455 protein-coding genes, 6 pseudogenes, 4 riboswitches and 1 other annotated feature (2 of these 466 cut by a window edge) are annotated in these 461373 nt (G+C 41.6%); of the genes and pseudogenes, 142 read left to right on the top strand and 319 right to left on the bottom strand.

Features of this window, described 5'->3' with window-relative positions:
- From tuaF to CKW02_RS17485, 11 genes are all read right to left on the bottom strand, one after another.
- Positions 1–531, bottom strand: partial view of a teichuronic acid biosynthesis protein TuaF gene (gene tuaF / locus CKW02_RS17435; protein ID WP_003213233.1) — the 5' portion only. It extends 147 nt beyond the left edge of the window; only the first 531 of its 678 coding nucleotides appear in the window; the start codon lies at positions 529–531; its stop codon lies beyond the left edge, outside the window.
- 72 nt (positions 532–603) lie between these two features.
- On the bottom strand, positions 604–2061 hold the full coding sequence (gene tuaE / locus CKW02_RS17440; protein WP_003213400.1) for a teichuronic acid biosynthesis protein TuaE: 1458 nt from the start codon (positions 2059–2061) through the stop codon (positions 604–606).
- Between the two features lie 39 nt (positions 2062–2100).
- Positions 2101–3030 (bottom strand): NAD-dependent epimerase/dehydratase family protein, encoded by a 930-nt coding sequence (locus tag CKW02_RS17445; RefSeq protein ID WP_003212787.1) that lies wholly within the window; start codon positions 3028–3030, stop codon positions 2101–2103.
- Positions 3031–3044: 14 nt separating this feature from the next.
- Complete coding sequence (tuaD, locus tag CKW02_RS17450) at positions 3045–4382, bottom strand: UDP-glucose 6-dehydrogenase TuaD (RefSeq protein WP_003212916.1); 1338 nt, start codon at positions 4380–4382, stop codon at positions 3045–3047.
- Between the two features lie 79 nt (positions 4383–4461).
- The gene (gene tuaC / locus CKW02_RS17455) at positions 4462–5646 is read right to left on the bottom strand and encodes a teichuronic acid biosynthesis protein TuaC (protein WP_003213771.1); all 1185 of its coding nucleotides are present in this window, start codon (positions 5644–5646) and stop codon (positions 4462–4464) included.
- On the bottom strand, positions 5643–7094 hold the full coding sequence (gene tuaB / locus CKW02_RS17460) for a teichuronic acid biosynthesis protein TuaB (RefSeq protein WP_034620148.1): 1452 nt from the start codon (positions 7092–7094) through the stop codon (positions 5643–5645). The genes tuaC and tuaB overlap by 4 nt, the downstream gene beginning before the upstream one ends.
- Positions 7095–7112: 18 nt before the next feature.
- On the bottom strand, positions 7113–7772 hold the full coding sequence (locus CKW02_RS17465) for a sugar transferase (protein ID WP_003213432.1): 660 nt from the start codon (positions 7770–7772) through the stop codon (positions 7113–7115).
- A 199-nt stretch (positions 7773–7971) separates the two neighbouring features.
- On the bottom strand, positions 7972–8550 hold the full coding sequence (locus CKW02_RS17470; protein ID WP_185107773.1) for a prolipoprotein diacylglyceryl transferase: 579 nt from the start codon (positions 8548–8550) through the stop codon (positions 7972–7974).
- A gap of 231 nt (positions 8551–8781) precedes the next feature.
- A complete protein-coding gene (locus CKW02_RS17475) occupies positions 8782–10272 on the bottom strand; it encodes an N-acetylmuramoyl-L-alanine amidase (RefSeq protein ID WP_034620191.1) in 1491 nt (496 codons plus the stop codon).
- A gap of 23 nt (positions 10273–10295) precedes the next feature.
- The gene (locus CKW02_RS17480; protein ID WP_003213046.1) at positions 10296–12404 is read right to left on the bottom strand and encodes a SpoIID/LytB domain-containing protein; all 2109 of its coding nucleotides are present in this window, start codon (positions 12402–12404) and stop codon (positions 10296–10298) included.
- Between the two features lie 24 nt (positions 12405–12428).
- On the bottom strand, positions 12429–12752 hold the full coding sequence (locus tag CKW02_RS17485; protein ID WP_003212891.1) for a hypothetical protein: 324 nt from the start codon (positions 12750–12752) through the stop codon (positions 12429–12431).
- A gap of 182 nt (positions 12753–12934) precedes the next feature.
- Here CKW02_RS17485 and tagU point away from each other — a divergent pair, with 182 nt between their 5' ends.
- The gene (tagU, locus tag CKW02_RS17490; protein WP_003212868.1) at positions 12935–13855 is read left to right on the top strand and encodes a polyisoprenyl-teichoic acid--peptidoglycan teichoic acid transferase TagU; all 921 of its coding nucleotides are present in this window, start codon (positions 12935–12937) and stop codon (positions 13853–13855) included.
- An 83-nt stretch (positions 13856–13938) separates the two neighbouring features.
- Here the strand turns inward: tagU and wecB are convergent, their stop codons facing one another.
- Complete coding sequence (gene wecB / locus CKW02_RS17495; protein ID WP_003212632.1) at positions 13939–15078, bottom strand: non-hydrolyzing UDP-N-acetylglucosamine 2-epimerase; 1140 nt, start codon at positions 15076–15078, stop codon at positions 13939–13941.
- Between the two features lie 269 nt (positions 15079–15347).
- Between wecB and galU the strand changes: the two genes are divergently transcribed.
- Positions 15348–16229: a UTP--glucose-1-phosphate uridylyltransferase GalU gene (gene galU / locus CKW02_RS17500; RefSeq protein ID WP_095117895.1), complete on the top strand. Its 882-nt coding sequence runs from the start codon at positions 15348–15350 to the stop codon at positions 16227–16229.
- A gap of 223 nt (positions 16230–16452) precedes the next feature.
- On the opposite strand, the gene tagH is transcribed toward galU, so the two are convergent.
- From tagH to tagD, 6 genes are all read right to left on the bottom strand, one after another.
- A complete protein-coding gene (tagH, locus tag CKW02_RS17505) occupies positions 16453–18057 on the bottom strand; it encodes a teichoic acids export ABC transporter ATP-binding subunit TagH (protein WP_003213398.1) in 1605 nt (534 codons plus the stop codon).
- 19 nt (positions 18058–18076) lie between these two features.
- Positions 18077–18904 carry an ABC transporter permease gene (locus CKW02_RS17510; RefSeq protein WP_003213689.1) on the bottom strand — a complete coding sequence of 276 codons (828 nt, stop codon included), beginning with the start codon at positions 18902–18904 and terminating at the stop codon, positions 18077–18079.
- A 172-nt stretch (positions 18905–19076) separates the two neighbouring features.
- Positions 19077–21443 (bottom strand): CDP-glycerol glycerophosphotransferase family protein, encoded by a 2367-nt coding sequence (locus tag CKW02_RS17515; RefSeq protein WP_003212950.1) that lies wholly within the window; start codon positions 21441–21443, stop codon positions 19077–19079.
- Positions 21444–21625: 182 nt separating this feature from the next.
- A complete protein-coding gene (locus CKW02_RS17520) occupies positions 21626–23887 on the bottom strand; it encodes a CDP-glycerol glycerophosphotransferase family protein (RefSeq protein WP_003213154.1) in 2262 nt (753 codons plus the stop codon).
- A gap of 48 nt (positions 23888–23935) precedes the next feature.
- Positions 23936–25402, bottom strand: a complete 1467-nt coding sequence (locus CKW02_RS17525) for an alpha-glucosyltransferase N-terminal domain-containing protein (protein WP_003213045.1) — start codon at positions 25400–25402, stop codon at positions 23936–23938.
- A 96-nt stretch (positions 25403–25498) separates the two neighbouring features.
- Positions 25499–25888, bottom strand: a complete 390-nt coding sequence (tagD, locus tag CKW02_RS17530; protein WP_008343212.1) for a glycerol-3-phosphate cytidylyltransferase — start codon at positions 25886–25888, stop codon at positions 25499–25501.
- A 371-nt stretch (positions 25889–26259) separates the two neighbouring features.
- On the opposite strand from tagD, the gene CKW02_RS17535 reads away from it, so the two are divergent.
- Together CKW02_RS17535 and CKW02_RS17540 are read left to right on the top strand one after the other, a co-directional pair.
- Positions 26260–27030, top strand: coding sequence for a WecB/TagA/CpsF family glycosyltransferase (locus CKW02_RS17535; protein WP_003213336.1), 771 nt, complete (start codon positions 26260–26262; stop codon positions 27028–27030).
- A gap of 11 nt (positions 27031–27041) precedes the next feature.
- Complete coding sequence (locus CKW02_RS17540; RefSeq protein WP_034620150.1) at positions 27042–28229, top strand: CDP-glycerol--glycerophosphate glycerophosphotransferase; 1188 nt, start codon at positions 27042–27044, stop codon at positions 28227–28229.
- 17 nt (positions 28230–28246) lie between these two features.
- Here the strand turns inward: CKW02_RS17540 and CKW02_RS17545 are convergent, their stop codons facing one another.
- From CKW02_RS17545 to CKW02_RS17600, 12 genes are all read right to left on the bottom strand, one after another.
- The gene (locus tag CKW02_RS17545; RefSeq protein WP_034620192.1) at positions 28247–30877 is read right to left on the bottom strand and encodes an SPOR domain-containing protein; all 2631 of its coding nucleotides are present in this window, start codon (positions 30875–30877) and stop codon (positions 28247–28249) included.
- A 124-nt stretch (positions 30878–31001) separates the two neighbouring features.
- Positions 31002–31952, bottom strand: coding sequence for a mannose-6-phosphate isomerase, class I (manA, locus tag CKW02_RS17550; RefSeq protein WP_003212875.1), 951 nt, complete (start codon positions 31950–31952; stop codon positions 31002–31004).
- 146 nt (positions 31953–32098) lie between these two features.
- Positions 32099–32920: a carbohydrate ABC transporter permease gene (locus CKW02_RS17555; protein WP_003213473.1), complete on the bottom strand. Its 822-nt coding sequence runs from the start codon at positions 32918–32920 to the stop codon at positions 32099–32101.
- Positions 32917–33888, bottom strand: coding sequence for a carbohydrate ABC transporter permease (locus tag CKW02_RS17560; protein ID WP_003213194.1), 972 nt, complete (start codon positions 33886–33888; stop codon positions 32917–32919). Before CKW02_RS17560 ends, CKW02_RS17555 begins: the two co-directional genes overlap by 4 nt.
- 55 nt (positions 33889–33943) lie before the next feature.
- Positions 33944–35209, bottom strand: coding sequence for an ABC transporter substrate-binding protein (locus CKW02_RS17565; RefSeq protein ID WP_003213728.1), 1266 nt, complete (start codon positions 35207–35209; stop codon positions 33944–33946).
- Between the two features lie 101 nt (positions 35210–35310).
- Positions 35311–36729, bottom strand: coding sequence for a response regulator (locus CKW02_RS17570; protein ID WP_003213211.1), 1419 nt, complete (start codon positions 36727–36729; stop codon positions 35311–35313).
- Positions 36723–38165, bottom strand: a complete 1443-nt coding sequence (locus CKW02_RS17575) for a sensor histidine kinase (RefSeq protein ID WP_034620151.1) — start codon at positions 38163–38165, stop codon at positions 36723–36725. Before CKW02_RS17575 ends, CKW02_RS17570 begins: the two co-directional genes overlap by 7 nt.
- Positions 38162–39163 (bottom strand): sugar-binding protein, encoded by a 1002-nt coding sequence (locus CKW02_RS17580; protein ID WP_003213120.1) that lies wholly within the window; start codon positions 39161–39163, stop codon positions 38162–38164. Before CKW02_RS17580 ends, CKW02_RS17575 begins: the two co-directional genes overlap by 4 nt.
- 66 nt (positions 39164–39229) lie before the next feature.
- Positions 39230–39685, bottom strand: coding sequence for a GNAT family N-acetyltransferase (locus tag CKW02_RS17585; protein WP_003213291.1), 456 nt, complete (start codon positions 39683–39685; stop codon positions 39230–39232).
- 118 nt (positions 39686–39803) lie between these two features.
- Positions 39804–40403: a bifunctional 4-hydroxy-2-oxoglutarate aldolase/2-dehydro-3-deoxy-phosphogluconate aldolase gene (locus tag CKW02_RS17590; RefSeq protein ID WP_003212851.1), complete on the bottom strand. Its 600-nt coding sequence runs from the start codon at positions 40401–40403 to the stop codon at positions 39804–39806.
- Positions 40375–41391 carry a sugar kinase gene (locus CKW02_RS17595; RefSeq protein WP_003212946.1) on the bottom strand — a complete coding sequence of 339 codons (1017 nt, stop codon included), beginning with the start codon at positions 41389–41391 and terminating at the stop codon, positions 40375–40377. The genes CKW02_RS17590 and CKW02_RS17595 overlap by 29 nt, the downstream gene beginning before the upstream one ends.
- Before the next feature lie 83 nt (positions 41392–41474).
- A complete protein-coding gene (locus CKW02_RS17600; RefSeq protein WP_003212638.1) occupies positions 41475–42485 on the bottom strand; it encodes a LacI family DNA-binding transcriptional regulator in 1011 nt (336 codons plus the stop codon).
- Positions 42486–42747: 262 nt separating this feature from the next.
- Between CKW02_RS17600 and kduI the strand changes: the two genes are divergently transcribed.
- The 5 genes from kduI (at position 42748) to CKW02_RS17625 (ending at position 48171) form a co-directional block, all read left to right on the top strand.
- Positions 42748–43575 carry a 5-dehydro-4-deoxy-D-glucuronate isomerase gene (gene kduI / locus CKW02_RS17605; RefSeq protein ID WP_003212793.1) on the top strand — a complete coding sequence of 276 codons (828 nt, stop codon included), beginning with the start codon at positions 42748–42750 and terminating at the stop codon, positions 43573–43575.
- 4 nt (positions 43576–43579) lie between these two features.
- Positions 43580–44353, top strand: coding sequence for a 2-dehydro-3-deoxy-D-gluconate 5-dehydrogenase KduD (gene kduD / locus CKW02_RS17610; protein WP_003213536.1), 774 nt, complete (start codon positions 43580–43582; stop codon positions 44351–44353).
- A 105-nt stretch (positions 44354–44458) separates the two neighbouring features.
- Positions 44459–45925 carry a spore germination protein gene (locus CKW02_RS17615; protein ID WP_050944386.1) on the top strand — a complete coding sequence of 489 codons (1467 nt, stop codon included), beginning with the start codon at positions 44459–44461 and terminating at the stop codon, positions 45923–45925.
- 3 nt (positions 45926–45928) lie between these two features.
- Positions 45929–47029 (top strand): GerAB/ArcD/ProY family transporter, encoded by a 1101-nt coding sequence (locus tag CKW02_RS17620; RefSeq protein WP_003213396.1) that lies wholly within the window; start codon positions 45929–45931, stop codon positions 47027–47029.
- Positions 47026–48171: a Ger(x)C family spore germination protein gene (locus tag CKW02_RS17625; protein ID WP_003213247.1), complete on the top strand. Its 1146-nt coding sequence runs from the start codon at positions 47026–47028 to the stop codon at positions 48169–48171. Before CKW02_RS17620 ends, CKW02_RS17625 begins: the two co-directional genes overlap by 4 nt.
- Before the next feature lie 13 nt (positions 48172–48184).
- Here CKW02_RS17625 and CKW02_RS17630 read toward each other — a convergent pair whose 3' ends face one another.
- Positions 48185–49582, bottom strand: coding sequence for a bifunctional glycosyltransferase family 2 protein/class I SAM-dependent methyltransferase (locus CKW02_RS17630; RefSeq protein WP_034620153.1), 1398 nt, complete (start codon positions 49580–49582; stop codon positions 48185–48187).
- A gap of 137 nt (positions 49583–49719) precedes the next feature.
- Positions 49720–51084, bottom strand: a complete 1365-nt coding sequence (locus CKW02_RS17635) for a sugar porter family MFS transporter (protein WP_095117897.1) — start codon at positions 51082–51084, stop codon at positions 49720–49722.
- 271 nt (positions 51085–51355) lie between these two features.
- Between CKW02_RS17635 and CKW02_RS17640 the strand changes: the two genes are divergently transcribed.
- Together CKW02_RS17640 and CKW02_RS17645 are read left to right on the top strand one after the other, a co-directional pair.
- Positions 51356–52321: an LCP family protein gene (locus CKW02_RS17640; RefSeq protein ID WP_003212964.1), complete on the top strand. Its 966-nt coding sequence runs from the start codon at positions 51356–51358 to the stop codon at positions 52319–52321.
- 597 nt (positions 52322–52918) lie between these two features.
- On the top strand, positions 52919–53800 hold the full coding sequence (locus tag CKW02_RS17645; protein ID WP_197699515.1) for a Cof-type HAD-IIB family hydrolase: 882 nt from the start codon (positions 52919–52921) through the stop codon (positions 53798–53800).
- A 56-nt stretch (positions 53801–53856) separates the two neighbouring features.
- Here the strand turns inward: CKW02_RS17645 and CKW02_RS17650 are convergent, their stop codons facing one another.
- From CKW02_RS17650 to pgsB, 5 genes are all read right to left on the bottom strand, one after another.
- The gene (locus CKW02_RS17650) at positions 53857–55080 is read right to left on the bottom strand and encodes a C40 family peptidase (RefSeq protein ID WP_003213113.1); all 1224 of its coding nucleotides are present in this window, start codon (positions 55078–55080) and stop codon (positions 53857–53859) included.
- Positions 55081–55186: 106 nt separating this feature from the next.
- Positions 55187–55357: an extrachromosomal elements maintenance protein EdmS gene (gene edmS, locus CKW02_RS20360; protein ID WP_003213661.1), complete on the bottom strand. Its 171-nt coding sequence runs from the start codon at positions 55355–55357 to the stop codon at positions 55187–55189.
- Entirely contained in the window at positions 55354–56520 is a 1167-nt protein-coding gene (locus tag CKW02_RS17660) for a CapA family protein (RefSeq protein ID WP_034620154.1), read from the bottom strand. The genes edmS and CKW02_RS17660 overlap by 4 nt, the downstream gene beginning before the upstream one ends.
- Positions 56521–56538: 18 nt before the next feature.
- Entirely contained in the window at positions 56539–56988 is a 450-nt protein-coding gene (gene pgsC / locus CKW02_RS17665) for a poly-gamma-glutamate biosynthesis protein PgsC (protein ID WP_003213696.1), read from the bottom strand.
- 15 nt (positions 56989–57003) lie between these two features.
- The gene (pgsB, locus tag CKW02_RS17670; protein WP_012011489.1) at positions 57004–58185 is read right to left on the bottom strand and encodes a poly-gamma-glutamate synthase PgsB; all 1182 of its coding nucleotides are present in this window, start codon (positions 58183–58185) and stop codon (positions 57004–57006) included.
- 746 nt (positions 58186–58931) lie between these two features.
- On the opposite strand from pgsB, the gene CKW02_RS17675 reads away from it, so the two are divergent.
- From CKW02_RS17675 to rbsB, 9 genes are all read left to right on the top strand, one after another.
- The gene (locus CKW02_RS17675) at positions 58932–60413 is read left to right on the top strand and encodes a spore germination protein (RefSeq protein ID WP_095117899.1); all 1482 of its coding nucleotides are present in this window, start codon (positions 58932–58934) and stop codon (positions 60411–60413) included.
- Positions 60403–61500: a GerAB/ArcD/ProY family transporter gene (locus CKW02_RS17680; RefSeq protein WP_095117901.1), complete on the top strand. Its 1098-nt coding sequence runs from the start codon at positions 60403–60405 to the stop codon at positions 61498–61500. The genes CKW02_RS17675 and CKW02_RS17680 overlap by 11 nt, the downstream gene beginning before the upstream one ends.
- Positions 61490–62632 carry a Ger(x)C family spore germination protein gene (locus CKW02_RS17685; RefSeq protein ID WP_003214945.1) on the top strand — a complete coding sequence of 381 codons (1143 nt, stop codon included), beginning with the start codon at positions 61490–61492 and terminating at the stop codon, positions 62630–62632. The genes CKW02_RS17680 and CKW02_RS17685 overlap by 11 nt, the downstream gene beginning before the upstream one ends.
- Positions 62633–62749: 117 nt before the next feature.
- Entirely contained in the window at positions 62750–63736 is a 987-nt protein-coding gene (locus CKW02_RS17690; RefSeq protein ID WP_003215185.1) for a LacI family DNA-binding transcriptional regulator, read from the top strand.
- Positions 63733–64611 (top strand): ribokinase, encoded by an 879-nt coding sequence (gene rbsK, locus CKW02_RS17695; RefSeq protein WP_003215224.1) that lies wholly within the window; start codon positions 63733–63735, stop codon positions 64609–64611. The genes CKW02_RS17690 and rbsK overlap by 4 nt, the downstream gene beginning before the upstream one ends.
- Positions 64608–65000, top strand: coding sequence for a D-ribose pyranase (gene rbsD, locus CKW02_RS17700; RefSeq protein WP_003214894.1), 393 nt, complete (start codon positions 64608–64610; stop codon positions 64998–65000). The genes rbsK and rbsD overlap by 4 nt, the downstream gene beginning before the upstream one ends.
- Positions 65001–65015: 15 nt before the next feature.
- A complete protein-coding gene (locus CKW02_RS17705; RefSeq protein WP_003214730.1) occupies positions 65016–66497 on the top strand; it encodes a sugar ABC transporter ATP-binding protein in 1482 nt (493 codons plus the stop codon).
- Position 66498: 1 nt separating this feature from the next.
- Complete coding sequence (gene rbsC / locus CKW02_RS17710) at positions 66499–67452, top strand: ribose ABC transporter permease RbsC (RefSeq protein WP_003215300.1); 954 nt, start codon at positions 66499–66501, stop codon at positions 67450–67452.
- 13 nt (positions 67453–67465) lie between these two features.
- Positions 67466–68383: a ribose ABC transporter substrate-binding protein RbsB gene (gene rbsB / locus CKW02_RS17715; RefSeq protein WP_003215132.1), complete on the top strand. Its 918-nt coding sequence runs from the start codon at positions 67466–67468 to the stop codon at positions 68381–68383.
- 74 nt (positions 68384–68457) lie between these two features.
- On the opposite strand, the gene CKW02_RS17720 is transcribed toward rbsB, so the two are convergent.
- On the bottom strand, positions 68458–69060 hold the full coding sequence (locus CKW02_RS17720; protein WP_050782684.1) for a flavin reductase family protein: 603 nt from the start codon (positions 69058–69060) through the stop codon (positions 68458–68460).
- Between the two features lie 65 nt (positions 69061–69125).
- Positions 69126–70022 (bottom strand): acetoin biosynthesis transcriptional regulator AlsR, encoded by an 897-nt coding sequence (alsR, locus tag CKW02_RS17725; protein WP_003214707.1) that lies wholly within the window; start codon positions 70020–70022, stop codon positions 69126–69128.
- Between the two features lie 150 nt (positions 70023–70172).
- Here alsR and alsS point away from each other — a divergent pair, with 150 nt between their 5' ends.
- From alsS to CKW02_RS17750, 5 genes are all read left to right on the top strand, one after another.
- Positions 70173–71870, top strand: coding sequence for an acetolactate synthase AlsS (alsS, locus tag CKW02_RS17730; RefSeq protein WP_003214562.1), 1698 nt, complete (start codon positions 70173–70175; stop codon positions 71868–71870).
- A gap of 38 nt (positions 71871–71908) precedes the next feature.
- Positions 71909–72679, top strand: coding sequence for an acetolactate decarboxylase (budA, locus tag CKW02_RS17735; protein ID WP_003215261.1), 771 nt, complete (start codon positions 71909–71911; stop codon positions 72677–72679).
- A gap of 153 nt (positions 72680–72832) precedes the next feature.
- On the top strand, positions 72833–73309 hold the full coding sequence (locus CKW02_RS17740) for a chromate efflux transcriptional regulator ChrS (RefSeq protein ID WP_003214832.1): 477 nt from the start codon (positions 72833–72835) through the stop codon (positions 73307–73309).
- A gap of 16 nt (positions 73310–73325) precedes the next feature.
- Entirely contained in the window at positions 73326–73907 is a 582-nt protein-coding gene (locus CKW02_RS17745; protein WP_003214813.1) for a chromate efflux transporter ChrB, read from the top strand.
- A complete protein-coding gene (locus CKW02_RS17750) occupies positions 73907–74440 on the top strand; it encodes a chromate efflux transporter ChrA (RefSeq protein WP_034620321.1) in 534 nt (177 codons plus the stop codon). The genes CKW02_RS17745 and CKW02_RS17750 overlap by 1 nt, the downstream gene beginning before the upstream one ends.
- A gap of 239 nt (positions 74441–74679) precedes the next feature.
- Here the strand turns inward: CKW02_RS17750 and CKW02_RS17760 are convergent, their stop codons facing one another.
- Together CKW02_RS17760 and CKW02_RS20365 are read right to left on the bottom strand one after the other, a co-directional pair.
- Positions 74680–75999 carry a UDP-glucose dehydrogenase family protein gene (locus CKW02_RS17760; RefSeq protein WP_003215232.1) on the bottom strand — a complete coding sequence of 440 codons (1320 nt, stop codon included), beginning with the start codon at positions 75997–75999 and terminating at the stop codon, positions 74680–74682.
- Positions 76000–76115: 116 nt separating this feature from the next.
- Positions 76116–76259 carry a YwzD family small protein gene (locus tag CKW02_RS20365; protein ID WP_003214884.1) on the bottom strand — a complete coding sequence of 48 codons (144 nt, stop codon included), beginning with the start codon at positions 76257–76259 and terminating at the stop codon, positions 76116–76118.
- A 186-nt stretch (positions 76260–76445) separates the two neighbouring features.
- On the opposite strand from CKW02_RS20365, the gene CKW02_RS17770 reads away from it, so the two are divergent.
- Entirely contained in the window at positions 76446–78053 is a 1608-nt protein-coding gene (locus CKW02_RS17770; RefSeq protein ID WP_003215123.1) for an SWIM zinc finger family protein, read from the top strand.
- Positions 78040–80817 carry a DEAD/DEAH box helicase gene (locus CKW02_RS17775; RefSeq protein WP_003215307.1) on the top strand — a complete coding sequence of 926 codons (2778 nt, stop codon included), beginning with the start codon at positions 78040–78042 and terminating at the stop codon, positions 80815–80817. The genes CKW02_RS17770 and CKW02_RS17775 overlap by 14 nt, the downstream gene beginning before the upstream one ends.
- A 70-nt stretch (positions 80818–80887) precedes the next feature.
- Here CKW02_RS17775 and ytvA read toward each other — a convergent pair whose 3' ends face one another.
- The 3 genes from ytvA to CKW02_RS17790 form a co-directional block, all read right to left on the bottom strand.
- The gene (gene ytvA, locus CKW02_RS17780; RefSeq protein WP_003214597.1) at positions 80888–81676 is read right to left on the bottom strand and encodes a YtvA family blue-light photoreceptor; all 789 of its coding nucleotides are present in this window, start codon (positions 81674–81676) and stop codon (positions 80888–80890) included.
- A gap of 153 nt (positions 81677–81829) precedes the next feature.
- A complete protein-coding gene (locus CKW02_RS17785) occupies positions 81830–82690 on the bottom strand; it encodes a Cof-type HAD-IIB family hydrolase (RefSeq protein ID WP_034620324.1) in 861 nt (286 codons plus the stop codon).
- Positions 82691–83061: 371 nt separating this feature from the next.
- Positions 83062–83418: a hypothetical protein gene (locus CKW02_RS17790; RefSeq protein ID WP_003214951.1), complete on the bottom strand. Its 357-nt coding sequence runs from the start codon at positions 83416–83418 to the stop codon at positions 83062–83064.
- A gap of 117 nt (positions 83419–83535) precedes the next feature.
- On the opposite strand from CKW02_RS17790, the gene CKW02_RS17795 reads away from it, so the two are divergent.
- Positions 83536–83946 (top strand): YwpF-like family protein, encoded by a 411-nt coding sequence (locus CKW02_RS17795; RefSeq protein WP_003215215.1) that lies wholly within the window; start codon positions 83536–83538, stop codon positions 83944–83946.
- Positions 83947–84135: 189 nt separating this feature from the next.
- Here CKW02_RS17795 and mscL read toward each other — a convergent pair whose 3' ends face one another.
- Entirely contained in the window at positions 84136–84531 is a 396-nt protein-coding gene (mscL, locus tag CKW02_RS17800) for a large conductance mechanosensitive channel protein MscL (protein ID WP_003215139.1), read from the bottom strand.
- A gap of 125 nt (positions 84532–84656) precedes the next feature.
- A complete protein-coding gene (fabZ, locus tag CKW02_RS17805; protein WP_034620258.1) occupies positions 84657–85091 on the bottom strand; it encodes a 3-hydroxyacyl-ACP dehydratase FabZ in 435 nt (144 codons plus the stop codon).
- A gap of 218 nt (positions 85092–85309) precedes the next feature.
- Between fabZ and CKW02_RS17810 the strand changes: the two genes are divergently transcribed.
- Complete coding sequence (locus CKW02_RS17810) at positions 85310–86356, top strand: tetratricopeptide repeat protein (protein ID WP_231953208.1); 1047 nt, start codon at positions 85310–85312, stop codon at positions 86354–86356.
- Between the two features lie 22 nt (positions 86357–86378).
- Here CKW02_RS17810 and CKW02_RS17815 read toward each other — a convergent pair whose 3' ends face one another.
- The 4 genes from CKW02_RS17815 to spoIIID form a co-directional block, all read right to left on the bottom strand.
- Entirely contained in the window at positions 86379–87197 is an 819-nt protein-coding gene (locus tag CKW02_RS17815; RefSeq protein WP_003215031.1) for a flagellar hook-basal body protein, read from the bottom strand.
- A gap of 30 nt (positions 87198–87227) precedes the next feature.
- Complete coding sequence (locus tag CKW02_RS17820; RefSeq protein ID WP_003215293.1) at positions 87228–88067, bottom strand: flagellar hook-basal body protein; 840 nt, start codon at positions 88065–88067, stop codon at positions 87228–87230.
- Between the two features lie 124 nt (positions 88068–88191).
- Complete coding sequence (gene mbl / locus CKW02_RS17825) at positions 88192–89193, bottom strand: cell shape-determining protein Mbl (protein ID WP_003214596.1); 1002 nt, start codon at positions 89191–89193, stop codon at positions 88192–88194.
- Between the two features lie 184 nt (positions 89194–89377).
- Entirely contained in the window at positions 89378–89656 is a 279-nt protein-coding gene (gene spoIIID, locus CKW02_RS17830; protein WP_008343327.1) for a sporulation transcriptional regulator SpoIIID, read from the bottom strand.
- 338 nt (positions 89657–89994) lie between these two features.
- Here spoIIID and CKW02_RS17835 point away from each other — a divergent pair, with 338 nt between their 5' ends.
- The 3 genes from CKW02_RS17835 (at position 89995) to CKW02_RS17845 (ending at position 92315) form a co-directional block, all read left to right on the top strand.
- The gene (locus CKW02_RS17835) at positions 89995–90408 is read left to right on the top strand and encodes a MarR family winged helix-turn-helix transcriptional regulator (protein ID WP_003214738.1); all 414 of its coding nucleotides are present in this window, start codon (positions 89995–89997) and stop codon (positions 90406–90408) included.
- A 15-nt stretch (positions 90409–90423) separates the two neighbouring features.
- On the top strand, positions 90424–91611 hold the full coding sequence (locus CKW02_RS17840; RefSeq protein WP_003214792.1) for an MFS transporter: 1188 nt from the start codon (positions 90424–90426) through the stop codon (positions 91609–91611).
- A gap of 104 nt (positions 91612–91715) precedes the next feature.
- Complete coding sequence (locus tag CKW02_RS17845) at positions 91716–92315, top strand: undecaprenyl-diphosphatase (protein WP_003215302.1); 600 nt, start codon at positions 91716–91718, stop codon at positions 92313–92315.
- 37 nt (positions 92316–92352) lie between these two features.
- Here CKW02_RS17845 and CKW02_RS17850 read toward each other — a convergent pair whose 3' ends face one another.
- Positions 92353–93741: an MFS transporter gene (locus tag CKW02_RS17850; protein ID WP_003214561.1), complete on the bottom strand. Its 1389-nt coding sequence runs from the start codon at positions 93739–93741 to the stop codon at positions 92353–92355.
- A gap of 168 nt (positions 93742–93909) precedes the next feature.
- On the opposite strand from CKW02_RS17850, the gene CKW02_RS17855 reads away from it, so the two are divergent.
- The 5 genes from CKW02_RS17855 (at position 93910) to CKW02_RS17880 (ending at position 98034) form a co-directional block, all read left to right on the top strand.
- The gene (locus tag CKW02_RS17855) at positions 93910–94797 is read left to right on the top strand and encodes a transporter substrate-binding domain-containing protein (RefSeq protein ID WP_003214742.1); all 888 of its coding nucleotides are present in this window, start codon (positions 93910–93912) and stop codon (positions 94795–94797) included.
- A gap of 40 nt (positions 94798–94837) precedes the next feature.
- Positions 94838–95515: an amino acid ABC transporter permease gene (locus CKW02_RS17860; RefSeq protein ID WP_003214936.1), complete on the top strand. Its 678-nt coding sequence runs from the start codon at positions 94838–94840 to the stop codon at positions 95513–95515.
- 10 nt (positions 95516–95525) lie between these two features.
- Entirely contained in the window at positions 95526–96266 is a 741-nt protein-coding gene (locus CKW02_RS17865; RefSeq protein WP_003215026.1) for an amino acid ABC transporter ATP-binding protein, read from the top strand.
- A 193-nt stretch (positions 96267–96459) separates the two neighbouring features.
- Positions 96460–97668 carry an ammonium transporter gene (locus tag CKW02_RS17875; RefSeq protein WP_003215412.1) on the top strand — a complete coding sequence of 403 codons (1209 nt, stop codon included), beginning with the start codon at positions 96460–96462 and terminating at the stop codon, positions 97666–97668.
- A gap of 18 nt (positions 97669–97686) precedes the next feature.
- Positions 97687–98034 (top strand): P-II family nitrogen regulator, encoded by a 348-nt coding sequence (locus tag CKW02_RS17880; RefSeq protein ID WP_003214763.1) that lies wholly within the window; start codon positions 97687–97689, stop codon positions 98032–98034.
- 79 nt (positions 98035–98113) lie between these two features.
- On the opposite strand, the gene CKW02_RS17885 is transcribed toward CKW02_RS17880, so the two are convergent.
- On the bottom strand, positions 98114–99010 hold the full coding sequence (locus CKW02_RS17885) for a stage II sporulation protein SpoIIQ (RefSeq protein ID WP_003214850.1): 897 nt from the start codon (positions 99008–99010) through the stop codon (positions 98114–98116).
- A 116-nt stretch (positions 99011–99126) separates the two neighbouring features.
- On the opposite strand from CKW02_RS17885, the gene CKW02_RS17890 reads away from it, so the two are divergent.
- Positions 99127–99636, top strand: a complete 510-nt coding sequence (locus CKW02_RS17890; RefSeq protein WP_034620260.1) for a GNAT family N-acetyltransferase — start codon at positions 99127–99129, stop codon at positions 99634–99636.
- 234 nt (positions 99637–99870) lie between these two features.
- On the opposite strand, the gene CKW02_RS17900 is transcribed toward CKW02_RS17890, so the two are convergent.
- From CKW02_RS17900 to CKW02_RS17910, 3 genes are read right to left on the bottom strand one after another with little or no spacing between them, the layout of a single operon-like run.
- Complete coding sequence (locus CKW02_RS17900) at positions 99871–100401, bottom strand: TlpA family protein disulfide reductase (RefSeq protein ID WP_003214907.1); 531 nt, start codon at positions 100399–100401, stop codon at positions 99871–99873.
- Positions 100402–100406: 5 nt separating this feature from the next.
- A complete protein-coding gene (locus tag CKW02_RS17905) occupies positions 100407–100955 on the bottom strand; it encodes a MauE/DoxX family redox-associated membrane protein (RefSeq protein ID WP_003215136.1) in 549 nt (182 codons plus the stop codon).
- Position 100956: 1 nt separating this feature from the next.
- Complete coding sequence (locus CKW02_RS17910; RefSeq protein ID WP_034620261.1) at positions 100957–102756, bottom strand: ABC transporter ATP-binding protein; 1800 nt, start codon at positions 102754–102756, stop codon at positions 100957–100959.
- A gap of 98 nt (positions 102757–102854) precedes the next feature.
- Here CKW02_RS17910 and CKW02_RS17915 point away from each other — a divergent pair, with 98 nt between their 5' ends.
- Positions 102855–103364, top strand: a complete 510-nt coding sequence (locus CKW02_RS17915) for a hypothetical protein (RefSeq protein ID WP_034620262.1) — start codon at positions 102855–102857, stop codon at positions 103362–103364.
- Positions 103365–103409: 45 nt separating this feature from the next.
- Here CKW02_RS17915 and CKW02_RS17920 read toward each other — a convergent pair whose 3' ends face one another.
- Positions 103410–103814, bottom strand: a complete 405-nt coding sequence (locus tag CKW02_RS17920; protein WP_003214610.1) for a hypothetical protein — start codon at positions 103812–103814, stop codon at positions 103410–103412.
- Positions 103815–103847: 33 nt separating this feature from the next.
- On the bottom strand, positions 103848–104042 hold the full coding sequence (locus CKW02_RS17925) for a hypothetical protein (protein WP_003215165.1): 195 nt from the start codon (positions 104040–104042) through the stop codon (positions 103848–103850).
- A 299-nt stretch (positions 104043–104341) separates the two neighbouring features.
- Between CKW02_RS17925 and CKW02_RS17930 the strand changes: the two genes are divergently transcribed.
- From CKW02_RS17930 to rpsN, 4 genes are all read left to right on the top strand, one after another.
- Positions 104342–104764: a DUF5362 family protein gene (locus CKW02_RS17930; RefSeq protein WP_003215041.1), complete on the top strand. Its 423-nt coding sequence runs from the start codon at positions 104342–104344 to the stop codon at positions 104762–104764.
- Between the two features lie 143 nt (positions 104765–104907).
- Positions 104908–105057 carry a 50S ribosomal protein L33 gene (rpmG, locus tag CKW02_RS17935; RefSeq protein WP_003214771.1) on the top strand — a complete coding sequence of 50 codons (150 nt, stop codon included), beginning with the start codon at positions 104908–104910 and terminating at the stop codon, positions 105055–105057.
- An 81-nt stretch (positions 105058–105138) separates the two neighbouring features.
- Positions 105139–106335: a GTP-binding protein gene (locus CKW02_RS17940; RefSeq protein ID WP_034620326.1), complete on the top strand. Its 1197-nt coding sequence runs from the start codon at positions 105139–105141 to the stop codon at positions 106333–106335.
- Between the two features lie 16 nt (positions 106336–106351).
- Complete coding sequence (gene rpsN / locus CKW02_RS17945) at positions 106352–106621, top strand: 30S ribosomal protein S14 (RefSeq protein WP_003215208.1); 270 nt, start codon at positions 106352–106354, stop codon at positions 106619–106621.
- Between the two features lie 253 nt (positions 106622–106874).
- Here the strand turns inward: rpsN and moaA are convergent, their stop codons facing one another.
- Complete coding sequence (moaA, locus tag CKW02_RS17955; RefSeq protein ID WP_034620264.1) at positions 106875–107882, bottom strand: GTP 3',8-cyclase MoaA; 1008 nt, start codon at positions 107880–107882, stop codon at positions 106875–106877.
- A 10-nt stretch (positions 107883–107892) separates the two neighbouring features.
- Positions 107893–108681, bottom strand: a complete 789-nt coding sequence (gene fdhD / locus CKW02_RS17960) for a formate dehydrogenase accessory sulfurtransferase FdhD (RefSeq protein WP_003214783.1) — start codon at positions 108679–108681, stop codon at positions 107893–107895.
- A gap of 134 nt (positions 108682–108815) precedes the next feature.
- Between fdhD and CKW02_RS17965 the strand changes: the two genes are divergently transcribed.
- Positions 108816–110081 carry an L-lactate MFS transporter gene (locus tag CKW02_RS17965; RefSeq protein ID WP_003214916.1) on the top strand — a complete coding sequence of 422 codons (1266 nt, stop codon included), beginning with the start codon at positions 108816–108818 and terminating at the stop codon, positions 110079–110081.
- A gap of 82 nt (positions 110082–110163) precedes the next feature.
- Positions 110164–112512: an FdhF/YdeP family oxidoreductase gene (locus CKW02_RS17970; protein ID WP_003215255.1), complete on the top strand. Its 2349-nt coding sequence runs from the start codon at positions 110164–110166 to the stop codon at positions 112510–112512.
- Positions 112513–112564: 52 nt separating this feature from the next.
- On the opposite strand, the gene CKW02_RS17975 is transcribed toward CKW02_RS17970, so the two are convergent.
- From CKW02_RS17975 to CKW02_RS18000, 6 genes are all read right to left on the bottom strand, one after another.
- A complete protein-coding gene (locus CKW02_RS17975; protein WP_003214574.1) occupies positions 112565–113242 on the bottom strand; it encodes a VWA domain-containing protein in 678 nt (225 codons plus the stop codon).
- A gap of 82 nt (positions 113243–113324) precedes the next feature.
- Positions 113325–114023 carry a VWA domain-containing protein gene (locus CKW02_RS17980; RefSeq protein WP_080550330.1) on the bottom strand — a complete coding sequence of 233 codons (699 nt, stop codon included), beginning with the start codon at positions 114021–114023 and terminating at the stop codon, positions 113325–113327.
- A 325-nt stretch (positions 114024–114348) separates the two neighbouring features.
- On the bottom strand, positions 114349–115374 hold the full coding sequence (gene spoIID / locus CKW02_RS17985; protein ID WP_003215230.1) for a stage II sporulation protein D: 1026 nt from the start codon (positions 115372–115374) through the stop codon (positions 114349–114351).
- A 255-nt stretch (positions 115375–115629) separates the two neighbouring features.
- A complete protein-coding gene (murA, locus tag CKW02_RS17990) occupies positions 115630–116937 on the bottom strand; it encodes a UDP-N-acetylglucosamine 1-carboxyvinyltransferase (RefSeq protein WP_003214862.1) in 1308 nt (435 codons plus the stop codon).
- Between the two features lie 32 nt (positions 116938–116969).
- Positions 116970–117704, bottom strand: a complete 735-nt coding sequence (locus CKW02_RS17995; RefSeq protein ID WP_003214739.1) for a YwmB family TATA-box binding protein — start codon at positions 117702–117704, stop codon at positions 116970–116972.
- 128 nt (positions 117705–117832) lie between these two features.
- Positions 117833–118063 (bottom strand): DUF1146 family protein, encoded by a 231-nt coding sequence (locus CKW02_RS18000; protein WP_003214947.1) that lies wholly within the window; start codon positions 118061–118063, stop codon positions 117833–117835.
- A gap of 137 nt (positions 118064–118200) precedes the next feature.
- On the opposite strand from CKW02_RS18000, the gene CKW02_RS18005 reads away from it, so the two are divergent.
- Positions 118201–118707 carry a hypothetical protein gene (locus CKW02_RS18005; protein ID WP_372706098.1) on the top strand — a complete coding sequence of 169 codons (507 nt, stop codon included), beginning with the start codon at positions 118201–118203 and terminating at the stop codon, positions 118705–118707.
- A gap of 42 nt (positions 118708–118749) precedes the next feature.
- Here CKW02_RS18005 and CKW02_RS18010 read toward each other — a convergent pair whose 3' ends face one another.
- The 21 genes from CKW02_RS18010 to prfA all read right to left on the bottom strand — a co-directional run bounded on the left by CKW02_RS18010 (position 118750) and on the right by prfA (position 135705).
- On the bottom strand, positions 118750–119145 hold the full coding sequence (locus CKW02_RS18010) for a F0F1 ATP synthase subunit epsilon (RefSeq protein WP_003214592.1): 396 nt from the start codon (positions 119143–119145) through the stop codon (positions 118750–118752).
- 24 nt (positions 119146–119169) lie between these two features.
- Complete coding sequence (atpD, locus tag CKW02_RS18015) at positions 119170–120591, bottom strand: F0F1 ATP synthase subunit beta (protein WP_034660283.1); 1422 nt, start codon at positions 120589–120591, stop codon at positions 119170–119172.
- 24 nt (positions 120592–120615) lie between these two features.
- Positions 120616–121482, bottom strand: a complete 867-nt coding sequence (locus CKW02_RS18020) for a F0F1 ATP synthase subunit gamma (RefSeq protein ID WP_003214656.1) — start codon at positions 121480–121482, stop codon at positions 120616–120618.
- Between the two features lie 88 nt (positions 121483–121570).
- Positions 121571–123079: a F0F1 ATP synthase subunit alpha gene (atpA, locus tag CKW02_RS18025; RefSeq protein ID WP_003214775.1), complete on the bottom strand. Its 1509-nt coding sequence runs from the start codon at positions 123077–123079 to the stop codon at positions 121571–121573.
- A gap of 16 nt (positions 123080–123095) precedes the next feature.
- Positions 123096–123641 carry a F0F1 ATP synthase subunit delta gene (locus CKW02_RS18030; protein ID WP_003214900.1) on the bottom strand — a complete coding sequence of 182 codons (546 nt, stop codon included), beginning with the start codon at positions 123639–123641 and terminating at the stop codon, positions 123096–123098.
- Positions 123638–124159, bottom strand: a complete 522-nt coding sequence (gene atpF / locus CKW02_RS18035; protein WP_003214532.1) for a F0F1 ATP synthase subunit B — start codon at positions 124157–124159, stop codon at positions 123638–123640. The genes CKW02_RS18030 and atpF overlap by 4 nt, the downstream gene beginning before the upstream one ends.
- Positions 124160–124279: 120 nt before the next feature.
- Positions 124280–124492: a F0F1 ATP synthase subunit C gene (gene atpE / locus CKW02_RS18040; RefSeq protein ID WP_003214968.1), complete on the bottom strand. Its 213-nt coding sequence runs from the start codon at positions 124490–124492 to the stop codon at positions 124280–124282.
- 48 nt (positions 124493–124540) lie between these two features.
- Positions 124541–125275: a F0F1 ATP synthase subunit A gene (gene atpB / locus CKW02_RS18045; RefSeq protein ID WP_003215198.1), complete on the bottom strand. Its 735-nt coding sequence runs from the start codon at positions 125273–125275 to the stop codon at positions 124541–124543.
- Between the two features lie 7 nt (positions 125276–125282).
- A complete protein-coding gene (locus tag CKW02_RS18050) occupies positions 125283–125666 on the bottom strand; it encodes an ATP synthase subunit I (RefSeq protein WP_003215321.1) in 384 nt (127 codons plus the stop codon).
- A 496-nt stretch (positions 125667–126162) separates the two neighbouring features.
- The gene (gene upp, locus CKW02_RS18055) at positions 126163–126792 is read right to left on the bottom strand and encodes a uracil phosphoribosyltransferase (RefSeq protein ID WP_003214553.1); all 630 of its coding nucleotides are present in this window, start codon (positions 126790–126792) and stop codon (positions 126163–126165) included.
- Positions 126793–126940: 148 nt separating this feature from the next.
- Positions 126941–128188, bottom strand: a complete 1248-nt coding sequence (locus CKW02_RS18060) for a serine hydroxymethyltransferase (protein ID WP_034620331.1) — start codon at positions 128186–128188, stop codon at positions 126941–126943.
- A 177-nt stretch (positions 128189–128365) separates the two neighbouring features.
- Entirely contained in the window at positions 128366–128905 is a 540-nt protein-coding gene (locus tag CKW02_RS18065) for a TIGR01440 family protein (RefSeq protein ID WP_003214786.1), read from the bottom strand.
- A 12-nt stretch (positions 128906–128917) separates the two neighbouring features.
- Positions 128918–129367 carry a ribose 5-phosphate isomerase B gene (gene rpiB, locus CKW02_RS18070; RefSeq protein ID WP_003214714.1) on the bottom strand — a complete coding sequence of 150 codons (450 nt, stop codon included), beginning with the start codon at positions 129365–129367 and terminating at the stop codon, positions 128918–128920.
- 152 nt (positions 129368–129519) lie between these two features.
- On the bottom strand, positions 129520–129966 hold the full coding sequence (locus CKW02_RS18075; RefSeq protein ID WP_003215365.1) for a low molecular weight protein arginine phosphatase: 447 nt from the start codon (positions 129964–129966) through the stop codon (positions 129520–129522).
- Between the two features lie 63 nt (positions 129967–130029).
- On the bottom strand, positions 130030–130584 hold the full coding sequence (locus CKW02_RS18080; RefSeq protein WP_003214826.1) for a manganese efflux pump MntP: 555 nt from the start codon (positions 130582–130584) through the stop codon (positions 130030–130032).
- A gap of 60 nt (positions 130585–130644) precedes the next feature.
- Complete coding sequence (locus CKW02_RS18085) at positions 130645–131697, bottom strand: L-threonylcarbamoyladenylate synthase (protein WP_003214759.1); 1053 nt, start codon at positions 131695–131697, stop codon at positions 130645–130647.
- Between the two features lie 161 nt (positions 131698–131858).
- Positions 131859–132302, bottom strand: coding sequence for a GNAT family N-acetyltransferase (locus CKW02_RS18090; protein ID WP_003215151.1), 444 nt, complete (start codon positions 132300–132302; stop codon positions 131859–131861).
- A gap of 63 nt (positions 132303–132365) precedes the next feature.
- Positions 132366–133022: a stage II sporulation protein R gene (gene spoIIR, locus CKW02_RS18095; protein ID WP_003214937.1), complete on the bottom strand. Its 657-nt coding sequence runs from the start codon at positions 133020–133022 to the stop codon at positions 132366–132368.
- A 119-nt stretch (positions 133023–133141) separates the two neighbouring features.
- Positions 133142–133621, bottom strand: a complete 480-nt coding sequence (locus CKW02_RS18100) for a hypothetical protein (RefSeq protein WP_003214608.1) — start codon at positions 133619–133621, stop codon at positions 133142–133144.
- Between the two features lie 142 nt (positions 133622–133763).
- Positions 133764–134648, bottom strand: coding sequence for a peptide chain release factor N(5)-glutamine methyltransferase (gene prmC, locus CKW02_RS18105; RefSeq protein ID WP_003215238.1), 885 nt, complete (start codon positions 134646–134648; stop codon positions 133764–133766).
- Positions 134638–135705 (bottom strand): peptide chain release factor 1, encoded by a 1068-nt coding sequence (prfA, locus tag CKW02_RS18110; protein WP_003215125.1) that lies wholly within the window; start codon positions 135703–135705, stop codon positions 134638–134640. The genes prmC and prfA overlap by 11 nt, the downstream gene beginning before the upstream one ends.
- 210 nt (positions 135706–135915) lie before the next feature.
- On the opposite strand from prfA, the gene racA reads away from it, so the two are divergent.
- Positions 135916–136464, top strand: coding sequence for a chromosome-anchoring protein RacA (racA, locus tag CKW02_RS18115; protein WP_003214587.1), 549 nt, complete (start codon positions 135916–135918; stop codon positions 136462–136464).
- Between the two features lie 35 nt (positions 136465–136499).
- Here racA and CKW02_RS18120 read toward each other — a convergent pair whose 3' ends face one another.
- The 10 genes from CKW02_RS18120 to CKW02_RS18165 form a co-directional block, all read right to left on the bottom strand.
- A complete protein-coding gene (locus CKW02_RS18120) occupies positions 136500–137456 on the bottom strand; it encodes an AEC family transporter (RefSeq protein WP_003214757.1) in 957 nt (318 codons plus the stop codon).
- An 88-nt stretch (positions 137457–137544) separates the two neighbouring features.
- Positions 137545–139245, bottom strand: coding sequence for an oxaloacetate-decarboxylating malate dehydrogenase (gene malS / locus CKW02_RS18125; RefSeq protein WP_003215037.1), 1701 nt, complete (start codon positions 139243–139245; stop codon positions 137545–137547).
- Between the two features lie 279 nt (positions 139246–139524).
- Positions 139525–140127, bottom strand: a complete 603-nt coding sequence (locus CKW02_RS18130) for a thymidine kinase (RefSeq protein ID WP_003214626.1) — start codon at positions 140125–140127, stop codon at positions 139525–139527.
- 87 nt (positions 140128–140214) lie between these two features.
- Positions 140215–140415 carry a 50S ribosomal protein L31 gene (rpmE, locus tag CKW02_RS18135; RefSeq protein ID WP_003215407.1) on the bottom strand — a complete coding sequence of 67 codons (201 nt, stop codon included), beginning with the start codon at positions 140413–140415 and terminating at the stop codon, positions 140215–140217.
- Positions 140416–140545: 130 nt separating this feature from the next.
- The gene (gene rho / locus CKW02_RS18140) at positions 140546–141829 is read right to left on the bottom strand and encodes a transcription termination factor Rho (protein ID WP_003215202.1); all 1284 of its coding nucleotides are present in this window, start codon (positions 141827–141829) and stop codon (positions 140546–140548) included.
- 364 nt (positions 141830–142193) lie between these two features.
- Positions 142194–143159: a class II fructose-bisphosphatase gene (gene glpX, locus CKW02_RS18145; protein WP_003214904.1), complete on the bottom strand. Its 966-nt coding sequence runs from the start codon at positions 143157–143159 to the stop codon at positions 142194–142196.
- 32 nt (positions 143160–143191) lie between these two features.
- Positions 143192–144481 (bottom strand): UDP-N-acetylglucosamine 1-carboxyvinyltransferase, encoded by a 1290-nt coding sequence (locus CKW02_RS18150; RefSeq protein ID WP_003214820.1) that lies wholly within the window; start codon positions 144479–144481, stop codon positions 143192–143194.
- A 247-nt stretch (positions 144482–144728) separates the two neighbouring features.
- Positions 144729–145367 (bottom strand): fructose-6-phosphate aldolase, encoded by a 639-nt coding sequence (gene fsa / locus CKW02_RS18155; protein WP_003215343.1) that lies wholly within the window; start codon positions 145365–145367, stop codon positions 144729–144731.
- Between the two features lie 112 nt (positions 145368–145479).
- Positions 145480–146337, bottom strand: coding sequence for a class II fructose-bisphosphate aldolase (locus tag CKW02_RS18160; protein ID WP_003214879.1), 858 nt, complete (start codon positions 146335–146337; stop codon positions 145480–145482).
- A gap of 178 nt (positions 146338–146515) precedes the next feature.
- A complete protein-coding gene (locus CKW02_RS18165; RefSeq protein ID WP_003214681.1) occupies positions 146516–146890 on the bottom strand; it encodes a response regulator in 375 nt (124 codons plus the stop codon).
- 180 nt (positions 146891–147070) lie between these two features.
- Between CKW02_RS18165 and CKW02_RS18170 the strand changes: the two genes are divergently transcribed.
- The gene (locus CKW02_RS18170; RefSeq protein WP_003214877.1) at positions 147071–147601 is read left to right on the top strand and encodes a DUF2529 domain-containing protein; all 531 of its coding nucleotides are present in this window, start codon (positions 147071–147073) and stop codon (positions 147599–147601) included.
- A 42-nt stretch (positions 147602–147643) separates the two neighbouring features.
- Here the strand turns inward: CKW02_RS18170 and pyrG are convergent, their stop codons facing one another.
- The 14 genes from pyrG to CKW02_RS18240 form a co-directional block, all read right to left on the bottom strand.
- Positions 147644–149251 (bottom strand): glutamine hydrolyzing CTP synthase, encoded by a 1608-nt coding sequence (pyrG, locus tag CKW02_RS18175; RefSeq protein ID WP_003215143.1) that lies wholly within the window; start codon positions 149249–149251, stop codon positions 147644–147646.
- A 238-nt stretch (positions 149252–149489) separates the two neighbouring features.
- Entirely contained in the window at positions 149490–150029 is a 540-nt protein-coding gene (rpoE, locus tag CKW02_RS18180) for a DNA-directed RNA polymerase subunit delta (protein ID WP_003214586.1), read from the bottom strand.
- A gap of 492 nt (positions 150030–150521) precedes the next feature.
- Positions 150522–151025: a hypothetical protein gene (locus CKW02_RS18185; RefSeq protein WP_003215181.1), complete on the bottom strand. Its 504-nt coding sequence runs from the start codon at positions 151023–151025 to the stop codon at positions 150522–150524.
- Positions 151004–151618, bottom strand: coding sequence for an ATP-binding cassette domain-containing protein (locus tag CKW02_RS18190; RefSeq protein ID WP_003214918.1), 615 nt, complete (start codon positions 151616–151618; stop codon positions 151004–151006). The genes CKW02_RS18185 and CKW02_RS18190 overlap by 22 nt, the downstream gene beginning before the upstream one ends.
- Before the next feature lie 30 nt (positions 151619–151648).
- Entirely contained in the window at positions 151649–152179 is a 531-nt protein-coding gene (locus CKW02_RS18195; protein WP_003214631.1) for a stage II sporulation protein M, read from the bottom strand.
- A gap of 13 nt (positions 152180–152192) precedes the next feature.
- Positions 152193–152639 carry a hypothetical protein gene (locus CKW02_RS20515; RefSeq protein WP_223250666.1) on the bottom strand — a complete coding sequence of 149 codons (447 nt, stop codon included), beginning with the start codon at positions 152637–152639 and terminating at the stop codon, positions 152193–152195.
- 695 nt (positions 152640–153334) lie between these two features.
- Complete coding sequence (locus CKW02_RS18205) at positions 153335–153514, bottom strand: hypothetical protein (RefSeq protein ID WP_003215153.1); 180 nt, start codon at positions 153512–153514, stop codon at positions 153335–153337.
- Between the two features lie 158 nt (positions 153515–153672).
- A complete protein-coding gene (locus CKW02_RS18210) occupies positions 153673–153963 on the bottom strand; it encodes an uberolysin/carnocyclin family circular bacteriocin (RefSeq protein ID WP_003214902.1) in 291 nt (96 codons plus the stop codon).
- 1072 nt (positions 153964–155035) lie between these two features.
- The gene (locus tag CKW02_RS18215) at positions 155036–155227 is read right to left on the bottom strand and encodes a hypothetical protein (protein WP_034620267.1); all 192 of its coding nucleotides are present in this window, start codon (positions 155225–155227) and stop codon (positions 155036–155038) included.
- A gap of 351 nt (positions 155228–155578) precedes the next feature.
- On the bottom strand, positions 155579–156721 hold the full coding sequence (locus CKW02_RS18220; protein ID WP_003214991.1) for an acyl-CoA dehydrogenase: 1143 nt from the start codon (positions 156719–156721) through the stop codon (positions 155579–155581).
- Positions 156722–156737: 16 nt separating this feature from the next.
- Entirely contained in the window at positions 156738–157850 is a 1113-nt protein-coding gene (locus tag CKW02_RS18225) for an acyl-CoA dehydrogenase family protein (protein ID WP_003215244.1), read from the bottom strand.
- A gap of 11 nt (positions 157851–157861) precedes the next feature.
- Positions 157862–158725, bottom strand: a complete 864-nt coding sequence (locus CKW02_RS18230) for a 3-hydroxybutyryl-CoA dehydrogenase (protein ID WP_003214728.1) — start codon at positions 158723–158725, stop codon at positions 157862–157864.
- A gap of 19 nt (positions 158726–158744) precedes the next feature.
- Positions 158745–159920 (bottom strand): acetyl-CoA C-acetyltransferase, encoded by a 1176-nt coding sequence (locus CKW02_RS18235; protein ID WP_095117905.1) that lies wholly within the window; start codon positions 159918–159920, stop codon positions 158745–158747.
- A gap of 102 nt (positions 159921–160022) precedes the next feature.
- A complete protein-coding gene (locus tag CKW02_RS18240) occupies positions 160023–162134 on the bottom strand; it encodes a (Fe-S)-binding protein (RefSeq protein ID WP_003215036.1) in 2112 nt (703 codons plus the stop codon).
- Between the two features lie 143 nt (positions 162135–162277).
- Here CKW02_RS18240 and cls (CKW02_RS18245) point away from each other — a divergent pair, with 143 nt between their 5' ends.
- The 3 genes from cls (CKW02_RS18245) to CKW02_RS18255 all read left to right on the top strand — a co-directional run bounded on the left by cls (CKW02_RS18245) (position 162278) and on the right by CKW02_RS18255 (position 164777).
- Complete coding sequence (gene cls, locus CKW02_RS18245; RefSeq protein WP_003214922.1) at positions 162278–163474, top strand: cardiolipin synthase; 1197 nt, start codon at positions 162278–162280, stop codon at positions 163472–163474.
- A gap of 12 nt (positions 163475–163486) precedes the next feature.
- The gene (gene uvsE / locus CKW02_RS18250; RefSeq protein WP_003214633.1) at positions 163487–164449 is read left to right on the top strand and encodes a UV DNA damage repair endonuclease UvsE; all 963 of its coding nucleotides are present in this window, start codon (positions 163487–163489) and stop codon (positions 164447–164449) included.
- Between the two features lie 73 nt (positions 164450–164522).
- Positions 164523–164777 (top strand): hypothetical protein, encoded by a 255-nt coding sequence (locus tag CKW02_RS18255; RefSeq protein ID WP_003215306.1) that lies wholly within the window; start codon positions 164523–164525, stop codon positions 164775–164777.
- Positions 164778–164806: 29 nt separating this feature from the next.
- Here CKW02_RS18255 and CKW02_RS18260 read toward each other — a convergent pair whose 3' ends face one another.
- The 3 genes from CKW02_RS18260 to cls (CKW02_RS18270) form a co-directional block, all read right to left on the bottom strand.
- On the bottom strand, positions 164807–165805 hold the full coding sequence (locus CKW02_RS18260; RefSeq protein ID WP_003214810.1) for a S66 family peptidase: 999 nt from the start codon (positions 165803–165805) through the stop codon (positions 164807–164809).
- A gap of 78 nt (positions 165806–165883) precedes the next feature.
- Entirely contained in the window at positions 165884–167599 is a 1716-nt protein-coding gene (locus tag CKW02_RS18265) for an ABC transporter ATP-binding protein (RefSeq protein WP_034620332.1), read from the bottom strand.
- 105 nt (positions 167600–167704) lie between these two features.
- Positions 167705–169207, bottom strand: a complete 1503-nt coding sequence (gene cls, locus CKW02_RS18270; protein WP_034620333.1) for a cardiolipin synthase — start codon at positions 169205–169207, stop codon at positions 167705–167707.
- 156 nt (positions 169208–169363) lie between these two features.
- On the opposite strand from cls (CKW02_RS18270), the gene CKW02_RS18275 reads away from it, so the two are divergent.
- Positions 169364–170335: a S66 family peptidase gene (locus tag CKW02_RS18275; protein ID WP_003214637.1), complete on the top strand. Its 972-nt coding sequence runs from the start codon at positions 169364–169366 to the stop codon at positions 170333–170335.
- A gap of 405 nt (positions 170336–170740) precedes the next feature.
- Entirely contained in the window at positions 170741–171058 is a 318-nt protein-coding gene (locus tag CKW02_RS18280) for a YolC/YozM family protein (protein WP_003215379.1), read from the top strand.
- A 51-nt stretch (positions 171059–171109) separates the two neighbouring features.
- Here the strand turns inward: CKW02_RS18280 and argS are convergent, their stop codons facing one another.
- The 5 genes from argS to speE all read right to left on the bottom strand — a co-directional run bounded on the left by argS (position 171110) and on the right by speE (position 175525).
- On the bottom strand, positions 171110–172783 hold the full coding sequence (gene argS / locus CKW02_RS18285) for an arginine--tRNA ligase (RefSeq protein ID WP_003214600.1): 1674 nt from the start codon (positions 172781–172783) through the stop codon (positions 171110–171112).
- Positions 172780–173202, bottom strand: coding sequence for a YwiB family protein (locus CKW02_RS18290; protein ID WP_003215400.1), 423 nt, complete (start codon positions 173200–173202; stop codon positions 172780–172782). Before CKW02_RS18290 ends, argS begins: the two co-directional genes overlap by 4 nt.
- 124 nt (positions 173203–173326) lie before the next feature.
- Positions 173327–173674 (bottom strand): hypothetical protein, encoded by a 348-nt coding sequence (locus CKW02_RS18295; protein WP_003215054.1) that lies wholly within the window; start codon positions 173672–173674, stop codon positions 173327–173329.
- Positions 173675–173752: 78 nt separating this feature from the next.
- Positions 173753–174625, bottom strand: a complete 873-nt coding sequence (gene speB / locus CKW02_RS18300) for an agmatinase (RefSeq protein WP_003214818.1) — start codon at positions 174623–174625, stop codon at positions 173753–173755.
- Positions 174626–174694: 69 nt separating this feature from the next.
- A complete protein-coding gene (gene speE / locus CKW02_RS18305; protein ID WP_003214614.1) occupies positions 174695–175525 on the bottom strand; it encodes a spermidine synthase in 831 nt (276 codons plus the stop codon).
- 224 nt (positions 175526–175749) lie between these two features.
- On the opposite strand from speE, the gene CKW02_RS18310 reads away from it, so the two are divergent.
- Complete coding sequence (locus tag CKW02_RS18310) at positions 175750–177819, top strand: transglycosylase domain-containing protein (protein ID WP_095117907.1); 2070 nt, start codon at positions 175750–175752, stop codon at positions 177817–177819.
- Positions 177820–177944: 125 nt separating this feature from the next.
- Here the strand turns inward: CKW02_RS18310 and CKW02_RS18315 are convergent, their stop codons facing one another.
- Both CKW02_RS18315 and CKW02_RS18320 read right to left on the bottom strand, forming a co-directional pair.
- A complete protein-coding gene (locus CKW02_RS18315) occupies positions 177945–178463 on the bottom strand; it encodes a YwhD family protein (protein WP_003215277.1) in 519 nt (172 codons plus the stop codon).
- Between the two features lie 12 nt (positions 178464–178475).
- Positions 178476–179132, bottom strand: coding sequence for a site-2 protease family protein (locus tag CKW02_RS18320; protein WP_223251196.1), 657 nt, complete (start codon positions 179130–179132; stop codon positions 178476–178478).
- 113 nt (positions 179133–179245) lie between these two features.
- On the opposite strand from CKW02_RS18320, the gene CKW02_RS18325 reads away from it, so the two are divergent.
- Complete coding sequence (locus tag CKW02_RS18325) at positions 179246–179431, top strand: 2-hydroxymuconate tautomerase (RefSeq protein ID WP_003214939.1); 186 nt, start codon at positions 179246–179248, stop codon at positions 179429–179431.
- Between the two features lie 178 nt (positions 179432–179609).
- Here CKW02_RS18325 and CKW02_RS20205 read toward each other — a convergent pair whose 3' ends face one another.
- Positions 179610–179771: a hypothetical protein gene (locus tag CKW02_RS20205; RefSeq protein ID WP_155114466.1), complete on the bottom strand. Its 162-nt coding sequence runs from the start codon at positions 179769–179771 to the stop codon at positions 179610–179612.
- 370 nt (positions 179772–180141) lie between these two features.
- A complete protein-coding gene (locus CKW02_RS18330) occupies positions 180142–180954 on the bottom strand; it encodes a zinc-dependent metalloprotease (RefSeq protein ID WP_003215273.1) in 813 nt (270 codons plus the stop codon).
- Between the two features lie 373 nt (positions 180955–181327).
- Between CKW02_RS18330 and CKW02_RS18335 the strand changes: the two genes are divergently transcribed.
- Entirely contained in the window at positions 181328–182656 is a 1329-nt protein-coding gene (locus tag CKW02_RS18335; RefSeq protein WP_034620269.1) for an LLM class flavin-dependent oxidoreductase, read from the top strand.
- A 38-nt stretch (positions 182657–182694) separates the two neighbouring features.
- Here CKW02_RS18335 and CKW02_RS18340 read toward each other — a convergent pair whose 3' ends face one another.
- Positions 182695–183579, bottom strand: a complete 885-nt coding sequence (locus tag CKW02_RS18340; protein ID WP_003214906.1) for a LysR family transcriptional regulator — start codon at positions 183577–183579, stop codon at positions 182695–182697.
- Positions 183580–183729: 150 nt separating this feature from the next.
- Here CKW02_RS18340 and ssuE point away from each other — a divergent pair, with 150 nt between their 5' ends.
- The 8 genes from ssuE to CKW02_RS18380 are packed head-to-tail and all read left to right on the top strand — an operon-like array spanning position 183730 to position 189236.
- Positions 183730–184281 carry an NADPH-dependent FMN reductase gene (gene ssuE / locus CKW02_RS18345; RefSeq protein WP_003214640.1) on the top strand — a complete coding sequence of 184 codons (552 nt, stop codon included), beginning with the start codon at positions 183730–183732 and terminating at the stop codon, positions 184279–184281.
- On the top strand, positions 184265–185290 hold the full coding sequence (locus tag CKW02_RS18350; protein ID WP_003215315.1) for an LLM class flavin-dependent oxidoreductase: 1026 nt from the start codon (positions 184265–184267) through the stop codon (positions 185288–185290). The genes ssuE and CKW02_RS18350 overlap by 17 nt, the downstream gene beginning before the upstream one ends.
- Positions 185290–185544, top strand: a complete 255-nt coding sequence (locus CKW02_RS18355; RefSeq protein WP_003215313.1) for a glutaredoxin family protein — start codon at positions 185290–185292, stop codon at positions 185542–185544. Before CKW02_RS18350 ends, CKW02_RS18355 begins: the two co-directional genes overlap by 1 nt.
- 26 nt (positions 185545–185570) lie before the next feature.
- The gene (locus CKW02_RS18360; RefSeq protein WP_003215102.1) at positions 185571–186134 is read left to right on the top strand and encodes a GNAT family N-acetyltransferase; all 564 of its coding nucleotides are present in this window, start codon (positions 185571–185573) and stop codon (positions 186132–186134) included.
- A gap of 13 nt (positions 186135–186147) precedes the next feature.
- Complete coding sequence (locus CKW02_RS18365) at positions 186148–186909, top strand: amino acid ABC transporter permease (RefSeq protein ID WP_003215084.1); 762 nt, start codon at positions 186148–186150, stop codon at positions 186907–186909.
- Between the two features lie 17 nt (positions 186910–186926).
- The gene (locus tag CKW02_RS18370) at positions 186927–187769 is read left to right on the top strand and encodes a transporter substrate-binding domain-containing protein (protein WP_003215163.1); all 843 of its coding nucleotides are present in this window, start codon (positions 186927–186929) and stop codon (positions 187767–187769) included.
- 16 nt (positions 187770–187785) lie between these two features.
- Positions 187786–188496: an amino acid ABC transporter permease gene (locus CKW02_RS18375; RefSeq protein ID WP_003214542.1), complete on the top strand. Its 711-nt coding sequence runs from the start codon at positions 187786–187788 to the stop codon at positions 188494–188496.
- The gene (locus tag CKW02_RS18380) at positions 188493–189236 is read left to right on the top strand and encodes an amino acid ABC transporter ATP-binding protein (protein WP_003215167.1); all 744 of its coding nucleotides are present in this window, start codon (positions 188493–188495) and stop codon (positions 189234–189236) included. Before CKW02_RS18375 ends, CKW02_RS18380 begins: the two co-directional genes overlap by 4 nt.
- A 92-nt stretch (positions 189237–189328) precedes the next feature.
- Here CKW02_RS18380 and CKW02_RS18385 read toward each other — a convergent pair whose 3' ends face one another.
- The 3 genes from CKW02_RS18385 to CKW02_RS18395 form a co-directional block, all read right to left on the bottom strand.
- On the bottom strand, positions 189329–189829 hold the full coding sequence (locus tag CKW02_RS18385; RefSeq protein WP_003215119.1) for a YwgA family protein: 501 nt from the start codon (positions 189827–189829) through the stop codon (positions 189329–189331).
- Positions 189830–189859: 30 nt separating this feature from the next.
- Positions 189860–191161 (bottom strand): HD domain-containing protein, encoded by a 1302-nt coding sequence (locus CKW02_RS18390; RefSeq protein ID WP_003214648.1) that lies wholly within the window; start codon positions 191159–191161, stop codon positions 189860–189862.
- A 170-nt stretch (positions 191162–191331) separates the two neighbouring features.
- Complete coding sequence (locus CKW02_RS18395; RefSeq protein WP_003215259.1) at positions 191332–191553, bottom strand: YuzB family protein; 222 nt, start codon at positions 191551–191553, stop codon at positions 191332–191334.
- A 238-nt stretch (positions 191554–191791) separates the two neighbouring features.
- On the opposite strand from CKW02_RS18395, the gene CKW02_RS18400 reads away from it, so the two are divergent.
- Entirely contained in the window at positions 191792–192592 is an 801-nt protein-coding gene (locus CKW02_RS18400) for an RsfA family transcriptional regulator (RefSeq protein ID WP_003214842.1), read from the top strand.
- 34 nt (positions 192593–192626) lie between these two features.
- Here the strand turns inward: CKW02_RS18400 and CKW02_RS18405 are convergent, their stop codons facing one another.
- The 15 genes from CKW02_RS18405 to pta all read right to left on the bottom strand — a co-directional run bounded on the left by CKW02_RS18405 (position 192627) and on the right by pta (position 205752).
- Positions 192627–192860 (bottom strand): DUF5970 family protein, encoded by a 234-nt coding sequence (locus CKW02_RS18405; RefSeq protein WP_003214547.1) that lies wholly within the window; start codon positions 192858–192860, stop codon positions 192627–192629.
- On the bottom strand, positions 192857–195124 hold the full coding sequence (locus CKW02_RS18410) for a glycosyltransferase (protein WP_003214890.1): 2268 nt from the start codon (positions 195122–195124) through the stop codon (positions 192857–192859). Before CKW02_RS18410 ends, CKW02_RS18405 begins: the two co-directional genes overlap by 4 nt.
- Positions 195125–195242: 118 nt before the next feature.
- Positions 195243–195728, bottom strand: a complete 486-nt coding sequence (locus CKW02_RS18415; protein WP_003215006.1) for a tetratricopeptide repeat protein — start codon at positions 195726–195728, stop codon at positions 195243–195245.
- Between the two features lie 28 nt (positions 195729–195756).
- Positions 195757–196602, bottom strand: coding sequence for an octanoyl-[GcvH]:protein N-octanoyltransferase (locus CKW02_RS18420; RefSeq protein WP_034620271.1), 846 nt, complete (start codon positions 196600–196602; stop codon positions 195757–195759).
- 167 nt (positions 196603–196769) lie between these two features.
- The gene (locus CKW02_RS18425) at positions 196770–197162 is read right to left on the bottom strand and encodes an SMI1/KNR4 family protein (RefSeq protein ID WP_003215187.1); all 393 of its coding nucleotides are present in this window, start codon (positions 197160–197162) and stop codon (positions 196770–196772) included.
- Positions 197163–197324: 162 nt separating this feature from the next.
- Positions 197325–197768: an SMI1/KNR4 family protein gene (locus CKW02_RS18430; RefSeq protein ID WP_003215094.1), complete on the bottom strand. Its 444-nt coding sequence runs from the start codon at positions 197766–197768 to the stop codon at positions 197325–197327.
- Positions 197768–199555, bottom strand: coding sequence for a T7SS effector LXG polymorphic toxin (locus CKW02_RS18435; protein ID WP_003214934.1), 1788 nt, complete (start codon positions 199553–199555; stop codon positions 197768–197770). Before CKW02_RS18435 ends, CKW02_RS18430 begins: the two co-directional genes overlap by 1 nt.
- 11 nt (positions 199556–199566) lie before the next feature.
- A complete protein-coding gene (locus CKW02_RS18440; RefSeq protein ID WP_003215416.1) occupies positions 199567–199845 on the bottom strand; it encodes a YwqI/YxiC family protein in 279 nt (92 codons plus the stop codon).
- Positions 199838–200248 carry a YwqH-like family protein gene (locus CKW02_RS18445; protein ID WP_003215158.1) on the bottom strand — a complete coding sequence of 137 codons (411 nt, stop codon included), beginning with the start codon at positions 200246–200248 and terminating at the stop codon, positions 199838–199840. The genes CKW02_RS18440 and CKW02_RS18445 overlap by 8 nt, the downstream gene beginning before the upstream one ends.
- Before the next feature lie 175 nt (positions 200249–200423).
- Positions 200424–200690, bottom strand: coding sequence for a hypothetical protein (locus CKW02_RS18450; protein ID WP_003215032.1), 267 nt, complete (start codon positions 200688–200690; stop codon positions 200424–200426).
- Positions 200691–200703: 13 nt separating this feature from the next.
- Positions 200704–202038 carry a TRAP transporter large permease subunit gene (locus tag CKW02_RS18455; protein ID WP_003214816.1) on the bottom strand — a complete coding sequence of 445 codons (1335 nt, stop codon included), beginning with the start codon at positions 202036–202038 and terminating at the stop codon, positions 200704–200706.
- A 45-nt stretch (positions 202039–202083) separates the two neighbouring features.
- Entirely contained in the window at positions 202084–202959 is an 876-nt protein-coding gene (locus CKW02_RS18460) for a prephenate dehydrogenase/arogenate dehydrogenase family protein (RefSeq protein WP_003215347.1), read from the bottom strand.
- A gap of 11 nt (positions 202960–202970) precedes the next feature.
- A complete protein-coding gene (locus CKW02_RS18465; RefSeq protein ID WP_080550323.1) occupies positions 202971–203642 on the bottom strand; it encodes an RraA family protein in 672 nt (223 codons plus the stop codon).
- Between the two features lie 153 nt (positions 203643–203795).
- Positions 203796–204647, bottom strand: coding sequence for a MurR/RpiR family transcriptional regulator (locus CKW02_RS18470; protein ID WP_003214860.1), 852 nt, complete (start codon positions 204645–204647; stop codon positions 203796–203798).
- Positions 204648–204780: 133 nt separating this feature from the next.
- Positions 204781–205752, bottom strand: coding sequence for a phosphate acetyltransferase (gene pta / locus CKW02_RS18475; protein WP_003215086.1), 972 nt, complete (start codon positions 205750–205752; stop codon positions 204781–204783).
- A gap of 240 nt (positions 205753–205992) precedes the next feature.
- Between pta and hemQ the strand changes: the two genes are divergently transcribed.
- Together hemQ and CKW02_RS18485 are read left to right on the top strand one after the other, a co-directional pair.
- Positions 205993–206763, top strand: a complete 771-nt coding sequence (gene hemQ / locus CKW02_RS18480) for a hydrogen peroxide-dependent heme synthase (protein ID WP_003215092.1) — start codon at positions 205993–205995, stop codon at positions 206761–206763.
- Between the two features lie 67 nt (positions 206764–206830).
- Positions 206831–207991 (top strand): MFS transporter, encoded by a 1161-nt coding sequence (locus CKW02_RS18485; protein ID WP_003214871.1) that lies wholly within the window; start codon positions 206831–206833, stop codon positions 207989–207991.
- Positions 207992–208004: 13 nt separating this feature from the next.
- On the opposite strand, the gene CKW02_RS18490 is transcribed toward CKW02_RS18485, so the two are convergent.
- Complete coding sequence (locus CKW02_RS18490) at positions 208005–208484, bottom strand: Lrp/AsnC family transcriptional regulator (protein WP_003214594.1); 480 nt, start codon at positions 208482–208484, stop codon at positions 208005–208007.
- 145 nt (positions 208485–208629) lie between these two features.
- Here CKW02_RS18490 and CKW02_RS18495 point away from each other — a divergent pair, with 145 nt between their 5' ends.
- The 6 genes from CKW02_RS18495 to CKW02_RS18520 all read left to right on the top strand — a co-directional run bounded on the left by CKW02_RS18495 (position 208630) and on the right by CKW02_RS18520 (position 214730).
- Positions 208630–209862, top strand: a complete 1233-nt coding sequence (locus tag CKW02_RS18495) for an MFS transporter (protein ID WP_003215228.1) — start codon at positions 208630–208632, stop codon at positions 209860–209862.
- A gap of 149 nt (positions 209863–210011) precedes the next feature.
- Positions 210012–210614 carry a hypothetical protein gene (locus tag CKW02_RS18500; RefSeq protein ID WP_003215386.1) on the top strand — a complete coding sequence of 201 codons (603 nt, stop codon included), beginning with the start codon at positions 210012–210014 and terminating at the stop codon, positions 210612–210614.
- A 1-nt stretch (position 210615) separates the two neighbouring features.
- The gene (locus tag CKW02_RS18505; RefSeq protein ID WP_003214795.1) at positions 210616–211323 is read left to right on the top strand and encodes a 3-((4R)-4-hydroxycyclohexa-1,5-dien-1-yl)-2-oxopropanoate isomerase; all 708 of its coding nucleotides are present in this window, start codon (positions 210616–210618) and stop codon (positions 211321–211323) included.
- Entirely contained in the window at positions 211320–212081 is a 762-nt protein-coding gene (locus CKW02_RS18510) for an SDR family NAD(P)-dependent oxidoreductase (protein ID WP_003215234.1), read from the top strand. Before CKW02_RS18505 ends, CKW02_RS18510 begins: the two co-directional genes overlap by 4 nt.
- 15 nt (positions 212082–212096) lie before the next feature.
- Positions 212097–213518, top strand: coding sequence for an alanine--anticapsin ligase (locus CKW02_RS18515; RefSeq protein WP_003214966.1), 1422 nt, complete (start codon positions 212097–212099; stop codon positions 213516–213518).
- 18 nt (positions 213519–213536) lie between these two features.
- Positions 213537–214730: an aminotransferase class I/II-fold pyridoxal phosphate-dependent enzyme gene (locus CKW02_RS18520; RefSeq protein WP_003214858.1), complete on the top strand. Its 1194-nt coding sequence runs from the start codon at positions 213537–213539 to the stop codon at positions 214728–214730.
- A gap of 14 nt (positions 214731–214744) precedes the next feature.
- Here CKW02_RS18520 and CKW02_RS18525 read toward each other — a convergent pair whose 3' ends face one another.
- The 12 genes from CKW02_RS18525 to CKW02_RS18580 all read right to left on the bottom strand — a co-directional run bounded on the left by CKW02_RS18525 (position 214745) and on the right by CKW02_RS18580 (position 225792).
- A complete protein-coding gene (locus CKW02_RS18525; protein ID WP_269457876.1) occupies positions 214745–215536 on the bottom strand; it encodes an SDR family oxidoreductase in 792 nt (263 codons plus the stop codon).
- A gap of 102 nt (positions 215537–215638) precedes the next feature.
- Complete coding sequence (locus tag CKW02_RS18530) at positions 215639–216094, bottom strand: dTDP-4-dehydrorhamnose 3,5-epimerase family protein (RefSeq protein ID WP_003215275.1); 456 nt, start codon at positions 216092–216094, stop codon at positions 215639–215641.
- Positions 216087–216941, bottom strand: coding sequence for a dTDP-4-dehydrorhamnose reductase (gene rfbD / locus CKW02_RS18535; protein WP_003214612.1), 855 nt, complete (start codon positions 216939–216941; stop codon positions 216087–216089). Before rfbD ends, CKW02_RS18530 begins: the two co-directional genes overlap by 8 nt.
- A gap of 3 nt (positions 216942–216944) precedes the next feature.
- A complete protein-coding gene (gene rfbB, locus CKW02_RS18540) occupies positions 216945–217910 on the bottom strand; it encodes a dTDP-glucose 4,6-dehydratase (RefSeq protein ID WP_003214650.1) in 966 nt (321 codons plus the stop codon).
- On the bottom strand, positions 217907–218647 hold the full coding sequence (locus tag CKW02_RS18545) for a sugar phosphate nucleotidyltransferase (protein ID WP_003214929.1): 741 nt from the start codon (positions 218645–218647) through the stop codon (positions 217907–217909). Before CKW02_RS18545 ends, rfbB begins: the two co-directional genes overlap by 4 nt.
- Before the next feature lie 2 nt (positions 218648–218649).
- On the bottom strand, positions 218650–219678 hold the full coding sequence (locus tag CKW02_RS18550) for a PseG/SpsG family protein (RefSeq protein WP_003215183.1): 1029 nt from the start codon (positions 219676–219678) through the stop codon (positions 218650–218652).
- Positions 219675–220415, bottom strand: a complete 741-nt coding sequence (locus CKW02_RS18555) for a cytidylyltransferase domain-containing protein (RefSeq protein ID WP_003215406.1) — start codon at positions 220413–220415, stop codon at positions 219675–219677. Before CKW02_RS18555 ends, CKW02_RS18550 begins: the two co-directional genes overlap by 4 nt.
- On the bottom strand, positions 220405–221529 hold the full coding sequence (locus CKW02_RS18560; protein WP_003215000.1) for an N-acetylneuraminate synthase family protein: 1125 nt from the start codon (positions 221527–221529) through the stop codon (positions 220405–220407). The genes CKW02_RS18555 and CKW02_RS18560 overlap by 11 nt, the downstream gene beginning before the upstream one ends.
- 1 nt (position 221530) lies before the next feature.
- Positions 221531–222406, bottom strand: coding sequence for a GNAT family N-acetyltransferase (locus tag CKW02_RS18565; RefSeq protein ID WP_003215248.1), 876 nt, complete (start codon positions 222404–222406; stop codon positions 221531–221533).
- Positions 222403–223581, bottom strand: coding sequence for a DegT/DnrJ/EryC1/StrS family aminotransferase (locus tag CKW02_RS18570; protein ID WP_095117909.1), 1179 nt, complete (start codon positions 223579–223581; stop codon positions 222403–222405). The genes CKW02_RS18565 and CKW02_RS18570 overlap by 4 nt, the downstream gene beginning before the upstream one ends.
- A gap of 21 nt (positions 223582–223602) precedes the next feature.
- Entirely contained in the window at positions 223603–225015 is a 1413-nt protein-coding gene (locus CKW02_RS18575) for a capsular polysaccharide export protein, LipB/KpsS family (RefSeq protein WP_003214910.1), read from the bottom strand.
- A 6-nt stretch (positions 225016–225021) separates the two neighbouring features.
- Entirely contained in the window at positions 225022–225792 is a 771-nt protein-coding gene (locus CKW02_RS18580; RefSeq protein WP_169901773.1) for a glycosyltransferase family 2 protein, read from the bottom strand.
- 184 nt (positions 225793–225976) lie between these two features.
- Between CKW02_RS18580 and CKW02_RS18585 the strand changes: the two genes are divergently transcribed.
- From CKW02_RS18585 to CKW02_RS18595, 3 genes are all read left to right on the top strand, one after another.
- On the top strand, positions 225977–226642 hold the full coding sequence (locus tag CKW02_RS18585) for a YIP1 family protein (protein ID WP_231953238.1): 666 nt from the start codon (positions 225977–225979) through the stop codon (positions 226640–226642).
- Positions 226643–226827: 185 nt separating this feature from the next.
- The gene (gene gerQ / locus CKW02_RS18590; protein WP_003215192.1) at positions 226828–227370 is read left to right on the top strand and encodes a spore coat protein GerQ; all 543 of its coding nucleotides are present in this window, start codon (positions 226828–226830) and stop codon (positions 227368–227370) included.
- A 132-nt stretch (positions 227371–227502) separates the two neighbouring features.
- Positions 227503–228120: a cupin domain-containing protein gene (locus CKW02_RS18595; RefSeq protein WP_003215394.1), complete on the top strand. Its 618-nt coding sequence runs from the start codon at positions 227503–227505 to the stop codon at positions 228118–228120.
- Between the two features lie 41 nt (positions 228121–228161).
- Here the strand turns inward: CKW02_RS18595 and CKW02_RS18600 are convergent, their stop codons facing one another.
- The 3 genes from CKW02_RS18600 to CKW02_RS18610 all read right to left on the bottom strand — a co-directional run bounded on the left by CKW02_RS18600 (position 228162) and on the right by CKW02_RS18610 (position 230277).
- Positions 228162–228533: a DUF423 domain-containing protein gene (locus tag CKW02_RS18600; RefSeq protein WP_003215282.1), complete on the bottom strand. Its 372-nt coding sequence runs from the start codon at positions 228531–228533 to the stop codon at positions 228162–228164.
- 70 nt (positions 228534–228603) lie between these two features.
- Positions 228604–229911 (bottom strand): purine/pyrimidine permease, encoded by a 1308-nt coding sequence (locus tag CKW02_RS18605; protein WP_003214905.1) that lies wholly within the window; start codon positions 229909–229911, stop codon positions 228604–228606.
- A gap of 33 nt (positions 229912–229944) precedes the next feature.
- Entirely contained in the window at positions 229945–230277 is a 333-nt protein-coding gene (locus tag CKW02_RS18610) for a YwdI family protein (protein WP_003214846.1), read from the bottom strand.
- A gap of 170 nt (positions 230278–230447) precedes the next feature.
- Here CKW02_RS18610 and CKW02_RS18615 point away from each other — a divergent pair, with 170 nt between their 5' ends.
- Entirely contained in the window at positions 230448–231806 is a 1359-nt protein-coding gene (locus tag CKW02_RS18615; RefSeq protein ID WP_003214955.1) for an aldehyde dehydrogenase, read from the top strand.
- Positions 231807–231839: 33 nt separating this feature from the next.
- Here CKW02_RS18615 and CKW02_RS18620 read toward each other — a convergent pair whose 3' ends face one another.
- Positions 231840–232520, bottom strand: coding sequence for a uracil-DNA glycosylase (locus CKW02_RS18620; protein WP_003215285.1), 681 nt, complete (start codon positions 232518–232520; stop codon positions 231840–231842).
- On the bottom strand, positions 232517–233344 hold the full coding sequence (locus CKW02_RS18625) for a glycosyltransferase family 2 protein (RefSeq protein ID WP_003214726.1): 828 nt from the start codon (positions 233342–233344) through the stop codon (positions 232517–232519). The genes CKW02_RS18620 and CKW02_RS18625 overlap by 4 nt, the downstream gene beginning before the upstream one ends.
- A 128-nt stretch (positions 233345–233472) precedes the next feature.
- Between CKW02_RS18625 and CKW02_RS18630 the strand changes: the two genes are divergently transcribed.
- Together CKW02_RS18630 and CKW02_RS18635 are read left to right on the top strand one after the other, a co-directional pair.
- A complete protein-coding gene (locus tag CKW02_RS18630) occupies positions 233473–233778 on the top strand; it encodes a YflT domain-containing protein (RefSeq protein WP_003214888.1) in 306 nt (101 codons plus the stop codon).
- A gap of 125 nt (positions 233779–233903) precedes the next feature.
- Positions 233904–234713 carry a bifunctional hydroxymethylpyrimidine kinase/phosphomethylpyrimidine kinase gene (locus CKW02_RS18635; RefSeq protein WP_003215038.1) on the top strand — a complete coding sequence of 270 codons (810 nt, stop codon included), beginning with the start codon at positions 233904–233906 and terminating at the stop codon, positions 234711–234713.
- A 48-nt stretch (positions 234714–234761) separates the two neighbouring features.
- Here CKW02_RS18635 and CKW02_RS18640 read toward each other — a convergent pair whose 3' ends face one another.
- The 6 genes from CKW02_RS18640 to CKW02_RS18665 form a co-directional block, all read right to left on the bottom strand.
- Entirely contained in the window at positions 234762–235835 is a 1074-nt protein-coding gene (locus CKW02_RS18640) for a chitobiase/beta-hexosaminidase C-terminal domain-containing protein (RefSeq protein ID WP_095117911.1), read from the bottom strand.
- Between the two features lie 154 nt (positions 235836–235989).
- Complete coding sequence (locus CKW02_RS18645) at positions 235990–236244, bottom strand: hypothetical protein (protein ID WP_008359596.1); 255 nt, start codon at positions 236242–236244, stop codon at positions 235990–235992.
- Between the two features lie 190 nt (positions 236245–236434).
- Positions 236435–237892, bottom strand: coding sequence for a sucrose-6-phosphate hydrolase (locus CKW02_RS18650; RefSeq protein ID WP_003215008.1), 1458 nt, complete (start codon positions 237890–237892; stop codon positions 236435–236437).
- Positions 237893–237911: 19 nt separating this feature from the next.
- Entirely contained in the window at positions 237912–239300 is a 1389-nt protein-coding gene (locus CKW02_RS18655; protein WP_003215414.1) for a sucrose-specific PTS transporter subunit IIBC, read from the bottom strand.
- Between the two features lie 254 nt (positions 239301–239554).
- Positions 239555–240388, bottom strand: a complete 834-nt coding sequence (locus CKW02_RS18660; RefSeq protein WP_003214634.1) for a PRD domain-containing protein — start codon at positions 240386–240388, stop codon at positions 239555–239557.
- Between the two features lie 52 nt (positions 240389–240440).
- Positions 240441–240719 (bottom strand): hypothetical protein, encoded by a 279-nt coding sequence (locus CKW02_RS18665; RefSeq protein ID WP_003215296.1) that lies wholly within the window; start codon positions 240717–240719, stop codon positions 240441–240443.
- Between the two features lie 500 nt (positions 240720–241219).
- On the opposite strand from CKW02_RS18665, the gene CKW02_RS18670 reads away from it, so the two are divergent.
- Together CKW02_RS18670 and CKW02_RS18675 are read left to right on the top strand one after the other, a co-directional pair.
- Positions 241220–243646, top strand: coding sequence for a S8 family peptidase (locus CKW02_RS18670; protein ID WP_003215415.1), 2427 nt, complete (start codon positions 241220–241222; stop codon positions 243644–243646).
- 80 nt (positions 243647–243726) lie between these two features.
- Complete coding sequence (locus tag CKW02_RS18675) at positions 243727–243954, top strand: hypothetical protein (protein ID WP_003214732.1); 228 nt, start codon at positions 243727–243729, stop codon at positions 243952–243954.
- A 15-nt stretch (positions 243955–243969) separates the two neighbouring features.
- On the opposite strand, the gene CKW02_RS18680 is transcribed toward CKW02_RS18675, so the two are convergent.
- The 3 genes from CKW02_RS18680 to CKW02_RS18690 all read right to left on the bottom strand — a co-directional run bounded on the left by CKW02_RS18680 (position 243970) and on the right by CKW02_RS18690 (position 247099).
- Positions 243970–244971, bottom strand: coding sequence for an LLM class flavin-dependent oxidoreductase (locus CKW02_RS18680; protein ID WP_003215169.1), 1002 nt, complete (start codon positions 244969–244971; stop codon positions 243970–243972).
- A 56-nt stretch (positions 244972–245027) separates the two neighbouring features.
- Complete coding sequence (gene nfsA, locus CKW02_RS18685; protein WP_003214931.1) at positions 245028–245777, bottom strand: oxygen-insensitive NADPH nitroreductase; 750 nt, start codon at positions 245775–245777, stop codon at positions 245028–245030.
- Between the two features lie 110 nt (positions 245778–245887).
- Positions 245888–247099: an FtsW/RodA/SpoVE family cell cycle protein gene (locus CKW02_RS18690; protein WP_003214578.1), complete on the bottom strand. Its 1212-nt coding sequence runs from the start codon at positions 247097–247099 to the stop codon at positions 245888–245890.
- 474 nt (positions 247100–247573) lie between these two features.
- On the opposite strand from CKW02_RS18690, the gene CKW02_RS18695 reads away from it, so the two are divergent.
- Positions 247574–247840 (top strand): spore morphogenesis/germination protein YwcE, encoded by a 267-nt coding sequence (locus tag CKW02_RS18695; RefSeq protein ID WP_003215279.1) that lies wholly within the window; start codon positions 247574–247576, stop codon positions 247838–247840.
- Positions 247841–247917: 77 nt separating this feature from the next.
- Here the strand turns inward: CKW02_RS18695 and qoxD are convergent, their stop codons facing one another.
- From qoxD to CKW02_RS18735, 8 genes are all read right to left on the bottom strand, one after another.
- A complete protein-coding gene (gene qoxD, locus CKW02_RS18700; protein ID WP_003215204.1) occupies positions 247918–248298 on the bottom strand; it encodes a cytochrome aa3 quinol oxidase subunit IV in 381 nt (126 codons plus the stop codon).
- Position 248299: 1 nt separating this feature from the next.
- Positions 248300–248917, bottom strand: a complete 618-nt coding sequence (qoxC, locus tag CKW02_RS18705) for a cytochrome aa3 quinol oxidase subunit III (protein ID WP_003214975.1) — start codon at positions 248915–248917, stop codon at positions 248300–248302.
- Positions 248917–250875 carry a cytochrome aa3 quinol oxidase subunit I gene (gene qoxB, locus CKW02_RS18710; RefSeq protein WP_003215069.1) on the bottom strand — a complete coding sequence of 653 codons (1959 nt, stop codon included), beginning with the start codon at positions 250873–250875 and terminating at the stop codon, positions 248917–248919. Before qoxB ends, qoxC begins: the two co-directional genes overlap by 1 nt.
- 27 nt (positions 250876–250902) lie before the next feature.
- A complete protein-coding gene (gene qoxA / locus CKW02_RS18715) occupies positions 250903–251859 on the bottom strand; it encodes a cytochrome aa3 quinol oxidase subunit II (protein WP_095117964.1) in 957 nt (318 codons plus the stop codon).
- Positions 251860–252375: 516 nt separating this feature from the next.
- A complete protein-coding gene (locus CKW02_RS18720) occupies positions 252376–253458 on the bottom strand; it encodes a M24 family metallopeptidase (protein ID WP_003214911.1) in 1083 nt (360 codons plus the stop codon).
- 4 nt (positions 253459–253462) lie between these two features.
- Positions 253463–254983 carry a UDP-glucose--hexose-1-phosphate uridylyltransferase gene (galT, locus tag CKW02_RS18725; RefSeq protein WP_003214838.1) on the bottom strand — a complete coding sequence of 507 codons (1521 nt, stop codon included), beginning with the start codon at positions 254981–254983 and terminating at the stop codon, positions 253463–253465.
- A 34-nt stretch (positions 254984–255017) separates the two neighbouring features.
- On the bottom strand, positions 255018–256010 hold the full coding sequence (gene galE / locus CKW02_RS18730) for a UDP-glucose 4-epimerase GalE (RefSeq protein WP_003214943.1): 993 nt from the start codon (positions 256008–256010) through the stop codon (positions 255018–255020).
- Positions 256010–257188: a galactokinase gene (locus CKW02_RS18735; RefSeq protein WP_003214735.1), complete on the bottom strand. Its 1179-nt coding sequence runs from the start codon at positions 257186–257188 to the stop codon at positions 256010–256012. Before CKW02_RS18735 ends, galE begins: the two co-directional genes overlap by 1 nt.
- Positions 257189–257370: 182 nt before the next feature.
- Here CKW02_RS18735 and CKW02_RS18740 point away from each other — a divergent pair, with 182 nt between their 5' ends.
- The gene (locus CKW02_RS18740) at positions 257371–258216 is read left to right on the top strand and encodes an AraC family transcriptional regulator (protein ID WP_095117913.1); all 846 of its coding nucleotides are present in this window, start codon (positions 257371–257373) and stop codon (positions 258214–258216) included.
- A gap of 35 nt (positions 258217–258251) precedes the next feature.
- On the opposite strand, the gene CKW02_RS18745 is transcribed toward CKW02_RS18740, so the two are convergent.
- On the bottom strand, positions 258252–258509 hold the full coding sequence (locus CKW02_RS18745; protein WP_003215318.1) for a hypothetical protein: 258 nt from the start codon (positions 258507–258509) through the stop codon (positions 258252–258254).
- Between the two features lie 27 nt (positions 258510–258536).
- Positions 258537–258920, bottom strand: coding sequence for a GtrA family protein (locus CKW02_RS18750; protein WP_034620336.1), 384 nt, complete (start codon positions 258918–258920; stop codon positions 258537–258539).
- Between the two features lie 455 nt (positions 258921–259375).
- On the opposite strand from CKW02_RS18750, the gene CKW02_RS18755 reads away from it, so the two are divergent.
- The 3 genes from CKW02_RS18755 (at position 259376) to CKW02_RS18765 (ending at position 261165) form a co-directional block, all read left to right on the top strand.
- Positions 259376–259516 (top strand): anti-repressor SinI family protein, encoded by a 141-nt coding sequence (locus CKW02_RS18755; RefSeq protein ID WP_003215413.1) that lies wholly within the window; start codon positions 259376–259378, stop codon positions 259514–259516.
- Between the two features lie 298 nt (positions 259517–259814).
- Positions 259815–260504, top strand: a complete 690-nt coding sequence (locus tag CKW02_RS18760; RefSeq protein WP_095117915.1) for a class I SAM-dependent methyltransferase — start codon at positions 259815–259817, stop codon at positions 260502–260504.
- Positions 260497–261165 (top strand): glycosyltransferase family protein, encoded by a 669-nt coding sequence (locus CKW02_RS18765; protein WP_034620274.1) that lies wholly within the window; start codon positions 260497–260499, stop codon positions 261163–261165. The genes CKW02_RS18760 and CKW02_RS18765 overlap by 8 nt, the downstream gene beginning before the upstream one ends.
- Positions 261166–261305: 140 nt before the next feature.
- Here CKW02_RS18765 and CKW02_RS20520 read toward each other — a convergent pair.
- The 4 genes and pseudogenes from CKW02_RS20520 to CKW02_RS18780 form a co-directional block, all read right to left on the bottom strand.
- Positions 261306–261455, bottom strand: a pseudogene (locus CKW02_RS20520) (IS5/IS1182 family transposase); the annotation flags it as partial.
- A gap of 125 nt (positions 261456–261580) precedes the next feature.
- Positions 261581–261865, bottom strand: coding sequence for a hypothetical protein (locus CKW02_RS18770; protein ID WP_017360144.1), 285 nt, complete (start codon positions 261863–261865; stop codon positions 261581–261583).
- The gene (locus CKW02_RS18775; RefSeq protein WP_003215304.1) at positions 261855–262982 is read right to left on the bottom strand and encodes a response regulator aspartate phosphatase; all 1128 of its coding nucleotides are present in this window, start codon (positions 262980–262982) and stop codon (positions 261855–261857) included. Before CKW02_RS18775 ends, CKW02_RS18770 begins: the two co-directional genes overlap by 11 nt.
- A gap of 463 nt (positions 262983–263445) precedes the next feature.
- The gene (locus tag CKW02_RS18780) at positions 263446–263631 is read right to left on the bottom strand and encodes a hypothetical protein (protein ID WP_034620275.1); all 186 of its coding nucleotides are present in this window, start codon (positions 263629–263631) and stop codon (positions 263446–263448) included.
- 92 nt (positions 263632–263723) lie between these two features.
- On the opposite strand from CKW02_RS18780, the gene CKW02_RS18785 reads away from it, so the two are divergent.
- Complete coding sequence (locus tag CKW02_RS18785; RefSeq protein WP_003214528.1) at positions 263724–264395, top strand: hypothetical protein; 672 nt, start codon at positions 263724–263726, stop codon at positions 264393–264395.
- A 267-nt stretch (positions 264396–264662) separates the two neighbouring features.
- On the opposite strand, the gene CKW02_RS18790 is transcribed toward CKW02_RS18785, so the two are convergent.
- Positions 264663–265487 (bottom strand): YkgJ family cysteine cluster protein, encoded by an 825-nt coding sequence (locus CKW02_RS18790; RefSeq protein ID WP_003214866.1) that lies wholly within the window; start codon positions 265485–265487, stop codon positions 264663–264665.
- Positions 265488–265818: 331 nt separating this feature from the next.
- Here CKW02_RS18790 and CKW02_RS18795 point away from each other — a divergent pair, with 331 nt between their 5' ends.
- A complete protein-coding gene (locus CKW02_RS18795; RefSeq protein WP_003215154.1) occupies positions 265819–266133 on the top strand; it encodes a DUF485 domain-containing protein in 315 nt (104 codons plus the stop codon).
- Positions 266130–267671 (top strand): solute symporter family protein, encoded by a 1542-nt coding sequence (locus CKW02_RS18800; protein WP_003214799.1) that lies wholly within the window; start codon positions 266130–266132, stop codon positions 267669–267671. The genes CKW02_RS18795 and CKW02_RS18800 overlap by 4 nt, the downstream gene beginning before the upstream one ends.
- Positions 267672–267717: 46 nt before the next feature.
- On the opposite strand, the gene CKW02_RS20370 is transcribed toward CKW02_RS18800, so the two are convergent.
- Positions 267718–267861: a hypothetical protein gene (locus CKW02_RS20370; RefSeq protein WP_003215361.1), complete on the bottom strand. Its 144-nt coding sequence runs from the start codon at positions 267859–267861 to the stop codon at positions 267718–267720.
- A 151-nt stretch (positions 267862–268012) separates the two neighbouring features.
- Between CKW02_RS20370 and CKW02_RS18805 the strand changes: the two genes are divergently transcribed.
- Positions 268013–268351, top strand: coding sequence for a DUF4288 domain-containing protein (locus CKW02_RS18805; RefSeq protein ID WP_034620338.1), 339 nt, complete (start codon positions 268013–268015; stop codon positions 268349–268351).
- 30 nt (positions 268352–268381) lie between these two features.
- Here CKW02_RS18805 and CKW02_RS18810 read toward each other — a convergent pair whose 3' ends face one another.
- The 4 genes from CKW02_RS18810 to cidR form a co-directional block, all read right to left on the bottom strand.
- Positions 268382–268756, bottom strand: a complete 375-nt coding sequence (locus tag CKW02_RS18810) for a nuclear transport factor 2 family protein (protein WP_003215339.1) — start codon at positions 268754–268756, stop codon at positions 268382–268384.
- Positions 268757–268890: 134 nt separating this feature from the next.
- Entirely contained in the window at positions 268891–269559 is a 669-nt protein-coding gene (thiE, locus tag CKW02_RS18815) for a thiamine phosphate synthase (protein ID WP_003214635.1), read from the bottom strand.
- Positions 269546–270370 (bottom strand): hydroxyethylthiazole kinase, encoded by an 825-nt coding sequence (thiM, locus tag CKW02_RS18820; RefSeq protein WP_003214668.1) that lies wholly within the window; start codon positions 270368–270370, stop codon positions 269546–269548. The genes thiE and thiM overlap by 14 nt, the downstream gene beginning before the upstream one ends.
- Positions 270371–270387: 17 nt before the next feature.
- Positions 270388–271275, bottom strand: coding sequence for a cidABC operon transcriptional activator CidR (cidR, locus tag CKW02_RS18825; protein WP_003214744.1), 888 nt, complete (start codon positions 271273–271275; stop codon positions 270388–270390).
- A gap of 165 nt (positions 271276–271440) precedes the next feature.
- On the opposite strand from cidR, the gene CKW02_RS18830 reads away from it, so the two are divergent.
- Both CKW02_RS18830 and CKW02_RS18835 read left to right on the top strand, forming a co-directional pair.
- Positions 271441–271824, top strand: a complete 384-nt coding sequence (locus CKW02_RS18830) for a CidA/LrgA family holin-like protein (RefSeq protein ID WP_003215226.1) — start codon at positions 271441–271443, stop codon at positions 271822–271824.
- Entirely contained in the window at positions 271818–272498 is a 681-nt protein-coding gene (locus CKW02_RS18835) for a CidB/LrgB family autolysis modulator (RefSeq protein ID WP_095117917.1), read from the top strand. Before CKW02_RS18830 ends, CKW02_RS18835 begins: the two co-directional genes overlap by 7 nt.
- Before the next feature lie 37 nt (positions 272499–272535).
- Here CKW02_RS18835 and CKW02_RS18840 read toward each other — a convergent pair whose 3' ends face one another.
- The gene (locus tag CKW02_RS18840; protein WP_003214788.1) at positions 272536–273717 is read right to left on the bottom strand and encodes a class I SAM-dependent rRNA methyltransferase; all 1182 of its coding nucleotides are present in this window, start codon (positions 273715–273717) and stop codon (positions 272536–272538) included.
- 118 nt (positions 273718–273835) lie between these two features.
- Here CKW02_RS18840 and CKW02_RS18845 point away from each other — a divergent pair, with 118 nt between their 5' ends.
- Positions 273836–274219 carry a glyoxalase GlxA gene (locus CKW02_RS18845; protein ID WP_003214664.1) on the top strand — a complete coding sequence of 128 codons (384 nt, stop codon included), beginning with the start codon at positions 273836–273838 and terminating at the stop codon, positions 274217–274219.
- An 83-nt stretch (positions 274220–274302) separates the two neighbouring features.
- Here the strand turns inward: CKW02_RS18845 and CKW02_RS18850 are convergent, their stop codons facing one another.
- The 3 genes from CKW02_RS18850 to CKW02_RS18860 form a co-directional block, all read right to left on the bottom strand.
- Positions 274303–275031, bottom strand: coding sequence for an amino acid ABC transporter ATP-binding protein (locus CKW02_RS18850; protein ID WP_003215369.1), 729 nt, complete (start codon positions 275029–275031; stop codon positions 274303–274305).
- Positions 275028–275672, bottom strand: coding sequence for an amino acid ABC transporter permease (locus CKW02_RS18855; protein ID WP_003215015.1), 645 nt, complete (start codon positions 275670–275672; stop codon positions 275028–275030). The genes CKW02_RS18850 and CKW02_RS18855 overlap by 4 nt, the downstream gene beginning before the upstream one ends.
- A gap of 69 nt (positions 275673–275741) precedes the next feature.
- Positions 275742–276506, bottom strand: coding sequence for a transporter substrate-binding domain-containing protein (locus tag CKW02_RS18860; protein WP_034620276.1), 765 nt, complete (start codon positions 276504–276506; stop codon positions 275742–275744).
- Positions 276507–277032: 526 nt separating this feature from the next.
- Between CKW02_RS18860 and CKW02_RS18865 the strand changes: the two genes are divergently transcribed.
- Positions 277033–278118: a Rap family tetratricopeptide repeat protein gene (locus CKW02_RS18865; RefSeq protein WP_003215309.1), complete on the top strand. Its 1086-nt coding sequence runs from the start codon at positions 277033–277035 to the stop codon at positions 278116–278118.
- A 19-nt stretch (positions 278119–278137) separates the two neighbouring features.
- Positions 278138–278278: a hypothetical protein gene (locus CKW02_RS20375; RefSeq protein WP_169901775.1), complete on the top strand. Its 141-nt coding sequence runs from the start codon at positions 278138–278140 to the stop codon at positions 278276–278278.
- Between the two features lie 48 nt (positions 278279–278326).
- Here CKW02_RS20375 and CKW02_RS18870 read toward each other — a convergent pair whose 3' ends face one another.
- From CKW02_RS18870 to CKW02_RS18890, 5 genes are all read right to left on the bottom strand, one after another.
- Positions 278327–278959 carry a GTP pyrophosphokinase YwaC gene (locus tag CKW02_RS18870; RefSeq protein ID WP_003215004.1) on the bottom strand — a complete coding sequence of 211 codons (633 nt, stop codon included), beginning with the start codon at positions 278957–278959 and terminating at the stop codon, positions 278327–278329.
- A 94-nt stretch (positions 278960–279053) separates the two neighbouring features.
- Complete coding sequence (locus CKW02_RS18875) at positions 279054–280067, bottom strand: ABC transporter permease (RefSeq protein ID WP_003214920.1); 1014 nt, start codon at positions 280065–280067, stop codon at positions 279054–279056.
- Positions 280064–281560: a sugar ABC transporter ATP-binding protein gene (locus CKW02_RS18880; protein ID WP_003214731.1), complete on the bottom strand. Its 1497-nt coding sequence runs from the start codon at positions 281558–281560 to the stop codon at positions 280064–280066. Before CKW02_RS18880 ends, CKW02_RS18875 begins: the two co-directional genes overlap by 4 nt.
- A 69-nt stretch (positions 281561–281629) precedes the next feature.
- Positions 281630–282748 carry a sugar ABC transporter substrate-binding protein gene (locus tag CKW02_RS18885; RefSeq protein WP_003215324.1) on the bottom strand — a complete coding sequence of 373 codons (1119 nt, stop codon included), beginning with the start codon at positions 282746–282748 and terminating at the stop codon, positions 281630–281632.
- Between the two features lie 168 nt (positions 282749–282916).
- A riboswitch (SAM riboswitch) is annotated at positions 282917–283026 on the bottom strand.
- A 116-nt stretch (positions 283027–283142) separates the two neighbouring features.
- Positions 283143–284570, bottom strand: a complete 1428-nt coding sequence (locus CKW02_RS18890; protein WP_003215367.1) for a right-handed parallel beta-helix repeat-containing protein — start codon at positions 284568–284570, stop codon at positions 283143–283145.
- A 368-nt stretch (positions 284571–284938) separates the two neighbouring features.
- Between CKW02_RS18890 and CKW02_RS18895 the strand changes: the two genes are divergently transcribed.
- Positions 284939–286030, top strand: coding sequence for a branched-chain amino acid aminotransferase (locus CKW02_RS18895; protein WP_003215056.1), 1092 nt, complete (start codon positions 284939–284941; stop codon positions 286028–286030).
- Between the two features lie 313 nt (positions 286031–286343).
- On the opposite strand, the gene CKW02_RS18905 is transcribed toward CKW02_RS18895, so the two are convergent.
- From CKW02_RS18905 to sigY, 13 genes and pseudogenes are all read right to left on the bottom strand, one after another.
- A complete protein-coding gene (locus CKW02_RS18905; protein ID WP_003214720.1) occupies positions 286344–286742 on the bottom strand; it encodes a hypothetical protein in 399 nt (132 codons plus the stop codon).
- A gap of 119 nt (positions 286743–286861) precedes the next feature.
- Positions 286862–288190 carry a 6-phospho-beta-glucosidase gene (locus CKW02_RS18910; protein ID WP_003215311.1) on the bottom strand — a complete coding sequence of 443 codons (1329 nt, stop codon included), beginning with the start codon at positions 288188–288190 and terminating at the stop codon, positions 286862–286864.
- Entirely contained in the window at positions 288187–288513 is a 327-nt protein-coding gene (locus tag CKW02_RS18915; protein WP_003215078.1) for a PTS lactose/cellobiose transporter subunit IIA, read from the bottom strand. The genes CKW02_RS18910 and CKW02_RS18915 overlap by 4 nt, the downstream gene beginning before the upstream one ends.
- A 26-nt stretch (positions 288514–288539) precedes the next feature.
- Positions 288540–289889 carry a PTS cellobiose transporter subunit IIC gene (gene celB / locus CKW02_RS18920; protein WP_003214998.1) on the bottom strand — a complete coding sequence of 450 codons (1350 nt, stop codon included), beginning with the start codon at positions 289887–289889 and terminating at the stop codon, positions 288540–288542.
- Positions 289890–289903: 14 nt separating this feature from the next.
- A complete protein-coding gene (locus tag CKW02_RS18925; RefSeq protein WP_003214824.1) occupies positions 289904–290209 on the bottom strand; it encodes a PTS sugar transporter subunit IIB in 306 nt (101 codons plus the stop codon).
- A gap of 122 nt (positions 290210–290331) precedes the next feature.
- A pseudogene (locus tag CKW02_RS18930) lies at positions 290332–292276 on the bottom strand (BglG family transcription antiterminator).
- 236 nt (positions 292277–292512) lie between these two features.
- On the bottom strand, positions 292513–293127 hold the full coding sequence (locus CKW02_RS18935) for a class F sortase (RefSeq protein ID WP_003215331.1): 615 nt from the start codon (positions 293125–293127) through the stop codon (positions 292513–292515).
- Between the two features lie 73 nt (positions 293128–293200).
- Positions 293201–294583 carry a hypothetical protein gene (locus CKW02_RS18940; RefSeq protein ID WP_003214653.1) on the bottom strand — a complete coding sequence of 461 codons (1383 nt, stop codon included), beginning with the start codon at positions 294581–294583 and terminating at the stop codon, positions 293201–293203.
- 126 nt (positions 294584–294709) lie between these two features.
- Complete coding sequence (locus CKW02_RS20525) at positions 294710–294823, bottom strand: hypothetical protein (RefSeq protein WP_003214702.1); 114 nt, start codon at positions 294821–294823, stop codon at positions 294710–294712.
- An 83-nt stretch (positions 294824–294906) separates the two neighbouring features.
- Positions 294907–296277, bottom strand: a complete 1371-nt coding sequence (gene gdhA, locus CKW02_RS18945; protein WP_003214886.1) for an NADP-specific glutamate dehydrogenase — start codon at positions 296275–296277, stop codon at positions 294907–294909.
- A gap of 312 nt (positions 296278–296589) precedes the next feature.
- Positions 296590–296802: a hypothetical protein gene (locus CKW02_RS18950; protein WP_003214995.1), complete on the bottom strand. Its 213-nt coding sequence runs from the start codon at positions 296800–296802 to the stop codon at positions 296590–296592.
- The gene (locus CKW02_RS18955) at positions 296799–297110 is read right to left on the bottom strand and encodes a YxlC family protein (protein WP_003215253.1); all 312 of its coding nucleotides are present in this window, start codon (positions 297108–297110) and stop codon (positions 296799–296801) included. Before CKW02_RS18955 ends, CKW02_RS18950 begins: the two co-directional genes overlap by 4 nt.
- Positions 297107–297640, bottom strand: a complete 534-nt coding sequence (gene sigY / locus CKW02_RS18960) for an RNA polymerase sigma factor SigY (protein WP_003214662.1) — start codon at positions 297638–297640, stop codon at positions 297107–297109. The genes CKW02_RS18955 and sigY overlap by 4 nt, the downstream gene beginning before the upstream one ends.
- Before the next feature lie 474 nt (positions 297641–298114).
- Here sigY and CKW02_RS18965 point away from each other — a divergent pair, with 474 nt between their 5' ends.
- Positions 298115–299152 carry a pectate lyase family protein gene (locus tag CKW02_RS18965; protein WP_034620341.1) on the top strand — a complete coding sequence of 346 codons (1038 nt, stop codon included), beginning with the start codon at positions 298115–298117 and terminating at the stop codon, positions 299150–299152.
- Positions 299153–299209: 57 nt separating this feature from the next.
- Here the strand turns inward: CKW02_RS18965 and cydC are convergent, their stop codons facing one another.
- From cydC to CKW02_RS19040, 15 genes are all read right to left on the bottom strand, one after another.
- Positions 299210–300943, bottom strand: coding sequence for a thiol reductant ABC exporter subunit CydC (gene cydC / locus CKW02_RS18970; RefSeq protein ID WP_095117919.1), 1734 nt, complete (start codon positions 300941–300943; stop codon positions 299210–299212).
- Complete coding sequence (gene cydD / locus CKW02_RS18975) at positions 300933–302669, bottom strand: thiol reductant ABC exporter subunit CydD (protein WP_003215175.1); 1737 nt, start codon at positions 302667–302669, stop codon at positions 300933–300935. The genes cydC and cydD overlap by 11 nt, the downstream gene beginning before the upstream one ends.
- On the bottom strand, positions 302669–303685 hold the full coding sequence (cydB, locus tag CKW02_RS18980) for a cytochrome d ubiquinol oxidase subunit II (RefSeq protein WP_003215337.1): 1017 nt from the start codon (positions 303683–303685) through the stop codon (positions 302669–302671). Before cydB ends, cydD begins: the two co-directional genes overlap by 1 nt.
- Positions 303672–305087 carry a cytochrome ubiquinol oxidase subunit I gene (locus CKW02_RS18985; protein ID WP_003214979.1) on the bottom strand — a complete coding sequence of 472 codons (1416 nt, stop codon included), beginning with the start codon at positions 305085–305087 and terminating at the stop codon, positions 303672–303674. The genes cydB and CKW02_RS18985 overlap by 14 nt, the downstream gene beginning before the upstream one ends.
- 331 nt (positions 305088–305418) lie before the next feature.
- Entirely contained in the window at positions 305419–306540 is a 1122-nt protein-coding gene (gene isdG, locus CKW02_RS20640) for a heme oxygenase (RefSeq protein WP_034620278.1), read from the bottom strand.
- Position 306541: 1 nt separating this feature from the next.
- Positions 306542–307555: a FecCD family ABC transporter permease gene (locus CKW02_RS18995; protein ID WP_003215353.1), complete on the bottom strand. Its 1014-nt coding sequence runs from the start codon at positions 307553–307555 to the stop codon at positions 306542–306544.
- Positions 307552–308490 carry an ABC transporter substrate-binding protein gene (locus CKW02_RS19000; protein ID WP_003215040.1) on the bottom strand — a complete coding sequence of 313 codons (939 nt, stop codon included), beginning with the start codon at positions 308488–308490 and terminating at the stop codon, positions 307552–307554. Before CKW02_RS19000 ends, CKW02_RS18995 begins: the two co-directional genes overlap by 4 nt.
- Positions 308491–308508: 18 nt before the next feature.
- Positions 308509–309261, bottom strand: a complete 753-nt coding sequence (srtB, locus tag CKW02_RS19005; RefSeq protein ID WP_003215377.1) for a class B sortase — start codon at positions 309259–309261, stop codon at positions 308509–308511.
- A 26-nt stretch (positions 309262–309287) separates the two neighbouring features.
- Positions 309288–310058, bottom strand: a complete 771-nt coding sequence (locus tag CKW02_RS19010) for an ABC transporter ATP-binding protein (RefSeq protein WP_003214769.1) — start codon at positions 310056–310058, stop codon at positions 309288–309290.
- Positions 310045–311031 carry a FecCD family ABC transporter permease gene (locus tag CKW02_RS19015; RefSeq protein ID WP_003214924.1) on the bottom strand — a complete coding sequence of 329 codons (987 nt, stop codon included), beginning with the start codon at positions 311029–311031 and terminating at the stop codon, positions 310045–310047. The genes CKW02_RS19010 and CKW02_RS19015 overlap by 14 nt, the downstream gene beginning before the upstream one ends.
- A gap of 33 nt (positions 311032–311064) precedes the next feature.
- Positions 311065–311952 (bottom strand): heme ABC transporter substrate-binding protein IsdE, encoded by an 888-nt coding sequence (gene isdE / locus CKW02_RS19020; RefSeq protein ID WP_003214804.1) that lies wholly within the window; start codon positions 311950–311952, stop codon positions 311065–311067.
- Positions 311953–312027: 75 nt separating this feature from the next.
- Positions 312028–313845, bottom strand: a complete 1818-nt coding sequence (locus CKW02_RS19025; RefSeq protein WP_003215039.1) for an NEAT domain-containing protein — start codon at positions 313843–313845, stop codon at positions 312028–312030.
- 18 nt (positions 313846–313863) lie between these two features.
- Entirely contained in the window at positions 313864–314517 is a 654-nt protein-coding gene (gene isdC / locus CKW02_RS19030) for a heme uptake protein IsdC (protein WP_034620342.1), read from the bottom strand.
- Between the two features lie 20 nt (positions 314518–314537).
- Positions 314538–314996, bottom strand: coding sequence for an NEAT domain-containing protein (locus CKW02_RS19035; RefSeq protein ID WP_034620280.1), 459 nt, complete (start codon positions 314994–314996; stop codon positions 314538–314540).
- Between the two features lie 370 nt (positions 314997–315366).
- Entirely contained in the window at positions 315367–315699 is a 333-nt protein-coding gene (locus CKW02_RS19040) for a winged helix-turn-helix transcriptional regulator (RefSeq protein ID WP_003214737.1), read from the bottom strand.
- A 176-nt stretch (positions 315700–315875) separates the two neighbouring features.
- Between CKW02_RS19040 and CKW02_RS19045 the strand changes: the two genes are divergently transcribed.
- Genes CKW02_RS19045 through ribD form a run of 3 tightly spaced genes read left to right on the top strand, consistent with a single transcriptional unit; the run spans position 315876 to position 318586 of the window.
- Positions 315876–316769 carry a VOC family protein gene (locus tag CKW02_RS19045; protein ID WP_034620281.1) on the top strand — a complete coding sequence of 298 codons (894 nt, stop codon included), beginning with the start codon at positions 315876–315878 and terminating at the stop codon, positions 316767–316769.
- Positions 316747–317508, top strand: a complete 762-nt coding sequence (locus CKW02_RS19050; protein ID WP_003215082.1) for a GTP cyclohydrolase II — start codon at positions 316747–316749, stop codon at positions 317506–317508. The genes CKW02_RS19045 and CKW02_RS19050 overlap by 23 nt, the downstream gene beginning before the upstream one ends.
- Positions 317495–318586, top strand: a complete 1092-nt coding sequence (ribD, locus tag CKW02_RS19055) for a bifunctional diaminohydroxyphosphoribosylaminopyrimidine deaminase/5-amino-6-(5-phosphoribosylamino)uracil reductase RibD (protein ID WP_034620282.1) — start codon at positions 317495–317497, stop codon at positions 318584–318586. Before CKW02_RS19050 ends, ribD begins: the two co-directional genes overlap by 14 nt.
- A 64-nt stretch (positions 318587–318650) precedes the next feature.
- On the opposite strand, the gene CKW02_RS19060 is transcribed toward ribD, so the two are convergent.
- The 13 genes from CKW02_RS19060 to CKW02_RS19125 form a co-directional block, all read right to left on the bottom strand.
- A complete protein-coding gene (locus CKW02_RS19060; protein ID WP_003214573.1) occupies positions 318651–319019 on the bottom strand; it encodes a VOC family protein in 369 nt (122 codons plus the stop codon).
- A gap of 338 nt (positions 319020–319357) precedes the next feature.
- A complete protein-coding gene (locus CKW02_RS19065) occupies positions 319358–320212 on the bottom strand; it encodes a polysaccharide deacetylase family protein (protein WP_003215408.1) in 855 nt (284 codons plus the stop codon).
- A 65-nt stretch (positions 320213–320277) separates the two neighbouring features.
- On the bottom strand, positions 320278–320607 hold the full coding sequence (locus CKW02_RS19070) for a PTS sugar transporter subunit IIA (protein WP_003215418.1): 330 nt from the start codon (positions 320605–320607) through the stop codon (positions 320278–320280).
- 19 nt (positions 320608–320626) lie between these two features.
- Positions 320627–320950 carry a PTS sugar transporter subunit IIB gene (locus CKW02_RS19075; RefSeq protein ID WP_003214599.1) on the bottom strand — a complete coding sequence of 108 codons (324 nt, stop codon included), beginning with the start codon at positions 320948–320950 and terminating at the stop codon, positions 320627–320629.
- Positions 320951–320962: 12 nt separating this feature from the next.
- Positions 320963–322396, bottom strand: a complete 1434-nt coding sequence (locus CKW02_RS19080) for a glycoside hydrolase family 1 protein (RefSeq protein WP_003214840.1) — start codon at positions 322394–322396, stop codon at positions 320963–320965.
- 183 nt (positions 322397–322579) lie between these two features.
- Positions 322580–323890, bottom strand: a complete 1311-nt coding sequence (locus tag CKW02_RS19085) for a PTS sugar transporter subunit IIC (RefSeq protein WP_003215076.1) — start codon at positions 323888–323890, stop codon at positions 322580–322582.
- Positions 323891–323979: 89 nt separating this feature from the next.
- Positions 323980–325938: a BglG family transcription antiterminator gene (locus CKW02_RS19090; protein ID WP_003215345.1), complete on the bottom strand. Its 1959-nt coding sequence runs from the start codon at positions 325936–325938 to the stop codon at positions 323980–323982.
- Positions 325939–326331: 393 nt separating this feature from the next.
- On the bottom strand, positions 326332–326757 hold the full coding sequence (locus CKW02_RS19100) for a YwqH-like family protein (RefSeq protein WP_003214784.1): 426 nt from the start codon (positions 326755–326757) through the stop codon (positions 326332–326334).
- A gap of 282 nt (positions 326758–327039) precedes the next feature.
- Positions 327040–327303, bottom strand: a complete 264-nt coding sequence (locus CKW02_RS19105) for a YwqI/YxiC family protein (protein WP_003215023.1) — start codon at positions 327301–327303, stop codon at positions 327040–327042.
- Positions 327304–327340: 37 nt separating this feature from the next.
- Entirely contained in the window at positions 327341–327766 is a 426-nt protein-coding gene (locus CKW02_RS19110; RefSeq protein WP_003215112.1) for a YwqH-like family protein, read from the bottom strand.
- Positions 327767–328063: 297 nt separating this feature from the next.
- Positions 328064–329470 (bottom strand): Na+/H+ antiporter NhaC, encoded by a 1407-nt coding sequence (nhaC, locus tag CKW02_RS19115; protein ID WP_003215410.1) that lies wholly within the window; start codon positions 329468–329470, stop codon positions 328064–328066.
- 143 nt (positions 329471–329613) lie between these two features.
- Positions 329614–331035, bottom strand: coding sequence for an aspartate ammonia-lyase (gene aspA, locus CKW02_RS19120; protein ID WP_003214753.1), 1422 nt, complete (start codon positions 331033–331035; stop codon positions 329614–329616).
- A 28-nt stretch (positions 331036–331063) separates the two neighbouring features.
- Complete coding sequence (locus CKW02_RS19125; RefSeq protein ID WP_003215391.1) at positions 331064–332053, bottom strand: asparaginase; 990 nt, start codon at positions 332051–332053, stop codon at positions 331064–331066.
- 207 nt (positions 332054–332260) lie between these two features.
- Here CKW02_RS19125 and CKW02_RS19130 point away from each other — a divergent pair, with 207 nt between their 5' ends.
- Positions 332261–332608, top strand: coding sequence for a helix-turn-helix domain-containing protein (locus tag CKW02_RS19130; RefSeq protein WP_003214932.1), 348 nt, complete (start codon positions 332261–332263; stop codon positions 332606–332608).
- A 59-nt stretch (positions 332609–332667) separates the two neighbouring features.
- Here the strand turns inward: CKW02_RS19130 and CKW02_RS19135 are convergent, their stop codons facing one another.
- From CKW02_RS19135 to CKW02_RS19155, 5 genes are all read right to left on the bottom strand, one after another.
- Positions 332668–333135 carry a helix-turn-helix domain-containing protein gene (locus CKW02_RS19135; protein ID WP_003214797.1) on the bottom strand — a complete coding sequence of 156 codons (468 nt, stop codon included), beginning with the start codon at positions 333133–333135 and terminating at the stop codon, positions 332668–332670.
- 98 nt (positions 333136–333233) lie between these two features.
- Entirely contained in the window at positions 333234–333761 is a 528-nt protein-coding gene (locus CKW02_RS19140; protein WP_003215051.1) for a YfjD family protein, read from the bottom strand.
- 21 nt (positions 333762–333782) lie between these two features.
- Positions 333783–334541 (bottom strand): hypothetical protein, encoded by a 759-nt coding sequence (locus CKW02_RS19145; protein ID WP_003215103.1) that lies wholly within the window; start codon positions 334539–334541, stop codon positions 333783–333785.
- Between the two features lie 12 nt (positions 334542–334553).
- Positions 334554–335750 (bottom strand): DUF6861 domain-containing protein, encoded by a 1197-nt coding sequence (locus CKW02_RS19150; RefSeq protein ID WP_095117920.1) that lies wholly within the window; start codon positions 335748–335750, stop codon positions 334554–334556.
- Positions 335751–335754: 4 nt separating this feature from the next.
- Positions 335755–336078 (bottom strand): WXG100 family type VII secretion target, encoded by a 324-nt coding sequence (locus CKW02_RS19155; RefSeq protein ID WP_034321782.1) that lies wholly within the window; start codon positions 336076–336078, stop codon positions 335755–335757.
- 226 nt (positions 336079–336304) lie between these two features.
- On the opposite strand from CKW02_RS19155, the gene pepT reads away from it, so the two are divergent.
- Positions 336305–337537, top strand: coding sequence for a peptidase T (gene pepT, locus CKW02_RS19160; RefSeq protein WP_050944563.1), 1233 nt, complete (start codon positions 336305–336307; stop codon positions 337535–337537).
- A gap of 288 nt (positions 337538–337825) precedes the next feature.
- Positions 337826–338005 carry a hypothetical protein gene (locus CKW02_RS19165; protein WP_003215411.1) on the top strand — a complete coding sequence of 60 codons (180 nt, stop codon included), beginning with the start codon at positions 337826–337828 and terminating at the stop codon, positions 338003–338005.
- 280 nt (positions 338006–338285) lie between these two features.
- Here the strand turns inward: CKW02_RS19165 and CKW02_RS19175 are convergent, their stop codons facing one another.
- Positions 338286–338963 (bottom strand): DUF3298 and DUF4163 domain-containing protein, encoded by a 678-nt coding sequence (locus CKW02_RS19175; protein ID WP_003214558.1) that lies wholly within the window; start codon positions 338961–338963, stop codon positions 338286–338288.
- 161 nt (positions 338964–339124) lie between these two features.
- On the opposite strand from CKW02_RS19175, the gene CKW02_RS19180 reads away from it, so the two are divergent.
- The 5 genes from CKW02_RS19180 (at position 339125) to CKW02_RS19200 (ending at position 345280) form a co-directional block, all read left to right on the top strand.
- On the top strand, positions 339125–339982 hold the full coding sequence (locus tag CKW02_RS19180; protein ID WP_181462008.1) for a MurR/RpiR family transcriptional regulator: 858 nt from the start codon (positions 339125–339127) through the stop codon (positions 339980–339982).
- Between the two features lie 198 nt (positions 339983–340180).
- A complete protein-coding gene (gene garR / locus CKW02_RS19185) occupies positions 340181–341074 on the top strand; it encodes a 2-hydroxy-3-oxopropionate reductase (protein WP_003215219.1) in 894 nt (297 codons plus the stop codon).
- Positions 341075–341081: 7 nt separating this feature from the next.
- The gene (locus CKW02_RS19190; protein WP_003214938.1) at positions 341082–342503 is read left to right on the top strand and encodes a four-carbon acid sugar kinase family protein; all 1422 of its coding nucleotides are present in this window, start codon (positions 341082–341084) and stop codon (positions 342501–342503) included.
- A gap of 52 nt (positions 342504–342555) precedes the next feature.
- Positions 342556–343875, top strand: a complete 1320-nt coding sequence (locus CKW02_RS19195; RefSeq protein ID WP_003214671.1) for a gluconate:H+ symporter — start codon at positions 342556–342558, stop codon at positions 343873–343875.
- Between the two features lie 80 nt (positions 343876–343955).
- A riboswitch (SAM riboswitch) is annotated at positions 343956–344068 on the top strand.
- Positions 344069–344155: 87 nt separating this feature from the next.
- A complete protein-coding gene (locus tag CKW02_RS19200; RefSeq protein WP_003215409.1) occupies positions 344156–345280 on the top strand; it encodes a 5-methyltetrahydropteroyltriglutamate--homocysteine S-methyltransferase in 1125 nt (374 codons plus the stop codon).
- Positions 345281–345334: 54 nt separating this feature from the next.
- On the opposite strand, the gene CKW02_RS19205 is transcribed toward CKW02_RS19200, so the two are convergent.
- The 11 genes and pseudogenes from CKW02_RS19205 to CKW02_RS19255 form a co-directional block, all read right to left on the bottom strand.
- Positions 345335–346753 (bottom strand): aryl-phospho-beta-d-glucosidase, encoded by a 1419-nt coding sequence (locus CKW02_RS19205; protein WP_003215024.1) that lies wholly within the window; start codon positions 346751–346753, stop codon positions 345335–345337.
- Complete coding sequence (locus tag CKW02_RS19210; RefSeq protein ID WP_003214828.1) at positions 346725–348632, bottom strand: beta-glucoside-specific PTS transporter subunit IIABC; 1908 nt, start codon at positions 348630–348632, stop codon at positions 346725–346727. Before CKW02_RS19210 ends, CKW02_RS19205 begins: the two co-directional genes overlap by 29 nt.
- A 327-nt stretch (positions 348633–348959) precedes the next feature.
- Positions 348960–349793, bottom strand: coding sequence for a BglG family transcription antiterminator LicT (gene licT / locus CKW02_RS19215; protein ID WP_003214646.1), 834 nt, complete (start codon positions 349791–349793; stop codon positions 348960–348962).
- Between the two features lie 224 nt (positions 349794–350017).
- Positions 350018–350833, bottom strand: coding sequence for a YwqG family protein (locus CKW02_RS19220; protein ID WP_003215325.1), 816 nt, complete (start codon positions 350831–350833; stop codon positions 350018–350020).
- 172 nt (positions 350834–351005) lie between these two features.
- Positions 351006–351344 (bottom strand): annotated as a pseudogene (locus CKW02_RS20775) (methyl-accepting chemotaxis protein); the annotation flags it as partial.
- Positions 351345–351933: 589 nt separating this feature from the next.
- Positions 351934–352731 (bottom strand): energy-coupling factor transporter transmembrane component T family protein, encoded by a 798-nt coding sequence (locus CKW02_RS19230; protein ID WP_231953209.1) that lies wholly within the window; start codon positions 352729–352731, stop codon positions 351934–351936.
- Positions 352721–354319 carry an ABC transporter ATP-binding protein gene (locus CKW02_RS19235; RefSeq protein WP_003214546.1) on the bottom strand — a complete coding sequence of 533 codons (1599 nt, stop codon included), beginning with the start codon at positions 354317–354319 and terminating at the stop codon, positions 352721–352723. Before CKW02_RS19235 ends, CKW02_RS19230 begins: the two co-directional genes overlap by 11 nt.
- Entirely contained in the window at positions 354294–354893 is a 600-nt protein-coding gene (locus CKW02_RS19240; protein WP_003215404.1) for an ECF transporter S component, read from the bottom strand. Before CKW02_RS19240 ends, CKW02_RS19235 begins: the two co-directional genes overlap by 26 nt.
- A complete protein-coding gene (gene tenA, locus CKW02_RS19245) occupies positions 354890–355576 on the bottom strand; it encodes a thiaminase II (protein ID WP_003215030.1) in 687 nt (228 codons plus the stop codon). The genes CKW02_RS19240 and tenA overlap by 4 nt, the downstream gene beginning before the upstream one ends.
- A gap of 87 nt (positions 355577–355663) precedes the next feature.
- Positions 355664–355767: riboswitch (TPP riboswitch) on the bottom strand.
- 56 nt (positions 355768–355823) lie between these two features.
- Complete coding sequence (locus tag CKW02_RS19250; RefSeq protein ID WP_003215090.1) at positions 355824–356951, bottom strand: hypothetical protein; 1128 nt, start codon at positions 356949–356951, stop codon at positions 355824–355826.
- A 141-nt stretch (positions 356952–357092) separates the two neighbouring features.
- The gene (locus tag CKW02_RS19255; protein WP_003215149.1) at positions 357093–357749 is read right to left on the bottom strand and encodes a type 1 glutamine amidotransferase domain-containing protein; all 657 of its coding nucleotides are present in this window, start codon (positions 357747–357749) and stop codon (positions 357093–357095) included.
- Between the two features lie 255 nt (positions 357750–358004).
- Between CKW02_RS19255 and CKW02_RS20380 the strand changes: the two genes are divergently transcribed.
- The gene (locus tag CKW02_RS20380) at positions 358005–358169 is read left to right on the top strand and encodes a hypothetical protein (protein ID WP_003214630.1); all 165 of its coding nucleotides are present in this window, start codon (positions 358005–358007) and stop codon (positions 358167–358169) included.
- A gap of 34 nt (positions 358170–358203) precedes the next feature.
- Here CKW02_RS20380 and CKW02_RS19260 read toward each other — a convergent pair whose 3' ends face one another.
- The 11 genes from CKW02_RS19260 to CKW02_RS19310 all read right to left on the bottom strand — a co-directional run bounded on the left by CKW02_RS19260 (position 358204) and on the right by CKW02_RS19310 (position 368520).
- Positions 358204–358575: a DUF1304 domain-containing protein gene (locus CKW02_RS19260; protein ID WP_003215243.1), complete on the bottom strand. Its 372-nt coding sequence runs from the start codon at positions 358573–358575 to the stop codon at positions 358204–358206.
- Positions 358576–358580: 5 nt separating this feature from the next.
- A complete protein-coding gene (locus CKW02_RS19265; RefSeq protein ID WP_034620285.1) occupies positions 358581–358835 on the bottom strand; it encodes an ORF6C domain-containing protein in 255 nt (84 codons plus the stop codon).
- 207 nt (positions 358836–359042) lie between these two features.
- The gene (locus CKW02_RS19270) at positions 359043–361424 is read right to left on the bottom strand and encodes an immune inhibitor A domain-containing protein (RefSeq protein ID WP_003215171.1); all 2382 of its coding nucleotides are present in this window, start codon (positions 361422–361424) and stop codon (positions 359043–359045) included.
- 189 nt (positions 361425–361613) lie between these two features.
- Positions 361614–361907, bottom strand: a complete 294-nt coding sequence (locus CKW02_RS19275) for a putative quinol monooxygenase (protein WP_003214755.1) — start codon at positions 361905–361907, stop codon at positions 361614–361616.
- A 25-nt stretch (positions 361908–361932) separates the two neighbouring features.
- Positions 361933–362571, bottom strand: coding sequence for a nitroreductase family protein (locus CKW02_RS19280; protein WP_003214802.1), 639 nt, complete (start codon positions 362569–362571; stop codon positions 361933–361935).
- 14 nt (positions 362572–362585) lie between these two features.
- The gene (locus CKW02_RS19285; RefSeq protein WP_003215380.1) at positions 362586–363029 is read right to left on the bottom strand and encodes a MarR family winged helix-turn-helix transcriptional regulator; all 444 of its coding nucleotides are present in this window, start codon (positions 363027–363029) and stop codon (positions 362586–362588) included.
- Positions 363030–363210: 181 nt separating this feature from the next.
- Positions 363211–364512 (bottom strand): pyrimidine-nucleoside phosphorylase, encoded by a 1302-nt coding sequence (locus CKW02_RS19290; RefSeq protein WP_034620288.1) that lies wholly within the window; start codon positions 364510–364512, stop codon positions 363211–363213.
- A gap of 25 nt (positions 364513–364537) precedes the next feature.
- The gene (locus CKW02_RS19295; protein ID WP_003215267.1) at positions 364538–365719 is read right to left on the bottom strand and encodes a NupC/NupG family nucleoside CNT transporter; all 1182 of its coding nucleotides are present in this window, start codon (positions 365717–365719) and stop codon (positions 364538–364540) included.
- 166 nt (positions 365720–365885) lie between these two features.
- Positions 365886–366557, bottom strand: coding sequence for a deoxyribose-phosphate aldolase (gene deoC, locus CKW02_RS19300; RefSeq protein ID WP_003215179.1), 672 nt, complete (start codon positions 366555–366557; stop codon positions 365886–365888).
- Between the two features lie 83 nt (positions 366558–366640).
- Positions 366641–367585 carry a DNA-binding transcriptional repressor DeoR gene (locus CKW02_RS19305; protein WP_003214694.1) on the bottom strand — a complete coding sequence of 315 codons (945 nt, stop codon included), beginning with the start codon at positions 367583–367585 and terminating at the stop codon, positions 366641–366643.
- 59 nt (positions 367586–367644) lie between these two features.
- Positions 367645–368520, bottom strand: coding sequence for an aldose 1-epimerase family protein (locus CKW02_RS19310; RefSeq protein ID WP_034620289.1), 876 nt, complete (start codon positions 368518–368520; stop codon positions 367645–367647).
- Positions 368521–368761: 241 nt separating this feature from the next.
- Here CKW02_RS19310 and CKW02_RS19315 point away from each other — a divergent pair, with 241 nt between their 5' ends.
- Positions 368762–370582, top strand: a complete 1821-nt coding sequence (locus CKW02_RS19315) for an acyltransferase family protein (protein ID WP_003215010.1) — start codon at positions 368762–368764, stop codon at positions 370580–370582.
- Positions 370583–370805: 223 nt separating this feature from the next.
- Here the strand turns inward: CKW02_RS19315 and CKW02_RS19325 are convergent, their stop codons facing one another.
- Positions 370806–371903: a saccharopine dehydrogenase family protein gene (locus CKW02_RS19325; protein ID WP_003215265.1), complete on the bottom strand. Its 1098-nt coding sequence runs from the start codon at positions 371901–371903 to the stop codon at positions 370806–370808.
- The gene (locus tag CKW02_RS19330) at positions 371900–372607 is read right to left on the bottom strand and encodes a class I SAM-dependent methyltransferase (RefSeq protein ID WP_003214527.1); all 708 of its coding nucleotides are present in this window, start codon (positions 372605–372607) and stop codon (positions 371900–371902) included. The genes CKW02_RS19325 and CKW02_RS19330 overlap by 4 nt, the downstream gene beginning before the upstream one ends.
- Before the next feature lie 130 nt (positions 372608–372737).
- On the opposite strand from CKW02_RS19330, the gene CKW02_RS19335 reads away from it, so the two are divergent.
- Positions 372738–373745 (top strand): helix-turn-helix transcriptional regulator, encoded by a 1008-nt coding sequence (locus CKW02_RS19335; protein ID WP_003214914.1) that lies wholly within the window; start codon positions 372738–372740, stop codon positions 373743–373745.
- A gap of 36 nt (positions 373746–373781) precedes the next feature.
- Here CKW02_RS19335 and yidA read toward each other — a convergent pair whose 3' ends face one another.
- Entirely contained in the window at positions 373782–374594 is an 813-nt protein-coding gene (yidA, locus tag CKW02_RS19340; RefSeq protein ID WP_003215147.1) for a sugar-phosphatase, read from the bottom strand.
- Positions 374595–374902: 308 nt separating this feature from the next.
- On the opposite strand from yidA, the gene CKW02_RS19345 reads away from it, so the two are divergent.
- Both CKW02_RS19345 and CKW02_RS19350 read left to right on the top strand, forming a co-directional pair.
- The gene (locus CKW02_RS19345; protein ID WP_003215283.1) at positions 374903–375262 is read left to right on the top strand and encodes a MerR family transcriptional regulator; all 360 of its coding nucleotides are present in this window, start codon (positions 374903–374905) and stop codon (positions 375260–375262) included.
- A gap of 144 nt (positions 375263–375406) precedes the next feature.
- Positions 375407–376390, top strand: coding sequence for a Gfo/Idh/MocA family protein (locus CKW02_RS19350; protein WP_003214773.1), 984 nt, complete (start codon positions 375407–375409; stop codon positions 376388–376390).
- Between the two features lie 40 nt (positions 376391–376430).
- Here the strand turns inward: CKW02_RS19350 and CKW02_RS19355 are convergent, their stop codons facing one another.
- Positions 376431–377945 (bottom strand): methyl-accepting chemotaxis protein, encoded by a 1515-nt coding sequence (locus tag CKW02_RS19355; protein ID WP_003214957.1) that lies wholly within the window; start codon positions 377943–377945, stop codon positions 376431–376433.
- A 319-nt stretch (positions 377946–378264) separates the two neighbouring features.
- Here CKW02_RS19355 and CKW02_RS19360 point away from each other — a divergent pair, with 319 nt between their 5' ends.
- Entirely contained in the window at positions 378265–379602 is a 1338-nt protein-coding gene (locus CKW02_RS19360) for an amino acid permease (RefSeq protein WP_003215349.1), read from the top strand.
- A gap of 32 nt (positions 379603–379634) precedes the next feature.
- On the opposite strand, the gene CKW02_RS19365 is transcribed toward CKW02_RS19360, so the two are convergent.
- The 7 genes and pseudogenes from CKW02_RS19365 to CKW02_RS19395 all read right to left on the bottom strand — a co-directional run bounded on the left by CKW02_RS19365 (position 379635) and on the right by CKW02_RS19395 (position 386890).
- On the bottom strand, positions 379635–380741 hold the full coding sequence (locus CKW02_RS19365; protein ID WP_003215374.1) for a DNA alkylation repair protein: 1107 nt from the start codon (positions 380739–380741) through the stop codon (positions 379635–379637).
- Between the two features lie 80 nt (positions 380742–380821).
- Positions 380822–382150, bottom strand: coding sequence for a GntP family permease (locus CKW02_RS19370; RefSeq protein ID WP_003214692.1), 1329 nt, complete (start codon positions 382148–382150; stop codon positions 380822–380824).
- A gap of 24 nt (positions 382151–382174) precedes the next feature.
- Positions 382175–383719 carry a gluconokinase gene (gene gntK / locus CKW02_RS19375; protein ID WP_034620290.1) on the bottom strand — a complete coding sequence of 515 codons (1545 nt, stop codon included), beginning with the start codon at positions 383717–383719 and terminating at the stop codon, positions 382175–382177.
- A gap of 185 nt (positions 383720–383904) precedes the next feature.
- Complete coding sequence (locus CKW02_RS19380; protein ID WP_003215096.1) at positions 383905–384762, bottom strand: MurR/RpiR family transcriptional regulator; 858 nt, start codon at positions 384760–384762, stop codon at positions 383905–383907.
- 92 nt (positions 384763–384854) lie between these two features.
- Positions 384855–385754: a nucleoside hydrolase gene (locus CKW02_RS19385; protein WP_003215034.1), complete on the bottom strand. Its 900-nt coding sequence runs from the start codon at positions 385752–385754 to the stop codon at positions 384855–384857.
- 94 nt (positions 385755–385848) lie between these two features.
- Positions 385849–386329 (bottom strand): annotated as a pseudogene (locus CKW02_RS19390) (DUF1433 domain-containing protein).
- A 60-nt stretch (positions 386330–386389) separates the two neighbouring features.
- Positions 386390–386890 (bottom strand): DUF1433 domain-containing protein, encoded by a 501-nt coding sequence (locus tag CKW02_RS19395; protein WP_034620291.1) that lies wholly within the window; start codon positions 386888–386890, stop codon positions 386390–386392.
- Between the two features lie 108 nt (positions 386891–386998).
- Between CKW02_RS19395 and CKW02_RS19400 the strand changes: the two genes are divergently transcribed.
- The 3 genes from CKW02_RS19400 to CKW02_RS19410 all read left to right on the top strand — a co-directional run bounded on the left by CKW02_RS19400 (position 386999) and on the right by CKW02_RS19410 (position 390665).
- On the top strand, positions 386999–388483 hold the full coding sequence (locus tag CKW02_RS19400; protein WP_003215088.1) for a lipase family protein: 1485 nt from the start codon (positions 386999–387001) through the stop codon (positions 388481–388483).
- A gap of 12 nt (positions 388484–388495) precedes the next feature.
- Entirely contained in the window at positions 388496–388906 is a 411-nt protein-coding gene (locus tag CKW02_RS19405) for a hypothetical protein (protein ID WP_003215061.1), read from the top strand.
- Between the two features lie 82 nt (positions 388907–388988).
- Positions 388989–390665, top strand: a complete 1677-nt coding sequence (locus tag CKW02_RS19410) for a hypothetical protein (protein WP_003214531.1) — start codon at positions 388989–388991, stop codon at positions 390663–390665.
- Positions 390666–390679: 14 nt separating this feature from the next.
- Here CKW02_RS19410 and CKW02_RS19415 read toward each other — a convergent pair whose 3' ends face one another.
- Positions 390680–391579: a LysR family transcriptional regulator gene (locus CKW02_RS19415; protein ID WP_003214942.1), complete on the bottom strand. Its 900-nt coding sequence runs from the start codon at positions 391577–391579 to the stop codon at positions 390680–390682.
- Between the two features lie 172 nt (positions 391580–391751).
- Between CKW02_RS19415 and CKW02_RS19420 the strand changes: the two genes are divergently transcribed.
- The 7 genes from CKW02_RS19420 to CKW02_RS19450 all read left to right on the top strand — a co-directional run bounded on the left by CKW02_RS19420 (position 391752) and on the right by CKW02_RS19450 (position 401340).
- The gene (locus CKW02_RS19420) at positions 391752–392747 is read left to right on the top strand and encodes a LacI family DNA-binding transcriptional regulator (RefSeq protein ID WP_003215127.1); all 996 of its coding nucleotides are present in this window, start codon (positions 391752–391754) and stop codon (positions 392745–392747) included.
- A gap of 173 nt (positions 392748–392920) precedes the next feature.
- Complete coding sequence (locus CKW02_RS19425; protein WP_003215045.1) at positions 392921–394186, top strand: galactooligosaccharide ABC transporter substrate-binding protein GanS; 1266 nt, start codon at positions 392921–392923, stop codon at positions 394184–394186.
- Between the two features lie 138 nt (positions 394187–394324).
- A complete protein-coding gene (locus tag CKW02_RS19430) occupies positions 394325–395563 on the top strand; it encodes a carbohydrate ABC transporter permease (RefSeq protein ID WP_003214698.1) in 1239 nt (412 codons plus the stop codon).
- Between the two features lies 1 nt (position 395564).
- Entirely contained in the window at positions 395565–396407 is an 843-nt protein-coding gene (locus tag CKW02_RS19435) for a sugar ABC transporter permease (protein WP_003215217.1), read from the top strand.
- Between the two features lie 11 nt (positions 396408–396418).
- Positions 396419–397627, top strand: a complete 1209-nt coding sequence (locus CKW02_RS19440) for a glycoside hydrolase family 53 protein (protein WP_003215417.1) — start codon at positions 396419–396421, stop codon at positions 397625–397627.
- A 23-nt stretch (positions 397628–397650) separates the two neighbouring features.
- Complete coding sequence (locus tag CKW02_RS19445) at positions 397651–399717, top strand: beta-galactosidase (protein ID WP_003214690.1); 2067 nt, start codon at positions 397651–397653, stop codon at positions 399715–399717.
- 294 nt (positions 399718–400011) lie between these two features.
- Complete coding sequence (locus CKW02_RS19450; RefSeq protein WP_003214912.1) at positions 400012–401340, top strand: CitMHS family transporter; 1329 nt, start codon at positions 400012–400014, stop codon at positions 401338–401340.
- A 40-nt stretch (positions 401341–401380) separates the two neighbouring features.
- On the opposite strand, the gene CKW02_RS19455 is transcribed toward CKW02_RS19450, so the two are convergent.
- From CKW02_RS19455 to CKW02_RS19485, 7 genes are all read right to left on the bottom strand, one after another.
- A complete protein-coding gene (locus CKW02_RS19455) occupies positions 401381–401809 on the bottom strand; it encodes a DUF4064 domain-containing protein (RefSeq protein WP_003214965.1) in 429 nt (142 codons plus the stop codon).
- A 28-nt stretch (positions 401810–401837) separates the two neighbouring features.
- On the bottom strand, positions 401838–402791 hold the full coding sequence (locus CKW02_RS19460) for an ABC transporter permease (RefSeq protein WP_003214722.1): 954 nt from the start codon (positions 402789–402791) through the stop codon (positions 401838–401840).
- Positions 402788–403717: an ABC transporter ATP-binding protein gene (locus tag CKW02_RS19465; RefSeq protein ID WP_003215018.1), complete on the bottom strand. Its 930-nt coding sequence runs from the start codon at positions 403715–403717 to the stop codon at positions 402788–402790. Before CKW02_RS19465 ends, CKW02_RS19460 begins: the two co-directional genes overlap by 4 nt.
- A 325-nt stretch (positions 403718–404042) precedes the next feature.
- Positions 404043–404381, bottom strand: a complete 339-nt coding sequence (locus CKW02_RS19470; RefSeq protein WP_003215145.1) for a zinc ribbon domain-containing protein YjdM — start codon at positions 404379–404381, stop codon at positions 404043–404045.
- Positions 404382–404473: 92 nt separating this feature from the next.
- Entirely contained in the window at positions 404474–405613 is a 1140-nt protein-coding gene (locus CKW02_RS19475; protein ID WP_095117922.1) for a glycerate kinase, read from the bottom strand.
- 31 nt (positions 405614–405644) lie between these two features.
- Complete coding sequence (locus CKW02_RS19480) at positions 405645–406916, bottom strand: GntP family permease (protein ID WP_095117923.1); 1272 nt, start codon at positions 406914–406916, stop codon at positions 405645–405647.
- A 117-nt stretch (positions 406917–407033) separates the two neighbouring features.
- A complete protein-coding gene (locus CKW02_RS19485) occupies positions 407034–408146 on the bottom strand; it encodes a CdaR family transcriptional regulator (protein ID WP_003215110.1) in 1113 nt (370 codons plus the stop codon).
- 161 nt (positions 408147–408307) lie between these two features.
- On the opposite strand from CKW02_RS19485, the gene CKW02_RS19490 reads away from it, so the two are divergent.
- From CKW02_RS19490 to CKW02_RS19515, 5 genes are all read left to right on the top strand, one after another.
- Positions 408308–408958: a TetR/AcrR family transcriptional regulator gene (locus CKW02_RS19490; protein WP_003215358.1), complete on the top strand. Its 651-nt coding sequence runs from the start codon at positions 408308–408310 to the stop codon at positions 408956–408958.
- Between the two features lie 69 nt (positions 408959–409027).
- Positions 409028–410281 carry an MFS transporter gene (locus tag CKW02_RS19495; RefSeq protein WP_003214677.1) on the top strand — a complete coding sequence of 418 codons (1254 nt, stop codon included), beginning with the start codon at positions 409028–409030 and terminating at the stop codon, positions 410279–410281.
- A complete protein-coding gene (locus CKW02_RS19500) occupies positions 410278–412605 on the top strand; it encodes an FtsX-like permease family protein (RefSeq protein WP_003214765.1) in 2328 nt (775 codons plus the stop codon). The genes CKW02_RS19495 and CKW02_RS19500 overlap by 4 nt, the downstream gene beginning before the upstream one ends.
- Positions 412606–412618: 13 nt before the next feature.
- On the top strand, positions 412619–413383 hold the full coding sequence (locus CKW02_RS19505; RefSeq protein ID WP_003214644.1) for an ABC transporter ATP-binding protein: 765 nt from the start codon (positions 412619–412621) through the stop codon (positions 413381–413383).
- A gap of 642 nt (positions 413384–414025) precedes the next feature.
- A complete protein-coding gene (locus CKW02_RS19515) occupies positions 414026–415204 on the top strand; it encodes a Rap family tetratricopeptide repeat protein (RefSeq protein ID WP_003214680.1) in 1179 nt (392 codons plus the stop codon).
- Between the two features lie 100 nt (positions 415205–415304).
- On the opposite strand, the gene CKW02_RS19520 is transcribed toward CKW02_RS19515, so the two are convergent.
- The 4 genes from CKW02_RS19520 to CKW02_RS19535 all read right to left on the bottom strand — a co-directional run bounded on the left by CKW02_RS19520 (position 415305) and on the right by CKW02_RS19535 (position 420765).
- The gene (locus CKW02_RS19520; protein ID WP_003215356.1) at positions 415305–416153 is read right to left on the bottom strand and encodes a PRD domain-containing protein; all 849 of its coding nucleotides are present in this window, start codon (positions 416151–416153) and stop codon (positions 415305–415307) included.
- Between the two features lie 30 nt (positions 416154–416183).
- Complete coding sequence (locus CKW02_RS19525) at positions 416184–417650, bottom strand: glycoside hydrolase family 1 protein (protein WP_003215316.1); 1467 nt, start codon at positions 417648–417650, stop codon at positions 416184–416186.
- Between the two features lie 4 nt (positions 417651–417654).
- Entirely contained in the window at positions 417655–419514 is a 1860-nt protein-coding gene (locus CKW02_RS19530; protein WP_003214882.1) for a beta-glucoside-specific PTS transporter subunit IIABC, read from the bottom strand.
- 348 nt (positions 419515–419862) lie between these two features.
- Positions 419863–420765, bottom strand: a complete 903-nt coding sequence (locus tag CKW02_RS19535) for a hypothetical protein (protein WP_003214658.1) — start codon at positions 420763–420765, stop codon at positions 419863–419865.
- A gap of 197 nt (positions 420766–420962) precedes the next feature.
- Here CKW02_RS19535 and CKW02_RS19540 point away from each other — a divergent pair, with 197 nt between their 5' ends.
- Both CKW02_RS19540 and CKW02_RS19545 read left to right on the top strand, forming a co-directional pair.
- Positions 420963–421514 carry a PadR family transcriptional regulator gene (locus CKW02_RS19540; RefSeq protein WP_003215371.1) on the top strand — a complete coding sequence of 184 codons (552 nt, stop codon included), beginning with the start codon at positions 420963–420965 and terminating at the stop codon, positions 421512–421514.
- Between the two features lie 4 nt (positions 421515–421518).
- Positions 421519–422001, top strand: a complete 483-nt coding sequence (locus CKW02_RS19545; protein WP_003215117.1) for a DUF4188 domain-containing protein — start codon at positions 421519–421521, stop codon at positions 421999–422001.
- An 11-nt stretch (positions 422002–422012) separates the two neighbouring features.
- Here CKW02_RS19545 and CKW02_RS19550 read toward each other — a convergent pair whose 3' ends face one another.
- The gene (locus CKW02_RS19550) at positions 422013–422636 is read right to left on the bottom strand and encodes an NUDIX hydrolase (protein WP_003214959.1); all 624 of its coding nucleotides are present in this window, start codon (positions 422634–422636) and stop codon (positions 422013–422015) included.
- Positions 422637–422807: 171 nt separating this feature from the next.
- On the opposite strand from CKW02_RS19550, the gene CKW02_RS19555 reads away from it, so the two are divergent.
- Positions 422808–423014 carry a helix-turn-helix transcriptional regulator gene (locus CKW02_RS19555; RefSeq protein WP_003215336.1) on the top strand — a complete coding sequence of 69 codons (207 nt, stop codon included), beginning with the start codon at positions 422808–422810 and terminating at the stop codon, positions 423012–423014.
- Positions 423011–423691 carry a DUF3169 family protein gene (locus CKW02_RS19560; RefSeq protein WP_003215128.1) on the top strand — a complete coding sequence of 227 codons (681 nt, stop codon included), beginning with the start codon at positions 423011–423013 and terminating at the stop codon, positions 423689–423691. Before CKW02_RS19555 ends, CKW02_RS19560 begins: the two co-directional genes overlap by 4 nt.
- A gap of 46 nt (positions 423692–423737) precedes the next feature.
- On the opposite strand, the gene CKW02_RS19565 is transcribed toward CKW02_RS19560, so the two are convergent.
- The gene (locus tag CKW02_RS19565) at positions 423738–425084 is read right to left on the bottom strand and encodes an amino acid permease (protein WP_003214712.1); all 1347 of its coding nucleotides are present in this window, start codon (positions 425082–425084) and stop codon (positions 423738–423740) included.
- Positions 425085–425246: 162 nt separating this feature from the next.
- A riboswitch (glycine riboswitch) is annotated at positions 425247–425326 on the bottom strand.
- A gap of 264 nt (positions 425327–425590) precedes the next feature.
- Here CKW02_RS19565 and CKW02_RS19570 point away from each other — a divergent pair.
- The 3 genes from CKW02_RS19570 to CKW02_RS19580 all read left to right on the top strand — a co-directional run bounded on the left by CKW02_RS19570 (position 425591) and on the right by CKW02_RS19580 (position 429153).
- Positions 425591–426610, top strand: a complete 1020-nt coding sequence (locus CKW02_RS19570) for a LacI family DNA-binding transcriptional regulator (RefSeq protein ID WP_003214978.1) — start codon at positions 425591–425593, stop codon at positions 426608–426610.
- 440 nt (positions 426611–427050) lie between these two features.
- Complete coding sequence (locus CKW02_RS19575) at positions 427051–428232, top strand: MFS transporter (RefSeq protein WP_003215105.1); 1182 nt, start codon at positions 427051–427053, stop codon at positions 428230–428232.
- A gap of 18 nt (positions 428233–428250) precedes the next feature.
- The gene (locus tag CKW02_RS19580) at positions 428251–429153 is read left to right on the top strand and encodes a shikimate 5-dehydrogenase (RefSeq protein ID WP_003215382.1); all 903 of its coding nucleotides are present in this window, start codon (positions 428251–428253) and stop codon (positions 429151–429153) included.
- 242 nt (positions 429154–429395) lie between these two features.
- Here the strand turns inward: CKW02_RS19580 and CKW02_RS19585 are convergent, their stop codons facing one another.
- The 6 genes and pseudogenes from CKW02_RS19585 to CKW02_RS19615 form a co-directional block, all read right to left on the bottom strand.
- Complete coding sequence (locus tag CKW02_RS19585; RefSeq protein ID WP_003214696.1) at positions 429396–430589, bottom strand: MFS transporter; 1194 nt, start codon at positions 430587–430589, stop codon at positions 429396–429398.
- 328 nt (positions 430590–430917) lie between these two features.
- Positions 430918–431394, bottom strand: a complete 477-nt coding sequence (locus CKW02_RS19590; protein WP_003215211.1) for a YxiF family protein — start codon at positions 431392–431394, stop codon at positions 430918–430920.
- A 138-nt stretch (positions 431395–431532) separates the two neighbouring features.
- A pseudogene (locus CKW02_RS19595) lies at positions 431533–431863 on the bottom strand (tRNA-Val4).
- 51 nt (positions 431864–431914) lie between these two features.
- Positions 431915–432241, bottom strand: a complete 327-nt coding sequence (locus tag CKW02_RS19600) for a hypothetical protein (protein WP_003215251.1) — start codon at positions 432239–432241, stop codon at positions 431915–431917.
- A gap of 19 nt (positions 432242–432260) precedes the next feature.
- Positions 432261–433943: a T7SS effector LXG polymorphic toxin gene (locus CKW02_RS19610; protein ID WP_003214740.1), complete on the bottom strand. Its 1683-nt coding sequence runs from the start codon at positions 433941–433943 to the stop codon at positions 432261–432263.
- A 204-nt stretch (positions 433944–434147) separates the two neighbouring features.
- Positions 434148–435383 (bottom strand): TerD family protein, encoded by a 1236-nt coding sequence (locus CKW02_RS19615; protein ID WP_003214909.1) that lies wholly within the window; start codon positions 435381–435383, stop codon positions 434148–434150.
- Positions 435384–435524: 141 nt separating this feature from the next.
- Here CKW02_RS19615 and CKW02_RS20540 point away from each other — a divergent pair, with 141 nt between their 5' ends.
- Entirely contained in the window at positions 435525–435686 is a 162-nt protein-coding gene (locus CKW02_RS20540) for a hypothetical protein (RefSeq protein WP_095117969.1), read from the top strand.
- Positions 435687–435739: 53 nt separating this feature from the next.
- Here the strand turns inward: CKW02_RS20540 and bglA are convergent, their stop codons facing one another.
- Complete coding sequence (gene bglA / locus CKW02_RS19625; RefSeq protein WP_095117925.1) at positions 435740–437179, bottom strand: 6-phospho-beta-glucosidase BglA; 1440 nt, start codon at positions 437177–437179, stop codon at positions 435740–435742.
- 185 nt (positions 437180–437364) lie between these two features.
- Here bglA and CKW02_RS19630 point away from each other — a divergent pair, with 185 nt between their 5' ends.
- Positions 437365–438075 (top strand): GntR family transcriptional regulator, encoded by a 711-nt coding sequence (locus CKW02_RS19630; RefSeq protein WP_003215363.1) that lies wholly within the window; start codon positions 437365–437367, stop codon positions 438073–438075.
- 45 nt (positions 438076–438120) lie between these two features.
- Here CKW02_RS19630 and CKW02_RS20665 read toward each other — a convergent pair.
- Positions 438121–439103 (bottom strand): annotated as a pseudogene (locus tag CKW02_RS20665) (hypothetical protein).
- A gap of 109 nt (positions 439104–439212) precedes the next feature.
- Positions 439213–441396 carry an Ig-like domain-containing protein gene (locus CKW02_RS19640; protein WP_003214836.1) on the bottom strand — a complete coding sequence of 728 codons (2184 nt, stop codon included), beginning with the start codon at positions 441394–441396 and terminating at the stop codon, positions 439213–439215.
- Positions 441397–441636: 240 nt separating this feature from the next.
- Between CKW02_RS19640 and CKW02_RS19645 the strand changes: the two genes are divergently transcribed.
- On the top strand, positions 441637–442533 hold the full coding sequence (locus CKW02_RS19645; RefSeq protein WP_003214751.1) for a PhzF family phenazine biosynthesis protein: 897 nt from the start codon (positions 441637–441639) through the stop codon (positions 442531–442533).
- Positions 442534–442573: 40 nt separating this feature from the next.
- Here CKW02_RS19645 and CKW02_RS19650 read toward each other — a convergent pair whose 3' ends face one another.
- The 7 genes from CKW02_RS19650 to CKW02_RS19680 form a co-directional block, all read right to left on the bottom strand.
- Positions 442574–443446 (bottom strand): LysR family transcriptional regulator, encoded by an 873-nt coding sequence (locus CKW02_RS19650; RefSeq protein WP_003215392.1) that lies wholly within the window; start codon positions 443444–443446, stop codon positions 442574–442576.
- A gap of 8 nt (positions 443447–443454) precedes the next feature.
- Positions 443455–443961, bottom strand: a complete 507-nt coding sequence (locus tag CKW02_RS19655) for an LURP-one-related/scramblase family protein (RefSeq protein WP_003215049.1) — start codon at positions 443959–443961, stop codon at positions 443455–443457.
- Positions 443962–444063: 102 nt separating this feature from the next.
- Positions 444064–444801: an ABC transporter permease gene (locus tag CKW02_RS19660; RefSeq protein ID WP_003214660.1), complete on the bottom strand. Its 738-nt coding sequence runs from the start codon at positions 444799–444801 to the stop codon at positions 444064–444066.
- Positions 444798–445532: an ABC transporter ATP-binding protein gene (locus tag CKW02_RS19665; protein ID WP_003214571.1), complete on the bottom strand. Its 735-nt coding sequence runs from the start codon at positions 445530–445532 to the stop codon at positions 444798–444800. Before CKW02_RS19665 ends, CKW02_RS19660 begins: the two co-directional genes overlap by 4 nt.
- Positions 445529–445966: a helix-turn-helix domain-containing protein gene (locus tag CKW02_RS19670; protein WP_034620293.1), complete on the bottom strand. Its 438-nt coding sequence runs from the start codon at positions 445964–445966 to the stop codon at positions 445529–445531. The genes CKW02_RS19665 and CKW02_RS19670 overlap by 4 nt, the downstream gene beginning before the upstream one ends.
- Before the next feature lie 180 nt (positions 445967–446146).
- A complete protein-coding gene (locus CKW02_RS19675; RefSeq protein ID WP_095117927.1) occupies positions 446147–446491 on the bottom strand; it encodes a DUF2178 domain-containing protein in 345 nt (114 codons plus the stop codon).
- Positions 446481–446720 (bottom strand): helix-turn-helix transcriptional regulator, encoded by a 240-nt coding sequence (locus tag CKW02_RS19680; RefSeq protein WP_003214675.1) that lies wholly within the window; start codon positions 446718–446720, stop codon positions 446481–446483. The genes CKW02_RS19675 and CKW02_RS19680 overlap by 11 nt, the downstream gene beginning before the upstream one ends.
- Positions 446721–446952: 232 nt before the next feature.
- Between CKW02_RS19680 and CKW02_RS20555 the strand changes: the two genes are divergently transcribed.
- Positions 446953–447114 (top strand): hypothetical protein, encoded by a 162-nt coding sequence (locus tag CKW02_RS20555; RefSeq protein WP_003214987.1) that lies wholly within the window; start codon positions 446953–446955, stop codon positions 447112–447114.
- 63 nt (positions 447115–447177) lie between these two features.
- Here CKW02_RS20555 and CKW02_RS19690 read toward each other — a convergent pair whose 3' ends face one another.
- Positions 447178–448026: an MBL fold metallo-hydrolase gene (locus CKW02_RS19690; RefSeq protein ID WP_003214873.1), complete on the bottom strand. Its 849-nt coding sequence runs from the start codon at positions 448024–448026 to the stop codon at positions 447178–447180.
- Between the two features lie 69 nt (positions 448027–448095).
- On the bottom strand, positions 448096–449925 hold the full coding sequence (locus CKW02_RS19695; RefSeq protein ID WP_003214530.1) for a hypothetical protein: 1830 nt from the start codon (positions 449923–449925) through the stop codon (positions 448096–448098).
- 547 nt (positions 449926–450472) lie between these two features.
- Between CKW02_RS19695 and CKW02_RS19700 the strand changes: the two genes are divergently transcribed.
- Together CKW02_RS19700 and CKW02_RS19705 are read left to right on the top strand one after the other, a co-directional pair.
- Complete coding sequence (locus CKW02_RS19700; protein ID WP_003215271.1) at positions 450473–451018, top strand: hypothetical protein; 546 nt, start codon at positions 450473–450475, stop codon at positions 451016–451018.
- 51 nt (positions 451019–451069) lie between these two features.
- Positions 451070–451228, top strand: coding sequence for a hypothetical protein (locus CKW02_RS19705; RefSeq protein ID WP_034620347.1), 159 nt, complete (start codon positions 451070–451072; stop codon positions 451226–451228).
- A 108-nt stretch (positions 451229–451336) separates the two neighbouring features.
- Here CKW02_RS19705 and CKW02_RS19710 read toward each other — a convergent pair whose 3' ends face one another.
- The 10 genes from CKW02_RS19710 to CKW02_RS19755 form a co-directional block, all read right to left on the bottom strand.
- Positions 451337–453223, bottom strand: coding sequence for a 3'-5' exonuclease (locus tag CKW02_RS19710; RefSeq protein ID WP_003214864.1), 1887 nt, complete (start codon positions 453221–453223; stop codon positions 451337–451339).
- A 652-nt stretch (positions 453224–453875) separates the two neighbouring features.
- Complete coding sequence (locus tag CKW02_RS19715; protein ID WP_003215419.1) at positions 453876–454562, bottom strand: hypothetical protein; 687 nt, start codon at positions 454560–454562, stop codon at positions 453876–453878.
- A gap of 3 nt (positions 454563–454565) precedes the next feature.
- Positions 454566–454934, bottom strand: coding sequence for a hypothetical protein (locus CKW02_RS19720; RefSeq protein ID WP_034620298.1), 369 nt, complete (start codon positions 454932–454934; stop codon positions 454566–454568).
- Positions 454888–455832, bottom strand: a complete 945-nt coding sequence (locus tag CKW02_RS19725; protein WP_003214806.1) for a ParA family protein — start codon at positions 455830–455832, stop codon at positions 454888–454890. The genes CKW02_RS19720 and CKW02_RS19725 overlap by 47 nt, the downstream gene beginning before the upstream one ends.
- A 466-nt stretch (positions 455833–456298) precedes the next feature.
- Positions 456299–456778 (bottom strand): 23S rRNA (pseudouridine(1915)-N(3))-methyltransferase RlmH, encoded by a 480-nt coding sequence (gene rlmH / locus CKW02_RS19730; protein WP_003214880.1) that lies wholly within the window; start codon positions 456776–456778, stop codon positions 456299–456301.
- Between the two features lie 80 nt (positions 456779–456858).
- Positions 456859–457029 carry a CxxH/CxxC protein gene (locus CKW02_RS19735; RefSeq protein WP_008360116.1) on the bottom strand — a complete coding sequence of 57 codons (171 nt, stop codon included), beginning with the start codon at positions 457027–457029 and terminating at the stop codon, positions 456859–456861.
- A 162-nt stretch (positions 457030–457191) separates the two neighbouring features.
- Positions 457192–458022, bottom strand: a complete 831-nt coding sequence (locus CKW02_RS19740) for an energy-coupling factor transporter transmembrane component T family protein (RefSeq protein WP_003215200.1) — start codon at positions 458020–458022, stop codon at positions 457192–457194.
- Complete coding sequence (locus CKW02_RS19745; protein WP_003214981.1) at positions 458013–459728, bottom strand: ABC transporter ATP-binding protein; 1716 nt, start codon at positions 459726–459728, stop codon at positions 458013–458015. The genes CKW02_RS19740 and CKW02_RS19745 overlap by 10 nt, the downstream gene beginning before the upstream one ends.
- Positions 459729–459747: 19 nt before the next feature.
- Positions 459748–460305: an ECF-type riboflavin transporter substrate-binding protein gene (locus CKW02_RS19750; protein ID WP_003214796.1), complete on the bottom strand. Its 558-nt coding sequence runs from the start codon at positions 460303–460305 to the stop codon at positions 459748–459750.
- A gap of 14 nt (positions 460306–460319) precedes the next feature.
- Positions 460320–461180, bottom strand: coding sequence for an SAM hydrolase/SAM-dependent halogenase family protein (locus CKW02_RS19755; protein ID WP_003214642.1), 861 nt, complete (start codon positions 461178–461180; stop codon positions 460320–460322).
- A gap of 109 nt (positions 461181–461289) precedes the next feature.
- Positions 461290–461373 (bottom strand) — a binding site (T-box leader); it runs 187 nt beyond the window's last position.

Below are 461373 nucleotides of genomic sequence, written 5' to 3' on the forward strand. Positions count from 1 at the left end.
CTTCATTCCAAGCTTTGTTGACTCCAATTCATATAAGAATCGTTCTTTATCGACTTTGGAATCATTGCTGACCGATTCGTCTTCAAGAGCAGCTAATCTACTTTCAATCACCTGCTGCCTTTTTGTAAATAACGCTTTATCTTGCTTGAGAAATGTATCTGACACCTGCTTCACAACAGCCAAAGCACGACCCTTATCGGCATCCGTGAAAGACAGCTGTAATTGTGTATCCGATTGATTGGTAAGGATGAGACGGGTTTTCACATCCTGTCTTTCTTCTTCTTTCACATCACTGAGTGCTTCGTTTAGAAATGCATCGCTTTTTAATAGAGATGTCACTTCTGCCATATTGTTATACACCCCATCATCATATTTACCGAGAGTGAGGGTAACAGCAGCTGTGTAACTAGACTGCTGCGTAGTTCCTTTAGCAAAAAAGAAACCAAAGGCACCTAATACGACAGGCAGCAGTATGAGCCATACGATGTACTTTTTGATTCGCTTCCCTATCCTTGATATGAAACCAGACATGTTCATTCTCCCAACATTGACGTATTTGCTCTTTCACTAGTGTAGTCATACAAACAAAGCATCACACACGGTTTACCACAGCTTGAGTCGTTGTTTGTTTTTCAGCATATTCACCGCTGCGATCACCAGTCCTAAAAATACCCAGTGGAAATATAAATTCGAGACGGAGCTAGGACTGATACTTGAAACGAGAAAGCTCAGCATGGCTGCAAACAACCCCTCAATGATCATTTTTGCCGATCTTGTGTCAGCCCATTGGTATTGTTTGTACAGTGTGAACATGAGATAGGCGTATACTGAGATATAGCCCAGCATGACTGCAAATCCGAAGTTCGTCATCAATTCCAGCAGCCAATTGTGCACTTCTACGACCTGGTCTGTGTCAAAGATCGAAAAGTGAGCTAAGTAGTAAGACACATTCCCCGCTCCAACTCCGAATCCGTATGAATTCGTAAAGAAGTGCCAAGCATTTTTGATTAAATTTGCTCTCGCGATGTTAGACGGGAGTGGTTCACTAAAAGAATGCGCGACCTGAGAAGCGAGAAACAAGTCATAAAAAATCGAATAAATCTTGGCTGAAAAGACAGCGATACCGATGACGACAAGTCCGCTTGCTGCAACGATTGACCACTTTTTGAGAAAACGCGGCAGCAGCAACCACACATAGATCGCCACTCCTGCAAATATCCCAAGCAGACTAGCGCGGGATTCGGTTAACAAAATGAGATACAGCGCTGCGATTGCACCTAATAATCCAAACGCTTTGATATAACCGTTTTTCATTTGACGCATGCATGCTAGATATAAAAAGAAACTAATCGATAAAAACGTTGCAAAGTCATTCTGATTAAAAAAGACAGATGTAGGATAGTGCTGTTTATACGCTGGCCCTAGATATAATGAGGTATTCGGTAAATGGTTCAATGTAAAGTGATTATAGAACCCAATCCCCATCACAAATACAGTCATGACAAGCCAAATGCTATAAAAAGTCACCACTTGATCCATTCGCTGAATATACATGACGACTAGAAAGACAAATCCCATCCCCATTGCAAGAAGGGACATATATTTCAGGCCGTATGTGACCGAATGAGCCCAAAGCAGTGAGATGAGCCCGTAAAGAAACCATACAGCGAAAAAACCAAGAAGTCCTTTGACACGAATCTGCTGCCACTGCGATATGTACGTCCCCTTATCTCTCATCCGCCATATGAATAAAGTAAAGGTGGCGATGAGCATGATACGGTAGAGAAAAAGACTAAAGAATCCTGCACTAATAGAAAAGAACGCGTTGTTGAGAAAGGTCAATGTAATCAAAAGATAGATGGCTGACATGAAGATTTGCTCACCATTCATGTACAGCTTCATCAACACGAGAGCAGCCGACAGGATCAGAAGTATAATCGGAACAGCTACCATCTTCTTTAACCCGACGGGCTGCGCGGATGCCATTTGTACAAGCCCGATCCCTGCTGCAAACAAAATACATCCAATCATGATTTGCCATGCTGTTTGTTTCACACTCATACCCATTTTCCTCCTAAGCAACCCATCCGATTTGAGGGATTAAGCCTTGACTTCCTGTTCATAGTAGGAAATGGTACGAGCCAAACCTTCCTGTAAACTCACAACAGGCTCCCATGCTAAGACTTGTTTCGTTTCCTCATTTGCCAATGTACTATGCACAATATCACCTGCACGCTGCGGCTTATAAATTGGTTCAAGATGCGACCTCGTCACTCGCTTCATCGTTTGAAATAGCTCATTCACAGTGATCGAAACACCACATGAAATATTTAAACAAACGTTTGATTGAGCTGTTAAAGCCGCGACATTCGCTGCTGCTAGATCACCTACATAGATGAAATCTCTTGTTTGTTCCCCGTCTCCAAAAATGAAAGGAGCCTCATCCTTTGCAAACTTATCAGAGAAAATAGAGACAACCCCGCCTTCGCCAAGTGCATCTTGTCGCGGACCATAAACATTGCTATACCGAAGAATACAATAGTCCACATCATACAGTGATTTTGCCATTTCTAAGTATCGCTCTACTGTGAGTTTCGATAAACCATAAGGCGAACCAGGCTTTAGCCGGTGAGCGGTGTCTACTGGCAAATACACTGGATCTCCATAGACAGCTGCCGATGAAGCAAATACCACTTTCTCCACCCCCGTTTCAGCAGCTGCTTTCATGACATTCAGAGACCCTTTGATATTGACCTCTTCGTCATAAACGAAATTCTGAACGGAAACGGCGACACTCACCTGTGCTGCAAGGTGAATGATATAATCCGGTCTTATTTGTTTGATCAAATCGACCGTTTCTGATTTTGTGACATCTGCCTCAATGCATTGAACGGAAAGGTGGTCAATATTTTCCCGAGATCCAGTTGAAAAGTTATCAAGAACGATGGGCTCGTAGCCTTTTTCTAGTAAAGCCTCTACCGTGTGTGATCCAATAAATCCGCTTCCCCCAGTAACCAATACTTTCTTCATCCAAGCTCCCCCTGTTATTGTGCCTTTGATACCAATTCTGCTTCCCATACGCCTGGGCGGCCGATAGACTGGTAAATAAATCCTCTCTCTTTCATTTCTGCTGGATCAAACAAATTCCTTCCATCAATTACAATCGGTGAACGAAGCAGCTGCTTGATTTGATCTTTATCCATCTTCTGTACGTCATCCCATTCTGTTAGGATGAGGCAAGCATCCGTATCTTTTACTGTTTCATACAGGTCATTACTGAAGACAGCCTGCGGGCCAAGCTCTCGTTCTGCTTCTACATAAGCAATCGGATCATAGGCCTTCACAAAAGCACCTAGCTCTCTCAGCATTGGGATAATGTCTAATGCGGGCGCAGAACGCATATCATTCGTATTCGGTTTGAATGCGAGACCTAAAACAGAGATGGTTTTTCCTCTAATATCACCGAATACACTCATCAGTTTGCTGACAAGGTGCGCTCTTTGGTGATTGTTCGTTTCAATCACGGACTCGATCAGCTTGAACCGGTAGCCGGCTGTTTCGGCAATTTTGAGAAGAGCCATCGTGTCTTTCGGGAAACAAGAACCCCCAAATCCAATGCCCGCTTTTAAAAATTTATGCCCGATGCGGCTGTCTAATCCAACGCCTTCGCTAACTTTTTCAACATCAGCGCCCACCCGCTCGCAAATATTTGCAATGTCATTGATGAATGAGATTTTTGTGGCAAGCATGGCATTTGCAGCATACTTAATCATTTCAGCACTTTCTAAGTTGGTCTCCACAACCTCTGTTTGAAACGGATCATGCAATCTTTTGATGATGGTTGACGCATGGGTGCTTGTTGAGCCGATTACTGCCCGCTCCATATTCATCGTGTCTTGGATGGCAGAGCCTTCTCTGAGGAACTCTGGATTGGATACGACATCAAAAGGATATTTACTGCGCGATGCTTTTTCGACAATGGCTTGAACGAGCCGGCCTGTTCCAACGGGCACTGTGCTTTTATTGACGATGATTTTATAGCCATTTAGATGTTCACCAATTGTTTGAGCGACAGCTTTCACGTACGTTAAATCTGCTTCCCCCTGTGCTGTCATCGGCGTCCCTACAGCAATATAGATAATTTCTGATTCCCGGATAGCAGCAGGAATATTGGTTGTAAAAAACAGTCTTCCTTCTTCCGTATTTTTTTCAATCAATTCCTTTAAACCCGGTTCATAAATGGGAACGACACCACTTTTTAAGCTGTTGATTTTTGATTCATCGATGTCACAGCAGATGACACGATTTCCGATATCAGCAAAACAAGTACCCGATACTAACCCGACATACCCTGTTCCAATCACAGCAATTTTCTTCAACATTTTTCATCCTCTCAGTAAAAGCATATTGTCCGTTCCAAGCTGTTTATCTATCTATCATTCTTTGCACATTTCATCTTGTTTAAACGATGGATCTTGATTGATGAAGCACCTTTTCATATTGCTGTATGAGCTGCTTCGTATTATTTGCTGATGAATATTCTGTATGAACGATTTGATAAAGATCGTTTTTCACTTGCTCATTCCATCTGTTTTCATAAAGGTAGGCGTGAATGGCCTCTTTTAACTGATTTGCCGAATGCGGATCAACGAGGAGGTGTTGATAGCTAGAAAATAAGGTTGGGAGACCACCGACTCTTGTCGCAATGACAGGTACTTTTAAAGCGAGCGCCTCCAGAACAACGGTTGGCATTCCTTCACTATAGGATGGGAGTGCAAACAAATCGGCTGCTATTAAATAGTCTTTCACCTGATCATTCGGCACCTGCCCTGGGAGTAGAATGGATGCTCCAGCACGTTCTGTGAGCTCCTTTGCAAGAGGGCCTTTTCCAACAAAAACTGCTTTCACACCATCCAAGCCGCTGACAGCATCAGCTAATTCAAGTAAGCCCTTCTCTTTGACTAATCGTCCGACGAAGACAACGAGCTTGTCGTGAAGGGGTAAGCCTAACTTTTTCCTGATGCCTTGTTGATCTTCTTCCGTTTTAGAAAATGACTGGAGCGGAATACCGAGCGGGAGGCATTGCGTTTCCACCTTTGTCATGTCATTTGTCTTTTTAGCAAGCTCCTCGCTCACCGTCAGAACAGCAGATGCCTGTTTCACCGCCGTTTCAAAGGCTGCATGTGCCCCTTTGCTATAGCTCGGATACACGTTCACATCACTGCCATGTAAGGTCAAAAGATAAGGAATTTGCGTTTTTTTCTGAATCACAGCCGCCGCTCCGCCAGATGGCATCGCAAAGTGCGCATGGATAAAATCTGGTGACAGCTGATAACGCTGCATGGCGCTGAGAACAGTAGAAGCTATTCGTTTACTCGGCTGTGCCCATTTCAGCTGTCCAGGGAGCGCTGTATAGGGCGGCCTGTATACGGTCACTCCGTTTCTCACTTCCTGCTCGGGCAGATCTTTTTTCTGCCGATAGGACGCCTTCAGCATCCGCAAAACCGGTGGATTGACCGGGTTGGGACATATGACGGTCACTTGTATTCCTTGTTTGAGCAGCTCCTGCACTTGCGTTTCATGGAATACGCCTTCACTTGGATGTGTTTCACTAGGATATACACTTGTCAGCCATAGCACCTTCATGACGAACGACCTCTTCTCAATAATTTGCCTGCAACTTGCGGATACATTTTGATGAGCAGCAAGCCATACAATGCTGCGCTGACACAAATCGTCAATCCTAATTGAAGTAAAATGTCGGCTGACGTCAGCTTCATCCCTTGATGGAGGGCTACCGCACAGGCGGCCATCAATAGCGTCATAGCAGCAGGCTTGCCAAGTGATTTCAAATAAACCTTCATATCTAGCTGAATGACATACGCCATGAGCCATCTGCCGACAATGAAGTTGAGCAGGCTGACACCTGAGTAAACCCAAGCTACTGTGAGCAGACTGCCTGTGCTGACACCTACATATAAGGCGCATCCATACACAAGAAGCATCCCCGTATCCCAATAAAAGGCTAAGTCCGCTCTCCCCTTTGCAAGAAGTATTGACCCGTTTGGATTCATCAGCACACGCAGAAGTCCGACAATGCATAATATATTAAGAACCGGAACAGCTACGAGCCATTTCTCGCCAAACACTACTTCTATAAAGCTATCTGATACGGCAGCAAGACCGATTAATAACGGAAAGCTAATCAATGCGAGCATATTCGTCATACTGAGGAAGCCCTCTCGCAGCATGGAGTGATCACGCTGACTTTTTGCGAAAACCGGGAAAGCCACTCTCGTCACGATTGGGTTAATCTTCAGCACGGGGATCGTCACGATTTGATATGCCAAGCTATAAATACCTAACGCTTCTGCTCCAAGAAACCGGCCGATTAAAATCATGTCTATGTTCGATCCTGCTCGATTGACTAGTCTGGATGCGAGCTGGAATGCACCAAATGAGAAGAATTCTTTCACTTCTCCTAATGCAAAAACAGGTGCTGGGCGCCACTTCTTCCAATAAGCTGCGGCATACATAAGCCCTTTTCCTGATTGCAGCAGCACTTGAGAAATGACATAGGCAACAATCGGATTGATGAAGAAGGTCAAAGCGAGTAAAACAATCAGCGATATCATGGTTGCAACGGCTTCAATGGCACTTAATGTTTTAAAGGCTAGGTCCTTTTGCATCATGTATTGGTATTGCTGGCCAATAGGAGCAATCAAAAACATGATTGATAATAGTTTCAGCAACCCCTCCAGCTCTGGCCGGTTATAAAAGGCGGCAATCATTGGGCTAACTAGAATGAGTAAACAGAATAAGACAACTCCAGTGAGTAAGTTGATCCAATATAATGTGGATAATTGACGTTCTGTTGTTTGTTCCTTTTGGATGATCGCTGCCCCGATCCCTAGATCAAGTAAAATCTGCGTAAATATTGTGACAGTTGTGATCATGCCAACGAGTCCAAACTCCTTCAGTGACATCACATTCCCTAAAAAGGCGAACTGTGCAATTTGGATGATCGTAATGATGAATGCGGACAAGCTTGTCCATTTTGCCCCGCCTAGCATGCGTTTTTTCATACTTGCCATTTCTCTTCCCTACTTTACTTATCTGGCTCCGTCACCCGTCATGATGACTTTTAACGTTTTTACCATAATCTTCGTGTCGAGAGAAAATGTCAAGTTTTGAATATAATGTAAGTCGTGTGTTAATTTTTCACTTGGACTCATTTCATATCCTCCATTTACTTGTGCAAGACCTGTCAGTCCCGGCTTGACCGTTAATCTTTTCGTAAAACCTGGAATCGTCCGATTAAATTCTGCGGTAAACATCGGTCTTTCCGGACGCGGACCTACGATACTCATTTCTCCTTTTAACACGTTGATGAATTGAGGGAGTTCATCGATTCTTGTTTTACGAATGAAGGCTCCCACTTTGGTGATACGTGGGTCGTTTTTTTGTGCCCATTTTGCTCCTCCGCTTTCAGCATCGGTTCTCATCGATCTGAGCTTCCATAATTTAAAGTAAACACCGTCTTTCCCGACCCTCTCCTGCATATAAAAGGCTGGTCCCGGTGTTTCCAGCTTAATCAAAAGAGCAAACAGCAAAATGATTGGCGTACTCAACATCAATCCGATGAACGAGAACATTAAATCTATGAAACGTTTTGCAAATAAATAACGAACCATATGTTCTGTTAAAGCAAAAGAGTGGTTTCGTCTCACTTCATATTCTCTATAAAGATTCATCGCTTTCTCTGCACTCACTGACCTGCACCTCACCATTCAAAGTAGTTGTTGTGTAAAGAGATGTTCTATGAAAGTCAGTTTAGCAGAGCAACATTAAGCAAATGTAAATGCGCTGTTAAGTCTTGTAAAACTGTGTTAAGAATGTGCACTTATATCAAGTTATGCCCTTTTCAACGTAAAAAAGACCCGCAATTCTGCGGGTCTCCGGGTCTTTTCTTTATTTTGCTTTAACAGATTCGATCGTTTTTAATCGAAGGGTTCCGTTTGCATCTTTTGTATAAGTGACTTTCACTTTTGATTCTTCTTTTAAGCTGTTCACTTGTTTAGAAAACGTATTTCCGAATTGAATAGCGACTTCTTTGCCATCAATGTTCACAGCAATGGTATGTCCATCAGCCAAGCCGACATATGTGCCTTCCTTGGTGACTTCATTTTTCTTATTTGTTGTTGATTCTTTCTTTGTTTTAGATTCAGCTTTTGATTGTTCCTTAGTAGGTTCTTCTTTTGTGATTTCTTTACTTGAGCTGTCTTTTGCGTCTTCATCAGATTGACCAGATTGCTCTTCTTTTGGAGCAACTGTTTCTTTGCTTTGATCATCTGCTTTTTCATTTGATGACTCATCTTCTGTTTTTTCCTTTTTCTCTGAAGCATTTTCTTTCTTTTGATCAGCTGCTTCGGTTGTTTCCTTTTTGCTATCATCCTTATTGTTGTCGCTTGATTGATTTGTTGTGCCGCATGCTGTGAGTAGTACACCTAGAAGCAATACTAGAAACGGCATTGTGATTAATTTTTTCAAAATTGTCACCTCTTCATGATTTGTCGATTGGCTGTCGCTTAGATTCATGCGTAAACCATTCACCTTTTATGTTTCAATTATAACAAAGATAACTAGAAATGAAATGTATTTTTAACTTGACACATTATTGATGACCCGATCACTTCATAGACTTTTGAAAAAAGGCTGCCGAGAGACGTTCTCGAGCAGCCTAAGAGGAGTATCTGAGGCACCCCTCATGTTTGTATTTTCTTATCTAAAGTAACCTGACACACCGCTTGAAATGCCTGACGCTAAACGATCTTTATACGTAGCCGATTTCAAGATGTTTGAATCAACTGGACTTGACACAAAACCAGTTTCTAAAAGAACACTCGGCATTTTAGAATATTTAATCACGTAGAATCCAGCTGTTTTCACACCACGGTCTCTTGTACCAAGTGCACTGACCATTTTCGGCTGAATGTTTTGCGCAAGCTTCAAGCTGTTTGCAGACGCATATGTTTTGTCATAATACGTTTCTGTTCCGTTTGCACTGCTGTTATCATTTGAGTTTGCATGGACACTGATGAAGATATCTGCATTTGCTGACGCACCTTTGCTCACTCGTGTTTGAAGACTGTCAAATGTGTCTGATGTTCTTGACATGGTAACAAGTGCACCCGCGTTGTTTAATTTCGTATTTAAACGCTTGGCTACATCTAAATTCAAGTTCTTTTCATATAACCCGTAGCCTACAGCTCCTGAATCATGTGCGCCATGACCTGGGTCAATGAATACTTTTTTCCCGACGACAGGGTTTTTCAATTGATTCACGACAGTTGGTGTCACCGTATTTGCACTGCCTACGACAGTAAATTTGGTGATTTTTTTACCGCTAATGGTTGCTCTTGTTACTTTTGGTAATGTTTTTTCATTCGTTAGAAGCAATGCTTTGTTTTGCTTCGCTGCGATCCCTGCAGCAGAAGATGAAGTGGCGTAGCCAAACCCTCTTCCTACATAGGTATTGTTCGTGCTCATATTATACTTTTTCACAATATTAGCGGCAACGTCATAACGAGTGGAGCCTTTAATTCGTGTTGGAGATTTCAATTGATTATAAGCTGCTTTTGTGACGTAATTTTCTCCGCCGACTACAATGGTTTGTTTGACATTGCTTGCTTTTGCAACAGATGCGATTTCAGAACGAAGTCCCTTTTTATCTGTGTAGAGAATCGGGAAACCTTTTTGTGCTGCTACCGGTGCAATTGCAATCCCATGAGCATAGAAGGAACCTTCAACGACAACGACGCCTGCTGGCTTTTTCATTTTCTTCGCGATATTTGCAGATAGCTCATATCGATTTTTTCCTGAAATACGTTGTGTAGAGATGCCCATCTTCTTCACTTCATTGATTACGTTATTTGACACACTTGATGTACTGCCTAAAACGATCACTGTCTTTGTTTTTAAAGCCTTTAGGGCTTTTTTCGTATCACCTGAAAGACTCTTACTGTTTGTATAAAGAACTGGTCCATTTTTTTGGTGTGCAAGTGGAATCCCTGCTGTTGCATCTGCATACGCAGTTTTCCCTACTATTACGACTGTACTTGCAGTTCCCCATCCCTTTTTCGCTACGTTTGCTGCTACAGCATATCTGCTTCCGCCATCAATTCGTGAGACTGAATTATCTGCTGAAGCTGTTGGAACAATAACGAAAATGGCGATGAGGCTGAGGATGGCTGTTTTCATGATTGAGCGCATCATCTATGTCCTCCTTTAACCCTTTAATAGTTTGTTAGTTTTGTACCTGGATAGTAGAACGAAAGTATGGAAGAATATGAGTTTCCAGATTCTGCTCTAGCTTTGGCACCGTATTGGCTCATGCCAATGCCGTGACCATATCCTTTTCCTGAAATCGTAAAGTCATTTGTATTGTTTTTGACTGACGCAAATGTGCTCTTCACCTTTGTTGCGCCCATGATGGATCTAAACTCGGTCATCTTCATACTTGCCGTTGTACTTTTGTTTACTGCATATGTGCCTGTTTTATTTTTCAGATGATATGTCAGCTTGATTGATACCGTCTTCGCACGTTGGCCTTTTGTTTTTCCTGAGAACGTCAGGCTTGAGATGGATGCAATCTTCATATCAGATGCAGCTGTTTCTTTGTTTTTGAGCAGCCATGATTTGAGACCAGCAAGATCCGTTGCATTTGTCTCTTTTGCCTTAGACCACTGAGATGCTGCTGTACTAGCAGTCAATGTTGTGCCTAGCTGTTTTTTAGAGAGTTTTAATGTCCATGCATTGACCGGATCTTTTGTATCCTTTTTGGCCACTAAGTACGGCAGTGCATTTGCCCACACTTCTTCACTTGCCTCTGTATATCCACCATTACTAGAATAATAGGTGGCTGAAATGAGCTGATTGTTGTATTTCAGTACTTTCCCTTTTGTGGCATCGACAGCTTTTGTCGAATTTGTGTACCAGTTATATCCTCCATATACTTGGAAGGCAGTTGTATCAGGTACGACTTTTCCAATACTTTTCACTGAATACGTTCTAGCGGCCACTGCCTGTGCTTTTAGCGCTTCAACATGCCAGCTTGCAGGCATTTCATTTGGTACCACGCCTTTTAGATAGTCTTCAAATGGAATATTTTCGAGAGTCGGCCTGATATAACCTGATTCAATTGCAAAGTTGACGCTGCCTAGGTAAGGCTTCCCTGCAATTTGAAGGATATTTTTCGTTGAATATTTCTCAGGAACAACTCTTACATTGTTATACGTCTTTATGCCTTTTAATGAAATTTTTCCGTTAGAAATATTCAATTGGTAGTTTTGATTTTTTTTCAGATAGACTTGTTTGGCTAATGAGTTCTTCAAGCTATCTTTAATCGCACTTGTGCTACCAGCAAGGTGATAAGCATATGTACCCTTTTCTTTCAGCAGTTTTTTTAGTGACGCTGTGACAGAATCCGGTTTCACATACACAACAGTACTATTAGACTTTGCAGCCAATTGAGACAGCGGCATAGCATAAATATAGCTAGAGGCTTTTGCCAAATAAACTTTATCTGCATTGATATTTAATTTCTTCATTATATTCACAGAGAGTTCATAGCGATTGGCACCACTGATTCTTGTTACCTGTGACGTTTTTTTAATTTGATTCTCTACTTTTTGTCCCGTACTTTTCGTACTGCCGATGATGATGACTTTGCTTGGCAGCTTGTAAGACGGAATGGAATCTTTTTTTGTTAACAGGATTGGGTATCCCTTTCTCGATGCATAGGATGCAATCGCAATCCCATTCATAAATGAGTTTCCACCGACAACGACAGCTTGCTTATAGTTACCCATTTCTTTAGCAATTTTTTGGGAGATTTCAAACTTGTCTTTTCCACTAATGCGTCTGACTTTCCCATACTTTTTAATAGATTTCTCAGCAGCTGTTGAAATGCTTTTCGTGTTACCAACGATCAGGATGTTATCCGGCTTCATTTTCTTCAGCTGGTTTTCAGTTGTTTTTGTTAGTTTTTCAATGTTTGTATACAAAATGGGTGCGCCTAGTTTGTAAGCTAACGGTGATACAGAAATGGCATGATCAAATGCATCACGGCTCACAATGACAACTGTTGATGGATTCTTCCAGCCGGCAGACGCGATGCTATTGGCAACTTCGTATCGATTTTTGCCATCATATCTTTTCGTGACAGCCACATTCGATCCTGACAGCTTGTATTCTCCAGCTGTGGATAGATCCATCGTTTTTTTATTTCCGATATAATTAGACAATTTCACTGAAATTGTCGAGCTAGCCATGGCAGACTGAAAGGGTGCGATTAGTAGAGTCATTGTCATGAGAACAATAAGTGTAACGCCTGTTTTCTTCAATTTTGTTCATCCCGCCCATCTTTTTTACTTCTGTTTTTCAATCTTTTGAATTTCCTTTTGACCACTGTCATTGATAAAGTAAGAGATTTCTACTTTGTCTCCTGGTTTGAATTCATTTAACACATCTTTAAAATTATCCGTAAATTCATAGCTTAAGGTCGTATTCACTTTTTTCACTTCGACTGTATGTGCATCAGCCATTCCAATAAATTCAGCTTTTTCTTCCAGCACCTGAGGAGTTGAACTGCTTGTGTTGTTTTCTCCCGAGGACTGCTCAGCCGTTCCACATGCTGTGAGCACGATACCAAGTAGTAGTATTAAGAACGGTAAAACGACGATTTTCTTCATTTTTTTCACCTCATGTCTTTGTATCGTCTTATAACTTAATATTTTAAGGTAAATTTAAGGTTTTTTGAAACCTTTTTTTTGTTACAACGTCTATATCTAGGTTCAGAGTAAAAAAATAACTTGTTTATCAAGATTCGTAAACCTATAATCATGGAAGAATCATAGAAAAGGTGAGGGACATTATGAGAGCTGAAAGAAAACGAAAGAAGAAAAAGGTTCTTTGGATTGTTTTATCGATTATTGGCTTATTCGTATTAGCAACTGGCGGATATGCATATCATCTTTGGAATACAGCAGCATCAACCGTGGCAGGCATTCAGGAGAATTTAAAGAAGTCAGATAAGCGTGACAAAGATGTCGATTTAAATAAGAAAGACCCGATTTCTATTTTAGTCATGGGTGTTGATGAAAGAAAAAATGACCGCGGCCGTGCGGATACATTAATATACATGACCGTTAACCCAAAAACCAAAACGACTGAGATGGTGAGTATCCCGCGTGATACGTATACGAAAATTGTCGGAAAAGGCACAATGGATAAAATCAACCACTCCTATGCATTCGGCGGCACACAAATGGCAGCTGATACTGTAGAGGAATTGCTTGATGTACCTGTTGATTACTTCGTGAAAGTCAATATGGAAAGCTTTAAGGATATTGTCGATACACTTGGCGGCATTACAGTGAACAGCACATTAGCTTTCAGCTATGATGGTCATTCATTTGGTACAGGAGAAATTAATCTAAATGGCGATCAAGCCCTCGCCTACACAAGAATGAGAAAACAAGATCCAAAGGGTGACTTCGGACGTCAGCAAAGGCAGCGTCAAGTCATTGAAGGCATCATTGCTAAAGGGGCAAACATTTCATCTATTACGAAGTTCGGCGATATGTTCAAAGTCGTGGAAAACAATATGAAGACTAATATGTCATTTGATGATATGTGGACGATGATGAATGACTACCGTGACGCAAGACAGCGTGTGAAGCAGCACGAGCTGAAAGGAACGGGAGCACGCATCAATAATATCTATTATTATCAGCTTGATGATAGCAGTTTGGCTAAAGTGAAGAAGGAATTGAAGGACAGTTTGGAGCAGTAAAAAAAGAAGACTACATGAATGTAGTCTCAGATTGTTGACAAAGGGCTAAAATGGTTTTTATTTTAGCTCTTTGTCTTCTTTTTTTATGATTTAAATGGGGCAGGTTTTTCTTCACTTAATCCAAATCGATGGAGGAGCTCCTCGACAATTCGTCTCGATGCTTGTCCGTCACCATAAGGGTTAGACGCCTTAGACATGCTGTCATACTCCTTCTGATCTACTAGCAGCTCTTTAGCCATTTTGTAAATGGTCTCTTCATCCGTACCTGCAAGCTTAAGTGTGCCTGCTTTCACGCCTTCTGGACGTTCTGTTGTATCACGGAGCACTAAAACTGGCTTCCCTAGAGAAGGCGCCTCCTCTTGTACACCGCCAGAATCCGTTAAGATAAAGTGCGAAGCGGCAGCAAAGTTATGGAAATCAACGACTTCAAGCGGTTCAATTAAGTGTACACGATCGAGACCGCTAAATTCTGTCTGAGCTGCATCACGTACGGCAGGGTTTAAATGAACAGGATAAACGACCTGAACATCTTCAAACTCTTCTACAACACGTCTAATGGCTCTAAACATATTTTTCATCGGCTGGCCGAGATTCTCTCTGCGGTGGGCCGTTAACAAAATCATTTTATCCGTGCCTATTTTCTCTAAAATAGGGTGCTGATAATGCTCAGTAACTGTAGTTTGCAGGGCATCAATCGCTGTATTCCCTGTCACACAAATGGTCTCTTCTTTTTTATTTTCAATTAAAAGATTCTGCTTCGCTTCCTCTGTAGGAGAGAAATGAATATCGGCAATAATGCCTGTCATTTGACGGTTCAATTCCTCTGGGAACGGCGAATACTTATTGTGTGTTCTCAATCCTGCTTCGACGTGCCCAACTGAAATTTGGTGATAAAATGCTGCCAAGCTTCCTGCAAAGGTTGTTGTAGTATCCCCATGGACAAGGACAATATCAGGTTTTTCTTCTTGGAATAATTGGTCTAGCTTTAACAGTGCATTTGATGTGATTTCAGATAATGTCTGGCGCTGCTTCATGATGTTTAAATCATGATCTGGCGTAATTGAAAAAGCCTCAAGAACTTGATCAAGCATTTCTCTGTGCTGGGCTGTCACAGTGACAATCGAATTTATCAGTGGATGTTTATTTAATTCAAGGACAAGTGGTGCCATTTTGATCGCTTCAGGTCTAGTACCGAAAATAGTCATTACATTTAGTTTTTTCACTTGTTTAATCCTCTTTCCTAGTATAGTACTTTCAATTATACACAATTTGGAGGATAAATTTAATGGTATAAAAAAAGAAATTTACATTGAATTAACGTTAAATTTCTCTTTCCTTTACATTTAACATATAAAATATGAATTATCTAAAATTCATTTTAGTGAAATCATTTGTCTTTCCTATGATTTGTAAGTTACACTTTAAACAGACGACCAAGAACAAACATTGAGTGATTAAATCGGTTATCTATGTAAGGAAGGTGCAAAGTTCATTGAAAAAAGTACGTAAAGCCATTATACCAGCTGCAGGTCTTGGGACACGTTTCCTCCCTGCAACAAAAGCTATGCCTAAAGAAATGCTGCCAATCGTTGATAAACCAACCATTCAATATATTATTGAAGAAGCTGTTGAATCAGGAATTGAAGACATTATTATCGTCACTGGAAAAGGAAAAAGAGCCATTGAGGATCATTTTGATTTTGCACCAGAGCTAGAGCGCAACCTAGAGGAAAAAGGGAAGAGCGAGCTTCTAGAGAAGGTGAGAAAATCCTCTAACATTGCTGACATTCATTACATACGTCAAAAGGAACCTAAAGGACTTGGACACGCTGTTTGGTGCGCACGCAATTTTATCGGTGATGAGCCATTCGCCGTTTTATTAGGCGATGATATTGTTCAAGCTCAAACACCTGGGCTTCGCCAGCTGATGGATGAATACGAAAAGACCCTTTCATCTGTGATCGGTGTTCAGCAGGTAGCAGACAGCGATACGCATCGCTACGGGATCATCGACCCTCTTACACAAGAAGGACGCCGCTACCAAGTGAAAAACTTTGTAGAAAAGCCGCCGCAAGGTACAGCACCATCCAATCTAGCCATCTTAGGACGATACATTTTCACACCAGAGATTTTTATGTACCTTGATCAGCAAGAAATTGGTGCAGGCGGGGAAATTCAACTGACAGATGCCATCCAAAAGCTGAATGATATCCAGCGTGTATTCGCCTATGATTTTGAAGGAAAACGATACGATGTTGGTGAGAAGCAAGGATTCATCGAGACGACTCTCGAGTTTGCCCTTCAAGATGAGGATCTAAAAAAGAAACTCATTCCATTTATGAAACAGCTTCTCGAAAAAGAAGAAGCGAATTAAAAAAAGCTGCCGGAATCGGCAGCTTTAGATTGTTGACAAAGTGCTAAAATGATTTTTATTTTAGCACTTTGTCTTCTTTTCAGCGTGATAGAAAACCTTTGAAGTCTAGGAAGGGCGAGCACTGGCGCGGAGCGAATTGAATATTCGTGAGCACCAGCGCGCAGACCTGACAACGAATGCGAGGGTTTGTCTACACGCTGAAGCTGCCTTAATCGGCAGCTTTTTATTTCATCACTGAAATCGTCAGTGTATGCTGTTCATTATCAATGACAAACAGATTGCTTTCGCCCTTTACTGCGAATTTCGTTTGTTTCTCATTCATCCAAACCTTCTGTTCTGTCAGTCCAAGTGTCGAAGGAGAGATCGGCATCACCTCATGAAAGACAATAGCATTTGCTTGACCATTTTGAATGACATAGTCAGTTTTCTCTGTGGTCAATCGCTCGATCGTACCGCCTTGATCACTTTTGATCGAGCTCAGCGTCTGCATTTTTTGCTTAAGCACCGATTCTTCTTTTCCGAGGAAAGAAAGTAAATACTCATACGAGCCAGCAGATGCGGGCGATACATACGAGTTGAACTGTCCAGGTCCAATGGATAAAGACTTTAATTCCTCTGCATGTTGAAGCCCTTCAGGTTTGACAAAATACGTCTCTGATGCTGTTTTGATTTGAACGGTTTGTTTATTTTCAGCGACAGCTTGTACTTCTTGTCCGAATGGCAAAGTGACACCTACCTTCTTTTTCATGGCTTGATCTTTGTACACCGTGAGTGGATCTGCCGTGACAAGCGTCTGTCGATCCACCTTTTTCATATCAGGCGCCCCTTTCGTTAGCTGGTTCTTTGACTGAGGCGATTCTGTCTTATCTGCTGGGATGGCGCCAAACGTCGCCAGTGTACGAAGTGGACGATCCGAAAACATCGATAAGGCAAGTAAAATCGTTAAAACTGCTATTATCGTCACTTGAAAGGCTGGTCCAAAAAAGGAACGTCGTTTTCCGTTCTCATCATATCGAGACACCTTCTCTGTCTTTTTTTGTACACCTTTGCGACCTTCTTTGTGTTTCAATTGATATTCTTTTTTTTCTTTTTTAGAAAGCTTGTTAAACCATTCAACAAACTCCTTATACTCTTTCACGACCTTCTTCGTCTCATCAAACATACGAAGCTCACCATAATGCATCCAAGCCACTCGGTCACAGATTTTTTGAATTTGGCTAATGGAATGGCTGACAAAAAAGATCGTCTTCCCTTGTTCTTTAAATTCTGTGATTCGATCCACGCATTTTTGATAGAAGGTTTGGTCACCAACAGACAACGCTTCATCAATAATCAAGATATCTGGATCGATATGCGCTGAAATGGCGAAGCCAAGACGTGACTTCATTCCGCTTGAATAGCTTTTCACAGGCTGATCAATAAAGTCACCAATATCCGCAAACTCTACGATTTTTTCATATAGTTCGTCTATCTCTTTATTCGTCAGCCCCATCATCAAACACTTGAGGCGAATGTTGTCTTTCCCGCTTAATTGGTTGTTTAGCCCTGCCGCAATGGCAATTAACGAAGGCTGACCGTCCATATCAACTTCACCACTTGTCGGTGGAATGATTTTCGCAAGAAGATTCGACATCGTTGATTTTCCAGATCCGTTGATCCCTACAAAACCAATCGTCTCGCCTTCATATACATCAAAGGACACATCACGAACAGCAAAGAAACCTTTTTCATTTTTATTAGGAAAAAACAGCCCTTTAATCTTATCTGACTGCTTTTTATATAGGACGTATTGCTTGGATACGTTTCGAAACGAAACCTTTAGTTTCATCGTATAATCTCCTTACTTTTTAAAGAAAATCGACAAATTTATCCCTAAATTTCATATGAAGCAATGAACCGACTGTTAAAAGAAGTAGCGTGATCAGCCAAAAATAAAGCGTATATTTCACATCATGGAAGAACCATTCTCCCTTTAACAAGCTATTTCTAAAACCATCAATAATGTAGAAAAGAGGATTCAATTTTAGTATATCCCCGATCCATGCTTTGTCTCCAGTGAGCTTCTCTGAGATATTCCAAAAAATCGGCAGCAAAAAGAAAAGTAAACGTGTCACTGATTGTAAAAGAAATTGATAGTCTCTCACGAGTACGCTAATCGTGGAATTAAACAAACTAAACGAAAACATAAACGCGATCATACAAATAAGATAGTATATATATTGTAGCCAATGCGCATCAGGATATATGCCATAGGAAATCAGCACAATCAGATAGACACCCATCATGACAAAGTAGCTGAACAAGTTGGACATAATCACTACAGACGGCAGCGCACTAATCGGGAAATTCATTTTCGATACCATATTAATACGTTTAAACACACTGTTTGATCCATCAAGTATCGTCGGACTAATGAAGAACCAAGGGATTAATCCAGCCAGCATCCAAATGATAAACGGAACTTCCATCCCTCCAATGACAATTGGCTGTCCTCCGCGAATTCCCAGACCAAAAACAAACCAGTAAGCCAGCATTTGAATCAATGGATTTAAAAACTGCCATAAAACACCTAAATAATTCATCTGATATTTTGATTTTGTTTCATAAACAGCAAGTCGCATAATCAGCGGAAATGAGCTGATTTGCTCCTTTAATATCGTCAACATTGCGTTCATTCTAATCTTCCTTAGATATAAGTTTTTGGGATTACTTTTTTAAAAAGCACCGCTCATAATTGTAACAGATAACGATGCACATTTCATCTTATAACAAAAGTCATGCACGTCAAACTAGAAGACAAAAACCCCCTGAATCCTTTCAATCGTTGATTCAGGGGGTCCTCACATATTAGATAATTTGGTGTTCTTTTAAGAAATCCGTAATTCTTTTCGTATTCTGATTATCGTTAAAGCTGTTGATTTTCAGGTATTTTTCTTTATATTCATCTTCCACAACATACTGACAATCGATCGCATGTTTCACGATTCGAATCAGCTCTTGTGTATTATATGCTATCGGTCCTGGTGCATTTTCATCGTTTACAGGAGGAATCGCCTTATACTGTCTAATCAAGTAATCTTTTTCTTCCCAATAAAAAATAGGGTAGGCACCTCTATATTGTGCATCATAAATAGCAGATGAATAATCAGTAATAAACACTTTTGACACTTTTAGCGCTTCCGATGGGTTATCAGAAATAATATGTTTATACTGAGGCAGATTTTGATAAACGTACTGTGAAAATTTGTTATGCGGTACAATTAACAGACGATCAAGAAGACCTGCTTCTTCAAAGCTTTTGATGATTTTGATTAGAACTCTATAGTAAGATGTTTCTTCAATTCTATTCGTATAAATAAGTCCCTCTTCCCAATATCGGTAAGTTGGCATAAAGGCGATCTTATCTGCACCATCTACTAATTTGGCATGATCAAAGGTTGCCAGACCTGTCAAAATCAAATCCTCACGATCATAGTTCATTTTATAAAATTCACCGGCCTCTAATTCAGAGCTGATGACTGATTTATAAATATTGTATTGATTCTTGTCTTTATGGAATCCAAAGGCCATTGGATTATCAACCGGTTTAGCAAACATAATGCCATGCTGTAAAAAGACGAGTGGGACACTCATGATTCTCTCTCTGAGATGGTCAATATACAACCTATCATTCAGAACATGGTTAGATAATTCACTTGATATAAAATAACTGGCATTAAATATACTTAAATAATGTCTGAGACTGTATTTCGGTATGATACCCTTTCCATATTTCGCTTTCAATGCTGGATATGCGTTTGATTTCTTATTAAGAATAAAGTAATTTTTTGAGTCTGTTTGACAATTTTCCTGTACATAGTCATACACTCTAATAGCTGATTCATCTGCTTTATCACTCTTTTTCTCAAAAAACAAATTCACACGATACTTTTTGTCTTTATAGAATGATGATAGGATACTCGCTATTTTTATTTTCACTTTACTAAATAAAGAATATTCCTGTGAATAAGGAATAATGGTTGATGTCACATTTCCAAATAGATTGGTTCTTAGGACTTGCAGCTTGTCCCCATTCTTTTTCGTGATATATGTTTTGACCTTCTTATCCCTCTTTTTCAACCTTAAACTATGGATAATTCGGTGATCATTTCCTACGAACAAGTTATTGTGGATTCTGCTGTCTAAATCAAGATCATTTAACGAAATTTTAAAGAAACCATACCTTTTTAGGAATTTGATCTTTCTAAATGGTCTTATAAATTTCGCCACTTGGTAATCAGAATTTCTAATGTACAGATATTCATATTTTTGGTCTGAATTATACGCGTAATGTGTCAGCCTTCCATAAACATAAAAGCTATTAAACAAACTAAAAATACGTAGTCTTGATGTATGTTTTGTAACAAGATAAGGGTTTCCTCTTACTAAGTAAACACCATTCGTTCTTACATAAATGTAATACCTTTGTTTATTAATCACCAAAATATTAATGATATTATCTTCTTTGAATTGCTCTAATGTATCTTTACCAAAAACCTTGAGCGGCTGATATCTTGGAACAAGTCTAAAGTTGACGATTTTCTTTTGCTCAGTCACCTTATTTAAAATTTTGATTTGATTACGATTATTCACAGTCACTTCAATATCTTTATGTTCCTGCATCACATCAAACAAAATTTTCCTTACATTTAGTTCTTTATTTTGGCAATCATACGTAACGACAAAGTTGAAGGGACTATATTTGATAAAGGAGATGTCTACAAATCTTCTATCTGCCCCATGAATCTTCAAATCCATTTTATAATTCCGATTGATCTCATCTAAGTTCAGCAGCCCTGAGAATAATAACAGTTCCTCTTCGCCTCTATATAAGCCATAGCGGTCTAACCCTAATTGTTTGACATATATATCTTCAAATTGATTGTTAATGTCGATAGGATGTATTTGATTTGGTTGAAGAATGTCAGAACTTTCTTTGACAATATACAAGTTCTGATCCTTAGAATAAAGATAGATCATTTCATTAGAATGATCTATTGAAGATTCAAAAATCATCTGATCCTTTACATTAATTTCACAAATCCTCTTTGATTCGTTTACAATTAGCTCTTTAAATTCAAAAGTACACAACTTCTCTATGTCATCAATATATAACACTAACTTTTGTTCATCTAAATTAAGAATTTCTATAAAATTATGATAAAGTTTGTACATTGAAGCACCTCTATATTATTTTCAGCAAATTTACATTACCGGATAATCTTATCTAAATTTAGCATGTTTACTGTTAAAATTCTATGTTTTTTTATTTTTACCATAACTTTTAAATATGTGTACATTGGAATAAAAAACACAAAAAAGTACCGTTCAAAAGATGAAGAACGGTACTTTTTAAACTATTTTTCAGAAAACACTACTTCCACCACACGCTTCGAGGACTCTCCGTTCTCTAAGTAACAGAATTTCTCATAAAACGGCGCGAATGAAGCTGGCAATGTAAAGGTTGGCTGTTCTGTTTCTCTTACCCAGTCAATGACGCTGGCTGTTTCTTTCACAAGAGGTCCAGGTGCTTCTTGTTCAAAGTCAAAGTAGAAGCCTCTCAGCTTGTCACGATATGTTTCAATGTCTGGCACATAGAATAGCATCGGACGTTTGAGGTTTGCATAATCAAAGAATACAGATGAGTAGTCAGTGATGAGCAGATCAGAAATCATATAAAGATCCCTAATATCTTCGTAATGAGAGAAGTCATAGGCAAAGCCTTCATATGGTCCTAAATCAAAGTTTTCAGCGACTAGATAGTGCATACGCAGAATGATAATATATTCATCTCCGATAGCGGCTCTCAGCTCATGCAAATCAAGGTCTAAATCAAATTTATACTGTCCTTTTTTATAAAATTGATCGTCTCTCCATGTCGGAGCATATAAGATTAATTTTTTATCAAGCGGCAGGTTCATTTTTTGTTTGAGTGCTCTCATCGTTTCTTCATTGTTTTGATTGTGAAGGAAGTCATTTCTCGGATATCCTGACTCAATCATGGTCTTTTGAAATTGGAAGGCACGTGTAAAGATTTCAGTCGAGTAAGCATTTGGAGAAATGAGGTAATCCCAATTCGACGCTTCCTTCGTGAAATTCTTTTTGTATTTTTTCGTGTTTGTTCCAGGCATATGCACCTCGTCCATATCCATCGCCAGTCGTTTTAACGGCGTACCGTGCCATGTCTGCAAGTATGTTGTATGCTCTGGTTTTGGAATCCACAGCGGCAAACGGCTGTTGACGACCCAATACTCAGCTCTTGCCATCGCAAAAATCCATTTCAATGACAGACGATTGATATAGTAAATATCCTTTTCCTTAAACGGTGCTTCGTGCCCTTTTTTCACGCTCCAGATCAATGTATATTCAGGATGATTTTCTTTCATATACTCATAGATCCCACGTGGGTTACAGCTAAATTGTTTTCCATTAAAGCTTTCAAACATAACGGTTTTCTTTTTCACAGACAGCTTGCTCGCCAGCTGAAAGGTCGTTTTAAAGGTCCTTGTTACAAGACGGTTACGGACTTTTTTGATTTTACCGATTTGCTTTTTGAACTTCTTCCACTTGCTTTTGACATAGTACTTCGCACGTGTTTTCATTGTATAATCATTAATTCGAATGCCAAGCGTTTGTCTTTTTTTCTTTCGATACACCTCATATCGAATCGGTACATCATTTCTTTTATGAATTTGAACAAGTCCTTTGAGTTTGTTCGAGCGATCTCCAAGGACTAAAGAAGTGGTCGTTAAAGTCTCCTCTACTCCACCTACATCGCAAATAAATTCAAAATAGAAGCGATATACAAAACGTTTGTTTAACGAATAGGTCAATTCCTCTAAAGGAACTTCTGCTAGAAATTGATAAAGCTGAGGTACCTGTTGATCATCACGGTATTTGACCACTCCCTCTTTTATTGGAGTCATATTTACCGGAAAACGATGCTCAATTGGCTCTTCGCCATTTCTCTTCACTAGAAGCTTTACTTCCTTGATTTCATAAGGATGCTCTGCACTGAGAACGCCTGCATAACCAGATAAAGATAACGTACATTCTTTGTTGAGCTCGATATGATTGAATTTCACAACCTTTAGCTCACGCTTGATTTTAAACGATGCATTTCCTTTATCCGTACGATACGGGATGACATACAGCATCGCGTCTTTATTTTCTAAATAAGTCAGCTCTGGCTTCTCTATTTCCATTTTTAAACGGCGTTTATAGTATGGCGTCTTCTCTTCTACTTCGGCATGATCCGTTTCTTTTAGTTCTTCTTCCTCTTCTTCTGAATCAGAATCATAGGCTGAGTCCTCAAGCTCGTCCTCATCCTCTTCTTTGTTTGCACTCAGATAGTCTGTCACATACAGGTTGTATGTCTGACCCTGCTCTAATGCAAGCGGAAGCGATGGTTCACTCAATACCAATTTAAATAGATTGTCTTCTTGATGAACAAGCGGAAGGAAAAGCTCTTGTTTTGATACCCTTTCCCTCATAAACAAATAAAATTCTCTATCTGTTAATGGCATGTCATCGTCGATGCGAATAAGCATTTCTAGTTTCTCATGATGATTTTTTAACCCTTCAACGACACTCTTCTTATGAATTCCCTCTTCAATCATTAATCGTTAATCTCCTCTGTTCAGAAATCTTACCGTTGTGTTGTCACATTATTTTACTTTCCAAGAATAGTTTCCTTGTTTCGTTTGATACGACCACCCATCGATTGACGATGGTTTATTGGTGAGCAGCTTTTCCTCTACTTCTAGACGCTGCAAAACTTCCTGAAGTTCTTCTGTTTTAAAACGAATGTAAAAATCAACGTATTTTGTTTGATTGGTTTCAATGTTTTTCTTTGTTTGAAAATGCCCAATTGGGAAGCTGACTTGATGGTTTTCATCGATTGTTTGAGATATGATTTCAGCTCCATTCACTCGATCATATCCTGCGAAATCGATTTGCACATGATCCGCATGACTCATTTCGTCCTTCAGCTCAAGCTGAAGATGAAGAACATGATGTTCAGCGCTTAGATCACGCAAAACCCATTTCATGCGGTCCACGATCCTTCTCAGTTCATCTTTACGCTCACGATTTTCGAGCATATGATGAAGTGCTGTATTCCAAAGAGACATTTCATCAGAAGGCACAAGATAAAAATAGGCTTGTTCTCCCAATACCTTCTCAACATCTACCTTATGCTTAGTATCTCCAAAGAAGACGGCATCCACTTGCTGTTTTCTTATTTGTTTAAATAATTCTTCATATTGAGAATTGAGTTGATGCGGATCTTCTTCATAATGTGCGTCATGTACAAATGCAGCATAATACGTTGTTTCGGGCTGATCGATTTTAAACAGGTGACGGTCTTGATCCCGGTCTTCTGTAATCATCAGTTTCAAACGGTCATTTTGTGTTTGAATACTAGATAACCATCGTTGCTTTATATCTGTCTTCTTTGTAAAAGTTTGAATTCCTGTTTTTTTATACCAATTAATATGCCGTACTGGATTCTTTTTTGTATCTCCAGGGTAGATGATCTCCATATAGATATTGCCATCGTCATTGATTAGTTCTTCCAAGTATAGGGCACCTGTATGAGGAACAAAGCTTTGTACTCTGCACAAAACGCCCTGCCAATTGTACTCTTCCCTCTTTATTAATTCCTGCTCTTCATTATATTGATCAATATAACAAATAGGGGAAGATGGCAGTTCATATCTCGTCACCTGCACTGTTGATTCTTCTGCTGGCATCACTGCTTCATTGATCGATTGAAAAGATGTACCGATGATAAATTCCGAGTAACGCCTTTTACTTCCGCTTTCCGGTAGAATATAGTGCTCAAATACATTCAAGATGTCAACTTGGTGCAGAAGGGTCTCCTCCAAGCTATGAATATGTTCTTTCACATTTGCATCATAATTCAAAGTTAAAATGGCATTACGTTTATGTTTGTCAGCCAATGGCTTTAATCTTGCTTTTAAAGACTTCGTTAAGTGCTCATCCTGTTTTGGTACATCACCCATGATAAAGTAGTAGTCCATATCAGGCATGTCAACCGATGTCATTGTTTCATGTTGTTCAGGTTGATCCAATGTGTGTTCAACTTTTTTCTTCATCCAATTTTGAAACAAAGGAAGCTCTCCTTAAAAATAATGATAACTTGCTCATTGTATTTTACATGAAAAAGCACTTCTCACCAAAAGATAAGAAGTACTTTTTTTGATCTATTAAAGTCCAGCAATTTCTTCCTTAATTTGTGTTGTCGAGATGCCTTCTGTTCTTTTCAAGTACACGACTTCGCAATGCTCTTTTAAGAAATCGAATTTACCTTCCCAGTCATCTCCCATGACAAACACATCAATATCGTGCTCTTGCACGTCACGGACTTTTTGATCCCAGCTGTTTTCTGGAATGACTTCGTCTACATAACGAATCGTTTCAAGAATGAGCTTTCGATGCTCGTAGCTATGATAAGCCTTTTTTGATTTTTGTAAGTTAAACTCATCTGTCGAAATGGCCACCACTAAGTAATCTCCAAGCTGCTTTGCACGTTCGAGCAGCTTAATATGCCCCCAGTGTAATAAATCAAATGTACCGTAAGTAATAACTTTCTTCATCGCAAACATGAACTCCTTTCTTCATTCCTTATTCAACTGCTTTCATGCAGTAACGTTTATCCGTAATCCTATGATCTTCGTTCGTATTTTTTCGCTCTTCGGAACCTCATTATATCACAGCGCCCATCAAACGTTAAGCAGATGTAAAGACAAACTATTTCCAATTTATTGGGCGCAGAAGCGAAAGTCCGAAGAATCAATGTTTCTCGCAGCAGCCTCCTTATGAATTGATGAAAATGTCATGAAATTTAAAGGTTTGTAAAGTTATTGTTAATATTTCATGGAGCATCTGTGATAAAATGATGAGTAGACGAAGAATGAATTTACAATGAACGTTCATAGATAACAAGATGAAAAAGGAGGTCTAAACAATGCAAACAGAAGTGGTCTCTAACCTTTCTTATGTAAATGGCGACCTAGATGAATTTATTAGCTATATGAATCACCATCATATTTCTCAAAGAAGAGGCGCCATGATTGCGACTGTCAATCCAGAGATTGGCTATGCTGTTATGAAGGATCAGACGTATCATCAAGTTGTCTCTTCTGCGGATTATGTGCTGCCGGATGGTGTAGGCGTCGTCTTAATGTCACGTTTGACACAAAGTCCGCTGAAGTCAAGAATTGCTGGCTTTGATGTCTTCATGTCTATGCTTGATCTAGCAAACAAGCAGTCTAAAAGTATCTTTTTATATGGGGCAAAAAAAGAAGTGCTTGAGGCTGTTAAACAACGAATTGATACGGAATATCCAAATGTGGTCATTGCAGGCAGCTGTGACGGTTATCAAGCCGATAAACGTTTCGTAGCAAAGCAAATCGCTCGCTCGAAAGCAGATATGGTGTTCGTTGCTTTAGGTTATCCAAATCAGGAGAACTTTATTTATGAATACCGTCATTTATTCCCGCAGGCTGTTTGCATCGGTTTAGGCGGAAGCTTTGATGTATTTAGCGGAACAGTGAAGCGTGCACCACGCTGGATGATTAAAACAAATACAGAATGGCTGTACAGACTTGTTGTGAATCCATGGAGATGGAAGCGAATGTTGAATATTCCTAAATACGCTTTTGCCGTATTGAAAGAAAACAAAGGAAAAAAACGTTACTATCCTGAGCAAGTAAAGGATCAGACGAAGCAGCTGTGAGAGACTGACCAATGATAAATATACGCTCAATGATCATTTCAAGCTATGCAGCTTTCGTTTCTTTTATTGGATGGCTGATGAGCGGCGTGAAACCACGGGAAAACCAGGTGACGCTGCTTGTTTCATTTCAAGAGAATGCAGCTGCTCTTATTGATACTTATCAACAACAGGCGAACATGACGATGAAGTTTACTGTCCTCTATACGAAGCATGCTTCTGCGATAGAAAAGGACGAGTCTCATCTGTCATTTCGCTATTTTCATGAAAAAAATCCTCTCCATCTCATTCAATGTATTTACACGATGTTTAAAAGCAAGGTTGTCGTGACAGATAACTACTTTCTCATGACAAGCGTACTCAGAAAACGTCCTTCTACCACCTGTATTCAAGTATGGCATGCCAATGGGGCGTTGAAAAAATTCGGTCTTGAAGATGCTTCAAATTCGGAACGAAGTCCTCGTGACATCAAACGGTTCAAACGAGTCTATGCGTCTTTCGATTATATCGTTACAGGCTCAGATCATATGCGCGAGATTTTTAAGTCTTCGTTTGGGGTGAATGATGAACGTTTTTTACCAACAGGTGTACCGATGACAGATGTGTACTATGACCAGTGCCCGTCTTCCTTGAAGCCGAATGATTTTCCTAAAGGGAAAAGGATCCTGCTTTATGCACCGACCTATCGAGACTTTGCAATGGACGGTCTTGTCCTTCCTTTTTCAAAGGAGCAATTACAAACAGAGCTAAACGGAGATTATATTCTGCTCGTCAAGCTTCATCCTGCGGTCAAACATTTAGCGAAGGCGGAAACAGACGATGAATGGATATTTGATGTGTCCGATCAGCCGCTTTATCCATTGCTTTGTGCATGCGATGTCCTGATCACAGATTACTCATCGATTGTGTTTGAATATGCACTGCTTGAAAAGCCTGTTTTGTTCTTCACTTATGACTTAGACACTTATCGAGAGAAACGCGGCTTAGTCGATCGGTATGAGGACATCATTCCTGGGAAGGCTTGTGTCACTCGAGACATGCTCTTGAAAGAGCTGTTTCATCTAAACGAATCAGATTACCAAGAACGAATCAAAACCTTCGCCGAGGAATGGAATCAATATTCAAAGGGAAGGTCCAGTGAGCAGCTCTTATTCTTTATTGAACAGCAGCTCTTACACAAAAAACGTCCGGCTTCTCATTAGGAAGCACGGACGTTTTTTTATTTGTTATAAACCGGGATATCGTAATAGAGCGTATAGTTATCAAGTAAGTTATACAAGCTATACATACGAGTGACTTGCTTATATGCCCAGCCAATATCTGTTGCATATTGATGAGTCGCTGAACTAGACCAGCGCATTTTATAAATCGTATCTTGTTTGTATGTGGCGTGGTTGATATAGCTGTTGCCAATGAATTTTGCCCCGCCAATAATGGCTGCCTCTGGCGTGAACCATTGCTGTTCATACGCATATTTTGCACCGAGGTAATTCGGATTGCTGTCGTATGCGCCAATGCCATACATATTATATACTTTCTTTCCATTAAACATCGTACCATTCGCTAAAATGGAACCTCCGTTACCTGTTTCAAGCAACGCGTGAGAAATGAGATAAATTTCGTTGATATGATACGTTTTCGCTGCCGTAATAAAGGCTTGTCCTTTACCTGCAAGAATCCCTTTGCCTGCTAGAATCTTCGAATTGACTTCTGCCGGATTGAGATTCGCAGCTTCAGAGAGTTTCAGAAATTGAAAATAAGATTGAGTGCCCTCAGCAATATTGGCTGGGTCTACATATTTTTGCACCTCTGCTGAGCTTGCATTTCTCCAGCCAAGGCTGATCTTGATCCAGTTTCCTTCTTTCCCAAGCTGTTTCACTTTTGCTCCTTTATTCAGCTGCGCCACGATGTTGCTCGCAGAGCTCGAATCAGGTGTCGAACGAACATTTAAGCCGTCCGTATTAACAGTTGACGTCGCCGTGTCAACATATGGTGCATAGACATAGGCTGCACCATCTGTCTGTGGTGACACCTTCATTTGCTTGTTCACCATCTCATTGACAGTGAGGTTGTAGTTCGTTTGCATGACCATTGGGCCATTTTTAATTTTTACAGCTGTAGCTGTCCAGCCATATTGACTTTTCACAAAAGCAATCGCTGCATTTACAGTTGGTAATCCTGTGAATTGCTGCGTAATGTTGATTTTGTAGGTTGGTTTCGTTGTTGTTTGATAGGCAGCTGGTTCATTCCGTTTTTTGAAAAATGCCATGCCTTGATCGCGCAATGCAGCTGTTGAGATGGCACCTGTTTTGATCTGATATTGACCATAATCAGTTGTCCCTGTTTTTTGAGCAGCTGCTTTCATTTTTTGTTTCGTTAAATAGCTTAGCGCTTGATTCAGTTTAGTCTGATTCACCGTCGGCTCTGTCGTGATCCGGTATTGTTTAACCGCTTCTGTCAACGTTTTTGTACTGCTGGCAACGCCATTTTTCTTGATAATCTCTTGAGCCTGCTTGACTTTACTTTGCTCATATACAGGTGTTGTCTTGAGACTATACGTTTTGCTGACAGCTTGGCCCTTACCAGTTGTAATGCTGCTTGTCACTTTCTGCGTTTTTAAATATGCGGCACCTTTATTTATTTTGGCTTGCTCCGCTGATTGATTGACGACAAGTCGATACGTGCTGTCAGATGCTTTACCTGTTTTTTTCGTTGTTGCTGATACCTTTTTCTTTTGGAAGAAAGCTGCTGCTTTTTTCGCTTGATCATCTCCTAATAGGTCTCCAGTCACTACTTGATATGGCTGTGTAGAAGAGATCTTTTGCGATGTGTAGCGCCATTTCTTTTTCTTGAAAAAGGCCACCGTTTTTCCGTATGCTGTATCGTTCAGTTGATTGAGCTTCACGATATAATTTTTTGTTTTTCCCACTCGCTGCACAGTCCCTGTAGCGCCGGTTTGTTTCTTAATCTGGGCCGCAGCTGAGGATGCCTGTTTGTTGTCTTTGAAATAGCCTGATTCCAAGCGATACACATTTTTTAAAGCGCCTGTCTTTTGAATCTTCCCGCTGATCTTTGCTTCTCTTTGAAGCTGGGTAAGAAGCGTCTGTGCTTTTGACTGGTTCGCTTGTGCAGCTGATGTGACGATGTAATATGGCTTGCCTGCTGTCACCGTTTGAAGCACCGCTTTTAAACCAGACTCTTTTTGAAAGCCTTGCAAGATCGTATTCGCCTTACTTTGCCCAACGATACCGCCTGAAATCAGCTGATACACAGTGCCTGCTTTGTTTTCAGTTTGGTATGTACTAGTGACACCGGCCTGCTTTTGTAATTCGGTTTGAATATTTTTGACTTTCGTTTCAGAATCAATGGTCCCTGAAATGACCTGATAAGAAGGTCTGCTTTGATTGATAACTTCATAGGTGCTATTGAGTCCTGATGTTTTCGTTAGCTCGAGTGAGAGCTTTTTCGCCTGAGCTTCATCATTGACGGGGTCAGATACGACCTTTTGTAATGGAAGGCGGTCACCCACTGGGGACACCGTACCGCTCATACCCGTCTCTTTTTTTAATGCAGCTGCACTTGCACTCGCTGCTGCTTGTGACTCATATCCTGAGGCAGTGAGCTGATAGGTCGACGTGTTTCCTGAGGTTTGATAAGTGGCTGTCCACTTTTTGTCCTTCTTCAATGTTTCCACTGCTTTTTTCACTTCTGACTCTGTTGTAAATACTTTTGAGGTGCTCATCGTATAAATGGATTGATCGACATAGGAGGCTGCTTGCGCTTCTTTGCCCGTCTGTATTGTCATACCAAAGGCAGCTGCGAGTAACATAATCTTGATGGTTTTTTTCACGTTCACTGTCCCTCTCTTACTTTGCATAATAGTCTACTAATCTCTTTATCGACAAAAACAAGTACTCTTTCAAGTTATTTATGCAATAGAAAAATAGAGGACCCCTTCAAAGTCCTCTTTTTCTTTATATATGCGATACAATCAGCTCACAAGTTCCTTCAATTGAGAAGCTCCCTGTTTCAGCTGGCAGGATAAAATGAGCTCCTTTAGGCAGTGGATATGTATGTCCATCATGCGTTAGAGCCCCTTCCCCGCTAATTACACTGCACAGCAAAAATGAATAATCTTGCGAAAGCTCCACTGCTTGATCAATTTCCCATTTATACACAGAGAAATACTCTGCTTCAACAAACGTTCGAATGGTCAGCCCACGGCGTGTTTCAACTGATTCATCTGCATACCCGTCTACATGGGGAACCGTTGTGACATCAATGGCTTGCGCAAAATGAAGTTCACGTTCATTGCCATTCTGATCTTTTCGTTCATAATCATATACCCGATAGGTGGTATCTGAGCTTTGCTGCGTTTCGAGGACAAGCGTTCCTTCGCAAAGCGCATGAATGGTACCGCTTGGCACATAATAAAAATCACCAGGCTTAATCTTCACACGACGCAAAAGACCTTCCCAATCTCCACTGTTCATCATGGTCACAAGCTCAGTTCTTGTTCTTGCATTGTGCCCATAGATCATTTCTGCTCCTTCTTTGCAGTCAATGATATACCAGCACTCTGTTTTTCCAAGCTCGCCATTTTCATGTCTTTCCGCATAATCATCATCTGGATGAACTTGAACGGATAAGTCCTGGTTTGCATCTAAAATTTTGGTTAACAGCGGGAATCGATCGCCTTCTATTCCCCCGAACAATTCTCTGTGATTGTCCCATAGTTCGATCAGCGTTTTCCCTTTATATGGACCGTCTTGCACGACACTTGGTCCGTTTGGATGAGCAGAAATTGCCCAGCATTCTCCCGTTTGATCAGAAGGAATATCATAGCCAAATTGATCTCTTAAGGCTGTACCTCCCCATATTCTCTCCTTCAATTCAGGCAGTAAAAAAATTGGTGACTGCTTCATTCAGGATGACTCCTCCCTTTGCTACCCTTTGATAATCCTTGCCAAGCTTGATGAAAACTAGCAAGTCTCAACTTTTATTATGACGCTATCTAAAGAGAAGTCAATCCTTTCAGTACACCAAATGAAAACGATAACACTAAAATGTTTCATCCTTTGACAGAGCCTGCGAGAAGCCCTTTGACAAAGTATTTTCCGAGCAGAATATAGACCAAAAGTGTCGGCAATGCGGCCAATATCGCCCCTGCCATTTGGACGTTCCATTGCACAATTTGACTGCCTGATAGATTTTGCAAGGCAACCATCACTGGCTGATGCTCCGCAGTGGTCATCGTGACTGCAAATAAGAACTCATTCCACACATTTGTGAACTGCCAAATGGCGACCACAACAAATCCTGTGATCGAAAGCGGAAGTATCATATGTTTGAAAATCCCGATAAACCCTGCACCGTCCATTTTTGCCGATTCAATCATTTCATCAGGAATGCTCACATAGAAGTTTCGAAACATGAGCGTTGTGATCGGAAGTCCATATACGACATGGACAAGCACCAAACCCGGAATCGAATTATACAATCCGACTTCACGTAAAAATTGAATGAGTGGAATGAGGATACTTTGATATGGAATAAACATTCCAAACAGCATCAGCGTAAAGACCACTTCTGATCCTTTGAAACGCCATTTTGATAAGACATAGCCATTCATCGCCCCTAAGACAGCTGACAATAAGGTAGCCGGAATGACTAGATAAAGAGAATTCATTAAATTGGGCGCTAGCTTTTCAAATGCGATTTGATAGCTTGAAAAATCGAGTGTTGACGGCAGCGCCCACATTTTCTCAAGGGTCACTTCACCTAATGGCTTCAAGCTTGTGACGAGCATGACATAGACTGGCATTAGAAAAAAGAGACTGCACAAAATCAATAAAGCATAAAGGACTAGACGGACAAACCATCTAGCTGTCATGATGACGCCCCCTTTCGGCTCGACAGGAGATATGGCACGATAAAGACCGCAACAGAGATCAGCATCACAATCGCGATGGCGGCACCACCTGCATAATGGTTTCCTCTAAAGGTCATTTCAAACATGTATACGCCCGGAACATCTGTGACAAAGTTTGCACCCGGTCCTGTCATCGAGTAAATCAAATCGAAAATCTTTAATGAAATATGAGCCATAATGATAATGACACTTGCAGTAATCGGTTTTAATAGAGGAAAAATAATTTTCCGGTAAATCTGCCATTCGGTTGCGCCATCCATTCTAGCAGCCTCTCTTACTTCCTCTGGAATGCCTCTCAAACCTGCCAAATACATCGCTAGAGAAAAACCAGTCATCTGCCAAACAGCTGCAATGACGACGGCAATCATGGCCGCAGGGACACCAAACTCAATTTTCCCCCAGGCAAATCCGGCTAAAATGTTCGTATCCGTGTACCACTTAGGCTGAATACCAAGCGTCTTTAAAAAGAGATTCACCCCAGTGGACGGGTTTAAAATCCATTGCCAGACGACCCCTGTCACAACAAAAGAAAGGGCCATTGGAAAGAAAAATAAATTCCGAAATAGAGATTCACCCTTGATTTTCTGATCTAGTAAAATCGCAAGTGCAAGACCAGAGGCAATAACGGCTCCAATAAAAAATAGAGTAAAAAAGACCGTATTCCGAAGATCTGACTGAAAGCGGAAATCTTGAAACAGCATCATATAGTTTTGAAGCCCTGCGAAAGAGAAATCAGGAACAAGCGAGGTCCAATTTGATAATGACACATACCCTGTCCAGCCAATAAAACCGTAAACAAAGATGAATAATAACACAGCCGACGGGGCTAAAAAGAGAAGCGCTAATAGCTGATCCCCACTCCATTTTCTCCGAACGCGTTTGACTTTGGGTGTTGTTGCTTTTGTGATCGGCGATGTATCCATACGCATGAAGCTACACTCCTTTTTAAAAAAGAGGCGGTGCTTAGTCGCCGCCTCCTCGTCTTTATTTCATTGAATCTTTTAAAGATGAAACAAACTGGCTGCTGTCTTTTTGTGTGACGAAGATATTGACGGCTTGATTCGCTTTGGTCACAAATCCTTCTTCAGCAGCTGAACCATGCGCGAGAGACGGCGCCAGCTTTGATTCTTTAAATGCCTTCATCGCCGATTTTCCGTATTCATCATATTTAGAAACATCTGCATCCACACGCGCCGGAATCGATCCCTTCAGCGGATTAAACGCATCCTGTCCTTCCACAGATCCTAAGACAGATAAGAATTTCTTCACGTTTTCTGGCTGTTTCACGCCCTTTGGCAGTCCAAATGTATCAGTGATCACCATAAAGCTTCCCTCTGTGCCAGGAGTCGCCACGTATCCAAAGTCTTCATTCACCTTCAGATCCAGATCATTCACAAAGTACCCCTTCGCCCAGTCGCCCATGACATTCATTGCAGCTTCCCCTTTTGCTACGAGCTGCGAGGCATCCTGCCAGTTACGTGAGCTGTGATCATCATTGACGTATTCAAGCATACGTCCAAAAATATCTGCCGCTTCCTTCACTTTTGCGTCATCCATTTTCATGTCGCCAGCCCAAAGCTTTTGATATCCATCAGCGCCTAAAACGCCGAGCAGCACACTCTCAAACAAATGCGTCGCTGCCCAAGGCTCTTTATCCCCAAGAGCGAGCGGTGTAATGCCTTTTTTCTTTAATGCATCTGCTGTTTTGAAAAATTCATCAAAGGTCGTTGGTGGCTCTAAGCCTGCATCGTCAAATACCTTCTTGTTATACCAAAGCACATTGCCTCTGTGAATATTCACTGGTACTGAATAGATTTTCCCATCTTTGCTGACAAGGTCGATGAGTGATTCTGGAAATTTGTCCTTCCAGCCTTCTTTTTCATATAGATCATCCAGAGGCTCCATTTTGCCTGCTGCGACCCAGCTCTCATTCAGCTCCGCTCCGCCATGTACTTGGAATGTAGCTGGCGGGTCATTTCCTTGCATCCGACTAGTCAGAACAGCCTTTGCATTTGTACCAGCACCACCTGCGACGGCTGCATTTTCAATTGGGATGTCTTTATTTTTCTCTTCAAACAATTGAATGAGTGCTTTCAGTCCGTCCTCCTCACCTGCTCCAGTCCACCAAGAGAAAATGTCGAGCTTCTCTGCTCCGCCCTCTTTTTTCGCATCTGAGCTCGTCGATGAACTACAGGCAGTGACGATAAGCATACAGAGCACTAACAGCGTAAAGCCTAATTTAACCTTCATGATTGATCCCCCATCCTCATTTTGTAAGCGTTATCACAATAAGTATAATGGCAGATCCTTTCTTTTTTCAGGCAAACTTCTTCACTTTTTTATGAAATTCTTCATTTTTTTACGGTCTGTTTTCGATATTCCTTCGGTGAACAACCCACCATCTTCTTAAACACACGGCTGACGTAATTGGGGTCTGTATATCCTGCCTGATAGGTAATTTCTTTTAAACTAAGCGAGCTGTCTTTGAGAAGCTGTTTGATTTTATCCAGCCGGCAGGTGGTCACATATTCTTTAAATGTCAGCCCTGTCTCGTCTTTAAACCGTTTTGTGAAATAGGTTGGACTTAAATCAACATAGGCGGCAGTCTGCTCAAGCGTGATCTGTTCACAAAAATGCGTTTTGATGTAGCGCTTTGCCCGCTCGATATCATTCACAGTCTGGTTTCTTGCTTCGTACACGTCAAATAAATATTCACAGCACTGACGGCATTCAGCAGCGGTGCTGATCGTTAATATTGGCCAGTCTGTTCGGAGCCGTGATTTAAATAAAATCAGCAGCTCTTTTAGTTGTGACAGGGTCGCCCCCTCTAGCTCAAAGGCATCGAATAAAGCGAGCGCATCCTCTCTTCTCCCTTCTTCCATTGCCTGCATCATATCGTCTGCAAGCTCAGGCAGATGGATCAATGGATGCGACTGTTCTTCTGTTTGGTAAAAACCATAACGAACAACGCCGGGACTCTTTTTCCGCTGATAATAGGCAAGCTTCGCCTCTGCTGCACTTTTCTGAAGATAAAGCGGATTTGAGACCGGGTGTCCTATGCCAACGACAGGTGAAGGCTGATCGTTTGTTGTGGCAGTTCGAATCGCCTGCAGGACATCTGCCTTTAACTGACCAGGCGCTTGGTGACGATAAATAAGACATGTAAACAGCTCACCACTCACCTGAATCGGCACCGTATGAAAAAGGGGAGATGTCTGTAAATCTATCAACAGCTGATCCCCGATTGTCCGCTGTACAGCGATGACAAGACCTGCTTCGAATTCATGAAACAGTTGTTGAAACTCCGTTGAGGTATAGGATTGACCGTTTATGACATGAGCTTCAAGCCACTTTGACTGCTGACCGGTCGCCATCGCCTGCCGCTGAGACGCCTCCTGCTGAATTTCTGCCGCAACCGTGCGAATGGCGGCGATGGTTTCATCTTTGTCAGCCGGTTTGACGAGGTATTGCTTCACCCCTTCTTGCATCGCTTGCTTGGCATAATCAAACGTATCGTAGGCTGTCAGCATAATAAATTTTGTATGAGGACTGCTCGCTTTGATTTGCTTGATCGCTGTGAGTCCATCCATTCCGGGCATCTGAATATCCATGAGCACAAGATGAACGGGCTCAGTTCGCACGAATTCAACCGCTTTCTTTCCATTTTCAGCTTCTCCTGCGATATGACACTCTGGAAGCCAATCCGTCATGAACTTCCGCATCGCTAGCCGTTCTATTTTTTCATCATCCACAATCAGCACGTTCAGCATGATGGTCCCTCCTTCATCGGAATAGCCAATTGAATGGTGGTGCCTTCGTTTGGCTTTGAGTCAATTTGCAGGGCATCTTTTACCCCATAAAACAAATGCAGCCTTGACATCACATTGCGAAGTCCGATCCCTGTCGAGTGCCCTTTACTCAAGATGTTTGGATCTTCCTCTTCTTTTTCTGATAGCAATCTTCTTTTCTCTTGTTCATTGATTCCCATCCCATTGTCCCGAATCCGAATCATCACATAGCCGCCTTCTTGATAGATCGAGAGTTCGACAAGCCCGTTTTCCTCCTTTGGTTCGACGCCATGAATAAAGGCATTTTCAACAAGCGGCTGTAAGGTGAGACTTGGGATATGTACAGATAAACACGATTCATCTATGATCGTTTTGCATGTGATACGATCGGCAAATCTCGTTTCTTGTATATGAAAATATTCTTTGACCACTTTTACTTCTTGTTCGAGCGTAACGGATGCACTGAGAGCTGACAGCGAATAACGCATGAGAGTGGAAACAGATTGGATCAACCTCGATGTGGCATCCGCTGATTCTAAGTAAGCCATGCGTGAGACGATGTTTAATGTATTAAATAAAAAATGTGGGTTCATTTGGTTTTGCAGCGTTTTCAGCTTCATGTCTTTGATTTTTTGATCTAAGGCTGCCTTTTGTTTCATCTCTTCAATCATCATTTTCATCTCTTGACGCATTCGCTGAAAAGCCTCATTTAATACAGAAATTTCATCCTTTGAGGTGACATGCAAGTTCGCTCCATCAAAGTTTCCTTCTGATACTTCCTTTACGCTTCGAGAGAGATGGACGATCGGTCTTGATATCCCGCCAGCAATCATATACGCCATCCATAAGGCGACCCCAATGGACAGCGTAAACAAACATAAGGTAAAGAGCGCATAGGTTTGGTGTCTTTTTTGCAGAGATTGATAGAGTGCTTGATACTCAGACAATTCATCATCAAGCAGGGTCATCGTTTGCTCTTGTATGTAGGAGGAGACGGTTCTTACTTCCTTCACACTTGCTGCATATTCTTTGATTTTCCCTTCTTTTACATGTGTCATGGTCGCATCACTTTCATTGATGAGCGTCCGCATCATATATTGGTATTTTTCGATAGAAGGAATGGCCGCATGAAGCCCGGCATCTTTTCGCAATGCCTGGTCGTAGGATTTCATTTTTTGTTTTGAAGCTAGATATTCTTTGGCAAACTGCTGATCCTTTTCGATTGCATACGCATTGACCTTTTCATACATCGTTTTTGCCTCTGTCGATATATCATTAAGCAGGAGAAAAGAACGAAAGCTTCTGCTATATTCTGATGTGATATTCGAGCTGCTCCAATAGACGAAAAAAGCGGCCACGTTGCCAACAAACACAAGGATTAAAAATGCCAGTAGCAACTTACTTCGAATCCTTCTCACGGCTGCACCCCCTGCCTTCTGTCTGTTTGCTGCAGCGGCAGATCCTCGCGCCGAATCACACTCGTTCCTGTGTACTGAAGCGGTTCTTCTTTTTCACCTTTTTGCAAACGCACAAGCGATTCCACTGCTTGATAGCCCATTTCATAAGGGTGCTGAACAACGACTGCATCAATCTCTCCATCATCGAGCGCCTGAATCGTATCTGGCAACGTATCAAATGCAAGTACATAGATATCTGCGGACGATTGATATTGCGCTGTTGCTTGAATGATACCTGCACCATCTAATGCACTCGTACCGTAAAATGCGGTAAGCTTCGCATGATCGTTTAATAGTTTATACGCGGCACCGGAGGCCCCTGATTTGGTAATGGCTGATTCTTCTATTCCAGCAATATGAATGCGTTTTTCAGCGGCGACGGCATCTCGAAACCCTTTGACGCGCTGCTTTTGATGAACGGCATCAAGCCTGCCTGTGACAATTCCTACATACTGTTCGCCTTTTGTATCTGCGATGAGTGCCTGTCCTGCGATAAAGCCAGAATAATAATTGTCCGTGCCTACATACACTTGACGCTTGCTCCCCTCTGCATCCGTATCAACGGTGACAACATCAATGCCTTTATCCCTCGCCTTCTGAAAAAGCGGTTTGTATTTTTTCGCATCAAGACCCTGTGTCATAATGCCATCGACATGCCCTGCGATTGCCATATCAATGGTTTTCAAATGGTCGTCTATATCGGCTTGCTTCGGACCCAAATATTCTAAATACACGCGATGAGCGGCTGCCGCATCAGCAGCTCCCTTTTGTACCAGCTGCCAATATTCGTTATCAAGCTCCTCCGGTACAAGGACAAAGTGATATTGATAGGTTGTTGACGCTTTTTCGGAAGCGCTTTCAATTTTAAATAAATCTTGACCTATTGATGTTAAAAAAATGACAGATACGACACAAAAAGTGAGAAAGGCGCCCACCCCGATCCACTTTGAACCTTTCACCACATCCTCCCCCTTTCAAAATTGCGCATAAAAAAAGAGCTGCTTATAAGCATACTCTCTCGACCTCTATAATTCCTTTGTCATAAATAAACTGTTTGGATCTTCTTGATATGAACCGAAAGGCGGACAAATATAAAACCCAACACTCTCATATAGTTTTCTTGCTGGCTCGAAGAAAGACATCGTACCTGTCTCTAAGCTGACACGTGAATAACCGCGCCTTTTTGCCTCTTGGAGAAGATGGTTCAGCATATACCTTGCTACACCTTTTCGCATATGGAGAGCTGCGGTCCTCATGGATTTGATTTCGCCGTGATCACTTGACAGCTCCTTTAACGCTCCGCAGCCAAGAAGCTCTTCTCCATCCCGCACACTCCACACTGTGACATCTTGCTTTTTCAAATCAGCTAACGGAAGGGCATGAATGCTTTCTGGCGGGGAATGCTCTTTCATTTCTTCTATATGAGCGGTAATCAGCTGCTCTATTTGTCCATCCGTGAGTGTATCTTGTTGAATGTACACATCTATCACTCCTTCACAAATATTGTACGTGAAGAGTCAGCATTCACCTGCTGTTATGTCAGATAAACGAACAAACAACCGGCATCCATCTGCCAGTTGTTCATTTGATAGCGCTTATTTATGAAGAAAGAACCGCTTGTAATTCTTCTGCTGAACTGCTCTCCAGCTGACTTCCGACCCCTACAGCCACTGCGCCTGCTTTCAGCCATTTTGGCACATCAGCTGGATGAATCCCACCCGTTGGAATAAATTCAATGTCTGGAAATGGGCCTTGTAAGTTTTTCATATAGGATAAACCGAAGGAGCCGCTTGGAAAAAGCTTGAGCAAGCAGTATCCAGCTGCTTTTGCCTGCATGATTTCACTTGGGGTGAGGACACCTGGTACATAGAGTGTGTCGTGAAATGAGAGATGCTCTCCAATGACAGGAAGATATCCTGGACTGACAATAAATTGCGAGCCTGCGTCAATGGCTGATTGCGCCTGCTGAAGGGTTGTGATTGTGCCCGCTCCTACAATCAGATCTTGCTCATGCTGAAAGGATGCGATGATGCGTTCCGCATTGGGCGTGGTATACGTCACTTCAATGGCACGAACGCCCTTTTTCTTTAAACGCTCTATGATCTCAATGCCTTCTGCTTCGCTCCCCGCTCTCACCACTGCGATCAGCTTACAAGCCCCGAGATGTTCTTTAACGCTCAAACTTGCTGACTTTCCCATATCCTTCGTCCCCCTTCATATATTCCCGTCTCTGATATCGTTTGGCGTCTTTCATAAAGGCCTGAAGCTCTTCCTGAGTAGGCAGGCCGTCCTTATCGCCTGGAGACATCACCGCAAGAGCTCCTACAGCATTGGCTCTTGTCACAGATTTTTCATATGATAAACCGTCCAGTAAACCGCTGATAACCCCCACGGCAAACCCATCACCGGCACCGACTGTATCCACGACATTTGGCACATAAAAGCCGCTCACAATCCCCTGACTGGCTGCACTTTTATAAAAGGCACCTTCTGCACCGAGCTTAATGACCACAAGCTTGACGCCTTTTTGCAAATAAACATCGGCAATCTCTTCCGGCTCATGACAGCCTGTGAGCCTTTGCCCTTCTGCAAGCCCCGGAAAAAACCAATCTACTTGAAAAGCGATCTGATTCACTGTATGGATCATATCTTCCTCCTCTTCCCATAGCTGCAGCCGAAGGTTTGGATCAAATGAAATGGTTTTGCCTGCTTCTTTCATCTTTTGAAGAGCATGAAAAGAAAACGCTCTCATTTCATTGGATAATGCAGGTGGAATACCTGTCATATGGAGATGTCCTGCCTGTTTGAAATAATTCGCGGGAAAGTCGCTGGGACTCATTGTGCTCGCAGCAGAGCCTTTGCGATAATACGTGACGTCAGGATCTCCATCCATCACTTTGGATTTAAGTAAAATCCCTGTTTGAGACCCATCATTTGAACGGATCACTGCACTTGTATCGACTCCTTCTTTTTGAAGCTCTTCTAAAATAAATGTGCCAAGTGAATCTGCTCCGACTTTGCTCATCCATCCCACATCAAAACCTAGCCTCGCCAAACCGACTGCCACGTTACTTTCGGCACCAGCAAGCGCCTTTTGAAATGTATGCACTTGATGAAGCTCTCCGGCTTCTTTTGCGTAAAACATCGCCATTGATTCCCCAAATGTGACCGCATCCAATGCTTTCACTCATTTCTCCCCTTTCTTGGTACCGGTTTCAAATCAGTTGAAAAAGAGAGAGCATGCACGTATGTATACTCTTCTCTGTCTGTTTATAAGGATTTTCTTACGATGATTTCTCCATCAAGCTGAATGGTTTGGGGCGCACTTTCATCCCCTTCAAGCCGAGTCTTGATTTTTTGCATGGCGGCTTTCCCCATTTCATGAGATGGCTGGGCAACCGTTGTGATTCCAGGCCCAATCAGCTTATACCATTCTGTATCATCAAAGCCTGCGATGCCTATATCTTCTGGAATCTTTAACCCGAGTTCTACAAGCTCACTGATCAGCTTCAGCATAAGTAATCCATTGGCTGCTAAAATTGCTTTTTTCTGCTGGCTTAATTGGACAAAATGGACAAGCTCTTCTCGCAGTTGTTCCTTTTGTTTCAAATCAATTTCTGCAATGAGCGGCTTCTTATATTTACTCATGGCTGTCTGTTCATATGCTTCTTTTCGTTCTTCACGAGGACTGATTCCATCGACCGGCTCAGTAAAGAAGGCGATGTGCTCATAGCCTTTCTCATACATTTGTTGAAGCAACTGGATGGTGATATCACGGTTATTCGTTGTCACTGTGTCGACTTTTAGTTCAGGTAATTTCCGGTCAACAAGGACAATCGGCACACCGTTTTTCTTCAAATCCTGCAGAATATCATTGTTCTGACCTGTCGTATTGATGATGAGCCCTTCAATATAATGTGCATTCAGCTTGAGGAGCATTTCTCGTTCTTTTTCTGGTCGGTTATCTGTGTTGCATACCATGATGCTGTATCCATATTCATCACAAATTTCTTCGACTCCGCGAAGTGTCGCTACAGAGAATGGGTTCGTAATGTCGGCTACAATGAACCCAATGACCTTGCTTTTTCTTACTTTCAAACCTTGGGCGAGCTGACTCGGACGATAATGCAGTTCCTCAATGGCTTTTTTAATTTTTTTGACCTTTTCAGTAGAAATTTCATTTGTTCTGCCATTGATATATCTGGATACAGTTGATTTTGAAACACCTGCATAAGCGGCCACTTCGTTGATGGTCACTTTCGTTTGCTTTTTCTCTTTCATTCAAAAAACTCCCACAATCAATGTCTTCTCATTTGTTTCGAAACCGATTTCAAATAACTTAAAAAGAGCATATCATAATTTCTTGAATTCTAGAAGATTTTTTTGCTTGGAGATGGCAAAAAAACATTTAAATAAACAAAAAGAAAGCGATTTCAAAATAACGGTTGACGGCATGCTCTTTTTCCTCTAAAATTTTCCTTGAAACCGATACCAAATAAAATACCCATACTTTGTTTCAGATGGAAAGGGAGGCTTATTTCAAATGGAAAATCGTTATGCTGTACATCCTGAGCAGGTCAAACGTTTTACAACAGAGGAACTTCGTCGTCATTTTCATATCCCTACACTATTCGTCAGCGGTGAATTAAAGCTCTACTATTCACATGAAGACCGCGTGGTGATTGGCGGAGTCATGCCATCTGCAGAGCCGCTCAAATTAGATGCCGGCGACTTTCTACGTACGGAATATTTCCTTGAAAGACGAGAAATCGGCATTGTAAATGTCGGCGGTCAAGGAACAGTCACTGTCGATGGTGAAGCCTTTGTACTGGAGCACAAAGATTTCTTATATATTGGGCTTGGACACGAAGATGTACAGTTTGCTAGTTCATCCGGCGAGGGAGCCAAGTTCTATCTTGTATCCGCCACGGCTCATCAAGCGTACCCTACGCAAAAAGCAGCTATCGCTGAATTAACACCGAATCACTTAGGGGAAGCGTCTGCTTCAAACGTACGAAACCTGTATCAAGTCATCCACGCAAACGGCATCCAAAGCTGTCAGCTCATGATGGGAATCACTCAGCTGGAAACCAATAACACGTGGAATACGATGCCCGCTCATATTCATGATCGACGTATGGAAGTGTACTTATATCTTGATATCGAAGAAGATGCTCGTGTCTTTCATTTTATGGGGGAGCCATCTGAAACAAGACATCTCGTTGTGGCCAATGAGGAAGCGGTCATTTCTCCTGCCTGGTCTATTCATTCAGGCTCGGGTACAGCGAATTATTCATTTATTTGGGCGATGGCGGGCGAGAACTATACGTTCAAAGATATGGACTTTGTCCCAATGGACCAGCTGAGGTAATGTGATGACGACAGCATCCTATGTAGCGTCCCTCTTTTCTCTTGAAGGCAAAACAGCCCTTGTGACAGGCCCTGGAACCGGCATTGGGCAGGGCATTGCTGTGGCGCTTGCCAGGTCAGGCGCAGATATTATTGGCACATACCACCACACACCGCTTGAGGAAACGAAAGCGCTAGTCGAACAGGCGGGCCGCTCGTTTCATGCGGTTCAGGTTGACTTTTCCGACCCTCAAACTGCAAATCAGGCTGTCGATGCCATGTTACAAAAGCATACGATCGATATTTTAATCAATAATGCTGGCACTATTAAAAGAGAGCAGGCTGCTCATTATTCAGAGGAAGATTGGCTTACGGTCATGGATGTGAATATCAATAGTCTCTTTTTCCTCACCCAAAGGGTTGGGCGGCAGATGCTGAAAAATGGGCAAGGGAAAATCGTCAATATCGCCTCCCTTCTATCGTTTCAAGGCGGCGTCTTTGTCCCCGCTTATACAGCAAGTAAACACGCAGTGGCAGGGCTGACGAAGGCTTTTGCAAACGAATGGGCGAACCAGCATATACAAGTGAATGCGATCGCTCCTGGTTACATTGCGACCAATAACACGCAAGCCATTCGGGACGATGAGAATCGAAATGAAGAGATTCTCAAACGAATCCCTGCCGGGCGCTGGGGAAAGCCTGAGGATCTAGCCGGTGCGGCTGTTTTCCTTAGCTCACCAGCCTCCGATTATATGAACGGTCATATTTTAGCGGTTGATGGCGGCTGGCTTGCGAGATAAACAGACGAGAGAATTCCTATTTGCAGGGATTCTCTTTTTTCTATTTGCATAATTCTCCACCATCCGAGTCACTCTATAAAAAACATGACATGAGGGTGAGGTATTATGAAAAGTCGTATTGAACAAGATATAGCGTCCGTCATCAAGCGCGTCAAAAGCTTTGCCGGGAAAAGTGATGATATCGTGTTCCACTCATTTTCATTTGGCCCTTCTGCTATCTCTGCATGTCTCATGTACGTTGAAGGACTCACAGAATTTGAGATGATTTCCAAACAAATCATTTCACCCATGCAAAAGGAGCTGGCTATCACCGAGGTTGATTCTAGTACGCTTCCAGCCCTGTCTAAAACGTTCTTTGGCATCCAAAATGACGTGCTCGAGGATATGAACCTTGCCATCGAGCAGTTATATAACGGCAGGGCTATTTTATTTGTAGATGGAGCGGCTCAAGCACTTGCGCTCCAAACGAACCTTTTTCAATTTAGAGAAGTAGAAGAGCCGCAATCGGAAGTCCTTGTAAGAGGGCCTCGGATCGGTTTTATTGAAAATCTTGAAAAAAACACGGCTTTAATCCGTGAGCGGGCAAACGACCCAAACCTTGTCATTCAAAAGGTAAATGTAGGTACTCGCAATAAGAAGTCCGCAGCCCTTGTGTACGTTCGTGATATTGTTGACCCTAAATTAGTAGAAGATGTTTTATCACGTATGACCGAAATCAAAATGGATGACATCCCTGAAACCGGCTATATTGAACAGCTAATTGAGGACAGCCACATCTCCATTTTTCCGCAGATTCAAAATACAGAACGTCCTGACCGGGTGATTGCATCTGTGCTTGAAGGAAAAGTGTCAATTTTACTCGATGGCACTCCTTTTGCGCTCATTTTACCGATGACCTTTACAGCCTTGATGCAATCACCTGAAGATTATTATCAGAGATGGACTAGCGCGACTCTTTTACGTTTACTCCGTTATATCGCCGTGTTGCTCACGATTTTTTTACCCGGGCTTTACATTGCACTTGTCTCTTATCATCCAGGCTTATTACCCACACGGATGGCACTCACCATCGCAGGCAGCCGGCAGAATGTTCCGTTCCCTCCTGTTGTTGAGGCGATTCTTATGTCTTTTACGATAGAGCTGCTGCGAGAAGCTGGACTTCGGCTTCCTAGAGCCATCGGGCAGACAATTGGGCTCATTGGCGGCGTCATCATTGGTCAGGCGGCTGTCCAAGCCAATATCGTCAGTGCCTTAATGGTGATTATTGTGTCGCTAACGGCACTAGCTGACTTTACGGCACCATCCTATGACTTTAGTTTCCCGCTACGCATCTTGCGGTTTATGGCTATTTTCAGTTCAGCGATGTTTGGGTTATATGGCTTAATCATGTGTTATTTATTTGTGCTTTGTCACCTGATGCAATTAAAGACCTTTGGTTTTGACTATTTCACACCTGTTTTGTCTTCACCGTTTTCAGATTTAAAGGATACGTACGTACGTTTACCAATTGGGCTATTTAAATCGAGACCGAAAACAGCAAAAATAAAAAATCTCAAAAGACAAGGAGATTAAACGATGTACAGAGCTGAGAAGCTATCATTGTTACAAGTCACCATTCTGTGCAGCTCTACAATGATAGGCGCTGGAATTTTAACCATTCCTCGCAGTTCTGCCAATTCAGGATTCCCTGATGGCTGGATCATTGTATTAATACAGGGAGTCATCTTTGCTTTCGTTGCTTTTTTGTTAGGATGGATTGCTGAAAAAAATGCGCCGGATACTATTTTTGAGTCAAATAGAAAAGGAGCCGGTGCCATCATTGGCACGATCTTTAATTTAATGCTGATTGCCTATTTACTAGGCATTGTCGGCTTTGAAGCGCGTGTCCTTGGGGAAGTGGTTCAGTTTTTCCTGCTGGAATCGACTCCCATGGCAGTGATTGTGATGATTTTTTTACTCGTGGCGATCTATCATTTGAAAAGTGGTATCTTTCCAGTCGTCAAAATGGTCACGTACATTTATCCCATCGCCTTGATCATTTACATTGGGCTCATGCTGTTTTGTCTGAAAATATTTGATTTTGATTATTTACGTCCTGTCATGGCGCACGGATTTAAAGATTTCAGTAATTTGTTCTCTCAAACATTTATTCAATTTACAGGCTTTGAGGTCATTTTGTTTGTTGTACCACTCATTTATAAAGACAAATGGTCGAAGGCGAAATGGGCCGCTGCCATTGGAGTTGGAATTACAACCCTCGTGTACTCGCTCACACTTTTTATTGTGATTGGCTCCATGACAGTGGGAGAAACGAAATCCCTCACCTGGCCCACTGTCTCACTCATTCAAGCACTAGAACTTGAAGGGGTCTTCATTGAAAGATTTGATATTTTTTTACTGACGATCTGGACGTGCCAGCAGTTTATTTGCATGCTTGGCTTTTTCCAATTTGCCATTAAAGGATGCCACACAGTCTTTAAGACGACCAATGTAACGAGACTGCTTTGGCTGCTGTTTTTGATTACCTCTGCTCTCTCTTTATTTCCGAAAAATATCAATGAAGTCTTTTACTACTCTACTTTACTCGGCTACGCATTGTTCGCGGTTTTAGCCATTCCTTTTATTACAGCTGTTCTGCTGATGATACGCAAAAAATGGGGAGGTCGTTCTGCATGAGAGGAAGGCGTGTACTGTTATTCTTTTTTTCCTGCTGCCTTTTTCTTCTATCAGCAGGATGCTGGGATTTAAAGGATATTGAAAAACTATCGTTTGTACGCGGTGTTGGTATTGATGAGGAAGACGAGAATAGCGTTAAGCTGACCTACCAAAACCTTGTACCGAAAACAGGCGGAACACAAGAAGCCGATTCTCCCAGCTATGTGAATGTTGTCTCGAAGGGAAAAAATGTGCTGGAGGCTGTCAGTAATGTCGCCTTGAAGGACCCGCCGATCTATAGTGATCACCTGAAAATCTTTTTGTTTGGTAAAACTCAGGCGGAGCATCACGATATTCAAGGAACACTCAATCATTTTATTCGAGATGATGAGGTTCGGCGCAGCAGCTATCTCCTCGTGACACGAGGAGATGCGTCAAAAGTCGTCAACCAAAAATTGAAATCACAGCAAAAGGTCCCAGTTGAGCATATCTTCGAAACATCTAAAAATCGAAGCTTTAACGGAAAGATCGTACCGCCAACACGTATTGGCCGGGCGTCTGATTACTTTCAGATGGGCGTTAGCTTCCTTGTGCAAAGTGTAGATGCGATAGACGGTGAACTTATTTATGATGGAGCAGGCATCATTCACGGAAAAACACGTAAGCTGATCGGTTTCATCCCTGCGAAGGATGTCCAATCTTTAAACTGGGTGATGGACCGAATTTCAGGCGGCGTTGTACCTGCCACCTACAAAGGTTATCCGATAACGTATGAAATCAAAAAAGCAAAAACGAAGGTCGATCCCTATCTGAAAAATGGAAAGGTATCCTTTAAAATTAGCGTACAAACAAATGGAAAATTGTCTGAGGATCAATATCCTTCTGAAAACTCATTCGATGAGCAGTATATCGAACGATTTGAGCGGATCTTTGCTCATAAAATTAAAGAACGCATTCAAAAAGCGGTCCATCATGTGCAAAAAGAAGTGGGCGTTGATCCCATATTGTTTAACCAGCAGTTCCGTATGAAATATCCTGACTATTGGGATCGGCATGGTACCGAGTGGGATAGGCTCTTCCAAGAAGCAGCCATTGATTACGATGTCAAAGTCAGCATCTTGAACTTTGGTGCAGAAGGTGCAACAAAAAGCTTTAAATGGTAAAGCAAAAAGGCGGTTATCCCGAAGGGGAGCCGCCTTTTTTACGCACGACAAGTAAAAGCTGATATAGAGTCACTTGATCAGTCAACGCTTTTGTTTGAAAGCCAAGTGACACTCCTACTCTCGCCACCTCGTCAAAAAACAATTGGACGTTTTGATCAATCGGAACATTGATCCTCTGCTCGATCACCCGTTCAAACAAATGGTCTGGGAAAAGCGCACGCATTGTATTTGGTGTGAAGAACCTCAGGTGACCTCGGTCTAAAATTCCTACATCTTGATACGTAAAATCCCCTGTCATTAACGGGAGAAGCACCTCTGCATGCATCATGTTGGGCAGGCAGCAAATGATCACGCCGCCTGGCTTTAATGATGCGTGTGCTTGTTCAATGATGTGCCAAGGATCTGACACATGCTCTAAAACATCCGAAAAAATGATCGCATCAAAAAAAGCCTCTTTCTCTAACCACGGGTACTCATCTGCTTTTGCCTCGATGACTTCTTTGTAATATGCCTTTGCGATGGCTGCTTTTAATGGATTAGCCTCTACTCCGTACATGTCAACAGACTGCCGATTCATTAGTTCAAGCCCTGTTGCTCCTGCGCCGCATCCCGCATCCAGTACACAAACAGCGTCTTCAGGCAGCAGAGCCGCAAAGTACGGATGAGGAGCCATCAGATTGAGGTCAATGCCCCATTTATCTAAAAACCGAAGCCTGTTCTCTGCAAACAGTGTAGAGATGTTCGTTTCTTGATTTGCTCGAAAGGTTGCATGACCGTGATGATGCACAAATGAATCGTGAACGATTTGCAGCTGATATCCCTTGAGCAAGGATCTCAAACAAAGGTCGTCATCCTCAAATGATCCATACACGAACCGTTCATCAAATAAACCCACCTCTTCAATAAGCTCTCTTTTCACAAGCAGACAAAATCCCACAAGCCGATGTACATAAGTTCTCTGACCTTTTTTCGCAGCCGTATAATTCTTCGCAAAAGCTGGGAGCTCCTTCACATCTGTATACGATGGCTCGACCATTTGAGGACCACTCACATAATTGGAGACTGGTCCTACCATCCCAATACGTTCTGATGCAAATAACGCCTCTCTTAATGGAGAAAGCCAGTTTTCCGTCACGATCGTATCGTTATTTAAAAAGAGAATGCTATCTCCTGTCGCTTTTTTCGCTCCTTGATTACAGCCCTTTGCAAAGCCTCGATTTTCTGCATTTTCTATGAAAATCACATCTTTCAACTCTCTCACATATTCCTTCGTCCCGTCGGTTGACGCATTATCAACGATGATGAGTTCATATTGGTCACTTCGGGTATGCTGCTTAATGCTGTCGATACATTTTTTCGTTAAATGCAGTTCATTGTATGTCAGGATGACAATGCTCGTTTTCCCTTTCATCTCATTTCCACCTTTCGCCCGTCTGTTCCATATGTATGTCATATGCAGCACGTTCAGAAGATGAGAGATTGTCCTTTCTTAATTAAACGTTTGTTTAACAAAGAAAAACCAGCTGCATGTGTGCAGCTGGTCATTGTTCACACCGTTTTTCCTTCTTCACCTGTGACGGCACGGTTCCTCTTTTTTAAATCTTCTTCAATTTCTTCAAGACTTTTCCCTTTCGTTTCAGCCACCATATATTTCACAAATAAGAAGGCACCTACGCCAATGACCGCATAAATGAGGAAGAGATTACTGATACCCATCGCGCTAAGTAAAGTTGGGAATGTAAGCGAGATGATTAAATTCCCTGTATGAAGGAGGAAGGTAGAGACGCCCGTACCGATTCCTCGGACATGTACTGGGAACAGCTCAGGAAGCATCACCCAAACGACTGGACCCCAGCTGACAGCAAAGATGACGATGAAGAGTCCTAAACAAATAATGGTTGTCCATCCTGCAGCTGTTGACCCCTCGAAAAATCGATTGACCACTGACAGGACAATTAAACTTAGGACCATGCCAGCATTCCCAAATAAGAGCAGCGCTTTACGCCCTACACGGTCAATGATTTTAATCGCCACAAACGTCATGACGACGTTCACTGCCCCAATTCCGACGGTTCCTAAAATGGCCGCTGAATTACCAAAGCCAACACTTGTGAATGTTTTTGGTGCATAGTAAATAATCGTATTGGTACCGATAAACTGCTGCAGAAAGGCAAGACCGACACCAGCGATTAATGCTGGGCGTACCCATGGCTCAAATAATTCCTTAAAACCGCCTTTTTCTTCACTTTCCGCCTGTTGAATGTCTGAAATTTCTTCTTCCACTTCTTGCTTACTCTTTCTGAGTTTAGATAATATCTCTTTCGCACGGTCTGCTTGTCCATGGACAAACAGCCAGCGGGGGCTTTCTGGCATAAACATAATCCCACATAATAAAAGCACAGAAGGCACGACCGCAATTCCAAGCATCAGGCGCCATGCCTCTGCATCCGCTAAAGCGTAATTCACAATATAGGCGAGAAGAATACCAAATGTGATCATGAGCTGGTTTAATGAGGACAGTGCACCTCTCGATTCCTTTGGAGCAAGTTCAGATAAATATAATGGAACAATCGTGGTCGAGCACCCGACAGCAAGTCCTAGCACAATTCGGAATAAGACCATCACTTCCGTATTCGGAGCAAGGGCTGTACCAAATCCGCCGATAATAAATAAAATCGCTGCGGCGATGATGGCTTTTTTCCGCCCAAATTGATCTGTCAGCTTTCCAGAAAGAGAGGAACCGAGCATCGCTCCGATTAAAATTGAGCTGACAACAAGTCCCTCTGTAAATGCGTTTAACCCTAAATCCTCTTTCATAAATAAGATGGCGCCAGAAATGACACCTGTATCATAGCCATATAAGGCGCCGCCAAGTGCGCCGAAAAAATAAAGCCATCCATTCCGATTTTTCATGTTCATAACCCCTCTTTTGTTCTGTATGTACTGGATGTTTCTCTATGGAAAATCATTTTCCTCACTTCCTGTCACTTCAAACATTTCGATGTTTAATGACAAATATATTTCATTTGCGTATCATTGAAACTTTTTACGATAAGGAAACGTCAATTAAGCGTTAGTGAAAAAAACATCGCACTATATCCCGTTTTAAGGTATATTTGTTTTAGTTTGTAAGCAAAAAGAAGGACATCTTTACTATAAAAATCATAGCGAGGGTTTAAAATATATGGATCAATCAAGAAGCAAACGCAAAGGAAAAAAGCGTTTAAAACCATGGGTGAAAGTCACTCTATTTATAGTCGGTATCCTTTTACTGACAACCGCTTCTGTCACAGGCTATGCCTACTATAAAGTGACAAGCGCTGCCAAAAAAGCACAAGTATCTTTAGATCGCGGCGCACAATCTGTCAAACGGATTGAAGCATTCGATCCTGGGAAAGACAGCTTTTCTGTCTTGCTGCTTGGTATTGACAGCAGACCGGGCGAAACAGTGAAACAAGCACGAAGCGATGCGATGGTCTTAGCAACCGTCAATCGTACAAATAAAACCGTAAAATTATTAAGCATTCCAAGGGACTCATACGTGAATATTCCAGGGCATGGCTATGACAAAATTACACATGCACACGCATTTGGCGGTGCAGATTTAACCTTAAGTACAGTCGAAGATTTACTAGATATTCCGGTTGATTTTGTGATCCAAAGTAATTTCAAAGCATTTAAAGAGATCGTCAATGAACTAAACGGGGTCTCTATTAACGTCAAGGATGAATATGTGGTCAAACAGGTTCTAAAAGATACAAAGGGCAAGGTACAGCTTCAAACAGGAACCCATACACTAGACGGTGATCAAGCTCTCGCATATGTGAGAACAAGAAAAGCAGATAGTGATTTAATGCGCGGGCAGCGTCAAATGGAAGTATTAAAAGCCATTTTTGATAAATCAAAATCGTTAACATCTATTCCGTCATATGACAATATCATTGATACACTTGGTGATAATGTCGCGACCAACCTTTCAATGAAAGAGCTAGTCGGGCTTTTCCCGCTTCTGACGTCATTGAAATCGGTTGATACCATTCAGCTGAAAGGCTCTGATTACCAGCCAAACGGAGTTTATTATTACCAATTGGATCAAAACCAGCTAAACGAAGTGAAGACTGAATTGAAGAAGCAGCTTGAATTATCATAAACAGAAAGCGTCCCTAAGGGGCGCTTTTTGATTGTTGACAAAGGGCTAAAATGGTTTTTATTTTAGCTCTTTGTCTTCTTTTCAGCGTGATAGAAAACCTTTGCACTCTAGGAAGGACGAGCACCGGAGCGGAGCGAATTTGACATTCGTGAGCACCGGAGCGCAGACCTGACAACGAATGCGAGGGTTTGTCTACACGCTGAAAGCGTCACTAAGGGGCGCTTTTTGATTGTTGACAAAGGGCTAAAATGGTTTTTATTTTAGCTCTTTGTCTTCTTTTCAGCGTGATAGAAAACCTTTGCACTCTAGGAAGGACGAGCACAGAAGCGGAGCGAATTTAATATTCGTGAGCATCGGCGTACAGGACTGACACCGAATGCGAGGGTTTGTCTACACGCTGAAAGCGTCCCTAAGGGGCGCTTTTTTACTTGCTGACGATGATGCAGATTTTTCCCCTTTGGCTTATTTCCTTGATCATTCGATCATTTTTGTTTAGCCTTGATAGAGAGGAACAAGCATCGTATTGCTCATGAGAAGGAACGAAATCGTACATACTTTGAAGAGGCTATTGCATGCATGAAGGAGGATTTGACAGCGATGAAAAAAATGATTGCGATTGATTTAGACGGTACACTTTTAAATACAAAAAGTGAAATATCTGCTCAAAACAGGGAGGCATTGATCCGCGCGAAGGAAGCGGGATATATTGTCACCATCTGTACAGGGCGGGCGACTTTTGACGTGAAGGAACTGCTTGGCGATTTGGACATCCCTATTATTGCAGCAAACGGCGGAACCGTTCATACAGAAGGTTACGAACTTTTCAGCCGTATCACACTTGACCAAGAAGCAGGAAAACGAGCGGCTCAGGCATTAGTAGAACGAAACATTTACTTTGAGGTTTACACGGACGATGCGCTCCTCTCTCCTTTTGATGGAAAAGAGAAGCTGAAAGCAGAATTTGATGTGATCAAAAGCGCGAATCCAAATGAAGATATAGCTGATTTATGGGAAGGGGCAATGACTCAATTCAAACAATTCGGCATCAAACCAGTGGATGATATTCGTCAGGTTTTTGAGTCAAATGAAGCGACCTATAAATTACTCTGCTTCTCGTTTGATATGAATAAACTACAGGAAGCACAAGATCTCCTCGCGGAAATGCCTGAGCTTTCATTGACCTCTTCTGGAAAACATATCATTGAGGTTCTTCCAAAAGAGTCTGGAAAAGGACATGCCCTCAAAAAGCTCGCAGCTCATTACTGCGTAGACCGCTCACATATTTATGCGATCGGCGACAGCCCCAACGATCTATCCATGTTTGAGGAAGCAGGCCACCGCATTGCAATGGGGAATGCAGTCGATGTTATTAAAGAAAAGAGCACCTACATTACAAAAGGTAATCATGAAGACGGTGTTGCTTACTTTATTGATCTCCTTTTACAAAATCAATTCCACGAAAAAAAGACGCTTGTCTGATCAGCGCCTAGAGAGAAGTCTAAAAGTCCGATACGAACGTGGATCGGGCTTTTTCTTTATTTTTTAATTCGAACAGCCGTCTCATACTTATCCTTCCAGTACGTACTTGTTTTCATATTCGTAAGCACGACACCATTTGAGACGGTCATATGAATGACTTGATTTGATCCTGCATAAATGGCCGGTATCAATGACGTTCCACTAAAGAAAACGAGATCTCCCGGCTTCAGCTCCGACCGTTTCACAGGCGTACCTGCCTTGACTTGACCTGACGCATAACGAGGCAGCTCAATACCAAGCACTTCACGATACACATGCTGTGTGAACCCTGCTGTGTCAAAGCCTTGCTTTGGATTCGTCCCACCTTTGACATAAGGAACTTCTCCAATATACGTTGCGGCTTTTGAGACAATCGGGTCTTCTTTTGCTAATTTCAGCTCTGTTAATCGTTTCGCACCTGTCCATTTTTCGCGCCAATACGATTCGGACAAATAAGAAATCGTGACACTTTCCGAACGGCTCGCATGAATAAAACGGTCGCCCCCAATATACATCCCTACATGAGAAATGCCTGGCTTATATGTGTTGCTGAAAAAGACAAAATCCCCAGGACGTATATCATCTAATGCTACTTTTTCTCCAACTATCCACTGCTGTTCAGCACTTCGAGGCAAATAAATCCCTAGTGATTTTTCAAATACATATTGTAAAAAGCCTGAACAATCAAAGCCAACTTTAGGGTCTGCTGCACCAAATACATAAGGAATACCTACATATTTCATCGCATCTTTCACAAGGCGATTATCCGAGATTTCCGGTGTGCCGGGAAGTCGTTTGACTGCATAAAATCGGTCCGTCCAGTATTTGCTTTTGCTGACGTTTGTTTTCACCACACCTTGACTAAGCGTGATGTGAATGACCTGATCGTTACCAGCGTAAAATCCTACATGTGTCGGGATATCCTTTGTTTCTTCAAGGCTTCGAAAATATACAAGGTCACCTGGCTGGGCTTTGTCCCATGATACCTTTTTTCCAATCTGATACTGATCGATTACCTTCCGCGGCAAATCAAAAGCGCCTGATGTCTTGTACACATATTGCGTAAACCCTGATGCGTCAAAGCCCGTTTTTGGATCGGTTCCTCCTTTATGATAAGGTGTTCCAATCAACTTTTCCGCTTGCTGCAAAGGAGACGCTGTTTGAGCAACTGCTTCTGATTGAGTCATGAACATCAGCCCTACGAGCGCGCACCCACCAATCACTATTCCTTTCCACTTCATGACCTTTCCCCTCCTTTCTTCTATAGTTTCGGCATGACACCTAACCTTTTACACCTTTTTTCGACAAAAAAGAGCACGCAATGCGTGCCCTCTATGCTCGTTAGAGTTATTTACTTGCTTCCGTTTTTGACTGTTTTTGTTGTTCGATTTTCTGCATTTCAACCGAGATCTTTTGTTTTTCATGATCTGTGAGGCTGTCACTAAATTTAAAAGCAGACATAAAGACAAAGACTAAAATTAACGCAACAAACGGCCAGCTTGCTTTTAGAAATTTCATTTCTTCTCTTTCCCTCCGTTTTCTTTTAAGTGTTTAACTTTATCAGCGTGATCTACTTCAAAGAAAATGTGTCCGTCTTTTTCTTTCCAATCCGCATTCGTACCATTTGTCAGCATACGGATAATGGATTTTGATTCAAATGATCCTGCTTTAACCGGAGCAGGTGTTGCTTCTTTGATGTACATTGGGACCACTTCAAATGTCGCTTTTCCATCTTCATTCAGATGATACTGAACAAGTGCAGAATCACGTGTTCTTGACCAGCCTTGGTCAAAAATAAAGTTTCCTAAGCTATAGAAGATCGCCGTGCCGTTATAGACTTCCATTGGCTCAAGAACGTGCGGATGAGCACCGATAATGATATCAGCACCAGCCTTAGACATCGCTCTTGCCAATTCTCTTTGTCTATCGTTTACCTCATTGTTGTACTCCTGTCCCCAGTGAGCATGAACAACGACGACATCTGCCTTTTCAGCAGCCTGCGAAATCATCGGAATAAAGATAGATGGGTCGGCTGGCAAGATACCCGCCTGGCGATTCGTTGCTTTAAAATCTTTCCCATACACATCTGTAAAACCAAGTGTAGCGATTTTGACACCATTTACTTCTTTATACGAAATGTTCTGCTTCGCATCCTGAAGGTTAAGGCCTGCGCCTGTATAATCCATGTCAGCTTGTTTAAAGGCATCAATCGTTTTGTTCAGCCCTTTTTCACCATAGTCTGCCGCATGGTTATTCGCAAAGTTTAATACAGAGAAATTCAAATCCTTCAACGCTTTGACCGAATCCTCATCCGTTTTTAAATGAATATTCTTTTGCGCCGCTTGTTCCCGGTCTGATGCGACTGGATGCTCAAAGTTACCAGTCACATAATCTGACACATCAAAGTATGGCTTGGCATAGCGAAAGAGATGCTGTTTTCCATAGCGGTCGGTTACTTTCTCTACGTTTCTTCCAAACATAATGTCACCGACAAACGAAGCGGTCAGGATGTTTTCTGGATTCTTTTGTACAGTTGGCACTTTTGCTTGCCCGATAAACGTAAATAGAAATGTACAAGCAATGACGATCGGTAAAGCAATCAGCACGTGTTTATTCGTTTTTTTCTTTTGGTTCTTTGTGATTTTCAGCAGCTTTTCCTGAAAGCTCAATTTTTTATTCATCATTGGACACACCTTATCTTAAAATAGATAGTAAACATACATGATGGCAAATGTTGCACCACTTAGAAGTAACGTGCTTCCAAGGGTCATCGTAAGACCTTGCTTTTGAATCGTATTTGCAATCAATCCAGGAACAATAATACCGATTCCGCGGAATTCTGCTATTTCAAATGGGACCACTGGGTAGAAGAAATCAAAGACTAGCTTTAAGGCAATCCCTGTAATCAGCATTGCAGCAAACTTTCTGCGTCCGTATAAAATCATAAATTTCGATAGACCAAAGCGAACGATGACATACGTAAGCAAGCTGACAGATAAGACAACTAAAATGAAGACTGGCTGGTTAAATACAAGCGCCAGATAACCTGGGACAACAAGTCCAGCTGGTACGATTCCTGTTTTTTCTGCAAAGATTAAACTAAGTAGAACACCTAAAATTAACGAGATATAAAGATCTGATCCGAACATTTTCTATATTTCCTCCTAGCTGACAAGCTGCTTAATTTTGTATTCTTGAATTTTTTCGATTAACGGTTCAGCGGCACCATGAATATTGCCGACTCCATAAACCACTCGATTATGAAGCTTTTTCTCAAGCATGTTCATAATTTCTTCTGTAGATTGATATTCAAGGTTGTGTAAGTGGTCAGCCGGAATTTTTCCATCCTCATATGCCTTTACAATTGGATCTGTTGTTTCACCAATTAAGACGAGATCACTTGCTTCAATATAAGGAAGTACATCCTCCGCAAACTGGATCGTTCGATCTACACGATCCGCACGGCAGTTCATGATAATAATCGGTTCATCTGTTGGATATCCAATTTCTTTCACACGCTTCCAAATGTTCAATGTAGATGATGCGTCATTTGCCGCGAAACCATTTACAAAGTGTCCAGGTGTTTTCGCATCCATTAATGGAAGAATTCTCATTGCTCCTGGATCAGGTGGCGCATTTAACATTCCTCGGAATGCCGTATCTTCATCAATTCCTAATGCCTGTGCAACACCAAGTGCAAGTGAGGCATTATCTGGGAAGACCATGTACTCAAATTTCCGTAAATACTCATCAGAAATCTTGGAATTATCTGCAACAATGACTTCTGTATTGCGTTTTTTCGCAATCTCTTTAAAGAAATCCGTATATTCACTATCCGTAATAACCAAGTGTCCATTGTAAGGAATTGTCGCTGTAAAGGCTTCTGCTATTTCATCAAGTGTCGGCCCCATGACGTCCATATGATCTTCAAGAACGTTTACGATCACGCCAATATTCGCTTGAAGCAGCTCTTCCTGAAAGATGATTTGGTAATCTGGATTTACCGCCATACATTCACTGACGATGGCATTTGCTCCTCTTTCAACGGTTTCTCTCATAACTTCCTTCTGCTCACCGATATTCGGTCCTTGCGGTTTCCTTTTAATCGGTTTCTCCTCTGGCGTATCCCAATAAATCATTCTTGCATCTGTTCCCGTTGTTTTGCCGACAGTTTTATAACCTGCCTCCATTAAGATACCGGTTGTCAATCTTGTAACGGTAGACTTTCCGCGAATACCATTAATATTGACGCGCACCGGTAGGGCATCGATATTTTTCTGGTGACGCTTCTTTTCAATAAAGCCAATCCCTAACATGATGACACAGGCTATAACGATTAACCACATCGCTTATCTACATCTCCTTTTTTTATGAGTGTGATATGTAAATTCAATCAACAGTATATAGGTTCAGCATAAAATCACAATCGGTATTATGTAACATAATCTTTCACTTCCTCGTATGCCAAATTCCTCTAATCAGAAGGTGGATTGACCTAGCTCCTCTTTAAATGAAAAGGCCAAAAGACGGACAAAAATCAGCCTGAATTTCCGCTTCAATCAAGAGTAAGCGTTACCATCAAGCATCGAAAAATCTTTTGTCCTTTTCTCCCTAAATTTTTTGACAATTGTTAAGATGTATTTTGAATCAATGTTTTAAAGCCCTTTAAACTCTATAACATCAGTCGTATCAGCGCTTTAAATGAATAGTGCGTGTTTTGGAATGTTTTCGATTTTTGAAGGAACAGGTTAGAAAGTCATCCTCATCGGTCAGAACGCTACACGTTGACCTATGACAAAGGTCACCTCATAAAAAATCAAGTCATATGCTTATTTTCGGGTCACAAAAAATTGGGATAAGATGTAAACTATTGATCATTTCGAAATGCCTGCTCTTTACGATATTCGCTCCTTATGACCCACATAATGAAATATTATTCATTTGTTTTTATCAAGATTCATCATTTCTTAACATTTTTAATATGATTTTAGTTGAAAGTTGTCAGCTTATGTCATGCTTTCAACTAAGATGACGAATAAAATCGGTCTCTCCGCTCACACTATGGTTAAAAAACTGTGAGAGGAGGCTAAAGATGCCAAATACGAATGAGCAAACACGCTTACATTTTTTATCAGGCGGTTTTGAGGAAAAGATTCGAATCCTGAAGAAAGCATTTCAGCAAAGCGCCGATTTTGAATACCGGGAATTAATGGTGAATGAAACGAAATCAGTGCTGTTTTATATTAAAACAAGAGTTGAAGAAAGCAAATTAAACGACTTCATTATCGGCAACTTGCTCGGTCCTCCTGGAGAGCAGAACTATACAAAATCACTTAGTACACTCGAAACAGGAGACTTGACGCTGATTGTTGACAGCATTATTGCAGGAAGCATTGCTTTCCTTGATGAAAAATCCTCACAGATCAAAATATTTGCCGTTGGACAGCCGCCGCTGCGTTCCATTTCTGAACCTTCTTCTGAAAGTATTATTGCAGGCGCACATGATGGGTTTGTTGAGAGTTTAGATACCAATTTATATTTACTGCGGTCACACTTAAATGATCGAAAACTTGCGATCCAGTATCATAAGATCGGCACAAAATCTGAAACAAAGGTTGCGACAGTTTATATTTCTGATATAGCCAATCAAGAAAAGATAGATGAGGTCAACAGACGAATTTCTTCCATTAAAGTAGACACGCTGCTCAGCCCCGGTTCTATTGTAGAAGCGATTGAGGATGATTCATATTCCATCTTCCCGCAGCTCATTGATACAGAACGACCTGACAAAGTGAGATCCGCCATTCTTGAGGGGAGAATTGTTGTGCTGATGGATGGCAGTCCAATGGCTATCATTCTGCCTATTACGTTCTTTAGCTTCTTTCAATCACCAGATGACTACAATAGTCGCTGGATTCCAGCTACGTTTATTCGTATTCTTCGTTATATTGCCTGTATCATCGTTGTGATTTTGCCTTCTTTTTATATTGCGGTCATCGGCTTTCATTATGAGGTAGTCCCGGATGAATTAGCGATTACGATGAAAAATTCCATTATCGGCATTCCTTTTCCGCCTTTAATAGAAGCTATGCTGATGGAGATTACGATTGAGCTCATACGCGAAGCTGGGGTGCGTCTGCCAAAACCAATTGGACAGACCATTGGTATCGTAGGAGGTTTGGTCATTGGGGATGCGGTAGTAAAAGCAGGACTCATTTCGAATGTTCTTATCGTTGTGGTCGCCGTGACTGCTGTTGCTTCCTTTGTTCTTCCTTCGTTTGAAATGACGTCTACCATCAGGATGCTGCGTTTTCCGCTCATGTTCATGGCTTCAATGTTTGGGTTTATTGGCATTTCATTCGGCCTGTCGATCGTCCTGATGAATTTATGTCGCCTTGAATCACTAGGTGTCCCGTACTTATCTCCAGTAGCTCCATTTAACTGGCAGGACTTAAAAGACACTGTGATTCGATTACCGATGTGGATGTATAAAAAGCGCCCTGTTTACTTAAATCCAAAAAAGAAAGAGCAAATTGAAAATTTGAGAGGATGGAAAAATCAAGATGAAAAATAAAATATCTCCACCTCAAGCTGTCTTTTTTATCATTCAATCTCAAATTGGTGTCGGTATTTTAGCCCTGCCTCATTTGCTAATGAAAGATATGGGACATGATGGCTGGATGGCTATCATTTTGGCCTGTTTTTTTATCCAAATCATCAATACCATTTTTATATATATCATTCACAAATATCCTGAGACATCATTTTTCGAGGCGTTAATTGAAGTTTTTGGAAAATGGGTTGGGCGAATCTTAGTGGCTCTTTATACAGTTTATTTCGCCTCAGTCTGTATTGTCGTTCTATCTATTTTCACGAGAATTCTGAGTATATGGGTTTTACCACTTACACCTAATTGGGTCATCAACCTACTACTCATGATATCCATCCTTTACATCGCGAAGGAACAAATTACAGCGATTGTCAGATTCAACTTTATTCTGACTCCTTTTTTACTCTTGTTGTCTCTCATCATGCTGTATTCATTAAAAGGAACCAATATCGACTACCTTATGCCCTTTTTCCAAACGGACTTCTCTCAATTTCAGCTTGGTTTGAAGGATGTTGTATTATCTATGAATGGATTTGAGATGATTCTGATCATCTCTCCACTGATGAAAGGCACCATTAAAGCGCGATACAAGGTCATGACCATTGCCAATATATGCACGACACTTTACTACCTATTTATCACAGTGATTTGTTTTATGTTTTTCAGCCCAATTGAACTTAATATCATTCCGAATCCAGTTCTTTATCTACTAAAAACCATTTCGTTCGGTGTGATTGAGCGGACGGATTTAATTTTTCTTAGTTTCTGGGTATTTGTCATTTTAGCCACACTCAGTAACTATCTCTACTTCTGTGCAAATGGCGTAGCAAGTATTCTCAAGAAAAAAGACCACAAAAAATACGTCTTTTATTTTGCCATTTTGATCTATGCGGCTAGCTGCTATCTTGCAACCGATAATTTTAGAATTCAACGCTTTAATGACTTTACCACCATTGCGCAATATTCATTTATTTACACACTCCCGATCTTTATGGCCATTATCATCTTTTTCAAACATCGTAAAGGGAAGGTGAAATCACATGCGTCATAAATACATACTGACTTTGCTCATATGTGTGTCTCTCATATTTATGCCTGGCTGCTGGGATCAAAATTTATTAAAGAATATCTCTCTTGTTTTAACCTCTGCCGTTGATCAAGGAGAGGATGACAATGCGAAATACTCGATTACTTATCGAAAGGTTCAGCAGTCTCAAAGTATGGAGCAAGGAAATACAGGCAGCTTTTTAACCACTCTTCTCACAACGGAAGCACCTACTTTAAGAAAAGCAAGAACCAACTTCAGCCGGATTGTGGATCAAAAAATAGACATGTCGAAAATGCGGGTGATGCTGATCGGTGATGAATTTGCCCAAAATCGTCTTCTGCCCTACTTAGATATGTTTTATCGTGATCCGAAAAGCCCCCTCCTCGCAAATCTTGCCGTTGTTCAAGGGGGGACCTGTGAAGAAGTGATTAACTCGCTGCTGAAGGAAAAGCTCATTGTGAGTGACTATTTAAATAACTTGATCACAACCGCATCACGCTCCTCCCAAGTAGCACCTAAAAACATGCAAAGTATTCGATCTAAAATGCTCCAAACTGGAGAGGACTTCACATTGCCCTTAATCCATTTTGATCAATCGAAGAAATTAATCAGTGTAAAAGGTGTTGCCCTATTTGATAATGAGAAAAAGAAAGGCGAGTTGTACGGTCAAGATGCGATCTTGCTCACCGTCATGGACGGAAAAATGGGCAAGTATGCCAACTTCACAAAAAAAGTGAGAAGTGACATGAAGTCAAAAGAAAACAATTACATCACCATCCAAGTCACTGATGTGAAGAGAGACATCGAGATTCTGAATCCTGATCATCGAAACTTAACATACTCACTCAAATTTGAATTTAATACTTCTGTCCTTGAGTACCCAAAGGATAATCTAGATACAGACAAAAAAATTGAAATGCTGAACAAAAGACTTTCAACCATCTTGACAAAAGAAGCAGAAAAAATTATTGCTACATTACAAGAAGCAAATTCTGACGTCTTAAGCCTCGGCAGAAAATATAGAGTGAGACATTATGATGAGTATATAAAAATGAATTGGGTCACCGATTATCCAAATGTAAAAATCATCCCAAAAGTAAAAGTCAATATTACACAAACAGGGATTATTAGTTAAGAAAAGGAAGAGTTCATCTTTCTTTTCTTTTTTTATTTTTTTAAGATTGTCATTTAAAAGCTTTCATGATAATCTATTTGTGTAAACGGTTACACATTCACGAAGGGAGGCACTCCATTGGCTACCATTAAAGATGTTGCAAAAGCTGCACAAGTGTCTGTTGCCACTGTGTCTCGCGTGCTTAACGATACTGGATATGTCCATACAGATACGAAAACCCGTGTGACACAAGCGATGCAGGAGCTGAACTACTTTCCCAATGAAGTGGCTAGATCCCTTTTCAAAAGAGAATCCCGCTTAATCGGTTTGATCTTGCCTGATATCACAAACCCCTTCTTTCCTCAGCTTGCTAGAGGCGTAGAGGATGAGATTCATGCGCAAGGTTTTCGGTTATTATTCGGAAACAGTGATGAAGATCGAGAAAAGGAATTGGCTTATTTACAAACATTTAAACAAAATCAAGTAGTCGGTGTCATCGCTGTCACAAACGAACCTGAATCAGATATATACAATGATGATGAATTGCCGGTTGTGTTCTTAGATCGAACCGTCTCGCATGCACCTTCTGTATCTGCAGATACTGCAGCTGGCGGGAAAATGGCTGCAATGGAATTAATCAGGCGCGGCAGCCGGCAGATCACACTGCTGAAAGGACCTGCCCACCTTCAAACAGCGAGGCAGAGATTCAAGGGTGCACTCGATGTACTGACCGAAAAGGGTGTCGACTTCCATGTGATGTCTAATGCTTCGTTTTCTTTTCAAGAAGCCCGTAAGAGTGCCAAGGCTCTTTTCCAGCTGTACCCTGAAACAGATGGCATCATTGCCAGTAACGACATCGTCGCAACAGCGGTCATTCACGAAGCACTTCGGATCGGAAAAGCCGTTCCAGAGGATGTTCAAATCATTGGGTTTGATGATATTCCGCAAAGCGAGCTGCTCTTCCCTTCCCTATCGACGATTAGGCAGCCTGCCTATGAGATGGGAAAAGAAGCGGCACAGCTGTTAATCAAAGCGATTCAGAAACAACCTATAGATCAACCAGTTATCCAAATGCCCGTCTCTTTTATTGAACGAGAGACCACAAGAAAGGTGGATTCACAATGAGTCATATTGTCGTAGTAGGAAGCTGTTCAATGGATTTAGTCGTCACTTCGAATAAACGACCAAATGCCGGTGAAACAGTGTTAGGCGAATCATTTAAAACCGTCCCAGGCGGAAAAGGCGCCAATCAAGCAGTCGCCAGTGCCAGACTCGGTGCTGATGTATACATGGTCGGCCGAGTCGGTGATGACGCTTATGGTCAAGATATTCTCAGCAATCTACAAGATCAAGGGGTCCGCACCTCATATATGAAACCGGTTACCGAAATGGAAAGCGGCACGGCTCATATCATTTTAGCAGAAGGTGATAACAGCATTGTCGTGGTCAAAGGGGCAAATGACGAGGTCACTCCTGACTATGTGAGAGAAGCACTTTCTACAATAGATGATATTGGAATAGTGCTCATTCAGCAGGAAATACCTGAAGAAACGGTCGAAGCTGTCTGCGCCATTTGCAGTGAAAAAGAAATCCCTGTGATTTTAAACCCTGCACCTGCCCGCAAAGTATCGCAGCAAGTTTTAGACCAGGCTGCCTATATTACACCGAATGAGCACGAGGCTGTTCTCATGTTTAATGGACTCCCAATTGAAGACGCCTTGCGTCAATACCCTAACAAATTACTGATTACAGAAGGGAAAAATGGGGTTCGATATTTTGACGGATTGAAAGAAGTGCTCGTCCCAGGCTTTCCAGTCGAAGCAGTTGATACAACAGGAGCAGGCGATACCTTTAACGGAGCCTTGGCTGTCGCCTTAACAGAAGGCAAATCTCTCTATGACGCACTTGCATTCGCTAACCTTGCAGCATCAATGTCTGTCACCAAGTTCGGTGCACAAGGCGGCATGCCAACAAGAGAAGAACTGGAGAGAAAAAAATGAAAAAAAACGGCATCTTAAACAGTCATATCGCCAAGGTACTTGCTGACCTTGGTCATACAGATAGAATCGTCATCGCAGACTGCGGCCTGCCGATTCCAGAAGGTCCAGTCAAAATCGACCTGGCACTATCAATCGGCACACCGTCCTTTCAGGAGGTCACCTCCCTCCTTCTTCAAGAAATGGCGGTTGAACACATTACTGTAGCTAGTGAAATCAAAGAAGCCAATGAGCGAGATCATCTATTTTTAAAGAAAGCGTTCTCACAGCCATTACATGATGTAGACCACGAGACGTTCAAAGACATGACCAAACAGGCAAAAGCAGTCATTCGCACGGGTGAAGCCACCCCATACGCAAACTGCATTCTTCATGCCGGTGTCATCTTTTAAAAGGAGGAGCCAGATATGAACATTGAGATGCATAACATCCATAAGGCCTTTGGAAAAAACACCGTTCTTTCCGGGGTCTCCTTTGACCTCGTCACAGGTGAAGTTCACGCGCTCATGGGTGAAAATGGCGCAGGAAAATCAACTTTAATGAACCTGCTCACAGGTCTTTATTCATTAGACCAGGGAACGATTCAAATCGACGAGAAAGAAACCGCTTTCAAAAATCCGAAGGAAGCGGAACAACACGGTATCGCCTTTATTCATCAAGAGCTCAACATATGGCCAGATATGACCGTCTTGGAAAACCTATTCATCGGGAAAGAAATCTATACGAAATTTGGATTGCTAGACATAAAGAAAATGAAGGTTCTTGCCCAAAGCCAGCTGGACCGATTGTCTGTGAACCTCTCGCTTGATCAAGAGGCAGGCAGCTGCTCTGTTGGACAAAAACAGATGATTGAGATTGCAAAGGCATTAATGACGGAAGCGAAGGTCATCATCATGGATGAGCCAACAGCAGCTCTTACAGACCGTGAAATTGAAAAGCTCTTTCAGGTCATTGAATCTCTCAAAAAGGAAGGCGTATCCATCGTCTATATTTCTCACCGTATGGAGGAAATTTTTGCGATCTGTGACCGGATTACCATCATGCGCGATGGGAAAACGGTCGATACGAAAGCCATACCTGAAACAAATTTCCATGAGGTCGTCAAAAAAATGGTCGGCCGCGAATTAACAGATCGATACCCTGAGAGAACGCCTTCTTTAGGAGATACTATCCTTGAGGTGAAGCAAGCGACAAGAAAAGGACAATTTCAAGATATCAATTTCTCCGTTAAAGCTGGAGAAATCGTCGGTGTTGCAGGCTTAATGGGCGCTGGCAGGACCGAAATGATGCGGTCACTGTTTGGTCTTGATCCTCTTGATCAAGGGGAAATCTGGGTTCATGGGAAAAAGGCTATCATTAAAAAACCAAGTGATGCCGTCAAGCTCGGCATCGGCTTTATCACAGAGGATCGCAAAGATGAAGGACTCATGCTGGATGCATCCATTCGAGAAAACATTGGTCTGCCAAACTTAGAAAGCTTCTCTCCAAAGGGACTGATCGATAAGAAAAACGAACAAGATTTTGTTGACCTGCTCATCAAAAGATTGACGATTAAAACGGCTTCCTCTGAAATCTCGGCTCGAAGTCTCTCTGGTGGAAATCAGCAAAAAGTCGTCATCGCCAAATGGATCGGCATCCAGCCGAAGGTCTTGATTTTAGATGAACCGACAAGAGGTGTCGACGTCGGAGCGAAACGAGAAATCTACCAGTTAATGAATGAACTGACTGATCGAGGTGTTGCCATTTTAATGGTCTCCTCTGAGCTCCCAGAAGTTCTAGGGATGAGCGATCGAGTGCTTGTCATTCATGAAGGAACCATCAGCGGAGAATTAAATAAAGCAGACGCAACACAAGAACGAATTATGACACTAGCTACAGGAGGGAAGTAACATGAAACCACTTACTTCAAATGGACGATTTGACAACATCATGCAAAAGCTTGGGCCATTCTTAGGACTCATCATCCTTGTCGCCATTGTTTCTATTTTAAACCCAGCCTTTTTAGAACCATTAAACATCCTAAACTTACTGAGACAAATCTCCATTAATGCCCTCATTGCCTTTGGAATGACGTTTGTTATTTTAACCGGAGGAATTGATTTGTCTGTCGGTGCCATTTTAGCACTTTCTAGTGCACTGACTGCCGGATTTATCGTGTCTGGTATGGACCCGATTTTAGCTATTATCGTTGGCTGTATCATCGGCGCTATTCTTGGGATGGTCAACGGTCTTTTAATCACAAAAGGAAAAATGGCTCCTTTTATCGCAACACTTGCCACGATGACGATTTTCAGAGGGTTAACACTTGTTTATACAGACGGCAACCCGATTACAGGACTCGGTTCTAATTATGCCTTTCAGTTATTTGGCCGCGGGTATTTCTTAGGCATTCCTGTTCCAGCGATCACGATGCTTCTCACCTTTATCGTGCTCTGGGTGCTGCTTCATAAAACGCCTTTCGGCAGAAGAACATATGCAATCGGTGGGAATGAAAAAGCTGCGCTCATTTCAGGAATCAAAGTACCGCGCGTAAAAATTATGATCTATTCATTAGCAGGGTTCATGTCTGCTCTAGCAGGTGCGATCTTAACATCTCGTCTAAACTCAGCCCAGCCAACAGCTGGTACGTCCTATGAGCTTGATGCAATTGCTGCCGTTGTACTTGGCGGGACAAGCCTTTCCGGCGGAAGAGGGCGAATTGTCGGCACACTGATCGGGGTGCTTATCATCGGTGTCCTGAACAACGGTATGAACTTACTTGGTGTATCATCATTCTATCAATCTGTTGTGAAAGGGATTGTCATCTTGATTGCAGTCCTACTAGACAGAAAGAAATCTGCTTAAGGAGGCAGCTGCTATGAAAAAATATCTCATTCTCATTCTGACTCTCTCATTGTTCATGCTTTCTGCCTGCTCGCTAGAACCGCCAGAGTGGGCCAAATCAACAAAAGATGGGAAGAAAAAAGACATCAAAATCGGTCTCTCGATCTCGACCTTAAACAATCCATTCTTCGTTTCTCTTAAAAACGGGGTGACGAAAGAAGCGAAAAAGCTTGGCATCGAAGTCGTCATTGCAGATGCTCAAAATGATTCAGCAAAACAAACAAGTGACGTAGAAGATTTAATTCAGCAAGGGGTCGACGCATTACTTATCAACCCAGCTGATTCGTCTGCTATATCGACTGCTGTTGAATCAGCGAATGCTTCTGATATTCCTGTCATCACATTAGACCGCTCAGCTGAAAGCGGAAAAGTAGAAGCACTTGTTGCCTCAGATAACGTCAAAGGCGGCGAAATGGCAGCTAACTTTATTATCGACAAGGTTGGTAAAGGAGCAAAAGTCGCTGAATTAGAAGGTGTACCAGGCGCTTCCGCTACACGTGAGCGCGGAAAAGGATTCCATCAAATAGCAGATAAAGATCTAAAAGTGACTGCAAAACAAGCAGCTGACTTCGACCGAACAAAAGGATTGAACGTCATGGAAAACCTCCTTCAAGGAAACCCTGACATCAAAGCCGTTTTTGCCCACAATGATGAAATGGCACTTGGCGCTCTAGAAGCGATTCAAAGTTCTGGGAAAGACATTCTTGTCGTTGGCTTTGACGGAAACGAAGATGCACTCAGCTCGATCAAAGCAGGAAAACTATCTGCAACAGTTGCGCAGCAGCCAGAGCTGATCGGAAAACTAGCAGTCGGTGCTGCAAGCGACGTCTTAAAAGGGAAAAAGGTAGAAAAGAACATCGCAGCTCCACTGAAACTAGAACAGAAAAAATAAACACAAAACCCCCGACTTCCCTCGGGGGTACAGATGGTTGACAAAGGGCTTTAGTCCTTTGTCTTCTTTTCATTTCATTCTGGTCTTTTCAACACAAATGACGTCCCTAAATGGGCGTAATCATTTCCCGCTAAACGTGCGACTGGCTTTAATTCATGAGTCGAAACATATCCTTTTTCTGCATCATATACAGCCTCATCTAAATGCGCACACACAACCCGGCCAATGATATGATCGACTGTGATCTCCCCTTCATCATTTTGAAAGGTAAGATGCTTTTCAAGCTGACACTCAAAGCGAATACGCGCTTCCTGAATGCCCGGCACTGACACGACATGACTCTTTACTTGATGAAGACCGGTTCGATCCAGCTCACTCTCATCCTGTGGCAGCGTAGCAGCTGTTTCATTAATATCTTCTATTATCGCTTCATCACTCACATGGACCACAAATTCTCCTCTGTCAATCATATGCTGCGCTGTGTCTTTCATCTGACCTTCGCGTCGTCCGATAGAAACTGCGAGGAGCGGCGGGTGTCCGCTGATGACATTAAAGAAACTAAATGGTGCGGCATTGACAACATCGTCTTTAGACAGACTTGTAATAAACGCAATCGGTCGTGGAACAATAGAGCCCGATAATAATTTATATGCTTCTTTTCTTGATAGCTGATCCATTTGCAACGTAATCAATTCAGACACGCCTCCTTTTGGTGTATCGACATCATACCATACCTCTTTTTCTATGCCTCTGATTCAGGCTCGGTGCGATGCAGGATATGGTGGACAAGATGAAATAAAGCAGGATTATGATTTTCTCGTCTATAGGAAATCGTCCATTCTGCCAGAAGCTGTTCACCTTCAATGGACCGATACACAACATCTAGATTAAATAAACGCCGGGCTGATTTCGGAATGACCGCAATGCCGATACCAGCTGTGACAAGGCCAATCACCATTTGATATTCAGCCGCTTCCTGCACAATATTCGGAGAAAACCCGTACTTTTCACATAGCAGGACAAAGTGTTGATAAAGGGACGGCCATGATTCCTGTGATAAAGAAATAATCGGTTCATGACGAATATCTTCGATCGTGACCGCCTCTTTTTTCGCCAGCGGATGATTTTTCGGAATCGCAAAAATACATTCACTTTGCTTCATCAAACGGCTGACCAGTTCTTCATGAGGAGATGTAGGATGTAAAAAACCGATATCAATCTCCCCATTTAAAAGCGCTTCTAACTGCTGCGGAACAGAAAGCTGCTCCAGTTCAATACTGACAGAGGGATACAGCTCTCTGAATTCGCGTACAACTGGCGGCAGAATATCATACGTCGCTGTTCCAACAAACCCTATGATGATTCTTCCCAGCTCTCCTCTTGCTGTATGCCGGGCATGATCAACGGCTTTATCAAGCTGATGCAGCACACCCCGCACCTCATGTAAAAAGACCTTTCCAGCAGCTGTTAGCTCCACCACTCGCTTCGACCGGTGAAACAAAGGAAACCCCAATTCTTCTTCAAATTGCTTAATTTGCTGACTAAGTGGAGGCTGTGTCATATTCAACCGTGCGGCTGCTCTGCCAAAATGCAGCTCCTCCGCTACTGTGACAAAGTATTGCAAATGTCTCAGTTCCATCCTTTCACCCCTCGCACACTTATTCGTGAAACATATTAAAACCACGTTAAACAGATATTGGAAATTTTCCATTTTGAAATGTATAGTAAATCATATCATGAAAATATATTTTCATAAAAAATTTTACTTGCCGAAAGGAGTGCGGGGTAAATGAATTCTCAAGCACAACCCCTAACAAGACGAGGAGCAGAATTGATTGTTGATACGCTGATTGCTCAAGGTGTGACCCATGTTTTTGCAATTCCAGGTGCAAAAATTGACGCCGTATTTGATGTATTAAAAGACAGAGGTCCAGAGCTTGTCCTATGCAGACACGAACAAAATGCCGCCTTTATGGCAGCTGCTGTCGGCCGCTTAACCGGCAAACCAGGTGTTTGTCTCGTCACATCAGGTCCTGGCGCATCTAATTTAGCAACAGGTCTATTAACAGCCAATACAGAAGGTGATCCTGTTGTCGCAATCGCTGGAAACGTCATTCGTGCGGATCGGCTGAAACGAACACATCAATCACTCGACAATGCGGCATTATTCAAACCAGTCACAAAATACAGTGTTGAAGTACAAGACGTTCATAATATACCCGAAGCCTTAACAAATGCTTTTCGCGCGGCACAAAAGGGGCAGGCTGGTGCAGCATTTATCAGCTTTCCACAAGATGTCGTGACAGAACACACCACACAAATACCAGTGTCTGCTCACCCTTCTCCAGAACTAGGTCCTGCACCGGATGCTCTCATCAGCTCGGCTATCGCCAAAATTCAAAATGCACACTTACCTGTTGCCATTGTGGGAATGAAAGCAAGTCGTCCAGCTGCTGCAAAGGCCACAAGAACATTATTGAAAACACTTGGAATTCCATTTGTCGAAACGTACCAAGGAGCCGGCGTTCTCTCAAGAGAGCTTGAGTCTCAATATGTAGGCAGAATCGGTTTATTCCGAAATCAGCCGGGGGATCTTCTCATTGAACAAGCAGATGTCCTTTTAACCATCGGCTTTGATCCAATTGAATACGATCCAAAGCATTGGAATATTCAGCCGAAGCAGCGACAGATCATCCATGTCGATGACATCCAGGCAGATATTGACCATTTTTATGAGCCGGCGCTTGAGCTTGTTGGCAATATAGCTGAAACCGTTAAACATCTAGCCCATGACAGTGTTCCACTTTCTCTATGCAAAGAACAAATTGAATTCGTCACTGAATTGCAGGAGCTGTTAAGCGACATTGAAAAAGCACCAGAAAGAGAAAGCCATCTATCTCACCCGCTGGATGTCATTCATACATTAAGACGCCTGATTCCTGATGACACGAAGGTCACATGTGATATCGGGTCTCACGCGATTTGGATGTCGCGTCACTTCCGCGTCTATGAGCCGAACACATTCCTCGTGAGCAACGGAATGCAAACATTAGGCGTCGCCTTACCTTGGGCCATTGCGGCTTCCATATTGAATCCAGATGAAAAGATCATTTCGGTCTCTGGTGATGGCGGTTTTCTCTTCTCTGCAATGGAGCTAGAAACAGCTGTCCGCATGAAAACAAATCTTGTTCACCTTGTTTGGAATGACAGCACATACGACATGGTGGCATTTCAGCAGGAAATGAAATATGACCGCACATCCTGCGTTGAATTCGGACAGATCGACTTAGTGAAATATGCGGAAAGCTTTGGAGCGACTGGATTACGGGTTAACTCACCTGAAGAGCTTTCAACTGTCCTCCAAAAGGGTATAAACATAGAAGGACCCGTTATTATTGATATTCCGATTGACTATCAAGACAACCCAGACCTCGCCAGTCAAAAATGGCCAGAAGTCTTTCGTGAAAATCGCACATTGAACGTCTGATAAGATGTCCATACATTACACCAAAGGAGTGAGCGGATATGGGTATGATGCACCCAATGAATCAACACAGCGACACAAAACAACATGACAAACAGCAAGAGGTCTATCAAGTATCGACGATGACCTCTTTGCTGGAAGCCGTATATGATGGAGATTTCTCCCTTTCACAAATTCCCGAGCACGGTGATTTCGGTATTGGTACATTCAATCAATTAGATGGAGAGCTGATCGGCTTTGATGGCGCATTCTACCGACTGCGCTCGGATGGAACAGCGACACCGGTTACCAATCAAGACTATTCACCCTTCTGCTCTTTAGCATTCTTTGAAACAGATATCGTTCATCGAATTGATGCAGCCATGACGAGCAAAGAGCTAGAAGAAGAAATCGACCGCATTTTACCAAGTAAGAATGTGTTTTATGCAATCCGAATTGATGGATCATTCAAAAAGGTGCAAACACGTACGGTCGAAAAACAGGAAAAACCTTACGTTCCGATGGTGGAAGCAGTCAAGTCACAGCCCATCTTCGATTTCGAGGATATTCAAGGAACGATCGCCGGTTTCCGTACACCGCAGTACGCACATGGTATTGCAGTGAGTGGATATCATCTTCATTTCATTGATGACGATCGAAGTGTCGGCGGACACGTTTTTGATTACACTGTTGATCAAGTGACCATCCGAATTTCTCAAAAACGTCATATGAATTTACACTTGCCAAATACGCAGGAATTCTTCCAAGCAGACATTGATCGAGCTGACCTCGCACAACAAATTGCCAGTGCAGAAAGCAGTCCAGATCAATAAAATAAAGACATCCCGGTGATCCCGGGGTGTTTTTTTATGCAAAAAGAATACTTATCACTTCATTATATTTCATTTCGTTAGTAAATTTAAATTCACTCATTCTATTCGTAATGAAATATGTTAAAATATCAACAGAAGAAAGGTGGTCATACGGTGTCAAACGACTATAGCATTCCGAACTTAACATTAGATGAAAGAGATAAACAAATTTTATCCATATTACACGAGGACGGGCGTATGTCCTATACAGATCTCGGGAAACAAGTCGGTCTTTCACGTGTTGCTGTACAAGCCCGTATACAGCAGCTCATTGAAGCAGGCGTCATTGAACGATTCACAACGGTCATCAATCCTGCTAAGATCGGCATTCATGTTTCTGTCTTCTTTAATGTAGAAGTGGAGCCGAAATTTTTAGAAGCAGTCGCCCTTCAGCTTGAGCAGGAAACAGCTGTCACAAGTCTTTATCACATGACAGGGCCAAGCAAGCTGCATATGCATGGCATTTTTCAAAATGAACAGGAAATGGAGACATTCCTGACAAAAAAACTGTACCCGCTAGAAGGCGTCGTGAGTGTGGACTGCCAAATGCTCATTAAACGATACAAAAGCCGAATGGGCATGAAATTGTAGACAGGAGTTGAAGCACTTGCAATCATATATCGAACTCATCATCGCTATGGTGCGAACCGGTATTCTCGGTTTTGGCGGAGGTCCTTCCGTCATACCACTCATTCGCCATGAAGCGGTGGTGAAATATCAATGGGTCAATGATGACGAGTTTGGAGAAACACTCGCCATCGCCAACGCATTACCAGGTCCGATCGCGACCAAAATGTCAGCATATCTCGGCTATCGATTGAAGGGCGTATCCGGCGCAATTGTCGCAACAGCTGCCCATATTTTACCGACATGCCTCGCCATGGTGGCACTCGTCACACTTGTCAGCGTCTTAAGCTCCTCACAAATCATTCAAAATATGATTGGCGCCGTGACACCAGTTATTGCCGTCCTGCTCGGGATCATGGCATACGAGTTTGGTCAAAAAACGCTGAAAGGCTTCGGAATGATCTTCGGGATCGCTCTGTTCCTTCTTGCCTTTATCGGGCTACAGGTGCTGTCCATTCATCCAGGAATCATTGTTATCATCTTTTTATGCTATGGTGCTTTTCATTTCAAACTGAAACAACGCTGGAATCGACCAAATAAAGAGAAAGGAGTGTCTTCATGATGCTGATTTTCTTTTTATTCTGGGCATTCTTCTTGTCCAATCTATTAGGATATGGCGGAGGACCTGCATCCATCCCGCTGAATTATGAAGAAATCGTCAACCATTTTCATTGGATGACGAACGAAGGATTTTCCAATATGCTTGCTTTAGCCAATGCACTGCCAGGACCAATTGCGACGAAAATCGCGGCATATGTCGGCTATGACGTCATGGGCTGGCCAGGCTTTATTGTGGCACTGCTTGCAACTGTACTGCCATCAGCCATTGGATTGATTTTATTGCTCAAGCTGATTGACCGTTTTCGCCAATCCCCTGTCGTCAAAGGCATGACCTTATCCGTCCAGCCTGTCATTGCGATGATGATGCTTTTATTAACATGGGAAATTGGCGGAGATGCAGTGAAAGCCATTGGCTGGACGCAGTCGCTCGCCATTGCCGCGATCTCCTTTTTCTTTATGACTAAATTCAAAATGCACCCCGCCTTTCTCATTGTGGCTGCCTTTTTATATGGCGGATTCATTCTGCCGCATTAAAAAAACCGATAACATGACCTGTTATCGGTTACAAATTGTTGACAAATGGCTAAAATGAATTTTATTTTAGCCATTTGTCTTCCTTTCAGCGTGATAGAAAACCTTTGAAGTCTAGGAAGAGCGAGCACTGGAGCAGAGCGAATTTGACATTCGTGAGCACCAGCGCGCAGGTCTGACAACGAATGCGAGGGTTTGTCTACACGCTAAAACCGATAACATGACCTGTTATCGGTTTTCTTTTACATATATATTGGAGAAACCGGTCTGCGCCCAATCGAATGATACTCGACTCCTGCTTGTTCTGCCGCTTCAAGCGTATGGCAGTTTCGCCCATCGAAAATAAGCGGCTGTCTCATCCATTCCTTATAGGACGTAAGCGGGAACGTCTGAATTTCTGTCCACTCTGTTAATATACAAGCTGCATGGACATCCTTTAGCGCTTCTTCAATCGTATGAGCAAACACGACTTTTTCAGGTAGCTCACGAGCGGCATTGCGTGCGGCAACAGAATCATACGCCACAAGCTCCGCGCCTAATTGATGGAGTTCATGAGCAATTGGAACCGACGGCGCCTCCCTCATATCGTCTGTATTCGGTTTAAAAGCAAGGCCAAGAAGTGCAATTCGCTTTCCTTCAAGATTTGATCCCAGTCTCTCCTGAATACTTCGGATAAAACCGGCTCGCTGCTCATTGTTTACTTTGATAACAGCCTTTAACAGCTCAAAATCATGCGACACATGCCCTGCGATTTGGACAAGTGCATTTGTATCCTTTGGAAAACAAGAACCTCCGTAGCCAATCCCCGCCTTGAGAAATGAAGAACCAATCCGCTGATCGAGCCCCATTCCCTGCGCCACCCATTCAACATCAGCACCTGTTTTTTCACAAATGGAGGCAATCTCATTCATAAAGCTGATTTTGGTCGCAAGGAAAGCATTTGATGCATACTTGATCATTTCTGCACTTTTTCGGTCTGTCTTGACCACTGGCAGGTGGAAATGAGCATACATCTCCTCGAGCCGGTCTAATACAGCTTTTGTTTCAGCCCCAATAACAAGGCGATCTGCCCTCAATGTATCTGAAATGGCAGAGCCTTCTCGTAAAAACTCTGGGTTAGATGCAATCGATAATGGCTCATTCCGTCCTAATTCTTGATGGATCATATGTTCGATTTGATCACCCGTTCCAACAGGCACCGTACTTTTCACCACAAGAACCGCACCTGATTTCGCTTTTGTACCCATCTCCTTTGCGGCTTGAAACACATATTGTAAATCAGCTTGGCCATCTGCCTGCTGCGGGGTGCCAACCGCAATCATTAACACACCTGCCCGCGGGTAGGCTGCCGCTCCATTTATGTGAAATTGAATTCGTCCTTGCTCAAGATTGCGTTTCAGCAGTTCTTTTAATCCTGGCTCATACATTGGTGGATGTCCCTGTTTCAGCTGCATGACCTTTCTCCGGTCAATATCAATACACGCCACATTGTGCCCTGCCTCCGCTAAACACACACCTGTGACCAGTCCCACATATCCACAGCCTGCAATTGCAATATTCATGACACCATCAGCTCCCCATACGCCTTATGCTTGTAATGACATCGTATGCTGGGAGCTTTCGTTCCATTCATAAAAGCATACAAAAACCCCCTGCCATCACCAGCAGGGGGTCACTATTATGAAACAAGACCATTTCGAATATGAGCAATCAGATTTTCAAGCATTTCTTTTGTGGTGACGTCATTTGAATTCTCACCAATATCATGAGCGTACATCAAAATTTTTAAAAACTCTTCTTGATTCAAACCCTTATTATCCATGTCTGTATCCTTTCGATTCCACTAATTTCATTATTATATGCTGTAAGGTTGGTTTATGCAATACTCTAATACATCATTCGACAGCTTTTGAAATTTATGACCATTTTCATGAAAAACTTTTTTATAAATCACCATTGAGCTATAATAAAAGAATTGGAATCTTTTACTTGGTTAGGAGCGGATCAAATGCTTCAGCACAACATCAACGAGGAAGAAATCAAACAAACAGCCGAACAGATCAAAGAACTTCTTCCTGCAACAGATGAAAACAAACAACTCATCAAAAAAGCATTGATTACTTATAGACAGGACAGTGTATATCGTCTCAAGCAAGAATCTGATACGGAATGGTCAGCTTATGTACATGATGTCGTGGCAGCAAGAGTCCACCTTCATGTGCTGTTTCCTGTGAGAAGCAGCTGCTCATGTCCGGCAGATGGACTTTGTAAACACATTCTCGCTGTCTTCTTTTCGCTATACGCTCAAGTGGAGAGTGTGACTGGATTTACAGAAAATTGGTCAGAAAAGGATGAATTACAGCGCAGCAAAGAATTGATTCGTCAGCACTTCCAAGTGAAGCGCCCAGACGAACAATCACTTCAAAGCTGGCTGAATTTTTTCCAAGAGGAATTTAACCTCTGGCTGAAACGGACACCAAAGCACCAGCAAACACCGCAGCATTTGTATTACGGCTATTTATCGATCCTAAAAAAACACGCACCTCATTCTCCTGAATTTAAGAGTTTGTATGCGATTCATACGTCAATCGATGTGTGGCTAAGGATTCATGAATTAATCGACCTTGGCCAGCTTGATGCCGAGAAGGACTTTTATTCCATGAATCCATATGTCGAACAGCTTATGAACACCATTTTCGATTCAGTGGATCACTTGAAGACATACGCCCTTTCCTTTTCCCTCGATCCGTTTCTTGAAAACACACCAACTGCCGTTCGGACACTTCTTCAAATAAACGGACCTTTCCAGCATGAACGAGTAGCGGTCTTTATGGAGATTTGGGGCACCATATTAAATAGAGGGAAATGGGTTAAAAAAGAAACAGAATTACTAAGGAACGCTCAGAAGCAAGAACAAACGGTTGAACGTACCATCGGATTGATGCACATGGATTATTTACTGAAAGAAGACGATAGCCTTTTTCAGCAATTAAAGCTGCTCAATGCAGATATGCTGCCAAATGTGCTCAATTGGCTGAAGGATCTGACAAACCGCAAGGACTGGAAGCGGCTCAAGCTCTGGTATCATGAGATCACCTATATTTTAGAGGAATATTGCCAGCTCGACCTTTCCTACAGAGAACTGCGAGGAGCCGTCAGTGATTTCTTCTTTTATTTAGACGCATACTTTAAGCAGACGAAGGATCATCATTTATATGAACGCTACCTCCAGATTTGCATGCCCTATGCGTTTACTGAATATAGTCAGCTATTATATGCACAACAGCGTTATGCAGAATGGATTGAGATTCACAGCCTTGTTGGTTTCTCCATCAGTGAACTGGAGAAGGATCTGATCAAACAAATTGCAAAAGAGGAGCCTGAAGCGCTCATTCCATCATATCACCGTGAAATCTCACAGCTTCTCGATCAAAAGAATCGAAGTGCTTACCGAGAATCTGTGAAAATGCTAAAAAAACTGCGCACGCTTTATCATAAAACGAAAAAAACTGCGATTTGGGAAAGATATGTAAAGCAGCTACAGGATTCAACGAAACGGCTGCGTGCGTTCCAAGAGGAAATGAAGAAAGGAAAATTAATTGATGACACGCCATAAACAAATTGTCATTCATGCAGAACAAACAGAAGATTTCTCTTTCACCATTTCAGCGCAAGCAGAGGACGGACACCCTGTTCCGCTTAATGAAATGAAGAGGCAGCTTTTCCAATGGCACGAATCGTCTTTTTACGGAACATTTTTAGAAGATGTGAGCTTTATTGGCACACCTGCCTTCCTGCTAAGCCCTTGGATGACCGTCGAACTGCTAGGAAAAAATTCGTTTAATACCTTTAGTCATGTGACACTAACCGATGAAACGGAACCACTGATGAAGACCGCCTCCACCATTTATGAATTCATTGAGGATGAAGATTTCATTCCCGATTACGAGGCATGGACAAAAGGTGTGCTTCGTTTTAAAGACAAAGAAGGACTATTAGATGGCTATACGGCTGAGTGGTTCTCCTTTGCCGTACAGGATTATATTCAATTTGATAATGCCTTACAGCACAAATGGAACCGGATGACAGAACAATCGCCTGCGCTCTCATCCTTCCAAGGACATTTTTTAGATGAGCAGGATTTCTTGGAAACGATTGGCTGGATTGATGACGACACACCTTTCACTGTCGGCTTGCGTTTAAATGAACCGGATTTCGACGGAGATGATTGGAAAATCGAATTGTTTTTGCGTGATAAGAAAAACAGCGACCTTCACTTTTTTGAAGGCATCCGTTCATTGAAAAGGTCTTGGCATCCGTATCAAGATAAAATCTCAAGAGAGCTGGAACGATTCGGTCAAATTGTCCCTTGGCTCTCTTTCACATCTGGCACCACGCTCATGTCAGAAGACGAAGCATGGCTCTTCCTATCTGAAGCAAGTGAAACACTTGTGAATATGGGCATTGAGATCCTGCTCCCATCGTGGTGGCAAATTGTCAAAGAAAGCACCATGATGCTAAAAGCAAGGATTTCCTCTACCCCGAGAGGCGAGTCGCATGTCGGAATGGATGCCTTGATGGACTTTAATTGGCGCTTCGCTACAAACGGCATCGAGCTGACAGAAGATGAGTTCAACGAGCTTGTCCAAAGTAAACGGCGCCTTGTCAATATTCGTGGACAATGGATCAAAATCGATCCAACCTTCATCCAGCAAATGAAAAAATGGATGGAGCGTGCCGAAAATGAAGGGCTGCACATGTCTGATATTTTGTCACGTGAACTGGCAGATCAAGAAGCATCCTCTGAATCGATTCCAGAGCTGCTAGACAGCTCAGCATTTGCACATATTCAATTTGAACTTTCGTCTCAATTAAGAGGGCTTGTTCATCAGTTAAATGATACGCATGAGCTGCCTTCCTACGAAATGAGTGAGTCCTTCAAAGGCACACTCAGGCCGTATCAGCAGCATGGTGTCAACTGGCTGTTATTCTTAAGATCTCATGGATTTGGGGCTTGTTTAGCAGACGATATGGGTCTTGGAAAAACGATTCAAATGATTGCGTATTTCACATATTTAAAGGAGCAGGAGCAAAATGCCGCTCCATCCCTTATCATTGCGCCGACCTCTGTTTTAGGAAACTGGCAGCGAGAGCTTGAAACCTTCGCACCACATTTGAATGTTGCCTTGCATTACGGGCCATCGCGTCCTCAAGGGGAACACTTTACAAAGGCATACGAGTCAACAGATATTGTCCTGACGTCTTATGGACTCTCACATTCTGATCGTGATGAATTAACGTCATCAAAGTGGGATACGATTTGTTTAGACGAAGCCCAAAACATTAAGAATGCCCATACGAAACAATCGAGAGCGATCAGACAGCTCAAAGGGCAGCATCACATTGCCCTTAGCGGGACACCTATGGAAAACCGTTTGACAGAGCTTTGGTCCATTTTTGACTTCGTCAACAAAGGATATCTCGGCAGCCTGACGAGCTTTCATAAGAAATTCGTTCTGCCGATTGAAAAAGACCGTGATGAAAAAAGAATTGAACAGCTGCAGCAGCTGATTAAGCCTTTCCTATTAAGACGAACAAAGCAAGATGAAGAGGTCGCCCTGAACCTGCCTGAGAAACTCGAAGAAAAAGAATTCATTCCGCTATCTGCTGAGCAGGCTTCTTTATATGAACAGCTCGTGAAAGATACATTCGAACACATGGCTTCGTTAACAGGAATGCAGCGGAAAGCCATTATTTTAAGTATGCTCGGCAGACTCAAACAGATTTGCGATCACCCGGCTCTCTATTTAAAAGAGAGTGGAACCGATGTGAAACTGCTGAAACGTTCATTAAAAATGGATAAACTCGCAGAGCTGTTAAAAGCAATACATGAGCAAGGAGAAAGCTGCCTCATTTTTACGCAGTATATTGGAATGGGGAATATGATCAAGCAGTTGGCGGAAAAAATGTTTGGAGAACCAGTTCAATTTTTAAATGGCAGTCTGTCCAAACAGGAACGGGATAAAATGGTGGACCGCTTCCAGAAGAAAGAATTCAACATCTTAATTCTCTCTTTAAAAGCAGGAGGAACAGGACTTAACCTAACCGCCGCAAACCATGTCATTCACTACGACAGATGGTGGAATCCTGCTGTGGAAAACCAAGCGACCGACCGTGCTTATCGAATCGGACAAAAACGATTTGTTCACGTCCATAAGATGATTACAACGGGCACGATTGAAGAAAAAATCGATCAAATGCTCGAAACAAAGCAAACGTTAAATGATCAAATTATCCAAAGTGAAAGCTGGATTACAGAGCTATCGACAAACGAACTAGAGGATTTATTCACATTAAGTGCCGCCGCTCAATCATCTTAATCCAAGCAAAAAGAGGACTTTTCTCAAACATGATGAAAAGTCCTCTTTTTTCATTTCATATGAACATAGGTTAAATGTGCAGTTTTTTCAATGCAGATTTCACGTTCATATACGTATTCAATTCACGGAAGTCTTCTCTCATTTCTCCCATTTTCATCGCAAGGTTCGGTTTAATTCCTGTCACGATGAGTTCCGTACCTGTCATTAAAATCAAATCGTTCAGCTTAAAGATCGCATCTGCCACAAATGAATCAACTTCTAATAAACCAGACAGATCGACAATAAAATAATCGTCCTTGGATTGAGAGATATAGGTGGAGACTGTGGAGATAATCTTATCAAATCTTGGCGCTGTTAACGTACCAATGATCGGTAACACAGAAATACCATCTTTCACAGGAACAATGGGAACGGAAATGTTCAGCACTTCATCAATTGATTGCTCAAGAAGCTCCTGCTGTTCCTTCTCTTTCGTGACATCTTTTTGCAGACCAACGAAATAAAGACGTTTCCCTTCATTTTCGTCAATCCAAAGAGGAGCTACACTTAACTCATTCCAAAACATCTGTCCAGATTTTTTATAATTTTTCAGCTGAACAGTGACAGCCTCTTTGTTCTCAATAGCTGTTCTAATTTGTTGGAGAGCAATTTGCTCTGTTTCATTTCCTTGAAGGAAACGACAATTCTTCCCCAATACTTCGGGTTCTTGATAGCCTGTCATATCTAAAAAGCCCTTGTTCACATATATTAAAGGATTATCAGGTAAAGACGGGTCCGTCACCGTCAGGCCAACCTGAGTATAGTCTAAGGCTTCCTTGATTAAATGCAGATTTTCGGACTTATAAGATTCCAGCGCCATTCGTTTACTCTCCTTAATTTCCTTACAAGCGGGTTATGTTCATAATTAAATTATATGATGTTCCACATCATGTGTAAATAGAAGTAGTTCTGAATTACTCTTTTGTAGAATGCGCTTTATCCTATGTGATTTATACAACGACATCCGATGCATCTATTTCAACAGGTGTCGAATCATATACGCCACACCATGTTCATCATTTGTTAACGTGACATGATCAGCGATTTCTTTCATATCCTGTCTCGCATTGCCCATCGCAACCCCAACACCAGCTGCTCGAAGCATCGATTCGTCATTTAAACTGTCTCCTACAGCCGCTGTCTGGCTTAAAGGAACACCAAGTCGTTCTGCCAGCCTTGTTAATGCCTGGCCTTTAGATGCATCCTTTGAACCAATTTCAAAGTTATGATCGGCTGAACTGACCATTGTGACATCTGAATCATCACCAAACATATCCCATCCTGCCTTCAATCTTTCTTCAAAGAAAGAGAAACCTAAGATGTTGTAGAATGAAAGCTTTCGATCCTCACGAAACAACTCTTTATATGTATCAATATAAGAAAAACCCGACTGACTGTATTGCACTTCTGCCGCTTGTTTTAAAACACTCAGGTCCGCTTCTGGATTTGCACTTTTTAAGCGATCCATTTCAATCGCAAGAAGCTCTCTACCACGATTCGGTGTGAAAATGGCTTCGTTTGTAAAAACTTCATAATAATAATCACGTTCTTCAAGCCACGACAATATGCGTTTGGCCTTTTCTTCTTGTAAAGCAGCTGAATGATATACTTGTCCAGCCGGATCATGAATCACAGCTCCATTGGCACTAATCACCCATGTATTCATCCCAAGCTCATCAAAAATAGACCTCACATCAAAATACGCTCTTCCTGTAGAAACGATAACTTCCAATCCATTCGCCGCTGCTTCCTTTAATGCCTGCTCATTTTCCTGACTCACTTTGTGTTCACTATTCAATAACGTTCCGTCTAAATCCGTTGCAATCAATTGAATGTTTGTCATCGTTCTCTCCTTTTTGTCTCCATTTTGGCTATCATACCGCTGATAAAATCCATCATCAAGAGGTGATCGGTTTATCATTGAATAAAAGGGTACCCGGCCACGCTACATGACCGGATACACACAAGGGGATTTAAGGGGACACATGACCTATACAAAGAAGCGATGGTTCTATTACGCAGTGTTCTTATGCTCAAGGCAGCGTCTATCAGCTTTAGCTAGAGGGGGCTGTCAGATGCTAGACGTTACCTTTTGATTCAGACCGTACCTCCTTTCCTTTCAACTGCCCTTAGTCTACCGAGAAAGGTTGTATATGACAAAACATGAAAATGACAAAATTCCCCCTCAAATTCTCTATTTCCTCTTTAATTTCTGCTTTTTACCGCTTGAGTATAAAACATCATCTTGTTTTGTTTGATGAAAAACTTATTTTTCATAAATTGATAAAAAACATCTGAATGAATCCAATTACTAGAAGGCATGTGAATATAATCAGATCCGTCCCACGCAAACCAATAAAAACAAAGCTGCCCGTCATGAATCGACAATTGAAATTCAAAGTAGTCCATTTGATCCTCGGTGACGTATTGAAACGTGAGTGACTCGCCTTCTTCCATGTACACATCACAAAATGAAAGAATGTCTCCCCACGAATAAACGCGCATTGTGCTCTTTGCCTTCTCCTCGCCAATATGTATGTTTCGCAATTGATAAGACTCCATAAAACATCTCCTTTCACTCATATGCAGCTCGCTTTAAGCAGGCAGCGGTTTCATTTATACAGATGTTGTATGCTATAATGTTACTTACGAATAATGAACGCTTGTGAGGTGCAAAAAATGAAAACCTTTAGGCTGATTGATTTAAAAATCGAACTTGATCCAAAGCAAGATAAAATGTCCAGCATTCCCCTTCGTGACGGTTTAATCATTAATAAAGAAGATGGTGAAAATCACTGGATGATCGAGGCACTCATTCCAAAGAAACATAGACAGGTGTTTGAGGTGCTCTTTCAGCAGCACACTGAAGTGAAGATTCTAGTAACGATCACAAAAGAAAACAACCGCCCTGTTCATCTATCTGTCCAAGTCAAAAACATTGTTGCTTTAGAAGAAAACATTTCTGTGCTGCTCGATGGTAAGATGATTACAAATCGTTACAGAACAGAAACCGAAGAAGTACTTAAAGACCTCGTCAAAGAGGGGCTTTCCGGAGAAAAACTGCTGGATGCATTTAAACAAAACACATAAAAAGAGCGGGATTAGCCGCTCTTAGATAGTTGACAAAGGGCTAAAATGAATCTTATTTTAGCCCTTTGTCTTCCTTTCAGCGTGATAGAAAACCTTTGCAGTCTAGAAAGGGCGAGCACCGAAGCACAGACCTGACAACGAATGCGAGGGTTTGCCTACACGCTGAGAGCGGGGTTAGCCGCTCTTTTTCTATTGCACATCTTTCGATTGGCTTTGATGTTTCAAGAGATCTCTAATTTCAGTTAGTAAAACTTCCGTTTGATCCGGCGTTTCTACAACCTCTTCTTCCTCTACCTTTTTCCGTTTTAATTTATTCAAATAACGAATAAAGATAAAAATGGAAAACGAGATAATCAAGAAATCAATCACTGTTTGTATGAAGCTTCCATATAAAATTTGCGCAGATCCGATCTTAATAGATAGACCGCTAAAATCATGTCCGCCAATAATAATACCGACGAGCGGCATGATCAAATCATTCACAAGAGAAGTGACAATTTTGCCAAATGCTCCCCCAATGATGACACCTACAGCCAAGTCAATGACATTTCCCTTGACTGCAAATTCTCTAAATTCTTTCAGCATCTTTTATCACCTTCATCTTTTTTGTCTAATATGACGTTTTTTTGTCAAAAATGCAAGTCCTGATCCGTTCAGACTAGTTGTTTCCATATAAAAAGCGATTCATCCTTGATGAACCGCCAGGCAAATCATGATACTTTAGGACCGATAGAAAATGTAAGTTCTGCTTCACATGCCACTTCGCCATCTACTGTGGCTACTGCTTTTCCTTTTGCAACTGGACCCTTGAGGCGCGTCACTTCTACCTCTAAACGAAGCTGATCGCCAGGCTTCACCTGTCTTTTGAAACGGCAGCCATCAATTCCTGCAAATAAACCAATTTTCCCTTTGTTTTCTTCTTTGCCTAACATAATGACTCCAAACACCTGCGCAAGTGCTTCTACAATTAGCACACCCGGCATGACTGGGTATCCTGGGAAATGACCATTAAAAAATTCTTCGTTCACTGTGACATTTTTAATCCCAACCGCTCTTTTCTCTCCCTCAACCTCTAAAATACGGTCGACCAATAAGAATGGATAACGGTGTGGAATAATGTCTTGAATTTGCTGAGCATCAAGCATATCTTGATCTCTCCTTTTTTCTATATCGATGATCTTCATTTGATTCCTATAGAAGTATATTATGAATGCTCGTATTTTTCAACGTCCGCTCCACATATATGGTAAAAAATAGAATCTACTATTACCTATTGTCATCAAATATAATCCACACTACACTCATTGTTTTTTCACAAATATGGTAATATATATTACATCATTGATTGAATAAGAGGGTAAAAATGAATTTTAAAAGTGATAAATCCATTAAAAAACTTCTCCATTCGTGGTATACAATGCTAAAGCATCGACATTTTTCGAAGGCTGAAGAAATCAAAACAACTCTATTAAAACATCAACGTAAAATATCAAAAAAACAGGAACTCTATTTACATTATCAGCTGATGCTTTTTCGCCAGCAGCTCTGGATGAATCAGACAGAGGACTTAGAAAAAATGAAACATGAATTGATGCAGCACAAAGATGATATGAACGAAGAACTGGCCTATTACTTTTACTTCTTTCTCGGACTTTACGAAGCTTTAAACAGCGATCAAAATGATGCGATCTACTATCTCGAAAAGGCGGAAGAACGACTGTCGTTCCTTAACGATGAGCTGGAGGAAGCAGAGTTCCATTTCCGTACAAGTGGTGTTTATTACAACAACCGCTATTCGTTGCTATCGATTCGTCATGTTCAAAAAGCCATGGATATCTTTGCAAAGCATGGGGATGACCACAGCCTCTATCGTTGTAAAATTGTGCTTGGTCTTAATTATAGTGATCAAAAAAAATATGAAGAAGCAGAAGCTCTTTTTATTGAGATCATCGAATACGTGAAAATCATTGATGATCAAGAACTGCTCGGTATCGTTTATTATGACGCTGGCTTTATTCAGTCGAGGCAAAACCGTCACAAGAAAGCGCTGGAATACTTTAAAAAAGCACTTCGTCTCCCAGCATACCGGAAGTCCGCACACTCCTATGTATCGTGCCTCTACGAAACTGTGCGTTCCTGTTATAAAGAAAATTTAACCGATGAAGGAATGAAGTATATTCAAAAAGGATTGAAAGAAGCCGTTGCTTCTCAATTTGATATATTAAGAATCAAGTTCCAAATCTTATTTCTTCTCTACAGCCAAACGCCAAAGGCAGATGAGCAGATTGCAAGGCTCGTCACATGCCTTGAACGAAAAGAAGCTTGGATTGATCTTGAGGATCTGCTTGCCGATGTCTCAGATTTTTATAAAAAAAGGGCGACTTTGAGCGAGCCGCCTTTTTTATCATGAGAGGCTGATGTCAGCCTGCTCATTATCGAATTGTATTCACTAGTCCAAGCATTTGATCACCCATCGTAATCGTTCTTGAATTCATCTGATAGGAGCGCTGTGTTGTCATGAGATCTGTTAATTCTTTAGACATGTCCACATTCGACGTTTCAAGTGCACCTTGCTGAAGCTGAATCGCTTGGCGGTTTGCTCCATTTAGTGCCGTTAATGCACCTTGATAAGTACCGTCAACTGAGAACAAATTATCTCCTTCAGAGACAAGTGCTGAAGAGTTATTGACTTGTACAACACCTAGATTCACTTGCTGATTCGGTTGATTATCTCTTGAAATGGCTGTTAGACGTCCATTTTTATCAATTGAAATATCACGGAAATTCGCATTTAAGACGATTTCATTTCCGTTTTCATCAAGAATCGGATGGCCTTCGCTAGTGACAAGCTGCACTTGATTACGATTATTGCCTGGCTGTAAGTAAAGAGAACCGTCTCTTGTATAACGAATATTGCCGCCGACATTGACCTGCATATACTGAGACGGCGCTCCAAATGCAACATCAAGATCACGACCTGTTTCTTTAATCGAGCCTTGCAGCGAGTTAATGGACGCATTCACCATCGTACCTGTACCAAGCCTTAGCCCATCAGGTGTCAGACGACTGTTTGCCACCTGCGCATTTTTTTCATCCACCTGGTTGAACTGTTGTCTGATCAGCTCTGAGAAACGGGTATTTTTCGCACGGTACCCTGTTGTTTCACTGTTCGCGATGTTATTACTGATAATATCAAGCTGCTTTTGTACTTCGTTCATTGATACAGCTGCATTGATCATCGTTCTAAGCATGAGAATCCTCCTTTCTTTTTCATGTCTTGATTAGTACACTCTGCCGATTTCATTCACTGCTTTTTCTAAGCTTTTATCATACGCCTGAACCACTTTTTGGTTTGTTTCAAATGCTCGATAGGCGGTTGTCATTTCTGTATATGATTTCGTCACATCCACGTTCGACAGCTCCGATACACCTTGACTTAACGTATAGGACATTTGACCGTTATTGACTGCGCTTGGCAGGGGCTGGTTATCAGCTGTACGGTATAAATCATTTCCTTCTCTCGCTAAGTTCCTTGTATCCATCGCAACACGCACATCAATTTGCCCGAGATTTTGTCCATTTTCACTCACAGTTCCATCTGCATTCACTTTGAAATTCTCACTCTGAACCGTAATTGGCTGACCTGTGACAGAAAGAAGGGCACGTCCATTGATAGTCAACTGATTTTGTGCGTTCATTGTAATTGAGCTGCTTTTCGTATAACGAACGCCTTCTGGTGTATTGACCGCATAAAAAAGCGCTGATTTCTGATTGGTCTCCGGGTTGATCGGCACATTATTTTCGACTAGTGCGACATCCGTTGTTTGATCTGTTGTTTTTAAAGTTCCTTGTGTAAATTGAGGAATCAGTTCCTGCATATATGTCCCCGTATTAATGCCGCCAATCGGCGTTTGCTGTGGAACACTAAAACCTTTGCCTGAGGAAGTTTGGAAACGTCCTGACTCCATTCGGCTTAGCAGCATTTCTGGAAATGCCCGCATGGTCCCCTCATCCGCTTTATATCCTGGCGTATTCGCATTTGCGATATTATTTGAAAGCATTTCTGTCCGCCGCTCTTGAGCGATCATGGCAGATGTTGCGGTATATAGTCCTTTTAACACGTGCTCACCTCATTAAAATTCTTTCACATGACCTAAACACAATCTTCTATGAAATATATCGGCATATTTGCAGGGTTCTTTAATAAAAATCCCCCATTCTTTCGAAAAAGAATGAGGGACATCATTAGCTGAGTTTACGCTTTGGCAGCTTGTCCATATTATCAAGCATGACGCCAGTACCAACAGCTACGCAATCCATCGGATTCTCAGCCACGAAAACTGGTACTTTCAGCTCTTCTGCAAGCAATTGATCAAGCCCGTTTAGAAGAGCTCCGCCACCTGTAATGATGACGCCGCGATCAATAATATCAGCTGATAATTCAGGCGGTGTTCTCTCAAGAACTTGCTTCGCAGCCTGAACAATCGCAGATACAGATTCACGCAATGCTTCTTCTACTTCTTTGCTTGTGACGGTAATCGTTCTTGGTAATCCTGTCACCATGTCTCGTCCACGAATTGAAATCTCTTCATGACGTGCGTCTGGGAATACCGTTGCAACTTGGATCTTAATATCCTCAGCCGTGCGTTCACCGATCAACAGCTTGTACTCTTTTTTAATGTAGTTGAGAATTTCCAGATCAAATTTATCTCCAGACATTTTAATAGAAGAGGCGGTTACAATGTCACCCATTGAGATGACAGCGATATCTGTCGTTCCGCCTCCAATATCTACGACCATGTTTCCACTTGGCTGAAAAATATCCATACCAGCACCAATAGCTGCTACTTTCGGCTCTTCTTCAAGAAATACATGCTTACCGCCGCTTTTTTCAGCAGCTTCTTTGATCGCCTTCTGCTCAACAGATGTAATGTTTGTTGGGCAGCAGATGAGCATACGCGGCTTTGAGAATAGCCCTTTCACATTTAATGAGTTAATAAAATGCTTGAGCATCGCTTCAGTTACTTCAAAATCAGCAATTACGCCATCTTTTAATGGACGAATCGCAACAATATTCCCAGGCGTACGTCCAACCATACGTCTAGCCTCTTCTCCAACAGCCAAAACTTTCCCGCTGTTTTTGTCAAGAGCTACAACAGATGGTTCATTTAACACAATTCCTTTTCCTTTGACATGAATCAGTACATTGGCAGTACCAAGATCAATTCCAATATCCCTAGCAAACATCTATATATATCCTCCTTGAAAATCTGTTTCCATAGCAAATACCACATTCTGCCCTAATTATATATTCTATCATAATTTGCAGAAAAAAAGATATTTCTTTACAAAAGTCTTTACAAAATTTGTGGTTAGAAACTACCGATATGAGGAAGATATATATATCATGTTTAAGAACAAAGAACTAATCTTATTGTTTCACAGGCTCGCCTTCTAAAATTTCTTCTTTTTTATACTTTAATTTAGTGGCTTCTCCCCCTCGCAAGTGGCGGATTGATTTATGATAATCCAGTATCTCCTTCACTTCATTAGCCAGATCTGGATTAATTTCTGGCAGTCTTTCTGTTAAATCCTTGTGTACAGTACTTTTAGAGACTCCAAATTCTTTCGCAATTACACGAACGGTTTTCTTTGTCTCCACGATATACTTTCCTATCTTGATTGTTCGCTCTTTGATGTAATCGTGCACACCACTCGACCTCCCTAAAATGGATGTGAGAAGTGTGAAATGAGATCCGTATCAATATTGTCCATTTTCAGCGGCGCTTGTTCGTCTTAATTCCTCATCCATTAGGTAGTAAATGCCAAACACGATCCCTCACCTCAAACACTCTCTTTGTCAGGTTTGTAACAGTGTATTAGCATTGCATAGGGAATATGCTAAAAATGAAGATGGGACAAGGGATTTATCAGAAAATGCAATCATTTCGAGTGGCGAAAATTTTCACTTTACAAGAATGGGTCGAGCACGTAAAATAGAAAAGGTGATTTTATTTACCTAGCTAAATATTGAATAAAGGTGATCATATGGATACGTTAAATAGAGAGTGTTTACATCAAATACACCAAAGCGCCAGGTTGCTGTCTAAAAAGGCGAACGAAGCGCTTGCTGCTTATGACTTGTACATGTCCCAATGGACTGTACTTTTTTGTTTGGATACATTCGGCCCGAAAACCCAAAAAGACATTTGGACATATTTGAACGTCGAAGCCCCAACCATTACCCGAACCGTAACCCGTCTAGAAGCAAATGGCTGGGTGAAACGTGTACAAGGAAAAGACAAACGTGAAAATCTGATCGTGATGACAGATGATGCTAAGGCCCGATTTGAAGAAATCAAACGTACGATGGAACAATTTGAAGAAGAATGTCTTTCAAATTTCACCCACGAAGAAAAACAACTCCTCCATACACTTTTACACAAATTATCAACTGAATAGGAAGTGACATACATCATGAACGAACGCATTTGGACGAGAGACTTTATCATGATTGTCCTGGTGAATTTATTTACGTTCACCTCTTTTTATGCCCTTTTAACCTTGCTACCTATTTACACAATGGATGAACTAAATGGAACAGAATCACAGGGCGGTCTCCTTGTGACGGTCTTCTTATTGTCTGCCATTGTGACAAGACCGTTTTCAGGAGCGATTATTGAGAAATTCGGTAAAAAACAGATGGCGATTTTCTCATCAACGGCTTTTGCCTTACTCACTTACTTATACATCCCAATTGATCAATTCCAAACGCTTCTCATGCTGCGTTTCGTGCAGGGCATCTTTTTTAGCATTTTGACGACAGTAACCAGTGCCATTGCGGCAGATATGATTCCAAAACATAAACGTGGGGAAGGACTCGGCTACTTTGTCATGTCCATGAACCTCGCTGTGGTCATCGGTCCATTTATCGCACTGAATCAAGTAGGAAAAGTAGGATTCCATTCCTTATTCCTTCTTTTTTCCATTATCGTTACCATTGGTGCCGCTTTTACGATGCTGATCAGACAGCCAGAGCTTGAAGATGGGGGTAGTGTCGTCTTCCGATTTACTTTTTCTCATCTGTTTGAAAAAGGTGCATTAAAAACAGCGGCAGTCGGCATCATTATTTCCTTCTGTTATTCGCCGATCATTTCATTTATTTCAGTCTATGCCAATTCCCTTGACTTGATGGGGGCAAGCAGTTATTTCTTTATTGTGTTTGCGGCAGCAATGCTTGGATCACGTCCATTTACAGGCAGACTTTTTGACCGAGTAGGACCTCACATTGTGATCTATCCTTCGATTGCTCTTTTTGCGATTGGTTTATGGATGCTGACAGCTACACATTCAGCTACAATGCTTCTTCTATCAGGTGGTGTCATTGGACTTGGCTATGGATCGCTAGTACCATGTTTACAAACACTTGCCATTCAGCACTCACCAGCTCACCGTACAGGCTATGCGACGGCTACTTTCTTCACTTTATATGATACGGGTATTGCTGCTGGCTCATTTGTATTTGGTCTTCTTGTCAGCTTCACAGACTTTTCAAACGTATATCTCATTGCAGGTATTGTTGTCTTGCTCAGTATGTTTGTTTTTTATTGGAGTGAACGAAAGCCCCAAGAAGCAGAAGCACAGAAGGTCTCCCTATCAGAATAGGATTCTATTTTAAACTTCAACGGAAACATGCTAAAATATAGGATGTTTCAAATAGACGATTATTTGAAAAATAGTTGGCATTAAGCGAAGGTATAGGTGATGTTTTGAATTACGAATTGTTTAAAGTGATACACGGGATGGCTCATCATTCTGAGTTTTTAGATCAGGCCATGATTTTCATTACGAAAAAGGCCATTCTTGTGTACGCCCTTGTCTTATTGATTTGCTGGTTTTTAGGTAATCACAAATTTAAGAAGCATGTCTTCTTTTCCGGTGTAACGGGTATCGCGGCACTTATCGTCAATTTTGCGATTACACTGTTTCATTATGAGGAGCGGCCGTTTGTGGCGCATAAAGTCGACACACTCATTCCGCACTCAGCAGATGCTTCCTTCCCAAGTGACCATACAACAGGTGCACTGGCTCTTTCACTTGCCATTCGATCTCGTAATAAAAAGCTTGGCAACATCTTGCTCGTCTTTGGATTACTCACAGGATTCTCCCGCATCTGGGTCGGTCACCATTATCCATTAGATGTTTTAGGCAGCTTGGTCGTATCGATTGTGGTCGTCTTTATCATGAATAAATTATGGAAATTCTTTAACTCTCCAATTGATCGCATCGTTACTTTCTATGAGACAATTGTAGGGAAAATATTTAGAAGGAAGCAAAAGGATCAGGGCTCTGACCTGTCTAACTCTTAAGCGGCTTGCGATAACGTGATGAAGAATCTTCTTCCACTTATCGCGCCGCTTTTTTTATTGACTGTCCTCCTCTAACCTTGTTCGAAAAATAAAGACTGACACCGATGCCGATAAGGGAAATCATAATCAACGTCCAGCCTAACTGCTCAAAATGAGGACCAGCAATTTCATCACCAAACAGCATACCGAGGACAGCAGACGACAGAATGGAACCAAGGTAGCGGCATGTTTGAAAAAGCCCAGAGGACGTGCCAATCATATACTGAGGGCTTGCCTTGAGCATCGCAGCTTGCAGTGCAACATTTCCAATCCCGTAACTAAGTCCAAGCAGCGCTAGAACCAGCCCTTTTCCCCATAATGGTGCCGGAATAAAAAAGAAGGTCATCGCAGACGCCCCAGCCAGCATCAATACCGCACTGGCTAATACCGGATGGCGTTCATCCCCGCGGTCCACCCACTTACCCGTCAGCGGAGAGACAATGATGCTCACCCCAGACATGCAAAGCATAAAAAGACCCGTCATTTCCACACGCCAGCCTAATTCATCTTGGAAATAGCTCGGCAAACCAAAGAAAAGACAATAGAAAAAGATATTTAAAATGATAAATTGCACATACACGAGTGAAAGTCGCTGCTCCTGTCTGAACATCCGAATTTGAATAAACGGTTCATCCACCTGATACTCCCACCAAATAAAAGCGCCTGCACTCAAGAGACAAAGAATCCCCTGTACATATTGAATGCCATGACCTAGTGATAATAAAAACGAAAGCAGAAGGACAATACAAACTGTAAAAAGCAGCATCCCTGGCAGATCGAGCTTCCGTACCGTTTCACCTATACGCAGCTTTCTCTTTTTCTGCTCCTTTGGAAACAAAGATAGTCCAAGAAAGAAGCTGATTAAAATAAAAGGCAGATTCACTAAAAAGATAGCCGGCCAGCCGCCGATTGTCATTAAAAAGCCGCCAAGTGTCGGTCCAAGCGCCGTCATCGCTGAAGCAAAAATGGACAATACCGCTAACGCCGATGCCTGCTTGTCTTGAATATGATCCCGAATGAGTCCGACACCGGAAGGATAAATGGCACTGCTCCCAATTGCCTGCAATAGCCGGATCACAATCAGCACCGCAAACGTCGGGGCAAACGGCGCACAGATGGCTGAGACCGCGACAAGACCCAGTCCGAATAAAAATAATGTTCTCCGGCTCATCACATGATCCCCAACCCGGCCGCTCACCGGCTGCGTCACCGCACTAGCTAAATAAAAAGACGAAATAAGCCAAGATACAGTCGTAAATGACAAACCGAATTCATGCTGGATTTGATGCAAGGCCAAAGAAATCATTGAGGAATTCAACGGATTTAACATGGTCCCAAAGGCAATCGCAGTTAAAAAGACTTTTCGGTTGTCCCTCCACTTCTTCATACACCGACCCCCTCTTTGTGTTCTGACATGTTTCCTTCCGTTATTATGAGATTCATTTCCCTTTTTTACCCTGATCAATTCAAGTTCTCTCTTGGAAAAGCAAGACATACATTTTAAAAAGGGCGAGTGTTGGAAAAACACATATAAAATTGAGAATATGAGGAACAAATGGTAAGATGCTACACATATTTAAAAGCCTACTTTCTCCTTATATGGAGAACGGCTGAAAAGGAGGAGAAGCTTATTATTAAGAAAAGACGGTTTTGGGTCCCAGCCCTTTTCTCGGTTGCAGTATTACTTCTGTCTTCGTGTGGTGCAAATGAAACAAATGGGAACGGAGATAAACGTAATTCTACAGCGAAAGGGTCGCCAATTTTGGAGGATGGAAAATTTATATTTGCAGCATCAGGTGAATTTCACCCGTTCAGTTACATGGATGGAAATCAGATGTCAGGCTTTGATATCGATGTAGGCAATGCGATTAGTGACAAACTAGGCCTCGAGCCTATACAGAAGAAATATAAATTCGCAGGCATCGTTGAAGGTGTGAAATCAGGAAAATTTGATGCGGCAGTTGCAAGTCATACCATCAATGAGGAACGAAAAAAACACGTCCTTCTTTCTAAGCCATACTACTACTCTGGTCCGCAAATTTTCACAAGACCTGGAGCAGACATTCAACATGCTGATGATTTAAAAGGCAAAGAAATCGCTGTTTCAAAAGGCTCATCCTACGCTGATATTGCAAAGGAACATAGCGGACAGGAACCAAAATATTACGACAGTGATGTAGTCGCTTTAGAAGCACTAGCCAACGGAAAACACAATGCAGTCGTGACGGATTTCGCCACAGGTGCAGAAGCCATGAAGAAAAAATTAAAGATTGAAGCACAAGAAAGACTCGGACAAAGCGAGCAGGCAATTGCTGTATCTAAAGAAAATGAACAGCTCATAAAAGAGATCAACGATGCGATTGACGCATTAAAAAAGGACGGAACATTAAAACAAATTAGCGAGAAATACTTTGATGAAGACATCACGGTCAAACAAAATTAAAACCACGATTGTGCGCCTTTTTTAGGCGCACTTTCTTCAAATGGAGATGATTGTTTTGCCTAGCCTATCACATTTTTTTCAGACGCTGATTGATTCAAGAGGTATTTTTTTAGAAGGAATGCTACTCACGTTACAGCTCACTGTGATCAGCATCTTCATCGGCATGTTCATCGGGCTTTTCTTTGCTTTATTGAAAATATCACGCGTGGCTGTCTTCGGTTATATCGCCAACGCCTATATCTTCCTTGTACGCGGCACACCACTGATTGTTCAAATTTTCATCCTATATTTTGGACTGACAGAATTAAATATCCCCGACTTCTGGGCCGCTTCCATTGCGCTCGCCTTTCATAATGGAGCGTATATAGCAGAAATATTCAGAGGTGCCATCCAATCAATCGATCAAGGGCAAAAAGAGGCTGGACGCTCTCTTGGCATGGGGCGTTTTCTAACAATGAGACGTATTATTCTCCCGCAAGCGATGCGGCGTGCCCTCCCTCCTCTTGGCAACCAGTTCATTATTGGCTTAAAAGATTCATCACTCGCCGCCTTTATTAGCGTCAATGAACTATTTAACGTCGCCACGACCCAAGGCTCAAACAGCTTTGACAATATGACCTATTTACTTGTTGTAGCCGTCTATTACTTAGTTCTTGTCCTGCTGTTAACATTCGCTGTCCAAACCTTTGAGAAGAAACTATCAGTCAGTGACCATTAGGAGGAGAAACATGACAGAATCAAAGGAACTCATTCGTGTTGAAAAACTCAATAAACACTTCGGAGAACTGCATGTTTTAAAGGATATCGACCTCACTGTTTATGAAAATGATGTGGTCGTCTTAATTGGAGCCAGTGGCTCTGGAAAAAGCACCTTGCTCCGCTGTATGAACTTTTTAGAAATCAAAAATGATGGAGAAATCGTCATTGATGGCAGCCCTGTTCACCCAAAACGCGATCAATTAAACGAGATGCGGCAAAAAATAGGCATGGTGTTTCAGCATTTTAACCTCTTTCCGCATAAAACTGTGCTTGAAAACATCATCGAAGCGCCTGTTATGGTGAAAAAAACAAAAAAGGCTCAAGCTGTATCAGAAGCCAATGCCCTGTTAGAAAAGGTCGGACTTGCGGATAAAGCCAACGTATATCCTTCTAAGCTATCAGGCGGTCAAAAGCAGCGTGTGGCTATTGCAAGAGCTCTCGCCATGAAACCAGATGTCATGTTATTTGACGAACCTACGTCTGCCCTCGATCCAGAGCTTGTAGGCGAGGTACTGCAAACAATGAAAAGTCTCGCAAAAGAAGGCATGACGATGGTCATCGTCACACATGAAATGGGCTTTGCGAAAGAAGTCGCCGATCGTGTCGTCTATATGCACGAAGGCCGTATCGTCGAAGAAGGCACGCCATCAAAATTGTTCGATTCCCCTCAAGAGGAACGAACCAAGCTTTTTCTCAGCTCCATTTTATAGGTCAAACGCCCTTTATTTTTCGTGCTCAATGCACGTTTTTTCTCATATTTCACGAACTTTTCATCCATTTATATTGAATATAACCAAAAACCATGTAAGATTACCTTACATGAATATGTCATATATGACTTTTCTCTCTATAATGAAGAATTAAGAAATCAATTAATTCTGAATGATTCAGGGGGAATGCAGCATGCAAATGGGTGATACAGTATTTATGTTCTTCTGCGCACTACTCGTGTGGTTAATGACACCGGGTTTAGCCTTATTCTACGGAGGACTCGTGAGAAGTAAAAACGTCTTAAGTACAACCATGCACAGCTTAACTTCACTAGCGATCGTCTCTATCGTATGGATCATGTTTGGCTATTCCTTGGCTTTTGCGCCAGGCAATGCATGGATTGGAGGCTTAGACTGGATTGGATTAAAAGGCGTTGGCTTTGAACCTGGTCCCTACAGTGAGACCATCCCACATTCATTGTTCATGATGTTCCAAATGACCTTTGCCGTCTTAACAACAGCCATCATCTCAGGTGCCTTTGCTGAACGAATTCGTTACTCAGCGGTCGTTGTGTTTACACTCCTTTGGGTCACATTTGTATACGCGCCAGTCGCACACTGGGTATGGGGAGGCGGTTGGATTGGCGAAATGGGTGCGCTCGACTTCGCTGGAGGAAACGTGGTTCACATTTCATCAGGTGTTGCAGGTCTAGTCGTAGCGATTGTGCTCGGGAAGCGTAAAGAAGCAGCAAGCTCTTCTCCTCACAATTTGATTTATACTCTTCTTGGCGGAGCTGTCATTTGGTTTGGATGGTTTGGCTTTAACGTTGGAAGTGCCCTTACCTTAGACAGTGTCGCAATGTATGCCTTTATTAACACCAATACAGCTGCTGCTGCGGGAATCATCGGCTGGCTGTTAGTCGAGTGGATGATCAACAAAAAACCGACCATGCTCGGCGCGATTTCTGGAGCCATCGCAGGTCTTGTGGCAATTACACCTGCCGCCGGTTTTGTCACACCTTTTGCTTCTATCATCATCGGAATTATTGGCGGGATTGTGTGTTTCTGGGGAGTCTTCTCACTCAAAGCCAAATTTGGCTATGATGATGCACTAGATGCATTCGGTCTTCACGGAATTGGCGGGACTTGGGGAGGAATTGCAACCGGGCTTTTCGCAACAACCTCTGTCAATGACGGTGGAGCCAATGGATTATTCTACGGAGATCCCAGCTTACTTTGGAAGCAAGTCGTCGCTATTGTTGCCACTTATGCCTTTGTAGCTGTTGTGACATACGTAATCATCAAAGTGGTCAATCTCTTCTTTAAGATTCGCGCAACCGAAGAAGAAGAATCAGTGGGTCTTGATTTAACCATGCATGGGGAAAAAGCTTATCAAGATTAAAGAAAAAGGGGTGTCTCTATGAGCAAAATGTATAAAGTGGAGATTGTCACACGTCCAGCCAATTTTGAAACATTAAAGGTGGAGCTTGGAAAGATTGGTGTTACTTCCATTACCTTTTCGAATGTACACGGCTGCGGTTTACAAAAGGGACATACAGAGCTATACCGTGGCGTCAAAAAGGAAAGTAATGTGTACGAACGATTAAAGATTGAAATCGTCCTAAGCGAAGTACCTGTCGAACAGGTCGTTGAAACAGCTCAAAAGGTACTTCGTACAGGCGAACCAGGGGATGGGAAAATTTTTATATATGAGATAGAAAATACAATCAACATTCGGACAGGTGAAGAAGGACCTGCCGCTCTTTAAACCATCCTCCGCCGAGTGCGGGGATTTTTTAAAGACAGAAAAAAACCTCTGCATGATTCATATACAGAGGTTTCAAGAATTAAGATTGTTTTGTTTCTTCAGATTGACTGCTGTCTTTAGAGGAATCAGAAGACTTTTCTTGATCAGAGGATTTCCCCTTCTCATCAGACTTTTCTTCAGATTTTTCTCCAGCAGGCTCTTTGGCCTTATCTTCAGCAGCAGGTTCCTTCGTTTTTTCATCAGCTTTTGGCTGAGCAGGTTCTTTTGCTTCTTCCGTCACTTCTTGCGCGGCCTTTTCAATAGTTGAAACAGGCTTGTCAATGAAGCTAAGTGGATTAAGCGCTAAACCTTCCATACGAATTTCAAAATGCACATGGTTGCCGCTTTCAGCACCATAAAGATTTTTACCAGAAGCACCGATGACATCATTCTGCTTCACTTCATCGCCTTCTTTAACACTCACCTGTGACAACGATTGATAAACAGTCGATAATCCATCTTCATGTTCAATTTCAACGACGTGACCGAGAACTGGATCTTTTTTCGCTTGAACCACTGTTCCACTAAGAGCAGCTGTGACATCAAACACTTTGCCATCTTTATCTGCAAGATCAATACCTTTGCTCAAGGTATAGGTGTTATTATAGTTTACAAGTGCTGCTTCTTTTTCTTTTTGATCAGCATCTGCTTCATAGAACTTTTTCACGACAGAAACATTATCAGAATTCTGGACTGGCATGGCAACATTTTCAATTGGCTTTCCAACTTCAACGGCATCATCACGCTGTTCTTGCCCTGTTTGATTTCCATCAGATAGTTGGTCTTTCACATCTTTTGATACAGCTTGATACCAAAGAACGGCTGTTAACACGACCGCTGCGCTGACCAAGTAAATTGCAGGGAATACCCAGCGCTTACGGAAAAATTGCTGAACTTTTGTGATTTTGGAAGTACGTTTCTTTTCTTCCTCTCTCATTTTTCATCACCTCAGCAACATTCTGAACACTTTTCAAAAAATATATACACACGAAATCATTTTTCTTTTTATTTTGCGCAATCGCATCAATAATATGTATGATGAATGAAAAAAAGATGGGGGACTTTAATGTGAAAACTTTCAACCGTATAGCAACAGAAGATGACCTCAAAGCAATCGTTGATATTTACAATTCGACTATTGCTTCAAGAGAAGTAACCGCCGATACAGAACCAGTTTCAGTTGAAGACCGCCGGCAATGGTTTTTGAATCATTCAGAGAAAAGACCTCTCTATGTGAAAACAGATGAGGATGGACATATTTACGGCTGGCTCAGCTTTGAAACGTTTTATGGAAGACCTGCATACAACGGGACCGTTGAAATGAGTATTTACTTAAACCAAGACGATCGAGGGAAAGGCTTAGGGTCACTTTTTTTACAAGAGGCCATTGAGTTGGCACCTTCACTAGGCATTCGAACATTACTCGCCTTTATTTTCGGGCACAACGAAGCCAGCATTCGATTATTTAAAAAGCACGGCTTTGAAACATGGGGTCACCTGCCACGCATCGCAGAAATGGACGGCAGCAGGTACGATTTAGACATTCTAGGAAAAGAATTATAAAATGAGCGTCTCTCCAACAAAGAGACGCTTCAGATTGTTGACAAAGGGCTAAAATGATCTTGATTTTAGCCCTTTGTCTTCTTTTCAGCGTGATAGAAAACCTTTGCAGTCAAGGAAGGACGAGTACTGGAGCGGAGCGAATTTGACATTCGTGAGCACCAGCACGCAGGACTGACAACGAATGCGAGGGTTTGTCTACATGCTGGAGCGTCTCTCCAACAAAGAGACGCTTTTTTATGATGCGTGTAACAGCTGTTCAAACTGTTTCGCATTTTGAACAGATTTTCTTTGGAGGATGATGCCATGTTCATCTATCAGAATCGCTTGCGGAACAACAGTTACCCCATACAGCTCCATGATTTGCGAAGAGCGCATATACACAGCTTGATCAGGCAGCAATTGAAGGAGCAATGCATCATCTCCTTGTTCATCTCCATTGATGAAAATGAATTGAGTATCATCGCTAGAGATGTGCTGATGCATATCAGACAAAATGCTTTTGCATGTCATACAAGTGGTATTTACAAATAACAGCATCACGGCTCTTCCGTTCTGTAAATACTCCTTTAAAATGACCTTATTCCCTGAATGTGTATAGCTACGAAATAACGGCGCAGTATCACCAACATCCGCTTCCTTTAATTCAATCCCATCAAGGGATTTAATTTTACTCATAAATTTTCCGATAAAGCGGGCAAGCAAAAACACGACCGCCAGCTGAGCAATGACAATGAATAACACAATAATTAGTAGAATATCAGTCATTTCACTTAGTCTCCTTCTATAAACGATTCAAATTGATTCATCCATTTTCTTTTGAACATCATGATTGTTTTCCCAACCGCTATAATCAAACAGACAGCCACTGCAATCAAAAAACAAATAATATGAAGTGGCCACGGAATTGTTTCTACATAGGGATGTACATAAAACAACCCAATCACAAGTTCCAGCATCGACACATTACGAATCACAATTCCCCAGTGAAGATGGTCATTTTCAAGCAAACCTCCACAGCCGCATGAAATGTTACGATGTCCTCTCAATAAATTGAAGGTGACCGCTCCAGTATAGATACATAAAAGTGCTGTAAGACCAATCGCAGGTACAAGAGACATGTTCCACACGAACAATAAACCCGTACAAGCCAATTCAACAGTCAAAAACAAATAAAACATGGGCGCCGTGAGCGTAGGAGGCAGCAATCGATAAGCATTCATCTGCTGAATATGCGCCGTTTGTTTTCTCACTTTATCAAGCCATGCACCTGCAAAGATGATTCCTAATAAATAGACACCTATAAAATAAAAGACACTCACCTTACGCCATCTCCTTTTGTTGAAATAGTTGGGATTGTGCCTCGTAAAGCCTTTTGTACTCTCCATCTAGCGCCATTAGCTCTTCATGGTTCCCCTCTTCAACGAAAGCACCATCTTTCATCACGATAATCCGGTCTGCTAAGCGGGCCGCTCCCATACGATGTGTGATAAACAAGACCCCTTGCTCCTGCGTATGATCGAATAGCTTTCGAATGAGTGAAATCTCCGATAGCGGATCGAGAGCAGAAGTCGGTTCATCTAAAATGATAAAATCACTTTCTCTAAAAAAGGTTCTCGCCATTGCAAGCTTTTGCCATTGTCCCCCAGATAGTTCATGACCTTCTTCAAAAAACCGGCCAAGCTGCGCATCGTATGTTTCTTCCATTTGATGAATTCTTTTCTCTATGCCTGCTTGCCGTGCAGCTGAGATCATGCGCTCTTCATCATCTATTTCGTCAATACGGCCAAATCCAATGTTTTCTTTCACAGTGAATTCGTACTTCATAAAATCTTGAAAAAGGACGGCCATTCTCGCATGATATGATTTTTTATAAAGGGTCGAAATCGATTCACCATTGACCTTTTGCATATTCGGCTTGTCTGGATCATATAAACCGGTCAAGCATTTAATCAAGGTCGTCTTACCTGATCCGTTATCCCCCACCAATGCAATGCGTTCACCTTTATCGATATGAAAATGTATATGTTCAATAGCAGGCGTTTTCATATTCGGATAGGTAAAAGAGAGATTTTCTAGCGTAATGGACTGAATACATTCAATCCTCCGAAGCGATGCCGCTTCCTCTGTCTGCTCATCAATTTCTTCTTCTCTCTTTTGAAAAGCTCTCATTTCATCAATATAGAGACTCGTTTCATATAAACTAGAACATTCCCTCGTCAAATCCTGAAAACCACTTTGAATATTTTGCACAGCTTGGAGCACAGCGACAAACGTACCCGCAGCTAATTTCTTTTGAAAGATAAGAAAGACAATAAAAAGACCGCAGCACACATAGGCAAATGTCATAAGCAATCCACCTGCCATCTCCCAGCGAACCTGACGTTTTAGTAATTTATATTTTTCATCTGCACTTTTTACATAATGGCCTTTCCATTTTTGAAGAAGGTAATTTCCTATTCCATATAAACGGATTTCCTTCAATGAATCTCGCTGCGCAACAAGATCAGACACATACATTTCTCTTCGATCATTTGCCGTTAACATGCGGTTTAATTGATACCGTGCGCCTCCAAAGAAAAGCTCAATCCACAAGACAGGCAGAGTACATAAGATCAGAATGACCGCCAAGCCCCAATGGATACCAATCATATAAATGAGAAGTGATACAACAGTAATCAATGCGCTCATGATTGTAAAAATACTTCTAACCATACTCAGAACATGCTGATGACTGTTCATCACACGTTGACTTTCATTATAAAAAGACGGGTGTTCAAATGTAATATATGGAAGCTTGATCGCTTTTTGAAGCAATTCACCCTTCAAATGCAAACCAATCAGATTTGTCGCTTTCTGCTGACTAAGCTGAAGAATGAATTGAAGCCCATATCCTAAAATCACAATGACCATTTGCAACCCAAATAACCTTAAGACCTTTTGAATATCTCCTGAAGAAGTCATGAATAAAATAATTTCATTAATCAATGTTTGAATAATCCAGACACTAGCCAAAGGCATAAAGCCAACGATCACTTGGATGAATAGAGTTAACAGAAGATATGATCGACTTCTTTTCCAAGTATAGGAGATTGCATATAAACAATGGTTCACTGTACTCATCAAACGCTCCACCTTACACCATTTAGTATAATTGACATATTTTTGATATTTATATTATGATAGCTCTGCGTAACTTCATTCTGAGAGGACGATATACGATGACTTCAATCTTACTTTTACAGCTAACTCTTATTCTTTGTAGCCTTTTATTGACGATCGGAATCATTATCTATTTAAAACACCAGATGGAATTAATCATCTTACCGATCCAGCATGTTGGACAAAAATTTGTTCATCCGCTACTCGAAAAACCATCACCTATTCAAATAAATGATCTACTGCAAACCAATCACAAGCAGCAGCTGCTTGTATTCACTGACACAGCATGTCCGCATTGCATCCCATCACTGGAACAATTCCTAGAAACGAAAAAGCAGCGTCAATTAGACATTTCTTTTAGTATTTTGCTAAAGAATGGGAAAGAAGAGGATCAAGAATTATATCGTGATAACCAAACCAACATGCGAATTATCTCAGTGGACGAACAAATGATAGGCGCCTTTCATATTGAAGAGTTTCCATATTACATCATGGTAGAAGAAGATGAAACAATCTCATATGCAGCCCCTTTTCCGGATGGTCTTTATTCAAGGTTTTCTGCAAAATAAACATAAATGAGGCATGTGAAGATAACAAACACACGCCTCATTTTTTTATTGGTTTGGATCTGCCAGAACATCCTGATCCTTTTCCCTTGCGGCGATTTCACTCGCTTCACTTGAAGCTGCGGCTTGTTCCTCAGCTTGTTCAAACTCACTGCGAGCCTCATTTGAAATATCTACTTGGTCACCATGCTGATTCACAGTAACGGACGAAGAAGACGATTCTTTTTGAACCTCTTTCTCTAGTTCCTTTAATTTAGACACATGAAGCTCTAAATCTTTTCCTTGCTGAACTAGAGTCAGTTGTTGAAATAATGCCTTTCTCTCTTCTGGAGAATGGTCGCCTTGAACAATTTTCGCTGCTTCGTTTAAAAAAGAATTGGATGTTTGACTTGCTTGACGACTGTTTGACGTCTGCATAGCATTTGTTAAGAATGAAATTGAAGATATGCTCATGCGTTCACATCCTATTAAATAAAATCCTTGAATTTAGCAGCCACATCTAATGCGTTCTTGGCTAGTACAAATCTCACCTGTATCACGATCCACGTAGTAACGGAAAGTTCCAACACCTTGAAGGAAACAAGTTGGTGCTGATTTGCATGAAGTGACTAATTTTTGCAAAATACATCTTGAAGCTGCAGGTTGAACGTTGGTCATTTTGTTTAAGAAACGATCTAACATATGAATTCCACCTTCCAATTTTTATGGTAATACAACACAATAATAACCAATTACAAGACAACTAACAACATATTTTGATAATTTTACTAATTATTTTTAACTACTAATCTCATTTATGACATAAATTGTCGTTAAAATTCATAGTAAATGTTACTTTTTTCTTATTCGAAGATAATTTATTTATCCATAAATAGTAAAGTGAAGATAGAAATTTTTAAAAATTGTTCTACATTCACTCTTCCTAAAGTACTACCTGCTCAAGTATGATAAAGAGTGAATACATAAAGGAGTGAACACCATTGCAACAAACTGAGAAAATCATTCAATCTCTTCATTCGATCACAAAGTGGGGAAAAGTTGGTAGTATATTTCTCTATATTTCAGGTGGCTTAGCTATTCTTATTGGTTTTTGGCTTGTTCTTCCTGCTGCCCTTGGCGTCTTCCTCATTATGATGGGAATCCATGTACAAAAATCTGTAAACGCAGCGGAACAATTAATTCAAGCTCCTGATACTTCTTATGAAGAGTTATTAGAACAATATGCTAAGATGATGAAAATGCAGACGCTATTTGCCATATCAAGTATTGTCGCAGCCATTCTCTCATTCATCGCCATTATCCTGATGCTGATATTAGGCGGTCTAGCATTTCTTCAAGAAATTCCTAGTGACATTCAGCAATATGAAGGTGAATACGAGGAAGAGCTTGGTGACTTTTATTAATCGAGAGGGGTATCAATGAACATTCGATACCCCTTTTGTTTGATATTTGGCATCGTTTTACCCTTCTAAGCTTGACATTCTATCTTGATCATTTTAAAATACAAATCGTAACTATTACGAATTAAAGGAGGGTCCTATTACTGATGCGTGTGAAAATTACCTTGGCCTGTACGGAAACTGGTGACAGAAACTATATCACAACAAAGAATAAAAGAACGAATCCGGATCGACTGGAGTTAAAAAAATATTCTCCTCGGTTAAAGAAATATACCCTTCATAGAGAAACAAAATAATTTTTTAGGTTTCAAATCGTAATCATTACTTTTTAAGAGAGGCGGAAATGAACATGAGCATTGGCAAAGGGACAGAAAGAAATGAATAAGCGAATACCCGTTACAGTATTAAGTGGTTTTTTAGGAGCTGGAAAAACAACGATATTAAATCATGTACTACAAAATCGTAAAGGGTTAAAAGTAGCTGTTATTGTTAATGACATGAGCGAAATTAATATTGATGCAGAACTAATCAAACAAGGCGGTGAGCTCTCTCGATCAGATGAGAAGCTAGTTGAATTATCTAATGGTTGTATTTGCTGCACATTAAGAGAAGATTTGTTAATCGAAGTAGAGCGCCTATGTAAGACTGGTCATATTGATTATATTGTCATTGAGTCAACAGGTATTAGTGAACCTATTCCAGTCGCGCAAACTTTCTCTTATATTGATGAAGAAATGGGGGTAGATTTGACGCGCTTTTGCCGGCTAGACACGATGGTCACTGTTGTAGATGCGAACCGTTTCTGGACCGACTTCCAGTCAGGAGAAAGTCTATTAGACCGTAAACAAGCCGTTTCCGATGATGACGAACGAGAAATTTCCGATTTACTGATTGATCAAATTGAATTTTGCGATGTGTTGATTATCAATAAGTGTGATCTAGTATCAAACTCAGAATTAGACCGACTTGAGCACGTGCTGACCACACTTCAACCAGAAGCATCTATCATCAGAACCTCAAAAGGGCAAGTAAAGCCAAGTGACATTTTAAATACTGGTTTATTCGATTTTGAAAAGTCCAGTGCTTCTGCTGGCTGGATTAAAGAAATCAACGCTGGGCATTCTCAGCATACGCCAGAAACAGAAGAATACCAAATCTCATCCTTTGTTTATGAAAGAAGACTTCCCTTCCATACTGGCAGGTTAAATAATTGGTTAGATCAGATGCCAGAGCAAATAGTTCGCGCTAAAGGATTTACATGGCTTGCCACACATCATGATTTAACCATTTTAATTTCACAGGCTGGAAAATCTGTTGCGATTGAACCAATTGCCTACTGGATTGCTGCCTTGCCTGAGCAAGAAAAAGCACAGATATTAAAGCAAGAACCAGAGCTTCTTGATGAGTGGGACGCAGAATTTGGTGACAGGCATACAAAACTTGTGTTTATTGGCGTAGATTTACCTAAAGCAGATATCATTCGCACACTTGATCAATGCTTACTCACACCTGAGGAATTTGATCAAGAATGGACTACGTTTGAAGACCCCTTTCAATGGAAAATCCAACATTAAGCCAGGAGGGTTTTAAGTGGCAAAGAAATCTAAAATTGCTAAAGAAAAAAAGCGGCAGCAGCTTGTATTGAAATATGCAGAATTAAGAAAAGAGTTGAAAGAAAAAGGTGAATATGAAGCTTTAAGGAAATTACCTAGAGACTCTTCCCCTACTCGCTTAAAAAACCGCTGTGAGTTAACCGGTCGTCCTAGAGGTTACTTACGAAAATTTAAAATGTCTAGAATTGCTTTTCGTGAGCTTGCCTATAAGGGCCAAATTCCAGGAGTGAAAAAATCGAGTTGGTAAAGATTGAGTTGATCTTATCACAGCTCCCATAAAAGTAAAGCAGTAAAAAATGTTGAAAAATCTACTTTCTAAGCATATCTCAACCTTTTTGAGCCACAAAATAACATTTTAAAAACCAGCAGAGTTTCTGCTGGTTTTTGATCATGACAGGATTCTAAGATGAATAGACCTATTTCTATAAAAGTATTTTCAACAATGATTATGACATTTTCTCTACTTTTCAAAAAATCATGATCATGATACTTTGTTGTCACTACCCACCGATGTATGACATTTCAACTTTTTTCTGATCTTTCTTCTGCTCTCTCTCAGCTGAATATTGATCATCTCTATTCGACCATAGTTCCTTCAATATGTTCTTTATATCTTCATTATCTTTTGTTGAGCGAATCACCCGCTTCAGATCAAAACCCGATGATGCAAAAAGACATGTAAACAATTCACCGCGAGCAGAAAGTCTCGCTCTATTACATGTTCCACAAAAGGCATCTGAAACAGAAGAAATAATGCCTATCTCTCCTGAACCATCTTGGTAAAAGAATCGGTTGGCTACTTCACCTGGATATTGAGGAGGTTCTGGTTTGATGGGAAATGTTGAATCAATTAGACCAATGATCTCTTTCTTTGTCATGACATGCTCTAGATTCCATTTATTCGTATTTCCGACATCCATGAACTCGATAAATCTGAGAACATGTCCTTCTTTTTTAAAGTAAGCTGCCATTGGTAAGACATCCTGATCATTCACACCTTTTTGAACAACCATATTGATCTTAATAGCAAGTCCAGCTTTTTTTGCAGCCTCAATCCCATCAAACACTTTTTGGATAGAAATATTCCTTCCGTTCATTTGCTTGAAACGGTCAGGGTTTAATGAATCCAAACTAATGGTGACTCTTTGAAGACCTGCTTTCTTTAACTTTTCAGCATATACAGGTAAAAGCGTTCCATTAGTTGTCATAGCAATATCTTCGATTCCTGGAATTTTCGAGAGCTTTTCTATTAAGATAGGCAAATCTTTTCGCATTAAGGGTTCACCACCCGTGATGCGTATTTTCACCACACCTAGGTCCTTTGCAAAAAGGGTAGCAAGCTGTTCAATTTCTTCGAAACTAAGCAGTTCTTCTTTATTCAAAAAAGGATAATCTGGTCCAAAAATTTCAGCAGGCATACAGTACGTACATCTAAAGTTACAGCGATCTGTTACTGAGATTCTTAAATCGCGCAATGGTCGATGTCTCTTATCCAATATACTGTCCATACTTTGCCTCCTATTCTGTTATACGCTGATGGTGAGTGTATATATTAAAAGATTCTCCTCTGACAAATCCAACTGTCGTGATATTTAATTCTTCTGCCATATTAAGCGCCAGCTCAGTTGGTGCTGATTTTGAGATGACGATCGACACTCCTAGTTTTGCTGCCTTCAATAGAACTTCTGACGATATCCGGCCGCTAAACACAAGGATTTTATCTCTAAGCGGAATTCGATGAAGTAAACAGTATCCATAGATTTTATCTAAAGCATTATGTCTTCCTATATCAGTTCTAGTGATAAATAGCTTTTCTGTGTCACACAGTCCTGCATTATGCACACCACCAGTATGTTGAAACAATTGACTTTCTTCTTGTAAACATTTCATTAGACGCATACAGGTTTCAGCAGAAATGTTGATTCGATCAATGGCTGTTTTTGCTGTTTTCACATCTTGGAGAAAATAAAAGTGTCTCCCTTTCCCGCAGCAAGAACCAATCACCCGCTTAGTAAAATCTGATGACTGAAACTCGCTTGAGTGAACTAAATCAACATAGGCAAAGCCCATACTTTCATCTATTGTAAACCTTTTAATCTCATTTTCAAATCGAATGACTCCTTCTGAAGCTAAAAAACCGATCACCAATTCTTTTAAATGATCTGGTGAACAAACAAGTGTTACAAATTCCTCTCCATTCACGATCACAGTTAAAGGAAATTCTTCTACAACTTCATCTGTTTTGCAAGTAAATTGACCTTCACGGTATTGGTGTATAACTCGTTTCTTTTTAACAGAAGGATTCATTGTATGATCTTCCTTTCAGCACAAATTTAGTTATATGAACCAATTAAATTGTGATATTATTTTAAAAAGTCATAAAAATGTAACATATTTCTATCTTATCAAACTTTTTGATTGCTTTATATGGGGGGAACAAAATGAACAAATCGAAAAATCGCTGGCTCATCGCAACAAGTGCTGTGGGAATTCATTTATCTATTGGGTCTGTTTATGCTTGGAGTGTTTTTACGAATCCTTTACATCAGGCCTTTCAGTGGTCATTGACAGAAATAAGCCTGACCTTCAGTATTGCTATTTTATTTTTAGGATTATCTGCTGCTTTCATGGGGCATTTCGTTGAAAGATATGGCCCAAGGGCATCAGGGCTCTTCTCAGCCATTTTCTTCGGTATCGGGATGACAGGGTCAGGATTCGCTGTACACATGTCCTCACTCCCTCTCCTCTATTTATTTTATGGTGTACTCGCTGGGATAGGATTAGGGGTAGGCTACATTGCACCTGTATCAACTTTAGTGAAATGGTTTCCGGACCGAAGAGGACTTGCAACCGGCTTAGCTATTATGGGTTTTGGATTTGCGTCTCTTATTTGCAGCCCAATTATCCAATATCTCATTGAAAAAGTAGATATCGCAAATACCTTTTACATTCTTGGAATTTCCTATTTTATGATCATGGTGATTTCATCTCTTTATTTATCACCACCAACACCTGATGACGTCAAACAATTTGATGTGTTAAAAACAAATCAAAGAAAAATCCCTCAGGATTTATCACAGCTTACAGCAAATGAAGCGATCAAAACACGACGTTTTTATTATTTGTGGCTCATGCTCTTTATTAATATCACATGCGGAATTGCCATTATTTCAGTAGCATCGCCTCTTGCTCAAGAAAGTGTTGGATTCACTGCTGGTGCTGCAGCTACCCTTGTTGGCATTTTAGGTGCTTTTAATGGTTTAGGACGGATTGGCTGGGCTTCCTTCTCAGATTATATCGGAAGGCCGAATACATATACAATCTTCTTTAGTATCCAGCTCATTGCCTTTCCTTTACTTCCCTACTTAAAAGAACCGCTCGTCTTTTCAATCGTGATGGCGATCATTTATACGTGCTATGGAGGAGGGTTTGCCTCAATTCCAGCCTATATTGGGGATTTATTTGGCACGAAACAACTTGGTGCCATACACGGTTATATTTTGACAGCCTGGGCAGCTGCTGGTTTAGCAGGACCTTTATTTTCATCCTTTATCCGGGATATAACAGGTAACTACACGCAGAGTCTGATGGTGTTCTCTGGCTTATTTTTCATCGCTTTTATCATATCTCTTCTCATACGGAAGGATATTCAGCAGCTTAGAGAAACAAACCTTACTGCTGATGCTTCTGTCTCATCCCGACCTTAATTTGAATTTGACAGAATCACAATCTAAAGGTAATTTTTAGATATGAAAACGCTTTATAAAGTAATAGGAGGGTGATGATATCATGGGGAAAACAAAACATAAGGGGCCTATTAAGCTTAATAAAAAACCCTCACCAAAGCTATGGGCCTCTTTTGCGCCTATGGGACTTGGAAAAGTAAAGCCGAAACACATTCGAGATACGATGAAAGTGGCTTGGGAGAACAAGGATAATCTCCCCTATGCATATCGCATTTTAACGCAAGGCGTGTGTGACGGCTGTGCCCTTGGTGTTTCAGGGCTATATGACCAAACGCTCGCAGGACCTCATATATGCACCACAAGACTAAATGTACTTCGTCTTAATACAATGCCAGCTATTGATCCAAAATGGTTTGAAGACATTCAACAGCTCAAACAAATGGACAGCACTACTCTCCGCAAACTTGGCCGTATCCCTTATCCACTGATTCGAAAAAAAGGTGACAATGCCTTTACACGTATTTCCTGGGATGATGCATTAGATCAAATCGCAGCTAAAATCAAATCAATTGATAAACGACAGCTCGCTTTCTATTTAACAGCTAGAGGAATTACAAATGAAGTCTATTATACCGCTGCGAAGGCAGCTCGCTTTATCGGGACAAATCATATTGATAATGCGTCTCGCATTTGTCATTCACCGAGCAAAACCGCTCTTAAGCGATCCCTTGGGATAGGAGCCTCCAGCTGTAATTACAACGATTGGATCGGAACAGATGTCTTAATTTTTTGGGGATCTGTCGCAGCAAACAATCAGCCCGTTTCCACTAAATATATGTATGCGGCGAAAAAGAAAGGAACCAAAATTATTGTCATCAATCCGTACAAAGAGCCTGCCATGGAAAAGTACTGGGTTCCCTCTATTCCAGAAAGTGCTTTATTCGGCACAAAAATCGCGGATGATTTCTATCAAGTCAATATAGGCGGCGATATTGCGTTTATGAATGGTGTCATCAAACATTGGTTTGACATGGAGCAGCACGCGCCCCATTCCGCTCTTGATCATGAATTTATTCAAGCCCATACTACCGGCATACAGGATTTACAGCAGCATGTCGCACAGTTGAAATGGGAAGACCTTGAAGCATCATCAGGCTTATCAAAAGAAAGAATGAAGGAATTTGCGATCCTTCTTGCCAATGCCAATTCAGGCGTTTTCATTTGGAGCATGGGTCTTACTCAGCACCGCTTTGCAACTGATAATATATCACAGGTTGCCAACCTTGCTATGTTACGTGGGTTTATTGGCAGGAAACATTGTGGTGTCATGCCAATTCGCGGGCATAGCGGTGTTCAAGGTTCTGGTGAAATGGGTGCTGACCCGTTTGTTTTGCCGGGCAGTGATTTTGATGAAGAGAATATTGAAAGAATCGAAAAGATTTGGGGGTTTGACATTCCGAAATGGCATGGTGACACCATTGGGCAATCCTTTGAGAAAATGGCTCTCCCAAAAGAACATCCGCAAAAACTCAAAATGCTGTTTACGAGCGGCGGGAACTTTTTAGAAACGATGCCAAATCCAGATGCGATCGAAAAAGCATTATCTGAGCTTGAACTCCGTGTCCATCAAGATATCATTTTGAATACCTCTACGCTAGTAGAGGCAGAAGAGACGGTAATTATTCTCCCTGCTATGACAAGATATGAGCAGCCAGGCGGCGGTACTTCCACTAGTACGGAACGCATGGTATATTTCAGTCCAGAAATTGAAGGACCTCGGATTGAGGAAGCCAGAGCAGAATGGGATATTTATATGGATCTTGCAAAAAGAGTACGTCCACAAGATGCTGAGCTGATTCATTTCGAAACGGCTGAAGACATTCGCCGTGAGATTGCGATCGCAAATCGAAACTACGATGGCATCCAGCATTTACGTCATAAAGGAGACGTTTTCCAATGGGGAGGTGCCTGGCTATGTGAAGACGGAGAGTGTCCAACACCGGATGGCAAAGGACATCTTCTTCCTGCCCAGCTGCCTCAATACCGAAAAACCGAGGGACATTTTAATATTACGACAAGAAGAGGAAAGCAATTCAACTCTATGATCTATAGTGAAAAGGATGCCTTTAATGGTGGGAAGCGTCATTCCATCTTGATGAATGAAGAAGATGCTAAAGAGCTTTATGTCAAAGAAGGTGATCCAGTTGTTTTGTTTAATCAGTATGGATCCTACCAAGGAGTCGCTCAATTTGGGGAGTTGAAACGTGGCAATATCGCTGTTTACTGGCCTGAAGGGAACGTTTTAATTCCAAAGGGTGTGTATGAGAGCTACTCACAGATTCCCGAATATAATACGGCGGCCATATTAGAAAAAGCCGAAACCTTTCATGCAAGAAAAGACCAGCACTACGTGGAGAAACGAATTGATGAATTAGAAACCACCTTGAATTGATCTTCAACTAAAAAACAGCTGGGGAAAACAATCCCCAGCTCCCATTCATATCCTACTGACTAAAAGTGCTCGCTGCATTTTGTAGAATGTAATTCAATTCTTCGGCATTTGCAGCCGGTTGATATTGTCCACCGCCTGCTTTTGCAACAGACTTTAGACTTCTGGCTTCTTTTTCATTCACGTCAAAGCCAATGATATTAACAATGGTGTCAATTCCGCCTTCATGTAATTCCTTTGCTGCTTGTGAAGGGCTTCCTCCACAAGTTTCTTGACCATCGCTGACGACGTAGACAATATTTTTCCCTTCAGCCTGGTGATCTTCAAAATCTTGCTTCGTATCTGTTAATGCTTTTGCAAGTGGTGTCCATCCGGTTGGCTTATACACATTCAGCGCTTGCTGAAATGTTGATGACTCATATGATCCAAATCCAAAAACGGCTTCAGAGCTTTCACAAGAAATTGCTTTTCCAGCATTTTTATTGGTTCCTTCATGACCAAACACACGAAGAAGAACTTGTGTATCATCTGATAAAATACTTGCGAAGCTTTGAATAGAACGTTTGGCGATATCGATTTTCTTTTCGCCTTCAACTGATTGCGCCATGCTGCCGCTTAGATCGAGTAATATCACCACATGAGCCGGCTCCTGTTTTTTTGTCACAGCATGAGCTGGTGAAGAAAGAAGCAGGACAAGACTAGCCAAAATGGTTAATACAATATTGCGTTTCATTCATAAAAACCTCCCTTTTTACATTTGTACAGAAAAAGAGAAACGAAAGCATACATCAATCGTTTCCCTTTTGTTCAGCAAGTTATTCGTGTAGTTTTAATGATTCTGCTGACAGGATAGAACCCATTTCTTTACCAGTGCTTGCTTGGTAGTAATGGCCTTTACCAGCTTTGGCTACTTGCTTTAATTGACCTTCATAGCCATCGTTAAAGTCTAATCCAATGACATTAACAACAGTCGAGCCTTTTGAGTTATGCAATTCTTTTGCTACTTTTACTGGATCCCCGCCACAAGTTTCTTCGCCATCAGTGATGAGGTACACAATATGTTTTGTTCCATTATTAAGCTGTTCATCCGCTTGCTTTGCATGTTCAAGAGCACGAGCAATCGGTGTCCAGCCATTTGGTCCAAGTTCGTTTAAAGAGTTTTCAAAGCTTTCTTTTTCGTAAGGCTGTACGCCATAAACGCCTCTAATGACTTCACATGATTGAGCTTTACCTGAATTTTTGTTGTTTCCTTCAGAGCCAAACAAGCTCATACGAATTTTAGCGTCTTTTGGAAGTGACTGAGCAAATTTAAATACCTCTTGTTTTGCGAGGTCAAATTTGCGTTCTCCCTCTACTTTTCTTGCCATGCTTCCACTTGCATCAAGTAAGATGGTGACTCTTACATCTTTGTTATGTTTTTTGACTGTAGATGCTTTTGCAAATACTGGTGAAGAGATTGACATAGATAATGTCAATACAGCTAAGGTTACGAGTGTAAATACTTTTTTCAACATCATTTTTTCCTTCCTCCCTATGTATTAAATTGAAACATCTTAATCGTAAAATATTCTGTCTTGGAATGGTATAGGACTCGGTCCCTTTTTCTCTTTCATCAAAATCACTAAAAATCTGTCAGTTGTCTAGATACATTCACCCAACACATCATTTTTTCTTTTGATTTCTCCTTCTTTCGAGGGGCTTTGTATCGGCCATCGGTTCTTGTCGGGACGTAAATGTTTAAGATTTCCTGAGGTGCGTCTTAAGTCGCAAATTGACACATTCTGTTCAAACCTCTTGGAACACACAAAAAAGATGCCCCCATTTTGAGGCACCTTTGCTTTATTTTTTAGCCATATACGTGTTAAGAAAACGATCAGCTGATTCAATTTGAATCCCTTTATAATAATGTTTCACGATAGCATCTACTTTTTTGCCTGACTGTGCCATATAATGCGCACCGTACTGACTCATTCCAACACCATGGCCATACCCCTTTGTCGTGATGATAATTTGCTGGCCCTGTCGTTCCCATGTAAAGTCCGCTGAGTGAAGCCCTAATGACTCTCGAATGTCTCTGCCTGTCAGTGTTTTACCGTTTATTACGGCTTTCGCCACTTGATTTCCAGGTGTCCTTTCTACTATCTGCCCTATCTGAGCCTGCTGAGTGAGCGTCACACCTAATTTTTGCTGAAATTCATTCACTGAGATGGTTTTCTTATTTTGAAATTTTGGCGATTTTTCGTCCCATTTACTTGAGACACTTTTCAAATAGGGGATTTCGTTTTTCCAATAAGCTTCCGCATTTTCCGTTTTTCCATTACTTGTTGAAAAGAATGAGGCATCAATTGGTTTTTCGTCGTAGGTCAACACTTTTCCTTGTGTGCTAGCGACAGCTTCTGTGACTTTTTTTAACTTCCAATTGTACGCTTTTCCCCAAATTTTCTTGAGTTCCTGCTTGTTTTTATACACTTGGAACATTTGGGTATCATCTACAAGAGAGCCCTTTGGTGATTTGACGGTCTTATCGATGATCATTTGTCTGACGATATACGTTCTTGCGGCGAGTGCCTGTGCCTTAAGTGCTTCCATCTCAAAATCAGCTGGCATTTCAGATGCTACGACACCGATCACATACTCTTCTAAGGGGATGTTTTCTACCTGCTGATGAGCTGAACGATAGACGGGGATAGCGACGGATGATTGCTTCAATTTGACTGTACCCTTCACTTCTTTTTTAACTGATGGCTCCGCTGATACATGCTGGCTTGCCTCCGGTTTCCCTTGAAACGTCGGCAACACAAGTAAAGTTGGAATCATTAAAATAATGATGCATATTCCTGCGATTGTCCATATCATTGGTTTCATATTTGGTTGCCCCCATTTGTCATTGGATCTCTTTTATCCTATGGGCGGGGACAAGCTAATATGACAGCTACTTTCATTCAGTGGACAAGTCTTTTGATGAAGATAAGAGGCTCTTTATCAACTGATTTTACTGTTCGTCTTTATGAATAAAATTTAAGATGGTTGGATACACTAGTGATAAGCTTTTAAAATAAAGCATTCTATGATTCTAAAAAAAAATCAGCATGCCCAATGGACACACTGATTTCTTTATGATTACGCGTTCAGATCTGATACAACTTGTTCTTGTGTCACATCTGCTGTTTCATCATTTACTCTTTCAATATCTGCACCGATTGCTGCAAGCTTCTGGTGGAAGTTCACATAACCACGATCGATATGCTTCAACTCAGTGACACGTGTATGACCTTCTGCTACTAATCCAGCAAGTACAAGTGCTGCTCCTGCTCTTAAATCAGTCGCTGACACTTCAGCACCTTGAAGTTGAACCGGCCCGTTGATAATGACAGAGCGACCCTCAATTTTAATATCACCATTCATACGGCGGAATTCTTCTGCATGCATAAAGCGGTTTTCAAATACCGTTTCTGTGATCATGCTTGTTCCGTTCGCACGAAGCAATAGCGCCATCATCTGAGATTGCATATCCGTTGGGAAACCAGGATGTGGCATTGTTTTTAGATCGATTGGCTTGAGCTCAGATGGTCCAATGACTCTTAAACCTTCTTCTTCTTCAATGATCTGAATACCCATTTCTTCCATTTTTGCTACAAGTGATGTCATGTGCTCCGGCACTGCGCCTTTCACAAGAACATTTCCTTCTGTAATGGCTGCTGCCACCATGAAAGTACCTGCTTCAATTCTGTCAGGGATGATGTTGTGTTTTGCACCGTGAAGTGTTTCCACACCTTCGATTTTGATTGTACCAGTACCAGCTCCGCGAACCTTACCGCCCATGGCATTGATGTAGTTTGCCAAATCAACAATTTCAGGTTCTTTTGCTACGTTTTCTAAAATCGTTGTTCCTTCAGCTAATGCTGCTGCCATAATGATGTTTTCAGTTGCGCCAACACTTGGGAAATCCAAATAGATTTTCGCACCTTTTAAACGGCCTTGAACTTCAGCCTCGATGAAACCATTTCCTACTTGAATTTTAGCTCCCATTGCTTCAAAGCCTTTTAAATGCTGGTCAATTGGTCTTGAACCAATCGCACAGCCTCCAGGTAATGCAACTCTTGCATGACCTGTTCTTGCTAAAAGTGGTCCCATGACGAGCACAGACGCTCGCATTTTACGGACATACTCAAACGGAGCCTCAGTTTCTAGTGCATGAGATGCATCCACTGATACTTCGTTATTTTCAAAATGTACTTCTGCTCCTAAATGACGTAACACTTCATTGATTGTATATACATCGGAGAGCGTAGGTACATCACAAATTACGCTTTTTTCTGTACTTGCTAACAAAGATGCAGCGATAACTGGTAAAACGGCATTTTTTGCTCCTTCTACTTTAACTGTGCCGTTTAACTTTTGACCGCCGCGGACGATGATTTTTTCCAAGGTCTTCCCCTCCGCGTCCCAAATTCTCTATATTAATATTCAGTCGTTACGATTGGTGTGCCAACCGTAATCGTATGATTTTCGTTCATTTCCGAACTTCTGATGGCAATTTGAACATTCATTTTATCATTTGAAGTCATAATGAACTGTTCCCACTTATCTGTGTAAGCGGAAAGCGACACAAAATTAGACTCAACGAGATACTCAACTGGTTTTGCTTGAAATTCATTCGCTAACATTTCAGCCTTTTTTTGCAAAACAACATCCATCATACCATTTACATGACCATCGAGACAAGTAAAAATTACAAATTTCTCTTGTAATATGCTTTTTGCATGACGTACGAACTGATCATATGTATGCTTCCAGGTATTCAGTGGGCGAGCACCTTTTTGCTCATATAATAAATACGACTTTTGATTGGATTTTGTGTCGGTCTTCACGAGTAAAATTTTCGATAATGTATCATTTTTTTCATCTTTGTAAATTCCTGTGACTTTGGTGACATGTTTTTCTTCTTTTTCGGTCCACTCATACTGTCGTAGTTCGTCTCTCAAACGTTTCACTTTTTTTGAAAATTGTTCGGATGAAATGTCTATATTTGTTTTGGCGTGAAGAGTCCATCCATCTACTTCAATTTGCTGGTTTTTTAGACCTTCTGCTATTTGGACAAGCGGAGAAGATTCTTCCGCACGAACACCTTGAATCATCAGAACAAAAAAAAGAATAAACGCAAATAATGGCCAACCTTTTACATACTTTCTCACTTGTCATTCCCCCTTGCTACAAGTGTTGCCGCAAGGAGGTCTATGCATACGTGGAAAAGTCATCAAAGGCCATACTTTTGACACTTCTTTTTACGTTCCCGCATAAGACAGTGACCAAACCTTTTATGTTAGAACATATAAGGTATTTGTTTGGAGAAATTTAAGTAATCAAGGAAGAAATTGCTGACTGCAGATGCAATAGCAATGGTAATGAGCATCATCAGCAATCTTGCCTGAATGATTTTCCCTTTTTTAATCAGTGGGTCAATATTAACGGCAAGCAATGCCCACCATGTAATCGCAATAAAAAACAGGTGGATCACAATACTAACAATTGCTTGTTGTCCTACGTCTTCCATACAGTTGAATCCTCCTTATATTTATTTCTGTAAAGGAAAACTCCCTTTCATTATATCCTCGAAAATCGGAAAGATGAATCATTTGGAAAAAAGAGCTACATTTAGAGTAAATCCCCTCTTATCCTGGTGCCAAGGAGATGATATACTGCGTGTGGAAGGAGCTGAACATATTGAAAGATTCTTTTCCTGACTTTGTTGATTTGTACGGAGAACTGGTTCCCTCATTTGATCATGAATGGGAGGCCATTGCTTTCTACTTTGATTATAGACAGACACAGCTAGAAGAATTAGCGCAATTGTGTCATTTTCATAACATTTCTTTGGATTATTCTGAGGAGAGCCTGTATCAGTTAGAAACACTTTACTTTGATGCATTTACCAAGCAGTTGTTTGCTGAGTGGAAAATGCCAATAGATGCATTAGAAGCGATGATGAGTGTATATATGGGAGAGGTTGTCCTCCGTCATCATTCTGATGCTGACTGGGTGGTACGTCCTTATATGGACTCTCCGCATCAATATACGCTGGGTTTGCGCCGGCACAATAAAACGTGGCATAGTACGCAGTTTTGCGAGCACTTATATTTGGAAAAACAGGATTCTCACCCGTATGTGTCAATGTACCAATCCCTCATGTCATTCTAAAAAAAATCCTTCTTATCATTGTGATAAGAAGGATTTTCTGTTTTATTTCCCTGCTACATTTAAACGGTTTAACGCCCGTTTTAATGCGAGTTCCGCCCGGCGTACATCACTTTCATTCGGGTGGTTCAAATGCTCTTCAGCACGCTGTTTCGCTGATTTCGCACGATCGACATCAACTTTATCTGATGTTTCAGCGGCCTGAGCAAGAATGGTTACTTGTTCAGGGCGAACTTCAACAAATCCGCCACTTACTGCAACCAATTCAGTTGATCCACTATGTTTTAAGCGAACTGCACCGATTTTTAGCGGAGCAACCATTGGAACGTGGCCAGCTAAAATACCAAGCTCACCGCTTTCTGCTCTGACACTGACCATTTCCACATCCGCTTGATACACTGGGCCGTCGGGAGTAACGATATTGACTTGAACGGTCTTCATGCTTTTACCCTCCTAAGGACCAGATTAGGCCTCTACACCCATCTCTTTGGCTTTTTCAACCACTTCTTCAATGCGTCCAACTAAGCGGAATGCATCTTCTGGAAGGTGATCGTATTTACCAGATAAGATTTCCTTGAAGCCTTTAACAGTTTCTTTCAATGGCACGTAAGAACCTTTTTGGCCAGTGAACTGCTCTGCTACGTGGAAGTTTTGAGATAGGAAGAATTGAACACGACGCGCTCTGTGTACCACAAGCTTATCGTCCTCTGATAATTCATCCATACCTAAAATGGCAATGATATCTTGTAGTTCTTTATAACGCTGCAATGTTTGCTGCACTTCACGCGCAATGGCATAGTGCTCTTCGCCAACGATCTCAGGTGCAAGTGCACGAGATGTTGAAGCAAGAGGATCAACCGCTGGGTAAATACCCATTTCAGTCAGCTTACGCTCAAGGTTTGTCGTTGCATCAAGGTGAGCGAACGTTGTTGCTGGAGCTGGATCCGTGTAGTCATCCGCAGGTACATAGATCGCTTGAATCGATGTAACCGATCCTACGTTTGTAGACGTGATACGCTCTTGCAGCTGACCCATTTCTGTTGCAAGTGTCGGCTGATAACCTACCGCTGAAGGCATACGTCCAAGAAGGGCTGATACTTCGGAACCTGCTTGTGTAAAGCGATAGATGTTATCGATGAAGAACAATACGTCTTGACCTAGTTCATCACGGAAATGCTCTGCCATTGTCAAACCAGTTAGGGCAACACGCATACGTGCACCTGGTGGCTCGTTCATTTGACCGAAGACCATGGCTGTTTTTTCGATAACGCCAGAATCTTTCATTTCGTAGTAAAGGTCGTTTCCTTCACGTGTACGCTCTCCAACACCAGCGAATACAGAAATACCGCCGTGTTCTTGTGCGATGTTGTTGATCAATTCTTGAATCAGAACGGTTTTACCTACACCGGCTCCACCGAATAGACCGATCTTTCCGCCCTTGATGTAAGGAGCAAGAAGGTCAACAACTTTAATACCCGTTTCAAGAATTTCAACTTCTGTAGAAAGTTGATCAAAAGAAGGCGCTTGTCTGTGGATTGGATCTCTTTGAGCTTCCACACCAAGTGGCTCATCTAAGTCAATATTATCTCCCAGTACGTTGAATACGCGTCCAAGTGTTACGTTACCAACTGGTACTGAAATTGGTTTTCCAAGGTCTACAGCTTCCATACCGCGCTTCACACCATCTGTTGATGCCATTGCGATGGTTCTGACTGTATTATCACCTAAATGTAGTGCTACTTCTAAAGTTAAGTCGATCGTAACTTCACTTTCACTTTCCGCTTTATGCGAAACTCTGATCGCATTATAAATCTCAGGCAAGTGACCGTCTTCAAAATGAACGTCTACGACTGGTCCCATGATCTGACTGATGCGTCCTGTTTTCATTGCATTCCCTCCTGACAATTATTTCTATTCTAAGGCAGCTGCTCCGCCGACAATTTCTGTAATCTCTTGTGTAATCGCTGCTTGACGAGCACGGTTGTAAGAGAGTGTCAGGCCGTCGATCAATTCTTTCGCGTTGTCTGTTGCACTCTTCATTGCTGTCATTCTTGCAGCATGTTCACTTGCTTTGCTGTCAAGAAGCGCACCGAAAATCAAACTCTCTGCATATTGAGGAAGGAGAACTTCAAGAATTTCTTCTTCAGAAGGCTCAAACTCATAAGATGCGGAACGTTTATTGGGTGTCGCTGCGGCCGAAATGTCCGTTAGCGGCAATAATTTCTTCTCTGTTACTTCTTGTGAAATGGCACTGACAAAGTGGTTGTAGAACATGTAAAGTTCGTCAAACGCTTCATCAGAGAACATTTGAACTGTACTGCTTGCTAATTCTTTAATATCAGCAAACGCTACTTCGTCTCCCAGCCCTGTGACTTCAGAAATAACTGGAATACCGCGCTTTTTGAAGAAGTCGCGTCCGATTTTACCAATCACAATCACCGCATATTCATCAGCGGATTGATGACGAGATTGAATGGTTTGGTAAGCGGCACGCAAAATCGAGCTGTTAAAAGGTCCTGCAAGTCCTCGATCAGATGTAATGACGAGATACCCTGTTTTCTTGACAGGTCTTGAAAGAAGCATTGGGTGCTTAGCACTTGTTCCAGTTGCGATTGCAGCAACGACTTCCTGGATTTTTTCCATGTAGGGAACAAAAGACTTCGCATTGTTTTCAGCACGATTCAGTTTCGCAGCTGATACCATTTGCATCGCTTTTGTGATCTGACTCGATTTTTTCGTTGACGTGATCCTTGACTTTATATCGCGTAATGAGGCCAAAGATTTCACCACCTTTTTTCAGGAATCCGTGTTCATTTACGTGAAAAGAGAGAAAAAGAGAATCTTTTTCTCTCGGAAAGATTACTAATTAGTTGCTTGGTGCAAACGTACGTTTAAAGCCTTCGATTGCTGTATTCCACTCTTCATCAGCAGGCATGTTTCCTGTTTGAGAGATCGTGTCAAACAAGCCTTTATGGTTTTCTTCAATGTACATGAATAACTCAGCTTCGAAACGTTTGACATCAGCAATCGCGACATCGTCTAAGTATCCTCTTGTAAGTGCATAAAGAATCGCTACTTGTTTTTCAACTTTAAGCGGTTTGTTCAAGTCTTGTTTTAAGACTTCAACTGTTCTAGCACCACGGTTTAATTTTGCTTGAGTCGCTTGGTCTAGATCAGATCCAAATTGAGCGAATGCTTCAAGCTCACGATAAGAAGCAAGATCCAGACGAAGTGTACCTGCTACCTTTTTCATCGCTTTGATTTGTGCAGAACCACCTACACGGGATACAGACAATCCTGCGTTTACTGCTGGACGTACGCCTGAGAAGAAGAGGTCAGATTGTAAGAAAATCTGTCCATCTGTGATTGAAATAACGTTTGTTGGGATATATGCAGAGATATCGCCAGCTTGCGTTTCTACGAAAGGCAATGCTGTGATAGAACCGCCACCCTTTTCGTCACTAAGCTTCGCTGCACGCTCTAATAAACGAGAGTGAAGATAGAAAACATCACCAGGGAATGCCTCACGACCTGGAGGACGACGAAGCAATAATGAAAGCTCACGGTAAGCTGCCGCTTGTTTAGAAAGGTCATCATATACAACAAGTACGTGCTTGCCGTTATACATGAATTCCTCACCCATCGTTACACCTGCATAAGGAGCAAGGTAAAGAAGTGGGGCTGGCTGTGATGCAGAAGCTGTGACTACAATTGTGTAATCAAGCGCACCATGCTTACGAAGTGTTTCAACAACACCACGAACCGTTGATTCCTTTTGTCCGATTGCTACATAAATACAGATCATGTCTTGATCTTTTTGGTTTAGGATCGTATCAATTGCAACAGATGTTTTACCTGTTTGACGGTCACCAATGATCAATTCACGCTGTCCGCGTCCGATTGGAATCAAGGCATCAATTGCTTTAATCCCTGTTTGAAGCGGCTCATGAACAGATTTACGATCCATAACGCCTGGTGCTTCACTTTCGATTGGACGAGTTTTGCTTGTTAAAATTGGACCTAGTCCATCAACAGGCTGACCAAGTGGGTTCACAATACGTCCGATTAACTCTTCACCAACTGGAACCTCCATGATACGACCTGTACGTTTTACATCGTCACCTTCGCGGATATCTTTGTAAGGTCCTAAAATAACGATACCTACGTTAGACTCCTCAAGGTTTTGAGCCATACCCATTACACCGTTAGAGAACTCAACCAGCTCTCCTGCCATAATGTTGTCAAGGCCATGTACACGCGCGATACCGTCCCCTACTTGGATGACTGTACCGACATCTTTTACTTCAATTTCAGATTGATAGTTTTGGATTTGCTGCTTTATCAGCGCGCTAATCTCTTCAGCTTTGATACTCACTAAGGTTTCACCCCTTCTAACGATTTTCGCCTGCAAGCTGACGTTCAATGCGGGAAAGCTTTCCGCTGACACTGCCGTCATAAATGCGGTTTCCGATACGGATTTTCACTCCGCCTATTAGATCCTTGTCAATCACATTTTCAACACGCAGTGATGTGACTCCGGCTTTTTTGGCAAATACTTCAGATAAAGATTGAATTTCAGCACCGCTCAGCGGTTTCACTGAATACACGATCGCATCGTCTATTTGTTTCGTGCGGTTTGCCAGTTTCACAAACTCAGACGTCATTTCAGAGAAAATATTCGTGCGTCCGCGGTCAATCAATAAATACATTGTGTGCAATACATGTGTCGAAACACCTTTGAAAGCTTCTGCAATCAAATGTTTCTTTTTGTTTGCCGTAATCTTTGGATGAACAAGAAAGTCATTCAATTCTTGGTCAACCTTTAGAACTTTTTTGATCTCATTCAGCTCTTTTTCAGTTTCGTCTACTGCCGAAGAAGCAAGAACGATGTCAAAAAGAGCAGAAGCGTAACGCTTAGAGACAATAGTCACGCTCATCGGCTTTCGCCTGCCTCTTTAAGATACTCTTGAATCAATTTCTCTTGTGCTTGCTCATCAAGTTCTCTTTCAATCACTTTAGATGCAATAAGTACAGATAGTGATGCAACCTGCTCGCGCAGTGCAGCCACAGCTTGTTCTTTTTCTTTCACGATTTCAGTTCTAGCAGACTCTTTCAAGCGCTCTGACTCTTGACGTGCTGCTTGAATGATCTCTTCTTTTTGTTTCTCACCAATCTTTTTCGCATTTTCGATGAGTGTATGTGATTCTTCGCGTGCTTCTTTCAATAAGACACGTTGTTCTTCAAGAAGCTTTTCAGCTTGAACGTGCTTTTGTTCAGCACTTGAAATTTCATTTCCTATATAATCTTCACGCTGTTTCATAATCCCTAATAAAGGCTTAAGCGCAAATTTCTTTAAAAGTGCAAGCAAGATGAGCATAGCGATCAGCTGGAATATCATATCCCCGGCGTTGAAACTTAAGCCACCTGCTCCTAAAACCACTGGTAACTGAGACATTTAGTACGGCAACTCCCTTCTTTAAATAATATGTTAAGAAACAAAACATAAAGGAATGGCGAAGTTTCGAACTAATCTGATCTTCGCCATTAAAATTCATATTAGAACGCTTCTCACATATTAACCAAAGAATGCCAAGAATGCGATAACGACAGCGATAATTGGAAGTGCCTCAACTAAAGCTACCCCGATGAACATAAGAGTTCTTAGTTCTCTACCAGCTTCTGGCTGACGAGCGATTCCTTCAACTGTTTTAGATACGATTAGACCGTTACCAATACCTGCTCCTAGTGCTCCCAAACCGATTGCAATTGCTGCTGCTATTAAATTCATTAAAAAGCTCCTCCTTTAAAATAACGTCCTTTTTGGACTCTCAATTTTTTAGTGTTCGTCGCTGACTTTATGAGAAATGTACACCATTGTCAGCATGGTGAAGATAAATGCTTGGATTGTTCCGACAAACAAACTGAATGCCTGCCATACAATCATCGGCACGATGGCACCTAATGTACCAACGATACCAAGCGCAATGTTTTGCGTGTAGAAATTGGTCGCAAGTCCTGCAAGCAAACCAAGAAGAATCTCTCCAGCAAAAATGTTTCCATAAAGACGCAAACCAAGTGTTAGCGTGTTTGCAAATTCTTCAATAAGTTTCAATGGTACTAAAAGCGGAATTGGTCTAAAGTAGTCTTTCGTATATTCCTTGACTCCTTTTGCCTTGACACCGTAGTAATGTGTCAATCCCATGACCATAATCGCTAGTGTCATTGTAATTGCAGGGTCTGCTGTTGGTGATTTCCACCACAAGTTGTGATCGACCGTAATCGAAAATGGCAGTCCAAGCATGTTTGAAACAAATATGTACATGAGTAATGTAACGCCAAGCGCTAGAAATGGGGCTCCTGTTTTCATGTCCATCGAACTACCTATGATATTTCGAACAAAATCAACAATCCATTCCATGAAGTTCTGCGCCTTTGTCGGACGAATAGACAGAACACGAGTAGTCAGCACCGCTATGAGAAGAACGATGATACTAGCAATCGTAATCATGAGAACATTGGATAAGTTGAACGTTAACCCTAAAAATTCTGTCGTTTTTGAACTGTGACCCAAAGAGTATTCACCTCTCTTCCATAGTAGAACGTTTAAGTTGAATGAAGGAATCTATCATAATGACAGGATATATTGTCATTAATCCTATAACAACACCTGCCAGATGAACTTCATTAGGGTAACGCCAAGCAATCGCTACTGCGAGAATTGCGTTGGCCCACCTGGCTGTACTTCCCATTGAACGAATGGATTTTCCTTTTTTAACCGCTCGATCAAAAGCGTGCATTCTCCGTATAAGTAGGAATAAATTAAAGAAAGCAAAAATTGTGCCGATAATCAAACCAAGAAACAGTGGTTTAAAACCAGGCATGGCATAGCCAAACACAAAAATTGCCAATAGATAGAACATGTATTTACTCTGTCTGCGGAAAATCGCGTTTGGATCGTTCATTCATCTGACTCCCGATGAAAAATATTGTAAAAAAGGTAATAAATGGTGATGAAAACTGCGTAGAAGACGCTTATGATAAGCAGTCCTGTTCGAAAAAAATCAATCACCCATCGGTCTAATTGCACAATCAGACTTGAAATCTAAAGATCTATGGGATGTTGCTTCATTCGCTGATACAAACCCTGATAATTAAAGGGTTCACAATGAGGATTAGTAGAGTGCTATAGGCTATGAAAACCTTACCATAATACCCTCGTTTAGCATACAATAGCGTCTATGATGTGTCAATCCGTTGAAAGTTAAAAAACTTTTCTATAATGATAGAGCACACAAAATGTTCACAATTTCATCAAACTTTAGGAGACACGTGACATTCATTGAAAAAAACAGCTAATGTTCAGTATACATTGATTTTTCTAAGAACGACATCAACCGTTTGTCATATATTTCAAAAAGCCCACATGCACGTTTGCATGTGGGCTTTTATTAAAACATGTTATTTCGTTCCATACATACGGTCACCAGCATCACCAAGACCTGGGATAATGTAGCCTTTTTCGTTCAATTTCTCATCTAATGCTGCAATGTAGATATCAACGTCAGGATGGTGCTTTTGCATTTCTTCTACACCTTCAGGAGCAGCAATCAGACACATGAAGCGAATGTTTTTCGCTCCGCGTTTTTTCAAGCTGTTCAATGCTTCGACTGCTGAACCGCCAGTTGCAAGCATTGGATCTACTACGATAAATTCACGCTCTTCCACATCAGATGGAAGCTTCACATAATATTCAACAGGCTTTAATGTTTTCGGATCACGGTATAAACCGACATGTCCCACTTTAGCAGCTGGAATGAGTTTCAAAATCCCGTCCACCATACCAAGACCTGCTCTTAAAATTGGCACAACACCGAGTTTCTTCCCTGAGATCACGTTTGATTTCGCTACTTGTACAGGTGTTTCTACATCTACCTCTTCAAGCGGTAAGTCTCTTGTGATTTCAAATGCCATTAATGTTGCGACTTCATCCACTAGCTCTCTAAATTCTTTTGTTCCTGTATGAACGTCACGAATATATGTAAGTTTGTGTTGAATAAGCGGGTGATCAAATACATAAACCTTTGCCATTGCTTGCTACAACTCCTTTTCTGTCATCTTCCGGTGAACTTTGCACACTTCCTACAATTCTACATAAAAAGACATCATCTTTCAATATGATTCGCAAATCCTACAAAAAAAAACCCACATGCCAAAAATAGGCAAATGGGTCTGCTTTTTAATAATCTAATTCGTTATATAAAGGGAAGCGGGCAGTCAGATCAGATACACGCTTTTTCGCTTCTTCTAATTTCGCTTCATCTTCATGATGTTTTAGAGCAAGCGCAATAATGGAACCGACTTCTTTCATTGCCTCTTGATCGAAACCGCGGCTTGTCACTGCTGCTGTGCCAACACGTACACCACTTGTGACAAAAGGTTTTTCTGGATCATAAGGAATCGCATTTTTGTTCACTGTAATACCGATTTCATCAAGAACATTTTCTGCAATTTTTCCTGTGATACCAAGAGAACGCAAGTCGATGAGAACAAGATGGTTATCCGTTCCACCGGATACAAGCTGAATATCTTCAGATAAAAGGGTTTCAGCTAGCTGCTTTGCATTGTCAATGACGTTTTGTGCATATGTTTTGAAATCTCCGTTCAATACTTCACCGAAAGAAACAGCTTTTGCAGAGATGACATGCATCAGTGGTCCACCTTGAATACCAGGGAAGATCGATTTGTCAATCTTTTTACCAAACTCTTCACGGCATAGAATCATTCCGCCGCGAGGTCCACGCAATGTTTTGTGAGTCGTCGTTGTCACAAAATCTGCATAAGGAACTGGATTTGGATGAAGACCTACTGCAACAAGACCTGCAATGTGAGCCATGTCGACCATAAAGTAAGCACCGACTTCATCCGCAATCTCACGGAACTTTTTGAAATCAATTTGACGTGGGTATGCACTTGCACCCGCAACAATTAGCTTTGGCTTATGTTCACGTGCTTTTTCGAGTACATCTTGATAGTCGATATGCTGCGTTTCTTTATCAACACCATATTCTACAAAGTTGTACTGTACACCACTAAAGTTAACAGGGCTTCCGTGCGTTAAATGCCCGCCATGTGATAAGTTCATACCTAGCACTGTATCGCCATGCTCAAGAATGGTAAAGTATACGGCCATGTTCGCTTGAGCACCTGAGTGAGGCTGTACGTTCACATACTCAGCGCCAAAAATTTCTTTTGCGCGGTCACGTGCGATATCTTCTACAACGTCTACATGTTCACAACCGCCATAGTAGCGTTTACCAGGGTAGCCCTCTGCATATTTGTTTGTTAATACAGAGCCCTGCGCTTCCATGACTGCTTCGCTTACAAAGTTTTCTGATGCAATTAATTCAATTTTGTCTTGCTGGCGTTTCCGCTCTAGTTGAATTGCCTTGAATACTTGTGCGTCTTGCCCAGGTAAATGTTTCATCAGCGAAATCCTCTCCAATCTATTTCCATTCGATGTTTTCACCATCTCATTGTACACGGTTTTTGAGTGAAATGTAAAAGTTTTTTTGGAAAATCGACTTCTTTTTTTACGAAAAACCGAATATTCAAGTGGTGAAGCGCCTTCATCATTCAACATTATATTAGAAATATATCTTAGCTAAGATTTTGTATAAACCGCTCGTTCTCCGCCAATCAGCTTCGGACGCGTTTTCGCAAACGTCACATGTGCATGTCCTAATTGATGACGACTAAGGCGAACAGGTACAGCGACTCTCTTTAGATGCATCCCAATGAATGTATCACCGATATCGATCCCAGCATGCGCCTCGATGGATTCAACTAACACAGGATGTTCCATGTGCTGATACGCATGAGCCGCCATCGAACCACCCGCCTTTCGGACAGGTACTGCCGCCACAATCTCTAGATTAAGCCGGAAAGCCACTTCTTCCTCCACAACAAGAGCACGATTCAAATGCTCACAGCACTGGAAAGCGACCTCAATGCCGGTCTCTCGTCTTAGCTGATCCAATTCTTGATAAATGGACGCAGCTATTTGCTCACTTCCTGCTGTCCCAATATGCTCACCAGCCACTTCTGATGTACTGCAGCCGATCACTAAGATTTGCCCAGCACGCAGTTCGACCATTTGATGAAACTCTTTTAACATTTCAAGCCAATCTTGACCAATGTTCATGTTAAGCGCTCCTTATAGGTGCTTTTCTTCGTAATCAGCGATCTTACCAATCCGTACAGCATGTCGTCCTGCCGTAAATTCTGTTGTCAGCCAAATGTGTGCAATCTCACGTGCTAATCCAGGTCCAATGACTCGTTCTCCCATTGCAAGGACGTTTGTATCATTATGTTCTCTAGTCGCTTTCGCACTAAATGTATCATGTGCCAGCGCGCAGCGAATTCCTTTTACTTTGTTTGCTGAGATACTCATACCGATGCCTGTCCCGCAAATTAAAATGCCGCGGTCCACTTCTCCGTTTGCCACCATGTTAGCTACAGGAAAAGCATAATCTGGGTAGTCTACAGAACCTGATCCACATTCACAACCCATATCAATGTATTCAATCTTCAATTCATCCATCAGTTGTTTGATTTCTTCACGAATATTCGTTCCGCCGTGATCGGATGCAATAGCTACTTTCATCGGGCAATTCCTCCTAAGGTTGAGTTGATCTGTTATGCCTTACATTTATTCTTTATTTACAGTTATATTTTAACCTCTGCTTAGTCATTTGCAAACAAAAGCAGAAAAACCGTTGATGCAACGGTTTTACAGGTTGTCCATTACGAGGACGTCTAATCCTTTTTCAATTTCTCAGCCAGCTGCTGGAGCAATGCTTCAAGTTCATCACGTGTTTCCTGATAAACAGACAGGCTTCCTCCAAATGGATCGGAAACATCGCTTTCTGTCCCTGTCGCGAATTCCTTTAGAGTGAAGATCTTGTCTTTTGCATGTGCATATTGCTCCACAATCAACTGTTTATGCTGCATGGTCATGGTGAAGACGTAATCAGCTTCTCGCAGAAGATCCTCTGTCAGTTTTGCTGAAGAGTGATTCAGTGGAATGCTTTTCTCAAATAGTGCTTCGACCGCTTGAGGAGAAGCCTTCCCAGCATCTGAGGCAAAAATGCCCGCTGATTTAACAGTGACCTCTAAACCTTTCTCTTGTGCAATTGAAGCAAAAAGGGCTTGAGCCATCGGACTTCTGCATGTATTTCCCGTACAAACAAATAAGATTTTCATCTTTCGCCCTCCTTTTCTTCTATTATATAGCATTTCATTCTACATGTTATGTAAGGAGACTGACTAGAGCGGAAATAATAATTTGATACCAAAGGCTAGTAAAATGATTCCGCCAAGCGCTCCGCTATATGATCCCACCCATGAACGGACCTGTTTACCGAGTAATAATCCAAGCCATGTGAGGATCATACTAAAAAAACCAAACAATAAAATGGTCATCCATACGTGAGAACCGTAAATTCCGAGACTTAAACCAACGGAAAAACTATCTAAGCTGACACTTGTTGCAAAAAGAACAAGACCAGCGCCAACAGGTGCGATAAATGGTTTATCTTCTTTCCGAATAGACGCAATGATCATTTGCAGCCCGAGCACCAAAAGCAGCGCCCCGCCGATATAGGTGGCAAGGAGACCGAGCCAGCCTGATAGGAGCTGACCTGTTAGCATACCAAAAAGCGGCATAAACATATGAAATATCCCAATGACAAGTCCAATATAAATGATCTGGCAAAACCTCAGTTGAATCATTCCCATGCCAAGTCCAACCGAAAAAGCATCCATACCCAGTGCAAAAGCCATGATGCTGAGCGTCAGCAATTCGCCAGCTAGTTCGTACATGTAAATCCCCCTTGGACACGCATTCTCCTTTAACCTATGTTTGTCCAAGAAGGGTTAGAACTATTTGAATGAAGAGAGAGTGCGCCCTCCTGCCGCTTTTTGCAGACGGTTCATAATTGCTGAACCAACCCCCTGCTCTGAAAAGGCTTCTGAAATAATGACATCTACATCTGTCTCATCAAATTGTCTTAGTACACGATATAAGTTTGCCGCTATCGTTTCAGGTTTTTCTCTCCACCCACAGCTGAAAACAACATCTGCCGCAAACAACGATTTCTTTTCTTCTGTTGTCAGCACGCCAACTTTGAAACCTTCCGCCTGGTATGTTTGAATGTGACGCTGCATCTCTTCATCACTTCCAAAAAAGAGATACATCTTAGCTTCAGGGGCGTAGTGTGTGTATTTCATCCCTGGCGATACAGGCGCTTCGTCCTTTTTTGTCAGCCCTGGGTCAATACTAACCGTTCCTACTACCTCTTCTAAAGCTTCTTTTGTAATCCCGCCCGGCCTTAGGATGACTGGAATCTCGTCGACACAGGATACAACCGTTGACTCAACGCCAATACCAGTTGAACCACCATCGACAATTCCAGCGATTCTTCCATCGAGATCACTCGCTACATGGTCAGCTTGTGTTGGTGATGGTTTGCCTGAACGGTTGGCACTTGGTGCGGCAATCGGCAGGCCAGCCGTTCGGATGAGCTCAAGCGCAATCGGATGGTCAGGCATTCTCACACCGACCGTGGATAAACCTGCCGTGACCTGCTTTGATAAAGTGCCCGGCTTACACGGAAGAACAATGGTTAATGCACCCGGCCAAAAGGCATCCATCAACGCCTTTGCTTTTTCGCTTTCTATTTGCGCAAATTCATGAAGCTGCTCAATTTCCGCAATGTGGACAATCAATGGATTATCACTTGGACGCCCTTTCGCTTCATATATTTTCATGACAGCTTCTGTCTCTTTCGCATTAGCCCCTAGTCCATACACCGTCTCTGTCGGAAAAGCGACCACTTCGTTTTGCTGCAATAACAACGCTGCCTGTTCAATTTGTGGATAGTATGTGGATAAATTCTTTTCTAAATCCACAGACCACCTTCTTGTATTTAACATCATACAAACTCCTTTTAAAAAAGATAAAACTGTTGATATATCTCAATTATCCTTTTGAAAGTATAAAAGATGATGATCAATAAAACAAGCGTTGTCCACAATTTGTGGATAACGCTTGTTTAACGGTGGATAAGTATGTGTATAAGTTCAATATATTGTGATTAACTGGCTTTTTTTTGAAGAACCACTGCCTGTTCTTTCGCTAAGATCTCTTTTGCATGTGCAGATACCCACATGCTTTCTGGAATATCCTCTAAAGCCGTGAAGCCCATCAATGCCAAAAAGTCATGTGAGGAGGAGTGGTTGGCGACGACATAAAACGTATCCACACCTATTTTCCCTCCGAGCGTTTGAACACTTTGGAACAAAGATACGATGTGTCCCTGACCTAGTTTATCTGATATGACAAGAGACCGCAGCAGGCCCTCTTGTTCACTAAGCTGTTCAAGACCTAAACACCCTGCCAGCTGACCTTCTGCATCTTCCATGACAACAAATGTCGTACGCTCTGCAAGCGTGACGCCGCCTTTCGCTTGTCCTTTTTCAAGAAAAGCATTGATCGCTGGGGCATCTTCTTCTGTGGCTATTCTTAATTGATAAAACATGCTTTCACCTCTTTTTGATCTCTTACTTCAACTCTATGAGGCAAAAACAGATTTATACCTTTTTTAGGAGAAAAGACTAGAGACCCATTCGAATAAAAAGAATTTCACTTCACCCGTCTCTTCTTTCTCTTCTTTGACCACTTCATTCACAGACTCATCTGTTTGCTGTGCTGTCACTTCGTTATCCTCATCCCCCTCTGGCGATGCGATAGCTTCTCCATTTGAAAAATCGATAAAGCAGAGCGGCGGGAATAACACACACCACCAATTGGCTCCATCCCCTTCTCCAAGCGTAATTAAAATGGCTTCATATTTCCCAGCAGGATAAACGAAATTTCCATAAAGCTTTGTTGGAAATGAGGCTTTTTGGAAGCTGACTGATACGGATTGATCAATGTGCTGCTCCTTCAATTTCGCTTTGGCAATACGATTGATTTCTGGAAGCTTGGACCGAATCACACGTCTTGCTTCTTCAATGGATGTAAGGTCTTTGACCCATTCTGTCATATTAGCATTGACTTCGTCTCGAATGCTTCTTTTCACATCCTGATCTGCTGAACGATCACTATTTGCTAAAATGCGTAATCGAATGGCTTCGTCTGGTATCACAACAGGCTGATTTGCAGAAGCAGCCGCTGTCTCCTCTCTGCCAAGGTTTGCAAAAGCACCGCATAATAATAGAAACATATAAAGACAAATCATCATTTTACTTTTAAGCATGATGTGTTCCCCCCACTTTTTCTCTTCGCTACAAACATTGTGTCCAGGAAACCCATCTCATAAACAGGAAAAATGATTTTTTTAATAGATTATGAGTCAAATGAAAAAAAACCGCTCCATTAAGAACGGCTTTGGAGTGAGGATTGGTAATCGGAAGGGTACAGTCTTCCATCCCAATCTCGGCTGATTTTTAACCCTGCATCTGTTTTGATGACAGTCATTGCTCCTTTTTTCTTGATTTCTTTTTTGACTTTTCCGTTCTGATTAATAAATTGAATCATCATTTCATAGTTAAATTCAATTCTGTCATCGCTTTCATCTGAAGGCGTAAACGTAATTTTCTTCAGCTTAATTTGACAATCTTGATCCTTTGCTGCTTCTAACACGCTCGGGAACATGCTGTCTTGTGTATATTCTTGATATTCATGCTCGGTTAAATAAGACTTCAGCTTCTCCTTCATGTCAGTTAGGTCATCTGTTCGATTCACTGTGTATTGTGCTTTTTTATAGCTTTCTCCAAATGCTGCTGCTTCTTTTTTAAAGCTCGGTTTGCCACAAGCACTCACAATCAATAGTACACTGACGATGACCAACACCATCGCATACCTTCTGTTCACACCATTCGCTCCTTCAAAACAAATTTATGTAAAAAAATCATGATCAGAATGTTCATTCTTCTATATATACGTTTCTCTTTTACCATAAGTTTCATCTTTACATAATAAAATAGTCCGACTTTATTCAGCCGGACTTTCCGTTTTGAATGTGTGCGCAAACAGCTCGGTCTTTACCGTTAATATCCTTGACGATGCGGACATCTGCCGCGGGAAATGACTGCAAGAGAAGTGCTTTTACATCTTGCCCTTGCGTATGTCCAATTTCAAAGACAACGACCGCCTGCTTATGAAGTACATGGTGAAGATCACGAATGAGACGCTTATAAAACCACAGACCATCACGTCCATCTGTCAACGCATTTACTGGCTCATGCTTCGTAACCACCTCTGACAAGCTGTCCATTTCTTCTGCCGAAATATAAGGTGGATTGGAAATAAACAGATCCACTTTGATGCCCTGATCCTTGATAGGTTCGAGTAAGTCCCCTTGTAAAAAATGGACGTCTGCACCTAGCGCTTGCTGATTCCGCTTTGCTACCGCAAGTGCTTCATGTGAAATATCCGTTGCTGTGACAGATAGTGTTTCTTTTTCAAGAGCGAGCGTAATCGCAATTGCCCCGCTTCCGGTGCCAACGTCTACTGCTTGAAGCGGCTGATCGTGCGGGAAGATGTCACTCATCAAATTCAGTGCCGCCAAAACGACCTCTTCCGTTTCAGGGCGAGGAATGAGAACATGTTTGTTCACCTCGAAGGGACGGCCGTAAAAAAATTCAATACCTGTTAGATGCTGAACAGGCACGCCTTTCTTGTGCTGCTTGACAAACTCGCTGAATAACCGATCTTGCTCCTCTGGCAGCTGATCATGAAAACGTGCAAGAAGTTCACTTCTGCTTAAGTCCAGTACATGCATCAAAAGGAGCTCTGCTGCGTTTTGGTCTCTACCGGCTTCCGTTAACAAAGAAGAAGCCCATTTAAGGGCTTCAAAGTTGGTACGCTGATTATTTTGCATTTTGAAGCTTCCTTGCTTGGTCTTCCATAATTAATGCATCTATGACCTCGTCAAGTTTTCCTTCTAAAATTTGATCAAGCTTTTGAATCGTTAATCCGATGCGGTGGTCTGTTACACGGTTTTGTGGGAAGTTGTACGTACGGATACGCTCTGAACGATCCCCTGTTCCAACAGCAGATTTACGCGTTTGATCATATTCAGCCTGTGCTTCACGCTGGAATTTATCATAAATTCTCGCACGTAATACTTTCATGGCTTTTTCTTTGTTTTTGATTTGTGATTTCTCATCCTGACAGGAAACAACCACGCCTGTTGGAAGGTGAGTTAATCGAACAGCAGACATGGTTGTGTTAACACTTTGTCCGCCAGGCCCGCTTGATGTGAAAGTATCTACACGGATGTCTTTTTCGTGGATATCAATTTCAACTTCTTCAGCCTCGGGCAACACAGCAACTGTCGCTGTTGATGTATGAATCCGTCCGCCTGATTCCGTTTCCGGAACACGTTGCACGCGGTGTGCACCGTTTTCAAACTTTAGTCTGGAATATGCGCCTTTCCCGCTAATCATAAAGATAATCTCTTTATAACCGCCAGTTCCAGTCACATTCGCTTCCATTACTTCTGTTTTCCAGCCCTGCATTTCAGCATAACGGCTGTACATACGGTAAAGGTTTCCAGCAAAAAGCGCGGCCTCTTCTCCTCCTGCTGCACCACGAACCTCCACAATAACGTTTTTGTTGTCATTCGGATCTTTCGGGATCAGCAAGATTTTCAGCTCGTCTTCTAAACGTTCCGTTTCCTCTGTGAGCTCTGAAATTTCTTCTTTGACCATGTCGCGCATCTCGGCATCTAGCTTTTCTTCCAGCATTGCTTTCGCTTCGCTCAACTGGTCGTATGCCGCACGATATTGTCTATATACCTCAACAGTTTCTTGAATATCAGATTGTTCCTTCGAATATTCACGAAGCTTCTTAGGGTCGTTCACCACTTCAGGGTCACTTAAATATTCATTTAGCTTTTCATAGCGTTCTTCAATTGATTTTAAACGGTCTAACATGGTCTTCACCTCTGTTTTGTGCGTAACAGTCTAATTATAGTATAGCGGGGTATGACAGTCAAAAAAATATCCAAAACAATTGATTTTCTGCAATTTTCCGCTAGAAAACACGATCTTTGGCGATTGGTTACTTGTTTTGTCTAACGTGAAGGAACAGTTCCTCCTTGAAGAGAATGGTACTTATAATTGAAAAAAGGGAGGGCATTTGGTTTGAATACAAATGAGGTTGCAAAAGAAATTGGCGTTTCTTCAAAAACGATTCAGCGTTGGGTTAAACAGCTCAACATCCCTGTCGCCCGGAATGAACTTGGACATTATGAATTTCATGAAGATATTGTACAGCTTCTCAAAGAAGTCAAACACCAAATGAGTGAAGGTGTGATCCTTCAAGACATTCGACTGCCAATCCACACGGAAACCGTTCAACAGTTATCGCCTGCTGCAGAAACTGCTGCCTCCACAAAGCGGATCGAAGCATTGGAAAAGCAGGTGAATCAGCTCATTCAGCAGCAATTGCACAGCACTGATGTAGAAAAACGACTGCAAGAACTCGAACGGAAACTGGCTAAAAAAGCAGATGAAGGTGTATCCTATCAGCTGCTCCAGCACCGTAGAGAAATTGAAGATCTCACCACTAAACTTGAGCGTCTTGCTGCGAGCTTGAAACAACCCTCTCAAATAGAAGAAAAAAAGGAAATCACGCACACTGACATCAAAAAAAAGCGTGCGCTCTTCCCTCTGTTTCATTCATTTCGCTAAGAAAGGCTGCCTCATGAGGCAGCCTTTCTACTTTATTATGAGGTAAGTGCAATAATGATCGGTAATGAAATTAATGACATGATTGCACTGATCACAAATGCGGATGCAGTTTCTGCTTCTTGTTTTTCAAATCGGGTTGCGATCATGGCTGCAACAGCTGAACCTGGGAAGGCAACAAGTAATACAGCTTTTGTAATTTCATCAGCCGAAAGACCCATGAAAATGGCGATAAAATACATAAGCAATGGTTGTACAGCTACTTTTAGCAATGCGATACTGAATGCTGGTAGGCTTAATTTAATTTTACGGATACCAACAGTGACACCGACTGCAAATAGCGCAACCCCTGACGTAACACTTCCAATTTCCTCTAACATTTCATGTCCAATTTCAGGAAGTTTAAATCCTAAAAGAACAAGAATGATACTTGCTAGTGGTGCAAGTGCAAGCGGCTCTGATAAACCGTGCAAAATAGCTTTCGTCGTCATTTTAAGGAAACTTTCGCCGTCTTTGGCTTTTCCTTTTGTTTTTTCACCGACAGTTGACACAATAATCGCAATTGGATCAAGCATTGCATTTACAACTATTCCGGTAATTGCAATCGGAATTGCAACTTCTTGAGCCCCAAATAAACTGCCTAGGACTGGAATCCCCATAAATGCAAAGGTCGGTTGAGCTGAGTTTAACGAGAAAATAGATGAATTTGTTAAATCGTATTTAAAAGCAAATTTCGTAACAAGAAGGATAATGATATAAAAACCTACGATTCCTAAAATCAATGCAACGAAAAATGGAATTTGACTATAGAATTTATCTTTTGGTGTTGACAGAATGCTGGCGATAAAGTGCGCTGGCAAAGCATACTTTGTCACAAGTGTACTTACACCTTTTGCAGATTTAGCGTCATAGCTACCGAAGTGTCCTGCGAACCAACCCAGCGCGATAACGAAAAAAATCGGTGCTAGGAGGATCAAAATATTTAAAAAGTCCACCTTACTCTTCCTCCTTAAATCCTTACAAGTTTCTATTTATTGCGGCATTGTTTAAATTACCCTAAACAATGCCGCGTTACACAATTTATTATGCTCTTACAATTTTTTTATATTCAGGAATCCACATTGCATCTTTCACAGCTTGTTCGATGTCGTCAGGCGTTCTTCTTGCGACACCATCTTTAATTGCCGCTTTTGCCACTTCAATGGCCACTTTGATAGAAACTTCTTGCAATTTATCAATGCTTGGAAGAAGACCAGCACCTGGTTTATCATGATCAACCATTTCAGCAATCGCATCTGCAGAAGCAACGAACATGCCTTTTGTGATGATTTTTGATTCCGTTACGATTGAGCCAAGACCAAGTCCAGGGAAAACGAACGCATTGTTTGATTGTCCAATTTCATGTTCAATTCCGTTATACTCAACGTTTTCGAACGGGCTTCCTGTCGCAACAAGTGCACGGCCGTCTGTCCATTTGAATAGATCTTCTGGAACAGCTTCCGCAAGTGGTGTTGGGTTAGACATTGGCATGATCACTGGACGCTCTGTATGTGCTGCGATTTCTTTAATGATTTCTTCAGTGAATGCACCGCCTTGACCTGATGTACCAATTAGAATCGTTGGCTTCACCCTGCGAACAGTTTCAGCAAATGAGATTTGCCCTTTTTCATCACGTGCCCAGCCTTCTACTTCATCAGAAGAACGAAGGTAAGGTTTTTGGAAATCAAACACTTCATCTTCGAATTGATCTGTCAGTAAACCTCTGTAGTCTAATGTCCAGAAAGCATTGTTTGCTTCTTCTTCACTTAGACCTTCAAGAACCATTGTGTCACGCATTTGATCTGCGATTCCGATTCCAGCTGATCCAGCTCCGAAGATCATCACACGGTGATCTTTCAATTGAGTACCAGTTTTCTTGACAGCTGCAAGAACACCCGCTAAAGTAATGGCACCAGTACCTTGAATATCATCATTGAATGTTAAGATGTTATCATTGTATTTTTTCATGATGTTACGCGCGTTTTTGTTTCCAAGGTCTTCCCAGTGAAGCAATGCTTTCGGGAAGAATTTAAGCGCTGCTTTTACATATGCATCAATGAATTCTTCGTATTTTTCACCTTGTACACGTTTGTGATGGTTTCCGATGTATAATGGATCATTCAATAATTTTTCATTGTTTGTTCCAACATCTAATACGACTGGAATCACGCGGCTTGGATCAATACCTGCAGCAGCCGTGTAGACAGCTAATTTACCAATTGCGATGTTGATACCACCAACACCCCAGTCACCAATTCCAAGAATGCTCTCAGAGTCAGTTGCTACGATAAGGTCGATATCTCCTGCTGTTGCATGTAAGTTTTCAAATGCTTTCTCAATGCCGTCAATGTTCTCGATTGAAAGATAGACACCATGAGGTCTTCTGTATTCATGGCTGTATTCTTGAATCGCTTCACCAACAGTTGGTGTGTACACAACAGGAAGCATTTCACGAAGCTTGTCTGATATAAGCTTATAGAACAATACTTCGTTACGGTTTTGCAAATCACTTAAGTATACGTTTTGACGAAGACGATCTGGCTGTGCTAGGAATTGCTTGTACGCTCTCTCCGCTTGTTGTTCTAAAGTGAGAACAGTTGGAGGAAGTAAGCCTTCTAGTCCAAGCTCTTGTCTTTCTTCTTCAGAAAAAGCAACGCCTTTGTTCAACGTTGGAATCGATAATACATCTTTACCTGTCAAAGTGGTTTCGAGGTACCCTTCTTTTGTTTTCTTCACGTTGTTCATCAAAAACTACCCTCTTTCTAAAATATAAATAAAGTGAACTATTAATTCAAAGAACGATTAAGGAGAATAATCCTTAATCAAAAAAATTATGACAAGAAATCGAACTTTTCGTTAAAATGCTTTACACTACAGTTAGTCATTTTATGCCTGCTTATACTAAAACGCAAGCGTTGAAAATTAGATAATTTTTTCGTAGCGTTATTTAATTTATTTAAGTACAAATGATGGGTGTTCAGCCAAAATCTCAAAAAACGAAACACAGCGGCATTTGCTATTTTTTTAATTGTCAAGTGTTGTACCAACGTCAAGTCTTGGTACTTCATGGTGATGTCTGCATCGTGCTTCGTATGATTCCTGCGCACCTACTAAAATAATGGGATCATCATAGGATGCGGGTTTACCGTCGATCAAGCGTTGTGTTCTACTCGCTGGGGAGCCGCATACCGAACAAACTGCTTGAAGTTTTGTTACAAGCTCTGCACATGCCATTAAATGCGGAACAACACCAAATGGCTCTCCTCTGAAGTCTTGATCAAGGCCTGCAACAATGACTCGGTAACCTTTATCAGCCAATTGAGTGACAATGTCAATGATTGTCTCATCAAAAAATTGCACCTCATCTATGCCAATGACATCGGTTCTTTCTGATATGTGCGTTATTATGTCTTTTGGTGAGGCTACTGCAATCCCATCGACCGATGAACCGTTATGTGAAACAACTGAGCTTGTACTATATCGGTTATCAATCGCTGGTTTGAATATTTTTACTTCTTGTTTGGCAAAGGTGGCCCTTTTGGCTCTCCGAATCAATTCTTCCGACTTTCCAGAAAACATACTTCCGCAGATGACTTCAAGCCAACCGCTTTGTTTCATCACATACATAAGGTCTTCTCCCCCGTTTTAAAGTTCCATCAATCCACGTAAAAAAACAGGCAAGAACGGATTCCTGCCTGTTTATTGTATCTATTATTACTTAAGACCGTATTTTTTGTTAAAGCGGTCAACACGTCCATCAGCAGAAGCGAATTTTTGACGGCCTGTATAGAAAGGATGGCACTCAGAGCAAATCTCGATGCGTACCTCTTCTTTTACTGATCCAGTTTCAAACTCATTTCCACAAGCGCATTTGACTGTAGCTTTTTTGTAGTTAGGATGAATTCCTGTTTTCATCTACTGTCATCTCCTTCCGCCCTGAATCCAATTCGGAAACAGAGTTAATATCTCAGAATAAATTCTGAAACGCACATGATGAAATTATAACAGTGTGAGTCTATGATTGCAAATGTATTTTTTCAACAAGCTATCTTCTTGATGCAGACATGTTCGCTTGTTTCCATTCTTGCGTTAAAATATCGAAAAATTCTTGGTTTGTCTTTGTTTTTCTCATTTTGCGCATGAACTTCTCAGCAAAGTCAGGTGTATCTGACATCGATTTTCTCATCGCCCATAAACGATCAAGATGCTCTTTTGGTACAAGCAGTTCTTCTTTTCTCGTACCAGAACGACGAATGTCGATTGCTGGGAAAATTCTTCTTTCTGCAAGAGAGCGGTCCAAATGAAGCTCCATGTTCCCCGTTCCCTTAAATTCCTCATAAATCACATCATCCATACGTGATCCCGTATCAACGAGCGCAGTGGCTAAAATCGTCAAGCTTCCGCCTTCTTCAATGTTACGCGCAGCACCAAAGAAGCGTTTTGGACGGTGGAAAGCCGCTGGATCAATACCGCCGGAAAGCGTTCGGCCGCTTGGCGGGATGACAAGGTTGTACGCACGAGCAAGCCTTGTGATGCTGTCCATTAAGATGATGACATCTTTCTTATGTTCGACAAGACGCATGGCACGCTCTAATACAAGCTCTGCTACTTTAATGTGGTTTTCCGGTACTTCGTCAAAGGTTGAACTAACAACATCCCCTGCAACAGAACGTTCGATATCTGTTACTTCCTCTGGGCGTTCGTCAATTAAAAGGACAATCAGCTCTGACTCTGGATGATTTTCAGAAATGCTGTTGGCAATTTCTTTGAGCAAAATGGTTTTCCCAGCCTTAGGCGGTGCAACAATTAAACCACGCTGCCCAAACCCAACTGGCGCCATCATATCCATAATTCTAGTAGACAGGTGATTAGGCTGTGTTTCAAGAATCATTTGACGATCAGGGAATAGCGGCGTGAGTGCAGGAAAGTGAACACGTTCCTTAGCTGATTCTGGGTCGTCCCCATTTACCGCTTCGACATGAAGGAGGCCATAGTAGCGTTCATTCTCTTTTGGAGGTCGTACCTTTCCAGACACCTTATCTCCGTTTCGTAAATCAAAGCGTCTGATTTGTGAAGCTGAAATATAAATGTCTTCAGAACTTGGGGAGTAGTTAATTGGTCTTAAGAAACCAAATCCCTCAGACTGAATAATTTCAAGAACCCCTTCCATAAATAAGAGATCCTCTTGCTCAGCGTTCGCCTTTAAAATGGCAAAGATTAATTCTTTTTTTGTTAGTTTGCTGTAATAAGAGATTTTGTACTTTTTTGCTAGCTCATACAGCTCTTTTAATTTCATATTTTCCAAAGATGAAATCGAAACATCTTTCAATATGGACACCACACTTTTCTAGTCAATGTATTTCATTACAAATGCATGACCATTGTATTTGATTAGCTTTTAATTCCGTTTTTGATGGAATGACCTCGCTCTCATGGTAACGCTCCCACTCGTTTTATCGTAAAGATAGGAACAATGTGAACTCGAGCTTTGTCAACATAGAGAAGGATAATGAGTATATCGTCATGATGCGGCAGTATTTAAACTTGTTGAAGCTTAAAAGAAGTAAATTCGCAGAAAATTTCGCAGCACTCTTTAGTTTTACCTCATTTGCAGAGAATATTCAACTTTAAAAAGAAAATGATATACATTTGACACCTATATGAAAAGCGGGTAATAAATACCCGCTTTCAGATTACGGACGAATGACAAGATTCGGTTTTTTCTTTAAGCTATGTCTGCCGTCTACGAAACGAACTGTACCTGATTTCGCACGCATAACAACGCTATGTGTTGTTCCAACAGAGCCTTTGAATTGAACACCTTTTAATAGCTCACCGTCTGTTACACCAGTCGCTGCAAAAATGGCGTCGTCGCCTTTCACGAGGTCTTCCATTCTTAGGACTTTGCCAACATCTAGCCCCATTTTCTCACAGCGTCTTAGTTCTTCTTCACTTTGAGGAAGAAGCCTTCCGTGGATTTCACCACCAAGTGCCTTTAACGCAACAGCAGAAAGGACACCTTCGGGCGCTCCGCCTGAACCAAATAGAATATCAACACCTGTATGATCAAATGCTGTATTAATGGCTCCTGCAACGTCACCATCATCGATCAGTTTGATTCTTGCTCCTGCTTCTCTCAGTTCAGCAATGATTTTCTCATGTCGATCTCTGTTTAAAATCGTTGCAACCACATCTTCAATATCTTTGTTTTTTGCTTTTGCTACAGCGCGAAGATTGTCAATGACAGGCGCTTCAATGTCGATGCAGCCTACCGCTTCTGGACCTACTGCGATCTTATCCATGTACATATCAGGTGCATTCAGCAAGTTGCCATGATCTGCAACTGCAATAACAGCTAAGGCATTCCAGCCGCCACTTGCCACAATATTTGTTCCTTCTAATGGATCAACAGCTACATCCACGCGAGGTCCGTATCCGTTCCCAAGCTTTTCCCCAATATAAAGCATTGGTGCTTCGTCCATTTCCCCCTCGCCAATGACCACTGTTCCTTTCATCGGAATGGTATCAAATACATCACGCATTGCACTTGTTGCAGCATCATCCGCTTCGTCTTTTAATCCTCTTCCCATCCAACGAGCAGATTTTAATGCGGCTGCTTCTGTCACCCGTACTAGTTCCATCGATAAACTTCTTTCCATTTTTGTCCAAATCTCCTCTCACAGTCAAAGCCTTATGAATTTTGAAGTTCTTCTATTTCTTGGTCACTCAGCTTTTCACGCCAGATGGTTGCACCCAAGCCTTCAAGCTTCTTCTCAAGCAAACTATATCCTCTGTCTATATGTTCAAGCCCTGTGATTTCGGTCACACCGTCTGCCATTAGCCCTGCAACAACGAGACAAGCACCTGCACGCAGGTCACTTGCTTTCACCTTTGCTCCTTGAAGCTGCGTTTGTCCAGTGATAATGGCAGATCTTCCTTCGACCTTCATGTTTGCACCCATTCGACGCAATTCGTCAATGTGCTTAAAGCGGGCTGAGTAGATCGTATCTGTGACCACACTCGTGCCTTTCGCCTTTGTTAACAGCGCCGTCATCGGCTGCTGAAGGTCCGTCGGAAAGCCCGGATACACAAGGGTTTTGATATCGACAGGCTTGAGTCCTTCGTTTCTGCCAACGATCAGCATTTGATCGTTGCTCGTTTCAATGGTGAACCCCATCTCTCTAAGTTTCGCCGTAATTGATTCTAAATGAGTTGGGATCACATTATCAAGTACAACTTCATCTCCCATCGCAGCACCAGCAATTAAAAATGTGCCTGCTTCTATACGGTCAGGGATGATGGAATGCTTACAGCCATGAAGAGATTCTACACCTTCGATTCGAATCACATCAGTACCCGCACCTTTGATTTTGGCTCCCATGCTTGCAAGCAGTGTCGCTACATCAATAATTTCGGGTTCTTTTGCGGCATTTTCAATGACCGTTTTTCCTTCAGCCAGTACGGCTGCCAGCATGATATTGATGGTCGCACCTACACTGACCACATCAAGGTAAATACGGGCTCCGACTAATTTTTCAGCGCGCAAATAAATGGCACCCTGTTCGTTTGTCACCTCGGCTCCGAGTGCTTCAAAGCCTTTGATATGCTGATCGATCGGCCTAGGTCCTAAGTGGCACCCTCCTGGCAGCCCAATGACAGCCTGCTTGAATCTTCCCAGCATAGCGCCCATTAAATAATAAGACGCACGCAGTTTCTTCACTTTCCCATTAGGAAGAGGCATACTGATCATGGAAGCAGGATTGACGACCATTTCACCTTTTTCAAACGTGACCTTTCCGCCAATCTCTTCTAACAGATCTCGTAATGTGTCAATATCTGAAATATGCGGAAGGCCCTCAATCGTTACTGGAGAATCAGCGAGAATCGTGGCAGGAATCAGTGCCACTGCACTATTTTTCGCACCACTAATATGTACGGTCCCGCGTAAGGGGTCACCGCCGGCAATGTTTAACTTTTCCATATTTGTCTCCCTTCTTAAAGAAGATCACTGTTGGAGTTATACTGTTTGTGGATGTCGCGCTTTAAAAGGTCTTGTCCAAAATTTAGCCAATATCAAGAGAAAGAATACAGGTTAAACGAAATTTGTCGGAAGAAAAATAATCGAAGCTTTGCGAGGCTGTGATGTTCTCTTCTTTGCACAAAACATTTCTTAGCGTTTTTAAGGAAAACTGCGGCAAACAGGAGACAATCCCGCCTGCCACAATCACTTATTTATTCCAATCTGCTAAAAATTGCTCAATGCCCGCATCCGTTAATGGGTGTTTCGTCAGCTGCTTGATGACTTTCAGCGGCATTGTGCCGATATGAGCACCTCTAAGTGCAGCTTCTGTCACGTGCTGCGGATGACGAATGGATGCAGCAATGATTTGTGTATCTAAGCCATGAACATCAAAAATGGTTTTCACTTCGCTGATGAGATCGAGACCATTTTGGCCAATGTCATCTAAGCGGCCGAGGAATGGAGAGACATACGTCGCACCAGCTCTAGCTGCAAGAAGTGCCTGGTTTGCACTAAAAATCAAAGTGACGTTTGTTTTGATTCCAAGGTCTGTTAACGCTTTGACAGCTTTAAGACCATCTGTTGTCATTGGGATTTTAACCGTGATATTTGGTGCGATGGCAGCAAGCTCTTTTCCTTCTTCAATCATTTCTTCTGCTTTGAGGGAAATGACTTCCGCACTGACAGAACCTGATACCACGTCAGTGATTTCGCGAAGACGGTCGTGGAATGATACGTCCTTTTCTTTCGCTACTAAACTAGGGTTTGTTGTGACGCCTGCTAAAATGCCAAGCTCGTGCGCCTCTTTGATGTCTGCGATATTCGCTGTATCTACGAAAAATAACATAACCGTGCCACTCTCCTATCAATAAATTGTCTGAAATGTAAATTTTGATTGCGCTTTCTCAAGATATGGAGAAAACCGCCTGTGACTCAGGCGGCTTTCGGTTCTCATCAAATTATGCTTGGTTAGAAGAACCAAATTCACGCATTTTGCCGATAACAGTCGCTTTAATTGCGTCACGAGCTGGTCCAAGATATTTACGTGGATCATACTCTTCTGTTTTTGCAGCAAGTGTTTCGCGTACTGCTTTCGCAGAAGCAATTTGGTTTTCAGTGTTTACATTGATTTTAGCTGTACCAAGTGAAATTGAGCGCTTGATGTCAGCAGTTGGGATACCTGTTCCGCCATGAAGAACAAGTGGAAGACCTGTCATTTTACCAATTTCTTCCATTTCAGTGAAACCAAGGTTTGGTTCACCTTTGTATGGACCATGTACTGAACCTAATGCAGGTGCAAGGCAGTCAATGCCAGTGCGTTCTACAAGCTCTTGGCACTCTTTTGGATCAGCATAAATAACGCCCTCAGCGATGACGTCGTCTTCTTGTCCGCCAACAGTTCCAAGCTCAGCTTCTACAGATACACCGTGGAAATGTGCAAGCTCAACTACTTTCGCAGTTGTTGCTACGTTCTCATCGAATGGATGGTGAGAAGCGTCGATCATGACAGAAGTAAATCCTGCATGGATTGCTTTTGCACAAGATTCAAAGCTTGAACCGTGATCTAAATGAATCGCAACAGGAACTGTTACATTATATTCTTCGATTAACGCTTTAACCATTGCGACAACTGTTTTGAAGCCGCCCATGTAGCGTCCTGCTCCTTCAGATACTCCTAAGATAACTGGAGATTTCTCTTCTTCAGCAGCTTGTAAAATCGCTTGCGTGAATTCTAAATTATTTAAGTTAAACTGTCCAACAGCGTAACCTTTTTCCTTTGCGTCTTTCAACATTTCTGTCATTGAAACTAAAGGCATGATGAAAAATCCTCCCTATGTAGCTAATTTGCTTACTAAAAAAAGCTCTCCACCCTAGCATGACCAGAATTTCTCGCCATATGTAAACTTTCAAAGTCAGATCGCTTTCTTCTTCTTATCTAGGATACCAATTATTCGACAAATCGGCAACAGAATGACTCGATTCAATCATTTCCAACTACCCATTTGTTTCGAGCGGCAAGTATTCTTTGACAGCATCTCGGATCTCATCAATATCAAAAGGTTTCGCAAAATGCGTCAAAGCACCGAGTTCTTTGGATTCTTGGATCATGTCTAATTCCCCATAGGCTGTCATAATGATGACACGGATGTCTTCATCAATTAATTTCATGCGTTTTAAAATTTCAATTCCATCCATTCCGGGAATCTTCATATCAAGCAGCACAAGATTTGGTCTATGATTTTTCACAATATCTAACGCCTGAAGTCCATTGGCTGCTTGGAAGGTTTGATAGCCTTCTTTATGAAACACTTCATTCAATAATATTCTAATACCATATTGATCATCGACAATTAAAATTTTCTCATTCATCTGTTACACCCCATTGCTTTCATTTTTCGCCATAAAAAGAGCTGTTGTTAAATAATTCTGTTTGATTTTCACATTTCCTTTATTTATAATAGTTTACTTTACGACATTTTCTGAGCATTTTTCCTAATATTCTCTTTATATTCTATTATAAAATGATCTGACCGAAGGAGGAAATCAGTCTTGTTAAAAATTTTCACGACCCAGTTATCAGGTATTTTTTCACGTATTGGAGAAAAGCAGGCTGAAGCGATCGAGGATGGTGCACGCCTTCTTGCACAAGCCATTGTCAGTGGACATGCTGTTTATTTTCACGGGAAGAATGAACTGGCTGCTGTAGCCCTAGAGGCAACTGAAAGCAAGGAGCCATTTCCAGGTGCGAAAGTGCTGCCGCTTGATCAAATGGAGCGCAGCTTGCTTCATCCAAGCGATAGAGTGCTGCTATTTTATTCAGACCCAGAAGAAGAGGAGATTCAATCTCTTGTAAAAGAACTGCACGCGCAAGGGACGCCCGTTGTTGGTGTCGGGCCGGCACAAAAGGAGTCGTCCATGATTGAAGAGCTTTGTGATGTCCATATTGATTTTCAGCTCAAGAAACCGCTTGTGCCTGCTGATGACGGAACAAGGTTCGGTTATCCTGCTTTAATGACATGCTTATACGTCTACCACGCTCTATCGTTTACTGTGAAAGAAATCGTTGAGGAATATGAATAAAAAAACTGCCGAGAAGATGATATTCTCGGCAGTTTTTTTGTTTTATTTTGATTCAGATGCTTGCAGTGAAGCACCAACGAAATCTCTAAATAATGGCTGAGGTCTTGTCGGTCTTGAGACGAATTCTGGGTGGAATTGAGAAGCAAGGAACCAAGGGTGATCCTTCAGCTCGATAATTTCAACAAGACGTCCGTCTGGGCTTGTACCAGAGAAGACAAATCCTGCAGCTTCCATTTGCTGTCTGAATTCATTATTAAACTCATAGCGATGGCGGTGGCGTTCGTAGACCACTTCATCGTTGTATGCAGCAAATGCTTTGGAGTCTTCATTTAATTTACATGGATACAGACCAAGACGAAGTGTTCCGCCTAAATCATCTACATCCTTCTGTTCTGGAAGAAGGTCAATAATTGGGAATGCTGTTTCAGGATCAATTTCCGCTGAATGAGCTCCTTCAAGGCCAAGTACGTTTCGTGCATATTCGATTGACGCAACTTGCATTCCTAAGCAAATTCCGAAGAATGGCACTTTGTTTTCACGGGCATATTGTGTAGCAATAATTTTCCCTTCCACTCCGCGGTCTCCGAAGCCTCCAGGAACGATGATGCCATCGACATCTTGCGCGAAATCAGCCATATTTTCTGCTGTCACTTCTTCTGCATTGATCCATTTGATTTGAACGTCTGCATCAAAGGCATAACCAGCATGGCGAAGTGATTCAACGACAGAAATGTATGCATCTTGCAATTCAACATATTTTCCTACTAGACCAATTGTGACTTGTTTTGAGAGGTTTTGCACTTTATCGACTAGCGCTGTCCACTCCGTCATGTCTGCATCTTGGCAATCAAGTTTCATATGTTCACATACAAGCTTGTCTAGTCCTTGTTTTTGTAAATCAAGCGGAATAGAGTACAGCGTGTCTGCATCCTGACATTCGATAACAGCTTTTGTATCAATATCACAGAATAACGCAATTTTGTCCTTCATGTCCTGGGTCATTGGCATTTCAGTTCTGACCACAATAACGTTTGGCTGAATACCAAGGCTGCGAAGTTCTTTGACACTATGCTGTGTTGGTTTTGTTTTCAGTTCACCTGCTGCTCGGATGTAAGGAACAAGGGTACAATGAATGTACATGACGTTTTCACGGCCAATGTCACTCTTCATTTGACGAATCGCTTCAAGGAAAGGAAGGGATTCGATGTCTCCTACTGTTCCGCCGATTTCTGTGATGACCACATCTGCACCTGTTTCTTTTCCGGCACGGTACACGCGGTCTTTAATTTCATTTGTAATATGGGGAATAACCTGTACAGTTCCGCCTAAATAGTCGCCGCGGCGCTCTTTCTTCAAAACAGTAGAGTAGATTTTACCTGTTGTGACGTTGCTGTACTTATTTAAGTTAATATCAATGAAGCGCTCATAGTGACCTAAATCAAGGTCTGTTTCAGCACCGTCATCTGTGACGAAAACCTCACCGTGCTGATATGGACTCATCGTCCCTGGGTCTACGTTGATATATGGATCGAATTTTTGAATGGTGACATCCATCCCTCTATTTTTCAGAAGGCGGCCTAACGAGGCAGCCGTGATCCCTTTTCCAAGTGAGGAAACAACTCCTCCTGTTACAAAAATATACTTTGTCATTTCGTATGCTCCTCTCTTTTTTACCCTTGCATGACTAGACATGCACAGCTTCATCCTTTTTAGAGTGTATCCCTAAATCTCTTGAAAAATAAGAAAGCTCCCTTTCAAATAAATGAAAGGGAGCGTAAATGAACGTATCTTTACGTACTCTTTTTAGAGAGCCCAAAATACATACTACATAGTTCGCTCTCGAAAGTCAAGACGGTTTTGTCCTGTTTTGAGGACCGGTTTATGAGGGTTATTTCTCTTCCTCTTTATCGTCTAAATCGTCTTCGTCAATTTCTGTTAAGCCGTCATCATCTTCGTCATCATCTTCGTCGAATTCTTCTATATCTTCCTCAATTTCCTCATCATCGTCTAGGTCGAGATCATCGTCGTCTTCAACAAGATCAAGGTCTTCTTCAAGCTCTTCGATTTCCTCTTCCTCTTCAATTTCATCGAAGTCTTCTTCAACGACAGCTGCTTTTGTTTTTTTCTTTTTCGCTTTTGTTTTCACAGCTGGCTGAACTTCTTCTTCGATTTGATCAACTGGATACCAGCTGCGAAGTCCCCATCTCTGATCACCTAACGAAATAAAGCGGCCATCTATATTTAAGTCTGTATAAAATTGAGCAAGGCGATCATCAAGATCAGATTTTTGTATTCCTTGTAAACGGACCATTTCATCTATTAACTCGGAAAACGTAATCGGTGTTTTGCTGTCTCTGAAAATTTCATAAGCAAGTTCAACTAAAGACATGTGCTTGAGCTGCTCCTGTGAGTATTCTTTCAAACTCAAGGTCAGACACTCCCTTTCTATTACATGTATGTATCCATTTATCAGTGAAATAATAAGTGTTTATCCCTTATTTTTACGACAAACCATACCTCTCATTATAAACAAATTAGGGGAGTTTATGCCACCTTTAATCATGTTAATTTTTGATTTTTTCTCAAGGGGAGCAACTAATGGTTCATCATTTAGGTGAAATGGGTCTAGCTTTTGTGTCCGGCCTGCATTTTGTAAACCGTTTTATTCATTCCAAACGAAAAAATGGGAACAATCAGAGGCAGCAATGGTGAATGAATAAATTTTGGCTATCATTCGAACGAAGTGATTGTCCATTTTTTATAAAGCGTATAAAAAGGTACACGCCAACGGGTTCAGTTGACGTGTACCTTTAATGAAAAAAATTGTATAACACCTTTTTTCTCAAGTAACCTTGAATTCAGTTTTTATGCGAATACCGTTACTTTTTTTCGCAAGAGTTCATGCTCTATTTATTATTCATTACAGTACAGCGACTATTTCTTTTCCTAAGGAAATGAAAGCATCTATAATAAATGGTGCCGCAAAGAGAATCGAAGCTTTCCAGTTCGCTTTTTTGTATTGAAAAAAGAACAAGATCAACACTGCTCCTATGAGTGCCGTGAAGAGGTACAGCCATAAGCTTTGTATTTGCAAGATCCCCATACATATTACATTAATAAACATAATGATAATCTTAGGAATTAGAGCATAAAACAAATGACCCTTAACCTCTGGAGCAAAGATGATTAATAGGAATTTTGCGATGAGATACTGAACTAATAGGCTGATGGTGGTTAGAATTGTTGTAATGACAACAATTAGATTCAGCATCGTTTCATAGGACATATCCTCTAACATAGCTCTTAAATCATCTAGTTGCGAAATGTAGCCATTCAGCTCAATAGCAAAAGTAACGAAATAATAATTGGCCATAATAAAAATGACCAATGATATCAATGATGTTATTCTTGGACGTTGTTCCATAATAACCTCCCATCCCCTATACTCATAATGCTTGAATGATCGTTTAAGCGTTTATTCACCATGCTATGGGAAACATATATGATGGTTGAAATTTTTTTAATAGAGAGATTCACTAGCCTCTCAGATAGCATCTCTATACTCTCTGAATCTAGAGATGACATGGTTTCATCAATTAGAATGGTTTCCCAATCTTTTACGAATAATAAAGATAATCCTACCTTCGCTTTCATACCCGTAGATGCTCTGCTATACGAACCATCTAGGTTACCATCAAAAAAATCATTCACTTTCCCCATTTGTTCTTCAGTCGGCACAATTTTAAACGTATTCCACAGAATCTCTAGGTTTTCTCTAATTGTAAATGGGTGAATGCCAATAGGATCCACATTTAAATAAAGAGTCGATTCTTTGTTTGCCTCAATATTTCCAGAGTATCTCTTATCTAAACCAGCTATCATTTTAAGGAGAGTGCTTTTACCTGCACCATTTCTCCCCACTAAATGAAAGAGACCTGTTGGAATTGAAAAATTCACTTTATCTAGTATGATATTGTTTTTGAACTTCTTCGTACATTCTACAAATTCTAATCCCACTTGAATCCCCTTCTCTGTCGTATAGAGTCTTCAATAAAACCATCTATGATTGATAATGATAGAAAATAATAAAGAATCATACCCTTCAATAAAAGCAGCTATTATTAGGATGACTAACGATAGTAGATAATAAGGAATCATTTTTTTCATGACACCTAAAGCAGCTTTAATTGATTTCGTATAAATTAGTGTGAAAAGCACATACTGGCTGATTCCTTGATAAAACAACATATTTGGAAATTCTAATAGCCCATGAGGAATTAGTTTACCTAAAGCTTCTTGTGCTCCTAGCGTTCTAAAACCCATCGTAATGACGAAGGACGAACCTCCAAAATCCATTATTTGAAATAACGGCGACAACAAGAAACCCAGTAAATACATTGCAAAGTTCGTTAAGTTATGTGTCAGGACTACAGACATAAATTCCTGGCCCGAAGTTGGTGGTGCGGCTTCAAATAAATCTTTGTTGACTATATTCCCTAGATAAATCCCTGTACCTATCAGCAATATACAGTAGATAGAGTAGTACCACAGAAAATACTTCAATCTTTTATGTATCATTTTCCTCCTCTTTTCATGAAGTAATCGTGAAAATAGTAATGCATATGAGTAATAAAATAGGCAAGGACAGCTTCAATAACTTATGTTCATAATCGTTGATTAATAGTTCTGTTTTTCTGAAATATACGACCCCAATAAAGATGATTAAAGGCAACGATAACGTATTTTTAAGAATAATTGAGATATCGGACGTGTTGATCATTACTCCGACTATTCCACACACACTGACAAAAATCAGTACAAGACATAGTAAATATATCGTACTGGATTTAAATCTCTCGTACGGACTCACAATCAAAGAGGATTGCAACGTCTCGATTCTTGCCCTATCAAGCACAATCTCTTCCTTTTTCGACCCTATTAAGATTTCTAAGATCGTAATAAAGTTTATATAGACTAAAATGAGCGCAGGCAGATTTTCTATTTTCGTTAAAAAGGATTGGGCGAAATAAGTAAGCATTGATACTAAGGCACCTATTAAAATGATCAATATTTTATTACTAGTGATATATGACAAAAATAAATACAGAATATTTCCAGACCTATATTGCTTATTCGCACTTTTTAGGAAGGAAAGTCCAGTTGTCAAAGGTATTCTATGAGAATTACTTATGTAAATGTAAATAAGAAGAGACTGTACTATTTGCAGTATCATCACTGCTTCAAAAACGGATGTTATGATATACCAAAATTGCAACAAAAGGAGTATTCTGTTGATGATATTGAATAGACCTGACAATAATTGAGATGCAAAAGAAAGCATCACGACAATAAGTGCTAGTATCATAATGAAATATTGATTTTCTACTAACAAAAAGGTTAAAGCGATGAAACAAGCCAAAAGTAATTGAACTGAATATCCTTTTTTAATCGTAAAGAATAAATGTTTCAACAACAATTGTTTAGAGACAAAGACCACTCCTGGCTGCTGTCTTCTATACGGTAATACACAACGATTAATATTAGCTGTAGCTACAATGTATATTGAAATAAAAACAAAGCTGTTTAGGTAAGTGCCGGGAATCTCACCCCGATAGAAAATCAACGCTACCATCACAATGAAAGAAAAAAGAATCATCCCAATATAATTGAGGTACCCCATTATACTTTGATCATATATTTTAAATAGTTTATTTGTTTTATGCATAAGTCATTTTAAAAAGCAGCAGCCTTGGCTTTTCCTTGTTTTTTAAGTACAACCAAAATAGCAGCGGCAGTCCCAGTACTAACACCTAGATTGGCTACTATCAAAGAACCATTTCTAACAACTAAAGATGCCATTGTAACTGCAAATAACAATAGTGAGAATGAGCCAAGATTTTTTGCTTTTATCATAAAATTTCCTCCTAATTAATGTTTTATTACAAGCCGGATGGGCATAAAACGTTAAATTAGTTTTTAAGTCACTATCTATTAAACGTTGTTTCATCTGATACAATACACTTTTGGAAAAAAAATCATCTCAATAAAGATTGAGATGATTTTTTTTTAGATTAAAAAGCAGCAGCTTTTGCTTTTCCTTCTTTTTTAAGAATAGCCAAGATAGCAGCAGCTACACCTGAACTAATTGTGCCTACGCCAGTGAAAACACCAACGATTGTAATGACAGTTGCTACTGAGGACCAAGTATCTAAGAAATTCACTACTGTTGCCGCAGTTGCAGTACTAACACCCAGATTTGCTGCAATCAAAGAACCATTACCAATCACTAAAGCTACTAATGTTACCGCAAGAAGTGACAGCGATAATAAAGCATAAAACTTAGAATCTGTTGCTTTCGTCATAATATGACCTCCTTCGATTATTTACTACTTCTTTAGTCTAGCAAGAAGTAAATTACATTTCAATATTTTTTTGGAAAATTTGTAATATTTATTTAATTAACGGTATTTGTAATCAGTTTTTATCAGAATTTACGTTCATTTTCCATTTTTACCGGGCACTTATGTAATAGCATAAAATGCTCTGATTCATTTAAATCTAGTCAGAATTTCTGATAAACACTATCAAAAAATCAATTCGTTTCAAATCTTCAATGCCTTCTTTTTAGAGACAGGTAAACTTTTATGATGAATTTTTTTAAGAGATGCTCGTTTCCTGTAGTACTTTGATTATTACTGAGATATTCTTCAACAATCGGAGCTCACCTTCGTTAAAGACAGAGACCAAGTTCAAAAAATCACTGAAAGATCATGTTATAGATGTGGAAAAAGAGTTGATTTTATTTTGAATTCAAGAGAAATGATGAATAGAATGGGAAGTAAGTTATACACATTGACCCTAAGGAGAGAAGAACCGTATCCTGTATTAGGGAGCGATTCATTTTTGGAAATATATCAGTATCTTTATACATTTCAGTTCCTATCATAGCTTTTGAAAAATTGTAACATTTAGAAAATGTGATAAACATACTATTTCTCTAAAACACAACATAAGTCCCTATAAATCGGAGTCGAAAAAGAAGAAAATGGATTAAATTACCTAGTTAAATTGAATCAATTTCCTCAATTCCAAAAAAATCGAGACACTCATATTGAGTTGTCTCGACTTCGATTTGATATCAAAATAGATACCCATTATTCAAATCTTTGAACGTATGATGAAAAATAATGGCTGCTTTTTGCATGAATCGTCTGTATAGTCATTTCTGTATTTTCTTTAGATCCAGATATTCGGGCAAAAAAAGCATTGCTCCTTTATGTAGGCAGAATCATAACCATCACGTTAGAAATGAGGCTGAACCCTGACATTTCTGCAAAGTCTAAACACATTAGTGAATGAGATGAACTTGTTATCTAGTTCTCAAGCATTGAAATATGCTTTCATAACGATACACTTTTATCGTTTATTTTAAGGCTAGAGATTCTGAAGTAATGAGATGACTACTGCTATGGTCAATATGATGCCTGCAAGCATTAAAACAATTAATTTTCTACGGCTATTTTCTTTTTCATTGTGATCTTTCTTTGAAGACTTCGAAAGTTCTGCGGAAACCATGATCCATATCACCAAAGTCACAATTGCTAAAATGGTAGTAGTTGTGGTCATAATAACCTCCCATATTTTTATTTTCTTAATTTTAACATAATGCTAATATAATATGGATCGATACTGGAAATCATCTTAAATTCAGGAAAACCTGACTATTACCTTGTATGTGGGTTATAGCTATATCGTTCTTGAGGTCTAATTCTTTAGTAGGTATATTGCCAATTCACATGTACCAATACTCACTACTTCACCAGTTACAAATCACTCATACGTTAAAGCTGTTTCCTGTTGCCGACACTATCCTTTTACAATCCTAAAATAAAAAAACTTTGGATGATGCTAGTGATTAATGCTTCATGAACCAAACCAAAACAGACCACCTCACATCAGGTGGTCTTTGCTTTGTTTCTACATATCTAGCAGTTTGCGTGAGATGACTAGGCGCTGGATTTCCTGTGTGCCTTCATAAATTTGGGTGATTTTTGCATCACGCATGTATCGTTCGACTGGGTAATCCTTTGTATAGCCGTAGCCGCCGAAGATTTGGACGGCTTCTGTTGTTACCTTCATGGCTGTATCTCCAGCAAAGAGCTTGGACATAGCTGATTCCTTTCCATACGGGAGCGCTTTCGTTTCGAGCCATGCTGCCTGATAAGTGAGCAGCCTAGATGCTTCAATTGCGGTTGCCATATCTGCGAGCTTAAAAGCAATTCCTTGATGCTGAATGATTGGTTTGCCGAATTGCTTTCGCTCCTTCGCATAATCGACTGCCGCATCAAGAGCGCCTTGTGCAATCCCAACAGCCTGTGCAGCAATACCGTTTCTTCCGCCATCGAGGGTCATCATAGCTATTTTAAAGCCTTCTCCTTCTTGTCCGAGCCGGTTTCTTTCATGAATCCGGCAATCTTCAAATCGAATTTCAGTCGTTGGCGATGAGCGAATGCCAAGTTTGCTTTCCTTTTTGCCGACCGAGAAACCCGGTGTCTCTTTTTCTACAATAAAGGCGGTCGTATTTCGAGATGTAGCTTCTTGGTCTGTCACAGCAAACACAATATAATAATCTGCAATGCCTCCATTTGTAATAAAGATTTTAGCACCGTTCAGGACGTATTCACTGCCTGCTTTTACTGCCGTTGTCTTCATTCCGCCGGCATCTGAACCCGAACCGCTCTCAGTGAGTGCATATGCCCCTACCTTCTGTCCTTCTGCAAGCGGCTTTAAATAGGTCTCTTTTTGTTCATCTGTTCCGAAAGTATAGATAGGCCACGAGGCGAGAGAGGTGTGGGCGGAGAGGGTGACGCCTGTAGAGGCGCACACTCTTGAAAGCTCCTCCACTGCGATGACGTAGGCTAAATAATCACTTCCGATCCCGCCTACCTCTTCCGGCCAAGGAATGCCCGTTAAACCGAGCTCCGCCATTTGGCGAAAAATAGCTGGATCATACGTTTCTGTCTCGTCCCGCTCTGCTGCTGTTGGCTCTACTTCATTTTTCGCAAAATCCCTCACCATTTTTTGAATCATTTCATGTTCATCACTTAATTGAAACTGCATCATGAGCCACCTCGTTTCATATTAGCTGTTTACAAATGACCAGCCTTTGAATTTCACTTGTTCCTTCATAGATCTCACAAACTTTCGCATCACGAAAGTAACGTTCTGCTTGATAGCGATTCGTATAACCGTCCATGCCGAGTAAATGGATCGCTTCTGTACTGATCTCAACCGCCGTTTTTGACGCAAATAGCTTTGCCATGGATGCTTCCTTTGTCACCGGACGATTCGCCTCTTTATAAAAAGCCGCTTGATAGACTAATAGTTTGGCAGCTTCAAGCTTCGCTGCCAAATCACCCAGCCGAATGGTCGTTTCTAGACCTGCCGGGTGCTGCTTTAAATACGTCACCGCTTCGGTTAATGCGGCTTCAGCTATACCGAGGCTTTGAGCCGCGATACCGATTCTCCCCGCATTTAAACTAGACATGGCTATGTGAAAGCCCTCTCCTTCTGCACCGAGCAGCTGCTGTTTTTGAATCCGCACATCATCAAAATGAAGCGTGACAGTTTTTGACCCATGGAGCCCCATCTTTTTCTCATCTTTTCCGATCGTAAATCCTGGTGTATCTTTCTCAACAATGAATGCCGATATATTTTTTTTCGCAGAAGCAGGATCTGTCACGGCAAAGACAAGATACAGTTCTGCTTCCCCGCCGCTTGTGATAAACATTTTTGTACCATTTAACACATAATGGTCGCCCGCCCGCTCTGCTCTTAACTGAATACTGGAGGCATCTGAGCCTGCCTTCGGTTCAGTCAGGCAAAATGCTCCCAGTTTCTGCCCGGATGCAAGCAGCGGAACATAGGATTCTTTTTGCTCATTCGTTCCAAAAGCCAAAATAGGCATCGTCACAACAGATGTATGAACGGACACAATGACACCGATGGTCGCACTCACTTTGGATAATTCATGAATGGCGATGATATACGTTGTAAAATCTGCTCCTAAGCCTTGATACGAAGCTGGTATTGGAATCCCCAGAAAGCCTTGTCGTCCCATTTCTCCTAAAAGTGTTCTTGGGAACTGACCTTGTTCCATGGCTTCCACTTCAGGGAATATACGCTGTCTTGCAAATACTGCTGCCTGTTCTCTCCAGAGTCGCTGTTGATCCGTAAGCAAAACATCCATTTTGACTCCCCCTATGAGTGGTCGTGGTATGTGTAAAAACCTCTCTTTGTCTTTTTGCCCAGCCAGCCTGCATTCACGTATTTTTTCAAAAGAGGACAAGGTCGATATTTGCTATCCCCAAGTCCCTCATGAAGGGTATTCATAATAAATAAACATGTATCTAGTCCGATGAAATCAGCGAGACGAAGTGGCCCCATTGGGTGATTCATTCCAAGCGTCATGACACCGTCAATGCTTTCTGCATCTGCCACGCCTTCATAAAGGGTGTAAATGGCTTCATTGATCATTGGCATCAATATGCGGTTTGATACAAACCCTGGGAAGTCTTCCACTTCAATTGGGGTTTTGTTTAATGTCTTTGCTGTTTCACAAACGAGTTGATACGTGTCGTCACTCGTTTGCAGCGCTCGAATGACCTCAACGAGTTTCATGACAGGCACCGGATTCATAAAATGCATGCCAATCACTTGCTCCGGTCTACTCGTAACAGCTGCTAATTCTGTGATCGACAAGGAGGATGTGTTTGTTGCAAATATCGTCTTCGCCTCTGCAAATTGATCAAGTGTCTCAAAGATTTGTTTTTTCACACTCATTTGTTCAGATGCAGCTTCAATCACTAAACGTGCCTGCTGCACGTCCTTTAAATCTGTAGATACGGCAAGCCGCTGCGTAATATCTCGGACTGCCTGATGGGCTAGCTTTCCTTTTTCTGCTCGTTTCGTCAGTTGTTTGGTCATGGAGGAAATGGCTCGATGAATCTGCTTTTCAGATGCATCATGCAGCAGGACTGTGTAGCCAGACTGAGCAAAAACTTGGGCAATGCCTGATCCCATTTGACCAGCTCCAACGACCATGACGGTTTCTTCTGTACTCATGACGATGAACGCCTCCCTTTTAATCTACCTTTATCATGATGGCATCTCCTTGACCGCCTCCACTGCAAATCGCCGCAATGCCAATACCGCCGCCTCTTTGTTTTAATGCATGAATCAAGGTCAATATGATCCGTGTTCCGCTTGCTCCAATGGGATGACCAAGCGCAACTGCACCACCGTTGATATTCATTTTCCGCCGGTCCAGCCCGATTATTTTTTCACATGCCAGCGCCACAGCTGAGAAGGCCTCATTGATTTCAAATAGATCGATATCCTCTAGGCGCTTGCCTGTTTTCTGTAAAATTTTCTCGATAGCAAAGGCTGGTGTTTTCGGAAAATCCTTTGCCTCTACAGCTACCTGCGTATGACCAAGCACGATTGCCAATGGCTTGACGTCATGCTGCTTTGCATATGTGTCTTTCATTAAAAGAAGCGCACTTGCTCCATCATTGACACCTGGTGCATTTCCAGCGGTAATGGTACCCGTTTGATCAAAAACAGGCATGAGCTTTGACAGCCGTTCATATGACGTATCACGACGCGGGGATTCATCTTCTGTCATCAGCCGCTCTCCCGTTTTCGTCTTGACGGTGACGGGAGTGATTTCATGCTGAAAAAAGTCGTTTTTCTGCGCTTCGATCGCTCGTTCATGACTTCTTAATGCCCAAAGGTCTTGCTCTTCCCGCGTGATACCGAGCTCCTTCGCAGCCATGCTCCCATACTCACCCATATGAACGCCTGTAAACGAACAGGTTAATCCATCTAAAATCATCGCATCTTGTACCGCACCATCTCCCATTTTGTAGCCCCATCGCGCTTTTTTTAGCAAATAAGGGGCGTCTGACATGGATTCCATACCGCCCGCTACGATGACCTCCGCATCTCCAGCTCGGATGATTTGATCTGCTGTGCTCACACTGCGCATTCCTGATGCACAGACTTTATTGATGGTTTGCGTCGGAACGGACCACGGAAGATCAGCATATCTTGCTGCTTGCCTTGAAGGAATCTGACCTTGTCCTCCCTGCAAAACACTTCCCATGATGACCTCATCCACATGATGTGATCCCTGCACTCTTTCCAGCGCAGCCTTGATTGCCACTCCGCCTAGTTCTGCGGCAGTCAATCCGCTGAAAGCACCGCCTAGTTTTCCAAATGGTGTTCTTGCTCCAGATACAATGACCGTCTGACTCATGTATGTTCCCTCCCGTTTGTTACCGCTTACATATTATCTAAACAGCAGATGTACAGCGCCATGTATAAGCCGATGAACATTCTATTCATCGGCCTGTTTTGTTTACGAAACCTGCTTTCCAGCCTCGCCAAACACTGATTTTTCAAGAAGTTCTGCGACATCAAATGTGCCTACCTGCTCCTCTACTTCCTTCGCCTTCGTGCCATCTCCCAGCATGGTTAAGCAATAAGGGCATCCGGAGCTGATGATGGACGGCTGCACCTGTAACGCCTGCTCCGTTCGGGCAGTGTTAATCCGGGTACCCGTCTCTTCTTCCATCCACATTAAGCCCCCGCCGGCACCGCAGCACATACCGGTTTCACGATGACGCTCCATTTCTCTCAGCGTCACACCAGGAATGGCTTTTAAAATGTCTCTTGGCGGATCATACACCTCGTTATATCTGCCTAGGTAGCAAGAGTCGTGGAAGGTGATGACCTCATTCACTTCATGTACAGGCGTTAGCTTCCCTTCTTGCACTAGCTCTGCCAGTAATTCTGTATGATGATACACTTCTGCCTCTAGCCCGAAGTCTGGATACTCATTTTTAAATAAATTATAGGCGTGCGGATCAATCGTAACGATCTTTGTGACACCGTTTTTTTGGAATTCTTCAATGTTTTTTGCAGCAAGCTCTTGGAATAAAAATTCGTTTCCAAGCCTTCTTGGTGTATCACCAGAGTTTTTCTCCTTATTGCCTAGGATGGCAAAGGAGACTCCTGCTTCGTTGAGAAGCTTTGCAAAGGCAAGCGCAATCTTTTGGCTTCGATTGTCGTATGCCCCCATTGAACCAACCCAGAATAAATAATCGAAGGTTTGATCTGCTTTTTTCAGCTCTTTTACTGTCGGCACGTGCACATCTTCTCTCAGTTCACGCCAATTTTCTCTTTCTTTCCGGTTCAATCCCCACGGGTTCCCTTGGCGCTCTATACTTGTCATGGCACGCTGTGCATCTGCATCCATTTTCCCTTCGGTCAGCACAAGATATCTGCGCATATCAATAATCTTGTCGACGTGTTCATTCATGACAGGGCATTGGTCTTCACAGTTTCGGCACGTCGTACATGCCCAAATTTCTTCCTCTGTAATGACTTCACCAATAAGAGAAGGATGATACATCGAGCTGGCAGCCGATTCCTCTGCACCTGCTCCTCTCGCCTGAAGCGCCAGTTGATTTCCTGTTGTCTGCCTGAAGGCAAGCTGCGGAACCCAAGGCGTCTTCGATGTAATGGCGGCCCCTTTATTGGTTAAATGATCTCTTAACCTTAAAATCAAATCCATAGGAGACAGCATTTTCCCTGTACCTGTTGCTGGGCACATATTTGTGCAGCGCCCGCATTCCACACAAGCGTAAAGGTCGATCAGCTGTGACTGACGGAAGTCTTCAATTTTTCCCACACCGAAGGTCTCTTGTGTCTCATCTTCAAAATCAATTTTTTGCAGCTTGCCTGGCGGGTCTAATCTGCTGGCAAATACGTTCACCGGCCCTGCAATGAGGTGAGCATGCTTTGACTGCGGGACATACACTAAGAATGTCAGCAAAATCAGGAGATGCACCCACCATGCGACATAAAAAACAACCGTTGCCGCAAGAGGTGAAATACCGCCCAGCAAGAAAGCAATACTGGATGCGATTGGCTCCGTTGGTGATAAAGAGTGTCCATGCCAGATGATATTCATCCCGTTCCCAAGTAAAACGGTCAGCATCAAGCCGCCAATAAATAAAAGCACTAGACCGGATTTAAAGCCACGCTTTAAACGGACAAGCTTCTCCACATACCTTCTATGGAACGCCCAAACAACAGCTACTAAAATGAGAAGTGTGACTACCTCTTGGAAAAAGGTAAAGACACCGTAAAGCGGACCTAAAGGGAGTCCGCTGCCTGGAACGAGTCCCTTCATAATAAAATCAAGGGCTCCGAACTGTACAAGGATAAATCCGTAGAAAAACAGCACATGAATGATGCCGCTCTTCTTGTCCTTTAACAGCTTCTTTTGCCCAAATACATTGACCCAAACACGCTCTAAGCGTTTTTTCATGTCTTGTTGGAACTCTTCTTTTTTACCAAGACGAATGTACGCTGCTCGTGTTCGAATGAGATAAATAAACAAATACACAGCGTAAGCGGTCACCGCCGCAAATGCGATCATGTTCATGATTAAAAGGCTATTCATCTTGCTCCCCCTTTCATTCCCCAAAACCCACTTTGTTCCGTTTCCATGTTGTACCTCTATCATAAATAATGAATGAGTATTCAGTCAATATTTTTTACACGTTTGGGTACACTATTGAAATATGCAAAAAAGGAGGAAGCAACATGATCGCATTGATCATCCTACTCGTACTCATTGTCATCGTTTGCCTCATATTGTTAGACCTTTATATGGGAAAGAAATATTTTTCTACCCGCGCTTTTGAACGATCTTTTGATCAAACAAGCGGTGATGCCGCCTTTTATCATGATGGCGAACCACTCTTTGATCAGCTGCTCACCGATATTCAGCACGCCTCTTCTTCTATTCATATGATGTTCTTTATTGTAAAGAACGACAAGATTGGTCAAAGGGTGTTACAAGCTTTGAAAACAAAAGCGGAACAAGGGGTTTCAGTCTTTTTGCTGACCGATCGACTAGGGTCCTATCCGTTTGATCAAAAGTCCATCGACATGCTAGAGAAAAGTGGCATCCAATTTTACTTTTTAAATAAGCCTCGTTTCCCTTTTTTGATTTATCGGTTAAACATGAGAAATCATCGTAAAATCACGGTGATTGATGGAAAGATTGGCTATATTGGCGGGTTTAATATTGGCGATGAATATGTTGGGAAAAAGGGTCGGTTTGGCATTTGGAAGGATTATCATTTGCGCATGACGGGGCAAGTTGTCGCAGATCTCCAGCATGTGTTTTTGAATGATTTATACCGGACATCTGGTATTCATCAGCTGCAATATGAGGTTTTTCCTGCTTTGGAACCGGGAACACTACAATGCACAACACGCGCGACTGCTGGTTTTTCTTTAGAAGCTTTGTTCCTCAAAGATATTCAGCAGGCGAGGAAACAGATCATCATCTGTACACCTTACTTTATTCCATCTGCTCCTCTTCTGAGTGCACTGCTTGATGCACGAAAGCGGGGCGTCACGGTTGAAATCATCATCCCAATGAAAGCAGATCATCCCCTCGTCAAAGAGGCTGGATTTCATTATTTGAAGGACCTCATTGCCTCCGGCTGCCTTGTTTATCGTTTTTATAAAGGATTTTATCATGCAAAAGCCATTCTAATTGACCAGAGACGCTGTATCATCAGTACGGCAAATTTTGATAAACGCAGCTTGTTTTTAAACGAGGAAGTAGACGTCGCCATTGATGATGTCGACTTTACTGCACACGTAGAAGAAAAAATTCGCGAGCATATAGAAGTGTCTGAGCTTATGACAGAGGAGAAATTGACACAGCGTCCGCTTTTGTCACGTCCGCTGGAATGGGTTGGCGCCATTTTCTCGTACTTTTTATAAAGGAGCTGACCTATGCGTTATCGATTTGGTTATGTATCCAATGCCGTCACCTTGTGGGAGGCTTCTCCTGCCAAGTCGCTGACCTTTGCAAGATACAGCAAGCTCTCGAAGGAAGAGAGAGAAGAGGCTTTATTACGAACAACAAAGGCCAATCTCGTGAATACATTAAGAACGCTTTACTTTGCCATTGCTCATGATATCCCGCTTTACCGTTTTTCGAGTTCGATCGTCCCGCTTGCGACCCATCCCGAGGTACGCTGGGACTTTGTGACACCTTTTCAAAAGGAGTTTCTTGAAATTGGCGAGTTGGTGAAACGGCATGAACTGCGTGTGAGCTTTCACCCCAATCAATTCACCTTGTTTACTAGCCCCAAGCCTTCAATCACAGAAAATGCCGTGATTGATATGACGTACCATTATCAAATGCTTGAGGCGATGAAGCTCGAAAAGGAAGGCTATATGAACATTCATGTGGGCGGTGCGTACGGTGATAAAGAATCGGCGCTTCAACGTTTTGATGAAAATATCAAACAGCTTCCGGCGCATATCAAGGCAAGAATGACGCTTGAGAATGATGACAAAACGTATACGTCGTTAGAAACCCTTGGTGTATGTGAAAAGCACGGTATTCCCTTTGTTTTTGATTACCATCATCACGTGGCCAATAAAGATGACGATGCCGCGCTTGAAGACATCCTGCCAAGAATGTTCGACACTTGGACGAGCACTGGAATTCCGCCTAAAATCCATTTATCCTCACCGAAATCAGAAAAAGCCATACGCAGTCATGCAGATGGTGTAGATATGTCCTTTGTCTTACCGCTTTTTCATGCATTAAAACCGTATGGGCGTGATATAGATTTTATGATTGAGGCGAAGTTAAAGGATCAGGCACTGCTCCGACTTGTCGAAGAGCTGTCTGCGATAAGAGGCAACAAGCGAACCGGCGGAGGAACCATTGAGTGGAAATCATAGAGAAAGGTTTATCTCTGTTCAAACAGGGGTAACAAAGCTATTGTGAGAAAGTTATTAACAGGAGGATATGAAGATGTCTCAAATCTATTCAATCCAAATCGCTGCGAAAGCATTGAATTTACATAAGCTTATTTCTCTTTATGAAAAATGCCACCAGGCTCAACATCGTCTATATGTGTATTCTAAAAAAACAATGTGTAACATCAAGAACATCGTAGAGCTTGAAACCTTCAGGCTCACTCATTTAGAATCTGACTACTTAATTGTCGTAGAGGGAAAAAAAGCGCAAGATCTCTTGCAGCCATTTGAAAAAGAGAAAGTTTCATAAAAAAGAGCAGCCATCAGGCCGCTCTTTTGTTATATCCACTCTTTCGTCAACCACACTTGTTTTGAAGCTGCATCCATTTTCACTTGTGCCCCGATTGGCATCGTAAGCATCGGGTGCGTATGGGCACAGTCAAAATCTGCGATGAGCGGTCTCTTTGTCTCTCCAAGCACCTCAAGTAAAATCTCGTAAGGTTCTTTTCCCGTTCCCTCATCATCAAACAGCTCATGTTTTCCCAAAAGAATACCTGATACTCGCTCAAACACTCCATTTACTTTCAATAAAGAGAAGTTTTTTTCTACAACCGAAGCGGTTTTCATGCAATCTTCAATGAGGAGAATGTCTCCTGTTTGGATCGCTGGCATGAATTCACTGCCCCATAAGCCGTACATTGCATTCAGGTTTCCGCCGATCAATCTGCCTTCTGCCCGTCCTCCTATGACGCACAGCCAATCGTTCGAACGCTGCTCTTTATCACGCGTCTTTTCTTCCCAATTGATTCGTTCATCCGTCCAAAAAGGTGGTTTTTTGATCTGATAAGGAATGGGTTGAGGATGCATCAGGATGTCTTTGAACGACTGATACGTATAAGCGACGAACGGTTCAAACTCTCCAAAAGATGGGACAAGCGCCGGTCCGTAGAATACAGGCAGTCCCGTTTTTTCGTAAGCGGCTAAAAGAATCGCTGTCGCATCTGAATAACCGATCATGATCTTCGGATGTTGATTCAGCAGCTCAAAATCAAGATAAGGGAGCAAGCTATTTGAATTTGTCCCGCCAATCATTGACATGACGCACGCCAAGTCTTCCCTAGCCATTAGCTCATTCAGCTCATCTGCTCGTTCTTGAATTGTACCTGAACGGTAATGATCCTCTTTCCCTGTTAATGATCCTGGTACCACAATGAATCCTTTTTGCTCAAGCCACTTCTTCGCCCGCTCATACCTAAGAGGCGAGGTCGCTGATGCAGGACTTGAAGGTGAAAAAATACCGATCTTATCGCCCTTTTGTAATCGCCGAAGCCTCTTCATTCCATCAGATCCTTCCTACACGAGTTTTTTCTATCCTAACAAAAAAAGCCCCTTATCAAAAGGGCTTTATCTTTCTTTTTAATGACCAAACTGCGCTTCGTGCAGTCTGCTATATACGCCGCCCATTTGAATTAAATCTTGGTGGCGACCTTGTTCTTCAATGCCTTCCTCTGTCACGACGATGATACGATCGGCGTGTTTAATTGTTGCAAGGCGGTGGGCTATGACGAGCGTTGTCCTGCCGACAGCCAGTTCACTCAGTGCATCCTGTATGGCTTTTTCTGTTTCTGTATCAAGTGCTGACGTGGCTTCATCTAGAATGAGAATGGACGGGTTTTTCAGGAACATCCGCGCAATCGACAGACGCTGCTTTTGACCGCCTGACAGTTTGACGCCGCGCTCACCTATGACGGTATTTAACCCTTCTGGGAAACGCTGTACGAGTTCCTCTAAATGCGCACTTCTTACAGCTTCCCAAATCTCTGCATCGCTGGCTTCTAAGTTGCCGTACGCAATGTTTTCACGAATGGTGCCTGAGAATAAAAAGACATCCTGCTGCACAATACCGATCTGCTGCCTTAAAGATGACAATGTCATCGACTTTGTGCTTATACCATCAATCGTGATCTCCCCTTCATCCACATCATAAAAGCGAGGCAGCAGACTGCAAATGGTTGATTTCCCCGCTCCTGAAGGCCCGACAAACGCAACCGTTTCTCCTTGTTTAATCTTTAAATCGATATTCTTCAGCACATGACTGTGTTCATCGTAGCCAAATGTTACGTTTCGATATTCAATTTCACCTTTTAGTCCGTGTACATCACGTGCTCCCTCTGTATCCTTCACATCCGGCTCTGTTTCTAGTAAATCGACATAGCTTTTAAAGCCCGCAATGCCTTTCGGATACATTTCAATGACCGTGTTGATTTTATCAATCGGTCTAAATAAAACATTTGTGATCAGAACAAACGCGATAAAGCCACCTGCCGTTAATTGACCTTGCAGGACAAACCATGTACCTGCGAGAAGGACAAACAGTGTCACAAGACGTGTGAGAATGTAACTGATCGATCCATTGACCGACATAATTTTATAGGAAAGAAGCTTCGCCTTTCGAAAACGGTTGTTGTTTTCAGCAAAACGTTTTTTCTCGAAATGTTCATTGGCAAAGGCTTGAACAAGACGAATGCCGCCGATATTGTTTTCAACCCTTGCATGAAAGTCTCCAATGTCATTGTTCAGCTGTGTAATCGCATGCGTCATTTTCTTATTAAAATGAAGAGCAAGCCAGATGATGACCGGCATGATCAGGAAGGTTAAAATGGCCAGCTGCCAGTTAATCATCAGCATGACTGCAAAGGCACCAAGAATCGTCATAATCGCTATAAACAAATCTTCAGGACCATGATGCGCCACTTCTCCAATGTACATGAGGTCGTTTGTCATCCGTGACATGAGCTTACCCGTTTTGTTGTTGTCAAAGAATTTAAAGGATAGGCGCTGAAAGTGATCAAACAGCTTCTTCCTCATATCTGTTTCAATATTGATGCCAAGCATATGCCCCCAATACGACACAATAAATTGCATAACCGAGCTGAGGGCATAAATGACAAACAGCGCAAATGCGGTCCAGACAATGACTGTCCAGTTCCCTGTTGGCAACAATGTATCAATAAAGTAGTTCACGATAAGCGGGAAACCCAGTTCCATTAATCCAACGGCGACAGCGCAAAAGAAATCTAAAAAGAACAGACCTCGATAGGGCCTGTAATAGGCGAAAAAGCGTTTTAGCATATGTAAAAGAACCTCATTTCCTCTATAATTGATAATCATTTTCAATTATAGAGGAATCCTCTTCAAAATACTAGATTAGGAAATGATTTCTTTGACTAGAAATCCTCATAGAACGCCAGAAAACAACCGAGCAAATGATTCCTTTAATCGTTCTTTTAAGCCTCTTTTATAAAAATGAACAGGTCCCATCTGCTCACATTCCATCATATCTTCCTCATAGTGTACCATCAGTTGTTCAATGGGCTTTTTCGCGGCTGTAAAGACATTGACCTCAAAATTGAGCTGAAAGCTTCTCATATCCACATTTGCAGTGCCGACAGAGGCAAGTTCTCCATCTGCGATCATTACTTTTTGATGCATGAAGCCCTTTTGATAGTGATACACCTTGATGCCCTCTTTTAGAAGCTCAGAAAAATAGGATCGTGTGGCGTATTGTGTGAGAAAGCCGTCATTGATCTCCGGTACCATCACCCGGACATCCACCCCTCTTGTCGCAGCAATTTTCAATGCTGTACGAAGGGATTCATTAGGGACAAAATAAGGTGTCGCAATCCAGACAAATTGTTTCGCATTTGAGATGAGTGCATCATATAAATCACTCATACTTTCTTTCATATCGGGTCCAGTTGGTACAACCTGAATGACATCCTCTCCCGTCACAGGATGCGGCGTATGATATTTCGGATCATCAATTAATACTTCATCTGATACATACTCCCAGTCGAGCATAAAAATAGAGTGAAGGGTTTGGACAGCCTCACCCTTTAACATGGTATGCGTATCACGCCAAAAACCGATATTTTCATCACGTCCGACATATTCTTTTCCGACATTTAACCCGCCGACAAATCCTGTCTTCCCATCAATGATCACGATTTTGCGGTGATTGCGGAAATTGAATTTTTGATTAAAGAAACCATATTTTAAAGGCAGAAAAGGAGCGACCTTGACTCCTGCCTGCTTCAAGCGTTTAATATCTTTTCGGGAGAAGCGAATGCTGCCAGCCGCATCATAGATGAAGCGAACCTCTACCCCTTCTTTCACTTTTTCTATCAAAATCTCCATCATCCGGTGCCCGAGGAAATCCGATTTGAACATGTAATATTCTATATGGATGAACGATTTTGCCTTTTTTAATTCTTCAAAAATACGGGGAAACGTCTCCTCCCCATTTTTTAAAATGTCCATATCACTATTTGTGTTCACATGCATGCCTGTTGCTTTTTCTGTGTAATGAAAAAAAGTCCGCTGATTTTCGGTTAGACTTGATTCATCCGGCTTGCTCTCAAGCTCAGATATTCTGCGTAGTTTTTCACGGTTGTACATTCTTTTTGATTTGAATAAATGACCTTTCACATAGAGCTGTCCCGAGAACAAATAAAACATATAGCCAATGATCGGGAAAAAGATTAAAACATACATCCATAAGAGTGTGTGCTGTGATGTACGGTTCTCTAGCATGAGCGAGATGATACTAAATAAAATAATGGCGATATAAACTGCTGCGTACAGCTGAACACTCCACGCTGGAACCGGCCACCAATACACCACATATGCCCCGAATATCATAAAATATAAAAATAAAAATTCCAGTCTCCTCTTTTTCACATTCTTCGCCCTCATTCGTTTCTGTCTTTTCTCTTCCATACCCTTTGCACAGCTTGTATGAAACGCACGGTCCACTTCTTTCTTCTAGCTTTTACAGACTTGGACCATTTGATCCGATATAATGGATAAATATGTGATGGAAAGGAAGATTTGTTTATGCATACACCACCTCCTTTAAAAAAAGGCAGTCATCTTCGTGTCATTGCCCCAAGCCGAAGTGCCAGCATTTTATCAAAAGAAGGAATCGCTCAGGCAAAAAAGCGTTTAGAGATGTTAGGCTTCACTGTCTCCTTTGGACAGCACGCGTTTGAATGTGACCTTCACTCCTCTTCATCTATTGAGCACCGCTTGTCTGATCTGTATGAGGCGTTCATGGATGATGAAGTTGACGGTATTTTGACAGCAATCGGAGGCTTCAATTGCAATGAGCTCTTACCTTATATTGATTACGACTTGATTCGTCAGCACCCTAAAGTCCTTTGCGGCTACAGTGACATTACCGCACTCGCAAGTGCTATTACTGCCAAATGTGAGATGGTGACATACTCTGGACCCCATTTCTCCAGCTTTCAAATGGAACAGGGACAAGAGGAGCAGACCGCTATGTTTCAAGCCTGCTTGATGAATGGTAGTGAGTCTTTTAATGTGAATCCTTCGACAAAGTGGAGTGATGATGCGTGGTATCTTGATCAAGCGAACAGACAGTTTCATCCGACGAAATGGGGAATATATCAAGAGGGAACAGCCGAAGGTACCTTGTATGGCGGTAACCTTTGTACACTGAACTTACTGCAAGGGACATCGTTTATGCCTCATATTAAGGATGCCATCTTATTTGTGGAGGATGATGATTTGGTTTTCCCTGAAATGTTCGCCAGAGACCTCACATCCCTCTTACAGCATGCAGAATCCATTAAAGGGCTGATCATCGGACGCTTTCAGAAGAAATCCAAGATGACAGAGGAACATTTGAGATTCATCCTAGATAAGCACCCCATGCTCAAACACATTCCAGTGATCTACGATGTCGATATCGGACATACACAGCCGGTCTTCACCTTACCGATTGGCGGAAACGTTCAGCTAGCGTGTGAAAATGGAGACGTGAAGCTGCGTATTCATTCATAACTAATAAAAGCCAAAAAGCACCCGAATATGTGGTGCTTTTTTCTATGCCACCAACTTTTTTAAAAATTTTTTAGAAAAAGTGATCCAACCCTCCATCCCCTTCGTTAAGTAGATGTAAAAAGAAAAGAGAGGAGGCAAAAACATGTTTTCTGATGTACTTAGCCAATTATTCGATTCTATTTCTAACATTATTAATACGCTTGGGTAATGTTCAACATCCGCTGTCTCTAGTAGATAGCGGATGTTTTTATTTAACAGATTCTGAATGGAATCAATTTAAATAACTATAAGGAACCTTGTTTGATTATCATCAATTCAAAAGACCTTTTATGAATTTGTTTCTACAAATCCAATTGGATGTTATGATCTATTAAAGGAATATATTAACTATATGAAGGAGATATAATGATAAAACGTTTGATTGGTTTGTTTTTTATTACTCTTTGTATTGTTGGATTAAGCTTCACTTCAAAAACTCTCACCCTTTCTGAAGAGGAATTAGATGAAAAGGTCATCCACGTATTGGACTCATTATGGGAAGAGCATGCATTGTTTAACTATCAAATTATCAAGACTGATCCCACAATTTCCATCGGCATCGATACTTCAAAAGATATGGCAAGTTTGCAATCTGTCTTAGAAAAGAAACTTCCTAAACAAGCATTAGAGGATTATGAAATTGAGATTTTTCAGAGAAATAAAAGTGATCTAAAAGCTGATTGATGAAAAACACGAAGAAACCCACTCTCGTTCCGAGCGGGTTTCTTCGTGTTCTTACATCTTTTCCGGTGCCGATACGCCAATGAGTTTTAATGCATTCGCAAGCGTAATTTGTGTTGCTTTCATGAGTGAAAGACGTGCTGTTGTTTTTGTTTCGTTTTCTACATCAATGACCTTCTCGGCATTGTAGAAGCTGTGAAGGGCTGATGCAAGGTCATAAATATAGTTTGTCACACGGTGCGGAATACGCTTTTCAGCTGCTTCTGCTACAACTTCTGGGAAGCTACCAATGATTTTGAGAAGATCGTATTCTTTTTCCGATTGAATGTGAGAGAAATCTGCTTTTTCAAGGTTTGGCTCGTAGCCTTTTTCTTCCCCTTGACGCAGCATGCTGCAAATTCTCGCATGGGCATATTGTGCGTAGTACACAGGGTTTTCGTTAGACGTAGAAATCGCTAAGTCTAGGTCAAAGTCCATATGTGTCGCCGCACTTCTCATCGCGAAGAAATAACGAGTGGCATCTAGGCCTACTTCTTCAATCAGATCACGCATGGTGACGGCTTTTCCTGTACGTTTACTCATCTTCATCTTTTCACCGTTTTTGTATAGGTGAACGAGCTGAATGATTTCTACTTCAAGCTTGCCAGCAGGATATCCAAGTGCTTGAATCGCCGCTTTCATTCGAGGGATATAGCCGTGATGGTCCGCTCCCCAAATGTTAATGAGCTGATCAAAGCCTCTGTCTAATTTGTCTTTATGATATGCGATATCTGGAAGCAAGTAAGTGAAGCTGCCGTCTTTTTTAATGAGCACGCGGTCCTTGTCATCGCCAAAATCAGTTGAACGCAGCCACGTTGCGCCGTCTTCTTCAAAGACATAGCCTTTAGCGCGAAGAGTTTCCAGCGCTGGTTCGATTTTTCCGTTTTCATATAAAGAGGTTTCTGAATACCATACATCAAATGGGACACGGAAATTCTCAAGGTCTACACGTAATTTCTCTAACTCGTATTTTAAGCCGTATTCACGGAAGAACTTCATACGTTCTTCTTCTGGCTCATGCACGAAACGGTCACCAAATTCATCTGCCAGCTTTTGCCCGATGCCTTTGATGTCTTCTCCTCTATAGCCGTCTTCAGGCATCTCTTTTTCAAGACCGAGCGCCTCAAAGTAACGTACCTCTACAGATAAAGCGAGGTTATTGATCTGATTGCCTGCATCGTTGATATAGTATTCACGGCTCACCTCGAACCCTGCTTTATCAAGGATGTTGCAAAGAGAATCACCTACAGCTGCTCCGCGGGCATGTCCAAGGTGAAGGTCACCTGTTGGGTTGGCTGAGACGAATTCAACTTGCACCTTTTGGCCGCCGCCTGTATTCGTTTCACCATATGCCTCTTTTGCTTCAAGGACAGCTGGGATCAGCTTTGTTAAATACTGATTGTTCATATAAATATTAATGAACCCTGGACCTGCGATATCCAGTTTTTCAATAGAAGCTTTCCCTTTATCAAACGCTTTGACAATGTCCTCTGCGATTTGACGAGGTGCTTTTTTTGCAATGCGGGCAAGCTGCATCGCCATGTTGGTGGAGTAATCACCGTGAGTTTTATCTTTCGGCACTTCTAAAAGGACATCTGGTACCTGGCTTTCATCAGCAAGTCCTGCTTTGACGACTGCCGCAATAATTTCTTCCTTTAACGCATCTTTGACCTGTTCTGCGATATTCATGAACGTAAATCCTCCTTATACGAAATCGATAATGTATGTAAATGCTTTTGATCTTCCCCTGTCAGCATATCGTACGTAATGTGCAGCAGTCCCTTGTCCACATCGAGATCAATGCCATGTGTGTGTACATCAAGCTGTAGTGTACCGAATGGCATCGTGTAATGTGTGACGGTCGTTTCTCCAATGAGAAAGCGCTGCTTCATTTGAATGGCCCCTGATCTCATGACAAAAATTTCTTTTTCACTCATTTTCACAACGGTTTTTACTTGACCCATTTCATGTTCTTCATGGTAAGTGAGATACGTTTTGTCATTCTTTTCTTGATACGTTCCAGTCGTGCGGAATTCGATCGTTTCAGCCGGCTCCGTCTCTGGTTTCATCACTGACTTTACATGAATTGAAATTTGGTTTTGTGTCATTTTGCACTTCCTTTGCTAAGACCCGTTTAACTAAAATAGTATACCATATTCATGATCGCCTATCATACCATCATTTCTCTTCTTCACTGCGATTAAACTTCGTTTTTGATCTTACACCATCCCTTTAGAAAAAAAGAAACAGGAAACTGACTAATACCACCAACACAGCCTTTACGCCCATGTCTTTTCTTTTGATTAAATAAAAAAGAGCTTGTACGCCTGAACTTGCCAAAAATACCTGAAAAAAATCAAATGGCACGATCTGTGCTCGCTTAAATATCACCTGCATGAATAACGCAATGGCCGTCAAATAGAAAAAGCCTCGATCTTGAAACAGCCCCAACATCTCTTCCTTTGCTTCCTTTTTCGAAGCAAAAACGGGCGGCGCAGCTGCGAGCTCTCGTTTCAGCGTGAGAAAACCCGCCGCTAACACACAAAAAGCGAGAAGCACCATCAATATAGAAGAAAACATGAACTGCCTCCTTTATTTTTTGATCCATGTAAAAAAAGAGCTTGTCCACATGAGATGACAAGCTCCTCTATCAAGGTGTTATTTCACAAATCCAAGCAGCATTTCGCGTAAAAGCTTGCTCGCTGTATTCGCTGTTTGGTCGGAATGATCGTATACAGGTGCTACCTCTACAAGGTCTGCACCGACTACTTGAACCTCAGATCCTGCAATGGCATGAATAGATGCAAGCAGCTCTTTTGATGTAATACCGCCAGCATCCACCGTGCCTGTACCAGGTGCATGAGCTGGGTCGAGTACATCAATGTCGATCGTCACATAAACTGGACGCCCCTTCAGCTTTGGCAATACTTGCTTCAACGGCTCCAGCACTTCAAATTTAGAAATGTGCATGCCCGCTTCTTTTGCCCATTCAAATTCTTCCTTCATCCCAGAACGAATCCCAAAAGAGAACACATTCTCAGGTCCAATGAGTCCTGCTACTTTACGAATCGGTGTTGAATGAGACAGAGGCTCACCCTCGTATTCCTCACGAAGATCCGTATGTGCGTCCATATGGATAATCGCCAAATCAGGATATTTCTTATGCATCGCACGGAAAACCGGCCAAGACACAAGATGCTCGCCGCCCATTCCTAATGGAAACTTCCCTTTTTCTAAAATGCTGTCGACATACTCTTCAATTAAGTCCAAGCTTTTCTGAGCATTTCCAAAAGGAAGCGGAATGTCACCGGCATCAAAGAATGGCACCTCGTGCAGTTCACGATCTAAATAAGGGCTGTATTCCTCTAATCCAATCGAAACTTCACGAATACGGTTTGGGCCAAAACGTGAGCCTGGTCTATAACTGACGGTCCAATCCATCGGCATACCATATAAAATGACTTTTGCATCTTCCCATGTCGGATGACTTCCAATAAACACTTTTCCTGAATAAGCCTCGTCGAATCTCATGCAAGATTCCTCCTTTTACGCTTCAAAAAATGCGCAAACTGTTATTTGCGCATTTCCTCTTCGCTTGATTTATTTGATTAAGTCGCTCACAAATTTCGGCAGAACGAATGCCGCTTTGTGTAATTCTTTTGTGTAATATTTCGTGTCAATATCAAAGAAACGGCTGTCTTCTACAGCAAGTGGATCATATTTTTTTGAACCGATGGTAAATGTCCAAAGACCACTTGGATACGTTGGAATATTTGCTGTGTAAAGCTTCGTGATTGGGAAAATCTCTTTCACATCACGCTGTACATTTGTAATCAGCTCAGGTGTGAACCAAGGATTGTCCGTTTGTGCCACGAAAATACCGTCTTCTTTGAGTGCTTTTGAAATTCCTGCGTAAAATCCTTTAGAGAACAGGTTCACAGCTGGTCCAACTGGTTCAGTTGAGTCCACCATGATGACATCATACTCGTTGTCAGCTTCAGCAATGTGCATAAAGCCGTCTCCGACTTTGACATCCACACGAGGATCGTCTAGTTTTCCAGCAATCGAAGGAAGGAATTTTTTCGAGTATTCGATGACTTTGCCATCAATATCAACAAGTGTCGCTTTTTTCACACTTGGATGCTTCAGGATTTCACGAATGACACCGCCGTCTCCTCCGCCTACGACGAGAACATTTTCCGGGTTTGGATGAGTGAAAAGAGGAACATGTGCCACCATTTCATGATATACAAACTCATCTTTCTCAGACGTCATCACCATACCGTCTAAAAACAGCATATTGCCAAACTCTTCTGTTTCCACCATTTCTAAATGCTGAAAATCTGTTTGTTCTGTGTGAAGGGTTTTGTTCACCTTCAATGTAATACCAAAATTCTTCGTTTGCTTCTCTGTATACCAAAGTTCGCTCATTGTCCATCTTCCTCTCATCCAATAATAAACAAACATCTATTGTTAGTGCCTTTATCGGCTATGACTATATCGATTGTCCAAGAAAAAAGTATAGTGGATTCATATCAAATTGTAAAGAACCGCATGACTTCTCTTCAATTTTAATGCACGCTCTTTCAATCATTTGTTTAAAACGGTTTTCTTTGTTCCATACTGATAAAAAACCGTCAAAATGGGGGCTTTGCATGGACACAATCATGAGTAATAAAAAAATCCGCATGACCGTGAAAACGATTCGAGCCTGTTTTTTTATTGGTTTGCTCGCTTTTCTATTTGCAGGCACTGTCTTTTTGACGATTCTTTTAATAGCCAAATGGCAAGGCGCCCCTTCTGTTCAAGTTCCCCAATCTACGACCATTTATGCAGCCGATGGTTCAAAGCTTGGAGAATCCAGCTTTGGAGAAAAGAGATATTGGGTGCCCTTAAAGGACATGTCCCCTTATATCAGGCAGGCAGCTGTAGCTGTTGAGGATAAAACCTTTTATGAGCATCATGGCTTTGATGTGAAACGGATGGCGGGTGCTGCAGTGGCTGATATTCGTGCCATGGCTAAGGTACAAGGCGCCAGCACGATCACCCAGCAATATGCACGAAATCTGTATTTAGATCATGATAAAACGTGGAAGCGGAAGTGGAATGAAGCCTTTTACACGATTCGCTTAGAGCAAAACTATACAAAAGATGAGATTTTAGAAGGATACTTGAACACCATTTATTATGGTCATGGAGCTTATGGCGTGGAAGCAGCGTCCCGTCTGTATTTCGGAAAAAAGGCAAAGAATTTGACCCTCGCTGAATCTGCCTTACTTGCCGGTATCCCAAAGGGCCCTTCTCTCTACTCCCCTTATGTGAATGAAGAGAAAGCCGGCGCAAGAAAGAATATGATTTTGAGGCACATGCAAGAGGACGGCATGATTACGAAAAAGGCAGCCGCTGAAGCCGCGAAAGAAAAACTGTCCTATCGCCCTTTGCAAAAGAAGCAGCTGCAAGCAAAGCAAGCCCCGTATTTTTATGATGATGTGATTCGTGAGTTGAAACAAAGCTTGGGGTTAACTGAGGAACAGATCGAAACCTATGGCCTTCATATCCAAACGACTTTAAATCCAGAGTTACAGAAAATTGCTGAGAAGACGTTAAAAAGCACAATCTATTCGAAATCAGACATCCAAATCGGCTTTACCGCTATCCATCCCCAAACTGGTCATGTACTCGCCCTCATTGGGGGAAGAGATTATGAGAAAAGTCCATTCAACCGGGTGACACAAGCGAAAAGACAGCCCGGTTCAACAATGAAGCCTCTTCTCTATTACATTGCCTTGCAAAATGGGTTTACACCAGCAACCGTCATGCGCAGTGAAGAAACGGTTTTTGAGCTCGATGATCAAGGAAGCGGCGCTGCTTATTCACCAAGCAATTATCATGGCTATTACGCCAATGACGGCATTACCATGCTTCAAGCCTTGGCGCTGTCTGATAATATTTATGCCGTGAAAACCCATCTATTTTTAGGAATGGAGCAGCTTGTACGTGCTGGCAAAACATTTGGCATCAACGAAAAACTAGATCAAGTGCCATCACTTGCCCTAGGCACGTCTCCTATCAAACCAATTGAAATGACCAATGCTTACGCAATGCTTGTCAATGGCGGAAAACGAGTCAAACCCACCTTTATTACAAAAGTAACGGATGCTAAAGGCAACGTGCTTTTTGAAGAAAAACAAAAACGAGAGCAAGTCTTAGATGAAAAGGCAGCCTTTGTCACCACCGACATGATGTCAGGAATGTTCAATGATCAGCTAAACGGCTATACGAGTGTCACAGGCCGCACCATTATGAAGGATCTCACGCGAACATACGGAGGAAAATCGGGAACGACAGGAGCCGACAGCTGGATGATCGGCTTTTCTCCCCAGCTCGTCACAGGTGTGTGGACGGGCTATGATAAAGGGCGTACCATTGACTCGGTCGAAGAAACAGCCTATGCAAAAAAGATATGGGCATCCTTTATGGAATCAGCCCTCTCCAAACAGCCAGCGTCCTCCTTCATGCCGCCAGACGGCGTAAAAGGTGTGTATATCAATCCAAAAACCGGCGATCTCGCAGGCCCAGGATGTGAATCAAAGGTATTCACCTATTTTATAGAAGGAACGGAGCCGACAGGTGTGTGCTACGGTGCTGAGGATAAATCATCTGAGCAAGATCCAGTTCAAGATCAAAAGCCAAAGAAATGGTGGGAAAAGTGGTTGAAACGTTAAAAAAAGACATGAAAAACCCCGAGATTTACATCTCGGGATTCTCCATGTCCTAGCTTTAACACCAGTTTACTCAAAAACCAGCTGGAATTGGTAGCAATTCGCCATTCTTCACAAAAATTTCACAATTATTCAGGGACAGACAATCCTTCTTTTAATTCATCTGTGGATGCTTCCCATAGTGCTTCATTATGACTCTTCAAGAAATCAGCCAGCACCTTTTTCGATACATCATCCATATGACTGACGACGATATTTCGCTTCATTGATTTATCCATGAAATTCACATGCTCTGGAAGCGACTTATACCCGCGGCGGATTGAACGGTCGACGGTCATTTCGCAAGCCGTCACACCCGCATAATAAGGACCTTCTTCTCTGCGGTCAATGGTCACCCATACGAGCCAATACGGCTTTCCGTTCGGTACCTCTTCTTTTGTTTTCAAAAATTTAATTCCTTTTTCCACGGCACTTCTTGCATGCATCGCACCAATATCAATGACAGCTTCCTTTTCCTCTACGTCAATGATCACCGGCGAAATGTTATCTAGGCTGAGCGCACCAGCTCCAAAGCCTCCGTGTCCGTCGGTTGCATCTGTTTTTTTAATGATGTTAAAACCAATTGGTTTCTTCTTTTTACCTTCCATTCATTAAACCTCCTAAAGCAGCGGCTTCAAAATAAGATTAAACCATTGAATGATTTGATCCCGCATTCCGATCAATGGACCAAAAACAAACTGTCCTAGCGGCGTGATCACGAATATGAGAAAAATAATGATCCCATATTGTTCGAATTGCGTCATTTTCGCCCGGATACGGGGGCTGACGACGTCCTCAATAATACGATACCCATCCAGCGGCGGAAGTGGCAATAAGTTAAATAGGAACAAAATGACGTTCAAGTTAATAAATATCCGGAAGAAATGATCAACTCCCGGCTCAAAGCGCATGAGCGACTCCCCGCCAAATTTCTGAAGAAGCACGTACACGAAAAAGCCTAGAAACGCCAACACTAAGTTACTTAAAGGGCCAGCAATCGAGACGCAGATTCCTGCTAAGCGCGGGTTTTTGAAATGGTAACGATTGACCGGTACAGGTCTCGCCCAGCCAAACCCAGCCACAAAGATCAAAATCGTCCCAAATACATCAAGATGCTTCAGTGGATTTAATGTGAGTCTCCCTTGGTTCTTAGCTGTCGGGTCTCCGAAACGATACGCAACATATGCATGCGCCAGCTCGTGCATCGTAAATGCAACAACAAGCGTAATGGCGACATATGGGATGAGTTCTAATGGATACACAAGAAATTGGTTCAAAGGCATGAATCCCTCTTTCTTTCTATACAATGATTTACTTCATTCAGTATACTATAAGAAGTCCCTTAAACTAAAGGGAAGCGTAGCATGAAAGGAAAAAGGAGGTTTTCGCATTGCCGATTGTCACCGTACAAATGCTTGAAGGAAGAACAGACGAGCAGAAAAGAGCTCTTGTGGAGAAAGTCACTGATGCTGTTGTTGAAACAACAGGCGCAGGTGCAGAAAAAGTCTCTGTTATTATTGAAGAAATGAAAAAAGAACACTATGCCGTAGCAGGAAAAAGAATGAGCGACCTGTAAGCAATATAAAAGACGTCTCTTTAGAAAAAGAGACGTCTTTTATATTGCTTGCTAAATGAATTCAAACAAAATTAGAGTTGTATCCAGTTATTAACCCTCTCTATATAAACTCAATCTGTTTTGTTTAGAATAGATCATTATTAAATTCGTATTCACGTAAAGATTGTGAGGCTGAAAATTATTTTCTTGTGCCAATTATTTTCAAAACACTTGTTGTAGCCAAAGTCGAACAAAAAATAATAATTAACTTGCCTACAACAATTTGATGACTACCTGTAGATACGACAACTATTATGACAGCGATTGATATCATTAATAATAAGATAAATAATTTCTTCATTTATATGACCCCTATTTAGTCAATGTTAATAAGTCTATTATCTTGGATGCGATGTACTTTTTGACAAATCCATAATTATTGTTTGTGAATGAATATTTTTGAAACACAATAAAATTTAATCATAGTTTACTTGAAATAACAAGAAAAAAATTACTATTTTCTTATAAAATACTATTTATGTATTTAACTAGTATTCGTAAATTGTTGTGTAACTTTTACATTGCTAGAAGACATCTTTATTTTTTAATTTCTATTAACTACGAAAACAAAGGGCCAGAATAAAAACCCTTCTAACCCTTTGCAAATGATTTAAAATACAATTATTGTCTTCAATCGGTTTTTCTGTGATTCACTCTTTTTCATTTTTACCTTATCTGTACCACGCTTTGTTACGGTTCACTTGATTTTTATGAGCCGCATCAAAGAAATCGACAGTGTAGGAATAATCATAATTCATTAAGCAGACAATGCCGCTGCCTTGAGGGTCATGCGGTAAGCCAAAGTTATGGCCGTATTCATGCGTAGCCGCTTTTGCTGTATTCGCTGTTCCTTGATCAAGGTTGACGGCGAATGCACTTCCGCGCGGTGCACTATTGTATACATAGGCAATTCCGCCAGCATCAAAGTTTGGATTTGCTGTAAATCCAGTGACAAAATCGTATCCTCTGCCATCAAAGCTGCGCGAAAGGTTAGATAAAATTTGCTCTGCATTTGATCCAGAAGATGTCCAAGATCCTACTGCTTGTACGACAAAGTCCACATCATGATCACGGTTAAAGGTGACGTCCGCTTGCTCGATGATGCTGACAATACGCGTCTGCCAGTCACTATATTTCGCACGATACTGCGCATCTGCTACAGCATAGACCGTTACTTTTTGACTGCCTGTACTTGCCTTTGTTGAAATAGAATCTCCTGTATTCGCCTTAAAGGTTCTAGAGCCTACCTGCTTACCAGACTCATCTAATACCTTTGTTGTCACATCTCGTTCAATTGGAGGTGCTTTCGTCAAATCTTTAAAATCGTTTGCCTTTGGCAACCCCTCACCAATATGTGTTTCGAACGGCGCATGACCATGATCATGCCCATGACCAGTACTCGCGACTGGTGCTGAAGCTGAACTTACTCCCGGTAACAAACTACCTACCAATAAAAATGACAAAAAGACTGAACGCTTTTTCATTCCTATCCCTCCTTTGATTTTCACAAAGTTATATATTCACTGAAAATTCACTTTTTTCCTTCTATTCAGTCAAAAACAGGGAATTAGATACACAGGAAGAAAGTCGAAATACGTCATATTCACTAATTTTCCGGATCCTTCAGCACACATTTCATCGAAAAATAGCGCTTTTGGTCTGGGTCATTTACTTAATAAACTCCCATGGTTTTAAGAAATGATGTCATGGACTCAATGACACATCTGAAAGAAACAAAAAATGATATTAGAAAAGATAAAGTCATACTTTACTGATACCAATTATACTTCTTTACGATTCTACCTTATGATGAAAAATATAAAACATGGCTATTTCAAAACAGAAGGGACGATCCGCATGTCTGAAAAAAAGCACATACAATTTGGATTAATGTTACATGGTCCGGGAGGTCACATGAATGCGTGGAAGGATGAATCAGTTCCAGCAGATGCAAGTGTTAATATTGATTACTATCAAGCGATGACAAAAAAGGCAGAAGCAGCGGGTTTCCGTTTTGTCTTTGTCGCAGATGGCTTATATATTCATGAACATTCGATTCCTCATTTCTTGAACCGATTTGAACCATTAACCATCTTATCCGCTCTTGCTGCAGTCACCAAACAAATTGGACTTGTGGGGACCGTATCCACTTCCTACAGTGAGCCCTTTACCATTGCCAGACAATTTGCCTCCTTGGATAAGTTAAGCAGAGGCCGGGCAGGATGGAATGTTGTGACTTCACCGTTAGAAGGTTCTGCTGAAAATCACATCATCCGTTCTCATCCTAGCCACTCCCTTCGATACGAAATTGCAGAAGAGTATTTACATGTAGTGAATGGGCTTTGGAATTCATGGGAAGAAGATGCTTTTATAAGAGATCGTTCAACAGGTGTCTTCTTCGATCGAGATAAACTGCACACATTGAACCATTATGGGAAACACTTTTCTGTCAAAGGTCCTTTAAATATTGAACGATCTGAACAAGGGCAGCCCGTGATTTTCCAAGCAGGTGCTTCAGAGGCAGGAAAAGATCTAGCCGCAAAAGAAGCAGACGCTGTATTTACAAATGCCGATTCACTTGAAAAGGCAAAAGCCTATTACCGTGACGTGAAAAATAGAGCCGAAGCGCTTGGTCGAAAACCATCCGATATCAAAATATTCCCTGGCATCCACCCGATTACAGGGAAAACAGTCGAAGAAGCAGAAGAAAAATATGAAGCCATTAAACATCTAGTCTCTATTGAAGAAGCCCTGCATTACCTCGGCAGATTCTTTGATCATTTGGACTTCAGTCAATTCCCGCTTGATGAACCTTTTCCTGATATAGGTGACGCTGGTTCAAACAGCTTTCAATCTACAACAGAATCCATTAAAAAAATGGCCAAAGAACAAAATTTGTCCTTAAGAGAAGTCGCTTTACAAGTGACCACTCCAAAAAGTGCCTTTTTCGGCACTTACGAACAAGTGGCTGACAAATTGATTCAATGGATCGAAGAAGATGCCGCAGATGGATTTATTTTTGGCGCTCCGATTCTAGCTAGTGGTTTATCCGAATGGACAGAGCATGTGATCCCGATTTTGATAGAAAGAGGATATTATGATCCAAATTATCAAGCTCATACCCTTCGCGAAAATTTGGGTCTGCCTATTAAGAAGAATCAGTTTCTTAAACAAACCGTAAAATAAACATGAAAGAGGGGTCAGCACAAAGGCTAACCCCTTTTTCATGTTGTTCGATGCAATCGATTTTCAATGAGATCAATAAACTGGAGTACAGCTCTTCCAGGCGCATCATTTGTTTTCCTCAATAGACCAACTGGCGGGGACACTTGAATGCCCTTTATTTCTAATACCTTTGTACCGGGGAGTGTAAAAGAATGGGCGGTTCGAGTAAAAAGAGACACTCCTAATCCAGCCTGAACATAGTGTTTATGGGACATGCTGCTCGTAATCTCTAACTTATTGTAATTGCTCCCAATGACGTTAACGATTTGTTGTTCAATTTGGATGCGGATGGGGCAATTGTGAGGTGTGAATAATATGGTTTCATTTTCTAAATCTGTTACCTCCGCTGCATCTTTTTCCGCCAATCGATGGGAAGACGGAACCAGCAAAACAATATCATCTTGAAAAAGCGGCTTATAGCTATTTTCCATCGAAGCTTCTGGTGCGCCGCAAATCGCAAAATCAATCTCATCATGGGAAAGCAAGGAACTCAGTGTATTTGCATCTGCTACTTGCACAGAAAATTCTACATTCGGAAACCTTTCCTTGAATTCTGCAAGAAGCGATGGGAACTCTAAGCTGGCTGTGGGCTCAGAAACACCGATGCGAATGAACCCCGCAATGCCTACCTCTAAATCTTGGAGCGTTTTCGTCAGTTTCTCATATTCATTGAGTAAAGAATTGGCTCTTTCATAAAAAAGCTGTCCTGATGCTGTTAACTTTAAGGTCTTCCCTCTTTCTAGAAGCTTCTCTCCAATTTCCTCTTCTAAATGTTTGATGTGCAAAGTAATGGTTGGCTGAGAATAATTCAGCGCTGCTGCTGCTTTTAAAAAATTTCCGTATTTCACGATGGTGGCAAAAGTGCGTATCGCTCGAATCTCCATGAAAACCCCTCTTCTCCCTGTATTTTAAATATCTGAATCGTGTATTTATGATTACTAATTATACTTTTCTATTGGTTTGCCTTATTATAATTTATATTATCAACTATTCCAAGTTGTTTAGACGGAATTATAAGAAATGGAGGAGACGAATTGACGAAAGTAACGATTATAGCAGGAGGTCATTCCGTCCAATCTCGATTAACGGGTGTCCTGCAGCATATTCAGCAGCAGTTAACATTCAATGGAATAGATGTACATACCATTCAAGTTCACCAGCTGCCTAGCAGCGCACTAATAGGAGCAGACTTTTCAAACGAAGAGATTGTCAAGGCCATTGAACTCGTGAATGAGAGTGACGGTGTCATTGTGTTAACGCCTGTCTACAAAGCGTCATTTTCTGGTATTTTAAAAACGTTTTTAGATTTACTTCCCCAAAAAGCATTACAAGGAAAACCCGTCCTTCCGTTCGTTTTAGGAGGAACCTATGGTCATCTGCTCGTCATTGAATATGCTCTTAAACCGATTATTCACCAACTTGGTGCAACAGTTGTTCAATCTGGTGTGTATGTCGTGGATCAACAGGTCAAAAAGCAGAGTTCAGATAATTATTTAATTGATTCAGATGCCATAAACAGGTTAAACCTCGCATTATCTCAATATCAAAGTCTGATAGGAGGAACAGCCAATGTCGATCACCCTTAGTATTCTTGATCAAAGCCTTGTCGGTGAAAACGAGAACGCAGAGGCGGGCATTCAGCATACTGTCAGATTAGCTGAAGCAGCGGATCAGCTTGGCTATCACAGGTTTTGGGTGTCTGAACATCACAATAACCCTCAAGTAGCAGGTTCATCCCCTGAAGCCCTTGCCGGCTATCTATTAGCAAAAACGAGCAATTTGCGAATTGGTTCTGGAGGTGTCATGCTACAGCATTATAGCCCATTTAAAGTAGCTGAAACATTTCATGTACTGGCATCACTAGCGCCTGGCAGAGTCGATTTAGGCGTTGGGAAAGCACCAGGAGGGCTGAACCTCTCGACACAAGCACTTCAGGAGGATTATCAAGCGTCACGGAAAGATTTTTCTCAAAAATTAGTAGATCTCAAAACCTACCTTACGGAACAATCAAATGAATTGAATGCTCAGCCCATCCCACGTTTGTCACCCGACATCTTCCTTTTAGGGGGAAGTACGGAGAGCGCTAAATTCGCAGCAAAACTCGGAATCTCCTTTGTATTTGCCTTCTTTATTAATGGAGATGAATCATTATTAAAAGAAGCAAGGGAGACCTTCCAAACATATCAAAAAGCGGGCACTCGCCAGCAGTTCCTTCTCGCCATCACCGTTTCCGCAGCCGAAGATCATGAACAAGCACTCTTGCACATCAAACAAAAGGAAACAGTAAAGGTCTCCTTTTCCGATGGAAGAAAGCTCAATGTCACATCAATAGAGGATGCAGAAAAGCTAGTGAAAGGAACGAAAAAAGAACACTACAGCATTCACGTACAAAAAACCGGCTATACCGCTGGCACAAAAGAAACTGTTCATCACCGGCTGACTGAGCTGGCCGAGACATACGATATCAATGAATTCATCGTACTAACTCCGATCGTAGACATTGAGGCAAGAATTGCGTCTGTCACATTGTTAAAAGAAGCGTTTAACCATGAACAAACAGCAGCTAAAAAAATAAATCACGAGGTGAACGTCTAATGTCAAACAGTCAAAAAATCATTTTATGGAGCAAAAATGGATGCAGTTATTGCAAGGACATTCAATCCTATTTCAACGAACAGCAGATCCCTTATTCAACGATTGATGTCACTGAACACGATGATTACAGAAACATTTTAGAGGAAAAATACGGCGTCCGCTATGTGCCTGTAGTTGAGATCAGTCATGACCCCCACGTGTATCAAGCATTGTTGAATCCAGATATCGAGACTTTAAGAAAAGCAATAATCTGACATTACATTTTGAATGGAGGTTTGTCATGAGTCGAGATATTTTTCGCATCGCTACCGAAGAAGATGCGCCAGCCTTTTTAGAATTGCTGTCCAGTGCATTTAAACCACTTGGGGAAATGGGCATTGATTGGCCATCCACGAACGCCACACTTGAAATGGTCATAGAAAACATTACACAGTCCGCTGCCGTTGTTTTAGAACGAGACGGGCGGCTCATATCAACCATCACCATCCGTTTTCCTTGGGAGAGTACGCAACCGGTCTCAGGATATCCATTTGTTTGGTGGTTTGCGACAGCTCCTGATTTAGCAGGGCAAGGGATTGGAAACAAGCTGCTCGATTATGTGGAAAACACCTTGCTCCGGCAAACATATAAAGCGCCTGCGTATACACTGGGCACTTCTGGCCGGAAACACCCTTGGCTTTTAGACATGTACGAACGAAAAGGATACACAAAATATATTGAACGTGAAGCCGAAAATGGTGACTTAGGTATCTTGATGTATAAAGTACTTATCCCAGAACGGTTCGATGCTGCCATATTAGGCGCGCCACCCGCAGAAGAAAAAGTCGAAACGACTTCTACATAGGAGGTGATTCAACATGGGTGAGTTTTTCAAATGGGAGTATGTGGTCACACTCTTCCCTAAAGTATTATCAGCCCTTCCGACCACCTTGCTGATCGTTTTATTTGCCACTTTGATTGGCAGCTTTCTTGGATTCATCCTTGCTTATTTCCGAATTGAGCGCATTCCTGTCCTGCATCAGCTCAGTGCAATCTATGTCTCATTTATTCGCGGAACACCTATCCTTGTTCAAATGTTTATTGTCTTTTATGGCCTGCCAGGTGTGCTCGCAACAATTGGCCTTGATATCTCCATGTGGAACAAATTGATCTTTCTTTATATTACATATGGACTCAATACTGCTGCCTACTTTTCAGAAATATTCCGATCAGCCTTATCAAGTGTCCCAGCATCTCAATATGAAGCGGCTGCCTCGATTGGGCTGACAAAATGGCAGATTTATAGAAGGACACTCATTCCTCAAGCAGGAAAAATCGCACTACCGAATATTGGTGTGGCCATCGTCAACTTATTACAAAATACCTCTCTCGCCTTTACACTGGGCGTAATGGATATTATCGGAAAGGTTCAAACATTAGGGGCATTATACTACCGCGTATTAGAAGGATACTTTATTGCTGCCGTCATTTTTATAATGTTAAGTCTGCTGCTAGAAAAAGCGTTTGACCTATTGGAAAAGTGGATCAATACACCGAAAACAAGAAAACAGCGTCAAGCAACGTTCGTTTCCTTAAAAAGAGCGGAAACGGCCTTTACAGTCGAAAAGCGTGCGAAGTAAAACGAGGAGGATTTCACATGAAAAATAACAAACAATTCAAAAAACATTCCATCATCGGTCTGCTTACACTTGGCTCATTGCTGCTTGCTGCCTGCGGAAATACGGAACAATCGAATGAAGTCAAAGCAGAAGCAACGAATAATGATCCAGATGCGAAAGAAATCATCGTTGGCACAGGGAACGCGTACCAGCCTTTCGTTTACTTAGATGAAAACGGCAAATTAACAGGCTATGAGAAGGCTGTATTAGACGAAGTCGATCAGCTGCTTCCACAATATCAGTTTAAATATGAATCCTTTGAATTTAAAAATATTCTGCCCGCTTTAGATGCTGGTAAAGTAGATCTCGCTGCCCATCAATATGAAATCAATGATGAGCGCCAGAAGAAATATCTATTTGGAAAAGTTGGCTACACAGACTATACAAGCTATGTGGTTGTTGATAAAGCATCCGGTCATGATTTTCAAAGCCTGGACGATTTGGCAGGACACAAGGTACATACTTCTACAGGGAGTAATTTCGCTTATCTGCTAGAACAATATAACGAAAAGCACGATCGGAAAATTGACATTGTCTACGGAGATGGCGGGAACGAAATTCTAGTCAAAAACCTTCAGAATGGCACAGTCGATGCAGCCTTGCTCACAAAGTATGACGTCAATAAGCTAAACAAACAGTTCAATGCCAATCTTGTGACATCTGGAAAGCCTGTAAATGTATCTAAAACGTACTATCTTTATCAAAAAAACAATACAAAACTTCAAAAAGACATTGATCAAGCATTACAAAAGCTGATCGATAACGGCAAGCTCGCTGAATTGTCTAAAAAAATATTGGGCGGAGACTTTACTACATCATAAGAAAGGAGCGATCTGAGTGGATTTTGATGTTGCCTTTATGCTGCAGGCCTTTCTAGCTGCACTTCATTATTTGCCAACAACTCTGCTGTTAGGCTTTCTACCGCTAATATTTGGCTCTGTCTTTGGATTTGGTATTGCCCTTATCCGTTTTTATCAGGTGCCTGTATTATCTCAATTGTTCAAATGGTTTGTGGCTATTTTTAAAGCAATTCCTGTTGTTCTAATTTTGCTCGTATCTTATCTTCTTTTTTCAGACTCGCTAGATCATTTGGCTGCATCTCTTTCTCTTCAGATTCGTTTCAGTGATTTGGACAGACGATGGATTGCCATTTTCGCCCTTACTTTATATGCCGTAAGCGGGTTATCCGAAATATTTCGAAGCTCTCTTGCATCTATTCCAAAGGGTCAATTCGATGCCGCATTATCCGTTGGTTTCACCAGCAAACAGGTCTTAAGAAGGGTCATCATTCCACAAGTCTTTCCCATCTCCCTTCCACTTCTGAACAACATGCTGATCAGTTTAATCAAAGCCTCTTCTCTCGTCTCTATGGTGTCTGTGGTCGATATTTTAAACGGCGCTTTAATCAAAGCCAATGTGAACTATCGTTATCTTGAAGCATACATCGCCGTTGCCCTGATTTACTGGGCACTGTGCGCCTCTATTGAAGCCATCACAGCCGCATATGAGAAATATGGACACAAAAACAAAAGGAGACGATTGGCATGATTAACATAAAACAGGTGCATAAAGCGTTCGGCAAGAACGAGATTCTAAAAGGAATTGATTTATCAGTGGAAAAAGGCGAAGTGGTTGTCATATTAGGTCCGAGCGGTTCTGGGAAATCAACCTTTCTGCGTTGCTTGAATTTTCTTGAGCGTGCGGATCAAGGAGAAATTAGCATTGATGACACGACTGTCAAGTTCAATCAAGCCAAGCCTAAAGCCATTCTCGCACTTCGAAGAAAAACCGCCATGGTCTTTCAGCAATACGATCTATTTCTTCATAAAACAGCACTTGAAAACGTCATGGAAGGTTTAGTCATTGCCCGTAAACATCCGAAAGATCAAGCCTATGACACAGCTCTTCAATTGCTTACAAAGGTTGGATTGCTAGAGAAAAAGGATGCTTATCCGCATCAATTATCTGGCGGACAGCAGCAGCGAGTTGGCATTGCACGGGCACTGGCTTTAAATCCAGAAGTCATTTTGTTCGACGAACCGACCTCTGCATTAGATCCCGAGCTTGTAGGAGAAACGCTTGATGTCATTAAACAGGTAGCGCAAACCGGGGTCACCATGATCATCGTCACGCACGAGATGAGCTTTGCCTATGATATTGCCGACAAGGTGATTTTCATGGAAGATGGGGTCATCGTCGAATCAGGTACGCCGGAAGAAGTCTTTGAACAGACGAAAGAAGAACGTACAAAACAATTTTTAGCGAGATTCTCTTATCACCATTCATAAAATACAAGTCGATCCATGCGGTCGACTTGTTTCTGCGCAAAATAAAAACCAGTCTGTTCTAGCCATTAGCCATCACACACTGGTTCTTCTCGTTAGTTCAATTCCTTCAACTGATCAATATAAGCAAGAGCATCCTCAAATTCTTCGTCCGTATAGCGCAGCTTGCTTTTAATGGTGAAGACCTTTTCCTTTACCTCATCTTCTGGCAGATCATCAAAGTATAAAATCGTAGAGACGAGCTCTAGGAAACGAGACGACTGCTCGTTCATCTGCTTCGTCAGCACTTTGAGGTCAGGCATGTCCACTTCACACTGATCGAGAAACTCTTTCCCATTGTCCGTCAGCGAATAGCGATATTGATAGTATCCGCCTTTTTTTTCCTTCATTTCGTCCAAGAATCCAAGGTTGCACAGCTCTTCAATTCTGAGCGTCAACTCCTCTGAATAGGGGCCATAAAAGTGAAAATCGTATTTCTCGTAAAAAGGCAAATCTAGCTTTTTTGCTATGTAAATCATCTTTTGCAGCTTCTTCCGTCCAACGATTTCCCCGGATTCAGAGAATACCTTCATCAACTTTGCATGCTCTTTCAACAAATTCCCGACATCTCCTTTTTCAGTACTTCCTTATCCCAATCCAAGCAGCTTCATGATTGCCTTCTTTTCTTCAGCTTTTTCCGACATATCTACAATTAAGTCCATCGGGAAATAAAGTTTATGATCGGTTCTTCGTTTACCGGAAATGGCATCAACAATATCTGACTGTCTCGACAGCTCTTTAATATGACCACTTTGCGTCAAAAGGTGGATCGGCAGTCTCTCTTCTTCCTCCCCTGGTCTGTAGAAGTCGTATGGCAAGTCAGAGGAAGAGTCGACGACTAAATAATAGTCAGGATCAATGCCTGCCCTCTTAAACAAGGCGGTCAGCTTGAAATATTTCGTCATTTCTTCATTCGGATTAAACTCTGTATATTGGAACAATCGGCGGTTCATAAAACGGCGGCACAAATCAGCCAGCACATGATCTTCTTCGTCTTCCCACGCCTGAAAATAAAATAAGACAATGGATTCATCCAGTTTAATATAGTCCTCTGTGGTGACATTCCCCTCGAAAATCGAATAAAAATGAACAGGGGCATGTGTGAAAATATAGCCCGTTTCATGCAGCTCTTTTGCACGGTGGAGAATTTTCGTTAAAATGACTTCCGCACTGCGTGTCACTGGGTGGAAATAGACTTGCCAGTACATTTGATAGCGGCTCATAATATAATCCTCGACCGCATGCATCCCGCTCTGCTTCATCACAATCTGATCTTCTCTCGGACGCATCACGCGCAAAATACGCTCCATATCAAAATGGCCGTAGCTGACGCCTGTATAGTAGGCATCACGCTGCAAATAGTCCATACGGTCGGCATCAATTTGACTTGAGATCAAACTGACCACCTGTTTGTTTTGATACGTCTTGGCAATCACTTCCGCCACATGCTTCGGGAAATCATCACTCACCCGGCGAAGCACTTCATTGACTTCGGTTTGCCCTAAAATAATATCTCTTGTAAACGATTCATGATCTAAGTGGAAGACCTTTTCAAAGGAATGAGAAAATGGTCCATGTCCGAGGTCATGAAGCAAGGCCGCACTCAGGACAAGCTCGCGTTCTCCCTCATCCCATTCCGGCCGTCCTTTGAATACATCATCCACAATCCGTCTCACAATCTCATATACACCGAGTGAATGATTGAAACGGCTGTGTTCTGCACCATGAAACGTCAAATAAGTGGTTCCTAGCTGTTTAATTCGGCGCAGGCGCTGAAATTCTCTTGTTCCTATTAAATCCCATATTAATGCGTCCCGTACGTGAACATAACGGTGCACAGGATCTTTAAATACCTTTTCCTCAGATAATTTCCCTTTTGGATACGCCATCGTTTCGTCCCTCTTTTTTTAAGACGTGTTTCTATTATATCGGGTAACTTTTCCCGAAAACATCCTTGAATTTGCTCGAGAATGTGTTCTCAACCATTGCACGGACGTAAAAAGCCCGACCTGACAGGGGCGGACCTCTTTTTAGGTCGACTGAACACATTCAGTGACATTTATTTGACTTTTTTTTGAACCTTTTCGAGTAACTCATCTTCTGTTGGTGCGGATAATGGGCGATTGTTCACAAACGCAAAAGCCTTTTTTCGTCCTGGACCACAATAGGATTGACAGCCAATTTCAATTTTTGCATCAGGGTCAACCGATTTGAGTCGAGGCAGCAACGTCTTTAGGTTCGTCGCATCGCAATCGTCACATACGCGAAACTCATTAGCCATGGTCTTACGCTTCCTTTCAATGATGAACTTCATTTTATATGAAACAGTTGGACAACCAAGAGTCTTAATATACCACCCAACATTGTACATCGAAGCGGCTGGACTTGCAAGACGCATTGTAAACGCCGAAGCATGCTCACATAAAAGCTAGTATTTTCCACTATCCTTTTAGCAAACTTGTATAAACTTTCTTGAACTTGGCTAATCTAATACCATCAAATCATATGGGGGTTTAAACATGTCAAAACAAAGACAAGATGCTTGGTCAGAGGAAGACGATCTCCTTTTGGCAGAAACCGTCTTACGTCACGTCAGAGAGGGCAGCACACAGCTGAATGCGTTTGAAGAAGTAGGAGACAAGCTAAATCGCACCTCAGCGGCATGCGGTTTTAGATGGAATGCTGTTGTGAGGCATCAATATGAAAAAGCTCTAGCCCTTGCCAAAAAGCAGCGGAAACAACGGATGCGCGCACTCGGCAATGGTCAGCCTGCAAAGAAACGATTACTCTATCAGCCGCAAGTAGAAGAAACAGTCACGCAAGAGGAATTCTCACAGGAGCTGGAACCAGCGAAGGAAGAAACGTTTGCACCAGCATCTGAAACAGCCGAGCAACTTCAGTTTGTAGACCAAAGCTACAATGAAGAGTTAGCTAGTTTATCACATTTATTGTCACAGGCTTCTCATGTCGTAGAGAAAAAGCCAGAAGCCAATCCTTTTAGGCAGCAACAGGATTTAACCATCGAAGATGTCATTGATTTCTTGCGCCGCTATGAAGGCGATGGACAGCAATCCTCTGCCTTACGCATGGAAAACAGCCGGTTAAAACGAGAAAATAACGAACTTTCACATAAAGTCACACAGCTAGAAGCAGAAGTGAAAAAGCTTGAAAAGGATCAACTCACGATTCAAGAAGATTATGAAACACTCGTCAAAATCATGAACCGTGCAAGAAAACTAGTTTTGTTTGAAGAGGACGACACTGCCGCTCCAACCTTTAAAATGGACCGGAACGGCAACCTCGAAAAAATGGCAGAATAACAAAAAGTGCTCCCCATCTGCGGGAAGCACTTTTTTAAATGCCCAAAAATAGCATCACACTAAATAGGACATTAATCAAAAAAACAAACATAAAAATATACCTGACTTGTCTCACCTGAAAATCACCAAATATAAAAATATAAAGACCTGCGATGCCAAGTGTCAGTACAGGCTGAAGAAACGGCACCAAAAGCGAAATGCCGTAGCCGGCTCCCATGAGGACAGGAAGCCATAGTAAATAGAGGTAACCGCCGTTTTTTGATTTCAAGAAACCACTCCCTCTCTTTCTTCTATCTGCTTGATGTCAGGTTGAACAAATTTGAATCCGACCATTGTGCGGCCGCGTCTTTTTGAAGTCCAAACGGCAATTGCGGGCTGATCCGTCAGAGATTCTGCGTCAATGGTGATCCGCACTTTCTCATGTAATTCAATGACTGCTTCAGACTCTATTTTACACCCAGATACACTAATATCGTGTATGATCAACGGCACCAATTTGTCCTCATATGATAACGTGCCTGTCACACCTTTTAAAGGTTTTCTCATCCATTTGCGCCGTATAGCCTTTGGCACTTTCTCTGTTTCTCTTATAAAGCGGAGAAACGTCCGAACAGCATAGGATTTTTTCTCACGATCCGTAATGGCTACATGCTCTCGTGTGAATAGGAAGCGGATCAGTGATAGATACTCTGATTTTTGTGTGTCAGTAAAAGCAACACCAACCATCAGCTTGTCTCCCTCTGGATGGCTCCAAACCACATCACACGCCACACTTGCATCCTCTGAAAAGAACAATTGCGTTTGTCCTTGATAAAGAGAAGAAGCTTGATCCAATGGAATGGATAGACGCGCACCTGAATCACTCATATCTAGTAGAAAACAAGCAATCGACTGATTTTGATGATCGGAATGAAGCTGCCCGTCTTTTTCAATGAGAAATCGCTCTGATTTCCGATAACGCGGACGGTCAAACGCCACAAGCAGTGCCATGAATAGACCTGCACCGTTATACATCACCCAAAATATATTAATCAACATGAGATCAGCATTCATCGTCCCATTTACCTTCACATCGTATCCTATTTTCACTAGGACAAGCAATGAGAGCAGCAAAAAGATCAAATGGGGAATCATCGTTTTCAAATGAAAGTGTCTTTTGTCCGTTTGAATTCCCTTTGGTGTGACAAGAAATTCCACTCTCTTTTTGAAAAACAGCTCACTTAAAGCCACACCAGCCAGGTGGAATGCCATAGAGCTTTCATAAATATGACTCCAAAACATGCTTCTTTTTTGATTCGACACTAGTTTAAATGCTAAATAGGAACTAAAGAACGCCGGTAGCCAGAACATGAAAATGGACTGGAAATCTGCCCAGAAACTTTGAATACCAAACAATAAAAACAAAATCGGTGTGAGAATGTAAATCATTTTAAACAAACCGTTAAACCAATACACAATACCATCTAAATAAAGAACTCGCTGCATCAGCGTTAAGCCACGAACCTTCAAAGGATTAAACTTACGGGCACACTGAATGTTCCCTCTCGACCACCGATCTCTCTGCTTTAACAGATCCAGCCAGCTTTCAGGTGCCAGACCGACGGCTAATACTTCTCCGACAGACACAGATTTGAACTTTCCTTGGAGTAGCATTCCTGTCGCCATGTCTTCTGTAATCACCCCAGTAGCAAATCCGCCAATTTCATCTAAGGCGATTCTTCTAAAGACAGTATTACTACCGACATACATCACAGCATTAAACCGATCCTTCCCAGCTTGGAGGGTTTGCATGAAGAAGTCCTGCTCATTTGGAATTCGATCCTTCGAGAACATATTATATTGGAAAGGATCTTCGTTATAAAACGCCTGTGGAACTTGAACAAACGCCGTCGCTCCATCATGAAAGTAAGGGACTGTTTTTTCTAAAAACGAAGGAAGGGGGACCATATCCGCATCAAGTGTGAGAATCAGCTCCCCATTCGTTTGAGACATCGCATGGTTTAAGTTACCCGCCTTCGCATACTTGTTATCTGTTCTTGTCAGATAATGAACACTAAACTCAGAAGCAAGCTGCTCTACAGACGCCCGCTTGCCATCATCACATAAATAAATGTGGACTTTGTCCTTTGGATAAGAGAGATTCACACAACCTGCAACAGTGCGTTTCAGCACTTCAATTGGTTCATTATATGTAGCTATGAAAATATCAACTGTTGGCAGCCTGTCAAGATCACTGATCATAACTTGTTTCCGATTGGAAGGCTTCCAAACAAGTGTATAAAACACAAGCAGCTGTAAAAACCCAATGCATTCACAGGCAACAAGCAAAATACCCATCACAATATTAAAAATACCTTCATGCGGCAGTGTAAAGAAAAGACGCCAGCAAATATAGGCGGCATTTGTTAACACACAGAGCACAATGATGATTTTTTTAACAGTAGTGGCCACCGGCTGAATACGATACATTACATACAGCACAGATAAAACACAAAGCATAAACAGCGGGTAATACGTGGTGAATAATGACAATACATTTTCCTTCTTTCTTATGCCATAAATGACTATTACATATAAAATTTCATAACAAAGGAGGGGATTTTTTCATAACATTGCCCCTCCAATTTTATTCAAGTAGCCAAATCAACTATTATTTCCATAACCTATCTAACTGATTTGAATAAAAATCAATCGCCTTTCGATAACTTAAAATAGCAGGATCTTTTGTCGTTTCAGTTAAACAGTTCAGTAATATTTCCATCGCTTTGCTATGTTCCTTTAAATTATACAAAGTCATGGCATAGAACGTTTGAATGGCTTTGTTGTCTGGATAAGTTTCCATCCCTTTTAGGAATATCTGTTTTGACTTTTCATATTCTCCCAAAGTTCTGTATGTACTTCCTAACCCTAGTAAAGCGTCTTCTAGTTCTTCTGAAGACAATCCTAACTCAATGGCTCTTTCATAAAAAAAGACAGCTTGCCTTTCCTCTCCTAACAAGTCATAACTCCAGGCACATTGATAATGAATAGAGGCATCGTCTGGATACTTCTCTACAAGATAAGAGAGCATTTTATTTGATTCTTGAAGGTGTCCACTTTTTCGAAGTTCAATGGCTTTCTCAAGCTTCGTTTCCATCACTTCACCTCTATGCTTTTCAAGATTTTTAAGAAAATACCTTTTCATTCCGTTCAATCATCCGCGTCATGTTTTTCTCAAAATCTAGCTGTTCCTCGGTGGTCAGTCCTGAAGCTGTCAGTTGTTCGCTCAGCTTTTGGAGTTCTTCTAGTAAAAGACGCATGAGAAGCGCACAGTCAATTGGTTCTCCAGTTAATTCTGATAGGGATGCCATCGTATCAGGCTGTATATCAGGGAATACCGCTTTCACCTCATGTCGTTTATCCTTTAAGGCCACCTCATAAAAACGGCGAATCAAATCAGCTCGTTTTCGCCCGCTTCCATCTGCGCACAAATAAATTTGCACAGCGACTCCACCGCGTAATCTACGCTGAGAAATGCCTGCAAATTTCTTTCCATTGATGCTTAGATCATAACTGCCCGGACAATAAGAGCCGACAATCTCATAAGCTTCAATGTCCACCTCATACTTAGACAGCATCCGACGGACCAATTCCACCATCGCATCATACCCGCGGTCAATATCAATGCCCTTCTTTTGTTCCGCAAAGATTAACGACACATTTAAGACACCTTCATCCAGCACCACAGCAAGACCGCCTGAGTTACGTACAATGACGCGATACCCCTCTTCCTCAAGCAGCTTCACGCCATTTTGCAGAAAAGGAAGCCTTGTATCCTGAATTCCAAGCACAATTGTATTGTGATGCACCCAAGAACGCGCTGTCGCTGGTGAGAGCCCTTTCCCGACCGACGCACAAAGCGTATCATCCATCGCAAAGGATTGCTTCGGGTCCACATAGAGACCTAGGCTCGATTGATCTATGATTCGCCATTTCGGCTGTGTCAGTAACTCAATAGGTTCATTTTTCATGTCCTGCATATCCTCTCGTTCATAAACTGTGTTTATTATAACATGGGATGAATGGAGGGAGAATTAGAGAGATCGTCAAAAAAGCTCCATGACATTTGACGTCACAGAGCGTTCAGTTGGATGATTCAGTTTTACTTTTCAGTGATTCATGTATTTGAAGGCTGTGATCATTCAATGATACATCCCCTACTCACCCACTCCAGCAAGTTTTCAGTCACCAACTCTGCATGCTGAGGGTCCATTACACCAGCATCCACAATCCACACCTTTTTCTCCTCTTCGGCCTGACGCATGAGAAATACTCGCCCGCCGCCATCGTCGCCAATCGCCACATAGCCGCTTGCATATTGCTGAACCTCCCATGTTGCATTGCGTTCCACCATGTCCTCAGTGCCGTATAGTAGGACATCGCCGCCAATGGAACATCCATTTGTCTGTTTCAGCAAGTTTTTATAAGCATCGGGTAGCACCATGTTTAGTTGGGATTCTGCCTTTTTGATGTTTATATCAGTTTCTGGATTGTTGATGATTAGGCCTGGGATTTGGGATAAATCGACCATTTGGATCCTCCTAGATAAGTGCTATGTTTATGAAGTTTTGCTTTATCTTTAGATTTACTTAACAGGTCACTCAATCCACAATTATATTCCAATTTATAAATTTCCCCTTGTCCAATTCTCATATATTAATTGATCAATGGCAAAGTAAATCTTGAAAGGCTTTTAATAGTCTATTAGTAAATCTAGATAATATTTATCATCCTCTTGGATATTGGTTAAAAACTCCTCTAAAGAATTAGCGATTTGGATATCATAATAGTATATTGCGCTTCTATCCTTTTCATTCAATTCAATTGACATTAAAGCTGTCTCATTTGCTTCAAAAAATATTAATTTGTTATTCTCAAATTCATCATAGATTTCAATGTCTGGATAGAATTCAAAATCATTAGCCCTTAATCGAAAGTCTCTTACAGAATAAGGGTCCATAATACGATTAATGTTAAACTCAGACCCATTAATAAAACCGTAACCTACCTCTATATAAAAATTAATTAACTCCTTGGGAAACTTTAAATCAAGTTCCTTTTCAACATCTATTATTTCTTTTTCAGTTACTAAAAAAAAACTATTTTCTTCGTTTTTCTTAATAAACTCATATCTCATTATTTTTTAACTCCTTTAAATAATGTATTTGCTGGTGAACCTGCACCATGTATACCAGCTTGATGCTCATTTGGAAATTTTGCAGGATGCATATTCCACCATTCATGCTCCCCTCCAAAAGTATTTTCAATTATATGGTGAGCATCATACTTATCTCCTTTTTTTCTAATTACTTTACCGGTTTTTTCCGAAATAATATTTTCATTATACACTGGCCACTTTTGTCCAGTATTTCTTTCCCAATCTTTGATTACTTTATTTTTCAAACTGTCAAATTTCGCCCGATGCTTAGCCGTTTCTATGGGTGACATTTTGTTATACTCTTTATTTCTTAATGCTGCTTTCAAATTATCTATTTGGTTTTTAGGTAGCTCTCTTCCTGTTCGTCCTTCTATATCCCTAACATATTTTCTTATTGTGTTAGAATCTATCTTGCTCCCTGTACTAATAGTAACCCTTTTCACCGCATTCTTCCCTTGATCCATCTTAAAAACATATTTCCCTACCTTCACTATTTTAGCGATTGGGATAATTGAAGCTACGGACAGAACTTGGTCTGTTCTGCTGATGTTTTGGCTGGTTTCTGGGTCTTTGCCAGTAACGGCTCGATATCCGTCGTAGATGCCGCTGTATTCTAGGATGATGTTTTCGGCTGTTGAGACGACTTCACCGTCTAATATGCGTTTCGCGTTTCCTCGGCTGCGGCTTTCTGGGATTTTGTCTACTTCTTCTATTCTTACTTCACCGTTCGCGATATACGTTCGGATGATTTGTTTATTGGCGTAAACGGTGTATCGGCCGCCAATAAAATCAATATCGGATGAATCGGTGACGACTTCATCTGCGATATCGAATTCTTTTAATTTTTTAATGCCTTTGACGTTGTATAGTTTACCATTTATGACCCTGATGTCTCTATGAATCTTGTTTTTCCCGTTCACGGCTTCCCTTTGCAATGTCGTAAGGGATGGGTCGTTGACTGTGACTTGTTTGTTGATGTGTTTATGTGTGTCATCCAGAACAACCGTCTCCACATTCGTCCGTTCTTTCTCTCTCAGCTTCTTCAGCATGATCATCATCGGGTTGTCTTTCGGGTTGTCTATTTTGTCATTCAATCCACTGATGGTGCTGCTTATTTTTTCTTCTTTTTCATTTTTGAAAATAGACCCTTTTTGATAGCTCGTGATGTCGATTTTTGGGCCGGTGAACATGGTGCTTAACGTGTTGATGTATTGCTTCATTGTTTGAAGGGAGCTTTTTGTTTCTTGTAAAGCGCTTGTTTGCTCTCTGTCAAATGCATGAAGCAGACCAACGGTTCTTGAGGTCTCGAGCCATGCTTTTTGATAGTTCTGCTGAAAAGCTGATTCGTCTACATTTGGTAATTTAACAATATGACCAACTCTGCCAATAGCTTGGTTCACCTCTGATACGATTTCAGAAATCATTCGTTCAGCTTTTTTTAAACCTTGATCAAGTTCGTGTTCAATAAATGCTTGTGATATAAAGCCATGCCCGTTTGATTCAAGTGCATGAAGCGCCTGTTTTGTGCTTTTCAGCGCAGTGCTGTATTCTTCAATGACGACCTGAAAGAATTGCAGGAAGGGAATATGACATTCTGTATAAAAGGAGCGGATGGCTTGTCCCGCCTCTCCCTTTAGTGCGCCATCAAGTGAAATGATGTGATGGATTTGTTTTTCTATGGAGCTGATTTGTTGTGATTGCTGCTTTAATGTATTCAGCGTTTGGTCAATTCCGTTTATTAGCGCAAAGGCGTCAAGGGTTTTCATTGCGTTCTCCTTTATTTTCTTTTATTGCTGGAGGCAAGCGCCTTGTCCGTTTCGATCATGGTGTTCACCGCTTGTTCTGTTTGTACAAGCTGTTTCTGAAGAATGCCTATGTAGGATGTACTTAATTCGTTCAACTGTTGATTGATTCTTTCTAATGTATCTGCTGCTAGGAGCTGGTTTCTCCCTTTGATGGTTGTTGGAAGTTTTGTATTCATTTGAGCGCCTGATTGTTTGGTATGTTGTAAAACTTGTCTGATTTCACTGGCATCTATTTTGATTTCTCTACTCATGTGACTTCCCTCTTTTTTCTTCCAATTGTTTCTGCTTTTCTTTCTCTATTTTTCTTTCAACGGAATGGATCTCATGTTCTAACGAATGGATTTCCGATTTTAGGTCACTGATTTTCTCATCAATTCGATTCACTAGATTGGTCAGCTGTACACCTTTAATCTCTTGACTGGCGGATGCCATCTCGTCTCGAATGTCATCAAACGTATCTGCAAGATGGCCAAACCATGTATGTGATGTCAGATCTGGATGAGTGATTTTTTTACCAGCATCTGCCAGAGTCGATTTTGCTTCTTTTATTTCTTTTCGACACATGCTCAGTTCTATGATTTGTTCTTTTTTTATGGATATGTCTGCCTTTAACGAATACAAGGCTGTTGTATAACCGATGATAGCTCCAGACATCGTCAAACACCTCTATTCCTTAAATAGTCCTCCGTTATGTTACCATTTCCTAGCACAAGAGGCATATGATTGAAAACGAATTCAACGAAAAATGAATCGTACGTATTGGGTTTCTATGCCTATTTCACACGCACAAAAAAAGCTGAATTCACCAACTGAATCCAGCTTTTGACGCTTATTTGATCGAATCACCAGCTGATGCTGATGGTTGATCGCTAAATGACGTGTCTTTCTTTTCAGAAATATAATGAAGAGAGAAACCAACAAGACTAAAAAAAGCGCTTAACACTAGTGTGGGATTTTTGAATAGGTTCGTACTTGCTATGATCAAATCTCCATTCTGCAAGAGAATCCCTAGTATTTGACCGAATACCAACAGGGTACCTGACGTTAAGAAAAGGACAAGCAGCACTTTAAATAAAAATTCCATCAATGCTCTCATGTGTTTCTCCTTTCTATACTGGAAGTATGCCCATTCCGATGAGCCAGCCAATTCCTACAATCGGCAGCATATAGTAAAGAATGAGCGGTATAAATGTTTTCTCCGGCCGGGCTCCTGCAAGACCAGAAGCGATGAAAATTGACCCAGATGCCGGCGGGGAAGCGCCTTCTGTTGATGAAAAAGCAAGAATGGCGACAACAGCGACAACAGGGTCTACTCCGACTGAGATTAAAGCTGAAAATGAGACAAGCCCAACAGCTGTTAATGTGGCAGTTGAAGATAATGGTCCAGCCACCAGCGTGACAAGAACACCAACAATGAGCACCATGAGCCACTTCGGAATGGCAAGTACTGACGTGATTTGCGTCAAATCTTCTGCGAGTCCTAATTCAGCAAGCACCTGACTAGCAGCAACAGCAAACAGCATCAAGGCACCGATCGTTGTAAACTTAGGAATGGCCGACTTGAAAAACTGAGACCAATCTAACGCAGACGCTTTTTTTCTTCCAATTGTTAAGCTAATCAGCATCATGAGAATCGGAATCCACGTAATTAAAGAAATTTGATCCATTGCCTCTGGTCCAATGTTTGGATTACTTTTTAAGTAGTTTGCCAGCGGACCAATTGTGATGATGATAGGGATCAAGGCACCGAAAAAAATAAAAATCGATTTCCATCCCTGTTTCACAGCTTCTCTAAAGGGAACAATATCATCTGGCGGCATCGCTTGGATTTTATTCTTTTTCACCAGAATATACACCAAAATAAACCGGTATACGACTTGATACAGTCCTCCTATTAAAAGAGCAATATATAAATCACCTTCAGAGACAAGGGCTGCAACTGGTGCAAAGCCCAGCATGATAAACATGGAAGAGTTTGGCGGCAGCGCGGCTCCAAGTCCGCCATTCCCGGCTAGAATCGTGGCCGTATGGGTTCGGCTCCATCCTGATTTAATCATCCAAGAAGCCGTAATAGAGCCAGTGGCAGCTGTGTTTGCAGAATTTGAACCTGAAAGAGCACCTAAGACTGCTGAACCTAACGTACTCATATAAGCCGCTCCCCCAGGAAGCTTGCCGACAACCGAATTCAGGATGCGCAAGAGTGCGTGAATTAATTCCAGCTTTTCGATTAAATAGGCCATGAACACAAACGCAACGGCTGCATAAAGCACCTCATATGTGGATGCAAATTTTAAACCATCCCAGAACAGTCTAAGCGCATCCATTCCGCCAAACAAAGTGGTTGCAATAAAGCCTAACAGCATGGCTTCTCCCATATTTCGTTTCACGACGACATTCCATATAATGATGACGGCTATGAATACAATCAATGCAATAAAACCCATGTCGTTTCTTCGCCTCCCCTTATTTTAATAAAGCGCTTACAAACATCACCCTTGCTGCATCACGTCAATGACTTCTTCCCAGCTGGCTGGTTTTTCCCCATTAAACCGTTCAACGAATTGAAAATCTGCTAATCTCTCTAGCTTCTGTTGTGCTGCCCGGGACATGCTCGCATCAATATGAGCTGAATCCAGCATTTCAATAGAGCCAAGTAGTTCGACCGCTCGTCTTTTTGCATGTAATGCACTTCCTGTCACAAGACGATTCATCGTCTCTTCAAAACTTTTGCTGTCCAGCGTTTCGCTTAGTGAAGAAATCACTTGATCTTCGACATTATATTTTTTGGAAATTTCCAAAAATTCAATGAGTAAACCGACAATCCCTTTCATATAAATGCTTCTTATTAGCTTTAAGGCTGAGGCATCTCCTGGCTGATCACTGATTTTTGTAATATTCATACCGTATTCTTTCGTTAATTCAATGAATCGATCTGTTCCACTTCCGCTAGCAGTGATTGGAACCTTGTGTTTGTTAACCGGAAGAGATCCTAGCATGGCGGCATCTACAAATAGAGCTTCTTGCTTTTTAATTTCGTCTGCCACTTGTTTTTTAATATCTGGAGTTGATGCCGACACATCCACATATACTTGATTTTTTTTCAAACTTCCTAATACGGATTGAGCCACTTCTAGGGTTTTATTCGCTGGCACAGCCGCAATGACAATGTCAGATTTTCCAATGACTTCACTCACATTACTTGTTAATTCGACGCCTGTGCGGGCTGCTTTTTCTTTCATTGGTCCAGCAAGTTTCTCATTCTGTAATAGTACATCATACGCATAAAAATGATCTAATCCTTCTGTTTTCAATCCCGTTGACAGCTCATATGCAGCTTCTCCATAACCGATAAAGCCTATCTTCATCACAGATTCCCCTATCTCTGGAATTTTTTCATTCTGCCCTCTAGCCATGCAGGCGCTAAGAGACTGATATCCTGCTTTCCTTCGCTCATATAATGTTGAATGGTTTTTAATCTTTGATGTTCATATGCTTGTTTCTCTTCAGCCAACGACAGCATCTCTTCTGCTTTCTCCTTCGGAACAATCACCACTCCATCATCATCTGCAACGACTAAGTCACCTGGTGATACTTTGACCCCTCCACACGAGATGATTCCATTCAATTCACCAGGCCCATCCTTAAAAGGTCCATTCGGCGTGAATCCCTTACTATAGATTGGAAAAGCTAATTCCTCTAAAGCGACTTTATCGCGGACAAGACCGTCGATCACGATTCCTTCTATTCCAACAGCTTTTGCTGAACTAGCCATCAATTCTCCTAAATATGCGTGACCCCTATGATCTTTCCCATCTACGATGAGTACATCGCCTACTTGTGCAGAATAAATCGCTTGGTGAAGAAACAGATTATCTCCTGGCCGTAAGCTCACGGTAAAAGCTGTGCCGACTACATTCATGCCTCTCGCAACTGGTTTGATTTGATGATCCATCGCGCCGGTGCATCCCATCACGTCTGACAGCAAGGTCGAGTTAAGCTTTCTTGCCCTAGCTATAAGATCATTTGACACGAATTGAACAGTACTCATTGTTTCCATCATCCCCTTTGAGTTATATTCATTACATTTAATTTTATATAAAGTAATATATATTACTTTTGTGATAAGATCATACCATCTCATTTTTATTTAGTAAAGCGCTTTCAGAAAATTTTAAAATAAAAAAAATGAGTCACCACACGACTAATGTGTTGTGTGATAACTCATTTTCGTTAACATATGATTGATTTGATCTAAACGTGGTTTTGTTCTTTCAGGATCATTCATCGCTAATGCACTTAAGATGAAATCGACGATAAAGATAGCAGATACGACAGAGTTATGAGAGCCTACACTTGCTGAGGAACACGGTAATACATATTGTGCATATTTGGTTAGTGGAGAGCTGTAACTGTCTGTAATTAAAAGGACTTCCACTCCATAAGACTTCGCTGCTTCCATCAAATCCTTCATACGCTTTGCATAGCGCGGATAGCTGACAGCTATAATGAAATCATCCGAGTTGAAATGAACCAAATCATCCATCCAGTCACTTTGATCTGCATCAATATACTGGCAATTCCCCAATAGCCGATTGATTCCTAATGACATGTACTCGCCAACAGGTCTTCCACTTCGGACACTTGTACACAAAACGTGGCGCGCGTTGGCTATTTTCCCAACAATTTGTTGAAAGGTTTCTTCCGTGATATTGTCCAATGCGTACTGGATATTTTGAAATTGCAGTTCTACATGGTTATGCAGGAGCTTACTCTTATTTGAATGCTTGAGATTCGCCTCAAGTCTTGTTTGAGGGTCAGCTTTATGCTTCATCGCTGATTGAAGCTCTTTTTGAAACTCAGAAAAACCAGAATACCCCACAGCAGCAGAGAAGCGCATGATGGTTGCTGTACTCGTCCCGACTTTTGACGCTAATTTATCGACAGTTAAAAAAGCGACCTCCATTGGATGTTGTACGATATAATCTGCAATTCTCCTCTGTGCATCAGTTAAAAAAGCGACCTTATGCTGAAGCTTATGTATCAAATCCTCCATTTTAGCACCTGCCCATCCTATCGGCTTTATCTACGATCAGATTGTTTTCTTTCTATATTGTACACATTTGTCCAAAATAAAAAAACAGCCAGCACGAATCTATCGCGCTGACTGTTTTAGCCGAGATGCTATTTTATAGTGCTTGAGCTGCTGTGATAAGTGCAAGGTTGTAAACGTCTTCGGCATTACAACCTCTTGAAAGGTCGTTTACTGGCTGATTTAAGCCTTGTAAGATTGGACCTACAGCTTCAAAGTTACCTAAGCGCTGTGCAATTTTGTAGCCGATGTTTCCAGCTTCTAGGCTAGGGAAAACAAATACGCTAGCATCGCCTTTAATGACGGAATCTGGTGCTTTTTTCGCTGCTACTGAAGGAACGAAAGCTGCATCGAATTGGAATTCCCCATCAAGTACAAGCTCAGGTGCCTTTTCTTTTGCAATACGAACTGCTTCAGATACTTTTTCTGTTTCGTCTGATTTTGCTGAGCCTTTTGTAGAGAAGCTAAGCATTGCCACACGTGGTTCGATGTCGAACATTTTGGCTGTGTTTGCACTTTCGATTGCAATTTCAGCTAGATCTTGGCTGTCTGGTGCAATGTTGATTGCACAATCAGCAAACACATATTGCTCTTCGCCGCGAGCCATGATGAAGACGCCAGATGTTTTCTTTACGCCTTCTTTTGTTTTAATGATTTGAAGTGCTGGGCGTACTGTGTCAGCAGTTGAGTGTGCTGCACCGCTCACAAGTCCGTCTGCAAGACCTTTGTACACAAGCATCGTACCGAAGTAGTTTTCATCTAGTAATGCTTTTCTTGCTTGCTCTTCAGTTGCTTTGCCTTTACGTCTTTCTACGAAAGCTTGTACAAGCTCTTCAAAACCTTCATATGTATGAGGATCATACACGTCAACACCATCAAGTGTAAGACCTAATTCTTTTGCTTTTGCTTCAACTTCTTGTGTTTTACCTACAACAATTGGCTGCAAGACTTTGCCATCTGCTAGTTTTTGAACGGCTGTTAGAATGCGTTCGTCCATTCCCTCAGGAAAAACGATCTTTACTCCTTTACCTGCAACCTTTTCCTGAACTGTTGAAAAAATATCTGCCACTTATATACCCTCCTTGATTTTACAAAAAAAGCGTTCTCTTTCAAGCATACTCTTCTTCTACATAAATTCAAACTACCAACTTACATTATAGCGCTTACAAATTAAATTCATATTTTTCAAACTAATTTAATCAATTTCCATAAAAGCTGACTTCGTCGTTCAAGTTTTGATCACATCTCCATTTGGACAAACTATGTTATAGTTGGAACAGATGGAAAACTGTAAATAGGAGTGAAATAAATGAGCGAACAACATACAACCAATGAAGCAGCTCAAACACTAGACGGCTGGTATGCACTGCATGATTTTAGAACCTTTGACTGGACAGCTTGGAAGCTGCTGACAAGTGATGAGCGGCAAGCGATTCTTCATGAGTTCACAGGTCTATTAGAAAAATGGAAAACAGCTGAGCACGATAAGGCTGGAAGCCAAACAATCTATAGTATTGTCGGCCAAAAAGCAGATATTATGCTCATGATTTTGCGTCCAACCATGGAAGAACTGGGTGAAATTGAACTTGAATTCAACAAGACACGACTAGCAGAGTTTACGATCCCAGCTTATTCGTACGTTTCAGTTGTTGAACTTAGCAACTACTTAGCAGGAGGCGGAGATGGCGGAGATCCTTACGAAAACCCGCATGTACGTGCACGTCTATACCCAGAGCTCCCTTCTTCTCAATACGTGTGCTTCTATCCAATGGATAAAAGACGTTCCGGCAATGACAACTGGTACATGCTCTCTATGGATGAGCGTAAATCACTCATGAGAAGCCACGGTTTAATCGGCCGCAGCTATGCTGGTAAAGTAAAGCAGATCATTACAGGCTCCGTCGGTTTTGATGATTATGAGTGGGGCGTCACTCTTTTCTCTGACGATGTGCTTCAATTCAAAAAATTGGTTTATGAAATGCGCTTTGATGAAGTCAGTGCACGCTACGGCGAATTTGGTTCCTTCTTTGTCGGAAACCGATTAGCAAACGAGCAGCTGGCATCTTATTTTCATGTATGATAAACTCTTAAGGCTTCGGATCTTTCCGAAGCCTTTTTATGTATTTTTTTAGAAGGGTGATCACATCATGAAAAACTTCCCCATCGCTATTTTTGCTTTAACGCTCGGTGCGTTTTCAATTGGCATGACTGAATTTGTCATTATGGGACTTTTGCCAAACGTCGCAAACGACCTTCATGTATCTATCTCTGCTTCAGGGCAGCTGATTACTGGATATGCACTTGGTGTGGCAGTTGGCGGACCTATTTTAACTTTATCGACTGGGAAAATGTCGAGGAAACGTCTTCTCATTTTATTAATGATCCTGTTCGTGGCGGGAAATGCTGTTGCTGCTGTATCAACCTCTTATGGTCTATTAATGGCCGCACGTATTTTGACATCATTTGCTCACGGGACCTTCTTTGGCGTCGGGGCAATCATGGTTGCACGGCTTGTGCCTAAGGAGAAAAGTGCAAGTGCGATCAGCTTCATGTTTACAGGACTGACGGTCGCCAATGTGCTGGGTGTGCCGTTCGGTACATTCATCGGAAATCAATTCGGCTGGCGTATGTCGTTTCTCGTCATTGCCGTTATTGGGCTCATTTCCTTAATCGGTATCATCAGCTTAGTACCCAATCAATCGAAGGAAGAAGTACTTGATATTCGAAATGAAGTGTCTGTATTGAAAAAACCACAAGTGCTCGTCTCTTTTGCAATGACGATCTTTGGTTTTGCAGGTGTGTTTACAGCCTTTACGTATATCAGCCCAATCCTGCTCCAAGTGACTGGTTTTCAGGAAAATGGAGTGACGCTTATCCTTGTTCTCTTCGGACTTGGGGTCACTATTGGAAATTTAGTTGGTGGAAAGCTTGCCGACTGGAAGCTGATGCCGAGTATTATCGTGTCCCTGATCCTGCTAATGGCTGTCCTGTTATTGTTTACAATCACTTCCGAATTCAAAGTGCCTGCTGTGATGACCATTTTTGTGTGGGGAATCATTTCATTTATTCTTGTTCCTACCTTGCAATACCGCACGATGAACATGGCACATGAAGCACCGACACTCGCATCAACGCTTAGTCATTCTGCCTTTAATATCGGGAATGCCGGCGGTGCAGCGCTTGGCGGTCTTGCCATCGAAATCACACATTTACAGCTTGTTCCGTTATTTGCTGCAGCTGTAACCTTCATTGGACTTATCATTACGATCATGAGCTATCAGTCAGATAAACGAACAAAAAGGGCCTGAGTCAGGTCCTTTTTTACTTCACCACGGTCATTTCTGGCTCTTCTATTGGTTTCACACGTTCCTGAATGGGATGAGAAAAAGAGTGCCCTGATAAGACGATATGAGATACTGTTTTTGTAAACCCAGACACTGCCTGAATAAAGGCTTCAATTTCTTCAAGGGAAACGACTGACAGCTTAATGAAAAAGCATGACTGCCCTGCCACTCGATAAGCAAAAAAAGCGCGTGGATGCTGATTCATAAAAGCCACAAAACGTTGATACTCCCCGTTTAGCACTGTGACTTCCAGCAGGCAGTCAATCATAAGCCCTAATTTTTTATAGTTAACCTGAACCGAATACCCTTCGATAATCCCTGCATCTTCTAATTTACGCACTCTTTCTGCTACCGCAGGTGCGGATAAATTGACCCGCTTGGACAATTCCCTCATAGATAAGCGGGCATCTTCTTTCAATTCATTTAAAATATGCACATCAACATCGGTGATTTTCATTCGTACCTCTCCTATCCAAAAATCGTTCCATTTGAAAAGTATTTTATGATAATACTTATGATGCGAAATGTAAAATAAAACTAAATAATGGTAGAATTTATTTTAACGGAATTGGATGAAAAAGCAAGTTTGGAGGGATCACCTGATGAAAGAATCTTTAGACAGCCAGGCTTCTAAAACATTTCCCATCACACTTGCCATTGCGCTCACACTTGGCGTCTTTGCGGCGGGATCGGAAGAACTGGTGATTTCACCACTGCTGCCTGATTTATCAAACTCTTTTCAGCACTCTCTTGATATTCTCGCCCTTTCCATCAGCATTTATGGGTTAGCTGTGCTGGTTGGAGCCCCGCTGCTTGTTCCTTTAGGGGACCGGTATTCAAGGGAGCTATGCCTGATTATCGGGCTTTCTTTCTTTTTGATTGGCACCATAATGTGTGCGGCTGCCCCGAATCTGGCCGTATTTTTTGCAGGCCGTGCTATTTCTGGGCTGGCGACCGGTGTATTTGTGCCAACAGCCTATGCGCTTGTGGGTGACCGGGTTCCTTATGAATATCGAGGCAAAGTGATGGGGCTCATTGTGTCGAGCTGGTCTCTTTCTCTTGTCCTTGGTGTACCAATTGGTGCCTTCATCGGGCAGAGTTTAAACTGGCGATGGACCTTTTGGATTTTCGCCATCATGAGTCTCATTGTCCTGCTGCTCGTCATCCTTGAATCTCGTAAACAAACCGCCACAGCGAATACAGGAACACCTCAAGCTAGGGAGAAAGCTGGCTCTTTATGGGGAGCTTTGAAAATTGATCGTGTCCCCGCCTATTTGACCGTGACATTTTGTAATATGCTTGGATTTTATGGCATGTACTCGTTTTTAGGAGCGTATCTGCAAAGTTTGTTTTCTGGAGGGCAATCGACGGCAGGACTTCTGATCATGGCTTACGGCGTTGGTTTTTCCATGAGTGTATTTACAGGGAAATTAGCAGACTGGTTTGGCAAAACTCGTTCTCTTTTCTTTGTGCTGGGCGGCATTACGCTCGTTCTCGCCTTACTTCCTTATGCTCCTTTCTCATGGACATTGCTGATTTTTGCCCTATTTATTTGGGGTGCCATGCAAAGTTTATCTGTCACGCTTTTGAGCACTGTTCTAAGTGACTGCTCCCAAACCCACCGAGGCAAAGTGATGGCTTTTTACAGCCTTGCGTCCAATCTTGCCGTTATGCTTGGTTCCGCTCTTATGGGACCTGTCTATGTCCATTTCGGCTATCATACGGTAGGGCTTGTATGTGCTCTCGTTACGCTTGTTGGTTTTCTTATTAGCTTCGTCAGCTATAAACGTGAACGAACCTTACAGCAGAAACATAAAAACACATTTGAAACGTAAGTTCAATTCACTGCACATCTAGGTATGTGCAGTTTTTTAGATCAATTTTTAATATCATCATAAAATACATTTTTTATAAATTTTGTTGACAATTGCCAATTTTATTTTTTATAATCTAGTAAAAATTTGAAAAAGATTGGATGGTAAACATGATCTTAAAGAATGATGTTTTTCATTTCAAAGAAGAGCCCATCGTTTCACCTAAGATGTTTACAGTCAATACACTAGGCCCTAAGGGGACAAGCAGTGAATACGCAGCAAAACACTTCATCTCTCATTCCACCACTACTCTCGGCACTCATACGAAACTATCCCTTTATGACACATTCGAAACTTGCATTGAACATACTCTCTCTCACGCACTCCAATACACTCTCGTTCCACACGCATACGAAGGAATCAAACACTTCTACATGAGACCTGACCTGCAGCTCTTACAAATTTTCAGATGTGACACACCCATGTATGGCTTGGCTGTCAGACCAGATTTTCCATTTCAAGAACAAATGCTCCACCATTTAAAAATTGTCTCTCACCCTGCACCTGTCAATTTGATTCAATATTTCATTCACCAAAATGCTGAATTTGAGCTAGTCAATTCGACAAGTACTGCCGCACAAAAAGTAAGAGACGGCGAATTTGATTTCGCTTTAACCAATGAGGTAGCCAGAGCCACATATGGCCTCACCTTCGTTCGAACGTTTAAAAGTATTCCTATGAGCTGGTCCATATTCGGAAAAGGAGAGATATAATATGCAAACTGAACAAAAAACGCAAGAACGATATTTTCCACAAGCCAAAAAAATAGAATGGGAGAATGGTGTCACACAATATTCCACGGTCAGAGGTGATACGGAAGTGCTCATCTCATACATCCCTCCTCACACGATCATTAAACCTCACGAGCATCCCGAAGCACAAATCGGCATCGTATTAAAAGGCGAGCTTCAAATGACAGTCGGCCCATCGACCCAATTGCTTACCCCTTTAGAATCAGCGTATATCGCACCACCTTTTGTCCCTCACGGCGCTTCTAACCTGACAGATGAAGAAGTGATTGCTATTGATATTAAGAGATTAAAAGATGGCGAGGAATACACGGCGCCTCCTGCTTATTTCTTAGACATTTTCAAAACACGAGATTTACTTCCTGGCATGGAAGTGACCTTTTTTGTTGAGGATTGGATGGAGCTCATGATAGCCAACATTCCTGGAAATGGCGGAGAAATGCCTTTTCACAAACACCGCAATGAACAAATCGGCATTTGCATTAGCGGAGGTTATGATATGACGATTGAAGGCTTTACAGAGAAAATGGAATTTGGTACTACCTACTTTTGTGACCCTAGGGAAGACCACGGGGCGATAAATCCAAAGCTGGAAGCATCAAAGTCTATTAATCTCTTCTTCCCTCCCCGCTATAATCGGTTGAAGCCAAAAGCGTCCAAGGTGAAGAAATGAACCTTGCCGGAAAAGTCGTCCTGATTACAGGAGGTGCATCGGGAATTGGGCTTGCCGCAGTCAAGCTTTTCCTTGAGCACGGAGCAAAAGTCGCAGTGGCTGACATCAATGAAAAAAGCGGCAAACAGCTCGTCGAATCATTGGCGCACGAGCATGTTGCGTTTTTCAAAACAGATATTACGAATGAGTCTGACTGTCAAAAAACCGTTCAGTCTGTGCTGACCCAGTTTGGGACAATCGATGTGCTGATTAACAATGCAGGCATTGAAATTGTCTCTCCCGTTCACGAGATGACGCTGGAGGATTGGAATCACATTGTACAGGTCAACCTGACGGGTGTATTTCTCATGAGTAAGCATGCTTTGCCGCATATGCTTGAAAAGAAAAGCGGAAGTATTATCAATACTGGATCTGTCGGGGGTCTTGTCGGCTGGCCTGACATCCCTGCCTATAACGCAACAAAGGGCGGTGTCATCCAGCTCACCAAATCGATGGCGGTCGACTATGCCGCCCATCAAATCAGAGTGAACTGTATCGCCCCAGGCATTATTGATACACCATTAAATGAAAAATCCTTTTCAGACAATCATTCAGAAAGCCTTGAGGTTGTTAAAAAGGAAAAAGCAAAGGTGAACCCATTACTTCGTCTCGGAAAACCCGAAGAAATTGCGGGCGTCATGCTGTTTCTCGCCTCTGATCTATCCAGCTATATGACTGGAAGTGTTGTCACAGCAGATGGCGGTTACACCGCTAGATAAAAAGGAGTGCTTTCATTGAGTAAAAAAACCGTACTTGTCATTGCTGATCTGGGAGGATGCCCGCCCCATATGTTTTATGAAAGCGTGGCTGTATCGTATCATATCGTTTCTTATATCCCGAGACCTTTTGCTATTACAAAGGGACACGCTGAGCTAATCGAAAAATACTCTATTGCGGTCATCAAAGATCGAGATTATTTTGACAAAAACCCTTCTTTTGAACACCCAGATTCGATTTACTGGGCACATGATGATTATCTAAAATCCGAGGAAGAGGTGGTGGACGACCTAGTTCGCGTCGCTTCCTTTTTCAAAGCGGATGCGATCACCACCAATAATGAATTATTCATTGCACCAATGGCAAAAGCCGCTGAGCGACTTGGGCTGCGCGGCGCTGGGGTAAAGGCGGCTGAATTAGCGCGTGATAAAAGCCAAATGAGGGCTGCATTCAACGCGGCTGGGGTCAAAGCAGTAAAAACTCAGCCTGTCACGACTTTAGCTGATTTTCAGCAAGCCATTGAACATATCGGTACACCGCTTATTTTAAAGCCTACATATTTAGCAAGCTCCATTGGCGTGACCCTTTTTCATGACCGATCCGGCAGTGATGATCTCTTTTTAAACGTACAATCCTATTTGCAAACCATTCCCGTTCCAAACGCTGTGACGTATGAAGCACCGTTTGTCGCTGAAACGTACTTAGAGGGGGCTTACGAGGATTGGTATCAAGACGACGGCTATTCTGATTATGTCAGTGTAGAAGGATTAGTTGTTGAGGGTGAATATATCCCTTTTGTCATTCATGATAAGACCCCTCAAATCGGCTTTACAGAAACGGCTCATATCACTCCGTCGATCCTAGACAATGAAGCCCAGCAAATCATCATTGAGGCAGCGAGGAAAGCAAATGAAGGATTAGGTCTTGAAAACTGTGCCACTCATACAGAAATCAAGCTTATGAAACATCGAGAAACCGGACTGATCGAATCAGCAGCTAGATTTGCTGGCTGGAATATGATTCCGAATATCAAAAAGGTCTTTGGGGTGGATATGGCTAAGTTGCTGATTGATGTATTAGTCGATGGAAAAAAAGCTAATTTGCCAAAAGAACTACTTTCTGGACATACGCATTATGTAGCAGACTGTCATTTATACCCTCAGCATTTCAAAGAGAACGGACACATTCCGCCTGAGGCCACACACATCACCATTGATCATGTGCATATTCCGCAGGACACTTTAGTTGGAGATACTGTCATCATCAGCGAATCTGTCCCACCTAAAGGAACATTTGTAGATCTATCTTTATTTGAAGCATTTAATGGCATCGTGTCTCTTGAATTAAAAGGGTCGTCTTCTCAGGAGGTTGCCGCCTCCATCCGTAACATTCAAAAGCAGGCAGCCATTCAGTTAATGGATGAATTAGTGAAGGGATAAGAAAGAGAGGATGTCGTGGTGAAGATCTTACCATCTAACATGATTGAACGGCTGCCAGAACAAAAATTTGGAACCGTATTTGAGAAAATTGCGCATAAAACACAACACGGAGCGAACATTGTGAACCTTGGTCAGGGAAATCCTGATCTTCCTACTCCGGCGCACATTGTGAATGCCCTTCAAGAGGCAGCAGGCTCTTTGCAATTTCAGCAATATGCACCTTTTAGAGGCTTTGACTTTTTCAAGCAAGCCATTGCAGATTTCTACAGAAAGGAATTCGGCATTGAGGTTGACCCGAAGAAGGAAATTGCCCTTTTCAATGGAGGAAAAACAGGGCTTTATGTGATGAGTCAGTGCCTGCTTGATCCAGGGAATATTGCCCTCGTCCCCGATCCGGGATACCCAGAATATCATTCAGGTATCTTGATGGCGGACGCAAAGCCACATTGCATCCAGCTTGAAAAGAAAAATGGCTATTTGCCGAATTTCTCTTCAATTGATCCAGACGTGTTAAAAAAGGCAAAGGTGCTTTTCTTAAATTATCCGAATAACCCAACTGGTGCTGTGGCGAATGAAGCTTTTTTTGAAGAGGCTGCAGAATTTGCGTCCGCTCACGATCTGCATGTGATTCATGATTTTGCTTATGGTTCCTTTCATTATGAGCAAAAACCAGTGAGCTTTCTAAAGGCTCCTCTTGGGAAAAACGTAGGAGTGGAATTATATTCTTTATCCAAAACATTCAATATGGCAGGATGGAGAGTCGCTTTTGCTGTAGGCAATGAGGACATCATTCATGCCATTAACGCCTTCCAGGATCATGTGTTTGTCAGTATGTATGGTGGATTTCAACATGCCGCCACCGTCGCTTTACAAAGTGATGACTGTCATATTCAATCATTGAAAGAAGTCTACATTGAACGAATGGCTTTCTTCATCAGTCAAGCCGAGAAGCAGCTTGGCTGGACCATTGAACGTCCAGCCGGCGCCTTTTATTTGTGGGCACCGATTCCTGATGATTTCGAGGATTCTCATGCATTTGCCGACTATTTACTCGAGCATGCAGATGTCGTCGTGACGCCTGGGGGTGTGTTTGGAACACATGGAAGACATCATGTCCGCATCTCAATGGTGGCGCCAATTGAACAGCTTGCCCTTTTTATCGATCGGCTGCATATACTGCCAATTCGTTTTCATCAAAAAACCCGCATATAGCGGGTTTTTCATATTTATATACTTTTCATCGAACCACCATCGACAGATATTTGCTGTCCGGTGACATAGGAGGCTTCCTCTGATGCGATAAATGCCGCCAATGAAGCCATTTCACTCGCTGAACCTACTCTTTGCATCGGGATTCCTGACGCAACAGCCTGTACAGCTTCTTCCCGTGATAATGACTGCTCACGCATCATGTTTTCGATAAACTGTTCATATCGATCTGTAGCAATAAATCCTGGGTTTAAACAATTCACTGTGATCCCTGAGGGCGCAAGCTGTGTGGCTGCATTTTTACTAGCATTGATAATCGCTGCATTCATCATACTGTTCGTAAACATTTGATCACCAGGTTCCTTCCAAAGGTTCCCGACAATTTGAATGATCCGGCCATATTCATGTCTTTTCATCATCGCTGCCGCACGTTTCATCATATCAATGTACGCTAGGGCTTTCTGAGAAAATGCTGCCAGCATCTGCTCGCTTTCACAAGAATCAAAAGTATCTGGCTTCCCTCCTGGAATGTTATTAATCAACACATCCAGTCTGCCATACTCTTTATCTATTGCCGCAAAGGCCTCAGCTCGCACTCCTTCATGCGACATATCACCACAGAAAAGAGACACCGGCTCCTTTGTTTCTGCCATACGCTCAATATGCTGCCGCGCATCTTCTAGTAAGGATTGATTTCTAGAATTGATGATGACCTTTACATGGTCCTGGGCGGCAAGCTTTATGGCGATTGCCTTCCCAATCCCTGTACTTGCCCCTGTTACAAATGCAATTCTTTTAGACAAACTCATCCACATCCCTTTTCTGCTTAACTTAGAAAAATACATAAAATGACACTTACAGAATGTATTTCAACAAAAAAAGACCTTTCTCCTGCGAAAGGCCTTTGTTCTTTATTTAAATGTCGTTTCCCAATCAAATCCGATTGTCTCGTCATTCCAAGCGATTCTCTTTTCATCTGGGTTTTTCGGGTCATAGGATTCTGTCGTGAAATAGACAATTTGCAGCGGCGTCTCGCCTAGTACCCGGTAGCCATGTGCGACACCCTTTGGGATGAGGAGGAGCATTGGATTGTCTTCCCCCATATAATACACATCGGTTTGACCCTTTGTAGGAGAGTCCTCACGCAAATCGTATAAAACGACCTGAGCATGACCTGCTGGGAAAAACCAAACGTCATCTTGCTTTTCATGATAATGAAAGGCTTTGATCACACCTGGAAAGCTTTTCGACCACGATGCCTGCCCAAAACGTTGCAGCATCGGCTCATCATCTCGAATGAGCTCTGCAAAAAAGCCGCGATCATCACAATGTTTCATGAGTTTTTTCGTTTGTACACCATCAATCATGCTGATGCCATCTCCCTTCTTTCTGCAAAAATTCGTGAAGCGCATCCTTCCAATGTCTCGGCTTCCAGCCTGTGGCTTCAATCGCTTGAAGGTCTAACACAGAATAGGCTGGACGAGGTGTTTGGAAGCCGTACTCTTCTGTGGAAATTGGCTCAATGGTCGTAGACAGGCCGCTTTTTGTCACAATTTCTGACGCAAAGTCAAACCAGGAACAGCTTTCTCGGTTACTGACATGATAAATTCCTGCCTGTTGATCAAATAAATGAATGATGGCCTCTGCGACATCTTTTGTATAAGTAGGTGAGCCTATTTGGTCATTCACGATGCGCAAATGATCCTTTGTTTCTGCGAGCCGTAGGATGGTATTCACAAAATTATGTCCCTCATGTCCGTATAGCCACGATGTACGGATAATTTTCACTTCGTCTGATACAAGATGAAGCAATTCCTCACCAAGCTTTTTACTTTTTCCATAAATGGTGTGAGGATCTGGCTGTGCATCGACTTGGTAAGGCGTGTCTGCTTGCCCGTCAAACACATAATCTGTACTGACATGTAGCACATCAGCCCCTATGTTCTTAGCCTCCAGCGCTGTATAGTAGGCGCCAATGCCATTAACAAGATACGCCTTTTCCGTTTCTGTTTCACACTGATCTACAGAGGTATATGCTGCTGCACTGACAACAATATTAGGGCGAAAGTGTCTCATCGCGTGTCTGACTGCTTGCTGGTCTGCGATATTGAGCATGCTCCTCGTTAAGGCAATGACGGTGATGTCTTTCTCCTTGAGCTGTCTGCTCAATTCTTTCCCTAGTTGCCCGCCTGCACCGGTGATTAAAACTTTCATCCGTCACCCTTCTTCGCTCTGATCATATTTGGCATGATACCAATTGATCGTTTTTTCAATACCTGCTTCAAATGATGTCTCCTGCGTCCAGCCAAGCTCCCGTTTTAGCTTACTGGCGTCAATCGCATACCGTCTGTCATGTCCTTTACGGTCTTCAACAAACGCAATACGGTCATGACTGATCCCGAGCTGCGTCAGAATGGTTTTGGTCAAATCGAGATTCGTTTTCTCGTTGCCGCCGCCAATATTGTACACTTGCCCAGCTGTTCCGTTTTCAAGGACCTGCTTTACAGCTCTCGCATGATCCTCTACATACAGCCAATCGCGAATCTGCTGGCCGTCCCCATAAATCGGGATCTTTTCTCCATTGATTGCTTTTCTAATAATCGTCGGTATTAATTTCTCTTCATGCTGATGCGGTCCATAGTTGTTGCTACATCTTGTGATCATTGCAGGTAATTGGTGAGTGTGGATATAAGATTTTACAAGCAGGTCTGAGCTTGCCTTGCTTGCTGAATAAGGATTATTCGGTGAAAGTGGTGTTTGTTCTGTGAAAGCAGGATCATTCAGTTCCAAATCTCCATATACTTCGTCTGTTGAAATATGAATAAGTTTTTTCGCCTTTCCTTTTAAGACCGCTTCAAGCATACGGTACGTTCCGAGGACATTTGTTTGAATAAAAGGCTCTGCCGATTCAATACTGCGATCAACATGGGATTCCGCTGCAAAATGAATGATGGCATCATAGACTTCATCAAACGCTTGATCTAGCTCATGTTGAAGAGCGATATCCCCTTGAATAAAACGAAAATGAGACAGCTTTAATAATTCCTCCATCTCCTCTGGATGACTGGCATATGTTAACTTGTCAAAAACAGTGAGCCGGACATCTGTTTCCTGAAGCAACAGCTTCACAAAATTCAGTCCAATAAATCCAGCTCCGCCTGTAATTAAATAAGACTTCGTCATTCGTATCCCTCTTTTTTCTTCATCGTTTCAAACATTTTCGTCGATGCTTGGTGGAGAGATTCATGTGTTCCTGCATCAATCCACCACCCTTTTAACATATCATAGGTCAGCTGGCTATTTGAGATATAGAGATTGTTTACATCTGTAATCTCTAATTCGCCTCGATCTGACGGCGAGATTTTCTCAATATATTGAAAGACTTCTTGATCATAAAAATAGATACCCGTGACGCAGTAGGATGAACGCGGATGCTCCGGCTTCTCCTCAATTGATAAAATTCGGTGGTGGGCGGCATCAATTTCTGCAATACCAAACCGCTTTGGATCTGCCACTTCTTTCAACAGAACCTTCGCTCCGCTTTCTTGCTGCTGAAAGGCTTCAACAAAAGGGGTTAGCGAATCCTCAAATACATTATCACCAAGCATTAGCACAAACTTTTCCCCTTCTACAAAGGGCTTTGCGTAGGATAAGCCGTCCGAAATTCCAGAAGCTTCAGGCTGGACCTGATACACAATGTTCATCCCTAGTTCCTGATCGCCTTCAAGTAGCTTTTGAAACAGCGGGATTTGTTCTGCTTGTGATATGACCATTACATCCAATATTCCCGCTTCTTTCAATTTGAACAATGACCAATAAATCATCGGATATGGGCCAACCGGCAATAAATGCTTATTGAAAATCTTTGTTAAAGGTGCCAGTCGTGATCCCTTTCCTCCTGCTAAAATAACTCCCTTCACATCTACACATCCTTATGTTCTTTTTGGTGATGATTCATGAGGTGTATAAGAATGTTTTTCACTCGTTCGGTTCCTTTTCCATCAATGAGTGACCGTCCATTGAGATGGATGCTCCTGCGGAGAAAGTAGCTGCCGGATAGTCTGCGAGTAGCACGCCATATATCCTTTTCATCCACAAGGCGACCTAATCCAAGATGGTGACAGGCTCCCTTTTGTGCAAAACGAGTGGCTGTTACTGCTTGGTGGTCTACTTGCGAAAGGACAATGCTGGGCACTCCGATACAAACGGCCTCATATAACGTCATCCCGCCAGCAACAATCGCTAGATCGGCTTCTGCAAGACGGGCAGGTAATTGATCCGTATGACGAATGAATTGAATATGTGCAGCCTCGATTTCTTCTTCGATGCGAGAGGCTTTTCCTGTAACCGCTAGAATGTGTAAATGGCAAGCTTCGAGAAGTGCTGATACAGCCTTTGTTAATAATTCGCTTGGATCACTGCCTCCAAGGCTGATCACCACCTTCTTACATTCTTTGCGAACCTCATATGTGTCTTTTAATTTGCTGATCTCGTGATCTAACAATAAATAAGGTGTTCCATAAAAGTAGTCCGTTCCATTTACTTGCAGGTGTTTTTCATCCAGTCCACCATAAATGCCGTTTACGACAGCATCAGCAAGCTGGCAAGCTTCTGTTCTTTCTTCTTCAAATAAGACCAGTTTTGCATTTCTGGAGGACGCTTTGATCGATCGAAGGAACTGAAGGTCACAATCAAGGACATCGATTAGCAGAAGATTAGGATTTAGCTCTTTTATGTCCTGCTCCATTTGAAGGAATACGTTTGATTCCTGCACCAAATGAACGTGCCATGCTGGATGCGAGAGCATTTCTACACAAATCTGTTCATTTGTATAAAAATATAAGTCGTTTCCTTCTTGAATCAGTTCCTTTGCCAGCCGTTTCATTCTAACGACATGCCCCATCCCTCTTAAAAAACCACCGTACACAACAATCATGATTTTTTTATTCATTCAGCATCCTTCTGTCTCACAAATTGATTCAACCGAACAATATTAGGGTCTTGTTCACAAATGACGATAAGCTCAGCCGTAGGCACAGTAATAGATCCACCGGCTTTCTCAAGTAAACGGGTAGCAAATACATAATCTTCTTCTGTATCAATCGTGAATCGATAAGCAGGATATGCGAGTTCTTTGGGCGGTGTGAATAATTGCAGTTGAAATCGATCAGGATGCTTTCGGATATACAGCGTGACATGCTCACGCTCCGGCTGCGTAAGGGGAAAATTGTCGATTTCACGTAAAATGGATGCGTCGATCATTTCCCCGGAAATACCGAGTGGCGTTCCAGTCGTATACGTATAATCAGCCTTCTTCCGTCTATGTTCTTCAAGCATTTTCGACAAAAGCGCCGGATCTATAAATGGATTATCTCCCGTTAAACGTACAATGGTTTGTGGTTCAAAATGTTGAGCTATCTTTGCGAATCGCTGCAATACATCCATCTCACTGCCACGAAATACCTTATAGCCCTTTGATAAACAATAATGAGCCAATAGATCATCTTCTGCTTCGACTGTTGTGGCGATCATGAGGTTCTGCGTTTTGTGATTGTAATGATCTGATTGCTTTACCCGTTCAACGATGAAATCGATCAATGCCATACCTCCGATCGGCTTCATCACCTTTTTTGGCAGTCTTGTTGAGCCCATTCTAGCCTGTATGACAAAGAGCACATCATTGATCATTTGTAGACTCCTGCATGAGCACATCTTTCCACGAAACCCCTGTATGGGCTGGAATGTCTCTGACAGCCTTGACGCCAAGTAAAATCTCCATGTACCGCGGATGCAGACCTTGGCTTTTTTTTCCTGGACGTAATACGGCTAGATTTTCTTCGGTCAATGTCTCGCCCTTTGCAATCCCTTTTGTCGTAAAAATCCCTCGATACGCAAATTCACGAATCTGCCCTTCAATGGCTGTTGTCGTTTTAAAAGAACTGCCAAGGAGCTCCTCTGACACAGAATGAGCGTCTGTTTCTGATTGATTTCGGTCCTTTTCTGCCGCTCGAATATGCTGAACCATTTCCTTTAATTCTCCGGGATTGAGCGCAAAGGAATGATCGGCGCCAGGCAGCGTCTTATCTATCGTAAAATGCTTTTCAATCATGGCTGCCCCAAGCTTCACAGCAGCAACAGGGGCTTCAGTAGGATGCTCACTATGATCGGAAAAGCCGATGACTGCCTCAGGAAAAGCGGCGGCTAAGGTTTGGAGCACACGAAGATTCGTATAAGCTCTAGGTGCTGGATACTTTGCGACGCAATGCATGATGGCGACCTGATCGTTTTGCACGCTTGTAACCGCCTCATATGCTTCATGAACATCTGCAATAGTGGCCCCGGCTGTTGAGAAAATGATGGGCTTTTGAAAAGAAGCTGTGTGACGCAAAAGAGGCAAATGATTGATTTCATAGGATGCCAGTTTGAAAGCTGGTGGATCGGTTTGATTTAATAAATCCGCAGATTCTTCGTCACACACTGTGCTTAAAAATATTAGCCCTTTTTCCTCACAGCGGGTTAATAACACCGGCAGCCATTCTGGCGGCAGCTCCATTTGTTCGACTAAGGAAAAAATGGACACCTCTTCTCCCTTGGCTGTTTCGTATAAACCCGGTTCCTTTTGATACATCCGATCAGCTTGGAACATTTGAAACTTCACTGCATCGGCACCTGCTTCTTTTGCCACATCAATTAAAGCAAGCGCCTGATCCAGCTTTCCATCATGGTTAATGCCTGCCTCTGCAATGATAAAGACAGGCGCGCCATCCCCCACTTTGCGATCTCCAATGTAGAAATGCGCCATCTTATCTCTCTCCTTTTTTCGGCCATACATGGTAATACAAGAAGGCATTTGTTGTTCTAAATCCCATCTTTTCATACAGCTGAATGGCGGTTGTGTTATGCAGCTGTGTTCCGGCAGAAATAAAACGATGCCCTCTCTCATAAGAGACCTTCATCATCTCAATAAACAGCTTTTTCCCGATCCCTTTTCCTTGTACATCCGGTCTAATCGCAAACAGCTCAAGCGCCAGCTCATCGCCCTTGGTCATCCCTTGTATCAAGCCCACGACTTCATCGTTCACCTTTGCTACGATATTGATATCTGCACGTCCGAGCACATTATTTCTCATCCACTCTTGATAGAAATGCTGGACGACATTCTGGTCTAAAAATGGATCGAGGGCATACCGGCTTTTGACAAAAGCCTGATAAGCGAGTGACACCGCCTCATCGTATTCCTTTTCATCCGGCAGACTGATGACCACATCTTCACCTGTTGATGGCATTTCCATGTGAACAGGTGGCGCTTCAAGACGAGTGAGACCGCCCACATAGTACACATGTGACAGCCTTTGGACGATGCGGTTTTTTTCAACATCCGCCGCTTCAAGACGTAAAAAGAAAAAATCGCATTTTTCTGTTCTCATCCAATTGATGAAGCGCTCCATCAATTCCTGAAAAGCAGATGCTGACTCAGCTTCCGCAAACTTCACATGAAAAATATGCTGATCAAATATGCCGCTTTCCCATTTTGACCAGTCGTATAACAGCACTGCTTTCAGCTGGGCGCCACTGACAAGACCAAACTGTTTGAAGCCTTTCATTTGTTCAATTTGTGGACCGTATTTCTCAATCCAAGCGGACAGCACCTGATCGTCTATTGCATGAACGGCCTTCATGAAGATGCCTTCTGTTCTTTTAAAATAGACAGCACCGCAGTGATGACATCCTGCACATCTTCATCTGTCATGCTTGGATAAAGAGGCAGTGAGAGAGTCCGCTTGTAGTACGCGAGTGACTCAGGGAAATCCTCTGGTGAATAGTGATAGGTTTGTTGATAGTATGGATGCAAATGAACAGGGATAAAGTGAACACTCGTGCCGATTTTATAGTCCTTTTGCAGCTGATCAATCAGCTCATTGCGTGTGATGAATGCTTCTTTCGGGTCCACTTGCAGTACATATAAATGCCATGCATGTCTTCCCTCATGATGGACTGGCGGCAGGATCAGCCCTGCTTCCTTTTGAAATGCTTGATTGTATGCTTTCGCAATTTGTTCTCTCCGTGCCTGCATATCATCTAAACGGCTTAGCTGAACAAGCCCTAACGATGCCTGCACATCAAACATGTTCATTTTATAGCCAGGTTCCTCGACCTCGTAGTACCACGTTCCTTTTTCTCCATAACGATTCCATGCTCCCTTGCTCATCCCATGGAGTGCTAGTCTTCTGATCCGAGCGGCAAGTGCATCATCATTCGTCGTCAGCATGCCGCCTTCTCCGGTCGCTATATTTTTCGTCGCATAAAAACTAAAGGCAGTCGCATCACCAATCGAACCAACGGGCTGACCGTGGTACGTTGTGTAAAGAGCATGAGCGGCATCCTCAAGCACAAATAGATCGTACTTTTTGGCAATGGTTAAAATCCGGTCCATATCGCACGATTGACCAGCAAAATGAACAGGGACAATCGCTTTTGTGTGTGGTGTAATCGCCGCTTCTAGTTTCTCTGCATCGAGGTTGAGTGTCGCTGGGTCAATATCGACAAATACAGGAGCTGCCCCTGTATGAATGATCGTATTGGCTGTTGCGCAGAATGTCAGAGGCGTTGTGATCACCTCATCCCCATTCCCAATCCCTCTTGCTTTTAAGGCTAAAAATAAAGCAGCCGTACATGAATTGACAGCGATCGCATGTTTTGCACCGGTCAGCTGCCGAAACTCTTCTTCAAACTGTCTGACTTTTGGTCCGGTTGACAGCCAGCCGGATTTTAATGTTCCAATGACTTCGTCAATTTCTTCCTGCTCAATCAACGGCAGGGCATAAGGAAGAAATTGTTCTCTCTTTTTTTCCATATCGCTTGCACACCCCTATCCTCATCTCTGAAAATCCACACCTGTTTTTGTTTGAAGCAGAGAAAGCAGAACATCGGTCGATCGCGCATGCGGATAATGTTGTTTAATGAACTCAGCTCCTTGCCTCTTTGCCAGCTTCATTTCTTGATCATCCGACAAAATACGAATGGCTTTCTCAGCCAGTTCAACAGGGTTTTCCATATGATAGCTGCCAAGCGACTCGTAATAAGGGTATCTTCTGCCTTCTGTCATTTTCCCGATCAGCACACTCTTTTCAAACAGCATCGCTTCAAGGCCGACGGTTGATGTGAGCGTAATGACCATATCCATATAAGGCAATAGGTCATACAAGTCGATTTCTTTTTTAATCAATCTCACATGATTTCCTGCTCGTTCAATGGACACATACTCATTTAATCGGTTTCGGGCAATTTCCCACGGATGCGGCTTCATGATCAACTGAATGTCTTTCCGTTTTGCAATCGTTTTAAGCACATCACCATAGAAGGCTTCTGAAAACGGCTGCGTTGCCACAAGCACGGTCTTTTTGGCAGGATTGAAGTTCAATTTTCGAAAGACCATTTCCTGTTGAAGCGGCGTTCGATCCTTCACCAAATCAAACCTCGGATGACCTGTGATCTCCACCTGTTCCGGCTGACAGCCTTTGTGTACATACCAGTCTTTTTCATACTTTCCAAACACCCCGTGGCACGTCGTGAAAATCGGCAAAAAGGCTTCGTCTCCCATCAGTGCGCCGTGCTGAAGACAGATACTCGTGAGCTGGCGTTTCACAGTTTGCAGTGCAAGTACGCGGCTGTAAGCATCCTCCGTTGTCCCCACAATAATGGCTGCAATTGGCTCCATCTGAAATAGCACTTCTGTCTGGTCAATCACATCAATAAATTGCACAATGTCCTTCCGAAGCTTTTCTCTAAAAAAGACATTGCCAAAGACGGGGTGCTTTGCGTAAGGTTTAAGGAGAGCATTTGCTTTCTCAATATATTCAGCATGGGCTTCTTTATTAACCTCTCCTGCTAATTCTGGCTTGCTGATGACCGGTAAACCAAAATAGTCTGCCTTCTTCCAGCGAGCAAGCACCACCGTTTGACTCGGATGGAACCGCGTGTAATTTTGTTCAGTAAAACGCAGATGTTCAAAGTGAAGCAAGACCTTTCCATTCGCCGGACGATAAGCAATACGCTTGATCTGCTGCTTATGTTGATCAAAAAATGGCTGAATCTCTTCCGGCAATGGACAATCGGTTGTCAATTCATGACCGAATGCTTCATCCTCCATACGTTCCCTCACTTCAGGACTGATATATTGATAGAAATTGCTGATCAACCCAAGAGGAATTTGTTGATAGGACAAATCCTTCATGAGATTTACATACTCAAAATACACCTGCCAATAATGATGAATATAGTGCGACACTTTAGGTCACCTCCCATGTCTTTGTTTTAATATATGGCGGAGCTCCCAGCAGGTAGACTGCTCAGGAAGTGCTTGAATAAAGGCACTTTTCTCTTCTTCCGCCAATTGATAGTGAATCGACTGTTCTGTGATGTAATTTGTATCTAACACTTCATCATAGGGATAGAACGGATAAAAATGATTTAATCGAAAAAAGAACCGGGCATCCCCTATTCGATAAAAATGCGGACTCTCGTCCCAGTAAGACCCAAATTCAGCATGAATTTTTGTTAAAATAGAAGCACGATGAACGACCGAGCAATGATCTATGGCACAAGGTGCATTCCATTGCACCGTTTGCGCAGGTCGAATCGTTTCCTTTACTGGCTCTTTATTGCTATTTAAATAGATTACTTTCGATGCAGAATAGACAATATCTTCACCTGATCGAGCATCTAGATAATGTGTGAGCTTCTCTAAACGGTCCGGGGCATAGACATTGTCATCTGTGGCATAGGAAATATACTCGCCCTTTGCTAGTTCTAAAGCTTGATTAATGAGGACGGCGTATCGGGTTTTCGCTGTTCTCTCCTCCAGCGATTTGACACCGCTTTGGATAAAATGAACACGGCGATCTTTGCGAAAGGGCTCAATCGCGGCAAGGGTTTTTTCATTTGAACCATCGTCCATGATAAATAGTTCAAAGTCTGACAGTGTCTGCTGCAAAACCGCTTCAATCGATCTGCCGACGTAAGCCGCCTTGTTGTAGCTCGTCATAATGACAGTTACTTTTGTCAAAGTTTTCACCTCGGTCTCTTTCAAACTATGTTTATCATATGTGTCTCCTCTTAAAGAGACTGTAGAGTGACCTATTTTTTATAAAATTGTATTTTTTTAATGATCTATCTTTGAAAAACGCGAACTTTTTGGTAATATAAGTAATCATTTATGTGTATTAAAGGAGTAAAGAACATTGGAAGCTATGAAGAATGATCACTCCCAACAAGAGGAAGTAAAAGATTTTTTTCGATTTTTCAAAATTTTTGTCGCAACAAAAACGATTATTCGCTCATATCAACATTCCTATATTCCCATTTGGCTGATGATGCTCCTTGCAAGTATCGCTGGTACAGGCTGGGTCTACGAAGGGTATTTTAGCGAGTATATGGGCAATCATATTCCATTTCCTTTTATTTTGTTACAAGGTGCGGGATATGGTATTCTCGCAGGCAATCTCGGTCTATTTTTCGGTGTACTCATCCTAAAGTGGTTAGGGCGTCTTTTTTTCGGCAGTCAAACGGCATATCGAGATGTACTCAAAGCCTTCACGCTGACGACCTTTTTCCCTTCCGCTTTATTTGCACTCAGTTGGATTTGCACGATTGGAATGCTTGGTCCGTATACGTTTGTCAAAATCTCACCCTATTTAGATCAGCATTTTGAGGTATGGTATTATCTCGATCTTTTGACACTGATTGATGCTTATGCAAAGACGTGGATATTTGGAATGACTGTTTTAGGCATTGTCGCTGTGATGAAGCTGAAATTATGGCAAGCCTTCCTCATCGTGATCACACCGCTTGCGGCATGTTTTCTTATCATTACTCTTTTATTTGGTGTCCAGCGCGCTGTAAATTGGATGATGTAAGGCCTGACAAAGAATGCGAGGGTTTGCCCGCGCCTAAGGAACTGCACCACAGTTCCTTTTTTTCGTTCAATGTACATATTCTCCCCTCCTGTCTCATAGTGTGAAAGAGAGAAAGAATGCTATGGAAACAACAGGTGCTCAAGCGCCTTCTGTTTAGAACACCATGAGGAAAGAGGAGGAACGTTATGAAATTGAAAAATCAATTTGGGCAAGGTTCGGGTTTCGAAGGTCAAGATTTTCGCCAGCAACAATATGGAGCAAATCCGTATCCTGCGCAGCAGATGGGTTATTCAGTCCCTCCCCAAACGCAGGGTCAAATGCAAGGACAAATGCAGCAGGGATTTTCACCAATGCCGTCTACTGGTTCTTCACCAGGGGGGCAGGGCACGCAGAGCGGCGGGCAGCCGTATCAAATTCCTTCTGGACCGATTTATCAGCAGAATGTCACTGGTCAACTGCCAATCGAGCAGTCCTATATTGAAAATATTTTACGATTGAACCGCGGCAAGGTAGCCACGATTTATATGACGTTTGAGGCAAGTAAGGAATGGAACTCGAAGATTTTCAGAGGCGTCATTGAAGCTGCAGGACGTGACCACATTATCATTAGTGATAACAAGACAGGAACACGATACTTACTATTAACGATCTATCTTGATTACATTACGTTTGATGGGGAAATTCAATACGACTATCCATACTCCATGTCCACGTATTCTCCGAGGTAGATAACGCACATATCGCAAAAGCAAGGAGCAGGCGCCCTTGCTTTTTTCTTTTGATTAGGTTTTTGTCACACCTCTAGGGCGCTCGTCATAAGATGCCTAGTAGTTTTTATCAAACGCCTAGAGGTGACATTCATGACTGTTGAGCTGGATTATACTTCCCCAAATGTTAAATATTCATACGATCTGAATCAAAGCCCCCTTGTGAAATACGATCAGCATAACCTGATTAACGTTTTAGGAAAAAAACAATTAAACTCGTTGGATCAAGTATCTCTGCTGGATATATATTTGAGTAAAAGCAAAGTCGTAGAGCCTCATTATCATCAAAATGCCGCAGAGCTTGTTTATTGTATAGCCGGTTCTGCTGCCGTCTCGATGCTGAATCCATTTACAAAAAAACTTCACACCTATACCATCACCCCAGGACAGGTAGCAAACGTACCTCAAGGCTGGTGGCACTATGAAGTTGCCCTTCAAGACAGAACTCATTTATTAGCCATTTTCAACGCATCTACGCCAGAAGTGATCCTAGGCTCAGACCTTCTCACCCTCACCCCTGCTCACATCATGGCACATACGTATTGCATGAACGAAACACAGTGGAAACAGGCGACACAGCCGGTGAAGCCAAGTGTATTTATCGGACCATTTTGCCACAGAGAAGAGGAAGCACAAACGAACCCTGTCCCTCCGTCTCACTACATCCCTTATTATCAAGCACCGCCAAACTACGTCCCTTACTGGAATTAAGAAAAAAACCGATGCCCCTCTCAGAGCATCGGTTTTTTAGCTTATAAATTTTTTGCTGCTGCAATGACAAGCATGATCCAAGAAGCAATAAACGCCACTCCGCCAATTGGGGTAATGGCACCTAGAATCTTCACCTGAGTCAATGCTAGGACATAAAGGCTTCCTGAGAAGAAAAGGATACCTGCAAGCATCACCCAGCCAGCGGTTGGGACTAGAGAAACACCTGACAGCTTATCTGCAAGAAAGGCGACAATAAATAGTCCAATCGCATGGAACATCTGATATTGAACCCCTTTGTTCCAAATCTCTATATACTTTTCAGGGATTTTCCCTTCAAGACCGTGCGCACCGAAGGCTCCGAGTCCAACAGCTAGCATCGCATTAATCGCACCTAAAATGAAAAATAGTTTCATTCGTCATTCTCCTTATCTCGTCAATTATATTTATCATAGCGCGGGTGACAGACGATATTCAACTTTCCCTTTACGTTGACACGAGATTGTCGGATTTCTTTTTCTTTCGTAACAGAACTTGATCGACCGCGATCGCAATGAGTGTACCTAGAACAAGTCCATTGCTTAATAATGAAATGAGCACAGGATGCATGCCTTTCAAGGCTTCCTGCGGTACAAACATCGCCCCTACACCTGCTAAAACGGCAATCCCTAGGACAAAGCGAATCCGCGGAATTTCTTCTTTCTCATACTGATCAAACTCAGACATCGCAATTCCAATCATCGAGGAGAACACCACAAAGTTTACAGCAAGCCCCACAGGTGATGGCAATGCGGAGAAAAAGCTCATGAGCAGCGGGAATAAACTAATGAGTACAATGAGCAGACTTCCTATGAAAAATGGCTTTCTCGATGGAATTTTCGTTGTCTGGATAAATCCTGCTGCCCCGGAAATAGGTACAGGCGCAATCGCTCCGATCAATCCGCTCAGTAAGTGACCAAATGCTGCGACAAAACCAGCCGGACGAGCTCTCTTCCGCTCACGCAGTTCACCAAATGCCTTCACTGAACTTTCCACAATTCGAATACTTGCCAGCATGTTCACAATGAGTAATATGGTAATGAAAAAGGACGTGACAAGCAATCCACTGTCAAAGACTGGCATGCCGAATGGGAAAAGCTTCGGAAACTCGATGATTTTTTCTGGAATTCGAACCGGCTTTGCCAACCCGAGTAAAGCGAATAACAACCAGCCTCCTGCAAGGGCAAACAACACAGAAAACTGTCTTAAGTAATGCCATTTTGAGCGGCTGATCATGAAGGTCAGGATAATAATGAAGATTGATAAGCAAAAGACAAGCCCATCCACCTGATTTCCCCTATAGCCGATGCCCATCAGCCCTTTCATGATCGGCTGACTTAACTGGACAACTAATAATAGCAAGTAAATGCCTGTGACGACTGGCGTAAATAAAGACGCGAGCCAATTAATGATTTTAAATAAACTAAAAATAAAAAAGAAAGCGGCACTAAAAATTAAAGCCCCTTGTAGTGCTTGCAGAGTTTCAGGATACGTCGCAAAGATGGTTCCTGTCATACCTGCATAAAGGGTATACACACCCCACCAAAGCCCCGCTGGACTTTCATTGATTGGCAGCATATGGCCGCATAAACACTGAACCATCGCCACAAGACCAAGTGAAAAGAATGTACTTTGAATCAGCTCCGCTGACTGCACTTGGTTCAATTCAAATGCTTGTGCAATCGCAATTGGTACAGCAATAGAAGCTGCGATAAAAAATGCCATCCACTGAATGGCGCCCAAAAATAGTTTCAAACCGATCACCTTCCCTTTATCGTGACAAGACCATTAAAAATCAAAGATAGAGTCGCCGTTCCCATCCTTCTCTTTTTGCACCTCTTCTTGATGCTGAAATTTCTTCGCACCACTCGCACCCATCAGTTTCTCAAGCATGGCTTGATCTGAGGATACGGGCGGCGCGGGCGGTGTCTGTATCGAAGAAGGTGGCGAGATAACCGGCGTTTGCGGCATTTGCACCTGTGATGGTGCATCGAGAATGACATCACATAGTGAAGAAATCGCCGCCACTTGGCGTTTCACCTCTTCATCATTTTCACTTTGTTTCGCCTTTTGAACCGCTTCCTCCATTTTTTGAAGCAGGCTTGATATATGAATATTCAAGGGTAGACCCTCCAATCTAAAAAAGTCTCTTTTCAACATTATTTTACCAAATGAACAAACGAAATGGGTTCATTTTTTCAAAGCAGTCTGCTCCCGCCTCTCTTATTTGACCCGACATAGCCCTTCACACATAATAAAGGAAACAACATCGTTTATGAAAGGATTGAATAATGGACAAACTCACTACTCTTTTTCAGAAACAAAAAGTCTTTCAAAAGCCGCCGGTGGAAGAACGCATCCGTCTTCTTAAAGACTTAAAAGCAGCCATCAAACAGCATGAGAAGGATATTTTACAAGCCTTGGCCCATGATTTACATAAATCCGAACAGGAGGCCTACACAACAGAGATCGGGATGGTGTATGAGGAAATCAATCATACCATCAAGCACCTCCACAAATGGGCAAAGCCAACACGCGTGAAAACGCCCCTCACTCATATCGGGTCGAAAAGCATGATTATGAAGGAACCTTATGGCAATGTGCTCATCATTGCCCCTTGGAACTATCCTTTCCAATTGGCCCTTTCTCCATTAGTTGGTGCCATTGCTGCGGGTAATGCCGTTATTTTAAAACCGTCTGAGCTGACGCCGCAAGTTTCAGAAGTAATCAGTGCAATGGTCGAACCTGTATTTCAAGAAGACCATGTAGCTGTCGTAGAAGGCGGTGTAGATGTGAGTACAGAGCTGTTGAAACTGCCCTTTGATTATATCTTCTTTACAGGAAGTGTGGCAGTTGGCAAAGTCGTCATGGAAGCCGCCGCAAAGCATTTGACCCCTGTCACACTTGAGCTTGGCGGAAAAAGCCCTTGCATCGTCACGCCTGATGCAGATATCAAATTAGCGGCAAAGCGAATCACGTTCGGCAAATTTACCAATGCTGGCCAAACGTGTATTGCACCAGACTATTTGCTTGTTCATGAATCCATTAAAGACGATCTTTTGCGGGAAATGACAGCCTGTATCCGTGACTTTTATGGCGAACAACCGGAAACACATCCGCACTTTGGGAAAAATGTCAGCCAGCGTCATTTTGACAGGCTCTCACAATTTCTCTCAAATGGAACGATCGTTACAGGTGGACAGCGCAACGAAAACGAGCTCAAAATTGCACCAACCATATTAGACCACATCACATGGGAAGATCCTGTCATGCAGGAGGAAATTTTCGGACCGATTCTGCCTGTCATGACCTTCGATTCTCTGCACGAGGCAGCTCATATGATCAAAACAAGACCGAAGCCGCTTGCGCTTTACTTATTTACAACAAGTAAAGAAACAGAAGCCTATATTCTAGACCATCTCTCATTTGGCGGAGGATGTATCAATGACACGCTCATGCATGTCGCTACTCCTTACCTGCCATTCGGAGGCGTGGGTGAAAGCGGCATGGGACGATATCACGGGAAAGAAAGCTTCTTTACGTTTACGCATGAAAAAAGCGTCCTGCGCCAAACCAATCGCTTCGATTTTTCCTTCCGTTATCCAAATGCGAAAAACGGACTCGACTTGGTTCGTAAATTTTTAAAATAAACAGGACGAAGGGTCTCTCCCCTCGTCCTCTTTTTACTCAATATCTTGGATACACCAGTTGATTTCTTCGATCCCCATTTGCTTTAAATACGCGTTTACCTTTGAAAACGGACGACTGCCAAAAAAGCCGTTTCTTGCAGAAAAAGGACTTGGATGAGGTGACTCAATGATGTAATGCTTGTTTTGATCAATGCGTTCTTTCTTATTTTGAGCATGTCTTCCCCACAGCACAAAAACGACGGGCTGATCACGTTCATTCAGCACATCAATCACGCGGTCTGTCACACGTTCCCAGCCTTTGCCTTTATGCGAGTTCGCCTCGCCCTTTCTCACGGTTAGCACAGTGTTTAAGAGCAGCACACCTTGCTCTGCCCAGCTCACAAGTGAGCCGTGATTTGGAACAGGACAGCCAAGATCATCCTTTAGCTCCTGAAAAATATTTCTCAACGATGGCGGATGCTTCACACCAGGCTGAACAGAAAAGCTTAATCCATGTGCCTGACCTGGACCATGATAAGGGTCTTGTCCCAAAATCACCACTTTGACCGCTTCATATGACGTCAAATGAAGCGCACGATAAACGTCATCTGGTTTCGGAAAAACGATCTGCGTGCGATATTCTTCCTTCATCCATTCACGTAATTCCTGATAATATGGCTGTTCAAATTCACTTTTCATCACAGCCCACCAGCTATCATTTAAAAATGGCTTCATTGGGGTTCTCCTCCTTGTGTCTGCTGCGTTAGTCTTGAGATCATCGGTTTTCCATCCCACACAATCTCACTCTCTGATTCTCGTTTTTTCATTGCTGGTTCTTCTAATAAGACAGCAAAGTTCGCTGTCGGAAGGTCACCCAGCCCATGCTTTTCACTTAGATCATCTAAGTAGTTCTTCCTTGTCTCACCAAGATCACTAGACTGATTCCCTCCGCCGTCAAAAAACGCATAGATCACGCTGGCAGCTGGCACTCGTTTGATCCGGGCATGCTGTGATACACGCAAAAAGAAGTCCCAGTCCCAATAATGATGCATCGCTGGATCAAAATAGCCAATCTCATCGTGTATACAGCGTTTATACATACTGCCGGAAGGAACATATGTAGAAAAGACACGCATATCCTCAATAGCAGCTGTATACGCAAACAAACGTCTTGACACCGGGAAGCGGGTCGCGCCTTTTTCTTCAAATGACACAATTTCTGCATCAGAAAAGACAAAATCGGCGTCCTCCAGCGCCTTACTCATACGTTCAATATGACAAGGTGTAAAGTAATCATCGTCGTCACTCAGCATGATGACATCGCCAGTCAGCTCCCGCACCCCCACGTTTCTAGCATTCACATGCTGGACGTTCTCATCTAAATGGATCAAGCGGATCGGAAGTTCGGGGTAGAGTTCCTGAATGATCTCGACGCGCTCTCCTGCATCATTCACAACCACAATTTCAAAAGGCTGTACGGTTTGTCTCGTAATAGATTCAAGCAGCTCACACAGTGCGCTGAGCCGGTTATGTGTCACAATTAATAAGGAAATCTTCATATTCAGCTAACTCCTTTAATAGATTCGTCTTTTTCCATTAAAACATAAAATGACGTTCTTCTCATGATATAAAAGGCGGTTTGATGTGACGGGAAAATGGGAATTTTCGATGGAAAGGAGTGATCACGATGGAATATTTCACAGTAGAAAATAGCAAAGAAGCGAAGCAGACCATTGAACAAATACGCTCAGCAAAAGATGATATTTTTGTTTTTGCATACGATCCAGAACGCTCTGATACCGTCACAGAGCATACGAATGCCAAAAGCATGACAGCGGTCGATCAAGGGATTTTAGATCAAATTGCCAATGTCATCCGCACTCGGGATGACGAGCTCATGGCCAAAATGATGTCAGTTGGCGCCGATCAGGAATTAGCTTTAACTCTTTTAGACGAACTGAAAAAGGGGAAATTGGTGATTTGTAAAAGGTAAGGGGAAAGGCGTTCTTCCTAGGGTAGAACGCTTTTTTATGTCGTTTCATTGTGATAAATGGAAAAGCTGATTATAATAAGGATAGAACAGTAACTGTTACACATCACATTGGAGGTTCAGCAACTATGTCTATGAATAAAGCACTCACCATCGCAGGCTCGGATTCAAGCGGCGGTGCAGGTATCCAAGCAGATTTAAAAACGTTTCAAGAAAAAAACGTCTACGGGATGACAGCTTTAACCGTTGTCGTTGCAATGGACCCTCATAACCATTGGGATCATCAGGTGTTTCCAATTGATACGGCGACGATTCGTGCGCAGCTCTCTACCATTGTAGAAGGTATTGGGGTAGATGCGCTGAAAACGGGTATGCTCCCAACGGTCGACGTGATCGAACTTGCAGCTGACACCATCAAAACATACGACCTAAAAAATGTCGTCATTGATCCTGTTATGGTTTGTAAGGGTGCGAACGAAGTCCTTTATCCAGAGCACGCGGAAGCACTGCGCGAAAAGCTTACGCCACTGGCAACCGTCATCACGCCTAACCTTTTCGAAGCAGGTCAATTAAGCGGAATCGGTGAGATCAAAACGATCGAACAAATGGAAGAAGCAGCAAAACGCATTCACGAACTTGGTGCCAAGTATGTGGTCATCACTGGAGGCGGTAAGCTAAGCGCAGATAAAGCGATCGATTTGCTTTATGATGGACAAACCTTCGAACGACTTGAAACAGAGAAGATCGACACAGAATACACACACGGCGCAGGCTGCACATTCTCAGCAGCAGTCACAGCTGAACTGGCAAACGGCTCAGACGTGAAAGAAGCCATTTATGCAGCAAAAGAATTCATCACAGCTGCCATCAAAGGCTCTTTCCAACTAAACGAATACATCGGACCAACAAAGCACTCTGCTCATCGTTTTGACAGATAAAACAGAAAAAACCCGATTCGCCTTGTTAGAAGGTGAATCGGGTTTTGTTTATCGAAAGCTGCGTCTCTGTGCAAACAGCCAATCTGTTAAGCCTGGTGTCTCATAAGCAGGCGTCCATGATGCATGGTCATATCCATACTTGCTTGCGTACTCCGTATAAAGCGGCTGGCCACCAGCTTTTTGAATAGCTTGAATTGTATTTCTCGCATAGCTGATAGGGATGATGGAATCATCTTCTGCATGAAATGCCCATATTGGCTTGTGTGCTAAAATTCCTGCCTTGCTTGGATCTGCACCCCCCGCAATAGGAATCATCGCTGCAAACAAACGAGGATATGTGATGTTCAACTGGTACGTGCCAAATCCACCTTGTGATAAACCCGTCGCATAAATTCTTTTCTGATCAATCTGATAAGAAGTTAACACATGCTGAAGGACATCATAAGCTTTGTGTAAATCTGGTGAAAATTGAAACACGTTTGTCAGATCGATTTCATTTTGCAAATTTCTTGTTAATGCAAAGCCTCCATCGACAGCATTTCGCGCCTGAGGTGCTAGTACGTACGAAGGATGTTTCTTTTGAACTTCAGGGGAAGCCCATAAAACTGCACCATCATTCGCAAGTAACTGCTTTTGATTGTCTGTTCCCCTCTCCCCGCCTCCATGTAAGAACAGGACTAGAGGATAGGCTTTACCCCTCTTACGGTTTTTTGGAATATACAGCCGATAAGGCATTCCTTGGTATTCGAAAGATAAAAAAGATGATGCAATGTCCTCTCGTGTGACAAAGCGATAATTGTACGTAGACGTGGAAAGGCGGTGGTTTTTCTTGTAAGCGCTTACTTTTAAAGTCGTATCAGTTTCTATATGAATGGGCTTTTTGTATAACTGACTTTGAGTTGTCGGCTGGCTGCCATCTGTTGTGTAATAAAGAGAAGCTTTTTGAACGTGAGAATGCAGAGCTACCTCTTGTGAACGATAATATTGACCAGATGGGACTGAAGCAGTTGATGCAAAATACGACGTATGATTTCGGGCAGAAGAAACGGAAGGAAAAAGAAAACTCATAGAAAATAGGACAATGATAAAGGTGATCAGGCATTTCTTGGTTGTATGGTTCATATCGTTCCTCCTGTACATGCTCAGATGAATTTTTATTTATTATTTATCATGACAATAGAAATGTCAACGCTTTCATTTTAATTTCTGAATCATCTGACCGAAATAAAAGAGTGCACTCGCACGCAAGTACACTCTTTTATCCATAAATGAATACCTACTTTTGCTGATCAGATTCTTTCGCCATTTTTCGAATAAAGGCTTCAATGGATTCAACAAATAAGGCATATTCTTTCATTTGTTTATACGTATCTGACAGCTTCTCTTTTAATTCTTCCTGCTCTAGAGAAGGTTCACCGAGAATAGATTGGACTTGAATGAGCAATTCTTTATATTCTTCACGTTTATCTTCAACATGATCTGCCATTGTCTCCAAGCGTTTTCTAGTCGTCGGCTGCTGTTTTGAATTCAAATAAACAACCCCTTTTTTTGTCCTACCGCATTTGGATAAACGTCAGCCTCAGCTGTATATATTTTAAAATGATACCATAATGCCACTTGATATCCTATATGTAAAACGTCATCAAACCGCTTCCAGCCAACCTTGTATATACATGATATAGCTCCTTAGATACAGGCTGAATTCACTAGAAAAAAGCAGATCATTGACCTGCTTCTCTTTGTAAATGCCATGTTTTTAGTTTAAGATTTGTTTCATTTCTACCACTGATCGAGATTGATTTATTTCCCGGGGAAGGAAAGTAACGAGCAGTCAATACTTCCCGGCCTCCGTTTACAAAAATCTCAATCGACGATGCATCGATAAAGATGTGAAGATCTTGTAATTCCTCTATTGCTACTTCTCGAACTTCTTTTGATCGATCTTCAAATCGATCTCGCTCTAGTGTCAGTTTGCCCTCATCTTTATCATAAATGATACGGGCTGCCGCTCGAATACAGCATTCAAACCCTTTTTGTGTATCAATTTGATCAATGAATAACTCTGCGCTCGTAATATCATCTACAGGAATCGATTGGACGGAGCGTTTGATATGGAAAATATGCTCATGTTCGTTGGTTCTCATCGCCTGAAGCTCAGTGACTGGCTTTTGAATCAGATGTCCGTCATCATCTAAACACAGCTCTCTCGGAATGGTGAGGCAGTGTATCCATTGATACGAAATCGTTGGGTGATGCTCTTCTCCTTGATCAGGCACTCCCATCCATCCGATTAAAAGACGTCTGCCTGATTCGTCTAGAAAGGTTTGCTGCGCATAGAAGTCAAAGCCTCGGTCCAGCTCCTCAAATGCTCCGTGCGTATATTGATAGGTATGGTCATCCAATCTCCCAACAAAATAGCCTGATTGATGTGTATTATGATATTTTAAGCCATCCGGCTTGAGCCCCTGCGGCGACACAATCAATACATCCCGGCCATCTAATTCAAATAGATCTGGACATTCCCACATATAGCCGAAATCCTCTAATCCATTTTTCCCACTGCCTGCAATGATGCCTTGAAACGTCCAATTATCTAAAGTATCAGAGGTAAACAAGACGAGATTCCCTTTCAGGTTCAGGCTTTGTGCACCTAGAACCATGTACCACTGGCCATTTCGCTTCCATACTTTCGGATCACGAAAATGGGCGGTGAATCCATCTGGCAGCGTCGCCACGACACCTTTTTTCTGAAAATGAATGCCATCCTCTGAAACAGCTAAACATTGATACGTCTCGCGGTTCCCTTGTTCATCGCGAACGTTGCCAGTGTACATCACATACATATGTCCATCGTCAATGACTGCACTGCCAGAATAACAGCCGTTTTGATCAAACCAATCACTTGGCGCAAGGGCGGCTTCCTCGTGCTGCCAATTTACTAGATCTGTCGATGTGTAATGGCCCCAAAATTTTGCGCCGTGACCCGTTTCGAATGGCTGCCACTGATAAAAAACGTGGTAAACGCCTTTCCACTGAATCAACCCATTCGGGTCATTTAAAAGACCTACTGGCGGCATTAAATGAAAATGCTGGCGGTACACATCTTTTTTCACCAAATGCTCGTAGTTTCGAATACGTTCTGCTACCTTTTGACGAAGTACTGCGTCAGTTGTTGTCATGACTGTGACCACTCCTTGATTATTTTTCGACTTCTTTTACTTTAAAGATGATGGTAAGAGTAAATGAAACAGCAACAGCGATTAACATACCAATCACATAATTCACCACATTTTGCACACCGAATGGCGCTGCAATCGCAATCATCGGAATCCCCGTTAAACCATAGGCGTTGGCGGCTACCTTTGTGAAGACAACAAATGCCCCGCCTAATGCGCCTCCGATCATCGCGGCAATAAACGGTTTACGATAGCGGAGGTTGACACCGAATATAACAGGCTCGGTAATCCCTAGGAAAGCTGAGAAGGCTGCAGGAAGTGCAATTTCTTTTGTTTTCGCGCGTTTCGCTAAGAAAAAGACTGCCAAGCCTGCCCCGCCTTGCGCTACGTTGGACATCGCCCAAATTGGCAGCAAATAGTTCCGCCCAATATCATTCAGCAGTCCTGCTTCAATCGCATGGAAGCTATGATGAACCCCTGTGAGCACAATGAGAGAGTAGGCTCCTCCGAAAATGAACCCTGCTAAGAAGCCTGCATGATCATAAATAAATGTCAGTGCATTTGAAATTCCTGTACCGAGCATTCTTCCAAGCGGTCCAACAGCAATAAACGTCACAAATCCAGTTGCAATCACCGTCACAAATGGGGTCACAAGTAAATCAATACTGTTCGGAACCACTTTTCTTAAATTCTTTTCAACAAGACACATGATGTACACAGTCAATAACACTGGAATGACTGTTCCTTGGTAACCAAGAAGAGCAATATCAAAATTGAATAAATGCATATACTCTGGTTTCGCATCCGTCAGTCCCCACGGGTTGAGCAGGTTCGGGTGAATCATAATCCCCCCAATAACGGCTCCTAAATACGGATTTCCACCAAACTCTTTCGCTGCACTGACACCAATTAAAATCGGTAAAATGATAAAGGCTGCACTTGAGAACATATCAAGCATTTGGAAGATCGCGGAGCTTGGGTCAGCCCATTTGAAGGCTTTCATCATGCCTAAAAGCCCCATTAATAAACCGCTTGCAACAATGGCTGGAATGATCGGTACAAAAATATTTGACAACGTCTTTGCAAAACGTGCAAGTGGATTCATTTTTTGTTTCACTGCTTCATCATGGCTGACAGGTTTTTCTTTCTCGTCGTCTGTCTCAAGGCCGGTCTCACGAGCAAATGGTTCATATACTTTGTTGACCGCTCCCGTTCCAAAAATGATTTGGAATTGCCCCGAGCTTGAGAAAGCCCCCTTTACCCCTTCAAGTTCCTCAATGGCATCTTTGTCAATCAGTTCCTCATCTTTCATCACCAATCTGAGTCTTGTTGCACAATGCGTGGCACTGATGACATTTTTCTTGCCGCCTAATAGTTCTGTTAATTCTTTGGCTGTTTTTTGATAATCCATGTTGTCTCCTCCTTTTTTAAAACAAAAAAGACCTAAAATTCACTAACGATAAAAGGACATACACGTCCCCTCGTTACGCAAATTTTAGGTCTTGCCTGCCTGACAGTCACAATCCCGCGATATCAAGTTTTGATTACGCTTTCATCATAGTATAAGAGCGTGACGTGCGTCAACCTCTTTTTTCGAATCTATTGACCCATATACACTATTTAAAGTAGTGTGCATAAAAAAAAGCCTGCATGCAGGCACAACCACTAAACCAATTCGGCATCCTGCAGACGCTGGACATGCAGCGTGATGTAGCCGATCTCCGATTCAGGGAGATGAAGTTCATATTCATTTTTTAACAATTCAGCGAGTCCACGTGCACACTGGTAAGCCAAATCATACTTTGTTTGGATAAAACTCAGCATGTCATCGTCCATGATTTGAAATGCCTCATTTGATTCCAACCTGCCTAATGCATACCTCAAATGTGTCACAAGTCGCTGATAGGAAATACTATCCTCATCAATTGAATGCTGAAAATAGCTTTCTATATGCTCGATCATTTCTTTGATCATCGTTGTATATTTCACGGTTTTTTTCATGGACTCCGTATTCATTTTGGCCGTATGAATATGGAGTGCCACATACCCTGCCTCATCGTCCGGCAGTTCAACCCCAAGCCGATCCTTTACATAACGAATGGCATACTTTCCAATTTCATATTCCTGCTTATATAAGACTTTGATCTCACCAAGCAATTTATTATATAGCACAATGCCCTTTTGAATGCGCTCAATGGCAAAGGATAAATGGTCAGTCAGTGATATGTGGATATGATCACTAAGTGGCATCATCAGTTCACCCTCTGCATAACTGATGATATGCTCTGCCACCTCAATATGAACTTCGGGCAATGTCGCAAGAATTTGTTTGAATTTCTCATTTTCTTCACGCACAACAAAGATTTTCTCTATTTTTTGAACGGGAACGACGTCATTTTTCCCCTTCTGAAAAGCAATTCCGGGCCCCATCACAATTTTCTCCTGATCACCCTCCTTTACAATCACTGCATTGTTATTCAATATCTTATATATCTTCAAGGGGTATCCTCTCCCACTAGATAACGTTTCTTATGTGGGATTTTACCCTGTTTCATCTCCCATGTAAAGGTAAGAGCGGACCAGCACGCGCCTCTCTCGTCGTCTTCTCATCAAGCATCATCAGACTTTGCTTAAACAGTTTCTCTAACCTGCGCTTCTTGTTCTTTTCTTCTGCCAGCTTCTCTAGCTCTCTCTCTTTCACGACTTGAAAGAAACGATCATCCACCGCAGCCGCCTGAAAACGTTGCTGCTTCATCATCACACCAGGATTCACAAGCACATTCATCATGAAACCAAACCATACACTCAACCAGTTTTTGAATTTCCTCACTGAACATCCCTCCGCTTTTCTTAGAATCTAGCAGTTCTAGCAAAACAACTGCTCCTATCATATCCCGAGAAAAAAGAGAGGTTTGTCACAATCTGGGTGAAAAAACAAACTAGTTTTCAGAAGTTTTGTTGAAAAGTGCAGAAGATCATTATTTACGAGGATGTTTGAATAAAAATTTTATACACACTATATCCAAAAGATAAGCACACCTTATCAACAGGGTTTATCCACATATCAACACCCCATTACTAGATTTTGTGTATGAGATTTTTTTGTTTTCCATATATATATCTAAATAATTGAGTTATCAACAGGAGTTTGTGCATAAGTGAGACTTTATAAACAAAATAGTTCTTTGTAACTATGTAAAATAAGACCATTTTAGTAAAGGAATTGTTTTCATCGTATTGAATACTTAATAACGGGCAGTGAATCTTTCCTATTTATCCACAAAAAGAAAGGCTATCTCCCTAAAAACACAGCTAGAAAGGGGAAAATTAATGAAAAAGGTCATCTCTCGTTCTTCTGTTCTATTGTTCTCCACTATTTTTATTTTATCCACATTCTTTACAGGTCAACAGGCTAGTGCCGCTCCATCAAACAAACAGGTGGAACTGGAAAAAGCAGAAATCTTCGGTGAAATCAATGTCAATTCTAGAAAACACACCACTGTCATTGTTGAATTAAAGGAAAAATCCTTAGTTGAAGCAAAGCAAGAAGGCAAAGCTCAAACAAAGGCCTCCCTCAAAAAATCTCGAACAAAAGTAAAAAATGAAGCACTCAAAGAAATTGATAAAGCGAGTGTTCGTCAAGAATACGAAAAAGTCTTCTCTGGTTTCTCTATGAAACTTCCTGCAAACGAAATTCCGAAGCTGCTCGCAGTTGACGGAGTAAAAGCCGTTTATCCGGATGTTACATATCAAACAGATGAAGTGAAAAAAGAAAGCATCCAGCTTCCAAACGAAGATGTCTCCCCCCTTATGGATAAAAGCGCTCCATTTATCGGTGCCCCAAAAGCTTGGGATGCCGGCTACTCTGGAAAAGGGGTAAAAGTCGCTGTCATTGATACTGGAGTAGACTATACCCACCCTGATTTAAAAGGAAACTTCGGTTTATACAAAGGCTATGATTTTGTTGATAATGATTATTCTCCGCAAGAGACACCTAAAGGAGACCCTAGAGGTGAATCGACAGACCATGGCACACACGTCGCAGGAACAATTGCTGCCAATGGACAAATTAAAGGTGTCGCAAAGGATGCCTCACTTCTTGCGTACCGTGTACTTGGACCAGGCGGTTCTGGGACGACTGAAAACGTCCTTGCAGGCATCGACCGTGCTGTTACTGATGGAGCAGATGTCATGAACCTCTCTCTCGGAAATAGTGTGAATAATCCTGATTATGCTACAAGCATCGCACTCGATTGGGCCATGTCTGAAGGCGTTGTCGCTGTCACATCAAATGGAAACAGCGGTCCGAACAGCTGGACAGTCGGATCTCCCGGCACGTCAAGAGATGCAATATCTGTCGGAGCAACTCAGCTTCCGTACAGCCTTTACAATGTGAAATTCCCGAACTATTCTACTGCAAAAGTGATGGGCTACTACCAAGAGAGTGATTTAAAAGCACTTGACCAAAAACAAGTCACACTCGTCCATGCAGGTATCGGTGACGAAAAAGCGTTTGAAGACATCGACGTGAAAGGAAAGGTTGCCGTGATCGAACGAGGAGCCATTGCCTTTGTTGATAAAGTCGACAATGCAAAAGCTGCTGGTGCAATCGGCGTTGTGATGTATAACAACACCGATGGAGAAATCCCTGTCGATGTACCGGGTCTTGCTCTTCCTACGATTAAGCTTTCAAAAGCTGAAGGAACGGCGCTTGTCAAAGCCATTGAGGCTGGAAACAATACAACGACTTTCTCCATTCAATTTGTCAAAGAACTTAGTGAGCAAGTCGCTGACTTCTCCTCTCGTGGACCAGTTGTGGATACGTGGATGATTAAACCTGATTTATCAGCGCCAGGCGTCAGCATTGTGAGTACAATCCCAACGCATGATCCTTCTCAACCTTACGGATATGGCTCAAAGCAAGGGACAAGCATGGCTTCACCGCATGTGGCAGGGGTTGCAGCGATCATGAAGCAAGCAAAACCATCTTACTCAACAGAACAAATCAAAGCATTACTCATGAATACAGCAGAAAAACTATTTGACGCAAACGGCAGCCCATTCCCTCACAACACACAAGGGACAGGCAGTGTTCGAATCATTGAATCACTCCAAGCGTCATCTATCGTTTCTGATGCGAGTTATTCTTACGGCACTTTCTTGAAAGAAAAAGGCGTTCAAATCAAAACAAAGAAATTCAAGGTAGAAAACCTTTCAAAAGCACCGAAAACGTATACCATTGATTACAAATTCGATGGCAGCGGCATCAGCACAAATGGAACGAAAAAAATCACTGTCAAAGGGAATTCCACTGGGTCCTTTACTTCCGCGGTACAAGTGAAATATGGTAAAACGAAAAAAGGAACGTACCAAGGCAGCATTACCCTTCGCGAAAATGGCAGAAAGGTCACAGAGATTCCGACTTTATTGATTGTAAAAGAGCCTGATTATCCTCGCGTCACTTCGGTTTCTGTAGAGCCGGATAACCGTGCTGGAAGCTATGTCATTAGCAGCTATCTGCCTGGCGGAGCTGAAAACCTTGCATTCCTCGTCTACTCGACAGATGGAGAGTATTTAGGTGAAGCAGGTGTTTATCAACATGTTGATAAAGGAGAACACCGCGTAAAATGGAATGGCACAATTAATCAAGGTCAAAAGCTCGAATCTGGTGAGTATACAATGCTTGCGTATGCAAGTTTGAAAGGGAAATCCGACACTGTTCAAACGAAGGAACCTTTCGATATTTATCCTGAATAAATGTGAATCACAAGAAAAGCCTTGTATGAGTGGATCGCTCATCAAGGCTTTTCGATCATATATGGAGGAAAGAGAGATTGATGTTGATATTGCTATGGATCGTTTCTTTTTTTATTGCTTTTTTTCTAACGATCACCTTGGTGTATTTTTTCACCCTTTTATATGCGAACCATCCTCGTCCTTTTCATCAAGCATGCGAGCTGACGGTCTATGTGTCCTTCATTTACCCGCTTAGTTTGCTGGTGACAGCCGCGTTTATTTTCATCATGATGCTCCTCTTCCCTATCTACCGGCTGCGTGGACGGTAAACAGACATACATACGTTATGCATCAAAGGCTTCTTTTAATAAACGATAAGATGTGAGCCGGTCTTGCATGCGGTGAGTGATGGTCACGGCGATCACTTCATCTGTACGATAAGCCTTCGTTAGTGCCGTCAGCTGTTTTTTCACAGAAGATGGCGTTCCAACCACCATCCTTTGACGATTGGCAGCCACTCGTTTTTGTTCATATGGACTATAGGAATAAGCCTGTGCCTTTTCATATGAAGGAAAGCCCCCGAGGTTTTGCCCCTGTTCATTGGCAAGTAAGGATAAATCTAAGCTGACTGCCAGTTTTTCTGCCTGTTCCTCTGTTTCAGCACATAAAACGAAGACCGCCAGACTAACGCGCGGCTCATCACCGAATGCTGAAGGTTCGAACCGGTTGATATATTGCTCCACAGAATCTTCTCCGCCTTCGCCATTGATAAATAGAGCAAACGTATAGCCTGCACCTGCTTTCGCCGCAAGTCTTGCACTTCCTCCAGAGGAACCAAGCATCCATACTTCTGGTGCAGTCTCTACCTTCGGAGAAGCGGTTAAATGAGGCAGTGGATAAAATTCATCTGCTAGGTCGTGTAAATAGACCTTCAGCTCTTCTACCTGCTCAGGATATTGATCACCTAGACGTTTTCGTTCACCATGATGAAGAGCTATGGAGGAAATGGGCATACCACCAGGAGCACGTCCAATCCCAAGATCAATTCTGCCAGGAGCGAGTGCTTCAAGAACCCTGAAGTTCTCTGCTACTTTATAGGCACTGTAGTGGGGCAGCATCACACCGCCTGAGCCAATACGTATATGTGACGTAACGGCTGATAGATGACCGAGAAGCACCTCTGGGCTCGATCCTGCAAGCCGGTTTGAAAAGTGATGCTCTGATACCCAAAAACGGTGATAGCCCCACTTCTCTGCCTGCTTTGCCAATTCAACCGTTTGCTTTAAGGCTTCAGCAGGTGTTGCATCTCCAATCAAAGGAGATTGATCCAGTATACTTAATTTCATCTTACTGCACCTCTTACAGAAATCCCCCTCTCTCAATCGAAAGGGGGATGTCTTATTTATTTTCGATTAAAGCCCTTCTCTTTCACAAATTCCCCAAGGAAGGCACGCTTTGGCTGACTAAAGCCGCGAAGCATCTGCTTAGACCAAGTATCGGTTCTCTCTCCGTTTGTCCGTTCTTCATAATATGATGAAATACGGTCATCGTATTCTTTTATATAACGATCCACATGTGCTTCATCTTGCTGATATGAATTTTCATGATAAATGAGTTCAACTGGCAGTCGTTCCTTTTGTGACGATTGACTCGCTGGATGTCCGACAACCAGACCAAATAACGGCAGCACATATGATGGCGTTTCAAGCAAATCAGAGACTTCTCTCAGTTGATTACGCAGACCGCCTATATAGCAGATCCCAAGTCCCATTGATTCTGCGGCTATACTCATATTTTGCGCAGCGAGCGCCGTATCAATGACGCTAATGAGAAAGGCTTCCGTATTCTCAAGCGCCTCCTGATGATTCTTCCCTGCTTTTTTTGCAATATCATCATGGCGTTTCAAGTCTGCACAGAAGACAAAGAAATGCCCATTCTTCTCAACGTATGGCTGATTCCCAGCCAGTTCAGCAAGCTTGGCCTTCTTCTCCTGATCTGTCACCCCAATAATACTATACGCCTGTACATAGCTTGATGTCGAAGCAGCCTGTGCACTTTTAATAAGTGTCAGCACCTCTTCTTCGGACAAACGCTCGTCTGTAAACGAACGGATGGACCGATGATTTAATATCGTTTCTATCGTTTTGTTCAATTAGAAGACCTCCTTCACTTCTACTATCATAAGGCAAAGCCATATGGCTTTTCAAAAATTAAAACTCGAATGAAAAAAGACAGTCTATGCTTAGACTGCCCTTACCCGTTTTATTTAAATAAATAACTTTGGTATTTCGTTAATTGAACACTTGCATTATAAGCAATCCCGAATCCAATGAGAACAGATAAAACAGAGCTTCCTCCGAAGCTGATAAATAGGAGCGGAATTCCTGTTACAGGCATCACGCCTATGTTCATCCCAATGTTCTGGAACGTATGGATCACAATAAGTGCTGTATATCCCACACAAAAGAATGACGCGAATCGGCTATAAGGATGGATACGGTCAATCAGCACGACAAGCCGGTAGATCAAGAAGAAGAACATGATCACAACAAACGCACAGCCGATAAAGCCAAAGGCTTCTCCTATAATGGAGAAAATCATATCTGTTTGTGCTTCTGGGACATAGACCTTTAAGTTTTTAACCCCATTCCCAAAAATCTGTCCAGCACCAATAGCCATAATGGCCTGGTCTACTTGGTATTTATCAGACCCCGACGCATCCTGAGTCTGCGCTTGGTTGGTTGACGTTGAACTATCAGGTAGCCAAGCGGTAATCCGGTTAATCTGATACTGCTGAATACCAATTGTTTTCGCAACATCAGGGAAAAGTATGATCACGGCTAACACAGCGGCAACTAAAAGCACAACAACGGAACCGATGAGAGAAATCAGCTTCCAATTGACCCCTGATAAAAACACCATCACAACGACAATAAACATACAGACAGCTGCCGTACCTGCATCCTGTAAGAAAATCAGTCCAACTGGAACAGCTGCCACCCCGGCAATTTTTAATAGAAGGAAGATATCATCTTCTAATGTCCGTTTTCCTCTAGGGCTTGACTTGCCAATAACAGATGCGAGCATCATAATCAAACCAATTTTCATGAACTCTGAGGGCTGAAGTGTTCCAACCCCCGGTATCACAAACCAGCTTTTTGCACCATTTTTAATTGGAGCAAAATCATGACCTCCGATTTGTGCAGGAGCGACTTTCAGAAAGAGTAACAACAGGATGCCGCCTATAAAAATATAGAGACTTAGCTTCTCTAATTGCTCCAAATCAAAGTAATTTATGGCTACGATACATATAACTCCGACCATGTAATAAATAATCTGTCTGGTCCATGCATTAGATCCATACTGCCCAAATTGACCCGCAGCATAAATCGCAATGACACTGATGGCAAAGAAGGCTAAAAATATAAAAATTAAATCCCCTTGATAGTACGGAGATGTATTCTGCTTGTTCATGAACTAACCACCCTTATTACAAAACATAAAAGCCCTTATTTATATTAGATTGAAATTTTCACAAAAGCAACTCACCTTAAATATGACGGAAGATACATCCGAAAGGTTCCAATCATTTTTCAAAAAATGAAATACTTTTCATCCTAACAATAGGAAAAAATTCCTCTATACTCTTTCCATTCAACCGATCACGAGTCCTTTAAAAAGATTATTTTACAGATATTAAGGGGAAAATTCAATGACCTATGTGGCGATATGACAAGCAATTATCAAGTCAGCATAAGTTTTATGGACAGAAAAGGAAAAAACTACTCTACGGAATAAGGCCCATTTTCCAATTATTGAGTTTACTTCAAAGTCAATTGTGGTATAATACTTGTAACAAAATGTTCACAATATCTCCTAAAAACAGACACAATTGCATCCTGACCTCTCATTTGAATTGAACATCAACTTACAAAGGAGTTGGATACGATGGATATGTTCTTTGCGTACCTATGTATTGCAACGGCTACACCCCTGTTTTTATGGCTCGAAAACAGAAAAATTGCACTAGCTTCTATTCCACCCATTATGATTATGTGGATTTTCTTCGGTCTTTACATGACAAGCAGTTTATCTCCAGCAGGACATACCTTCATGATCGCATTCTTTGCCATTAACGTCATTTTGGCACATATTGCAGCGTTCCTCATTTATGGACTTCCATTCATTCGCAAAAGATTCAGTAGCACCAGATAAATAACGCACCACTTATTGGAGACGTTATCAACATCATGATAAAAACCACTCACCTTTGAGAGATGAGTGGTTTTTTATTATTTCTCTGAATGCTCAGATTGCTTTGGCGCAGAAGGTGAATAACCGTCTTTGCTGTTCTCTCCGTGGCTGTAGTGAGCCGCAAAGATCCAAACAGATCCGATAACGAAGATAATCGCACAAAACAGACCAAACAATGTATTTCCGACTTGAACAGTTCCGTTCTCGCTTTCTGTCATGTGCATAAACATGAATAGCTGCAAGAACGCTTGAATGAAGGCAAAACCAAAGATAATCCAAAGTTTTGCAGAACTGCCAATTTCAGCTCCAATGGCAATCCAGAATGCTAAGATCGTTAGCACGATGGATAGGATGAAGCCAACTACGTGTTTCCAAGGGAAGTGTTCGTGCTCTGCTGAGGAATTTGTTTTTCCAGCCATATCACAAAAGCCCCCCTAATCCGATCAAGTAAACAGCTGTGAAGATGAAAATCCATACTACATCAAGGAAATGCCAGTATAGACTTGAGATAAAAATCTTCGATGCTGTTTGTGGAGTTAATCCACGTTTTTTAATTTGGAACAAGACCCCGGTAATCCAGAAGATACCGATGGATACGTGTAGTCCGTGAGTTCCTAAGAGTACAAAGAATGCAGACCAATACGCACTTGTATGAATGCTCGCGCCCTCATGTACATAATGGAAGAACTCGAAAATCTCAAAGCCAACGAAGCCTGCACCTAGAAGCAGTGTCAGAATCGTCCAAATGACAACCCCTTTTGTACTTCCACGGCGCATTTCATGAACGGCAATCCCACATGTAAATGAACTAACCAATAGCAGGAATGTCATGATCAATACAAGCTTCATATCAAACAGCTCAGCTGGTAAAACGCCGCCAGCTGTTCTGCCATGAAGAACAAAGTAGGTCGCAAAAAGTGTTGAGAATAACACGATTTCCGCGCCAAGGAATATCCAGAAACCAAGGATGTTTAAACGTCCCGTTTCAGACTGATATTCAAGCGGTGCATTTGCATAGCTGCTATCATTATGTCCCATTACTTCTGCGCCTCCTTATTCTTTTTCTCTGTTTCAATCACTTCTTCAACAGGAATATAGTAGCCATCGTCGTATTCGAATGAACGTAAAATCATCGTTGCAAATACACCGATTAAGCCAATAACGCCAATCCAGTACCATTCAAATACAAGACCGAATGCACCAAGTCCGAAGAATGCAGACATGATAAGCGGTCTGCCTGAATTGTGCGGCATGTGAATTTTCTTGAATTCTTTTTCAGGATGAACGTCTACATTGTTTTGCTTCCAATGATGGAATGCATCTGGTGTTGTCACTTCTGGAAGTGCTGCAAAGTTATAATGCGGCGGAATTGCAGAAGATGTCGCCCAGTCAAGAGTACGTCCCTCTCCCCAGCTGTCTCCAGACACTTCACGCTTCGCGTGTCTCCAGCTGTAGTAAATGTTGTAGCAAAGGATGATGAATCCGACACCCATCATAAATGCACCAATTGTTGAGATAAAGTTTAGTGCAGTCCAGCCATCTTCTGGTCCATACGTATAAATACGTCTTGGCATTCCTTGCAGTCCTAAGAAGTACTGCGGGAAGAAACAGATGTTAAATCCGATCATGAATACCCAGAAGAACCATTTGCCGATTCTTTCGTTTAACTTGTAACCAAACATTTTTGGATACCAGAAAACAAGACCAGCAAAACAAGCAAACACAGTACCTGCGATTAATACATAGTGGAAGTGGGATACAAGGAAGTACGTGTTATGGTACTGGTAATCCGCAGCTGCCATCGCAAGCATAACCCCAGTGACACCACCGATAACGAAGTTCGGGATGAAACCAAGTGCCCAAAGCATTGGTGAAGTAAAGCTGATACGGCCTCGATACATCGTAAAGAGCCAGTTAAAGATTTTCACACCTGTTGGTACAGAAATTGCCATTGTTGTAATCGAGAAGAATGAGTTAACCGCTGCACTGTTCCCCATTGTAAAGAAGTGGTGAACCCACACAAGGAAACTAAGAACAGAGATTGCCACAATCGATACAACCATCGCTTTGTAACCAAACAACTGTTTTCTTGAGAACGTCGCAAAGATTTCTGAGAAAATACCGAAAGCCGGCAGGATCACGATATATACCTCAGGATGTCCCCAAATCCAGAAAAGGTTCGCCCAAAGCATTGGCATACCGCCTGCTTCGAGTGTAAAGAATGCAGAACCGAATAAACGATCAAATGTCATAAGTGCTAAAGCAACTGTTAGTACAGGGAATGCGAATACGATGATGACAGACGTGATCAATGTTGTCCATGTAAACATTGGCATACGCATAAGCGTCATACCTTTTGTACGCATTTTTAAGATGGTCACCATGAAGTTAATACCAGTCATAAGTGTACCAATACCTGCAATTTGGAGCCCGAGCAAGTAATAGTTCTGTCCAGGTCCTGGTGAGAAATCATTTCCGGCGAGCGGCATGTAACTCGTCCAGCCTGCACTTGGTGATCCTCCAATGACGAAGGAAATGTTGAACAGCATCGCTCCGACCATAAATGTCCAGAAGCTCAGGTTGTTCAAATAAGGGAATGCAACGTCACGTGCACCAATTTGAAGAGGTACAACGACGTTGATTAAACCAATTAAAAATGGCATCGCCATGAATAGAATCATGATCGTACCATGCGTTGTGAAAATTTCATTATAGTGGTTGGAATCTAAAAACGTATTATTAGGAAGCGCCAGCTGTGCGCGCATCATCAGTCCGTCTACCCCACCGCGGAAGAACATAATCACAGCAGCAAGGATATACATGATCCCAAGCTTTTTATGATCAACTGATGTTAGCCATTCTTTCCAAAGCCATTTCCACTTTTTAAAGTAGGTTAAAACAAACACGATAGCAATGGAAGTAAGAGCGATAGAAATTTGCGCACCAAGAATTAATGGGTCTCCAGTTACAAAAAACTCATCCCATTTCAAATGCATAACGGCCTCCTCCTTTCCTTAGTCAGTTTATTCATTATCTAGTTTTCTTTTATAGTTCTTCACATTCTCGAAAGGATCTGTTTTGGAATGCGGAGAAACTGATTGGTAACCTAAACGTTTGCGTGCTTGGAGTGCGTATTCAGAATCCTCTCCATGCTTCGCAAAGGATAAATGTGTTGATGAGAATGTCTGCACATCTGCAGCATCAGGAAGCATCAAGTAGTCATACGTTTTCTTCGTTAACTTTGGTGCTTCTTTTTTCGTTTTGCTTACCCATTTATCATAGTCAGACTGCTTCATCGCATTGACTTTGAATTTTTGCTGAGCAAAGCCCTCTCCTGTGAAGTTGGCGTTTCTTCCTTCATATGTGCCAACTTGATCAGCTTGAAGATATTGTTCCATCTCCATTCCAGCCATCGCATACTTCTCCCCGCCTAGCTGAGGAATCCATAGTGATGCCATTGTATCAGCAGAAGTGATTTTGAATAAAACCGGCTGATCTTTTGGAATGTTTAAGTAGTTCACTGTCTCAATATTTTCCTCTGGATAGCTAAAGATCCATTTCCAATCAACAGCTGTAGCATAAACGACAAGAGGATCTTTATGGCTTGTTGCTTGAGGTGCCTCTTCCAAAGAGTAAATTGTTTTTACAGTTGGAACTGAAAGGGCAGCAACGATTAATATTGGGATCACTGTCCAGATAACTTCTAGAAGCGTATTCCCGTGTAGTTCTGGATTATAAGAGGCGTTTCCAACGTCCTTACGCTCACGGTATTTTACCAAAATGATGGTAAACAGTACAAATACCGCACCAACGATAAAGAGCATGAATCCGATGGATAAAAGGATTAAGTCTTTTTGTTGTGCTGCGACAGGTCCTTTAGGATCTAAAACAGCGATATTGCTGCAACCTCCTAATAAAAAAACACTCACGAGCATCGCTAATAAAAGCATAGGTTTAATGGCTCTGAACAAGAAGATCACCATCCTTCCTTAGATAATGTATATATTGCTGAATAATTGTGAAAAGCCATCTGCCTTCGAAAACTTTTCTTCCCTTTGTAATGCTATCAAAATCTGTTAGAGTTAGCTTCCCTTTTTTCAAAAGTTCATTTATTTTTCAACAGATTTCTATTAAAATGTCATAAATTCGACATAAATTTATATTATTGCACACACAATAAATTTCTAGGATTTTGAAAAGTTGAGAGTTGAAGGCAAAGGACAAACAATCAAGAACTTTGTCAAATTTAGGTTTACCACAATAAAAAAGTTTGGTCAAATTTCAATTTAACTTAATGAAATTTTATCTAGGTAAACAATTTCAAAATAGGTATCCCCACATTTAACAAAAACCTTACTCATTTTAACGCAAGTTCACAAGAAAAGAAAGTATCGATCCTCTGTGTATACGCTGTAAGAATTGGTAATGATGCTGAATTAGTGGAATCTCGCTAAAGACTTCCAACAAAAAACCGGCTCAGCGCCGGCACTCTGCATTTATTCATCTCTCACTAAGATGTCAGGTCGTCTATAGATCTTCCCTTCATGTTCAATGTCCATGTACGTCCACTTGCCTGTATACGTTAAAAAGCGGTTGCCCTCTTTTTCTACAACAATCGTATCCTCTGATTTCAGTCCAGGCAATGAAGGGTTCCATGTAAACACTTGATGAAGCTGAATTTCTTCCTTCGATGAGGGAACAGCAATGATTTCCCTAGATACAAATCCCGTCTTTCCCCCTTGATGAAGCTTTTTCCAGCTATCAGGGAAGCCCTCTTTTTCGTACTGAGCAATACCTGCTTTCAGAACATCTCCTAATGTTTCCCCAGGACGTGTGGCGGCATTCATGACCGTGTCAATTCGTGCTAGCCGCTCTTTGTTCTCTTCAAGCTCCTTCGGAAGCTGACCAAAGTAAACAGACCTTGTAACATTTGCAACGAGCCCGTGCCGCTCCGCGCAGAGAACAACAAGCGCGTGCTTTTGAAGAGCTTTATCTGTTGGAATCGGGTGACGGTATTGATGGATCCGGTCATCCGTTGCCACAAGCAGGACTTCTATCGTCATCCCTTGCGCAATGGCTCTTTGAGCAACAAGCGAAGCAATCTCGTGCTCGGTCTGCCCTGGAACGATTTCTTGACAGACACTTTCTACAATGACCGCTGTTTCATGACAGAGCGTTTCATATTGTCTGAGCTGTGAGGCAGTTAGGATCGAGCGAATATTCGACAAATCCGGTTCGATCCATTCGAATCCATCCATTTGAATGTCCGTCCCAATTCGTTTACCTTTTGTGAGTTCTTGAATGTATGGGGTCTCATCCTCATACCAATCCATTGTGACCACTTGAAACGGATGATCGACGTACGCCATTTCCTCTTCAATGATCCGCTTTTCTTCCATTTGATTCACAATGAGAACGAGGTCGTCTTTTAAGACGAGCAGCTGGCACACGCCCTCTGGCGTATTTAACACAATATGATTCCTTCTTCCGCCTGTCAGCCAGGAGAAGTTATTTCGCTTTTGAATCAAAACACCCTCAAGCTGCTTTTCTTCCATTAGTTCTCTTACTTGTTCAATCATCTAATCACCTGCCTGTTTGAAGTGTTTGAATGAAACGGTTAAAAGCTATTTTCCCTTGCTCAGTTCTTTTAAACACACCTGCCTGCGAGAGAATTCGAGAAAAAATAAAGCCAATTTCTTTTTGTAAAATGGTTTCGGTATTGTTCTCTGTAAAGGAATTCTCTTCAAGCAGCCGCTTCGCCCAAGCCTCGTGCTTCATGATAGCAGGACGGGCTTTGATTTCTTCAAGTGGATTTTCGGATAGCAAAACCTCTTTTAATTGGCTTATTTCCTCTGCTAATCTACCAGGAAGCACAGCAAGGCCCATGACTTCAATTAATCCGATATTCTCTTTTTTAATATGGTGGACTTCTTCGTGCGGATGGAAAATGCCGTCCGGGTGCTGCTTATTTGTACGGTTATTACGAAGCACTAAATCTAATTCATAGGCATCCCCGTGGCGCCTCGCAATAGGTGTAATGGTGTTGTGAGGTGTCTCTCCTGTATGAGCGATGACCCCCACCTCTTCATCTGAATACAGTTTCCACTCATGTAAGATAAAGTCTGCTGCATCTGCGAGCGACTGCCGCTCACTGCTTCGAAGGCGGATCACAGACATCGGCCATTTCACAATACCAGCTCGCACACCTGGAAAGGCATTGAGAGAAAAGACCTCTTCCATCTCTGCTTTTGCCATCGGAAATTCATGTGCACCGCCCTGAAAATGGTCATGACTTAATATACTGCCACCGACAATCGGAAGGTCGGCGTTCGACCCGATGAAATAGTGCGGGTATATAGATATGAAGGAAAGCAGTCGTTCAAAGGTCTTTTTGGTGATGCTCATTGGCTCATGTGTGCCTTTGAACACTATACAGTGCTCGTTGTAATACACATAAGGTGAAAATTGCAGAAACCACGATTCACCTGAGAGTGACACAGGAATAATCCGATGATTCTGTCTCGCTGGATGGTTAATCCGTCCCTCGAACCCAACGTTTTCTTTACAAAGGAAACAAAGAGGGTATTGCTTTTGACTGAGCTTCTTGGCTTCAGCGATGGCTTTGGGGTCCTTTTCCGGCTTCGATAGATTAATGGTGATCTCTAGCACACCATCGTCTGTTCGTGTAAACCACTGTACATTTTTGGCGATCCTGCCTGTATGAATGTAGTGTGCATGCTGCTGCATCTCATAGAACCAGCTCGTAGCTGCCTTCGGTCCTCCCTGCTGACGTTTTTCCTCAAACTTCGCATAGATGACACTTGGAGGTGCCACCAAGCAGCCCATGATTTTCGCATCTAGTAAATCACGATACGTATCCGTCCCCTCAGGAATAAGTTCTGTTTCTACTGCCCAATCGAGCATCGGCATTAAGATGTCTTCAAGGTCTTCTTCTCCTGAGACTGTTCTTGCTTCCGCTTCATCGAGTCTGAGCACCTCAAGCAGTCGATTTCTCGTATATTCGATATCTAGTGATGTTATCAGCTCTTTATTCATCCCGTATTGAATCAGCTGTTCCAGCTTTTCAAAAATATCAATTGCCATTCCCTCTGTCCCCTCTCTTGCCTGCCTTTACGTTTTATTCACTTTGGTAGCCATCTGGATGCTTCTGAAACCATTCCCACGCACTCTGAATGATCGTGTGAAGGTCAGCATATTGAGGTGTCCATCCCAATTCTTGCAGTGCTTTTTCAGAAGAAGCAATCAGCTTTGCTGGATCTCCCGCGCGCCTTTTTGCCACTTGTGCAGGGATAGCATGCCCCGTGACTTTTCTGACGGCTTCTACGACCTGCTTCACAGAGAACCCTGTTCCATTCCCTAAATTGTAGGTCGCACTGCCTTTTCCAGCACGCAGCCGGTCAACAGCTAAGATGTGTGCCTCTACTAAATCCATCACATGAATGTAATCTCTAATACACGTGCCATCCTCTGTCTCATAATCATCACCGTAAATCATGATTTGATCCCGTTTTCCTAAAGCAACTTGCAGAATAATTGGAACGAGATGCGTCTCAGGCTGATGATCCTCTCCGACAAGTCCTTCTGTATGGGCACCAGCTACATTAAAGTAGCGAAGTACCACGTATTCTATTCCATACGCTTGCTCAGACCACTTCAGCATTTTTTCAATGGCTAGTTTCGTTTCTCCATAAGGATTCGTTGGGTTCGTTTCATCCGTTTCATCGATCGGCACCCGCATCGGTTCACCGTATGCAGCAGCAGTGGAAGAAAAGACGATGTGTTTCACATCAAATTCATTCATGACTTGTAGTAAAGCAGTTGCTCCGCCGACGTTGTTGTTATAGTACTTAAGCGGGTCTGTTACACTCTCCCCAACAAGTGAATCTGCCGCAAAGTGCATGACTGCTTCTATTTGATGCCTTTTGAACACCTGTCTTAAAAAGGCGTGATCTCGTAAATCACCCTCCTCTAAGACAGCTCCTTCCAAAACAGCTTCTTTGTGGCCTGTCTGCAAATTATCCACTACCACTACTCGTTCGCCTTTCGCTAAAAGAGCCGCCACCGCATGACTGCCTATGTACCCTGCTCCTCCACAAACTAAAATTGTCATCACACTTCCCCCTTTGTGAGTTCTCTTGCGCCGCCTCCAATTCCAGCTGTGTAAAAAGAGGCTTGAATCCCTGTTTTCTCTTGATATATCGCACCAGTTTCTTCTATAAATGAATCTAGCAGCTCTTCTTTCACGATGCTGATCGTACATCCGCCAAAGCCTGCACCTGTCATACGGGAGCCAATCGTCCCCGGGTGCCGCCAAGCTGCTTCAGCCAGTGCATCTAGTTCAAGTCCTGTTACTTCATAATCATTCTTTAAAGAATGATGAGAAGCCTTCATGAGCCCACCTAGTTCTTCCATTTTATCATCTTTCAGAAAATTTACTGCTTTCATCGTCCGCTCGTTTTCCGTCACGACATGTCTTGCTCGTTTGCGGCAGACGTCATCTTCAATCAAGTGGGCAACCCTCGCAAATTCATCCGCAGTGAGCTCACATAAGTGGGCAATGTCGATTTCTTTCTGAAGATCATTTAAAGCGGATTGACACTCTGCCCGGCGCTCATTGTATTTGGAATCAGCCAGTGTCCGTTTTTTGTTTGTATTGGCGATGACAAGCGCAAGTCCCTCTTGCCGAAACGGACTATATTCAAAGGCAAGGGTGTCACAATTGAGCAAAATGGCGTGATCTTCTTTTCCAAGGGCAATCGAAAACTGATCCATGATCCCGCAATTGACACCAATAAATTCATTCTCTGCACGCTGTGAAAGGAGGGCAAGTTGGACATTTGAAACGCTGAATGAATGCCATTCATTGATGAGAACAGCGGTAACAAGCTCAATGGAGGCAGAGGAAGACAGGCCTGCACCATTTGGAATATTGCCACTGTACACAATGTCAAAGCCTTCTTCTATCTTCATTCCTGCTTCGATAAACTGTTTGAACACACCCTTCGGATAATTTGCCCAGCCGTCCGATTCTACGTAAGCGATTTCAAAAAGATTGAATTCTTTCACACCATCACGATCAAAGTTCAAGGAATACATTCTCACGCGGCCATCTGACCGCTTCGCACAAGCAGCATACGTCCCGAGAGTAAGCGCGCATGGAAATACATGTCCTCCATTGTAATCTGTATGTTCACCAATCAAGTTCACTCTTCCTGGGGCAAAAAAGTAGCGAAGTTCTTCTCTATCTCCAAATTGCTGGTGAAATGCCGCGCGTAACGTATCGATCATATCCATTCCCCTTTTCTCTTCTGATACTTTTTATTTTAGTTGTCCCAGCAGCATCAGTTCAATGGTAAAAAAATCGTTAAAAAATACCCTTTTTTTGCTGTGAATGGTACGATGTGATATGAGGTGTAACATGATTCTAAATAGAAAAAGGTTGTTTTTTGCTGTGAAGGAGGGTTTCCAATTTGAAGAAAGAAGCATTTGCATTTCGTTTTCACCATTCTGGTGTGACATTGCCAGCACAAATCTGGTCTGTTGGCTGGGAAGTTCAATCTTCTTCGTTATATAGCTGGAATGGCGTGGAGCGGAAGGATCAGGGCAAGTGCATCTTTCAGCTCACACTGTCTGGACATGGCATGATTGAAATCGGAGAGAAACGTTTCAAAGTATTGCCGGGTCAGGCCTTTCTCGTGAAAAGCCCAAGTGCCTACCAATATTATTTTCCAGAAGACAGTGAGCATTGGGAATTTCTTTATTTAACGCTTTACGGGGAAGCCTGCGATCTTTGCTTTGACCAATTTATTGACCAAGGAAAGCAGGTCATGCGTTTTCATCCGAATTCCAGACCTATCCGCCTGCTCAAGACCATTTATGATGAAGCCAGTGAAAGACGGATTACCAATCCATTTGAGGGGTCTAGCCTTGCTTATCAATTTGTCATGGAACTGTATTCATATTTGCCAAAGCTTGAGGGACAAATGGAGAAATGGCCCGAGCCTATCGTTCAAGCGGCATTGTTTGCCAGCCATCATTTTCACGAGGAAATTGGCCCGGACGATATGGCAGCTGCGGCACGTTTATCCAAAAGTCATTTTACGAGGGAATTCAAAAAGGCCACTGGCTTCACACCTATTCACTATCTAACCAATATTCGGTTAGAAAAGGCGGAAACGTTACTGAAAACAACAAAATACTCGATTGAAGAAATCGCCATACAGTGCGGCTACAGAAATGCGAATTACTTGAATAAAGTCTTTCGAAAGAAAATCGGCATGTCTCCAAAGCAACTGCGGGAAACAAGCGATGCATAATAAAAAGCAGCCGCTTTCACAATTGGCTGCTTCTTTTACGCTTTCGTCAGGTCAACATGAATTCTCCCTTGTCTTAAAACAATGGTCATTTGCGTGTCAGGTGTCATTAAGTTTTCCAAAATGTCCGTTGCTGTTTGAAGCGCAATGTCCATTCGGTTGATCTTTTCCTTTTCTTGTTCCGAAAACGCTTCTGGATGTGCGGTCATTTCTTTGACTAGCCTCAGCACTTGTTCATGCTGCTTTTCTGTTTGCTGATATATGACATCATATAATTCGTCTGGCCTGCTGCTCATTTCATATCACCTATCTTTTTTCATGTGTTAAATCGCATCTTCTTTTGTTTTCTTGAAGACGAACCATTTACTGGCGACATAATTCACGACCACAATCACAAAGTTGACAAGAATTTTTGCGACAGTTTCATTGAGCGCCATTTGGGTCACAAATAAAATCATCAGCCCTAGATCTACACCTAGAGACATGAGACGAACACTAAAAAATGAAGAAAGCTCACGCATAAGGCTTTTCGTATCACGGGCCTTTTGCTTGAAGACATACTTCTTATTGGTGATATAAGCAAAGAGAACAGCAAATACCCATGAAACAACTGTAGCTGTTTTATAATCCATGGAAAACATCTCAACGAATAAGTAGAAGCTGACTATGTTGACGATGGTTGTACACACACCCATCACAAGATACATGACAACTTCTTGATACTTTTGAAAAAGGCTATACATGTCTTTCTTCATTCCTTCTTGGTGGTTTCTGTTTCTTTTAGAATACCATCTTGAGAAGAACTTCCCAAACGAACAATATGTACGTCCTGCACAGATGAAATTTGTTCTACTCGATGGCATATGTCACCTAATTGGTTTATATAAGCCAAATGTTTTAGGTCTTTTTCATTATTTTAATTTATAATCTTTTAACTGACTTTACAATTGTTTATTATTAGAAGTAAGAAATCAATATTTATGGGTTTTTTAGTCATTTTTTTAGGAACGTGGTAGGTGATAGATTTTACAAAATAGGTTAAATGTCATCATTTTTCGACAAAATCTATTTTGCGCTGTTTTCATCCACACGTACAGTTACTAGACGGTTTGTTCAAGTCATTGGTTGCAGATGAATATGTCTTATTGAACTGGAGGATATTATGGATACGCAAGTGAAAAGAAGAGTTGACGAAGAGTGGGTTTATTTGATTCAGGAAGCGAAAAAAATTGGACTAGCCATCGAAGAAATACAAGCTTTTTTAACATCCAACGGTGATCAGAAGATGATAAACAAACCGTAAATCAACGCCGTTATCCTTTGTCTTTCAGACTGCTTTGGCTAAAAGTTCTGACTTGTCAATTGACCTTTTAAAAATCCTTTCATGACGATACGCTACAGTAGAACACCCCTTCATACCAATCCCTTCCACTCATGGGGTTCTGTCTTTCTATATTAGGAGGACAGTCCGTTTCCCGTTCTTTATATGATCCCTTTTTAGCCGCCATTCATAAAAATTGTTCTTCTCTCGTTATAAAACCAAGCTCCCCACCCATATATTAAGCATGAAAACAATGAGAAAGCAGAAAGGTGGGTAGAGCGTGAGTTCAGATTCCCTTTCCTATTATCACCAAAAAAAGGATCAGTATTATCATGGCGTGAACCCGGTCATTGTCAGCCGTATTCGTGAGGAATGGACGTCTTTATTGGATATCGGATGCGGCACAGGCAAGCTTGGAAAAGTCCTGAAACAAAAGGACCGGACCATTTATGGAATTGAATCGTTTGAGAATGCAGCAAAAGAGGCTGAGCAAGAGCTAGATCATGTGCTATGCGGAAATATTGAACAGATGACGCTCCCTTACGAACAGGAACAATTTGACTGCATTATATTCGGAGATGTCCTTGAACATTTATTGGACCCGTGGGCCGTTTTAAAGAAGGTCAAACCTTTCCTTAAAAAAGAAGGAGCCATCCTGTCATCCATTCCAAATATCGGTCACATATCAACCGTTTTAGAATTATTAGCCGGCAGATTCACTTATACAGATGCAGGATTAATGGATCAAACTCATTTACGTTTCTTCACTCTTCATGAAATTCATGCACTTTTTCATTCAGCAGGCTTTCGTATTCGCGAACTCGAAACCATTCGCGTACAGCATCCTACCTACGCGAGCGTGATGAGTGATTTACATGAATTACTTATGAAGCATGGCATTCGTTCAGATTTTCATGAGGCCGCTACCGCCTATCAGTATGTGGTTGAGGCGGTTCAGCTTCATGAGTAACCCCACCATCCTGTTTGTTTTATGTGTAAATGATGAGTCTATGTTTCAGGCTTGCTTTCGGCAGCTCGCTTCACTTCCTGCTCCCCATGGATATCATGTGGAGGTTTTGCCGATTAGACATGCATCCAGTATGACCTCTGCTTATAATGAAGCCATCACTCATCCAGCTCAGTTTAAAATTTATCTTCATCAAGACACCTTGATTGTCAAACAGCATATGCTGCTTGAGTTGATCCCGCTTTTTTTACAAAATCCATCACTTGGGATGATTGGGGTCATAGGTGCAGAAAGCGTGCCTGACAATGGAATCTGGTGGGAAAGTCCTGATTGCAGGGGGAAAGTCATTGAATATCGTCACGACACCTATCAGCTGCTTTCGTTTGAAAGTGGTCGTCAACAGGCAGAAACGCAAGATTATATGAACGCTTCGGCGATTGATGGTCTTTTCATGGCGACGCAATATGATGTGAAGTGGCGTGAGGACCTCTTTGATGGCTTTCATTTTTATGATGTTTCGCAATCCTTTGAATTCATGCAACAGGGCTATGAGGTTGGCATTGCGAAACAAGAAGAGCCTTGGTGCATCCACAAATGCGGAGATCATTTTGATGCGGAAGCATATGAAAAAGCGAGACAAACATTTCTTGCAAAATATCGATAGAAAGCACCCTTTTTGGGTGTCCAGAATGTAGAGAAACTCATGTTTTTCTACATTCTTTTTTATTTTCCACATCATGATGTTAGGTACCCGATAAACATCATTTTGAACAAAATAAGTGGATCGAGAGAAGGACGACCTTATTTCTCACTATAATACCGTTTTACTTTATCTATGATAAATGAAAAATCAATGTACTGATCAATTTTACGAAGCAAGTGATCGTGTTCAACCAATTGATCTAGTCATACAAATTCAGCTTCGTGCTGAGAAGAATGTCTAATGTGGAACATGAGAAAAACACCTTCCTTTAATACGCTTTTCTCTATTATAAAATGGGGAAATGTAAATTTTAAGGGGGAAAATAAAGCTGTCGAGATTTTCTCGACAGCCTGACCCTAAAGGTCTGTTTGATTCATCAAGTAGATAATCTAGAATCACGTGTTCCAAAACGAACATCAGGATTTTCACTAGAACGGGTTCCATTCCTCACAGCAAAATCGTTATCTTGTTGAGATAAAGTTATAAGAGGAAAATCCTCAGTAGTAACGCTACTGCCTGTAGCATTCCTTACAGTCAGATCAGTGGATTCTGGAGAAGTAGCATTTCTTGAATTCACATCAAAATCGACAGATGATAAAGAGATCACACCTAGCAATGCTGAAGCACTCAAAAAACCAGTAAGAACCGTTTTAAAATTCATATGAACAGTCGCCCCTTTGGATTTGTTTTCGGGCGTACATCACTTTTTCATACATTTTTACAGATTCATCCATACGCCCATTCTCATTATAGTACCGAGCCGCTTCAAGCGCTAGGTCTTCCATATATGGATAACCCCTCTCATTCTCTAATTTTTCCAACGAGCTCAAGACTTCACTTAGGTTTGCTGTTTTTAAAAATAAAATTTCCAATACCATCAGCAACGATAAAAACAGATCATTTTTTCTATTCTTCGCTTCTTCCAAGCCTCTTTTGAAAAATCTTTCACCCTCAATAAATTCCTTTTGACTCAAATGAAATAACGATAATTCATAATAAACCAAAAGCAACTCTGTAGCATTAATAGGCTCTCCTTCTAGAATAACCTGATTAAAATAAGCTAGCGCCCTATTATAATCACCTAATCCTTTATAACAACACCCAGTATTAAATAATGACTTCACAATCATTGGCTTATTAGAAATTGCCTTAGATTTTTCTAAAGCTGACAATAAATGAGGAAGCGCCTTTTCTCTGCATTCAAAATCAATGAAATTACCTGCCATAACAGTTAGACAATTAATTTCTCGAATCATATAAAGTGAATTACTCTTATGTGCCTTATAAGTATCATAAGAAAGACCAACGTAATACATAGACACGTGTGTCTGTTTCATGTGATAAAACACTTCTGATAATTTGTAATAAAATTCCGCTCTTTCTAACTCATCCCCTACTTGCTCCAAGCGCTTTTCCGCGCGCTTATAGAACACAATAGCTCTAATAAACTCACCATTTTTGAATTCATACATTCCTTGAAAAAAATTAAAATAGTATTCAAGAATGGCTGACATCTTCTTTCCTTGTCCTTCTACAGCTTTCAAGTAATCCGATTTTTCAAGTGGTTCTTTAGAAGGCTGCACATAGTCTGTCATCAATTGATGACGGAACTCCATCAACTGAAAATAAAGAACCGCCTGTTCATCTTCTTCCATGACATCGATATCTTTTCTAACCTCTTCTTTTAGTATTTGGGCCTCTTTAACATTGAATCTTTTTATATGGTTATACCATTCATTTATCTTGATCGCTACAACTGGAGACGGTATAGACGCCATCTACAATCCCCCCTAGAAAACCAATTTTTAATAAATGTTAGCACAAGAATTCCTAATAAAGACCTATTTATCCATTTATATGTAAAATTTTCGGCATGGCGCAAGCACTTTTTAAGCAAGTAGGGCACAAGACATATAGGTTTTTAGATGCTATCGCAGCAGTTAACCCATTTAAATCCCATATAAGCGCATTTGAAGCATCACACTATGGAAAATCCCCGAGCATAAATAAAGGTGCTTAGAATCGAATATGAACGCTCTTGGTGGTGTTTTTGAAATATACTCCATGTTTTTTAAGAAACAAAAGAACAGGCTCTTTAGCCTGTTCTTTATTATCAAGTGATGACCATATTAAAGAACCTATATTGCGGTCACCGCAACCCAAAAAGAAATTTTCCAATGAATTCCCAAAGATGAATCAATCAATGATAGGATGAAAACATGTCAAAAAAAGGAGGGAGAACTATGACTTATGCTGTTTTATTTTTTTCCGCCGCCACTTAATAAAAGTCACTGAAAACACAAGAAGTAAAATCGCAATAAGCTTGAAAATAAAGCGAGTGAAGAAAGTAGCATCTTCGAACTCCGTTGCAAAGATACAAGCTCCTATGATTATCCCGATCATGCCTACTACCCAATTCCAAAACACATCAACCACTCCTAAATTAACTTTTTTTAAAGAAAAGCATTTTTTATCCATGTGTATATTATCGCACAAAAAACAAGGGGGAAATATCCAGAATGAAAAAGTTCATAATCGTACTTTTAGGCCTGACGTTATTTCTAACAGTTCCATTACAAACCGTAGCCGCAGTAACCCAAGAACCTCAAGAAATTAAAGAATCGTACCAAACAGAAATTGAAGGCAAACTACATATTTTCAATTCTGTAGTCAAAGGCAGCACTCAAACGATAACCATTGATAATGGCGAAAAAGTAGAAACCGTCTTTTATGACCGAGCAAAAGAAGAACTTCGCATCAACAATGAACTAGTAGACATTAAAGAATTTAAAGAAGCTGGACAAGAATTATTAAATGAAGACGGCGAGTTTAGCACAAAATCAAACAAAGATTATCAATGGAGACTTGTAAAAACCTATAAAAACAAATTCAACGTTACTCTTGCTATTGTCGCTCTTGTGACAACTACAATTTTGGCATTACCGACAGGGACCGGCGCTGTAGCAGGCGCAGTCTTGACACTAAAAGCAGTTGCCATACTTGCAACAACAGTAACTACAGCTTCAGGATCAACAGGTCAAAAAGTCTTTCATTACACTTTCAAAACATACTACAGCCCGAAAAACGGCTACTGGAACAACAAATTTGTCTTATCTGTCTACAAAGATTCAAAGCGTAAAAAACATGTTAAAACAGTTTCACATACGACACGTCTTGGGAAAAAATATTAAAAAAAGAAGCAGGCTCCATTAGCCTGCTTTTCTCATGTTTATGTAATTCTTGATGTCAACATGCCAACTCGGCATCGCATGACCTCAAATGTTTCATTCGCTGAATTTTCCGCACTATTTTCACACTCCTTAAAGATTTTTTGTTGTGTGGAGAGAATACGAACAAAGTAGCTTCTCTGGAAGATCCAAAATGAGCTAAAACACGAATGAAAAATTGTGGCCATCTATGCAAGAGACATGATTTCGCGAATATTGCTTTTTTTTCGTTTAAATCAGATTAAATCCTTTTAAAGTATATAAGTTTGCCTGTTCAAGTGACTGATTAAAATTGACTGAGCTATCATAATGATTATACTGCGCTTCTTTTTTTCCGGTCCGATCGAAGAAAATCTTAAACCAGTAATAGATCGGATAGGGCCTTTGTTGAATTGTACTTCCGTCTGGCAAACGTAAATGTACATATTCAATAGTCTCTGCTGTTTCATCATTAACATTAGGAGTCATTGTAGCGTGTTCCACAGAATCAGGTATATACTCGCATATCTCAACACGAGTAGCTTGATTGATTCTATGATGAGTCGAACCAAAAGAACGGCAAATCAGCGGGCGAGAATCGTAAACTGAACATGATTTTGTTTCTGGATCAAGTAGTGGACAAGGAAAGCTATTCCGTCCAACTGTCATGTGTTTCTTCATTTGTTCAACAATTATTGTGCCATCGTTCGGTGTATATATCTCTAAATTTCTCCAGGTGTCCGGTCTCTCATTTTTAATCGTTTCACACTGATCCAAAGCAGTATCATATATTTTTTCTACTCGATCTTTGCTCCAAGTCTTCAACTCACGCATAATAAATTCAAACTCAATTTCAGTTATGGAAAAATCATCATAGCAGCAGTTATAACACCCCTTTTGACATGGAGGAATATTACCTGTTGATTTTTGATAATCTTCTATTTTTCGTTCGTACTTTCTGTATGTCTGGATAAGCCGTACAGCTCTTGATTCAGGATGAATGTCACTATGACACTTTTTATATTTCTTCCCGCTACCACAGAAACACGGGTCATTTCTTGAGATTGTCTTAACCATTTGCCTTTCCCCCTCTAACAACAGGATCAACCCATTAATTTCCTAAACAATTTATCATAGATTACTAAGCCAGTACGAAGCAAAAAATACCGTCTTGCGCCTGCAAGACGGTCAGTAACCTTTCCATATGTCACTCTTCCAAGGCCGATATTTCATATAATAGAATGCTTGCCCCTTCTCGACTTAACACAATACCTCAAGATAAAGTCATGTTTTAATCAGGCTCATCACCCTTTTCGGGTGCCTTTTTTATGATATACTGTCATAAACAGCCAGATCGTCTCATATGCATTGGAGTACCTTGTCCCTAATTCGTACAAAGGAGGAAACAATGGCAGACAAAAAAGTTCATTATAAGAAGGTTGCCGCTTCAGAGGATTTTCGAAAACTTCTCGAGGAAAAACGCAGATTTATCGTACCGATGACGATTTTCTTTTTTCTCTTTTACTTTTCACTTCCGGTTGCTACATCCTACTTCACCTTTTTGAACACGCCGGCAATTGGCGCGATCTCATGGGCGTGGTTATTCGCCCTCACACAATTTGTGATGACTTGGGTATTATGTGGACTTTATGCGAGGAAAGCAGCTCAGTTCGACAAATATGTAAGCGCTTTAAAAATTGAATCAAGAGGTGATGACGAATGAGCATGACCGCTTTTATTTTATTCATAGCGATCGTAGGGCTCACATTGGTCATCACGTATTTTGCTGCGAAAAAAACGAGCAATGCGAGCGATTTTTACACAGCAGGTGGAGGTCTGACTGGATTTCAAAACGGACTTGCCATCGCTGGGGACTATATGTCTGCCGCATCATTTTTAGGAATCGCTGGAATGATCGCGTTAAATGGATTTGATGGCTTTTTCTATAGCATTGGCTTTCTAGTGGCGTATCTTGTCGTACTTTACGTTGTAGCCGAACCGCTTCGAAATCTAGGAAAATATACGATGGCCGATATGATTGCTGCACGATTTAAGCGTCCTGCCATTCGAGGAGTTGCTGCGTTTAACACAATCACAGTCTCTACTTTTTATATGATTGCACAGCTTGTTGGGGCAGGTGCATTAATCAAGCTGCTTCTTGGCATTGATTACTGGATTGCGGTACTAATCGTCGGTGTCTTAATGACCATTTATGTCGTGTTTGGTGGCATGATCGCAACCAGCTGGGTACAGATTACAAAGGCTGTGCTTCTCATGCTTGGGACACTGATTATTTCACTGCTTGTATTTGCAAAGTTTGATTTTAGCCTGCTGAAGATGTTTGAGGAGATGAAAACAGCGACCCCGCTCGGTGGGGCATTTCTTCACCCGGGAAATAAATATGATGTGCCTTTAGAGACCCTGTCTTTGAACCTTGCTCTAGTGCTTGGGACAGCAGGTTTGCCGCATATTTTGATCCGGTTTTATACGGTGAAGGATGCCATTTCTGCGCGTAAATCTGTTCTATCCGCTACGTGGATCATCGGTATTTTTTATCTAATGACAGTTTTCCTTGGCTTCGGTGCTGCTGCCTTTGTTGGAACAGAAGCGATCACAGCAGCAGATGCAGCAGGAAATATGGCCGCTCCACTGCTCGCCCAAGCCCTTGGAGGAGATTTGCTATTTGCCTTTGTTTCCGCTATTGCCTTTGCGACCATTTTGGCGGTCGTAACTGGTCTCGTCCTATCCGCCGCGTCTGCCTTTGCGCATGACTTTTATAGTCAGATCATCCGCAAAGGGAAAGCGAGTGAACGGGAACAGGTAAAAGCGGCACGCTTTGCTTCCATCGGCGTGGCCATTCTTTCTATCATTCTCGCATTATTTGCCCAATCGTTAAACGTTGCTTTCCTTGTGTCACTTGCCTTCGCAGTGGCAGCAAGTGCAAATTTACCATTGATTATCTTCACTGTTTTTTGGAAACGATTTAATTCTACGGGTGCCATTGCAGGGAGCTTAGTAGGACTGCTGAGCGCACTGATTATCGTCTCGCTCAGCCCAAGCGTCTGGGACCCATCGGGAGCAGCCATCTTTACAGGAGACCCACTCATCCCGCTGTCGAACCCTGGAATTATCTCGATCCCGCTTGGATTCCTTGCCGCTTACTTAGGCACGATCTTCTCCTCTGAAAAAGCAGATGAAGACACCTTTACAGAAATTCAAGTAAAGGCACATACAGGGATGCATATGGATACTGATTCATAAGGAAGAGCCGGCTGATGAGCCGGCTTTCTTTGTGTTGTTCTTTTCCTTAGTAAGGTATAAATTGACCTTTTAACTTATTTTTATACTTCTCTAATCTGGCAAACCTTCTACGTGTGATCAAAGAGCAGCATGTGACGAGGATCAACAAAATTTCATGCTCTTCCCCTCTATTATCAATCACACTTTTCATCCCTATCACCTCCTTTTTATGTGTGTTCAAACATCCTCCTACACAACATCATTCATATGTTATCATTTTATACACATACTGGAAATCATTTCACATGTTGAGAAACTCTCATTTGAACAAAAAAAGCTGCAAGAAAGAAGTGACATTACTTATGCGTCAGATATATTCTGCCAAGTTATTATTCGAATCCATCTCATCACCAAGCAGTATACCCGATAAAATATTTGAAGAACGAATCATTTTGGTGCGAGCAAAAAACCATTGTAAAGTAAAGGATATTGTCAAAAAAAGCTTTCCAGAAGAAACCTTTGAGAATGCTGAAGGCGGACAAACGACCATTAAATTAGCAGCCATATTAGATGTCTTTGAGCTTGTAGATGACTTAGATCAAGAACCACTGCATTTAAGTGAGGTGTACAGCCGCCACCTTATTTTTGATAAAGAAACATCAGCGAAAGAAGCCATCGAGGCTTATTCTTTAGACAAATAAAAGAAGCCGGCTGATGAGCCGGCTTTTTATTTAATAGCGCTGAAATAACTCTGGATTTTTCGGAACGTTTTCTAAATAAACGATTTTTCCTTTGTCGTCCAGTTGTGCAATATCAATTCCTTCTGCTGTATAAACACGGCCATCCGAAAGTTTTCCACAAACGGCCCAGTTGGTTTCATACTTTCCGTCTTCTCTTTTTTTCCATCCATCCCACATATGCTTGATGTCTTCATGCACGTGGAAAAATGTGTTTAAAAACTGTGTAAACGCTTGGATCCCAGGCTTCTCTGCACCATTTAAGACAATCATGACATCGTCAGAAAACAATGCGAGCAATTCATCCATTTGCTCCTGCCCTTTTCCAGCTTCATCGTAGCGGCGAAAATACGTATCGAGCACTTCCATTGTTCATTCTCCTTTATTTACCTGTCATTTCGACAATAATCGAACAATTTGATTGTACACAATTGTTTCTCACCTGTCTATTTTCCCCGAAATCAGAAAAGACATGAATTGAGTCAATCCATGTCTCCTCCAGATTAAAGAGATACTTTTTCTGATGCAACAAGTGCTTTCAATTCTTCTGCTGCTTTTTTAGGATCAGCGCTCTGGCTAATGGCGCTGATGATGCTAATACCATCTGCCCCTGCTTGTATGACTGGTGCTGCATTGCCATATGTGATACCCCCGATGCCAACAATCGGAATATGAAGACCATGATGACGCACTTCAGTGATCAATGATACCCCTTGGACACTGCGTGTATCCTTTTTCGTTTCTGTTGGATAAACTGGGCCCATGCCGACATAATCTGCGCCGTCCTTCATGGCTTGTTTTACTTCATCTAGGTTATGCGTAGACACTCCTAATATTTTATTCCCGATTTTTTGTCTAACGTCTTCTGCATTTGTATCTTCCTGGCCAACATGTACGCCATCTGCATCAAGATCTATCGCTAGCTGCACATCATCATTCACAATAAAAGGAACATTCGCTTCTTGGCAAAGTACTTGAAGTTGGCGAGCCAATTGTTTCTTCTCTTCTCCTTGCAAGGCTCCCTCGCCCTTTTCTCGAAATTGAAACATGGTGATTCCGCCTTGAATCGCCTCTTTCAAAACATCAAGCGGTTGCCGGCTTGTATTCGCTGTTCCCATAATAAAATAAACCGATAATTGCTGTTTGATTTGCTGTTGATCAGTCTTTGTCATGTGACATTCCCCCTATTTTCCCTAGCGTCAACACATCTTTGCCAGTTGTGTGTGAGAGTGCATTGAGCAATTCCATTTGAAACGTACCTGGCCCTTTATTCTCGGTGTACTGAGCTGCCTTTTCAGCTGCGACACCATAAAACAATAGAGCAGCTGCCGATGCGTGAAGCGGCCTTTCACCTGCTGCACAAAATGCCCCGATGACAGACGTCAGTAAACAGCCTGTTCCCGTCACCTTGGTGAGCCATTCATGTCCATTATGAATAGACAACACATCCTCTCCATTTGAAACTACATCGACTTCCCCTGTGATCACCACAACTGTCTGAAGTGTCTTCGTTGCTTGTTTGACTAGTGCCGATACATCTCCGTTCGCTGCTTTCGCATCCACGCCTTTTGACTCCCAGCCATCCACTTCAAGTAAATGAGCAATTTCTGCAGCGTTCCCTCTGACAACTGTCATGTTCACTTGCTCTAACAGCTGTTTTGCCGCTTTCATTCGAAACGCTGTCGCACCAACGCCGACAGGATCTAATAGAACAGGTATCCCCTTTTTATTGGCAGATTGTCCAGCCAGAATCATGGCCTCCACCGTCTCCTTGGTCAGTGTGCCAATGTTCAGCACAAGCGCATCGGCTAATTGCGCCATTTCAGCCACTTCTTCTTTGGCATTTGCCATGACCGGCGAAGCGCCTAAAGCAAGCAGACCATTCGCTGTAAAGTTCGTCACGACTTGATTGGTGATATTATGAACAAGTGGATTTTCCGCTCGAACCTTTTCCAATAAATGAGATGCGATGCTTGTTTTCATCTGTATCGTCCTCCCTTTTACTCTGCTCCCCATACATAGGATTTCGTATGCTTTAACCATTCTCTTGCCGCAAACGACAAATAGCGATCCTTTCGCCAAATGACTCCTAAATGCCATGGGATCGACGTATTTAAGGAAATGACTTTCACCTTTTCAGGATCAAGATCACGGCAGATCCGCTCAGGCAGAAGGCCAATTCCCAAGTTCTCGGCTACCATCTCACTAATGAAATCCCATTGAGACGTTTCATAAATGACATTGGGCCGGAAGCCCGCATTCATACATTCATTCAATATCCGGCTATGCAGAACAAAGTCTTCTCGAAAGAAAATAAAGGACTCTTCCTTTAAATCAGCTAAATCAACCTTATCTCGACCTGCCATCGGATGTGATGGATGCGTCACGAGCTTCATGTCCTCTTTAATAATGGTGTACGTATGAAAGATTTTATCATTTGCAGGCAGAACAATGACACCAATATCTAACGAACCATCTTCGACCCCTTCCTCTACTTTAATAGAGCCGTGCTCCACTAATTGAAATGTGACATCAGGATACTGCTGACGAAATTCTCCCATGACATTCGGGAAAAAACTCGATCCAATCATCGGCGGCAGCCCGATGCGAATATGCCCTTTTTTGACATTCATTAGATCATTTAGCTCGCTCGTTAAATTTTGAAATGATTGTGTGATTTCACTCGCCTGGGTATACATCGTTTGTCCAGCATCTGTCATTTCAACCTGCCGGCCATTCCGATAAAACAACTGCACCCCCAGCTCATCCTCGAGATTTTTGACCATCTTGGAAATGGTAGGCTGCGACACATAAAGAGATTGTGATGCTTTTGTGAAGCTTTTTAACCTCGCCACTTCTAAGAAATATGTTAAATGTCTAATGTCCACATGACTCACCCTTCCTATAGACAAAAGGAATACTAATTATTCGATATATGTATTTTACCTATAACTGAACGTGCTGTACACTTTAAAGTAAGCTAATCAATTGGAACGTTGTCATGTTTTTGTGAAACAGTGAACAATTTATATAGAAAAAGGAGTGAACAGAAAGTGAAATTGCTCAAAACGCCGCTGATTGCTGTCCTTCAGATTATGGCTTTGTTTGTTTTTGCGAAATTGATGAATGTGCTCGCGGCCTTTTTGCATTTAAGAATACCGGGTACGATTTTAGGCATTCTGGTCATTTTCTTATTACTTCATTTTAAAATCATTCAATTAAAATGGATTGAACTTGGTGCCGTATGGCTGCTCGGAGAACTGCTGCTATTCTTTATCCCATCAGCCGTTGGTGTCATTGATTATGGAACATTGATTTCTCAATCTGGTACAAGTATTGTCCTTGTCGTCTTACTGAGTACCTTTGTCGTCATGCTCTCGACTGGTATCATGACGCAAATGATTGCGAAAAGAAAGGAGCGGAAAAAGCTATGTTAGTTGGCGCACTATTTCTGATCTTAACGGTTCTTTTATATCTCGGATCAAAAGCGGTGTATAAACGGCATCCGAAGGTCTATGTCTCACCATTACTTGTGACACCGCTTGTCCTTGTCGTCTTTCTGTTAATCGTCAACATTCCTTACGATGCATACAATCAAGGCGGGAAATGGCTCACGAATATGCTTCAGCCTGCGACTGTTGCTTTTGCCATTCCTTTATATAAGTATTTTCACATTCTGAAGAAGCATGCAGCGGAAATTATTTTGAATGTGGCTTGCGGTTCTGTCATTGCGATTCTATCTACGGCATTTATCGCGAAGTTGTTTCATTTGGATACAGGCCTTATTGAAAGTCTTGTTCCAAGGTCGGTCACAACACCAGTGGCGATGAGTGTGTCAGAAATGATTGGCGGGATGCCGTCCGTTACGGCAGTATTCGTCATTTTAACCGCACTGTTTGGGTCAATCATCGGTCCAATGATCATTCGTTATTTCCGTATTGATAATGACATTGCCATGGGCGTCCTGCTTGGTACTGGTGCACACGGGGCAGGAACATCGAAGGCATTTGAAATGAGCTCCGTCTCAGGGACGATCTCAAGTGTGTCAATGATTCTTTCAGCCATAATTACATTATGTGCAGCACCTCTCCTCATGTCGTTTGCCTTATAAAAAAAGCCATTTCCTTTATCAGAAAATGGCTTTTTTCTTATGCTTGTATGAAGACAACCTTTAAATAATTTCCTTCTGGATAATTCTTCGTCGTACGGAAATCCTCAGGAAGTGTATATTCTTCAAGGATACGATAGGTTTGTCCTGATTCTTTAAAGGCCTGCGCAATAAATCCTTTGAATTTCTTCATACCAAATGCACTGCTATTCGTTGATGCCACAATGACGCCGTTCTCAGCTGTGATTTGGATAGCTTCTTTTAATAGCTTCTTATAATCCTTCGCCGCACTGAATGTGTGCTTTTTCGTGCGTGCAAAGGATGGCGGATCTAAGATGACAAGATCATAGGTCCATCCTTTTTTCGCAGCAAACGGAAAGTACTTAAAGACGTCCATGACTTTAATATCCTGCCCGTCCACAACTATATCGTTGACTTCAAACTGTTCAGATGTTTTTTTCAAACTGCGGTTTGCGACATCTACACTTGTCGTCCTGCTCGCTCCGCCAAGCGCTGCTGCCACGGAGAAAGCACCTGTGTAAGAAAATGTATTGAGCACGGTCTTTCCTTTTGCATAGCGATCTCGAATTGCTTTTCTCACATGACGTTGATCAAGAAAAATGCCTGTCATCGCACCATCATTTAAGTAAACCGCTACGTTCATGCCATTTTCTTTCACGATGAGAGGAAATTGACCTTTCTCCCCTTTTACAAAATCATCATCTTCTATATACTGTCCCGACGTATCAAATCGTTTCTTTTCATAAATGCCTTTATAGTCTGGATATACATGCTCAAGTGCAGCCAATACTTCCGCCTTGAATGTATAAACTCCTTCGCTATACCACTGGATGAGATAGAAGCCGTCATAATGATCAATCGTGAGCCCGCCAATGCCATCTCCCTCTCCGTTGAACACACGGAAAGCAGTCGTCTGTGCATCATGAAATAAATGCGTTCTGCTTTTCGCTGCCTGCTCAAGCTTGGAGACAAAAAAGGCATGGTCTATTTTTTCGTTGGCATCAAAGGTGAGTACCCAGCCGATCCCTTTATTTTGCACACCATAATACCCTTTTCCTAAAAAGGTGCCTCGCTCATCCACCCATTCAATCAGCTCGCCTTCTTTCATACCGTTTACATGCGATACAGCATCTTTAGAAATGAGCGGGTATCCCTTTTTCACTTGTTCTGCAAATGTTTGTTTTAATGAGATTTTTTTCATTCGTGTCATCCTTATCCTAAATTGACTCTCTCTATCCTATCATATGAATGTATACGTTACTTCTATTATGATAAGATGAGGAGAAAAATATCAACACACCATAGAGGAGGCTCTTTTTTTGACGACATTACGATTAGATCATACAGGTATTATGGTTTCAAATATTGATACGTCCATTGATTTTTATGAAAAAGTCGTGGGCATGAAATTAAAGGATCGCATCACTCATACAAACGGAATCATTGAGCTTGCATTTCTCGGCTTTAAAGATGAGGCAGAAACGGAAATTGAGCTCATCCAAGGGTACAGCAGCGATCTGCCATCTGAAGGAAAGGTTCACCATCTTGCCTTTACAACTGACAATATTCATGCTGAATTCAATCGTATTCAAAAGCTGCAAATCGAATTAATTGATGAAGAAATTACGACGCTACCAAATGGATACTGCTACTTCTTTTTCAGAGGGCCAGACCAAGAATGGATCGAATTCTTCCAGCGCTAATATTTCCTAGGAAATGTGGCCAGTTCCCTTTAGGCTCCGTAAAAGAAAAAGAGTAAGAGCATCCATATGCCCTTACTCTTTTTTTATAACACCTTACTAAGAAATGATTTTGTACGCTCATGCTGCGGATTTCCAAAGAGAGCCTCCGGTTTGTCTTCTTCGACAATATATCCGCCATCCATAAAGATCACGCGGTCTCCTACCTCTCTCGCAAAGCCCATTTCATGTGTGACCACAATCATTGTCATGCCTTCGACGGCTAATTGTTTCATAACTGCTAATACATCCCCGACGACTTCAGGGTCAAGAGCAGATGTCGGTTCATCGAATAATAACACTTTCGGGTCCATTGCCAAGGCTCTTGCGATGGCGACACGCTGTTTTTGTCCACCAGATAATTGGTTAGGGTAGCTTTTGGCTTTGTCTTTTAAGCCGACCTTTTCAAGCAGGTCCATCGCTTTATCGACTGCCGCCTTCTTGTCGGTACCTTTTACCTTCATCGGTGCGATCGTGATGTTTTCTAAAACGGTTTTATGAGGAAATAAATTAAAGTGCTGAAACACCATCCCCACTTCTTGTCGTACTTTATTGATATTCACCTTTGGATCTGTAATCGTATGTCCGTGGACAACGACTTCACCAGCCGTAATATCTTCTAATTTATTGAGACATCTTAGAAACGTGCTTTTGCCTGATCCAGAAGGACCAATCACACACACTACTTCCTTTTCTTCGATGACTGCATTAATATCCTTTAACACTTCGTGATCGCCAAAGGATTTCTTTAAATTTTTCACCGTAATCATACTCATTTGATATCAAATCTCCTTTCTGCGTAGCTAGCCAGTAGAGAAAGTAAATAAATGATCACGAAATAAATGATACCGACAATGAGCCAGACATTCAAAGGATCAAATGTTGCCGATGCCTGTACTTGTCCTCGCTGCATAATATCGGCAATTCCGATAATTGATAAGAGAGACGTGTCCTTCAAGCTGATGATGGCTTGGTTTGTAATTGCTGGAAGCATGCGGCGAAATGCCTGTGGAAGGACGATAAAGCGCATGTTTTGTCCCCCTGTAAAACCTAAGGAACGCGCAGCTTCTGTTTGTCCTTTATCAATGGACTGAATCCCAGCACGAATAATTTCTGAGAAATAAGCTCCTGCATTAATCGCTACTGTAATAATCCCTGCCGGCACTCGATCAAGCGATATGAATTCAAGTGTATTCAAACCAAAGTAAATGAAGAATAGCTGTACGATAAATGGTGTGCCTCGGATGGCATTGACAAAGACAAGTGCGATGAAATTTAAGATTTTAAAAGGTGACAGACGGAATAATGCCACTATTAAACCGATGATAAATCCTAAAATGATGGCAACAACAAAGATATATAAAGTGGTTTGCAAACCATCCATTAAATACGGAAATGCATTAATAATCGTGTCCATGTTTCTCCCTCCCTAATTCACATACGACGCATCATAAAGAAAGCGCGCTCGGAGCGCGCCTCGCTTGTATTATGACTTCAAATATTTATCAATAATTTTGTCATATTCACCATTTTTCTTTAGGTTCTCTAGACCTTTATTGATCTTTTTCAATAGGTCTTGGTTTTTCCCCTTCATCACAGAGATACCATACTGGTCTCCATTCAATCGGTCTCCAACTGTTTTCAATTTTAAATCTTGCTGTGCAATTGCATACGTAATGACAGGATAATCCTCAATTAAGGCATCTGCATTTCCGTTTGAAACTTCTTGGAACATCGATGGGCTGTCATTAAATTGAACCACTTCATACCCATATTTATCTGCGTTATCTGATGCAAATTTTGCACCCGTCGTCCCATTTTTAACAGCTAGCTTTTTCCCCTTTAAATCATCAATTGATTTAATGCTGCTGTCTTTTTTCACAACAACTGTCAGTCCAGCGTCGAAGTATGGGTCTGAGAAATCTACCTTCTTCTTACGCTCATCTGTAATACTCATTCCGCCCATCCCTACATCAAGCTGGCCTGCCTGCATTGCTGGGATAATGCCTGAGAAATCCATAGCTTCCAGCTTCACTTTGAAGTCTTGGTCTTTCGCGATGGCGTTAATTAGATCTACGTCTATCCCTTCAGTTTTACCGCCCTTTTCAAATTCAAACGGCGGATATGTTACATCTATCCCTATTTTATATGTGCCTTTGCCTTCTCCCGAACCGCTGTCCGATTTTGATCCACAGGCTGCCATGACGAGCACAACTATGAGTCCCATGATCAGTAACATCGATTTTTTCATAAAACACGACCCCCTATTGTCAGTTTTGTCTAAATATTCGCAATACCAATAATACTATACCACGCTAAAGCTATAGTGTGTGATGTTTTTTATCAATACCAAAGATCCATACAATCCTAGATCAAAAGTCTCTTCAAATTTTACTTTTTTGCGAATAACTCATTTTATTCTAAAAGAAGAGCGATTCACAATCATAATGTGAGATAATCTCACAAAAAACGAGATACCACCTTGAAAACCGCCGTTTTTTCTAACATACGAAAACAAACGCTTGAATGATCTTCTTCTCTCTATTGATATCGTAATATATCTTCTCTAAAACCCTCTTTTTACCTAAAAATATGTAAGCGTGTACAAAAGGCACATGATCCCTATTTCTTTCACAACTGGTTGAATTTACATCAAAAAACATGTTTTACAAATTGCGAGAGAGCGCTTAAAATATAAGAAGATACTGAATATGGAAAGTGAATTCAGATGAACGGAAATCGAACGAGATGGATAGATGAAGAAAGGAGGATATAAATTGGCAGAAACAGGTGTTTTGTCGTCCGTTGATGTAGCGAATATGTTAAATGACTGGTATGTCATGATGAAAAAAAGAGAAATACAAGGTGCGATCAAGCTAAAAGAAGAGATTCTTCAAGCGTTTGATCGCATGGAAGAGAATCAAGATGTCCTACTTTACTATCAATTGCTAGAGTACCGTTTTAAGGATCTCATTGAAGATACAGCTTCGCTGGATCACAGTCTTTTTGTTGATGAAAATGCAATCCGTACAGATGACATGCTCAGCTACTATTTCTATTTCTTTAAAGGGATGTATGAAATGCGCAGAGGCAATCAGGATACGGCATTTCACCTTTTAAAATTGGCAGAGGATAAATTAGATCTCGTCCACGATGACATTGAAAAAGCAGAATTTCATTATAAAACAGGGTGTCTTTACTATAATATAAGATCCACGCTCCTCTCTATACACCACTTGAAAATGGCTTCATCTATTTATGACGCAGATCCATGTTATGTGAAAAAATCAATCAGCTGTCAAATGATGCTCGCTTTGAATTATGCTGATCAATCAAAATATGATGAGGCAGAGTCATTATTTGAAGAAGTGATTCATTCACTAGAACAAATGGAAGACCCAGATTTACTTGGTCACGCGTATTGCAATGCAGCTTTTATTAAAAGTCTTAGAAATGAATACAGTGAAGCTGTGCCGCTCCTAGAAAAGGCTTTATTGATCGAGACATTTGAAACGTCTTCTCCAGGCGGCTACTTACTTGCCATGTATGCCTACACAAAAGCACTATTCAAGCTGAAAAAGCCTGGTTTGTTCCACTATTATGTGCAGCTTTCACTTCAAAAAGCAGAAAATTTAAAACAACGAAACATTTCTCTTAAATTATCTATTTTAGAAACGCTTATGCTTCAGCAAGACAACATGATAGAGCAAATCAAGTCTTATTGTGATCAATTAGAATCTATGAATTTTCTTGTCGATCTTGAAGCCATCTGTCAGGATGCAGCTGCTTACTTAACAGAAATTGGACTTCATGAAGAATCCACTTATTTCTGGAACAAGGCGTTGTCCTTAAAAACTTGTTAAGAATATGGAGTGATGTATGATGAAAAAATGGCTTATCACAACTGCGATTTTGACACTCTTGATAACAGGTGTTTCTATTGGCGCTTCTATCCAAAAAGAGAGCCAATCTGCACAATCTCAAGATATCATTCAAAAGAGAGACCGCGGCACCAATCCTTAAACAAGAAAAAGAGTAGCTGTGAATATCGCAGCTGCTCTTTTTTATACGTTAATCGATTTCTCGTTTAATATTTTGCATTTTTTCATCTAAGTAATGGGCGATATCTGCCGCTTCCTTTAATTCATCGGTTAGCTGATGAGGGACATCGTTTTGCAGTTTATAATAGATTTTATGTTCAAGGCTCGCCCAAAAATCCATCGCTATGGTCCGCACCTGAATCTCAACCTTCACATGCTCCACACGATTCGTTAAGTACACAGGGATTTCCACAATTAAATGCAGACTTCTGTAGCCATTTGGTTTTGGATGTTGAATGTAATCCTTCACTTCAAGGATTTTTAGATCCTCTCTTTGCCTCAATACATCCATAATATTATAGATATCTTGAATAAAGGAGCAGATGATACGGACACCTGCGATATCATGAATATACTCCTTGGCACATTGTGTTGTGATGTCGCATCCTTTTCTTGCTAATTTATTTACAATGCTTTCAAAGGATTTGATCCGTGATTTTGTATGCTCTATTGGATTGTGGCCATGGATTAAATTATATTCCTGGCTAATGATTGAAAACTTCGTATCCATTTCATCTAATGCAAATTTATATACTAATAATTCATTTTTCCAGTCTTCCATGACGTTCTTCAAATCTTCTACATGAGTTGCTGACATATTCATTTCTTTTTGTCATCTCCTTTTGGGAAACGGCGGCAGCACCGCTTTCCGTTTACTAGACGGAGACGGGACTCGAAAGGTTTTAAAAAATACGTCGTCAGCCTCGCTGTTTATAATATGTCAACGCCAGCGCAAGGGCGAGTACAGAGCCTTTCACAATATCCATCGCATAATAAGGGACAGACATCATCACAAGTCCATTTTGCAAAATACCGATGAGCACAGCCCCAATAAAAGTACCAAATGCATTTGGTTTTCCTGCTCCCATGACGGAAAAACCGATAAAAGCTGCCGCTACGCCATCCATTAAATATGGTGTGCCCGCATTTATTTCCGCTGTCATTACCCTTGATGCCAGCACAATACCGCCGATTGCTGCAAATAAAGCCGAAAGCAGATATGCCGCGATTTTATATTTATTCACATGAATACCGGACAATCGAGCTGCTTCCTTATTCCCTCCAATGATGTACATATATCGTCCGTGCTTTGTGTAGGTCATGAAAACATGTGCAAATAGCACAATCACTGCCATTAAGAGAATGATATATGGCACCTGTCCGATTTTGCTGAAAAAGGCAGGGATTGTACCCGTTGAGAATGTACCATCAGGCAGCACCATGTTTTCAGAAATGGTCGCCCCTTTCGTATACGTCTGAGCCAGCCCTTGAATAATAAACATCATGGCTAATGTCATGAGCATATCTGGAATTTTCATTTTGACAATCATCAAGGCATTGAGTAAACCAACAATAAGGGCAGCCGCTAGCGCAGAGAGGATCGCAATCAGCGGGTTTTGCGAAAACCACACAAACATAGAAATCACAATTGCATTCGATAACGTTGCGACTGATCCGACCGATAAATCAAAGCCGTTGACTGCCAAGGAGATGGTAAGGCCCACCGCAATAATGGTCACAATGGAGATAGACCGTAAAATATTGATAATATTCCCTGATTGCAAAAACGCTGGATTCGCTGCCGCAAATACCACAATCAATACAGCAATGGTTAAGATCGTGCCATATCGATAAAAGAAATCAAATAGATGAAAGGATGGCCGCTGTTTTTTCGTTTGCTGCACAGGGGCTGGAATTTGTTGTTCACTCATGATTGTCCTCCTGTTGAATGATATAAAAGCTCTTCCTCAGTCGTTGGGGCAGTCATTTCCCGGGCAATGCTGCCATCATACAGCACATAGACTCGGTCTGCGATCCCTGCAATCTCCGACAGCTCACTTGACGCATAAATCACAGATTTCCCGCGGGCGGCAAGCTCTGCAATCAGCGTGAAAATATCTTTTTTCGCTCCAACGTCAACACCTTTAGTTGGTTCATCAAAGAGATAGACATCCGCTTCAGCCAGCAGCCATTTTCCGATAGCAATCTTCTGTTGATTTCCACCGGATAGATGCTTCACCTTTGCTTCAAGAGATGGGGTTTTGACACCTAGTCGTTTGACGATTTCGTTTGCTTTCCGCTTTTCCTTCGAACGATGTAAAAAGCTGAACACGCTTGAGAATGAACGAAGACTTGCGGCCGTTAAGTTCCACCCCACGCTCTCTTCTGTCAGAATCCCTTCCTTTCTCCGTTCTTCTGGCACAAGGGCCATTCCAGCTCTCACGGCTTGATGAGGCGATGTGATGCGAACGGTTTGACCATGAAGCTTCACAGTCCCTGTCGTTTTTTCTGAGGCGCCGAAAAGGGCTTTACACAATTCCGTTTTTCCAGCACCGACAAGGCCCGCAATTCCGAGAATTTCACCCTTTTTCACATGAAGATGAATATTGCGTAATTTATGCTGGTCGTTTAGCTGCTTCACTTCAAGGGCAATAGGTGCATCCTTCAACGGTGTACGGAGCGGGAATTGCTCCTCTAATGGCGCACCTAGCATTTCTTCAATGATCTGCTGCGGATTTGTATTTTGAACAAGATGAGCTGCGACATCGGTTCCATTTCGCATCACTGTCAGTTCATCACAAATGGTGAAAATTTCAGGCATGCGATGAGAGATAAACACAATGCCCGTTCCATTCTGTTTCAGCCGGTCAATCATTGAAAATAATTTGTTTGTTTCTGTATGACTTAGCGGAGCTGTTGGTTCATCTAAAATTAAAATGCTACATTTGATTGAAACGGCTTTGGCGATGAGCACCATCTGTTTTTCCGCAAGGGTCAGATCACTTACAAGGCGTTTTGTGGAGATGTCGATGTCCAGTTCTTTTAATCGTTGAGCTGCCTTACGGTGCAGCTCTTTCCATTCGACAAATGTTTTTTTCTCAATCTGATGCATCATCATATTCTCACCAACACTTAAGTAGGGAACGAGAGCTGTATCCACTTCTTGATGAACCGTCTGCACACCATATGAGGCCGCATCCTTTGGGGTTTGAATCGATGCCGCCTGACCATTGATTTGGATGCTTCCTTCATAGTGCGAATGAGCGCCAGAAAGAACTTTCATTAACGTGGACTTCCCAGCACCATTCGCTCCAATCAGTGCATGAACTGTCCCTTTTTTTAATGTGAAATTCACTTGATCTAACGCTTTTACTCCTGGGAATTCAATCGAAATATGTTTCATACAAACTAACGGCGAAGTCATAGATGTCCTCCTTCTCATGATCATCATCTGAAAAACGAAACACCCTCTATAGAAGAGAGTGCACGGCGTTTATTTTGAATAATGCTTCTTCAAGGTCTTCATCCAATCTTCTTCAAAGGCAGTAGATGAACCGAACCCCTTCACTTCGTCTGCAAGATTGACCATATTGATGGCCTTTCCTGATTGTTGAAGCTGTTTTTGTGAGATGAGAGAGGCCTCAAGGTCATAGGAAGACGGGGTTTTCTCACCCGCAATTTTCTTCGCAAGAATTCTCACGTCAACTGCGCCAATGAGCTTCGGATCAACCGCTGCTGTGTACTTCCATGGACTGTCTTTTGCTGTCATTTCTTGAAGATCCGCATTTGACACATCAATCCCATAAATCTTCACTTCTGTTCTTCCTGCTTCCTTTAGCGCTCTTGCTGCGCCAATGGCAAAGGCATCCCACGTAGCAAAAATAGCGTCAAGTTTGCCCTTTGGATATTTATTCAGCATCGCTGCCACTGCATTTTGTGTTTGAACAGACGTATCAGAGGAGGCAATACCAAAGCGGTCAAGTTCCTTGATCCCTGCATGTTGTTTGAGCGTTTCTTGATAGACCTTGTTCCGTCTCACCATTGGCGGGAATCCATCTACCCAGAGGTACGCAATATTTGCTGTTCCTTTAAAGTCAGACACGAGTGCGTCTAGTGATTTTTCCGCTAATTGTTCGTCATCTTGAGACGTCACTGTGACCCCTTTGATGTCCTTCAGCTTAGGATTTGAATCGAACGCTACGACTGGAATACCCTTCGCTGTGATCTTTTTCACGTCAGCGACGGTCGCCTCGTCGTCCCCATGAGAGATGATAAAGCCATCATAATTTTCTTCCAGCGCCTGAGAGATCGCGTCATGGAACTTCGCTGTATCTCCATTTGCGGTGTAGACATCTACCGTAAAGCCAAGCGCTTCACCTTCTGCCTTCGTCCCAGCTAAAAACTGCGCTGTATGATCATCTCCTCCAATTTTACGAATGACTTTAATTTTTGCTCCCTGTCCCTTTGCAAATCGCTTCGGTACATTGTCAAAGGAGACCTTTTCGTTCGCATTTGTCTTTGAGCCTGCACTTGATCCAGTGCCGCAGCCTGTTAATAGGACGGTCAATACCGTTAATAATATAAGACAAGATGTAAAATAGTTACGCTTCATTGCTGTTCCTCCTCAAGTTGTTTTTATTTTTCACATCGGAAAACTAGGTAAAAATGTGGGAAAACGCCAGTAAACTGTTCTTTCATTTGAAAAAGAGACGAAAAAAAGCCTCTCTTGGAAAGAGAGGCTTGATCACCGTTGCATGAAACATGTATCGGGATTCTTCCTCTCTTATCTGTCAAAGCTGTAACAGCTTTGCAGGAATTAGCACCAATTTCTATAGTAGAAACGGTTGCCGGGCGTCATAGGGCCAGTCCCTCTGCCTCTCTTGATAAGAGATCCGTTATGAAATTTTGTTTTCGTTGAAATGTCTTCTTTACTTTAATGTGATGTCACATCAATGTCAATGATTTTTTTGAAAATTTAAAACAATGAGTTTGCGATTCAGACTTGCTTAATTTCCGATGATTTTCTTAGCAGGTGATGACTTCTTCAGGCGAAAATCATATTTTTTCTCATTCATAAATTGTGGATTGAGATGTGCTGATCCTTTATCTTGACCGCTTTTAGAGAGATACGTTTTGTAGCCTTCCATCCATTTCCCGCGCCATACCCACTGTGATGCTTTTGCACCTTTGCGGTCGTCATATACGTTCTTCTGGAAGATATTCTTTTGATTTACTCCATAAAGATTCACGACTAAATAATGCGAGGCACTCGCTGTCATGATATTGCTCGTGATTCGATTGTTCACGGCTTGATATTGCATCAACAATTGACCGCCTTCTAAGCCGGCTGTGTCATTTTTGTATAAAATATTATGTGAGATCGTCGTATTTGTTGTTCCGCCTCGCTTTTTATCATAGCCGCCAATTGAAATGCCTGTATAACGGTTCAAATACACTTGATTGTGTTCGATGCGAATACGATCTGCCATTTTTCCTTTATGTTCACTTGTGACTTCAATCCCTAGGTCATTGTGATGTGTGATGTTATGATCAATCACAATGTCCTTCCCGCCATCCACATAAATTCCGCCAGCGGAGATGTCTTTGCCATAGGCTGGATTTCCTACACTCGTAATCTCATACACTTTGTTTCTAGATACGACACCATTTCTGACTTGATCGTACTTTTTAGAAGGTGCTACGTTCTCAAAACCAATTAAATCAATGCCTATATTATCCGTGTGGCGGACGGTGTTATGTGTCACACGGAACTTTTTGACGTTCCCATTGAGCACAAGCGCTTCACTGAAGCCAAGCTTTAATTTTTCAACAGTGTTTCCTTTGATTTCAATGTCTTCAATGGCTGCAGGAGCTTTTGTTCCATAGACCGCAATACCGTGCGCATTCCCATTTTTGTGTGTCGTCTGAATGTCATACACTCGGTTGTTGAGAAGTTTGACGCCTTTCCCGCTTCCTTTGATGAAAATACCGACTGGGGTCAGATCTTCCTTATTCGTCTTGAGATGTCCCACCGTCAGACCTTTGAGGGTAATGTAACTTTTTTGATCGATCGTGACAAGACCGCCATCTGCTTGATTTCCTTTTAGTGAAGCCCCGCTAATGACAGGTTTTTCTTTTCCGTAAGCTTGAAAGATAACAGGTGCTTTCTTTGTCCCTGAATGGCGAACAATCAATTTCTCTTTGTATGTGCCGCCTCTCACGTAAATGATTGCACCAGCTCTCGCCATACTTGCCGCTTTTTTCAGCGTGCGAAAAGGTTTTTGCTTCGTTCCTGGGCTTTTGTCATTCCCGTTTGTCGCCACGTAATAGGCAGTTCCCTGCTTGGCGCCAGCCTCCTCTGTCATCGCTTGACAGCCGAAGCTGATCACGGTCATGAATAAAATGAGTAAAATGCCTGGTATCGCTCGTTTCATCTTGTTGTTTGCTCCTTTCACTTCTCTTCTTTCTTTATCGGTTAAAAAAAAGAGGATTAAAATATGACAATGCCCCTTGCAATGTACTAGTCAAAAGGTGTATGGTTGAAAGAATATCTTACAGGTAATTTATCCGCTTTTAAATTGTCAGATTAATCAGTTAATAATGTATTTGGATTTTATTTCTTTATTAAAAAGGGGTGACATGAGGCAGACTGACGGCAGAGAGAAGGAAAGCGCTTTAACAGATATTTCTTGTCTGAATTCCAGAAAACCTATTGCTAATATTTTGTGAAGGTATAGAATAGAATCATAATTATTTCATATTATTAGAATTTTCAAATAATCAAACAGCAAGGAGATTTACGATGCCAAAACAACCCATCCGCGTTGAACTTAGTTCAACAAAAAAACCAAAACCTCAATCTGATCAACTTGAATTCGGAAAAATCTTCACAGATCACATGTTTGTGATGGATTATTCCATTGATCAAGGCTGGTATGATCCAAGAATTATCCCTTATCAGGCCATTCCAATGGACCCAGCTTCGATGGTCTACCATTATGGGCAATCTGTTTTTGAAGGCTTGAAGGCTTATGTTTCTGAGGATCAGAAAATTCTCTTATTCCGTCCGGAAAAGAACATGGAACGCTTAAACAGATCCAATGACCGCCTGTGTATCCCGCAAATTGATACGGAAACGGTTTTAGAGGGCTTAAATGAACTCATTCGCATTGATAAGGATTGGGTACCTGATGCAGAAGGCACTTCCTTGTATATCCGTCCATTCATTATTTCCACTGAGCCGTATTTAGGCGTTGCGCCGTCAAGCACATATAAGCTGCTCATTATCCTATCTCCAGTGGGGTCTTACTATAAAGAAGGCATCCATCCTGTCAAAATTGCCGTTGAAAACGAATTTGTCCGTGCCGTTAAAGGCGGAACAGGAAATGCCAAAACAGCTGGAAACTACGCCTCAAGCCTCAAGGCACAGCAAGTTGCTGAAACGAAAGGTTTTTCACAAGTTCTTTGGCTTGATGGAGTTGAGAAAAAGTACATTGAAGAAGTCGGGAGTATGAATATTTTCTTTAAAATCAATGGAGAAATCGTGACGCCTGAATTGAACGGCAGCATTTTAGAAGGCATCACACGTAACTCTGTACTTGAGCTATTAAAACACTGGGGAATTCCAGTGACAGAGCGTAAAATTTCGATTGATGAGTTAATTGAAGCACATCAATCAGGCGAGCTTGAAGAAATCTTTGGAACTGGAACAGCGGCCGTCATCTCTCCTGTCGGGGAATTAATTTATCACGATCAGCCATATGTGATTCAAGATGGTCAAACAGGTGAAGTATCGAAGAAATTGTATGAAGCCATTACGGGTATTCAAAAAGGAACACAACCAGATATCTTCGGCTGGACAGTAGAAGTCGATTCGGTCGTCAAACAAGCTTAAGCATGTAAAAGAACCTTTCAATCATGAAGGGTTCTTTTTTTGTTTATTTACCTCTCTGATATACCTTATAATGGTAATAACACATTGAGGAGTGATGGTATGTTTTTTACTTATCTACTAGCGTTCTTTGGTATTTGCATCGGATCGATCATCATCGCTACAGGTTTCGACGATTCACCGTTCCACACCCGGTTTCTATTTAAGTTTCTCGGAATTTCTATCCTTGTTCTTTCTATTACTTTTGTAAAGGTTAGACGAAAAAGGTTACGCAACAAAAAGGCGAAATAGACTTAGATGTCCAGTCAGCCTTCCATCAAATCGTGCACCAAAACAAGACCGATACACCCAAAATCGCCCCTATATATATCCACTGTTTCCCTTTGATGCTCCGCTTTCTTTCGATCAGTAAAAAAATCTCTGGTAAAAAAACGATGATGATTTCTATGATAAAGACAAGATAATAAACAAACGGCATCGGCTGAAAATCAAAGTCTCTTTCATCTCCACCAATTGTTGCGAAATACATCAACAGGTTGGTTGCTGGAATGGTAAAACAAACGAGTAGGCGAAGAACATAAATCCATACATACTGTCTATGACGAATAAGACCAATAAAAGAAGCGATGATGCCATACAAAAACAAGACCACTGTGCCATAACTCAACAGAGGTTGAACGATAAAGCCGTAAAGCATTAAACCAATTGCAACCATACTCAAACCGTCCTTTCTTTGAAGCCATACATGTTGTTTTTTACTATCATACACTTCTTTCTTGAATTTCCATATGGGGCAATGATAAAAAAACGACCCCATAAAGGGGCCATTTTGTTTTACGCTTTGACTGATTTGAAGAATTGCGGTAAATATTCACGATGTGCTTCGAGCATTTCATCTAAAATTTGCTTTGCAATTTCGTCAGAAGGGACAAGCGGATTGATCGTCATCGCTACAAGAGCCGTCTCGTAATCTCCTGTGACTGCCGCTTCTGCTGCCACACGCTCGAATGATTTGATTTGTTGAACGAGCCCTCTCACAGCTACAGGCAGATCACCCGTCGCGATTGGTTTTGGTCCGTCCTTCGTAATGATACAGTTCACTTCAACCGCTGATTCAGCCGGAATGCTGGCAATCGCCCCTCTGTTCACTGTATTGACTGGTTGGATGTCATGTTTATCATTATAGATGGAGCTGATTAAGTTACATGCCGCATCACTGTAGTACGCCCCGCCTCTTTTTTCGAGCTGCGGTGGTTTAATCGATAAATCAGGATCTTTATAGAGCTCAAATAATTCGTGCTCGACCTGCTGGACAACCTCTGCTCTTGTTCCTTTTTCTTGGGCCGCTTTTTGCTCTTCTTCCAGCATATCTTTTGTTTTATAGTAATAGCGATGATACGGACATGGGATCACTCCTAAGCCTTTTACAAAAGAAGGTTCCCAGTTTTTCGCTTCAATGTTCTTCATAGACCACTGACTATTCGGATTTCCTAATTCATCGAGTACTTGATCCATAATGCTGACCCCGTCTAAATACACGTCTAATCCATAGACCATGTGATTGAGTCCGGCAAACTGTACCTCGACCCGTTCAACATCCACATCAAGCGCCTTGGCAATCCCCATTTTTATCCCAATTGGAACATTGCATAGTCCAACTACTTTTTTTAGATTCGTGTAGCGCAGCACAGCTTCTGTGACCATGCCCGCCGGATTTGTAAAGTTCACAAGCCATGCATCTGGACAAAGCTCTTCCATATCCTTCACGATATCTAAAATGACTGGGATGGTTCGAAGGCCTTTAAATAAGCCGCCTGGTCCGTTCGTTTCCTGACCGATGACGCCATATTTAAGTGGGATTCTCTCATCCTTAGCCCGTGCTTCCAGCAGTCCTACACGAAATTGTGTTGTCACGAAATCTGCGTCCTTCAGGGCTTCCCGGCGGTCAAGCGTCAGGTGTACCTCAATCGGCAGACCGGCTTTTTCGACCATGCGTTTCGCGAGAGCACCCACGATGTTTAACTTTTCCTGACCCGCTTCAATATCCACGAGCCATAATTCCTTTATAGGCAATTCATGATATCGTTTGATAAATCCTTCGACAAGCTCAGGCGTATAGCTTGATCCTCCGCCTATTGTGACAATTTTGATTCTATCTTTCATGAATTGACACCTCCGAGTTGCTTCATTTTTTCATGGAGCTCGATGATTTCCGCCGCAAGCTCCTTGACGGTCATTGCGTTCATGAGATGATCCTGTGCATGGATCATTAAGAGGCTAATATCGGTCTTTTCTCCTCTAATTTCTCCTTGGATCAGCTCTGTCTGTGCGTGATGCGCCTCATTTAACGCGTCTTGTGCTTCCTGCAATTTTTGCTTCGCCTCATCAAAATTCCCTTGCTTTGCACATGTAATGGCCTCCATCGCAGAGCTTCTGCCATTCCCGCCGTGTAAGATGAGTTGAAACACAATTTGTTCCATTTCCATCGGCCGCATCCCCCTTGTTTCCTCTATTACATGCTGACGACATTTTCATCAGTTGTTGCATTTGTTTCTAGTTCACTTTCTTCTTTTAATTTCTGCTTATCCCACATTCTAAAGAATGGGTAGTATAAAGCGAATGACAACGCTAGGTTAATCAGCTGCATGACAGCACCTGAGATTTTGCCTCCTGTGGCGAGATAGCCTGAAATGATAGGCGGCATCGTCCATGGGACCGCAATCCCCGCCGGTTTTGCGACAAGCCCTGTGCTCATTCCGATATATGTCGTGATGATCATCATGATAGGCGTAAGGATAAACGGAATCAGAAGCATTGGATTCATAACAATCGGCATTCCAAAGATGATCGGTTCGTTGATGTTAAAGATGGCTGGCCCAATGGCAAGTCGGCCAAGCTGTTTCATTTGTTTACTTCTGGCACGTAAGATCATCGTCAGCACCAAGGCAAGCGTTGCACCGCTACCGCCGACATTGATGAAGATTTCAAAGAACTGCGCTGTGAAGATATTTGGCAGCACTTCTCCTGCTTGGAATGCGAGACGGTTCTCATCCATCGCACCGAGCCAAATTGGGCCCATGACGCCGCCGACAATGGTTGCTCCGTGAATACCACATGCCCAGAGGAGCATTTGCACACCAATGGCGACAATACTTCCGCCTAAGCTTCCACCAAGAATGGAAAGCGGTGTGCCAATTAAGACCGTGATGATATTATGAATACTCTCAAATGGTGTCATCTCAATCAAAAGTCTAGCGACCCAGATCAGCGTGATGACCACAAAACCTGGAATAAGTGCGATAAACGATTTACTCACTGCTGGCGGTACACCATCAGGCATCCTAATGACGATATTCCGCTGGACAATGAATCGGTAAATTTCAGTTGAAAGCATGGCAATAATCATGGCAACGAATAACCCTTTACTGCCCATCAATGTAACTGGAATTCCCCCACCTACTAAGATGGCTTCTGTTGAGCCTTCAGGTGTGAAAGGAACTTGATATGGTGTTGCCAAAAGGAAAGCTGCAACAGCGATCGCACCAGATGATAGGGCATCCACTGCATACTTTTCAGCAAGCCTGTAGGCAATCCCGAAGGTTGCAACAAGTGCCATAATGTCAAAGGTCGCATTAACAGGATAGGATAGTTTCGTGGCCCATTCTGCTCCGAAGATACTTGCCATAAAATCGCTGTATCCTGGGATCGGAAGGTTGGCTAAAATGAGAAACAGTGAACCGACAATAATGAGAGGCATGGTTAAAACAATTCCGTCACGCAATGCTTGTAAATGTCTTTGAGCGGCAATCTTCCCTGCAAACGGCATGACCTTCTCTTCTAGAAATCGGTTGAATCCATTCATCCCTTCCGCCCCCTTTATCCGTTCACTAACTGTTCAGCAGATTTTAAAACCTCAGCCCCATTACATACGCCGTAATGCACGGTATTGATGACGTCGACTGGAATCCCTTTTTCTTCTCCGAGCTTTTTCATTTGTGGTAATAAATATCGAACCTGTGGTCCTAATAAAAGCACATCGGCTTGATCAATATGATTTTTTGCTGAATCTCCAGATACTGCCCAAATACGATAGTCTTTTCCTTGTTCTTGTGCGCTTTTCTCCATTTTTGTGACTAGTAAGCTTGTTGACATACCTGCTGCACAAACCAATAAGATGTTCATGTGTAAACGCCCCCTTTTGAAAGTGTGTAGCTTTTCTTTACACATTCATCATATTATGAAACCGCTTTCATAAACACCTATACTTTTTCCTTTAGGTAGCGGAAAAAGTTAAGATCACATTGTTAGCTCTTGTACGAAGGGGCCTTTTTATACATGATATCGAGCATGTCTTCAAATGTATCACAGGCGATGAGATGCTGAATGAATTTCACATTGTGCACAAGCTCGCCCAGCAGACGATACATCCCTTTTAAATCTTTGGCATTCTCTTTTTCGACACAAAGCAAGCAAACAAATTGAACTTTTTTCTCTCCCCATATGATCGGTTTTTCTAATGAACAGATCGCCCAAAATGTCTCTTCTGTCAGCGGCGTCATAGGGTGCGGAATGGCTGTATAATGCCCGAAGGATGTCGGTGCAGCCTCTTCTCTTTCCATCACAGAAGGTGTAAGTTCTGCTGGTGCTAATCCCATATCGATGACTTTTTTCGTGAGAAAAGTGATGACCTCTTCCTTTGTTTGAAAGGCGCGTTTTGTAAAGACCAATTCCTTTTTCATATATTGAGAGGCCAATGTCACCCTTGTTTCACTCGTCAGGGCTTCTTCAATTTTTAAAAAGTCGCCGCCTCCCAAAATGGTGTTCACTTGTATGACTGGAATCGGTAAATCCATCTGAATCGGGACCGTTGTAATAATCAAATCCATGGCATGTAAAGAGACATGCGGAAGCGAATAAAGCTCTGCTGTTCCTAAAATGGTCAGCTTAGTCCCAAATTGTGACCGCAGACGATCCTGAAGCAGTCTTGCACTCCCTGCACCAGATGCACAGACAATGAGACATCGCTTCGGCGGAATCTCCATTTTCCTCCGCTCTAAAGCCGCACCAAAATGAAGCGCCATATATCCGATTTCATTCTCATGAATACTCAGCCCCTCCTCTTCTTCAAGGACCCTGCTGGCGATAATTCCTGCTTCAAAGGCAAGTGGATACCCCGCCTTTATTTCATCAAGCATTGGATTTCTTAAGTTCATCCCATATTTACACCGGGTCATGGCTGGCTTTAAGTGCAGACTCAGCCCAATCATTAATTCCGCATCACCGGCTAAATCAAGCTGCAGCTTTTGATCAATGGCTTGGAGCATCAGCTGGACAAGACGGCTCGTGTCATCATCCACAATTTGTTTTTGAGCGCTCGATGAAAAGGACTGCACCATTTTGGCTGTTCCTAATAAATGAATGGCGATATAGACGATCTCTTCTTGCGGAAAAGAGACGTCCAGCAGTCCTTCAAGGCATTCCACCATTTTTTTAGCCACCTCGTATTCCTTTGCCCGTGGAATCTCATTGATTTCCTCTGGCAAAACAGATACATAGTTTCCGTGTCTAATTCGTTTGCAGGCAATCGCGACATGAACGATTAAATTATTCATGCAAATGTCTGATAGATTCATTCGTTCTTCATTGATATAATCAATGATTGTTTTCTGAATCAATTCCAGTTCATGTTTTGGCAAAATGGTGACTGCCGTGTTCAGCATCGTTTGGCAGGATCGGCGTTCACTGAATAAATATTCTGACATACAATAACGAATTTTCATCTCCGATCCTTTGATCCGGCAGCCTTTATTCGGCTTCGCTTCCAGCTTCAGATCAAAGGGCTCAAGCTTGCGTTTGACCCATTTCATATCGTTACTCATCGTCGATTTACTAATAAACAGCAGCTGCTGTAAGTCTTCCAGTTTCACATAAGACTCTGCGAGAAGCAGCTTTTTTTAAAATAAACCGAACGCGCTCCTCTGGCAGAACAGCCAGCGGCTCTTCCTGTTCGACCTCCTCTTTCATAAAACGGCGAAAGGCATTCTCATCGTTGATCAACAGCTCATAACCAGCTCCTCGAACAGCTGTTACAGCCGCTTGATAAGGAGCAAGACAGTCGTTCAGTTCCTTGATGTCTGTACGAATGGTGCGGCTTGTTACTTGTAAACTGACAGAAAGCGCAGCGCTTGTGAGCGGGGTCTCCGCTGCCATGAGCTGACTTAAGATGTGCGCCAGTCTTTTACTCAGCATCAGATCGGCCTCCTTATGTAAGGGTGGAGAATCTGCCTTGTCTGGACAAGGTGTATACGCTTGCAGTTCTCTTCATTACTCATATTCTACTGAAAAGAAATAAAAATTGCCATCTCATTTATATGACAAACGCCCCTATTTATACAACAAACCCTATCCAATGACCTATGAATCTTTTGGTAGGACCGTTGGGAAACCATGAAAAAAGGCGATACACCTTCGTATCATCGCCTTTTTTATGAAGAAATCAGCTGAGTAAAGACAACCAATCTTTTTTCATGAGTCCCTGCTGCATGATCAAATGTCCCTGTACACGTGATTAAATTGAGATTCCGTGTAAAAGCATACCCGAAAAACGCATTTGGTTTTTCTTCACGCGGATAGCTTTGCACTTTGACGACTTCAAAAGTTCGCTTTTTATCTGATATGGATGTCACGATTACCTTGTTTCCCTTTTTCAGCTCCTTCAATCGATAAAAAACAGAAGGTCCCCACTTATTATCAACATGACCATTCATAACGGCATTTCCTTTATCTCCTGGCTTTGGACCATCCTTAAACCAAGCTGTGTTGTCCGTATTTTTTGGAACCCCCATACTGCCATCCTTTGATAAAGTGGTTTTCTCTATTTTTGCTTTGACATCAATCGCCGGAATCGCAATTTCAGCCGGGACAATACCGGACGGTTCGTCTTTTAACATGGCTTTTGAATGAGACTGTTTTGCGGCTTGGTTTGTTGTCATTTTTTCAGGAGATGAGGTTGTTTTAGCGGATGACGAATCATCCATCGATTTTGATGCACAGCCCGTGATGACAAGAAGCATCAGAAGACCAAACAGCCACCTTTTCAAGTCAGTCTGCCTCCTTTTAAAGAAAGGAACGGCACGATTGTGCACGCTCCCCCCTTTTTGTTTTGATATGAGCTTAATTTGATGTCTTACGACGAATTAGGAAGAACGCACCCATTGCACCGCCAGCTAGGATCAAGCTTGCGATTAATCCCGCAAATGCTTCATATGACATACCTAAAGGACCGGCTGTGCCTCCCATACCTGTTTTCGGCATTTCGTTAGGCATGTTGGATTTGAACAGTTCAGGATGCTGATCAACAATCGCTGCTGCGACATCTTGACCGACCATGAACATATGACCGTATGCTTCTCTCACTGTTGGATAAAGCTGATCATATTCGCCATTATGGTAAGACGTATATGTTTTGATCAGCTCATCAATATGCATTTTTAAGCCAGCTTCTAAATCCGCCGCCTTTAAACGGCCATCTGTCGCTTGATCTAGAAATTTCGCTTGCTTCATCCGATATGCATCCAAGTTTTTCACAGCTTTTTCTTTCGCTTCTTTGTCTCCTGATGCATCCGCTTTGACATAATCAACTAAGTAACCAATATGGCTTGACCAAATGTCTTTGAATTGTTTGCCTGCATCCTTACCATAAACAGATGCAATCGCATTAGATAAATCATTTGTATTCTCGTTCAAAGCTGCTGCTGCTTGATCAAAGTCCTTGCTACCATCATTTCCTTTTTGCATGGCAACGACCGCAAGTGCCAAATGCTCTGAGAACAAGTAGTTTAAATCTTCACGAAGATCTGCGGCTGGTGTATCGACAGATTTATGATCAAATTTCCCAGGAAATTGATCTGTGATCGCCCACGATACGCCTTTGCCTACTTCAAACATATGATGAATGGATTTTCTAACAGTCTCATAGGTCGTATCAAAATCCTTTTCTGTGTAGCTGTCAAACGCTTTTAATAGTTCGTTCACATGCATCTTCAAGCCTTCTTCAAGCTCACTTGCTTTCAACCTGCCGTCTGTTGCTTGATCGAGCATGTCGGCTTGTTTCATACGATATTGGTCAAGCTGCTTGACTGCTTTCTTTTTACCTGCCTCATCTTTCTTTGCGGTTGCTTGTACATAATCCACAAAGTAGCCGATATGGCTTGACCAAATGTCTTTGAATTGTTTCCCTGCTTTTTTTCCGTACACAGAAGCGATGGCTTCCGATAAGTCATTTGTGTTGTCATTTAGCGCTGCCGCTGCTTGTTTAAAATCTTTGCTGCCGTCAATTCCCTTTTGCATTGTGATGACTGCTAAGTAGGCATGCTCCGAAAATAACTGGTCTAGTGCTGCTCGAAGATCGGTTGCTTTGTTTGACACCTCTTGTGACGAAGATGTCTTCTTTGCCTCTCCATGCATATGTCCTTCGTGTGCACTTGCGCTATGGGCTGCCGGAAATAGTAATGCTGCGCTAAGCGGAATGGTTAAAATCGCTTTTTTCATGTTCATCTGTTTTTCCTCCTCTTTCCGTTTGTTATGTACTTAACGGAAAGAAGCATGAAATGGATCATTCAAATCTATCATCTTTTTTGTTTAGCGCACAATTCGGTCATGCTTGCATAAAAAAAAGCCGGATTATCCGGCTGATACGTTACGACGTTTAGATGCTTTCCGCTCTTTATATATTTTTCTCACCACTGGATAAATCACAGGTGCCCATTTAAAAATTTGTTTCAGCCATTTTTTCATTTCTCCCGCGCCTCCTTATTGTCATTCTTACAAGGAAGATTCCCCATCTTGTCATGAAATAAACAGGTGCGGGAGAGCAGGAGTTAAATCACGCCTTGTGCGATCATCGCATCTGCCACTTTGCGAAATCCTGCAATATTTGCTCCTACTATTAAGTTTCCAGAGTGTCCATATTCGTCTGCTGTCTCTGTACACTGACGATAAATCGTCTGCATCATTTGTTTCAGCTGATCATCTACTTCCTCAAATGTCCAAGACATTCTTGCACTATTTTGCGCCATTTCCAGCGCTGAGACACCTACCCCGCCTGCATTCGCCGCTTTTGCCGGCGCGAATAGAATATCATTCTGTTCAAAAACTTTGACTGCCTTTAGAGTAGAAGGCATATTCGCTCCTTCTCCTACCGCAATGACACCATTTTCCACGAGTTGCTGTGCCTGCATCTCAGATATTTCATTTTGCGTTGCACATGGAAGCGCAATGTCACAAGGAACAGACCAAATTTGTTCGCAATCTTCAATCAATTCAGCATGCGGGTGAATGTCTATGTATGCCCCAATCCGTTGATTGCTTACTTCCTTCAGCTGCTTCACTGTTTCAAGTGAAATGCCTTGTGGATCATAAATCGCTCCGCTTGAATCACTGCACGCAACGACCTTACCACCTAGCTCTATGACCTTTTCCATCGCATAAATAGACACATTCCCTGAGCCGGACACGACAACTGAACGTCCTTCAAATTGAAGTCCATGTGCTTTTAACATTTCTTCCATAAAGTACACCAATCCATAGCCTGTCGCTTCTTTTCTCGCTAAGCTGCCTCCAAATCCAGGGCTTTTCCCTGTGAGCACACCTGCTTCATAAGCACCACGCATTTTCTTGTACTGCCCAAACATATAACCAATTTCGCGTGCCCCTACGCCAATATCACCTGCTGGCACATCTTGATCAGGTCCAATATATCGGCTGAGCTCACTCATAAAGCTTTGAACGAAACGCATGATTTCTCCATCCGATTTCCCTTTAGGATCAAAATCTGATCCACCTTTTCCTCCACCGATCGGCATACCAGTCAGTGCGTTTTTAAAGATTTGTTCAAATCCTAAAAACTTAATAATGCTTGCATTGACAGATGGGTGGAAACGAATGCCTCCTTTATAAGGACCGATGGCACTGTTGAATTGAACCCTAAATCCCCGATTAACTTGTACTTTCCCCTCATCATCTACCCATGGTACGCGAAATACCACAAGCCGTTCAGGCTCGATGAGTCGTTCTAAAATGCCTTGTTTTTCATACTCTGGATGCTTTGCAAAAACGGGAACGAGTGATTCGAGAATTTCTCTTACGGCTTGCTGAAATTCCTCCTCACCAGGATTTCGTTTTTCCACCTCTTCTAACACACGGTCGATGTAGCTTTGTGCTGTTTGTGCTGCTCGATCTAAGGTCAACATGTCTCATCTGCCTCCTTTGTATATCTTCACACATTTATCCTGTTAGATTTTCTAACGCATATTGAGATTAATTTAACACCATTTGTAAAAACTGATCAATACTGATAACAGATGAAAATGATGCCGATTTGAGATGGATCAAGCAGCCGCCGCAATCGTTTTTAGAAAGTATCCCTTACAGAATGACTATTGAGCTAGAAATCATGATTTAGACGTTATATATCCCGCACTCTTTGACAATTAGATGAACCATGAATGATTTCTAGTTGATCTTCAACAAGAAAAAAGGCCTAAAGTTTTATAGGCCTCTGCTCAATCTTTTCGGATCTCCTTCTCTTTTTTTCGATCAGGGTACACGACACAAAGCCAATATAAAATAGAAGACGATGGGAAGTTAATTAAACCGACAATGCCCCAAAACCACTTATAACGTCCTCTTTTTTTGGCATCCATAAATAAAAGAAGGCCCTGCGCAAATAGTAACGGCAATGCGCACAATAAGATGATCATCTCCGACTGACTCATAAGGAAGACCCTCCTTTACTATGTTGATATTCCTTGATGCCGACAACAACGCAGAGCGGCACACTCACTACTTGAAGAAGAATGAAGATGATAGGCAAATGGGTGATGGCAGCGACAAATAGTGTGAGAATGGTCAGACTGATGAGAACGTACGCCAGTACTTCTTGTTTAAAACGCCTTTTCTCTTGTTCCTTCGCCTGCTTCAGCATCATCATGACAGCCTGTTCACTTGGCTCTTTCACTTCGATTTGATCATCTAGTTGCTGTAACTCTTCCTTTAAACGTTCGGTGAACTGATCTTCCTTCATTGAGACCACTCCTTTCGAATTTTCTTTAATCCATGATGAACCCTCGACTTCACAGTGCCTTCTCTCATCCCGAGCATTGAAGCAATCTCTGGGTAAGTAAAGCCATAATAATAGTGCAAAATAATCGGCGCTCTCTCCTGAGCCTTCAATTCGTTAAGAGCATCCCACATCTCATGCCATGTATGTCCCTTTTGCTGAATCTCCCATTTAAAACGGCGTATCGTCTCTTGATTCGCCTTTCCTTCCCTCAATTGTTCACGTTTTCTTTTCTTCTGGTGATCCAAAAATTGTCTAGATGCAATGGATATGAGCCATGTTGAAAATAAGGAATCTCCTCTAAAAGAAGAGAGTTTCATGTACGCTTTCAGCATCGTTTCTTGCATGATTTCTTCTGCAAGCTCTTGTTGAAGGGTGAGCTTCATTATATAACGGTAAAGAAAGGAATAATGATGGCGATAAAGAGCTGTAAATGCAGCATCATCCCCCTGCTTTGCCCGCTGAATCAATAATGTCTCTTCTGTCTGCTCCAAACACACCCCTCCTTCCTTTTTCTTCTCTTATTCATGAGACGACACGTATGACGATATCGTTCAAAATAGATTTTATTTTTTTAGCTTGTCTGCTTTTCTCCCTGTTGATCCAGTAATTGAAGCGTTAAATAACCAGTTTTTTCTTATGTAATGATTATGACATTCCTTCATCTCTAACAAAATGATGCGTTCTGATTTTCTATCAAGCGGAGATGCTCTCCCCCATAATCACTAGGTCATCCCAATACCTATCGTCAATGATCCTTGTCTCATTTAGATGAAAATAAAATAATCATGGCCTTAGTTTTCTAGAAAATCATGGAATACAAAGCGCCAATTCTTAGCCGATGATACCTTTTTGCATGCTATGCTCTTCCTACATTCCGAAAAAGGCAATACTGGCGAAGAAAGGAGGAGCAGTTGAATTGCAGCTTATTTTTGGAAACGTTTACATTAAAACAAAAATGAATGGAGATGTTGACTTTGAAGAAAAAAGTTCCAATGTTAGCTGGTGTGTTAGCGGTTGGTCTCGTGACTTCATTATTTGCACCTAATGGGGAGGCAAAGGCGGCAGTAAAGTATCCCGAAAGCCCTTCTATTATGGCCAATTTTAATCAACAAGGATTCTCCACATTAAATGGCGGCACAACAGGCGGTGAAGGCGGTAAAACCGTCACAGTCAAAACTGGAAATGAGCTATTGGCTGCCCTCAAAAGTAAAGGAACAAACGAAAAATTAAAAATTGTTGTCGACGGGACGATTACCCCTTCTAATACATCTGCCAATAAAATCGATGTGAAAGATACAAACAATGTCTCAATCGTCGGCAAAGGCACAAAAGGTGAATTTAATGGAATTGGCATTAAAGTATGGCGTGCCAATAACATCATCATCCGCAACCTGAAAATCCATCACAGCAAAATCGGTGATAAGGATGCCATCGGAATCGAAGGCGCTTCTAAAAACGTATGGGTCGATCATAATGAACTGTACAATACATTAAACTCTGGTAAAGATGATTATGATGGATTATTCGATGTGAAAAATGACTCCGATTATATTACCTTCTCATGGAACTATGTTCATGACAGCTGGAAAACGATGCTCATGGGCAGCTCTGATAACGACAACTACAACCGAAAAATCACATTCCACAACAACCGTTTCGAAAACCTGAATTCTCGTGTACCATCTATGCGCTTTGGGGAAGGACATGTCTATAACAACTATTACAAAGGCATCCTGACAACTGCAATTAACTCTCGTATGGGCGCAAAAATGAGAATTGAGCACAACGTATTTGAAAATACAAAAAATGCGATTGGCAGCTGGGACAGCCGTCAAGTCGGTACATGGCATGTCATCAACAACTCATATATTAACAGCTCAGGCAGTCTGCCAACGTCTTCTACAGGTACGTACAACCCTCCTTATAACTACTCCTTGCTTAACGTGAACAATGTCAAATCAGAAGTGGTATCAAATGCTGGTGTTGGAAAGGTAAATCCTTAAAACCACAAAACGTTCGGGCAGAAATCTCTGTCCGAACGTTCTTGTCATTTCATCTATTTATATTGTAGAAAACGGACGATCCATCTCATACAATTTTTGATAGCGCAGGTTTTCTTTCAGTAAATCCTGATGCTCCCCCTGCATCTCAATTTGTCCATCTTCAATAAACATAATGCGGTCACATGCCTCACAGCCAGTGAGATGATGGGTAATCCAAATGACCGTTTTTCCTTTTAACACATGGAAAATGGTTTCAAGCAGCTCACGCTCTGTGCGTGGGTCAAGTCCGACGGTGGGCTCATCTAATACAACAATCGGGGTGTTTTGCAGCAAAATCCGGGCTAACGCCATCCGTTGTCTTTCTCCACCTGAGAAACGAATTCCTGTCTCCTGCACACCGGTGTGATAGCCCTCTGGCAAAGATTCGATGGTATTGTGTAGCTGCACTTGTCTCGCTGCTTCTTTTACTTGCTCCTCTGTCGCATTAGGAGAGCCTAAGCGAATATTGTTTAAAACAGAGGTATCGAATAAATACGGCTGTTGATTGAGTACTGACACATAGGTGGACACGTTCTCTCGAATGCTTTCGACCGGTTTCCCCTGGATACTGACAGCTCCTTGATTTGGCACGACAGCTTCTTCTAACAATTTCAAAATAGTCGATTTTCCTGCACCACTTTTTCCCAAGAGAGCGAGTGATTCTCCTTGCTTCAATGAAAATGACAGATGCTTTAGCACGTGTTGGTGCAAATCATACCCAAAGGACACTTGATCAAAAGAAACAGCTTCATCTTGAGAAACAGCTGACTGATCCACTATCTTGCGATCAGATTCTCCTTCATACGAAAGCTTTTCATAATGATGTAATCTGCTGACAGCATGCTGATAGACTGGAATATCACCTGCTGCATCTGAGAGTGGAAGAAAGGCTTCCGTTAACGGAAAAAGCACAAGCACGAAGGCTGCAATCAGGGTGTGTGACATCGAGCCTGACTGCACAACTGAACCGCTCCAATACACGACAAGCACGACAGCTCCTCCAATGATAAGCTGTGCAAAAAACTGGCGCAGACGGATAAATCGGTGCTTTGCTGCTTCAAGCGCTAACAGCTGTGCTTCTTTCTGTTCATATTCATCAACAAAATCTTTCTGCCTACCGCTAAACAACCAGTCACTCACGCCCATGACGGCATCTGTTAAATGGCTGTACAGTTCATTTCTGCCTTTTTTCATTTGAATTTGTCTCGCCCGGTTCACTAGCACGGTGACGTATGGGAAAACAAATACGAGAAGTGCCATATAAAGCAGCATCAAGCCAGCAAAAGGCCACGAGAATAGACCAAGTGCCCCAATCGATGCGGCATATAAAAGCAGCGCACCGATAGATGGAAAGATGGTTTTTAAATAGGCATCCTGCAGTCTCTCAACATCATCTGACAAGAGCCCCAGCATTTCACCTGTACCCAGCTTTGTCTGTTTCGCACTTCGTTCAGCCATGTCATATAGGCGGACACGCATTTTTTCAATCATGGTCAAAATGAGCTGGTGGCTCGCCAATCTTTCTGCATAGCGGGCAGCTGAGCGTGAAATACCAAAGGTACGGACAGCTACAATTGGGACGTAGACCATAAGTATATTCTCAGGTCTTGTGGCAGCTTTTGAAATGAGAAATCCTGACGTATACATCAGCATAGAAGCAGAGAATACTGCAATTGCCCCTAGAAATAAAACTAGCGCAAACAGCTTTTGATTCTCCTTGATATAAGGTATAAACCAGCCTTTACTTACCATGTGTGACCGCCCCCATTTGCTCCTGTACCAATTGATAATACACGCCTTTTCTTTGCATCAATGATTCATGTGTACCCATTTCCGCAATCGTTCCTTGATCCATGACAATGATCTCATCCATGTCTGGCATCCAATGAAGCCTATGTGTCGCTAAGAACACAAGTTTATCTTCAAACAGCGGAAGCATTGTTTTCTTCAATTCATACTCTGTCTCAATATCGAGATGTGCCGTTGGTTCATCTAACAGCATAATGGACCGCTTGCCCAGCACCGTTCGCGCAAGCGCAATTCTTTGTGCCTGTCCGCCGCTTAGCCCTCTTCCCTGTTCTCCAATGACCTCATCAAGACCATTTGGCAGCTGCGCCACGAGCTGAGATAAGCCAGCTTCACTGGCAGCTCTTTCCACTTCTTCATCTGTTGCATGCGGTTCATAAAAACGAATGTTTTCTCTTAATGTCATGTGAAATAAATAAGGGTGCTGCGGCATATAGACGACTTCTTTTTGCCATTCCTTCATCTGTAAATGAACAAGCGGCTGGCCGTTTAGTGTGATTTGACCTGAGGTCGGTTCAACAAAGCCGCCGAGCACATCGGTTAATGTCGATTTCCCTGAACCACTGGCACCAATGATTCCGATTTTTTTCTTCCCTTTCACAGTGAGATCTACATCCTGAATCGAATAAGGGGCATGTTCGTCATGCTGGACACTCACATCTTGCAGGGTGAGCGCAGACTGTTCATTCCACTCGTTCAACTGCACTGATTGTGTTTCCTGCGCGCGGTAGCCCTTTTCTTCTAAAATGACCTGCATCGCCTCATTCGCTTCTTTTCCATTTAGCGTGGCATGATAATCATTTCCCACTTCACGTACTGGCAGGAAATATTCCGGTGCCAGCATGAGCGCCGTCAAAGCCGGCAATAACAGAAGCTCTCCTTCAATTAATCGCAAGCCAAGAAAGACAGCGACGGTTGCAATCGACAGCATGGAAAAGAAATCAAGCGCAAATGATGAAAGAAATGCGACCTTCAGCGTGCTCATGGTCGCCTTTCGATATCGCTTTGACACTTCCCCGATATTGCGGGAATGTTTTTTGCTAATCCCTAAATAACGAAGCGTTTCAAGGCCGCGGAGAGAGTCAGTAAAATGATTGGATAATTTCTCATACGATCTCCATTGTTTGGCCGCTTTACGCTGAGCGACAAGACCTAGCAAAATCATAAAGATAATTAAAATCGGCAGCGTCACGATTAAAATGACGGCAGATGTTTCGTCTAATGTCCAAACATAGATGAGGACCATTGCCGGTATCACAGCCATGTTCACCATCTTCGGTAAAAATAGCTGTAAATACTGACGATATTGAGCAATTCCCTCCATCGCTAATGTGACAAGCTTTCCTGTACCCTTTTTCTTTGTAAAAGCTGGACCTAAACGAAAGAGTTGGTCTAACAGCTGTTTTCTGACGTCTGCTCCAATTCGGGAAGAGTAGGTAAACATGACCTTCTCCCGAATCAAGGTGAGACCGTGCCGCACCAGAAAGGCAGCAAGAAACAGCAGGACATAAGGCGTTGCCTGCGAAAGGCTTTTCCCGTCAAACAGCGTAGTAATGGCATGTGCCAGCCACTGTGCTTGGAAAATAATACTTGCTCCTTGGATGAGTGACACAATACCTAAGAGGGCAAGAAGCCCTCTCATTCCTTTTAATTGAAGCAAACGTTTATCCATTAGTAGGTCATTGGCTCCTTACCGCTTACACGTTTACGGAAGACGTAATAGCTCCAAATTTGATACCCAAGCACAAAGGGCAGCAAAGAAATGGCAACAATCGTCATCACCGTCAGTGAATAAGATCCAGATGCAGCGTTTTGAATGGTCAGATCAAACGTATGGTTGATTGAGCTAATCATAACGCGCGGGAACAATGCAGTGAACAGCATCGTCACTGTCACCATGATTCCCGCACCTGTGAATAGGAATGTCCAGCCATCACGTTCTTTTTTCATAAAGAATAGCGCCGCTACGTAACAAACCACAATGAGGACAGTTAACGGAATGGTGATGATCGGGCGTACCGTATAAATGTCTGTTTCCATGATAGATACACCAACAAATAGGAAAAGAACTGGTAGCGCAATAAGCAGGACACGTTTGCCAAGCTTTCTCGCACGATCTCTTAAATCTCCCTCTGTACGAAGTGTGACGAAAATCAATCCGTGCAGAAGGCAAAGAACCGTCACAGCTAACCCGCCAATCACTGAATAAAGATTCACAAAATCCGTAAAACCAGCGTACATGTTCATGTCTTGATCAATTGGCATCCCGCGTAAAATACTTGTGAATAGCACACCGAGTAAAAACGGCGGCAACAGACTGCCAAAGAAGATCACCCAGTCCCATGCTTTGATCCAAGAGGCTTTCTCAACCTTCCCTCGGAATTCAAAGGCGACTCCGCGCCCGATAAGTGCTAAGAGGAGAACCGCAAACGGTATATAGTATCCACTGAACATCGTGGCATACCAGTTAGGGAAAGCAGCGAAAATAGCGCCCCCAGCTGTAATCAGCCAGACCTCATTCGCATCCCAGAAAGGACCAATCGTGTTAATTAAAATGCGGCGTTCGTGCGCATCCTTTCCAAGCAGCTGCATGGACATCCCAACACCAAAATCAAATCCTTCTAAGAAGAAAAATCCAACAAACAATACTGCGACAAGAATAAACCAAATCTCGTTAAGATATGCCATGATATGCGCCTCCATCAAATGGATCTGTAGACAGGTCCGTTTCATCCTTTTGATCTGTATCCTCTTCCGAATGTGCACCTTTTTTAATTTCTCGAATGAATAGGTAGGCAAGCAAGATGGCAAGAATCAGATACATCGTCGTAAAGCTAATGACTGAGAATAACAGCATGCCATACGATACGTTTGGCGAAATCGATTGAGCCGTCGTCATCATACCAAAGACCGTCCACGGCTGACGCCCAATTTCAGTCATGATCCAGCCAGCTGAGTTCGCAATAAATGGGAATGCAATCATCCCTACCATGAAGCGTAAAAACCATTTGTTCGTTTCGAGTTTCTTTCTAAAGCTCAAGTACAAGCCAATCATACTGGCAAAAATCATCAGCATGCCGGCACCAACCATGATTCTAAAGCTCCAGAAGGTTGTTTTTACTGGCGGAATGTAGTCTCCAGGACCAAACTTTGCTTCATATTCTTTTTGAAGGGTCAGCATGCCTGGCACATCTCCACTAAACTTCGAATAAGCCAAGTAACTTAAAGCAAACGGAATATTGATCTCCGCAGAGTTTTCTTTTTTATCTGTATCAATATTGGCAAATAGTGTCCAAGCCGCTGGATCTCCACTATCCTTCCAAAGGGCTTCACTTGCTGCCATCTTCATTGGCTGTGATTCCATTAAGTGCTTCGCTTGATCATGTCCAGAGAATGCCACACCTAAGCCAGAAATTAAAGCGAGAACCATGGCAATCTGGAATGATTTTTTGAAAAAGGCGATTTCTTGTTTTTTGATCATTTTATAGGCACTAACTCCTGCAATAAAGAATGCACCTGTAGCCAGCGCACCAAACAGAACGTGCGGGAATTCAACCCAAAGCTGCGGGTTCGTTACAAGAGCGCCAAAGTCATTCATTTCTGCACGGCCATTTTTAATGACAAATCCAACTGGCTCTTGCATAAATGAGTTGGCGAGTAAAATCCAAAACGCCGAAAAGATCGTACCAAGGGAAACAAGCCAAATACACAATAAATGAATCTTCTTCGGCAGACGATCCCAGCCGAATATCCAAAGTCCAATAAATGTAGATTCAAGGAAAAAGGCGAGCAGTGCTTCAATGGCAAGCGGTGCACCAAATACATCACCGACAAACCTTGAATAATCTGACCAGTTCATCCCAAACTGGAATTCCTGGAGAATCCCTGTCACCACACCTACTGCAAAATTGAGTAAGAATAGATGACCCCAAAACTTCGCCATCTTTTTATAAATCTCTTTTTTCTTGACGACATAAAGGGTCTGCATCAATGCAACGATAAACACCAAACCTATTGACATAGGAACAAAAATAAAATGAAATAATGTCGTTGAAGCAAATTGAAATCTTGCTAAAAACAGCTCACTCACAGCCTTACATCCTCCCTTACTTTCACATGCCGAATGATTCGAAATGTCTATGCTCACCATTTCACAAAATGTTCACTATTTGTTCAATGATTCACAAATAATAGCCTGTTTGAAATGGTTTACTCGGTGAAATTTTACTCTTGCTTTTCATTCGGTTAGTTATTTATACCTGTACTTTACACCCATACGCTTCAAAAATAAAGTAAATTTTACCTAAAAATTGGGAGGTATTGTGTCAGTTGTTTGAATACTTTGTCAAAGATATGTGACAGAAAGTAAAAAAACGTAAAAAAATAGCGCTGCATGTGAGTTGCAGCGCTGTGTTTCTTTTTTAGGCTTTTTTCTGTAAGGCTGGTCTAGTGACTTGCACTTCATAGTACGTAATTTTGTTTTTTAATAGACCTTCAGGTTTCGCTTTTCCATGAGCGTGCGCATCACCAAATGCCTGAGATTTTGTCCAATTCACAAAGTCTTCTTTTCGATTCCAGCGTGTATGAATGGTCACTTCATCGTAATCGGTTGTCTGCTGTGTGACCCATACTTCCATGCCTAAAAATCCTTCCATGAATTCTACTTGTCCCTGCTTGTTAAAACGCTTGACGAGGTGGTCGGCACTGCCTTTTTCTACTCTTACCTGGTTGTTGACAATGATCATGTTTTGTTCATCTCCCTTTTGTTGTTGGATCGAAGCGATTGGAATAATAAGCGGATGATCACCGTCTAAGTGAACCTCAGCCTGAATTCCAAAGACCTCTTTGAAAAAGCTTTCTGTTAATACTTCTTTTGGTGTCCCTATTTGATAAATCTGACCACGCTTCATCGCGATGAGGCGGTCACAATATTTTGCTGCCTGCTGCAGGTCGTGAAGAACCATTAAAATGGTGATCCCATGCGTCTTATTCAGCTGTTTGAGCAGCTCTAGTAAATCAAGCTGATGCGCAATATCTAAGTAAGTTGTCGGCTCATCCAGAATAATCGTCTCTGTCTTCTGAGCGAGCGCCATCGCAATATACGCTTTTTGCCTTTCTCCGCCAGACAATGTATGCAGCATTCTATTTTCATTAATCCGGCTATTGGTCACATCAAGCGCCCACTCAATCGCTTCTTGATCTGTCTTCGAGCTTTTTTTCCAGATCGAACGATGCGGACTGCGTCCAAGTGCGACCAGCTCCCGTACGGTCATAGATGGAATGGCTGTTCTCGTCTGCATGAGAACGGCGATTTCCTTTGCGATCTCCTGAGCTGTCATCTCTTTTTGCGGTATATCGTGAATGTATATCGTGCCGCTTTCGATTGACGTAAGACGTGCGGCTGCTTTAATAAAAGTCGACTTCCCTGATCCATTCGGTCCAATAATTCCTGTCACGCTTCCTTTAGGAACAGCTGCTGAAATAGATGACAGCTGAAAGCCTCCTTGACTGAGACTCACGTCATCCATAGCTATCACATCCAACTTAACCCCTCCCTTTCTTTTTTAATAAATAGAGGAAGAAAGGTGCACCGATGCAGGCAAGCAGGATACCGACAGGCAGTTCAACTGGCGTAAACCATACCCTTGCGGCTGTATCTGCAAAAACCACAAGCACGCCTCCGCCCAGCATCGAGATCGGCAGCAGATACCGGTAGTCATCTCCAATTAAAAGACGGATAAAATGAGGAACGACTAGTCCGACAAATCCAATTAAGCCGCTCACACTTACTGCTGCACCAGCTAAAAGTGCCGCCAGTGCAATTAAGAAAAACCGGGTGCGCTCTACTCTGAGACCTAGCAGCTGAGCCGATTCATCGCCAAGCAAAAGAAGATTTGCCGGCTTGATGGCAAAAAAACAAAGGCACAACCCAGCGAGCGCATATGGCGACACGAAGGTTAGATGATGCCAGCTTCGTCCATTTAATCCTCCTGATAAAAAGGGCAGGACAGCCTGTACACGCTCACTATAAAGCACCATAAACCCATTCATCACCGCCCCAAGCAGGGCATTGACTGCCACTCCCGCCAAAATCAGCTTCAGCGGTGAAACCCCTTGATCAAATGAGAGCATATACACCACAAGTGCCGCTAATAAAGCGCCAAGGAAAGCAGCGGCTGGCAGCAAATACGTGAATTGTGGAAACACAATCATGCTAAGCACAGCAGCCAATCCGCCGCCAGCCGTCACACCGATGATGCCAGGGTCAGCGAGTGGATTTCGTACGACTCCTTGTAAAATCGCCCCTGATGCTGCGAGACAGGCCCCAACGATGAAACCGATGAGAACGCGCGGTAGGCGTAAATCAATCACAATTTTCTCATGAACAGGCTGACCTGATCCCGTCAAAGCAGCGAGTAAATCTTGCAGTGATAATTGAACAGAACCTAATGCAAGCCCTAGGCATGCGCCTACAACTAACGAGATGAATAGTCCGGGTATCAGCCATCTTCGCCTCGACTGTCTTTTTTGAAAATCTAATTCTGCATTCATTTTCATGATGACAATCGCTTCAATCTTTTCTCTAGCTCATCAATCGCTCTCATCACGTCTGCGCCTGGATTCGTCCCAAATAGATCACTAGGCAGAATCTCGACGTGTCCATGTTTGACAGCTGATACATCGTGCCATGCGGCATTCTGTTTCATTTCACTCATAAAGCCCGCTTTCACATCTTCAGGATTGCTGTGGGTCATAAGCAGGATAAGATCAGGATCAGCTTCGATGACCTTTTCTGCATTGATTTGAGCGTATTGAGGGAATTTTTCGAGTGCCGGTTCATTCTCAGCAATGTTCGTCCCTCCAGCGATGTGCAGTAAATCTCCGCTTAAGGATTGAGGAAGTGCCGCCATATATGTGCCAGGTGCCCCGTATACAACGAGTGTCTTCACTTTTTTCTGAGGCTGTTTGACCTGCTTTTTCCGCTGATCGATTTGCTTGTTAAGCGCTTTTGCTTTTTGCTGCTTCCCTAGCAAATCTCCGAATAACGTAATTTGGCGCTGGATGTCCTTCACTGAATTGGCACTTGTCAAAAGAAGCTGTGAACCAATTCCTTCTATTGTAGTGATGTCCTTGCTGTTTAATTGTTCATTCCCAAGTACAACATCGGGCTTTAAGCTTGTGATGAGCTCTACATCAAATTGATGTGTGGTACCAATTGTTTGGACTGATGTAGCCTGTTGTAAGCTCTCTGGTAATTCGGCGTCCGGACGACCGACCACCTCACCGCCTAAGGCATATAGGATGCTCATGTCTCCAGTCGATAATGAGACAATACGCTGAGGGGAGTCCTCAAACGACAGCGTTCTGCCGGCAAAGTCCTTTATCTTCAGCGCACCTTGACCGCTCCCTTTCTCTACAGGTGCTGCCTGACTGCATCCGCCGAGGAGAAGCATCGAGACAAGTCCCACGAAGATCACATGTGAAAATTTCAACCGTCTGTCTCTCCTTTTCTAGTAAACTTTCTTTAGCTTTGCCTGTACCACGAGACGCCCGTTTTTCGGTGCAAGCACATGATCACAGGTCGATAGAGTGAGAATGAGGTCATCGGTGGACACGTCTGTTTTCGTTTGGTAGATTGATTTTTTCCGCACAGCTTGCAAGTAGTGCGCATATTCGCCAAGATCTCGAAAATCGGTTTGAATATAATCGAAGTCCACCGTTGTTTCATACACGGCAAAAATCTCCGCTTCATAGCTTTGATACAGCGTATCGTACTGAAATGTCCGATGCTCATCGAAGAAATCCTTTTTTAAATAGTTTGTGAGTCCAGCGAACATGGACCCATCCCTCATCCGATGTCCGTACACCACAGTATTCGGGCTTTCATGCAAGACGTCATTGCGATAATCCATAAAAATACTGCCTGCCCGGGTGTCGTTTTTTAAGTAATTACGGGTTAAGTAGAACGCATTATCGCGAGATTGGACGATTGGGTACTGAATCATCGTGTCCTTCATATTGATCCAGCCGACAATGTCATCGTTTACCTTCCGCAGTTCATCAAATGACGTACGAATGGTTCCCGGCTCCCGGCTTTCATTCATTCCTTGCTCATGTCCATACATCGTCTGAGCCTTTGCAAGCACCTGACGATTTTGATAATAGCCGAACAGCTCTAAGCCAATGGCCGACCCGCTATAAATGAATACACCTAAACAGACGATCGTCAGCATCCGCTGCCAGACCCGTTTTCCTCTTTTCACACTGTCTCACCTGCTTTTTGCACAGCTTATATCCCAACAGGCACGATATACATCCCTGTTTCTGCATCCTGTTTAATCGTGACGGACACATCATAAATGTGCCGCACATTTTCTTCTGTTAACACATCATTTGGCTGTCCTTCACTCATAATCCGGCCATTCTTCATCGCAATGATGACATCGCTGTAGCGGACAGCCTGATTCATGTCGTGTAGCACCATAACGATTGTTAGTCCATGTACGACATTGAGCTCACGGATCAGCTCAAGAATGTCAAATTGATAATAGATATCCAAATAGGTTGTCGGTTCATCTAAGAAAAGGATCGACGTTTTTTGCGCAAGTGCCATCGCAATCCATACTCGCTGCCGCTCACCGCCTGACAGTGAGGCGAGCGGCACCTTTCGTTTTTCCGTTAGCTTTGTACTGGAAAGCGCCCACTCTATCGCTCTCTCATCCTCTTCCTTATCTCCTCCGCGCATCGTCTGGTACGGCGTTCTGCCGAATGCCACGACCCTCTCGATCGTTAAATCAAGCGGCGCTTCATTTTGCTGATGGACGACAGCCAGCTTTTTTGCCAGCTCCTTTGGCTTAAATGCATTCAGTGCTTGGCCGTCTAAGTGAATTTGCCCTTTGTTTGGCGCATGGTTATTCGCCATCAATGAAAGCAGTGTGGATTTCCCTGAGCCATTCGGACCGATAATGGTTGTGATTTTCCCCTTTTCAATGTGTGTTGTGACCGATTGAACGATGTCCTTCTGCTGGTCATATGAGAATGACACCTCACGAATGTCCATGGAGACGATCCCCCCTTCTTAGTAAAAAGATCAGAAATGGTCCGCCAATCACGGCCATGATCGTAGAAGCAGGAATTTCATTTGGCGCAACAAGCGTCCTGCCGAGCGTATCAGCCGTCAGAATCAGCAAAGCCCCGCTTAACGCAGAAAATGGAATAAGTACCCGGTGATCCGAGCCGACAAGTCTTCTTGAAATGTGAGGGATAAGCAAACCGACAAACGCAATCACGCCTGCGACCGCTGCTGTCACCGCCGCAAGCAATACAGCTGTGATGGAAATCAAAAGGCGCATTCTGGTCACACGCAATCCTAAATTTTTCGCTGTCTTGTCCTGAAGAGCCAAGAGGTTACACCATCTGCTAAAGAAAAGGGCTATGACAAGGCCGACGACGCCATAGACTCCGATTAAGCGGACATCTCCCCACGTTTTCATCGTGAGATTTGACTGTCCTGATTGATTGATCGTGATATTGAAATAGCTGCAAATGGTCACAAATGCTTCAGCCATTCCAGTAAACATGGCATTGATGGCGATCCCAACCAAAATCATGCGGATGGGGCTTAATCCACCCTTCCAAGACAGAACATACACGAGGAAACACGCAATGGCTCCACCTAACACCGAAAATAAAGGAGAGTAGAAATAAAATTGAGGAAGTGCTGTTATTGCCATTAAAGAAAAGAAGCTGGCTCCTGATGAAATCCCAATGACGCCGGCATCAGCTAATGGATTCCTCATGACCGACTGCAGCAGTACACCGGAGACAGATAAAGCGGCCCCTGTAAACATTGCAATGAGCATGCGAGGAATTCTGAGATCTTTAATGATTTCTACCTGTGCATGTTGACCGGTGATGAGCCCTTCCAATAATTCAATCGGGGTGACATGAATGCTCCCCGTAATGGCGGAATAAATAAACACGCACACCAGTAAGACACTGACTGTCAGAAATAAAATCCCTGTTTTTTTCATCTTAAACGTCCTTTTATCATTCAAATTCGCCGCTTATGACGGATACAGCATACGCGTTAGTTCATCTAGTGCTTCTGCTGCCTTTAAATTGCCCGTTGTCCCGAATAAGCTTTCTTCGAGGTCATACACCCGGTCTTGCTTGACTGCATGAAAATGCTTCCAAATGTCATTTGTTTTAAATTCTTGATCAAACATGCGGACGACTTCATCTGGCATCCCATGTGCGGCCCGGAGGATGATATCTGGATTGGCTTTTTGTAAATACTCCGTATTGGAAGCCAAATACTCCATCTTCTCGCCTTTGACAATGTTCTCTCCGCCTGCGATACGCACAAGATCACCAATATATGAATGCTCTGTCGCCACCAAATAACTGCCTGGTACACCAAGCAAAATCAGAACGGATGGCTTTCGTTTTCCCTTCGTCTTCTCTTGTATGTCTTTCTTTTTTTGCTCAAAGTCAGACACAATGCGCTCGGCTTGTTTCTTTCTGTCATACTGAGCTCCAAGCTTCGTAATCGCCTTCTCCATGTTAGCCATGCTCTCGAGATTTAAGTATGTGGCAGGGACACCTGCTTGTTGAAAGGGTGTCTCTAAATCATATTGAAGGGTTGTAACGGACAGGACATCTGTCGGTTGAAGTGATTGGATGATTTCCATGTCTGGGCTCATTGGATTGCCTACTTCTGGCAGTCCTTTATAACGAGCTGGCAAGGATTTTTGGCTTGTTGGCACCCCAACAAGATCGATCTCTAAGGCATCCATGATCTCCACAGCAGCTACAGTCGTTGCCACAATGCGCGCATTTGAATCTGCGTTTTTTTTGCCTTTTGCTGAGCTTTCAGCTGACTGTGAGCAGCCCGATAAGATCACGCACACACTAAGGGCAGCGATCAAGGTACATAACATTCGATGCTTCAAAAACAGAAGCCCCCTTTCGAAAAAAGAGAGTGGATGCGTCGATGATCTCGGCGCATCTCACTTCAACTAAACCATCTATCTTGTTCTTGTTTGATACTTTCTGACGAGTACGAATAATGACCCGCCGAATAAAAGAATATACACCCAAAGAAGAGAGGTATCTCCTGTTTTTGGATTCAGCTGTCCAGTCTCAGACTTGGTTTGGTCATCTGATGGAGTAAATGTTAGCTGCTCTGCACCTGTTTCCTCTGGCGCTAAATTCTCAAGTTGATTTGGTTGATTTGATTGAGAATCGCGATCATTTGGATTTTTGACAAAGCCGATACTCTCATCGTCTCCGATGATCGATCGAATCCCGCTTCCTTCACCAAGAGCAATTCCTTTTGTGTCATAGATAAGTTTGACATCGTACTGCTCATGATAATTCGCAGCTGGAATATCAATTTTTACGCGTGCTGCCTGAGCCGTGCTTAAGCTTTTGGCTTCGTATTGAATCACTCGTGTATCTGATTTTTGATCTGTTTTTGCAACAAGCGTCTCCTCAAACTTGCCACCTGTTCCTACTTGGAAGGACGTGATGGCTGAGCTATTCTTCACTGTATATGAAACGAAATGGCGGCCATTTTTCACAACCAATGTCGCAGGGCTCACGACGTAATCGTTCATACGAGAAAGCTCATCCTTGTCTGCTTTCTTCATTGAGAAAGGAAGCTTGTATACACCATCTTTAAGCTGAGCCGTCTCTTGAGCAACTCCGCCGTTATTTGTTTCTGGTGATGGTGTGTTTGGTTTTGGTGTTTCTGGTGCAGCAGGTGTTTCTTCCTCTACCTGTCCGCCTTTAAGTGGCGCGATACTCTTTGCATCGAATTGAAAACGAATATCGTAAGTTTGGTCATAGTGGGCGGCCGCTACTACAATGTGAACTTTTCCTTTGACCGCTTTTTTCAAATCAGCGACATCAAATGACACCACTCTTGTGTTCTTTGCTTGATCTGTGCTGACGGTCTTCACTTCTTGATAAGAGCCGTTTTTCTCTATTTTCAAAGAAGCAACAGACGTATTGTCCTTCACCGTAAAGGAAATGGTTTGCTTTCCGTTTTTGACGGTTAAGGATGCAGGATGTGAGAAGTATTGGTTCATCCGAGATGCCTCGTCCTCATCCCCTTTGAGCACACTGTAATTGATGCGGTACTCGCCATCTTTCAGTTGGTTTTGCGCGGAATCTACTGGCTTTGTACCATTGTTATTGTCTGGTGTTGTCTGCTGATCGTCTGGCTTTGTGCCATTTTGATCATCCGGCTTTGTTTCGTTATCGTCTGGCTTTGTGCCATTTTGGTCATCCGGCTTTGTTTCGTTATCGTCTGGCTTTGTGCCATTTTGGTCATCTGGTTTTGTTTCGTTATCGTCTGGCTTTGCAGGTGTAACGAGCGTTAGGCTGCTTTGATCGAATGCAAGCTGTACGTCATATGCTTCGTCATAAATAAAGCCGCCTAAATCCCAGTAAATTTTCACCCAGCCGTTTAATTTGGCTGATAGGTCGGCAACATCAAACTTGATCACACGTGTATTGGCAGTTGCATCCTCACTGACAGTTTCAGTGGTGACAAGAGCGCCATTTTGTTCGACCTTGAAATCTGTAATCTCTTTGCTTTGCTTCAGTGTGACATAGGCAGTCGTCTTGCCATTTTCCACAATCAGCTTAGCTGGCTTTTCTGTATACGTATCCATCATGGACGCTTCTGTGCTGCCATTTTTTAAAACAGTGAATCCGACCGTGTATTCACCATCAACAAATGATGCAGCTTGAGCCGTTCCTTGAGGAATCTGAAATGCAGTCAATAAACTGAATAAAACGAGCAGAATGGCTGCCTTTAGATGAAAAAGACGTTTCAAATGGTGACACTTCCTTCCTTAATGCTTAATGATCCACTTTCTTGCTAAAAATCCGCCTGAGCATAGAGCAAGCACAAGGAGCCACCCTGTCTGGTTTGTATCACCAGTTTGAGGATTCTCTTCTTGTTTTGTCGTGGATGAATCAGATGTTTTCGTTGATTCTTTTGATGGCTGCTGCTTTTCTGCTTCACCCGCTGATTTGTTTGTGCTGTTAGACGAAAGTGATTTCATGCTGCTCTCATCAAATTTCAGCTGAATGGTATAATCATGATCATAATCAGCAGATTTTACAGTGACATGAATTTTTGATTTGATTGGTTTAGACAAGCTCTGAGCTTGGAACTGAACAATCCTTGTGTTGGCTTTTTTATTGGTTGAGAGAACCGTTGTATCGACATAGCCGCCATTTCCGGGGACTTTAAATTCCGTCACCCAGCTGCTATTTTTAATGGTCATTTGTACTGTCAGCTTCCCATTTTTTGCAATCACTTTTGCTGGCTTCAGCCAGTAGTCATTTGCCATAGAGACCGCATTTCCTTCAGCCTTGAGCACAGTATAGTTGACGGAGTATGTACCATCCTTTAACGTGGCAGCCTGTGCGTTTGAAAAAGGCAGCATGAGTGCCAATAATAAAGCGGTCATGAAGACTGATAGCCTCATCATTTTTTTCATCAAGCGAATTTCCTCCCTTTTTACTGAACAGATGCTGCATCAAACTTGATACGGATGTCGTAATTACCTGTATATCCGATGACCGGTACAGTCACGCTCACTTTTGCTGGTACGACTTCTGTCAGGCTGTTCACGTTGAATTCTACTGTTCTCTTATTCGCAGCTGTGTTTGTACTGATCACCTTCGCATCTTTGTAGACACCTTGTTCAAGTGTTTTAAAGCTAGTGATCCAAGAACTATTCGTTAACGTGACTTGTGCTTTGATTTTTCCATCCTTCACGACAAGCTTGGCTGGTTTTTCAAAATACGTATTCGCTGTTGAAGTCGAATCGCTATCTGCCTTCCATACCACATATTGTGCTGAATGTTGACCATCTGCTAAGCCTGCTGCTGAGGCTGAGCTAATCGGGGCTAGAGCAAATAATAGAACAAAGCTAAAGAACAATAATACGTGTGATGTTGAACGAATGGCTTTCATGTGAACCCTCCTAAATGATATTGATAATTATTCTCAACGGATAATAAAAAAAATAACCTTCATAAGCGCTTGATCACACTTATAGATGATTATGATAATCATTATCAATTGAGTTGAAAAAATAAATCTTTGCTTCCTAAAAGCCAAAGATGTCTGTTTCTAAATGATGGTTTGACACGTGTTTTAGGCAATCTGTCCCATTCATGATACCATGGCATGACCTCCATTCCATTACAGGGAAAAGAACCCTCTTCTTCTTGATCTTATATGATGAGTGAATTTATTGTCAACATCATTTTTCATACTATTGACTTAGATTTCTGGAAAATCGCACAAAAAAATTTCGATCAGACAGACTGATCGAAATCGATTAGGAAGGAACATGTTCCCCTTTTTTGCTGTTTTTACGTTCTAAAGACCAAGCATACATTTCACGAATAATCGGGTCTATTTTCTTCCCTTGCGCTGTTAATTCGTATTCAATCCGTACTGGAATGTCAGGGTATACGTTTTTCTCAACGAGTCCTTCAGCCTCTAAATCCTTCAGCCTTTCAGATAATAATCTGCCGCTGATGTTCATTTCATTTTCAAGCTGACAGAAACGCTTAGGGCCTGTCAGAAGCTGATTGATGATGAGAATGACCCACTTCTTGCCTAGAATCTCCATGGCATCTGTGATTGGGCAGCCATCTACTTGAGCCATACCTTACTCCCTCCCGCTTTTCTCTCTTTTTTTCATTATAACATAATTAATTACTTGAAATAAGTTACTAACTATTATATAGTTTAGTTACTTTAAGTAACAAGGTATTCATTTTTATATATTTTCAAAAACATTTAAACATGCCGATGCATATATCATGAAGGAGATGACCGAGCTTGAAGACAATTGAGGAGCTAAGATTGGGTGTAACAGAGTTACATGTATCCAGCTTTGAGCGTTCTTTACCTTTTTATACAGACATTTTAGGATTTTCTATATTAGAAAAGACAGATTCCACAGTGACACTTGGCAGCAATGCAAAGGAACCAATCCTTTTGTTAAAAGAAGATGCACAGCTAAAAGAGAAACCTGATCACGAGCCAGGACTTTATCATTTTGCTGTTTTATTACCTACCAGAAAAAACCTGGGCACATGGCTGGCACATGTGATCAAAAAAGGCTATCCTTTAATTGGAGCAAGCGATCACTTTTTCAGTGAAGCCATTTATTTAAGTGACCCTGACGGCATAGGCGTAGAAATATATGCTGATCGCCCTGAGGACGTTTGGGTAGGTGAGAATGGAGAACTGAAAGGTGGCGGAAATGCACCTCTTGATGGAGATGGTCTCCTGCAAGAAGCCGCTGATACGACGTGGGAAGGACTTCCGGCTGGGACAGTCATGGGACACTTACATTTCCATCTGAACCCAGAAGAAGCTGATTCCTTTTATGTCAATACGCTCGGTTTTCATATCCGAATGGCTCCACCAGCAAGCGTATTTATCGCCGCTGGTGTATACCACCATCACCTTGCCTTTAATGCATGGGGACGCGGACGAAAAGGAGCCATTGATCCACGTTTTTCAGGAATTAGAAGCTATACACTTGTATTCCCACAAGAAGCAGACAGACAGTCCGTCGTTGAGCGCCTAACAAAAGCAGGCACTCAAGTGAAAACAATAGGGAAAAGTAACGAATTTGTTGATCCATTTGGCGTTCTCGTTCGTTTACAGATTGAAGAAACAGACAAAAAAGAAGGTGCAGAATATGGACAAACACACAGATCTTAAAACAGCCATTTTAAAAGATAAAATCAAACGAGTACAGCAAGAAGACGGGTATATATATATCACTGGACCCATTAAATTGCCAGTGAATTTAGACGGCAGAACGGTGATGTTCAACTGGTATTCATGGTTAAAAGACGACGGGTTAGAGCCATTGTCAGATGAAGCTTTAATTGAAAGCCTCTCCTCCCGCCAGCTTGCCGATCATCAGCAGTCAAGCGTACTAGTGTATGGAGATTTCGAGCACGCTGACGAAGCTCTTATCCGCATGCATTCCATTTGTCACACTGGTGATATTTTCGGAAGCAAGCGCTGCGACTGCGGATTCCAATTGAAGCAGTCCATGCGAATGATTGAGGACAATGGTGCAGGTGCCCTGTTTTATTTAGCCAACCATGAAGGCCGAGGTATTGGACTTTTCACGAAAGCCATGGCTTATATCCTTCAAGAAAACGGCTACGATACAGTAGAAGCGAACGAAGCACTCGGCTTTGAAGATGACACGCGTCAATATGAAGAAGCCATCGCGGTTCTTCAAACACTTCGTACAAAGCCAGTCAGACTCATTACCAATAATCCGAAAAAGACAGATGCCATCAGCCATGCAGGTTTATCTCTTTCTGGACGTATTCCGCTTTGGGGTGATGTCTCAGAGTTTAATGAAAAATACTTGCAGACAAAAATCAACCGCTCAGGTCACATGAAGGCGGAGCAAGAGGTGCGTACGATTGCCACATCATGAGCGATATATGAATCTATCCCTAGAAAATGCACGGGCAATGAAAGGCCAGACATCACCGAACCCGCTCGTCGGGGCTGTGATTGTGCGCGATAATGAAATTGTTGGAGTCGGTGCTCATATGAAAGCCGGTGAACCACATGCTGAAATTCATGCACTTAAAATGGCTGGAGACAAGGCAAAAGGAGCCACTATTTATGTGACCCTCGAGCCTTGTTCCCACCATGGCCGTACAGGTCCTTGTGCGGAGGCACTTGTGAAAGCAGGCGTCGAAACCGTTGTCGTGGCAGCACTTGACCCGAACCCGCTTGTCGCTGGCCGCGGAATCGCCATTTTACAAGATGCTGGCATCCAAGTGATTACAGGCGTACTTGAGCAGGAATCCATTCTCATGAATGAAGTGTTTAATCATTTTATTACGAAAAAAACACCTTTCGTGACGCTCAAGGCAGGTATTACCTTAGACGGAAAAATTGCGTCTGCTACGTCTGACAGCAAATGGATTACATCTGAGACATCCCGTTATGATGCTCATCATATCCGCAGCATCAATGATGCGATTTTGGTCGGTGCTCAAACTGTTATTCATGACGATCCTTCACTAACTGCACGGATTCCAAATGGGCATCATCCGATTCGAATTGTTTTAGACTCTAGGCTCTCAACACCGCTGACAGCAAAGATCGTCACTGATCAGATGGCACCAACATGGATCTTTACAACAAAGCAAGCCGATGAGGAAAAACGAGCCGCTTTAGAAGCAGCCGGCGTCAGCGTCTTTGTAACAGACAGCGAGACGCGGGTGCCCCTGCAAGAAGTACTTCAAATGCTGGGAGAAAGAAATGTCTCCTCCCTCATGATTGAAGGCGGCGGCCAGATCAATGCTTCATTTTTAGAACAGCAGCTTGTAGATAAATTGGTCATTTATATGGCACCTAAACTCATTGGCGGAAGACTTTCTCCTTCCTTTTTCGGAGGCGAAGGCATACGTCTCATGAGTGATGCCATTGAATTGGATCAGCTCTCAGTAGAAACACTTGGGAAAGATATTAAAATAACGGGCTATCCCGTTTATCAATAACAAAAACAAGGCGGCTGTTGAGGAGATCTAAACAGCCGCCTTGTTTTTAAAAATCTAGTTTTTTTTAGTCTGTTCTCTCTAAAAATTCAATTCGATTCCCAAAGGGATCTTCTACATAGAACCGGATGGCTCCTTCCAATGGCTCATCTTCTCTGATGCTAATGTGGTGATTCAATAATGCCTTTTTTAATTCCGATAGACTCTTTACAAGAAAAGCTGGATGGGCTTTCTTTGCAGCTTGGAAATGATCCTGTATTCCAATGTGAAGCTGATGATGACCGCATTGAAACCAGACACCTCCACGTTTAACTAAATTACTAGGCTTGGGTATTTCCTCCATTCCTAAAATTCCGCCAAAAAACAAAAGTGCTTTCTCTTCACTACCTTTTGGGGCAGCTAATTGAACATGATCGATTCCAACAAAATTTGACATAATCCTCTCTTCCTTTCTTTTCTCAATTGGTTTTTCTATGAAGTGTTTCTTAAGTTTTTGTGATACTGAGCAAATTTGCTTGGGTATTTTTGTTCTTTGCTTCATTGGTGGGCTTGATACTTGGAGTCCTTCAGTGAGGTGTTTCATACGATGTAGAGTTTGATTGATTTCATCTAAATGACAGTGCAAAATTTTTTCAAAAACAGAACTCCCATTGTAATGAAAGTTCTGTCCATCTAAGTGTCTCTTGTAATGACATTTGAAACCAAGACATATCATGTGTAGTGATTCATTTTGGTGAAACTTGTCGTAAAATGTTTCATGTGAAACATTTATAGTTAATTCCCTTCTACCAGCCTGCCAAAGCTTTCGGGTGAAAGTCCCGGTGACACTCGAACACGGTGCAAGGACATCATGCCCTGTTCCTTCTTCGCATGTCCTGGTTCAGTGGTGACGGCCATTTGATAACCGGCTTGCTTCGCCAGTTTTAGCGTGTCTTCGTTATAGCGCCCGACAGGATAGCTGACCATTCTCGTACGCTGAGAAAAACGTTGATCAAAGAATGCCTTTGATCCTTTTAATTCCTCTTTCTGCTGCTCCTTTGATAAACGATTGAGCTCTAAATGATGAATGGTATGACTCTCAATTGATAGCCCATTTGCTATCATTTCATCCATTTGTTCATCCGTTAAGTGGTTCGGACGGCCAATGGATTGCTCAATCATGAAAATCGTTGCCTTCATTCCATACTGCTTTAAAATCGGAAATGCCTTTGTATAGTTATCGGTATATCCATCATCGAATGTAATAAGGACACACTTTTCACTTGGCTTCGTATTTGTTGTGAAGACGTGGTACGCTTCTTCTGGCGACAGCGTGACATAGTCGTTGTCCTTCAGCCATTTCATATGAGCCGCAAACTCGCTCTTTGGTACACGAAGCGAGTTACCGCTGGAGATGCTGTGATACATCAAAATCGGAAGCTCTACCGGTTCCTTTTGCTTAATCCAGTTTTGTGTATCTATCTCTGCCTCTTCTTTCTGCTGAATCTGTTTTGTTTCTTTTGCTTGTAATTGACCCTTTTCCTCTTTGACTACTTGCTGGTTTCCTTCCGTTTGCTCCTTCGTTCCCATACAACCCGAAATGAGCAGCGCCACAAGACCAACCGCAATCAACATACATGTTTTTTTCATTCACCAATCCTGCTTTCTCTCTATCTATCGAATGATTATAACAGAAATTGGTTACTACCTGATATCTATTTTGACAGGGTGTTCATTTTTTTACACATTTCAATCATTTCGATGGCAAGCAGATGAATGGTCTCTGTTGTGAGCATTTGATCTTCTGCATGTATCAGCAGTAAAGAAAAGGGAAGCTGCTCACCTGCCGCCTCTTTTTGGATCAGCGACAAGTGCAGGTTGTGGATGCTTCGAAACGCTTCCTCCCCTTTTTCAATCAACTGCTGTGCTTTTTCAAAATCATCAGCTCTTGCTAGACGAATCGCTTCGACATAATAACTTCTTGCCTCGCCTGCATGAGCAATGATTTGAAAGGCTGCTCCCTGCATTTCCTCTAATACCGTCATCTGCTTCTCCTCCAATTACTTAAGATTCATTTGCTAGTTTCAGAGCATGCTCTAGTATTTTTTCTCCGTTCGCTGTTCCGTATAATCTCACATTGATGACATCAACAGGTATTTGGTAAGGTGCCGCTGTTTTTTCTGCTGCCTTTTTCATAAAGCTTACTTGCGGTCCAAGTAAAATCACCTGCACATCTTCTCCATGCTCTTCTAATTCATCCGCAATAGCCCCTTCAGGTATGGCGTATATCTCATATTCCAGCCCCTTCGCTTCTGCGGCTGCCTTCATTTTGGACACTACAATGGATGTCGACATTCCTGCGGCACAAGCGAGAATGATTCGTTTCATATCCCAACACTCCTATCGATAGTTGACTTCTGTTTGGGCCTTCAGTTCCCTTGTTTTAATTAATGTCTGGTACCAATACGCTGATGCCTTCAACTGACGATTCCGTTCATTTTCCAGCTGGATTTCGACTAATCCGTAGCGATTTTTAAAGGCATTCATCGGCGATACATTATCCGTAAAAGCCCACAGCATATAGCCCGTGCAATTTGAGCCTTCTGCTTTCACTTGAAGTGCCCGTTTCAAATGCTGGCTGATAAATGAAATGCGATACTGGTCATCAATGATACCGTCTTCTTTTTTAAACCGTTCTTCCTTTTCTACACCCATGCCGTTTTCGGCCACAAACCACTCAATATTTCCGTATTCTGCTTTAATTCTCATGCCCATATCATAGACAATGTCTGGGTAGATTTCCCACCCTCTGAATGGATTCATTTTTCTTCCTGGAAGCTCAAACATATCGTAATAATAAGACGGGTGAAATGGTGTCATCTCATTCCACGCCTTACTCGGTGCTTTGACACGATGCGGATAGTATAAGTTGAGCCCAACGACATCAACCGTATGATTCTTGATGACCTGAAGCTCTTCCTCTGTCGCATCGAAAAGAATCTCATGCTTTTTTAACACATCAAGCAGTTCTTCTGGATACTCTCCTTTGATGGAGGGATCTAAGAACATTCGATTGAAAAACAAATCATATATCCGTGCCGCTTCTTGATCATGTGGGGCAGAGGATCTTGCATACGTCACTTCTGGATTGAGAATCACCCCAATTTTTGCACCTGTCGATTCCTTCAATCCCATCTCCCGAAACAGCTTCACTACTTTTGCTGTTGCCAGCGCTTTATGATAGTTCCACTGCATCCATTTCTTCGTATTTTGCTCAAAGGGATAACGTATAGCATCTAGGTACACGCGTGTTTGGACAACAATCGGTTCATTAAAGCTAAACCAATGCTTGACCCTGTCTCCATATCGCTCAAACACCTTTTCCGCATAGAGAACAAACAGCTCGACGACATGCTTTGATGACCATCCGTCGTACTTTTCAAGCAGCACGGCTGGAAGCTCATAATGCTCTAAGCAAAACATCGGCTCTACACCTACTGCGATTAATTCATTGATCAAATCATCAATGTAACGGGCATATGCTTCATCCACAATCCCCTTCTCGTAATCGATGAGAAACCTCGACCAATTGATCGATGTCCTATAATGAGTCAGACCGATTTCTTTCATGAGAGCTACATCTTCTGGATAGCGCTCGTAAAAGTTCGTCGCACCAGCCGGGCCATATCCTTCGTGCCAAACGTGATACCCGTTCTTATACCATAAATCGATGTACGAGTCCTGATGCGCTTGCTTTCCCTTCCATCCCTCCGTTTGCCAAGCAGAGGCCGCAGCACCTAGGATAAAATCTCTTGGAATCTCGATTCTGTTCATGTCGCCACCTTCCCTTTCCTCGTTTGAACGTGAAGTCCTTCCCAAAATCCTTGCAAATACATAGCCTTCACAATTGCCCCCATATCGAGACTTCCTGCCCTTTTTTCGTATATTTACGGTCAAGTGAAATGGGATCATCCTCTCCGTACCACCTGAATTGCATATTCATTCCTGCCTCTCCTTTTATTCTGAATCTGGTGCCGCTTCTGGTTTGCGGTTAGACAAGAGAACAAATGGCAAATAGATGAAGACTGCGACCACAATACAGATGACCTGTGTGATGACAGCCCCCATGCTGCCAGCGGTGGACAGCCATGCATTCACAATCGGTGGTGTCGTCCACGGCACCATCACGACGGCTTTTCCAGCAAACCCTGTAGCTGTCGCAATGTAACCAATCGTTCCTGTCACAAGTGGTGTGACGATAAATGGAATTGCCATCACAGGGTTTAACATGACAGGTAAGCCAAAAATAACGGGTTCATTGATGTTGAAGAGACCCGGACCAGATGAGAGCTTGGCAATACTTCGCATCTCTTCCCTTCTTCCAGCAATAAAAATCGCAATTAAAAGCCCAATGGTCACACCTGAACCACCGATGCTCATATACACATCCCAAAATGGCATCGTGATGATATTCGGAATCTCTTTTCCTTCTTGAAATGCTGTCATATTCACTGCAATTGATCCTAATAAGAGCGGCTCCCGGATCGGTTTGATCATCTGGTTGCCATGGATGCCGATCACCCAGAAGAATTGCGCCACAAACATCAACGTTAAAATCCCCGGTAGACCCTGTACAACACTTTCTAGCGGGCGTTGCACCACGTTATACACTGCTTCATGCAAATAAATACCTGTCAAACGGTGAAATGCAAAGCCGAATGAACTAATGATCGTAATCGTAATGATCGAAGGAAAAAGTGATGAAAAAGATGTTGCCACATTCGATGGAACTGAATCTGGCATCTTGATTTGCAGCCATTTCACCTCGGTCAGCTTACAAAAAATTTCCACAGATACGATCGCAATGATCATCCCTAAAAATAAGCTTTTTGGATCGGAAAATTGCCTTGCCAGTACATCTACAACCTCACGCATCGATCCATCCACTTCAAGAAGAAGTGTCGTTGGAATAACAGATATAAATGAAATCAATGCCATCAGCCCTGGGAACAGGGACTTGTGCCCGTTGATTTTCCCAAGCTCTATCCCGATGAGGAACACAGCCCCAATCGTTAAAAAGTTCAGCGTGGCATAATTGATTGCCTTCATAATTGGCTGAAGCTCCGCTAAAAATCTGAACATCTCAAAATGAGCAAGCCCTGTTTCCGGGCTCATGATCATATTTGCCACCAATACAGCAAAAGCCCCTGTAATGATGATTGGCATCAGTGTGACAAATGCCTGTTTAATCGCCATAATATACTTCTGATTCGTGATGCGATAAGCCACATTCCCCATGACGTCTGCCGCTTTCTCCTTGAAGCTCATGATCTGTCTCCCCCTTTGCAAAAACTCGTGATCATCCTCCTTTTTGATGTTATTTTAAAAGCGCTTTCATTAACATCTAATCTTTTTCCTCACAGATGCGGAAATGGGTGTCCCGTTTTTTCATTCGGATGCTCCAATACTTGAAGCGCCGTCGTCAGTTCCTCAAATGAAGCGGCCTTGATGAGTTGCTCCACCACTTCCTTGCGCTCTGTCAGCCGTACAAGAAATTGATAAAGTGATTGCAATTCTTTTTGATACGTCTTCTGGATACTTAACAAACAAACGACTTGTACCCGATTTTCACCCCACAGCACCGGTTTTTTCAACGTACAGATCGCACAAAACGTGTCATCTGTTGCCGGCTTCATCGGATGAGGAATCGCAACCAAATGACCGAACGATGTCGGTGACACTTGCTCTCTTTCCAGCAATAATTGTTCAAACTCTTCCGGGATGCGATCCTGTTCCTTGAGCACGTTTACGAAAAATTGCAGTACCTCTTCCCTTGATTGAAGGTCTTGCTGAAAAAATGTCAGCGCCGGACTCACATACCGCAAAACCCCTGTATCCTGCGCGCCCTGAACAAACCGTTTCAGCCGCACAATATCATCGTCACTTAGAATGGTATGTACATCAATCACTGGTACCGGCAACGTGTTCTGAAGCGGAATGGTACTAATAATAAAATCAATGCTTCTCAAATCATACGAAGGAATTTCCCTAACACTTGCAGTGCCAGCGATCTCTAGCCCTCCGCTAAAAGCCGCTGTCAGTTTATGAAGAAGGAGCTGACTGCTGGCGACACCCGTCGCACATACAATCAGACATCTCTTTCTCACATGCTGTGATTTTGTCCGCTCGATTGCAGCACCGATATGAAGCGCCAAATACCCAATCTCATCCTCATGAATCTCAATTCCCTCTTTTTCTCTAAGCCACCTACCCATATAGACGCCAGCTTCAAATGCAATGGGATAATGCCTTTTAATGTCCGTTAAATAAGGGTTACGAATGTTCATACCGTACCTAAAACGATGAATAGCGGAACGTAAATGAAGACTTAATCCAACGATTAATTCTTTATCAAATTGAATATCAAGTGACATGTGCTCCTCTACATAAGCAAGCAGTTGGTGGATGAAGCGAAAGTGATCTTCGTCTAGAAGATGACATAGCGTATGACCGGTATCTCCGTATGCCATCATTTTCGCTCCCATCAAGTGAATCGCAATATACGCCCTTTCAGATAATGGAAAATCAATCGCTAGGACATGCCGAATATCCTCTGCCATTTTTTGAGCTACTTGGAAAACAGGCTGCACTTGAATCTCTTTTAATTCCGTTTCTGGCATCATGACCAGTTTTTTCTCTTCAATTCGTTTGCATGCAATGGCGATGTGGGTGACTAAATTACTTAAACCGATTTCTGACAGATGAAGTCCGCTTACTTTTGTACGTGAACGCACGATATCCTGAATCAATTGATACGTTTCTTCAGGTAACAGCGCCGGGTTCGCATGCGCTTGCTGAAACACATGCTCAGCCATACAATATCTTAATTTCATCTCATCCCCTGTCAGCTGCAGTCCATATTTAGGACGATGTGACACAGAAAGTCCATGTAATGAAAACAAATGTCTGACCGCTTTCAAATCATTTTTCACTGTCGATTCACTCACAAATAATTCCTCTGCGAGCGCGTCTAACTTAATATAGTCTTCTGACAGAAGCATCCTTTTCAATAGATGGGCTACACGGTCCTCAGGCTGATTGGGTATGGTTTGCTCCTTTTTTTCGTTTCTTTCTCCCAATGACTTTTTCAAAAATGTACGAAAAGACCCATAATCCTCTACGGTCAATGTATACCCTGCCCCGCGTTTGATATGAAGTACGGCTCCATGTTCATCCAAAACAGATTTAAGCGCTTTCATATCTGTTCGGATCGTTCTTGATGTGACGCCAATCATGCGGGCAATTTCTTCACTAGTCAGTTCCTGTTCCGCTTGCATCAGTCGTTTCAGCAGCTCCTCCTGACGTAGAGATAGCATAGGCTCTCCTCCCTTGGCATTTACTTTTGCCTATCATCATAAACGAAAGTAGAACTCTTTGCCCAGTTTTTCTTTCAAATCGGGAACCACGATATGGCTCATTCGTATGAATAGGAAACAAGAGTAGGGATGCATCATGGGTTCTTTTATGTTTGTTGTTATTATGATATTGGCTTCTTTAGGAGCAATCATCGCCCATTTATTCACATCAAAGGATCAACGTACGTCTGCGAAGCGTTCTTCACATCACAGTTCAACAACAAGTACCTATACTGATTCTTATACTCATCACGCTTCTGATGCCTCCTGCGGGGGAGATTCCGGGGATAGTGGTGGTGGATGTGACTAAACAAAAAACAGCCGCTCGCTGATGAGATGGCTGTTTTTATTATTTTAAAGAGCCTTCCAGCCCCGTTCAATCAGATGTTTAACATCGAGTGCAAAATCCTCACCCTTTTCCATCACGTCCTGGGCTCTTCCGGCAAAGTTACTGGCAACAGCCAGCTCCATTTTTTTTAATTCAAAGTGCAATATTTTTTGATCAATCTCGGCGATATATTTTTCATACTCATTGTTCACGATGTCATGCATGACATGATAGGCATCTTTTCGGTGGCGATGAAAGTCGGTTCCTCTCTCACCTTTCCATGACGAATCTAGAGCAGGTTTCTTGATTTCCTTTATGTCTGACTGCGCAAGATCTTGTTCTGTTCGAATATTGCTTTTGGCTGTCTTTAACCGAGAGATCATGTCATCAAATTCTGCACGTCTGTTTTCAATTCCCATATGCAGATGGTGTAGCATCTCGGATAAACTCATGTCATCCACCTCTATCGGACCTCATACGAAAGCACAGCATCAGAGCCTTGGAAACGATCGACTCACTTGATTTTTCCAAACCTGACATTTCTATCGTTTTGCTTTCATTAAGTATAGTATAAGGTGAAAAGCCTCAGTCTTAAATAGGGAAAAGGTGTCCTTTTAGTGACGTGTTTGGAAGAAAAACGGAATAACACAAGGTCGTAATTCCCGAATTATATATGATCCCTTAGAACTATATTTCTTATCATCCCATGAAACCCATTAGAAAAATGATTGCCATTATTTTGCCGCAATCGCTTCGTCCTGTTCTTTTAAAGTTTTCACATTAGAGCGCGTGTCCTGAACATTTTTGATTAAGGCTTCTTTAAAACTTGAAACCATTTCGTTCACCTCTGCTTCGCGCGCCGTCCACTTGGTCACAAATTCAAGGCTGTTTTCACCTGCTTTATCTGCTGCTTTTTTCATCGTTAATGCTTCGATTGCTTGGGAGACTTCATCTAGTTGATCCATAACTGTTTGGTAGTTTAACTTAATTTGTCCCATCGTGATATCCTCCAGATTTGTTCAGCATGAAGGTAGCTTATAAGCTGCTCCATGCTTTTGAGATCAAGCGTTTGGCGTCCTCTACTGCGTCTTCTCCTTTTTCAGCAAGACGTGCGGCGTCTCCTGCTAAGGAACTGGCAAAGGATAACGCAGCTTGTTCGGCTTCTAACGTACTGATTTTGAATTCGATGCGGCTCACGTAGCGTGGGTACTTGTCGTTCACAATCGTTTGCAGCGCATCATGTGCTTCATTCCGCTCTGATTTGAAATCCTGGCTTCGCTCACCTTTCCAAGAGGTCCCAAGCTTTGGCTGCTTGATTTGCTTCAGGTCTGTCTCTGCCGCATCTTGTTCACGTTCGACCTTACTTTTCGCCTTTTTCAGTCGAGCGATTTTCTCTTCGATTTCTGCTTTTTTACTTGTAATGCCACCGTTTAGGGCAGACAGCATATTTGATAAGCTCATTATGGGTTCCTCCTCCTGACAAAAAATAAAAACGCTGCTTAGAGATCCTCTAAACGAGCGTAAGGTGAATAGCACTTTTTCCAATATTGTTATTATAAGGTTCAAAGACTCATGTTTGAATAGGGATTTGTGCCCTTTTTATGGGATAAATATGCTTTCATTCTGCTTCTCATTACCCCTTAAGACCTCTTTTATAGGGGGTCTTAAATCCTGATTATTTGTTATATGTCACATATAGTCATGCAGACCTAGGACAAACAAAAGCCGCTCGGTTGAGGAGCGGCTTTTGTAAACGGCTTATGAAGCTGATTCTTCTGATTCTTGTGGATTCTTAACGTACCAGATGAATTTCCCTGTATATCCGTAAATAATAGCAAGAGCAATGGCAACAAAGCTCAACCACATAAATGGTAAATAAGAGAATGTCGATACGCCTAGAATTCCCGCCATGTAAATCCCGTTATCTGACCAAGGAACCATTCCTGACGTCAGCGTACCACCGACCTCTGAGTTTCTGGATAAAACTCGTCTGTCTAACTTTAATTTATCATAGCTCTTTTCCATAATTTTCGGTGTAAGAATTAATGATACATACATCGCACAGCCAAAGATATTGGCGAAGAATGCAACAACAAGTGTTGATAGAGTCACATTTCCTGCATTATGCAATTTCTTCTCGAATGTAGCGACGATGACTTTTAATACGCCCAAGTATTCAAGTACTCCACCGAAACCAAGTCCGAGAATAATCACCACTAGAGATCCTAACATATTGACAATACCGCCACGATTTAACAGCGTATTTAAGAAATCAACATCTGAATTAATAGAGAAACCATTATAAGCTGTACCAAGTGCATCGGCTGGATTCATTCCCTGGAATGCCATTGCCCAGACAGCACCAAGAAGTGCGCCAATAGCAATAACAGGCATTGAAGGTTTTTTCAAGACAAGTAATAGTACAACAATCAACGCCGGAATAATCATCCAAATATTAATGGTGAATGTGTCCTGCAGTGCTTGTTTCAAAAACTCTACTTTGCCTTGATCAATATTTTTTCCGCCATACATAAATCCGGTGATTGTAAACATAATGGCTGTAATAACAAAGGCAGGAATGGATAAGACCATCATCGCTCTAACATGTGCGAGCACGTCCACTTTTGAAAGTGAGGAAGCGAGCACCGTACTATCAGATAAAGGAGATAACTTATCACCAAAATAGGCTCCAGATAAAACGGCTCCAGCCACGATAGGTAATGGAATTCCCAATCCTTCACCAAGTGCAATCATGGCAATACCTGCAGTTCCAACTGTCCCCCATGATGTACCTGTAGCAACAGACATAATGGAACAGATGATCAGCGTAGCTAGTAAGAAAATATTAGGATGAATAAATTCCAGTCCGTAATAAATTAATGTTGGTACCACTCCGCCGGCAATCCATGTTCCAACAAGTGCACCTACTGCAATTAAAATCAAAACAGCCTCTAAACCATTCGATATCCCTTTTGTAATGGCGTTTTGAAGGTCTTTGTATGAATGTCCTAATCGAATACCTAAAGCAATGACCATAAACCATGAGATAAACAATGCCAGTTGAATATCCAATTTGAAATAAAGAGTAAAAGATAAAACAATTGCTAAAAATAAGCCAAGTACAAACACGACTTCTAAAATAGACGGCAGACGTGGTGATTTCATTGTGTTTCCTCCCTTTGTGCGTGCGTTAAGCGTTTTCAAAATATTGTGAAAAAAGTGTGTCAATTCGAAAGAAAGTGAATTGCCTGTTTTTCTCTATTTCACAGGCAATTCTACATATTAATAAAATAAAATTTTTGATATTATTATCGCTCTAGGAGCTCTGCACCCGCAATGCCAGGCTTTGTCATCTCGAATGGATTCAAAATAATATCAAGTTCTTCTTCTGTTAACACATCATTTTGCAAGCAAAGATCTCTGATCGATTGTCCTGTTAAAATGGCTTCCCTTGCGATTCTAGCCGCGGCTTCATAGCCTAAGTGAGGGTTCACAGCAGTGATCACGCCTGCACTTTTTTCGACATATTCTTTCAAACGTATTTCATTTGCTTCAATGTCCACTAAGCAATGATCTGTGAATGAACGGAATCCGTTATTCATTATACTAATAGATTGAAGCAAGTTAAAGACCAAAACAGGCTCCATCACATTTAACTCAAGCTGACCTGCTTCAGAGGCAAGACAGATGGTGTGGTCATTCCCAATGACCTGGAATGCGATTTGGTTAATGAGCTCTGCCATGACTGGATTGACTTTCCCAGGCATAATGGATGATCCTGGCTGACGAGCTGGCAATGCAATTTCAGCAAGACCTGCACGCGGACCAGAAGCCATTAGGCGAAGGTCATTGGCAATCTTAGACATGTTCATCATGCATACTTTTAATGCAGCAGACACTTCTGTGTAAGCATCTGTATTTTGCGTTGCATCCACAAGATGCTCTGCGCCTACAAGCGGAAGACCAGAAATATCGGCCAGCTTCTTCACGACGATCTCAATATAACGAGGATCTGCATTTAGGCCTGTCCCAACAGCTGTTGCACCCATATTGACTTCATATAAATGCTGCTTTGATTGGTTGATCCGCTTAATATCACGGCTGAGCACGCGGCTGTAAGCCTCAAATTCCTGTCCTAAACGAATTGGAACAGCATCCTGTAGGTGCGTACGTCCCATTTTGATCACATGATCAAATTCTTTCGCTTTCTTTTTGAATACGTCCTGCATCGTTTGCATTGTCTCAAGCAGAATGTCTAACTGCTTCAATACAGCAATATGGATAGCTGTTGGAAACGAGTCATTCGTTGATTGTGACATGTTTACATGTGTGTTTGGGCTTAAATGGATGTATTCACCCTTTTGATGTCCCATGATTTCTAGCGCTCTGTTTCCAATCACTTCATTGGCATTCATATTCATCGACGTTCCTGCGCCGCCTTGAATTGGGTCTACAATAAAGTACTCATGCAGCTTGCCTTCAATGACTTCATCAGAGGCTTGTACGATGGCATTTCCAATTCCTTCATATAAACGTCCAACTTCCATATTGGCTTGAGCAGCTGCTTTTTTCACGATGGCAAAGGCTCTAATCAGTTCCTCGTGCATGCGATATCCAGTTATCGGGAAGTTTTCTTTTGCACGAAGGGTTTGAACCCCATAATACACGTCTGCCGGAATTTCTTTTTCTCCAAGAAAATCCTTCTCATGGCGATAAGTTGCTTGAACCATCTGATATGACCTGCTTTCTATAGAATAGTTAAATCACTAAATCTTCTGCGATTGGCGTTTCCATAATCTTTTTCACTTCTCTTGGGTCTGTTGTTTTACCTAGTGCCCACATGAGTTTCGGCACGATGGCCTCTGTGTTCATGTTTCGTGAACGTGCCACTAGTTCTTGATTGATTTTACGTCCTACTTCATACACGCTCATGTCTTCTCCTTCTTCAAGACACTGAGTTGTGATGACAACAGAAATGCCTTCTTCGAGCAATTCGTTGATTTTCTCTAAAAGGTTTCTTCCTTCGAAAGGAATTCCGCCACTGCCGTAGCTTTCGATGACGACTCCTTTGTAAACACCTTTGATTGCATCTAAGAACTCAGGCTTTAGACCTGGGTGCAATTTCAAGAGACAAACGTCAGTGTTTAAGGATGCATCTAATTTAAGCGGTTTCATTGACGATCTTTTTACTTTGCTATTGTATTCAATTTGATGGTTTTCAATCGATGCAATATATGGATAGTTAATACTTTCAAATGCATCATAGCTTTTCGTTCTTAGTTTGATTGCGCGTGTCCCTTGAATGACTCTGCCATCAAAGACAACATACACGCCGCCTACGCCGTCACATGCAAAGCGAATCGCATCGGTGATGTTTTTCTTCGCATCTGTTTTCTTGAATGTAATCGGGATTTGTGAGCCTGTAATGACAATTGGCTTATCCGGATTTTGCAGCATATAAGATAGTGCTGCTGATGTATAGGCCATTGTATCGGTTCCATGCGTGACGACAAAGCCGTCATATTGATCATAATTTTCATAAATGGCTGTTGCGATATCCACCCAGTATTCAGGCTGCATATTTGTACTATCTATACTCATTAGGGACTTTGTGTCCATTGTGTACTCTGCATTAATTTCGTTTAAATAGCTTAAAAGGTCCTCAGCTTTAACACCTGGAGCCAAACCATTTTCACTCTCTACAGATGCAATCGTCCCACCAGTGGTTAAAAGCAATAATTTCTTCAACAGGTCCACCTCTTTCAGTAAAATTACTTCGTTTGTCACACATATTATAAGCTAGCTTGTGCTATTCTATAATATACGCTTTACGCGTACCTTCATTGCCATTATAGTCACATAACGCGAATTAATCAAGAAATTATTACGCATAACACGTACATTCCATCACAAAATATGATATACTGTTGTTGTATATAAAGGAGCGTTCATGTAATGATACTCGATCGTTTAACCACTCTTAGAAAAAAGAAAAAATGGTCTCTCCAGCATACGGCAGATCGCCTAGGTATCGCCAAAAGCACCTATGCCGGTTACGAATCTGGGTACCGACGACCTTCGCTTGAAGCAGTGAAGCGCCTGGCTGATTTGTATGATACGTCCATTGATTTTTTACTTGGTAGAACGGACGAGCCAGAGATACAACGTAAAATCTCTGACATCAAAATTGAACTGACGGAAGCAAAAGAAGGAACCATTCTTGTAGACGGCGTTCCCCTAAATGATGAAGAAATCAAACAGCTTGTTGCCTTTATTCGGGCGAAAAACACCCTAAAAGTATAAAAAACATAGAAAAGAGAGGCCCCTATTAATCGGGTGCCTCTCTTTCCTTTTTCAGCTGCTTAAGAATAAGGAGAAGACAGCTGACTTAATTCCTCTAACCGCCGCTTCGCTTCTTCTTTATTAAACGAACTATAATAGCGATAATTCTCATCATCTAAGATGCGGTAATGCTGACTGAGCACATTTTGCTGAAGACGAAATGTGCCTTTTTTGATAGAAGTCCGCCACCAAACCTTTCCGCCGATTGTCCGTTCCACCGATAGATGCAATTCATCATGTGCCACGACTTCCAGAATCTCAAGCGGATCATCCCCTAGTGTCCCTTTTAAAATGTCACTATCTCTGAATAATGCACATACGGCCGCCGTTTGCGTCCAGTTGAGGCGCAGCCTATTTTTTTCAACCTGATGCAAATGCCGTTTCGATAAACCAAGTACTTCAGCCATGCGGTCCTGCGTATAATTCTTTTCTTTTCGAATCCGTGTCATTTGTTCTGTGACGAGGTCGATTACCATCTCTTTATCCATCTCTCATCACCTCTCCGAGTGTTCAGTCTTTACTGACATCTTACACGATTTCTTCGAAAAAGTGGCGCCTCATCCTTTAGAATATTGGCAAATACTATCTAATTGATCTGCTCTTCGACCTGACCATGCTGCTGTCTCCAATTCTCTTGGGCTGCCTGATTTAAATATGGATAGATCTCTTGTTTGACGGTTTGCTCGAATACTTCTTCATCTAAAATACTGTACGCTGGAATCTTGATCAATTTCCCATCCATTTTCCGAATGAGCACATCCATGAAGAGAAATCCCCTTACACTGTACCGATGCCTGCGCATATTAATGGATTGAATGTCATGAAAAGGGATCGTCCGCTCTCGATACAGTACAGCACCATTTTTTCCGCGCTGAATGCGAAAAATCACATTTCCCCTCTTCGTAAAAGCCGGCAGAATCATCAAAAAAGAGATCAAGCCATAGACAATGCCTAATAGTCCGCCTAAAAATAAAAACAATGTATAATTCGATTCAAATGTAAGAGCTTCCGAAAACAACCAAATACCAATGATACCGAAGCCGCCCGTTGCTAAGAATGCCCATACCCTTAAAAAGGTCCTGCTTCTCACTTCTATTACTTCACTTGGATTCAAGCGTCATTCTCCTTTTCTCCATTAGAATATAGAACGTAATCCGTCTCTATGAGCCGTCTCCACGCGAAATTCACTTTCTTTTATTCCCGACACAAGCCACGACTGTTTCTCACCTGGAATGACAAATAACATGGATTCCACATCAGGCGTATTATTTTTGTCGTAGACGACCTTCATGAGGGAGTCCATCTTTCCTTTTCTCTTCTGTACATCAGAAACAAATGCCTGCACGAGTTCTTCGTTCTCTGCTCGATGAAGGAAGGAGGGCCACTCATTCTTCGCCTCACTTGCTTGCTCTAATAGCTTTTCAAATTCCTCTGCTTGCAGGGTGACGACAGGTGCAGGGTGATCACTCATCTGTATATTGAAAAAGGCAGTCACTTGCTCCTCTGCCTGCTGGTCATCTTTCAGTTTTTGAATCTGATGGACTTGTTGATCATAAAGTGTATGGTGCGCATATACGCCCATCTGTGTCGTGTGAAAGGAGGTGCTGACTTCTTCATCTTCATCCCCAAATCGAGATGCCTTGACGGTGTGAGATGCATCATTCATCGCCTGGATGAAATGACGGTATTCCGCTTTATAACGATATTGTCTGTTTCGAAATTCAAGTACACCTTTTGCGAGCAAAGAGCGGCATGCAATTTCAAATAAAAACCCTAGGCGCTCGTCCTCTACATCAGGATAATAGGCTTCCTTCAAGGACATGCCCTGTTCAAAATAGCCTTCACTGTAAAAACTAAAGATGAGTTCCTCAATACTTAGACTTAGCTGATCCAACTTGATCTCTCCTTATCCAAAAGAAAATGCACCCTTAAAGAAATCGCCTGCACCTTTTATGAGCGAATCTGCGGTTTCTTTTGTTTTTTCTATCCCTTTATGTATCACCTGATTTGCCTGATCAATGGTGTCATTAACTGCTTTCACACCTTGACCCGCCAGCTCGAATGCTTGTTTCCCTTTATCCACGACCGCATGAATTGGGTCCTTTAATTTCACTGCAACCTGCTCAGCAAAGCCTGATGTCAGCTTGGCGACTTTTTCTCCTATAAATCCACCGACTGCGGAACCAATGGCTCCTCCAACGACGGTTCCAATCGGTCCTGCAAAGCTTCCAAGAGCTCCTCCGACAACGGCACCTGCGACAGACCCGCCAGCGATAAAGACCGTATTGTTCACTGCATTTCCAACAGCCTTCGCATTTTCACGCTTCAGGACTTCTGGCTGATCACCGAATTCTGCATAGTTCTCAGCAATTTTCAAACCACAGCCGACCGTTTCCGTTGCGCCAGTGACAACCGTTGCAATGATGGCATTTCCTTTCGCGAATCTTGATCCATTTTTCAAAACAGACTTGATCGCAGCCGTGTCCTTCCAATTGATACTTCCTTTTGTAAAGTCACGGACACTGTTCGTGAATGCAACTGTATCGTCAGGATAAAATTTTGTGAATTTCTTATGGACCAAATCAGCCATCGACCAGTTTGATCGTTTTAATAATTCTTTATTACTCAGCCAAATCCTTGCTAGCCGGTCAAATCTCGTTCCTTCTACCCGGCTGGTCAGATCAAGCAGCAGCTTTGAATGCTGCGCTGCATAACGGCCATTGTCTTTAATGAAAGTCGTCATCCCAAGTCCATAGTATTTCGCCTGCATCATCACAATACCAGCTAAGCTCGTGAGTGTACCATATTGATCATAGATACTGTACAATTTCCGTAAAATATCGTCTGCTTCGACCATTTTATCTTTTGCATGACGAATCGTAATATCATCACTGCTCAATTTACTGATCAATGCTTGTCCTGCTCCCCATGCATCCCCGACGCCTGAAAAACAGCTTCTATACCGAGGATCACAGCCTAAAATGAGACCATCCAGTTCACTATGTAAATCGCGGTGCTTCGTTTCAATGGCAGAAAGTTCGCCTACAACATCATTCGCAAGCCCTGTCAGCTGATCTGGATCAACCACTATGTCACGTGCCATCACATCATCTCCCTTCTCGGTTTCTTTCTCTCCGTTCTTCTCGTCTCTTTCGCTCAAGCTCTTCCATTCTGGCTATTTCAGCTTTCCGTTCCTCGATTTTGACCGCTGCATCGCGCAGTTCCTGACTTGTTTCAAGCAAGTCCTTTTCGAATTGATCATAGCGTGCGGTTGTTTCCTCAAAGCTTTGATCAAATTTATTCCTTGCTTCTCCCTGCCAGCCTGATCCTACTGCCTTGAGCCGATTCTCCAGCAGCTGCTTTGACTGCCGAATCTCATCAGCTGCTTCCTGAAACTTTTGAGCGAGTGCCAGCGTTTGACTAGAATCCAACTTTCGCACCCCTTTCTCCCAATTTAACGTACAAATGGATGATTTTATATGTCCTCATTATAAATAAAAAGACACCCAAAAAAATCACCCTAAAGAACCATTCAACACATCACCAAATGAAAGTAGGTCTTTTTCCTCTCTAATTGCCAGAGAAAGCCTTTCTTGTTATGAAGCGCATTCAAGACATGATAAAATGAACGTATTCTACAAAAGGAGTGACGTATACATGAAAGAGGAAATGATTCAGCGTTTCACAAGTTATGTGAAGGTAGATACGCAGTCGGATGCAGATAAGGAAAGTTGCCCATCGACTGAAGGACAGTTGAACTTAGCGAGACAACTAGTTGAAGAAATGAAATCCATCGGGATTCAAGAAGTGACAATGGATGAAAACGGCTATGTCATGGGAACGATCCCATCTAATACAGACAAAGACGTGCCGACCATTGGCTTCCTGGCTCACATCGACACAGCTACTGACTTCACCGGCAAGAATGTGAAACCGCAGCTTCATGAAAACTATCAAGGCGGCGACATCACCTTAAATGAAGAACTACATATCGTTTTATCTCCATCACAGTTTCCAAATTTACAAAAGTATCAAGGACATACGCTGATCACAACAGATGGCACAACCTTGCTTGGTGCAGATAACAAAGCTGGTATCGCAGAAATTATGACCGCCATGCATTACTTAATTGAAAATCCAGAAATCAAGCATGGAAAAATTCGCGTCGCCTTTACACCCGATGAAGAGATTGGCAGAGGGCCGCACAAATTTGATGTTGATGCCTTTGGCGCTTCCTATGCGTATACAATTGACGGAGGACCGCTCGGGGAGCTGCAATATGAAAGCTTCAACGCAGCAGGTGCGAAAGTATCCATTAAAGGAAACAACGTCCACCCTGGGACAGCGAAAGACAAAATGGTCAGCGCTGCGAAGATTGGGATGCTCTTCCATAACAAGCTTCCTTCTGATGAATCTCCGGAATACACAGAAGGCTACGAGGGATTTTTCCATCTCACGAAGTTTGTAGGAGAAGTCGAAGAAGCAGAGCTGCAATATATTATTCGTGATTTTGATAAAGACAAATTTAACGAACGCAAAGCACTATTTGAAAAAATAGCAAATGACTTAAAAGCCATTTACGGAGAAAACAGCATCAATCTCAAAATTCAAGATCAATATTATAATATGAGAGAAAAAATTGAGCCGGTGAAACATATTGTGGATATTGCCCATGAAGCAATGGAAAACCGCTCAGTGACACCTGTAATCGAACCGATCCGCGGCGGTACAGATGGCTCCCAGCTTTCATATAAAGGTCTTCCAACGCCAAACATCTTTACTGGTGGGGAAAACTTCCACGGTAAATATGAATTTATTTCTGTCGAGAACATGGTGAAAGCAACAGAAGTCATCGTTGAAATTGCCCGTCTATTTGAAGAAAAAGCATAGATATGTTTACAACCGTTCCTGTTCGGGAACGGTTTTTTAATAAAAGTTTACAATTTTCTGAAACTTTTATGACATTTATTCGTACTAATAGAGACAACCCCAGAAAAATTCTTCTTGACGAGTGCAATAACTGGAAATATAATAGTTAAAAACAACCAGTATTTTAGACCTAAATTAGCAGATCACCTAAACCTTAAGAACTAAACCGATTCTGCTGCATATTTTCAGTTATAAACATCACTCACCCTGTCTACACTTAAAGAATAGGATGAATTGGAGGAATGTCATATGATGATTTTATTGATTATCGCTTCACTTTGCTGCTACTTACTATTCTCTTTCAAAAAAGATAACCGCACACCAAAACGAAAAAGCGCAGAGCTTTCGGAGTTTGAAATCTTTCGTATGCGCCGCCACTACAACGGAAAACGACGTCACCCACTAAACGATGCACCTAAACAAGTATAAATCTGAAAAAGAGCCTCATATGGGGCTCTTTTGTGTGAGTACATAAAAAAAACGACCAGATTCATTGGTCGTTTCAGATTGTTGACAAAGGGCTAAAATGATCTTGATTTTAGCCCTTTGTCTTCTTTTCAGCGTGATAGAAAACCTTTGAAGTCTAGGAAGGGCAAGCACTGGAGCGGAGCGAATTGAACATTCGTGAGCACCAGCGCGCAGACCTGACAACGAATGCGAGGGTTTGTCTACACGCTGAAACGACCAGATTCATTGGTCGTTTTTCCTTTTATTTATACACCTTCGCAGGAACTTGAATCACAGGAATTCCTACATAGTAAGGTGAAATTTCATATGGCTGGAAGACAACAGCAATTCCCTTTTTCGTGAAGTAATACTGCGTGTTGTAGTTGATTTCAATGTCTCTTTTTTTCAGGTTCGCATAGAATTTACTTTTATGTTTCTTTGTATAATTATAGACATAATCTCTCACTTTCGTAAGCTTTTTCTTTGTTTTCACAACGTCTGTCAAGAACAGCTGCTTTGTCTTTTTCTTTGTTAACACATAGTTCATGCTGGAAACCATCGTATCTCCATGCATTCCACCATCATTCATGTAATCATAGTTTAAGATACTGAGCTTCTTCCCATTGTTAAATTTCGTTTTAAACGATCTCTCGTAAGTGATCTTCCCAAAGCCTTCCTTTTTCGCTTCGTCCTTTAAGAACAAGTACGTAGAATAAGAGAATGCGATATCTTCTTTTAAATCACGATTGATGGTTTTCATATGCGCCTTGCTTAGGTTTTTCACCTGTGCATATTTGAATGTTTTTTTCTTTTTATAATAGTGTGTGCTTACTTTTGCTTTTTTTGCTTGTTTGGCATCCGCAGATCCAACTGGCGCAAACAACGAAACAATCAGTGAAAAAATGATCAGACTGATCGTTAGGCCTTTTTTCATTGTCATAGTAAAAACCCCCATTTTTGTCTATTACCAATAGAGTATACCATGACAAAAGAACCAAAAAAAGCAGTATTTACATTTTATTCTTTCTTTTCCCACTTCGGGTTTGTTTACCGTTTTCATAAGTTCCTGTATGCTTAATGTAGAATGCTAGATGAAGTGTGGTGTTTATCATAGAAGAGAATATTTTTAGTCACATTCGGACGACGTTTCATAGTTTGTCTCCGACCCAAAAAAAGATTGCCAATTACATTTTAGAAAATCCTCAGAAAGTTGTGCTTCATTCCATTAGTGCACTCGCTGCTGAATGCAATACTAGTGAAACGACGATCTTTCGGTTTCTACGAAAAATTGGCTATGAATCGTACCAAGTGTTTCGTGTCCATGTCGCACAGGATATTGCAACCAATACGCCTCAATCCATATACGGTGAGATCGAGGCATCCGATAGTGTAGCTGACATTAAACATAAGGTCATAGAGTTAACAACAAACTCTATTCAAGATATGAAGCATATATTAGAAGACCAAGCCGTCACACAATTCATTGAACAAATGAAGCAGGCACATAAAACCGTCTTCTTTGGAGCAGGTGCATCCAGCTTTATTGCTGGAGATGCTTATCATAAATTCCTCCAGCTTGGTTTTGAAGTGAGTCTATGCAGTGATCCGCATATGATGAACATGATTGCTACTCACGCCACGGAACACGATTTTATCGTTGCGATCTCCCATTCAGGAGAGAGTAGAGAAATTCTTGATGCCGTGCAATTTGCTAAAGAAAAGGGAGCAAAGGTTGCCTCTATCACCAGCTATCCGAAATCAGAGCTCGCAAAGCGATCTGACTTTCATCTGCTCAGTTCTTCCAGGGAGACAACCTATCGATCTGACTCTATGATCTCCCGTATTAACCAGCTTGTAATCATTGATGTACTATACGTCGCCGCTGTTTTAGAACTAGGATCAGATGCCATTGAAAACGTGAAACAATCTCGATTAGCCGTAGCTAAAAATAAAACATGAACGCAAAAGGCCGGAGCTGATTCCGGTCTTTTTTTGTGACTTTTCTCATATTTTCCGTTGACACGTTCCTATCACGTCATGTACATTAAATGAACAATAGTTTATTTCCTACTATTAAAACAAAAATATAGTATATATACTAACAAAAGAAAAAGAAAGCGCTTTTTATAAGGGTTTTCTATATAGGAGGCGTTCAATGTGACAAAGAAAATTGGATTCATTGGATTAGGTATTATGGGAAAGCCTATGGCACTCAATCTATTAAAAGCCGGTCATACTGTGACTGTTTTCGATCTAAATGAGGAAGCGATTCGAGCGTTACAAGAAGCCGGAGCAAAAGGTGCTGTTTCAGCAGCTGATGCCGCTTCTGAAAGCGATATCATCATCACAATGCTTCCTAAAGGAGAGCATGTAGAGGCAGTTGTTGCAGGTGATCATGGCATTTTAACTACAGCTAAACCTGGCACTGTTGTCGTAGATATGAGCTCAATTTCCCCTGTTACTTCTAGAGCTTTAGCTGCTCTTACAAAACAGCATCAGGTGGAATTTATCGACGCACCTGTCAGCGGCGGAGAACCGAAGGCAATAGACGGAACACTTGCCATCATGGCTGGCGGCGAAGAAACCATCTTTGAGCAAGTGAAGGATGTCCTGCTTGCGATGGGCACAGAAGTTGTATTAGTTGGCACAAATGGAAGCGGAACAACAGCGAAGCTCGCCAATCAAATCATCGTCAACTTAAATATTGCCGCTATGTCCGAGGCGCTCGTTCTTGCCGCTAAATCGGGCATTGCCATTGACAAAATGTATGAAGCCATTCGCGGCGGGCTGGCAGGAAGTGCCGTTCTCGATGCAAAGGTCCCTCTCATCTTAGAACGAAACTTTGAACCAGGCGGACGTATCGACATCAACTTAAAGGATTTAACCAATGTGATGGAAACTGCTCATGATATCGGCGTTCCTCTCCCGCTTTCTAGCCAGCTGCTTGAAATCTTCCACGCCCTCAAAGCGGACGGAAAATCTGGGCTTGACCATGGCGGCATCGTTCAATATTACGAAAAAATGGCTCATGTCGAAGTGAAGAAAGGATGAGATGGTCATGAAGAAAAGCACTGACATACTGAATGCCATTCCGAAAGCGGATGCAAAGATCATTCAATCAGCACACGAACAAGCACTGAACAGCTTTCATCATAAAGTCATTGTATTAGATGATGATCCAACAGGGATTCAAACCGTACATAGCGTCTCTGTTTTCACCGATTGGTCAGAAGAAAGCATCGAAGCCGGTTTTCTTGAAGACAGCCGCATGTTCTTTATTTTGACCAATTCTCGCAGCATGACAGAGAAGGAAACGACTGCTGTGCACGAAACAATCGCTTCAACAATTGTGAAGGTAGCGGAACGGGTTGATCAGAATTTCATTATTGTCAGCCGAGGAGATTCCACTCTTCGTGGACACTTTCCTCTGGAAACTGAAGTACTCAGAACCACGATTGAACAACAAAGCTCCCGCCAATTCGATGGAGAAATCCTTCTTCCTTTTTTCCAAGAAGGTGGACGATTGACGATCAACAATATTCATTACGTCCAAGAAGGACACGAATTAATTCCTGCTGGTGAAACAGAATTTGCACGAGATCGCACATTCGGCTTTCAATCATCTCATCTCGGAGAATGGATTGAAGAAAAGTCAGACGGTTCGTTCACGAAAGAGAACACCACCTACATTTCGTTAGATGATCTACGGGCTTTACGAATTGATCAAATAAAAAAACAGCTCATGAGTGTGACCGATTTTAAAAAGGTGGTTGTAAACGCTGTGGACTATGACGATGTCAAAGTCTTTGTCACCGCTCTCATTAAGGCCATTCAAGCAGGAAAGCAACTCATGTTCAGAAGTGCGGCGGCACTTACAAAAGTTCTTGGCGGTATAGAGGATCGTGCCTTATTAACAAGACATGACTTGATACAAGAACAAAGCCCGCACGGTGGTCTCATTATGATTGGTTCTCATGTGAAGAAGACAACAGATCAATTAAAAGCGCTTCAACAAAATAAAGAGGTAGCTTTTATTGAGTTTAATACACATCTCGTGCTGGAGCCTGAACTATTTCATCAAGAAATTGACCGCGTGATTCAGCAAACTGAGGCATTATTAGCATCTGGTCAATCTGTGGCGGTTTATACAAGAAGAGAACGGCTTGATCTTGGGGATGATCGTCAGGAGGAAGAATTAAAGCTCTCTGTAAAGATTAGTGATGCTGTGACAAGCATTGTCCAGCGTCTCACAATTCGCCCTAAGTATCTCATTGCCAAAGGTGGCATTACCTCCAGTGATATTGGAACTAGAGGACTTCACGTGAAACGCGCAACTGTGGCAGGGCAGATCAGACCAGGCATTCCCGTTTGGCAAACAGGCGAAGATAGTAAATTCCCTTTCATGTCTTATGTGATTTTCCCGGGAAATGTTGGTTCAAGGGATACGTTAAAAGAAGCTGTAGACATACTTGAAGGATAAAGCATAGGGGGCGTTTTCGCGCTCCCTTATGCACCACAAAGGAGGAAAGATCATGTCGTTAGTGTTTATCGGACTTGGCGTTTTATTATTGCTTTTACTCATGGTTGTCTTTAAGTTAAACGCTTTCATATCTTTGATTATTGTTTCTTTAATTGTTGCTGTTTTAGAAGGAATGTCTCCGCTTGAAGCGATTGCTTCCGTCGAAAAAGGACTCGGCAGTACGCTCGGGCACCTCGCACTTGTTCTCGGTTTTGGGGCGATGCTTGGTAAATTGATGGCTGATTCTGGCGGAGCTCAGCGTATTGCGATGACACTCATTGACCGATTCGGTATTGGAAAAATTCAATGGGCAACGATGCTGACGGGATTTGTGATCGGAATTGCTCTATTTTATGAAACCGGATTCATTATCTTAATTCCACTAGTCTTTACGATCGCACAAGCTGCAAGACTACCTGTGCTTTATGTGGGTATGCCGCTCGTCGCTGCACTCATCACCACACATGGCTTCCTCCCTCCTCACCCAGGGCCGACTGCCATTGCAAATGTATTTCAAGCAAACATGGGACAAACCTTATTAGTTGGGATTATTTTAGCGATTCCTGCTGTTTTAATAGGCGGACTTCTCTTTACGAAACTATTTAAAAAAGATCAGTTGCACGCACATATTCCAAAGAACTTATTTAATCCAAAGGAATTTACAGAAGAAGAAATGCCAAGCTTCGGCATTAGCATTTTCACCGCTGTTTTGCCTGTATTGCTCATGACATTCAGAGCAGTTTTAGAAATTTTCTTCCCGTCCTCCCCATTACTGCCAACCGCTGAGTTTTTAGGTGAACCGGCGATTGCACTGTTAATCTCCGTGCTCCTTGCTATCTACACGTTTGGACTTGGCAGAGGCAAGAGCATGCAGGATGTGATGAAATCGATCACAGATTCTATCGGTTCTATTGCCATGATTTTATTAATTATTGCAGGTGGCGGCGCCTTTAAACAGGTGCTCATTGATAGCGGGGTTGATCAATACATTGCAGGAATCATGCAAGGAAGCACGCTTTCTCCACTGCTTCTCACATGGCTGATTGCTGCGGTCCTTCGTGTATCTTTAGGATCAGCCACCGTCGCCGGTCTCACAGCGGCTGGCATTTCTGCTCCTTTGATTGGATTGACAGGTGTGAGCCCAGAATTAATGGTGATCGCAACAGGTGCCGGCAGTATTACGTTCTCTCACGTGAATGATGCGGGTTTCTGGATTTACAAAGAATACTTTAACCTGTCCATGGCCCAAACCTTTAAAACGTGGACATTGATGGTGACCGTTCTTTCACTTGTCGGACTAGCGGGTGTTCTCGTCGCTGATTTGTTCATGTAGAAAATTAACTGTAAAAACCATTGACTTTCTCTCGGAAAAGTTGAATAATTATGTTTATTAAGAAAATTGAATCAAAGGTAACCTTATTAAGAGTGGTGGAGGGACTGGCCCTGTGAAACCCGGCAACCGCTGTTCCTCGGAACAGAATGGTGCTAATTCCTTAAGCAAGCAGATGCTTGTTTGAAGATAAGGCAGAGTTCTCTCAGTATATGATGCTCTTCCTTATCCAAGGAAGAGCTTTTTTATTTGATTTTTAACCTTTAGAAAGAAGGGATTCAGCATGACACAAGTACAAACCATTGGAAAGAAAACAACGAAACCGCCATTTCGCGCAGATCAAGTAGGCAGTTTACTTCGTTCAGAACGTATCAAGGAAGCACGCAAGCAAAAAGCAGACGGCACACTGACAGCAGAGCAGCTCCGACAAATTGAAAATGAAGAAATCACTCGTATTGTTGAGAAGCAAAAGGAAATTGGATTAGAGGTTGTCACAGATGGCGAATTCAGACGTGCTTGGTGGCATTTTGACTTTCTTGAGGGGCTCGATGGGGTCGAAGGATTTGAAGCGGATCAAGGTATTCAATTCCACAATACGACGACAAAAGCACGGGGCATCAAAGTAACGGGCAAAATTGATTTTACAGATCATCCAATGCTGGAGGATTATCGATTCCTTCACAGCATCGCTGGGGATCATACGGCTAAAATGACGATTCCAAGTCCGAATATGCTCTTTTTCCGTGGAAAGCTTGAAGAAGGAGTATACGACAGCCTAGAGGCATTCCACCATGATGTGGCACAGGCGTATAAGAAGGCCATCCGTGCTTTTTATGATGCAGGCTGCCGCTACTTGCAGCTGGATGATACAGCATGGGCCGTGTTCTTTTCTGAAAAAGGGCATGAACAAATCAAAGCCTTTGGCCGAGAAGAAGATGAACTGCGTGAGTCATTTGCGAAAACAATCAATGAAGCAGTTGCCGATCGTCCAGAGGATTTGGTGATCACTATGCACATTTGCCGTGGTAACTTTAAATCGACGTGGGCAGCTGAAGGCGGTTATGAAGCAGCGGCAGAAACGATTTTTGACGGCTTAGATCTGGATGGTCTCTTTTTAGAATTCGACGACGATCGTTCTGGCGGTTTTGAACCCCTTCGCTATGTGAAGAACCCAAACCTCCAAATCGTACTAGGGCTTGTCACTTCAAAATATGGTGAGCTTGAGCCTGCTGAACAGATTAAAAAACGAATCAAGGAAGCAGCTCAATACGTTGACATTAACCAGATTTGCTTGAGTCCGCAATGCGGGTTCGCCTCAACGGAGGAAGGCAATTTGTTAACAGAAGAGCAGCAATGGGAAAAGCTTCGTCATGTGATTGAGATTGCAGATCAAGTGTGGACTTCATAGTCCCCTTGACGAAAAAAAGACAAACCGCAGTATGAACGGTTTGTCTTTTTTCTTTTATGCATCTAAATGATTACCATTTGTCGCAATCACTTGTTTATACCAATCGAAGCTTTTCTTTTTCTTTCTATCTAATGTACCTTTTCCTTCGTTATCACGGTCGACATAAATGAAGCCGTAGCGTTTTTTCATTTCAGCTGTTGATGCGCTGACAAGGTCAATTGGGCCCCAGCTTGTATAACCCATCAAGTCTACTCCGTCTGCAATGGCTTCTCTCGCCTCTAGCAAATGGCTTCTGAGGTAATCAATTCGGTAATCGTCTTGAATGGAACCGTCTTCTTCTACTTGATCGACAGCTCCCAATCCATTTTCTACGATAAACAATGGTTTTTGGTAGCGGTCATATAGTTGGTTTAGTGTTGTACGAAGTCCTTTTGGATCAATTTGCCAGCCCCAATCACTTGCTTCTAGATAAGGGTTTTTCACGCCTTCAAATAGGTTACCACCAGTCACTTGTCCAAGAATCTCTGGATCTGTACTTGTCACAAAGCTCATGTAATAGCTGAAGCCAATATAGTCCACTGTATGGTTTCTTAGGATGTCTTCATCACCATCTTGGATCTCAATATGAATTCCATTTTCGCGGAAGTATCGTTTCATGTAACCTGGGTAGTAGCCTCTTGCCTGTACATCTGAGAAGAACAATGTTTTACGATCTTGATCAATCGCTGCAAACATATCTTCTGGTCTTGAGCTGTACGGATAAGTTGTCATCGCTGCGATCATACAGCCGATTTTCGCATCAGGAATGATTTCGTGTCCTGCTTTGACAGCTAAAGCACTTGCAACAAATTGGTGATGCGCTGCTTGATATTGAATGCTTTTCTCGTCTTCGCCCTCTTCAAATACAAGTCCGCCACCAGTGAAAGGCGCATGTAACACGACGTTGATTTCATTAAAGGTCATCCAATATTTCACTTTGTCTTTATAGCGAGTAAACAACGTTTTCGCGTATGTTTCATAAAGATCGACAAGCTTACGGTTTCTCCAACCACCGTAGTTTTTCACAAGTGCAAGCGGCATTTCATAATGAGAAATCGTGACAACTGGTTCAATTCCATACTTATGCAGTTCATCAAATACTCTGTCATAAAAAGCAAGACCTGCTTCATTTGGTTCAGCATCGTCGCCATTTGGGAAAATACGTGGCCAAGAAATGGATAGTCTGAAGCATTTGAATCCCATTTCTGCAAAGAGTGCAATATCTTCTTTATAACGATGGTAGAAGTCAATCGCATCATGATATAAGTTCAAGTCTTTCATTGATTCATCGAATGGATGCATAATACCGTGCGGTGATACATCAGCTGTCGATAAGCCTTTTCCATCTTTATTATAAGCACCTTCAATTTGGTTGCCTGCAACAGCGCCGCCCCATAAGAAACCTTTAGGAAATGTTTTTTCTAACTTGTTCATGTTGAATGCCCTCCTCGTTTTCTTCTACACTGACTGTGAGCAGTGTCTCTTGTACTGAAATCGTGCCTTCTGTTTTCGCATCAACTTGTGCAAAATCGTTTGTGTTGGTCACAATAATTGGTGTGGTGACATCATAGCCTTCTTGCTGAATGCCCTCGATATCAAATTCAACGAGCACATCTCCTGCTTGAACAAGATCACCTGACTCTACATGACTTGTGAAATGCTTTCCGCCAAGCTTCACCGTATCAATTCCAACATGTATGAGAAGCTCTGTGCCTTGGTCACTCTTTAAGCCAATGGCATGCTTCGTTTGGAAAATGGTTTCAACCTTGCCATTGAATGGTGCTACTACACGTCCAACTGTTGGGACAATGGCTGTACCTTTACCCATGATTTCATTTGAGAATGTTGCATCATTTACTTGATTTAGCGGCTTTAGTTGACCTTCAAGCGGGCTTTGTACCACTTCATTTTGAAGTGCTGCTGTGTCTTTCTTTTCTTCTGGTTTGTCTGCTTTTGTATCATCTTTCACTGGTACATCTTTGAATCCTAGAACAAGTGTCATGATGGTTGCTACAACAAAACCGATGACTAATCCAATGATGGAGTAGACAAATGTTGGGCCAATGAATGTTGGGAGACCCGGGAGACCTGCTGATCCAGATATCACATATGATTTTACTTTAAAGATCGACATGAACACGCCGCCTGCTGCTGCACCAATAAGGGCTGCAAGGAACGGTTTTTTCAATCGCATGTTCACACCATACATAGCAGGTTCAGTAATACCCATTAATGCAGTGATACTTGTAGACATCGCCAATGATTTGAATGTTTTGTTTTTTGATCTTAAGAAGACACCGAATGCTGCGCCTGCTTGTGCCATATTTGCTACAAACATCATTGGAAGAATGAAGTCAAAACCGTTTAACGTAATATTGTTGATCATGATTGGAAGTAGTGCATAGTGCATACCCGTAATGATCAATGGTGACATGAAGCCGCCGATCAAGAATCCAGCCAAAATACCTGCATGTTTGAACAATAAATCAATTCCACCTGAAAGGCCATTTCCGATAATCCCACCAAGCGGTCCTACTGCGATAAGCATAATTGGTACTACGACAAGAAGTGTGACCGTTGGAACAAGGATGATCTTCAATGATTTTGGGCTATATTTTTCCGCGAATCTTTCAACATATGAGCCGAGCCAGATGGTGAGTAGAATCGGAATGACCGATGAAGAGTACACAACGGCAACCACTGGTAGCCCTAGAAATTCTGTATTTCCTGCGCCTAGTAAAGCCGTTAACTGCGGGTGCAGTGCGGCGGCTGCAATGGCAGCGGCGATATACTGATTTGTGCCAATTTTTTTGGCTACGCTTACAGCAAGCAGAATCGGTAAGAAGTAAAAGGCTCCGTCGCCGATAGCTGTTAAAATTGCATATGTGCTGCTTTTATCCGATATCCACTGGAACGTAAGCATGAGTGCCAAGATCCCTTTGATCATACCGGCACCAGCAATGGCTGGAAGAATCGGTGTGAAGACACCAGAGATAAAATCGAAAAGCTTAGATATCACATTTTGTTTTGACGCTTCTTCTGTACCGCCTGACTTTACATCTGTTGACAGTCCTGAGTCAGCAATCATCGCTTGATAGACATTTGAAACATCATTGCCAATAATGACATGATATTGACCTCCGCTTTGATTCACACCCATGACGCCGTCTGTTGATTGCAGCTTCTCCTTATCCGCTTTGCCTTCATCGTATAAGTTGAAGCGAAGTCTTGTCATACAATGCGTGACTTGCTTAACATTCTTTTCACCGCCGACAAGCTCTAGAACTTCTTTTGCTGTTTGTTTGTGGTTCATTGTATTACCCTCCAATCGTTGATTAAATCATGATATAGAAAAAACCTAAACATCCATTAATGTCCGAAAAATAGCGATTCAGACATTAATCGATATTTAGGTTTTGCCTGCTTAACCAGTAACAATCCTTCATAGCGATTGATCGTTATTTAATTTTTATAAGTCTTTGGATATAAAAAAACCTAAATCATGCCTTATCAAAGATAGGGACAATGATTTAGGTTTTGCCTGCTTGACCAGTAACAATCCTAAAAGATTGTGGGTTATTTCGTTTATAGTTATAAATTATCATGTTAATTTTATGATGTCAACGCTTTCTTTTTAAATTTATTTTCTTTTTATCACTCTGTCGATATGCAAAGTTAAATATAGCATCTCATCTTCTATGAGACTTCGGTTGTGTTCTTTTTGAACATAATCGTTAATTTTCTCAGCACATTGGAAAGCTGCAGTGTTTTTCTCTTTTACGACCTCATACAGGAATTCATTTTGATTTTCCATTTGTGTTTCGTTAAACAGACGCTGTCCAAAAAACTTCAAATGCGTGACAAAACGGAAATAGTTTAATGATTCCTCGTCTAAATCAATTTGAAAGTGATACTTGACGATATTTAAAATATCTTGAATGAGTTTGGTAATTTGAATCACGTTCGGCATTTCTTCATTGAGCTCTGCATTGACAATGTGCATCGCAATAAAACCGGCTTCATCCTCAGGAAGATGAATGTTGAGCTTGTCCTGAATAATCCGAATCGCTTCTAAACCACACATAAACTCATCTTTATACAACCGCTTAATTTCCCAGAGCAAGGCATTTTTGATGTCCATTCCTTTTTGATGACGTTCAATAGCAAAGGTGATATGATCTGTCAGTGTCACATAGATGCTGTCATTCAAATTTTTATTAAGGGTTGTTCTCGCATGATCAATAATCGCCTCACACACTTGCATATACTCGATTGGAATATCATAAAGCAGGGTTTTGAATTTTTCTGATATATCTTTATTTTGAATGGAAAATACTTTCTCAATACGTTCTTCGTCAATCGGGTCTCCACTTTTCTTTTGAAAAGCGATCCCTCTGCCCATAATGACCAGCTCATGCTGCTCGTCATCATACGCACTGACCACATTATTATTGATTACTTTCGAAATGATCAATTGATACCCCCCAGTACATTCCGCTTTTTCGAGCATCTCATTGTTGATTGATATGTCATGTTATTATTATTTTCAAAAAAGAGGACTTTAAGATGATTTTACATTTTTTTTTGATACGGTCAACTAGAAAGAATGACATATTACCTCTCAAAAATGACGAAATAGGGGCAAAAAAGTCTAAAAACATACACAAAAACACTCTATAAAGAGTGTTTTTTACAAAATTAGGAGCAATCCCAATTATAGACGACATTCTCGAAATTTTTTCGTTTGAGGTCTTCTGGTTTGATAAAAAAGTTGGCGATTCCGCAATCTCCCCACAACATGTCCACTTCATCATCTGAGTCGATTTGTAATAACAGAACGGTATGTTCCTGGTCTTCGTAGGTACGCGGGTCCTCTTGTGTAAAGCCTGGATATCCACCCAATTTGTGACCAAAGCCACTCTCTGTCTCATAAAATTCATCTAACAAGGCATCTGCTTCATCTCCATCAATACCTTCTATATCTTCGAATAGGTCCCAGCTTCGCTTACCTGTGATTTTCTCAAAGCGGAAATCTTCTACACTAATCGTTTCACTTGATCGTTCACCTGTAATGGCGCCTTCCTTCGTTACAGGAAAATAAAAATCATCAGGAATTTTCACAAAAGAAAAATCAGTCAACAACTCTTCTTCTGCCAAGAAAGGTTCCTCAATAAATTTGATCCGAAAATCTTTTTGCTCTGTTTTTTGGTCAATATTCATCCCATAAAGATCATCATGCACAGAAATAAAAATTTGCAGAAGTCCTGTTTCTGGATAATCCTTCAGCTTCGGCAGCTGGCCAAAATTAATTTGTGCCAAAAGCTTCATAGGGTGTCCTTCACCATCAACTGGATATTCATCGTTTTTAGGGAAGTAAGGATCACCTGCAATTTTGCTGTCGTATGGTCCTGTTTTTCCTTGTTTCATCTTTAGTTGAATCGTTGGCTGTTCCGTTTGATCTAACATTTTACGGTAAGGTGCTATGATTTCTTGCAGCTTCGCTGATTGTGTCACGATGGTCTTCCTCCTTATGAATAGGTCTACTGACCAGGGTAGTATCTCTTTTTCTATCATACAGAAGTGTACACTGCCTGTCAGCGATCAATCGGTCAATATCCTAACAAGTTCCTTACCTTAAAACGAAAAAAACCTCCGATTGATCTGGAGGTTGTGGTCGATCTATTTTTTATTTCACTTGATAATTCACTAAGTCTTCTGCGAGTGATTTCATCGTTTCATTTGTTTCATGGAGACCTTCAATAATTTTTGTGAACGTGCCTACAAGCTCTGCTTGATGCTCAGAAGAAGCGACAATTTGTGCTATTTCTTCTTCCATTCCTTTAATCGACCCCTGTACATCTTTTAGCGCTGTTTCAATATCAGTCGTCGCTTGTTTGGCGTGAGTTGACAGCTTTCTCACTTCCGTTGCGACCACTCCGAAGCCTGCTCCTGCTTCACCTACTCTTGCAGCCTCAATTGATGCGTTGAGTCCAAGTAAGTTCGTTTGATCAGAGATACCTTTGATAAGATTGGACACTTGATTGATTTTAGAGGAGTTTTCTACAGTGGTTTTCGTGTTTTGTAGAATTTGTTCACTTGTCGCTTGTAGTTCCTCTGAATGTGCAGCAACTTGCTGTACCATTGCGACTAGTTTTTCGGAAGCTTCGTTGCTCTCTGTCATGATGTCATCTAATCGTTGTTGATTGGTCTGATCATAGGCAACGCAGAAAGCAGCGACTACTTGACCCGCTTCATCTTTAATTGGAACGGCTACAATATCCATTGGAATCCCGTATACTTCTTTCGGAATTTGAATAAACGATGGCTCTCTCCCATTTTTCAACATAGAAAAGTTTTCGAACCCTGGAGCTACGATATCCCCAGCTTTAAACCCTAGGTCAATGTTTCCATGTTGCTGATAATAAAGAACCTTCTCTTTCCCTAAAACAGAAAAGGTTAGTTGCTCTCTCATAGCTAGTCCAATGATTGGTAAAGCGTCTATTATGTTATCAATTCTCTGTGACATTCGCTCACGTTCATCCTCTCTTTTTCTCAGTACATCCTCTTTATCGGTTCGTTATAAGGTCTATTACAGCCTGTAATGTGCACTAATATCAATCAAATGACCTAAGACATATAAAAAGCCCACATTCTATCAAGAGAATGTGGGTGTTTTTAAAAAAAAAGGACATGCATATCAAAATACTGATACCGATGAGCAAAAGATACATATAGTCGATCCACGAAGTGCTGATGACATGATAATACGTCCGCTCTCTCTCACCCGTGAAGCCTCTTGCTTCCATCGCAATGGCCAACCGTTCTGATTTTCGTACGCCCTGTGTAAAAAGAGGAAGTGCATAACGCATAAAGGCTTTCCAGCTGTTTTTTTGCTTATAGCCTCTGATTTTATGTGCCGCCTTCATTTGCTTTAATTCACTTTGAAATAACGGAATAAACCGGAAGCCAGCAAGCATTCCATACGCCCATTTTGGCGACATTTTGCACTGATGAATGAGGCTCATCATAAATGCTGTCAAATCTGTTGTGGACGTAAACAGGAGACCAAACGTCACAAAGCCAAGCATTCTGAGAGCGATGGTGAGTCCATTTCTTAAACTCTCCTCTGTCATATGGAACCATGCCCATTTCCAAACAGTATGATCCCCCTTGCCAAAGGCCGCCATCATCCAAAACACGAGAATAAAAAAAAGCAGATAAGGGACAAGTCTTGTGAAAAGATACTTCAAATTCCATCCGCCTAAAACAAGTCCAATACCAAGTGCAAACAGCCAGATGATGAAGGTTGTTTTAGGATCAGATATCGCCATGAGACAACACATCGCAAGTAGATGAGTGAGTAATTTGATGACTGGATTCACAGTGGAAAGAAAGGAATGATTACTTTGCAATCGTCAGCACGTCCTTTCTTTCAGCCACATAGCGATAATGCAACGGGGTTCTCAGCTGATAAGCATTGACAAGTTCCCGATTTGAAAACAAATCATAAGGCGTGCCATCATACACATGCTTTTCTTGATGAAAAAGAAGCACTTGATCGGCACACTCATCGACAAGGTCCATATCATGTGTGACCATTAAAATAGTGGTGCCTTGGCGTTGACGATCTTTCAAGCGCCTGATTAATTCCTTCGCTGTTCTTTCATCCTGCCCGAAAGTCGGCTCGTCTAACAATAGGACATCCTGATCAAAAAGGAGCATTGTAGCCACACTCAATCTTCTTTTTTGACCTAGGCTTAAAGTGAAAGGATGAGCTTTTGCATGCTTTTCTAAACCGAACTCTTTCAATAGCTGAACTGTTTTTTCTTGCACAACGGATTCTTGCCAATTACGCTGCCTTCCACCAAATGCAATTTCATCGAACACTGTATCTTGTATGAATTGAAGCTCCGGATTTTGAAACACAAAGCCTGCCTTTTCATATAGTTCTCGGTCTGACCACTTTTTAAGGAGTGTCTCTTTTAAAAAAATGTGGCCTTTTTTCGTTGGCTCTAAACGAACCAAATGTTTAAGACATGTGCTTTTTCCGCTTCCATTTTCCCCAATGATCGCCACCCATTCCCCTGCTTTGATATCAAGCTGAAGATCACTCATAATCCTCTTTTTCCCGTAGCTTAATTGAAGATCTTCTGAACGAATGATGGTCTCCCGCTTAGTCGACGGCACTTTTTCATTCTGCTTCTTTCTTGCTTCAAAGGTTTGCATAAGCTTGTGACTCATTGGATGAAATGGATCTTGAAGGATCGTAGACCATTTCTCGGGAAATAATTTCGGCCTCCAAATTCCTGCCTCTTTCATTTCTTTTTCATATGTCGTCAATACATCTTTTGGAGACCCATCTGCTAAGATGCTGCCTTGATCGTCTAATAAAATCACCCGGTCCATCCATTCAATGACCCCATCTAGCACATGCTCTACAAAAATCATGGTTTGTCGCTGATCAGCTGCAAGCTGCTGTAGAAGCTGAAATATCTCCATTCTTCCTGCTGGATCAAGCTGTGCGGTCGGTTCATCAAAGAACAGCACATCTGGCTCTAACGCTAGTAAACAAGCAAGCGCCAATCGCTGCTTCATGCCGCCAGATAATGTGTGGATGTCTGTATTGGGATCGACATCAAGTTGGACTTTTTGCATGAGCTGCTGAATGATGCCAGCCATCTCGTCACGAGGGACAGAACGGTTCTCTAAGCTAAAGGCAATTTCTTCATTGACGCGATGCATACAAAACTGGGAATCAGGGTCCTGAAACATGACGCCTGTATGTCTTTGCAATATCACTTCGCCCTGCATGTCCGCTTCTAAATGTTCTGGAATGATGCCAGCCAGAACGGAGATGAGCGTGGATTTACCGCTGCCGCTTGGTCCTAAAATAAGCACCTTTTCACCTTTTTGAATGGAAAGAGAGATTTGATGCAACACGGGCTGAGGCTGTTCATAAAAACGGACAGTGAGATTATTGCACGCGAGAAATGAATCCATGCTGTTCACCTTTGTTTCGTTTTTCTTTCATGATGGCATATTGATTCAATACACCGGTTTTAGATAATGCGTCCACCACTACTTTTGCTAAACATCCGCCCAGTATCATTCCGCTGATGATTTGAGTCATCAGTGTGATGAGTAAAACTTGAGGCGTGTAATAACCAAAGCCATTCGCAACGAGGCTGTAAGTCATTGCTCCAACAGCTGCAAAGGCACCTGACAGCATCAGTGTCCACATGCGATATCGTTTATAACCAAAAAGAGCAAAAGCAATTTCTGCCCCAAGCCCTTGGCATACACCAATCAGCAGGGCTGCAAGACCGAAGTGGCTGCCTGTTAGTAATTCCACTGCGGCAGCGGCTGTTTCTGCAATCAGGGCAGCTCCCGGCTTTTGGATGATATACGCGACGATTGGACTGGCAATCACCCAAATGCCAAACATGATGTTGCCTCCTGCTGGGCCAACAAGTGCTGTAATGGGTAAGTAAAGTGTGGACCACCCTAAATAGATGACACCACATGCTACGGATAAAATGACAGCAAGGACAACTTCCTTCATCTTCCATGTCATGATGAATGCACCTCCAATGGAACTGGCCAATCTTCCACCGTAAACGCCATATCCCAAAACTTGTACTCAAGCTGACAGCTTAGGATAAAGTGCTGTTTCATTTTTTCCTTTTCCTTCTCACTTGCTGCTTCCGCCAGCTGATCGAGCCGCTTGCAAAGCTCTACTGTAATAGAGTCGGTTAACCCTCCATAAAATGTGATCCACTCATAAAAAGGATGTGATGGGTCAGGCTGCACATCTGTGAGCATTCGTTTCCCAATTTCCCAATATGTCCAAGGGCATGGAAGCAGGACAGCGATGATTTCTCCAAGCGTGCCTTCCTTGGCAACTTGCAGCATATAATGAATATAGTGATGAGCACTCGGAGCAAGCGGGGCACCTTGGAGCTCATCATATGATACACCTGCCACTCGGCAAAGATTTTGATGAGGGTGTGTCTCACTATCTAGTACAAACGCAATCTGCTGATGGAAAAAGGCAATATCTCCTTTGTCTGTACATCTGCTAAGAGCCGCTGCATAAATTTTAATAAAAGCATGTAAATATTCTGCATCTTGTTTGACGTAATGAATGATCTGTTCCTTTTCCAGCTTTCCTGCTGCCAGCCCTCTGACAAACGGATGCTGATAAATGGCTTCAAATAATGGTTCTGTTTCTTCTCTTAATTGCGCTGAAAACGTCATAAAAAAAGCCTCCTCTTCTTCAGTTGAATAAATGAAAAAGCCACCCCAAATGGAGCGGCCTTCTTATCGATTCAATAATGAATAAGACGAGGTCCAGCTCCACTTCCCTCCGCTAGTACAAACTAGATCAGGTTCAAAGGGTCCAAGATTTTCTCTTGTCTCAGTCATACATGACTCCCCTAGTGGACTTTTGTCATTTAATTATCTTTACTCTACACATGTAGAGATTTGCTGTCAACCGCCTTTCTTAATTCAACGTTCTGATCGTAGGCAGCTTTTCGATCCCTGCAGCATAGTAAAAATTAAGGACACTGAAGAAATCAATTGGTTTTCCCGTTTTCAAATCAACAGCTAAAATATGATCGCCGTAATTTGTCATATCATCAATATCTAAACGCCTTGGCGTTGTCTTTCCAAGTGTATCAACAAAGCTACTATGGTAGTATTGTCCGCTAGCAAACGATGATTCATGATACATAAATAACGTCTCCACATCTAAGTAGACGAGAATGACCTCAGATGAACTCGCATAAGGAGAAGAGTACGATACTGGTGCCGAAATTCTTTTCACTTTCACACTTTCAACAGAATGGGTTCTCTGATCATATTTTCCGTCATAGGAGAAATAAAATACACGCTCCCATTTATAATCGGCGGTCTTAGATTGTTTGTTATACACTTTTGTACCATTAGCGAAAACATCCCCATTCGCATACTCAGCTACAAAGTATTGCAAGGTTGAGGAGAGGGAAACAGCCCCAGTGAAATTGGGTGGGTTTTTTGCATTCACTTGTAACGTGTAAGAGTCTCCGAAATTTCCACCGCTTGTGATACCGAATGCGTAGTCACCTGCTGGTAAATTGGTCAAACCAAGGAGACTGCCTGCTGGCTGAATCAAGTCCGTCGGATAAGCTTGTCCAGTTTCATAATCAACAACAAATAATTGTACGAAATAATCGGGATTTGAAGAGGTAATTCGGCTGATGAGTGCCTGAGGTGAAGTCGTACTTAACAACCATAAATCGACTGGGTCATCCTCTGATAAGACAACCGATTGGTTGATGGCTAGTCCATCAATGGAGCGAACGGAAGATGTACGCATCTTACCATCTTTAGCGGCTTTTCGTTTGATACTGATTCCATTTTTCTTATCTACTTTAAAAGATTTTTTTAGCTGCTTCTTTTGGATAGCGGTTCCTTCATCCTGTTTCAAAAACGAGTCTTGCACTTGCTGAATGGCTTTTTCCGTCAGTGGTGACAATTTCCCATCTGATTTCGGTGCTTCTTCTGCTTTTAATACTGGTGAAAATAAACCTGTTGTGACGAGTAGAATGGATAATAAAGCTACAGTGATTTTTCCATATAATGCTCTCACAGGAACATCCCCTTTTTCCTCAATTGGGTTTTTTACCCTGTGAATATTTTACCATTATTTCATTCATTGTTATGGTCTTTTTTAGGAAATCTTTATGACAAAAAACCAGCCGTATTTGCTACGACTGGTTTTTTGATCACTTTATGAAATGGTTTTAACAAACAGGCGTGCTGTTTCTGCACTAGAACCTGGGTTTTGTCCAGTAATGATTTGTCCGTCAACTACAGCGTATGGTGCAAAGGCATCTCCTTTTTCAAACGCTGCCCCTTGCTCACGAAGTTTTGTTTCCAATAAAAATGGAACTTTTGATGTCAGCTGAACAGCTTCCTCTTCTTCGTTTGTGAAGCCTGTGATTTTTTTACCTTCGATAAATGATTTGCCATCTTGATCCTTCACATCAATGAATGCTGAAACGCCGTGACAAACAGCTCCGACTGCACCATTTTTGTTTGAAATAGCTAAGATTGCATCGGCTACCAGTTGATTAGACGCAAAATCGATCATTGGGCCGTGTCCTCCCGCAAAGAAAATGCCATCATAATCAGCTGGGTTCACATCTGTAAGCGCCTTTGTGTCTTGAAGTAATTCATATACATCTTCATATTGCGCTGGAACACCTTCTGGAATTGAATTTTTATCAATAGGGACAGTTCCACCTTGAATAGAGACAATTTGAACGTCTAGTTCATTTTCTTTAAAAATATGAAATGGCTCTGCCAACTCTTCTAGCCATAAGCCTGTTGGATGTCCGTTCATTTCTGAACTGCTTGTCGATACTAATAACACTTTCTTACTCATCTTGATCATCCTTTCGATTTATCATGTTTTCATTTTACATTTTGCACAATTAAATATCAAACAATTGAACTTCGTTGCAACTCTTTATGGTATACCCGATTTTCTAAAAAATATGGCATGTCATCAAATCTAATCAATATGTCACATTCTATTGGTAGGGAATTTCATGTAAAATTGTCATTGAGTGATATCATATGAGGGTAAGATGGATAGACCTCACGGATGTGAGGGGACTTTTAAAGGAGTGGAAAAGAGATGAAAACCTATTCGATTGTGATGATCATCATCACGCTCTGTATCATATTGGCCGTCTTTTTGATGAACTTAACAGGGGTCATGTATGGGAAAATTATTTTGGCTGTTGCCGTTGCACTATGTCTGACATCTATTATTCGTCTAATGGGTCTTCGAAAAAGATAAAAGCCGCCCTTTACTCGGGCGACTTTATTTACGGTTAAATTGCCAGGATAAGCGCAATTAATGCAAGAAGCGCTGGTACTCCTTGCTTGACGATGATTGATTTATTAGAGGTCACACCGCCAAATACCGCAGCGATGATCACGCAAAGAATGAAAAATAGCTGAATCATATATCCAACAGTATTCGATCCGAGAATGAGCCCCCAAATCAGTCCTGCAGCTAAAAACCCGTTATAAAGCCCTTGATTGGCAAACATCACTTTTACATTTGGATCCTTTTGCAAGTGTTCTGGCAGCTTAAAGGATCTCTTTGCCATCTTTGATTCCATAAAAAACATTTCTAACAACATAATGACAAGGTGTTCTAATGCGACAATTCCTACTAGTATTATTGCTAAAATATTCAATTTAGTTAATTCCTTTCTGATAGACGATCACGAATCTCTATTTTATCCGTGTATAAATCAAAGTCTTGTATTAATTCAAGCGCTTCAGTAAAGCGGCTTTGTGGAATGTCTTTCATTTTTCTCACACCAAACTCCTTTTTAATAAAAGCCATGATGGTATTGATATGAAGCTTACCGTGACCATCATACTCGAAATGGCTGCAAAAAGTCTGCATCGTCCCTCTTATCACCTTTAATTGCTTAGCAGTGACACAACTCATTGGTAACGCTCATCCTTTCCTTAGTTTTAACAGCTAAAAAGAACCATGTATGAAAGAAAAACCTTCCAATCTCTATTATATAATGATTTCATTCGGATATCAAAATAAAAAAGAACAGACATTCGACCAAAAAGCCGTCCTTTTCATCAAAAACAGTTTATTACCATATCAAAAAGCCGGATTCAATGGTAGAATCCGGCTTTCTGTTTAGTTACTTTTAGAAATTAATACCTTTCCAACAGAACGATCCTTACTTTGTCCAACAACTTTAAAGGATAGACCGTATGTTGGGACATCACGCCCTGCATCTGGATTATTTGGATTCACATAATTCTTTTTATCACTAAATGTACGAGTCGGGCGAATATAGCGATCTACCAACGTTAAGCCAGTTGTCGCTGTATAATCAATATCGAGCTTCGTACTTGGATTCAAAGAAAATGCTGCATCATGTACTTGGAAACCTGTGGCTGCAATGGAGCCGTCACTCCACTTCAATACTTGCTGATCCGCATCTACTACCCCAAGGAAACCGTTCCCTGGGTGTTTTCCTACCCAGTTATCACTGTAGGATTGATCGACATACCACACGACCAAACCGTTATTATAGCTCATGAGGCTTGCCCCGCGTTTGATATGCTTTAACCCTTTATCGACGTCAGCATATGAGCGCCACTCTAGTAAATAGTATTGTGCTGCATATTGTTTTCCATTCGATTTCGAGAATCCGTTAAAGGTGAAAGTAGACGTGCCCTCAGCATCATCTGACCATACTTTCGTTTCATCTGCAGTGATGTTTAAATCATCTACAAATAAGCCTGGCAGTGAATAACCTGCATCGGTTGTATAGCGGAATTGCAGGTCAATTTTCTTCCCTGCATAAGCAGAAAGATCAAAGGCTGCATCTACCCATCCGTCTGATTTTCCGTCAATTCCATTGCCTTCGTTCGCTCCAGCTTCATTTCGATCGTTCGTGATGTTACCAGCAATGCTCTTCCACTGATCAGTTCCTGTTTCACGAACTTCTACATACGCATAATCATAATCTTCTTCGATATCGTACCATGCTTTAAATGTCAGCTCTGCTTTGCTCCCTTTCGACAAATCGATACCAGTTGTCGTCATGGTCGCATTTAAATTGTCACCCGTTCCGCTGAAGTACGCATTTTGTCCTTGAGCAGGTTTTGTGACCTCAATCTCTTTATCTGGTAAGTCTACCCGAACCGCATCATGGTTCGTTCCTTTTGTTGCTGCTTCATCAATCAGCACTGTTTTGCTTTTCTTTAATGTTTTACCATCGATGGTTTGTCCAGTAAGCCAGTTACCGCCATGCAAGTTTTGAAGCATTTCTTTCGCATATGGACTAAAGCCTGTTGGTTCCGTTCCAGGGACTTTACCTGCCCAGCTTCCGCTTGACATGATCGACCAGTAGGAAACGGGCTCGCCTCCTCCTGTGTACTGTGTATCGTACTCATCAGGAAGACCAAGATCATGTCCGAATTCATGTGTGAATACGCCTGCCGCGCCATCTTCAGGCTCAATGGTGTAATCTAACGCGCCTAATTTTCCGCCTTGTCCGACTTCAGATTCAGTGTTTGGAATTTCAAATACATCACCAAGTGACCAGCGGTGCGACCAAATTGCATTAGAGCCAAGCTGTCCGCCGCCAGCTTCTTCACCTACACCAGCATGAACGACCATCAGATGGTCAATGATGCCGTCTGGTTCGTTATAAACGCCGTCCCCATCCATATCATAGCGGTCCCATTGATCATATTCACCAAGATCAATGTTCGGGTCCTTTGCTGCTGCTTCGAGTGCTTCTTTCACCAATTCACGCGGTCTGCCGTCACTGCCTGATTCATCAGGTACGTTCCCGCCATAATAGGCTGCTTCATGCTTCGCTGTATACCAGCCAGCAACCGTTCCACTGATCGTGTAACTGCCGCCAGACTGTTTCTCATAATATTGCTTCATGGATACTTTTCGTTTCCCATCTGGACCGATGTAGCCATTTTTTCCGAAAAGCATGTCTTGATAGTGCTGCTGATCGTACTTGTCATAGTACATATCAGTCTCTTCTTTTTTAATACTATTATGCTTATAATCTTTAAAATCTACTAATAAAACCAATACCTTATCATTGCGAACATCGCCTTTATACTTTTCCTTTTTGACCGGTTTTACATGATTGCTTTCTTTTCCATTATGCTTCTTTAACTTTTTCTTTTTGGCTAATTTGTTATGTACCTTTTGTTTGTATTCTTTCAGAAATTCAGGCTCTTCTGTTAAGGTGCTTGCACTTTGTTTCATAGCGGATTCTTCTTTTTTCTTTAGATAGTTCTTTAGTGCTTTTTGGGTTTCTGCTTCATTGGCATTCTTTTTGATCTTTCCTTGTTTTTTCAAGGCTTTGATGAGACGGTCTTCATTCACGACACTTGCGTCAAATGGAACACCTGAATAATGACCGCCATCTGAGGATGTTGATTTCTCTGTGGTGTGGGCAGATAGAGGGGTGCTGAAAGCTGTCAATGTGCCTAAACTGAGGACAGCCGTTAGTGCAATGCTCGTCCATTTCCCTTTTTTCATTTTGGTTCCTCCCTAATTTGGTAATAAATAATATCTAATTCTAGCATATTCCAATATACTTAAGTCGAAAAACATTTTATTTTCAGAAATTTTGTGGAAAATGCACAATACGGGAATGAAATGGGTGGAACAAGGTGTCGAAAATAAAAGAACCCTAGACGATAACCGCCTAGGGTGTTTGTTGTTTTACTATGAAAGTTGCTGGCCTTGAAAGGCAACAACGTCAAGTGGAGCGGCTAAGAATTCTTTTGCCTTCGCTACGAAAGCTTGGAAATGTGCACTCGCATTATGGCTCTGAACCGCAGCGTCATCTTTCCACACTTCTACCATTAAGAAGGTATGTTCCTTATCTGTATCCTTGAACAGCTTGTAGGATACATTGCCTTCTTCGGCTTGTGAAGCTTTCATTAATGCATTAATTTCTTCTAGAAATACGTTTTCTTTTTCTGGATGAATGGTCATCCCTGCATGAATAATAATCATCTAATCGTCTCCTTTTTAAAAGATATTATTTCCACTCTGTAATGCGTTCAATCGGTAAGCGGTAAGAAGCATAACCTTCGTCAGCAGCTTTCCCAATTGATAACAGCATCACTGGTACATAACGTTCTTTATCCCAGCCAAATGTTTCAGCGATGACTTCTTTATCAAAACCGCCAATTGGATTTGTATCATAGCCGTGTGCACGTGCTGCAAGCATAAGCTGCATAGACACAATTCCACCGTCAATTAAGATTGTTTCGCGGTTGACTTGCTCTGGAAGTACCTCAAAGTGTGCAGTTAGTGCAGCAATTTGTCTTTCTTTCACTTCTTGCGGCATGTAGCCATGCTCTACTGCTTTTGAATAAATTTCATCTAAGTATTCATTGCTTTTCATATCTGCAAATACTGCAATGACAGCTGCTGATGTTGACACTTGAGTTTGGTTGAATTTTGCAAGTGGTGCAAGCTTTTCTTTTCCTTCTGGGCTGTCAATGACCATAAAGCGCCAAGGCTGTGCATTCACTGATGATGGTGCAGTTGTTGCTTCTTCTAAAATCTCTGCCATTTCTTCTTTGCTGATTTTCACAGCTGGGTCATAGTTACGAATAGAACGGCGTCCTTTCAAAATTTCCATAAAATCGTTAGTTTTTAATGTTGTAGCCATGTTGAAACACTCCTTTAGGTTGTTTGAATCTTTTCGATGTTTTGTTGTATTCGGCTGAGCACATCAGTGAGAAGCTTTCGTTCTTCGTCACTTACGTTTTCAAGCATTTCTGAGATAAATCGTTCTTTTTCTTTTTTAGAAGCTTCGATTCTTGTTCTGCCTTCTTCTGTCAGACGAACAAGTGTGACTCGATTATCTTCTGGCTTTCTTCTGCGCGTGACCATTCCTTTTGCTTCTAACTGTTTTAAGTGACGCGTCACAGCCGCACTATCAATATTTACTTTTTTCTGCAAATCTGACTGGCTGATTTCGTCTGCTTGGAATAACAGTGATAGCAACTCTAGTCTTGATTGGCTGATGCCCGTGCATGCTTCGAACTTCACGCCCATCATACGGTTCACACACTGCAAACGGTATAATACCTCTGCTTCTTCAGAGCAAAATGCAGTCAATGCCATCCCCTCTTTTCTATTCAGATCAATTAGTTGATATATCAATCATTGACTCGTCAACTAATATACACCCATTATTTAATGAATGCAAGAGGTTTGTTTCATAAAGTGAAATTTTTTATCTCAATAGAAAAAGAAATGAACAAAAAAAGGACAAAAGCGGCAAAGCACTTTTGTCCTTTTTTCTTTATTCTGTGATCACAGTGTGAATGAGAGTTGGTGCATCAGCATGATCTGCGATGCGGATGTTGTCATAAATTTTCTCCACGACATTCGCAACATCTTCACGACTTGCATGAAGTGTCACGAGTGAATCTCCTTTTTCAACACGATCGCCGACTTTTTTGTTCAGCATGATGCCGACAGATAGGTCGATCTCGTCCTCTTTTGTCGCACGTCCTGCTCCAAGAATCATCGCTGCAACACCGATCTCGTCTGCGACGATTTCAGCAACCACACCTGATTCCTTTGCAGGAACGTCGATTTGGTAAGGGGCTTGCGGCAGTTTTTCCGGCTGATCTACAATCGAGCCGTCCCCACCTTGATTTTCTAAGAATTCCTTGAATTTCTCAAGTGCTTTGCCGTTTTTCATGACTTCAATTAGCTTTTCTCTTGCTTCATCAAGCGTTTCTGCTTTTTTCGCAAGAACGACCATTTGACTTCCTAAAGTGAGCACAAGCTCGTTTAAGTCTTCAGGGCCTTCGCCTTTAAGCGTATCAATCGCTTCTTTCACTTCAAGGGAATTTCCAATCGCTAATCCTAGCGGCTGAGACATATCAGAGATGACAGCCATCGTTTGTCTGCCAACGTTGTTTCCGATGCGGACCATGGCTTTTGCAAGCTTCTCAGAGTCTTCAGGTGTTTTCATGAAAGCACCTGCACCTGTTTTCACATCTAGTACGATCGCATCTGCGCCAGCAGCAATTTTCTTACTCATAATAGAGCTTGCAATGAGCGGGATGGAGTTAACGGTTCCTGTCACATCACGAAGGGCATAAAGCTTTTTATCCGCTGGTGTCAGGTTGCCTGATTGACCAATGACCGCTACTTTATGACGGTTCACAAGCTCGATGAATTCGTCTTTTGTAATTTCTACGTGGAAGCCTTTTACCGCTTCAAGCTTGTCCACTGTACCGCCTGTATGTCCAAGGCCGCGGCCAGACATTTTCGCAACAGGTACATCAAGTGCAGCCACAAGAGGAGCGAGTACAAGCGTTGTTGTATCGCCTACACCGCCTGTTGAGTGCTTGTCTACTTTAATACCCTCAATGGCAGAGAGGTCAATCGTGTCTCCCGAGTTCGCCATAGCGAGCGTTAAGTCTGCACGTTCTTGATCCGTCATATCTTGGAAGAAAATTGCCATAGCCAAGGCACTTGCTTGGTAGTCAGGAATTGTTCCGTCCGTATATTCTTTGACAAAGAAAGAAATTTCCTCTGAAGATAATTCTTTTCCGTCACGTTTTTTTGCAATGATATCTACCATTCTCATTGTTTTCACCATTCCTTTTTTTAAATTAGTAAATCAAACCGACAATGCCTGCTGTTAAGAAGCTGACAAGTGTTGCACCAAATAGAAGCTTTAATCCAAAGCGTGCGACAACGTTCCCTTGTTTTTCGTTTAAGCCTTTGACTGCTCCAGCAATGATACCGATAGAAGAGAAATTCGCAAATGATACAAGGAATACAGAAATGATCGCTTCTGTACGAGCAGTGAAATGGAAAGCATCACCGGACAGGATTTGCATTGCCACAAATTCGTTGGAAACCATTTTCGTTGCCATAATGCTTCCTGCTTGTACTGCTTCGCTCCAAGGTACACCAACAATAAAAGCAAATGGGGCAAATACATAACCAAGTACATCTTGGAAAGAAACACCGATGACAGCTGTAAAGATTCCATTAATCATCGCAATTAATGCAACGAATCCAATCAACATCGCAGCGACAACAATCGCTACTTTGAAACCATCCATAATATATTCGCCAAGCATTTCAAAGAAGGATTGCTTTTCTTCTTCTACAATTTCAATCATGTCTTCGTCCTTAGCCACTTCATAAGGATTGATGATAGACGCAATAATAAATCCACCAAATAGGTTTAACACGAGTGCTGTTACAACATACTCTGGTTTAATCATTTGCATGTATGCACCAACAATGGACATCGATACAGTTGACATCGCAGATGCACACAATGTATAAAGACGTTGTTGAGGTAATAATCCAAGCTGTTTCTTAATGGAAATAAAGACTTCTGATTGACCTAAAATCGCAGACGCTACTGCGTTGTAGGATTCTAGTTTCCCCATTCCATTTACTTTACTAAGCAAATACCCGATTCCGCGTACGATAAGCGGGAGGATACGCCAATGCTGTAGGATACCGATCAATGCCGAAATAAAGACGATCGGCAGTAAGACATTGATGAAGAAAGTTGATGCCTTATCATTCATTAATCCGCCAAATACGAAGTTGATTCCTTCACCGGCATAGCCTAGAAGCATTTGGAATCCCCTTGCAAAGCCCCCGACTAGGAAATTTCCAACACCTGTATTGAGCAGAATATAACCTAAAATAAATTGCAGTACAATCATGACAATTACTGGACGGAATTTTACTCGTTTTTTGCCGTTACTAGCCAGCCATGCAATGGCGAGAATCACCAGCAAACCGATGATACCAATCACGTATTTCATATTTTTCCTCCTCGAATGAATTCGTTTACATTAATGCGATTGAATGGAACAAACCCTATTTCGTAAACAAATTGCGGAAGAAATTCCCAGAAGTGAGATCCTTCCGCATATGACTTTTTCATCATTTATGAGTCACGAATGTTATCCTACCATAGGATCGTATGAATTAATAGTCTTTCGAAGGAGCTGATTGATCCCCTTTGATAATAGAAACGCCTGCACTCGCACCAATTCGGGTAGCGCCTGCAGCTAGCATTGCCTCAACATCTTCTTTTGTTCTCACGCCGCCTGATGCTTTCACACCGATGTCAGGTCCTACTGTTTTACGCATTAATGCGATGTCCTCAGCAGTTGCACCGCCTGTACTAAATCCAGTCGATGTTTTCACAAAATCAGCGCCAGCTTTCACTGAAAGCTCACAAGCTTTGACTTTCTCTTCATCTGTGAGTAAGCACGCTTCAATAATGACTTTCACAAGTGCCTTCCCTTTTGCTGCGTCTACAACTGCACGAATATCTTGCTCAACTGCATCATATTCGCCGTCTTTCAATGCCGCGATATTGATGACCATGTCCACTTCGGTTGCACCGTTCTCAATTGCATCCTTTGTTTCGAATGCTTTTACTGCTGTTGTGTTTGCACCTAGCGGGAAACCGATGACTGTACAAATATCAACGCCTGTTCCTGCTAGTTCTTTCGCCGCAAGAGACACCCATGTTGGATTCACACAAACAGATGCGAACTGATGAGTCTTTGCTTCTTCAAGTAACTGCATGATTGCAGCTTTCGATGTATCTGGTTTTAGTGCTGTATGATCAATAAGATTTGCTATCGTCATGCTTACACTTCCTTTTAATTATGATACTTTCATCATATATGACCGATGAACATTTGTAAACATAGTTATGAAATTTTGTTCATCTATTTTGTGACATTTAAAAGAGCCTTTGCTGTATGCTGATCGATCATCAATACGTTCGCATATTTTCCTCTTAGTGCCCCGTGGATAGAAGCAACCTTGCGATGTCCGCCAGCAACAAGAATAGAGCGTTCTTTTGTCCTTAAATCATCAAGCTCCACGCCAATCGTACGGTTGTTAATCGCTTCACTGCAAATGCGTCCTTCTTGATCATAAAAGCGCGAACAGATGTCCCCAACGCTGGATGCTTTGAGCAGTGCTTTTTCTTCTTCGCGGAAGTAACCAAGTCTAAACAAAAGGGCTTCATCTCTTACCGTTCCAACAGTGAACACAGCAATATTCGCCTGTTTGCCCATTTCAATGATGCGCTGAATATGTCTGTCCTGTTCAACCATCTCCTTGACGGCAGCACTATCAAATACAACAGGAAGTGGTAAATAGCGCGGTGCTGTTTGAAAGGCCTCGGCAAACAGCTGGATGGTTTCCGCAGAATATGTATTCACATGGGAGTGGCTAATCCCACCCTTCAGCTGGACAACCTCTACACCTTTGACCTGTTTAGGTTGCATCTTTTGAGCAATTTGATACATGGTGGTTCCCCAGCTCACACCAACGATATCACCGTCTTTTACTGTGTTTTGCAAGTACTCAGCACCAAATTGGCTCAAGTATTCGGTGATCGTTGGATAATCATCTTTGGGCGAAAACACCACATGAGCTTCGAGCAGGTCATATTTTTCCTTGAGCAATGAAGACAGCTCATTCAAGTCTTCAAACGGGTCCATTACCGTTATCTGGACGTACCCCTTCTCCTTCGCATATTGAAGCAGCCGAGATACAGTTGGTCTCGACAGGTCGAGCTGTTTGGCAATTTCCTGCTGGCTGTAATCCGATAAATAATACAGCCTTGCCGCTTCAATACTCAGTTGTTGTTTCTCCCGATCCATTCGTACGCCTCCTTTTTCTTCTATCATAACAAATTGTTCAACTTATCATGCACAAATGTTCATTTGAAGAAAATCGTATAGGCGGCTTGGAAGGTCTCATTCTTCTCTAAAGTTTGAATACCGAACTTTTCCTTGTACTGCCCATTCGTCCCTTCAACATCGGCAATACCGTACCAAGGCTCAATACAAACAAAAGGAGCCATTGTGCTCGTTTCTTGATGATAAGGTGACCAAATACCAACGAACGGAAAACCAGTGAGATCAAACTCAACCCCGTGACCTGCCTGAGACACCAATGACACTCGATTGATATGACTAAAGATCATCGCATCATGCTGAAAAAGCTCTGGTCGAAGCTGAATTGGTTTAAGCTGAATGCTTTTTTCTTTCTCCCTGACAAGTGAATTTTTTAGTTCATATTGGACAGGAAGATGCTCAGTAGAAGGCGTCAATGTCAGGGAATAATCTGCTGTGCGCTCTCCTTCAATTAGCGGAACTTGAAATGCGGGGTGACCTCCGATGGAGAAATACATCGTGTCATCTCCGACATTATCAATTTCCCAGGAAATCATCAGACCATTTTCCGACAGCTCGTATCGAATACGGGCGGTAAATTCAGAGGGATACTGCTCGATGTGGCGGCCTTTTGATTCATATTGAAAGGTCACTGTATGTTTCGTTTCTTCATGTAAATCAAAATCAACATCACGCAAGAATCCATGCTGCGTGAGCTCATAGGTTTGATCATCTATCTTGTATTGGTCATTCTTTAATCGTCCAACAATCGGGAATAAGACAGGCGACACCCTGCCCCAGTATGCAGGATCGCCAGACCACATATATTGACGTCCACTTTCCTTATGAAGCACCTCTCTGACCTCGGCACCCCTCTCATTGATCTGAATCAATAACTGATCATTTTCAATTGTTCTCATTTCACACATCCCCTTTCCATCTTCTTTTATTATGACAGGGATTTTGGTTTTGAGTATAAAAATAAGGCAGCCTTCCTTACCATCAATTCTTTCTTTATATAAAAATTTTAAAAAAAGACAGAAATTCGCCAACAAAATGTGATGCTGATTCGTCTAATCTTATATAAAATAAAAGAATCGTTGCTCTTTTGGAGTGACAACAAAAAAGAAGCTTTTTGACATAAATGGGGGATTCATTTTCATGAGCAGCAAGGAGAATCGTTTACGTTATATATTAGGACTAGATGGGCTAAGAGCCGTTGCTGTATTGGCGGTCATTGCTTATCACTTACATATTGGACCTGCAAGCGGCGGGTTTCTTGGCGTTGATTTGTTTTTTGTGATTTCTGGTTACTTGATTACAACGATCTTGTTACATAAGCAGGATTTGGGTTATCAAGAGCTTTTACCATTTTGGATGGGCCGAATCAGAAGGCTCCTTCCAGCTGCTTACGTGATGATTTTCTTAACCGTCAGCTGGTGTGCAATTGCGGGTTCGAATGCACTATTGTCCATTCGTGGCGATGCCTTATCGTCCTTTTTTTATGTCAGTAACTGGTGGTACATTTTCCATCAGCTGTCTTATTTTGATAGCTTCAACGCTGTATCTCCACTGAAAAATTTGTGGTCTTTGGCGATAGAAGAGCAATTTTATATCATTTGGCCGGTACTATTGATTGCTGGGCTAAAATGGGTGAAAAATAGATCCCATCTGCCAATGATCACCTTTGGCCTTGCACTTGTCTCCGCCTTATGGATGGCAATCCTTTATTCACCCGATACGGACCCAAGCAGGGTTTATTATGGAACAGATACTCGTGCATTTGCGCTTCTGATTGGGTGCAGCCTAGCATTTGTATGGCCCATGCAAAGACTGTCCAGCAAAAAGCTCCTTCCTGTTGGCAGACGTATTTTACATATCGCTGGTTTTGGTTCGTTTGCGGTTTTTCTTCTATGTGTTTATGCAGTGGACGAATTTGACGGCTTTCTCTATCAAGGCGGCATGCTTTTATTCTGTCTTAATGCAGCGATTTTAATTGCGTGCATCTGCCACCCTGCAAGCCTATTGGGAAAATGGCTCTCCTATCAGCCGCTCGTCTGGATTGGAAAGCGTTCTTATGGTATTTACCTGTGGCATTATCCCATCATCGTGCTGACCACCCCTGTCATTGAAATTGGACAGCCTTCTATGGGGCGTGTCGCATTGCAGATCATTGCCATTTTACTTATCGCAGAGGCCTCTTACCGCTTCATCGAACAGCCGATTCGCCGGCTTGGCTTCACACAATATTTTGCCTCTTGGTCTATTTGGAAAAAGGGATTCAAACAATGGTCTACGTCTCATAAAGTGTTCCTTGGAATCACTGCAGCTCTTTTAATCTTATTTACCATTGGCATGTCCAGTTCGTCCCATACGTCTCCACATGCCAAGGAAGTGACACAAATTAAGACGGCACCGAAAAAAGCAGGAGACTCTACGGAATCGAAAACGAAAAAAAAGAAAGAAAAACACGAGAAGAAAGCAGCAGATCAGAAGCAGTTTCACCAAATTCTTGCTATTGGTGATTCCGTCATGCTGGACATAGCGCCGAATCTTGAAAAGGCATATGCACAAATCACCATCGATGCAAAGGTTGGCAGACAAATGAACGAAGCCGTCAGCATCGCTCCTCAGTATGCTTCATTTAATCAATCTGATGCCGCTGTTATCATTGAGCTTGGCACGAATGGCTATTTTACTGAGGGCACATTGACAGCATTCATTCAGCAATTTTCAAAGGCGCACATTTTCCTTGTGAACACGAGAGTCCCAAGGTCTTGGGAAAGCGATGTGAATGCAGTCATTCAGCGAGTGGCCGATCAACATGCCAATGTGACCCTGGTCGATTGGCATTCAGCCGCTACCGGACAGCCTTCTTATTTTCAGCCTGATGGTGTTCACCTTTCAACAAAAGGCTCTGATACATTGACACAGCTCATTACAGCAAGCATCAAGAAAAAAGGAGATGTGTCATCGTCATAAAAAGACTAGCATCCTGCTAGTCTCAGCGTGTAGACAAACTCTCGCATTCGTTGTTAGGTCTGCGCGCTGGTGCTCACGAATGTTCAATTCGCTCCGCAAAAGTAGCTGCCCTTCCTAGACTTCAAAGGTTTTCTATCACGCTGAAAAGAAGACAAAGTGCTAAAATAAACATCATTTTAGCACTTTGTCAACAATCTAAGACTAACATCCTGCTAGTCTTCTTTTATGCCGTTAAAAGGCTGGCTTTCAGCGCTAACACACGCTTTTCCTTCGTTTTTTGATCCACCAACGCAAAATCACCATTCTCATACGCTAATGAAAATAATTGTTCGATATGAAACACACCTGTCTGAAAGCGCCTGCCCAATAAATGCAGTGCCGCAGCAGAGGCGACTTGAGCTGTTGCTTGAGACTCATCATGCCCTTTGATTCCAAGTGCTACTTGATGAATCTTGTTCCTCTCCATTCCTGTCGCCTCCACTTTCAATGCATATTGATCTGTTCCCATTTGAGCAGATTGAATCATAGAAATGGCTCGTTCCTTGATTTTCGGCACAGTGAGAAGGGACGTCATTCCAAGGCTCCTTGTGAAGGCAAATGCCCGCGTTGCCGCGCGAGAATCAAAACAAATCCTTGTTGTCACAGAAGGCACGCTGAGCGTCAAAGGCAATGTCTGCTGATCAGAGAAGGGGAACTGATAGGCTTGCCGCTTTCCAAGTTTCACACCAAAATCTATACGCTTGCCTCCAGTAAAGCTTTTGACTCTTTTACGCTGATGATGCTCAGTAACCACATAGTCAGTATGGACATTGTCAAGCGTCCATTCAATGGCGGCTTTTCCATGCTGATCACCCAATCCAAGCATAATCCCTATATCTATTTGATTCACTGATGAGAGCATAGATGCTGCTTTCCCTGCCAATAAATTCGTAAGGCCAGGCGCAAGCCCGACGCTGAGTAAAGCCGTTGCACTGGTGTGCTGGTGATCCAGCTTTGCCATCTGTTCCATGTACGCCCCTTTCGCAGAGATATCTATATAATCAATGCCTGACCGCAGAACTGTTTCAGCAAATGACGGGTCTTCTTGATCAAGGCACATGATCACCAGTTTTGTTTGATCCACCCAGTCCGAAAATAACGGCTCACTGACATCTAGTTGATAGGGAAGAACTTTCCCTTTTGTCTGGCGTGAAAATTTCTCAGCTTTCTCATAGCTTCTGCCTGCCGCTACAATTTGTCCGGGATACACTTCGCTTAGCTCAAGACATATTTGCTGTCCAACATGTCCATAGCCGCCTATCACCATCACCTGTGATCTCATTTCTTATCCGCCTCTCTACGACCTCGCTTGCAAACAAGCCCCTTAATCATTCCTGCCTGAAAATAAGGTCTGATGTCTTCAAATCCTGCTTTGATTAAATGCTCTTTTATCTCTTCCTCGGGAACAGGGTGTGTCGCGCTTCCCAGCCTGTCTTTAAAGGACGTAAACACTTCTTTTTCTAGACCTTGCCGCTGCATGAAAAGAGAAAGCATGTGAAGCTCCTGTTGAAATGCTTGGGACTTCATCTCTCCCTGTATAAATGCCAACATAAACGGCGCATCTGGTTGAAGCCTGCGGGCAATCTCTTCTAAAAAGAGCTGGCGCTTTTCTATAAAATGAATCACAAGCAAGCTCACCGCTGCATCGTAAACAGGTTCAGCTGAAACCTTATCTAATGAGGCCTCATGCCATGTGACACGCGATTCCATCTCAAGCTGTGCAACTCGCTGTTTCGCCATGTCCAGCATAGAAGGTGACGGATCGACCCCTGTGATGAGCCAGTCTTCTTTTCTTTGAAGCATATTGATGATCTCTTCACCCCCGCCCGCTCCAACAGTCAGGATGCGGGAAGCCGCTCCCTTTAATTCAGTTTCTAATACGTCTATTGTCAATTCATGCAATAGCTGATAGCCGGGTACTTTATAGGCAATCGTCGCTGCATATGACTCAGCAACGGGATCGTGCCAATGCTGGTTTCCTTTCATGTCCTTCTCCTCCAGTTCCTTTCCGCTTTTACATCGTTTCCTGTACACTAATGGTATGACCTCTTTATTGTAAAAAGAGACACCAGAAAACACGATCCCTAAAAGTGGGGATTTTTGAGGAGGAGATCATGTGACCAATCCAGCCACTCATTTTCAGCAGCTGAGACAACACATTCGGGACGAGCTTGCTACCGTCCTTGATTTTGATGCCGCCTGTATCACGACCATCGATCCAGCCACTCTCCTCTCGACAGGTTCCTTCACAGATGAACCGATTGAAGACATTCATGACCAGCTGTTTCAAAATGAGTTCTTAAAAAAGGACGTACATCAGCATGAGTCTCTAGCCAAAGGCCCCGTTCATGCTGCGAGCCTAGTCCAAAGCGGAGAATATCTCAACAGTGAGCGCTACCAAGACATTTTGTTACCTAAAGGATGGTCTGATGAATTGCGGGCAGCTCTTGTGATTCAAGGAGAATGCTGGGGCATTGCCAGCCTCTATCGTCTAAAGAACAAGGAACCTTTTCAAGAACAAGATATTCGAGCGGTCATCGAACAAACGCCTAGACTCGCAGCCAAGCTGAGAGATGAACTTTTCAGGAAAAGAGATACCGAAGAGGACGCGGCGGCGGAGCAGCAGGGCTTCCTCATTCTCTCGCACGATTACAACCTTCTTTATGGAAATGAGACGGGTCTTCATTGGCTTCAGACGTTTCAAGTCTTTGAACAAATCCATGACAGGGCGGTTATGCCGCGCCCGTTTAGAGCATTAGGGGCAAAACTTTTATACGGTGGCATCGACCAAACAGCGGCAAGCATGACGAGATTGCCTACGGGGCTGTTCCTCTCGCTTCAAGCATTTCGATTAGCGCAGGCAGCCGGTCAGGAAGAGGCTGTCATGATTCACATCAAGAGAGCCCAAACCAATGATATTCTTCCTTATGCGGCAAAAACGTACAAGCTGACAGAAAGAGAGATGAACGTCCTCGACTGCTTATTAAAAGGACAGTCTACAAAGGAAATTGCCAGCACTTTATTTATTTCAACCCATACCGTCCATGATCATGTGAAGGCGATGCTACAAAAGACAAATTTGAGCAGCAGACGGATGCTTGTTTACTTTTTCTCTCACATATAAAAAAGCGGCTACCTCACTGGTAGACCGCTTTTTCGTTTATTTCCCTAAAACTAACTCATGCAGGACATGTGCAACGCCGGCTTCATTATTGGACTTTGTCACAACATCCGCTACTGCTTTGACATCATCAATGGCATTTCCCATGGCAACACCACAGCCCGCAAATTCCAGCATCGATACGTCGTTCCCATTGTCACCAATGGCCATGACCTCTTCACGAGCAATCCCCAGTTCTTTCGCTAGAAGCTTCACGGCATTCCCTTTGCTGACTTCAGGATGCAGGATTTCAAGGAAGAAATCTGTACTTTTCACCATCATGTACTTGTCTTTTACTTCAGATGGAATGGCTTGTATCGTCTTTTCCAACCGTTCTGGCTGATCAATATACATCATTTTCGGAAGTCTCATTGAAGGATCTGCCTCTTCAACAGGTAAATATTTAAGCGGCAGCTTTGTTAAATAAGATTCAAGTACTGTGTACTCACTAATATCACGATTCGGTGTGTACAAATGAGCGGAATCGAAATAATGCATCGGTGTATCGAGCTCACGGCTCAGCTTATATAAAGAAGTTAAATCCTCATAGGATAACGTCAGTTCTGACACCACTTCATTTGTGTGACTGTTTTGGACGAGCGCCCCATTATAGGCAATCACATAATCTCCCTCTTGATTAAGCTGAAGATCATCTAAATAGCGATTCACTCCGCCAATAGGCCGTCCTGTACATAACACAATTTTAACGCCCTCTGCTTTCGCCTGTTGAATGGCTTCAAACACCTCATCCGGCACCATATGTTGATCATTTAATAACGTACCATCCATATCAATTGCAACTAATTTATACATTCACTGGTCCCCTTTTCTCAGCAAAAAACGTGCTGCACTATTTTGAGCCATCATCTATATGATGACAGGTTATATCATTACTATTTACCTATTTTAGCCTATCGTTTTTTCATCACGCTGTCTACTTGTTCTCACTGTAACAAAATTGTCATATGCCTTCTCTATTATATCGTATTCTATTCATCCTGCTTTAAATAGAGTTTCTACCCTTTTCCAACGGGAAAATGAAGACAAATGTTCACCACTGAATATTTTGAAACTAGCAAATCTAATTGTATGATGGATAGCAAAGAAAGGAGGTGCAGGGAATGCTTACGTTTACTAGAGGTAAATTGTCAAAAATGTCTGGTGTGCATATTGAAACCATTCGTTTTTATGAAAATGAGGGTGTGCTCCCCGAACCAAAGAGAGCACATAACGGCTATCGTTTATATGATAAAAAATATGTACTCATGCTATCCTTTATCACAGAAGCAAGAAAGCTAGATTTCTCACTCAAAGAAATTCGTGAAATTATTAAATCGCTATTTGAAAAACAATCAAAGACAGAAGCTGAACAGCTGCTCGAACAAAAAGTTGAGGATATTCAACACTCCATTCAAGAGTTAAAGAAGAGGAAAGCTGCCATTCAATTATTAACAAAACAAACATTAGCGAACATCAGCTAATTGTAAGGGTTGCCAAAGATGTGCCAGTGTTTGCCACTGGCGCCCCTCTACGCCCAGGTCTCAAGTGCGCGTACGATTCAAACATCAGTTATACTAGAGACAGCTTTACTTGATATCAAACGAGTGGAAGGGGTTTTGAATAGAATGAACATTGCAACCATTGGAACAGGTGTGATTGTGGAAAGCTTCTTGCAAGCGATTGAACAGCTTGATGGCGCTTCTTGTCATGCCGTCTATTCAAGAAAGGAAGCAACGGCAAAGAAGCTCGCAGACCAATTTGGTGTAAAAACGACTTATACGGATTTAATGGCTATGCTAGAAGATCCAAACATTGACGCTGTTTATATTGCATCACCGAATCGATTACATAGCGAGCATGCCACGGCCGCATTAAGAAACGGAAAACATGTGATTTGCGAAAAACCTTTCACCTCTAATGTCAAAGAGCTGGAAGCCTTAATCGCACTCGCAAAGGAAAAGCAGCTTCTCCTATTTGAAGCCATTACGACCGTTCATATGCCAAACTATCATTTAATCAAAAAACACCTTCATCAATTAGGTAAAATCAAACTGGTTCAATGCAACTATAGTCAATATTCAAGCAAATACAATCAGCTGCTAGCCGGCGAAACGCCTAATGTCTTTAACCCTGAATTCTCAGGAGGAGCGTTGATGGATATTAATATTTATAATGTCCATTTCATCATGAATCTCTTCGGATCACCGGAGCAGATCCGCTACCAGGCAAACCGTCATCCCAATGGCATCGATACATCTGGTGTTTTGACTTTCACCTACAATGATTTCATTGCGACAAGTGTCGGCAGTAAGGATACAAGCAGCATGAATTTTGCATTGATTCAAGGAGAAAAAGGCTTCATTCATGTGAAAAATGGGGCGAATGGCTGCGAGGAAGTGCTGCTTCATGTGAATGACCAGGTAATCTCACTCAATGCACAAACAAATTCAAACCGCCTGTTTTATGAAGCAGAGGCTTTTCAGCACATCATTGAAACAAATAATCATGAACAGTGCTATACATGGCTCGATGAAAGTCTCTCCGTCATGAAAGTCCTTGATGCTGCAAGAAAAGATGCAGGTATTGTTTTCCCAGCAGATCAATTTTAATGAAAAAAACCGCCTTCTTATGAGAGGGCGGTTTTGACGATTAAATACTCTTTGAATAGGCAACAAGGCGCTGAGACATGTGGTTCACTTCATCAACTGCAGCATTTACTTGCTCTGTTAAAGCAGCCTGTGTTTGCGTAAGAGCTGTCATATTCGAGATATTTTCAAGAATTTCATCAATTTGCGTTTTCATTTCCGTCAAACTAGATTCGATATTCTCCGTTGCATTGGCACTATGAAGCGCCAGCTTACGCACTTCATCTGCAACGACCGAGAATCCTCGTCCCTGCTCACCAGCTCTCGCTGCCTCAATCGCAGCATTTAGACCAAGCAGGTTCGTTTGGTTCGCTACTTCTTTAATCAAGTCAGAAATATTTTTCGTCTCATCTGCACTATTTTTTGCTAAGTGTGCGGCAGACGTTGACTGCTCTTGAGCGACAGCCAGCTCCTGTGCTTGATTTGTCACAGAGCTAATGCCTGATACCATTTCGCTGATTGAACTTGAAAGCTGTTCTACTTGTGAAGCCATTTCATCGGCTGTTTTCTCTTTGTTTTTTTCTAACGTGATGTCACGAATGGTTCCAGCCACACGAAGAGGTACACCTTTTTCATCACGAATGGTTTCACCACCGGCATGATACCAGCGATACTCGCCATTTTTACTCTGCAATCTGTAATCAATATCAAATGGTGTGCGTCCAGAGTGATCATTTAAATGATCTGCAAAGGCTTGGAGAGCTTTTTCTTGATCCTCAGGATGCAGGCGGTCGCTCCAGCTGCTTAATACGTTCGGGAAATCCTTTTCGTCCGTAAAACCAAGCGTTTTTCTGAACTGCGGGGACCACCAGAACTCATTGTATGGATTGACTGGATCGCCGGCCTCTACGACCATGTCCCAAGGAGCCTCCACAAGCGCACGGTTGATCAAGTCATATCTCGTCACGAATGCTTGCAGTTCTTCTTCTTTCAATTTCTGATCATGAATATCAAAAAGAGCTCCCGCCACACGAAGAGGGACACCATTTCGATCACGAATGGTCGTGCCAGTTGCTTTGAACCAGCGATAATCTCCGTTTTTCAACTTCAAGCGATATTCGATATCATATGGTGTACGTCCCGAATGATCCAATAAATGCGAAGAGAATGCATTTAAGGTATATTCTTGTTCATCCGGGTGGATTCGAGATGCCCAACTGTCTAAAACATTTGGAAAATCGTGCTCATTTTGAAAGCCGATCATTTTGCGGAAATCATCCGTCCATGTGAATTCATTTTTTGGATTGACCGGATCTCCAGCGATAACGACCATATCCCATAAACCAACTTGAATGGCTTTTGTCACTAAATTCATCCGCATTTGAATATCTTCATTTACTTCCTGCATCTTTTGCAAAGCTTCATTTATTTGGGCTACTGCTTCAATCGTTTGACTTGAAGAGAATGCAGCAGTATCTATTCTTGCTGAAAGGTCTCCCTTCTCAATTCGTTCTACTAATCGACTGCTCTCATTTAAAAGGGTTCCCGACGATGAATCATTTGCTTTTCTCATAAACATCTTTCATAACTCCTTTCATTTCTTCATGCTTTTTTGAAATATTTTACAGTTATAAACAATTCTTTATTAGGACTTTAGTAACACAGTTGATATATCGACAAAAACTGAAAATTGTTTATGTCAGAATGAAGGCAAATGTTCATTTTTTCACGAAGTTTCAGATTTTGGGGATGGGTCATAGAAAGGACTTATGGAAGAAAACGGCTCATTTGATAGAATCAACCGACTTTTTTGTCTGAAAAATCTCTTTTTTTATATTGACACTGACGTCCCGAAAAAAGAAAATGGAACATAAGCATTTTTAAAAAAGGAGAACGTCATGAGCGCGAATCAGGAACAACAAGAATTAAAAAAGCTTTTATCACCGCGTCACATTCGCATGATTGCATTGGGCGGGGTCATTGGTACAGGAATCTTTAAAGGAAGTGCCGATACAATCGGTTTAGCAGGTCCTGGGGTCATCTTTTCCTATGTATTTGCCGGATTATTATTGCTCATCGTGATGGCAGCCTTAGCTGAAATGGCGATTGTCTATCCAGGAAATAACCTTCGCGACCTGATACAGATTGCGCTTGGTCAACGTTTTTCATTTGTCGTCGGCTGGGTTTACTGTTTCATGTGGCTCACTGTGTGTGTCATCGAGATTATTGCGGCAGGCAGCCTGCTTCAATACTGGTTACCGAACGTGCCGCTATGGGCACTATGTTTACTCTGCTCACTCTTAGTCATTGGAATTAACTTAAATAATGTAAAATACTTTGGTGAAATTGAGTTTTGGTTCGCTGGAATGAAGATTTTCGTTATTATTGTGTTTATTATTCTTGGTGCAGCCCTATTATTTGGGATCATTCCGAACGAACAAAGCACATCTGCACTCACCAACTATCAAAACTTCGTCCCGAACGGATGGGGTGCGATCTTTGCCTCTTTATTAGTTGTTATTTTCTCTTACGGGGGCTCTGAATTGATCGGGCTGACTATTACAGAAACAAAGGATGCCGAAAAGGTCTTGCCTGGTGTTGTTAAAAGTATGATGTGGCGTATTATCTTATTTTACACTTTGCCGATTTTGATCATCTGTGGACTCATTCCTTGGAATCAAATTGATCCAAATAACAGCCCATTTGTTCAAGTCTTTTCAGCAGCCGGTATGCAAGGCGCCTCTCACTTCATTAATTTCGTATTGATTACAGCCGTTCTATCGGCGGCCAATTCTGGCATTTATGGAACGACGAGAATGATGCATTCTCTCTCTAAATCAGATGGCGGTCCGAAAAAACTGGCACAGGTCAATAAAAGAGGCGTACCCATTTTGAGTTTATGGGTGACCGTTCTGTTTCTTCTCATCGGGACATTCTTTGCTTACTTATACCCAGAGCAAATTTTCAGTTATATGCTAGCTATTCCTGGTTTTGCTGTTTCACTCATTTGGATTAGCATTTGCATGGCACATCTGAAACTTCGCCCGAAATATCCACAGGAGCCCTATTTTAAGGTGTGGCTGTTTCCGTATTTGACTTTATTTGCAGGTCTTGTACTAAGTGTGAGTTTTGTGATGTTTCTATTCAGACAAGAAAACTTGCCTAGCTCGATTATCAGCATCGGTTTCTTAGTCGCAGCCATCATCGCTTCATTCTTAATGAAAAAGAAGGCTTAAACGCTAAAACCCGCCAATGAGGCGGGTTTTTTTCATGAGCTGCTGTCTTCTGTCACTTCAAAATCAACTGACGCTTTCGGGATGCCGTTGATGATGATTGTTAATGTATGGGTTCCTTCATAGTGTTTTCTTGTCGTCATATTTTGAAAAGACTGTGACCTGACGAATTCTCTATGTAACGTTGCGTCTGTTTCAAACTCTGTGATTTTAAATACCTTTTGATTGCGGGTCCCCCGAGCTTTGACGTAGTCTATGGCATACTCTACACGCAGCTTTAGCGGCTTATCGGCTTGTAGGGTAAAATGAAATGTCATTTTCTCACCGATCCGAATAGGGTTTTGTATGATCTTCAAATCCGTTACCTGAACGGATGGATCGTCCCCATAGCCAAACAACGCCATAATATCTGGATCTCCTTTTTTGAGTAAAGTACGGGATGCATGTTTGACAATCCAGTTCGTATGTTTGTTGGTTCCATACCAGCTTTGAACCGTCTGCTTCATCAGATCTGGCTGAATTGCAGAAATATCATTTAAATGATTCGCTACACTTTTTTGCACATACCGCGACGGGTCTGCCTTCAAGTTTTCCAAAATGGGCAGCGTGACCGAAGGATTCTTTTTAAGCGAAGGGACAGATAAGCCCCATGGCAGACGCGGTCTGCAGCCTTCACTAGCCAGCCTCCGCAAATGCTCATCTTGATCCTGAGACCATACGAGCATTTGCGCCAGCATTTTGTCTTGATCTTGAATCAGAAATGGCCGAACGGCAAATTCTGAAGTGGAAAAGGGTGTGAAGAATTCGAGCGCCTTGATCGAGAGGTCCCAGTGTGCAAGGCCATACGTCTCGACGTAGTCTGGAAATACGAGCGCACTAAGCCCTGAAAAATGCGGGGCTGCCTGACGCAGTACCTCAATTGCCTGCTCATAATCCTCTGGTAGACAGGCATGCATCGATTCAGTGACTCGTCTCATCCGTCCTTTTAACTCAAGCTGCTGCCAATCCTCTTGAAATACGAGCCGCTGGAATGGCTCAGCATCAAATACAGTTGAAGCCTGCGTAAGTTTCTCCGCTAATTCTTGGATAAATAATTCATTGTACACATGTTTTAATGGTTCGATCGTGTCCGCCTCCCACATTTCAATATCATTATTTTACCCCAATCTGAAAAAAGTGGTATTAAAAACAGCCCAATTCCAAAGAACTAGGCTGTTGTTCGCTATATAAACATATTAATGATCATAATAAATGCAATGGCACTAACGGAAATGATCGTCTCCATAGCCGTCCATGTCAAAAACGTCTCTTTAATGGTCATACCAAAATACTCCTTGATCAGCCAAAAACCAGAGTCATTGACGTGAGATAAAATTAATGAACCTGCTCCTGTTGCTAACACAAGCAGCTCCCTGCTCACATCAGGCATAGTTGCAGCAATTGGTGCTACAATACCTGCTGCCGTCATCATGGATACCGTCGCAGATCCTGTTGCCACACGAATCACTGCAGCAATCAGCCAGCTAAGCAAAATCGGTGAAATCGGCGAGTGTTTGGCTAAATCTGCAATATAATCACCGACACCTGAATCAATGAGCACATTATTGAAAGCTCCTCCTGCTCCAATGACAAGCAAGATGGAAGCGATCGGACCTAAGCACTCATTACTAAAGGAAAGCACCCGGTCACGGCTCATTCCTTGCATAAAGCCAAGACTGAAAAATGAATAAACTGTTGCAATCAGCAGTGCTGTTATTGGATCTCCGATGTACTTGAATACCTGGAACCACATATTGTCCTCTGGTAAGATAATGTCCGCCAATGTGGCAAGAAGCATCAGAATCACCGGCACCAATATGGTAAACATCGTATTCGCAAAGCCGGGGAGCCTTCGATCTTCATTTCGTTCAGTGAATTGCTTTCTCAGCATCTCCGGAACGGGTTTATGTATCCGTTTTCCAATCCACTTACCGTACAGCGGGCCAGCAATAATCGCTGTCGGCAATCCCACAATAATAGAGAAGAAAATAGTTTTCCCCACGTTGGCATGATAGATGCCAACGGCTGCCATTGCCGCTGGATGAGGCGGGACTAGCCCATGCACGACAGACAAGCCAGCGATTAACGAGATCCCAATGGTCACAAGCGAGATGCCTGTTTCAATGGCAATTGTAAAAAGTAAAGGAATGAGAAGAACGAAACCGACCTGGAAAAAGACAGGTATCCCCACGATAAAAGCAACAAACATCATTGCCCAATGCACATTCTTCGTCCCAAACCGGCCGATTAAAGTTTGAGCTATTCGCTCTGCTCCCCCTGATTCAGCCATCATTTTCCCAAGCATGGTACCAAGCGCTAGAACAATGGCCAGCAATGATAACGTATTGCCTAATCCCGTTTTAATCGATTGAATGATTTCCTGCAAATCCATCCCCGTCGCAAAGCCCACTAGCATCGAAGTAATAATTAAGCTCACAAATGGATTCAACTTAACGACTGTAATGAGAATGAGTAAAAGGACAATCGCCGCAATCACGATGAATAAAAGCATGTTCTCCCACCTTTTCCCTGATGTTTAACGATTTTGTTTTAATTGCAGCGCACTAATGACATCAAATTCATCCTTCAGTTTGTCGTAGAGGCGCTCATATAAATAAAACAGCTCTATGTAAGTTTCATTGTTCTTCATATTAGGTTCATGACGAGCAGAGATTCGAATCCACTCTTGAACCTCTTCTATCTCTTCCATATGACCTAAACTATAAAGTGCAAGGACAGCCGCCCCCAGTGCTGACGCCTCGTAGCTTTCTGGAACAAGCACTTCTCTACCCATCGTATCCGCTAAAATTTGCCGCCACAGCGGAGATCGTGCAAATCCGCCCGAAGCTCTGACATCCTTTGCTGAACCGGTTAAATCTCTTAAGGCAACACCGATCGAGAAAACACTCATAATGACGCCTTCTAACACAGCTCTAATAAAATGCTCCCGCTTATGCTGAAGACCGATTCCAAAGAAGGTGCCTCTCGCATTTGGATTCCAATAAGGTGCCCGCTCACCTGATAAAAATGGCAGAAACAGCAGACCCTCAGAACCAGCTGGAACCTTTTCCGCGATATCCATCATCAGATCGTAAGGGTCCACACCTAGACGCTTTGCTACCTCCACCTCTGATGACCCGAATTCATCCTTCAGCCATCTCAGCATGATCCCGCCATTATTGGTCGGTCCTCCTACAACCCAATGCTTATCTGTCAGGGCATAGCAGAACGTTCTTGATTGCTCATCTGTAATTGGTTTGTCTACAACCGTACGGACAGCACCGCTTGTCCCAATCGTAACAGCCACCTCTCCTTGACCAATCGCGCCCACACCTAAATTCGCTAGAACACCATCATTGGCACCAATGACAAATGGTGTATCTTCTTTAATGCCCATGCGCAGTGCAATCTCTGGCTGAAGTCCTTTCAGTTGATATGTCGTTGGGACAAGTTCAGATAGTTGACAGGCTTCAATTCCAGCAATACGAAGCGCCTTCTCATCCCATCGAAGCGTTTCCAATTGGAACAGTCCCGTTGCTGAAGCGATTGAATAATCGACGACATACTGACCGAAAAAATGATAAAGAATATATTCTTTGATCGAAATAAATTTTGCTGCCTTCTTGAAGACATCAGGTGCCATTTCTTTCATCCAACGTATTTTTGAAAGCGGTGACATTGGATGGATCGGTGTACCTGTCCTTTTATAAATGTGGAAGCCATCCATATTTGATTTGATTCGTTTCGCTTGTTCTGCACTTCTGTTATCTGCCCAAATGATACTGTTCGTTAGCGTCTTTCCATCCTGATCCATCACAATTAAGGAATGCATCGCTGTACTTATCCCGATGCCTATAAGATTTTCTTCATCAAATGCTGCTTTCGTCAATGCACCTCTTACACTCGCAATGACGGCTTCTAATATCTTTTCAGGATCCTGCTCAACCCATGCTGGCTGGGGCTGAATGAGCTCATAAGGAACTGAATGCTTCGCTAATACCTTCCCCTGAGGTCCAAACAGAACCGCCTTTGTACTTGTTGTTCCAATATCCAAACCAATTACCGCCTGGTTCCCCTTCATCTGTATCACGCCCAATCATTGATTTGAAGTCACATATGTAGTTTTTGAATTGCCTGTTAAATCCCATTATAAAAATAATTTTTTCGACATTCAACGACCGAAAAGAAAATTATTTTCACTAAAAAGCTCACAAACGTTACCACATCAGCATTTTTCATTATCAGAAAAATTTATTTTTGGAATCATCACACCCTTTTTTGTGAAATGGTTTCTCGCATTTGCTTTAAATTTGTTATTGTTTCCTGCTGCCTTAAGTGAGCAAGTGCAAAATATAGAACGTCAATGACCGTCAGCTGAGCAAGTCTTGCGGACATCGCTTCTGTTCGAAAAGCTGTTTCTTGTGTCGCAGTATACAACGTGACATCTGCAAGCTGACTCAATGGTGAGCGCTGATAGCTTGTAATACCGATGGTTTTTGCCCCTTTTCCCTTTGCTGTTTTCATCGCATCGAGCAAATCTTTATTTCGTCCAGAATGAGATATACCGATCACTGTACTGTGCTGATCAAGAAGACCAGCAGACATCGCTTGAAAGTGAGAATCTGTGTGAACAATACAGTTGATGCCTGTCCTCATAAATTTATGAAAAGCGTCAGTCGCAATGAGGCCAGACCCACCACTTCCATAAAACTCTAAGCGTTTTGCTTCATGAATGATTTGTATGGCCTTTTCTACATCCTCTGGATTCAACAATTGAAAGCTATCCTTTAAAGCGGATATATTCGTCTGAAAAACCTTTTGCATAAAAATAGCCATATCATCATCAAGACTCATTTCTTCATCTACATAATTAGGCTTTGTTTGGTCTATTTCCTGGGCAATAGTAATCTTCAAATCTTGAAATCCCTCAAATCCAAGCCTTTTACAAAGACGAAAAATCGTTGCCTCTGAGCTTGCAGTTTTTTTCGCAAGCTCGACAATAGACAAATGGATGATGTCGCGGGGCTCACTCGTAATATGCTCTGCAATTGCTTTGAGCTTTGGCGGCAATCCTCTGCTTGCTGCTCGTATTTTTTCAATACTACTTAAACTAACAGAAGCCAATTGACTTCACTCCTCCCTTATTCATGTGAACGCATACATTTCCTCATGTTCCCATCTTATAAAAAAGAAGCCTGTTTGCACAGACTTCTTTTTTAAGCATTCATTGTGTTGATCAATAAATCAAAGAAAGCGTCAGCATTTACATCCATACACACTTGAACGTTGCGCTCTTTCTCCCATTGATGCTGAAAATCACAGATCATCTGTCCATCACAAAACTCACTCTTCGTCTCGACGTCCACATGAAAAGCCTGTGTGCTCACGAGCTGCTTGTCAATGGCAAGACTTACAGCAAGCGGATCATGCATGGCACACGCCCACACACCATTTCGTTCAAAATAGCGCTGGCAGTAAATGCTTGTACTCTCTCTAATATAATGGGCCAACGTTTCATTCTGAATCGCATCAATTCTTTCATCCGTAAGCAAGACCTGTCTCGTGACATCTAATCCTACTTGAGTCAATGAAGGGAACCCTGCATCCAGCACTAACTTCGCCGCTTCTGGGTCTGCATATGTATTAAATTCCGCTACCGGCGTGACATTCCCCTGTCCCTCAACGACACCACCCATAAAAATGACTTCATTCACGTGAAGAATCAGCTCAGGACACTTTTTCACTGCAAGGGCTAAATTCGTTAAAGGCCCTGTCAACACAAGCGTAACCTGCTTCGAATACTGTATCACTTGGTCGATCTTAGGCTGAGCATCCTTTAAAGCACCGCCAATCCCATCCTCGCCGTGCACCCGATGTTCATAATGGGGCGCTCTTAAAAGAGGAGTTGCTGAACCTTTGATGACAGGAATATTATCTGCCTCAACCAGCTCAAGCACTTTACACGTATTCAATGTAGCCGCATCGACAGACACATTCCCACACACCGTTGTAATCCCCAACATATCAAACCGATTACTTTTCACTGCAAGCAATATCCCGATGGCATCATCGATTCCAGTGTCTACGTCCAAGATCAATTTCTTTTTATTTGCCATGATTGAAATCTCTCCCTTATTTGAAAGTGTTGTTAGAGGAATGATAGCATATTCCTTTTTCAACGATTTAGGGAATATTAGCAGGTTGATCTTATTACTCTTTTTCTCCAGTCTTTCAGATATTGTTCGCGTTCTTTTTCGGTGAAGCTTTTAAGATAATCCTCTTTAACTTTAGGTTCATCTTTATATTCATCCCAGTCTATAAAGCGATCTGATAAGTCAGGAGAATGACTCATCGAACCTATTTCATTAGATTTGTATATTAATGATGCAGAAAAATGGTATTTATCAGGCTCATTATTTATATATCCATCAACTGTGACATAACCCATAGGGCTTATAGATACATTTTTTTTAAATGTGATGGTTTTGATAAAATTGTGAATATCTTCTTCATGTAAACGTTCTTCAATTTTTGGTTTCATCTTTTCTGCGAACTCTTCAGCTTTTTCTTGATCGCTCATCTCTTCCACTACATCATCTGACAGACTCTGTTGAATGCACTCTATAATGAACACAGTTACCGAGACGATGACGACCACAATTATAATAGAAAGTTTCAATGTATTTCTCATAAAGACAAAACTCCTTAATGAACTTTAACCCAAATAAAAACAGGTAAGCTAGTACCTGTTTTACTCTATTTCTCCAATGTCCTTTAGATATTGCTCTCGTTCTTTTTCAGAGAGTCTATTAAGGTAGTTTTCTTTTATCTCAGGCTCATCTTTATATTTATTCCAGTCTTTAAAACGATATGACAACTCTGGGGAAAAGCTCATAGAACCAATTTCGTTAGATTTATGCATTAAGGATGCTGAGAAATAAAATTTTTCAGCATCATCATTTATATAACCATCAACTGTTACATATCCCATTGGACTAATGGATACCTTTTTTTTGAATGTTATTTTTTCTATAAAATGATGGATATCTTTTTTATGTAATCTTTCTTCGATTTTTGGTTTCATCTTCTCTGCAAACTCTTCTGCTTTTTCTTGATCATTTTTCTCTTTCACAACAGTTTCCCCTCCTGAATCATTCGATTTTTCTTTCTTATCTTGTTGGATAATAAGAGAAACTATTAGAATAATAACGATAGTAAATAATATAATCACAACTTTGATTGTGTTTTTCATTAGATAAATCCACCTTTGTTAATCTAGAGGATTTTAATCCTCTTTTTATAGATATCTATCATACAATATCATATAATATATAAGATAAATATTACAGGAGTGACAATTTTGTCTAAAAAAGTAGCCCAAAACGAACTTTCTGCTAAAGACTATAATCTTATTTCCAATGCGGCTTATAAAATAGATTACTATAGAATTTCTAGTGAAATAGACATTAGTAAAAATAAGACCATGTATGTCATTGATTATAAAGAAACAACTAAAGGTCTTAATGCACTAACTATCGTTTCCGAAGAAGATTTTGATCGCTCCGATGGCGGAAGAGACCTCACCAAAATCAAAAACGCAGTCATCGCCTACCGTGGCTCTGAACCGATTGGCGCAGGCCAATATAAAGATACCATTAAAAAACATGGAAAAAAAGAGTCAGATGATCTTCTTTCTACCATTTTGACAAAGCTGCCTCCTTTTAGTCGGTCGAAGGCTTCACAGGAAGTGACGACTAAGATGACAACAGGCACAACCACCTATACAAATGAAATTGTTCAAGATTGGATGGTTTCGGATACAAAGTATCTGATTAAAAATATTCCCTTTGAAAATGGCGCAGAGAATCAAATGGTTCAAGCGAATCGGTATGCGAAAGAAATACATAAGAAAATGCCAAATGCCAAGATGTATGTGACAGGGCATTCACTTGGCGGATCGAATGCGTCCTATGTTCTTGTTAAAAATGATTTTATTAAAGGCGGGGTCACCTTTGAGAATCCGAATATTTACCCCAATCTATCGGACGGCCTCCAAGCCAAAGCATTAAAAGGTGATTACCGTAGTAGATTAACAGAATATATCAATCTCAATGACGGGCTTTCTCTTTTAAATCGACATACGACAGAAATCGGTCGTGTGAAAGTGATGTATGATGCCGCTTTACCTGAAGGCGTCGATTACTCCGAGGATCCCTCCAAAGCCGTCCAATTTATGAAAAATCTCCTCAATCGGGCAATGAGTGTGAATCCTTCACTGGATGCGAATTTATTTCTTGAAGCCCTTGCTGGCAGCCATGGCTTAGATCGGTATGCCTTTTCATCAGATGGCTCCGTTGAAACCATTGATGATATGTTGAGAAAAAACCCTTCTCTCACTGCCGCCATGTTACATCAATTGAGTCAGTCGAATGTTCACCCGCAAAGTGTGGTGGCGATTTTAATCAAGTCGCATGTTCTCATGAACACAGGTCGTAAATTCTCGACATATGCCGAGCACCATATGCAGCAAATTATTCGCAAAATCGAGAAACTCGATGACAAAGTGGATCAATCGGTAGAACGAGTTCGTTCGAGATACAAACAAATTGTCGGTTTTGGTTCGTATGACCAGCTGACGGCATCAGATGTGGATGCTGTAATTCGCCACTTAAAAACGGAGGGACTTGAGAATGAGTTCTATTCCGTCAAAGAGTATGATACAGCGATTGATAGCGCGATGAATATAAAAAGGTGGCTGGACTCAATATCAGATGATATGAGCCAGCTAGGAAAAGAATACCATGATGCAGATACAGCCCTGGCAAAGAATATGGGCATTTCTTAAGGAGAACGAGGAATGGAATTTTCAAAGAAACAACCAACAGATGCAGACCGTTTTTTGCAACGAATGACAGATACGCATACATCAAGCTCCGTCTTTTCTCAAACAAACTTTCACACTGAAGACATGACACCAGCAGAGCTGGCTGCTTTGAAAGCAAAGATCAAAGAAGAACAGAAAACAGCGCTAATCAGAGCCATCCGGCATCAGCTTCAACATGAATTTGCAGAAGACCGCCAAGAAGCGGGAAAAATTTTAGATCTAATTGATGAACTTCAGAACAAAGTGTATAAACATCAAAAGCGCATCCATACGCATATGTCTGGACAAGCCATTGACGCCTTAACAGAGAAAATCGAGCAAAGACTCAAGTTTTACGAACTGAAAGAAGATGTTCAATCCGCCATCGACTCGATTGGCATTTAGATGAACCTTCCGTCTTATGAATCTTTTCCCCATCTCACTCGTATATACTAAAAGAGTGATTGATTTGAAAGGAGATCTGTTTGTGGGATATATTTTGTTATTTTCGGTTGTGATCGGTCTTGTCTTGACCCTCTTGCTCACACCACTCAAGTTGATCGTTAGAAAGAAAGGAACAGAACAGCAGGTTCCGCTTATGTGGATTGCAGGCCTTGCTTTACTGTTCATGGTCGGTATTTTTGTTTTCTATTATATGACCAATTTGGATCGTAACCCTTCATCCCTCTGGTTGATTGGACTTGTTGTGACAGCAGCAGGCGCCTTTTTATCAGTTGGGCTGGAGCGTAAGATCAAAGGCGTGCTGTTTCTTATTTTATTACTGCTCGGTGTTTATATGGCGACAGCTTTTCTATTCAATGCGAATGAGAAATTTGATGTCTCCAAAATGGAACAAAAAGTGGAAATCAAAGCGTTTGATGAGACGGAAACACCTGCAAGTGTACCGCCTCAATTTGCTCGGAACAAAATGAAGAAATCGTTCGGACAGGTTCCAAACACAAGCTACTATGAACTTGGCAGCCTGCAAATCCAGAAGGTCAACGGTGAGTATGTGTACATCGCCCCAGTGGAATTCTCGGATTTCTTTAAATGGATTCGTTCAGGGAGTACGCCGGGTTACTTTACTTTAAGTGCGACCGACTCATCTGCCAATCCAAAGTTTGTGAAAACAGAGATGGTCTACACGCCTTCCTCTTATTTCAACAAAGAAATTGAGCGGCATATTCGCCTTCAATACCCTGATTTGATTTTCTACGGAGATACACAGCTGGAAATCAATGATGATGGCAAGCCTTATTACATTCGAACATTTGGCGATTTCATCTCTGCCCGAAACGGCTTTAAAGCGTCAGGTGTTGTCGTTGTTGATGCCAAAACTGGCGCAACGAAGAAATACTCTTTAGATCAAGTACCTGCCTTTATCGATGGTGCTGTTTCACCAGAGGCCGTTAGTCTGCAAAACAGTTATTTCGGAAACTATATTCACGGGTTCTGGAATAGTATGTTTGGAAAGTCAGATGTAAAGCTGCCTTCAGATGAAGGAACAGAAGCCAATGTGAGTCCGGTGTTTGATGCAAAAGGAGATATGTACTACTTCACAGATTTCACCAGTCCGAAAGAGGGTGTTGACTCGATGCTTGGGTATGCCCTGACAAATGCCCGGACAGGAAAAGCGACTTATTATACCGGAAATCTTGAAGCGTCCTACATGGATTCTCAAGGCGCTCTGCAAATTATTGAGAAACGTTTCATCGAAAAGAAATGGAAAGGCCGTATGCCGATTCTGTATAATTTCTATGGAGAAGCCAGCTGGCTCACGCCGGTTCTGGATTCAAATGGATTCCTGCAAAACTACTTTATCGTTTCGGCAGCCAATCCTGAAATCGCTGCGTACGCTTCAACACCAAACGAAGCACTGAGAGCCTATAAGACAGCTCTGCAAAAAGGCGGCGGTACCGTTAACAGTTCCTCTAAGCAGGAAAAGAAAGAAACTACAGGGAAAGTCAAACGAGTGTATAAAGAAAAGACCGGTGATTATACAACCGTCACCTTCCTGCTAGACGATGGGAAAAGCTACACCATGTCATCTGAAAAAGAACCTCTCGTCATTTATTTAAAAGAAGGCGATCAGGTCACCATGAAATACACAGATACGGGTGAAATCTTCCTTCCAGTTGATGAGATAAACATTAAAGGATTATAAAAAAGACGTTTCTCCTATTGAGGAGAAGCGTCTTTTCTCTCTTTCCTTAACAATTCAACGAGCAATTCTTTATTTTTATTTCCCCCTGTCATCGGTGACTCGACATAGGAAAATTTTCGTTTAAAATCCATTCCTCTCACAGAAATGACAGCCAATTCACCGCCAATGCTGCCTCGTTGGAGGACATATTTAGATAAAACAGAAAGCCCCATTCCATGAATCACAGCCTCTTTAATCGCTTGATTGCTGCTAAACGTCACAAATGTCCGTGCTTTCAGTCCATTTGATTTCAGGACGTGCTGTAAGTATTCCCCGGTACCTGATCCCTCTTCTCTCGTGATCCATGTTTCGTTTTGCAGTTGATCAATCGTGACATCCTTTTTCTTAGCAAAGGGGTGATCTAATGGCGCGACGATATAGAGCTCATCTTCTAGGAAAGTTTCTACTGTCAGTTCTTTGTCATTCGTCTGTCCTTCGATCAAACCGATGTCGACATGGAATAAGCGGACATGACTGGCGATCGCCTCTGTGTTATCAATGACCACCTCAATGTCCACATGCGGATAGAGCTGATGAAACTCTGCCAATATTTGCGGCAGCACGTACTCTCCAATGGTAAAACTCGCCCCGATTGTCAGCTTCCCTCTTGCCAGATGATGATGCTCATAAATATCCTGCTTCGCCTGTTCATATAAACGAATGATTTGTTTTGATCGATGGTACAGCATATCCCCAGTTGGTGTAACAGTTAGTTGCTTTGGCGAACGATTCAGCAGAACGGTCTGGAATTCCTGCTCCAAGTTCTTAATATGAAGACTGACACTTGGCTGAGAAATCCGCAGCTTTTGGGCTGCCTTTGTAAAGTTTTTCTCTTCCACAACTGTCACAAATGTCTTCAGTGCATCGTAATACATCGGTCCCTCTCCTATCAGAAATCTTAATCCAAAACCTTTCATATATATATCTTACTAATTCCTTCCCAGTGCGTAAAGAAGCGCTTAACTGAAAACAATTTAATAAAAATATTTACTAATTTTTTTAAAGACTCTATACTAGAAGGAGATATTTTCTATAGGAGGTGCTGATTTGGCAGCTAAAATAAAGGACATTGCTGAAAAAGCTGGATTATCCATTGCGACTGTATCTCGCGTACTGAACCAAGATCCCAACCTATCTGTCACGGATCAAACACGTGAGAAAGTATACGCCGCCGCTGAAGCTTTGTCCTATCAAAAGAAAACTTTCAAACATTCATTAAAAAAAATCGCCTTTCTCTATTGGATGACCGAAAAGGAAGAGCTTGAAGATATTTATTTTAAATCCATTCGTCTAGGCGTTGAGGAACTTACGAATACTCGGAGTTTAAATGTCACCGCTTACAATCCATCTGATGGGCTTCACTCCATTGATTCTTCTACAGAAGGGATTATCGCCATCGGCCGATTTAAAAAGTCAGAGCTTGACCAGTTATATGCGATCACCCAACATATCGTTTTTATTGATACGTCACCAGATGAAGACCGTTTTGATTCAGTAAAGCCAAACCTGAAACGAATTGTTGAAAAGATCATCGATTCTTTTATTGAAAAAGAACACACATCCATTGGATTCGTTGGCGGCACAGACATTGATCTGAATACGAATGTGCATATTCCAGATATTCGCGAAACGACTTTCCGTGAATATATGATGGCTCACAATGTCCTTAATGAGCGTTTGGTCTATGTCGGTCATCATTTCTCAGTAGATGAAGGCTATGCGCTGATGATGAAGGCGATTGATGAGCTTGGTGATGACCTGCCCACCGCTTTTTGTGTCGCTAGTGATCCTCTTGCCATCGGCTGCTTACAAGCATTAAACGAGCGAGGATTTTCTCTGCCGAACCGCGTGAGCGTCTTTAGTATCAACGATATTCATGTGTCTCAATATGTGTCACCGCCGCTCACCACGTATCATATCCACACGTCTTTACTTTGTGAAACAGCAGTTGATTTACTGTTAGAAAGACTTGTAGACGGCAGAACATTACCGAAAACTGTGCTGATTGCCTCAGAACCTGTCTTTCGAAAAAGTACGATATAAACAACCGGAAGCCCCGTCCAATGTGGAGGGCTTTCTTTTCTCTCTACATCAGTAAAAAATTTTACTTAATAAATTTAATAAAATATGTTTACTTTTTTTACTCAAGTTGATATTCTCACATTAAGAAAGCGTTTTCTTATCATCTGTGAAAAAAGAACGAGAGGGGATTACGAATGAAAAAGGGAAAATGGGCGACATTATCAGCAGTCGTTGGGACTGCTGTTCTTCTGCTTTCAGCTTGCGGACCGGGAGATGACAATTCAAGCGGAACACAGCCAGCATCTACAGGTACAAAGACCTTACTAGTGTGGGAGGATGTCAAAAAAACTGAGGGGATTCAAGACGCTGTAAAAGAATTCGAAAAACAACATGATGTGAAAATCAAAGTGGTCGAAAAAGCTTATGCCGACCAAATCGAAGCTCTCCGTCTAGATGGAGCAGCTGGGACAGGTCCAGACGTCATCACGATGCCTCACAATCAAATTGGATCAGCTGTCACTGAGGGGCTATTACAAGAAATCAAGCCAGATCAAAAAGTGATCAACTCCTTCACAGACGAATCGATTCAATCACAAACGGTAGATGGAAAACTGTATGGTCTGCCAAAATCCGTTGAAACCACTGTCCTTTTTTATAACAAAGATCTTGTCAAAAAGGCACCAACGACACTTGATGGCTGGTATGATCTTTCGAAAAAGCTGACAAAAGACGGAAAGTACGGTTTTGTTGCGAAATGGGATGAAATTTACTATGCGCAAAGTGTTTTAGGCGGATCTGGGGGCTATATTTTCAAGCAGAAAAGCGATGGCTCTTATGATGTTAATGACATTGGTTTGAAAAACGATGGCGCCATCCAAGGCGGAGAATACATTCAAAAATTCTTTAGCGAAGGACTTTTCCCGAAAGGCATCATTGGTGAACAAGGAATCAATGTCCTCAACTCCTTATTTACAGAGAAAAAAGCAGCAGCCGTCATTTCTGGTCCTTGGTCATTTGGTCCATATAAAGAGGCGGGTATTGACTATGGTGTGGCTGAGCTGCCAACACTCCCTAACGGAAAACATATGAGCTCATTTTTAGGTGTAAAAAGCTACAACGTCTCCTCTTATTCTAAAAATAAAGAACTTGCTGAGAAATTTGTTGAATTTATCACGAACGAAAAAAATTCAAAGAAGCGCTTTGAATTAACAGAGGAAATTCCACCAGTGAAAAAACTGATGAAAGATCCAATCATTACGGAAAACGCAAATGCGGATGCTGTTTCTAAACAAACGAAATACGCCACACTGACACCGAACAATCCTGAAATGGAAGAGGTGTGGAAGCCGATTGATAGTGCATTAGGACTGATTGCAACTGGTCGTACAGATGTGAAAAAGGCACTTGATGATGCGGTCAATCAAATCGACTCTCAAATTAAAGCAAATCACTCCAAATAACCATCAAATGCGGGTAGTCTATCAAACTGCCCGTAGTTGATCTAATTTTATATGAAGTAGGTGTTAGACGTGACGGGTAACCTTGAACTAGACCGCACACACATAGTGGAATCAAAGACACACCGGAGACGGGCGCTAATGTTCTCCTTTATACCCGGGATGGGGCAGATATACAACAAACAGTACGGCAAAGGGGCACTCTTTTTCCTGTTCGGCGTCTCTTTTTTGATTGTATTTTATGATTTATTCAATATTGGTTTCTGGGGACTGTTCACACTTGGGACGATGCTGCCTCGTGACAACTCTGTTTTTCTTTTAGCAAAGGGGATTATTGCGCTGTTAACAGCTGGTTTTGGTATCGGCTTTTATGTACTCATGATGCGTGATGCTTTTATGAATGGAAAGAAACGGGATCAAGGGGTACCACTTCATTCCATCCGTGCTCAATATCATCAGCTCATCGATCAAGGCTTCCCTTACTTAATGAGCACTCCTGCTTTCTTTTTACTTCTATTTTCTGTTGTCTTTCCTATTATGTTCAGCTTTGCGCTTGCCTTTACGAACTATGATTTATATCACTCGCCTCCTGCCAATCTGATCGACTGGGTAGGAATCAAGAACTTTCAAAATATCTTTTCCATTGATATTTGGAGAGACACCTTCATTGATGTACTTGGCTGGACCGTCGTATGGACTTTGGCTGCGTCGACTCTTCAATGTGCCCTCGGCATCTTTTTAGCGGTTCTGCTCAATCAGAAGGATTTAAAGGGAAAACGGTTTTTTAGAACCATTTTGATTCTCCCTTGGGCTGTTCCGGGCTTTGTGACCATTTTGGTGTTTGCTGGACTGTTCAATGATACATTTGGGGCCATTAACAATACACTTTTTGCATCGATAGGGATTGATCCAAAACCATGGCTAACAGATCCATTTTGGAGCAAAATTGCCCTCATTGCGATGCAGACTTGGCTTGGATTTCCTTTCGTTTTCATTATGACAACAGGCGTTTTGCAGGCGATTCCCGAGGATTTATATGAGGCTGCGACCATTGATGGAGCCAATTTTTTTCAGAAATTCCGGTCCATCACGTTACCGCTTGTTCTCTATTCCATTGCACCCATCCTCATCACACAATATACGTTTAATTTTAACAACTTTAATATCATCTACTTATTTAATGGCGGGGGACCGCCTGTTGCGGGGTCAACCGCTGGGGGAACGGACATCTTGGTGTCTTGGATTTATAAACTCACGATGCAGTCTTCTCAATATGCACTCGCTGCGGCTGTCACAATTTTACTTTCAATCTTTGTCATCGCCATTGCACTCTGGCAGTTTAAGAGAACGAATTCATTCAAAGAGGAGGACATGATGTGATATGGGATCAAAACAAAACAAGCTCATTCGCCTGAGCATTACTTATTTTATCCTTTTCATTGCCTCCATTTGTATTCTATATCCACTGCTTTGGACGATCGGTGCTTCCTTTAATCCTGGAAACAGCCTTATGAGCACAAGTATGTTTCCGAAGAATCCAACGTTCAGTCACTTTACCGAGCTCTTCTTTGGCCCGGGAGCACTTTATGCAAAATGGTATTGGAACTCCATGAAGATCAGTATTGCCACAATGTTGTTAACGCTGATTCTTGTTAGCTTTACAGGCTATGCCTTTTCTAGATTCCGTTTCAAAGGACGGAAAAATGGGCTGATGCTCTTTTTACTGCTGCAAATGATTCCTCAATTTTCAGCGCTGATTGCGATTTTCGTTTTGGCTCAAATGCTTGGACTGATTAACAGCCATCTTGCACTGATTTTGATTTATGCAGGCGGACAAATTCCGATGAATACGTATTTAATGAAAGGCTATCTTGATGCGATTCCGAAGGATCTTGATGAATCAGCCAGAATGGACGGCGCAGGGCATTTCCGAATTTTCATCCAAATTATTATGCCGCTTGCTAAACCTATTTTGGCGGTTGTCGCCATCAACTCATTTACAGGACCACTGGGTGATTTCATCATCTCCAGTGTCATTGTCCGCTCACCCGAAATGTATACACTCCCGATCGGTCTGTACAATCTTGTGTCAGACAAAATGGGGGCCAGCTACACGACCTTTGCAGCCGGGGCTTTACTCATTGCGATTCCAGTCGCTTTATTGTTTCTTGTGTTACAAAAACAATTTGTGTCCGGCCTCACACAAGGCGGGACAAAAGGATAAGGGGAGATTTGATGAAGAAATGGATGCTCGTCACGGTTGTCGTTTTCTTTTTGATGGGATTAGGGATTTTACCTGAAGCAAAAGCGGATGCCATTTCTGTTCAGCCGATCAATGGACTGCAAGGTGATTTCATTAAAGGAGCCGATATCTCCATGCTTGCGGAAGTGGAGAGAAGCGGCGGCAGATACTTCGACCAAAATGGAAAACAGGTGGACCCGCTCAAGCTATTAAAGGAAAAAGGCGTCAACTATGTGCGTATTAGACTGTGGAACCACCCATACGACAATCAAGGCCGTGCCTATAACGGCGGGACAAACGATCTCAATACAGCGATCGCTTTATCGAAACGCGCAAAAGCACAAAATATGAAAGTGCTGCTTGATTTTCACTACAGTGATTTCTGGACTGATCCTGGTAAACAGTTCAAACCGAAAGCATGGGCATCTCTTTCACAAAACGATTTAGTAAAAGCGGTTGGCACTTACACAGGGGATGTACTCAAAGCAATGAGAGCCCAAAATGCACTGCCGAACATGGTACAGGTCGGAAACGAATTGAACTCAGGCATGCTGTGGCCGAACGGCAAAAGCTGGGGTGAAGGCGGCGGTGAATTTGACCGGCTCGCCGCTTTGCTAAAGGCTGGCACAAATGCAGTCCGCTCTGTCGATTCAAATATCAAAATTATGCTTCACCTTGCTCATGGTGGTGACAATGGGGCCTCCCGCTGGTGGTTTGATGAAATCACCAAACGAGGCGTCTCATTCGATACGATCGGTCTATCTTATTACCCGTATTGGGACGGCGGATTTAGCGGTCTTACTAACAATATGAATGATATTAGCGTCCGCTATAACAAAGACGTCATCGTGGTAGAAACCGCCTACGGTTTTACAACAGCAAATGGCGACAACCTAGAAAACTCATTTAACCAAGATTCAGTCAATACTGCTGGCTACCCAGCTTCACCTCAAGGCCAGGCATCTTTTATACGAGATCTATCAGAAAAAATTTCACAAGTGAAAAACAATCGCGGGAAAGGTTTCTTTTATTGGGAGCCGCTTTGGATTCCAGCGAAAGGCGCTCCGTGGTCAAGTCAGTATGGGCTGGCTTATATCCAAACAACAGGTACGGCCGGAAATGCTTGGGAAAATCAAGCGATGTTTGATTTCAACGGAAAAGCACTGCCTTCTCTAGACGTATTTAAACAAATGACACCGTAATTAAAAGGATAGGACGTGACAAAATGGGAAAGCGTTACCCACTCGTTCACCCCAATGTGAAAGGCTTTTTGCATGGTGGCGATTATAATCCAGATCAATGGCTTCATATGCCGGAGATCATTGACGAAGATTTTCGATTAATGAAGCTTGCACACTGTCAAACATTCTCCATCAACATTTTCGCATGGAGTAAGCTAGAGCCAAAAGAAGGTCAATATGATTTTACATGGCTGGATGACATCATGGACCGCTTGGCAGCACAGGGGGCACACGCCATTCTTGCAACGCCAAGCGGGGCACGACCTGCTTGGCTGTCACAAGCATATCCAGAGGTATTGCGCGTCGAAGCGAACCGTCAGCGTAACTTACATGGACTTCGCCATAATCATTGCTTCACCTCACCGGTTTATCGAGAAAAAACGAATACACTCAATCGTTTGCTCGCTGAACGCTACAAGGATCACCCAGCACTGATCATGTGGCACATTTCGAATGAGTACGGTGGCGAATGTCATTGTGATCTCTGCCAGGAAGCATTTCGAGGCTATTTGAAAGACAAGTACAATCATGACCTTGAAGCTTTAAACCAAGCATGGTGGACGGGGTTTTGGAGCCACACGTATAGTGATTGGTCACAAATCGAATCACCTGCACCGCACGGGGAGCACATGATTCACGGGATGAACCTAGACTGGAAACGCTTTGTCACCGCGCAAACAATCAATTTTTATCAAAATGAAATTGAACCGCTGCGGGAATTGACACCCCATATTCCAGTGACCACCAACTTTATGGGCGACTACCCGCATATGCGCCCATTTCTTGGACTGGATTATCATCAATTTGCAAAAGAGGTCGACGTAATTTCATGGGATAGCTATCCAGCATGGCATAGCGGCAGGGAAACAACCGCTGAATTAGCGTCAAACGTTGCCTTCGTTCACGACTTATATCGTTCATTAAAGGACGGTCAGCCATTTCTCGTGATGGAGAGTACACCGAGCCTTGTGAACTGGCATGAAGTGAATAAGGTCAAACACAAAGGCATGGCACACCTTTCTGCCATACAGGCGATTGCCCACGGATCAGACTCCGTGCTTTACTTCCAGTGGCGCCAAGGACGAGGTGCCTCCGAGAAATTCCATGGCGCCGTAGTCGATCATTCTGGGCATGAACATACGCGCGTGTTTCAAGAGGTCGCTGATCTAGGGAAACAGCTGGAGCAGCTGCAGCCCATCGCAGGGACATCCGTTCAACCAGAAGTCGCCATCATATACGATTGGGAAAACCACTGGGCCATTGATGATGCGCAAGGCTTAAATAATACAAACAAACGCTATGTAGAGGCTTGTCAAACTCACTATCGAAGCTTTTGGAAAAAAGGCATCCCTGTTGACATTGTCGGCATGGAAAAGGATTTCTCATCCTATCGGGTGCTCGTTGGTCCAATGCTCTACATGATCAAACCAGGCGTCGCAGAAAAAATCGAAGCCTTTGTCAAAAGGGGCGGCACTTTTATAGCGACATACTGGAGCGGCATGGTTGACGAAAATGACCTCTGTTTCCTAGGCGGTTTCCCCGGTCCTCTCCGCCATGTACTTGGCATTTGGGCTGAGGAAATCAACACATTGATGCCAGATGAACATGTATTAATGACCACAGGGAATGGACGCACCTACCATGTCGGGCAATATTGCGAATCCATACATCCTGAAACGGCCTCTGTGTTAGGACATTTTGAGAACGGCTGCTACGAAGGACAGCCAGCCCTGACTGTCCATCCTTTTGGAGATGGAAAAGCATACTATATGGCTTCCGAAAATGAGGAGATTTTTTATGATGAGTTTTACGAGGAACTCATCGCAGAAATGGAGATACAGCCCGTCCTATCAGCGGTGATTCCAGAGGGAGTCAGTGTACAAAAACGAACAGATGGCACTCAGGAATATGTGTTTATGATGAATTTTACAGAAGAGCAGCAGAACATATCACTAGATTCAGCGGAAAGCTATGAAAATATCCTGACTGATGAGCAGGTGCCAGAGAAGCTTCAGCTTGATCCTTACGAGTACATCATCTTGAAAAAATAATTTAAAAGAAGTGTTCATTCATTGGACGCTTCTTTTTTATTGATCCTAAATACCTGTATAATTATATTTATTAATAGAAATGTATTTGAAGCGTTATATTTTATCTAAATTTTTTGACATGTTTGATACCGCACCATGAATGGATTCACCATCCTTTTTTACCATTGTATAGGTATGAAAGCGGTTGCCTAATGCTCATATTTTTGATACCCTTTTTTTCAATGCAGCTGTGGAACTGCATTGTGATAAAAAGAGCAAACAAATGTAAACGGTTTATTGTAGGGGGAGGGTCTTATGTTAACGCTTGTTGGATTGTTGATTATTTTAACGATTGTTGTATTGCTGATTTGGGGGAAAGCAAGTCCAATTGTCGCCATGGTCATGGTGCCTTTAATAGGAGCACTGATTGCGGGATTTGGGATAAATGACATTCAAACCTTTTTTGAAGAAGGAATTATCAAAGTATTGCCGGTGGCGACCATGTTTATCTTCGCCATTTTATTTTTCGGCATTTTACAAGATACAGGGTTCTTTGAACCTGTAATTAAAGCATTAATTAAGCTGACAAAAGGAAATGTTGTCACAGTTGCAATGGGAACTGCTTTAATTGGGATCATTGCTCACTTAGATGGAGCAGGGGCTACAACCTTTTTATTAACTGTACCTGCACTGCTGCCGCTTTATAAAAAATTACATATGAGTCCTTACTTGCTGCTGTTATTAATTGGGACGAGTGCTGGATTAACCAATATGATTCCTTGGGCTGGTCCGACTGGACGGGCAGCAAGCGTCTTGAATATGGATCCATCTGAACTCTGGGTGCCGCTTATTCCGATCCAGCTCATTGGGGTGGTGCTCGTGTTAGGAATGGCGTTCTTTTTAGGAAAGAGGGAAGAAAAACGAATTCGGGTGAAAATTGCTGCAAACGAAGTAGCTGCTGTTCAACTAGAAGGCGCCGATTGGGATCGTGCCATTCAGTCTATTAGCGAAACAGGTGACGCTTCTTTAAAGCGTTATCATCTCATCTGGGTGAACCTTATTCTATTTGTCTGTGTTGTGGTACTTCTCGTGTTAAACGTGATTCCTGCTAGTTATATGTTTATGATTGGCCTGTCACTAGCACTGTTGATTAACTTTCCGAATGTGAATTTACAGATGGAAAGAATCAAGGCGCACGCACCTAGTGCACTGATGATGGCGGCTGTTATTTTCTCCGCAGGTTCATTTTTAGGAATTCTTGAAGGTACAGGGATGCTGAAAGCCATTGCGGTCGACAGTATTCACATTTTACCAGCTTTCTTACTGCCATTTTTACATATTATTGTCGGGATGCTTGGGGTACCGCTCGATATGCTGACTAGTACTGACGCCTATTATTACGCCCTTCTGCCAATTGTTGAATCCATTACATCTGAGGTTGGCGTATCTGGTACTTCAGCGGCATATGCCATGATGATTGGGAATATTATCGGAACCTTTGTCAGTCCGCTTGCGCCTGCTGTTTGGCTCGCTGTAGGGCTGGCAGGGGTGGATATGGGGAAACATATCCGCTACTCCTTCTTTTGGATGTGGGGATTCAGTATTATCCTTCTGTTCGTGGCGATGCTAATCGGTATCATTTAAAAAAAGAAAGACATGCGTACAACGACGCATGTCTTTTTCTTTATGAAGGATATTCACTCGTGTGAATGTCTGTATTCGGCTTTCTAATAAGAGACATTAATCCAATGATAAACAATAGAACCATTGGAGCGAATGCAAGACCGATTGTTCCAATTAAAAGAGTCACAGCAGACACCAAGAAAAGAACACCTGAAATCACGGCACGGCGGTCTGTTTTCAAGAGAATAACACCGACAATCGATAGCACTGCTGCAATTCCAGAAACGACCATAAACTGCGTACCAAATGCATTAACTGAAGCTTGAAGCGTTTCAATCGGTAATGTTTCGCCTTCCTCTTGTAGCACTTCATTAATTTCATTATAAAATGATGGACCTACCGAGAGGATTAATGCTCCAAATCCAACACCAATGGCATTGAGGACAATACTAATAATCCCCATAATTTTTTCACCTTTACGACTAATCATGTGTAAACCTCCTAAAAATTTTTAAAATTTAACTGCCTGTTTTCACTTCTCGTTTTTGGAAGACAATTAAGGCAATGGCCAAGAAAATAGCCCAATAGATGACTAGGACTATTAATGAGAATCCTAGAGACATACCTTCGATAAGAGTAACCTGTTCCATAAAGTATTGGGATGGATCGTTTGCAAATAACAAATATTTTGACCAATCAAAGAAGAGCATTAAAATACCTGTAACTGATCCACCCACAATATAAGCTAACACACTAATGGCAATGGAGATGGCTTCACTTCTAAATACTGTAGAAATGGCGAACGAAAGGGTTCCCAAAACGACAAACATTGCACAATGAGCAAGATAATAATAGATCATATTTGCAAACTGCGAACGTTCAATCACTTCACCATTGTGATACACCAAATTCACATAATCAGTGCTAAGTCCAAAGAAAATAGCACCCAATATGAAGGACAAGATAAATAGCACCACAACAAGTAAAAGAGCATACAGCTGTACTGTAATATATTTAGATATTAGGATCTTTAGCCTTGATGGTGGACGAATCAATAATAATTTGATTGTACCATGCTTGTATTCAGCCGACACAATAGTGGAAGCAATAATGATCACAAACACACCTACTAGCTGAAGTAAATTGGCGTTTGTTTTCACATAATCCCATACACTGTGGCTAAACTGATCAGCTGGCGGCAAGTTATGCTTGATTCGATAATCATTAATAGCGATCTCTTTTTCAAGGCTTCTTTTAAAGAAACCATTCTCTGTCTCTTTGAGCTCTTTCTTGTTCTCCGTATTCATCATTTCTAGCTGGGTTTTCCATTCACCTGAAGCTTGATCTTTGTCATTTGTTTTCACTACAAAGATCAGTGTAGCAATCATACCTAAAACAAGAAGTCCAACCATAATCCAAGTTCCAACACGATAACTGATCTTCATCCACTCGTTTTGAATGAGGCGTATCATACGTCTGCCTCCTTTTTACCTGTTAAGCTTAAGAACTTATCTTCTAAGGTTTGTTTTTCTATTTTGATTTCGTACAAATGAATGGACGCGCCGCTCAAATGACGAATCAATTCCGGCATTTTCTCTTCTGGCAAGGAGAAGAATAAATACTGCTCCTCTTCTCTTACAGTCGTGCCTTCCTCAAATATACCAATGAGCTTCTGCGCTTCTTCCAGCTCACCAGATGCGACCTTCATCCGATAATTGACCAATTCGTCTTGATTCGTCTCTGCACGCTGATCCTCAATCGCAATCAGCTTGCCTTTTTGGATAATCGCAAAACGATCACACATCAATTCCATTTCTGACATGAGGTGACTTGAAACAATGACAGCTAGCCCTTCTTCCTTTGCAAGCCTTCTCAAGTAATCTCGTATCATGCGAATTCCCTCTGGATCAAGTCCATTGGTCGGCTCATCTAATATCAGCAGTTTCGGTCTATGTATAAGTGCTTGCGCAATGCCTAAACGCTGCTTCATGCCTAATGAAAACGTTCGGACACGCTTATGTTTCACGTGCTGTAAGCTGACCAGCTCTAGCAGCTCATCAATTCGCCCTTCATCCACTTTCCCATTCATTCTGGCAAAGTGAACAAGATTTTGTCTTGCCGTTAAATGATTATACATTTCTGGGTTTTCAATAATGGCACCAACATCTTGGATGGCATGCTGATATGAGGATTGAATACTATGACCATTAATCAGAATGTCACCAGATGTAATAGGAGAAAGACCGACCATCATACGAATGGTTGTTGTTTTCCCTGCGCCATTTGGTCCTAAGAAGCCAAAGACTTCGCCCGCTTGCACAGAAAAGCTCAAGTCTTGAACGATCTTTTTCCCGTGAATATGCCTAGATACATTATGCAGTTCTAAAACGTTCGTCACGTTACCTCTCCTTCTTTGTCTAAGTATCATCTATCATCTATTTCCTGATAAACACCATGATCCGTTAAAAATAGAAGAACACTTCCATATGGTACAGCAATGCCCAAAAGTTGTGAAGGGGATTAGGCAAAATTTAGAGAATCCTCTGCCTTTTTTAAGGTAGGGTTAAGAAAACAACAATTTTTTATGTGAAAAGAGGCTTGATTTTTTAAAAATGAACCTTTTTCAACAGGTATATATGTATGGAATTTTTTTTAAGATTATTCCTTTCACCTATAAATAAAGAAATGAAAAAGAGGCCTCTACTGACAGCCTCCTTTCGTTATTATACCTTTTTCACAAACTCTGATTTTAACTTCATTGCGCCAAAGCTAGGAATTTTACAATCAATGTTATGATCGCCTTCCACTAAACGAATGCCTTTGACCTTCGTTCCTATTTTTAAAACGGAAGAAGAGCCTTTTACTTTTAAATCTTTAATGACAGTGACCGTATCCCCATCACTTAATAGATTTCCATTCGCATCTTTGACCACAAGCTGCTCCTCTGCCGCTTGTTCTTGTTCAAGTGACCATTCATGCGCACATTCAGGACAAACCAGCAGACTGCCATCCTCATAAGTATACGTTGAACTGCATGAAGGACAATTTGGTAGATTAGACATTTGTGTTTCCTCCAACTTTCTATAGCATTTCATACAATTTTACCACATTTCTATAGAAAGAATGTGATAGAAAAGGAAACATTTTTCATCGTTTACTTATTTCTTCCAATTGATATAGTAGCCGCAATATTTCGAGCGGTTCTTTCTACATGAATAGCCCCATCTCTCATTGCCTCAGAAAGAGAAGTTATACCTGGAACGATACTAAAAAGTGCATCAATGCCATGCTCATGTACGACAGCACTGTCTTTTGAGAGGGAGCCCGCGATACCAATCACAGGCAGGTGATACTGCTTTGCTGCTTTGGCTACACCGATTGGGGTTTTTCCATAAACGGTCTGCTGGTCAATTCGGCCTTCCCCAGTAATGACTAGGTCTGCCTCCTTGATGACATCATCAAACTGAACAGCCTTCAGCACAATGTCAATTCCTCTTTGCAAATCGGCGTGTAAAAAGCCTAATAAACTCGCACCAAGTCCTCCTGCCGCTCCTGCCCCCGCTGCATCTTCAAAGGATACAGTAAACTGCTTTTCTGCTATGTGAGCAAAATGAGCTAAATTCTTGTCTAACACTTGAACCATTTCTTCATCTGCACCTTTTTGAGGACCAAATACGACAGACGCTCCTCTCTTACCTGTTAAAGGATTATCCACATCACGGGCTGCCTCCAGCCGAACGGATTGCAGTCTTGGGTCAAGTCCAGATAGATCAATAGAAGCTAGTTGATGAAGGGCTCCACCGCCTGGCGATAGCTCCTGTCCTGCTTGATCAAGAAAAGCCGCACCTAATCCTTGCATCATCCCAACGCCGCCATCATTTGTTGCACTTCCGCCAAGCCCAATGATGACATGCTTTGCTCCTTGATCTAGTGCCGCAATCATTAATTCCCCAGTTCCTTTCGATGTCGTAAATAACGGATTGCGTTTTTCTTGCGGAACAAGGTGTAACCCAGAGGCTGCGGCCATCTCTATAACGGCCGTCTCACCGTCTCCTAACATGCCAAAAAAGGCATCGACAGGGTCACCAAGCGGGCCTGTGACTACTTGATTGATCATGTACCCGCCGGTCGCATCAACTAGTGATTGAACAGTTCCCTCTCCTCCATCTGCCATGGGAAGTTTAATATATTCAGCGTCTGGCAAAATCGCATGAAATCCTCGTTCGATGGCACATGCTACCTCATATGCAGATAAACTTTCTTTAAATGAATCTGGTGCAATCACAATTTTCATCCTAAAGTCCCTCGTTTCTTATCAAATGTCATCAGCCAAACAACTGAAAAACGCCGAAAATAATGGTCGACACGACAGTTAATGTCAAACCAATTAACGATTCAAAAGGCATGAGTTTCAACCGCTCTTTGATGTCCATTTGAACACTTCCTGCTGTTGCATGAAAAAAGCTCCCATGCGGCATATGATCAAGCACAGTTGCACCAGCATGAATCATGGCTGCTCCTGAAAGAGCCGATACACCAAGCCCAATGAGTGTACCGCTAAATACGCCACTCGCTACCGCCGTTCCTGCTGTTGTCGAAGCAGTGGCGGCTGACATAAATATCCCTGAAGCTGGTGCAAGTAAATACGGTGGTAATCCCGAAGCATCGAGTGCTTGAATAAACACATCTTTTAAGGAAGAATTCGATACAATTCCTGCTAGTGTGCCTGTCCCTAATAACATAATCGCTACACCCGACATTTTATGAAGCCCCGACATCGCATAATCATTGAGAAACTTCCCTTTTTTCATGAAAAGAGCGCCTATAAATGCTCCGATCGGTAAGGCGATCATTGGGTCTATATTGATTTGAAAAAGCGGTCTTAAAGCCAACAATAAAATGGTGACAAGCGGACCCGCAAGTGCTTGAAAAAAAGCTGGCACTTCAACTTTGCTTAACGCGGTTTCCTCTTCAAGAACAGGTGTCCCTTTTTTTGCAAGCTTTTTAGCTAACACATATGTAACAGCCAATCCAAACACAGCCGGAATGACACCCGCAGCCATCATTGAAGTAAGCGGTACACCAAAAGCATCAGAAGCGGCAATGGCATTTGGATTCGGTGACATGATATTCCCTGCCTTCCCGCCTCCAATCATGGCGAGTAAAATCCCCGTTTTTGACAACTTTGCCCGTTTGGCAATGGCAAGTGCGATAGGCGCTACCGTGATAACAGCAACATCTACAAAAACACCCACTGTTGTTAAAATCATGGTTGCCAGTGCAAGTGCTAATAACGCCCTCGCCTCTCCAAGCTTCTTCACGATCGCCTCGGCGATAGATAAAGCTGCACCCGACTCAATTAAAACGCCAGCCAAGACACCTGCCGCCATAATTCTGAGGACAGCTGGAATCATATCCTTAGCGCCTTCCATCATGACGTTGACGGTCTGAACAATATCTACACCGCCTACCAAGCCGCCTATGAAAGCACCTGCCAGCATGCCATATGCAGGTGATACTTTTTTTAGAATAAGAACAATCGCAACCACAAGTGCCGTCATGGCTCCTAGTGTACTTACTGTCACATCTCCACTCATTTTCGATCCCCCCAAAATGTCTTTCTTTAATTGTAAGCGTTTACTAACTGGGATCGGGTTGTGAATCTAGATGAACTTTTTTCATTTATTCCTTTATTCAATTGTGCATATGCACAATTAAGATAGTTGACTCATCAACTGCGCCATATAAAGCTCCATCAACTGTTTCACATGACGGGGATCTTTTCCAGTCAAAGCTTGTATTTTATCTAAACGATATCGCAATGTATTCCTGTGAATAAATAAACGATCAACAATTCTTTGTAAATCACCGCCTTCTTTAATGTAAATTCTTAATGTGTGGGCAAGCTCCGCTTCTTGTATTATTGGCTTGTAAAAGTCAACCCAACTACTGTTTTCTTCAACAGCTCCTGCAGTAATCAATAGCCTTTCCAGCTGATAAGATTCAAAAAAATAAATACTTTCCTTCGGATCAAGAGCCTTCCCCAACCTCAAGGAATCTCTTGCGTGCTCAAAGGACAATGACAGCTGGCTTATGTCGGCGGCGACAGTCCCTATCCCCACCAGCACCTGGCCTCCTACTGCTTTTTCCATTGTTCTTTGCAGCTGCCCAACCACATGCTTTAAAAAATGATCAGAAATCGGCTGCCTTAAAAGAACCAATTCATGACGAAAGGTCATGCCAAGCAAATCATCCACATTCTTATCGTATTGAATCGCATGAATCATTTTATGCACAGCGTCTTCTGTGGATGGAACTGGCTGAAAAATGATGGCCATTCGGCGTTTATCTAAATCCATTCCCAGCCATGCAGCTCGGTTCTTTAGCTGATGATCACCAACGTCCGAATCAGAAATTAACTGATTGACAATTTCACTCTCTATTCGCTGCCGCCACTGAACTCGTTCAAGCAGAAAAGACTGCTCTAACACCAGCTCAGCCGCCATTTTCACCAGCTCGGCATGATGCCGAATGTCCTTTGGCTCACCAGTAATGCCAATCACACCAACTACTTGTTCACGAAAGCAAATAGGCAAATTGATTCCTGGTCTCACTCCTTCTAAGTGTAAGGACGCATCGTGGTCAATTTCCACACTGTCCCCGCTTGTCAGAACAAGTCGTGCACCATCATGTTTCTGACCAATCCTGTTTCGTTCACCAGAACCAATGATGACACCATCCGCATTCATCACATTGATGTTTTTATCTAAAATACGCATCGTACGTTCAACCATTTCTTGTGCCAATTCAGTGGTTAAAAATTGCATGAGGCATCTCTCCTGAAGGTATTTTCATTCAATGTATCATAGTGTCATTGCACAATAAATGCAAAGTGTTTAAAAATGAGGCATTGACAAAGGGACATTGAAAAGTGTTTAATCAAACCAAAGGACCGACCGACAGTCTAATCAAAAGAAAGGATGGCTTTATGAGAACCGTTAAACATCCTGAAGAACGTAAAAATGACATCTTAAACGCAGCCGAAGAGCTTTTTTCTACCAAAGGCTATCAGCAAACAACGATTATCGACATTCTGAAAGCTGTTGGCATTGCAAAAGGCACTTTTTATTATTACTTTTCATCCAAAGAAGAAGTGATGGATGCCATTATTGACAGGATCATCAAAGCAGATATCATCGTGGCAAAACGTATTGCGGCTGAGCCAGACCTTCCAGTCGTCGACAAACTATTTCGCATTATCATGGCGCAATCGCCTCAGCAAGGAAGCAATAAACAGGGCATGATTGAACAATTCCATCAGCCTTCTAATGCAGAGATGCACCAAAAAAGCTTAATCAAAGCGATTAAAGAACTATCACCCGTTTTAGCTGATGTCATTCAGCAAGGGGTGGGAGAAGGGACATTCAAAACAAAGTACCCGCAAGAAACGGTGGAATTCCTTCTTGCTTCTGCACAGGTCATATTTGATGAGGGCCTTTTTCAATGGACAGCCGAAGAGAGTATGCAGCGCGCGCTAGCTTTTATCGATATCCTCGAATCCTCATTACATGCAGAAAAGGGGAGCTTCTCCTTTCTTCTGAAACGTTTAACTGGAGAACTTGATGAACATAATCAGTGATTGGTCACTTCAATACCAATCCTGCGTATATTATAGACTGACGGTCGGTCTAAAAGGAGAGTGATACCCATGTCTTTATTATCCAAAAGAGGTTCATCCCACTTTATTTACCTCGTGCTCGGACAGATTATTTCTGTTTTTGGGTCTTCCTTAATTCGGTTTGTTCTATCTTTACACGTGCTGGATATGACTCAGCGTGTAGACTTATATGCCTTACTATTCGCTTTATCCAATGTACCGCTCCTTCTTTCCCCCTTAGCAGGCGCAATCGCTGACCGGTTTAACAGAAGGAACTTAATGATTTTATTTGATGTTCTCACCGGCATCATGATTCTGGCTTTTTATTTTTGGTTATTCTCAGGCAATGATTCACTCTTTATGATCGGAGCGGTCATGGTGCTTCTTGGTGTGATGAGTACGTTCTATGCTCCCGCTGTGATGTCCAGCATTCCACAGTTAGTAAAACAGGAACAATTAGAACAAGCAAACGGGATCGTCAATGGCGTGCAGGCACTTTCAGGTGTTCTCGCTCCTATTATCGGCGGGGTTCTGTACGGACTGATTGGAAGTCAATCCATTATAGGTGCCAGTGCCATCGTGTTTTTTCTATCAGCATGCATGCTTTTACGATTAAACATATCCTTCTCACCTAGCCCGCTTACAGAAACTATGGGCAAAGTGCTCGTAAAAGATATGAAACAGGGATTTTCCTATATTGGCAGTCAGCCATTTTTAAAAAGAGCCATGTTGCTTGCTGCAATGTTAAATTTCATCCTCACGCCATTTTTTATCGTAGGTGGTCCAATCATTTTAAGGGTCACAATGAAAAGTAGTGACATCATGTATGGTGTAGGCATGGGCTTGATTGAGTTCGCTGTCATCGCAGGTGCTCTGCTAGTTGGACTTGTAGCAAAGCATTGGCGCATCCCTACTTTATATCGCTGGCTGATCGTCATCGCAATCATCTTGCTACCTGTCGCATTCTCTACATCCAACACAGCTCTTCAATTTGGCACTTATCCAGCTTATTTTCTCTTTCTAGCAGGATGTCTTCCGATTGCTATGCTTCTTACAATGATCTCAATCGTTGTGATTTCACATGTTCAAAAGAAAACGCCAAATAGTCAATTAGGAAAAGTGATGGCAAATCTGACAATGGTTTCTCAATGTGCTGCCCCGCTTGGTCAAATGATGTATGGGTTCTTGTTCAATACGTTTTCAGCAAACATGTATGTGACAGTATTAATAGTCAGTACTTTCATGTTTGCCCTTGCCTACTTAACAAAAAATATGCTTCAACATGAAGGAGAATCAGCCTCATGAGACTGACGTTTATAAAGAAGGACTTAACCCGCCACCGTCTCATTTCCACCGGTTTAACCATATGCATTATGATGACATCATTTCTAGCAACAAGCGCCGCTCAAATGACAGTACAACTGAATGGTTCCATTTCTAATCTGCTCCATTCAGCCAAGGCACCAGACTTTGTCCAAATGCATGACGGCAGCCTAAAGGAAAAAGATATTGAGGCATTTTCAAGCAAGCAGTCCATGGTAAAAGCACATCAAATCGTCCCAATGATTCCAATTGAACATGCAAATATCAAGTTCGGAAACGAACCCGCCAAAGCAGGTGTGATGGATCATTTATTTGTGAAACAAAATCGTTATTTTGATTTTCTTTTAAATGAACAAAATGAAAAGCTCACTGTCAGTAAAGGTGAAGTGGCTGTCCCTATCTATTTTCAGCAAAGATATCATCTCAAAATAGGAGAAACGTTACTGATTGGGAAAGGGTCTAATCAATTCTCTTTCCGCATCAAAGCATTCTTGCGAGATGCACAAATGAACCCCAGTCTTGTTAGTTCGAAAAGATTCCTTCTTCATCACAAGGATTGGGACGCAATGAATCAAGTGTTTCATAAAAAGGAATATTTAATTGAATTTTTACTGCATGATGCCGCGCAGGCAGATGCCTTTCAAGCAATCTACCAGTCATCACAGCTTCCACAACAAGGTCCTGCTGTCACATTACCTTTGCTGCGTATGCTGAACGCATTGACAGATGGAATGGTGATCGCCATTCTGCTGCTTTCTTGCATGCTGCTCATCGGTATAGCCCTTCTCTCTCTCCACCTTGCTATGACGGCTTCTATAGAAGAGGACGAACGTGAAATTGGAATATTGAAGGTGCTTGGGATTCCTTTATCAAGAATCAAGCAATTATACGTTGGAAAGTATGCCTTGCTTGCTGGTATAGGGTGTATAGCAGGATATGGGTTAACGTTTATATTTGGTGATATGTTTACAGCCAATATTCAGCGATACATGGGGAATCAGCCTTCTTTCACTTCTTGGTTCATGCCGCTTTGTGTTTCTATTGTGATGGCAATGATCATCATTTCTTTCAGCTATACTGTCCTAAGAAAGTTTGGTCGAGTATCAGCTGCTCAAGCACTTCAAGGCAGCGTCATTTCAACGAATGATAAAAAACAAATACCCTTGCATCTCAAGAAAAACAGGTTCATATCAGTCAATATTTGGCTTGGTTTAAAAGATCTGTTATCACGAAAGAAGTTGTACACAACGATTACTTGTATTATGGCCCTTTGTACATTTTTGATGCTGCTGCCTATTCAGCTATGGTACACCTTACAATCGCCGGATTTCATCACATATCTTGGCTCTGGTCAAAGTGACCTTCGAATTGATATACGACAAGGAAATCATCTAAAGGAAAATACTAATAAAATAGAATCAATGATTCGTGATGATCGAGACATTCAAGCATCAGCCATATATGAAACAACTTCTCTTCAGGCAAAATCAAAGGAGAATTCATTAGAAACACTCTATTTAGAAGCAGGTAATCTCTCAGCATTTCCTCTCACCTATTTACAAGGGAGACAGCCTTTAAAGAAGAAAGAAATTGCCTTATCAGTGCTCAGCTCAGATTCACTCCAAAAAAAGGTTGGAGAAAAAATTACTCTCGTAACAAACGGGCAGGAAATTCAAAAAACTGTGACTGGCATTTATCAGGATGTCACTAACGGCGGGAAAACAGCAAAAGCAATATCACAGCCATTTCCTCAAACAGCTCTTTGGAAAACCATTCAAATCCAACTAAACCAAGGAGTAGAAATTGCGGAGAAAAAGACAGTATTTGAAAAAGAGATATCTCCTGCAAAAGTGACAGATATGAAAGAATACGTTCATCAAACAATCGGCAGCACAGCATCTTTAGTAAAAGTCGTTGCATTTTTTTCTACATTAGCTGCTTTTGGAACCGCCAGTTTGATGTTATTCATGTTTCTGCACATGTTAAAAGCAAAAGATTCAAGCCGAAACCATTTACTACGAACGATTGGATTTTCTAAAAAAGATGTAACAGTACAATATATCACAAGTTTTATCGTCGTTATCTTTTTGGGCACATTTATTGGCACGATCGCTGTCCACTTGATTGGACCAGCTTTAATGAGTGTAGGTGGAGCATCCTTAGGGGCATCAAGCCTCCAGTGGCTGGCACCACAATGGGTGTCAGTTGTGTACCCAATCACACTATTGATTGTCAGCTTAGCTTTAACTGCTTCGTTATTGAAGACGTTATTTACTAGTCAAACTACACGTCATACACTTTCATAAGGAGATGTTTCACATGGAACACTTGATTGAAACAAAGCGATTGTCTTTGCAAATTGATTCTTTAAAAGGACAGAAACAAATCATTCTTAAAGATATCCATTTATCGATAAATCCTGGGGAATTTGTGACCATTATGGGACCTTCCGGATGCGGGAAAACCTCCTTGCTTTATCAGCTTAGCGGGATAGAATCAGCCTCAACAGGAGAGATCAAATATAAAGGCAGTTTATTATCAGAAATGACAGATAAACAGTTAACTGCTCTGCGTTTAACAGATATGGGATTTGTCTTTCAACACAGCCACTTACTAAAAAATCTAAATCTATTTGATAACATCATTGCTGCAGCTTACTTAACAAAGAAAAAGCCAAGAAAAGAAGTGAATGAGCGAGCTAGATATTTAATGGAGAAACTTGATATTGATCATTTAGCAGATAGATATTTGTCAGAAGTATCAGGAGGTCAGCTTCAAAGAGCCTCTATCTGTCGAGCACTTATGAATGAACCAGACATTCTTTTCGCTGATGAACCAACAGGTGCTCTTAACTCCCATGCAACGAAGGAAGTGATGAATATATTTTCGAAAATCCATTCTGAAGGAGCGACACTACTGCTTGTCACACATGACCCAAAGGTTGCTCTTCGTTCTGAAAGAATCATGTTTATGAATGACGGAGAAATAACGGCTAGCTTACATTTAGGGAGATATGATGATGAGTCAACTGCCGAGAAACGGGAGACCAGATTAAATCAATGGCTTCAAGATTTAGGGTTTTAAGTTTGGAATAAAACAGGCAGCCTTTCTGCCTGTTTTACTTTTCCTGGCACTCAAATGAATAATCCATAGACAAACTATTAGTCTCTAGTATGACTTTGCCGCCTACTTGTTGACAAGATTCTGTCAGCAATTCGATTTCTTTGCTATAAAAGTATCTCTTTGACATATACAGAGTCACTAAAACAAGTAACAGCGTCGCCATAATCACTGTGATTTGCCAATTTGAGATTTTAAATCTTTTTTTCATATCAACATCCTTTCCAACAGACTAATTTTTGTCTGCTTCTATCCGTGTCTATTCCAAATTTGATCTAGCATCATCATAACTGATTTTCTTTAATAGATCGACCTTCCAACTTACCCACCGATTAACTAAAATCTCTTTATTTGTAATATACCAGTGATATTTTTGATCATAATCATAAAACCCATTGTATATATTCCTTTTTTAGACGATTAAAAAAAGATTTTAATCATTTGTATAAACATTCAATCACCATTACAATTTCGTACATCACATGACCATAGGTCCTTTTTATTACCTCTTGGCAATCACCTCACAGAAATGATTATATTCTTCCAAAAATTGTGATATCGTTTTTTAGTGAAACAGGTGAAAGGATCTTAAAGAGGTGAAATTTCATGGCTATCATTTCTGCTGAACAGGTGGGGAACCGTTTAAATGATTGGCGAATTGCGATTCGCAAACATGATGTACAAAGTGCTAACGCAATGTACACAGAATTAAAGCAATTGCTTCAAGAAATGGAAGAGAATCAGGAGGTATTGACTTATTATTCATTGCTAGAAGGCAAGTATAAACTCATGATATATGAACGAAGAGGTAAAAAACTGAATGAACAGACAGAGCTAGATTGCCCCTCTAAAACAAACGACTTAATTGAATACTATTTTTACCTATACAAAGCCCTTTACGCTTCATATAACAGAGACTATGCATCAGCCATTGGACTGTTTAAAATTGCCGAGAAAAAACTGCAAAACATTCCGGATGAAATAGAAGTAGCTGAATTCCATACGAAAATCGCAAACTTATATATGCTACTTCGTCAAAGCCTAATTTCTCTTCACTATATTCAGAATGCTATAGATATTTTCAAAAGTCATGAAGGATATGAAAGAAGATTAGCGACAGCCATTGTCATCGCCGCTGCTAATTATATGGATATTGGCGACTTCACAAGAGCAGAAAACTACTACAAAAAAGCATTACACATCGCTGACAATCTAAATGATCATTTTCTAACTTCACAGCTTTTTCATAATATCAGTATTCTGTATGCCGAAGCTGGAGAATCGAAAAAATGTATCGATGCCCTAGAAAAGGCTCTAAGTGATGAAAACTACCTCTCATCGTGCTATTTCCATCACACCATGTTTATGTTAGTCAAAGAGCTGCTCTCTATTGATGAAAGAACACAAGCTCTCTATTACTTCGAATTGGTCAACCAAAAACACGAATCAGATAAATGCCCCATCTATACAGCAAAAATGAATTTGCTTTACCATCTATATTTTACTGAGGATATGTCTCAAAAAGCTCAAGCCTGTTTCGAGGAAATTAGCATTCTAAAAGAATTAAAGGATGCTGAAGGTGCCTGTGAATTAAGTGCACTAGCTGCAAAACACTTTGAAGATTTAGGTGCCATTCATCAAGCCTATCTCTTTTTGAAGGAAGCCTATCACATGAACCATCCTATATTTGAATGGAGGAATTCTAATGAAAAAAATGAGTTTATTGATCCTTGCTTTAACCATCGTTGTTTTCGGACAAACAGTGTCTTTCAATTCGTTAAATGAGACGAATCCTGGCACAACAGAACGACCTATCGGAACTTAATATAAAAATTGATCACAGCAAAGAACCACTTGCCTGATCACAAGGCAAGTGGTTCCACCATTATTTTAATTGCTGATAAGATATGAGGCGGTGTATATGTACCGCAAGATAAGTAAGCTCATCATTAGGAATGACGATACTATGCACCTGTTTAATATAATCTTTGATTTTAAAAGCAACATCCATCGCCTGAGGATACAAGTGTGCAATTTGTTCAAACAACTCATTTTCTTGATCCGACAGTAATTTATTTGCATAAAACCTCTCTACAAAGAATTTCACATGTGTAATGAACCGACTGTAATGAATATTATCTTGGTCCATTTTCATATTCAATGTATAGCGCACAAGATTGACAATGCTCCCGATCATTTTGGCATATTTCATGCTATCTTTTGAATCGGATTCTTCACCTAATGCATTGATTAGGTGAAAGGCGATATTGGCAGCTTCTTCTTTTGGTAATTGTATGCCCAATGTATCATTTACTAACTCAAGAGCGTACTTCCCTACTTCAAATTCTTCAGTATAGTAATTTTTGATTTCCCAGTACACGCGATTCGTAATATTAATATTCTTTTTATGTCGTTCAACAGCAAAATTCAAATGATCCATTAAGGTAAAATAAACGCCTGAATTTAGATTTGAATTTAACCGTTTTTCTGCATATTGGACGATGCGCTGAGTTAAATCGATAAACTCTTGAGGCATAGAATCTAACAATTGAAGAAATTCTTTTGCTCTCATGTTATCGACTGACATAAAGACTTGGTCCGCTTTTTTCTCTTCTATCATTTGACCCGGTTTTTGTCCATAGCCAATCCCACGGCCAAACAAAACCATCTCCTGTTGGTTCTGATCTTCAGCCAGGACCACACTCGAGTTTAAAACTTTTTTGATTTTAAACATCGTCATCACCTGTTTTCATGATTGTGGTGTTCAATCGAGCGCTTCACCATTTGTCTCAATGACTTTTTGGTACCAATAAAATGAGTCTTTTCGAGATCGTTTTAATGTTCCGTTCCCATCATCATCTTGATCTACGTGAATAAAGCCATAGCGTTTTGACATTTGTGATGTACCTGCACTAATAATATCAATGGAGCCCCAACTCGTATATCCAAAGAGATCGACGCCCTCTTCAATCGCTTCTCTCATCTGACGGAAATGCTCTTTAAAATAGTTAATTCGATAGTCGTCATGGATAGAGCCATCACTTTCAACTTTATCCTTTGCACCCATTCCATTTTCGACAATGATAAGAGGTTTTTGATAGCGATCATACAGTTCGATTAAAGAAATTTTCAGACCAACCGGATCAATTTGCCAGCCCCAGTCAGTTGAAGGCAGATAAGGGTTTTTGACTCCACGAATCGTATTTCCTTCTGTCTGTTCTAACCCTTCTTGAGCTGATTCAGTTAAAGACATATAGTAGCTAAATGAGATGAAATCGACTGTGTTTTCTTTTAGAATATTGAGATCATCTGCTTCCATATGAATATGAATATTTTTTCTCTCAAGCATCCGTGTAATCAGTGGCGGATATTCGCCAAACACCTGAACATCTGCATAGAAATAGTTTTCTAAGTTTTGTTTTAAGGCTTGTTCCACATCATTCGGGTGACACGTATGCGGATACGTTGTCAATTTTGTCAGCATACATCCAACCTGGCTGCCTGGGATAATACGATGGCAATCAGCTGTTACAAGAGCAGATGCAACAAATTGATGATGGAGCGCTTGATACACGGTCTCTTCTACTTTACCTTCTGGGCAACGATCAGGAATAATTCCTGCTGTAATAAATGAGTGGCGGTGAATACTATCAATTTCATTAAAGGTGAGCCAATATTTCACATCATGTTGATAACGTTCGAAACAAACATTGGCGAACTTCACAAAGAGATCGACCACTTTTCTTTCCACCCAGCCGTTATATTTCACACTAAGGGCTAAAGGCATTTCATAATGAGAGAGTGTCACAATCGGTTCTATATTGAGTTTTTTCATTTCGGCAAATACACGATCATAGAATTGCAGCCCTTTTTCATTTGGTTCAGCTTCTTCTCCAGTAGGGAAGATCCGACTCCACGCAATAGAAATGCGAAGTGTTTTAAAGCCCATTTCAGCAAATAGAGCCAAATCCTCTTTATAGTGGTGATAGAAATCAACCCCTCTGCGTTTAGGGTACTTTTTATCATCTGGGTCTTTTATTGCACGTTCTATATTTTCAGAAGTCACAGCAAGATGTCCTTCATAATCTTCTACACTTAAATTGGAACGATACATTGCAATATCTGCAACTGATGGTCCCTTTCCATCTATATTCCAGGCGCCTTCTGCCTGGTTGGCGGCAATTGCGCCGCCCCATAAAAACCCTTTTGGAAAACCTTTAATTGTTGTCATATGTTTAGCCTCCTAATTGTGTGACAACCATCAATGTATCTTGACGATTGACCTCTTGTAATGGCTGTACCTTTATTTCATATTGATCTGTATTTGTGATGACAGCAAGTGTAACTGGATCATAACCTGCAGCTATGATTTTTTCTACATCAAATTCAATCAGTAAATCTCCTGCTTGAACACGTTCTCCTGCCTGCACTTTTGGATGAAAATACTGTCCTTGCAGTTGAACGGTATCAATGCCAATGTGGAATAGTACTTCAACCCCTTGGTCCGTTTTCATACCAAGTGCATGATTTGTTTCGAACAGCATGGTCACCTCACCATCTACTGGTGCGTAAAGCGCTCCTTCTGAAGGGACAATGGCAATTCCGTCTCCCATGACCTTTGAAGAGAAAATATCATCTTTTACTTCAGATAGAGAGATCATTTGACCTATCACAGGACTTTTGAATGTTTCACCTGCTCCAATTTGTTCAGCAAATGCCGCTTGATCATTTGTCTTTTCTTCTACTGTTTTATCCTTACCTAATACAAAAGCAGCGATAAAGGCGACAATAAACGAAATGACTGCTCCAATGACAGCAAACATTAGATTTCGTGGGAGCTCATCTGATATAAACATCGACATACTTGCTAATCCAGGGCCAACAAGTACAAAGGCTTGTATACCAACTAATCCAATGAAGATCCCGCCAACAAACGAACCAATCATGACACTTCCAAGGACTCGCTTATTTTGAAGTGTCACACCATACAAAGCAGGCTCTGTGATACCAAAAAATGCTGAAATCCCTGCCGAAATGGCTGTTGATCTGAGTACCTTGTCTTTTGTGCGTAGTGCTACAGCGAAACACGCTCCACTTTCCGCAATATTATGCGCAAGTGATGCTGGCAAATAAAGTGCTTCTTTCCCAAGGGTACCCATCGTTGTGACTGCATAAGGGACCATCGCTTTGTGCATACCTGATGCGACCATGAATGGAAGGACTGCTGCTAAAATCGCGACAGCTACCCATCCTACTGTATTAAACATTGCAAGAATGATGGATGAAAAACCTTGTCCTGCTGTAAAACCAATCGGTCCTAATAGAAGTAATGTAACTGGTACAGTAATGACTAATGACATCATTGGAACAAAGAAAATCCGAATTGGTTTTGGTGAAAATCGTGTAAAGAATTTTTCCATTTGAGCGTACAGCAATACAGAAAGGATTGCTGGGAACACTTGATACGCATAAGCTATATTTTTCACGTCGAATGACAGCAATTGCGCACCTTCAGTAAGCATAGCCGTCATGTTCGGAAGAAGAAGCGCACCGACTGCTGATAATGCGACCAATGGGTTTACCTTTAGTTTATTCGCCGTCGTTACAGCGACTAGTAAAGGCAGGAAGTAAAGTGGTGCGTCCCCTACCATGTTCAATATTTGATAGGTTTGACCCTTTGCATCCATCCAGCCTAATAGAGAGAAAAGGAGAAGAAATGATTTTAAAATCCCTCCGCCTGCGATAGCTGGAACAAGCGGTTGGAAGACACCTACAATGAAATCTAACAGAACTGTGCCTATTTTTCTTTTTTCTTTTGGCTGATTGGATGGCACGTCTTGTCCAGGCGAGCTGCCGCCCATTAATTTTGTTACCTTTTGATACACTTCAATGACGTCATTCCCAATGACCACTTGGCATTGTCCTGACATTCTGACAGCTATGACACCTGGTGTTTTTTCTAGTGCTGGTACATCTGCTTTTTTCTGATCAATTAGTGTGAAGCGAAGTCTTGTTGAACAGTGCTCAAGGTGCGCAATGTTTTCTTTGCCACCTACATGCTGTAAAACGTCTTTGGCAACCTGTGTGTAATCCATTTTTTCTCCCCCTTTTCTCATACATGAGACCTATATTTTAGCAACAAAAAAAGGACCTAAAACGACAAATTAAAGAAATTCATCGTTTTTAGATCCTGCCTGCATGACCAGTCACATGTCTAATTTATCAATATTGGATTTGATTTTAGTATATATCGATTATATGAAAGCGTCAACATTTATTTTTCTAAAAATTATTAAGGTCCATATACCCAAATTTCTTTTCTTTAATTACTTGAAGCAGCCTTTCTCTTTTTTTATACACCTATTTCCTTTTATCATTAATAAGAACTATTTCCACCATAAAAAAACCAGATAAGTTGACTCACTCATCTGGTTTAACACAGTCTATTTTTTCTTTTCTTCCGCCTGCTTTTTAAATGCTTCAGATTGTTTTTGATATTCCTGTTTCGTGACTGGTTTAAATTCTACAGTGCCGCCTGCTATTTTCAGAGGAAGTTTTATTGATTTTGCACCTCGATTCGTCGAACCTACGATAATACCCGTTTTGTGCTCTTCGATTTGAGGATAGGTACTGATATCAAACATGATTCCATCAGAAACACCACCGGCTTTATGTTTCGTCTCTTTATAAGGTTCACTACCATCCCCTGGAACTGTTCTCATCAGAAAAGACCCTGACCATTCTGACTCAATATGCATGTGCTTTACTTGTAGAAATAGTTGGTATGAATCATCCTCCGCAGTATACAGATAACCGTAAGCGCCTGTTACTTTCTTGATGTAGTCTCTTAAATAATCATAAAATCTATTTTCTGAGTCATCTATTAGTTCATCATATCGATCTTGAATGACTTTTTGATACGCCTTTAGCTTTTTTTGATCAACCGCTTTGTATGTGGTGCTTTTGTTTTCACCTTGTTTTTTCACAGAAAGATCTTTTCCAGCAATATGAACTTCGTATATAGCCGTATCTTTTCCTTGCTTCACTTGAAATTCGTAACCGTTTTCAATTACTTTTCCAGTTAATTGATATTTATTTTTAAATAGATTAGGATCATAATGCATTTCCGGATTTTCTTCCAGAATGGTTTCATTCAGATGACCTGTTACTTTCCCTTTTCTCTCCGTTACCTTAAACCAATTCACACGATCTTTTGTTTTATACGCAAAGGCGTAGGAGTGATTCAGTGCACTCTTTTTTGCGGTTGCTTGATATGCTATCCAGCCAACTGCACCAATGACTAGTACCGTCAGGACAGCCATGATCCAAATTTTTGATTTGCTCATTTGTCCCCCTCCGCTATCATTATTTTTTTCTCCATCGTCATGTCAATTTATATGAGTGATTCATCTTCCCAATTCACAAAATCTGTTGTCTCTTCACCTCCTTTATAAAATATATTTTTTAAAACCTGCTTGTATTTTCCACTGAATATCAATTATTATATATCTAAATGATATATCTTTTAGATAGGTGTGCTGATATGAAAAAATACAATGATACGACGTATGCGATTTTAGGTATTTTAACGACAGATTGTAAGTCTGGGTATGAAGTGAAGCAATTAATTGATAAGAGCTTGCATCATTTTTGGAAAATTAGTTATGGACAAATTTATCCAGCTTTAAAGTTAATAGTCGTGGAAGGTCTTGCTGAGGTTTCACCCGCTTCTACGTCTGGCCGCTCCGACAAGCGGGAATATCATCTGACTGAAAAAGGGCTGGAGACGTTAAGAGAGTGGCTGGCAAAGCCTCTCGATCAGTTACCAACGGAACGAAATGAAGTGTTATTAAAGTTATTCTTCGGTCAATATCTTTCGATTGAGAAAAAGCTGGTACTGCTACAGGATTATGAAAGGCAGCTTCGTATCCGTTATGAGACCTATGTTTCGATTGAAGAAAACATTCAAGAGCTTTATCCAGATGAAGCAGATGCGAAGTATTGGCTGTTTACTTTAGATTACGGAAAAAGAGTGGCTCAAGCAGGAATTGATTGGTGCGTGGAAACATCCCATTTGATGAAGAAGGAAGGGTAAATGAATGAAAAAAGACATACGTGCTGGCAGATTTACAACAGAGAATTCTGACTCGATTGTTGTGTTTATTATCGGCATGCGGATCAACAAACGCTGGGCGGTTCATCAATGGATGCCTGTGTTCATGGCGATGCCTGGCATGATCAAAGAGCTGTATACCCATCAAGATGAGCTTGGTTTCCTCGGGACAGAGAATTACTTTGGCTTACGTACGACAGCGATGATCCAATATTGGAAATCAACAGATGACCTTCTGGCTTATGCGAAGATGGAAAAACATTTGGCGGCTTGGAAGAACTTCCATCAGAGGGCTCAGAACAATGACGCAGTGGGTATTTATCATGAAACCTATCAAATTCAAGCCGGCTCGTATGAATCTGTCTATGTGAATATGCCTTCCTATGGACTGAGCCAAGCGAGAGCGCCTATTCCAATTGGTAAAGGAAAACAAACAGCGAAAGAACGGCTGAAAACAACAAATTCCTAGAGAGCGAATCTCTAGGAATTTCTTTTTGCAACGGTCACAAAATGCTTTAATATGCGGGCTGTTAATCCCCAAATGGTGTAGTTTTCATAATCATAAAACCATTCCTCTATCGAACGGCTTCCCCAGCGGTACTTCTCACCATTCATGATTTTTTCATAAGGGAAATCCTCAGCAGGAGTTGGCTGAACGGATACATGATGTAGGTACGGCTCATATTGACTTAGCCATGATAGAGGCACAGTAAAGGTCTCTTCTACTTCTTCTTGATTGAAGGAGTGTTTCACTTTTTGTTCATCAATGATCCCGACATATGGGTAGACCACGAAGGATGGAGACGCAATGTAAGGACTAAGCTGTCCAAGAATCTCCACCGATTCTGGCGGAATGCCCAGCTCTTCATGTGTTTCTCGCAATGCAGCTTCCTGTGCTGTTTCGCTGCCGTCGAGTTTGCCACCTGGGAAGCTAATATCTCCCGGCTGTTTTCTCATGATGAGCGATCGCACCTCAAATAAAATATGCCATTCTCCGTTTACTTGCACCAAAGGGACAAGGACTGCAGCTTTGAACGCTGTTTCTTCTCCAATAAATAACGGTTGAGATTGATGTAAGTCATTTTTTAATTGGTCAATGAACACGGGCATCACCTATTTTCTGTTTCTCTTTCTTTTAGCGTATCATGGTTCACCTTTTGAAGAAAGATGATCTTATCTGACAATTATTTTTATCAAATTGACAACTTTACTTGTCAATTTGAATAACATGTTTTACAATCAAAGAAAGATTCAGATCAAAATTGAGGTGACAGAATGAAAAATCGGCTAAAAGAGCTTCGTGCACGTGATGGTTTGAACCAAACTGAGCTTGCCAAGCGTGCAAAGGTTTCTCGTCAGACCATCAGCTTAATGGAACGCGATGAATTAATGCCGTCTCTCTTGCTCGCTGTTAAGCTTTCACGAATTTTTCAGGAACCCATTGAACGTATTTTTCTATTCGAGGAGGATGAACTATCATGAAAACTGTATACAAACTGCTCTCAGGTGCTCTCCTTGGCTTTCTCGGCGCTTACTGTCTGCTGGCTGCCGAATTTGAAATGACACTTCTTGATATTGCATTCGAAGCGACACTTGTCATCAGTGGATTGACGATTGTATTGATTGTTTATTGTTTTTCAGGGATTTCACGTATGAAGAAAAGAGTATCTCTTTCGGTATCTGGAGATGAAGAGGATGAACTCGAAGCAAAACAGTATCGCACCTTTACTGATTCGACTTTATCCAATACGGTGAGTACCATTTTGTCCATAATTGCCACCGGTATGGCTATCGTTACCGAACAGCCTATTTGGCTGATTCTCGTCAATGTTGCTTTATTTATCGTCACCATTATCAGTTCTTATGTAGCGATATCCGTTCTACAACTTGTCTACCCTAATCGCAATCTCCCAAGCCCGTCTGACAAAGATTATAGTAAAAAGCTGCTCGCTATTTCTGACGAAGGTGAAAAGCATGTGATGCTTGGCGGACTGTTTCACACGTATCAAATGATGAACATCTTATTGACCAGTGCCATGTTTATTCTGATTGTGTATTCCCTTGGAGCCAATCACTCTCAACTCTTCTCAATCATCGTGATTGGACTTGTTTTAATCATTTTGAATGCAAATTATATGTTCAGGATTAGAAATCGTTAAATGAACAAAAGCACAGCCCAATGCAAAGGCTGTGCTTTTCCGTCCATTATGATGCACGGCGTTTCTTTCGTGCATAAATCAATAATAAGAAACCAAACCAAACCGGTGTTAACAAGAGCGCCGGGCGTGTTGCATCCGCAAACAGCATGATCACAAGAATGGCAGCAAAAAGGACAAGAACACAAATGTTTACAAATGGTGTGAACGGTGCTTTAAAGGTAGATGCTGCATGCAGTTCAGGCTTTGTTTTTTTATATTTCAAATGGCAAATTAAAATAATACTCCATACCCAAATGAAACAAATGGCACTGATGGTTGTGACAATACCAAAGGCTTGCTCTGGAATCAGCTTGCTTAAAAGAGCACCGACCGATACCACAATTGTTGAAACGAATAGTGCATTACTTGGAACAGCGTGCTTATTCAGACGTCCAAAGGAAGATGGGCCCTGTTTTTGATGACTGAGATTATACAAAATTCGGCTCGTCGAGAACATACCGCTATTACAAGCCGAAGCCGCAGACGTCAAGACAACAAAATTAATGAGTCCCGCTGCTACTGGAATTCCAATCAGCCCAAAGGTTTTTACAAAAGGACTTTCTGATGCACTGAGCTCAGTCCATGGGTTGATACATAGTAAAACAAAGATCGCTCCCACATAGAAAAATAGAATTCTTAATGGAATTTTATTAATCGCAGACGGGATGTTTTTTTGTGGATTGGCTGTTTCTGCTGCGGACACACCGACCAGTTCCACTCCCACATACGCAAAGATGACCATTTGGAATGACAGTAAGAAGCCTGTGACACCATGCGGGAATAGTCCGCCGTGTGACCAAAGATTCGTTACCGTCACCGGTCCTGCATCTGTTTGAAAACCAATGATTAAAAGGACAATTCCAACGCCGATCAATAATAGAATCGTAATCACTTTAATAAGTGCAAACCAGAATTCCATTTCTCCGAAAAGCTTCACCGTTAATAAATTAAACCCTAGTAAAATCAACAAACAAATGATGGCAGGAATCCATTGCGGGATATCAAACCAATACTGCACATACACTCCGACAGCAATAACATCCGCCATCGCGGTCATAATCCAGCAAAACCAATACGTCCACCCTGTCACAAAGGATGCCCACGGACCAAGGTAGTCCTCTGCAATATCGGTTAATGACTGATAGCCTGTCTTCGATAAGAGCAGTTCACCAAGTGCCCTCATGACAAAAAAGATCGCCATCCCGACAATTAAATAAGCAAAAATGATCGATGGACCTGCCAATTGAATGGCCTTTCCAGAGCCTAAAAATAGCCCAGTTCCAATGGTTCCGCCAATTGCAATCAACTGAACATGGCGGTTTGATAAATCTCGTTTCAATTCTTGTTGTTCCAATGCTAACGCCCTCCTACGACACGATCTTATACTGAAATAATGAACTCTCAAAAAGTCCATAAAAAAAGAGATTGGATGCGCTCCAATCTCTCGGTCATAAAAGAATAGCAAAATAGCGAAAAGCAATACACGGCGTCATCCATGCACTACAAATACAATATTTCGTACTCTTCTGTCCTTTTGCCTGAGATTGTGAACCCTTCGGCGCCGCACATTCATGCGGTCTCTCCAGAAGCTGCTCCTGCCATAGTGTGACCCACAGCATTCATAGCCTTCGTTATTTAATTAAAATGTTGCTATTTCTGAATAATTTCATATTTTACGCCTCTAAAAGAAAGCTGTCAATGGAAATCTTTTATGATTGACGGTGGTAGCCATATAACTTCACTTCATCAATCCCTCTTGATTCATGTATAATAAATCAAAAGATGTTCGGCTCGTTTGCTGGAGAAATCCCTCTTGATCAAGAACAAAGTTAGGAAATCCATGGAAGTTGGTGAAAACAAATGAAAAAAATGAACAAACAGCGTGTCACATTACAGGAAGTCGCCAAGCATGCCGGTGTTTCGACTTCAACGGCATCACTTGTTGTTCGAAATAATCCTAGAATCTCTGAAGCCACTCGAAAAAAAGTACTGCAATCCATGGAGGACTTAGGATACGTATACGACCGCGTTGCTGCCAACATGCGGTCAAAAAGCTCAAATATCGTTGGTGTGATTGTCACGGATATTTCTAACACCTTTATTTCTGAGTTTTTAATTGGCGTGCAAACCACGCTTGAATCACTAGGCTATACTGTTTTACTTGGTACGACCTTTGACAGTGTCGATAAACAGGAGCGGCTCATTTCCACAATGGTAGAGCACCGAGTGGGCGGGATTATTTTAAACCCAGCTTCAAAAAGCTCTGCACGAACGGTCAAACAATTAAATCAAATTCGCACCCCAAAAGTACTGGCAAATCGTGAATTATCAGATGTGCAATGTGACTATGTCGGCGTTGATTATGAACAAGGTGCTTGGATGGCGATTCGTCATCTTCTTCAAAAGGGACATCGGCGTATCGCCTTCTTAGGCGGCATCAAGACCTCATCGACTTGGATTGAGCGGATGAAAGGTTTCAAAAAAGCCCATGACGAAGAAAATCTGATGATTGATGATTCTCTTATTATTGACATAGAACCTACTCGTGAAGGCGGGAAAGAAGCGCTTGCCCAAGTGATTGATCAGCCTGAGCCTCCTACTGCTATTTTTTGTTTTAGTGATCTAGTCGCATTTGGGGTCATTCAAGAACTATCAGCTCGTGACATTAAGCCTGGTGAAGATATCGATGTGGTTGGATTCGATAATGTTCCTGAAGCGGAGATGTACCATCCGCCGCTCACCACTGTTTCCTCCTTCCCCCGATCCATCGGGGTAAAAGCAGCGAACCTTTTATATCATAAAATGAACGAACAGGATGAAGAGCTGCAGAGATTGATATTAAAGCCTCAACTTCATATTAGAGAAACCGCTCCCTCATGATGAAAAAGAGAATTGCATGCAGCAATTCTCTTTTTTTATTGATCAAGTCAACTATTTCTTTGTTTCATTTTTATTTTTTTAAATCACAAAGTCATAAACTTGACACATTTAAAACACAGGAGTATATTTATCTCGTTGCTTCTTTTAGTATATCGTTATACCTATTTCAGAGTATCGTTTTTTTAATCAACATCAGTTAAAAGTGGAATTTTCTGATTCTGATCAAATTATGAAGATTTACTTTCTTATCAATTCTATTTTTATTTTTAGGTTTTAGTAGAACGATGTACTTAATTGAAAAACAGATGAATATTCATTATTTTTTTCATCAATTACACAAGGGGTGTTGTGATGGGCATCATATTATTTACTTTTAAGGAAATAACAAAGGGTATACAAGAATTTGACCCTAAAGGGGTTTCAAATATAGGAGTGGGAACATGAAAAATCCTTATATTAAATCGTCTGTTGGCATGTATTTAAACTACTTCATGCTCGGCATGATCAATATTATTGTAGCTTCCAACATGGACAGCTTATCTGAACGCTACCATGTGGATATTCCGAAAATCAGCTTGCTTGTATCGGCGATCGGAATTGGTAAACTGGTTGCTCTCTTTTTCTCAGGCCGGTTAGCCGACCGCTGGGGACGTAAGCCTGTCATTATTACAGGAAACTTTCTTTACTTATTATTCTTAATCGGTATTCCAACGACAACGAGTTATACACTAGCATTTATCTTTGCGATTTCTGCTGGGATTGCAAACTCGTTACTTGATTCGGGAACATATCCTGCTTTGACAGAATCGTTTCCTAAAAAGGCAAGTTCAGCTTCTGTTTTAGTGAAGGCGTCCGTTTCAATTGGAGCGACTGTTCTTCCATTTATCCTGGCATTCCTTATTGCACATGACATCTTCTGGGGCTGGGCGTTCTTTGGACTAGGGCTTCTTTATTTGCTTGTTGGGATTTACTTAATCTTTATGCCGTTCCCGAACCATAAGCAAGTCTCTTCACAAGGTGACCTTCCAGTACAGGAACAAATGAAGGAAGAACCTAAAATGCTTGGTGAAGGCTTAGCTGTTGTACTCATGGGGTTCACGTCAACTGCATTGTTTGTCGTATGGCAGACATGGCTTCCGCAGCTCGGGTTAAAATTAATCGGACTTGGCACAGAACAAGCCACACAGCTTCTATCTTATTTTAGTATCGGTGCACTGGTGTCTGTTCTCTTGCTGTCGATCGTCTTAGATAAATTCATTTCACCTATTATGGTGGCAATTATTTATCCAATTGGAGCATTCCTTGCGATGCTTTCATTATTTCAAATCGAAACATACAGCATTGTGATTGTCAGCACCTTTTTCTTAGGGCTATTTACAGCGGGAATCTTCCAGCTGGCGATGAGTATCATGATGAAACTATTCCCGACAAACAAAGCAACGGCTTCATCCTACGTCAACATTGCGGCAAGCTCCGCGTTTATTCTCGTGCCGCTCATTACAAGTGGGTTGGTCAGCACGTACGATATTAAAATGACGTTATTTTTCGATATGATCATTGCGGTTATGAGCGTATTGCTAGCGGTCTTTGTTCTTGGACGCATGAAAAAATTATTTAGATAATTAAAGGAGATGTCAATCATGACAAACATACATGAACGAAATATTGATGGGAAAACAAAATTAGTCGGTCTTCTTGCTACACCAATCGGGCACAGCCTTTCACCACGGATGCATAACCTTGGCTATACACTAACAGGGATCAACTATGCTTACCTCGCATTTGAAGTAGGGAATGATGAACTAGAAGCAGCCGTATACGGTATGAAAGCAATGGGGGCTGCTGGATTTAACGTCTCTATGCCGAACAAAATGAAAGTATTAGATTACTTAGATGAACTAGACGATTCTGCAAGATACACACGTGCAAGCAACACCGTTGTGAACAAGGATGGCAAGCTGATTGGCTACAACACAGATGGTCTTGGCTACGTGAGAAACTTGATTGAGCATGGCGTTGAATTAGCTGGACAAAAGGTCACACTCGTTGGCTCAGGCGGTGCCGCTACTCCGATTGCGATTCAGCTTGCACAATCTGGTATTCGTGAAATTAGTATTTTTGCTCGTAATGATCAATATTTTGTTCAAGCTGAAGAAAATGTGACGTACATCAACGAAGAAATGAAATCATTTGGTGTCAAAGCGAACATTTTCCCACTTGAAGACAAAGACGCGTTCCGCCGTGAAGTAGCAGAAAGTGCAATCTTAGCAAATGGGACAAGCCTTGGCATGAAACCACTAGATCAGCTCAGCATCATCGATGATACGCTTGATGTTCTGCGTGAAGATTTAATCGTGACAGATGTCGTATACAATCCGCAAAAAACAAAGCTCCTTGCTCAAGCACAGGAAGCTGGCGCAAAAACCATTAACGGTCTTGGCATGATGCTATGGCAAGGTGCACTTGCTTACAAACTCTTTACTGGTGAAGATATGCCAGTTGATCAAGTGAAACAGATTCTTTTTGAAAACGACCGTTTCTAATACAAAAGAAAGACGACTTCCTAAGCGGAGGTCGTCTTACATTATTGACAAAGGGCTAAAATGATCTTCATTTTAGCCCTTTGTCTTCTTTTCAGCGTGATAGAAAACCTTTGCAGTCTAGGAAGGGCGAGCACAGGAGCGGAGCGAATTTGACATTCGTGAGCACAGGAGCACAGCCCTGACAAAGAATGCGAGGGTTTGTCTACACGCTGAGACGACTTCCGGCGGAGGTCGTCTTTTTTTTAATCATGTACCATGATTTGGCGGTATCGATACAGGATATACAGTGCGCCGATAATGGCCGCAACAGCCACCACTGCATCGAACATAAAGATTTGTAAAATGGACAAGTGACTCTGAATTAAACCTGTTACGACCGGAATGACGATAGCCGACACACCGCCCGCTGTGGAGATAATTCCTGTCATCGTCCCTTTGTTTTTCCAGAAGAATTCAGCCATCACAGTTAACGTCAGCTGAAAAACTCCTGCTGTTGAAAATCCCAATACAAAAGCATTGACGGTTCCGATGACTGGGGATTTCACGACCAAGAGCACACAAATAGAAACAAGTGTAATGATTGGATAGATCAGCAGCACAGTGACCGGACGGACAAAACGGCGCAACAGAAATGCGAGCATCACGACAGACAGCAGCCCGCCCATGCTATAGTAACTAAGCAGTTTCACAGCACTGCCCGATGTCATCCCCAATATGGCCTCACCGTAAGTAGGAAGCCAAATTTGCGGCAACGCATATAGCCCATTTGACGTAAAGCTGATCACAATGAGTGCGATCCCTTCTCTCCAAAATGTAGGCTCTGTCGAGAAGCGCGGAAGTCCGTCATGCTCCGTTACCTGGACTTGCTCCACCTTGCGATGATTCGGAAATGGCAAGGTCCACAGCATCAAGACATTCACAAGATAGATCAGAGCAGGAACAAAAAATGCTATTCCATAAAACAAATCATGCTCTGCTAAAAAGAAAATCGCCAATGGCAAGATGGTTGCCCCAATTGATATAAAGGCCTTCACCATCACATTCGCAGATCCCGAGTTTTGCGGAAAAGCCTCCATTAATGCAGGATACGTCCCTGCATCCATCGCTGAATTCGCGACCCCTGCCAAAATCGCAAACGCAAACGCGATTTGGTAATTTGGAGACAACGGAATTCCGATGAGGAACACCGCCATCAGCACACCCGAAACCAAAATGACCGGCTTTCGCCCAAAACGATCTGACAGCACGCCCGATAAACCATACGTAAGCACCCTGCCAATGCCAAGCGCCGAAATCATATAACTAATTCCTGCACTATTGGTATCTAACTGTTTGATTAAAAATGGCATATTGGAAGCCAATATAATATTGACCATCCCTAATAAAAAATAATTGATATAAAGACTAGAAGCCGTTCTCACATACGGATTCCTCATCCTGACACACCCCTCAACACCATCGCAATGAAGTGATAAATAATGGTTACGCTTATAAGATCTCATATGTGAGGAAGAACAGCTTTGCAGCCTTCACGTTCATACATCTCATCATGTCATGCAGCTCACCGCTTACATGCCCTTCATGTATCAAGCATTTCTTCAATTTTTCACTGCTCTTATTTTATATGAATGTGAAAGGTAATGATAGTGAATTGCTTAAATTTGAGAGAAAATCATCGATCAAGCGTATGACTCCATCGTTAGAAAAAAAGAGTGGCTAATTCCACTCCCTAAATGATGTGTCAACTCTATTCATCGTTAATTATTATAACCCCCAAATACTTAGCTCATAATAATATTCCGTTCGCTCTATGCATAAACCAAAACGAAAATCCTCTGCGACTAAAAGAAAATCACCATATCCAGTTGAAAATTTCGTTTGCTCAAGAAGCTGATTTAAATGACTAAACACTTCATCCACATTCACTAAAAGGGCTTCAATTTCACGATCTCGAAAAAATAGTAATCTGCCTTGTGTAGGTGTTATTTTTACCTTTTTAACCATTTCCTTTAACATTTGTTCAGAATTCTCAATATGCTCTCGGTAGTGGTTTCCATGTATTTGAACTTTCTCTTCTCTTGATTGAAGGAAAGTAAAAACCTTTTGACAAAACAATTGATTTTCTTCGATATCTAAAAATGCGTTTTCTGGAAGTGTCATATAGCTTAATTCGTTCATTAAGTGCTTTCTTCTGCTTTTTCTTTTTAAGGTTTCGATTTTTGAGTTTCTGTTGTTATTCATAGATATCACCATTTTAGGGTTACCTTACTTTTTGTATTCAAACATCTTAAGATCTCTAATTAAACAAAAGCACTTGTAGCCTAAAGGACTAATCAAGTGCCTGAATCATTATTCTAATCGTCAATATGATATTTAACCTTAGGATATTTCTGGTATTTTCTCTTTCCAAATTAACAACAGCCTTATGAATTCTTTTGTTTCAATTTTATTTTCATGAGGTTCTTCAATTCTATAATGATGTTCAACGATTGTCTCTTCTCTTTTGATACTTGCACTGGTAGCATTCAATGTAATTTCAAAGTTTTCATAAACTCCATCTATAACATTTTGAATATATTCTATATACTCATCCACTTCTTCTGTTGAAATATCTTGGATAAAATCTGAGAAAATACTTATTTCTTCTGGGAGTATTATTGCTAAGTCAGTCACCAAATTGATCTTCCTTAAATTCATATGAAGGGTTTATAGTGACTAATTTATACAGTCCAACTTGTCATCTGTCTCAAAGCCACAAAAATTAATCTTCATTTATTTGCTCATCCACTTCTTCTAGATACCTTTCTGTATCTAAATAAGATTCAATAAGATTATCTAAAAATTCAACACTAACCTCTCGACTATCTTCATAAATATGCATTTTAGCTCCAGCTTTTTCTAGTAAACTTATAATGTTTTTCATCTCTTTCAATTCATCAATATCTAATAAATTATAAGATAAAATAAAATCATTTTTATTTATTGCTTCTTTTATTTCAGAAATACTTTTATCTGTATGTTTTCTTAGAATCGAGATATATTTGATTTGATCATCATCTTTCTCTATTCGCATTTTCATTTTAGGCATTTAGTTTCTCCTCCATAGATTAGAAATCGTCAATAGGTTTAATTCTTTCTCCAGGTAGACTATTCTTCCAATTACCTCCATGCCAACCATTAAAATGTTCATTTGGTGTAGCTGGATATATAATTTCGCCTTTGTTCGCTAAATGTGGATATTGTGATGCACTGTAAGAATGGTGACCTTGCACAGTTTTTCCATCTACTTTAGGCTTCTTACCATTTAGAATATCATTTAATTGCTGCTTATCCCAGTTTCTGGTTGGATCCTCTTTATTCAAAATCCTTTGACGTTCCTGATACCAAAACTCATTCACACCAGTGTTTCTATGTTTGGCAAACTTTTTATTCCATTTATAATTTTCATATTCTAATTTCGTAATCGTCCTATTCTCAAATTTGTCTTTCAGCTCTTTCATCTTCTTAGTGCTTAACTGCTTTCTTTGTATAGGGTGCTTCCTTAAATCTAATCCTTTGGTTCTTTCTGCTATTATTTTCTCAGCAACTTTTTGTTCTCCGATCCTCAGACTACCATTGATGCTCTTTTTACTAAACGGCAAAAGGATTCCAAGAGCCGCGTTCATACTTGCTTCCTGCTGTTCTTTCGAGATCTTATTCCCAAACATGTCTCTACCTGTAATCGCTTCGCTGAAGCCGTTGGTGGCGGTAAGACCATATAAGCCTTTTTGAGATGTTTTTAAGGCGTCAAAGGATTTTTGCGATGTCTTGTAAATGTCGACTGCTCTCACTGCGGCTGATGTGGCTTGAGTTGTTTTATAGACGGCTTTACCACCTTTGAAAATACGACCTGCCCATCCGACGATTGGGATATAACCCGCTGCTGCCATGCCGCCTGCGGCGACGCGCTGTCCTGCGGTGAGCTCTTCACCTGTGATCGGGTCAACACCTGTTGCGGCACGTTTTGCATCGTTCACGCCAGTCAGTTCATTCACGATATTTCCGCCATAATCAAGTGCTTTTTCATACCAAGGACGGTTGGCGAGTGCTTCTTGTTCCTTTGCAATCTCACGGGCCTCTTCTTGTTCTTTTTTGATTTTCAGATATTCAGAAGTTTGCTTCTCAATATCGCTTTTTGCCTTGTAGATTTCACTATTTTGATACGCTTTCTTGTCAAAATTCATAGGCGAAATGGCTTTTCCGTCATTTGTGGCATTCATCATTTCCGTATACAATGCCATTGTAGCTTGCTGCTCCGTTTCTGACAAAGCATATTCATCTTTTACATTTTGATCAAGCTCTCTTAGGTCTTTCACTGTCTTTTTTCGCTCGTCTTCCGCATCTGCAATTTTTTCATCAAAGGTTTGACTATCAAATACTTCTAAAGAAATAAGGTTGTCGATGTCTTGAAAAATCGTTTTAAGCGCCTTTTTTTGATCCTTCACAATGCTTTTGGCATTTTTGATGCCCATATGTACAGCGTTGTCTAAAAAGTGTTCTTCTACGAAGGTTTTGCCGCCAAAACTCGTATCATCAAGTGTCCCAGAAACACCTTCATGAAAGGCTTTTTGCTTATCGATGAAGCTGATAAACATATCTACATTTCCGGCGAGCTCTTTGTAGAAGCTTTTAATGTTATCGGCACCTTTTCCAGTGAAATCATCACCGAGGTTAGCCACGCCTTGAAGTGCCTTTTTTAAATCTACCATTTGTTCACGGAGTTCCTGGTAGTGTTTTGCCCTTGCATCCATGGCACTTGTTAGTGCTTTTGCATCAAGTATCTTGCCCAGAAGAAGTCACTCCCTCCATTATTGATCATAAAGTCTATTTTACCGTGTCCACCAAAACGGAAAAATAGGTTAATTGACATAAAAAACGGAATAGACTCTCTATTTAACGGGCTAAATAAAATAAGCTAGACAAAGCACTTTGCTCTGTCTAGCCATACATCCGTTTTATTTATAATCATTGACAGGTCCTTTATCCATCAATACCTCAATTTCATTAGAAGACTTCATTTTTAATTTAGGTCTCCGCTCAGAGTTTGGTTTGCTGTAAAGCTCAAGTGGGCGGATGATTACACCATCATTTGTATTTTGAAGCATACCTGGCACACAAGAATAAATACGATCATTGTCATTGGCATGTTTGGCATGAATCGTCACAGACGTTCCTTGATGATTATCGATACTCATAGATACTCTATATCTATAAAAGGAACCTGTTCCGTTTGATTGAGCAGAATAAACAACCGGAACGACGGCAAGGATATCGTCATTTAACCGTAGTTTAATAACTTCTGTTTTCATTGATTCATAGTCTCTACCGACATCTCCCATATGCTCAACAGCTCCGTTGTCGTAACTTTTGAGAGCAGGAATTTCTTTCGCACCAAACATAGCCACATCTACTTGCTTTCCTGACTTTGTGTAGACCAATGCATAAATATCATAATCAGTGCCAGACTCCCAAGATACTGTAGCTGTGATCTCAGGCGTTTTCTCGATTATGATCGGTTTATGACCTTTATCTAGACTAATTTTACCTTGAACTTTCTCTAAACTGATAGGTGCAGCGACTTTCTCTTTAGCAGTTGTCTTCGTTTGAGCAGGGTCTTCAATTGGTTGTTTTTCAGGAGCCATTTGAGGTGTAGAAATATCCTGTTCATCAGGTTCAACCTCCACACCATAAAGCTTGCATAGCCCTTCCAGTCCAGAATCGAAGCCACGCCAGATTGAGCGTGCTTTCGTGTCACCATTTCTTATATATAGCTCTACTACGACAATGCCCTTTTCATTTGTAAAGCTTACTGGTGTTAGATAAAGCACCTCGTCACCTGTTCGAATTTCTGCTTGTAAATGCTTCACTTGAGAAAAGCCCGATCCTTGATCCTCTGTTAGTGTAATCGCCATCTTTGTGATTCCAGCAGGCACTTTGCTCATATCAAAATTTAATTGATGTCTTTTCAACTGACCTGATACCTCTGCTGGTAAAAGTGTCGCGACACCCGTGGCACTCTCTGGTTGATTGTAAAAAATAATGCCATGATCTCCTTCAACCTGATCCGAATCTGTTAAAAGAAACGCTGTTAAAGAAATATCAATTTCAGATGACACTTCATAGCTGATGGATACCTGTCCCTTTGGAGAGTTTAGTACGGTATTGGCTCCCATTTGCAGAGTGTGATTCATTACAACAACTCCTATTCTTCATCTACCATTTAACGTTTTTATAGATCAATTATACCAAATCATGTAATGAAACCTATTCATATCTTTATCTCTTTTCAACCTCTGCTGCAATACCTAAAAACAAACCACTCTCGAAACAATGTGTATAAAAGAATCATTCCTGCTATTATGGTGATATTCGGCCTTTGGATCCTTCTTCAAATATCCTTGAACATTAAGATCTTTCACAACTCAATGAACTATTTTATCGCCATAACCCTCTTTTTTCTTTGTATTCAGGCATTAATAAAACTTAAACGATGAAAAACCCGAACAAGCATATACCACGCTCACCCGGGCTTCTATTTTTTCCTTTATTATACTTCTTCACCATTCGTGGCAATGACGTTTTGGTACCAAGTAAACGAATCTTTTTTAAGTCTCTTCATTGAGCCGTTGCCTTCGTTGTCGCGGTCAACATAGATCATGCCGTAGCGTTTTTTCATTTCGCCTGTTGTGAATGACACGATGTCAATGATCCCCCAAGGTGTGTAGCCAATCAGGTCAACACCGTCGTATTCGATGGCTTTTTTCAGTGCTTCGATATGAGAAGCGAGATATTGAATTCGTTCAAGGTCATGAATGGAACCGTCTTCCTCCACTTGATCTATAGCACCAAACCCATTTTCAACGATGAAGAGCGGGATTTGATAACGATCGTAAAAACGATTCAACGTATATCTTAAGCCAGTCGGGTCAATGGACCAGCCCCAGTCACTTGATTTGATATAAGGATTGTCTACACCATGCGGAAGGGCTCCGTTGACAATGTCTCCGTCGTTATCAGACACTGCATCACTTTTAACTGTTGTCGACATGTAGTAGCTAAAGCCAAGATAATCTACTTTGCCTTTTCTTAAGCTTTCTTCATCGCCTTCTTCAAACGGAATATGATAGCCTTCGCGTTCAAATTCTTTCAGTGCATAGCTCGGATAGTAGCCCCGAACTTGTACATCTGGGAAGAAATAGCGTTGTCTCATATATTCTTCAGCAAGCATGACATCCTCTGGATTTGAGGAATACGGATAGATTGGTACGTGAGATACCATTGCACCAATTTGAAAAGCAGGATTGATTTCTTTGCCTTTTGCTACTGCCCATGCACTTGCTAGTAATTCATGATGTCCTGCTTGATACATGATTTCTTTGGCATTTTCGCCTTCTTTGACTGATACCCCTGAGTTTGTCCATAGGAACAGCGGGTTGTTGACATCCATTTTGTTATTGATTTCATTAAATGTCATCCAGTATGTGACTTTGTCCTTGTAACGATTGAAGCACACTTCAGCGAATTTCGCGAAGTATTCAGCGACTTTTCGGCTTCTGAATCCGCCGTATTCTCTTGCCAAATGAAGCGGCATCTCAAAGTGAGACAGTGTAATCACAGGCTCGATGCCATGCTTGAGCAGTTCATCAAATACATCATCATAGAATTGTAAACCTGCTTCATTCGGTTCCGCTTCATCTCCCTTTGGGAAAATTCGGCTCCAGCCGATCGATGTACGCAAGCATTTTAACCCCATTTCGGCAAACATCGCGATATCTTCCTTGTAACGATGGTAGAAATCGATTGCTTCATGATTCGGATAAAATTTGCTGTCTTCTATCGTCTCCGTAATTTGTCTCGGTACTCCGTGAGCACCAGCTGTCATTACATCCACAACACTTGGGCCTTTTCCTGCTTCATTCCATCCACCTTCGAATTGATGTGCAGCTAATGCTCCGCCCCATAGAAAATCTTTTGGTAATGTCATTATATATTCCTCCTATTTCACAATTGTGATCATGTCGTCCGTTGGCTGTATCACCACTAGTATATGTACATTATAATTATACCGGTACAATTTATCAATACATATATAATTTTAATCGACATATCAAAGAAAAATCGGTATGTGCTATAATCAAAGAAAATAAATCGTGAAAACAAAGAGGAATGGCTATGTTAAAGTATCAACAAATTGCGAGCGATATTGAAAAATATATTGTCATCCATGAGCTGCAGCAAGGGGACAAGCTTCCTGTACTTGAAACCCTCATGAGCCAATTTGCTGTGAGCAAAAGCACCATTATCAAATCGTTAGACCTACTCGAAAGAAAAGGAATTATCTATCAAGTGAGGGGCAGCGGCATCTTTGTTCGAAGACACAGACGCAAGGGCTACATCAGCCTTTTATCCAACCAAGGGTTTAAAAAAGATTTAGAGGAATTTCAACTGACTTCAGAGGTTTTAATGCTAGACACCATCAAACCGCCTGAAGAAGCAGCGCTTAATTTGAATATTGAACAAGATGAGGATGTTTTTTACCTCAAACGCATCCGTTACATCAATGGACAAACCTTATGTCTAGAAGAATCCTATTACCGAAAAACCATCATTCCCTATCTCAACACAGAAATTGCCGCTGATTCTGTTTTTAAATTCATCAGTGAAGGCCTTGGGCTCAAAGTCGGCTTTTCCGATATGTACTTGCAAGTAGGCAAACTGAATGAAACCGAAGCAAAACACCTCGGCCTCAAACAAGACGATCCCGCTCTCCGCGTCGAGACGGTCTTTCATCTTACAAACGGCCAGCCTTTCGACTTCTCGAAAATCACATATAACTACATGCAATCCCAATTTTTTATTCAGGCGAATAATTATTATGGGTGATGGAAAAGACCCCTCATAGCTGAGGGGTCTTTTAAAGTGGACATATTATTTGTAATAGTTATAGTCATTAAACGTTGCTATCATATCTTCTTGTGTTCCTTTCTTTCCACGATTCGTATTAAAATATAATGTTCCGTCATCAAAATCGACAGCTTCTATTTCAAAAAGAGTAAATGCACTGCTCGTAATTCGGAATGAAAGGTCTTTTCTCGTAAACAATTCTTTTGAAAAATCCTTTGTAGGTGTCTCCTTTTGCTCTTTGATCATTTGATTAATATTTAGCGGATATGTGAGAATAACACTCACATTAGAAGCTCCTCCGTTAGTAGCCGGTTTAGATAAAGGTACATATAATGTTCCTTGGTAGAATGAGATTCCTTGAAGAATGTATTTGGACACATCGACCACTGATTGGTTTACGACAGCTTTTGTATAATTTAATGCAAATGTTGCCTCATATTCAAACTGCCCTTTCTTGTCATTGAAATTCCCAATAAAAAAGCGATTGCCAGACCTTACAATAAACTTATCGGTTCCAACAGAATATGTGATGCCCTAATTGATAAATTCGTCCCTTGGTACTGCAGAACATAGGATTTAGCCACTTTGTACGTATTTTTCTTCGTGTTCACACTTAACTTCACTATCTTTTTTACATACTTTACACCATCGGTCATCGGCGCTACATACAAGCTAACTTGTTCATCACCTTTTTGAGCTTTCACAGCTAGGTCATTCGCATGTCCTAAATCATTGCTAGTACTATTGGTGTCAGAGTTTTTAAGGAGCTTAACAGTTCTTTTGCTAGACGAGGTGTTCATTTTTATCGCGTACAATTGCGTCAGATGGTTTGACGTATTTATTTTTGCAGAATAAATCGTATTATTATTACGATCTACAGCCATCCCTTGCATAGAAGTGTAAAATCCAGAACCAGACATTGCAGAATACGTTGTATACGTGTTGAAGTATCCTGATTGAGCCTGAACAGTAGTAGACCACATACTGCACAAAAAGATGACAGCCATTGAAATGATAATCTTTATTTTTTTCAAAAAATCACGCTCCTATCAATGAAATTTGTATCATTTAGCTATTTAAAAAATCGCCACCCTAAATGAATGGCGATTGAACACTCTACTTTTCAGCCTGAAACTTCTTTACTGTCTTATTACTTTCCGACATGCCTTTCCCAGTGACGGTGAAGTAAAGCTTTCCACCCTTGGCACCTAGTTGTTTAAAAGTGACTTTCACAACCTTGCCTTTAGAAGCCGTTGATTTTCCAATCAGCTTCCCTGATGAATGATAGATTTTGACAACATCTTGTTTCGCTAATTGACTGATCGTGACAACGTCTTTTTTCTTCTTGTTGTTCACGATTTTGATTTGATTGCTTTTTAGCGAAGTAGATGGTTCGCCTTTAAAAGAAATGGCTTGCTTTCCGCTTTCCAGCATCTTATCTCCGCTACGCGTCACATACACTTTGCCGCTCTTAGCCCCTACTTGTTTAACGTACAATTTGATAGAGGAACTGTTCGCTGGTTTTGATGTGGCAAGTAGTTTTCCATTTGTTGAGTAAACTTTGATGACATCTTTTTTCTTGATCTTACTCACTGTAATGACATCTTTTTTATTTTTAAGATTATTGATTTTGACTTGATTGGCTTTTAAAACATTCGATTTTTCACCCTGATAACGAATGGATACTCGATTGCTCTCTTTTAAACCAGGCTCTTTCATACTGATATAAAGTGTTCCATTTGTTTGTCCTAATTGTTTCAAGGAAATCGTCATGTTCGAGCTAGATGCAGTTTGTTGAGCAATTGTTTTTACACCAGAAGCTTGTTTAAAGATTTTAATGACGGATTGTTTTTTGATTCCTTTTATCATCACCGTATCGTTTTTTCCTTTGTTGTTTGTCACTTTCACTTGAGATGATAGAAGTGGAGATGTGACGACTTTTTTAACAGTAACAGCTGGCAGGGCAACCTTTCTCTTTCCACTTTGCAACGTGATGGTCACTTTAGATCCTTCCGTTAATTTCCCTGTTTTTAATTTGAAGTTTTTTCCTGGCGTAATGGCAAACGGTCCATATTTCTTTTTCGTTATGCTTGAGCTGAGTTTCGACATCGCTCTTATTGTGTTATTCGTTGAATCAGTTTGCACCTCTACAACAGCTTGATCACCAAACGTACTAATGCCATTAATGGTATCACTTGAATCATCGATTTCTTCCACAAAAACTTTCTGTACATCTTCCTGAGATTGATCCGTTTCATTTGGGTTATCTGCAATGAACGACTTGACTGTAATTAAGTCACCACCGATTAATTTTGAAACAGGAACATCATAGACGCCATTAGAGTCTGCCTGACCTTCCCCAATGACTCTGCCTTCTCCATCTAAAATATTGATCATACTTTTAGGAGTTGCGGTTCCACCCACTGAAGTTGAAAGCTGAGTAAATGGATCAATAGTTGGGGCCGTTGATCTAAGTCGGAAAGTGGTCTCATGCAAAGCATTATCATAAGAGGGTTCCATCACTTGAAATTCACTTTGATCTAATGCTTTTATTGTGTTTTTGTCCACACTCAATTCAAAGTTGCCATCACCATCTGCAGTAATCGTTTGGATGACTTCACTTGATTTTTGATTTTTAAAGACGATCTTTGCATAAGGAATTCCCGTTTGGCCTTTCACTGATTTAGACCATTTTGTCGTAGGAATAAGTGAGATTTTCTTAGGATTAACAATTTTTTTGTAAACGTCGATATTGCTGCCAGTCGTCATTTTCACTGTTAGAAATGTGCCTGCATTTAGGACAGGTAGCTTTAAATGAATGGCATCATTGAATATGCCTGAAGCAATCACTTTGCCATCTTTCATGACCTCTACTTTTGTGTTCTTCACCGTTTTCCCAGTTAGCTCCTGAGAAGTATCATATATCGGATCTAATGAGGTAAAAGATTCCTTGAAAACATACACTTTGTTTGAAGAAAGCTTTGTCCCATTTTGGTCATACGTATCTAACTCCACCGTTTGGCCTGAACTAATGTTCCAAGAAAACAACTTAAAGTTTCCGTTACTATCTGCTTTTGCGTAGTGCATATATTTAGATTTCCAGTTACTCGGAACACCCCAATCTACGAATGCAACGATTGCGTTTGGCGCTGTTTTACCTGTTAGATAATTATCACCATATTGATAACGATCAATCGTTGTTTTCGTTCCACCCTCTGCGGCACTCACATTTTCCTGTATATTGAAAGTTAACATCATCATACAGAGAATAGAAGCTACTATTTTCAGGACTATTTTCATAAAGTTATCCTCTTTTCCTATTAATGTTTTAATATACAAATATTATACATTTTATCCAAAGTAGGCACAAGAGTTAATATCGTGACTAAAGACTTATCTAATTACTATTTTAATAGATACTGTGAATTTCAAACTCTTACATGAAAACTTCCGATTTAAAGTATCAAAAAGATTCATTTTACGAATGCATTGAACAAACTTATGATAAACGTAACAAGAATGTACAGGAGGATTCATTATATGAGAGATATTAGGGTGTACCACGTCGATGCATTTACAACTGAGAAATTTGGAGGAAATGCTGCTGGGGTCGTGTTGGATGGTGATCTTTTAACGGAGGATGAGATGCAGAATATCGCCAAGGAGTTCAATTTACCGGAATCTGTCTTCTTGCTGCCTGCACATGATAAAGAAGCTGATTATCGGGTCAAATACTTCACACCGACGGAAGAGGTCAATTTCTGCGGGCATGCGACTGTTGGATTGACTTGGCTTTTGGCGACGGAGCTTGGGCTGGCAAAAGAGAATACAGGGGTCGTGTTAGAAACAAAAATTGGCAATGTTCCTGTTGTGTGGCACGAAGAAAATGACAAGGTCGTTGATGTAGAAATGACGCAGGTGACACCGAAGACGCGAGATTTTGTCATCGATTTAGAAGAGCTGAGTGACATGCTTGGTGTCAGCAGTGACCGCATTGATCCATCTTATCCTATCAAATTAGCAAACACCGGAAACTGGCATCTTCTCGTTCCGATGAAGCACCAACAGGACATTGACCAAGCGACACCGAACTTAGCCGCTTTAGGGAAAATGAATAAAGAACAGAATATCACGACGACTCACCTTTATACATTTCATACCACAAAAGAAGTTGATCTTTACACGAGGGATTTTGCACCTGGAATTGGGATACCCGAAGATCCGGTGACAGGGGCAGCAAACGGAGCATTGGCCGGCTATCTTTATTTGGAAGGTATCATTTCTCAGCAAGAAACCACTCTCCTGCATATTGCCCAAGGGAATGCCATCGGCAGACCTGGCATCCTTCGTATCACGGTCATTCCGAATGAATCAAAGCCTGTGATCAAAGTGGCAGGCGCGGCGGTTATCACTATTCGCGGCGTGTTGACTTTATAAACCATCAGCTTGAATGGGAGACATCTCGTTCAAGCTGATTTTACTTGAAATGATCTTTGACGACTTCGATCCATCTTTTAGCCGATGGTGATGCTGCTTTGAATGATTTGAACGCCAAGTTGATCTCACGATATACGCTTGTCTCAAGTGGAATGACTTTCGTATGAGACATCTGCGGCGCCAAAATTAATGTCGGAATGATGGTCATTCCGAGCCCTTCTTGAACCATAGAAATGAGCGTATTATTGTCTCCAATTTCAAACAAAACATGAGGCTTCACGCCTCTTTCTTTTAATAATTTCTTAATGAGCAGGTCACAACCCGCCTTTGGCATAATGAATGATTCATCATGTAACGAGTCAACTTCTATCACTTTCTTCGTATTGAAGCGATGCTCCTCTTGCATGAGCACCACCAATTCATCTTGAAAAAGCGGAACGGTTTCAAATTCTCTCGATGGCTGCGTTAAAAAACCAACATCAACCGTGCCAGACGCAATCCAATCCTCAATCTCCTCATAACCACCTTCATATAACTCTACCTGGATATTGGGATACCCTTTGGTAAAACGGTGAATCAGCTGCGGAAGCATTTTTGAAGAAAAACTAGAGAACGTTCCGATCTTGATACTCCCCACTTCCATCCCTTGAATCAACGCCGCCTCCTGTTCAAGCAATGACGCATGATGAATGATTTGCCGAATATGCGGCATCACCCGCTCACCTGCGTCCGTTAACGCCAGCCCGTTTCGATTCCGCCGAAGCAGCACAATCCCCAATTCCGACTCAAGCTTCGCAATATTATGACTGACTCCAGACTGCGTTAGTCCAAGCTTCTCCCCGGCTTTTGTAAAACTGCCGCACTCGACGACTGTTAGAAATACTTTGTATTGGAATGTGATCAGTTTGGTCACCTCACTTATTAATTCGTCGTTGTCGACGACGAAGACCTAGACGCTGCTTCATCAGCCTTCACACAATCAATCGCAACAACGAGCGCAATCATCACAGGCTCCATTTCTTCTTTCAAAATATCAACCTTATAACTATCTCCCCATGTAAACCATTCCTTCTTCACCTGGCCGATCACTTCGCCGCTTTGCAACACTTGGAAATTCATATCCCACCAGTTACCCTGCACTTCTACACCCGCAGCATCAATTGAATATTTTGCTTTAAAGAACGTAAACTCTTTTTTGATCGTCAATACCTCTTGACCACCAACTTCTACTAAAAACTTCGGTAAAAAGCTAAACATTTTCTTCGTAATCACAGCGATTTCATCTCGTTCTGTATTCAAAATGGTAAACGTCTTCGGCACCTTCATAAAGCTGCCCTCGACCACATACACATCATTCTCCTGCTGATCTTTTACCGTAAATCTGCCGCTCAGACTAAATACTTTCTGCTTCATGTAAAGCTGCTTCATAAGTACCTCCCTCTACTCAAATGACAACTTCATTAAAGTTTATCATACAGAAAAAGGCCCAGATAACCCAGCTGTAAATTTCTTCACAAAAACTGTATCAAACTAAGCGTTTTCCCCATTCATTTTCTTTTTAAAAGCAAAAATGGAGATAGCTACTATCACAACCATATATCCAATCACCCACCAGAGATGCAGTGAAATTGATGCATAGTCTCCAGAAATGGCAGCTCTGCTAGCGTCTACTGCATGAGCAAATGGAAGTGCGTATGCAATATCTTTGAACCAGCCTCCTACTAAATTCAAATCAAACCATGTACCACTTAACCATGCGCTAATATTAGTCAATAGTGCACCACAAATACCACCAACCTGTTTGTCGTTAAATATACTTCCTACTAAGAGTCCTATTCCGATAAACAGTAAAGATGTTGGTAGAAGGACAAGAATTGATAGCAACACATTGGCACTCAAAGGTAATTCTAAGAAGAGTGCTGCGATAAAGCCAATGATAACTTGAACAATTGCTATGGGTATGAGCGGGACAATATACCCTACAATGTAGTCTGAGGCAGAAAGAGGTGTAGTAAACAATCGCATCAAAAATGAGGTGCTCCGATCTTTAGCTATTAACATTCCAGAGAATAGTGAGATAAAAGAAAGGCCGAAAACAGCTATGCCAGGAATAAGCTGATCAATGGCAAATATATCAGTTGGAACATTCGCTTGAATAACATGAAGCAAAAATAAGATAACTAACGGGAAGCCTATACCAAATGCTAAATTTAAAGGATCTCTCAAAATCTCTTTACGATTACGTGCAGCAAAGGCTAGTGACTTCATCTGGTGACCTCCTCATTGGTAGCTAATGAAATAAAGGCATCCTCAAGTGATTTGGTGTTGGTACTTTCCATCAATTCAGCTGCTGTGCCAACTGCCTTTAATTTTCCTTTCGCCATCGTCACTATTCTATCCGAAAGGGCTGCTGCTTCCTCCATATAATGTGTCGTGAGAATGATGGTCATGCTCCCCTTTAATTTCTCAATAGCACTCCATAGCTCACGCCTTGCGATGACATCGAGACCGAGAGTAGGTTCATCAAGGAAAAGGATTTGGGGGTCTGTAATGAGTGCCATTGCAATACTAAGTCTTCTTTGCATTCCTCCGGATAAGGTTTTAGCCTTCTTTTTTGATACCTCAGTCAAACGAAACGTACGAAGCATTTCCTCCACTTTGATATCCACCGTTTTCTTGTGGAACCCGTATATTTGAGCGATTAATTCAAGATTCTCTTTTACGGATAAATTAGGAGCTACTTCCGTTTCCTGTGGTGAAACATTAATCTGTTCTTTTACTGCGTAGGGATTAGAAACAATACTGTTACCAAGGATCGTTGCATCGCCGGTAGTAGGGATACTAAGACAGGTCAACATCTTGATCGTTGTCGTTTTACCTGCACCATTCACTCCAAGTAAAGTAAAAAGCTCGCCTTGTTCAATTGAAAGATTAAGAGAATCGACTGCAATCTTTTCTTCGAATTTCTTTGTTAGATTCTTTGTTTGAATAGCAATCATTCCTCATCCTCCTGACCTTCTTGTGCCTTATATATCTCGTCAGCAAACTGCAGGAAGTCCTCATTTCTTACAATGGCAATTCCTTGAGCTTCATCGCCCAACATCAACAAGCTGTCTCCAGGACAGATGTTGAATATCTCCCTCGCTTTTTTAGGAATGACAATTTGCCCTCGTTCGCCAACCTTTACAAGTCCAAATATGTGTTTTCCTTTTGGTTTCACCCCTGCCACTTCTGTACCATCCAAATTATTCACGAGATCATCCAAAGCAACGCCATATAATTCAGCCAAAGCCTTACAATTGTTGATATCCGGCACAGTTTCTCCCGATTCCCATTTCGCAACAGCTTGCCTTGAAACACCAATTTTCTCAGCCACTTCTTCTTGTGTAAACCTGTGTATTTTTCGCATTTTTTTCAAATTCATATTGATCATGTTTTTCACACCCTTCAATACCATTATATAAGACTTATTCCAATCATCTACCAACTGAACATGACATCAGAAGTTATCTTCAAATTACATTTGGTTAAATGCCTAAGTTTAATTAAAAAGTCCCCTCGAACTTAGTGGAGGGGACTTTTTGTGAATTCAGCTTAAAGCGATTTGATATCTTCAGCTAAAATCTTTCTTATATCGAACGGCTAGATAGATTCCTGAAGCGAGAGTTGCAAGAGCATATTTAAATAAAAAGAAGATTTGCCACATATATTCTTTTGGGAAAATCACATCGCACAAAATGACTCCGAATAACATACAGAGACAGCCTTTTAAAGAGATTTGGTTTGTTCTCTCATCAGCCTTCCCCATTTGCTTAAGAAATACGACTGTCAGAATCAATCCGACTAAAAGCAATACAAATCCGATACCAAGAAGCAGATTCCAATTACCAGCTGAGGCTTCCACCCAGGTTTTTAAAGGATAAAAGATACTATTTGTGAGATCTCCCTTATTTTTCATTCTTCTCATTTCCTTTCACATAAGTAAAAATATCGTTAACATCCACTTTGAAGAAATTCGCAATACGAAAGGCTAACAATAAGGTAGGAACATAATTTCCTTTTTCCATTACGAAAATGGTTTGTTTAGAAACACCGACTTTCTCAGCAAGCTCTTGCTGAGACATTCTGGCTAGCACTCGGTATTCATAGACCTTATTAGATATTGAATCACCAAAATCTCCCTTCATTTCCATCACCTCTTAAAAAATCATAAACTAATCGTTTATAAAAGTAAAGTAAACTTATATAAAATAATAATATACTTTTCAAAAAGGGATTTCTTTAAGGATAATTTCTTGATCTTTAGACAAACACATTTGTGTTACAATCGGGTTCAGTAGAAGGAATAGGCCTTTTTTTGATTGGGCGGTTCACTATCCTGAACATTTAACAGCAGTCAAAGATGATACAGAAAAGAAAATGGTTTTTCTAGAACAAACCGTTGAATTTAAAGGAATTATCCGTATTGATGAGAATAATGAACTGCAAATGAAGCCGACTTGGGATTGTGTCATTATTATTAATGCAAAAAACATGTCCGACACAGTTTGTGATGCAGAAGATGTTGTAGGTTTGCCGTAGAAATTAAAAAAAGTCTCGTTTGAGGGAAATCACTCAAATGAGACTTTTTTATTTAGTTAGTATTTAATAACCATTTACAAAGTAAGCAATGGTTTCTACTTCATCTTCTTTCAGTTCTCTGTTCAAATGTGCTTGATATTCACTCACGATTCTCTGCCGATCTCCACCATAAAGATCAGTGTATTTCGCAATCATCCGAAGCTTGTCCGCTTCCTGACGAAACTCCTCTTTTGTCCACGGTCTTTGGTGTGAAGGAATATACGTATCGGCATCAAAAGCTTCTAACTCATCTAAAAGACGCATTATTTCTTTCAACGTATAATGTACTTTTTCGGCATACATTTTCGGATAAATGCAATCCCCAAGGAATAGAATTTTCTCTTCTTTCACATACACGATCACTGAATCCGCGGCATGATCGCCTCCAACATGTTGCACAACACAAGTGACCCCGCCAAGATCAATTTCCATCCGATGGTCAAACGTGACATCCGGTAAAACTACTTTAATATCTCGATGATCCTGATATTCTTCCTTAATGGCCTTCGCACAGAACTCAATCTCAGTTCCTTCCCTCACCCGCTCATCAATCGCCTCATCTGACCAAGAAAACGGAAGAATCTTCTCCATTTCCATTCTGGTTTTTGCTGAAGCAATTGAAACCGTATCAGGCAGCGCAGGCAGACCAAAAATATGATCCCAATGCCAATGCGTGAGGACAACCATATCGGGCTTGGCGTTCTCGTGCTTTAAAGTTTTTTGAATGAAATAGTTCGCATGATCTTTTGAGTTACCAGCATCGATCATTAATGTTTTGTTATTGCCTACAACCATGCCTAGGATGGGACGGTCGGTTCGTGATACGGGTGAGATGTAGGAGGAGGTTTGGCCTATTTTTTTGATTGTGTGCATGGTGTGCCTGCTTTCTAATATTTTTAAGTTTTATCCCCGTTGAATTGTTATGCGCTACTTAATCAAATATTATTTCTTTAACAAATGTTTGGCTAACTTTCGATCTTCTTTATCATCCGTCTTAATGGAAATATGTTCAATCAATTCCCTTGTGGCCGCTTGCTGCGAATACGAAGGAGACCATTCTTTTAATACACTTAAAGCATGATACTGTAAATTTCCATCATCTGATCTAAGTGCAGCTTGAATCAATGACAATCCTACACCTTCGTGTTCATATAAATCTTGCACAATATATTGTAGACAAGCCACTTCATCATCGGAGAGGTTTAATAACGATAAATGTGTTTCTGCAAATGTGCAAAGCTCTCTAATATGCTGGTGATGATTTGTGTCCATCACAGCAAAGTAAATTTCACTATTTGCCGGATCTTTCTCAAGTAAAGCAAATAGATGCTCAATCACATCTAAACGATAAAAGAGAGCGATTTTAAGTGCTTGAGAGCTAAAACACTGTTGTAACGTATCGATTGCAAGCTTTGGCCATCTATTGTCATTGATAAACGGTTGAACCGCTTTCTGGATAGCCTTATAATCGTCCTGTGTCCATGAGTCATTCAATCGGTCTTCCCAAATCTCTTGATCATCATTTAAAAACTCATTTATTTTCAATATTGGATAAAAGTCCTCAATTGCTTGGCAGTGCTTATGAGCATGGTGAATAAAACGGCAAAGAACTGAGCTTGCATTTGGATACTCTTCAATACCGTAGATAGAAACCTCATCTTCTAGTAGTGCTTGAATGATGAGACTCGCTCCATTATATAATTCTTTGGAAATTTCATCTTCGGATAAAGCTGTTTCCAGATCACCTTTAAGAACGCAAGTATAGGCTAAGTATTCATTCATTATTGTATTTTCGCAGCCCTTTGTTAGTAACCAACGTTTTATTTCTGGCGTCGAGGCTTCCAATTGCTCAACAGCCGAAATTTTCCCCCATCCATTAACGGACTTTGCAAGACGCCAAACTTGTTCGTTTCCTTGAAATGTGCCATTCTTCAATGCAAACACGACATAAGAAGTAAATTCTTCGTGCATACCTATTGTGAATAAGAGCTCTTTGTATTTTTCGCAGTTCGTACATCCCAGTATCATAACTGCAAATTTGACTACCTCCCGATGTTCTGCATGTTCAAGAAGCCATAACGCTTCTTGCTGTACAAGAGACTCATCCCATTGTGTTTGCTGAAATCGGTTAATTAACTCACTGCTGCGACTCGCAATATTGTTAGAAATGATTTTTTCATATGTTTTCTTTCTTGTTTCATTTGTAGGATGATTTAGTTGTTTTTCAAAAAGCTTCAATAATTTCTTCACATAAAAAGGAGCAGGTCGTTCATCTACATAATAATCAGATAAACCGGGAGCCAATCGTGGTTCATTTTCGTCAAATAAATAATCTTCATCGGGTAAACGATCATCTACTATTTTATGATATGTTTGAATTTGTTGTTGAATAAAGGGGACGATTTTCTCTTTATGATCCCATGGTAGAAATTCTATCTTCATTGAATCATCTAGAACCGTTTCATGATCTACCTTCACCATACAACGAAATCGTACATACCCGCCAAGTTTAACGGACACCTTGTGTTGCGTACCATCTTGAAGTTCCAATATCCCTGACAATTTTGAATATGGAATTATATGAGACAATACACTTTTCCGTTGCTTTTTATCAACTGTCATACCATCAATGATAAGTTGTTCTTCTTTTAATTGATTTATAATTTCTATAGAATGCCCTTTATATTTAATTTTCCATGTTTTATTTATTTCTTTTTCTACGTCTTTTATTACGTTACGTATTTCACGTTTAAAGTCAGCTTTAAAGCTCATGGAATTCTCCTTAAAGTAATTTATGGCTAAGATTATGATCAGTGAATGTTGTTATTACTATGTTTTTAATATTTGCTTTCATTTTATATAATACGATATTTAATAAAGAAAATCTTTAAATAATAAACTTATAAAAAATAAATTTCCCTTACCTTTCCTAGTTATTATTCTGAATAAAAATAAGCTTTTAATTTATGATATAACTCATTGACATACTACCAATCAATTATCAATTCAAGAATCGCTTAAATATCTATTTAAAGATTTTTGAACCCTGAATAGGTTAATATTTTTATTTTAAGTTTTTACTGGCGACATCTTTAAATGCCAAAGCAGCGCTTACTATTTGTCCTACGATAAAAGTAATCACAACTGATTTATCAGATCGAAACCTCTAAATATAAAAATACAGATGCAACTTAAAAAATAAGAAAAAAGTCATTATTAAATTTCATTTAAAACATTATTATTTACTTATTTTATCTTTTCATCATTTAACAGCGTGTATAGCTATGTTAGTATGGCATCCAAAGGAGGATGATAAGTGATGAATATTAAATTAAAAAGCACCCTAATCAAATTGGCAGCCTCGCTATTTCTGATGAGCGCCGTAGCTCTCCCTATTTCACCTAAAGATGCAAATGCCACAAAGTCACAAGCCACATATAAAGTGGAGAACCTTAATGATAGTGAATTAAAGATGACGTTCGATCATGCTGATGTTCATATCGATTCTAAAGGAAATGCGATATTGGAAGATCAAATAACGAATGAAAAACAAGTTCTCCCTAAAACATCGACCGATAAAAACGATCATCCTGTTACTTTGCATTACGAAAAAATTAAAAATGGGATTTTGATTAAAGTTGTGAGTGAAAAAACGAGCGGAAAAATCAGTACTCAATCTGTTGGAAAATGTATTCTAGGTACTAGTGGTGGGGCAGTAACCGGAGGTGGTACACTTGGTCTTGCTGGTGCTGCTGTAGGAACTGTCACGATACCTGGTATCGGAACTGTAGGCGCTGGTGCAGTTGGTGCAATCACAGGTACTGTTGGTGGAGCAATGACAGGAGCTGCTGCATCTTGTTTTTAATGAAGTGCAAAAAGGGTACTCTCTTTTTATCCTAAAGGGAAGGTGATCATGGTGTATAAAATCATCATTCCATCTATACTAATCATTTTTTTTCTCTGGATTCTATTACAGATTTCACTAGAGATGAGCATATTTAAGAATCCAATGAATTATTTTATCTTATTCATTCTTTTCTTTCTTATTATTAAGCTGGTAAAAGAGAAACAATAGGAACTTATGGGATGTGCTAGAGGAGATGAATAAATTCATCTCCTCATATTTAAAAACTCCTAGACACACCACTTCAATAAACGAAAATCTCTTAATAAGCTTCGAATTTTATTTATAGTCTAATATCGGCTCTTTACCCTTTACATCTTCAAAATACTTAGTAAACGATGAAACACCTGAATAAGATATTGATAAATACTCTTTAGCACGAGTCATTCCTATATACATTAAAGACACTTCTTTTTCTTGATCCTCTTCATACTTTAATGGCATTAAATCAGCTTTCACAATAAAAACTGAGTGGAAGTCGAGACCTTTACTACTATCGAGGGAACAAATTTTGACTGTCTCTTCCTCTGGATTGAACTTATGTTTGGTTGCACCATTTTCAGTTATCCAATTGTAAGGAATATTCTTTGTTTGAAATGCCGATTGAATCGCGGATATATAATGACTATTATGCCCCTTTATACGATATAAAATGGCCATTTCAGAGTAAGGTATGTTCTTTTCAAAATGTTGATCCACTATCTGTTTAGTAATTTCCTCTATTTCTTCATTAAAGGTTTTACATCTTAAAAGATCTACCTCTGGTCCTTTACGTTTCGTCTTTTTTGGAGGGATGATTTCGATTGTCTCTGTCTGTTCTTGTTTTAATTTAAGATCTAAAGCTCTATGGCTATCGTAAAATTTCCATCCAAAATCCACAATTTGTGACGTATTACGATAATTTATATTTAAGATTCTAGACCTACCTCTAAAATCAAGCCCCGTATCTTTCACATAGCTTCTATTTTTCCGATAGATATCTTGCGCTCTATCTTCTACTAAAAGTAAAGATTGCGTCTCTTGATCTAAGCATAAACTGATGAGATGCAGCCAGCTCCCTTCAAAGTCCTGCCCTTCGTCAATTAAAATGGCATCATACTTTACAGGAGTTAAAGCATCATTTTCTATCTTTTCAATGTAATCATCTATCTCAAGTTCTGAAATACCATGCTCTTTTTTAATCCAGTGATGAAAATTTAATATTTGTATATTATTTAAATTTGGTGTCTTTCTATGATCGGATGTCAGAAAATCATCTGGTTCTGTAAATTTAGAATGAATCATTTGTTTAATATTTTGTTTCAAAGCTACATTGTAACAGAGTATTAATATCTTCCAATTCGGAAGTTGTTCAGCTAACATTTTTGCTCGAGTCGCTAAGATTAAGGTTTTACCGCTTCCTGCTACTCCTCTAATTAGCCGATGTTTATCACCAATCTGTTTAGCCAAGTTTTCTTGATGCAGATCCATCGTTTTAATGTTGCGAAAAGATAATAACAGTTTTTCTTGGTATGGGACTGGTTCAACATCTGCTCCAACGCGTATTTCTTTGTATAGATGATAACGAATCCTTTCTAATTCGTCAGATGATAATGGCGTATTTAACTTGAAAGGCACATGAAACATATCAAACAATTTTTCTATTAAGATCTCAGGATCAAAATGGTCATTATCCGGATCAATCTGATCACGCGATAAAATAAAATGTGGATTAATAACCTCATATACTTTATTTTTTAAAAGTTGTTCTTCATGAAGCCTAGTGAAGACGACACCATAACCATAAGGAAACTTTAATTTAAACTGATATTTCCCTTCTGTATTGATTAAATCAATGTCTTTCTCAAGCATATCTTTTATTTTAAAAGCATACTCTCTTGATTGAACTAGGGGACTCTTCACTCTATGTAAATCACCAGAAGAATTTAAAATGCCCCAGGTATTATCGTTTAGCTCTCTTATTGTATTTTTGGTGTAATCTTTTACTTCCAAAACTAATACTCCTAAATCAGGACCAATTATCACAAAGTCTGGTCTAAATCCATTGATATTAGGCTCATAATGAACAATATAATCATCGGGTAGATATTCCTTTAATGTTCGAAATAAAATTCGTTCTCCTGCAGTAGCAGTACTTTTAATACTTTCTGGTAATGTAATTGCCATTCATACTACAACCCTCTATTATCCTTATAATCCATATATCGGATTAATATGGATTGTTTTAACTTCGCATATTACATTAATAGGATTATTTAAGAAATGAACGTTAAGATGTTTGTTAGAAAGATATATGAAAAATCAAAAAGCTCTTAAATTAATAATTTAAGAGCTTTTTGTATCTGTATATACTTTTAATGACTTTTATTTTTATTGAATTTGTGAATGATCGCTTTATATACAATATACACCAGATACATTACATAGCCTAAAACAAATGTAATTACTAAATCTTTAAATGCCAAGCTTGTCCCTTTTTGTGTAATGATACTCCATATTAGGGGTAGTATTTCTACAGTGAATGCCAATGCAGCTCCTAATATTGAAGGTAATACGATAAAAGTAATAACAAATGATTGAATTATCCTCTTCTCCTTTAAGAATTTTTACAATTAATTTCTATTAACCGCCCAATTACTTTGATTTGAATTTGGTCTATTTATTTTAAGGCTCGCCTTGATATATGAAATTCAGGCTTTGTTATCCCAAATTATATTTAATTATTTAAAAAGGATTGAATAAAATAGAATTTTACATATCAATCAAGAGTTTATTCTGTTATCTAATAGTACCTTCGAGAATAACTCATCTTTATAAATTAAACGGTAATGCCTTCTCCTTTTAGAACATCTTTAAAATGATTTTGTATGTTTTCTTTAAGTATTATGGTCGATGCTAAATCTAAATTGTTATCTTTAATTATTATTTCAAAGATATTTTTTATATAAATCAAATTTAAATTTTCAACAATTTTAATAACATATTTAATTAAATCAGTATCTAATTTAGTGAGTTGCGTAAAATTCAATAAATCACTTTGAGTACTATAGGTATGATGAATTAACTTAGAATAATCAGTGTATAGCGTATCTAATATTTCTTTTTCTTTTACATCAAATTTTTCAAGACGTTCAGACATTTTTTGGCGATCATGTTTTCTAATTGAAGATTCGACTAAATGTGGATGATGACTCCCATAAATTATTCTATAAAGTTTTTCAATCAATAACCTAACAAGTGCATCTATTAAATATTTATCATTTAAAGGTATTAGCAGTAATGTTCTGCTTAAATATACTCTGTATTCCTTTAATAAGTTGATAAAATTACTCGTTAAATATCCCTGTTTATCAAAAAAAAATGAAATCGTAACAAAAACATCATTTACTGATAAAAATAGTGTTTCAAGATTTTCTTTATCTTCATCTTGGAGCCTATCTAAATAGCTAGGGTGGTTTTTTTCTAGAAATTCTATATATGCCTTAAACTTTAATTGATTTTGCAATCATTATCCCCTATTTCTTGAATATTTATTTATGAACTTAGTAGTTTCTGAAAAGTCTACCAATTGTTTTTCTTCTATAAGTTTCAATACAAATCTTTTAAAAATTGATATATTAAAATTAATGTCTTCAATTTTATTTCTATCAATTTCTCTTATAACTTTAGCTACAAGCGCTGTTCTATTAGAAAATAAATATTCTCCTATTGTATTTTCAAATTTTAATAGATCTAACAGTTCTTTAATATCTTTGTTATATTGAAAGATTTCTTTAGATAGAAGCACTGGTATAAGAACAGAATAAAATTCCATTTTAACATGATCTATATCAGAGTTTGACTCCAGTAATCGAATCCTTCTCCACAGGATCTTCATTATTCATCTCCTCAATTCTATCCATCAATTCATTACAAATATTATTGATAGTATCATCTAAAGCTTTATCTTGCCTGTCAACAATACTTTTTTCAAAAGGAGCTGTCGCCAGTTTATTTGATTCTCCAAAAAAACTTTTAAAAATATGTATTTTATTTTCCATAACTATGTCTGAATCTTTTAAACCTTCTATATAATCTGCTTGTCTTGGTTTCCTAGTTAGATTTACTCCTGTCCATATTACACCTAAGTTTCTAGGTTGTCTTTCTTTAAACACTCCATTTCTCTGAGCTTTAACTATATCTTTAACTACTTTTTCTAATAAGTCTACACCTAAAACAGAATACGCATCTGGCACAGCTGGTACAAAATAATAGTCACTAGCATAGAAAGACATCTCCGTATAAACAGAATATGTTGGAGGACAATCTAAAAATATAAAATCATACTCTCCACGTAAATCTTCTTCTAAAATATAATCCATTAACTTATTAGGTGTACTAGGGTTATTCTGTCTTTGAATAAAAATTGTTTCTAACTCACCTGGCATTAGATCCAAGTTATTTGTTAAATTTAGAATAACTCGCTTTCTATCTGCTCCAACCATATCTTCTTTAAAGATATTATCCACAGAACATTTATATTCTAAAACTTTTTCTCCGGCTTCATTTTCAGTATAGAACTTAGTATCTTTTGAATATTTTTCTAACAATGATTGTGTTAAATTAGCTTGTGGGTCAACATCAATTAACAAAACCCTAATAGGAACTTCAGTACCATCTTCTGCTTCTTTCTTAAAATATGTAGATATATACAAAGCTATTTCTCTACAAAGAGTGGTTTTACCTACACCACCTTTCATATTAATTAAAGAAATTACCTTTCCTTTCACGCCCATAGTAATAACCTCCTAGAAATTTAAAATACTTATACTTTTTTCTGCATTATATGCCAAAATCCCTTTTATTTTTTCATCTTAGTATGCCTCTTCTCTTCCAATCTTATATTCTTTACTATACTAATAGTTTTTTCATTCTCACTTACCATTAATAAATCATTCGCCTACTTCTTTACCTTTTCATTAATTGCTTCCATGAAACCTCGTTTATTTGCTACTTTAAGCACTGCTTTAATACATATAATTATTATTATTTCCCTTTCAAATTACTCAAATAAATACTGGTAAAGTATGATTGAGTTTCTCTTAATAACAATAATACTCATGTCCACTTTCAACAGTCATTTGCTTAGGAAGGTTCTAGACCTACAATTGTAAATCTATAAAAAAATATAGAATATCAGTTTACTGTTCCTTGCTTTATTAAATATATCCCATCAGTTTTATTCTTCCTTAAAAATCCCATTTACTTATGATAAGGCTCCCCCCGCACAATCCGAAACGCCCGATAAATCTGCTCTACCAACACCAGCCTCATCAACTGATGCGGAAACGTCATCCTCGAAAACGATAGTTTCTCATTCGCACGCTGCATCACAGCATCACTCAACCCAAGGGATCCGCCTATGACAAAACATACCTTGCTTTTTCCGTATGTTGCCAGCTTATCTATTGTATCGGCTAATTCTTCGGAACTTTTCATTTTTCCTTCGATGGCGAGGGCGATGACGTGGGCGTCTGGGTTGATTTTGCTTAGGATGCGTTCGCCTTCTTTGTCTTTGATGATTTTCATGTCTTGATCACTGAGATTCTCGGGTGCTTTTTCGTCCGCGAGCTCAATGATCTCGATTTTTGCGTAAGCCTGTAATCGTTTTGTGTATTCGGCTATGCCTTGCTTTAAATATTTCTCTTTTAATTTTCCTACTGTGATAATTGATATATTCACAGGTCATCCCCACCTTAAGAACAAGTTATTCATATAAGTTATCAACAATTGTGGATAAAATTTGTGTATTTTGTGTCCGATCATTCGTTCCCCACTATATATATTGCAGGTTCATCGCACAATTCACAGGTTGTGGATAAACTGTGTGTATGTTCGATTTTTCTGAATTCTGGCGGCGTTTCGTGATCATCTATGTACATGTCTAGTACGGTTTCTATGTGTTCTGCGCAAGCATAAAGTGATTTGTTCATAAGTTTCTGATTCCTCCAATATGTTGTCTCGTTATTCACAAGTGTTTCGCTCATTGTTCAATATAACCGATTTATTCACATGTTAATAGTCTTTTACCATTTTCCACACCTTTTATCCACAAACCAAACAAAAAAAGCCTCCACTCCTGTGAAGGCTTCCTTCTATAGAAACGGATTGTAAAATCTCGTTCCTCTAACAAATGTAATCACTAGCGACACGATCAGTACCGCCCCAACAAATATGAACGCCACATAATCTGCTTTTTGAAAGTCTTTCGCCGTAAACCATGTGCGCTTTTTATGCTTTCCAAATCCGCGCAGCTCCATCGCATTGCTGATCGTTTCAATCCGCTCTAGGCTAGAAAATATCAGCGGCATCACAATCGACAGCGCATTTTTGATCCGTTTCCCCAGTTTTTCATTCTTCGATAAATCAATGCCTCTTGCTTGTTGAGAAATTGCGATCGTTCGAAAATCCCGCTGAATGTCCGGAATATAGCGCAGAGCAATCGCTACAGCATAAGAAATTCGGTAGCTAACCCCGATTCGGCTGAGCGATGAGGCGAATTCACTTGGATTTGTTGTCACAATAAATAAAAGCGCTGCTGGCATCACGGTCACATATTTTAGCGTAATGTTCAATTGATAGAAAAGCTGTTCAAGTGTGACATTGTACCAGCCGGCAATGTGAAACAGCTCGTGCTTTGCTCCGTAGATGGCGACACCTTGCTGGGGCGCAAAGATGTAAATGGCGATGTTGTTGATCACTAGGAAAATCGCCAGGACGATCACCACGAAGGAGATATCACGAAATCGCACGTTCGATAGCTGAAAGAACACGATACTGGCAACTAGCATAAACACTAATACGCCTGTATCATACGTGAGCATCGCTGCGGATGACCAGAGGATAAAGCAAATGAGTTTGGTTGCCCCTGTCAGCCGGTGAATCGGCGACGGGCGATCGATATAGGACAGCATGTCTACAGCCATGTCATTCGTTCCTTTCTGTCAACCTCAATGAAGCGATCCACGAGTTCATTTGGATTTGGCCAGTCTGCTTTCAGCGCCAATTCATATAGCGATGTTTCCTTTAAGCTCGCCTTTTGAACAAGCAGCTGATCTGTCAGCACTTTGGCAGGTGTATCATCTGCGATTTTTTCTCCATCTGATATGACAATGGTTCTTGTTGTGTATTCGAGCATCAAATGCATGTCATGGGTGATCATCAAGATCGTGACACCCTGCTGATTTAATTGCTCTAAAAACGTCATCATCTCTGTGTAATGTCTAAAATCCTGTCCAGCAGTTGGCTCATCTAAAATGATGATTTCTGGCTCTAATACAAGAATAGATGCAATGGTGACGCGCTTTTTCTGTCCAAAGCTGAGAGCAGAAATCGGCCAGTTCCGAAATGGGTATAAGCCGCATACTTTTAAGACTCGCTCCACCCGTTCCTTGATATCGTCTTCCTTTACGCCTCTTAAAACGAGACCAAATGCGACTTCATCAAAAATCATTTGTTTAGAAATCATTTGATTTGGGTTTTGCATGACGACGCCGATTCGTTCGGAGCGCTGTTTGATGGTGTCTCCTGTGATGTCATCACCATTTAGATGAATGGTCCCTTTTGTTGGCTTTTCAAACGCGCAGAGCACCTTGGATAGTGTTGTCTTGCCTGCGCCATTGGCTCCAGCGATGCTGATCATTTCTCCTTTTTTGACGGTAAAAGAGATGTTGCTCAGCGTGTTTGGTCTTGTCGGATAGTGAAAGCTCAGTTCACGTACTTCTAGTAAATCCTGCGCTGCATTTTGCTCGACTGATGGCTCAGACGCTTCCATCCACTGCTCGATTTTCATTTTTTCCTCATCATTTAAGGTAAGATGCTGTAAATTCGCGATCTGATCTCCTGCTTCAACCGGAATGCCTGCATATTTCATAGCCTTTACATATAAAGGCTCACGTAAATACGCCGCTTCTAATACATTTGAGGCAAGCAATTCATCTGGTGTCATATCCGCTGCTATCGTGCCGTCATTGACGACGATGATGCGATCCACCTGGCGGAAGAGGACGTCCTCTAATCGGTGCTCGACCATCACGACGGTTTTTTTCGTTTGTTTTTGTAGTCGATCAATGAGATCGATCACTTCTTTACCTGTTGCGGGGTCAAGGCTTGCAAGTGGTTCGTCAAACAGCAAAATGTCGACATCGTTGACAAGTACGCCTGCGATGGCGACACGTTGTTTTTGACCGCCTGAGAGCTCATGCACGGACGATGCCAGCTTGCCGTCTACCTCTGTTAATCTTGCTGCTTCCTCGACACGTGTTTTCATTTCTTCGCGTGTGACTTGATCATTTTCAAGTGTAAATGCGATGTCTTCTCCAACGGTCAGCCCGATAAATTGTCCATCAGGGTCCTGAAGTACCGTTCCGACAAGCTGTGAAAGGGAGAAAATGTTCTCTTTCTCTGCATTTTTCCCGCCGATGTGAAGACTTCCTTCCATAGAACCTTTATAAGACGCAGGAACTAGCCCATTGATGCAATGGGCTAGTGTGCTTTTTCCCGATCCAGACGGGCCTGCGATGAGGACTTTTTCGCCTTCATAGATGGTCAGGTTGATATCTTTCAATGTCGGTTCTGCCTGACTGCGATATTGGAATCCGAAGTGTTCGAATTGAATCATCGGTTTCTTCATTTATGTGTTCCACCTTGCTTCATGATGTTTCTTTCGATAGACTGCCGCTTTTGCTTCTCGTTTTTGCATAAGCTGCAATGATGATGGTTCCTAGTACACCGATCGTGATGATGTTCGATAGACCTGCAACAAACCCTTGGAAGAATGCTTTGTTTACTGGTTCAGCATAAATAGCTACATCAAGAGTTGGTGCAATAACAAACCAGCCAAGTGCCTGCACACTTATTTGTACTGCATTGAAGAATGCGATCTTTTTCCAACCGAACTCTCCCTCTTCTACTTTTAAACGATTTGAAATGAAACCGATCATCAATCCTACAAAACCTGAAACGATAATCCAGCTCCACCAAGGGCCGAATGTGGTGGCATCTTTAATAAGATGACCAATAAACCCAATCAGTGCGCCTGCAACAGGACCAAATAGCACGGCCATTAATGCAAGGAATGCATACGATGTTTCAATTTGTGTATTCGGAATCCCAGTTGGAATGGAGACGAATCGTCCTAAAATGACAAAGACGGCTGCACCAATTCCGATGGCAACGACAGTTTTCGTTGAAAGTTGTTTACCTGCCATGATGTATCCTCCTCTTATTCGTATATAATGCGCGGAGCTTTGCGAATCGAAAGGCGCCAGCCTGTGCCTGTACCGATGTTATAAGCCTTTGCAAATGACCCTTGATTGATCGCCACGCCTAAATGATCGAGTGAATTGACATATACGAGTGGTTCGCCTACCTTTAAATCGGCAAAAGATCGTCCATAGGTCATGATATTTTTATACACATTTTTTGGCCCGTTGGCAATGGTAACTTCTATTGCATCACCGTAATTAATTGAAAGTTGTTCAAATAACGTGTGATGAATGTTTGTCCAGAGGTTTCCGAATCTCACGTCTAAAATATCAATCGTCCCTGTGATGACCTCTTCTTTCGCATAAGCCTGTACGACTGGAAGGTGAATAATATCATCAATATCCGCCTTTGGCCCAACCTCTTCAAAAGAAATCACACCTGAAGCGATTCTCGCCCCTGTATACGCGTAAATATCTCTCCCGTGGAATGTATGTGATTTTCCCGACTTCGGCAGCCGGTTAATGGTTTCATCTAAATAACGGGCTTCTACTATGCCAATATCCTGCGCGACGTGCGTGAGTGTCCCGTTATCTGGGGTAATGATGTAGTGCGGGCTTGTGGTTTTGACGACAAGACTCTTTCTTTCTGATCCTACGCCTGGATCAACAACGGAAACGAAAACTGTCTCTTCCGGCCAGTATGTGACGGTTTGGAGCAGGCGGTAAGATGCCTCCCAAATGTCATACTGCGGAATATTGTGTGTTAGATCAAAAAGGCGGATGCTGCTGCTGACCGTATTTGCCACTCCGTACATGGCACTGACTGCTCCATCATCAATACCGAAATCTGATTGTAAAACCAATGCATGTTCACTCATGTCAATCTCCCTTTCATTTGAAAAAATGGATGTGGTGTTTCACGTGGAACATTTGAACATTTGTATGAAAAAAGTGGACAATAAAAAATACCCCATCCTTATCTTGAATCATAAGGACGAGGTATTTGTCTCGTGGTACCACCTTTATTTACTGTTTGCTCGCGCTAAACAGCCTCTACAAGTACAAAGCTCC

The organism is Bacillus pumilus (assembly GCF_900186955.1).
Lineage (GTDB): Bacteria > Bacillota > Bacilli > Bacillales > Bacillaceae > Bacillus > Bacillus pumilus.

Coding starts and splice junctions, on each gene's coding strand:
- tuaE (WP_003213400.1), bottom strand. CDS start 2,061: ATGAGTGTGAAACAAACAGCATGGCAAATCATGATTGGATGTATTTTG.
- CKW02_RS17445 (WP_003212787.1), bottom strand. CDS start 3,030: ATGAAGAAAGTATTGGTTACTGGGGGAAGCGGATTTATTGGATCACAC.
- tuaD (WP_003212916.1), bottom strand. CDS start 4,382: ATGTTGAAGAAAATTGCTGTGATTGGAACAGGGTATGTCGGGTTAGTA.
- tuaC (WP_003213771.1), bottom strand. CDS start 5,646: ATGAAGGTGCTATGGCTGACAAGTGTATATCCTAGTGAAACACATCCA.
- tuaB (WP_034620148.1), bottom strand. CDS start 7,094: ATGGCAAGTATGAAAAAACGCATGCTAGGCGGGGCAAAATGGACAAGC.
- CKW02_RS17475 (WP_034620191.1), bottom strand. CDS start 10,272: ATGCGCTCAATCATGAAAACAGCCATCCTCAGCCTCATCGCCATTTTC.
- CKW02_RS17485 (WP_003212891.1), bottom strand. CDS start 12,752: ATGAAGAAAATCGTCGTTTTACCGTTCTTAATACTACTACTTGGTATC.
- tagU (WP_003212868.1), top strand. CDS start 12,935: ATGAGAGCTGAAAGAAAACGAAAGAAGAAAAAGGTTCTTTGGATTGTT.
- tagH (WP_003213398.1), bottom strand. CDS start 18,057: ATGAAACTAAAGGTTTCGTTTCGAAACGTATCCAAGCAATACGTCCTA.
- CKW02_RS17510 (WP_003213689.1), bottom strand. CDS start 18,904: ATGAACGCAATGTTGACGATATTAAAGGAGCAAATCAGCTCATTTCCG.
- CKW02_RS17515 (WP_003212950.1), bottom strand. CDS start 21,443: ATGTACAAACTTTATCATAATTTTATAGAAATTCTTAATTTAGATGAA.
- CKW02_RS17520 (WP_003213154.1), bottom strand. CDS start 23,887: ATGATTGAAGAGGGAATTCATAAGAAGAGTGTCGTTGAAGGGTTAAAA.
- tagD (WP_008343212.1), bottom strand. CDS start 25,888: ATGAAGAAAGTTATTACTTACGGTACATTTGATTTATTACACTGGGGG.
- CKW02_RS17535 (WP_003213336.1), top strand. CDS start 26,260: ATGCAAACAGAAGTGGTCTCTAACCTTTCTTATGTAAATGGCGACCTA.
- CKW02_RS17540 (WP_034620150.1), top strand. CDS start 27,042: ATGATAAATATACGCTCAATGATCATTTCAAGCTATGCAGCTTTCGTT.
- manA (WP_003212875.1), bottom strand. CDS start 31,952: ATGAAGCAGTCACCAATTTTTTTACTGCCTGAATTGAAGGAGAGAATA.
- CKW02_RS17555 (WP_003213473.1), bottom strand. CDS start 32,920: ATGACAGCTAGATGGTTTGTCCGTCTAGTCCTTTATGCTTTATTGATT.
- CKW02_RS17560 (WP_003213194.1), bottom strand. CDS start 33,888: ATGCGTATGGATACATCGCCGATCACAAAAGCAACAACACCCAAAGTC.
- CKW02_RS17565 (WP_003213728.1), bottom strand. CDS start 35,209: ATGAAGGTTAAATTAGGCTTTACGCTGTTAGTGCTCTGTATGCTTATC.
- CKW02_RS17570 (WP_003213211.1), bottom strand. CDS start 36,729: ATGCTGAACGTGCTGATTGTGGATGATGAAAAAATAGAACGGCTAGCG.
- CKW02_RS17590 (WP_003212851.1), bottom strand. CDS start 40,403: ATGGGAAAGTCAGCAAGTTTGAGCGTTAAAGAACATCTCGGGGCTTGT.
- CKW02_RS17600 (WP_003212638.1), bottom strand. CDS start 42,485: ATGAAAGAGAAAAAGCAAACGAAAGTGACCATCAACGAAGTGGCCGCT.
- kduI (WP_003212793.1), top strand. CDS start 42,748: ATGGAAAATCGTTATGCTGTACATCCTGAGCAGGTCAAACGTTTTACA.
- kduD (WP_003213536.1), top strand. CDS start 43,580: ATGACGACAGCATCCTATGTAGCGTCCCTCTTTTCTCTTGAAGGCAAA.
- CKW02_RS17615 (WP_050944386.1), top strand. CDS start 44,459: ATGAAAAGTCGTATTGAACAAGATATAGCGTCCGTCATCAAGCGCGTC.
- CKW02_RS17620 (WP_003213396.1), top strand. CDS start 45,929: ATGTACAGAGCTGAGAAGCTATCATTGTTACAAGTCACCATTCTGTGC.
- CKW02_RS17625 (WP_003213247.1), top strand. CDS start 47,026: ATGAGAGGAAGGCGTGTACTGTTATTCTTTTTTTCCTGCTGCCTTTTT.
- CKW02_RS17630 (WP_034620153.1), bottom strand. CDS start 49,582: ATGAAAGGGAAAACGAGCATTGTCATCCTGACATACAATGAACTGCAT.
- CKW02_RS17635 (WP_095117897.1), bottom strand. CDS start 51,084: ATGAAAAATCGGAATGGATGGCTTTATTTTTTCGGCGCACTTGGCGGC.
- CKW02_RS17640 (WP_003212964.1), top strand. CDS start 51,356: ATGGATCAATCAAGAAGCAAACGCAAAGGAAAAAAGCGTTTAAAACCA.
- CKW02_RS17645 (WP_197699515.1), top strand. CDS start 52,919: ATGAAAAAAATGATTGCGATTGATTTAGACGGTACACTTTTAAATACA.
- CKW02_RS17650 (WP_003213113.1), bottom strand. CDS start 55,080: ATGAAGTGGAAAGGAATAGTGATTGGTGGGTGCGCGCTCGTAGGGCTG.
- edmS (WP_003213661.1), bottom strand. CDS start 55,357: ATGAAATTTCTAAAAGCAAGCTGGCCGTTTGTTGCGTTAATTTTAGTC.
- CKW02_RS17660 (WP_034620154.1), bottom strand. CDS start 56,520: ATGAATAAAAAATTGAGCTTTCAGGAAAAGCTGCTGAAAATCACAAAG.
- pgsC (WP_003213696.1), bottom strand. CDS start 56,988: ATGTTCGGATCAGATCTTTATATCTCGTTAATTTTAGGTGTTCTACTT.
- pgsB (WP_012011489.1), bottom strand. CDS start 58,185: ATGTGGTTAATCGTTATAGCCTGTGTCATCATGTTAGGGATTGGCTTT.
- CKW02_RS17675 (WP_095117899.1), top strand. CDS start 58,932: ATGCCAAATACGAATGAGCAAACACGCTTACATTTTTTATCAGGCGGT.
- CKW02_RS17680 (WP_095117901.1), top strand. CDS start 60,403: ATGAAAAATAAAATATCTCCACCTCAAGCTGTCTTTTTTATCATTCAA.
- CKW02_RS17685 (WP_003214945.1), top strand. CDS start 61,490: ATGCGTCATAAATACATACTGACTTTGCTCATATGTGTGTCTCTCATA.
- rbsK (WP_003215224.1), top strand. CDS start 63,733: ATGAGTCATATTGTCGTAGTAGGAAGCTGTTCAATGGATTTAGTCGTC.
- rbsD (WP_003214894.1), top strand. CDS start 64,608: ATGAAAAAAAACGGCATCTTAAACAGTCATATCGCCAAGGTACTTGCT.
- CKW02_RS17705 (WP_003214730.1), top strand. CDS start 65,016: ATGAACATTGAGATGCATAACATCCATAAGGCCTTTGGAAAAAACACC.
- rbsC (WP_003215300.1), top strand. CDS start 66,499: ATGAAACCACTTACTTCAAATGGACGATTTGACAACATCATGCAAAAG.
- rbsB (WP_003215132.1), top strand. CDS start 67,466: ATGAAAAAATATCTCATTCTCATTCTGACTCTCTCATTGTTCATGCTT.
- CKW02_RS17720 (WP_050782684.1), bottom strand. CDS start 69,060: ATGGATCAGCTATCAAGAAAAGAAGCATATAAATTATTATCGGGCTCT.
- alsR (WP_003214707.1), bottom strand. CDS start 70,022: ATGGAACTGAGACATTTGCAATACTTTGTCACAGTAGCGGAGGAGCTG.
- alsS (WP_003214562.1), top strand. CDS start 70,173: ATGAATTCTCAAGCACAACCCCTAACAAGACGAGGAGCAGAATTGATT.
- budA (WP_003215261.1), top strand. CDS start 71,909: ATGGGTATGATGCACCCAATGAATCAACACAGCGACACAAAACAACAT.
- CKW02_RS17750 (WP_034620321.1), top strand. CDS start 73,907: ATGCTGATTTTCTTTTTATTCTGGGCATTCTTCTTGTCCAATCTATTA.
- CKW02_RS17760 (WP_003215232.1), bottom strand. CDS start 75,999: ATGAATATTGCAATTGCAGGCTGTGGATATGTGGGACTGGTCACAGGT.
- CKW02_RS20365 (WP_003214884.1), bottom strand. CDS start 76,259: ATGGATAATAAGGGTTTGAATCAAGAAGAGTTTTTAAAAATTTTGATG.
- CKW02_RS17770 (WP_003215123.1), top strand. CDS start 76,446: ATGCTTCAGCACAACATCAACGAGGAAGAAATCAAACAAACAGCCGAA.
- CKW02_RS17775 (WP_003215307.1), top strand. CDS start 78,040: ATGACACGCCATAAACAAATTGTCATTCATGCAGAACAAACAGAAGAT.
- ytvA (WP_003214597.1), bottom strand. CDS start 81,676: ATGGCGCTGGAATCTTATAAGTCCGAAAATCTGCATTTAATCAAGGAA.
- CKW02_RS17790 (WP_003214951.1), bottom strand. CDS start 83,418: ATGGAGTCTTATCAATTGCGAAACATACATATTGGCGAGGAGAAGGCA.
- CKW02_RS17795 (WP_003215215.1), top strand. CDS start 83,536: ATGAAAACCTTTAGGCTGATTGATTTAAAAATCGAACTTGATCCAAAG.
- mscL (WP_003215139.1), bottom strand. CDS start 84,531: ATGCTGAAAGAATTTAGAGAATTTGCAGTCAAGGGAAATGTCATTGAC.
- fabZ (WP_034620258.1), bottom strand. CDS start 85,091: ATGCTTGATGCTCAGCAAATTCAAGACATTATTCCACACCGTTATCCA.
- CKW02_RS17810 (WP_231953208.1), top strand. CDS start 85,310: ATGAATTTTAAAAGTGATAAATCCATTAAAAAACTTCTCCATTCGTGG.
- CKW02_RS17815 (WP_003215031.1), bottom strand. CDS start 87,197: ATGCTTAGAACGATGATCAATGCAGCTGTATCAATGAACGAAGTACAA.
- mbl (WP_003214596.1), bottom strand. CDS start 89,193: ATGTTTGCTAGGGATATTGGAATTGATCTTGGTACTGCCAATGTACTG.
- CKW02_RS17835 (WP_003214738.1), top strand. CDS start 89,995: ATGGATACGTTAAATAGAGAGTGTTTACATCAAATACACCAAAGCGCC.
- CKW02_RS17840 (WP_003214792.1), top strand. CDS start 90,424: ATGAACGAACGCATTTGGACGAGAGACTTTATCATGATTGTCCTGGTG.
- CKW02_RS17850 (WP_003214561.1), bottom strand. CDS start 93,741: ATGAAGAAGTGGAGGGACAACCGAAAAGTCTTTTTAACTGCGATTGCC.
- CKW02_RS17855 (WP_003214742.1), top strand. CDS start 93,910: ATGGTAAGATGCTACACATATTTAAAAGCCTACTTTCTCCTTATATGG.
- CKW02_RS17860 (WP_003214936.1), top strand. CDS start 94,838: ATGGAGATGATTGTTTTGCCTAGCCTATCACATTTTTTTCAGACGCTG.
- CKW02_RS17865 (WP_003215026.1), top strand. CDS start 95,526: ATGACAGAATCAAAGGAACTCATTCGTGTTGAAAAACTCAATAAACAC.
- CKW02_RS17875 (WP_003215412.1), top strand. CDS start 96,460: ATGCAAATGGGTGATACAGTATTTATGTTCTTCTGCGCACTACTCGTG.
- CKW02_RS17880 (WP_003214763.1), top strand. CDS start 97,687: ATGAGCAAAATGTATAAAGTGGAGATTGTCACACGTCCAGCCAATTTT.
- CKW02_RS17885 (WP_003214850.1), bottom strand. CDS start 99,010: ATGAGAGAGGAAGAAAAGAAACGTACTTCCAAAATCACAAAAGTTCAG.
- CKW02_RS17890 (WP_034620260.1), top strand. CDS start 99,127: ATGGGGGACTTTAATGTGAAAACTTTCAACCGTATAGCAACAGAAGAT.
- CKW02_RS17900 (WP_003214907.1), bottom strand. CDS start 100,401: ATGACTGATATTCTACTAATTATTGTGTTATTCATTGTCATTGCTCAG.
- CKW02_RS17910 (WP_034620261.1), bottom strand. CDS start 102,756: ATGAGTACAGTGAACCATTGTTTATATGCAATCTCCTATACTTGGAAA.
- CKW02_RS17915 (WP_034620262.1), top strand. CDS start 102,855: ATGACTTCAATCTTACTTTTACAGCTAACTCTTATTCTTTGTAGCCTT.
- CKW02_RS17920 (WP_003214610.1), bottom strand. CDS start 103,814: ATGAGCATATCTTCAATTTCATTCTTAACAAATGCTATGCAGACGTCA.
- CKW02_RS17925 (WP_003215165.1), bottom strand. CDS start 104,042: ATGTTAGATCGTTTCTTAAACAAAATGACCAACGTTCAACCTGCAGCT.
- rpmG (WP_003214771.1), top strand. CDS start 104,908: ATGCGTGTGAAAATTACCTTGGCCTGTACGGAAACTGGTGACAGAAAC.
- CKW02_RS17940 (WP_034620326.1), top strand. CDS start 105,139: ATGAATAAGCGAATACCCGTTACAGTATTAAGTGGTTTTTTAGGAGCT.
- moaA (WP_034620264.1), bottom strand. CDS start 107,882: ATGGACAGTATATTGGATAAGAGACATCGACCATTGCGCGATTTAAGA.
- fdhD (WP_003214783.1), bottom strand. CDS start 108,681: ATGAATCCTTCTGTTAAAAAGAAACGAGTTATACACCAATACCGTGAA.
- CKW02_RS17965 (WP_003214916.1), top strand. CDS start 108,816: ATGAACAAATCGAAAAATCGCTGGCTCATCGCAACAAGTGCTGTGGGA.
- CKW02_RS17970 (WP_003215255.1), top strand. CDS start 110,164: ATGGGGAAAACAAAACATAAGGGGCCTATTAAGCTTAATAAAAAACCC.
- CKW02_RS17975 (WP_003214574.1), bottom strand. CDS start 113,242: ATGAAACGCAATATTGTATTAACCATTTTGGCTAGTCTTGTCCTGCTT.
- CKW02_RS17980 (WP_080550330.1), bottom strand. CDS start 114,023: ATGTTGAAAAAAGTATTTACACTCGTAACCTTAGCTGTATTGACATTA.
- spoIID (WP_003215230.1), bottom strand. CDS start 115,374: ATGAAACCAATGATATGGACAATCGCAGGAATATGCATCATTATTTTA.
- CKW02_RS18000 (WP_003214947.1), bottom strand. CDS start 118,063: ATGGAAGACGTAGGACAACAAGCAATTGTTAGTATTGTGATCCACCTG.
- CKW02_RS18005 (WP_372706098.1), top strand. CDS start 118,201: ATGATATACTGCGTGTGGAAGGAGCTGAACATATTGAAAGATTCTTTT.
- CKW02_RS18010 (WP_003214592.1), bottom strand. CDS start 119,145: ATGAAGACCGTTCAAGTCAATATCGTTACTCCCGACGGCCCAGTGTAT.
- atpD (WP_034660283.1), bottom strand. CDS start 120,591: ATGAAAACAGGACGCATCAGTCAGATCATGGGACCAGTCGTAGACGTT.
- CKW02_RS18030 (WP_003214900.1), bottom strand. CDS start 123,641: ATGAGCGTGACTATTGTCTCTAAGCGTTACGCTTCTGCTCTTTTTGAC.
- atpF (WP_003214532.1), bottom strand. CDS start 124,159: ATGTCTCAGTTACCAGTGGTTTTAGGAGCAGGTGGCTTAAGTTTCAAC.
- atpE (WP_003214968.1), bottom strand. CDS start 124,492: ATGAATTTAATAGCAGCAGCAATTGCAATCGGTTTGGGAGCACTAGGA.
- CKW02_RS18050 (WP_003215321.1), bottom strand. CDS start 125,666: ATGAACGATCCAAACGCGATTTTCCGCAGACAGAGTAAATACATGTTC.
- upp (WP_003214553.1), bottom strand. CDS start 126,792: ATGGCAAAGGTTTATGTATTTGATCACCCGCTTATTCAACACAAACTT.
- CKW02_RS18060 (WP_034620331.1), bottom strand. CDS start 128,188: ATGAAACATTTACCTGGGCAAGACGCACAAGTATTCAAGGCAATTCAA.
- CKW02_RS18065 (WP_003214786.1), bottom strand. CDS start 128,905: ATGAACATTGGTCAAGATTGGCTTGAAATGTTAAAAGAGTTTCATCAA.
- rpiB (WP_003214714.1), bottom strand. CDS start 129,367: ATGAAAGTAGCTATTGCATCCGATCACGGCGGAACGAATATTCGTGAA.
- CKW02_RS18075 (WP_003215365.1), bottom strand. CDS start 129,966: ATGAAAATCTTATTTGTTTGTACGGGAAATACATGCAGAAGTCCGATG.
- CKW02_RS18080 (WP_003214826.1), bottom strand. CDS start 130,584: ATGTACGAACTAGCTGGCGAATTGCTGACGCTCAGCATCATGGCTTTT.
- CKW02_RS18085 (WP_003214759.1), bottom strand. CDS start 131,697: ATGTTAAATACAAGAAGGTGGTCTGTGGATTTAGAAAAGAATTTATCC.
- CKW02_RS18090 (WP_003215151.1), bottom strand. CDS start 132,302: ATGTTTTATCAATTAAGAATAGCCACAGAAGAAGATGCCCCAGCGATC.
- spoIIR (WP_003214937.1), bottom strand. CDS start 133,022: ATGCTTAAAAGTAAAATGATGATTTGTCTTTATATGTTTCTATTATTA.
- CKW02_RS18100 (WP_003214608.1), bottom strand. CDS start 133,621: ATGGTGTTGGTCATCGTCAGTGTACTATTGATTGTGAGTGCTTGTGGC.
- prmC (WP_003215238.1), bottom strand. CDS start 134,648: ATGCAAAATAATCAGCGTACCAACTTTGAAGCCCTTAAATGGGCTTCT.
- prfA (WP_003215125.1), bottom strand. CDS start 135,705: ATGTTAGACCGTTTAAAATCAATTGAAGAACGCTATGAAAAGCTAAAT.
- malS (WP_003215037.1), bottom strand. CDS start 139,245: ATGAACAACGTGAAGAAAACAAAAGAAGGGTACCTCGAAACCACTTTG.
- CKW02_RS18130 (WP_003214626.1), bottom strand. CDS start 140,127: ATGTATGTGATGAAACAAAGCGGTTGGCTTGAAGTCATCTGCGGAAGT.
- rpmE (WP_003215407.1), bottom strand. CDS start 140,415: ATGAAAACAGGAATTCATCCTAACTACAAAAAAGCTACAGTCAAATGC.
- glpX (WP_003214904.1), bottom strand. CDS start 143,159: ATGGAAAGAAGTTTATCGATGGAACTAGTACGGGTGACAGAAGCAGCC.
- CKW02_RS18150 (WP_003214820.1), bottom strand. CDS start 144,481: ATGGAAAAGTTAAACATTGCCGGCGGTGACCCCTTACGCGGGACCGTA.
- fsa (WP_003215343.1), bottom strand. CDS start 145,367: ATGTTATTTTTCGTAGATACAGCGAATATCGCAGACATCAAAGAGGCG.
- CKW02_RS18160 (WP_003214879.1), bottom strand. CDS start 146,337: ATGCCTTTAGTTTCAATGACAGAAATGTTGAAAGACGCAAAGGAAAAA.
- CKW02_RS18165 (WP_003214681.1), bottom strand. CDS start 146,890: ATGAATGAGAAAATTTTAATTGTCGATGATCAATATGGTATTAGAATA.
- pyrG (WP_003215143.1), bottom strand. CDS start 149,251: ATGACAAAGTATATTTTTGTAACAGGAGGAGTTGTTTCCTCACTTGGA.
- CKW02_RS18185 (WP_003215181.1), bottom strand. CDS start 151,025: ATGGAACAACGTCCAAGAATAACATCATTGATATCATTGGTCATTTTT.
- CKW02_RS18195 (WP_003214631.1), bottom strand. CDS start 152,179: ATGATACATAAAAGATTGAAGTATTTTCTGTGGTACTACTCTATCTAC.
- CKW02_RS20515 (WP_223250666.1), bottom strand. CDS start 152,639: ATGCTTACTTATTTCGCCCAATCCTTTTTAACGAAAATAGAAAATCTG.
- CKW02_RS18205 (WP_003215153.1), bottom strand. CDS start 153,514: ATGATAAAAGCAAAAAATCTTGGCTCATTCTCACTATTGTTATTTGCA.
- CKW02_RS18210 (WP_003214902.1), bottom strand. CDS start 153,963: ATGACGAAAGCAACAGATTCTAAGTTTTATGCTTTATTATCGCTGTCA.
- CKW02_RS18215 (WP_034620267.1), bottom strand. CDS start 155,227: ATGACCACAACTACTACCATTTTAGCAATTGTGACTTTGGTGATATGG.
- CKW02_RS18220 (WP_003214991.1), bottom strand. CDS start 156,721: ATGCAGTTTCAATTAAGTGATGAACATGAAATGATTCAAAAAATGGTG.
- CKW02_RS18225 (WP_003215244.1), bottom strand. CDS start 157,850: ATGGATGTTTTGCTTACGGATCAACAGCGACTCTGGAGAGAACAGGCA.
- CKW02_RS18230 (WP_003214728.1), bottom strand. CDS start 158,725: ATGAGTACAGAAGAAACCGTCATGGTCGTTGGAGCTGGTCAAATGGGA.
- CKW02_RS18235 (WP_095117905.1), bottom strand. CDS start 159,920: ATGAGTCAGACGGTCATTGTATCTGGAGCAAGAACACCATTTGGAAAA.
- CKW02_RS18240 (WP_003215036.1), bottom strand. CDS start 162,134: ATGAATAGCCTTTTAATCATGAACATGATCGCATTTGCGGCGGTGACC.
- cls (WP_003214922.1), top strand. CDS start 162,278: ATGATCGCATTGATCATCCTACTCGTACTCATTGTCATCGTTTGCCTC.
- uvsE (WP_003214633.1), top strand. CDS start 163,487: ATGCGTTATCGATTTGGTTATGTATCCAATGCCGTCACCTTGTGGGAG.
- CKW02_RS18255 (WP_003215306.1), top strand. CDS start 164,523: ATGTCTCAAATCTATTCAATCCAAATCGCTGCGAAAGCATTGAATTTA.
- CKW02_RS18260 (WP_003214810.1), bottom strand. CDS start 165,805: ATGAAGAGGCTTCGGCGATTACAAAAGGGCGATAAGATCGGTATTTTT.
- CKW02_RS18265 (WP_034620332.1), bottom strand. CDS start 167,599: ATGCTAAAACGCTTTTTCGCCTATTACAGGCCCTATCGAGGTCTGTTC.
- CKW02_RS18275 (WP_003214637.1), top strand. CDS start 169,364: ATGCATACACCACCTCCTTTAAAAAAAGGCAGTCATCTTCGTGTCATT.
- CKW02_RS18280 (WP_003215379.1), top strand. CDS start 170,741: ATGATAAAACGTTTGATTGGTTTGTTTTTTATTACTCTTTGTATTGTT.
- argS (WP_003214600.1), bottom strand. CDS start 172,783: ATGAATATCGCAGAACAGGTCAAAGATGCGTTAAAGGAAGAAATTATT.
- CKW02_RS18290 (WP_003215400.1), bottom strand. CDS start 173,202: ATGACACAAAACCAAATTTCAATTCATGTAAAGTCAGTGATGAAACCA.
- CKW02_RS18295 (WP_003215054.1), bottom strand. CDS start 173,674: ATGTTTTCTTCTATATTGATGGTGCTTCTCGCTTTTTGTGTGTTAGCG.
- speB (WP_003214818.1), bottom strand. CDS start 174,625: ATGAGATTCGACGAGGCTTATTCAGGAAAAGTGTTTATTGGAAGTCAT.
- speE (WP_003214614.1), bottom strand. CDS start 175,525: ATGAGCGAACTTTGGTATACAGAGAAGCAAACGAAGAATTTTGGTATT.
- CKW02_RS18310 (WP_095117907.1), top strand. CDS start 175,750: ATGGACACAATCATGAGTAATAAAAAAATCCGCATGACCGTGAAAACG.
- CKW02_RS18315 (WP_003215277.1), bottom strand. CDS start 178,463: ATGGAAGGTAAAAAGAAGAAACCAATTGGTTTTAACATCATTAAAAAA.
- CKW02_RS20205 (WP_155114466.1), bottom strand. CDS start 179,771: ATGAAGAAATTATTTATCTTATTATTAATGATATCAATCGCTGTCATA.
- CKW02_RS18330 (WP_003215273.1), bottom strand. CDS start 180,954: ATGAAAAAGCGTTCAGTCTTTTTGTCATTTTTATTGGTAGGTAGTTTG.
- CKW02_RS18335 (WP_034620269.1), top strand. CDS start 181,328: ATGTCTGAAAAAAAGCACATACAATTTGGATTAATGTTACATGGTCCG.
- CKW02_RS18340 (WP_003214906.1), bottom strand. CDS start 183,579: ATGGAGATTCGAGCGATACGCACTTTTGCCACCATCGTGAAATACGGA.
- CKW02_RS18350 (WP_003215315.1), top strand. CDS start 184,265: ATGTCGATCACCCTTAGTATTCTTGATCAAAGCCTTGTCGGTGAAAAC.
- CKW02_RS18355 (WP_003215313.1), top strand. CDS start 185,290: ATGTCAAACAGTCAAAAAATCATTTTATGGAGCAAAAATGGATGCAGT.
- CKW02_RS18360 (WP_003215102.1), top strand. CDS start 185,571: ATGAGTCGAGATATTTTTCGCATCGCTACCGAAGAAGATGCGCCAGCC.
- CKW02_RS18365 (WP_003215084.1), top strand. CDS start 186,148: ATGGGTGAGTTTTTCAAATGGGAGTATGTGGTCACACTCTTCCCTAAA.
- CKW02_RS18370 (WP_003215163.1), top strand. CDS start 186,927: ATGAAAAATAACAAACAATTCAAAAAACATTCCATCATCGGTCTGCTT.
- CKW02_RS18380 (WP_003215167.1), top strand. CDS start 188,493: ATGATTAACATAAAACAGGTGCATAAAGCGTTCGGCAAGAACGAGATT.
- CKW02_RS18390 (WP_003214648.1), bottom strand. CDS start 191,161: ATGGCGTATCCAAAAGGGAAATTATCTGAGGAAAAGGTATTTAAAGAT.
- CKW02_RS18395 (WP_003215259.1), bottom strand. CDS start 191,553: ATGGCTAATGAGTTTCGCGTATGTGACGATTGCGATGCGACGAACCTA.
- CKW02_RS18400 (WP_003214842.1), top strand. CDS start 191,792: ATGTCAAAACAAAGACAAGATGCTTGGTCAGAGGAAGACGATCTCCTT.
- CKW02_RS18415 (WP_003215006.1), bottom strand. CDS start 195,728: ATGGAAACGAAGCTTGAGAAAGCCATTGAACTTCGAAAAAGTGGACAC.
- CKW02_RS18420 (WP_034620271.1), bottom strand. CDS start 196,602: ATGAAAAATGAACCTATTGAGTTACTGACACAGCCGAAATGGCGAATC.
- CKW02_RS18425 (WP_003215187.1), bottom strand. CDS start 197,162: ATGGTCGATTTATCCCAAATCCCAGGCCTAATCATCAACAATCCAGAA.
- CKW02_RS18430 (WP_003215094.1), bottom strand. CDS start 197,768: ATGAGATATGAGTTTATTAAGAAAAACGAAGAAAATAGTTTTTTTTTA.
- CKW02_RS18435 (WP_003214934.1), bottom strand. CDS start 199,555: ATGAAAACCCTTGACGCCTTTGCGCTAATAAACGGAATTGACCAAACG.
- CKW02_RS18440 (WP_003215416.1), bottom strand. CDS start 199,845: ATGAGTAGAGAAATCAAAATAGATGCCAGTGAAATCAGACAAGTTTTA.
- CKW02_RS18445 (WP_003215158.1), bottom strand. CDS start 200,248: ATGTCTGGAGCTATCATCGGTTATACAACAGCCTTGTATTCGTTAAAG.
- CKW02_RS18450 (WP_003215032.1), bottom strand. CDS start 200,690: ATGAGAGCATTGATGGAATTTTTATTTAAAGTGCTGCTTGTCCTTTTC.
- CKW02_RS18455 (WP_003214816.1), bottom strand. CDS start 202,038: ATGGGTTTTATTGCATTGATTGTATTCATAGCCGTCATCATTATATGG.
- CKW02_RS18460 (WP_003215347.1), bottom strand. CDS start 202,959: ATGAAGATAGGCTTTATCGGTTATGGAGAAGCTGCATATGAGCTGTCA.
- CKW02_RS18465 (WP_080550323.1), bottom strand. CDS start 203,642: ATGAGTACTGTTCAATTCGTGTCAAATGATCTTATAGCTAGGGCAAGA.
- CKW02_RS18470 (WP_003214860.1), bottom strand. CDS start 204,647: ATGGAGGATTTGATACATAAGCTTCAGCATAAGGTCGCTTTTTTAACT.
- hemQ (WP_003215092.1), top strand. CDS start 205,993: ATGAGCGAACAACATACAACCAATGAAGCAGCTCAAACACTAGACGGC.
- CKW02_RS18485 (WP_003214871.1), top strand. CDS start 206,831: ATGAAAAACTTCCCCATCGCTATTTTTGCTTTAACGCTCGGTGCGTTT.
- CKW02_RS18490 (WP_003214594.1), bottom strand. CDS start 208,484: ATGAAAATCACCGATGTTGATGTGCATATTTTAAATGAATTGAAAGAA.
- CKW02_RS18495 (WP_003215228.1), top strand. CDS start 208,630: ATGAAAGAATCTTTAGACAGCCAGGCTTCTAAAACATTTCCCATCACA.
- CKW02_RS18500 (WP_003215386.1), top strand. CDS start 210,012: ATGATCTTAAAGAATGATGTTTTTCATTTCAAAGAAGAGCCCATCGTT.
- CKW02_RS18505 (WP_003214795.1), top strand. CDS start 210,616: ATGCAAACTGAACAAAAAACGCAAGAACGATATTTTCCACAAGCCAAA.
- CKW02_RS18510 (WP_003215234.1), top strand. CDS start 211,320: ATGAACCTTGCCGGAAAAGTCGTCCTGATTACAGGAGGTGCATCGGGA.
- CKW02_RS18525 (WP_269457876.1), bottom strand. CDS start 215,536: ATGAGTTTGTCTAAAAGAATTGCATTTGTAACAGGGGCAAGTACAGGG.
- CKW02_RS18530 (WP_003215275.1), bottom strand. CDS start 216,094: ATGATTGATGGTGTACAAACGAAAAAACTCATGAAACATTGTGATGAT.
- rfbD (WP_003214612.1), bottom strand. CDS start 216,941: ATGAAAGTTTTAATCACCGGTGCAGGCGGGCAACTAGGGAAAGAATTG.
- rfbB (WP_003214650.1), bottom strand. CDS start 217,910: ATGACGAAGTCTTATTTAATTACAGGCGGAGCTGGATTTATTGGACTG.
- CKW02_RS18550 (WP_003215183.1), bottom strand. CDS start 219,678: ATGAATAAAAAAATCATGATTGTTGTGTACGGTGGTTTTTTAAGAGGG.
- CKW02_RS18555 (WP_003215406.1), bottom strand. CDS start 220,415: ATGATCAATGATGTGCTCTTTGTCATACAGGCTAGAATGGGCTCAACA.
- CKW02_RS18560 (WP_003215000.1), bottom strand. CDS start 221,529: ATGGCGCATTTCTACATTGGAGATCGCAAAGTGGGGGATGGCGCGCCT.
- CKW02_RS18565 (WP_003215248.1), bottom strand. CDS start 222,406: ATGAAGGCCGTTCATGCAATAGACGATCAGGTGCTGTCCGCTTGGATT.
- CKW02_RS18570 (WP_095117909.1), bottom strand. CDS start 223,581: ATGGAAAAAAAGAGAGAACAATTTCTTCCTTATGCCCTGCCGTTGATT.
- CKW02_RS18585 (WP_231953238.1), top strand. CDS start 225,977: ATGAAGAATGATCACTCCCAACAAGAGGAAGTAAAAGATTTTTTTCGA.
- gerQ (WP_003215192.1), top strand. CDS start 226,828: ATGAAATTGAAAAATCAATTTGGGCAAGGTTCGGGTTTCGAAGGTCAA.
- CKW02_RS18595 (WP_003215394.1), top strand. CDS start 227,503: ATGACTGTTGAGCTGGATTATACTTCCCCAAATGTTAAATATTCATAC.
- CKW02_RS18600 (WP_003215282.1), bottom strand. CDS start 228,533: ATGAAACTATTTTTCATTTTAGGTGCGATTAATGCGATGCTAGCTGTT.
- CKW02_RS18615 (WP_003214955.1), top strand. CDS start 230,448: ATGGACAAACTCACTACTCTTTTTCAGAAACAAAAAGTCTTTCAAAAG.
- CKW02_RS18620 (WP_003215285.1), bottom strand. CDS start 232,520: ATGAAGCCATTTTTAAATGATAGCTGGTGGGCTGTGATGAAAAGTGAA.
- CKW02_RS18625 (WP_003214726.1), bottom strand. CDS start 233,344: ATGAAGATTTCCTTATTAATTGTGACACATAACCGGCTCAGCGCACTG.
- CKW02_RS18630 (WP_003214888.1), top strand. CDS start 233,473: ATGGAATATTTCACAGTAGAAAATAGCAAAGAAGCGAAGCAGACCATT.
- CKW02_RS18635 (WP_003215038.1), top strand. CDS start 233,904: ATGTCTATGAATAAAGCACTCACCATCGCAGGCTCGGATTCAAGCGGC.
- CKW02_RS18640 (WP_095117911.1), bottom strand. CDS start 235,835: ATGAACCATACAACCAAGAAATGCCTGATCACCTTTATCATTGTCCTA.
- CKW02_RS18650 (WP_003215008.1), bottom strand. CDS start 237,892: ATGACAACAACTGACGCAGTACTTCGTCAAAAGGTAGCAGAACGTATT.
- CKW02_RS18655 (WP_003215414.1), bottom strand. CDS start 239,300: ATGGATTATCAAAAAACAGCCAAAGAATTAACAGAACTATTAGGCGGC.
- CKW02_RS18670 (WP_003215415.1), top strand. CDS start 241,220: ATGAAAAAGGTCATCTCTCGTTCTTCTGTTCTATTGTTCTCCACTATT.
- CKW02_RS18675 (WP_003214732.1), top strand. CDS start 243,727: ATGTTGATATTGCTATGGATCGTTTCTTTTTTTATTGCTTTTTTTCTA.
- CKW02_RS18680 (WP_003215169.1), bottom strand. CDS start 244,971: ATGAAATTAAGTATACTGGATCAATCTCCTTTGATTGGAGATGCAACA.
- CKW02_RS18690 (WP_003214578.1), bottom strand. CDS start 247,099: ATGAACAAGCAGAATACATCTCCGTACTATCAAGGGGATTTAATTTTT.
- CKW02_RS18695 (WP_003215279.1), top strand. CDS start 247,574: ATGGATATGTTCTTTGCGTACCTATGTATTGCAACGGCTACACCCCTG.
- qoxD (WP_003215204.1), bottom strand. CDS start 248,298: ATGGCTGGAAAAACAAATTCCTCAGCAGAGCACGAACACTTCCCTTGG.
- qoxC (WP_003214975.1), bottom strand. CDS start 248,917: ATGGGACATAATGATAGCAGCTATGCAAATGCACCGCTTGAATATCAG.
- qoxB (WP_003215069.1), bottom strand. CDS start 250,875: ATGCATTTGAAATGGGATGAGTTTTTTGTAACTGGAGACCCATTAATT.
- CKW02_RS18720 (WP_003214911.1), bottom strand. CDS start 253,458: ATGATTGAACAAGTAAGAGAACTAATGGAAGAAAAGCAGCTTGAGGGT.
- galT (WP_003214838.1), bottom strand. CDS start 254,983: ATGGCAATTGATATTTTTGAAAAGCTGGAACAGCTGATTCAATACGGG.
- galE (WP_003214943.1), bottom strand. CDS start 256,010: ATGACAATTTTAGTTTGTGGAGGAGCAGGGTACATAGGCAGTCATGCG.
- CKW02_RS18735 (WP_003214735.1), bottom strand. CDS start 257,188: ATGATCGATACGTTACGCGCGGCATTTCACCAGCAATTTGGAGATAGA.
- CKW02_RS18745 (WP_003215318.1), bottom strand. CDS start 258,509: ATGAGCAGCAGGCCAGACGAATTATATGATGTCATATATCAGCAAACA.
- CKW02_RS18750 (WP_034620336.1), bottom strand. CDS start 258,920: ATGTATCTTGTGATGGGTGTGTGTACAACCATCGTCAACATAGTCAGC.
- CKW02_RS18755 (WP_003215413.1), top strand. CDS start 259,376: ATGGATACGCAAGTGAAAAGAAGAGTTGACGAAGAGTGGGTTTATTTG.
- CKW02_RS18765 (WP_034620274.1), top strand. CDS start 260,497: ATGAGTAACCCCACCATCCTGTTTGTTTTATGTGTAAATGATGAGTCT.
- CKW02_RS18770 (WP_017360144.1), bottom strand. CDS start 261,865: ATGAATTTTAAAACGGTTCTTACTGGTTTTTTGAGTGCTTCAGCATTG.
- CKW02_RS18775 (WP_003215304.1), bottom strand. CDS start 262,982: ATGGCGTCTATACCGTCTCCAGTTGTAGCGATCAAGATAAATGAATGG.
- CKW02_RS18785 (WP_003214528.1), top strand. CDS start 263,724: ATGAAAAAGTTCATAATCGTACTTTTAGGCCTGACGTTATTTCTAACA.
- CKW02_RS18790 (WP_003214866.1), bottom strand. CDS start 265,487: ATGGTTAAGACAATCTCAAGAAATGACCCGTGTTTCTGTGGTAGCGGG.
- CKW02_RS18795 (WP_003215154.1), top strand. CDS start 265,819: ATGGCAGACAAAAAAGTTCATTATAAGAAGGTTGCCGCTTCAGAGGAT.
- CKW02_RS18800 (WP_003214799.1), top strand. CDS start 266,130: ATGAGCATGACCGCTTTTATTTTATTCATAGCGATCGTAGGGCTCACA.
- CKW02_RS20370 (WP_003215361.1), bottom strand. CDS start 267,861: ATGAAAAGTGTGATTGATAATAGAGGGGAAGAGCATGAAATTTTGTTG.
- CKW02_RS18805 (WP_034620338.1), top strand. CDS start 268,013: ATGCGTCAGATATATTCTGCCAAGTTATTATTCGAATCCATCTCATCA.
- CKW02_RS18810 (WP_003215339.1), bottom strand. CDS start 268,756: ATGGAAGTGCTCGATACGTATTTTCGCCGCTACGATGAAGCTGGAAAA.
- thiE (WP_003214635.1), bottom strand. CDS start 269,559: ATGACAAAGACTGATCAACAGCAAATCAAACAGCAATTATCGGTTTAT.
- thiM (WP_003214668.1), bottom strand. CDS start 270,370: ATGAAAACAAGCATCGCATCTCATTTATTGGAAAAGGTTCGAGCGGAA.
- CKW02_RS18835 (WP_095117917.1), top strand. CDS start 271,818: ATGTTAGTTGGCGCACTATTTCTGATCTTAACGGTTCTTTTATATCTC.
- CKW02_RS18840 (WP_003214788.1), bottom strand. CDS start 273,717: ATGAAAAAAATCTCATTAAAACAAACATTTGCAGAACAAGTGAAAAAG.
- CKW02_RS18850 (WP_003215369.1), bottom strand. CDS start 275,031: ATGAGTATGATTACGGTGAAAAATTTAAAGAAATCCTTTGGCGATCAC.
- CKW02_RS18855 (WP_003215015.1), bottom strand. CDS start 275,672: ATGGACACGATTATTAATGCATTTCCGTATTTAATGGATGGTTTGCAA.
- CKW02_RS18860 (WP_034620276.1), bottom strand. CDS start 276,506: ATGAAAAAATCGATGTTACTGATCATGGGACTCATAGTTGTGCTCGTC.
- CKW02_RS20375 (WP_169901775.1), top strand. CDS start 278,138: ATGAAAAAATGGCTTATCACAACTGCGATTTTGACACTCTTGATAACA.
- CKW02_RS18870 (WP_003215004.1), bottom strand. CDS start 278,959: ATGAATATGTCAGCAACTCATGTAGAAGATTTGAAGAACGTCATGGAA.
- CKW02_RS18875 (WP_003214920.1), bottom strand. CDS start 280,067: ATGAGTGAACAACAAATTCCAGCCCCTGTGCAGCAAACGAAAAAACAG.
- CKW02_RS18880 (WP_003214731.1), bottom strand. CDS start 281,560: ATGACTTCGCCGTTAGTTTGTATGAAACATATTTCGATTGAATTCCCA.
- CKW02_RS18885 (WP_003215324.1), bottom strand. CDS start 282,748: ATGAAGCGTAACTATTTTACATCTTGTCTTATATTATTAACGGTATTG.
- CKW02_RS18890 (WP_003215367.1), bottom strand. CDS start 284,570: ATGAAACGAGCGATACCAGGCATTTTACTCATTTTATTCATGACCGTG.
- CKW02_RS18895 (WP_003215056.1), top strand. CDS start 284,939: ATGCCAAAACAACCCATCCGCGTTGAACTTAGTTCAACAAAAAAACCA.
- CKW02_RS18905 (WP_003214720.1), bottom strand. CDS start 286,742: ATGGTTGCAATTGGTTTAATGCTTTACGGCTTTATCGTTCAACCTCTG.
- CKW02_RS18910 (WP_003215311.1), bottom strand. CDS start 288,190: ATGAAAGATAGAATCAAAATTGTCACAATAGGCGGAGGATCAAGCTAT.
- CKW02_RS18915 (WP_003215078.1), bottom strand. CDS start 288,513: ATGGAAATGGAACAAATTGTGTTTCAACTCATCTTACACGGCGGGAAT.
- celB (WP_003214998.1), bottom strand. CDS start 289,889: ATGAATGGATTCAACCGATTTCTAGAAGAGAAGGTCATGCCGTTTGCA.
- CKW02_RS18925 (WP_003214824.1), bottom strand. CDS start 290,209: ATGAACATCTTATTGGTTTGTGCAGCAGGTATGTCAACAAGCTTACTA.
- CKW02_RS18940 (WP_003214653.1), bottom strand. CDS start 294,583: ATGAACATGAAAAAAGCGATTTTAACCATTCCGCTTAGCGCAGCATTA.
- CKW02_RS20525 (WP_003214702.1), bottom strand. CDS start 294,823: ATGAAAAAATGGCTGAAACAAATTTTTAAATGGGCACCTGTGATTTAT.
- gdhA (WP_003214886.1), bottom strand. CDS start 296,277: ATGTTGACCTTAGATCGAGCAGCACAAACAGCACAAAGCTACATCGAC.
- CKW02_RS18950 (WP_003214995.1), bottom strand. CDS start 296,802: ATGAGTCAGTCGGAGATGATCATCTTATTGTGCGCATTGCCGTTACTA.
- CKW02_RS18955 (WP_003215253.1), bottom strand. CDS start 297,110: ATGAAGGAAGATCAGTTCACCGAACGTTTAAAGGAAGAGTTACAGCAA.
- CKW02_RS18965 (WP_034620341.1), top strand. CDS start 298,115: ATGTTGACTTTGAAGAAAAAAGTTCCAATGTTAGCTGGTGTGTTAGCG.
- cydC (WP_095117919.1), bottom strand. CDS start 300,943: ATGGTAAGTAAAGGCTGGTTTATACCTTATATCAAGGAGAATCAAAAG.
- cydD (WP_003215175.1), bottom strand. CDS start 302,669: ATGGATAAACGTTTGCTTCAATTAAAAGGAATGAGAGGGCTTCTTGCC.
- cydB (WP_003215337.1), bottom strand. CDS start 303,685: ATGGCATATCTTAACGAGATTTGGTTTATTCTTGTCGCAGTATTGTTT.
- CKW02_RS18995 (WP_003215353.1), bottom strand. CDS start 307,555: ATGAAAATGAATGCAGAATTAGATTTTCAAAAAAGACAGTCGAGGCGA.
- CKW02_RS19010 (WP_003214769.1), bottom strand. CDS start 310,058: ATGGACATTCGTGAGGTGTCATTCTCATATGACCAGCAGAAGGACATC.
- CKW02_RS19015 (WP_003214924.1), bottom strand. CDS start 311,031: ATGAAAAAAACAGGGATTTTATTTCTGACAGTCAGTGTCTTACTGGTG.
- isdC (WP_034620342.1), bottom strand. CDS start 314,517: ATGAAAAAAATGATGAGGCTATCAGTCTTCATGACCGCTTTATTATTG.
- CKW02_RS19035 (WP_034620280.1), bottom strand. CDS start 314,996: ATGAAAGCCATTCGTTCAACATCACACGTATTATTGTTCTTTAGCTTT.
- CKW02_RS19040 (WP_003214737.1), bottom strand. CDS start 315,699: ATGGCTCAAGTAGATGGCTGCCCAATCACAGATGCCATGGAGATTCTA.
- CKW02_RS19050 (WP_003215082.1), top strand. CDS start 316,747: ATGGACAAACACACAGATCTTAAAACAGCCATTTTAAAAGATAAAATC.
- CKW02_RS19060 (WP_003214573.1), bottom strand. CDS start 319,019: ATGTCAAATTTTGTTGGAATCGATCATGTTCAATTAGCTGCCCCAAAA.
- CKW02_RS19065 (WP_003215408.1), bottom strand. CDS start 320,212: ATGAAAAAAACATGTATGTTGATTGCGGTTGGTCTTGTGGCGCTGCTC.
- CKW02_RS19070 (WP_003215418.1), bottom strand. CDS start 320,607: ATGACGGTATTAGAGGAAATGCAGGGAGCAGCCTTTCAAATCATTGCT.
- CKW02_RS19075 (WP_003214599.1), bottom strand. CDS start 320,950: ATGAAACGAATCATTCTCGCTTGTGCCGCAGGAATGTCGACATCCATT.
- CKW02_RS19080 (WP_003214840.1), bottom strand. CDS start 322,396: ATGAACAGAATCGAGATTCCAAGAGATTTTATCCTAGGTGCTGCGGCC.
- CKW02_RS19085 (WP_003215076.1), bottom strand. CDS start 323,890: ATGAGCTTCAAGGAGAAAGCGGCAGACGTCATGGGGAATGTGGCTTAT.
- CKW02_RS19090 (WP_003215345.1), bottom strand. CDS start 325,938: ATGCTATCTCTACGTCAGGAGGAGCTGCTGAAACGACTGATGCAAGCG.
- CKW02_RS19100 (WP_003214784.1), bottom strand. CDS start 326,757: ATGAGTTTATCCGAGATGCTACACCATCTGCATATGGGAATTGAAAAC.
- CKW02_RS19105 (WP_003215023.1), bottom strand. CDS start 327,303: ATGGGACAAATTAAGTTAAACTACCAAACAGTTATGGATCAACTAGAT.
- CKW02_RS19110 (WP_003215112.1), bottom strand. CDS start 327,766: ATGAGCTTATCAAATATGCTGTCTGCCCTAAACGGTGGCATTACAAGT.
- nhaC (WP_003215410.1), bottom strand. CDS start 329,470: ATGAAATCACCACGTCTGCCGTCTATTTTAGAAGTCGTGTTTGTACTT.
- aspA (WP_003214753.1), bottom strand. CDS start 331,035: ATGGTTCAAGCAACTTATCGCCATGAGAAGGATTTTCTTGGAGAAAAA.
- CKW02_RS19130 (WP_003214932.1), top strand. CDS start 332,261: ATGATACTCGATCGTTTAACCACTCTTAGAAAAAAGAAAAAATGGTCT.
- CKW02_RS19135 (WP_003214797.1), bottom strand. CDS start 333,135: ATGGATAAAGAGATGGTAATCGACCTCGTCACAGAACAAATGACACGG.
- CKW02_RS19150 (WP_095117920.1), bottom strand. CDS start 335,750: ATGGCACGTGACATAGTGGTTGATCCAGATCAGCTGACAGGGCTTGCG.
- pepT (WP_050944563.1), top strand. CDS start 336,305: ATGAAAGAGGAAATGATTCAGCGTTTCACAAGTTATGTGAAGGTAGAT.
- CKW02_RS19165 (WP_003215411.1), top strand. CDS start 337,826: ATGATGATTTTATTGATTATCGCTTCACTTTGCTGCTACTTACTATTC.
- CKW02_RS19175 (WP_003214558.1), bottom strand. CDS start 338,963: ATGACAATGAAAAAAGGCCTAACGATCAGTCTGATCATTTTTTCACTG.
- CKW02_RS19190 (WP_003214938.1), top strand. CDS start 341,082: ATGAAGAAAAGCACTGACATACTGAATGCCATTCCGAAAGCGGATGCA.
- CKW02_RS19195 (WP_003214671.1), top strand. CDS start 342,556: ATGTCGTTAGTGTTTATCGGACTTGGCGTTTTATTATTGCTTTTACTC.
- CKW02_RS19200 (WP_003215409.1), top strand. CDS start 344,156: ATGACACAAGTACAAACCATTGGAAAGAAAACAACGAAACCGCCATTT.
- CKW02_RS19205 (WP_003215024.1), bottom strand. CDS start 346,753: ATGAACAAGTTAGAAAAAACATTTCCTAAAGGTTTCTTATGGGGCGGC.
- CKW02_RS19210 (WP_003214828.1), bottom strand. CDS start 348,632: ATGAACCACAAACAAACAGCAAAAGAAGTTCTAGAGCTTGTCGGCGGT.
- CKW02_RS19235 (WP_003214546.1), bottom strand. CDS start 354,319: ATGGATTCATTTCTCGCGTGCAATAATCTCACTGTCCGTTTTTATGAA.
- CKW02_RS19240 (WP_003215404.1), bottom strand. CDS start 354,893: ATGACATGGAAGATGAAGGAAGTTGTCCTTGCTGTCATTTTATCCGTA.
- tenA (WP_003215030.1), bottom strand. CDS start 355,576: ATGACGTTTTCAGCGCAATTAAGAGAAGAAACAGAACCATTATTTGAA.
- CKW02_RS19255 (WP_003215149.1), bottom strand. CDS start 357,749: ATGAGTAAGAAAGTGTTATTAGTATCGACAAGCAGTTCAGAAATGAAC.
- CKW02_RS20380 (WP_003214630.1), top strand. CDS start 358,005: ATGAAAACCTATTCGATTGTGATGATCATCATCACGCTCTGTATCATA.
- CKW02_RS19265 (WP_034620285.1), bottom strand. CDS start 358,835: ATGAGTTGTGTCACTGCTAAGCAATTAAAGGTGATAAGAGGGACGATG.
- CKW02_RS19270 (WP_003215171.1), bottom strand. CDS start 361,424: ATGAAAAAAGGGAAATGGACGAGCATTGCACTAACGGCTGTCCTCAGT.
- CKW02_RS19275 (WP_003214755.1), bottom strand. CDS start 361,907: ATGATTATTATTCATGCAGGGATGACCATTCATCCAGAAAAAGAAAAC.
- CKW02_RS19280 (WP_003214802.1), bottom strand. CDS start 362,571: ATGGCTACAACATTAAAAACTAACGATTTTATGGAAATTTTGAAAGGA.
- CKW02_RS19285 (WP_003215380.1), bottom strand. CDS start 363,029: ATGGCATTGACTGCATTTTGCTCTGAAGAAGCAGAGGTATTATACCGT.
- CKW02_RS19290 (WP_034620288.1), bottom strand. CDS start 364,512: ATGAGAATGGTAGATATCATTGCAAAAAAACGTGACGGAAAAGAATTA.
- CKW02_RS19295 (WP_003215267.1), bottom strand. CDS start 365,719: ATGAAATACGTGATTGGTATCATCGGTTTGCTGGTGATTCTCGCCATT.
- deoC (WP_003215179.1), bottom strand. CDS start 366,557: ATGACGATAGCAAATCTTATTGATCATACAGCACTAAAACCAGATACA.
- CKW02_RS19305 (WP_003214694.1), bottom strand. CDS start 367,585: ATGGATCGGGAGAAACAACAACTGAGTATTGAAGCGGCAAGGCTGTAT.
- CKW02_RS19310 (WP_034620289.1), bottom strand. CDS start 368,520: ATGAGAACAATTGAAAATGATCAGTTATTGATTCAGATCAATGAGAGG.
- CKW02_RS19315 (WP_003215010.1), top strand. CDS start 368,762: ATGAGCAGCAAGGAGAATCGTTTACGTTATATATTAGGACTAGATGGG.
- CKW02_RS19325 (WP_003215265.1), bottom strand. CDS start 371,903: ATGAGATCACAGGTGATGGTGATAGGCGGCTATGGACATGTTGGACAG.
- CKW02_RS19330 (WP_003214527.1), bottom strand. CDS start 372,607: ATGAAAGGAAACCAGCATTGGCACGATCCCGTTGCTGAGTCATATGCA.
- yidA (WP_003215147.1), bottom strand. CDS start 374,594: ATGTATAAATTAGTTGCAATTGATATGGATGGTACGTTATTAAATGAT.
- CKW02_RS19345 (WP_003215283.1), top strand. CDS start 374,903: ATGCTTACGTTTACTAGAGGTAAATTGTCAAAAATGTCTGGTGTGCAT.
- CKW02_RS19350 (WP_003214773.1), top strand. CDS start 375,407: ATGAACATTGCAACCATTGGAACAGGTGTGATTGTGGAAAGCTTCTTG.
- CKW02_RS19355 (WP_003214957.1), bottom strand. CDS start 377,945: ATGTTTATGAGAAAAGCAAATGATTCATCGTCGGGAACCCTTTTAAAT.
- CKW02_RS19360 (WP_003215349.1), top strand. CDS start 378,265: ATGAGCGCGAATCAGGAACAACAAGAATTAAAAAAGCTTTTATCACCG.
- CKW02_RS19365 (WP_003215374.1), bottom strand. CDS start 380,741: ATGTGGGAGGCGGACACGATCGAACCATTAAAACATGTGTACAATGAA.
- CKW02_RS19370 (WP_003214692.1), bottom strand. CDS start 382,150: ATGCTTTTATTCATCGTGATTGCGGCGATTGTCCTTTTACTCATTCTC.
- gntK (WP_034620290.1), bottom strand. CDS start 383,719: ATGAAGGGGAACCAGGCGGTAATTGGTTTGGATATTGGAACAACAAGT.
- CKW02_RS19385 (WP_003215034.1), bottom strand. CDS start 385,754: ATGGCAAATAAAAAGAAATTGATCTTGGACGTAGACACTGGAATCGAT.
- CKW02_RS19395 (WP_034620291.1), bottom strand. CDS start 386,890: ATGAAAAACACAATCAAAGTTGTGATTATATTATTTACTATCGTTATT.
- CKW02_RS19405 (WP_003215061.1), top strand. CDS start 388,496: ATGGAATTTTCAAAGAAACAACCAACAGATGCAGACCGTTTTTTGCAA.
- CKW02_RS19415 (WP_003214942.1), bottom strand. CDS start 391,579: ATGTATTACGATGCACTGAAGACATTTGTGACAGTTGTGGAAGAGAAA.
- CKW02_RS19425 (WP_003215045.1), top strand. CDS start 392,921: ATGAAAAAGGGAAAATGGGCGACATTATCAGCAGTCGTTGGGACTGCT.
- CKW02_RS19430 (WP_003214698.1), top strand. CDS start 394,325: ATGTTCTCCTTTATACCCGGGATGGGGCAGATATACAACAAACAGTAC.
- CKW02_RS19435 (WP_003215217.1), top strand. CDS start 395,565: ATGGGATCAAAACAAAACAAGCTCATTCGCCTGAGCATTACTTATTTT.
- CKW02_RS19440 (WP_003215417.1), top strand. CDS start 396,419: ATGAAGAAATGGATGCTCGTCACGGTTGTCGTTTTCTTTTTGATGGGA.
- CKW02_RS19445 (WP_003214690.1), top strand. CDS start 397,651: ATGGGAAAGCGTTACCCACTCGTTCACCCCAATGTGAAAGGCTTTTTG.
- CKW02_RS19450 (WP_003214912.1), top strand. CDS start 400,012: ATGTTAACGCTTGTTGGATTGTTGATTATTTTAACGATTGTTGTATTG.
- CKW02_RS19455 (WP_003214965.1), bottom strand. CDS start 401,809: ATGATTAGTCGTAAAGGTGAAAAAATTATGGGGATTATTAGTATTGTC.
- CKW02_RS19460 (WP_003214722.1), bottom strand. CDS start 402,791: ATGATACGCCTCATTCAAAACGAGTGGATGAAGATCAGTTATCGTGTT.
- CKW02_RS19470 (WP_003215145.1), bottom strand. CDS start 404,381: ATGTCTAATCTACCAAATTGTCCTTCATGCAGTTCAACGTATACTTAT.
- CKW02_RS19475 (WP_095117922.1), bottom strand. CDS start 405,613: ATGAAAATTGTGATTGCACCAGATTCATTTAAAGAAAGTTTATCTGCA.
- CKW02_RS19480 (WP_095117923.1), bottom strand. CDS start 406,916: ATGAGTGGAGATGTGACAGTAAGTACACTAGGAGCCATGACGGCACTT.
- CKW02_RS19485 (WP_003215110.1), bottom strand. CDS start 408,146: ATGCAATTTTTAACCACTGAATTGGCACAAGAAATGGTTGAACGTACG.
- CKW02_RS19490 (WP_003215358.1), top strand. CDS start 408,308: ATGAGAACCGTTAAACATCCTGAAGAACGTAAAAATGACATCTTAAAC.
- CKW02_RS19495 (WP_003214677.1), top strand. CDS start 409,028: ATGTCTTTATTATCCAAAAGAGGTTCATCCCACTTTATTTACCTCGTG.
- CKW02_RS19500 (WP_003214765.1), top strand. CDS start 410,278: ATGAGACTGACGTTTATAAAGAAGGACTTAACCCGCCACCGTCTCATT.
- CKW02_RS19505 (WP_003214644.1), top strand. CDS start 412,619: ATGGAACACTTGATTGAAACAAAGCGATTGTCTTTGCAAATTGATTCT.
- CKW02_RS19515 (WP_003214680.1), top strand. CDS start 414,026: ATGGCTATCATTTCTGCTGAACAGGTGGGGAACCGTTTAAATGATTGG.
- CKW02_RS19520 (WP_003215356.1), bottom strand. CDS start 416,153: ATGTTTAAAATCAAAAAAGTTTTAAACTCGAGTGTGGTCCTGGCTGAA.
- CKW02_RS19525 (WP_003215316.1), bottom strand. CDS start 417,650: ATGACAACAATTAAAGGTTTTCCAAAAGGGTTTTTATGGGGCGGCGCA.
- CKW02_RS19530 (WP_003214882.1), bottom strand. CDS start 419,514: ATGGATTACACACAGGTTGCCAAAGACGTTTTACAGCATGTAGGTGGC.
- CKW02_RS19535 (WP_003214658.1), bottom strand. CDS start 420,765: ATGAGCAAATCAAAAATTTGGATCATGGCTGTCCTGACGGTACTAGTC.
- CKW02_RS19540 (WP_003215371.1), top strand. CDS start 420,963: ATGAAAAAATACAATGATACGACGTATGCGATTTTAGGTATTTTAACG.
- CKW02_RS19545 (WP_003215117.1), top strand. CDS start 421,519: ATGAAAAAAGACATACGTGCTGGCAGATTTACAACAGAGAATTCTGAC.
- CKW02_RS19555 (WP_003215336.1), top strand. CDS start 422,808: ATGAAAAATCGGCTAAAAGAGCTTCGTGCACGTGATGGTTTGAACCAA.
- CKW02_RS19560 (WP_003215128.1), top strand. CDS start 423,011: ATGAAAACTGTATACAAACTGCTCTCAGGTGCTCTCCTTGGCTTTCTC.
- CKW02_RS19570 (WP_003214978.1), top strand. CDS start 425,591: ATGAAAAAAATGAACAAACAGCGTGTCACATTACAGGAAGTCGCCAAG.
- CKW02_RS19575 (WP_003215105.1), top strand. CDS start 427,051: ATGAAAAATCCTTATATTAAATCGTCTGTTGGCATGTATTTAAACTAC.
- CKW02_RS19580 (WP_003215382.1), top strand. CDS start 428,251: ATGACAAACATACATGAACGAAATATTGATGGGAAAACAAAATTAGTC.
- CKW02_RS19585 (WP_003214696.1), bottom strand. CDS start 430,589: ATGAGGAATCCGTATGTGAGAACGGCTTCTAGTCTTTATATCAATTAT.
- CKW02_RS19590 (WP_003215211.1), bottom strand. CDS start 431,394: ATGAATAACAACAGAAACTCAAAAATCGAAACCTTAAAAAGAAAAAGC.
- CKW02_RS19600 (WP_003215251.1), bottom strand. CDS start 432,241: ATGCCTAAAATGAAAATGCGAATAGAGAAAGATGATGATCAAATCAAA.
- CKW02_RS19610 (WP_003214740.1), bottom strand. CDS start 433,943: ATGGATGCAAGGGCAAAACACTACCAGGAACTCCGTGAACAAATGGTA.
- CKW02_RS19615 (WP_003214909.1), bottom strand. CDS start 435,383: ATGAATCACACTCTGCAAATGGGAGCCAATACCGTACTAAACTCTCCA.
- CKW02_RS19630 (WP_003215363.1), top strand. CDS start 437,365: ATGTTAAAGTATCAACAAATTGCGAGCGATATTGAAAAATATATTGTC.
- CKW02_RS19640 (WP_003214836.1), bottom strand. CDS start 441,396: ATGAAAATAGTCCTGAAAATAGTAGCTTCTATTCTCTGTATGATGATG.
- CKW02_RS19645 (WP_003214751.1), top strand. CDS start 441,637: ATGAGAGATATTAGGGTGTACCACGTCGATGCATTTACAACTGAGAAA.
- CKW02_RS19655 (WP_003215049.1), bottom strand. CDS start 443,961: ATGAAGCAGCTTTACATGAAGCAGAAAGTATTTAGTCTGAGCGGCAGA.
- CKW02_RS19660 (WP_003214660.1), bottom strand. CDS start 444,801: ATGAAGTCACTAGCCTTTGCTGCACGTAATCGTAAAGAGATTTTGAGA.
- CKW02_RS19665 (WP_003214571.1), bottom strand. CDS start 445,532: ATGATTGCTATTCAAACAAAGAATCTAACAAAGAAATTCGAAGAAAAG.
- CKW02_RS19670 (WP_034620293.1), bottom strand. CDS start 445,966: ATGATCAATATGAATTTGAAAAAAATGCGAAAAATACACAGGTTTACA.
- CKW02_RS19675 (WP_095117927.1), bottom strand. CDS start 446,491: ATGAAAAATAAGGGAGATCTCACAAATAGTATCTTTTATCCTTTAAAA.
- CKW02_RS19680 (WP_003214675.1), bottom strand. CDS start 446,720: ATGAAGGGAGATTTTGGTGATTCAATATCTAATAAGGTCTATGAATAC.
- CKW02_RS20555 (WP_003214987.1), top strand. CDS start 446,953: ATGGTTTTTCTAGAACAAACCGTTGAATTTAAAGGAATTATCCGTATT.
- CKW02_RS19690 (WP_003214873.1), bottom strand. CDS start 448,026: ATGCACACAATCAAAAAAATAGGCCAAACCTCCTCCTACATCTCACCC.
- CKW02_RS19695 (WP_003214530.1), bottom strand. CDS start 449,925: ATGAGCTTTAAAGCTGACTTTAAACGTGAAATACGTAACGTAATAAAA.
- CKW02_RS19700 (WP_003215271.1), top strand. CDS start 450,473: ATGAATATTAAATTAAAAAGCACCCTAATCAAATTGGCAGCCTCGCTA.
- CKW02_RS19710 (WP_003214864.1), bottom strand. CDS start 453,223: ATGGCAATTACATTACCAGAAAGTATTAAAAGTACTGCTACTGCAGGA.
- CKW02_RS19720 (WP_034620298.1), bottom strand. CDS start 454,934: ATGAAGATCCTGTGGAGAAGGATTCGATTACTGGAGTCAAACTCTGAT.
- CKW02_RS19725 (WP_003214806.1), bottom strand. CDS start 455,832: ATGGGCGTGAAAGGAAAGGTAATTTCTTTAATTAATATGAAAGGTGGT.
- CKW02_RS19735 (WP_008360116.1), bottom strand. CDS start 457,029: ATGAACAAATCACTTTATGCTTGCGCAGAACACATAGAAACCGTACTA.
- CKW02_RS19740 (WP_003215200.1), bottom strand. CDS start 458,022: ATGGCTGTAGACATGCTGTCCTATATCGATCGCCCGTCGCCGATTCAC.
- CKW02_RS19745 (WP_003214981.1), bottom strand. CDS start 459,728: ATGAAGAAACCGATGATTCAATTCGAACACTTCGGATTCCAATATCGC.
- CKW02_RS19750 (WP_003214796.1), bottom strand. CDS start 460,305: ATGGCAGGTAAACAACTTTCAACGAAAACTGTCGTTGCCATCGGAATT.
- CKW02_RS19755 (WP_003214642.1), bottom strand. CDS start 461,180: ATGAGTGAACATGCATTGGTTTTACAATCAGATTTCGGTATTGATGAT.